The following is a 461,373-nucleotide window of genomic DNA, read 5'->3' on the forward strand; positions in this document are numbered from 1 at the left end:
GGGTGGCCCTCCGGATCAGCATGACGATCGGCGTCTTTCGACTACCAAACGGCGCACCGCAACTCCATCTGCGCCGGGTGCGGCAGCTGTTTTCGAGGTGGGTGGGGCCGACGGCGGTGGGGCCGGGCGCGCCGCCACCGATACGTGCGTCGGCAACGCCGCGTAGGTCGCGGCGACCGTCGCCATGGACACGTCGATCAGTTCGCCGCCACCGCGGCCCAGCGATTCGGCCACGGCGCGGCTGGCCTCGAGCCCTGCGAGTGGGTCGGCAATGGCGTCGCCACAAAACACCGGCCCGTCAGCATCCCCACCAACCAGACCCCCGGCTACCGCGGCATCGTCGCCGAATGCCGGGCGCCCAGAATCCGCACCGTGCCCGCTGATGCGCAGCCAAATTCGACCCGCTCGCGGAGCAACGTGCCCCGGACCGAGCCGTCGCCGAGCTAGCGCCGCCGGTCGCGACCCTTCAAGCACGATGTCGGCGACCGCGAGCAACTCGGCTAGCTCGTCCACGTTGCGATCGAAATCCAGGCTGTAGAACAATTTCTCGCCATTGATCCAGTCGAAAAACGCAGGATTGCCGGCCCGGGTGCCATCGGGGCGGCGTGGACTTTCGACCTTGACCACAGTTGCTCCTGCCCGGGCCAGTAGGTGACCGCACAGCGGGCCCGCCCACATCGATGACAAGTCAGCTACCAGCAAACCGCGCACATCACGCCTGAACGCGCGCGCCCCCAAGCGACGTACGCGCGGTGCTGCGGCCGCGGCTTCGCCCAGCGCGGCCGCCGGAATGTCGAGCAGCTCGGCCCGCTCCGTGATCGCAAGCACCGGCCGCGTCGCGGCCCAACGCTCCAGCATCGGCCACGGGTCTTCAGACACTTCGTCCGCTTGCACCAACGCCGGAACTGCGGCGACGTCGTCGGGTCGCGACAGGGTGATAGCACACCAACCATTCCGAGCCGCGAGCAGTCGGGTGGCGCGGCCGGCAGAAACACGACCACCGCGCGACAACCCAAGCAGCCCGGCCCTGCCAGTCAGCAGCGTCGCCGCATCGGTGGCGATCCGCTGGGCATTGCCCAACACATTCGCGCGGGAGAAGTCGGGCGGCCCGTCAGGCAGGCCGGTCAGGTAGGCCAGACCGCTGCTCCCCCAGTTGTCAACACGCCGGGCTGGTGCGCCGCTCACGACCACCATTGTGCTCGTAAGGAGGTTCGCTACTAGAACTGCAGTGCATCAAAGCGCCAATCCAGGACTTGCCGGTCGGGTTCGCCCGCGACATCGCTGACCGCGTAAACCAAAGATCGCAGCCCCAGTATGCCCCCATCCGCGGTCGCCTCGGCGGACTCCACCCGTAGTTCGCTGTAGAGAGTGTCACCCTCGCGCACCGGCCCGGTGTGATCGCAGAACTCCCAGCCAAGGACCGTGACCAGATTGGGTAACAACCGACTCGCCTGTGCCAGCGCGAGGCCGATGGTGTGTCCGCCGTAAACCAAACGCTGCCCACCTACCCGCGAATCGTGATGGGTGGCAGCAATATTTAGCGTGAGCCGGGCCAGCTCGGGCGCACTGCTGACAAGGTCGCCGCTGCTGTGCAGCACCGCACCGACAATGCCGGCTTCGATACCGGCCTGGAAATGCGGGCCCGGGACTCGATTCCGAAAGACCGAGCCATCCCATCGTGCCGTCGGATCGACCGCCGGTCCCGCCGCATCGGCACCAATCGCAGATAAGTCATCGTCGGCTCGGCTAGATCCGTCGTGGTCCGGCCGCCAGTTCGGGCTGGTGGGCAGCATGGCGCACCGGTAGAAGTCGAGCACTAGCCGATCAGCCTGGTCGATCGTGGTCATCCGCAACGCCGCCATGCCGGTTGGCGCCCGGCCCGGCTTGACCGAGTTGGCGCGCAGCCCCACCACCTCGGTGCGGGTGTATATCGTGTCGCCGATCACCGGGAATCGATGAAAGGCAAGCCCGCGGTAGAACAAGTTGGCTTTGACCCGCTGAGTCACCAGCGTCGACTGCCCGATCGCGACATCGCACACCAAGCCCGGATGCGCCAGCGCCGCCGGTGCGCCCGTCACGGCGGCGCACAGTTCAGCATCGAGAGCCAGTCGCAGCCGGTCACCCACAATCGCCTGATGAGCAGCTGCCAATCCGGAAGATAACGTCGCCGCGGGCGCCCAATCGAACACCTGCCCCACCGAAAGCTCGTCAAAGTAAGGCCCGCCCTCGCGGATACCCGCATACCCGATGGTCACAATGCCACATGCTGGCAGGCTATGGAACCACGGGTCAACACGGAGGGCGGTCGCCGGTGCACAGTGAGCTGAACGAAGACGAACAGATGCTGGTTGCGACTGTACGAGCATTCATCGACCGCGACGTCAAACCCACCGTACGCGAGGTCGAGCACGCCAACACCTACCCCGAGGCCTGGATCGAACAAATGAAGCGCATCGGCATCTACGGACTGGCAATCGGCGAGGAATACGGCGGTTCGCCGGTGTCGACACCCTGCTATGTACAGGTCACCGAGGAGTTGGCACGTGGCTGGATGAGCCTGGCCGGCGCGATGGGCGGGCACACCGTCGTCGCCAAGCTGCTGACGTTGTTCGGCACCGAGGCGCAAAAACAGTAATACCTGCCCCCGATGGCCACCGGTGAGCTGCGAGCCACCATGGCTCTCACCGAACCTGGCGGCGGCTCCGACCTGCAAAACATGGCGACCACCGCCCTACCAGCCAACTTTGATGACGCAGCCGGACTGCAAATCAACGGATCCAAGACATGGATCAGCAATGCTCGACGTTCCGGCTTGATCGCGTTGCTGGCCAAGACCGATCCAGACGCCGTACCGCGGCACGGCGGAATGTCGATCCTACTTGTCGAGCACGGTCCGGGACTGACAGTATCGCGCGACCTCCCCAAGCTGGGCTACAAAGGCATCGAATCCTGTGAGCTGTCGTTCGACGACTTCTGGGCGCCTGTGACGGCAATCTTAGGTGGTCAGCCTGGCAAAGGTTTTTCGCAGATGATGAAAGGCCTTGAGACAGGACGCATCCAGGTGGCTGCGCGTGCCCTGGGTGTCGCGTCGGCGGCACTGCAAGACGCACTCACATACGCCCAACAACGCGAGAGTTTCGGTAAACCGATTTGGAAACATCAGGCTGTCGGCAACTATCTGGCCGACATGGCAACCAAACTGACCGCCGCCCGCCAGCTCACTCGCTACGCCGCCGAGCGCTACGACAGCGGGGAGCGCTGTGATTTGGAAGCCGGGATGGCGAAGCTGTTTTCTTCCGAGGTCGCCATGGAGATCGCACTCAATGCCGTGCGGATCCACGGCGGCTACGGCTACTCCACCGAATACGATGTCGAACGCTACTTTCGCGATGCACCGCTGATGATCGTGGGCGAGGGCACCAATGAGGTCCAGCGCAATGTGATAGCAGGACAGTTGGTAGCCCGGGGCCGAATCTAGCGGCGCGAAGCAAAATCCCTCAGCACAAAGTTCGGCTGCTGTATATTTTGCCTGACTTCGACACCGAGCAAACGGCGCAGAAGTATCAGCGTTTGGCCCGAAGGGACGTCAGCTGCCATGAGCAATCCGCCAGGATCGTACGAAAGCTCACCAGAATGGCAGGGCCAGCAACCGAGTTGGCAGGGTCCCCAACCCAGCTGGCCGGGACAACAACCGGGCTGGGGGCAGCAGCCGAGCTATCCGCGTGAGCCGGACAACTACCTGGTGTGGGCGATTCTGTGCACGGTTCTCTGCTGTCTTCCGTTTGGGATTGTGTCAATCGTCTACTCGACCAAAGTCTCCGGGCTATGGGCTCAGGGCCGATATGCTGAAGCACTGACCGCGTCTGCGAACGCCAAAAAGTGGGCCATTATCGGCGCGATCACGGGTGCGGTCGTTGCCGTCATCTTTATGGTGGTCTATGTCGCTCTTATTGCGGTGGCCTTCCACAACACTCCCTCCACTATCACCACCACGTACTCAGACTTCTGAGCGGTCTCCCGTTTTGTGACCGAAAGCTCCTAAGTCTGATCTGATTTGGCGGGCACGGAAGACACCGCGTCGACCAGACCCCAGTCCAGCGCCGTTTCGGCATCAATAGTCCGACCGGACAACACCAGATATGCCGCACGCCAGCGGCCGATGCGGCGCGTAACACTTACCGTGCCGCCGGCACCCGGAATCAGCCCCAAACTCAATTCAGGCAAACCGAATACCGAATCACCGCGTGCGTCAACCCATCCGCAAAAGGCTGCCATCTCCAATCCGCTACCCAACACCTGACCGTGCACTTCGGCGCGGCACCGGCTGCCCAACTTGGCAGTGAGCGCGTCGAGCGCCAGCGCCGGGCTGTAGCGGGTGCGAGCCAGATGAGCACTTGCCGGGTCAGCGAATGTGCCGAACTCCGCAAGGTCTCCACCACTGCAAAATGAAGGGCCCCTACCACTCAAGATCACTTCAGTGACGGACCGGCTGCGTCCAGATGCCGGTGTAAAAGGCAGGGCCAGTTTCGCTCCGCTGTTAGCATACGGGCGTCTGGTTCGGCGGCAGGTCGATTCGCGGGTTGGGGGTTGTACGGGCCGGTCGTGGTTCGTGCGCCGGCGATGTTTGGGCTATGAGGGCGCTGGTGGTTGTTTCTGCGTGGTCGAGGTGGCGACCGCAGGCGATTCGGGACGCTGACCAGTGGCGCGACGCGATGCCGCGGTGATGAGGGTGCGCTGCCAGTCGGGTGGGACCGCAGCGAAGATTCCGCGGTCGATAGTGGCCAGCGCCTGTGCAGCGACCTCGGCGGGGTCGATGCCGTCGGTGGACATGCCTGTCGAGACCAGGGCGGGGCAGATCATGCTCACGCCGATCGGCGTGTCGGCCAGTGCCAGCGCGGTGTGTTCGGCCACGGCCACGACGGCGTGCTTGGAGGGTCCGTAAGCGCCGCCGCTGGGAAAGGTCAGCACCCCAGCCAATGAGCCGGTGATCAGGATGTGCGCGGGCTGGTTCGCGGCCAGCAGTCTGGGTACGAACGCACGCAAGCCGTTGACAACGCCACCGACGTTGACCGCGAACACCCTGTTCCAGTCAGGAGCGGCCACTTCCCACGGAGCACCAAAGCTCCTACCGGTGATTCCGGCGTTCAGGCACACGACCCGGGCGTCGCCGGCGGCTTCAGCGAGCGATTCGACCGCATCCGGCATGGCAACGTCAGTGGGAACCGCTTGTGCCCCCAGTGACTGCGAAACTTCGCTCAATGTGACGGTGTCGATGTCGGCGAGCACGAGGTTGGCTCCACGGTCGGCCAGTGCATGCGCCAACGCGCGCCCGATGCCACTAGCTGCGCCGGTCACCACCGCTGTCATCCCATTCAGATCCACATTGTGCAGGCTATCGACCACGGCCACGCCGCCGTGGCAAACGGTTTCCCTCACCTCCCCTTACTGGGACCGGGTGGGCGTCGTCACGCGTGCGTGCGCCTCGCTACGCCGTGGCGGAGACGGGATCTGCCTGGCCGGTAGGTGCTTGACTTTGAGGCGGTCGCAGTTGGCGGGGTGAGTCGAGCAGGGATCGGCGTAGGTCTTGCAGCAGTCGGGTGCCGACCGGTGTCATGGTGAGGCCGCGCCAACCGGCCGAGGCGCGGTCGAGCACGGCCCACACCAGGCTGATGGCGCTGGTCTCGCCGGGGAATCGGCCAATGACCTTGGTCCGTCGCTTAGTTTCTCCAAAGGAGCGCTCAATGAAATTTGAGTGCCGAACGCGGCCATGGTGTTCAACCGGAAACCGCAGATAGGCGGTCAGCCCTGCTTTGTCGGTGAGCAGGATCCGCATAGCCGCCGGGTAGAGGTCGGAGTATTTAGCGGCGAACGCCTCGATCCGCTTGTCGACGATCTCAACCAGCTGCGGTCCCGGCTCGATACCCAGGCCGGTGGTATCAAAAATCGCCCAGTATCCGTCACGGACCTCGACTTGCATCCCGGTGGGGATCTTCGCAAGCACGTTGCGAAGGCGATGAATAAGACATCTCTGGCGCAACGCTTTTGGGTAGATTTGTTCGATGGCTGCGATCAGTCCCTTGGCGCCGTCAGAGACGATCAGCAGCGGAGTGGCAAGACCGCGTTCGCGCAGGTCGGTCAGGAAGTCGGACCACGCGTCGGTGGACTCTCCGGTCCCGGGTGACAATCCGACGAACACGGGTTTGCCCTCGGTGGTGACGCCCCAGGCGGCGAGCACAGGCTCGGCCGGCGACCCGGGATGCATCCGAAAGAAACTGGCGTCCAAAAACAGGTAGTCCAGAGCGATCTCACCGAGTGGGCGACGAGCCCACGCCTGGTATTCGGCCCGGATCGCCTTACAGACTTCCGAAACCGCGGACTTGGAGATCGCCGCCTGATCGCCGAGCGCTTCAGCGAGGGTGGCCTTGACATCCCGGACGGACAGGCCGCGGATGAACGAGGCGATCACCAGCGTTTCCAGGGCGTTGGTTTTCGTCACATGCTTACCGAACAGCCGAGAGGCGAACGCTTGCATGGTGCCACGCAGTTTCGGCCGCTCCAAGGTGACCGCACCTGTGGTGGTCTTGATGGTCACCGGCCGATATCCGTTGCGCGAACCGCCGTTAGCGTCGGCACAGGCGGCGGTACGTTGGTAGCGTTCACGACCGAGGAACTCGGTGACCTCAGCCTCCAGGGCCGCCTGCATCAGTAGCTGGGCGCCGAGGCGGGCGATTTCTTCAAGGATTTCAGGCAGTTCCCGATCCTCGGCGAACAGGGCGTCGATTTTGGTGCGGATACGGTCGGTCGCTGATACGCGGACAGGCACGGGCGTGACTCCTTCTTCGCAGACTTGCAGGTCGTGAAGCGGAACCTACGCGCGTGCTCCCTATTTACACCGGATCCCGGACACGACCGACGGACCCATCCACAAGCGCAACGGTCAACGCCTCCAGCAGCGCGGCGCGCGCTTGGGTGGAAAAAGCATTGTGGCGGTGCGGCCGGTTGAAGCTGATGCGCAGAGTGGCACCGTTGCGTTCCGACTGCACCGGATCAGCGCTATCCACCACGCTGACTGGGCCGCGCTCGGCAAGCCAGCGCCCGAACTCCGGTCCGGACTGCAACGTCGAGTAACCCAGCGACTCAGTCACCACCGCGGCCAGCGTCGCGGCATCCGGATCCACAGCACCCAACACATCGGCGCACACAGTGCTGGCATGCGGCCAACGCTGACACCTTTCCTGCAACCCAGCCAGGGTCTCTGGTACCGAGTCGACTGTGATCACTCTGCGGTCAGCGCAAGGGGCTTCGGTCAGAGTAAAAGTCGGGGTGTTCAATCTGCATTCGTCTCGCGGAACTCCGACCGCGACAACCACATTCGCCGGCGCCGCGACCCGAATTTCGGGTCCGATGCCCGGCGCGCTCGACGACAGGTCGACTACCCGGAGCATCAGTCAACCGAATACTTCTCGATCAGCTCATTCTTGTAGAGCTTGCCAGTGTCGGTGCGGGGCAACTGCGCCTCAAAAACGATAGCCCGCGGGCACTTGAAATGCGACAGTCGCTCTCGCACCCAGACGAGCAACTCGTCAGCAAACTCGTCACTGGAGTCGGCCGGGTCGACGGTCTGCACAGCCGCCATGACACGTTGCCCCATCTCCTCATCGGCGACCCCGAACACCGCCGCGTCGAGCACTTTCGGGTGGACGACGAGAAGGTTTTCGGCTTCTTGCGGGTAGATGTTCACCCCACCGGAGATGATCATGTGATGGCGCCGGTCGGTCAGGAAGAGGTAGCCCTCATCGTCTAGATAACCGACGTCACCGACGGTGACCCAACCATGCTGATCGCGCGACGCAGCAGTCTTCACTGGGTCGTTGAGGTACTCGAAGGAACGCTCTCCCGCGAAGTAGATCTCACCTGCCTGTCCTGGCGGGAGTTCGCTGCCGTCCTCGCCCAGGATGTGAACCCCACCCTCCATCGGTTTGCCGACGGAACCTGGATGGGCAAGCCAATCCTCGGCGGTGATCAACGTCGCGCCGATCGCCTCTGACGACGCGTAGTACTCATCAATGATCGGCCCCCACCAGTCCATCATCTGCCTTTTGATCTCTACCGGACAAGGAGCGGCCGCGTGCATCACCCGCTTGAGGCTGGACACATCGTAAGAACTGCGGACGGCGTCGGGCAGTTTGAGCATCCTGGTGAACATGGCCGGCACAAACTGGCCGTGAGTTACCCGATGCCGCGCGATGGCTTCGAGCGCTCCTTCTGGATCGAACTTCTGCATGACAACGGTGGTAATACCAGCAGCCTGGGCGCTCATCGACCACACCGACGGAGCCGTGTGATAGAGCGGGGCGGGACTCAAATAGATCGAATCGGTGTCCATCCAGTACCCGATCAGCACCGACATCATCCCCGGCGCGGCCTCGGGGGTGACATGCGGCAGTTCGCGTTTGATCCCTTTGGGCCGGCCGGTCGTTCCCGAAGAGTACTGCAACAGGTCACCCGCGCGTTCGTCGTCAATCGGACAGTCCGGTTGACTAGCAACACATTCCGGGTAGGTCTCCCACCCGGGCAGCTCGCCGGCGGGATCAGGTCCGGCGATCATGAGCAGCTCCGGCAGGCCGCCCGGCAGGTGTTGCGCCAGACTCGCACACGTGTCGCGTAACGCCGCCGATCCGATAATCGCCCTGGCGCTGCTGTTGTCGATGATGTAGGCGACCTCAGCCGGGGTGGTGGCGTCTTAGGACTGGTGTAAAAACGCTGGGCGCATGTTCCTGGTGGTCATGTTACGCGGCGGTGGTGTCGGTCGTGGTTGTTGTGGTGGGGGGATGCAGTGGGCGGGGTGGCTCGAGCAGTTGGTGGCGTAGTTCTTGGAGGTGGCGGCTGGTCGCTGATGTTTGGGTGACTCCGCGCCAGCCGCGGCTGGCGCGGTCGAGGACGGCCCATACCAGCGACAGACAGCTGGTTTCGCCGGGTAGGCGGCCGATGACCTTGACCCGGCGACGGGATTCTCCGAAGGTGCGTTCGATGAGGTTGGAATGGCGGATGCGTGTCCAGTGTTGGCGGGGGAAGCGCAAATGCACGCTCAGCGAGGCGAAGTCGTTGGCCAGGCAAGCGACCGCGGCTGGGTAGAGCCCGCGGTATGTGGTGGTGAACTCCTCGGCGCGGCGGGTGGCTTCATCCACGGCCTGCTGGCCGGGTGGCTGGTCAATGTCATCGAAGATCGACCAGAACGCGGCTTTGATCTCGTCCTGGACCGCGACAGGTGTCTTGGCGATGACGTTACGGCAGCGATGGATCAGACACCGCTGACGCAGGCTTGCCGGAAACGTGGTCTCCCATGCGGCGATCAGGCCCGGCGCCCCGTCGGAGATGCCCAGTAGCGGCGGGCGTAGTCCCCGGTTCCTCAGGTCAGCCAAGAAGTCGGCCCACGCATCAGCCGACTCCGCTGCGGCTGGGGCCAGCCCAATAAACAGGGGCTTGCCGTCGGTGCAGATGCCCCAGGCGGCCAGCACCGGCTCGGCCGGGGCGTTGGGATGCATCCGAAAGTTCGAGGCATCCAAGAACAGGTAGTCCAACACCAGCTCATCAAGGCGTCGAGACGACCACGCAGCGAACTCGTCTTTGATGGCCGCACAAATCCGGCTCACCGTCGAGCGCGACAACGCCGCCTACGAGCCCAGCACCTCGGCCAACGCGGCCTCGATGTCGCGATCCGACAAACCGCGCACCCATCCCGAAATCACCAACGCCTCCAGAGCGTGGGTGCGCGTCACCCCGGCACCGAATAGCCGCGAACAGAACCGCTCGTCGGTGTCGCGTAGTTTCGGGCGGCATAATTCGACCGAGCCCATCGTGGTCTTCACCGTCGCCGGCGGTTGATACCCATTGCGGTACCCGCCCGGGCCGTCCTGAACCCGACGCTGGTGACGGGCTCGGCCCAACACTGCTTCTACCTCGGCCTCCACGGCGACCTGAAACACCAGACGCACCGATAACCGCCCGACCTCCTCCAAAATCTCGGTCAACGGCCGCTCGGTCGCGGCGAACAACTGATCCATCTCAACACGCACACGCTCAATCGGCGATACTCGCTTGGTCACGGGCGTAGCCCCTCCTTCATAGCTTTCGTCGGTTGCGACGGAACCTACGCCCGTGACCATTTACACCAGCGATGAGACGCGACCGCCGGGGTCAGGTGCGTGTTGATCGGCACATAGTAAAGACCGCTGCGACAGGCCGCCCACATGACCGCATGGATATGCTCGTTGTTCTCCATCAGGATCGCAACGGCGTCGCCCTCACAGAGACCAGCCTGGCGGAACCGATGTGCGAGCCGATTGGCGCGAGCTTCCAGATCGTCGAAACTGACTACTGTTCCGGAAGGGTGCAGGATGACGGCGGCTTTGCTGATGCCCTTCTGCATGGAGGTGTGCTGGCGGATCTGCATATGCCGATTCCTACCGCACCGAACAGACAGCCCCAGCTCTGGCTAACGTGTCAGTCGGCCTCGCGTAAGCGCTCCTTTAGCGCAGCGAACTCATCTTTGATCCCGGTAGGCAGCTTTTCGCCGACAAATTCCAGCCATTCCTCAATAAGCGGCAGTTCGTCACGCCACTCGTCGGTATTGACCGACAGCGCCTCGGCAACGTCGGCGCCTGCGACGTCCAATCCGGCCAAGTCGAGATCCTCAGCTGATGGAACGATGCCGATAGGTGTGGACCGACCGCCGGCTTTCTGTTCGATGCGGTCGACGATCCACTTCAGCACCCGACTGTTCTCACCGAAGCCGGGCCACAGGAAACGACCATCGTCGCCGCGCCGGAACCAGTTAACGAAGAACACCTTTGGCAGCTTGGACTCGTCAGCGTTCTTGCCCAGGTCGATCCAGTGTTGAAAATAGTCTCCGACGTTGTAGCCCAAGAACGGAAGCATGGCCATCGGGTCACGTCGCACCGTGCCGACCTTCCCCTCGGCCGCGGCGGTCTGCTCGCTGCCGAGGGTGGCGCCAATGAATACGCCATGGTGCCAATCGCGAGCCTGGGTGATCAATGGAACCGTGCTCTTGCGACGACCACCGAACAGAATCCCGGAAATCGGTACGCCACGGGGGTCATCCCACTCCGGAGCCAAAATGGGGCACTGCGACATCGGCGTGCAGTACCGCGCGTTGGGGTGGGCCGCCTTGGCATCCGTCTTGCCGGAATGCCAGTCATTGCCTTTCCAGTCGGTCAGGTGCTCGGGGTTGCCTTCGAGACCTTCCCACCACACATCACCGTCGTCGGTGAGAGCGACGTTAGTGAAGACGGTATTGCCGGCTGCGATGGTGCGCATGGCGTTGGGGTTGGAGTCCCAGTTGGTGCCGGGCGCAACTCCGAAAAATCCGAATTCTGGGTTGACGGCATACAGCCGGCCGTCCTCGCCGAACCGCATCCAGGCGATGTCGTCGCCGAGCGTCTCAGCACGCCAACCCGGAATGGTCGGCTGGATCATCGCCAAGTTCGTCTTACCGCACGCCGACGGGAATGCCGCAGCGAAGTAATACGCCTTGTTCTCCGGCGAAATCAGCTTAAGAATCAGCATGTGCTCGGCCAGCCAGCCTTCGTCATGGGCCATTGCCGACGCGATTCGAAGTGAGTAGCACTTCTTGCCCAGCAGCGCGTTTCCACCGTAGCCGGAGCCATAACTCCAGATCTCGCGGGTCTCAGGGAAGTGAGTGATGTATTTGGTCTCGTTACACGGCCAGGGCACGTCTTCTTGGCCGGGTTCCAGCGGAGCGCCCACCGAGTGCAGCGCCTTGACGAAGAAGCCACCGTCATCGATCTTCCGCAGAGCGGCAGTCCCCATCCGGGTCATCACCTTCATCGAGACGACGACGTATTCGGAGTCGGTGATCTCCACACCGAGCTTCGGCTGGTCAGCTCCGAGCGGACCCATGCAGAACGGGACCACATACATGGTGCGACCACGCATACAGCCGCGGTACAGGTCCTTCATGATGGGCCGCATTTCGCTCGGGTCCATCCAATTGTTGGTGGGGCCGGCGTCCAACTCCCGCTCGGAGCAGATGTAGGTCCGAGACTCCACCCGCGCCACATCGGACGGATCGGACATCGCAAGGTAGGAGTTCTCGTGCTTCTCAGGGTTGAGCCGAACGAAAGTGCCGGCATCGACCAACTGACTAGCCAGCCGCTGAAACTCTTCATCGGAGCCGTCTGCGAACACCACCCGGTCCGGCTGCGTAAGTTCAGCGACCTCCTCCACCCAGGACAGCAGCCCCTGGTGACTTGTCGGCGCGTTGTCCAGGCCGGGGATGGTCGCTGAGGTCATCAAACTCTCCTGTGTAGTTATCGGCATATCTGGTAGCGGTGAGGTCGCATACGGTCACACAATGCGTTCGCCAGCGCAGCTGTCAACTCGTCGGTGCTTTCCTACAGATTATCGCGCATCACTTGTCGGGGAAGGCTTGGGCGGGTATAAGCCATCTCACAACAACGATTCAGAAAGATCAGAAACGTCGGTCCCGATAACCTTCCGCAGCCGTCCGCAACCGGCGACTTTCACCGTCGATCCGGCCCTGGCCTGCGTGAACCACTAGGTCAACCGGCCCTGGGCACCGCCTAAGCAGCGGGCCGGGGCACAACAGGCTCGGCCAGTTCGGCGCGCACCGCGTCAAGCGCGGCAAGGACGCTTGGCGTCTCCCGGTCTCGCTGCGCCGCGGCCCGCGCCGCAGCCGTTGCGTGTTCGCGCAACTCACTGTCAAGGACGCGCACTCGGTTGGCTACCCGGGCGTTTTCGGCCTCATCAAACGCACTCAACGCCCTGTTCAGCGTCGACTCGGCGATCAGCACCCGGCTTGCAACCAGGTGCTCCGCGACCAACCGCAGCGACGCCGTAACCTCGCCTACCCACCGATCCAGCACAGCACGGTCGTGCAGCAGGCCGCGGCTGTTCACCACCCAACCGGTCACCGCCAGGCCGATCGCAACACACGCCACAACCCCCGGTATGGACAGGCCCGGGGCCAAGACCGCAACCAACCGGCTAAGCGTCAGCGATACACCGAGGCCGAATCCACCCCCCAGCAGCATCATCAGCCGGGTTTCCAGCCGACGTGATTTTAGCGGCGGCGCCCACACGGCTACCTCGGGCCGCCCCTCTGGGGCAGGCATCTCCACCGGCAAACCCAAAGCCCGCGCCGCGTCGGCAAGCTGGCTGGCCGCGCATTCGCTGACCTCAGCGACCACTTCATCGACCCGACCACGGGTAGCTGCCTCGAACCCGACCATGCGCTGTCGGGTCATACCGGTGATATCGGATTGCAGCTCACTACGTGCCGACGCGCAAAGATTGCGCACCGAATACGACAACTGGACCCGCGCCCGCTGGAGCTGACCACGCAGCGCAATGGCGCGATCGGCCCTCGACTGGCGTCGCTGCCGAAGCACAGCACTGCGCTGCTGGCGCAGCGCATCGGTCCGCGCTCGCCAACCAGCTTCATCGCACTCAAACCGTTGCGCGGTCGCCTCGAGCCACGATTCCCACGCCCGCAACCTGTTTCGACGCGCCATCGACGAATCGGCAAGTTGCCCCCGGACCACTGCCACCACCTCGTCCAAACGTGGCTGGCCCAGATCGGGCGCTGCCGCGGCGCGGTCGCGTCTCATCGCTGGTGTAAATGGTCACGGGCGTAGGTTCCGTCGCAACCGACGAAAGCTATGAAGGAGGGGCTACGCCCGTGACCAAGCGAGTATCGCCGATTGAGCGTGTGCGTGTTGAGATGGATCAGTTGTTCGCCGCGACCGAGCGGCCGTTGACCGAGATTTTGGAGGAGGTCGGGCGGTTATCGGTGCGTCTGGTGTTTCAGGTCGCCGTGGAGGCCGAGGTAGAAGCAGTGTTGGGCCGAGCCCGTCACCAGCGTCGGGTTCAGGACGGCCCGGGCGGGTACCGCAATGGGTATCAACCGCCGGCGACGGTGAAGACCACGATGGGCTCGGTCGAATTATGCCGCCCGAAACTACGCGACACCGACGAGCGGTTCTGTTCGCGGCTATTCGGTGCCGGGGTGACGCGCACCCACGCTCTGGAGGCGTTGGTGATTTCGGGATGGGTGCGCGGTTTGTCGGATCGCGACATCGAGGCCGCGTTGGCCGAGGTGCTGGGCTCGTAGGCGGCGTTGTCGCGCTCGACGGTGAGCCGGATTTGTGCGGCCATCAAAGACGAGTTCGCTGCGTGGTCGTCTCGACGCCTTGATGAGCTGGTGTTGGACTACCTGTTCTTGGATGCCTCGAACTTTCGGATGCATCCCAACGCCCCGGCCGAGCCGGTGCTGGCCGCCTGGGGCATCTGCACCGACGGCAAGCCCCTGTTTATTGGGCTGGCCCCAGCCGCAGCGGAGTCGGCTGATGCGTGGGCCGACTTCTTGGCTGACCTGAGGAACCGGGGACTACGCCCGCCGCTACTGGGCATCTCCGACGGGGCGCCGGGCCTGATCGCCGCATGGGAGACCACGTTTCCGGCAAGCCTGCGTCAGCGGTGTCTGATCCATCGCTGCCGTAACGTCATCGCCAAGACACCTGTCGCGGTCCAGGACGAGATCAAAGCCGCGTTCTGGTCGATCTTCGATGACATTGACCAGCCACCCGGCCAGCAGGCCGTGGATGAAGCCACCCGCCGCGCCGAGGAGTTCACCACCACATACCGCGGGCTCTACCCAGCCGCGGTCGCTTGCCTGGCCAACGACTTCGCCTCGCTGAGCGTGCATTTGCGCTTCCCCCGCCAACACTGGACACGCATCCGCCATTCCAACCTCATCGAACGCACCTTCGGAGAATCCCGTCGCCGGGTCAAGGTCATCGGCCGCCTACCCGGCGAAACCAGCTGTCTGTCGCTGGTATGGGCCGTCCTCGACCGCGCCAGCCGCGGCTGGCGCGGAGTCACCCAAACATCAGCGACCAGCCGCCACCTCCAAGAACTACGCCACCAACTGCTCGAGCCACCCCGCCCACTGCATCCCCCCACCACAACAACCACGACCGACACCACCGCCGCGTAACATGACCACCAGGAACATGCGCCCAGCGTTTTTACACCAGTCCTAAGACGCCACCCGCGGCGCCAACCCAGGGCACCCGGCTGTAGCGCGACGCATGACTTACCAATCTCGCCCGGTCGACAGCCGCCACCTCCCGCCAGCTCAGATGCACATCAATCTTGGATACAACCGCGACTACTAGGTCGGTGTGACCGGCAGCCGAGTCCAGCAGGTCGCAGTCGGATTCGGTGAGCAAGGCCGCAGCGGAAACGACAAAAACCACCGCCATAGGCGCATCACCGGATCCTGGCTGCAGCGACTCCACGAAGGTGTACTGCGGCAGCCGTTCGGCAAGTTTGACAACCATGCTGCTTACCCCAGCCAGCCATGGACCTGTCACCAACACCACCTGACGACGGTTGATGGGCGGTGAGCCCAGCCGTGGTTCGATCGCAGCCACTAACCCGTCGGCGTCGGTCACCGGCTCGCCCCGGACACCTCAGAATCAGCACAACCGCGAGTTCCGCGGGCCCGCCCCCAGAGCCGAAGAGAACCCCGCGCGATATCTTCGCAGCACGTGCGGCGAGCATCACTGACCCGGCAGCTACTGGTCAGACTGTTATCTCGGCCGCGGCGTTGCCATCGAACTGCCCGCGCCAAAAGTTCAGCCGAATCGTCGGGCAAGCTGGCTTCCAGCCCGACCGCCTCAGCCACGTCGAGGGCGGCAGCCATCCGGGCGATCACCGTGTCATCGCAGCGTAAGAACTCGCTGATCGGCGCGCTGACTTTTGCGTGCGATACCGCCAGAGCCTCCAAGTCGGCGGCCGCCGCAAGCACGCGGCGGTAGCGCGCCACGGCGCTGCCGGCAGCCACCTCGTCGATGACCGCATCGACCCCGCTGACCCTGCGAAATATGGTCCGCGCCTGCGCCATGGTGCAGCCGCGCCGAAGCGCCGCAACGCCAAGCGCAATGCCAAATAGGTCAAGACTGTTCAGAAGACGCAGCCGCTCGTCCGGCGTGACCGGAAGATCAGCTCCCAGGAACCCATCGAAAGAACCTTCGAGCACGGCAGCGCCGCCAAGGCCAGCAGCCAATGCCCGCAGTGCTGCCCATAGGCGGTCGTCGAAATTGTCGAACCCGGCGACTGCAAGCAGGGCGATCATGGGGACCATCGGCACCCCGACGAGCGCGGAATAGTGCGCGCAGCGCGCCTGCGCCGCCGCGACGGGTCCCTCGTTGGGCAGACGGCCGGTCCGGCCCGACAGCGGGCCCGCCAGATCCACCTTGTTTAGCACCGCCAGTACCGGTCGCCGCGCCGCTTTGAGAGCGGCCACAGCTTCCCGGTCTTCGGGTTTGACCACTTCGACGATGACATACACATTCAGGTCTACGTCCTCGTGGCCGGTGCAGCCGATACGCCCGGTCCGCGCGCTGGCCGGCGGCGGCGCCACCGCGATATCCGACCAAACCCCTGCGCGAGCCAGGGCACGCGCCACCGTGCGCCGGCCCGCCCCGCAACGCCCGTGCACCGCGACGCGCAGCGGTGCCGCAGCCCGCCGCGCGATCGCATGAACTTGCTGGTCAGCCGTCACTGCGGCAAATCGCACAAGTTCGTCGACGAATGCGTGGCCTCCCTGCATCTTTTCCCCCCATCGCGCGCCAGACCCAATTCGAGCTGACCGCCGGTCATTGAGCCGGATCGCTCCGCCACCGCATGGTGGCATCCGCGCTGTCGGCGCGCGAGTCACCACCATCCGGTACCAGCCGAAGGCAACTGTTGGGTATCAATCTGGACGACGAGCGGCTACATCGCCGATTCATAGGCCACCATGTACGAATGCATGCGCAACCCGGGCTGCGGGCAAGCCCCGAAACAGCGGTGGGATCGCCCCGCCAAGGGTTCGCCCGCGAAGCCGAGAAGCACTCCGGACCCTATTTCCCGACCACCAACTTTCGCTCGCGACGTTCCGCCCTGTCGAATGCCCAACGCCAAGCCGGGGAGCGGCTGTGGCCGGAACTGGGAGTCATGGCAGTGCCAGAGTCCCCGCACAGGAGACCGCTGGACACCCGCGCCTGGTTTGGCCGAGACGCGCCACTGGTGCTGGAGATCGGCTGCGGAAGCGGCACCTCGACTCTGGCGATGGCCCAGTCTGAGCCCGATATCGACGTCATCGCGGTGGAAGTGTATCGCCGGGGGCTGGCACAGCTGCTGTGCGCGATTGAGAGTGCGCGCGTGGACTCACAAACAAACAACATCCGGTTGATACGCGGGAATGCGACCGACATCCTGGAAAACCTGATCGCCCCGGCATCGCTATCCGGTGTTCGCGTCTTCTTCCCAGATCCGTGGCCGAAGGCCCGTCACCATAAACGACGACTGCTACAGCCGGCCACCCTCGCCCTGATCGCAGACCGACTGCACCCTGGCGGCGTACTGCACGCCGCAACCGACCATCCCGGCTACGGCGCCCAGATCGCTGCTGACGGTGACGCCGAACCTCGGCTGCGCCGCGTCGATCCCGGCACCCGACTACCGATCTCTGTCGTGCGCCCCACCACGAAGTACGAGACGAAAGCCCTGCATGCGGGCAGGGCTGTCACCGAGTTGCTCTGGACGAGACACGAAAGCACATGAGCCTTATAGAAGAAGTAGCCAGCCAAGTAGCCGCGCCCCTGCCCGAGGTGCTCTCCAGCGCATGTCTGCCTGATTTCGCAGCGCCCACTGGTCGTGTCCTGCTGGTGTGGGACGCCCCGAACCTCGACATGGGCCTCGGATCCATCCTGGGCCGCCGCCCGACGGCGCTGGAACGCCCCCGATTCGACGCACTGGGACGATGGCTACTGGCGCGTACCGCCGACATCGCCGCCAACCGCCCCGACCTCACGATCGAGCCGGAAGCCACCGTCTTCACAAATATCGCGACCGGCAGCGCAGAAGTGGTCCGGCCCTGGGTGGACGCGCTACGCAACGTCGGATTTGCGGTCTTCGCCAAGCCGAAGATCGACGAGGACAGCGACGTTGACAACGATATGCTTGAGCACATCGCTCAGCGGAACAATGAGGGGTTGGCGGCGCTCGTTGTGGCGTCCGCAGACGGTCAAGCATTCCGTCAACCGCTAGAGGATGTCGCACGCTCCGGAATCAGCGTTTACGTGCTTGGATTTCGTGAACACGCCAGTTGGGCGCTAGCGTCGGATACCTTGGAGTTCGTCGACCTGGAGGACATTGCTGGTGTTTTCCGGGAGCCGCTACCGCGAATCGGCCTGGATTCTCTGCCTGAACAGGGGGCTTGGCTGCAGCCGTTTCGGCCGCTGTCGTCGCTGCTGACCTCGCGTGTGTGAGTACCGAGGTGTGTGACAACCGAAAAGCAATGCGCGGGTCGGCAACGATCCAGTAAGGAGATCACGTGTTCGCCTGGTGGGGTCGAGCTGTGTACCGCTACCGGTACATAGTAATCGGGGTCATGGTGGCCCTGAGCCTCGGCGGCGGTGCGTTCGGGCTGAGCCTGGGTTCGCACGTCACGCAGAGCGGTTTCTACGACGACGGCAGTCAGTCCGTCGAGGCATCTGTACTGGGCGACGAAGTCTACGGCCGAGACCGAAGCGGACATATCGTCGCGATCTTCCACGCCCCGGACGGCAAGACCGTCAACGACCCGGCCTGGTCCAAGAAGGTCGTCGACGAGCTGAACCAATTCAAGAACGACCACCCCGACCAGGTCATGGGATGGGCCGGCTACCTACGCGCGCCTAACACGACCAGCGCCGTGGTGAAGGGAATGGCCACCGAAGACAAGAAGTACACCTTCGTGTCCATCCCGCTCAAGGGCGAAGATGATGACACCATTCTCAACAACTACAAGGCCATCGTGCCGGATCTGCAGAAGCTCGACGGTGGCACTGTCCAACTCGCCGGGCTCGAACCGGTGGCCGAAGGTTTGACAGGAACCATCGCCACCGACCAAAAGCGTATGGAGGTGCTGGCGCTCCCGTTGGTCGCGGTCGTGCTGTTCTTCGTGTTCGGTGGCGTGATCGCGGCCGGCCTACCGGTGATGGTCGGCGGCCTGTGTATTGCCGGCGCGCTAGGCATCATGCGGTTGATCGCTGTCTTCGGTCCGGTGCACTACTTCGCCCAGCCAGTTGTGTCGCTGATCGGTCTAGGTATCGCAATCGACTATGGGCTTTTCATCGTTAGCCGGTTCCGAGAAGAGATCGCCGAGGGCTACGACACCGAAACGGCTGTCCGGCGTACGGTGATTACCGCTGGACGCACGGTGACGTTCTCCGCGGTTTTGATCGTCGCGTCGGCGATCGGTCTGCTGCTGTTCCCGCAAGGCTTCCTGAAATCGCTGACCTACGCCACGATCGCGTCAGTGATGCTTTCTGCAATCCTGTCCATCACGGTTTTGCCTGCTTGCCTGGCGATTCTCGGCAGACACGTCGACGCGCTCGGCGTCCAGACCTTGTTCCGGGTGCCCTTCCTACGGAATTGGAAAGTCTCAGCCGCCGTGTTGACGTGGCTGGCCGACCGTCTGCAGCGAACCAAAACCCGCGAGGAGGTCGAGGCCGGTTTCTGGGGCGACCTGGTCAACCGGGTGATGAAGCGGCCAGTGTTGTTCGCCACGCCGATCATTATCGGCATGATCTTGCTGATCATTCCGGTGGGCAAACTCTCATTGGGCGGAATCAGCGAGAAGTACCTACCGCCGACCAACCCGGTGCGCCAGGCGCAGGAGCAATTCGACAAACTCTTCCCGGGTTACCGCACCAACCCGTTCACGCTGGTCATCCAGTCGACCAACGATGAGCCGGTCACCGACCAACAGATCGCAGACATCCGCAGCAAAGCGATGGCGATCAGCGGGTTCATTGTCCCCGACAACAATCGCGACAGCATGTGGCAGGAGCGCACGTACGCGGTAGGCGCTTCGAAGGATCCGTCCGTGCGAGTCCTGCAGAACGGGCTGATCAACCAAGCTGAAGCATCGAAGAAGCTCGCCGAGCTACGCGCAATCACGCCACCTATGGGAATTAAGGTGCTAGTCGGGGGCACTCCGGCGCTAGAACTCGACTCGATCCATGGCTTGTTCGCGAAGATGCCCTTGATGGTGCTCATCTTGCTCACCACCACCATCCTGTTGATGTTCCTCGCGTTCGGCTCTGTTGTGTTGCCCATCAAAGCCACCCTGATGAGTGCTCTGACCCTCGGGTCCACCATGGGCATCTTGACCTGGATATTCGTCGACGGCCATTTCGCAGGGTGGCTTAACTTCACTCCGACACCGCTGACCGCGCCGGTCATCGGGCTAATTATCGCGCTGGTCTTCGGCCTATCCACCGACTATGAGGTATTCCTGGTGTCGCGGATGGTCGAGGCACGCGAGCGCGGGATGTCGACCCAGGAGGCAATCCGGATCGGCACGGCGACGACTGGCCGCATCATCACTGCCGCAGCGTTGATTGTCGCAGTGGTCGCTGGCGCGTTCGTGTTCTCCGACCTGGTGATGATGAAGTATCTGGCCTTCGGGTTGATGGCCGCCCTGCTACTCGACGCGACCGTGGTGCGAATGTTCCTGGTGCCATCGGTGATGAAGATGCTCGGCGACGACTGCTGGTGGGCTCCGCGCTGGATGAGACGCGTCCAGACCCGGATGGGGCTGGGCGAGATTCACCTACCCGACGAGCGCAAGCGCCCCGTCAGCAACGGGAGTTCGCCGCAACCGCCGGGCACATCGCGCCCAGCTGCCCTGACGCCACGTTCACCGCGCGAAACCGCCCGTCCGGCCGCGTCCGAGTCACCTCGGCTGACGCGCTCAAGCCCGGCCAGCCTCCCCAAGGGCAGGTCCAACCCGGATACACCGGCTGCATCGTCTGGCGCAAACACCGCGAGGACTACGAATCGGCCTAGCCCGTCTGCGGAAACACCGACAACCCGCCTCGCCGCGCCGGGCACAGGGCAGTCGGGTAGTTCGGGCAACGCCAAGCGGGTAGGGTCGTCGCCTGCCCCAGCACGCCCGTCGGCACCGTCCAAGACCCCTCTGCCCGCCCCGTCCGACGGTCAAACCCGGGCCATTCCGATTCCAGCGAACCGTTCCAGCGACACTGCGAGCGATCCGGCCGATACGACCAAGGCGCTCCCGATTTCACGGCCGCACGCCTCGCCAGGTTCGGACTCCGACGCGGCCACCGAGCAGATCAATGCACACGGGAACGGCGAAAACGGCACCGATAAGACGCGTCCGCGCCGCCGAGTTGGCGGCGGGCTCAGCGCCCAGGACCTGTTGCGCCGCGAAGGCCGGCTTTAACGCTCCTCAACGTCGTGCGCAACGATATCGTCAGCGCCGCACTCGGGCGGTTCTGAATTCGCGGCCGCAGCGACCGCGAGTTCCTGCTGCTGGGCATCGACGCTTACCGGCTCCTCGGTCAGCAGCACCTGCATCGCGTTGTTGAGGAAGGCGACCGCCGGCACGGCCAGCAAAGCTCCAACGATCCCGGCGAGAACACCTCCGGTGGCGATCGCCAGCACTACCGCCAACGGGTGAAGCGCGACCGCGCGACCCATTACCAACGGTTGCAACAGGTGGGCTTCCAGCTGGTTCACCGCGATGAGCAGACCCAGGGTGATCAACGCGTAGACGATGCCTTTTGCCAGCAGCGCGACCACCACCGCAAGAAACCCCGCGATTACCGCACCCACCAGCGGGATAAATGCACCGAGGAAAACTACCGAGGCCAGCGGCAGCGCCAGCGGCACACCCATGATCGCCAAGCCGGCGCCGACTCCAGCCGCATCAGTCAGGGCTACCAGGAACGTTGCCCGCACATAACCGATCAGCGACTGGTACCCGGCGTGCCCCGCCTCAGCCACCTTGTGCCGTACGCGACTGGGGATGATCTTGGTGACGTATCGCCAGATGCCGCGGCCGCCGTAGAGGAAGAAGATCAAGGTAATAAGCGTCAGAAACGCTGCCGTGACCAGCTCAGTGATGGTAGCGGCGGTGGACAGAGCACCGCTGGTCAACTTCTCTTGATTGTCCCGCAACGCCTGTATTGCGGCGTTACCCGCATTGTCGATCTGTTCACCGCGCAGATGCGCCGGCCCCTCAATAAGCCATTTTCGGCTGGAGTCGATACTGCGGGTCATCTGTTCCACCAGATCGGGCATGCCCACGATGAACTGGCTGACAACGAACGTCAGAATGCCGCCCAGAATCGCAAACCCGCTAAGCAAGACGACAGCCACCGCCACGCTGCGGGGCACGCCCATCCGGTCGATCCAGTCAACTGCCGGCACCAGCAACGCGCTGATCATCAAGGCCAGCAACACTGGAACGACAATTATCTCAAGCTGTTTGAGAACCCACAGAAGCGCGACCACCGCACCTAGGATGACCAGCAGGCGCCACGCCCACGCAGCGGTTCTGCGGACCAAGGGTTCGACTGAAGCGTCATCGAGGCTTGCCGACACTGGGCAAGCGTAACTGGACGTGGCGCTGACTCAAGTCGAACTCAATCCGGTCCAGGATTACCCAGACACCACACCCGTGGCCATATCAGATTCATAGCGGCCAGCACGATCCGGTTACGACCTCAGAACGAGCCTGAAACGTTCGGCGCCGCCCGGCGATTACGGCGCCACCTGCACGGTTACCCTAATCCACGTGTCATATGACGCTACTGCCCGCAACCTCAGCTACCGAGGTGAGGATACTCCGCGCGGCAAATACTGGTGGGTGCGATGGGCGATCCTCGGCGTCGTCGCAATCGTACTCGCCGTCGAAGTGGCCCTCGGTTGGAACCAACTTGCCATGGCCTGGAAAAGCTTGTTCGAGGCGAAATTGTGGTGGCTGCTCGCCGCAGTGCTTGCTGCGGCCGCATCAATGCACAGCTTCGCCCAGATCCAGCGCACTCTGCTGAAATCCGCCGGGGTCCACGTCAAGCAACTCCGATCCGAGGCCGCTTTCTACGCCGCCAATTCGTTGAGCACCACATTGCCGGGTGGGCCGGTGCTGTCGGCGACATTCCTACTTCGCCAACAACGCATCTGGGGCGCTTCGACCGTGGTGGCGTCGTGGCAACTAGTGATGTCAGGTGTGCTGCAGGCGGTCGGGTTGGCGTTGCTCGGGCTGGGTGGCGCGTTTCTCCTCGGCGCTAAGAACAACCCCTTCTCGTTGCTGTTCACGCTGGGTGGTTTCGTCGCGCTGCTGCTGCTGGCCCAGGCGGTGGCGTCGCGACCGGAGCTGATCGACGGGATCGGCAGCCGGGTTCTGGCATGGGTGAACTCGATTCGCGGCAGGCCGGCCGACGCGGGGCTGGATAAGTGGCGCCAGACACTCATGCAACTTGAGTCGGTCAGCCTGAGCCGACGCACCCTGGGCGTGGCGTTCAGTTGGTCACTTTTCAACTGGATCGCCGATGTTGCTTGCCTAGGCTTTGCCGCATACGCAGCTGGCGACCACGCTTCGTTAGCGGGTTTGATGGTCGCCTACGCAGCGGCTCGAACGGTCGGCACGATACCGCTGATGCCGGGCGGACTGTTGGTCGTTGAGGCGGTGCTGGTGCCGGGGCTGGTATCCAGCGGCATGTCACTGTCCAGCGCCATCTCTGCGATGCTGATCTACCGCCTGATCAGCTGGTTGCTCATCGCCGCCATCGGTTGGGTGGTGTTTTTCTTCATGTTCCGCGCCGAAAACACATCCGATTCGGCCTCTTTGGAAGCTGAACCAGTAACTGATCCGGCGATAGACCCGATATCGGATCCGGCCACTGACCCGGCAATTGCCCCGGTGATCGACCTAAATGCCCAAGCGCATGGCAGACGCTACGTGGATATGGCCGCGACTGCCCTCCAGGCGCCGTTGCCACCGTCTGATCGGAATGCACAACGCCAGCACCGGCAAGCCCGGTAAACGCCACGCGCGTTGTTTCTGGCCGCTCCAGCGGCCGTCGCTATGCGATCGAGCCGAGCCTGGCGTCGGCCCGTTCAGGCAAACCAGATCGCGCGCCAGCCGCACACCGGCCACATGTCTGCGGTGAACAGATTCCCCAGACCGCGGGTGTCCGGGGCCACGGCCAGCGCGGCGGGCGCAAAACCGGTAACGCCTGCCCTAATCCGCGGCTGGCAAACGACTGCAATCGGTGGCCAACCAGTCACCGGGCTCCCCGACCCTCTGCGGTTGCCATTACATATCCCGCTACCTCCGACCTCGGCGCCGCGAACTCCAACGCTGCGATATCTCGATTCGACTTGACATTCACGGCCACCCCGGAATCGTCTTCGCAAAATCGGCATCAGCGCAGCTCAGCGACCGATAGGTGGTGTTGGCGCTGATGCGCTGCGGTAGGCTCACGGGCACGCCCGCGCGAGCAGAACGGGGAGTCGGAAATCCAGCAGTTCATGATGCGCCTAAGCCGCAACCTGCGCAGATTTCGCTGGTTGGTCTTCACGGGCTGGCTGCTGGCATTGGTACCGGCCACTTATCTGGCGATAACGCAGTCAGGAAACCTGACCGGCGGAGGTTTCGAAGTAGCCGGCTCGCAGTCGCTGCTGGTTCATGATCAACTCGCCGCCCACTATCCTAACCAGAGCGCGCCTTCTTTAGCCCTGGTAGCAGTCCCCCGCCCGGACGCTACCTACGAGGACATAAACGGCGCTGTCGCCATGCTTAGAGACATTGCCAGCCAGCTGCCGGGCGTAACGGTAGCGCCTAACCCCACCCAACGTCCCCCCCGACCTGACCGGCCCTATGTGGTGTCGCTGCGACTGGATTCCCGTAACTCGGGTACCAGCGACGTGGCCAAGAAACTACGCCAAAAGGTCGGCGTAAGAGGTGACCAGCCCGGAAAAACCTCAAACGACCGAGTACGTCTCCACGTCATCGGCCAGGGCGCCCTCTCCGCTGCCGCCGCATCAAGCACCAAGCACGACATCGCCGACGCCGAACACTGGAACCTGCCAATCATCCTGATCGTCTTGCTGGCGGTATTCGGCTCGCTGGCCGCCGCGACGATCCCCCTTGCCCTCGCTGTCACCACGGTGGCAGTCACCATGGGCCTGGTTTACCTGTTGTCGATGCACACCACCATGTCGGTGTTCGTCACATCGACGGTGTCGATGTTCGGCATCGCGCTCGCCGTCGACTACTCCCTATTCATCCTGATGCGCTTCCGCGAGGAACTGCGCATTGGCCGCCAGCCACGCGAAGCCGTTGATGCCGCGATGGGCACTTCCGGCCTCGCCGTGGTGTTGTCCGGACTGACTGTTATCGCATCGCTCACCGGCATCTACTTGATCAAGACCCCGGCCCTGGAATCGATGGCCACCGGCGCGATACTCGCAGTAGCTATCGCGATGCTGACCGCGACCACACTGACACCCGCCGTGCTGGCAACATTCGCTCGAGCGGCCGCCAAAAGGTCGCCGCTGCTGCACTGGTCGCGTCGGCCGGAAAGCACCCAATCCCGGTTCTGGCTGCGTTGGGTCGGGTGGGTGATGCGCCGACCATGGATATCGACGCTGGCAGCATCGACCGCCCTGATCGCGATAGCTGCACCGGCGGCATCGATGGTGCTGGGCAATAGTTTGCTGCACCAGTTCGATTCATCACACGAGATCCGTGCGGGAGTCGCGGCGGCCGCCCAGGCATTGGGACCCGGGGCCCTCGGTCCAGTGCAGGTGCTGGTCTCATTTCCGCGCGGCGCCGATACCCGAGCATCATCGCCCACCCATACCCGGGCAATTGCCGCGATCCGTCACGAAATGACGCAAGCACCCAATGTCGCGTCGGTGGCGCCTCCAGAAATTTCCGAAGATGGCAGCCGAGTTCTACTCAGCGCCGTGCTTTCGATCGATCCCGAAGACCTGGGCGCCCGCCAGACCGTCAACTGGATGCGGGCGCACCTGCCCCAGGTTCCCGATATAGATTCCGCGGACATCAACGTCGGCGGCTCGACCGCACTGATCAAAGACTTCGACGACCGGGTGTCCAAGACTGAACCACTGGTGTTGCTGTTCGTGGCATCGATCGCGTTTCTGATGCTGCTTCTCTCGGTTCGCTCCGTCGTGCTGGCGCTCAAGGGTGTTCTGATGACCCTGCTGTCCGTGGCCGCCGCCTACGGCAGCCTGGTGATGGTGTTCCAGTGGGGCTGGGCCGAGAACCTCGGCTTTGCGCCGCTGGGTTCGATCGATAGCACTGTGCCGCCGCTGGTGCTAGCGATGACGTTCGGGTTGTCCATGGATTACGAGATTTTCTTGCTCACCCGAATCCGGGAGCGCTTCTTGCGGACCGGCCGCACCCGCGATGCCGTCGCCTACGGAGTAAGCACGAGCGCACGCACGATCACGAGTGCTGCACTGATCATGATCGCGGTATTCTGCGGGTTCGCGTTCGCGGGCATGCCATTGGTCGCCGAGATCGGCGTGGCCTGCGCAGTAGCGATTACCGTTGACGCCACTATCGTGCGGCTGATCTTGGTGCCGGCGCTGATGGCGATGTTCGCCAAGTGGAACTGGTGGCTGCCTCGATGGATGGCCCGGGTGTTGCCGGCGGTTGACTTCGAGAAACCGCTGCCAGCTGTGGACCTCGACAACGTGATGGTCATCCCGGACCACCTGACCAAAGCAATGCCGTCAAGCGCCGACCTGCGGATGGTGATCAAGTCGGCCGCCAAACTCAAGCACCTCGCACCGGACGCGATTTGTGTTGCCGACCCACTTGTCTTCGCTGGATGCGGCGACAACGGCACCCAGTCCGTTCCGAACTCCCGGCAGCGGCATCACCGACAAGAAAAATGTGATACCTCGCCACCTACGCGCGCCTTCCAGGCTGAATCGAAGGCGGCCACCGATGCCCACTCCGCGGCCAGGAAAGTCGTCGACCTCACCTACCGCAATGGCGTAGCCCGCGCGATTCCGCGGGGCGAGCATCCGCTTCATCCGGTCACACTGTGGCGCAGCCGACTTGCGGTCGCCATCGAGGCGCTGGAAGCCAACGCATCGGGGAAAGGAAGCCTTGGATTCTCGGAAACCAGGCGCAGAGAACCCCATTACCGGCGGCGCAGCCCGGTAGAGACCACCACCGTCCAACTTCCCACCGGCGACCGGCTTCTCATCCCCACTGGTGCAGAGACATTGCGTCTCAAGAGCTATCTGCTCATGTGCCGTAACAGCAGCCGCGACTACATCGAATTTGCTGACATGGTGGAGACGATAGAAGCGGGCACCGTCGCCGTGGTGCTAGCCGCGATGGACAGGTATTACTGTGGTCAACCAGCCAGGCGGCAAGGAATGGCCACCCAGTTGGTGCGTCGGCTGGCAGATCCCCATCCGTGCGACCTAACGGACGACTGGGCCGAAGCCAACGCGGGGGCGAGCTGGGAAGAAGTCAGGCAGCGGTGCCTGGCCGTAGCCGTAGCAATGCTGGAGGAGGCGAGGTGACGTTGACGACCGACCGACGGCCCGGACCGCCTCAGCCGCCCGCTTTCGGACGAAGACCCGAATCGAGCGAACTGGGTGTCGATCCTGACCAGCCGGTCGAGTTTTGGCCTACCGCGGCCATCCGCTCAGCCCTGCAGAGCGGCAACATAGCCACCTGGAAACGCATTGCTGTAGCGATTAAGCGTGACCCATACGGTCGGACAGCCCGCCAGGTCGAAGAAGTCCTCGATGGCGCGCGGCCCTATGGCATCTCCAAAGCACTGTCGAAGGTGCTGGACCGCGCCCGCACTCACCTGGAGGCCGACGAGCGCACCGAGGTGGCCCGCCATGTGCAGTTACTTATGGATCGCTCCGGCCTCGGACAGCAAGAATTTGCCTCGCGTCTCGGGGTTGCCGAAGATGACCTGGCCAGCTACCTCAGCGGCAGTACCAGCCCATCTGCGTCACTGATGATCCGAATGCGTCGATTGTCGGACCGGTTCGTCAAGGTCAGATCTACCCGCCCGACGGACACCGACTAGCGGGAATTGAGTGGCGCGACGTCGAGCACCAACCAGTCGCCACCACGCTTGGTCATCGTCACCCGCAAGGCGGGTGCCGCTTGGCTGCTCGGCTGACCCGGAATGTTCTGGGTAACCCGTAAGATCACCGCCACACTGGCCGCCGACGGCCCGATGGCCTCGACGCCGGCCGCCAGCGTGGCGGCGTGCGCGGTGACCTCGCGCTGCGCTAAATCGGCGGTCGACTTGGCGTATTGCTTCTTGAACGCACCCGCGTGTTCCGGCACCATCATCGCCGCGGCACGGTCGACCGCCGCCGACGGGGCCCCCGGGGAGAACGAGGCCGCTGCCTCAGCCATCCCGGTAGCGACCTGCACAACCTCCTGGGAGTTCCTGGTGAAGTCGCGATCCGGCGTCGTCCAGTGGGCATACCCTGTCAGCACCGCCGCCCCTATGGCAGCCGTACATAGCAGAACGACAGCTAGGCGCAGCCCCGGCGCACCATCGTCGGTACCGACGGTCACCGAATCCCGGCGCAGCAGCCAAAAATTGACCACAACGCCTTCGACGACCAGTAACACCAGCACCGAGCACACTGACACCCACCACAACGGCCAGGCGAGTACGACACCGATTGCCAGTAGCGCCGCGATCGAAGCCAGCGGCGCCAGGATGTCGAACACGCCAAGCCGCCACACGTTTCTCATCGGATCGACTCCAATTTGGAGACCATCAGCCGACCGTCCACATCAGATACGTCAAGCCGCAAGTTCCAGTGCACCGTCTGTGGCTTGGCGCCGACATTCTCGCTGACCGAGGTCGCCACCACCATCACTGAGTCGGTGCGGGTTGCGAACGACGGCAATTTCGTTATTACCACCGGCCGGGGAGTGCCCGGGTGAGTGTCCAAGTCAAGGTGCACCGCGTCAATCGCCACTGACTCAATCCGGCCGACGCTTCGCGACTGCAGTTTCTGCACCACCTGCCGATACGGCTGCACAGCGGCGTCGAAGTCCGCATTGAGTTCACCAACCGTTCCGTCGTGCAACCGCTGCAGGCTCTCGTCGATGTTCGCGGGGTTCATATTGATCAAGACACCCGTCCAATCGACAGCGATCTGCATGACTCGCGTCAGGTAGACACGCTCATCAGAATCGCGCCGGTGCGCGTGCCAGATAAGCACGCCGAGAACCAGGGCAGCGACCGACAGCACACCAAGAAGGGCCGAGGCGATCCCGTAGCTGGAAAAAGTTCCATCACCAAAGGCCCCTGGCTCTGGCTGGTCGGGGTGCTCAGGTTCCGAAGGCTCCGACACGACGGTTCTGTCGCCTCTGTCCGGATCACCAGCGTCTTGGGCGACCGGCAGCTCGGTTTCACCGTCAGGCATGGCCTGATCGTTGCACCCTGCGAAGATGAAAAGATAGCGGGGTGACTTCTGCGGCCATTCGCTCGGGGATCGACCTGAGATACATAGACCACAACACTCGACCACAAGACGACCTATTTGGTCACGTCAACGGCCGTTGGCTGGCCGAACACGACATACCTGCTGATCGGGCAACCGACGGCGCGTTCCGCGCCCTGCATGATCAGGCTGAAGAGCAGGTACGCGAACTGATCGCCGAAGTCAGCCAAAGCAGCTCCAAGCAAGCCGCGGCGGGTACTGACGAGCAACGCGTGGGCGATCTCTACTCCTGCTTCCTCGACGAGGAGGCAGTCGAGCGAAAAGGCGTGCAGCCGCTGCTCGACGAGTTGGCGTTGATCGACAACAGCCCGGACTCCCGCGGCCTCGCCGCGGCAGTTGGCGCCCTACAACGCACCGGGATGGGCGGAGGCATCGGGTTCTACGTGGACACCGATTCAAAAAACTCGACCCGCTACCTGGTGCACTTCTCGCAGTCCGGCATTGGGCTGCCTGACGAGTCCTATTTTCGCGACGAGCAGCACGCACACGTGCTGGCTGCCTACCCAGGACATATCGCCCGAATGTTCAGCCTGGTGTTCGGCGGCAACAGCGACGACCACTCCGAGACAGCTTCCCGTATCGTTGCGCTGGAGACTAAACTCGCTGCCGCACACTGGGATGTGGTCAAGCGCCGTGATGCAGACCTAACCTACAACCTGCGCACCTTCGCCGAACTACAGTCGGAAGCACCGGGATTCGAGTGGATCAGCTGGGTGACCGCACTGGGCAGCACGCCAGATGCGATGGCAGAACTGGTTGTGCGCCAGCCTGATTACCTCACCGCCTTCGCCGCATTGTGGGACCGCGAGCCCTTCGACGTGTGGAAGGATTGGGCGCGTTGGAATTTGATCCGTGCCCGCGCCCCGTGGCTGAGCCGCGCGATTGTTGCCGAAAACTTCGAGTTTTATGGTCGCAGGCTGACCGGTACCGAACAGATCCGTGACCGCTGGAAACGAGCCGTGTCACTGGTGGAGAGCCTCATGGGCGATGCCGTCGGAAAACTTTACGTGCAAAGACATTTTCCGCCAGGGGCAAAAGCTCGCATGGATACCCTGGTCGAAAACCTGCAAGTAGCCTACCGGATCAGTATTGACAAGCTTGACTGGATGACGCCGCAGACACGAGAGCGCGCGTTGACGAAGCTGAACAAGTTCACTGCCAAAATCGGCTATCCAGTCAGGTGGCGAGACTATTCGAAACTGGCGATCGACCGCGACGATCTTTACGGCAACTATCAACGCGGCTATGCGGTCAACCACGATCGCGAGCTGGCCAAGCTCGGCGGCCCGGTCGACCGGGACGAGTGGTTTATGACGCCACAGACTGTCAACGCCTACTACAACCCGGGAATGAACGAAATCGTCTTTCCAGCAGCGATTTTGCAACCACCGTTCTTCGATGCCGAGGCTGATGACGCTGCCAATTACGGCGGAATCGGTGCGGTGATCGGACACGAGATCGGGCACGGCTTCGACGACCAAGGCGCAAAGTACGATGGTGACGGCAATCTCGTCGACTGGTGGACAGACGACGATCGCAACGAATTCGGCTCCCGCACCAAAGCTTTGATCGAGCAGTACGACGCTTACACGCCGCGGAGTCTGGACGGCGACCACCCGGTGAACGGTGCATTCACGGTCGGCGAGAATATCGGTGACCTAGGTGGGCTTTCAATCGCGCTGCTCGCCTACCAGTTGTCGCTGGGCGACAGACCCGCGCCCGTCATCGATGGCCTCACCGGAGTGCAGCGGGTGTTCTATGGCTGGGCACAGGTGTGGAGAACCAAATCGCGAGACGCCGAAGCAATCCGGCGGTTGGCCGTAGATCCGCACTCCCCGCCGGAATTCCGGTGTAACGGCGTGATACGCAACATGGACGCCTTCTACACCGCCTTCGATGTCACCAGCGACGACAGTTTGTTCATGGAGCCCAACAGCAGGGTCAGGATCTGGAACTAAGCTTGCTCGGCATCGACAAACGGACACGAACTCGGCCGTTTGACTCGTGCTGGGTGTGCGATTCTACTTTTGCTCAAGAAGTTTCGGCTCTGGGAGACAAACAGCTGTTCCAGCGCGCGCGGGCACAGAGGAGCACACCCTGACAGTAGTGCGCGCTTTCAGAGCGAAAGTTTTCCCCCGCTGGCGCTCAGCGGGGGAAAGGTTCGCCGCGGTGTCCATCTCAAAACAGAACCGTCGCCGGATGCCCTGAGGCAAGCACCGGGACAGACTCACGGATCTGACGGCAGCCTACTTTTGTGGCGACGAGATCATCGGTCACGACCATCGTGAGCCGGGCCCCTTAGGCAATCCAAGCGGCCGCCCAGACGGCCTACGCGTGATCATCGGCGAAACCGAAGCGTGGCCGAGCAGGTGAGCTAGATCTGCCAATCTTGAGCACCGTCGTTATTGTCGTAGGTCCCAACCGAATTCTTCACGACGATAGGGTCACCGCTACCGAAGTTGTCGTAGAACCACTGGGCGTTTGCCGGACTCAGGTTTATGCAGCCGTGACTCACATCGCGCTTGCCCTGGTCACGCACCGACCACGGAGCACTGTGCACGAAGTTTCCGCTGTTGTCGATCCGGACGGCGTTGGACACTTTCACCTTGTAGCCCTGCGCCGAGTCGACCGGAACACCATACGTCGACGAATCCATCACAACCGTGGGGAACTTCTCAAGAACGTAGTAGGTGCCGTTAGGCGTCTGGTGGTTGCCGGCCGCCATACCCATGGACATCGGGAAGGTCTTCTCCACGACCCCATTGCGGGTGATCGTCATCTGATGTGTGGCGTCATCTGCGGTCGCCACCAGTGAGTCGCCGGTCCGGAAGCTCGACTTGGTGCCGGCTGCATCGATGTTAACGGCGGTGTTGGCCGGCCAGAAGTCGATCGGGCGCCACCGCACCTGCGTCGGAGTCATCCAGTAGAACTTGCCCGGCACCGGCGGGATCGACGAAATGTGGATAGCCCGTTCCGCCATTCCCTGGTCGGCGATTGGCACCTCGAAGTTAATGATGATCGGCTTGGCCACACCAACCATCGAACCGTCGATCGGATTGAAGGTCGGGGGTCGGAATGGAGGTATGCCGATGAATGGTGTCGGATCTTGTCCGGCAACTGGACCCGCTGCAGCCGGCATTGCCAACGGCGGCGGCGGTGGCGGTGGCGGTGGCGCCCCAAACGGAACCGGCGGCGGTGGCGGCGGCGCCCCAAACGGAACCGGCGGCGGTGGCGGCGGCGCCCCAAACGGGGCTGGCGGCGGCAACGCTACTGCGGGCGGCGGCGGGCCAGCGGGTGCAGGAAGTATCCCTGGATCGCCGGGCGGCTGATCTGGGTCCGCCAGAGCAGGACCCGCGCTCAGCACCAACACAGCAACAACTCCGGCTGCGTTCAGAGCGGCGAAGAGACTTGCCCTCGACCGGCTCCTCGTCCAGCGCGACATCTCACATCCTTCCAGTCGCCTTCTGCATTCAGTGTGGCATAGCGCCGGCGCCAGCTACCTCTTCAGCGGACCCAGAAGACCTGGTCAACACTGCGTCCGACCACGTTGAACTGCAGTGTTAATTGTCGTGTGAGGTTGCCGCGGCAAACTCGAACATGCCCGGGTAGCCGCCATTCCCAGTGCCGCAACAGCCATCAGTCCCGCGGAAGCGCTGAGCATCATCGCAGCACTGCGCTCGTACAACAGTCCCCCCGCCAGCGATCCACCCATGATGCCGACTTGGAAAGCCATCACATACAGACCCGACGCCCCGTCGGGGTCGTCAGCCCCACTGCGCATCGCCGCGGATTGCAGCATCGGCGATACGGCGGTGGCCATCGCACCCCACACAACGATCGCCACTACCCCGACGAGAGCCATCACTGAGCCGGGTTGTCCACCAAACGCCAGCACGGTGAGCAGGCCGAACGCGGCCGTCAACCCAGCGAGGCAACAGACAACCGCCCCCTTTGGCCATCGGTCTAGCGGACGCGCAACCAGGGGCACAGCCACCAGGCCGGCGGCGCCATAAACGGCCAGCAACCAGGCCAAATTCGGTCCGCGCACACCAACGACATCGCGGATGACGACCACGATATAGGTGTAGGAGACGAAATGGCCGGTGACGGCCACCATCGTGAGCAGGCTTACCGACAGCAGTAGTGGGTTGCGGTGATGACGGGCCCGGGGACCGACATGTTTGAGCTGCTCTGCGGTCAGCACCATCTCCGGCAGCACCAGACGTGCAGCGACCGTGACAAGAGCAGCCGCGACAGTGATGCACGCTGCCGCCAACCGCCAGCCCCACGTCAAGCTCAAAACAGCAGTGAGCGGGCTGCCTACCACCAGCGCCAGGCTGGTTCCGATATAGATCGAAGTCGTGGCGCGCCCCGCGTGACTAGGTGGCACCAGCCGGGTTGCGATCGGGGCGATAACCGACCACAGCAGCCCGTGGGTGACCGCGCAGAGCACCCGCCCAGCCGCTAGCACCGCGAAGTTTGGCGCCAGCGCCGAGATCAGCTGGGAGATCGTCAATGAGACCAGACTGACCAGCAGGACTCGGCGACGCGGCCAATGCGCGGTCCAGCGCACTAGCGGAACGGTCGTCACCGCAGCCACGAACGCGTACCAGGACAACAGCGTCCCCACCATAGCCAGGCTGACGCGCAAATTACGCGCGATCGCCGACAGCGCTCCCACCGGCAGGATTTCCGCGGTGACGTAGATGAACGCCGCAGCAGCCAGCACGGCCAGTTGCGCCGCGATCCGTGGCGTCCACGTTCGTGCGGCGGTGCGGGTTGTCTTTGTTGCAGCAGTCATGGCGTCGGAAGCGGTACCGGCCAGAAATAGGGGTATTCCTGGCACGAGGGCGCAGCTACCCACCGTACCGACGGCATTTACGCCTAGGGGCGTTTCAACACGCCCGTGCGATCAGGAGCGAACAAGACGCGCGATAGCCGCTGAGGCTTCGGCAAGTTTGCCGTCGGCATCGGAGCCGCCCTCGGCGACGGCGCGGGTGACGCAGTGGCTCAGGTGTTCGTCAAGTAAGTTCAGCGCCACCGATCGCAAAGCGTTATTGACAGCGCTGATCTGGGTAAGGACGTCGATACAGTACTTGTCCTCGTCGATCATGCGGGCTATGCCGCGCACTTGTCCCTCGATGCGGCGAAGCCGCTTGGAGTAATTGTCCTTCTGTTGTGAATATCCGTGTGCGGTTGCCATCTCTCCCCAAACCAGCTCTACATTTGCATACAAGCGGACTCGTCCAAACGTATGAAAACTGCAAATCCGCGAACGCGTCCAGGCGGCTCGGCCCTTAACCTCCCAGCCTATACCCTATCGGGGTATGAACCCGGGATTTTGAGGACACCGGCGCCGCGAGGATACTGATGCGATGCCGAAAACCGCCGCCAAAGCCCCCACCGCTGACGTCAAACCCCGCAGTCGTGACGTCACTGACGGTCTAGAGAAGGCAGCCGCCCGGGGCATGCTCAGGGCGGTAGGCATGGACGACGAAGACTTCGCCAAACCGCAGATCGGGGTTGCATCGTCCTGGAACGAAATCACGCCCTGCAATCTTTCGCTGGACCGGCTGGCCAAGGCCGTCAAAGAAGGCGTCTTCTCGGCCGACGGCTATCCACTTGAGTTCGGCACCATCTCAGTTTCCGACGGGATTTCGATGGGCCATGAGGGTATGCACTTTTCGCTGGTCTCGCGGGAAGTGATCGCGGACAGCGTCGAAACCGTGATGCAGGCCGAGCGACTCGACGGTTCGGTTCTGCTGGCCGGATGCGACAAATCTCTGCCAGGGATGCTGATGGCGGCGGCACGGCTCGACTTGGCGGCGGTATTCCTCTACGCCGGGACCATCCTGCCCGGACGCGCGAAACTCTCCGACGGCACCGAGCGTGAGGTCACAGTTATCGACGCCTTTGAGGCGGTGGGCGCTTGCTCGCGCGGATTGATGCCGCGCGCAGACGTCGACGCCATCGAACGGGCCATCTGCCCCGGCGAAGGGGCGTGTGGTGGCATGTACACGGCCAACACCATGGCCAGCGCCGCCGAAGCACTCGGCATGTCGTTGCCGGGCAGCGCGGCGCCGCCGGCCACCGATCGCCGGCGCGACGGGTTCGCCCGCCGCAGCGGACAGGCTGTTGTCGACTTACTGCGGCGCGGTATCACCGCCCGCGACATCCTGACCAAGGAGGCGTTCGAGAACGCGATAGCCGTGGTGATGGCCTTCGGCGGATCGACGAACGCGGTGTTGCATCTGCTGGCGATCGCCCAAGAGGCCAACGTCGCCCTGTCACTCGACGATTTCACTCGAATCGGATCGCGGGTGCCGCATCTTGCCAATGTCAAGCCGTTCGGCCACCACGTGATGATCGACGTCGATCGCATCGGTGGCGTCCCGGTGATAATGAAAACCCTGCTCGACGCCGGCCTCCTGCATGGCGACTGCCTGACAGTGACCGGCCAGACAATGGCCGAGAATCTGGCGGCAATTGCCCCGCCCGACCCGGACGGCCGGGTGCTGCGCGCGTTGAACAACCCGATCCACCCCACGGGCGGAATCACGATCCTGCGCGGATCCCTGGCGCCCGAAGGCGCCGTAGTCAAATCAGCCGGTTTCGACTCCGACGTCTTCGAAGGAACCGCTCGGGTTTTCGACGGAGAGCGGGCCGCGCTGGACGCGCTGGAGGATGGCACCATCACGAAGGGCGACGCCGTAGTGATTCGCTACGAAGGACCCAAGGGTGGGCCAGGAATGCGCGAGATGCTCGCTATCACGGGAGCGATCAAGGGCGCAGGACTCGGTAAAGATGTACTCCTGCTCACCGACGGACGATTCTCCGGCGGAACGACCGGTCTGTGCGTGGGCCATATCGCGCCCGAGGCGGTCGACGGCGGTCCAATAGCATTCCTTCGAGACGGCGATCAGATTCGACTCGATGTCGCCGAACAGTCACTTGACGTACTGGCAGACCCGGACGAATTCGCAAGTCGGCAAAAGGGTTTCACGCCTCCGCCGCCGCGATACAGCACCGGCGTACTAGCCAAGTACGTCAAGCTGGTCAGCTCAGCCGCAACCGGCGCGGTCTGCGGCTGAGCGCATTCTCAAATGTGAATCTGCCTTCTGCGTAACAACCTTCGGACTCACCCACTGACCGCGTCGGCCCGGGTGCGCATGCCGAAGTAGCTGGCACTCACGCCCAGAGCCGTTAACACCGCACCGGCAACGAGATGCGACCACATCATGCCGGCAGTGACCGTGACCCCGGACACAACCCACGGCGAGAAAAAGACCCAGGCGCCGAGCACTGGCAGCGTCCAGGTCATACCGTGCGTGCGGTCCAGGGCGGACGCAAACCCGTACGCCAGGAACGCAACCGCGATCCCCACGATGAGGTCGGCCCACACCAGCTGTCTCGTCGCACTGAAGCCAACAATCCATGGCGCCGCAGCCACATAGAGGCCCAACAGCATGGCGAGCCCGAAGGTGAAGTGCGCCCTAGTCGACTCCGCCGCGCGTTCATAGCTCGCGCGCAGCGCCAGCAAATCGGGGTGGTGATCGATCGATGAATGGACTGTACTCATTATTGGCAACCTTTCTGTGACGCAGCAAGCACCAAGGCTCGCCGCAAACCATCCATCTTCTCTAAGATTACGCTCGCCTACCCAAAGCCAGCAACGAAAATCGTGGTCGGCGCATGGGCTCCGAAACCATGCCACCCGACCCCGTCGACCCACGACGTACGGCCACGAAGACACCGGGCCCGCGCACCCGAACAGGAAGTCGCAGGGCGCTAGCGGCGCTGCGTACGGCCGCGGAATATGGTGCTTGACAAAGACGCGCAGCCATAATGGCTGTGGACCGAATACTCGTTTTCCACTACGCCGCGCGGCAGTCCGCCCAGCGGTGAGCGCGCCGGCTTGACCACGGGCTTCCCGGACACGACCTATACACTTTGTTCGTCGATGGCAGCCTGCCGCCGACATCACCGGCAGCCCCTACCGTTGGCCGCGAGCGTTGCCTGGCTTACGCCACCCGAAAGTCCGACAGTGACACCTGATCGATAGGAACCGCGATTCATGTTTTGCCGACGCCTCTGGGCGCTTCCACTCGCCGCGGCGCTGTCGTTGTGTACGCAGACCTCAGCTACGCCAGCTGCCCCCGACCCGACCCCTGGTGGTCCGAACAATTACGGGTCCAGCGTCGGCGTCCATGTGCATCGGATTGCCGAATCGTCTTACGAGGGACGCGATTACATCACCGCTGAGATCACGATCGAACCTGCCGGAAGCACCGGATGGCATCGGCACGATGGAACTGCGATCGGCGTGGTCAAGCAGGGCACGCTTACCCGCTACTCGTCGGACTGCTCGATAAGCCACGTCGACCAAGCCGGTGATCAGATCACCGAGCCTGCAAACGACGTACATACTGGCCGCAACTTGGGCCCGACCCCAGTACTCCTTGAGCTCATCTACATCAAGCCCGCAGGTATGCCACTGTCCCAACACATGCCTAACCCCGGCTGCCCCTTCGACTGACCGGCACCACGCACGCTCTGTCCTCTCAAAGCCTCGGGCGCAGCGCCACATACGAGAAGGCCGCTACCGCACGCACCAAAACCGCTCGACACTCGACGACGCCTCGCATCCTTGTACCAGATACCCGTAGAGGGTATTATGAGAATGTTGCCCGCGAGCGGGCGCGAGCACAGCCAATCACGAGGACTACGGTCCCGGACACAGTAGAGGGTGAAACAAATGACAAGCGTCGAGGCTGGAACTTTGCTGACTTGCGGCCACGAGGGCTGCGGCTGTCGCGTCCGCATTGAGGTCCCCTGTCACTGCGCCGGCGCCGGCGCCGCGTACCGCTGCACTTGCGGTGACGAATTGGGGCCCGTCAAATAGATTTTGCTATCCGGTCGAGCGTTCGGGCCGCCTCGACCAATACTCGTCGGCGGCCGAACGCACAACCCGCCAACTCAGTCACAACGACCGGGCAGAGCGCTCTTCATCTGCCTTTTGCGTTCGCCACTCGATCGCCCACATCCGTTGCCAGAGGGCATCACCGGACGCCCTGTTGTGTATACACAACCCGCAGCACGTGACCAAGTTCTGGACCCATCACCAACTCGGCCAACATGCACATCGTGGCCACAAACTCCGGGCCATGCGGCGGGGACGCCTGGCAGAGGTGGTGGGCTACTTCATGAAGCACTACCAGTTCACGCATCGCCCAGTGGTCCGAGCTCGGCCCAGGAACAGCGATGACGGCCACGCCGTTCCGATTTTCGTAGTGCGCCGCGCCGGCAGCCCGACGCGCCCGTACTCGCAGCGGCGGCACCGCGGGCCAATGGCGCTGCACAGCGGGCAGCCGGAGCACGTCGTCTACATATCCTTGAACGGACGCAACCGATCCAAACCGGGCTTCGGGTGGAAGTGTCAACTGCGTGCCAAAAAATTCGACCGCGGACGACCCATGCTGGGCGGCGCGGTCAAACAGCGTCCGCACGAATTCCTCAGCCGCGTAAACCCTGGACCGCCGGGAATCGCGAGGCGAGTTGTTGACGGTCACCGGCCCAGGGCGGACCGCACCCCAGGCAATTCTGGGCTGTTCGCCAAGCGCGCTCGCCGTCCGGCCCGGTCACCGGCCCGACGGGCCGCCGATGAATAGCCCGCCGAGGCCCTGGCCGCGCGCCAGGTACCGCGCGCTTTTGATGCGCTGCGATAGTAGTCGCTCAGCTCGACCTCCTTGTCCCGCAAGGCGATAGCAGTACCTGGTGTACGTCTACTATCCTTTGCAGCATCACGTCGGGTCTGATCGCGGGCGTCGGCCAGCCGCTGACCGACTCGACTGCCGAATGCCAATTGAAAGTTGAGCCGTGCGGTTATTGTGGGCGTCGGCCGATGCGCCCCCGAGGCAAGATATGCATCCGATGCCCGCACCATCTGAACAACCAGGCTCGCGTACAAGGCGTGGGTCGCGTCAATATCTTCGGTGAACCCGTAGGCATAGAGGAACGTGGAGTTCGACGCTACGTCACAGCGCACATCGTTTGCCGATGCGATCAACACAAATAACTGTACGTAGGTCCGAAGGCCGCGAGTCCCCGCCACGCCGATCGTGATGGTGCGTTGGATCGGGGTCTGAGCACGCGAGCGCTCAGCCGCGTGGGTTCGAGCTACGGCCAAGTCAATGGACGCGGCCGTCGCCAGGCGTTGCGCGGCGCTCAGAAAAGCGTCGGCCTCATGCGTGTTGTCGGTGCCTTCAGCCTGGCGCAGCAGCGCACCGATGCGAGCCAGGACCTTATCGTCGGCCATGGCGCCAAACTACCGAAGCCACGCGGCATTTCGGATATCTAGCCGGCATGCCATCCCACGACGCCTCATCCCCACTAAAGCCGCTTCGTGATCCAGGAGACCACATCGGCAAGCACCTCGTTGCGCTCCGGCTCGTTGAATACCTCATGGTAGAGCCCCGGATAGACCTTCAGCTCCACATCTGTGGATCCCACGCACTCGATAAGACGCCGGCTTCCGTCGACCGGGATCAATCGGTCGACCGAGCCATGGACAACAAGCAGCGGCGCCGTCAAGGCGGGCGCACGTCGGGGCATTGTCTCACCAACTTGCAGTAGAACACGGCCGATACCGGTTGGCACCCGCCCGTGGTAAACAAGTGGATCCTTGTTGTAGGTCTCCACCACCGCCGGGTCGCGAGATATGGCGTCGGTGTCGAGTTGCTGCACCGGCAGGCCGGGAGCGACGACACCCAAGACTTTGGCGACGAAGGCAACCACCGGTGACACCAAATCCTGCGTTGTCACCGCCGGCGCCGACAAAACCATCAGATCGTAATTGTCTGGCCGTTCGACACCGTAGGCGAACACGATCCCGCCACCCATGCTGTGCCCCAGCACGATGCGCTTCAGGCCGGGGTGCTCTCGGGTGGCGATACCGACCAGAGTGTCAAAGTCTCCGGTGTACTCGGCGATATCTCGCACCCGGACCCGCTTGCCGCCCGAGCGGCCGTGTCCCCGATGGTCGAGTGCGTACATAACCAGCCCAGCCTCGCTCAACCGCTGCGCAACATGGTCATAGCGGCGGGCATGCTCTCCCAGACCGTGCGCCAAGATGACCACCGCCTGCGCGGGGACATCCGACGCCCAAGTGTCGTACACGATGCGCACGCCACCAATGCCGTCAAAATTCCGTTGAGTGCGGGTCGTAGTCATTAGGGTGCAGCGTAATGGCTTTTGGAGCAGGACCGTCAGCGACTCACAGCAGAGTCAAAGACGTTGGAAACCACGCGACCTCCACGTGCGCGCACTGATAGCGTGGGCACGTCTCCATCGACCCATGCGCTGACAGGAAGGCGCGATACCGGGAAGATCAGCAGCAGGAGGCGATGCGGATGGCCGGGATTGACCAGACCATAGGTCAAGGCGACGACGATCTCGAAGGCCGCCTACGCCAGACGATGCGCAGCCAACCGTCTGCCGATGCCGTCGTCGACCGGGTAGCTCTGCATCGCTATCGAAATATCGCGGTAATCACGCTGAGTCATCCGCAGGCACGCAACGCGCTGAATCTCGCGAGCTGGCGCCGGCTGAAACTGTTGTTCGACGAACTCGCATCCGAATCGGACCTGCGCGCAGTCGTGCTTCGCGGCGCCGGCGACGAGGCTTTCGCCGCGGGAGCCGATATCAAAGAATTTCCCGGCACTCGGATGACGGCAGCCGACGCCGCCACCTACAACGAGACTGTCGCCGCCTGTCTGAGGGCATTGACCGGCGTACCGGTTCCGGTGATCGCGGCGATTCACGGGCTCGCCGTCGGAGGAGGTTGCGAGCTCAGCATGGCCTGCGATGTACGCATCGCTACCGACGATGCGCGTTTCGGCATCCCGATCGGCAAGCTGGGAGTCATCCTCGGCTTCACTGAGGCCGAGGCCGCCGCGCGTCTCATCGGCCCGGCAGCCCTGAAGTACCTGTTGTTCAGCGGTGAGCTGATTGACGCGGCGACCGCCGCCCGTTGGGGATTAGTACAAAAGGTGGTCGCGGCAGACAAATTAGCGGATGCGGTAGCCGCACTGGTCGGCTCGATCTGCCGTCAGTCGGCAGTGACAATGCGCGCATCGAAATTGGTCGCTGACATGCATGGCCGAGCGCTAACTGCGGCCGACACCGATGCTTTGACGCGCCTAAGTGTCGAAGCCTATGAGGGTGCCGACTTGCGGGAAGGAGTGGCGGCCTTCAACCAGGGCCGATTACCCAACTTCGATTCCCAGAGATTGATGTGAGATGGCACCGCTTGACGGCGTTCGCGTCCTGGACCTGACGCGCTATTTGTCCGGCCCGACGTTGACCATGCTGTTGGCTGATCTCGGCGCCGACGTCGTCAAGGTGGAGCCGCTTCCGGCCGGAGACCCCGCGCGCCAGTCTGGACCGTTCCACAGAACTGAAAGCGTCGCTTACATCGCGGCGAACAGAAACAAGCGCAGCGTTGCCCTCGATTTGCGCAGCGCAGAAGGCTTGGCGGCGTGCCACGAACTGGTTCGTGGCGCCGATGTCCTTGTGCAGAACTTCAAACCGGGGGTAGCCGACGCGATGGGTTTGGCGCCCAATGCGTTGCGGAAGCAATATCCGCGGCTGGTTTACGTCTCCGTGAGTGGCTTCGGTCAGCGGCCACCGGGGTCGGCCTTGGCCGGCTTCGACCAGACCGCGCAGGCGATGTCAGGCCTCATGAGCATCACCGGAACCCCCGAGACCGGCCCCCTTCGGGTCGGGATCGCCGTCGCCGACTCCGTAACCGGCATGTTGGGCGCCGCTGGCGTCCTCGCCGCTCTCTACGAGCGCGAGCGAACTGGCATGGGCGCGGTGATCGAAGGATCGCTGATGCAGTCGATGCTCACACTGTTGTCCTACCAAGCCCAGAAGTATCTCAGCGTCGGAATCGTTCCCGGACAAGACGGCAACGACCATCCGATCATGTTTCCCCACGGCACTTTCAAGACCGGCGATGGCGCCATGACGCTGGCATGTGGGAACGAAAAGATGTGGCAGCGGTTGTGCGGCGCGCTGGGACTGCAAGGATTGCAGAAAGAAGAACGCTTCGTTGACAATGCCGCGCGCATGCAACATCGCGGTGAGCTGCGCAGGCTGATCGAAAACATGTTGGCGACAAAGACCACTCAAGAGTGGCTGGATATCGTCGGCGCATCCGGCGTGCCATGCGGCCCGGTGCTCAACGTTGACCAAGCCCTCGACCACCCGATTACCGAAGGCCTCAATATGGTCGTTGCCGCAGAGCACAGCTCGCTAGGAACGCTCAGGCTGCTCGGGCAATCGATCAATATCGATGGTGATGACGAAACCTGGCTGCGGTACCCGCCGCCGATGTTGGGCGAGCACACGTGTGAAATCCTTCGTGAAGCAGGTTATGACGAATCGGTCATCAATTCGCTGATCACCGACAACCATGCGATGCAATGGAGGCAGTGACGACCCGTCGGCCAGGAAATATCTTCCCGTTCGGTAAGCGTGAGCGACCCCGCACCCACGATTTCGGCTGCCGGGCGGTTACTCGCACGACAACCCCGGGTGTTGGTCGCTGCTCAGGACTATTTTTCCCATGACCAACGCTCGGCACCGAGAGCCGACTCCACCCCTCGGGGACGAACTCGCGAAATACGAGTTGACCGAACTGGCCGAACTGATTCACACACGGCAACTGACGTCAGAAGAAGTGACCGAAGCAACCCTTCGGCGAATCGAACGGCTCGATCCATACCTGAAAAGCTATGCGTTCGTCGCGGCTGAACCTGCACTGGCGGCTGCGCGAGCCGCCGACATCGACATCGCCAGCGGCCGATACCGGGGCGTTCTACACGGCGTGCCGATCGGTGTGAAAGACCTCTGCTACACAGTCGATGCTCCCACCGCGGCAGGAACCACTATTCTTCGCGGTTTCCGGCCGCAGTTTGACGCCACAGTTGTCGCGAAGCTACGCGCGGCCGGTGCGGTGATCACAGGCAAGTTGGCGATGACCGAAGGCGCGTATGTCGGCTATCACCCCAGCCTGCCCGTGCCGGTCAACCCCTGGGATCCAGGCACCTGGTCAGGCGTGTCCTCAAGCGGTTGCGGCGTAGCCACCGCGGCGGGTTTGTGTTTCGGCTCGATCGGGACGGATACCGGGGGGTCGATTCGATTTCCGACGAGCATGTGCGGCCTGACCGGTATCAAGCCAACCTGGGGGCGGGTGAGTCGGCATGGCATCGTCGAACTGGCAGCGAGTTTCGACCACGTTGGGCCCATCGCCCGCAGCGCTCAAGACGCCGCAGCGCTTCTCACCGTTATCGCGGGATCAGATGCCAATGATCCCACCTCTTCGCTGGAGCCCGTCCCGGACTTCACCGCTGACCTCGCTTTGACCCAGCTACCCCGCGTCGGCGTGGACTGGTCGCCGATCGCCTCGTTCGACGCGGACACAGAAGCGATGATGGTCGACGTCCTCAAGATACTCGATGACGCTGGATGGCCCATCCGCGAAGTGGCATTGCCCCCGCTCGATCCCATTGTGGAGGCATTCGGCAAGCTGCGCGCGGTTGAGACAGCCGTCGCACATGCCGAAACTTATCCGGCGAGGGCAGACCAGTACGGGCCGGTATTGCGCGAGCTCATTGAAACCGGGCGAAGATTCAGTGCTGTGGAGCATCAGTTCCTCGCCAAGCGCCGCCTCGAATTCACCGGCTCGATGCGCCGGGTGTTCGAAACCGTCGATATCGTGCTGATGCCCAGCTCCGGTCTCGCATCCCCCACCCTGGAAACCATGCGGACACTCGGAGTGGACGCAGCGCTGGGCGCGGCGCTGGCAGCGCCGACCGCGCCGTTTAACGTCAGCGGCAATCCCGCGGTATGCATGCCTGCCGGGGCAACGTCACGAGGCACTCCCCTCGGGGTCCAATTCATCGGACGCGAGTTCGCCGAGCAGCTACTCATCCGATCCGCACACGCATTTCAGCAGATCACTGCGTTCCATCGGCAGCGCCCACCACTGTGATCAAACAGTTGCTCCAATAACCTCAGCCGACCAAAGCCAGTTGCGCGTAGTACTTTCGACGCGTTTGCATCGCTGGTCGTACGACTTTCAGCGGCGGATACTCTGAAGCCATGCCTGCGACCATGCAGATTATGCGTGCGGCCGACCGGCCAACCACGACCACATCGTGGTTGAAGTCCAGGCATTCGTTCTCGTTCGGCGATCACTACGATCCGGCCAACACCCACCATGGATTGCTGTTGGTGAACAATGACGACATCGTGGAACCAGCCGCCGGTTTTGATACCCACCCACACCGCGACATGGAGATGGTGGCGTCTTAGGACTGGTGTAAAAACGCTGGGCGCATGTTCCTGGTGGTCATGTTACGCGGCGGTGGTGTCGGTCGTGGTTGTTGTGGTGGGGGATGCAGTGGGCGGGGTGGCTCGAGCAGTTGGTGGCGTAGTTCTTGGAGGTGGCGGCTGGTCGCTGATGTTTGGGTGACTCCGCGCCAGCCGCGGCTGGCGCGGTCGAGGACGGCCCATACCAGCGACAGACAGCTGGTTTCGCCGGGTAGGCGGCCGATGACCTTGACCCGGCGACGGGATTCTCCGAAGGTGCGTTCGATGAGGTTGGAATGGCGGATGCGTGTCCAGTGTTGGCGGGGGAAGCGCAAATGCACGCTCAGCGAGGCGAAGTCGTTGGCCAGGCAAGCGACCGCGGCTGGGTAGAGCCCGCGGTATGTGGTGGTGAACTCCTCGGCGCGGCGGGTGGCTTCATCCACGGCCTGCTGGCCGGGTGGCTGGTCAATGTCATCGAAGATCGACCAGAACGCGGCTTTGATCTCGTCCTGGACCGCGACAGGTGTCTTGGCGATGACGTTACGGCAGCGATGGATCAGACACCGCTGACGCAGGCTTGCCGGAAACGTGGTCTCCCATGCGGCGATCAGGCCCGGCGCCCCGTCGGAGATGCCCAGTAGCGGCGGGCGTAGTCCCCGGTTCCTCAGGTCAGCCAAGAAGTCGGCCCACGCATCAGCCGACTCCGCTGCGGCTGGGGCCAGCCCAATAAACAGGGGCTTGCCGTCGGTGCAGATGCCCCAGGCGGCCAGCACCGGCTCGGCCGGGGCGTTGGGATGCATCCGAAAGTTCGAGGCATCCAAGAACAGGTAGTCCAACACCAGCTCATCAAGGCGTCGAGACGACCACGCAGCGAACTCGTCTTTGATGGCCGCACAAATCCGGCTCACCGTCGAGCGCGACAACGCCGCCTGCGAGCCCAGCACCTCGGCCAACGCGGCCTCGATGTCGCGATCCGACAAACCGCGCACCCATCCCGAAATCACCAACGCCTCCAGAGCGTGGGTGCGCGTCACCCCGGCACCGAATAGCCGCGAACAGAACCGCTCGTCGGTGTCGCGTAGTTTCGGGCGGCATAATTCGACCGAGCCCATCGTGGTCTTCACCGTCGCCGGCGGTTGATACCCATTGCGGTACCCGCCCGGGCCGTCCTGAACCCGACGCTGGTGACGGGCTCGGCCCAACACTGCTTCTACCTCGGCCTCCACGGCGACCTGAAACACCAGACGCACCGATAACCGCCCGACCTCCTCCAAAATCTCGGTCAACGGCCGCTCGGTCGCGGCGAACAACTGATCCATCTCAACACGCACACGCTCAATCGGCGATACTCGCTTGGTCACGGGCGTAGCCCCTCCTTCATAGCTTTCGTCGGTTGCGACGGAACCTACGCCCGTGACCATTTACACCAGCGATGAGACGCGACCATGGAGATCGTGACGTGGGTGATACGGGGCACGTTGACGCACCGGGATTCGGCCGGCAACGCAGGACTGATATACCCCGGGCTGGCTCAACGGATGTCGGCAGGTAGCGGAATCCTGCACTCGGAGAAGAACGATTCTGCGACCGAGCCCGTGAATTTTGTGCAGATGTGGGTGCCCCCGGACGAAACAGCCCTGTCCCCGAGCTATCAGCAACACGAGATCACCAACGAACTGACACGCGGCGACCTGGTAACCATCGCGTCAGGAATACCTGGGCACGATGCTGCGATCACCCTGCACAATCGCGGTGCGGCCCTCCATGGCGCATGGCTGCGGCCGGGCGACACGGTTCGGCTGCCGTCGGCCCGATTTCTGCACGTATTCGTGCCGCGCGGCCGGTTGACTCTGGAAGGTATGACCGGCGCGGACGAACTCTCCGACGGAGACGCCGTCCGCTGCACTGATACCGACGGCCACAGGTTGACAGCCAAGGAGCCCGCCGAACTCCTGATCTGGCAGATGCACGCACAGCTGGGCGACTAGAAAACAAGAAGTGGCCACGACCGACAGGAGCCCTCATGGCGAAATCGCAACAGCGGTCCCCGGCACCCAAGCTCACACGGAGCAGCACAGCCATACGCACTGCGCGGTTCTGGGTTGCACCGATCGCCATCGCCTTGGCCTTGATGTCAACACTGGCCGCGCTATACCTCGGCGGAATCCTGAATCCGAAAACCAACCTGCGCCATTTCCCCATCGCCCTGGTAAACGAGGACGCCGGGCCCGCGGGCAAACAGATCGTTGATGGTTTGGTCACCGGATTGGACAAGAACAGGTTCGATGTGCGAGTGGTCTCCAGCGACGAGGCGCAGCGACTACTCGACACCGCCCAGGTATACGGCTCAGCGGTGATACCGCCAACCTTTTCGTCGGCGCTGCGCGACTTCGCGGTGAGCGCGGTCAAACCCACCAAGGCGGATCGGCCGACAGTCACTATTGCAACGAACCCACGAGCAGGCACCCTGGGGTCGAGCATCGCCGGCCAGACTCTGAGTCAGGCGTTTGCTGTCGCCAATGACAAGATTGGCGAGCGGCTTTCCGCCGAAGTCGCGGCGCAAACCGGTGGCGCACCGCTGGCCGGAGCGGCGGCAGCGGGGCTAGCCAGTCCGATCGAGGTCACGTCGACGGTGCACAGCCCGCTGCCCTCCGGCACCGGCAGCGGGCTGTCGGCGTTCTACTACTCGCTGCTGCTGCTGCTGGCAGGCTTCACCGGCAGCATCGTAGTCAGCATGCTGGTGGATTCGATGCTGGGCTATGTACCGGCCGAGTTCGGTCCGGTGTATCGCTTTGCCGAGCAGATAAACATTTCCCGGTTCCACACTCTGCTGGTCAAGTGGGGGTTGATGGTTGTCCTTGCATTGATCACATCAGCGGTCTACATGGCTATTGCCCATGGACTTGGCATGCCGATACCACGTGGCTGGGAACTATGGCTCTACGGCGTTTTCGCTATCGTCGCTGTCGGCGTCACCTCCAGCTCGCTCATTGCCGTCCTTGGCTCGATGGGCCTGCTGGTCAGCATGTTGATCTTTGTGATCCTGGGGCTGCCGTCAGCGGGCGCCACGGTCCCCCTCGAGGCGGTGCCACCATTGTTCCGCTGGCTGGCCGAATTCGAGCCAATGCATCAGGTATTCCTAGGCGTCCGCTCCCTGCTGTATCTCAACGGCAGCGCTGCTGGCGGCCTGTCTCAGGCATTGACAATGTCATCCATCGGCTTGATCATCGGACTGCTTCTGGGCGGGATTGTCACGCGCTTGTACGACCGCAAGGGCTTCAACCGGATTCCGGGGGCGGTCGCGATGGCGATCGCGGTAGCCCACCAAGAACAACACCAAGCGCGCGAAACGGCACGTGAAAGCTCAAGCGAGCAAACGTAATTCGAGCGCGGCCGAAGCGTCACGCATTTGTTACTAAAGTTGACACTGTGACTAATGTGTCTGATGCTGTGTTAGTTCATCCGGATACCCGCCGAAAGGGCAACTGTGCTGACACTGCTTGCCAGCCTGCGCCGCCTGACGGCTTGGTGCGCAACGATCGCCGTATGCGCAATACTGGCGTCGACCACTGGACAGCCCGTCGCACACGCCGCTGCCGGCCGCGAAATGCTCGCGCGCGCCATCGCGACCACCAAGGGTTCGTATCTCGTCTACAACTTCGGCTCGGGACACCCCGCGCCGGCACTCAACGGTGGCGGCAACTGGTACGAGATGAACCATGGCGGCCATCTGATGATCATCAAAAACGCGTCGCGCCGGCTGGCACCACACCTTCTGGTCGACACCCACCGCGGTGACCAAGCCCGCTGCGAACGAAACCCCGGAGCTCGTACCGCTGAGGGACTGCGGCAAGCATCAGAAATCTACACACCGCTACAAGCGTGGTATCGGATGGGGAAACCAACAATCGCGATCAACGCCAACTTCTTTGATGTGCGCGGGCAAAAGGGCGGCTCGTGGCGGTCGACAGGCTGCAGTTCACCATTGGGCGCCTTTGTCGACAACACCCACGGCCTTGGTCGGGCGAACCAGGCGGTAACCGGCACCGTCGCCTACGCGGGAAAACAAGGCCTTTCCGGAGGGAACGAGGCCTGGACCTCACTGACGACAATGATCCTGCCGGTCGGCGGTGCGCCATATGTGTTGCGACCCAAGAACAGCAAAGACTACGACGTCGCCACTCCGGTAATCCAGAACCTACTCAACAAGAACGCGAAGTTCGTCGCGGTTGCCGGGATCGGACTGCTGTCCCCCGGAAAAACCGGGCAGCTACATGACGGCGGCCCCAGCGCGGCACGTACCGCGCTTGCCTACGCGAAGCAGAAGGACGAGATGTATATCTTTGAGGGCGGCAGTTATACCCCGGATAACATCCAGGACCTGTTCCGCGGCTTGGGCAGTGATACGGCCATCCTGCTCGACGGCGGTGGCTCGTCAGCAATCGTGCTGCGCCGCGACACCGGGGGCATGTGGGCTGGCGCGGGTTCGCCCAAAGGGTCATGCGACACGCGTCAGGTCCTCTGCGACTCGCACGAGCGGGCGCTGCCCAGCTGGCTCGCATTCAACTAGCTGGTCAACTCTCCCGGCGTCTTCCTGTCGGCCGGAACGAAGCCGAAGATCAGCATGCTTGCCGCGACCATGCCCGCCGCCAGCGCAATAACCGGCGCGACCATGATCCGCGACATGGTCGCGCCGATTACCCGAAAATTCGTAGCGCGGGAAAGCCCCGCATCTTTAGTGCGGGGATGGAGCGCATCAATTTTGTTTCCGGGGTGGCCACTGCCTGGGGTCGCGGCGTGGCCGCCGCTTGTCGGTGCCCGGCACTATCGTGACTGGTATGAGTGCCGGGGCTGGTGAGGATGCGGGTAGCGGCAAAGCCCGCTACACCTACCGGCTGCGCATGTCGGGCGTCGCCGAAAAGGCTCTCCTGGTCGAGTGGGATCGCTGCCGCTGGGTGTGGAACCAGTGTGTCGCAGAATCGAAAAAAGCGCATCAGGCAGGCCAGACCTGCGGATACGCGGAACTCGACAAGCAACTAACTGGCTGGCGCCAACAGCAGGATTGGCTGGCCGCTGGATCGGCGGTACCGCATCAACAAACCGTGCGTGACTTCGCGAAATCGCGGGCAAAAGCGCTCAAGGACATCCGGAACCGGCTGCCGATGCGAGCCCGTGCTGGATTCCCCACATTCAAGAAGAAGCAACTCGCCGCGCCCACCCTCAACTACAACCGCAACGCCTTCCGGCTCGTAGACCGGGTGCTGTTTTTGGCGAAAGGTGTTGTGGTGCGGCCGGTGTGGTCGCGGGAGCTGCCTACTGCGCCGTCGAGTGTGCGCGTCTACCGCGACAGTCTGGGGCACTGGTATGCCTCGTTTGTGGTGAAAGCCCAAGCCGAGCCGCTACCAGTCACGGGCCGGGTAGTTGGTATCGACTGGGGTGTGAAGGCTATAGCTACCACCACCAGCGCTGAGCATGATTTGGCGCACCCGCAGCACGGTAAAACCGGATCCGACAAGCTGGCCCGCTATCAGCGGGCCATGGCGCGACGGCGCCCCGGAAAAGGGAAGCCAGGTAGTCGGCGCTACCGGGCGGCTAAAAGGTTGGCGGCCAAGGCGCACAAGAAGGTTGCGCGTCAACGCCAGCAGGACGCACGAATGTGGGCGAAAAACCTGGTCAATGATTTCGATGCGGTAGCAGTCGAGGACTTCAAGCCAAAGTTTTTGGCGAAGTCGACGATGGCGCGTAAGGCCGCCGATGCGGGTATCCGTATCGCGAAAACAGAACTTGTGAACATGGCGGGCAAGCATGGCCGTTGTGTTGTGATGGTGGACCCGAAGTACACCAGCACCGACTGCGGACAGTGCGGGGCAAGAGCCACGCACCGCCTGCCGCTGTCGCAACGCATCTACACCTGTGCCACGTGCGGCACAGTCGCGGACAGGGATCGAAACGCGGCGCAGGTGGTTTTAAACCGGGCAGGGCTGAACCCCGGCGGCGTAGACGGTGTAAGACCCGACGCGGCGTAGCTGCGCTAGGCAACCCGAGCTGCGGAATCCCCCGCATTTATGCGGGGGAGCAGTCAACGCGCCGACGCACATGGTTCCCACGATGCTGTAACGCAGCAACTCGCTTTGACCGCTACCACCGGCAAGCCTGCTCTCGACACCGATGGCCACGATCGTCGCAGTCAACACCGTGGTACTGAGTTCTTGAATGCCGAACTCACGCGCGGTGGCGTTCTGCAGCCCAAAAGTCACCGCGAGTCCACCGATCAGAAAGAGCTTGGTGTTGTCCTGGTAGTCCAGCAAACCGATTCCGGCGAGAATCGACAGCACCACTAGTAACGCAACTTCGATCCCGAGCGCAGTGGTGATCCACCGACGAGGTCGGTGGCCGAGTTTTCGCGTCAGCCGGCCACCGAGGATCGTGCCAGGTACAAATCCAACAAAGGCAATGACGGCGGCCGTCAGATATCGATGGTGGCGTCTTAGGACTGGTGTAAAAACGCTGGGCGCATGTTCCTGGTGGTCATGTTACGCGGCGGTGGTGTCGGTCGTGGTTGTTGTGGTGGGGGATGCAGTGGGCGGGGTGGCTCGAGCAGTTGGTGGCGTAGTTCTTGGAGGTGGCGGCTGGTCGCTGATGTTTGGGTGACTCCGCGCCAGCCGCGGCTGGCGCGGTCGAGGACGGCCCATACCAGCGACAGACAGCTGGTTTCGCCGGGTAGGCGGCCGATGACCTTGACCCGGCGACGGGATTCTCCGAAGGTGCGTTCGATGAGGTTGGAATGGCGGATGCGTGTCCAGTGTTGGCGGGGGAAGCGCAAATGCACGCTCAGCGAGGCGAAGTCGTTGGCCAGGCAAGCGACCGCGGCTGGGTAGAGCCCGCGGTATGTGGTGGTGAACTCCTCGGCGCGGCGGGTGGCTTCATCCACGGCCTGCTGGCCGGGTGGCTGGTCAATGTCATCGAAGATCGACCAGAACGCGGCTTTGATCTCGTCCTGGACCGCGACAGGTGTCTTGGCGATGACGTTACGGCAGCGATGGATCAGACACCGCTGACGCAGGCTTGCCGGAAACGTGGTCTCCCATGCGGCGATCAGGCCCGGCGCCCCGTCGGAGATGCCCAGTAGCGGCGGGCGTAGTCCCCGGTTCCTCAGGTCAGCCAAGAAGTCGGCCCACGCATCAGCCGACTCCGCTGCGGCTGGGGCCAGCCCAATAAACAGGGGCTTGCCGTCGGTGCAGATGCCCCAGGCGGCCAGCACCGGCTCGGCCGGGGCGTTGGGATTGTCGGCGGCAACTGAATACTGACCAGTGGGCGGCAATTGAAAATTGACCAGCTTCCTAGAGTGCCTTGGCTATGTGTCAAGGAGGAGGCAGGTGTTGAACGTGGAGGATTGGGCTGAGATTCGCCGGTTGCGCCGGTCGGAGCAGTTGCCGATTGCCGAGATTGCGCGGGTGATGGGTATTTCGCGGAATACGGTGAAGTCGGCGTTGGCTTCTGATGGGCCGCCGAAGTATCGGCGTGCGGTGAGGGGTTCTGTTGCTGATGAGGCCGAGCCGCGGATTCGGGAGTTGTTGGCGGCCTATCCGCGGATGCCGGCGACGGTGATTGCTGAGCGGATCGGTTGGTCGTATTCGATCCGCACACTGAGTGGGCGGGTGCGTGAGTTACGGCCACTGTATTTGGCGCCGGATCCGGTGTCACGGACGACGTATGTGGCCGGTGAGGTCGGGCAGTGTGACTTCTGGTTTCCCGATGTTGTGGTGCCGGTGGGGTATGGCCAGGTTCGTAGGGCGGCGACGTTACCGGTGTTGACCATGGTGTGTGGGTATTCACGGTGGGCTTCGGCGCTGTTGATTCCGACACGCGCTGCCGAAGACTTGTATGCCGGTTGGTGGCAGCATCTTTCGACGTTGGGTGCGGTTCCACGGGTGTTGGTGTGGGATGGTGAGGGCGCGGTCGGGCGGTGGCGGGCACGCCGACCAGAGTTGACCCCGGCATGTCAGGCTTTCCGCGGGACCTTGGCCACCACGGTAGGGATCTGTAAACCCGCTGATCCTGAGGCCAAGGGTCTGGTTGAACGGTTCCATGACTATTTGGAGCGGGCGTTTTTGCCGGGGCGGGTGTTTGGCTCCCCAGCCGATTTCAACATCCAGTTGCAGGCCTGGCTGGTGGGGGCCAACCACCGCCAGCATCGGGTGCTGGGATGCCGGCCAGCAGATCGCATCGCCGCCGATACCGCAGCGATGCTGGCATTGCCGCCGGTTGGGCCCAGCATCGGATGGCGACGCTCAACGCGGTTGCCTCGCGATCATTACGTGCGCCTCGACAGCAACGATTACTCGGTGCATCCGGCCGCGATCGGCCGCCGTATCGAGATCATCGCAGATCTAAACCGGGTGCGGGTCTGGTGTGACGGCACGCTGGTCGCCGACCACGACCGGATCTGGGCCAAACATCAAACGATCAGCGATCCCGAACATGTCCAGGCCGCGAAACTGCTGCGGCGCAAACGGCTCGAGGTTGTTGGTCCACCGCATCACGTGGAGGTCGAACAACGCCGTCTCGCTGATTACGACGCCTTGTTGGGCCTTGACGGGCCGGTGGCGTGATGGCTGCCAAGACCGCGACCAGCAGCCGTGATGTCACCGCCGAGCTGGCGTATCTGACCCGGGTGTTGAAAGCCCCGACGCTGCGTGAGGCCATCGAACGTCTCGCTGAGCGCGCCCGAACCGAAGCGTGGAGCTATGAAGAATTCCTCGCGGCGTGTCTGCAGCGTGAGGTGTCGGCTCGGGAATCTCACGGCGGCGAAGGGCGCATCCGCGCTGCCCGCTTCCCATCACGTAAATCGTTGGAAGAGTTCGACTTCGATCATGCCCGCGGTCTCAAACGCGACATCATCGCCCATCTGGGCACCCTGGACTTCGTCACCGCTAAAGACAACGTGGTGTTCCTCGGCCCACCAGGGACCGGCAAGACCCACCTGGCGATCGGGATTGCGATGCGCGCTTGTCAAGCAGGTCACCGCGTTGCGTTCGCGACCGCTTCGCAATGGGTTGATCGTCTTGCTCGCGCCCATCACAACAGCACCCTGCAAGCCGAATTGGCGCGGCTGGCCCGCTACCCCCTGCTGGTTGTCGATGAAGTCGGCTACATCCCGTTTGAACCCGAAGCCGCCAATCTGTTCTTCCAACTCGTGTCGTCGCGTTACGAACGGGCCAGTCTCATCGTCACCTCGAATAAGCCCTTCGGGCGGTGGGGCGAAGTGTTCGGCGACGACGTAGTCGCCGCCGCCATGATCGACCGACTCGTCCATCACGCCGAAGTCATCGCCCTCAAAGGAGACAGCTACCGCATCAAAGACCGAGACCTCGGCCACACCACCACAGCCGAGGACCAATGAAACCAAGCTGGTCAATTTTCGATTGCCGAAACCTGATCAGTTTTCACTTGCCGTTGACAGGGATGCATCCGAAAGTTCGAGGCATCCAAGAACAGGTAGTCCAACACCAGCTCATCAAGGCGTCGAGACGACCACGCAGCAAACTCGTCTTTGATGGCCGCACAAATCCGGCTCACCGTCGAGCGCGACAACGCCGCCTGCGAGCCCAGCACCTCGGCCAACGCGGCCTCGATGTCGCGATCCGACAAACCGCGCACCCATCCCGAAATCACCAACGCCTCCAGAGCGTGGGTGCGCGTCACCCCGGCACCGAATAGCCGCGAACAGAACCGCTCGTCGGTGTCGCGTAGTTTCGGGCGGCATAATTCGACCGAGCCCATCGTGGTCTTCACCGTCGCCGGCGGTTGATACCCATTGCGGTACCCGCCCGGGCCGTCCTGAACCCGACGCTGGTGACGGGCTCGGCCCAACACTGCTTCTACCTCGGCCTCCACGGCGACCTGAAACACCAGACGCACCGATAACCGCCCGACCTCCTCCAAAATCTCGGTCAACGGCCGCTCGGTCGCGGCGAACAACTGATCCATCTCAACACGCACACGCTCAATCGGCGATACTCGCTTGGTCACGGGCGTAGCCCCTCCTTCATAGCTTTCGTCGGTTGCGACGGAACCTACGCCCGTGACCATTTACACCAGCGATGAGACGCGACCAGATCGATATCGGTTCGTGGGACGAACCAGAATCCCAGGAAAATCACGTTGCCTGTCATGTTGGCGACGAACACATGCCCAAGTACCAGAACACTAATCGCGTCAGCCAAACCCGTGGCAAAAGTGAGGAGCAACAGGGCCACGATGGTCAACCGGTGGAAGATCGGCGAGCTAACGGCCATCGAGGAAAAGGATCTTTCCGTGCACTACATCTGCGGCGTCAAATCTAGCGACGTGACCGTTGTCATCCTGGTCACCAACCAGCGGGTACCGACCCGCTTCATGATCAGCCGGTACGACAAGTACTTCAGCGCCGGGATGTTCTTGGTCAATGGGCTGGTGGAAGTAGTGTTCGTGTACACGATGGCGACTGCATCGGGATCATTCAACGATTCGACTGCCGCACCAGTGACGACAGTGCTGTTGGTTACTTTGGCCTGCTTGTTTGGGGCCGCGATCGCGTCGACGAATTTGCGGTACTGAGCGCCGAAGTCGCCGGTCAGATACATCGCCGCACGATCGGCGAGGCTGTCCATGTTCTCTGGTGTATACGTCCACAAGGTTGTGATCGCGTTGGCCGCAGTCCGGGCCACTCTGAGCTTGGTTGCGACGGCCGCACGGTCGGCTAGATACGGTTGCACGGTTGCGCCGGCGAAAGCTGCAGCACCGACAAAGATCGCAGCCGCCACTGCGGCAACGATCGCAGTCGGCTTACCGGCCTGACGTCTGATCCGGACACCACCGTCCTCGACAGCCTCGTGTTCGGCCTTCCTTTCGGCCGCAACGCCATTGGCACTTTCGCCGACGTCTGCAGTGTCGACGCTCTTGGAATCGAGGAGCGAAACTTCCGGTTCGGATTGCTCGATGTCGACTTGCTCGACGTCGACTTCGCCACCCTCAGACGCACGGCCCGCGTCGGTCGCATCGGTGTTCAACGCCGGGTCGGTCAAATCACCTGCAGTAGGTTGCTGATCTTCCACTGATTCCCTTCCTGCGTTGCGGTTGCCATCCAACGATTGGTGTTCTCGAACACCTGCTTGCCGTCCGGCGACTTGGAGGTGACTTCGGTAGCTACCACGACGTTGGCACTGCCATCGTCATTCCACCGCTCCACACCGGCATCGAGGACCGTCCCGGTGGCTGGTTCGGATTGAGCGATTCGGATCAGGATCTGATTTTGCTTCTCGTGATACTTGTCTGCGAAGTTTCCAGTGGCTTGGGCCAACACCCGTTCTATGTATTCGTTGGCGTGATAAGGATCGACGGACGTGAAACCCGCCATGAACCATTTGACGTAGCCCACCACCTCTTGATCCTTCTTTTGGGCCCGTTCGCGGGATTCGTGTGAGATCAGAATCAGGGTGGACACTGTGACCGCGGCGACCATGAGCAGCGCGGCGAGAGTGCTAACCAGCGCCAGGCCCCACCCTGGCCGAGGCTGCACCGGTTGCGCGACGAGCAACGATTCTTCGCCAAGCCGAAACTTGCGACGGGGACTCATTTTCCGTTTCCCGACGACCGCGGTTTCGTCAGCACGGTGAGCTTGTCAACGCGCCAGTTTTTGTCCAGTTCCTTGGCAAAACTCACTCGAACGGTGGCGGTGATATACCGTTCATTGGGCGCTTCGCCCCGCCGACCCTGCATAAACAGCAGCATCGTGGCCCGGTCCGGCGTGGCCGTTTGTACCGAACTGTCCGTCACCCAATACTCGTTGATAGCCGGGTGGCCCTTTTTCACAGCCTCCTGCTGAGCTTTCAGCTGGGACCGATACGCGTCGGTAGTCAGCGATTGGGCGTGCGCGAAATCCTCGTCCAAAGTCTTCGGGTCGTACGTCAACATCTGCGCGACGATTTTCGGTCCGCGCGTGGCGATCTCGGCGCGGGTTTGATCGATTGCCCGATCACGTTGGTAAACCACTACATAACTCAGAACAGCACCAGCTACACACAGCCCCGCCATGGTCGAAACTGCCACCGCGGTCCACCGCCGCGGATTGCCATGCCGCTCTTCGGTTTCGACGAGACGCACCTCAGTCCGTAGCAGCATGTCGGCGAAGGTTCGCCGCCGCGAATCCCATAGAGGCCACAGCCAACCAACCGACACCGAGGCTGTGTCAACCAGGTGGGCAATGTCTCTGAACAGCAGCTGCCACGGCCCCGCAGCTGCGCCGCTACGCCCGACCACCGCGATGCCGAAGAGCGCACGGCCCAAGCTCCAACCAGTAAGAGCCGGTAGCAGCGTCCGGTTCACCAACAACAGCAGAGTGACAACACCAGCTACGGAAACGCACACCCACCACCACGGGCTATGCAGCGGTACGGTAAAAGACACCAACGCCATCGTGGCCACCACGGCGACACCCGGCAAGAAATCAATAGCGAACCCGCCAGCGCGAAGATGCCATGGCGCCAAGATATTTTGCGCTGACCCGTGCCCGTACGCGGTGGTATCGGCCTCCTCCGCCACCACCGTCACTTCGTCACCTGGTCGAGTTTGGAAATCTTGTACTGGCCATCCGCAGGTCGCATTGTCACTCGTAGGCGGTAACCCGCTTCCTGACCCTGCTTCTCGACGTTGGATACCTTGACACGGAACGCGACGAGCACGTCGACCGAACCGTCGCTATTGTTGCGCTCGACCGCAGCCCGCATGTCCGAGACCTGGGTATGGACGTTCGCAGCCTTGTAGGCCTGTACAAGCATATTGCTATAAAGCAGAGCCTGGGTGCGGAATTGATCGGTGCCACATTCGATGATCTTCTGTTCACTAGCGGCCATGGTGCTCGTGTCGGGAGCCTGGGTCGCCGCGACACATTCCATCGCCGCCTTCAGCGCCGCGGCGTCACGCCGGTCGGTAGTCTCGCTTTCCTGGTGGGCACGCAGCGCAAGATAGCCACCGGCCAAGACGACGCATGAAACCACGATAAGCACCGCGCTGATACCAACGAGCCAACCGCGGCCCAACCACGAGGGGCCGCGGTCAGCACCTGACTGCGAAGTGTCGGCTCCGGCCTCGGATTCTGACGAATCCTCGACGGCCATCTCGGTGGCGCCTTGCTCGGCTCCGGCCTCGGATTCTGACGAATCCTCGACCGTCACCTCGGTACGCAACGAATCGTCGGTGTCGGTGGGGTTCAGCTGGCTGGCGCCAGCATCTCCTTCCATCCGTCGTCTCCTGTATTGGTCGAGTTTTCGACGGAGTATTTAACTCCGTCAGGCCCTACCAGCTCACCGCTTTGCGGACTATAGACGGCCGTGGGAGGTCCGCTCGGAGTGTAGACACACGGATTGGGCTGCTGCCCGTTGCACTGCACGGTGCCCGATCCTGGCCTTTGCAGGGGATCGCTGGTTGGGGGCGGCGTCCCACCCGGCGGCAGCTTATCGGCGGAAGCCGGATTCATGCCATTGTTCACCGATGGCGCCGGGATCACCAGACCGGGTTTTACTGGCTGATCACAGCGCGCCCCCGGCGCCGGACAGGTGAGAAGCTGGTTCGGATCGCCGTACCAGGGATTGGTACCCAGTGGAACGTACGGTTTCGGGTCGCGGCACTCGCGTGGCGTAGCCGCGCGCTTGCCGGGGACATCAACGCAGGGGATATTGCGCGATCCACGCACACTGTTGGCCGGCGTGTCCTTCGGAATCTTGCAGTAGGTTCCCTTGGGCAGCGGCACCAGACTCGTGTCGGCTGGCGAGCGCCATTCCGACGCCGGAATGAAACCGGTCAAGCACGGCGGCGGCTGGTTGATCGCCAACGCAAGGTCAAGTGCAGCCTGACCGGGGAAAGGCGCCGCTACCGTCTGGGCGATCGAAGCGCCCTGGGGCAAAAACACCAGCACTTGTTCGACGCCCTTGTTGTAACGCTTCAACAGATCCAGCACGACCTCAAGATTCGCCAGCGTCTGGGGTAGTGAATCCTGGACGTCGCTAAATACCGCGGTGACTTGGTCGGCTGTCGGCGCCGCTTGGGAAAGAATGCTTTTTAGGTTCTGGTCAGTTTGAGCGGACTGCGCGGCCAGGGTATTCAAGTTACGCGCCCAACGCTCAATCTCGTCCGCTGAGTCCACCTGACTATCAAGAATGGGACCGGAATGCTCGATGATGTCGTTGATATCGGCGACGTGCGTCTTGAAGTCACCGGCGATCGCCTGCGTCGAGTCGACCAGCCGCTGCAGTGCGGGCCCCAACCCGCCAACCGATTGCGCGGTCTCGTCGAGCAGAAGGCCGATCTTTTCTTTGGGCAACGCGGCGAGCCCCCGGTTGGCGGTGTCTAGCGCCGGCCCGATCTCGCTAGGCACTGTCCCTTTCATGATGGTTTGCCCGGGTGAGAAATACTTACCGGGATTCTCCGTCGACACCAGGTCCAGATATTGCTCGCCGACCGCCGACACCGAATGCACGTTCGCCGAGGCGTCAATCGGGATCTTGTAGCCCGAATCGATGCTCATCGTCGCCAGGGCGCCGTGTTCAGTGGGCTCGACGTCGGTTACTTTGCCGATGGTGATGCCGCGATAGGTCACGTTGGCGGTCGGATATAGACCGCCCGAGGCCGGCAAGTCAGCTTTGAGCGTGTACCGACCGATACCCATCAGGCTTGGGATCTGCAGGTAGTAGACCCCAAGCACAAGCAGCGCGACCGCGGTCATGATTCCGAACAGAATCAGCTGACGTTTGACGAATCGCGTCAGCATTGCCTATCTCCCCTTTCGACCAGCGGTCCACCGGGCGCGTCGTTGGGGTTCGACGTGTAGCGGACATCGGGGATCATTTCCGCGGGATCACGCCCGAATGATTGCTCGAGTGCCCGCAGTGCCCCGGAGAACCCGGTTCCGGTGAGGAAAGCGTTGTCCATGGAGCTAAAGGTCGCGTCGATGTTTAGCGACACGTTCTGGTAGTCGCCGCGAATCATCTTCGGAATCGTATCGATGTCATAGGGCTGCGTAAGGATCAATTTCAGCGCGCCAATCAAATACGGCGAGGCGCGACCAACTTCCTTCAACGGGCATTGCAGCGCTTTGAGGTTGGTATAGAGGTCGCCTCGCGCTTCACCCAGATACTGTCCAGCTGCGTGGCTGAGCCGCCCTACCGAGTCGACCGCATTGATGAGAAGGTCCTGGGTGTCGGCGAAATGCTCGACCAGCGGCGGGATATCGGTTAGAACCCGATCTATCACGTCCGCCCGGCCACCGACATACGACAGCAGCCGGTTGGTGGAGTCGATCGCACGCGTGACGTCATCGCGCTGCTTGTTGAGCTCGTCGGTAAATGTGTCGAGCTTGCCCAAGAAAGCGCGGATCTGGTCGGCTCGCCCGTTCACGATTTGGTAGATCTCGTTCTGAAGTACTTCCAGATTCGGCACACCGCCGGTGCGCAAGATCAGCGAGAGGCTCGCCAGCGTTTGCTCCGTAGTCGGATAGACCGACGACCGCTTCAGTGGAATGGTGCACGGCACCTTCTTGCCGTTCGACACACAGCCGTCGTTGAGGTATTCCTTTGACGGGTTTGGAGGCGCGATCAACTCCACGTGCTGGGAGCCCAGCAGACTTGTCTGCCCAATCTTGGCGAAGGCATTTTTCGGTATCCGGGCAGTACCGTCCACACCCAACGTCAGGGTGGCCACCCAGTTTTTCAGGTCGATCGAGTGAATAGAGCCAACAGTGACGTCTGCGACCATGACCTTGCTGTTGCCGTTGATCGCCAACGTGTCCGGTACCTGCACATAGACGGTGTAGGACCCCGGCCCGCTACCTGGTCCGCCCGGAATCGCCACATTGGAAATTCCCCGCCATCCACACGAACTCAGCATGAGGGCGACCGCCAGTAGTGCCAGACCCTGCCAGAACCGCCAGCCGACCAACCGCGTCACACTCCCAACGCTCCTCACTGGCCGCCTCCTACTTCAGCGGGTAGCGGCGCTACCGGTGCTCCCGGCGCGCCGGCCGGCGCTGGCGTCGGCCCAACAGGTCCTGGGATGACGCCGGGTGCTGGAGGCGGCGGTTGCACCGGAACCGGAGCCTGCAGGCCGATCGGCGGCAGCACTGGGTTCTCGTCGTAGGCATTCGGCGGCCCGGGGGGAGTCTGCAGGTTTGATTGAACCGGCGCGATATCCGGGCCACCCATCAACTCAGCCAGTGAATCGGGAGTCATCAAGCCTGCCGTGATGGGCCCTACCTTGGTGCCTTGCATGCCCGGGGCAACAATCCAGCCGTGTTGAGTGTTGCGGTGCGATAGCGGCGTATCCGGCACCCAGATACCCGGGACAGTGGTGTCTTTGTACCCCGGTGGCGGCCGCAATCGGGGCTCGGAATACGCGATGTGTTTGGGAAGCGTTTCTGCGGTGTTGATCGCGTTGAGGCCGAACGGAAAGAAGTTGAACTTGATCGCATCAAGGACCGGCGCCAGATATTGCGCACAAAGCTCGGCGGAGTCTTGATACCCGAGCCGACTAGCGGCCTGGATTGAACTGCAGATAAACTGCATCGGATTCGCGAAGTTGGTAATCGTGGCAAGAGCCATGATCGAGCCGTGCGCCGGGTGGTAAATCTGGTTGACGTTCGCGGCAGCTGCCGGAAGGACGTGCAGGGCGGTCTCCAACCCATTCAGCGGCTCAGGTTGCAGGATCGTCGTGGTCACGTTTTCCAGGTTGTTGATGTCCTCGGCGAGCGCGTCACGATTTTCGGCAAAGAATGGGCGCGCTGTCGCGAGCAGATCGTCGAACTGTCGGACCGCATCGGCGAGCTGGCTGTCGGAGTGGGTCAATCGGTCGGTGAACTGCGCCAGATTCTGGTTGAGTGCAACAAACTGCTGGTCATCCTGATGTAGCGCGTTGACGAACAGCGCCAGGCTACGCACCACCGCAAAGAAGTCGCCGCGCCCCTCATTCAAGGCGGTCAACGCCCGTGACAGGCTGTCCAGGGTGGTGTTGAACTGCTTGCCTTTTCCGGCCAGTCCGTCCGCGAACGATTCAATGAACTCGCCGAACGGCCCCGATGGCTGTTCTTTTGTCGGGCCGAGCTCACTGATGATGTGGGTGGTGCTGTTGCGCAGTTCGTCCCACTCCACCGGCACCTGAGTACGTTCGATCGGAATCACCGCATTGTCGGCCAGCACCGGGCCACCTTTGTATGGCGGCTCCAGTTGGATCGAGCGCGATGCCACCAAAGTGGGGTTGAGGATCACCGCAGACGCATTGGCGGGAACCTTGTATTTGTTGCGGTAGTGGAACGTCACCTTCATTTTGTCGCCGGCCGGCTCGATCCCGTCGATCTGCCCCACCTGCAGGCCCATGATCTGGACCTTGTCTCCCTCGTAGATCGCGTTCGCGGCAGGAAAGTAGGCGACCACGGTGTTGTTGGTCAGCTTCTGGTAGAGCCGCCAGCCAACGAAGCCAGCGGCCAGAGCCAGCACAATCACCAGCGCACCGACAATCACCGCCGTACGGGTCAGCTTCGGGAGTCGCAATTTTTCGAGAGCAAAGACGGTACTCAATTCTGGCTACCTCCCGCCGCGCCGCTGCCACCGGTTCCTTCGGGGTTGATAAACGGTGCCGGCAGCTGCTCCCCCGGACCGGGTGGCGCCGGTGGACCCGGCGGTAAGCCCGGCGCAAATGTTGACGGTGGCGGTGTCGGACCCGCCGGCCCCAGCGGCTCGCTTCGCGCCCCCGGCGGTGCGTCGGGCGGCAACGGTACCGGTGTGCCGGGAACGTTCGGAACCGGCTCGCCCGGCCGCCCAGCAATCGGGATGCCCGGCGACGGCGGCAAACCGTTCGGATCCGGCGGCAACGGCTGAACATCGAGCGGCGCCGGGAATCCACCCGGTACCGGGCCGAACGGACCTTGGGTCGCGCTCGCGCACGGTAGCGGATTGCCCGGCCTGGGCAGCCCGTCGGCAGCTGGCGTGTAAGAGCAGGGCGATCCGGGGGGTACGGCCGGTCCCGGGTGCTCGGGCGTGCCTTCTAAGACCAACGGCGGCGGAGGAGGAGCACCGTTCGGGAAACGCGTGCCGTTGGGGTCGGGGAACCGGTAGGCGGGCAGCCCGGCGCCACGCCAGAAGTTTTCGGGGTCGAGGCCACGCTTCTTGAACGCGGCATCGACAAACGGCTGAATGATCTGGCCCGGGACCAAGTTGTGCAACACCACTTTGAAGTACGGTCCCGACGCGATGGCCTCGTTCAGCGACGGCAGAAAAGCCCCAACCTCTTCGAGCCCCGTAGCCAGGTCGTCTTTGACGTCGACCAGAATGCGGCTGAGCGTACGCAACTGTTCCAGCACGTGATTGATGTTCGGATTGTCGTTGATCAGTCCGTCAACCTGGGCCGAGAACGCAGAAATGTTCGCCAACAACGCGTCGATCGCACGTCCGCGTTCGTTGAACGCCGCCAGCAAGGTCTTTGTGTTGACCAGCAATCGGTCGACCTGATCGGCGCGGTCGCCAAGGATGGCGGCTACCTGGTTGGCCTGGCCAAGCAGGTGCTTGATCTCCTGGTCGCGTTTGCCGATCGTGTCGGAGAATTTGGCCGCACCATCGAGAGCAGCGCTGAGGTGCGGATACGTCTGGTCAATAGTCTGCGACAAAACATGCAGTGACTTTTTGACCGTGTCAATGTTCCAGCCGGTGGCTGCCTTGGTGGCGTCGAAAAACGCGTCGTAAATCTGATACGGAGTGGTGCTCTGGCCCAGCGGCAACATCCTCCCGGGGCGGAGCGCGTCAGAACCACGCGTCTCGATCTCAAGAACCTTTTTACCCAGGATGGTGTCGGTTTGGACGGCTAGTCGGCTCTCGGTGCCGATGGTGTTGGTACCAATCGAAAACTTGATCACGATATGGTCCCCGTCGATTTTGAGGTCCTCGACCTTGCCGACCTCCATCCCGGCGATGCGCACCTTGTCGCCCTTGATGATTCCCCCGGAGTCGGTGAACTGCCCGTAATAGCTTGGCTGGGCAAACAAAACGGGGACACTGGTGAAGCTCTGACCGACACCGAGGACGAGCAGCACCACGAGGATGCCCATGAGCCCGATGTGCAGCCGATTGGCAGGTTCCAGCGTTCTCATTGCGGAGTGCACCTACCCGTCGGTTGCGTGAAGAGACGGACCGTACGAACAGGACCACCAGGCTGCAGACCATTGATCTTGAGCGTGATATCGCACGCGTAGAAGTTCACGAAGTCCCCATAGGTGCCTATGGAGCGCCCGACCTGGTTCAACGCCGTCGGCAACTTCGTGACGTAATCCACCAGGCCATCACGCTGGTCGATAAGCGGCTGCTGGACCGCGTCCAGATAGTTGAGCGTCTTGTGCAGCAGAGCGCGGTCTTCGGCAAGCAAATCCGCAACGGTCCCGGCACCGTTGCTGATGTGCGCTACCCCGTCCGCCAGCGGGTCTGCATGGTCCTTCAGACCGGTGATCAGCACTTCGAGTTTGTCCACGGTCTGATCGAATTGCTTGCGATGCCGGACCGCGGTGTCCAGGACGACGTTCAAGTTCTTGACGACCTCGCCGATCGCCTGGTCACGCTCACCGATCGTCGCGGTCAGCTGCGCGGTGTGGTCGAGGATGTCGTTGATGGTGCCGCCCTGCCCCTGGAACACGGTGACGAGGGCCGACGTGATCGTGTTGACTTTCTCCGGGTCCAGCGCCCGAAACACCGGCTTGAAACCACCGATCAGCGCGTCGAGGTCCAACGCAGGTGAGGTCCGCGACCGCGGGATGACGCCGCCGGACGGCATGGGCGCGTTAGCGCCTTCACCCTGGCCGCGCTTGAGTTCAAGGTAGCGATTACCGATCAGGTCGAGGTAGCGGATCTGCGCCGTCGTCGATTGATAGAGCGTCACCGAGCGATTGACGTCGAAATCGACGCGCACCCGCTTACCACCATCGATCAGCTGCACGGATTTGACCTTGCCGATCTCGACACCCGACGCACGGACGAACTGACCTGCTCGCAGCCCGCTGACATTGTTGAATTCCGCGGAGTAAGTGTTGGTTCGGTCGAAACGCAGCTGACCGAACACCACGAAGATCATCGCGGTGAACAGCAGCAGCACCAGCGAGAAGATGCTGAGTCGGATAATGGTGCCGGTGATTCTCATGGGTTGATCGTGTTATCCCCTATCTGACGGCCCCAGACGTACTCGAGCGCGTAGGGCGAACCGACCTCTAGGTGGTTGTACGGCGCAACGCTGTTGCCAGCGTCCATCACGAGGTTCGGAGCAGGCCACAGATCGCGGGTGATCTCCTGCCAACAACCGGGCGCACCCCCTGGTCCGCCGCGAGCGTTCACCCGGGGCAGATTTTCTGGATAGATATAGGGATTGGGCGCCCCGTTTAGCGTTCCGACCAGCGATCCGACTTGGGTGAGCAGCAGCGGACCCAACGATGTCGGGTTCAGCAGGAAGCCCGTCCCAGACAGGGGCTCGGCATGGTCGATGAGCGAGTATCCGTTGCCGCCGCCAAGGAATTTCGCGGCCTTCGGTTCGATGTCGTGAAAGTTACGAATGGTGCAGAAAAGCTCCGGGCTATAGGTGTCTAGCAGCTTGGCGCTGGGCACCAGGTCGGCGACTCCTCGCGTCAGATACGGACCGCCCCGCTCGAAGATGTCCGCACCGACGTTGCCGAATCCGGTTGCTGCCAACAACGTTGCGTCCAAGTCCTTTTCTTGCTTGTTGAATGTGCGGGCCGAGATCACCGCGTTGTCGAGGAAATCGAACAAATCTGGCGCCGCGTCAGCGTACGTGTCGCCCAAACCCGCCAATTGCTGAATATCGTGGCGAATCTGCGGCATCCGAGGATTGACATCATCAAGGATCGCGTTGGCGTTGACAATCGACTCACCGAACTTGTCGCCTAATCCGCCTAGCGCCTGCCCAGCTGCGCTCAAAGTCAGGTTGAGCTTGACCGGATCCACCTTCTCCGCGATCGATGTGATGGTCTCGAACAAAGTGTTGATCTCTGTCGTCACCGATCTGGCGTCAATAACATCGTGCCGTGAAAGTTTTTCCTGAGATGGATGTTCCGGAGTCGTCAACGAGACATACTTACCGCCGAAGACGGTGGTCGCTTTGATATCGGCATTCACATTGGCCGGAATCAAGCCGAGATACCTCGGGTACACGTCCAAAATGAATTGAGCGGCCGGTTTGCCGTCACGCTCGATCTCCGAAATACGGTCGACCCGACCGATCTGCACTCCGTTGTATGTGACCTTGGCACCCGGATCCATGACCAAACCAGCCCGCTCAGAAACCATCTTCAACTGGATCTTGGGCGTGAAGTCCCCTCGGAACTCCCCGTATATCCAGGAAAAAACCAAAAAGGCGACAACGAGAAGGGCCAGACCCGCCCATTTGTACGGCGGGTCACCGACTTTGTTCATCTTGCTAGGCGCAATCATTCCGCTACACCGTAAGAGCGAAGTTGGGATTGACGCCGTAGAGCGCCAATGCGGCGGACAAGACAACGACCTGCACCGATACCAGCGAGAAACGCATCGACCGGCCCACTGCCTCGCCAACGCCGACCGGCCCACCGCCGGCGTTGTAGCCGTAGTAGCAGTGGCTGAGCATCACAATCCCGGCAATGATGATTGCCTCGAGAAACGACCAGAACACGTCATCGGGCCGCAGAAAAGTCCGGAAATAATGTTCGTAGGTGCCGTGAGATTGCCCGTACAACATCGTCGTAACGATCTGTGGAGAGAGGAACGACATGATCATGGCCAACGCGTAAAGCGGAATGATCACAACCAACCCGGCAACAATCCGGGTGGATGCCAGATACGAGATCGAGTTTATGCCCATGACCTCAAGAGCGTCGATCTCCTCGCTGATCCGCATAGCTCCCAGCTCGGCGGTAGCTCCTGCGCCGACCGTGGCCGCCATCGCGATGCCGGTCACGACCGGCCCGGCGATGCGAACGTTGATCAGCGCGGAGAAGAACCCGGTGAATGCCTCAACGCCAATATTGCCCAACGAGGCGAAGCCCTGAATAGCGACCAGCGAACTACCGGAGAGCGTCACGAAGCCAACGATCGCCGCGGTACCACCAACGACAGCCATCGCTCCGGTGCCCATCCCGATCTGAGCGATCAACCGCAGCGTCTCCTTGCGATAGTCACGCAGCGCGTGAACGATCTGCCACAGCGCAACCAGCGTGAACCAAGCAAGTCGACCGACTTCGTCTAGCGCCCGACCTGGCACACCCAGGTAGCGATTGACATCGGCAAATGCCCGCGGAAACCGCGAACGCAGTACGGTGACCGTCGACATATCAGTGCCCCGTCCCAAACCGAACACCGATCGTGGTCAGGACAACATTGACCGCATACAACGCGACCACGCACAGGACCACGGTCTCGTTGACCGCAGTGCCCAGTCCTTTGGAGCCGCCACGGACTGTCAGCCCGCGAAAACAGCCAACCAGACCGGCGATCAGCCCAAACGTCGCCGCTTTGACGGTCGCGATGACCACCTCGGGCATGCCGGTAATCGTTGTCAGCGTTGCAAGATAGGCGCCGCCCGACACGTTCTGCAGATAGACCCCGAAAAGGTAGCCGCCCACCAGGCCGACAGTGACCACCAAACCGTTGAGCAGCGTGGCGACGATCGTCGCCGCGATTACTCGCGGCACCACCAGCCGTTGGATGGGATCAATGCCAAGCACCTCCATCGCGTCGATTTCCTCGCGGATGGTGCGGGCGCCCAGGTCTGCGCAGATGGCCGTGGAGCCAGCTCCAGCGACCACCAGCACCGTGGTCAGCGGGCCGAGTTGGGTTACCGCACCGATCGCCGCGCCCGCGCCGGATAGATCGGCCGCGCCGAACTGGGCCAGCAAAACATTGAGAGTGAAGAGGAGCAACACAGTTAGCGGTATCGAAACCATAATGGTCGGCAAGAACGCGACCCTCATGATGAACCAGCACTGCAAGATCAATTCGGCCCACTGGAATGGCCGGCGGAACAGCGCCTTACCGGTGAGCACACACATGCGGAAAAATCCACCGATGAGCGTCAGCGGCGTCTCAAGCTGGTCGCGAAGATACCCGACCACGCTTGGACGCGCCGACGTGGTCACCGGCGCCCCGCTAAGACGGGACCGCACATATCGCAACGCCCTGGCGGATCGTGTCGCACCGCTCCTCCTCGCCCGGACCCTGGCTGTGTGACCATCGGCTTTCTGTCCGCAGTGGGTAACGCAGACCACAGGAATCTACCCGATGGCCATGCACGCATGCACCGCATCTGCACAATCAGCCCTTCGTCAACAGCACCAATACGACGTAGCTTCTGTCAGCTTCCCTCCCTTTCCCCTAAAACCCTTGGTATAGAATGGCTTTCAGAATCCTTAGCGGCTCCGTAGCAAACCCGCAATTCAGTCTTGAGCACCTTCCCGGCAGGATTGCGGGGCAACGCGTCCACGATCTCGAGCGCCTTGGGGTGCTTGTAGCGCGCGAGCCGTTCGGTCAGGTACTCACCTATGTCTTCGATCCGAAGGCAGCTATCCGTTACAGCCGCGACCGCAATTGGTACCTCGCCCCACTTGTCGTCCGCCCGCCCGACGACCGCGACTTCGATAATGTCGGGATGGTCGGCCAATACATTTTCCACCTCGGCACAGTAGATATTCTCTCCGCCGGAAATGATCATGTCCTTCTTGCGGTCCACTACCCAGACGTAGCCGTCGCCGTCAATACGAACGAGATCCCCGGAATGAAACCAACCGCCCGCAAACGCCTCTGCGGTCGCTTCCGGATTATTCCAATAACAGCTCATTAATGTTGGCGCACGGTAAACGATTTCACCGACCTCGCCGACAGGTACATCATTCATGTTCTCGTCAACCACACGCGCCGTGACCGTCGGAATCACTTTGCCGACCGAACCACGCTTGGAGATCGCGTCTTCACCCAGCAGCATGGCGGTGACCGGTGACATCTCAGTCTGGCCGAATGCTGCCAGGATCTGAGTACCTGGGAAGGTTGCCGACATCTGCCGCAGCAAGGCATCCGACGCCGGAGCGGCTCCCCACGACATCACCCGCAACCTCAGATCGCGTGGCCGTGCCTGCTGCTCTGCACATACCGCCTGCCACTGCGAGGGAACCAGAAAGATCCCGGTCACCTTCTCTGCCGCCAACACATCCAGCAACTCTCCAGCATCGAATGCTCGCAGCGGGTAGATCACCGTCGGGCGTCCGAGCAGCATCCCGGTCAGCATGTTGGCGATTCCAGCGATGTGAAAGAACGGAACACCGATAAAGCCAACATCACTGCTGATGTTGGCGCCGCTGGTGAAGAGAGCAGTCATAGTCTGGCCAGTCAGGTTGGCGTGGGTAAGCACAGCGCCCTTCGGACGACCAGTGGTACCCGACGTGTACATGATCAGCGCGGGCGAGTCATTCGGGATGTCGATCGACCCGGTCCCGTCGCGAGGTCCATCAACGACGTCCATCTCACCGATGAGATCCTGGTAGCCGAACACACTGCCGTCAGTGGAGCCGCCTGCTACCACAACTGTTTTCAGCAGCGGTTGGATGTCACGCGCACCGGCGACCACCGCTGCCAGCACTGATTCCGTGATCACCGCACGCGGTGTGCAGTCCTCGATCAGGAAGGCGATTTCGGTAGGAGTGAGCCGGAAGTTCAGCGGGACGGCGATCGCCCCGACCATATTGGCGGCGAGGACCGACTCAACGAACTCGGTGCGGTTAAGCATCAAGATCATGACCCGATCGCCCAAACCCACACCGCGCCGACTCAATGCCCCGGCAAGCGCGGCAACTCGTCGCCATAAATCAGCCCACGTCACGGTGTCGCCTAAGAACCTCAGCGCCGCCGCATCCGGCTGCATCCTGGCGTGCCGCTCGAGCTGGTTGACCCAGTTCTGCCGCCGAGCAAGGTCCGGCTGCTCGTGAGCCATAGACGCGGCCCGGGTCCGGTGGCTAGCTAGGTGGGCGGTCAACGATGCCTTCCTTTCACTTGCGCACCGCTTGCGCCAGGCTGATATTTGATAAAACATGTGTTGTCTGGGTCACATTAGTGTCCTGGGCCGTTCCCTGACAAGGCCCTGTCGAGGCCCGGCACGCTCCTGAAAGTCCTGGCAGGCCACGTGAACGCACCGTCACCCGCGCAGCCGCGAAGCGAGCGCCCCCCGCTCCCGCAGCGCCGGGCGCAGTTGTCAGACGACGTCGCGGGCCACCTTCGGGCAGCGATCATGTCGGGGACCTTGCGTCCGGGAACGTTCGTTCGCCTCGATGAGACCGCAGCCGAACTAGGTGTTAGCGTCACGCCGGTTCGCGAAGCCCTGCTGAAGCTGCGCGGCGAAGGCATGGTGGGGCTGGAGCCGCACCGCGGCCATGTTGTGTTGCCATTGACCCGCCAGGACATCAATGACATCTGCTGGCTGCAAGTCACCATCGCCCGAGAAATCGCTACCACCGCCACCAACGAGATCACCGACGTCGAGATCGAGGAACTCGACCGCATCAACGAGGCACTGGCGCGAGCTGTCGGGGCCAGCGATCCCGAAACAGTCGCAGCCATCGAACTCTCGTTTCATCGTGTCTTCAACCAGGCAAGCCGCCGGATCAAACTGTCCTGGTTCCTGCTCAACGCCGCGCGTTACATGCCGACGCAGATATACGCCGCCGACCCGCAGTGGGGTGCGGGCACCGTCGCCAATCACCGAGAACTGATTGCGGCGTTACGTCGCCGCGATGCCACCGCGGTGGTGGAACACACCGTCTGGCAATTCACCGACGCGGCACGCCGACTCATTGAGGCGCGCCATGGGACGGGAATCTGCAGCTGACCCGAGCCACGCTCGCTATGTGGCCGCCAATTGCTCGGCCCGCTGCTTAAGGTTTTCGGCGAGCAGATCCAGAGTCGTGTTAAGTACCATCTTCACCATCGGCGCGGGCACTGGCAGGGTTGTCTCGACGTCCACGTCCACCGTCAGCAGGCTCGTTGCGCCACTTTCCACCACGCTGAAGAGCTGCTCCTGCTTGGTAAACAGGTCGCCTTGCTGCATGACAGTTTGAATCTGATTCGCACCCGGGTAGTACACGGCCTGAATATATGTGCCCTCAAAGCCCTGAACAGCGGTGTCGACCCGCAATTGACTGGGACGGCCGTCGTTGTAGCGAGCCAACACCCAAGCGCCCTTGACTCCTTCGTTCCACTCAGGATAAGCCTCGAAATCGGCGACAATGGCCATGATCGATGCGGCGTCCGCACTGACCTCGACAGTCTTGCTCAACAATGGCATTGGCGAAGCATACCCGGGTGTCAGACCGGCGCGGTGATGGCAACAAAAACTGCCATTCAGGTGAAAGCTACAGCCCTGACTGCCATCTCAGCCATCGACGCGTGCGGTCGACAACAGCGACCGAACGACCTCGGGAATCGGACAGGGCTTCCGGCTCCCCCGGTCGACGTACACGTGCACCCAGTGCCCGAGCGCGGTGACCGGCTCTTCCAGGGCGAGTTCTGCATGTTCCCCGCCGGCCTTGAACACGCCAAGCCGGTAGGTGACGCTGCTGCGGCCCAGCCGCGTCACCGCCAGACCCACCACGAGGCTGTCCGGGAAACCGAGTTCGGAAAAGTAGCGACAGCCTGACTCTGCGACAATGCCCAGCGAAGGCATAGTGAACGGGTCGATACCGGTTCCCGTGTTGATCCAACCGTTGATTGCCGTATCGAACAGTTGGTAGTAAACGGCGTTGTTGAGATGGCCGAACATATCGTTGTCGGCCCAGCGGGTGAGCACCGGCCACAGCACAGGGAAGTGGCCAGCAGTGAGCGTAGCCGGCGCCGACGGCGGCGGCGGAACCGTGAGGACAGGTCGCTCCGACGCCATGGTTGTATTCCATCATGTTTCACATCCAGGGCGCGGTTCTGGACCGGATCGGTGCACCTCGGCCATATGCGCACTCCCGGCCGATCACTATCACGGAGCTCGATCTAGATCCGCCGGCCAGCGATGAGGTCCTGATCCGGATCGAGGCAGCAAGCGTGTGCCACTCCGACTTGTCCGTGGTAGACGGCAACAGAGTCCGGCCAGTGCCGATGTTGCTGGGACACGAAGCCGCGGGAATCGTCGAGCAGATCGGCACAAGTGTCGATGGCCTCGTCCTCGGTCAGCGCGTGGTGCTGGTGTTCTTACCCCGGTGCGGCCGCTGCACGGCCTGCGCGACCAATGGTGCGGCGCCCTGCGAACCGGGCAGCGCGGCCAACAACGCGGGAACATTGCTCGACGGTGGGATCCGGCTCCGGCGCGGGGGACACCCCGTGTACCACCACCTCGGCATATCCGGCTTCGCGACGCACGCTGTTGTTAATCAGGCGAGTGCCGTTCCCGTGCCACACGACGTGCCGCCCGACGTGGCTGCCCTGCTCGGCTGCGCAGTGCTGACTGGTGGGGGGTCAGTGCTGAACGTCGGCAATCCGAGCTCGGGTGAGTCGGTTGCCATCGTCGGCCTCGGCGGGGTGGGTACAGCGGCGCTGCTCACCGCCCTGACCTTCGACAACGTCCGTGTTATCGGCGTCGACCAAGTGCCCGAAAAGCTAGCGGCCGCTCAAGCCCTTGGCGCGCACGCGACTTACCCTCCACAACAAGCGCTCGACGCTCGAGTCAAGGCCGACGTTGTCATCGAGGCCGTCGGCCATCCCGCTGCCCTGCAGACCGCAATGAATCTCACCGCGCCCGGCGGTCGCACCATCACCGTTGGGCTACCGCCGCCCGAGGCACGGATCAGCCTGTCCCCGTTGAGTTTCGTTGCCGAAGGCCGATCCCTCGTCGGTAGCTATCTAGGCTCGGCCGTTCCTAGTCGCGACATTCCCCGGTTTGTGTCGTTGTGGCGCTCCGGCCGGCTGCCGGTGGAATCGCTGGTGTCGGCCACGATTCAGTTGGATGACATCAACGAGGCGATGGACGAGTTGGCCGACGGCACCGCTGTCCGCCAGCTCATTAGATTCGACGCGTGACGCATTCTGTAGGCATTCATGGAGCGAGTCACCGATCCGCTACCTCGATCGTCTTCAGCTATATCCGCCGGTTGGCTTCAGTGGCGCGTCGGAGCCAGTAACCGCGACACTATTTGTCAGGGTTCTTCAACGACTCCCGTCTGGCGCCGCACGGCAAGTTCGGAGAGTACCTCGTCGGTGTGCTGCCCGAGCTTCGGCGCCACAGCACGGGGCGACCAGGGCGTGCCGTGGAAATCTGCCGGTGTGGCGACCATCGGGACATGAGTCGCGCCGTCCGGCACATCGACGATCCCACCTGCCGCGTAAAACTGTTCGTCGGCCACGACGTCTTCGATCGTGTTGATTGGTGACCAGAAGAAATCTGGTTCGCTCGCGAAGATGTGCGCCCATTCGTCTAGGGATCTCGTCGCGAAAATCTCGTCCAAAGCAACGATGAGTGTCCGTGCATTGTCCGAGCGGACCCGGGTATCGCAGTACCGAGGATCTGTCAGCCACTCAGTCCGGCCTACGAGTCGACACAGCGCGGGCCAATGTCGATCGCTCTCCAGGCCCACGACCCAGAAACGCCGCCCATCGCCGGCGGTGTAGTTGTTCATGCACGGATTGCCCATCGACTCACGCTGGCCGATCGCGATCGGTTGGCCGGTCTGCAGATATGTGTTGAGGTCGAAGCTCACCGTGTAGGCACCCTGCCGATAGAGCGACGTCGTCACCAGTTGGCCGACTCCGGTGCGCTCGCGGGCAAGCAGCGCCGCGCACACCGCGGCGGCCAGCGTCATACCAGCCGAGTGATCACCCATCCCGCCCCGCTGAAACGGAGGCGAATCGCCGGGCCGGGTGAGCAGGTGGGCCACACCGGCGCGCGACCAGAATGCGGCGACGTCGTAGGCAGCGCGGTCGGCGTCTGGTCCGCGGTCACCGTATCCAGTGATCAAGCCGTAGACCAGACGGGCGTTGCGCGACGACACCGAGACAAAGTCAAGCCCCAGGCGCTGCAATGCCCCCAGCCGCACATTGGTCACGAAGACGTCCGCGTCGGAAAGCAGTTCAAGCGCGCTGTCGCGCCCCGAACCCGTGCTGAGGTCCAGGACGACACTCCGTTTGGAACGATTGTCCATTTCAAACGGCGGATTGAGCTCCAGATCGCATCCCAGCATCCGACCAAACATTCGTCCGGGATCGCCAGTTGGCGGCTCAATCTTGATGACGTCAGCGCCCCAGTCCGCCAAGATTCCAGCCGCGGCCGGGCCGGCAATCCAGACGCCGAGTTCCACCACTTTGATGCCGTCCACCGGTCCCGCCATAGCTAACTTCCTACTCCCGTCAGCCCCAGGCGTGCGACCTCCGAATGAATTTTTGCCGGTTTGAAGTCCGCAATGCCGCTAAGCAGTCGACTGTGACCACACCAATCGTTTCTGACGCAACTACAGAGATACGTCCAGGATCCGCTACAGACAGAACGGCCATGGCACCAGATCAGTCGAACAACACGGCGGCATTGAGATAGCCGGTCGGATCCAATGCCGCCTTGACCGCGCGCATTGTTGCCACATCTACCGCCTCGCGTGACAGACCCAGATACGGGCGCTTCACGCTGCCAACACCGTGTTCAGAGCTGACATTTCCGCCATGTTCCGCGATGAGGTCCATCATCGCCGCGTACAGCACCGGCTCTACATCCGATGGGCAGCGCAGCACATTGAAGTGCAGGTTCCCCTCTCCGACGTGGCCGAACAATACCGGCAGCGCCTCGTCGACGAACCGGCTTACCAAAGCCACCGCATCCCGCGCAAAGCCCCCGATCGCCGACAGGGGCAGCGAAACATCGAACTTCAGCGGCGGACCGTGCACGCCCAAAGCTTCGGCCAGAGATTCACGAGTGCGCCACAGACGCTGACGCGATGCGACGTCTAACCCGACCGCGGGTGCCCCACACAACTGCACGCTTTCAAGCAGGTTGGCGAGTCGATGCGCTTGGTCGTGGTCAGCGGCCAACTCCACCAACAGCAGCCAGTCGCCTTCCACCGGGGCACGCACGCCGAGATGCTCGCCGGCCAGCGCGGCGGCCCGACCGTCGATCAACTCCAGTGCAGCGATGCCGTCCGTGTCGCGGAACAGGCGAACGGCGTCGACCAACGCCTCTAGGTCGGTAAACCCACAGACCGCCGTCACCCGGTGCCGCGAAGCGGGATGCAGGCGCAGATCCAGCTCGGTGATGACCCCGAGGGTCCCTTCAGCACCGACGAACAACCGCGGCAAGTCATAACCGGTGTTGTCGCGGCGGACCCGACTGTGCCGGTGCAGCACCGAACCGTCGGGCAGCACCACGTCCAGACCCACGACCTGCTCGCTCATATTCCCGTAGCGGACCGTGCGAAGACCCCCGGCATTCGTCGACGCCATACCGCCTACGGTGGCCGTGTCGCGGGCCGATAGATCTACGCCGAACACCAGGCCCGCGGCGGCAGCCGCGTACTGCACCGCGCCCAGCGTTGCACCAGCACCAACCTCTACACGGCGCTCGACGGTGTCGACTTCTCCTAGGGCCCGGAGTCGTTCGGTCGAAAGCAACACATCGTTGTTCTCGGGAACGGCACCCGCCACCAATGATGTACAACCCCCCTGCACCGTGACGTGCGCACCCGCGTCCCGGCACAACCGCAATACCTCAGCGACCTGCTCAGTCGACGCTGGCCGCACCATAGCGGCAGCCCGACCCCGATAGCGCCCGGTGAAGTCAACGCTGCGGCCAGCCAATACATCTACGTCGGTGATGACGTGGCCTGCTCCCACGACGCTGGCCAAGCTCCGCACAATGTTGGCAGTCATGGCACCCATATATCGCACGTCGGACAAAGGCTCAACTTCATTGATATCGCTCCGGAATTGATGGCAATACCGATTCAGCGGCCCGATCACCATGATCCCCGTTGTCGACTTCGGACCGGCAGCACCCCGACCCTCCACGAGCAAACATATCCGCAGCGTGATAACGATCCGCTAAGACCACTCCCAGGCCATTGGACAGCCCGCGCGTCAATCGGCGGTTCGACGCGACGACCGACTAAATACCGGCCGGATGTCTTCCGGCCGCAACAACTCACCCCGGTACACCGCGGCAGTAATCGCCTCGCGCAGTGCGCGCCGGCGTCGCAATGCGGCCATCGCTCCCGACGGCCACCAGTTGATCCTGCCGACCAGCGCGGAGAGCGCCGGCACCGTAAACGTCCGCACCAGAAACGCATCGAGCAGTAGGCCGACGCCAACGACAAATCCGGTCTGAGCCACCGCGGTCATGCTGCTGAACACGAGGCTAAACATTGAGGCGGCAAAGATCACGCCCGCAGCGGTGATCGCCCCACCCACCGAAGTCGCTGAACGGATCACACCGGAGCGGATCGCGCGCGGCGAATAATCATGGACGCGCGACATCAGCAACAAGTTGTAATTGGCACCAACCGCGATCAGCACCAAAAAGGCAGTCCCTGGCACAGTCCATGAAAGTGGTTGATGCAACAACACCTGGAAGACGGCTACCCCGATCCCGAGCGCCGCCAGGTACCCGACGATCGCCGACCCGACCAGGTAAAGAGGCGCAACAACAGCGCGTAGCAGCAGCATCAAGACGGCCAGCGCCACGAGGATTATCACGATGCTCACATACCTGAAGGCGTTACCAGAATAATCGTGCACATCTCGGTTCACGACCGGAATGCCGGCTAGGGAGATGGTGGCGTCCGACAGGGTGGTGTTCGGCTGCGCGCTGCGGGCCGCATTCTGAATAGCATCCACCTGCTCCATCGCCGCAGTGCTGAATGGGCTCAGCTTCGATTGCACCAAATAGCGAACCATGTGGCCGTCTTCCGACACCGTCGTCGCGGCGACATTCTTGAAATCGGGAGAAGCCAAAGCTTGCTCGGGAATGAAGAAACCCGCCATCGACGGTTGTGAAGCGTCGTTTCTGATCACCGACAGGATCTCTCCTGCCTGGTTGAGGCCTACGCCCATTTTCCTGGTCCGCTCGACGAGAGCTTGAACTCCTTCGGCCAGGTCATGTGAGCCCTGGGCTAGACCCGTAGCAGCGGTTAGCCAGGTATCGATTTGCTTGCGCAACGCGGACGTCCCGTTGATGCCTAGCGATCTCACCGCATTGATAGCGGCGCGCACAAACACGTGCAGTTTGCTGATGACTTCATCGATGTTGCCGTTACCCTGGACCGCCTGCAATTTGCGACTGAAGTCGCTGAGCGTGTCGAACGTGCCGTCATCGCGCGCGTGAACCAAGCGGACTAGGTAGGCTCTCGTGGCCGAACAGGATGCGTTGACGTTGCAGACCGGACTGGCATTGAGACCTTCCACCACCGGTCCCACCACGTTGAAAAAGCCCCGCTGATCGGCCAGGCTCACTCCCATCATGTCGCCTATTAAGTTCAACCTCTTGACAAGCAACAACGCACCGTCGATGAGGTCTAGCGTCTGGGCGCTATCGAATTGTTGGGCTAGGTCGGCGGCCGCATCCACCAGACCCCCAACCATCCCTAGCGATTGGTCGGCCGTGGCACTGATACTTGCGAGCGTATCCGCGAGCATCTTCGAACCGTTGCGCAACGAATTCAGCTCGCCGGCTTCATCGGCGATATGTGATGCCGCACCGGACAGCTGTGAGCCGACCCGGCCAACCTGATAAGACACTTTCGCCCGCTCCAGCGGCTGCCCGCCCGGCCTCGTGAGACCACGAACCACGCTCACATCGGGCACCTGGCTCACCCGGCTAGCCATCAGCTCCAGGTCCGCCAGCGACCTCGACGTCCGCAGGTCATGGGGCGACCGCACCAGAAGATACAGCGGAATTGCGGAGTTATTTGGAAAATGCTTCTCAATTGCGGCGTAACCACGATTGCTCTCGGAGGCGGCCGACAGCATATTGCGGTCGTCATGGTCCACGCGCACAAAAAACGTGCAGGCCGCCAAGGCAATAAGGACGACAACGCTGAGCACCAAATGGGGCACTGGCCGCCGCACGACAGTAACCGCAGAACGGCGCCAAAACTGGGCCGTCAAGTCGGGGCTCGGCGCGATCCAGCCGCGTCTGCCCGCGACGCAGAGCAAAGCCGGCAACAGCGTGACCGCCGCGAGAAAACCGACCGCCACCGTGACCGCAAGCGCCGGGCCAACCGTCGAGAACACACCAAGCCGCGCAAACCTGACTGCCAGGAAGGCAGCGGCGAGGGTCGCTGCCCAGGCCGCGAATACGTTGCCGGTGCTGGCCAGCGACCGCCGCACCGCGTCATCCGACAACGAACCGGACCGCAAAAACTCGTGGTAGCGGCTGATGAGGAACACCGCATAGCCAGTACCCGCGCCCAGCATCGTGACTGTCATGAGCACGATCGTCCGGCTAGACACAGCCAAACCAAGATGAGCAAGGCCCGCCACACTTCGTTGCGCAACCACAGTCGCGATGCCGATCGTGGCCAGCGGCAACAGAACGGTCACCAGGTTGCGGTAGACGATCAGCAAGATAGCTAGAACGATGACCGCGGAAGCGATTCCAATGACGTGCACGTCACGCTCGCTGCGGGTCGCGATTTCGCCAGCCGTCGCCGCGGGACCGGCAAAACTAGCAGTCAGCGAAGTATCGCCGCCGTCAGCTAAGACGGCTTTTACCTCCGACACAACTTGTTTGAAAGTGTTGTCGGCCTGCGGTGTCCCCGGATCGCCCACCAGGCTGACCGGCAATATCCATGCCTTTTTATCAGCACTAGTCATCAAGTCACGGATGTCCGGTGTCGCCACGAAGTCCTGCAAGGCCAACACATGGCGTTTGTCCGCGCCCAGGGTGGCGACGAGGTGCCGATAAGTCGCCTCGTCACCGGGGCTCAGGCCCCGAATGTCGGTCAGCAAAACCAAAAGAAGGTTCTGCGATCCCGACTCTCCGTACGCCTTCACCATCGCCTGGGCGGCCACCCTCGATGGCGCATCGGGCGGCAGCGGCACACTCGGATTCGAGTTGCCGATCTCTTTAAGCGACGGAAGCGTAAGCATCAGCACCGCCGAAGCAACGATCCACAAGCCGATGATCGTCAACGGTCGGCGCACCGCGAGCGCCCCCAGCCAGTCGAAGCTCAGGACAGCGGGCCACCTGAAGCGATAAAAGCGTTGACCGGCCTCGCCGGCGGGGCTCGCTGCCGCCGACGTTGGCACAGCCGGGTCTTCCGCCGAGTCACCACTCTTTATGCGCCGAACTTCGCCGAAAATCCGACTACTGACTAATGTCACGATCGAGATCTCACAGTTTCAGAGTGGCGACGTTGCGGCTACCGCTTGCCAGCCGAATTCTGTGTCGGAAGATTCGGACCGGGGATCGCAATCCTGTGGAGACCTGAAATCGCGAGCATCAACGGTTCAGGAAGAGGAGCCACCGACGAATCTGAGCCGCCTTGGTCGTTTAGCGGTGGGTTTTGTGGTGGTGTCCCGTGCGGGATTCCCAGGATGTTCGGGTTCGGGGAAGCACCTTTGAACAGGTTTTGCAGGATAGCCACAACATCGGGTGCCACCTGCGGCTTACCCGCAGCCAAGATCGCCGGCGGCCCAGCCGAGCCAACACCAGACTGGTCATCAACCGACGGCGCCGGCCCCGACACCCCAGCTGACCCAGCCGGCGAAACATCCGACGAAAGACCATTAAGACTCGGAATAAACAACGGCTGCTCAGCAGCAGCCGCCACACCAGAGGAATCAGACGCACTCGCTGTCAACCGACGCTCACCAGACCCCGACGAGTCCACCGACGACGAACCAGCCACCGACTTATTACTAAAAGCCAACGTCGTCGACACCAGAAAACTCACCACCGCCCCGATCAACACCACCGACAACACATGCGCCGAAGTCACCGCCCGCCGACGCCGATCCGACCCCACCACCGAATCGGCCACCTCCACCGTCGACAACCCATCCAACATCGCCAACCGAGCCGTACGCGGAACAAACAACAACGGCAACGACGACCCATCACCACACACCGACTCAGCACCCAAGCCCCCAACACCGCCCTGCTGACTCAGCTCACCAACACAGCCCCCCGACACCGAACCCGCCGCAGCAATCACCGCACCACGCGCCAGCGCCAATCCCGCCTGCTCAACCGCACACACCGACACCCCAGAAACCTCACCAAGACACCCAACAACCTCGTCGAAATCACCAACCGCCCCCGCCACAAACACCACATCAGGCTGATCCGACAAATGCGCCAACATCGACACCACCAAACTCCGCAGCGCCTCACCCGACCCGAAGCAACCGCGATACACCTGGCTCTCGACATCTGACACCGACCCACCAGCACCAACAACAGTGGCCACCGCCGAATCCGACTCCACCACAAACACCGCCGTCGTAGCCACCCCACCAGACTCAGCAACCCGACACGCAACAGCCTCAGCCGCATCCAACATCGGCACCGCCACCACCGTGTCGATCCCCAAACAGCTCAACGACTCCACAACCAACGACGCCTCAGTACCCACATCCTCAGTCCAGGTAATCGCCACCCTGGCCAACACATGACCACGCGCCGCAGCCACCGCCTGAGTACCCAAAACAACAGAAACCACATGCTCAGAAATACTCGGCGCCGACACCCCCCCAGCCCGACTCACCTCAAACTCATCACACTCCACCAACCCACCACACCCATCCGACCCCTCCACCAGCAGAAACCGGACCCACGTCGACGACATCGCCAAACCCAATGCGAAACCCACAAAGAATCTCCCTTCAAGCTCCAACCCCTGGGCGTGTCTCACCCCCTGCCCCGAAGATACCTACTCTCTCACCTGAGAGACCGGTCCGCAGGGTTTCGGGCGGAGTGGCGCAAACTGTCTTCCGAATCACTCAAGCTGCCCTCCTAATCACCTGTCTTGCGAATGATGCCGGGCCAAGCGGTCGAATGCTGCTGCATTAAGTCGGTTGCAGCCGCGGGACCTGATCACGATTTCGGAGCCACAGCTACTGAACCGGCCATTCACCCAGCAAAATCCCCCGCAGATAGCTGCCGCGCGCCCGGGCGGGCCACAATCGGCACACAATCGGCACACAATCGGCACACAACGGTCCGAGGGTCCGCGACCGTTGGCGAAATCGCCAGACTTCCTGCTGCATACGCTCTACGCTCTGCGAGTAGCTGCGCTAGCCCCGGTCGACCAAGGAGGATTTTCGGCGATGACCTACGTGATCGCAGACGCCGAACGGTTGACAACGGCAGCCAGCGCTGTAGCCCGGGTCGGCTCGACGATGAGCGAGGCCACCGCAGCTGCGGCCGGACCCACCACCACGGCCCTGGCCGCGGCCGCCGACGAGGTGTCAACGGCTACCGCGGCATTATTCAATTCATACGGTCAGGAATGTCAGGCGCTCATCAAACAGGCGGCAGCGTTCCAGAGCGAGTTCACTGCGGCCCTTACCGCCGCCGGCAATGCCTACGCGCAAGCCGAGGCCGCCAACGCGGCCGCGATGTCCAACGTGCTCGACACGATTAACGCACCAATCCAGACGCTGCTGGGGGGTGCGCCAGTCGCCAGCACCGAATCCAGCTTCGTCAGCACGTTGGAATCAATCGTGCCGTCGGCGTCAACGTCGCCGATAACGGCGCTCATCATGGGCGGCACCGGAAACCCGGGACCTATTCCCGAATACGTCGCGGCTGTCAACAACAACTACATCCAGCCCATCTTCCCGGGCGCCACTGGGCAAGGGCTATTCACGCCGCAACAATTCTGGCCGAACAATCCCGAGCTGGGCATGATGACGTTCAACCAGTCGACCAGAGAAGGCGTGGCTCTGCTGCATACCGCGATCATGAACGAGCTGGACTTGGGAAATAGGGTCGATGTTTTCGGCTACTCGTCGAGCGCCACGATCATAAACAATGAAATCCTCGCGCTGATGGGGATGGGCGCCGACGCACCCAACCCTGCCGACCTATCCTTCACCATGGTAGGTAGTCCCAATAATCCCGTCGGCGGACTATTCTCACGCTTCCCTGGCTTTTATATCCCGCTTATGGATGTGCCCTTCAACGGTGCGACCCCAGCGGATAATCCGTATCCGACCTCTATCTACACAATGCAGTACGACGGCGCCGCTCACGCACCGCAATACCCACTCAATCCCTTCGCGACCCTCAACTCTTTACTTGGATTCCAGTACCTGCACGGCCAATATCCATGGCTCACACCCGAGCAGCTCGCCGGCGCCGAACTGCTACCCACGTCGCCCGGCTACACCGGGAACACCAGCTACTACATGCTCCCCACGCAGGACCTCCCGCTGGTCCAGCCGATCCGCGACATCCCCATCATCGGGCCCCCGTTGGCCGAACTGATCCAACCAACTCTGCGGGTACTCGTCGACTTGGGCTACGTCGACTACGGAGCAACCGGCAACTATGCCGATATACCGACGCCGGCCGCGCTCATCCAGATACCTAACCCGATCAGCATCACCTACAACCTGGCCCAGGCAGCGATTCAGGGGCCCACGGCTGCGCTGGTCGAGATCGGATTGCTGCCGGAGTCCTTCCGGCCGGACATATACCCGTACGTTCCGTCCCTGGCTCCCGGGCTCAATATCAGCCTGGGCCAGTCGAGCGTTACCGGGCTTTCTCTACTCGGCGGCGCCCTCGGTCCGATACTGGAATTGATTCCGCCGGCTACCTAGGCCAATACTGGCTCAGGTCAGCCGACCCCAGCTTGTCCAATTTCCGGACGTACCTCTACGAGAGTTCTACTCTCATAGATACCAAATCCTTGTGCCAGCAGTTCGGTCCAGTTCGACCGGAGGTGGCGTCTTAGGACTGGTGTAAAAACGCTGGGCGCATGTTCCTGGTGGTCATGTTACGCGGCGGTGGTGTCGGTCGTGGTTGTTGTGGTGGGGGGATGCAGTGGGCGGGGTGGCTCGAGCAGTTGGTGGCGTAGTTCTTGGAGGTGGCGGCTGGTCGCTGATGTTTGGGTGACTCCGCGCCAGCCGCGGCTGGCGCGGTCGAGGACGGCCCATACCAGCGACAGACAGCTGGTTTCGCCGGGTAGGCGGCCGATGACCTTGACCCGGCGACGGGATTCTCCGAAGGTGCGTTCGATGAGGTTGGAATGGCGGATGCGTGTCCAGTGTTGGCGGGGGAAGCGCAAATGCACGCTCAGCGAGGCGAAGTCGTTGGCCAGGCAAGCGACCGCGGCTGGGTAGAGCCCGCGGTATGTGGTGGTGAACTCCTCGGCGCGGCGGGTGGCTTCATCCACGGCCTGCTGGCCGGGTGGCTGGTCAATGTCATCGAAGATCGACCAGAACGCGGCTTTGATCTCGTCCTGGACCGCGACAGGTGTCTTGGCGATGACGTTACGGCAGCGATGGATCAGACACCGCTGACGCAGGCTTGCCGGAAACGTGGTCTCCCATGCGGCGATCAGGCCCGGCGCCCCGTCGGAGATGCCCAGTAGCGGCGGGCGTAGTCCCCGGTTCCTCAGGTCAGCCAAGAAGCCGGCCCACGCATCAGCCGACTCCGCTGCGGCTGGGGCCAGCCCAATAAACAGGGGCTTGCCGTCGGTGCAGATGCCCCAGGCGGCCAGCACCGGCTCGGCCGGGGCGTTGGGATGCATCCGAAAGTTCGAGGCATCCAAGAACAGGTAGTCCAACACCAGCTCATCAAGGCGTCGAGACGACCACGCAGCGAACTCGTCTTTGATGGCCGCACAAATCCGGCTCACCGTCGAGCGCGACAACGCCGCCTGCGAGCCCAGCACCTCGGCCAACGCGGCCTCGATGTCGCGATCCGACAAACCGCGCACCCATCCCGAAATCACCAACGCCTCCAGAGCGTGGGTGCGCGTCACCCCGGCACCGAATAGCCGCGAACAGAACCGCTCGTCGGTGTCGCGTAGTTTCGGGCGGCATAATTCGACCGAGCCCATCGTGGTCTTCACCGTCGCCGGCGGTTGATACCCATTGCGGTACCCGCCCGGGCCGTCCTGAACCCGACGCTGGTGACGGGCTCGGCCCAACACTGCTTCTACCTCGGCCTCCACGGCGACCTGAAACACCAGACGCACCGATAACCGCCCGACCTCCTCCAAAATCTCGGTCAACGGCCGCTCGGTCGCGGCGAACAACTGATCCATCTCAACACGCACACGCTCAATCGGCGATACTCGCTTGGTCACGGGCGTAGCCCCTCCTTCATAGCTTTCGTCGGTTGCGACGGAACCTACGCCCGTGACCATTTACACCAGCGATGAGACGCGACCCGACCGGAAGGCGCACCGGTTTGGGGAAGGACAGGCAATGTCTTACGTACTCACTACGCCTGAAATTCTGGTGACCGCCGCCACCGAGGTAGACGACATCGCCTCGGCGATTCGCACGGCCAACGCGGCCGCCACGGACCCGATATCCCACGTGCTGGCCGCGGCCGGCGATGAGGTCTCGGCGGCAGCCGCGACGCTGTTCAACACATACGCCCAGGAATATCGCGCGATCGTTGAACAGGCCGCAGGGTTCCACCGGCAGTTCACTGCGGCATTGGCGCACGCGGCCAACGCCTACGCCTACGCCGAGGCGATCAACAGCGCAGCAATCTCAACCGCGCTGAATGCCGTCAACACGCCCATCCAGTTGCTATTGGGGGGTACGCCAACCAGCACCGCCGAGGCCAGCGTGACCAACGCGCCCGTCATGGCTAGCTTGGGGCTGGCGGCGGAGCCGGTGGTCTCGTTGATAATGGGCCACACCGGCAATCCGTTTCCCGATGCTGAGTACTTAGCAAGGATCAACAGCAGCTACATCCAGCCCATCTTCCCGGGTGTGGTCGGGAAAGCCGTCTTCACCCCCGAGCAGTTCTGGCCGGTAACCCCCGAGCTCGGCAACCTGACATACAACCAATCCGTTACCCAGGGCGTACCTCTACTGGATAGCGCGATCAATGCCGAATTGGCCGCTGGAAACAAGGTGGTTGTTTTCGGGTTCTCGCAAAGCGCTGCAATTGCCCACAGTGAAATCACTGCCCTGATGGCGATGGATACCGGCGCACCCAACCCCGACGACTTGTCCTTCGTTCTGGTTGGCCACCCGAACAACCCTAACGGCGGGATCCTCTCCCGTTTCCCCGGCTTTTACCTCCCCTTTCTGGATGTGCCATTCAATGGCGCGACTCCGGCGGACAATCCCTATCCGACGAAGATTTACACGGTTCAGTACGACCCAATCGCCCATCTACCCCAGTACCCGCTACATATCCTTTCCGACATCAATGCCGTTATGGGCTATTTCTATGCCCATAACACTTACCCTGATCTCACCGCCGCCGAGATCGATAACGCTGTGCCGCTGCCGACGTCTCCGGGCTACACGGGCAACACCGAGTACTACATGGTCCTGACCCAGGACCTCCCCTTGGTCCAGCCGATCCGCGATATCCCCTACGCGGGTCCCCCGCTCGCCGCGCTGATTCAGCCGCAACTGCGCGTGCTCGTCGATTTGGGTTACGCCGACTACGGACCCGGCGGTAACTATGCCGACGTTCCCACACCGGCCGCACTGTTCTCGGTGCCCAACCCGTTCGCCGTCAGTTACTACCTGCTCAAGGGATCACTGCAGGCGCCATACGGCGCTGTAGTGGAAATCGGGGTGCAAGCCGGACTCCTTGGGCCAGAGTGGTACCCGGACAGCTACCCCTGGGTTCCATCGACGAATCCGGGACTTCATTTCTACTTCGACCAACGGCAAGTGACGGCGCTCTCGGTACTCAGTGGCGCGATCGGGGACGTGCTGCGACTGATTCCCCCGCCGGTATTTCCGTGATTAACGCTAGGGTCCGAGCGGGGACTTTTGCCGGATGGATTCGTCACGAATCAGCCCGCGCAACAGTGCCCGGCTGAATTCAGCCGCGATTTCCTTAGCCGTACGTCGTCCGCTCGGGCGCAACCAGCGGTAGCTGCCAAGCGTCATCCCGATATAGCCCAGTGCCAGTACGTGCGAGTCGCACTCATAAAACTCGCCGCTGGCAATCCCGCGGTCGATGAGGCCGTGCACATGCTCGTAGACCTGAGCTGCTTTTTCCCGGACCTCGGCAACCTGCTCGGCGGTAAACCACTCGGTGATGTAGGGCTGCTCCTGGAAATACACGGCGGCCCGCTCGGGATTGCCGGCGATCCCGGTGAGCAGGCGGACGGTGTACTGGTAGAGCGCTTCACGGGCCGTCCAGGATGGGTCATCATGCACCGCGGCCAGCGTTCCTTCAGCCGCCTGGCGGTAGATGTCGAACAGGATCAGCGACTTGCTGGCGTAGTAGTGGTACACCGTCGCCTTGTTGAGACCGATCACATCCGCTACGTCGTCCATCCGGGTGCCGTGATAACCGCGAGCCGCAAACAGCTTGGTGGCTACCGCCAGCAGCTCCTCACGGCGCGAAAGGCCACTTTCGGATGACATCTATGCTCGCCTATCGTCGCTGCGACGGCCCCTGATCACAACCCCGGGTCGCCGAATGAGGTGTAAAAATCAATCAACTGGTTGGACAGTTTAGGACGAGGACTGCCTGTCGTATCGACGTGGATGGGACTAGAATTTCTGTCGAACCACGCCGCGCGTCGAGAGGTGACCTGATGAACCCCACTCCGGACTACGACGGCAGTGATGAAATCGAGTGGTTCATCGGGTATCTGACCTGGGGAATCCGGGGTGTTGAGGACGGAAACGGATTCCCGCCACCGGCCTACCCGCCGGTCTAGAAATTCGTCGACCGTTCTGCGCCCGGCTCCTTTCCGGGCTATAACGCCTTGAGTTCCTCGGCGACCTGTGTGACCGATTTCTTCGCGTCACCGAACAACATCGTCGTGGCCTCCGCATAAAACAGCGGGTTATCGATCCCGGCGAACCCGGAATTCATCGACCGCTTAAGCACGATAACCGACCTCGACTTGTCTACATTCAGGATCGGCATCCCGTGAATTGGCGAGGTCGGGTCGTTCCTCGCCGCCGGATTGGTCACGTCGTTAGCGCCGATCACGATGGTGACGTCGGTGCGAGCGAATTCGTCGTTGATGTCGTCCATGTCTTTCATCGCGTCGTAGTCGACCTCGGCCTCGGCCAGCAGCACGTTCATATGCCCGGGCATCCGGCCAGCTACTGGGTGTATCGCGTACTTCACCTCTACGCCGCGGTCTTCCAACAGGTTCGCTAAATCTTTGACGGCGTGTTGGGCCTGCGCAACAGCCAAGCCGTAACCCGGCACCACGATCACCTGATTGGCGTACGCCAGCTGAATAGCGGCGTCCGCAGCCAAGGTGGACTTCACGTGCTTCTCGCCACCGCCGCCACCGCTCGGGGCGATCCCGCCGCCACCGAAGCCGCCGGCGACGATCGCCGGAATGGAGCGATTCATCGCCTTGGCCATGAGGTTGGTCAGGATCGAGCCGGACGCGCCGACGATCATGCCCGCCACGATCATCGCGGTATTGTTCAGCGCCAGACCCGCCGCAGCGGCCGACAACCCTGTCATGGCATTGAGCATCGAGATCACCACCGGCATGTCGGCACCGCCGATCGGCAGTACCACCATGAGACCGAGCACTCCAGCGGCAACCAGCAGCCCGATCATCCACCACAACGGCGCCCCACCGGTCCCGGGATGCGAGTTCAGGCCGATAACGACCGCGGCGGCGACCGCCGCAGCCAGCAGCAGCAGGTTCAAGGGTTGCTGCAGTTTCCCGAAGCCAATCGGCCGGCCCGAAATGATCTCCTGCAACTTGCCGAACGCGACAATCGACCCCCAGAACGAGATCGAACCGATGATCGCAGCGAACAACGATGCCACCACGATGTGCACGGTTGGCGACTCATCGTGCTGAAAAGCGGAAAAGCCAGTGGTCTCGATGAACTCCGCAAGCGCGATCAACGCTACGGTGCCGCCTCCAACGCCGTTGAAGAACGCCACCAGCTGCGGCATCGCGGTCATTTTGGTCAGTCGCGCCGGAGGCACGCCGAGCACAACACCCACGGCAAGGCCGGCAATAATCAACGGCCATTGGCTGGTGTGCCGGATCATGACCAGCGTCGCCGCCACGGCGATGGTCATACCCACCGCTGCGATCAAGTTACCGCGCACTGCGGTCTTGGGGCCGGTCAGGCCCATCAATCCGTAGATCAGCAGCGTAAACGAAATGACGTAGAGCACCGCAACGAAGTAGTTCATCGAGCGACCTCATCAGACGAAGGCTGACCCGACGATGCAGCGGGCTTTTTGGCCTTGAACATTCCCAGCATGCGGTCAGTGACGATAAAGCCACCAATCACGTTCAGCGTGCCGAACACCACCGCGATGAACAGAATGATCTGGATAGCCAGCGACGGATGCTCGACCTCACCAAGCACCACCAGCGCGCCCAGCACGACAACACCATGAATGGCGTTGGTCCCCGACATCAGCGGGGTGTGCAAGGTGTTGGGCACCTTGGAGATCACCGTGAACCCGACGAACCCGGACAGGACCAGGATCGCCAGATTTTCCAAAAGTTCGTCGTACATCCCAAGCATTTCGCTGTCCTCTCAGTCCTCTTCCGCGAGGGCGCTAGCGCCGCTTCTCCTCAGCGCTGCACTCTGCCTAGCCGCCGACGCGAGTCACACAAGACTCCGCGATGACTTCGTCGTCGAAATCCGGGTTCAGCTTGCCGTCCTTGATTAACAAGTCCAGCAGCGCCGTAATGTTCTTGCTGTAAAGCTCGCTGGCGTGCTCGGGCATCGTCGCGGTTAGGTTCAGCGGCGCGGCGATAGTGACGCCGTGCCTGACGACCGTTTGGCCCGGCTCGGTCAATTCGCAATTACCGCCAGTCTCACCAGCCAGATCCACCACCACACTGCCTGGCTTCATGCCCTCGACCGCAGCAGCGGTCACCAGCCGAGGCGCCGGGCGGCCGGGGACAAGGGCGGTAGTAATGACCACGTCGAACCCGGTGATCGCCTCCTCAAGCGCTTTCTGCTGTTGGGCACGTTCCTGTTCGGTGAGCTCGCGGGCGTATCCTCCCTCACCGACCGCCGAGACGCCAACATCGAGCCACTGGGCACCGACCGAACGCACCTGATCGGCTACCTCGGGGCGCACGTCATAGCCGGTAGTGCGGGCACCCAGCCGTTTGGCCGTCGCCAACGCCTGCAGACCGGCGACGCCGACGCCGAGCACCAACACCGTGGCGGGCTTCACCGTGCCCGCCGCGGTCGTCAGCATGGGGAAGAACCGCGTCGCCTCCGACGCCGCGAGCAGCACGGCTTTGTAGCCGGCAACGTTGGCCTGCGACGACAACGCATCCATCACCTGTGCTCGTGAAATTCGCGGTATCGCCTCCAGCGCGAACGCCTGCACGCCCGCATCAGTCAGGGCTCCGATCGTGTTGGTGGCGTTTCGCGGCGCGAGGAAGCCGATCAGGGTCTGCCCGCTTCGCAGTCGGTTGACCTCATCGGTGGTCGGCGGTGCAACCTTAACGACAACGTCTGCGGCCCATGCATCCCCGATGCTGGCACCAGCGTCTCGGTAGAGCTCGTCGGGAAGCAGCGCCCGCCGACCTGCACCGGCGTCAACCACAACCGAGACGCCGCTATTCACTAGGGACGCGACCGCCTTCGGCACCAGAGCAACGCGCCGCTCGTCAGGCCCCGACTCAGCAACCACCCCGACCGTCGTCTGCGGATCTGTCATGGCGCGTGCATCTACTTTCTTTGTCCGTCCCTGATGGATTACCTCGCCAGCTGGTTGCCGACGTGGTGTAAAACCCTACCGGGCTACCAGAGCGGTAGTTCCCAGCCGTGCTCCGATACCGAGCGAGGGCCGAAATATCGCCGATCGGATTCAACGATCGACACATCGTTGATGCTCGCTTCACGACGCGACATCAGCCCCGACGACGTGAACTCCCACAGTTCGTTGCCGTAGCTGCGGTACCACTGACCGGCATGGTCGCGGGATTCGTACTGGAACCGCACCGCAATTCGATTGTCGCAGAACGCCCACAGGCTCTTGCGCAGTGAATAATCCAGCTCGCTCTGCCACTTGCGGGTCAGAAACGCCACGATCTCGTCCCGGCCAACGATGTGCAGCTCGCGGTTCCGCCATTGCGAATCGGGTGTGTAGGCCAGGCTGACCAGTTCGGGGTCGCGGGTATTCCAGGCATCCTCAGCGGCCTGCACCTTCTGGATCGCCGTTTCGGCGGTGAAGGGCGGAAACGGGGGCCGACGCTGCGGGATTTCAGTCACGCTGCCCATCGTGCCCGAACACGAAACTTGAGCACGTGCGGGCCCGAGCGGCATGCCTCTTGTGCAAGCCGGGAATCGCGCGAACGGCGGCTGCTCACGGCCTGCACGTGCGCGCCCGCGTACGTGCCCTATCGTGGCGGAATGGACTTCGCGATGTCGCCTAAGGCCATCGACTACCACAAGCGGTTGTCCGACTTCATGACGGAATACGTCTTTGCAGCTGAGGCTGATTACGACAAATATCGGCGTGACGCTGGCCCACATGACCACACCCTGCCGCCGATCGTCGCGAAACTGAAAGTTAAGGCCAAAGAACAAGGACTGTGGAACCTATTCCTGCCCGCTGAGTCGGGATTGACCAACCTGGAATACGCGCCGCTGGCCGAGTTGACCGGTTGGAGCTTGGAAATCGCTCCGGAGGCGCTGAACTGCGCGGCCCCAGATACCGGCAACATGGAAATCCTGCACATGTTCGGCACCGACCCGCAACGTGCACAGTGGCTGCAGCCGTTGCTGAACGGTGAGATCCGCAGCGCCTTCTCGATGACCGAGCCGGCCGTAGCCAGCAGCGATGCACGCAACATCGAAACCACCATCTCGCGCGCCGGCGACGATTACATCATCAACGGGCGAAAATGGTGGACGTCCGGGGCTGCCGACCCACGCTGCAAGATCCTCATCGTGATGGGCCGCACCAACCCGGAAGCGGCCCCGCACAAGCAGCAGTCGATGATTCTGGTGCCCATAGACACCCCAGGACTAACTATTGTCCGCTCTAATCCAGTGTTCGGCTGGCAAGACCAGCACGGCCATTGCGAAATCGTCTACGACAACGTCACGGTGCCGGCCACCAATTTGCTCGGCGAAGAGGGCACCGGCTTCGCCATCGCCCAAGCGCGGTTGGGGCCCGGCCGAATACACCACTGTATGCGCGCGCTCGGCGGCGCCGAGCGCGCGCTGGCAATGATGGTGAACCGGGCAGCTAAACGAGTCGCCTTCGGTCGCCCGCTGGCCGAGCAAGGCGTCGTACAACAGGCGATCGCCACGTCTCGCAACGAAATCGACCAGGCCAGGCTGCTATGCGAGAAGGCCGCGTGGACGATCGACCAACACGGCAACAAGGAAGCCCGCCACCTGGTGGCAATGATAAAGGCGGTCGCCCCGCGCGTGGCCTGTGACGTCATCGACCGCGCAATCCAGGTGTATGGAGCTGCCGGCGTCAGCGACGACACGCCGCTAGCCCGCCTGTACGGCTGGCACCGCGCCATGCGCATCTTCGACGGCCCCGACGAGGTGCACATGCGATCAATCGCGCGCGCCGAGCTGTCGCGGGAGAAATCCGCGTTCGCGGCGGCGGTGACCTGACATGGCGGTCCAAGAATTAGCGGGCGCGTGGAACTTCCGTGACGTTGCGGACAGCACGGCAGCGCTACAACCGGGGCGCCTGTTTCGTTCCAGCGAGCTCAGCCGCCTCGACGACAATGGCCGTGCAACGCTGAGCCAGCTCGGAATCACCGATGTCGCCGATCTGCGTTCGTCGCGGGAGGTCGCTCGACGCGGCCCGGGACAGCTACCCCAAGGCATAGAAGTCCACCTGCTGCCGTTCCCCGATCTCGCCCAAGAGGACGCTGGAACCGACGACACAGCACCGCACGAAAAGGCTTTTCGGCGCCTTCTGACCGACGGACCAGATGCATCAGACGAGTCTGATGCATCACTCAACGCGGCCGCAGCCCGCTACATGGTCGACGAATACCGACAATTCCCGACGCGCAACGGCGCCCAGCGTGCGGTGCACCGGGTATTCACGCTTCTGGCCAGCGGACGCCAAGTACTCACTCACTGCTTCGCCGGCAAGGACCGCACCGGTTTCATTGTGGCGGCAGTGCTAGAAGCGATCGGCCTGGACCGCGACGTCATTCTCGCCGACTACCTGCGCAGCAATGCCGCGGTACCACAGCTGAGGAACCGAATCTCCGAGATGATCGAACAGCGCTCCGACATCGAACTGACGCCAGAAGTAGTGACGTTTACCAAGGCTAGATTGTCCGACGGAGTCCTTGGCGTCCGCGCGGAGTACCTTGCGGCGGCGTGGCAAACGATCGATGAGGCCTACGGATCGCTAGCGGGCTATCTACGCGAAGCCGGAATCAGTTCGGCCGACGTAGACCATCTGCGCGGGGCGTTACTCGGCTAAACCGGTCACTGCCTTCGGTTGCACAGAACGATCGCGCAGATGGGGAACGGGCCGGCCATCGCGAACTTGTTTGCCGCGGATGACTCCGAACACCACACACCAACTCCGGTCGCTGTTCTCGTTGCTTTCAGCAGACCTCGAAGGCTCTGGGCACCCGAGAAATCAAGGCGCCTCGAGTCCCGCACCCGAGAGCGGCTACGGCTCAAGGACAATTTTGCCAAGAACACCGCCATCTTCCAGGCTCTGTAGCGCCGCCTGGGCTTCCGACAACGGATAGCGCTGCGGCGGCGGCGGCCTCAACCCAAGGAAGACGAGCTGGTTTAGACCCCAGGAGAACAACGCAGCCGAACCGGGAACCTTATTGAGGTATTCACCCCAGGCGACACCGACGACACTGATATTGCGTAGCAACAGGCGGTTGACCTTCAACGTGGGGATGCTGCCGGCGGCGAACCCAATGACCAACAGTTTGCCGTCAATTCCCAGAACGCGAATCGCATCGTCAAAGGTCGGACCACCGACGGGATCGACGACGATGTCCACCCCTTGGCCGTAGGTATGCTCATGCACCCGGTCAGCCCAGTCGTCGGTCAGCGGCAACACGATGTCAGCGCCGAGGGCGGCGACATAGTCGACGGCAACTTCACGGTGCACAACGGCCATCACCTGGCGTGCGCCCATCGCTTTGGCGATCTGGACCGCCGCGGTACCCACCCCACCAGCAGCACCCAGAACCAGCACTCTGTCGCCCGGTCGCATACCGGCACGCCGAGCCAGGGCGAAGTACATCGTGTTGTAGTTCACCAACAGCGACACTGCCTCGGCGTCATCGAGTTCGGCTGGACTGCGAACCACGTTAGTCTGCGGAACCGCAACCCGTTCGGCGAAACAACCGAGCACCCCGAACGCCGAAACGCGTTCACCTACTTGAAAATCCGAATCCGGAGGCGCTGAATACACGATGCCCGCGGTTTCCATGCCAGGCACAAAGGGCGGCGGCAACTTCAGTTGATACTCGCCCTTGGTCAACAATAAGTCTGGAAAGCACACTCCGGCGGCGCGAACGTCGATGACGATGTTGCCACCATCGCCGGAAGCATCGTCGACATCGGTGTATACGATGCCCGCCGGGCCAGAAAGCTCTTGTACAACAGAGGCTTTCATCAATTCCTACAGCTTGAATCCAGCTTTTTCCGCATTGGACAAATCAGTAATCTCGGTCCACTGCGCCGCGACATCCTGAACTGACGGCGGCTCGTCGAAGTTGACGCCGGCATTCTGGAACAGCGCCACTCGTTGCACCTTGCCGCCACCGACGACGAACACCGATGCGTTGTCTGCACATTCCTCGGTGCATAGGTACGACACTACCGGCGCCACGAACTCTGGTGTGAGCTTCTCTAAGACCTCGGGGGGCATAATGTCCAAGGTCATCCTGGTGGCCGCGATCGGAGCGACCGCATTGGCGTGGATGTTGTACTTGGCCCCCTCAAGCGCCAACGTGTTGATCAGGCCGACCAGGCCGAGCTTCGCCGCCCCATAGTTTGTCTGGCCGAAGTTTCCGAAGAGCCCGCTGGTAGACGTAGCAACGACGACCCGGCCAAAACTCTGCTCCCGAAAATGCGGCCAGGCCGCGCGCAACACGTTGTATCCACCGTAAAGGTGCACTTTGAGCACGGCGTCGAAGTTCTCCGACGTCATCTTGTGGAAGGTGCCGTCGCGCAGGATCCCCGCGTTGCTCACTACACCGTGCACAGCGCCGAACTCGTCGAGCGCGGATTTGATGATGCCCGCCGCACCGTCCTCGGTAGCGACGCTGTCATAGTTGGCGACCGCGCGGCCGCCCGCGTCGCGAATCTCGGCGACAACCTCGTCGGCCATTGCCGATCCGGCACCGGTGCCGTCACGAGCTCCACCAAGGTCGTTGACGACGACACTGGCACCCTCCCGGGCCAGGGTGAGGGCGTATTGACGCCCGAGCCCGCCACCGGCTCCGGTGACAACGACGACGCGATCTTGCACTCCGGGCATCAGTTTCCTCTCTACAATGTGCAGTCCAGGCCATTACAGTCGGCGCCGAACGCCGGCGCCCGCCAGGCCAGGTTTAGAACAACTTACGAGTCAGCTTGGCGGCCCGCTCCGAGTACGGCGGATAGATGAAACTCGACAAATCGGGCCGAGTCGGTTTGGTCAATACCGACTTGCGGTGACTGAACTCCTCGAAACCCCAACGACCATGGTATGCGCCCATACCCGATGCACCGACCCCACCAAACGGCAGCTTGGCAGTGGACACCTGAAAAGCGAGATGGTTAACCATCATTCCGCCAGCTGTTACTTCCCTGATCACTCGTTCGCGGACAGCACGCGTCTTTGTGAAGAGGTATGCGGACAACGGCTTTGGACGCGAGTTAACGAAACATATTGCCTCGTCAAGGGATTGGACCGATAGCACCGGAAGGATCGGCCCGAAGATCTCGTTTCTCATCAGCGGCCCCTCCGGATCAGGGTCGACCACCACGGTCGGCTGGATGCGCAGGTTCGACGCATCGCAACTGCCGCCTACGACCACGTCGCCTTTCTCGGCGGCTTTCGCCTCGGAAATGTAGCCGCACAACCGATCGAATTGCCGCTGATTGACAATGCGCATTCCGTGCGGTTCCTTGGACCGGAACTTCGTGATGGCCGCGCTAATCTTGCCCACGAGCTCGTCGCGAATCGTCGCGTCAGCCAACACATAGTCAGGCGCAACACAGGTCTGCCCGGCGTTGAGCAGTTTGATCCAGGCGATCCGTTTGGCCGCGACATCAATGTCAGCGTCAGCGGCCACAATCACCGGGCTCTTGCCGCCGAGTTCCAGCGTGACCGGTGTCAGGTGCGGCGCTGCGCCCTCGTAAACCTTGCGGCCGATCTCGGTGCCTCCGGTAAACAGCACACGGTCCAAACCCTGCGCAATAAGTTCCTGGCTAACCGCCCCACCGCCCTCGACCACGGCGATCGCGTCATTGTCTAGATAGCGAGGCACCAACTCGGCCATCAGCCGCGAAGACACTGGTGAAATTTCTGAAGGCTTGAGCACGACCACATTGCCCGCGGCAATCGCGCCGACCGCCGGACCCAGCGTCAGATAAAACGGATAGTTCCAGGCCCCGATGATCAGCACAGTGCCGTAAGGCTCGCGTTCCACCCAGCCACGACCAGGCAACTGCGGCATCTCAAGAAGGAGGTGCTTGCGGCGAGTCCACCTGCGCACCCGCTTGGCTGCATACTTCGCCTCGGCCGCGGTAGTCGCTATGTCGGCGATATACGCCTCCAGCGGATTGCGGTCCAGGTCCTCGGCAAGCGCGGCCGCAATCGCGGCCTCGTTATCGTCCATCAACCTGCGCAAAGCGAGCAGCTGCTGCTTGCGCCAAACGATGCTGCGGGTGCGCCCAGTGGCGAAGGTCTGGCGGAGCCGGGCCACAGTCGCCGCGGCGTCCGTCGATTGGGCCGCACCAGACTCAGAACCGGTCTTGATGGGAGCCTGGGTCTGCGACTGCTGGGGCACGGGCGCAACCGATTCGGTGGTCATCAGTGTCCTCCCTTCCCGAAGGTGCACACGCCTGTCGCGACGACGCTGACAGGTGACAACCCGAATCCTAGTCACCTGGCTGGTACAGCAATAGCGAAAACTCGCACCATCAGATCGACCACGCCACACCGGTTGCAATCCAAGCACCAGAGCGCGACCATTCAGCGCAGATCAGCGGCACCAGGGCGTGGGCGCCGGCGCACCTCCTCAGCGCTTGACTGCTGTCACAAATCGCGGGAAGGCGTCCTTGTTATCCGCCATCGGCACGCCGTCAACCCAGCGACCCACCCGGCGCATCTCGTCCTCCGCGCCTACAACCGTGGCAAGCCATCCATGCTCGTTGAGCCAAGTGGCGACATCGGCGCGGTCCTCCTGCTGGTAGCTAAGGTCCTGCACGTCGACTGTCGGCTCGAAACCCAGCAGTTCTGCCACTCTCTTGAACCGCTCTCGCATTTCCTCTCGACGCTCATCGGCATGGTCAGTAACGATCTCAGCCGCGACCCGGCTTCCCGCCGCACTCAACTCACCGACGTTGTCGAACAGCCGGTCTTGGGCCGCCGCGGGCAGATACATCAATAGCCCTTCGGCCAGCCAAGCGGTCGGTGCCAGCGGATTGAAACCGGCAGCACACAGCGCGGACGGCCAGTCCTGGCGTAGATCGCTGGGCACCGCACACCGCGTGGCTACCGGCGACACACCACTGTCAGCCAGCGTCGTCGACTTGTACTCAAGCACCTTCGGTTGGTCGATCTCATACACAACGGTGCCAGCTGGCCAATCCAGTCGGTAGGCGCGAGAGTCCAGGCCTGATGCCAAAATCACGGCCTGCCTGATTCCTCCGGCGACGGCCTCGGCGAAATACGAATCGAAGAAATTCGTGCGCACCGCTTGGTAGTTGCGCATGAACTGAACTGTTGCCGCTGCCTCGACGTCAATAGCCCGCACCTTGGCCACTATCGACTCGTCGAGCATGGCTTCCCAGATAGCACCGGCGCCAGACTTAGTAACCAGGAGCCTGGCATACGGATCACGAATCAGCGGGTCAGGTCGCTCGGTTTCGACGGCCCGGGCACTGGCCACCATGACCGCTGTGGTGCCCACACTGGTCTTGATATCCCAAGTGTCGTCGTGGGAACGCAATGTACTCATCGGTTGGTCCTAATCGTTGCGACTACCCTGTCGTGGTCAGTGCGGCGACCGCACCAAACGCGCTCGCAGCAGCGTGCTGGTGACAGTCGCGTCGGGCAAGTCTTCCGGTATTGGGCGGCCCAGCCGAGCCATCTCCTCATGGTTGCCAATGCTAGACACTTGCCAGCCATGGGCTGATAGCCATTCTTCAGCATCTGAGCGGTCCGACTCGTGATAAGTCAGCAATTCCACATTGATATCAAGCCCCAGCCGGTCACGCAATCGATGCCAGCGCTGGGCGTTACCGTCCGGTTTCATGCTGAAAGCCTCGACCGCGAACTGACTTTCCGGGGCGCTGAGCTCGGTGATCATCTCGAAAAGCCGATCGGCCGCGTCACCGGGCAAGTAAGGCAGCAATCCCTCAGCCAGCCATGCGGTCGGCCGGGCACGGTCGAAGCCGGTAGCTATCAATGCGGCCTGCCAGTCGTCGCGCAGATCCACCGGAACCGTGCACCGGCGCGCGGCCGGAACGGCACCATTGGACTCCAGAATGGAGGCTTTGTACTCGAGAACCTTCGGCTGATCGATCTCGTAGACCACCGCGTCCGACGGCCAGCTCAGCCGGTAGGCCCGGGAGTCCAGCCCAGCCGCAAGGATCACCGCCTGCCGAATTCCAGACCCAACTGCGGCGCTGAAGTACTCGTCAAAGAAGTGCGTGCGCACCGCTTGGTAGTCGCAGCCCACTCGATGCTCTCGTTGGCCATGTTGGTCACCGTCGAGCCAGGCGAAACTGGCGTCAGCTAGCCGCTCCCAGGCCGGACCGGCCGAGGCCACAAACTGCGCGGCGAATTCGTCACGGATTAGCGGATCGGCCCCGGCCGTCTCCACGGCACGACAGGCGGCTACCGCCAACGCGGTGGCGCCGACGCTCTCGGTGATAGCCCAGGAATCGCCAGCTGTCCGCATCGATGGTTCGTCCAGATCGGTCATAGAGCCCGATGCTACCTAATAAGATAGGCAATCTATATGGTTTGTGCGCCACGTCACCCGCTCGGATCAACACAACCGGAATCGGTCCGGGGCTAGACAGACCCGGGCCCGTCCGTCAAAGCGTGCTCGCCAACAGCTGCCGCACAGCCTCAGTGACAGCCTCGATCTGTTGGTAGCTACCGATAAAGCCGGCGTAGAACCCCAGGCCGCACAGCACCACCAACAAGGTTTCAACCAGCGAACTCGCATCGACACTAGAAGTAAGTTCGCCGCATTCCATCGCTTCATTGACAGCCCAGGTCAAAAATTCTCGGCTAGCACCTACCGCACCATTGCCGGTGTGGTTCAACTCCGGATGGCGCTGCGACTCCAGCACCGCGGTGGCCAGAAACGCAGCCGTCGACGGATTGTTGGTATCGGCCTCCACGGCGACGGCGATGAACGCCGTGATGCGCCCAATCAGGGTCGTCTCGCCGCGAGCCCGCTCGATACCAGAAGAAACGACGAGCTCGTTGGTCCGCTCCACCACCTCGCGGTAAAGCGCCTGCTTACTGGAAAAGTAGTGATTGATCGCCGGCCGGGTCAGATCGGCGCGGACGGCAACCGCCTGGAATGTCGTGCCGTCGTAACCATGCTGGCTAAACACTTTACGAGCGGCGCGGACAATACGCTTCCGCGTCTCGTCTGCTTTTGCCGCAGGAGGGCGCCCCGGTCCCCGGCTCACAGGATGCGTCACCACTAAAGTGTGCCACCCGCATACCAGATCATCCCGTTGAGCGAGACGTCCCGAGCCTTGAGCTGCCTGAACAGCAGTCCTGGAGTGTGCCATGAACCCGAACACACGCCAGAGCCAACGCCATTCACGTCCGCAAGATCGTTCGCGTCCGCAAGGCCGGTAGGAGACTGCGCCCCGCTGGCGAACCCTGCATAAGATGACATGGATGACGGGGGCACGTGCTGGCTTAAGACGAGAGTCGCGGGCCAGGCCCACGCCGTGACTAGCCCAACGCCGGATGACGCCCAGCGGGCGGTAGCTTCACCAGCCGCCGCCGGCGGGCGTTTCGGCGCGTCGATCAGACAAGCCGGCTACCTACGAAAATGGTTGTTGCTTGGCATCACGATCGGTGCCATCGCAGGTCTCGGAGCAGTATTTTTCTACCTGACGCTGAAATACACCAGCGAACTTCTGCTCGGCAACCTGGCGGGCTATCACATCCCCACGCCCGTCGGCGAGGGCGGCAGCGACGGCTCCGCAGGGTTTGTACGGCCGTGGGCTATCCCGTTGGTTACCACGGGCGGCGCGCTGCTGTCGGCGCTGATCGTAGCCAAGCTGGCCCCGGAAGCCACCGGCCACGGCACCGACGAAGCAATCGAGGCGGTACACACCAACCCACGTGCTATCCGCGGCCGGGTAGTTCTCGTGAAAATGGTGGCCAGTGCGCTGACGATAGGCTCGGGCGGCTCCGGCGGCCGAGAAGGCCCGACCGCCCAAATCTCAGCCGGCTTCTGTTCCTTGCTCACTCGCCGGTTGGGCCTGTCCGACGAGGACGGCCGGATCGCGGTGGCGCTCGGCATTGGAGCGGGCATCGGCGCTATTTTCGCCGCGCCCCTAGGAGGCGCGGTGCTGGCGGCGTCGATCACCTATCGGGACGATTTCGACTACCAGAGCCTTTTGCCCGGGTTCATCACCTCTGGGACGGCATACGCCGTGCTGGGCTCATTCTTGGGCTTCGAACCGCTATTCGGCTATATCGATGCCGAGTATCGGTTTGAGGATGCGTGGCCACTGCTGTGGTTTGTGGTGATCGGTGTGGCCGCGGCGGCAATTGGGTATCTCTACGCCCGAATCTTCCACGCCTCGGCTGCGCTCACTCGGCGGCTTCCCGGCGGACCTGTGCTCAAGCCAGCGATAGGCGGACTGCTGGTTGGTTTGCTAGGCCTGGCAATTCCGCAGATCCTGAGCAGCGGCTATGGGTGGGCGCAGCTGGCCGCCAACCAGGAAGCGCTGTTGGGCATCCCATTGTGGATCGTCATCGTCCTACCAATCGCCAAGATCATCGCCACGTCGCTGTCGATTGGCACCGGCGGATCGGGCGGGTTGTTCGGCCCTGGAATCGTCATCGGCGCCTTCGTCGGGGCTGCGATCTGGCGGCTGGGTGAGCTATCCGGACTATCCGGGGTCCCTGATGCGCCGGGAATCTTCGTCGTGGTCGCGATGATGACCTGTTTCGGCAGTGTCTCGCGGGCACCGCTGGCTGTCATGATCATGGTTGCGGAGATGACGGGCTCGTTCTCGGTGGTACCCGGAGCAATCCTCGCAGTCGGGATCGCCTCGCTACTGATGTCTCTCACCAACGTCACCATCTATGAAGCACAGCGGCTGAATCGGGCGACCGCCGAGGCTGAACGCGCGCAGCTGTTTGCCAAACGGGGCGACTAACACGGTCCACGAGGGCTGATGCCGTGACATCGCAGCATCGAAGAGCGGACTAGAGCCAACGAATTTCCTGCACCGGCAACCGTGGTCCACGTCGAGGTTCGCGCGCCAGACCGCTAGTTTCGAGCAATCGGACCACCCGATGCCGATGCGGTCTCATCGGTTCCAACAGTTCCAGCATGACCGCGTCATCGACCGGACGGCCCAGCAACGTCCAGCCGATCATTTTCGGGATGTGATAGTCGCCCACCGACACCGCGTCGGCATCGCCGAACGCTCGTTGCGCCGTCTCCGCGGCAGTCCACGCCCCGACACCCGGCAACGACATCAGTGCTTGCTGCGCCTCAGCCGCCGGCAGCGACACCAGCCGTTCTAGAGCCAGCGCCCGCTGCGCGCAAACCACGACTGTCCGGGCCCGCCGTGGGTCGACATTGGCCCGGTGGAACTCCCAAGCCGAAACGGCACGCCACACCTGCGGCGACGGCGGCACCCGCATCCACGCGGGCGCAGGTCCCGGCGCCGGCGTCCCGTACCTTGACACCAGCAGCCGCCAAGACCGGAAGGCATCGGCGCCAGGTACGCGTTGCTCGATGACGGCTGGAAGCAGGGCCTCTAGCACCTGACCGGTGCGGCCGAGGCGCAACTGCGGACACCGTCGGTACGCGGCGGCCACCGTCGGCTCCCGCGGCACGAAATCCGAGACATCGTCGTCGGCACCAAGCATCGCAGGCAACATGTCGATGAACTGTTCTGCTCCGCTGCCCCATGCCGTGCATCGGGCCGCGTCTCGTGCCGCAGGGCTGATCAGCGCCGCAACAGGTCCGGCGGGCAGCAGGCTAGTCCGCCAAACAGTGCCGTTCCCGGGGGAATGAAAACATGGATCCCTAAGACCCCGGCGAAGAGGCGCCAGAGTATTGGCGAAGCCACCAGCCCCTGGAAACATCACAGTGCGTTCAATCTTCACCGCACAATCCTCCAACCAAATCCTCAAATCAAATGCCGATGGATCGATAACTCAGCATTTGACCGCAAACTGTCTGACAGGATGGCGAGTGTGACGACGCCTTTCGACGACCCGCAGGCTGAACTGGCATGGATGTTCCTCCAGAGCCTGTGCGAAGGCGGGGACCTCGACGAGGGATTCGCACTCCTCAGTGATGACTTCACCTACTGGAGCATCGTCACACGCACTCCAGTCGACAAGCAGGCGCTGCGTCGAGCCACCGAGCGGCGCAAAGAAGTGTTCGAGATCAACGTCGATCTGCACCGTTGCCTCAACGAAGGCGAAACGGTGGTGGTCGAAGGACAGGCCTACGGCACCACCACCAATGGCACCCAATACGACAGCCCGTTCGTCTGTATCTTTGACACCCACGACGGCACGATCATGTCGTTGCGCGAATACAGCGACACAAAATCGTTGTCGCAGGTGTTTCGCTAAATTCGCCCGAGCGCTGCAACCGCAGAGCTAGCTCGATACCACGCTGATTTCGGCCTTGCCGGGGTAGAAAGCGACATGTCCGGCAATAGCCGCGACGGCGGGATAGGGCTGCTCGTACGTCCAGACCACATCATCGACGGTCTCCCCGGCGGCGGTAGTCACGCTGTAGTAGCCGGCCTCGCCCTTGAAGGGGCAGTAGGTGGTGGTGTCGGTGCGGTTCAAGACGCGCTGAACAACGTCGCTCAGCGGAATATAATGCACCGCTGGATAGGTCGACTCGTTCAACTGCAGCGCCGCACGCGTATCCGCGACGATCTCACCGTTGACGCGGACCTGGACCCGCGCCTTCGACGGCTCAATCGTGATTGGGTGTTGGGCGTTGGGTTCTAGGACAATCCGGTCGCTCATCGTTGACTTCTCCTCACGGCAGGTGTCAAGTGCAACACCAATCGGCAATCAACATTCCCGGCAACGGCCCGAAGTTGAGATCGACAGCAGCCCCGCCGTACCGCGCTCGGGTCTATTCCGAGTGGCCCGCTCCGGAGACTTCGGTGGTGCTCTTCGCGCTCGTACGCATCGCGGCCCAAAATCGGGCAGCCTCTCGGATCGATTCCTCGACCGGACGGGGCTGCCAGCCCAACTCACGAATCGCTTTGCTGTGGTCAACAGCCGCTTCGGCCCGCATCATCTGCACCGACGCGAGGCTCAGCTCGCCGTCCTTGCCGGTCAGCCGCGCCTTGAGACTTCCCAACACACCCAGTCCGTAGAGGACTGGTACCGAAATCGACCGACGCGGCGGCGGCACACCGGCTTCCTCCGCTGCGATCTGCACGACCTCTTTCAACGGCATGAACCGCTCGGAGACTAGATACCGCTCCCCGATGCGCCCGCGCTCCGCGGCCAGGATCAGCGCACTGGCAGCATCTTCCACGCCCACGGCCTCCAGGTGGATGCCGTCCATCATGAACGGCAATTTGCCGAAGACCGTGCCGGCGATAAATGCGCCGTGCGGGGTACGGCCCCAGTCGCGGCCGCCGTAGGTCGTGGACACGCACATCGCGACAGCGGGCAGGCCGGTTTTAGAGACGTACTCCATTACCAAATCCTCGGCCGCAACTCTGGACTGAACGTATGGCGTCAGCCGCCGAGAACCGATTCGGTGTTCTTCTGTCGCGACCTGCCCACGCCGCCGGTCCACCGTCACGTAGGTACTGGTGAAGACAAACCTGCGCAGGCCAGCTAGCGCTGGGCCCGACGTGGCGACATCTAGGACGTTGCGCAAGCCCTCGACGTTAGTGCGAAATAGCGGCGCCGGGTCGCGCAACCAAGCGCGAGTGTCGACAACGCAGTAGTAAACGTCGTCGCAACCGTCCATCGCCTCGCGCACGGCAGCGGTGTCGAACACGTCGCCGTGGAATCGGGTGAGCTGCAAGTCATCGATTCCCTGGGTGTTGGCGGTCGGACGCACCATGGCGCGGACGTGTGCACCGTCTGCAACCAGCTGGCGGGTCACATGGGAACCGAGAAAGCCGTTAGCACCGATGACCAACTTCGGTTTCGCACTCACCGCTTCTGATCCCCCCTACTGTGCTGTTGCATCCAGCGCGCAGCATCGTCGTCAATTGTGCCCAGGGCTTGCGCCTTACGACACCACTTCATCGCAGCCCCGAAGAAACGCAGCGGGTTATAGATGTCTTCTTGGCGACACCAATGGCCATCGCCGGCGTAGGTGATGATAGAGATATTCGTCGCACTGATTACGGTGCCATCACCGGGGTCGATCATCGGATTGTCCAGCTCGCAAATGATACGGCCGGTCGACTCGTCAATAACCGACCACAACGACGGAAACGCCACCATGTGACTGCCGGGGAAAGTCGTCATCGTTTGTTGGATCCAGGCACGCACCTGAGCGCGACCGTGCATTGTTCCGGCCGCGTGCTCGATGTATTCCACGTTCGGCGTGTAATGCTCAACCCAGGCCTCCCAGTCACTGGTCTCGGCGGCTCGGGCGACTGTCTCCTCGAACTTCTCGAACGCCGCCGAAAGCTCACTTCGGGAGAACGCGGGGACGGCGGTCACGCGTAGGCCAGCAATCTGCTGGCCAGGCGAACGCCTTGGCCGGCATCGGGTCTCATCACGCCATTACACCTCCTCGCCGGAGTGTAGCCTGGGGACGTCACCGGTTCCCGAGCAGCGCCGAGCACCGCAATTGGTAGCGGCCGGTTAAGGAGGACAAAATGACCACTCAAAAAGCGATCCTCGCCGGTGGCTGCTTCTGGGGCGTGCAGGACTTGATCCGTAAGCAACCCGGTGTGCTATCTAGCCGAGTCGGCTACAGCGGTGGCGATGTCAAACACGCAACCTATCGCAATCACGGCACACACGCCGAGGCTGTTGAGATCGTCTATGACCCCGCGGTCACCGACTATCGGGCGCTACTGGAGTTCTTCTTCCAGATCCACGATCCGACGACAAAGAATCAGCAAGGCAACGACCGGGGAACCAGCTACCGGTCCGCGATTTTCTACCTCGACGAAGAGCAGAAACGGGTCGCGCTAGACACCATCGCCGATATCGAGGCCTCCGGTCTGTGGCCAGGCAAGGTGGTCACCGAGTTGAGCCCCGCGGGGGAATTCTGGGAGGCCGAGCCAGAACATCAGGATTACCTGCAGCGCTACCCCAATGGGTACACATGCCATTTCATCCGCCCGGGCTGGAAACTGCCGCGACGCGCGACTGCCGTTCCGCCCTTGACCTAAACGCCCAAATTTCTCGGTTTGCCCGTTGCCCGGGAACGCTTCTAACGCCTGTAGCCCGTGAGGTGCGGGTTCAGCGCCGGCGCACGATAATCTGGCCCCCATCCTTCGGAGTGACCGCGACACCACGATTGTGATAGCGCTCCCCCGGAGCCGCGGTCGTTTCGATCGTGAAGTGACGCAACACTGTTCGCAGGACCACGTCCATCTCCATGTTGGCGAATGCGGCCCCAACGCAACGGCGCGTCCCACCACCGAACGGAATCCATGCCAATGCGGACGGCTTAGCTCCGATGTACCGCCGTGGATCGAATCGGTCTGGGTCTTCGAACACGTCGGCATTCCGGTGTATCTGGAAGATGTTGACCAGAATCGAGTACCCATGCGGAATGATCCACTCGCCCAGCTGATAGGCCGGTGAGTTGACGTTGCGAGCCGCGAAGTCGATGACGGTTCTGGTCCGCTGAACTTCCAGGATCGCGGCTTGACGCAGTTCATCACCGTCGTTGTCGGCTTCCTCGACCAAACTGGCCAGCAGATCGGGCTGACGGGCCAGCCTCTCGAACGCCCAGCCCAACGTCGCTGCGGTGGTTTCATGTCCGGCTGCAAGCAAAGTGAGCAGCTCGTCGCCAATGTCCTTGCGCGACATCACCGAACCATCGTCGTATGTGCTGCGCAGCATCAGCGCGAGCACGTCGGTCCGCTCAGCGAACTTCGGGTCCGCCCGCTCTAGCTCGATCAGCCTGTCGATGACGATGTCATACTGGCGACGCCACTCGGCCAGTCGTCCCCAGGGACTGTAGCGACCATAGGTCCGTTTGACCGAGGGCACAGTTGCCATACGCGAGCCCAAAGTGACCCAGCGCGGAAGAAGCAGCCGCAGTTCGTCGAGTTCCACACCGTCGGCACCGAAGACTGCCCGCAAGATGGCATTGAGCGTGATTCGCATCATCGACGGCAATGTGGCAAACAGCTGCCCTTCCGGCCAACTGGCCATCTCGCACCGGGTTTCCTCCTCAATTATTGCCTCGTAATTCTTCATGCTCTTGCCATGGAACGGTGGTGCCAGCAGCCGCCGCCGACGGCGGTGATCGCCGCCATCGAGCCCGAACACCGAACCGGATCCGAACAGGCGGCTCAGGTTGGGTTGGATATTGCCCAGTTCGTCTGGGCTTGTGGTGAAGATTTGCCGCGCTAGCTGCGGGCTGCCAACCACCACGACGCGGCCGTAGATCGGGATGTTGATCGTGAAGACTTCGCCGTAGCGGCGCGCAAGCAACTGCAACATCCGCTGCCGTGACATCGCGAAACCGATACCGCCTACCAGCTTCGGAAGCCTAGCTACCGGGGGCAGCCTGACGGCGAGCGGCGCCGGCGAAATGGCAACTACATCATTCATGACGATGACGCTCCCAACGGTGGCGTCTTAGGACTGGTGTAAAAACGCTGGGCGCATGTTCCTGGTGGTCATGTTACGCGGCGGTGGTGTCGGTCGTGGTTGTTGTGGTGGGGGGATGCAGTGGGCGGGGTGGCTCGAGCAGTTGGTGGCGTAGTTCTTGGAGGTGGCGGCTGGTCGCTGATGTTTGGGTGACTCCGCGCCAGCCGCGGCTGGCGCGGTCGAGGACGGCCCATACCAGCGACAGACAGCTGGTTTCGCCGGGTAGGCGGCCGATGACCTTGACCCGGCGACGGGATTCTCCGAAGGTGCGTTCGATGAGGTTGGAATGGCGGATGCGTGTCCAGTGTTGGCGGGGGAAGCGCAAATGCACGCTCAGCGAGGCGAAGTCGTTGGCCAGGCAAGCGACCGCGGCTGGGTAGAGCCCGCGGTATGTGGTGGTGAACTCCTCGGCGCGGCGGGTGGCTTCATCCACGGCCTGCTGGCCGGGTGGCTGGTCAATGTCATCGAAGATCGACCAGAACGCGGCTTTGATCTCGTCCTGGACCGCGACAGGTGTCTTGGCGATGACGTTACGGCAGCGATGGATCAGACACCGCTGACGCAGGCTTGCCGGAAACGTGGTCTCCCATGCGGCGATCAGGCCCGGCGCCCCGTCGGAGATGCCCAGTAGCGGCGGGCGTAGTCCCCGGTTCCTCAGGTCAGCCAAGAAGTCGGCCCACGCATCAGCCGACTCCGCTGCGGCTGGGGCCAGCCCAATAAACAGGGGCTTGCCGTCGGTGCAGATGCCCCAGGCGGCCAGCACCGGCTCGGCCGGGGCGTTGGGATGCATCCGAAAGTTCGAGGCATCCAAGAACAGGTAGTCCAACACCAGCTCATCAAGGCGTCGAGACGACCACGCAGCGAACTCGTCTTTGATGGCCGCACAAATCCGGCTCACCGTCGAGCGCGACAACGCCGCCTACGAGCCCAGCACCTCGGCCAACGCGGCCTCGATGTCGCGATCCGACAAACCGCGCACCCATCCCGAAATCACCAACGCCTCCAGAGCGTGGGTGCGCGTCACCCCGGCACCGAATAGCCGCGAACAGAACCGCTCGTCGGTGTCGCGTAGTTTCGGGCGGCATAATTCGACCGAGCCCATCGTGGTCTTCACCGTCGCCGGCGGTTGATACCCATTGCGGTACCCGCCCGGGCCGTCCTGAACCCGACGCTGGTGACGGGCTCGGCCCAACACTGCTTCTACCTCGGCCTCCACGGCGACCTGAAACACCAGACGCACCGATAACCGCCCGACCTCCTCCAAAATCTCGGTCAACGGCCGCTCGGTCGCGGCGAACAACTGATCCATCTCAACACGCACACGCTCAATCGGCGATACTCGCTTGGTCACGGGCGTAGCCCCTCCTTCATAGCTTTCGTCGGTTGCGACGGAACCTACGCCCGTGACCATTTACACCAGCGATGAGACGCGACCCTCCCAACGTCTACCCCAGAACGGGGTGGTACCGCGGTGTACCAATGAACTATTAAGGTACGGTACTCTGTGGTACCAAGCCTGACAAGGTTTCATAACCACTCAAGGGGCCGCCGTCGATGACTTCAGTGACAGCAACACCCGCCACCCCCGATATCGACGACGCCGACCCTTTCCGGTTGCGGTTACTCGACGACCTATCCGATTCGATTGATGAGCGTGGCTACCGGGCCACTACTGTCGCCGACATCGTCCGCCACGCCCGCACTTCAAAGCGCACGTTCTACGACCAGTTCGCAAGCAAAGAGGAGTGCTTCATGGAGCTGCTCGTGGCCGACAACGAGAGGCTCGGCGAGACCATCCAAGCTGCGGTCGACCCCGAAGCCGACTGGCACGACCAGATTCGTCAAGCAGTGCAGTCATACGTGCGTCACATCGACTCTAGGCCCGCCCTCACGTTGAGCTGGATTCGTGAGCTCCCGTCCCTCGGCGCTATCGCCCGCCCCGTCCAACGCCGCGGGATGGAGCCGATGGCCAGCTTGCTCATCCAGCTCAGCACCAGCCCCGGGTTCCGAAGGGCCGGGCTGCCGCCGATGAGCGAGCCACTAGCCGTGATCTTGCTGGGAGGGCTGCGTGAACTAACCGCCCTGGCTGTCGAAGATGGAAGACCCGTGCGGGAAATCGTGGAACCAGCAGTGGATGCGTGCATCGCGCTGCTCGGCCCTCGACACTAGGCTCGGTTGCCGAACCGATTGCGACCGGCTACCACACGGAGGACCCAGGATGCGGCTATCTACACGGAACCAGCTCAAGGGAACCATCATCGAACTTGACCTCGGCACCGTGATGGCGATTGTGCGCGTTCGCCTCGACGGCGGCGATCAGGTGATCACATCCTCGGTTACCAAGGACGCCGCGGTTGACCTCGGCCTTGCGGTCGGTCAGCCCGCGACGGTGTTCATCAAGTCCACCGAAGTGACGATCGGCGTCGAGTGAGGCTCCGATGACCTCGACCATGCGGGCCGAGCGCTTCTATGCGGACTCGAAAAGGGTTGCGCTAGAAGATGTCCCGATCCCCGCGCCAGGACCGGGCGAGGTTCTGGTCAAGGTCGCCTTTTGCGGGATCTGTCACTCCGATCTGAGCCTGATCAACGGAACGTTCCCAGCTCAGACAGCAGTAGTGACCCAAGGACACGAAGCATCCGGCACCGTCGCGGCGCTGGGTCCCGAAGTGGCCAACTGGGCCGAGGGTGATCGGGTGGTGATCGCCGCCGGTCGACCCTGCCTGACCTGCCCAAATTGCCGGCGCGGCAACACGACGAACTGCCTACGAACACAGTTGATGGCCTTCGCCTACGACGGCGCGTGGGCCGAATACGCCATCGCCCAGGCCGCAGGACTGACCCGGGTGCCTGACAACGTCCCCCTAGAGCAGGCGGCGATCCTCGCTGATGCGGTGTCGACCCCGTTCGGCGCAGTAGTCCGAACCGGCAAGGTCGCAGTCGGAGAATCGGTCGGGGTATGGGGCGTTGGCGGTGTGGGCACCCACATCACCCAGCTTGCACGACTAGTTGGCGCGGTTCCGGTGATCGCCATCGACATCAACCCGGCAGTTCGCGATCGCGCGCTGGAGCTGGGCGCTGACTATGCGTTCGACTCCCGCGACGACAACTTGCGGGACAATATCGCTGAAATAACCGGCGGCCGGATGCTGGATGTGGCCTTCGACGCTGTCGGTCTGAAAACAACGTTCGAGCAGGCCCTCGACTCCCTTACCCCTGGCGGCCGACTCGTCGCCGTCGGGATGAGCGCGGAGTCGCCCACCGTCGGACCCACCGCCATGTTCGGGTTGACCCACAAGCAGGTGCTCGGCCACCTCGGCTACCAGAATGTCGACATTGAGACCTTGGCGAACCTTGTTTCGCGCGGTCGCCTCGATTTGTCACGGTCGATCAGCGAGATTGTCTCGCTCGAAGATCTGGCGCTGGGTATCGAGAAGCTGGAGCGCCAGGACGGTAACCCCATCCGCATCCTCGTCAAACCGTGACCGAACACCGACTTGCCCCGCGACACTTAAACCGATTCGACGACACGCTGATAAACGTCGCAACAGATTAACTGCGGGCGCCAAGAAAGGCCTGCACCCGGTCAAGCACCAGACCCGGTCGCTGCTCAACAATCCAGTGCCCCACGCCATGGACTAGCTCGATCTGAAAGTCGGTCACCCGGTCGGCATAGCCACCGAGCAAGTCGGGTGTGATCACCGGGTCATCCGTACCGTGCAGCCAGCGGACCGGGACGTCAACGCGAGCGCCCTCGAACTCCCCGCGCATCCAGCTCGCCGCTTCCTGGAGTTGGAAAGATCGGTACCAGCGCGAACCCGCCTCCGCGTGCCCAGGCTCACGCATCCGCTCGACGTACATGCGAAGGTCCTCTTCGGGCACCGTGAAGCCGGCGCCAACCCACGAGGCCAGCAGCCGAAAAAAGCGGGCCTTAGGATCTCCGATGAGCCAGGGACCCACAACCGGGAGCGCAATCGGGATTTGGTACCAGAACCGCCAGAAGTTGCGCACCATCTTGACCTCACGCGTCATCCAGGGCGCCACCGTATTTACTCCGAAGAAGCCGGTCACCTTCTCGGGATTACGCAGCATCATGATGAATGCCACCGGCCCACCCCAATCGTGGGCGACAAGCGCGGTCTTGGCCACACCCAATCGGCCTAGAACGGCGGCCAAATCATCGGCCATCTCTGTCTTGGTGTAGCGCGAGCGAGGCGCCGAACTCCAGCCGGCACCGCGCAGGTCAGGACATAGCACCCGGTAACCGTCTGCGGCCAGCGGGCCGATCAGCTCGTGCCACTCCCACCAGTTCTCCGGAAAGCCATGCACCAGCATTACTGCGGGCCCATCGACCGGACCGGCATCCGCCACGTGGATAGCGATACCATCGCCCACATCAACAAACCTGTGTTCGACGCCTGCTAGCTCGGGCATGGTGGCCATGTGCTCAGAAGATAGTCGATTCATGGGTGATCCTGGTCGACCTGGCCAGCCTCACGGACCAGCTCGATAGCCCGGCCCAGAGTGTCCAGTTTGGCCCCTAACGTGTCCCCCGCGGGATACAGCCGCACAGTGTTCACGCCGGCGTCTCGCCATACGGCAAGGCGCGCACGCACCATCGCCTCCGTCCCAATGAGGGTGGTGGCCAAAACCATCTCGTCGGTGATGAGTCCGGCCGCGCCCTCGCGGTCACCTTGCTGCCATCTCTGCCGAACCGCGGCAGCGACGTCGGCCCAACCTTGCCGGCCATATGCTTGGTTGTAGTAGTTCGTACTGGCCGAGCCCATTCCGCCAAGGCTGAATGCGAGTTCCATTTTGCGCGCCCCAACCATGCTGCTTAGCTCCTCTTCACCGGTTGCGAACGCGACTTCGGCGCCCTGGCAAATGTCGATATCGCCGCGGGTGCGATCGGCTGCGGCCAGGCCGTCGTCGAGGTGTGCGAAGTATGCGTCGGCGGCACCCTCGGGAACAAAGCTGGTGCCCAGCCACCCGTCTGCGATCTGTCCGGTCAACCGCAGCATCGCCGGTGAGAGCGCGGCAAGGTAGATCGGGATGTCGTGGAAAGGCTCGGTCGACAGCCGCATCGCCACCGCCTCCCCGCCAGGGCGAGGTATCTGGAACTCATTGCCCGAATAAGCGACTTTGCCGCCTGCGAATACCCGTCGCACGATATCGACGGTCTCTCGGACGCGGGCCAGCGGCCGGCGGAACGCAACACCGTGCAGACCCTCGATCACCTGTGGACCCGATGCCCCCAGGCCAAGCAGAAAACGGCCGGACGCGAGGTTGGACAAGGTGATCGCGGTTTGTGCGACAACCACCGGTGACCGGGTGCCAACCTGCAACACGCCCGAGCCGAGCTGAATCCGATGCGTTCGAGCCGCGAGGTAACCCAGAGCCGACGGTGCATCCGAACCCCAGGCCTCGGCCACCCAGCAGACATCGAGGCCCAGCTTTTCAGCCTCCACGACGAACTCGACGGTCTCTTGACTCGAGCGACTGCCGGCATCCGAGAGCTCGACAGTGGTTGCAGTACGCATTACCGCACACCGTGCTCGGCGAGCCGCTTTATCGCCGCGAGGGTCTTGTCGATTGCCGTCTCGAACTCCCGCAGTCGCACAAACACGATCTTTTGCTCCTTGTCGGGTATCGCCTCAATGGATGTCGACAATCCCGACCGGCCCGGCCCCATCTGAACGCCATAAGTCAGGGCAGTCCCGCCGTCTCGGGGTCGCAACCGGAACCGCCAGGTCGCCGAGGGAAACTCGGGATCACCTACTGCCCAAGCGAATTCCCGCGGTTCGTCGCAGACGACAATCTGCGACGTGGCACTCCAACGCCCGAAGACGTCGTGAACATTGTTTCCGACGAACCGGGCTCCGGTCCGGGGCCCGTGTGCGCCAGCAACCCACGCCACGGATTGCAACTCGTTGCTGAGGGTTGGCATCAACTCAATATCGGCGACCAGCTCCCAAACCCTCTCCCGAGCCGCATCGATCCACGTCGAGGCTTTCACTGTCGGCTTGTCCGAGTAGCGCGCACCGGTCCATTCCACGAGTCCATTCTCCCCCGCTTAGCCCAATGCGTCTCGCACAGGTTTGGCGCGGCGAGGGCTCAAATCGACAGTTGCGCCGCGGCTCGTCCTCACACCGCAGCCAGCGATGTTTCTCTCAAGCGGGTGGTTATGCCGCGGCTACGCATCGAATCACGGCACACCACAGCACAACTGGTAGTGCATGTCGAATGGCCCGCGACAGGGCCCCGAAGGGCCGTTCGCACGTCATCAGATGACGGCCGACGTTGAGGCAGCCAAGGTCGTTACCGTGGCTGCCGCCACATCGGCCACATCGTCGGGCCGCTGTCCGGAAGGACGATGTCGCGGGTAACTTTGAAGCCGAAACGTTCGTAGTAGGGCACATTTTCAGCTTTGGACGACACAAGATAGGCCGGACAGTATTCGGCGTCGCAGCGGTCCAGGCGTGACCGCAGCAGCGCCTGCCCAAAACCCCGGCCGCGAACCGCCGGGTCACTACCGATTGCGGAAAGATACCAATGCGGCTCTTCTGGGTGCGCCTGCTTCAGCCTCTTTTGCAGCGTCAACGCCGCCCCGGCGCGCAGACCGAACACGCCGAGGAAGGTCGGCATCGTCGCCAGCTCCGCTCGCCACGTTGGCTGCCATCTACTCGGTGGATTCCACAGCGCGGCCGCACCGATACCGGAGCCATCGCTAGCCACTGCCACGCCGCCGTCTGCCAGATGGAAATGATGAGTCAACGTGGTGAACAGCCGGTACAACTGAGCAGACCGCCTGCGGTCGTTAGGAAGCAACCAGGTCATGACGGGATCGTCGTAAAACGCCCTACTCATGATGCGTGACAGCTCAAAGACATCGGTCTTGCCGGCCAGCCGTACCTGCGGGGTCATTCAGGCCAGGCTAGCGGGATCTGCTCGTCGCCATTCGACGAGCTCTTGACTGGCCTACCCCACGGCCCATATCCCCTGGCCATCAACATGCACCGGCAGTCCTCGCTCTGCTCGCTTCTCACCCACCATGCCAGCTCAACGCATCTAAGATGGTAGAGCTCGATCAACGATGCCGGTGCCACGGTACTGGGGAACGGTTGGCAGCAATGTGGGAATTCGAAACAGATCCGGACTACCAGTCCAAACTGGACTGGGTCGAAAGATTCATGGTCGACGAACTGGAACCGTTGGACCTGCTCGCTCTTGATCCCTACGACAAGAAGAACGCCGAGATGATGGCGATCATGCGGCCGCTGCAGCAGCAGGTCAAAGAGCACGGGCTGTGGGCCGCGCATCTGCGACCCGACCTGGGGGGGGGCAGGGCTTCGGCCAAGTCAAGTTGGCCCTGCTCAATGAGATCCTGGGGCGCTCGCGGTGGGCACCATCAGTGTTCGGCTGCCAGGCTCCGGATTCAGGGAACGCTGAGATCCTTGCACTGTTTGGCACCGGGGAACAAAAAGGGCGTTACCTGCAGCCGCTGCTGGACGGCGAGATCACATCCTGCTACTCGATGACTGAACCTCAGGGTGGTTCTGACCCGGGCCAGTTCGTCACCTCCGCCAGCCGCGACGACTCGGGAACTGGGGACTGGATCATCAATGGGGAGAAGTGGTTCTCCTCCAACGCCAAACACGCATCGTTCTTCATCGTTATGGCTGTCACCAATCCCGAGGCCCACACCCATGAAAAGATGTCGCTGTTTATCGTGCCGGCGGAGACACCGGGCATCGAGATCGTGCGCAATGTCGGCGTGGGAACCGAGTCAGGCAAGCACGCCAGCCACGGCTACGTCCGCTATGACAATGTTCGGGTGCCCGCTGATCACGTCCTGGGCGGGGAAGGCCAAGCGTTCATGATCGCACAGACTCGGCTCGGCGGTGGTCGCATCCATCATGCGATGCGCACAATTGCGCTGGCTCGCAAAGCCTTTGACATGATGTGCGAGCGCGCAGTATCGCGACGGACCAGGCACGGGCAACTCGCCGACTTCCAGATGACCCAGGAGAAGATTGCCGACAGCTGGATCCAGATCGAGCAGTTCCGGCTACTGGTGCTGCGTACCGCTTGGCTAATCGACAAGCACGACGACTATCAGAAGGTGCGCCGAGACATCGCCGCGGTAAAGGTTGCCATGCCCCAAGTACTGCACGACGTCGTGCAACGCGCCATGCACCTGCATGGGGCGTTGGGGGTTTCTGATGAAATGCCGTTCGTCAAGATGATGGTAGCCGCCGAGTCGCTGGGAATCGCCGATGGCGCGACCGAGCTGCACAAGATGACGGTTGCTCGTCGGACACTACGTCAATACCAGCCAGTGACAACGCCTTTCCCCTCACAGCACATTCCGACCCGGCGCGCGGAAGCCCAAGCTCGGCTGGCCGAAAAGCTCGAGCACGCGATCGGTGAATTCTGACCAGCGAGGGGCCTCTCCGTCACGAAATGAAGCGAGTGACGCTCTCGGCCACGCACGCGGGCTTACTGGATCCATCGATCTCTACGATTGTCGACATCGTGACCTGCACAGCACCGCTGCCAAGGTCCTCGACACCGGCCAGTGACATCGACGCGCGCACCCTGGAGCCGACCAGGACCGGCGCTGGGAAGCGCACCCTATTCAGGCCGTAGTTGATGGCAAGTTTGATCCCGTCGACGGTGTAGATCTGGTGCTGCAATCGGGGCAGCAGCGCCAGGGTCATGAATCCGTGGGCAATCGTCGCGCCAAACGGTCCTGCGGCCGCACGTTCTGGGTCTACATGGATCCATTGGTGGTCACCCGTCGCATCGGCAAACAGGTTGACATCATCCTGGGTGATCGTCACCCATTCGCTCTGCCCGATGGTCTCGCCCGCAGCCGCAGCGAGGTCGGCGACCGACTCGAAAGTACGCACGCGCTCTCTCCTTCACTCGGGGTGACGGACCTTGCTGCCACCCTGATGCTACGCACGTCTCAAACTGCCTAGCCGGCAAAACCACACCGGATCAGGGGTGCTTACGTCGCGGAATAATGACTCATCCTCCAGAACTACCTGGAGCTACTTGGTAAAACGACCCAAACGGGCAGTTGGTAACAGGAGGTTTTTGTGGTCAACGATGTTCGCAACACCGAAGTCATCGTGGTCGGCGCAGGTCTATCTGGGCTTTGCGCGGCACGCGAGCTGATCCGGGGCGGCAAAGACACCCTGGTGCTGGAAGCCCGGGATCGGGTCGGTGGTCGAATGGTCCGCAGGTCGGTCTTTGGGGGAGGTTGGATCGATCTCGGCGGCCAATGGATCGGCCCCACCCATACCAACATGTGCTCACTCGCCGAGTCGCTGGACGTCCGGATTTTCGACTCCCACGACGCCGGGCGTACCGTCGTCCACTACAACGGTGCCTTGTCTACGATTGATGGGGACTTTCCCCCGATCGACCCGCTTGCGAATGTCTCGGCTGCTGAGGTCGCCGAAGCGCACCGGGTTTGGCAACAATTTCTGGCACTGGCCGCAACAGTGGATGTCGAGCGACCGTGGCTCACCCCGGACGCCGCCGCTCTGGACGCTCAGACGGTAGCCAGCTGGCTTAACAACGCCACCGCATCGCCACTCGCCCGCTTTTACGTTGGCTTATGGACACTCGCAGAAGAGGGCGCTGACCCCGGTGCAGCCTCAATGCTTTCCACGGTTGCGTCCTATGCAGCGGGTCCCGAAGAGGAAGAACCGGAAAAGTGGCTTTTCGAGGGCGGAGCCGGCCAAATTCCGGAGCGCCTGGCCGAGGAACTCGGTGACCGTGTGCACACCGAGGAGCCAGTTTTCCGAATCGAGCAGGACACCGGTGGCGTGACCGTCACAACTGACCAAGCGAAGTATCGGACGAAGTTCGTGATCGTCGCAATACCGCTGCATCTGGCCGGCGCGATTGACTACAACCCGCCGCTGCCGCCCCAACGTATCCAACTCACTCAACGCACCCCGATGGGCTCGGTAATCAAATACGCCGCGGTGTACCCAACGGCGTGGTGGCGCGCGAATGGCCTAAGCGGAACAGCAGTAAGTGATCGGACCGTGGTGGCAGTAGCCGACAGCTCGCCGCCCGGAGGCGTGCCGGGAGTTTTGACAGGATTCGTCAGCGGGCGCGCCGCAGTCGGTCTGCTTGGCGAATCCGACAACGCGCGGGAGCGTATCGTGCTCTCTGATCTGAGCGCCTACTTTGGTAGTCAGGTAATGAATCCTACCGAGTTCATTGAAATGAACTGGCCCGCTGAGAAGTGGACGGGCGGAGCGTACAACGCTGTGCTTGCCCCAAACACACTTACCTCATTCGGGGGCGCTATCACCGAACCCGTCGGACGAGTTCATTGGGCCGGCACCGAAGTGTCGCCCCGGTGGCCCGGATTTTTCGAAGGGGCGGCGCGGGCAGGGTATGCGGCAGCTCATGCTGTGCTGGCCAGCGTCTAGCTGGAAACTCAGGGGAAGCGCGGCGCCCCTTCGTTGACCATCTAGACCGTATCCCGGAACGCCTCGCCAGCCGGCCATCGACGAAACCGCTTTCTGCCGAAAACACACCGCGATCGAACTACAGTCCAGTTGTATCGGACCAGCGAAACACAGTCGCGACAGCACCGCAACGCAGCGGAACCAGGGAGGATAACGACATGGCTGGCAAGAAGAGGCCGGCGGCGGCACGCCAGAACGTCGCCCGAAACGACGCGCTTCGCAAATACCTGACCGAACTCATCGGCATGTTCGTATTCATGTTCGCCGTGCTCGGCATCGTCGCCTCCGGCGCCGACCCGGCCGCAACCGCCATCGGCGTCGGCTCAGTGCTGATGGTGATGGTCTACGCCGGCGGGCACATATCTGGCGGCCACTTCAACCCTGCGGTGTCCATCGCTGCCAGTCTGCGGGGTGCGCTTCCCCCGCGCGACCTCGTCCCCTACATCGTCGCCCAGCTTGTCGGAGCTGTTCTGGCCTATCTCGTGGGCATCGGAGTGTGGCATGACAAATACTCATCGGGAGGCGGCGACCTCAGCGGCCATGTCTGGGCCGCTTTCCTCAGCGAACTCGTCTTCACTTTCGCGCTGTGTTATGTGGTCCTGCACACCGCCACCAGCAAGGATCATGCGGGCAACAGCTTCTACGGCCTCGCCATCGGCTTCACCGTGGCAACCGGTGTGGTCTCGGTTGGCGCCATCTCCGGTGCGTCTTTCAACCCAGCCATCACATTGGGCCTGATGCTCTCGGGCTTCTTCTCGTGGACGTTTATCTGGGTCTACCTGGCGGCGCAGGTCGCCGGGGCGACCGTCGCGGCCTACGCGTACAAGGCGGTGAACCCCGATACGAAGGGCGCCAACAAACGCTAGTCCACCCACCGCTCGCTAACGCACTGTCGTTCGACAGGCGAATCCGCGACCATTTTTCTCCTATCCCCAGCATTGGAAATAACCCAAGGCTCCCCGCTTCTCAATAAACTCAGCAGTGCCAACGATTCATCAATAATTGGTGTTCCACTTTTTGGTGTCGCAGATTTTTTAGCCGGAGCTGAAAAGTTCTGTCGAAAAACGCTATTCAACAAATTCGTGCTCCGCACATCGCGCGGACTGCACTCAATCTGGCAGCTCGAAGACCACGGCCACGACCGGCCTCAGTCGCTAGTCTGGCACCGACTCCGCTCCGATTCTCAATCGTTAGGCAACCGCGACATGTCGCGCCGGCCGCGACAGATGAATGCGTCTTTCTGCTGTGTTTCACTCGCCCAGAACGGATTCGACCGCACCAAGCGGCAGATGAAAGTTGGGATGGGTAAAAGCTATGAAGTTCGTTGAAAAGTTGCGTGGCGCAGCGGCACAGATGCCGCTACGGCTAGCCGTCGCGGGTATGGGGGCGGCCCTCTTGTCCGGACTAGTCGGGGCCGTCGGCGGCTCAGCGACCGCGGGAGCGTTCTCCAGGCCGGGCCTTCCAGTCGAATATCTGCAAGTGCCGTCGGCCTCGATGGGCCGCGATATCAAGGTTCAGTTCCAAGGCGGCGGCCCACACGCGGTGTACCTGCTAGACGGTCTGCGGGCGCAAGACGACTACAACGGTTGGGACATCAATACCCCGGCCTTCGAGGAGTACTACCAGTCCGACCTCTCAGTGGTCATGCCCGTGGGCGGCCAGTCCAGCTTCTACAGCAATTGGTACCAACCGTCACAGGGCAACGGCCAGAACTACACCTACAAATGGGAGACTTTCCTGACCCAGGAGATGCCTACCTGGCTACAGGCCAACAAAGGCGTATCGACGACAGGCAATGCGGCGGTTGGTCTTTCAATGTCCGGTGGCGCCGCCCTCATCCTCGCCGCCTACTACCCGCAGCAGTTCCCGTATGCCGCATCGCTATCCGGCTTCCTCAACCCGTCCGAGGGCTGGTGGCCGACACTCATCGGCCTAGCGATGAACGATTCGGGTGGTTACAACGCCAACAGCATGTGGGGGCCCTCTAGCGACCCCGCTTGGAGGCGAAACGACCCAATGGTCCAGATACCCCGTCTGGTCGCAAACAACACCCGGCTCTGGGTCTACTGCGGCAATGGCACACCGAGTGATCTGGGTGGCGACAACGTGCCGGCGAAGTTCCTGGAAGGCCTCACGTTGCGTACCAACCGGACCTTCCAAGACACCTACACAGCCGCGGGCGGACGCAACGGGGTGTTCGACTTCCCGAGCAATGGGACGCACTCGTGGCCCTATTGGAACCAGCAGCTGGTTGCTATGAAGCCCGACCTGCAGAAGGTGCTGAACGGCAGCAACGACGCCGCCTGAGATACCGAAAAACATCGGCAGCAGCGCTACGGTAGCGCTGCTGCCGATGTTTTTGTTCTGGGTTACTGCTTCAGCAGGGCTCGGCGGTCAGAGTGGAAGTATGTGTAGCCGGTTGTCATCGCGCACACGATCGTGGCGGCGACAAGCATCTGAGCACCATCGAGCACCAGGCTCATACCGCCGCCGACGGCGGCCCCCAGGGAGACGCTGGCATACAACAAAAAGTAGTTGAGCCAGTCCGACGCCTCTCCACCGGCAATGTGACGTTCGATGCCCTGCCCCAGTTTGACCAGCGTGCCGGTCACGTAGCTAAGCGCTACCGACACCTCGCCATCTTTGACAAACGATGTATTCAAAGCGCCGATACCGAAGTCGACAAACAGAATCGGCAAGAGGTCCAGCTGCACGCGTGACGCGCCAGCCATAAGAATGTCAAGCACAGTAGCGGTCAACAGGCTAAGAGTGGTCAGCACGGTCGGGCCGTGCGGATGTGCCACCCAGAAATGCCGCCTGCACACGGACGCAACCACAACGCCGCCGACAAAGCACAAGATCAGCAAAGCCGCGGTGATGGAGAGCCAGGCGTCGTCGCGGAAGACCCCCAGCACCGCCCGCTGGGCGTTGCCGGTCATGAAAGTCACAAAATATCCGGCGGAGTGGGTGAATGCGGTGGCGCCTAACAGCCCGGCCAACCCGGCAAGCACCCACGACAATCGTGCCTCGCTGTCGTAGATCTCTTTTCTCACACAAACATGGTGTCAGACGCTCACGTACTACGCAGCCGGCGACGAATGCGCCGCTCCTAAGCCACGATCAGCCGAGCGATCGCCCGTAGCGGAATCTGCAGCCAGCCGGGCCGATGCCTCGCCTCATAGCCGGTTTCATAGACAGCCTTGTCGAGCTCATAGGCGGCCAGCAGCATCACCGACGCCCGCGGATCCATTCCCGACGTGGCCGCATAGCCGTCGCAGAACGCGGTGCGGTTGCGTTCAACCCATTCGCGAGCGCGCGCAGCAAGTTGTTTGTCGGCGGCTTGATCCACCAGTGGCCCATAGGCAGCGTACTCAAATGAACGCAGCAAACCCGCTACGTCTCGCAGCGGCGAATCCGGCGCCCGGCGCTCCTTCGCGGGCTGGCCGGGCTCACCCTCAAAGTCGATCAGCAGCCAGCTCTCCGGGGTCCGCAACACCTGTCCCAGGTGCAGATCGCCGTGTATCCGCTGAACGGTGATTGCCTCGCCGGCCAGCTTCTCGAACTGCTGCTCGATGGTTGCCGCGTACTGCCCCAGTTCGGGTACCAGCCGTACGACTGAAGACAACCGCGCTCGCAAGCTATCCACCGGGAACGTCGCTTGTGCCGTTCCGAGGTTGTCGGCCAAATCGGCGTGCACAGAGGCAACGGCTTCCCCGAGCCGGTAGGATTCGCCGGCGAAGTCGCCGCCCACCTCGTGGGCATATAGGTCAGCCTCGGCAAACAAGTCACGCACGCTGGCGGTGGCCATCGCCCAACCTTCAGCGGCATTGGACTCGTAGTCGGTTGCCATGCCTAACGGCCACACCGTGTCGCGAGCCGACGGGACACCAGAATCTGATGTGGCCAGCCCGTAGGTGCCGAGCAGCCGAGCGACATGCGGGTTGCCGGCACGAGCCAGCACTCGATTCAGCTCGATATCCGGATTGATTCCGCTGCCGACTCGGCGGTACACCTTGAGGATGACAAGCCGGTCGAAGATCACGCTGGTGTTTGTCTGCTCGGTATCGGATATTCGCGGTGACACATCGACCGGCAGCTCCACATCGGGCTCCTTGGCGAACGCCAATTCTGCGGTGGAGACACCACGGACGGCTGAGGAGCCGATCAACGACAGCAGATATTGCGGAGCGGCGACGTCGTATAGCGCGTCAAAACCAGTGTGCTCATTGGCGGTGCCGATGGTTGCCTTCGCGCTGTACTCGGCGACCATCTCAGAATCCCACCCGACCACTACTTGGTATCGCTCCGTCGCCCCGTCGGCGTAAGAGACGTCGAGCAGCACCAGGTCGAGGCCGTCTCGGAGGGGCACCACTATCCCTGGCTCGGCGGCGGACAGCTCCCGATTACGTCCGGCATACCAACGTTGCTGCGGAAGCCATTCCAACCATGGCAGCTTGGCCGCTAGCGTGGCTGACGGGGTCATCTGCGCCGCTCCTCCCGATCGCTTCGCTGTGCATCGTCGATGCCGCGGTTCATAGCTCCTCCTGCGCTGGGGACAATCGGAACCAATAGAAGCCGTGTCCTGGAAGTGTGAGGAGATAAGGCAGGTGGCCAATACGGGGGAACTCCACCTGGCCAGTCAGCTCAATCGGCGCGTAGTTGCTCCAATGCTGCAGGTTGAGTTCTATGGGCTGCGGGAACCGCGACAGGTTGTTGACGCAGAGCACGGTGTCGTCTTGATCGGCTGTGTCGCGCAGGAAGGCTAGCACCGACGGGTTGGAGCCGCCGAGCTCCTGAAACTCCCCGACCGCGAACGCGGCATGACGGCGACGCACCGCCAGCATGGTGCGGGTGAAGTTCAGCAACGACCTTGAGGTATCGCGTTGAGCTTCGACATTGACCGCCTGATATCCGTAGACAGGATCCTGGCTGGGCGGCAGATAGAGCCGCCCCGGGTTTGCGGTCGAGAAACCGGCGTTGCGATCCGGTGTCCACTGCATGGGGGTCCGCACTCCGTCGCGATCACCCAACCAGATGACGTCGCCCATACCTATCTCGTCGCCGTAATAGAGGACGGGCGATCCGGGGAGCGACAGCAGCAACGCGGTGAACAACTCGATCTGGTTGCGGTCATTGTCCAACAACGGCGCGAGCCGACGACGGATTCCGACGTTAGCCTTCATCCGCGGGTCCTTGGCGTACTCGGCGTACATGTAGTCACGCTCTTCATCGCTGACCATTTCCAGCGTCAGCTCGTCGTGATTTCGCAGAAAGATCCCCCATTGAGCCATGTCGGGGATGGGCGGCGTCTGCGCCATGATCTCCGAAATCGGGAAGCGCGACTCGCGCCGGACTGCCATGAAGATGCGCGGCATCAGAGGGAAGTGAAAAGCCATGTGGCATTCGTCGCCACCGGTGTCGGCATTACCGAAATACTCCACGACATCGCCCGGCCATTGATTGGCCTCGGCCAGCAGTACCCTGCCAGGGAATTCGTCATCCACCACTTTGCGGACGCGTTTGAGGAATGCGTGCGTCTCTGGAAGGTTCTCGCAGTTTGTCCCCTCACGCTCGAAGAGATAGGGCACCGCGTCCAACCGGAATCCGTCGATACCCAGGCCGAGCCAAAAGCGAAGCACATCCAGCATCGCCTCTTGCACCGCCGGATTGTCGTAATTCAAATCCGGTTGGTGGGAGAAGAACCGGTGCCAGTAGAACTGCCGACGAACCGGATCGAACGTCCAGTTCGACTCTTCACTGTCAACGAAGATGATCCGAGCTTCGGTGTATTTCTCGCTGGTGTCGCTCCATACGTAGTAGTCGCCGTACGGCCCGGCCGGGTCGCGGCGGGATTCCTGGAACCAGGGGTGTGACTCTGAGGTGTGATTCATCACCAGGTCGGTGATCACCCGGATGCCGCGCCGGTGGGCCGCGTCCACCAGCGCAACGAAGTCGGCGACAGTGCCGAACTCGGGCAGCACCTTGTAGAAGTCCCGAATGTCGTAGCCGCCGTCGCGCAGCGGTGAATCGTAGAACGGCGGCAGCCAGATGCAGTCGATACCGAGCCACTGCAGGTAGTCCAGGCGGTCGATCAGGCCACGCAGATCACCGGAGCCATCCGCATTCCCGTCCACGAAAGCCCGCACCAACACCTCGTAAAACACGGCGTGTTTGAACCAGGTGGGGTCGGCGGGCAGGGCAGCGGCGCTACCGAAGTCCTCGGCGTTCGGGTGCTCGACTACCCCGCCGTGGACGTGACTGCCCTCTACAGGGTGGTGTTCGACGCCGTCGCGTACGTCGCTCATCAAGTCCACGATCCCATCGGTACCCGAAACGGCACTCGGGTCGTCACCCGGGGTATCACATCCGACACCCCATTGACTTCGGGCCGGGGCCTACCCGGATGGATATCAGGCCGGGGGGCCCTCTGCCAGAGTCACATTCGCGGTGCGACCGCCACCCGCACCGGACCTCCAGCTCACCGAGATAGTGTCGCCGGGATGACGCGGATTCAACGCATCTGACATCGCAGTCGCGGAATTGATCGGGACGCCGTCGACCTGAGTAATCACGTCGCCCTCAACGATCCCGGCAAGCGCGGCCGGGGCACTGCCCACCACGCGCTGGACTTTGGCGCCGTCACCGTTGTTGTCGACAACACCCAAGCCCAGGAAAGCTGTGGGACCGATATGCACGGTCGGTGAACCGACACCGGACCGGATCTGCCCCGCGATCGCCATCGCAGTGCCGATCGGGATGGCGTAACCTTGCCCGCCCTCAGACATCGTGTAATTGTCGGAGGCGGCCGTGTTCATACCGATCACCTGACCCATGCTGTTCACAATGGGCCCGCCCGAGTCACCCGGCCGGATTGGGGCATCGAATTGGATAAGACCGTTCAGCGTCTCTTCGGCGCCGGTGAAGGAGTCCGACGCTTGGACAGTCTGGTTGATCGCTATCACATTGCCCGGAACCGCACTGGGTGTTCCGCCCTGGCCACCGGCATTGCCCATCGCGACAATGGGTTCGCCGACTACAACGGGACCACCGATCGCGGCCGCGGGAAGCCCCCCAGCGCCACGAAGCTGAAGTACTGCAACGTCCTGAGTACGGTCGTAACCGACCACGTCGACGCCATAGGTTCGGCCATTGCCAATGCTGAACGCACTGATGTCAGTCGCACCCGAGATCACGTGGTTGTTGGTCAGCACGACCCCGTTGGGATCGATAACAATCCCGGTCCCAGCTCCCACCGCGTGGTTGTAACCCAGTTTGGTGTTGATGTTGACCACCTGTGGACCTACCCGCGCGACCATGCCTGCCGGGTCGAGCGGCAGCGCCGGATCAAGCGGCAGGACCGGGCTAGACGGCACCGCGTCCGCCGGCACCGGCACTGTGACCAGGCCCAGTCCGAGCACTGCCAACACACTGGCTAACCACATCCATCTTCGTGGGTGGTCTGATTTGCCCATCCCGTAACCTCCTGCGTCGGGGTAAGAATCGAAATTGTCGCAGCCTCAAGATTCGGGCGACACGCTATTTGGTGACATCAGCCTAGTCCACATTCGCCATCTGAGAGGGGTGTTGCGTCACCAAGGACTCAAGGAACCCATCGTCGATTCCGCGCTTGCAGCGACACCCCGAATCCGCGGAACGCGCGGCCTAAGCTTGGCATGGTGGGAGAATTTGACCCGAAAACCGAGTTTACCCGGTCCCCGGTGGCGCGGCTGGCAACAATCACGCCCGACGGCATGCCACACCTGGTGCCGGTGGTATTCGCAGTCGGCAGACAGGACCTCATCTACTCCGCGGTCGATGCAAAACCGAAAACGACTCAACGGTTGCGGCGCCTGGTGAATATCGAAAAGAATCCACAGGCCAGCCTGCTTGTCGATCACTACGACGACGACTGGAGACAGGTGTGGTGGGTCCGAGCAGACGGTGTTGCCACGGTTCACCGCGACGGTACGGCAGTGAGCACCGCCTACCGACTGTTGCGCGCGAAATACCCACAGTATCAATATCAATCGATTCCCTTGACCGGCCCGGTCATCGAGATGCACGTACGCCGCTGGTCCAGCTGGCACGCATAGCGATGGTTTAACAGGACCCGGCGAACACGCCGGTCCGACCGGAATGCGGTACCGGGGGCTGGCGCCACGAAGCTCCATAGCCTTCATTGCAGCTGTGCGACGCCTTCGCATCGCGCGTAGTCACCGGTGCCCCTTTCCCGCACTTCAACAGCAAGCGCTGGTAAATCGACCGGCTCCACCCGACGGCCTTGTGCTGGGCGGCGGTTGCGGGAAAAGTTGCGTACTGCGCGGTGTGGGCTGGGACACACCAGGCGAATTGATCCGCGGAACTGGAGGAAATTCATGGCCGACAGAGGGAACACGCCTTCAGGGGCGAGAACGGCCCCTACTGCGGGCGGTCCGGATACCGTCCGCAACCTGGTTCTGGTTGGGCCGTCGGGGGCCGGCAAGACCACCTTGGTCGAGGCTTTGCTGGTCGCAGCCGGTGTGCTTTCCAGGCCAGGCTCTGTCGTGGACGGCACCACAGTCTGCGATTTCGACGACGCGGAGATCCGGCAACAGCGCTCGGTGGGCGTTGCAGTCGCATCCCTGTCTTACCGCGGCATCAAGATCAACCTCGTTGACACCCCGGGATACGCAGACTTCGTAGGTGAGCTGCGAGCCGGGTTACGAGCCGCGGATTGCGCCCTGTTCGTGATCGCCGCGAACGAAGGTGTGGACGAGCCAACTAAGTCGCTGTGGCAGGAATGCAGCCAGGTCGACATGCCCCGGGCGGTGGTGATCACCAAGCTCGATCATGCTAGGGCGAATTATCCAGAGTCGCTCAAGGCCGCGCAAAATGCATTCGGCGACAAAGTTTTACCGCTCTATTTGACTACCGAAGACGGCTTGATCGGCTTGCTGTCACAGATCCAATACGCGTACTCCGGCGGCAACCGGACCACACGCTCCCCGCAGCCTTCGGACGTCAGTCGAATCGGGGACGCACGCGGCAGCCTGATCGAAGGAATCATTGAAGAGTCCGAGGACGAGACCTTGATGGAGCGCTACCTTGGCGGCGAGACAATAGACGAATCGGTGTTGGTACAGGATCTGGAGAAAGCCGTCGCGCGGGGCTCGTTCTTCCCGGTGCTCCCGGTCTGCAGCAGCACTGGTGTCGGCACACTGGAACTGCTGGAAGTCGTCACCAGAGGCTTTCCCTCTCCGCTGGAACACCCGCTACCGGAGGTCTTCACCCCGCAAGGTGCCGCACACCCGGCATTGACCTGCGACGTGGACGCCTCCCTGCTTGCCGAGGTGGTGAAAACGACGTCAGACCCGTATGTCGGCAGGGTGAGCTTGGTCCGGGTGTTCTCTGGGACCATCAGGCCGGACGCGACCGTGCACGTGTCGGGCCATTTCGCATCTTTTTTCGGCGGAAGTGACGGGCGTGCCGGCGGTGCCGTGGGCGCCCATCCCGACCACGACGAAGACGAACGCATCGGTGCCCTGTCCTTCCCGCTCGGCAAGCAGCAACGCCCTGCGCCGGCGGTGGTAGCGGGAGACATCTGTGCGATCGGCCGGCTCAGCCATGCCGAAACCGGCGACACACTCTCGGACAAGTCCGAACCCCTGGTCCTAAGGCCCTGGACAATGCCGGAGCCGCTGCTGCCGGTCGCTATTGCGGCGCATGCCAAGACCGACGAGGACAAGTTGTCGGTTGGTTTGGGCCGGTTGGCCGCCGAAGATCCAACACTGCGGATTGAGCAGAATCCGGAGACCCACCAAGTTGTGCTGTGGTGTATGGGTGAAGCTCATGCCGGCGTCGTGCTCGACGCCCTAGCCAACCGGTACGGCGTCACAGTGGACACCGTAGAACTGCGCGTACCGCTGCGGGAAACCTTCAACGGGAAAGCTAAAGGCCACGGTCGGCATGTCAAGCAGTCCGGCGGGCATGGACAATTCGGCGTGTGTGACATCGAAGTAGAGCCGCTGCCGGAGGGCTCCGGGTTCGAGTTTGTCGATAAAGTGGTCGGCGGTGCCGTACCGCGCAACTTCATCCCGAGTGTCGAGAAGGGTGTCCGTGGCCAGATGCAAAAGGGGGTACACGCCGGATATCCGCTCGTTGACATCCGGGTCACGTTGCTAGACGGCAAGGCCCACAGCGTCGACTCGTCGGACTTTGCCTTCCAAATGGCCGGTGCGCTTGCCCTGCGAGAAGCTGCGACGGCAACGAAGGTCACCTTGCTCGAACCGATCGACGAGATCACGGTGCTGGTGCCCGATAACTACGTCGGTGCCGTCATGGGCGACCTGTCCGGTCGTCGCGGCCGAGTGCTCGGCACCGATACCGTGGGTCACGAACGTACTGTGGTGAAAGCCGAGGTGCCTCAGGTCGAGCTGACCCGGTATGCAATCGACTTACGATCCCTTGCACACGGAGCTGCGTCATTCACCCGTGCGTTCGCCCGCTACGAAGCCATGCCCGAATCGGCCGCGTCCCGCGTAAACACCACCGCGTAAGCCTGCGCAGAACCCATGTCCACTATTGACGGAGTGCCCGCGCACGTACTGCTTAACCATTTCGCCGTCGTGCTCGGTCCCCTGTCCGCGATCCTGGCGATCAGCTGCGCATTGTGGCCGGCGGCGCGACAGCGCCTGATCTGGCCCGCGCTGACGCTGAACGTGGTCGCCCTCATCGTGACATCGCTGACCGCCAGCGCGGGTGCTTGGCTGGGAGCCCGAGTTGGCAAGTCACGGGCAGTCCTGGTTCACGAAGAACTCGGCACCACCCTCACCTACTTCGTAGCCACCCTGTTGTGCTCAGTGACCTTGCTAGCCGTCGTCCACGTTCGTAAGTCTCGGGGACTGCCCGTGAAATCCACTGCGAACGCGGTGGTCGCGATTCTGGTCGTCGTGGCCGCCGCGGCCACGACGATTCAGACCTATCGAGTCGGCGAATCAGGCGCGCGAGCCGCGTGGGGGAGTTTGACGGCGCCCCCACGGTCAGGCTAGCTCGCCGAGGTATCGGCCCCTGCGGCAAACTGTTCAGCCACGGCGCGGCGGTCGAGCGAGCCCTTCGCAGTATGCGGCAACTCGGCCGCGATCTGGAAACTGGCGGGAATCTCGAAGGCCGCCAACCGCTCCCCGCAGAACTGCCCGATCTCCTCTGCTTTCGGGACGGATTCGCCAGGCACGATCACCGCTGCGACTGCCTCTCCGTAGATCTGGTGCGGGACGCCGAACACTGCTGCCTCAATCACGTTGGGGTGGCTGACCAGGACTCCTTCAACGCGCTCCGGTGAGATCTTCTCGCCGCCGCGGTTGATAAGTTCCTTGATCCGGCCGCGGATGCTCAGGTCGCCAGTGGTCGACAGCGACCCGAGATCGCCGGTGCGCAGCCAGCCGTCGCTGAAATTCGCCGCGGTGATCTTCGGATCGCCGAGATAACCACGCACCACAGTCGAACCGCGCAACCAGACCTCGCCAACAGAGCCCGCCGGTAGGGGCCTCCCGCCAGAATCGACGATACGTATCTCCGCGCCAGACGACCTCCCGACCAGACCCACTGATTCACAGGGGTTTTCGCCGCGTCCGAGACCGTCAACGCCTGTCGTCGTCACCTGGTGAGTGGCCTCGGTCATGCCGAACGCACACAACACCGGCGCAGAAAAGGCGGCTTGCAGCGCTTGGGCCGCTTCCGGAGCCAGTGGCGCGCTGCAGCTACGAATGAAACGCAGTTTCGCGCCGCTGCTCGCGAACGAGGTCATCCCCGCATCGGTTATCATCCGCTCCAGCAAGATCTGATGGATCGTCGGAACCGCTGTGTACCAGGTAGCTCGCACGGTATCGACGTCGTCCCAGAACGTGTGCGCCGAGAATCGCTCGCCGGCCGGCAACAGCACGGTACCGCCGGAGACCAACGTTGCCAGCAACGTCGCGATCAGACCATGACCGTGGTAAAGCGGCATTACGGCGACGGTCGCGTCTGTCGGGCTCAGCCGATAGCTGGCAATGACAGCCTGGACCGAGTTGTACATGTTGGCGCGCGTCCACGGAACCATCTTCGGCGGCCCTGTGGTCCCGCCAGTAAACATGATCATGGCGTCGTCTTGCCGGAGCCCAGCGGGGCTCGACGTCACCGAGTTCGGCTTGCTCGCAGCGTTGAGGCGCACCGACAGCGCGCTTTCAGCAGAGCCATTTCCGCGCGCGACAATCACCTCGATCGGCCACCACCCGCTCATCTGCTCCACGCCGTCACCATGGCTGTTGCCGCCAAGCAGCACCGCTCGCGTAGCCGCCGCGTCCGCCCGGGAACGCTGCTCGCCGATGGGCAGGGCCGGATCTAACGGCACAGCGATCAGATCCGCTCGCGATGCCGCGAGCAAAGCCACCACGAATTCTGCGCTGCTGCCCGCCCGCAGGGCCACTCGGTCGCCAGGCAGCAGGCCGGCCAGGGTCAGCTGCCCAGCGAAACCATCGACCAGATCGATCAGTTCACGATAGGTGATCCGGACGCGATCGGAGGCAATGATCAGCGCCGGCGCTTCTGGCTGCGCAGCAGCGGCAGCCTTGATCAGGTCGGCAACTCGCGGGCTAGGCGCCACGGCGTCGGCGCCGCCGGTATTTGGGGCGGGTACCATCCACTGCTCTCCTTGCAAGTATTCGCGGTGCCGAACACCACCTAGTCAGCACGATGCCGGGATCACGGCTCGCTGTCCACTAAGATTCGCCAACCCTGATCACCCGATTACTGTCTGTTCGGCATCGTGGATTTTTTCGCAGGTGACTCAACACCTGCCGGTGGGCGGACCAAGCCCCATCCGTAGGGGCTGCCCCTTGGACAGGTCCGCGGCGAACTACAAAAGTGGTGGACGAACAACATCGGCAGACGGACAGACCTTCTGGTCCCGCCTTAGACACACAAACGAGGGGTCGCCAGCCATGACCGCAGAATCAGCATCTTCGGACACGCCGCCGGCCGGGTTGACCGCAACCCGGCTGACCGACGGATTCCACCTGGTGGTGGACGCCCTCAGGTCCAATGACATCCGCACCATCTATGGCGTGGTCGGCATCCCCATCACCGACCTCGCCCGAGTCGCGCAAGCGTCGGGAATTCGTTACATCGGTTTCCGCCAAGAAACCTCGGCCGGCCACGCCGCAGCGGCCGCCGGATTCCTCAGCCGGCGACCCGGCGTGTGCCTAACGGTGTCGGCGCCCGGTTTCCTCAACGGCCTTCCCGCCCTGGCCAACGCCACGACAAATTGCTTTCCGATGATCCAGATATCTGGCTCGTCCGATCGCGCGAAGGTGGATTTGCAGCGCGGAGATTACGGGGAGATCGACCAGCTCAACGCTGCCCGCACCTTCGCGAAGGCGGCGTACCGGATCGGCCGCGTCGAAGACATCGGCCTTGGCGTCGCCCGCGCCATTCGCAGCGCCGTATCCGGGCGACCAGGGGGTGTCTACCTAGATATCCCCGGCGATGTGTTGGGACAGGCGATTGACGCCTCTGCCGCGGCCAGCACGGTCTGGCGAATTGTCGACCCCGCACCACGCCAACTGCCGACGCCGGCAGCGGTGGACCGCGCCTTGGACGTGCTCGCCCAGGCTCAGAGACCGCTGATCGTGCTGGGTAAAGGCGCGGCATATGCGCAGGCCGACGGTGTGATTCGGGAGTTTGTAGAGACCACCGGAATACCGTTCTTGCCGATGTCGATGGCCAAGGGACTGTTACCGGATTCGCACCCGCAGTCCACTGCCGCCGCTCGCTCATTAGCACTCGCCCGAGCTGACGTAGTCTTGCTGGTGGGCGCCCGCCTGAATTGGCTACTCGCCCATGGCGAGGCCCCGCGCTGGTCGGCCAACACTAAATTCATCCAGATCGATGTGGCGGCTTCAGAATTCGATAGCAACCGGCCAATCGTCGCACCTCTGACCGGAGACATCGAGTCAGTGATCTCGGCACTTCTCCATGGCTTGTCCACGCATCCGGTCACCAGGCCCACAGCATGGTCGCGCGAGCTCGCCGAGCGGAAAGCACGCAACGACACACGTCTTCGGTTGCGCCTGGCCGAGGATCCGCACCCTATGCAGTTTTACAGCGCGCTTCGCGCCATTCACGCTGTACTGCAACGTAATCCAGAAGCCTACGTGATCAACGAGGGCGCCAACGCGTTGGACCTGGCTCGCAATGTCATCGACATGGAGCTGCCACGACACAGGCTCGACGCTGGTACCTGGGGGGCGATGGGCATCGGCATGGGTTATTCGATTGCCGCGGCTGTCGAGACCAGTCAACCGGTCGTGGCAATAGTCGGCGACAGCGCATTCGGCTTCAGCGGTATGGAAGTCGAAACTATTTGTCGATACCGGCTACCCATCACCGTCGTCATCCTCAACAATGGGGGCGTTTATCGTGGAGATGAGGTACCCACCGGCGCAGCGTCCAGCGGAACCGACCCGGCGCCCACCGTGCTGAACGCGCGAGCTCGCCACGAAATGATTGCAGAGGCATTCGGAGGAAGCGGCTATCACGTGACCACCCCGTCCGAGCTGGAGTCGGCCCTCACCGAGGCGCTCGCCCTGAACGGACCCTCGGTCATCGACTGTGAGATAGACCCCAGCGCGGGCGCGGAAAGCGGACATCTGACTGGCTTGAATCCCGCGAGTGCAGCCGCGCAGACTGCTCCGGTCCGCCCCGCCCGGTAGCCGCTTCGAACGGCAACAGCAAACAGCTTTCCGGCTCGTTTGCCTTAAAGACAGCTGCACCCGGAATTAAGCCGAAATGTTATGTGAAAACCGGCAATGGGCGAATCGTAACTAGAATATCGTTGTGTTGATTGCACCATCCCGAAGGGCGGACGCCATGCATCGCGCGGTTCGTTATCTATTTGTTATGGCAGCGATCACAGTTATCGTCATGACGGGGCCTGGCAACCGCGCTAAAGCCGCCGTCTCGTTGCCGACGCCACCTCCCGAGGTTGCTTCGGTCCTGCCTGCCAACGGCAGCGTGGTGGGAGTTGCGCAGCCGGTGACAGTGACATTCACAGCGCCGGTGACCGATCGCCGCGCCGCCGAAAGGTCGATCCGGATAACCTCGCCCAGGAACGTGGCCGGCGGGTTCACGTGGGTCGATACCAACGTTGTGCAGTGGAGTCCGGACCGGTTCTGGCCTAGCCATACCCACGTTTCGGTGGGAGTTCAGGAACTGACTACCGGCTTCGACACCGGCGACCGAGTGCTCGGGGTTGCCGATATCTCCGAACACACCTTCACCGTCAGCATCAACGGAGCAGTGGTTCGCACGATGCCGGCGTCGATGGGTAAACCCAGCCGCCCCACTCCGGTGGGCGTCTTCACCGCTTTATCCAAGGAACGCACGGTTGTGATGGATTCGAGGACAATCGGCATCCCGCTGAACTCGCCAGACGGATACAAAATCACCGCGCACTACGCGGTTCGCGTGACCTGGAGCGGCGTGTACGTACACTCGGCCCCTTGGTCGGTAGATTCGCAGGGCTACGCCAACGTCAGCCATGGATGCATCAACCTGAGCCCAGATAACGCCGCGTGGTACTTCGATACCGTCAAGCTTGGCGATCCGATCCAGGTAGTAGCCTGACTCTCGCCGAGACCGAACCCGCTCGTCTGTGTATGCAGGCTTGCACGCCCGCTCTGCCCGGCGGCACCAGGTATTCACCGAACGGATCATCGCTGGCGAGCGCTGCGTAGCGCCGGATGCCCGCCCAGCGACGCGGTGATCACCGCGATTGGCATCCGAGACACATACTGGTCTACTCGCTCCTGCCGTGTCTGACTGCGCCGCGCAGACAACCTCTCCGTCATTCTCCGACCCGCACGTAGAATCGACTCGCCGCGCTCCCCTTTTCCGCGGGCAGCGCGATGTACAACAACAAAAGCCATGATGTTCTCCTGCTATAAGCCCAATCGGCATGCGTCATTCGGCGCGCATCTGAGTGCACCCAAGCATGGTCTCCGGCAAGTCAACAGAGCACGGAACTTGCGAGCCAGCGAATTGTCGAGAAACTCAGGCAGCGGCAAAAATGCCGGAACCGGATCGGGAAAAGATGGATTTGGAATACGGACCATCGCCTGGACTCATCTTCCCCTCACCTCCTCACGGCCTGGACACACGCGGGTGCCACCACTGTCACCTGAACGAGAGGACGCAAACGACCGGCCAGCATTCGCCGGACGCACCCCTCTCGTCGGAGCTTTGGCACTGCACGGCGTATCCGGACATCGCCCGGAAGCCACTTGGGCTCAACCCTTAGTCCGGGAAGAGCTGTCCTGACCCGGGGCGTCTCTCGACGTTCGGGGTCAGTGGCCTGTATCCATGCAGACGCCTCACTTACCGAGGTGCTTGCAGTTCCCATGCTGGCATCAGACTCGGCTCCCGTCAAACCCGGACGAAGATTTCGAGGCCCGTGTCGTCAGTGCACAGGCACGTCATCACGCTATTCAAACGCCCGCCGCGAGGCAGGTTGCGCTGACCGGTGATTCAGCGGGCCAATTGTTGACTACCTGATGGACTCCTCGATCCACGGCGTTAGCCACTTCACCCCTTCCGGGGTGAGATGGACACCGTCGCTGCGCACCTTGATGCCGTCAACCTTCGCGGTGTAGACGCCATCCGGACAAAGCTTTTTGTTCAGATCGAGAATACCGACGTTCGGATGCTGGCTAATTGTCTTGCGTAGCATCGTGTTCCACTGGTCGACACGGTCTGGCTGGTCTTCTGGATACAGGCTGCCATCGCGTTTTTCGCCACCGCGGCTATAAGGCACAGTCGCGACAGCCACTCGAATACCAGTAGAGCCAACGATCTTCAGCGCCCTTTGCAGTTCTGCGTTGAGATACGAGTCGAAGGTCGGGTCGCCGATGTGGGTCCACTGCCCCTCATTGACCCGGTCTACTGTCTCCCAGCGACCGATGATCAGCAGAGCAACGTCCGGCTGGTCCTGGTAGATCTGCGCTGACCATCGGATCGGCCAAGTGTCGCACTCTGCTCGCTGTTCCAGAGTTTTGCCCACGTACCGGTATGGTGTGCCGCGCACCAGGCTGCAGCCGATGACAGTGTGATCGACGAACCTGACTCCGGGGGTCGGCGGAAGGTAATGCATCAACGTCCAGCCGATCGAATCACCAAATACAGAAACGGTAAACGGCCGGTTGGGATCTCGGCGCGTTTGGCCCGGCCCGCGCCGACTCTGTTCCGGCGGGGACGGGGACACCGCGGCAACCGCCGATACTCCGGGCGGCAGACCGATCTCACGCAACCCAGGTCCAGTTCCAACCGGTACAACCAGCAGCGTCGCCGCGGCAGCGGTCGCCACTGTGGCCGCAGCCAGAGGCAACAGTCGCACCCGTTCCGGCTGCCAGCGCCGGATGGGCCGCTCGACCAACAACCACGATGCGATCGCCACTGCCAATGTCACAGCACACCGGACACCGAACAAGCCCAGTCCCGACCACCCGGTGCGTTCGCCGTTGAGCGCGAGAAAAATTGGCCAGTGCCAAAGATAAACTCCGTACGATATTGCGCCCAGCCAAACCAGCGGGGGCCATGCAAGGATGCGCGCCACCAAAGAACGCTGCTCGAGCGCCACCGGTGCGACCACGAGCACGGCCGCAACCGCCACAGCGAGCAACAGACCATGACGAAACTCGTCGGCGCCGCCTGTTGCGTAGTGCGTGATCGCGGCTAGTCCGGCCAGTCCAACCAGCGGTACCAGACGAGCGACTCGCCGCCCGAATCGAGTTCGGATCAGACACCAGCCTCGATTGAGCGACTGCCAATCATGCACCAGAAGAGCCGCTGCCGCAGCGCCGATCAATAGCGCCTGGGCTCGGGTGTCGGTACCGAAATATACCCGGTCCCGGGTAGTTTCCGTGGTGAAGACGACGGCGGCGCCCGCGGACCCCGCAGCGCCGACGGTCGCGATGACGAATGCCGCGAGCCGGACCCCGCCAACCGTGGCCCGCCTGAAATAGCGCTTAGCACGCGCCGCCAAGAGCAAGGTCACCGCGATGAGCAGCAGCGGCCAGACAAAGTAATACTGTTCTTCGACCCCCAGCGACCAGGTGTGCTGGAGCGGCGAAGGTGGGGCGCCTTGTGCGAAGTAGTCAGTATCCTCTGCCACAAATCGCCAGTTGGCTACCCACAGAAATGCCGCGATCGCATCGCTCCGCAATCCGGTAAGAGCCTGGTAGGGCAGAAGTTCGCGGGCCGCCCCTACGGTGAGCACCATTAACACCAGGGCCGGCAACAACCGCCGGGCACGGCGAATCCAGAATCCGGTGAGGTCTATCCGGCCACCGCGACCCAGCTCGTCGAGAAGCAGCGCCGTAATCAGAAATCCGCTGAGAACAAAAAAGACGTCGACGCCAATAAATCCGCCGCCCATGCCGGGGATGCCCCCATGGGCGGCAAGAACCAAAGCAACCGCGATCGCCCGGAGGCCGTCTAGCGCGGGAATGCCACTGCGCCGCTCTGGGCGATCCCAAACGGCGAGCCGGCCTACGCGCCGCACCGGGGCCACCCACCGGGTGCGGCGAGCAGAACGCGCCGGCGCGGGGTGATTCCCGCCCGACTCAGTGCTCGCTTTTAGCGCGCCCCGACCGCCCTGTCGCCCGGCGCCGTAGTTGCTGCCAATACGTCGCTGCCCCCTCCTGCTGATCTCGGCAAGCTTAGATACGCTAGCGCCGGATCCCCCGGAGACACGCGAAGACACGCGGTCCGCTTTCGACTATTTCCCTTGACGGCCTTCGGATATGGGGAATTCCTGAAGTTGGCGCCGGCGTCGATTCGCACAATAAGGCTGTTTGACGTCGCCGCGTGCCAGCCGACATGGCGACCTCAGCCACCGCGTCACGATCAGCTCGCATGCGCAGTCACGCTTGATACCTGACACTAATAGCGGATAGAACTACCGGAATTCGATCCGCCGCCCGGTAACTCGGCCAACGTCCGGCGGAACGATCCAACAGCGGTAGCCGAACAACCTAGCTTCATCCCAGATTGAGGTACCCACCGGACATCGTGAGCAAGTCAGCGGTACGCCACCAAATCAGCACGACGAAAACGACCACAACAGCGACCGTTGCCGCACCTTGACTCAGGTTCCGGCGTTGCCGAGGGTACACGTATGCGGCGGCGACCAACGAGCCAGTGACCAGCCCACCAATATGTCCCTGCCAGCTGATCACGTGCGAACTTACCGCCGGCGCGACAAAGGTGAAAGCCAAGTTGATGACAATGAGCGCGACAACCCAACGAACATCGAGATCGAGCCGCTTGGCCACCACGAAGGTGGCGCCAAAAAGACCGAATACCGCCCCGGAAGCCCCCGCGGTTGCCGTATTAAGGGGCGAAACCAGATACACCAGCACCGAGCCGCCCAGCGCACTAAGCGCATACAGCATGCCGAACCGCAGCCGTCCCAACCACATCTCGAGCGGCGGACCCACGACATACAGCGCCCACATATTCAACAGCAGGTGCGTCGTACCGTAGTGCAAGAACGCCGAGGTCACTAACCGGTACAGCTGCCCGTCGGCGACGGCGGGCGGCCACAAGGCGAGTTGCGTCTCCAACCCCCGAGACGTGACCTGCAGCATGAAAGCGAGCACATTCGCCGCGATCAGCGCATAGGTGACTACCGGAGTTGCCGACCGCTGCTGGCCGCCGAATCGCGAGCGTTGCGGACGTATGGAGCTGGCGTTCGCCCGCACGCATTCAACACATTGGTGGCCAACAGGCCCCGAGCGCATACAGTCCCCGCAGATGTAACGCTCACACCGAGTGCAGCGGACGTACGTGGAGCGCCCGCGATGTCGGTAGCAGACCGGCGACGCAGGTGTACTGAGGTCACTCATCGCACCATTGTTGCCTGCGCCGTAGCTCTTGCTCGACTGGGATGCCCTGGCAGTCCCGCGCAGAAGAGGACTGGCGCGGACATCTGCGCTGCGCGAAGTTGTCGTCACCGTGCGGCTTGCCTCAGCAGGTTTCCCGCCTAGGCTCCCGGTGCCACGATTGACCGGTGCCACCAACTCGCCCACAAACCCACAGATCTTTGGTCGTCGTGCAGAATTTCCGTGGCCAAATTCTGACAGCGCCGCTGCGGCACACTCACCACAAATTGTGCGTACATGCCGATGCCGACAGCGTGAATAGCGCGATCTTGCGACAAGCTGCGACAAGCTGGAGGCCATGGCCGGTGGCGCGAAGCGCCGACGACGCGCCCCTACTGGAGGTGTTCCCTGCGCAGCCGAGTTGACTTAATGTGTGTGCGTGGAGTCACACCGAATCCCCGAATTGGTGCCGGTTGAAACATTGCACTCCGGTGACCCAATCACCGATATCAACGGTAGCGGTCAACGGTATATAGTTCTCGAGTCAAAGACTGTCAGCGACAGCTGCGTCGTGCTTGAGTTGGAATCCAGAGTGAATCACCAACTGCAAGTCATCGAGAAATCATTTCCTACCGGCTATCACATGGGCAGAGCCAGTCACCGAATTCTGTAAGCCTAGCCAGCCAGATTCGTCAGACGCGCATCGCCAACGCGCGATGTTTTCCTGGCCAAATAAGATTTCGACAGTGCAGGGGTCTTGGTCGGTACCGTTCAAACTCCCATCATCAACCACTTCTTCGGTTGCACGCCGTTAGGTCCGGTCGCCTGGGGCGGTGTCATCGGCGCAACGGCGACGGCCACTGCCGTCTCGGCGCTGACACCCAATCGGCTGGCCAAGACCATCGACGCCGCAACGGCCGAAACCGATGGAGGGTGCTCAGTCCACGCCTAGGGCGCCAGCTGCCTGCGCAAAACCTTGCCAGCTGAATTGCGGGGAATGCTGGTGACGATGTGGATGTCTCTGGGCTGCTCGAAGCGGGAGACCCGGCCCCGGAGATATTCACGTATCGCCAACTCGCTGATATCGCCGTGCTGCCGAGGGACGATGAACGCCGCCAGCCGGTGCCCGAATTGTTGGTCGGGGACGCCAACTACCGCATTCTCGGCAACGCCGGGATGCTGAGCGAGAGAGTTCTCCAGAGCACGCGGATAGACGTTCTCTCCGCCGGAGACGATCATGTCGTCTTCGCGGCCAACAATGTACAGTCGCCCCGACTCGTCGAGATAGCCCATGTCGCCGGTGCCCGCCATATGGCCTATAGCAGCTTTGCCGCCGCCGCCCGGGTAGCCCTCGGACGTCGGCTCACTTCCGATGAATATGCGACCGGTCACCCGGGGTCCGAGCAGCCTACCGCTCTTGTCGAAGATACGCACGGGGCACCCCGCGACGGGCTTTCCCACCGTCTCCGGGGCGCGTAGCAGCTCGCCCGGCGTCGCCAACGCGCCAACGCCCACCTCGGTCGATCCGTACAAGTTGTAGAGGATGTATCCGTAGCTGGCCATGAAGCGTCGCACCAAGCTGGGATCGAGCCGGTCGCCCCCGCAGATCACCGCCCGAAGACAGGGCACCGGGTTTCGCGCGCGCACCCGCTGGTGCAGATCCAGCATGCGTGCCAGCATGATCGGGACCGCGCTGAGCGCGTCAGCGCGATGCAGTGACACCTGCGCAAGTGTGGCTTCAGCGTCGAATCGCCGCCGGGTCAGCACCGTGCCGCCGAGGCCCAGAGTGAGCATGAGGATGCCGAAACCCAGTCCGTGGAACATCGGCACCGCCAGGACGACTCGCGCTCCGACACGCAGTCCGGTGCGTTCCAGGATCGTCATCGCGGCCCCGACGCCCGAACCAATGTTCGGGGTGCGCGGTACGCCCTTGGGCACACCGGTAGTGCCCGACGTGAGCAGGACAACGCGGCCCGCCGCCGCTGCTTCGGGCCGTAAATCGCTCGCATGCGGCGGGCCTGTCTCCGGATCGACAATACGTAGGGTGTCTCGGGCTTCGCGAATTCGGCCAGCAAACTCGTCATCACAGACCATCGTCTGAATCTGGTGGGCGCTCAGCACGGCCGCCAGCGCATCGCTGTGAAATTCCGTGTTCACCAGCACAACGTCGGCACCGACCAAGCTCGCAGCGAACAGGCCTATCACGAAGCCGCGTCCGTTGCGGCACATTAGTCCCACCGCTTGCCCTGCCGCAACGCCGTTGCGGGAAAGCTTGTGGGCCAGTGAATCGGTCTTGATTCGCAGGTCTCGGTAGCGCAGCGCGCCGTCTTCGTCGATCATCGCGGTGCGATCCGGCCATCGTGCTGCCGCCACGGCCAACGTGGTGTAGGCATTCGCGCCTGTCCGGTGGATCTCCCGAATCAGCCGGAACACCGCGACCGGGCTGGTTGGACGGAACAACCCCGAATACACGACTGCGCGGGCTGCGGTGCTCACCACGCTGGCTGTCGCCATGTCTAGTTTTTCCCCGGACGATGAGACTCGGCAAAGAACCGACGGTGCCACAGCCGTGCCGCGCGGTCGGCGGGTCCCGCGAACAGGACCGAGGCCATTTCGGCCGGCCACATCCAAGGCGGCTCGTTCGTCCGGGGCCGCTCGATGATTGCTTTGGCGATGGCGTCGGCGGCCTGGTCAGGGTACAAGCTTGGAAGTCTGCTCAGGATGGGATTGGACGTGATCATCCGAGTGCGGACCAGCGCGAAATAGACCGATGTGACGTCCACCCCGTCAACATGCAGCTCCGGCGCCACGCTGCGCAGCCATCGATCGAAAGCCCCCTTGGAGGCTTGGTAGGCACCCCATTGCGGACCGGGAACGACGCGCGCCCCGACACTCGAAACGTTCACAATGTGACCTCGGCCGGTCTCGCGCATCGCCGGTAGCAGACCAAGCAGCAGCCAGATCGGTCCCAGATAGTTGATGTCTATGGTGCGCTGAAAATCGTGCGGCCGGTCGTATTGCTTGTGCAGTGATCGACGTAGCGACTTGCCTGCATTACTAACCACGACGTCGAGCGGGCCGTGGTCCTCGGTGATCTGCTTGGTCAGCGCGCTAACGGCAGTCTCGTCGGTGAGGTCGGTCGGATAGGAGACCGCCCGGCCACCGCCGGCGTTGATCGAAGCTGCGAGGTCGTCGAGCATTTCGGCCGATCGCGCCACGATCAACACCGTTGCTCCTGCCGCCGCCAGTTTGCGCGCAGTTGCCGCGCCGATGCCGTAGGACGCGCCAGTGACCAGCACGGCCCTACCGGAAACGGCGCTGCGTAGCCGGTCAGGATCAGATATCCGCGCCGGATTGGCCAGTGCGTCGGTGACCGTGTTCAATGCCTGCGCTGCCAGATTCATTGCACTGCTTACTCCGATTGCATTCGACCCTTCTTGGCCTATCTTGGCCCAACCAGAGGTCGTTCCCAAGCACTCGAGTCAACAACCGTGCGCCCAATTCACCAGCCGATCGTCCCAGCTGGGTGTTCGACGCCGACGAGCTGCCCACCGCAGCGCTTGTACGCTGACGGGTGCGAGGTACGCCGACCCTGAGGAGGACTGTGACGACTCCGCTTGTGGAGGCCGCCGCCTCTGATTCCGCGCAACGCGTCAGGTTGAATGTTTCGGGAATGTCCTGCGCAGCATGCGCGAGTCGAATCGAAGCAAAGCTCAACAAGCTAGCTGGCGTCCGTGCATCGGTGAACTTCGCTACCCGGATTGCGACCATTGAGACCGCTGGCGTGGCCGTCGACGAACTGTGCCAAGCAGTTGAAAAAGCCGGCTACAGCGCCGCACCGCACACGGACGCAGCCGCACACGGTAAGTCCGCAAAGGACCCCGACGCCGACCACGCACGCAATCTCCAGTGGCGGTTCGTCGTCGCGGCAGTTCTATTCGTGCCGCTGGCCGATTTGTCGACAATGTTCGCGATCGTGCCAAGTGCCAGATTCCCTGGCTGGGGATACGTGTTGACCGCGCTTGCGGCGCCGATCGTGACGTGGGCGGCATGGCCTTTCCACCGCGTCGCGCTCCGAAACGCGCGGCACCGCACCACATCGATGGAAACGCTGATTTCCGTGGGCATCATTGCGGCGACCGGCTGGTCGCTGTCTACTGTGTTTGTCGACAACCAGCCCCCGGTGACCCAGGGCATTTGGCATGCGATCCTCAACAGCGATTCGATCTACCTGGAGGTCGCCGCGGGCGTCACGGTCTTCGTGTTGGCGGGTCGGTTCTTCGAAGCCCGCGCCAAATCTAAAGCCGGCAGCGCACTGCGCGCACTGGCGGAGCTCGGAGCCAAGGAAGTCGCAGTACTGCTGCCCGACGGAGCGGAACTGGTAATACCAGCAGAGGAGCTTCGGAAGCAACAGCGCTTTGTGACGCGCCCCGGCGAGACCATTGCCGCAGATGGTCTCGTTGTCGCCGGCAGCGCGGCAATCGACATGAGCGCCATGACCGGCGAAGCCAGACCGGTTCGCGCCAATGTCGACACCTCTGTCGTGGGTGGAACCACCGTGCTGGACGGCCGGCTGGTAATTGAGGCCACTGCGGTGGGAGCCGAGACTCACTTCGCCGCGATGGTCCGACTGGTGGAAGAGGCTCAAACCCAGAAAGCCCGCGCGCAGCGCCTCGCCGACCGCATCTCCTCGGTTTTCGTACCAGCGGTTTTCTCCATCGCTGGGCTCGCGGGCACCGCCTGGTTCGTCGCCGGCGCCGGTGCTGATCGCGCATTCTCAGTCGCGCTGGGGATCTTGGTCATCGCGTGCCCCTGCGCGCTCGGCTTGGCTACCCCGACAGCGATGATGGTGGCTTCCGGCCGAGGCGCACAGTTGGGGATCTTCATCAAGGGGTACCGAGCGCTGGAAGCCATCCACAGCATCGACACCGTGGTGTTCGACAAGACAGGTACGTTGACGGTCGGCCAGCTGACCGTGAGCGCGGTGACGACGATCGACGGGCGGGCATCCGAGGAGATTCTTGCACTTGCCGCCGCTGTCGAAGCGGCTTCTGAACACGCGGTGGCAACGGCTATCGTCGCCGCTTCTCCGAAACCGGCTCCAGTAACCGACTTCGTCGCGGTGGCTGGATGCGGTGTCTCCGGCTTGGTGGATACGCACCGCGTTGAGGTCGGAAAGCCATCCTGGATCACCCGCAGCATGCAGTCTGCCGCGATTCTTGAAACCGCACGGCTTCAAGGTGAATCTCGAGGCGAGACAGTAGTTTTCGTCTCAGTCGATGGTATCGCCCGCGCGGCGGTGTCCATCGCTGACACAATCAAGGATTCCGCTGCTGAAGCTGCCAGCGCCTTGCGCAGTCGCGGGCTGCGGACCATTCTGGTAACCGGTGACAACCAGGCCGCAGCCGAAGCGGTGGCAGCACAAGTTGGAATCGAGACCACGATCGCCAACGTACTGCCCGAAGGAAAAGTCGACGTCATCCAAGAGTTGCGCGGTAAAGGGCACACGGTCGCCATGATCGGCGACGGCATCAACGACGGTCCGGCGTTGGCTTGCGCCGATTTGGGGTTGGCGATCGGGCGGGGTACCGACGTAGCGATTGGGGCTGCCGATATTATCCTCGTCCGCGACAACCTCGATAGCGTTCCACAGGCCCTTGATCTAGCGGGGGCGACCATACGAACGATTCGGGCAAACATGGTCTGGGCTTTCGGCTACAACGTCGCGGCGATACCGATCGCGGCGGCCGGCCTCCTCAACCCGTTGATCGCGGGTGCGGCGATGGCGTTCTCATCTTTCTTCGTGGTCTCCAATAGCTTGCGGCTGCGCAATTTTGGCTCGCGGCAAACGCGTCCGAATTGAGGCTAGCGGTTGCCTTCGCACGACTGAGTCCTGTTGAGTACCGTTGTCAGCCATGCCAATCCACGTTCGGAGCCGCCGGGTAAAGGCAGCAACGATCGAGAAGGGGTTGGACTCACCTGTCATCCTGGACGTGACCTCCAACGGCGAGGAACCCTGGCTGCGGTTCAGCCCGTTTTACCCTCATGGCGGGATTCCGGTTCCGTTCTCGCCCGGCGTGACCGCCATGTCTGTCGAGGGTATCTGGCAGGCGCTCAAAGTCTTCGAAACCGCTGGTATAGATGAATCGAAATTCGGCATAACGACGATGAAAGGACTGAAACGTACGGTTAGAAGATTCGGGCGCGTGCTTGGTCATCAGCGCGGCGTCGCGAGCAACGAACTTATAGATTACGTCGCCGCGCGCAAGTCCATTTACCTGCCGACGTATCGCTGGGTCCTCGACAATCGACTGACTGAACAGGTCAATCAGCTTTTGGAGCTGGCCAATTCGAAGACGATCGTGCTGCTTGACTACGAAACCAACGCAGACATCGCCGACACACGCAAGCCCCTGTCACACGCGAGCGTGGTGAAGAGATACCTGGAAAACGATTGGCCCAGCGACTGAGGTAAGCCACGGCTACTGAATTCGATGCCGCGGATCAGGCCAATGCCCATTGTGCCGATTTACCGTCTCATCCGTGACAACTCACGAAGCATTGCGTTGTACGCATCCAGTTCGTCGTCGGCGTAACCGCTGTCTGCATGTCTGTCTTCGCGGCTGGCGATTCGGCGGTCCTGACGCACCCACTGAGCTACGAGCGCCACGATGACGATAATGACCGGTAGTTCTGTTGCACCCCAGGCGATTCCACCACCAAGGTGTTGGTCGGATTCGATACTGGCCAGCCAGGGCAGGTTGACCGACTGATAGAACATTTCGCCGATTGGCGATGCCATCGTCATCAGCGCGATACCAAAGAACGCGTGAAAAGGCATTACAGCGAACAGCAATCCGATACGACCAGGATACGGGAGTCTCCGGGGTCCAGGGTCAATGCCGATAATTGCCCAGTAGAACAAGTATCCGACCAACAGGAAGTGCACGGCCATGAACTCGTGGCCCCAGTGATAGCGAACCAACGTATCGAACAGCGGTGTGAAGTAGACGACATAGGGCGACGCCACAAAAAGAACGAAAGCGGTAATTGGGTGCGACAGGAACGCTGTTATCGGGGAGTGCAGCAGCCACGTCAACCATTCGCGGGGGCCAGCCGGCTGCCCGGCACCGGCAGCAGGGAGCACTCGCAGCGCCAACGTGATCGGCCCACCGAGAACCAGCAGCACCGGGATGAACATGTTCAAGGTCATGTGTTCAGCCATGTGCACACTGAACATCGCCGAACCGTAAGCGCGTACACCAGAGCTAGTGGTGAACACCAAGGCAACAGAGCCGGTCAGCCAAGCCACCAGCCTGCCGATGGGCCAGGAATCGCCCCTTTTTCGCAACCGGACGAATCCCGCAACATATGCGATCGCTAGAACTACGCCGGCCGCTCCCAATAGAAAGTCGAAACGCCATATCGTGAGTAGTCTGATGACATTTGGCGATCGTGGCAGCTCATAACCGAGGAAGACATCCCAGGCGGTAAACCTGTGCGCGACGAATCTCGGCGCGGTCCGGACAGCCATCGCGGCGACCGCACCCATGGCGGCCATCATGGCCAGCGCGGCAAGGACATTTTTGCCACGAAGACGTAGCCGACCACCGAACAGGTCCCAACAGTCGCGCAGCCACACCAACGCTACAAGAATCCCCGCGAACACACCCAGTCGAGTGAAATCTGAACCAATCGCCCAGTCCGGAGTCAAGAGATAGAGCAAAACCACGCCATAGACCACAGTAAGGGCACCACAAACCACCTGTGTCAGCAGCACAGCACGGCTTGGCATCGCTGCGGTGACCGCTGCGGCCGCTTTTAACCCAGTCAGCGTCGCCAACGCGACCGCAAAGACGATCGCGACGCTGGTCGCGTAATCGTGGTCGGGGCCCTGGCCAGCACTACCGGTGACCGCGGGCGCGACGATGCCAATAGCAGTAGGAATGAGCAGCACAACGTGCCCTAGCCAACGTGTATTCAGGCGCAACGTCACCGCGACCAGCAGCGCACAGATCGCCGCAAGGCCCCACCCCCGCGAAGTCTCCGAAGCGGAGATCGCGTCGAGTAGCGCTCCGCTGCCGAGCAGTTTCGCCACCGCCACGCCGGAGTCGTGGCCAGCCTGAACAGCGACCATCGCTGCCGCGAGCATCAGCCAAGCAATTGAACCGCGTTCTGCCACGAGGTGGACCCGGAATGCCTCGGCATCGAGCAACCCGTCGGGCTCCGGTCGCGATGTCATCATGATCCAGACCAGCGCGCCAAGGCACACTGCTGCCGACAGCGACGCACCGAAGTAACCGACTGGCTCGGCAACGCTAGTAAAAACACCGGGATAGGGATTCCCCGCCGCGTCGTATGGACCGGTTCCCGAGACGAGCCCCAGCGCGGCCAACGCGGCGAAGATGCACAGCAGGCCAAATGCCAGCTGGACTGTTCTTAGCGAGATCGGTCGGGGCGCTCGCGCAACTGATAGCTCCCCGCTGGTTTCCCTCTCGATCTGCACCCTTGCGAGCTTACGACGTGCGTCCGCGTGGATGCAGTGGCCAGAGACCCCTACCCGCCGATCCACCGACGCATAGTAGACCGCATATTCTGCGGAGACCGTCGATGCCTAACCCGAAAGTGACTCCATGACATCCCACCAGCTAGGCAGCCGAGCTTCGCGATGATCGACGACCTTATGCTTCGGTGGGTTGTCACCGCACTGATGGCGCTCAGCAGCGCTGAATGCCTGTTCGCGGTGCTTACCCAACGTCGGCCGTGGACCTCGGTGGTAAACCATGGGTTGTATATCGCGATGGCGACTGCGATGGTTGTGATGGCCTGGCCTTGGGGCGCGCGGTTGCCGACAGCATGGCCCAAGGTGTTCTTCATTGTCGCGGCCATATGGTTCGTGGCGATGGCCGTTATCTCGGCTCGAACAGTCGCCGAGCGGAGGGTGTTCGGCTATCACGCTTTGATGATGGTCTCCATGGTTTGGATGTATAACCTCGCGAATCATCGAGTTCCATCGGGTGGCGACTACCCAGCGCCACTGAGTACGTCGATGCCAGTCATGGACGTTTGTGTGACGATGGCACCGGCGAGCAGCGCAATGCCGAGATCGACGGTTGCAATCAACTGGCTATGGTTCGTCGGTTTCGCGATCGCGGCAGTCGTCTGGATATTCCGGGCGATCAGAAGGCGCCTAGACGACGGGCCGCGAAGTTGGAATAGTTCGCTGGCCGGCATCAGCGAGGCGCTGATGGCCGCCGGAATGGCTATCATGTTCGGCGCCATGGTATTTGGCGCCTAGATTGGCGAATCGAGAAGAGATCTGACGTGCCACCCTGTTCGGCGCTTTCGCCATCTTTTCACCAGCAGGTTTGAGTCACGACAAGTCTTCGGACGCTAACAGCGCTCGGAGTGACTGCGGTTCTGCTACGAGTTCTGCGACCGACTCTACTTCTAGCGCAATAGTCGGGAAATCCGCCAGGTATTCGGCGTAGGTGCGTGCACCCAGTCGCATGCCCAAGGTGACCCAGGCATCTACTACTGACCACCTGCGCGGATTTCGCTTTGCCCAATCACTCTGATCCAGAAGCTGCTTCCACTCCAAAATATCGATTTCGTCGCGTGCGAAGTCGCTGAGCAGCTCCGCGTATGCCACCGCCTCGCCGCGCAGCACCGTAATCCCGCACCCGAGCTCGGCCGAGCCCGCCAACTCTGGCACCATGCCCATGATGGCCTTGGCCGCAGCTTGGCTGGTAGTGACCTCTTCTGTCAGCGTCCCGGCAGGGTAGGCGCGCAATGCCGTGCACGCAGCGACGACCGATGCCAGCACGTCGGCGGAGTTGCGCATCTGATCAGCAGTTCCTAACACCCGGGGTAGACGTACCAGGGTGAAGTCAAGTCCACGGGACGAATCGGAGACCGCAAGCTCGGCCAGCGCCTTAGACGCTGCGTACGGGTACGGCGCAGCACGGGGATCCGTGACGTGAGCAATCGCGACATCCGCATTAACAACGTACGTGGACAAATGCACCAACCGCGCACCATGAGTTGCACATGCCTGCGCCATCGTCGAGACAAACTCCACGTTGGCCAGCCGCAGCTGCCGATAGGGCACGAGCACGTTGGTGTTGCCGATGCAGTTGATGACCGTCCGAGCGCCGGTGCCGCGGATCAGGTCCGCCAGCAGGTCTGGGCCAAAATCGGCAGAGACATACTCGATCCGCACCGCATCGCAGCTTTGGAGGGCAAGCCACGGGTAGGTTTCGGGGAGTTGCGATCTCACGACAAAGACCACCTCGGGGCAACACACTCCGGACTGTCTGAGATCGAGGACCGCCCGAGCGAAACCTGTGCCAACAATCCCCGACGCACCCAGGACGACGATCGGCTGATGTGCGCTCATGTTCGCGGTGCTATTGCGGTTCCGGGCCGCAGCGCAAGGTTGCCGCCACAGCGAGCCAAGATCGTGTTCGACCTCGGTAGCAGTCTCGACATCCATCCACGCGTCGGACTGCAGCGCGTCCGTGCTTAGCGAGGAAGCGAGGTTGGCGGCGGTGTCAGCACTGATCAGATCCAACACCGAGATATGCCGGCCGAGATAACGCCTGCTGTCGGGAAGAATTCTGATGAGATCCAACGAACCGATGCCCTCGCCGAGCAGCGATGAATCCGCCCTGATGGCCCGCCCGAGGTGTCTGCTCCAGACCTCAGCAAGTCCGGCCGCACGCGCATCCGACCCGGTATCTTTGTGCACAGCATCCACAAACTGCGGCATTGAGCGCAAGTTGTCGCTGTCAACCTTTCCGCTCGGCTTCCTTGGGATACGTGGCACGCCGACAACGGAGAACGAAGGCACTCCCAAACTCGTCAGAACGCGTCGGATGCGCACCGCTACTGCGGCATCTTCGGCGCTTTCGCGGGTTCGTTCACTCTCGAACCACACTCCCAGGCCCGTCGCCGGACCGACCTCGTGAAGCTCGACGGCCACATCGGATACAGCCGCGATCTCAGAGAGCCGTCTTGCTACTTCAGCAATATCGACGCGCTTGCCGGAAACCTTGACGATCGCGTCTTTGCGCCCGGCGAAAACCGGAAATCCTTCTTCGTCGTACGTCACACGGTCAGCTGTGGCGAACGCTCGGCGTCGCGAACCGCCGGCCGCAGTCACGGAGCCAAAGTTGCAGGAATCGATACCGAGATAGCTAGAGACCAAATCTCCTACGATGACTATTTCGCCGAAGGCGATGAAGACCGTGTTGGTTACTATCGGCCGGCCCAGTCTTAATCGGTCTGGGCCGGCGATGGTCGTCCCGTCACAGACCAGCGGTAGGTAGGTGGCGACGACCGTTGCCTCTGTCGGACCGTAGCTTGAAACAAGCGAAATTCCTTGTGTTGCTGGATGTTCAATCCATTTGTCGACGACTCCGGGTCGGATTGGTTCACCGCCTACCACGATTTGGCGCAGGGATGAGCTGCCAATTGTTCCCATTGCGTGGTGGTCGTCGCACAACAGATGCCACACCGCGGTTGGCAGGTCGACCACTGTTGCGTTCTTTGCGACGAGATCTCCGGCGAGCGAATGTAGGTCACCGGATCGCATAGCGGTGGATCGAACCAGTTTCGATCCACAAAACGCACCACCAAAGATCTCTTCGACGCTGATGTCCGAAGTCAATGGCGCGCATTGGAGCACGGTGTCCTCCAACCCCCATCCGTAGGCATGTCGCACCGCCAGACAAAAGAGCGCGAGCGACCCGTGCGTGACGCGGACCAGCTTTGGTTGCCCAGTCGACCCCGAAGTGGGCATGATGTAGGCCGTCTTCGCGGCCAGCAGATTATCGTGCGTCACCTCGTAGATGCGATCGTCAACAAGCGCCTGTAACTCGTCGCCCAGCATCGGCGCGAGGCGTGCAGCGTCAACATCGACGATGCGTGCCGAAACCCCATCGTCGTGATCGGCGATCGCGTGCGCTCGCGCGGGAACGTCGTCGGCGCTGTCACACACGCTGTATCCGCAACCCGACAGATGGCAGGCGATCAGCAGGTCGACGGTCTTGTCGGTGTTGTCGTCGGTGAACACGATCACATCACCCGGCACCGCCCCGTCGCACACCAACCAGGCGACCCATTGGTAGACGTAGCGACGCTCTTCCATATTCCGGCGCGTATCTGATATCGGGTCCAAAAACCAGGCGGGAGCATGCGGTGACTCTGCCGGAAGCGCCCAGTCGCCGCGGCGGACGGCCCCGTCCTGGGCTATTCCGAACCACTCGTCGACGATCATGGCGATCGGCTGGTGCCATGCGGCCACCATCGATTCGAGGGCAGACACAATCCGTTCTGCGACTCCTGGGCGCGTCTTGGACGCGGGCAAATCTGCTCTGTCCCAGATGGCGAGGTTCAGTGTGTGCCGGTGTTCGTCGAGAACACACGCCACGGTCATGCCTTCTACCGGACCGATATCCGTGGCGACCGGTGGTTCTGACAAGAATGACCGAAGGCCGGACGCGCATGGCTCCCGTATGAAGTTGAGAGTCAACGCTTCAACGTGAGATGTCCGGTTGATCGCCAAGTACATTCGACGGTAGTGCTCCTCGCGGAACCACCGGCGTCTTGTCGCCTTGACGTAGTCCCGATCTAGAGTCCGAACAACGTCTTGCACTGATGCAAAAGGGATAAGTCGCACCGCATGCGCAACTGAATTGACCAGGCAGGTAGCAACATTGAGATCAGGATCTCCGAAACGATTGTCCACCGGGTGAACCAGTAAGCTCTCACTACTCTGCCGAAGGCTAGCGTCTACCGCTACTGCAGCCGCAGTCACCAAGGCGTTCAACGGAACGCCCTCTTCCTCCGCGAGACCGGCGACCGCATCGTATGCTGCGCCGGAAATGCTCGCTGATTCGTAGAGGATTCCTTTGGCAGCCGTCCCGCGAGCGTCATGCGATCGTTGGCCACGTCCCCCGTCGAGCGTGGCATCGGTGAGCTCGCGGTGAACAGCATCGCGGAAACGTCGTAGCGACTTTTCAACCTGCTCTTGCTCACAACGGTGCGCCGCCGTCAGCTCGATAAGCCCCTGAGTGAGATTTTGGATCTCAACTGCGTCCTCGGCCGCGAGGCGGCGCGCCAGATCGGCTTCGATGATTCCCGTCGCGCCGCCATCAAGCAGGATGTGGTGAGTATGAGCATCCAACCCGGACACCTGGCCGCTCTCGTCGGTCCACACCGTATATCGCGCGAGTGGCTTCGCGAGGATACCGCTAGCCCAAATGCGCGTGAGCGCGTCGGCTCCGCTGCCGTTCTGCCGCTGGCTAGCTGGCCGCACCCAAACGATATCGCTGGCCTGCAGCCGAGGCACAAGATCCGGATACATCTCCTCCGACAAAGGTGCTTGGAGTACACAAAGGTGGACCGGGTTATTGCCGATTGTTGATTCCAAGGCAACCAGGAATGTCGAGAGCTCTAACTGGCGGAACCTATAGCTCTTGCCGATCAGATACAACGCGGGGTTGCTGTCCTGTAGCACTCCGTTGTAGATGTTCTGTTGAGACCTGCTTAGCGGAACTCGATCGACGCAAACTTCTTGGGGATCTGTCACCCCGATTGTCCAGGTTTCTCTAGCTCCCGAACCCAGCCTTCAACCGTCAGGTTCTCGGCTAATCGGGACGGCAGTTCGGATTCTCGGTCCACGCCGAGCTGCTTCATCAACAGCACGAACCGAACAGAGTCAAGCCCGAGGTCGCGGAGATCAGTCGCATCGCCATCGATGAAATCCGATTCCGCGATATACAGCACCGCGCAGATAGCGGAAACCACGCTGTCCCTTAGCGTCTCAGTCACCAACGCCCACTTTAGCTGTCGCTCTATTCATCGCCGCTGCCAGCGACGCACGCATGACCTTGCCGGACTGCGTCCGAGGAATGTCGGTGACGAAACCGATTATCGCCGGCCGCGCGATCGACTCGGCTTGCTGTCGGTAGCAAGCCGCAATTCTTTGCTGGAGTTCGAGGGCCGCTGACTCGTCAAGATCCGCTGACGGAACCACGACCAGACCAACGAGCGCCCCGAATTCCGCGTCGGGAATTTCGTAGCATGCAGCGTCGCGAACACCCGCAACGCTCAACGCAATCCGATCGACCTCGTCAGGCGCGATGTTCACGCCACCAGAGATGATCATCTCCGAGGATCTTCCCTTGATATAGAAGAAGCCGTCGTCGTGGAGCTCCAGCAGGTCGCCGGTGTTCACCCATCCATCAACCAGAGTCTCCCGGGTGCGTTCTGGGTTGTTCCAATACCCCAGCATGTTTGCCGGAGACTTGATCCACAGCGTGCCGGACGAGGCGGAAGCAGCAGCGCCGGGGGAGTTAGGGCCTCCGCCGGCTGCGTCATCAGTATCTGCCAGATAGACCTCCACACCCGGATACGGACGGCCCACAGCACCTGCTTCGATTTTCGCGAGCGAACCATCGTCAGTTGGCAAACACAAAGCTGTGCAACCAGTCTCACTCAAGCCATAGACCTGTGCGGTACGCACACCCATGGCCTCAACAAATCGCACATCTGCCGCGATTGCGCGAGAACCCCCGTATCCAACGAGTCGCAGCGACGGGAGGGTTTCGGTGGTGGACTTCAGTTCGGAAACCAGTTTCGAAAGCAGAGTTGGCACTAAGCATGTCGTCGCAACCGAATTCGTGCTGAGAATCTGCAAAAGCGACGCGGTGTTCTCTCCTCCGGTAACACACAGCCCTCCGCGCATCAAGCAGGTGAGGATCCACCACAGTCCACCGATATGCGTCGCCGGCAACGGCGAGTATGTAGTTTCACCGTCGACCCAGGTGACCCAGTTCAGGCCCTCGTCCCGCAGAATATCCGGGATGGCAAGAAAGGTACGATTGGCCAGCAGAACAGCTTTCGGCTCGCCTGTAGTACCGCTTGTAAAGATCATCGCTAGCGGATCTTCAGCGCTGCGCTTCGGTCCGGTGGCAAGATCGTCAGCTGTGTAGAAGAGAGCCGAATCTTGTTCACCAGAACCGATCTCGACCCACACGGCCGGTATCGACTGGATGTCTTCCGATAGCTGGCGAGATCCCGTTTTGCTTCCGGGGGCGATGAGAATCGCTGAAGGATCTGCAATCTGACAGAAACGATCGATAGTTGCCGGAGGCAGGCTGCCGTCCGCCATTACGGCAATGGCGCCCACCATGGCGCAAGCCAACACCGCCAGGTATGTCTCGGGCCCATTGTCAGAAATGACCAACACCCGCGATCCTCGGGAAACTTGCTGAGCACCAAGAACCGCGGCAAGTCGTTCCGTTTCAACAAGCAGCTCGCCATATCGCAACACGCTTGTGCCGTCGCAACGGCGCAAAGCAGTCGACTCGGGCCGCTTCCGCGCTTGCTCAAAAACCCGTTCCAACACGGTCGGCGGTAACTGAGACATGCTTCATGCGCCTTTCTTCCAGTGGATTACGGGATGTTGAGGGCTGCTAGTTCAACCTCACCAGAGGCAGCTCCACCGTTGTCGTCCCAGAACTCGATCACGCACGGAACCCTGAGATACCGCCATGTGCGTTCGATGACCTGCAGATCTTGACACAGTAGGCGAGCCGAGAACTTTTGCGGGTCCACTGGTCTTCTGAACCGCGATGACGAACTCCGAATGAACATGCTGGAGAGCTGGTGTCGGAAATAGTCTTCGATCGACCAGCCCACGAGCGCAGAAATCTGCTTGTTGAGAATGGCCGGCGCGAATGCACTATAGGCGAGTTGGTTGAAGCATAAGATTAGCTCGACTGCGTTGAAGTGCCCCGTGCTTCGGATGTAGGCAGACTCGCCGATCGTGAAACTGCCGTAAGCAAGGACGGAGTCTTCGATGGCACTGTACTGCGCGTCAACAAGATAGCGACATCCTTTGTAGGAGTAGGGCTCAAGCACTCTGCTGAGCAGATCTTCGGCGATCGGAACCGGGTTCGCAGACGCCACCATGGCCTGAAATGGGGTCGCTTCGGTGTGCGTCATGCCGCATATCCCGGTGTCTTGAGACCGTCGAGCATGGTCAGACGGTGCGTCGTCAGGGTGCCCGTCGCTGTGCCGTGCTTCGCTCGGTGCATCAGAACCCGGTTGTCCCACAAGATGATATCGCCCACTTCGTAGTGCTGGGTATGTATGAACGGCGATGTGAACTCGGGATCGAGCTGCCCGGTCGCGGCCATAAGTTCCTGCAGCAGTTTCGGATCGACCAGATTCCCATCCTTGTCCTCGATCTTGGTGGTGCCCGTCGCGCAGATGTAGAGGATTTCTTGGCCAGTCTTCGGGTGTCTGACGATCGTCGGCCACTTTATTGGAGGCGTGGTGCGGTTGATCTCGTCCCAAACTTCTCCGATTGGCTTGTAGACATCCTTGGGTCGTATTTTGATGTGGCGGCGAGGATCGTGAGTGCTGACCGTTCCGCGGGCCGGTTCCTGCTTAGCAGCAGGAAGTGACTCCCAAATCTTGGTCAGATCGATAAAGTATGTCCCTCGGTCGCATCCGGGCACAGCTAGAGGTAACACCATGGAAAACGCAAACGGTTCCGGCATGAACATATAATCGATGTGCCAGAACGCACCAGTTTTTGGCACCCCCTGCCCCTCTTCGGTGGAGGAAACAAATATCTCCGGATGATCTTCATGGTGATACATTGGCTCATAGTAAGGAACTATCTGTCCGACTATATTTCCAAGTTTTATGAATTGCTCGGGAGTCGGATAGACATCCTTTATGACAACAAGTTTGTTCCGGTAAACTATGTCGCGTATTTCGTCACGGTCGATGCTGTCTAAACTATTGGGATCGATTCCGGTAATCTGCGCACCGAGCCCCTCCCCTTTCACATTAAGCGTCATCGCATCTCCTCTCCTCGTTGAAATTCGTTTGCTGCTTCGATCGGTTTGGCGTGCTCGTCCTGCACCGCGCCTGAGATAGGGCACCTACAGACGTCCGCGGACGTCTCAAGCCGCGTCGTTTCACCGACATCTCCCGACCGGCCTCACGACATCTGGTTCATGCGAGCCGGTCCAGTTATCGGTGCAGACGCATACCGTGGCATTCGTTCCCCTACTCGCGTCCCGGTTTTTCGTCAGCGTTGGGAGCCCAAGTTGCCGGAATCAGCGGGATGGTGTCGCGCTTGCCCGCTGGCGAGATGTGGACTAGCCCAGCTGCCGCGTCGGCGGTTGTCGGTACGGTGCCGGTAAACCCGCGCAGGCTGGCGCCGTGTTCGCTTGCCACCCCGAAGGCCTGCTCGTTGCTCGCGGGGGCACCGATCGACGCATCCGCGGTGGCCGTTGCGTCCAGGAACTCGTCGCGGTAGCCACGTGCCCCACTCCTGATCTTGCGACGCTGTTTCTGGCGAGTTTGAGCAGCGGGTGAGCCGCTTCTCACCACAGCGGCCGCACCCACCGCGTCGCGCGCGGCGGCGGACGATTTTGTGCCAGCTCTCGGGCCAAAATTCACCCCAGGTGGCGTCAATCCAGCGACCACGTAGCCGATACCGGGTGCCGGCTGAGCGACATTGGCCGCCGCCGCGGCGGATGAACTTGGTGCGGAGCCGCTAGCTTGCGCGCCCACGCCCTGGACGGCCGAAGCAACGGGCGCAACCGCTGCATTCGCACCTGATGGGTGCCGCTGGCCAAAACTGGGCGACGTCGCAGCAGGAGACTGCCCTGCCTGATTGTCAAAAACTCGCGCCAGCGCACTCAAGGCGCTCAGCGCGCTGAGCGCAGGTGCAAAAAAAGGAAGCAACAATAAACCGTAGGAGGCATAGTAGGGATAGAAGAGAAAGTCATACAGCTGCAAGAGAACAATCGCAAGGAAACCGGCAACAGGCGGGCTGAAACCAAGCCGTAGTAAAAACTGCAGAAAATGAGCGTAGGGGTCTTCAATGAAATTCAAGATGTCCCTAATCAGTTGCTCAATCCAGTGCGTTGGGTCCGATAGCGCGCTTTGGACTTCGCCACCGGGCGCAACGATGGGTGGCGCTGGTTGGGTGGACGGCACGGCCAGCATCGCCGCCTCCGAGATTGCCTGGTAGGTCGCCATGATGTCGGCGGCTTGCACCCACATACGGACATAGTCGGCTTCATTCAGAGCAATGGGGATGGTGTTGATGCCGAAGAAGTTGGTAGCAAGCAGGAAACCGTGGGTCGCATGATTGGCCGCCAGTTCCACCACCGGGGGCATCGCGGCCACGGCGCCGCTGTAGGCAGCGGCGGCCATTGCGTACTGTTCGGCGGTGATTGCGCTATCGATCGATGCCTGATCGAGCCAGACCAAGTAGGGGCCGTGTGCAGCCACATACTGGGAGGCGCTGGCACCTCGCCAACTGCTGGCCCGCACCTCGGCTAGCAGCTGAGACAATTCAGCAGCAGTACGGGCATAGAGATCGCTGAGCTCTTGCCACTGCGCAGCAGCGGCAAGCAATGCCCCCGGCCCCGGACCCGAACTCAGCAGAGTCGAGTGCACCTCCGGAGGCAGAGCCATCCATATGGGCGCGCTCACAGCGATACCTCCCTGCATAAGGTATTGGGCGCGCGACCGTATGGACTCACAGGACCGTATGGACTCACAGGGCAACGCCCCACTGCAGGAGTAGTCGGGAGAGCCGGCGGAAAGTTCCCTCCGCGCCCGAAATGAATACCACGTGATCCTCGTCTCGGTCGTCCGCGTGCCCGTCGAGGTCCGCCGGTGCACACGATGACCAACGGTGCGACACGTCTCTATTGCATGGCGTCGGCGCAGCTCGGTGGCAGTCCGTCAACGCTGCACCATTAAAGTCGGATCTATGCCAACGGTAGACGCCCGTCATCTCGACGGGATATCCGAAACCGCTCTCCTCACACTGCACCAGCGGGCAAGCGAGGCTGCGCGGTCCGATGGCATCATCGACGACCCCGAAGCGGTCGCCCTGCACGACCGGCTCGACTACGACTACCACCATTTCGGACGAACGCACCAAGCCACCGCGTTGCGCGCCTTGGTGTTCGATAACGCCGCGCGGGAATTCCTCGGCGCGCATCCACGTGCCAGCGTAGTCGCACTGGCCGAGGGACTGCAGACCAGCTTCTGGCGTCTCGATAACGGCACGCTGACCTGGCTAACCGTAGACCTGGCACCAATCACCCAGTTGCGCGAGAAGCTGCTGCCGGCATCAAACCGGCTGACCTGCTGCACTCGGTCTGCCGTCGACTACTCCTGGATGGACCAGGTTGACGACACCAACGGTGTGCTGATCACCGCCGAGGGCCTTTTCCAATACTTGGAGCACAATCTGGTGTTCGACCTGATCGCGGCTTGCGCTCACCGATTTCCCGGTGGCCAGCTAATCTTCGATAGCATCCCGCGGTTGGTCAGCGCCTATTCGCGGCGATGCGGCTTCAAGCTCAGCAAGCATTACACGGCACCTGCGATGCCATTCTGGTTCACCGCCAACCAATACGACGAACTACGCGCTATGCCTGGGATCCGCGCCGTACGCGAGCTGCGGTATCCGCCGGGACGAGGTAGGTTCCTGCGGTGGGCTACTCCGCTGTCCTACCGACTCCCCGGCTTCGATCGGCTGCGAGCCCCTGTCACGCTCATCGAATTCGGTTGATTCGCCGGCACCGGCAACCGAGCGACTCCGCTTTCCCCGCGCGGTGTGCATTAGACTTCGATGCCCGTGGCACATGCAGCTGCCGTCGGCGAGATGGACGTGCACCGCTCGTGCCCAGCGGCGTTTCGTCGCATGCCCGCCAACCGGCGCATACCGTCCGCCGGTAGAAGCGCTTACCGGCGAAAGGGATTGGACATTTTCACGTCGCTGGAGTGGGCCCGGATTCCGATGGCCCACGCCGCGGTTGTCAGCGCAGGATTCGCCGCATCGGCGGTCACCGAGGATGCCACTTCGAACACGCCCCCATTGGCCGCCGAAAACAACCCCGATCGCTCCGAATCGACCGGACCCAAACAAGACAGTTTCATGGTGCTCGTCTCGACCCGAACTGTAGAGGTGGCAAGCTATTTCGACACCGGCATTCGCGTGCAATGTAGCGACGAGGGCACCTACCCTGGTCGCCGCCCTTCGTCAGTGCCGTGGTGTCTGTGATGGGAAGTGCTGTAGCGCAATACGCCAACAATGTCCGCCAGCGCCAGCGACCATGGGCACACGAGATTGAATGGGCCCGATTCCCCGGCCAGCTCAACTTACGACGTTGCCTGCGAGCTCAGTCCACATGAGCGCTCCCCCCGCCGGCGACACGCGCACCGACCGGCCGCCTATCGCACGGATGATCCATGCCTTCGCGGTGCCTATCATCCTGTTCTGGCTGGCAGTCGTGGTCATCCTCAGCGTGTTCGTACCGTCGCTGGAGATCGTCGGACAAGAGCGGTCGGTGTCGCTGAGCCCTAAGGACGCACCGTCGCTCGTGGCGTTGAAACGCATCGGCCACGTCTTTGACGAAGGACAAACCGACAGCGTCGCGATGATCGTGTTGGAGGGCAGCCACCCCCTCGGCGAGGACGCTCACCGGTTCTACGACGTGATGATTCGCAAGCTACGCGGAGACAAGAAGCACGTACTGGGGATCCAAGACTTCTGGGGTGATCCGCTCACAGCGCCCGGCGCGCAGAGCAGCGACGGCAAAGCCGCGACTGTCCAAGTCAATCTCGCCGGCAACCAAGGTGAGCAGTTGGCCAACGAATCTGTCGACGCGGTCCGCAAGATCGTGGACAACACACCAGCGCCGCCCGGGGTCAACGCCTACGTCACGGGATCGTCTGCGCTAGCTGCGGACCTGCAGCACAGTGGGGACAAATCCATGGCCAAAATCACCCTGACCACGGTCGGGGTGATCCTGCTTATGCTGCTCTTTGTCTATCGGTCGCCGATAACGGTATTTCTGCTACTCGTGACGGTTGGTGTCGAGTTGTCGGCGGCGCGCGGGGCCGTTGCGCTGACCGGGCAGCTTGGGCTCATCGGGCTTTCAACGTTCGCGGTCAGCCTAATTACGTCGCTGGCGATCGCGGCAGGCACGGACTACGGAATATTCATTGTCGGTCGCTACCAGGAAGCCCGCCAGGCCGGTGAAGATAGTGAAACGGCCTTCTACACCATGTACCGGGGAACCTCCCACGTCATTCTGGGCTCTGGCTTGACGATCGCCGGTGCGACATTCTGTCTGAGCCTTGCTCGGATGCCCTACTTTCAAACCCTCGGCGTGCCGTGTGCGATAGGGATGCTGGTCGCCGTGGTCGTCGCGCTGACGCTGGGCCCGGCCGTCCTTGCCGTCGGAAGCCGGTTCGGCCTGTTCGATTCGAAACGGCTGCTCAAGGTGCGTGGCTGGCGACGCATCGGTACCGCGGTGGTGCGCTGGCCGCTACCCATATTTGCCGCCACATGTGCCATCGCCTTTGTCGGACTGATCGCCCTTCCCGGATACGAGCCCAGCTATAACGACCGGGCGTACCTACCCAGTTTCATCCCGGCCAATCGGGGCTTTGCAGCTGCCGACCGCCACTTCTCGCAAGCTCGGATGAAGCCGGAGGTACTGATGATCGAATCCGATCACGACCTGCGGAATCCGGCCGACTTCCTGGTCCTGGACAGGCTGGCCAAGGGCATCTTCCACGTTCCGGGGATCTCCCGAGTTCAAGCTATAACCAGACCAGACGGAACAGCGCTCGACCACGCGTCGATCCCATACCAGCTCAGTATGCAAAACGCAGCTCAACTGCAGACCATGGAATTTCAGCGCGATCGGATGGGCGACATGCTCACGCAGGCCGACGACATCACCAAGACAATCTCTGCGATGCAGCGGATGTATGACCTAACGACACAACTCGTCGACACCACGCACCACGTTGTCGGTGATACCGAACAAGTGCAACAGATCGCGGTTGAGTTGCGCGACCATATCGCAGACTTCGACGATTTCTGGCGACCAATCCGGTCGTACTTCTACTGGGAAAAACACTGCTACGACATTCCGGCCTGTTGGTCGTTCCGGTCGGTATTCGACGCGCTGGACGGCTTGGACCAGATCGACGAAAAGCTCGACTCCCTGGTCACCGGAGTCACCGAGCTTGATCAACTCATGCCGCAGATGCTCGCGCTGTTCCCGGCCACGATCGAAACCATGGTGACGCTGCGAACCACTGTGTTAACCATGCACAGCACAATGACCGGGATCTTCGACCAGGCGGAAGAGCTAGGCGGTGACGCGACGGCTATGGGCCGTGCGTTTGACACAGCCAAAAACGATGATTCGTTCTACCTGCCGCCTGAGATTTTCGAAAACGTGGAATTCAAGCGCGCGATGAAGAGCTTTATTTCACCCGACGGACACGCCGCACGCTTCATCATTCTGCATCGGGGTGACCCTGCCTCCGCTGAGGGAATCGCGAGTATCGATCCGATACGCACCGCAGCGGAGGAGTCCCTCAAGGGCACACCGTTGGAGGACGCCAAAATCTACCTGTCCGGCATGGGGGCAGTCTTCAAGGACATCTCTGAGGGCGCCAAATGGGATCTCGTCATCGCAGGAGTTTCCTCGTTCTGCCTCATCTTCATCATCATGCTGATCATTACCCGCGCCTTGGTTGCTGCCGTGGTGATCGTGGGGACGGTTGCGATCTCACTTGGCGCCTCCTTCGGGCTATCCGTGCTGGTCTGGCAACATATTCTCGGTACCCCGTTGCACTGGCTGGTGCTTGCGATGTCGGTCATCGTGCTACTGGCAGTGGGATCGGACTACAACCTGCTGCTGGTCTCTCGGTTCAAGCAGGAAAAACACGCCGGCCTCAATACCGGCATTATTCGATCCATGGGTGGCACGGGCAAAGTTGTGACGAACGCGGGCCTCGTTTTCGCAGTTACCATGGCGTCCATGGTGGTCAGCGACGTTCGGATGATCGGTCAGGTCGGCACGACGATCGGTCTGGGTCTGCTATTCGACACCCTGATTGTGCGCGCGTTCATGACGCCCACCATCGCCGCGCTGCTCGGCCGTTGGTTCTGGTGGCCGATCAGGGTGAATTCGCGACCGACACGTGTCATCGGTGCGCCGACCGCGCAGGCTCGAATGTCTCCCGAGCCAGCGTAGACCCTTTTCGCGGCGGACGAACGGGCAGTTCGGCGAGTCTGTGTGCTGTGAACTGCGCACCACGTCTAGTCGAGGATCGGAAGCAATTGCAGGACGATGCGCGCTGAGCTGCCCGCCACCTCATGCGCAAAACGGTTGAAGTCCAGCCCGGAGTCGGTGCCAGCCAGGTCAGAGAGCGCACGGATAACCAACCAGGGGATGGCAAAGGATTCGCAAATCTGAGCCAGCGCACCGCCCTCCATTTCGACGGCGAGTCCACCGAAGTCGGTGTGTAAACGATTACGTGTCCGTTCGCAGTGCAGATACTGGTCTCCGGTCAGGATGGTGCCATAGTTGATTCGTGGCGGTCGGTCACCACCGCCAGCCGCCGTTGGCAGCGCGGGGAGACTGAACTCCTCGAGGCGGTGTTTGACCCGATCCAGCAACGCGAGATCGACCGGATATCCGAACCTTTCGGTCGGTTTGATGAAAGGAACATGTCCGGGCTGATAGGGCTGCAGCTGCTCGTCGCGCAGCACTCCGAAATCGTGCTGCACAACCCGCTCGGCAATGACGATGTCGCCAATGCATAGTTTGGGATCTAGTCCGCCCGCGACGCCGGTGAAAATGATCGTCCGGCACCGGAATCTGTCGGCAAGCAGCGTTGCGACCAGCCCGGTGTTGACTTTGCCCATACCGGCCTCTGCCAATGCGACTCGGTGCCCATCAAGTTCGCCGGTATCGAAGACAATCTGGGCGACCGTTTCACGTTTGGCCTCGTGCAGGACTCCACGTAGGTATGCCAACTCCTGCGGGATTGCGCAGATGACGCCGATCGTCACCGCGCTACGTCCGGCCGCGACTCAAGCTCACCTCGTCGGCGGTCGTTCGGTCGGCGGCCCGCCATCTCGATCGAACTGATCACCAAGGGGTCGGCTCCTTTGGGCACGTCGAACTCGATCTATATATAAACCTCTTACCACTCACGCAATCCAGGCCGTGTCTCAGCTGTGGCCTTGACCACCGTTGCCACCTCCGGGAAGTCAGCATTGCTCGGGTGTCCAGGCACCATACACCTTCCGTCGGCGTACCCGATTGACAATCCGAAGCGGATCGCTGGCGATTCCGGTTCACCATGGGCTGAATCGATGTCGTTGCACCACAACACTGTCGGGCCAGCGACCAGATGGTTGATATTGAGGCAACCTGTCGACGACAATATATAATCAAACGCTTGATAGTAAATCTGCCCGGCCCTCGTCGGACCCCGTTCCGACGAGGGCCGGGCAGTGGCCACGACCGAGAGGCACCGAATCGATGCGAAGCCGCGCCGCCATCCTCTATGAATACGGCCGTCCGTGGACTGTCGGCGAATTCGAATTGGATCCGCCCCGGCTCGGTGAAGTTCTGATACGTCTGGCAGCCACCGGGCTGTGCCACTCCGACGAACACATTCGGCTGGGTAAGCTGGCCCCGCCACCGGAGACACTGCGATCCCTCGGATTGCCGGCTATGTCGCCGACGATCGGCGGACACGAAGGTTCCGGCGTGGTCGTCGAGGTCGGTGAAGGGGTGACTCGATTTGCCCCCGGCGATCATGTGGTGACGTCCTTCGTTGCGGTCTGCGGGCAGTGCCGATGGTGCGCTTCCGGGATGGAATACCTGTGCGACACCGGTTCTGGGACCCTGGCACCCGGCATGACGACCGACGGCACGTTCCGTCATCACACGGTCGACGGACGCGACCTCGGGCACATATCTAAGATCGGCGCGTTCGCCGAACACACCGTTGTCTCTGCTGACTCTCTGGTCAAAATCGATCAAGACGTCCCGCTGGTGCCCGCGGCACTGCTCGCGTGTGCGGTTCCAACTGGATACGGCTCAGCAGCGCGCCGCGCCAACGTGCGCGGCGGCGACACCGCGGTGGTGATCGGTGCCGGCGGGATCGGCACAGCAGCCATTCAGGGCGCGCGAATCAGCGGCGCCGCCCAAATTGTGGCGGTCGACCCGGTGGAGTTCAAACGAGAGTCCGCGCTGGCTTTCGGAGCCACTCACACTGCGGCGACAGCGCTCGAGGCCACTGAAATGGTGCGTGAACTAACTCGCGGAGTGATGGCTGACGCGGTCATCGTTGCGCCAGCAACGATCTGCGAGGCCGACGTAGGCAGCGCACTGGCGCTTACCCGAAAGGGCGGAACCTGCGTACTCACCGGATTGGCTTCGCCGCAAACGAATTCGATCTCGGCCAAGCTTCAAGAGTTCATTCTAATGAACAAAACCTTGTGCGGAACCGTGTTTGGCTCCTGCAACCCGAAGAGCGACATTGCACTGCTGGCCAGGCTGTACAAGTCCGGCCAGCTACTCCTCGACGAGATGATCACGAAGCGCTACGGGCTCGACGACATCAACGACGCCTACGCCGATCTCGTCGCTGGCGAACTGATCCGGGGCGTCATCGATTTTGGTCTCAGCTAGGCGTCGACTTCTGGCCGAAGCTGCCGCAGTGTTGTGCAGCCAATCTCTGGGTCTCAAGCGCCACGTGCGACGAGCGTAATCGAGTTCTCTGTACGGCCATTGCGTGACAATGCGCCCGGTAGGCGACCGAAAGTAGCTGTCGCATCGAGTCCATATGGAGCGCTCAAGGTCGGCGGAAAGTTGTTCGTTGTAGCGCTTTTCGGCTTCAGGACGCACCGATATCCAACCGCCTCGGCGCGCCACCCGGCGCACCGCACTCGCCACGAGCCGAGCTCCGGCTTCCAGGACATAGACGATCGAACTGCCGCCCTGGTTGGTATTGGGGCCATAGAGCATGAAAAAATTGGGAAACCCGCTGACAGCGACTCCCAAATAGGCGCTGGGGTCATCCCCCCAGCGCTCGTGTAGGTTGCTACCTCCCTCGCCGATGACCTCGATACCCGACAGGTAGCTCGACGTCTCGAACCCAGTGGCCAGCACAATCGCGTCGACATCCACAGGCCTGCCGGTCGTGGTGACAACCGCCGTCTCGGTGATCCGGTCAATCGGTTCGGTGATGAGGTCAACGTGGTCTTGCTGCAGAGCCCGGTAGTAGTCGTCGCCCAAAAGCACCCGCTTACAGCGGAACGGATAGTCGGGCGTCAGGGCGTGTCGAAGCCCCTCATCATCCACTGTGCGTTCGAGGAACGCCGTCGAGATCTGTGAACGAGCGGCCACGACCGGGTCGTCGGCCATGGTCCCGGTGTTGTCATGGAGCAATTTCCAGTTCTGCCAACGCGTGCGGCGAACGGCCAGCGGGTTACGCCTGAACTGAGCCAATTCGGTCGCGCTGTAAAAGCGATCGTCCTTGGGGAACATCCACGGCGGGTTCCGTTGAAACACCGTCAGCCGTTCGGTGATCTTCGCCAGCTCGGGCACAACTTGGACCGCGCTGGCCCCGGTACCGATCACGGCCACTCGCTTGTTGGCCAAATCGACGCAGTGATCCCATTGCGCAGTATGCATGGTCGCGCCGCTGAAGCCGGCCAAACCGGCAATATCTGGACGCTTCAACGCCCCAAACAAACCTACCGCGCTGACTACGACATCGACGCACATCGTTTCAGTATCGCCGGAGCCCTCCACTCGGCAGTCCCATTGACCGGTGTCAGAATTCCAGCGAACCGAGCTGACCCTGGTGTCGAGCACAAGGTGTCGGCGTAGATCGAAATCGTCGACCACCGACTCTAGATAGGCAAGAATTTCAGGTTGCCGAGCGTAGGTGCGACTCCAGGATTTGTTGGGCGCGAACGAAAATGAATACAAGTGACTCACAACATCACAGGCCGCACCGGGATAGGTGTTGCGCCGCCAAGTGCCGCCGACGCCGTCGTCAGCTTCGAAAATGACCAGGTCGTTGATTCCGGCGCGCCGCAGCGCCACTGCCGCGGCTATACCGCCGAATCCCGCACCAATGATCGCGACCTTCGGTGTGCGCCGACGCCGAGTCACTGCCCTCAACCGGCCTCGGAAATAATTCACTGGCCGACCTTCCCACTACGAAGCTCGAAGCCCGCCATGTCGCCTGCCTTCCGCCATTCCTCCAGTATGTCGGCGTACTCGGTAGGCGCACCGAAGAAGAAGCTGCCCTGCCGCGTCTTGGCGTCGGCCATTCCCTCCCGGTTGTAGTAGCCGGGGGTGCACGTGCTGGCCCGCTCAGCTGTGGCCACCGAGCGCTGCACCACCGTGTCCACCCAGGCGGCTTCGGCAGCAGCAGCGGCTTCGATTTCGGTGATGCCGCGGCCGAGGGAAGAGGCGATGATCCATGCTGCGTGGGTGGCTTGGACATCCAGCAAGTACGGGAAGTTCACCGTTAGCCCTGCTTGCGCGATGCTTTCAATAAAACAGTTGGGAAAACCATTCGCGCACAGACCCTGGAAGGTCCGAACACCGTCCCCCCACTTCTCAGTCAACGTCACACCATCACGGCCGATCAGCTCGAAGCCGGTGCGGCGACAGTAGTCAGTGCCCACTTCGAAGCCCGTCGCGAAGATCAGGCAGTCCAGCTCGTAGTTCACCCCGTCGACGACAACCCCTGACTCGGTGATGCGTTCCACCCCGCGACCGCGAGTGTCGACCAACGTGACATTGCGGCGATTGAACGACTGCAGGTAATCGTCGTGAAAGCAGGGCCGCTTGCAGAAGTAGCCGTACCAGGGTTTGAGCGCCTCCGCGGTGGCACGATCAGTCACGAGTTCATCGACTCGCGCCCGGATTTCCTCCATCTTGGCAAAATCTGCGAGTTCGATGTCCCGAGATCGTTGTTCGGGGCTCTGCCCACCAGAAGCGTCATAACGCATCACCGGAAGCTTCTTGGTAATACTCGTCCAGGCATCAGCAACCAAATCTTCCTCAGCCTGACCGCCGGCGGTGAGCAGCTGAAAGTTCTGTATGCGCCGGTTCTGCCAGCCGGCCTGCAACGCCCTGGCCCATTGCGGATCCGTAGGCAAGTTTCCGCGCACATCCACCGTAGAGGGTGTGCGCTGGAACACAAAGAGCTGTTGCGCCGCCGCCGCCAGGTGCGGCACACATTGGACCGCGGTTGCCCCGGTACCGATGATGCCGACCCGCTTGTCGGTCAGGTTTTCCAGATTCTCGCCGGTGTAGCCATAATCCCATCGGCTGGTGTGAAATGTATGACCGCGATACGTACCGATACCGGGGATGCCGGGCAGCTTCGGCTTCGCTTGGTATCCGTTGGCCATGGAAACGAACCTCGCTCGCATTTCATCACCATGGTTGGTGCGGATCACCCAGCGAGAATCTTTCGAGTCCCAGCGGATTTCATGGACGTCAGTGCGCAGGCACGCGTCACGGTACAGGTCGTAGTGTTCGGCTATGCGCCGGCAATGCGCAAAGATCTCCGCTCCCTTGGAATATTTTTCCGTCGGGATGTACCCGAGTTCCTCCAACAACGGGAAGTAGACATAGGACTCCACGTCACAAGCGATCCCGGGATAACGGTTCCAGTACCAAGTACCACCCACGTCGGCCGCTCGATCGATCAACCGCACACTGTCGACACCACGTTCGCGTAGCCGAGCACCGGTCAGTAGCCCGCCGAAGCCCGCTCCGACGATCGCCACATCAACCTCGTCGGCGACTGGCTCGCGTGCGTAGTCGCCATCCACCCAAGGATCGTCGGCGAACCGGGCGAATTCACCCGCGATCTCCACGTACTGAGCTATCCCCTCGGGGCGTAATCGCCGTGCTCTCTCTTCGGCGTATTTCCGACGCAACGCGTCGACGTCGAAAGACAACGCAACAGTCTCGGTCACAGTCTCGACTCCACTCTCGGGTGAGGCGACTCCAATTGGCGGCCGACGCGGCTATATAATCAATCGTTTGATCATATCAAGGGTGTGCCGACCCAGAACCAGCCAATCGCAGCTGGCCACCATCACTCGGCGAACAAGGTGCCCCGGATCAACTGCTTAGAAGCGCCCAGCGCCGCGTGATAGTCGGCGGGCGGCAGTGTTGCCGCCAGCTCGATCAGACCGTAGCTGAGCGCGTAAACGGCAGCTACCGCCCCGCTTGCATCCGATCGGTTGGCCAGTTCGCCTCGCCGCAACGCGCTTTCCACGACATCCTTGATGATTTCGCGGAACGCTTCGAACCCCGCGACACCGGCCAACCGGGAATCAGCAGCCACGGCACTCTCAGCGCGGATCGCCCATTCGAAAGCGGCCAGCGCTGGGTATTCACGCATCAACCGGCCGGATTCATCGAGTACCGCTTCGATCTTGTCAATCACGTCGCCCGGGCGTTCGGCAGCATCGCGCAACCGGGGCAAAGCGGTTTCAGCTCGCGTCGCTATCGTCGCGTTGATCAATTCCGACTTGTCGGGAAAGTAGTTGTAAAGGCTGGCGCTGGTCACATTTGCCATGCGAGCGATCTCGCGGATAGTCGCTCGGGAATAGCCCACCTCGGCAACGCAGCGCATCGTCGCGACAATGATCCGCTGGCGGGTTTCCTCTCCACTGGCACCGACTGGACGGCCCAGCTGTGTCGGCGTCACGGTTCGAATATAATCGACTGATCAATTTTTTGGGCGGTGCACGGAGGTGGGCGGTGGGTGCTCGACCAAACGACGGCAGGCGCCGCTTGCCATGACCGTTACCCCGTCTCAATTGGGCCGGCCCGCAAAAGTCAGCGGGGAGCAGACCCGGCGCCGGATCATTGTCGCGACGATGCGCTGCGTTGCCGAGGTGGGCTACTCGCAGGCGACCATCCGCGAGATTGCCAGTGCCGCCGGCATGACCAGCGGCAGCCTTTATCACTACTTTGCTAATAAGGCCGAGCTACTTGAGGCAACCGTGGGAGAGATCGAGGACATCGCCTTACCTCGGCTGCGAATGGCCGCCGCCGAAGCCCGCGGCCCCGTCGACCGCATTGACGCGTTGTTCGACGAGTCGGACCGGCTCTTACGCGAGTATCCTCATCTCGCCGCGTTCGAACGAGCAATCCGCGCCGAGAGCGGCACCCACCTGCGCAGCGGCGGGCCGAAATACCCTGGCCTCAAAGTGTTGCATGACATCATCGGCGATATCGTCGCGGAGGCGCGAGCAAAGGGCGCACTGTCACGTGACACCGAACCCGCAGCTGCGGTCGACGCAATCTACGCGCTGACACGGGGCCTTATGGAGCAGGCCGCCAGTCTGCCACCTAAGACCTACCGCGCCACGCTGCGCTCGGCCAAGCAATTGATCCGAGGAACACTCTTCGCGCAACCGAAAGGCACGACCGGCGAACAATGAGTTTGATCACCGCATTGCGGCTGAATATGACGAACATCGCCGATCCCGCGGCGCACCACGCAGACCGCTATAAGGCGGCGCTCGACATGGCGGAGTTCGCTGATCAGCATGGATTCACCGCCGTGAGCGGCGAAGAACATCACCTCGCGGCCACCGGCTGGCTTCCGTCGCCGTTGATCCTTGCCGCCGCGATAGCCGGGCGCACTCGCAACGTCCGAATCAGCATCAACGCCCTCATCGTTCCGCTCTATGATCCAATTCGCCTGGCCGAGGATGTCGCCGTACTGGACAATCTTGCCGGCGGCCGCTTCAGCTTTGTCGCCGGGATGGGCTACCGGCCTGAGGAATACCACGCCATGGGCAAAAGCTGGTCACAGCGCGGCGCTCTCATGGACCAGTGCCTGTCGGTCTTGCTCAAAGCATGGAGCGAGCAGTCGTTCGATTACGACGGCAAACTCATCAACGTCACCCCGAAGCCGTATACGCGGCCGCATCCGGTCGTCTTCATCGGCGGCATGACCGTCGCGGCCGCCCGGCGCGCCGCGCGGTTCGGACTGCCGTTCTCGCCGCCGATGGCCATGCCGGATATAGAGGCACTGTACGAACAGGAATTGCGCCGCCAAGGTAAGTCAGGCTTCATCTACCGCCCTGAAAACGGCAGTACTGTCACCTTGTTACACGCCGATCCCGACGAAGCCTGGACCCGCTACGGCGGTTTCATAATGACCGAAGCCACCGAATACAGCGCCTGGAAACGCACGGGTGTACCGCGGCCCAACGAAGTAGCTGCCGCCTCGATCGAGGACTTGCGCCAACTCAACAACGTTGAGATCCTGACCCCCCAACAACTGATTGACCAGATCCGTCATGGCCGAAGGGAAGTCGTGATGAATCCACTCATTGGTGGACTTCCGGTTGCTGACGGCTGGGCCAGCTTGCACCTGCTGGCCGATGCGGTACTCCCCCACGTTACGGATGCGGCCGCGCCGGCTAAGCGACGATGAACGCGCAAATCTTCGCGCAGACGCCATCCACTTCCCCTGGCGCCAGGAGTCATGGTCTATATCAACAACACGACTGACTCGTTCTTACCTGCGGCGCGATAGCAGACTGCCGCCGACCACGGCATATTTCTCCGCTCGACCCTTGAACACAGCCAACACAACTGGCGCACACCCAGATACCTCTATTCAGCACTCTGGGTAGTGGACAATTGGGCCAACCGATCGTCAAGAGTTGCATGGAAGTGGCCCGCCGCGCTTTCATGCCGGCCGAACTCTACGAATTTATTTGCACGGGAATGCAATCCGCGTTGCACACCCGCAGACATCTCATTGTCCTCTGCTACACCGCGCGCGATCAGCCCGTCCGCATCCGCCCCGTCACCGATTCCCCCGATGTCAACCAGCGCTCGGTCGACAGCGTCCGGCCGGGCCATCCAATACATCGTGACCGTGCTGTGGCCGATGTCCAACGGGTCGACGGCGACCATAACGATCAAATTCGGGAATGTCGCCAACATGACGTTGGGGAACAGCTGGTACAGATAGGTTACCCGCGCGTCAGTCGCCCAGGTGCTTTCCGGCCGGTCACGAAGCCGTTCAATGTTGCGGTACGGGAAGGTGATACGAACATTCGGGCCAAACATTTCAACAACATTGAGATCATCGTATTGGAGCGGAAAGAACGTGCCCTTGTGCGTGCAGCGGATATGGTAACCCTCCAAAAACTGCTCGACGAGCACCTTCCAGTTCATGGCTTGCACAACGGAGTCCACCCGCAGCAAACGCTCAGCCGGGAGAAGCTTGTCGCGCCACGGGACCCCATCAGTCAGCCATGCCATCGCATCGTCGCCACCGAACTGCTTCGCGTCGCCCGCCGAGTCAACCCGGCCGACCACGACAAGCCCGTCCACCTCGTGACTGGTGACTTCGACCAGACCGCGCGTCGACATATCTAAATCCGGGAAGGCCTCGGCGTGGGGTACATGCGACAGTAAACCGTCTAAACGATACGTCCAGCCGTGGTAGCGGCACACCAGAGCGCGCGCGCACCCAGCGCCCCCGACAAGGGCGAAGCCGCGGTGCCGGCAGGCGTTACGGAACACCCGCACCCGCTGATCGCGGCCACGCACAGCGAACAACGGCACACCGAAAACGGTTCGTTCGACGTAGTCACCCGGATCCGGAATCGTCGCCGACGGAACGAAGACACTTGGTGTTGCGCGCAGCAACTGGAATTCCGCGGCAAATCGAACCGGATTCAGATAGTTGTCAACCGGCTCCCGCCACGCCGGACCCTCGTCGGTCGTGCCCGCGTCGACATGAGCAAGAATCCGTCTGACGATCTCCACATCATCAGCAACCAACGACTTCGCCGGAAAAGGCATACGGCCAGTATCACATTGCATAGGTCATGCGTCAAAGATTTAGTGATACAGCCCGCGATCGGTGATGATAGACGCGTGCCAACAGCTTCCCAGTCCCGCGTCAGCGAACTGATCGGCAACCGACCGCTCAGCGCACGCTCGGTTCTTGCATCGGCCCTTTTAGGAGCCGACCAGGCCCGGCTGCCGGTGGCGGACCTGGTCGCGGTGGCATCGCTGTTCGGAGTTAGCGACGGCGCTGCTCGCACCTGCCTGTGGCGAATGGTCTCCAACGGAGAACTGTCCGGCGACGGTGGCAGCTACGCCCTAGCCGGGCCGCTGCTGGAACGTCGCCAACGTGTCGACGCGGCTTCCCGAATCGACAGCGCGGCCGCCACCAGCTGGGACGGCACCTGGGAGCTGGCAGTTGTCTCGCTGGAGCGTCGCTCAGCCGCCCATCGCCTGGAACTCAGAAGGGCAGCCGCCGCACTCCACTTGGCCGAGCTCCGGGAGGGCGTATGGATACGGCCGGACAACCTTGACCCACAACGAGTGCCGACGTCGCGAGCGGTCCTGGATGAGCAATGCATCCACTTCCGTGGCGCCGCTACCGACATCACCACCAGCAAGATGAGGTCGCTGTTTGCCCTCGACGACTGGGCCACCGATGCCAGGGCACTGACCGAGGCGATGAACGCGGCGCTCGAGAAAGGCAAGAACGACCATTCGACCGAAAACGCGGCCTACGAGTTCGCGTTGTCAATCGCCGTAGTCCGACACCTCCAGCTCGACCCGCTGCTGCCTCTGGAACTGATCGGCGACAGCTGGCCGGGGCACACCTTGCGTACCACGTGCCGACAGTTCTACGACGTATTCAACCAACGATTGAGCAGAGTTACCCGCTAATCTGCACGACCAGTTTTCGCTGGACGCGCGCGCATCACGGTTATCGGATCGTTACTCCCAAGATCGTCAATCTGCTTGACAATATTGCGCGGCCGCCCGTAACGTCCGGAAAAAGTTGATTCGTCTCCCGTCGGAGAAGTATCCATCACGCATCACGCCATTGCGAAGGAGCGACTGATGACACCCATGAAGACCGCCGCCCCGTCTGTGCGCCGCACCCTCGTCGCCTGTGGAATCGGCGGAGTTACCGCGGCCGCACTGGTGATCCCCTCGGCCGGCGCCGCGCCGAATCCATGCACGGCGCAAGCCCTCTTCGCCACGAGCAGCTCGGTATTCGCAGCCACGGGACAGTACCTTGACTCACATCCAACGCTTAACCAAACTCTGACCGACGTGAATTCGCAGTCCGACGATCAGGCCGAGTCCACGGTTCGGAATTACTTCACCGCGAATCCACAGGAATACCTCGAAATGCGCGATATCGTGCGGCCGCTCGGCGATTTACAGAATCAATGCAACTCCTCGGTCGGGCCCAGTAGAGTAGGCAAACTGATCCAGGGCCTATTGGCCTAGCCCGCTATGCGTCGGATTCCGCAGAATCTGCGTCGAGCAGGATCTGCAAGGTCTTACGCATTTCGTCGAGCCGCTGCTCGCCCAGGATCTGTCGCCATCGATCTTCCACGTCGAGCATGTTGGAGCGCATCACACGCAGTGCCTTGCGGCCGCGCGGCGTCAACTCGATGATACGGGAGCGGGCGTCGGCCGGGTTGGGCACGCGAGTGACATAGCGGTTTCTTTCCAAAGCCGCTATGCCTTGCGCCACCGCCTGACGGCTCACCCCAAGGCGGTCGGCCACTTCCGACGCGTGCAGTCGGCCGGTGGCCAGCGGCACCAACGCCACCGCTTGCGCCGGTCGAATCCCATCGAGCCCGGCCTCGGCGAACGCTGCCCTCAAACTCGGTCCCCTGGCTGCAGCAACAAATTGCACCAGGGCCGGCACCGTGGGCTCCCACCCGACATGAAGACCAAGTCGCATGATCCGAGTCTGCCACTCCAACACGAATGACAAGTTGTTTGGCAAATATGTCACCGGCATGGCGAACGGAGCCATCCCGGCACCGCCACCAACAAGGTGCCCAGCGACAACGGGCCTTAAGCAGGTTCGGCACTGAGCATCCCACCGCCGAGTCTGCGTCCGACCGAGTGCTAGTCGTTCAACATTCCGTCAACGAGCCGCTGCGGCATCTGCGCAATATCACGTTTTACGCGCCTCGAGTCCTCGGCCGTCGCAATGGCCATGGTGGCTGCGTCACGCGCACCGGCCGGGACGTGCGCCAACGGCTACTCGCGAAATTGGAGCCGACGGCGTGGACGCCGTTGCGCCGCAGCCGCCTGGCGATCGCAGCCGGACAAACCCCTGTCAGCGATAGCCATTGGGCCATGCCGCTAGGGTCAGCGGCGATGTTGGTGACCGCTGATCTTGACGACGATCCCATCCGCATCTATTCGACGCTGGAGACGCTCAATTCAGTCTCACCTGTGCAGGACCCCGTTCAAGTCCCGCTCCGATCAGCGGCGCTGAGCCAAGATCGGTTCGGTGGTGAGAGCCGTTGCAGACGGGCCCGGCCCACCTCTCCCGTGGTTTGTCCGAGCACTCACATAGCCAGTGCCAAAACACACCTCATGCATCACGCGCTTCGTCGATCACGAAATGACCCCCGAGCAGGCCCCCGTCCAGTGTGGCGACTACACGCTCGCGAGGAGATTGGATCGACGACATCATTGAGCCCAACAGCGCGCTGACACCAACCAAATTGGGACTGCAGTAGTTCGAGGAGGAAAGTCCGTGAGTGACCAATACGTGTGGCCCGAAGATCCCGAAAGCCGAGGTGGACACCCCACTGCGGCGGAGCCGTCCGGGCCTGCGGCGCCTGAGCCGAACGCGCCGCCGCCAACCCCAGAGGCAGCTGCTGGGCCGTCATCGCATCACACACCCCCACACGGATTCCGCGCACAGCGAGCGACCCCGGATACTCCCGCTCGGAAGTCCCCAATGGGCGCACCACCGCAGCCGACGGTCACCCCCACCGCGGCCGCGCCGCCGCCGGCGACCGCCCCCCCCGCTGTCGATACCGCCGCCGATAGCGGGCAACAACCGGCCGCAGGTCTTCCACGGCCGCCCGCAGGCACGCTCGCAACCAGGAGCAGCCAGCTTCAAAACACAACCCGCGCCGCCTCAAACCCGAAGCGATAGAGCCTCAGTTTCTATGACGGGCATCAACGTTCGCGCTGCAGCCAAGCTGCCGCCGACAAGAGGGTGGCGACGATGGCTCATGACCTTGACTGGGATCAACACAGGTCTGTCCCAAGATGAGATCGACGAGCGGGAGCTGCACGCCAAGATCCGCAAAGTCGTCGACAACCACAACGAACCTGATACCTCCGTGAGCTACCAGGCCGCTGTTATCAGCGTCAAAGGCGGCGTCGGGAAGACCGCTATCACAGTCCTGTTGGGGTCGGTGCTCGCCAAAATCCGCAACGGGATGATATTGGCCATCGACGCTGACCCCGACGCCGGCAATCTGGTCAAGCGCGCCGGTAAACAATGCGAACACACGGTAGCCGAACTCGTGGCCGGCGCCGGCCACCTGACAACCTACAACGCGGTAAGAGCGCATACCTCAATGAACGACGCCAACCTCGAAATCCTGGCCGCTCAGGATTATGTCGATGCCCGGCGGCCGTTCTCCGCCGAAGACTGGACCATGGCGACCAAGGTGACCTCGCCGTTCTATCCGATCATCCTTGCCGACTGCGGCACCGGCCTTTTCCACGATTCAACCCAAGCCATCCTGAACACGGCGTGGGGAGTGGTCATTGTCGCCGGCACCAGCCTCGACGAAGCCCAACAAGCAGCGGTGACCCTCGACTGGATGCGTACGCACGGATACGCCGACCTTCTCGGCCGCACCGTGGTGGTGGTCAACCACACCGACCGTGGGCGAGGCTCGGTCGACACCGAGGCCGTCAAAGCACGGTTCGCACAACACATCGGTGGAGGCAATGTCTTCGAACTTCCTTTTGAACCACACATCAAGGAGGGCAAGGAAATACACCTCGCGTTAGTCAGTCGAAAAGTACGACGACGTATCACCGAAATCGGTGCCGCTCTTTCGGAAAACTTCGATAGGCCGCGCAAAATCACCGCCCACAGATAACCAGCGACGTCGTGATAGCGACCACTCAGCCGCAGAACATCACGCCGACGACCAGGTGCGGGTTCGAGCGGCTAGTAGGCGCTAGGGCGATGGGCTTGAACCAGGCCGGCGCCGCCGTGCCGAACACCCAGCTGGATCCTCCGCGACGAGAAGCTGTATTCGATCAGTTACCAACAGGTTTTGGGCTTGCCGGCTCCAGCCGGCAGACGGCTATCAAAACAAAGCTCAAACGCCAACTATGTCGACGAGGCGTTCTAGGCCGCGGAAATCGTCGACGTTACGTGTGTACAGCGGGAGGTTGGCCGCTAGCGCAGTAGCGGCGATCAGCAGGTCTACCGTACGTGGGCCGTGCGGTTTCCGTCCCGTCGCTGTGATCGCCGCATAGATGCGACCATAGGCGCGTGCCGCGTCGGCGTCGAATGTCAATGCGTCAAAAGTGGTCTCGGCACGTTGCAGACGGTCCTGGCGGCGCGCCCGCTCTGCGCTGTCGGTCGTCGCGTGCGGACCAGCCGATAGTTCTGCCATCGTGAGTGCGCTGATCGCCGCTTCATTTGGTAGCTGCGCGGCGTCGATGTGGTCTAGACCGAGTACGACTGAGGTGTCAATGAGCCCCTGCGGGGACGCTTGTCGCTTAGCCACGAGGGACGACGTCTTGGTTGGTGCCATAGCCCAGGTCGCCACGCAATCGGTCGAGGTCAATCGGTGGCGCGCCGTGGAACGCCGAAACCGCCGCCTGAGCGCTGACAAAGCGGTGGCGGCGCAACGGCGATAGCTCTCCGACCGGGACACCGCTTCGGGTGACGATAAAACACTGACCCTGGTCAAGGCGGCGCATTATTTCGCCACTGTTGTTGCGCAGCTCGCGCTGGGTGATTTCGGTAACCACTGGACTACTGTAGCACGCGTGCTACAGTAGTCCAGTGAATGTAGGCAACGCACAACGCGTCACTGGCCCCCTGCCCGACCCGGGCCACAACGGGTACTCCTGAAAGCGACCGCCGGTGTTACCGTCCGAACCTATGAGCGTTCAAGACAGTCTGCCCCCTGACCTGGCCTGGCGCATGCCTCCGTTACCGCCCGCACGCGAATTTGTGACCTCTGCGGGATTCGCCGGTGCCGGCGCACTAATTGCCGCCGTTATCGTGGCCCTAGCCGTGATGTTCGCGGTGTGGCGTACATCCAAACGTCACGACATACAGCATGAGCAACGAGAACGTCACCACCGGGAGCTTCGCTACGACGAGCGGCATGCCGCGGCGATCGCCCGGTGCTGGCAGCGGTTGGTGTGGGTCGTGGAAACCGCGGGGATCGAGCCAGCAGCCAATGAGGGCGCGACCCTCGGACTGGGGCCAGAATTGGCCTTGGAGATACTGCGCGGGTTGCTCAACGACGCCGAGGAGCTTGAAGAGGATGCCCTCGCCAAAGCGGCCACAGTGCATCTCGAACAGCTCGCGCTGGTACTGCGGCAACAAGCAGGCCCGCTGACCGAGGTAGCCACAACCCCAGCTGCCACGAAGGATGAAAAGCCTTCTGCAACAACGGCAAAGCATTCGTCAACGACCCCGGCGAAACCCGACGAGCAGCCAACAAAAGAGGTTCCTAAGGCCCCGGCATCCCCTGCGACGGACAAGCGCCCCGCCACCGGCCGCAAGGTCTCCATGGGGGGACGGCGGCGACAGCAGTGACCACCACACAGCGCCACATCGAAAACCTCGACGAACACACATGGGCGGCCCTAACAAAACGTGCTGCCCTCGCCGCGGTTAGTGCCGCCCAAGAGCGCGGCACTAAGCCGCCGCCGGCAGCACTGGTCGCAACCGCAGCAATGACCGAAGAAGAACTTGTTGAACACCGCGGTCGCTATGGCCCGGTGCGGCAACGACCATCACCGCTCATGGCACTCGTCGAGGCAGACCATTTGCGGGCACTCGCTGAGGAAAAAGCCCGCCAGGCCCAGCAGGCGACGCAAGACGCCCAGGCGGCGGTTTCCATGGCGCGCGCAGAAACCGAGCAGCTAGCGCGCGATGCTGACCAAGCACAGGAGCGTGCCCGCGCGGTGCAAGCAGAGTCGGCGCGCAAAGACAATGAGCGGGCTACCGAACGAGCCGCCCAGCAACAACTGCTCGAAGAAGCCCTTGGTGATCGCGAACAGACTCGCGCCAATGCCGAGGCCGAAGCCGCCGAAGCGGCCGAAAAGCTCAACGCCGCACAAGCCCGAATCGCAGAACTAACCGCCACCCGAACAGCCGAACGAACCGAAGCACAAAAGACACTCGAAGAAGAACGCGGCAACCGCGAACGAGATTCCGCTACCGCCCAGGCCGAAGCCGCCGAAGCGGCCGAAAAACTCAACGCCGCACAAGCCCGAATCGCAGAACTAACCGCCACCCGAACAGCCGAACGAACCGAAGCACAAAAGACACTCGAAGAAGAACGCGGCAACCGCGAACGAGATTCCGCTACCGCCCAGGCCGAAGCCGCCGAAGCGGCCGAAAAACTCAACGCCGCACAAGCCCGAATCGCAGAACTAACCGCCACCCGAACAGCCGAACGAACCGAAGCACAAAAGACACTCGAAGAAATACGCGGCGAGATCGAACGAACCCGCGCAAATGCCGCAGCCGAGGCAGCCGCGGCGGCCGAAAAGCTCAGCGCCGCGCAAGCCCGAATCGCAGAACTAACCGCCACCCGAACAGCCGAACGAACCGAAGCGCAAAAGACACTCGAAGAAATGCGGGGCGAGATCGAACGAGCCCGGGCCGCCGCCGAGGCCGAGGTCGCCGCGGCGCGCGGCCAGACCGAGGGGCAGATCGCCGCCGCGCGCCAAGCCGCCGACGCCGACATCGCCCGGCTGCGTGGGGAAGCCGACGCCGCCGTAGGCCAAGCCCACGCTGAGCTCAAGCAGGTGCGCGCCGCGGTCTCGGCCCAGGTCGCCGCGATGCGCGAACAAACCGATAGCGAAGTCGCGGCCGCGCGCCAAGCCGCCGACGTCGAAGTCGCCCGGGCGCGCGCAGAAGCCGACGGGGCCCGCCTGAACGACGCCGCGCAGGTCAGCTCAGCGCAGTTGTTGAGCATTCCGATCCCGCCGCCTGGGTTGCGGGCTCACACCAGGGCAATTGAAGATTCGTTGGGTGCGGTACGCACAATTAGCTTCGTGCTCGAAGCCATGGCGGCGGGAGACGCCGGGGCATGGAATCGCGCGGACGTCGACTTGCTGGGCAGATTAATCGCGATGGTGCGAAGCCAAGCCGGGAATCTTTCTCAGGAACTGCGTGACCTGCCCTCGCGATATACCGATCAGGATAAGACGGAAGCTGCGGCCGACTACTCCAAGGCAGCCGCCAAGGCCTATGGCGGTGTTCTGCAGCGGATTACGGCCGTTACCGAAAGGCTCGGCCAGAGCGAGAAACGCGATGGCGCCGCGGTAGTCAGCTTGGTCTCGGCGATGTTGGACGAGCACCCGTGGCGAAGGCGTTGAGAGCCGCCAGGGCTCTCGCCGCACTGCAATCTGGCTGTTCTACCAACAGACGTTCATTTGCTTGATCCCAGCCACAAGGTTTGATCTCAACAGCACAGGCTCACCAACAACGGCGATATCCGGCATTCGTCTCAGGATCTGTTCGAGGATGCAGTGCAGTTGCATCTTGGCCAGACCAGCACCGAGACAGAAATGCTCACCAATGCCGAAGGTGAGGTGTTTTGTTGAATCGCGTGTGATGTCGAAGCGGTGCGCATCGGTCCACACTCGCTCGTCGCGGTTGGCTGACGGATACCACATCACCACCTTGTCGCCCTCAAACAGATTGACCCCACCCAAAGTGGCCGGCTGGGTAAGTGTGCGCCGAAAGTTCATAATCGGTGGGCAATAGCGAAGTACCTCGTCGATGGCACCGGGCAAGTATCGACTGACGTCGCTGAGCAGCAACGCCTTTTGGTCGGGATTCGCGCTCAGCAGCCGGACCGCATGGCTAGTGGCATTGCGCGTTGTCTCGTTTCCGGCGATCGCCAGCAACACGAAAAAGTTGTTGAGCTGCATCTCGGTAGTGACTTGTCCGTCTACCTCGCCGTTGGCGAACTGACTGATGAGCGTCTCGTCGGGCTCCCGCCGCTTCTGTTCGGCGAGTTCATGGGCATACATCCACATCTGCATCGCGATTTGCACTTGCGATGCCTCAGGATCGCTGTACCCGGGGTCGTCGAAACCGACGAGTTGATTCGACCAGTCAAAGATTTTCTCCTGGTCCGCCGCCGGCACTCCCATTAGTTCGCAGATCAAAAGCATCGGCAGGTGCATCGCAATCTCGGTAACGAACTCAGCCGCTCCACGGTCGACGACATTGTCGATGATCGCCGCAGCGGCGTTTTGGATGCGGGGATGCAGAACCTGCACCTGTCGCGGAGTAAAGCCCCTGTTGACCAAACGCCGGTAGTCGACGTGGTCGGGCGGATCCATGGACAACAGCATGGCTCGGACGTGTTGGAGTGCTTCTTCGTCGCGGTCAAGGATCTGGACACCGCCTTTGGCCGACGAGTACACCTCGGGGTTGCGCGACACCTCGACGACGTCGGCGTGCCGGGTCACCGAGTAGAAGCCACGCTGCTCGACAACTTGGTCCGCGCTGACGAACCGCGACTCATTCCACGACACCGAGTCCTGCTGGCGGAGCATGTCGAAATAATCGTGCGGGAATCCATGAGCAAAGAAGCCCGGATCACTGAGGTCGATGTCGCCAGGTTTCACGTGATCGCTTCCTTGATGAGCTTGATCGGATCGCGACCGTCTACGTGACCGAAGAACGTCGGTTCGGCCACGCTGTAGCCGAGCAGCCGCTGAACCGTCTCGGAATATTGCGCCGCACGATCCGGCGGAACGGCAAGAACCATGTTTTCCACCTGCCGCAGCCACGGCTGGAAATAGATGATCGAAACGCCCGTGCGAGCTTGTGCGGAGGTGTTGGCTCCGCCACCGTGATAGACCCCGCCGAGCCAAACCAGGGCCGATCCAGGATCAAACGACAAGCTCACGATCTCATGCTCCTGAGGCTCGCGCCCGTCCGGCCACAAGTGACTACCGGGCACCAGCAACGTCGACCCGTTCTCCGGTGTGTACGGGGACAATGCCCACATCACAGACAGGCTCCAGGGCGGCCGCGGACGCGCAACCCCGGCGAGATCGTCGTCGGCATGCAGCGCTTGGGCAGTCTCACCAGGATGGATTCGCGTCGCCTGGCACGCAGCAAGAATCGCCGACGGGGCCAAGTGGCGTTTCAACAGCTCCAAGATCGCCGGGTGCTCGACGAGCTTTGCCACGATCGGAAACTTGGCCAGCAGGGCATAGAGACGCTCTGTGCGCCTGCCCTCAAATTCGTTGCGGCCCCATTGATCTTGAGCGAAATTCCGCTCCAATACGGCCGTAACTTCGGCCAGCACGTCCGGCGCAAGAAGGTCTTTGAGCAAACAGTAGCCCTGGTTCTGCAGCTGGTCTAGGTCATGCGCGTGCATCGCATAGGTCATGCTTGACATTATTGCTATTTGTCAACTGTACGGCAACCCGCTAACGTCATGCAGGTGGACACCGCGCCACCCGCTAAGTCGATGCACGACGAACAACACCCGCAACCCAGACCATGGCGCGCCCAGCCGGACGCCGCGAACTACGACCGGGCGCGAAACGACATACTGCGTGCGGCGGAGCGTGTGGTGAACCAAGTAGGCATAGCCGACCTACGAATCGGACAAGTTGCCCAGGAAGCAGATTGCACTCGCCAAAATGTGCACCGCTACTTCGCAACCAGACGTGATCTGGTCGAAGCCGTATTAGTGAATCGGAGCACCCGCCTCGCCGAGGCGATCGCAACTCGGCTTGCCGGCCAGGGCCACCCGCTCGATCGGCTCGTCGACGGGATCATTGCCGCTGCCGACATCGCCGCCGGCGACCGTCATCTTCGGTCCTACTACTCGGGAGCGTCCGCCGACCGGATGCTCCATTTCATCACGTCATCACCGAGCCTGCGCGGCCATGTAGCGGCAAACATCGAGCACATGGCCGACGAGATCGGCCTTCGCGACGGAAACACGATCTCGCTAGCAGAACTCACCGACTGGTTTTTCCGGCTCTTCGTCATCGAGTTCGTGTGGGCGTTGACCACCCAGCAAAGCACCGAAGAAAGGCGCAGGAACCTGCGAGTGCTCATGGCCAGCCCGCTCTCCTCCGCCAGCCAATCGACAATCCTCGGCCGCTAGCCCGACGATCGCCAGCCCGCCGACGTCTAGGTCGACGACCGACACTTCGACACCACGGCGAATGGAGTGTGCACCCTCGCCAGACCGAGTATGAACGAATGACATGAGTGACAACGCACGCGAGATCGAGAACTTGATCTACACATACGCAGAACGCCTCGACGCAGGCGACCTGGACGGGGTGGCCCAACTATTCACTCATGGCCGAATCAGCAGCATGGAGGACGGCCCCCCAGAGACCGTCTTCGTTGGCAGCGCCGGTGTCAGACAACTGTATGAGCAAGTGATACGTCGCTACGACGACGGCACGCCCAAGACCAAGCACATCACCACCAATGTGTGCATCAACGTCGACGAACCCAGCGGCACCGCGCAGAGCCGGTCCTACTACTGCGTGACACAGGCGACTTCGAAGCTACCTTTGCAAGTCATCGTGACCGGCCGCTACCGCGACACCTTCCAAAGGATCGACGGCGTGTGGTGGTTCAACACCCGAATCATGTTCGTTGATCAGATCGGCGACATAAGTCAACACCTGAAGTCATAACCAACACGGCTCGCCAAAGCCATGAAAGAAACTGCAGAACCGACGCTCCCACCAACCAAAACAGACCGTGTGCAAACTGACCACACAGCATCGACGTCATCGCGGTCAGGCCTACTCCGAGCAGGACTCCCGTCCATTAAGCTGCTGTGGTGACCTATCCGTGGATGACCCAGCTCACAACCGCCGAATCGCCCCGAGCCTGGTGAGCCGACGATGTCTGCCGAAGGTGATCCCGTGATCGTGTTGTCAGCAAGCGAAAGTTGGCAACTGCTGTCGAGCGTGTCGCTGGGCCGATTGGTCACTAGCGTTGACGGCCGACCGAAGATCTTTCCGGTCAACTTTGCCGTTCAGAATCGCACCGTGTTGTTCCGCACTGCCGAAGGAACCAAGTTAGTCAGCGCAGCTATCAACAATCAGGTTCTTTTCGAGGCGGACGACTACGATGACGCCGGAGGCTGGAGCGTCATTGTGGAGGGCACGACTCGCACGCCCCACTCCGACGAGGAGTTGGAAGAGGCCGAGCGCGCACGCTTGCTGCCATGGGTCGCCACCGAAAAGCCACACTACGTCCGCGTCAAGCCAACCGCCATAAGCGGGCGGCGCTTTCGGTTCGGCAACTAGACCGACCCGAAATCTGAGTTCGCCCCGATTCGGCCAGTCAGCCGGTCGCTGCACCGCGGGTCCGAGACAGTTGGTTGCCTTCAATGGCACCTTGAGTCCCATGTTGGGACGGATTCGTTGACTCGATCGCCCGGGACGAATACCGTGAAATATACGCTACCGCCAGTAGCGTAATAGGGTTTTCTGGGCGCCTGGCCGCCCTGAAACCACGAAGTCGCCCTCGCGTTGCGGCACAGCCCGGCAACCAGCTGAAAGGCCCGGAGGAACCCGTGTTCGACCTGAAGATCATTGGCGGCACTGTCGTCGACGGCACCGGGACAGACCGGTATTACGCAGACATCGGCATCAAGGATGGCCTGATCGTCGACATTGTCCGCCGCGGCGCCGACGCCTCCGATACATCCGGCCTGAAGGCAGCCGAATCCGCCGAAACGCTCGATGCGACAGGGCACGTAGTAGCCCCGGGCTTCGTTGACATCCACACCCATTACGACGGTCAAGTGACGTGGGACAGCTCGCTGGAGCCGTCCAGCGGTCATGGAGTCACCACCGTGGTCACCGGCAACTGTGGAGTCGGATTCGCACCAGTCCGACCGGGCCGGGAGGAATGGCTGATCGAGTTGATGGAGGGCGTTGAAGACATCCCCGGCACCGCCCTCACCGAAGGCATCACATGGGGTTGGGAAAGCTACCCGGAGTACCTCGACGCGATCGGCAACCAGAAGTTCGCGATCGACGTGGGCAGTCAAGTCGCCCACGGCGCTATCCGGGCCTATGCGATGGGAGAACGGGGTGCCCGCAATGAACCGGCCACCCCCGACGACATTGCCGCGATGAGCCGACTAGTCACCGAAGCAATCGAAGCCGGCGCTCTCGGGTTCTCGACTTCGCGCACCTTGGCCCACCGCGCAATGGATGGCGAACCCGTGCCCGGCACGTTCGCCGCCGAAGATGAGTTGTTCGGCCTTGGTCGCGCTATGGCAGCCGGTGGGCAGGCGGTATTTGAGCTGGCGCCACAAGGTGCCGCGGGCGAGGATATTGTCGGCCCGAAACGGGAGCTGGAGTGGATGCGGCGGCTGGGCGGCGAAATCGACTGCCCGGTGTCGTTCGCACTCATTCAGGTTGACGCCGACCCGAATCTGTGGCGCGAGCAGCTGGACTTGTCCGCGGAGGCGCATGCGGCCGGCAGTCGATTGCACCCGCAGATTGCGGCCCGCCCCTTCGGCATGATGATCGGGTTCCCAGGACACCATGGCTTCACCCATCGGCCTACCTACCGAAAGCTGAAGTCCGAGTGCAACCGCGCCGAACTCGCGCAGCGCCTCGCGGACACCACGGTGAAGACCGCGATCCTCGCCGACGAGGACCTGCCCATCGACCCGACAGTTTTGTTCGACGGCATGTTCGCCTTCGTACAGCATTCGCTGGAACGTCTCTACACGCTCGGCGATCCGCCTGACTACGAGCCCACACCCGACCGCACCGTCGCCGCCATCGCCAAAGAGCGAGGCAAGGACCCACTGGCCACTCTCTACGACCTGATGCTCCAATCCAACTCCAGTGCAATGCTTATGCTGCCGCTGTTCAACTACGCAGACGGCAACTGCGATGCGATCCGTGAGATGATGCTGCACCCGGCCGGCGTGCTGGGGCTCTCCGATGGCGGCGCGCACTGCGGAATGATCTGCGACGCTTCCTATCCCACCTTCCTACTGACGCACTGGGCGCGAGACCGCAAGCGAGGCGCGAAGTTGCCGCTGGAATACGTGATCCGCAAACAGTCTCGTGACACGGCCGAACTTTTCGGTCTCACCGATCGCGGCACCATCGAGATCGGCAAGAAGGCCGACATCAATGTGATCGACATGAACGCACTGACCCTGCACCCCGCGACCATGGCCTACGACCTGCCCGCCGGCGGCCGCCGACTGCTACAGCGGGCAAGCGGCTACCCAGCGACCATCGTCAGTGGCACAGTGACCCGTCGCAACGATGTCGACACCGGGGCGCGGCCCGGCCGCCTAGTTCGCGGAGCGCGTTGACTCCCCCTGTCACGAACAGTCGGCCACGCGAGGCCTTGCGCCAGGTCGCCGTTCGGTGGTCGTCCATCTCGGCGATAGTCGTACCTGTCAGCGCCTTGAGCAGCAATTACAGCGCCTGGCTCGCGACTACAGCCTGATCCACGATTTGATCGATGCGCGCGAAGGCAATGCCGCGAGGACTGATAACTCGCCGGCCAACACCTACGCCGTGCTGCTCGAAGCAGCCAATCACGGCAGTGGCCGATAACGCACCAACCGTGCCGTTCGGCACTAAGCGCGCAGGTGATAGCGTCGCGTTAGAACAGCTTTCGCCAGGAATACGTTACACCGAGCCACGCGCTTCAATTTCCTGCCATTTCGCTAGTTGTTTAAAGTTTCGCTCTGCGCGGAGCGCGAATGCGGAACTACTGCGGTCGTTCCTGAAATCGCATGATTGGGGTCAAAGCATGACGACTAACAGCTCAGCTCCGGTTGCCGAATCCGCCGATGTCGTGGTGGTCGGCTTTGGTGCGGCAGGTGTCTGCGCGGCCATCGCCGCCCGCGAACAAGGCGCCGAAGTGGTGGCAATAGATCGGGCCAATGGCGGCGGGGCGACTACGGTGTCAGGCGGGATCATCTATGCCGGCGGCGGCACGACCGTTCAAAAGCAGGCCGGGGTTGACGACAGTTTCGAACAGATGCTGGCTTATCTCCGTCTCGAAGTCGGCGATGTCGTCAGTCAAGAGACCCTGGAATCGTTCGTGCACAGCAGCCCTGAAATGATCAGCTGGCTGAGCAACTACGGAGTGCCGTTCGACTCCACGCTGTGTCCCTACAAGACGTCGTTTCCGAACAATCACTACTACCTGTACCACTCGGGCAGTGAAAACTCTGGGGCTTTCCGCAGTCATACGCCACCCGTCCAGCGCGGGCATCGCGCAAAGGGAAAAGGCCCATCCGGCAAGATGTTGTTTCAGCCGTTATCGAAATCTTCACTCGCCCTGGGTGTTCGGTTTCTTCCCCAGACAAAGGCCACGAAGCTGGTCCAGGATTCCACTGGGCGAGTGGCCGAAGTCGAGGCTGTGACGATGAACGCCGCGCCGCGCCGCGTCCGCCGGACGTACGCGGCGTTGGCAAAAGTGTCCGCGAAACCGGGCATCTACTATCCACCGTTGCGCCGCCTGATGGAACGGCGGCTCCGAAAGCTCGAACGACGCTACGCGCGGCCGATCCGGATTTCGGCAAGACGCGCGGTGGTCATCTGCGCCGGCGGCTTCATCGCGAACACCGAATGGATCAAACAGTTAGCACCGCAATACTCGACCGGACTTCAACTGGGCACAAGTGGAGACGATGGAAGCGGCATCGCGCTCGCGCAGAGTGTCGACGCGGCCACCGACCGGATGGACAACGTCTCTGCGTGGCGCTTCATCATGCCGCCGAGCGTGTTCATCAACGCCATCATCGTCAACGAGAACGGCCAGCGCGTCATCGACGAGAGCCGTTATGGCGCGGCAGTCGGGCAAACCCTGGTACGAGACCACAACGGTACAGGGTGGCTTCTCGCGGACGCCGCGCTGATGAAAGAAGCTCGGCGCCAAACGATCAGGCAGCCGTTATGGTTTCAGCGCGCCCAAATTGTGGCGCTGATGCTCTTCGACAGGGTGAAAGCTTCATCACTACGCGAAGTCGCCCAGGCCGCCGGGATCGACCCCGACGGTCTGGTGGCCACGGTTGAAGCACACAACGCGGCAATCGACAACGGGACGACCGACCCGGTCGGAAAGCCGCCGGAGTTTGTGCGCCGTATTTCTCAAGCCCCTTATACCCTGCTAAACATTTCTATCCGGCCAAGCTTGATGAACCCCACCCCGATGCTCACCCTGGGCGGCGTCCGCGTCGATGAAGGCACCGGCGCGGTGGTCACCGAGTCCGGCGCACCGATTCCAGGCCTGTTCAGCGCAGGACGCACCGCAATCGGAATCTGCTCCAACTCCTACGTCAGCGGGCTGTCGCTGGCTGATTGCGTGTTCTCTGGTCGCCGCGCGGGCAAACACGCAGCCAAACAGCATGTCAGCCATACCTCGCATTGAACATCAGTACCGGTTCCTGTCACCTGATACCGAACCGTAGAGCCAATTAGCCAGACCCCGTCGCGCATGACGGCGTATCTGCCGCGATACTGATGGTAGCCGTTTCACCGCGGAGCCCCCCAAGATCTGACCGACAACGACGCCGGGAGTCCAACCATGAGCGCCGAAAAACCAACCATCATCTACACGCTCACTGACGAAGCGCCGATGTTGGCAACCTACGCCTTTCTACCGATAGTTCGGGTGTTCTGCGAGGCAGCGGGCATCCATGTCAAGACCAGCGACATCTCTCTGGCGACACGCATCCTCGCGGAGTTTCCTGACTATTTGACCGAAGCCCAGCGCGAGCCCGACAACTTGGCAGAGCTGGGTAGGCTGACACAGCTGCCCGAAACCAACATCATCAAGCTGCCCAACGTCAGCGCCTCCGTGCCTCAGCTCTTGGCCGCTGTCAAGGAGCTGCAGGCGAAGGGCTACAACCTGCCGGACTATCCGGAAGATCCGAAGACCGACGTCGAAAACGACATCCGGCAGCGCTACGCCAAGTGTTTGGGCAGTGCTGTCAATCCAGTTCTACGCGAAGGCAACTCGGATCGCCGGGCACCAAAGGCAGTCAAAGAGTACGCGCGCAAGAACCCGCACAGCATGGCCAAGTGGTCGATGGCTTCGCGCACCCACGTGGCGACCATGCGACACGGCGACTTCTATCACGGCGAGAAGTCGATGACCCTGGACCGCGCGCGTGAAGTCAAGATGGAACTGGTGACCAAGAGCGGCGAGACCGTCGTGCTCAAACCCAAGGTGTCACTGCGCGACGGCGACATCATCGACAGCATGTTCATGAGTCAAAAAGCCTTGTGCGAGTTCTACGAAGAGCAGATGCAGGACGCTTACGAAACTGGCGTGATGTTCTCACTCCATGTGAAAGCAACCATGATGAAGGTTTCGCACCCAATCGTCTTCGGTCACGCGGTGAAGATCTTCTACAAGGATGCGTTCGCCAAACACCAGCAGCTCTTCGACGAACTGGGCGTAAACGTGAACAATGGGCTAGCCGATCTCTACAGCAAGATCGAGTCGTTGCCCGCATCACAACGCGATGAGATCATCCATGACCTGCACCGCTGCCACGAGAATCGCCCGGAGCTGGCAATGGTGGACTCGGCTCGGGGAATCTCCAATTTCCATTCGCCAAGCGACGTAATTGTGGACGCTTCGATGCCCGCTATGATTCGCGCGGGCGGCAAGATGTACGGCGCCGACGGACGGACCAAGGACACTAAGGCCGTCAATCCCGAATCTACTTTTTCACGGATCTACCAGGAAATAATCAACTTCTGCAAGACCAATGGCGCCTTCGATCCGGCGACCATGGGCACGGTTCCCAACGTTGGCCTCATGGCGCAAAAGGCGGAGGAGTACGGCTCGCATGACAAGACCTTCGAGATCTCAGCTGACGGTGTCGCCAACATCGTCGACCTAACCACTGGCGAAGTACTGCTGACGCAGAATGTGGAGACCGGCGATATCTGGCGCATGCCCATCGTCAGGGACGAACCGATCCGCGACTGGGTCAAGCTGGCGATCACTCGCGGGCGCAGCTCCGGCATGCCCGTGGTTTTTTGGTTGGACCCGTACCGTCCACACGAGAGCGAATTGATCACAAAAGTCAAGAGGTACCTAAAGGATCACGACACTAGTGGCCTGGATATCCAGATCATGTCGCAGGTGCGGGCAATGCGGTACACGTTGGAGCGCCTGATCCGCGGCCTGGACACCATCGCCGCCACCGGCAACATCCTGCGCGACTATCTCACTGACCTATTCCCGATACTCGAGCTAGGCACCAGCGCCAAGATGCTATCCATCGTGCCGTTGATGGCCGGCGGCGGTATGTATGAAACCGGAGCCGGCGGTTCGGCGCCCAAGCACGTTAAGCAGCTCGTCGAAGAGGATCACCTGCGATGGGACTCTCTCGGCGAGTTCCTCGCATTGGCCGTCAGCCTGGAGGACCTGGGCGTCAAAACGGGCAATCAGCGAGCAAGTATTTTGGCCAAAACGCTGGATGCCGCGACCGGAAAGTTGCTGGACAACAAGAAAAGCCCTTCACGCAAGACCGGTGAGCTGGACAACCGGGGGAGCCAGTTCTACCTGGCCCTGTACTGGGCCCAGGAACTAGCCACGCAGACCGATAGCCAGGAATTGCGCGACCGCTTCTCCCCACTTGCCGATGCCTTGACCCGCGACGAAAACATCATTGTTGCTGAACTAACCGAGGCGCAGGGCAACCCGGTGGACATCGGAGGCTACTACGCGCCGGACAGCGAAATGACCACGGCAGTGATGCGTCCGAGCCGCACATTCAATGCGGCACTGATCGCTGGCCGGTGTTGAAACCGGTTCGCATGCTCGCAGTCAACCAAATCCTGGGCCGCAAAAGCTAATCTTCGCTAATCCCGTCTGCCTGTGCAGTTTGCATACAGGGTGGGGTCGTGCGAGCTCACAATGAGCAGGTCGGGTTCCCGGCAACGGTAGAGTTCGGCGAGCCGTTCGCGGTTGGCCCGCAGCTGCTTACGATTGAATGCGAACAACGCGTCCTGAGCCCGCAGCACAGCTGGCACCCGAGAGCGGCCGTCAATCGTGCCGAAATAGTAGAAGGCGTCACCGCAGTGCAGGATCCAGCGGTTGCCCGCGTCTATCGCAACCGCAGTGTGGCCGCGGGTATGGCCCGGCATGGGCACCAGCACGACACCGGAGTCGATGGCATCAAGAGGTTGGGTGGCGGCGAATCCTCGCCAGGGTTGCCCGTTGGGCCCGTGTTCGACAAGTTTTGGACCGTGCGCCCATTGTCCGCTCCGATATCGCAACTTTTCACGCACCGACCAGGCGTGTACCGCGCCAAATGCTTCAGCGGCGCCGACGTGAATGCGCGCGTGCGGGAAGTCGGCAATTCCGCCAATGTGGTCTAGGTCGAAGTGGGTGACGACGATGTGCCGGACGTCGTCGCGACCAAACCCGAGCGTTTCGATCTGGCGTATCGCGGTCTCGTTGTGCCGTAACGCGGCTCTACGCAACCAACCTGGGTTGGCGGGTTCTGATCGGTGTTGGTTGTTGATTGTGGTGGATGCGGCCGTGGTTGAGAAGTAGGCGGAGCCGGTAGTTGCTGAAGTTGCGGAATCCGCGTGCGGTGCGTTTGGTGTTTTTGATCTTGAGGTTCAGCGCTTCGGTGGGTCCGTTGGTGATGGCGGGGTTGGTGAAGGCGGCTAAGAACTCTGCTCGCCAGGTGTGCAGGGTGCGGCCGAGTTTGGCCACCTCGCTAACCGGACAGTTGCGGGCTTCCTCAATAAGTTCGGCGGCGGCTTCGGCGTTGTTGCTGTGGTAGCACCACATCAGGCGTTGAGCGATGATCCAGGCCACCGTGACCGCCCAGTCTGGGTCCCCCGCCTCCAAACCGCAGTCCAAACGCTTTCTGGCGTGGTCAGGCAACCGGTCGACGCGTGTACGCAGGGTGCGCCGAATCCGGTAGAGCGGGTCGCCGCGTCGTCCACGATGGCCCAACACCTGGTTTTGCACGCGTCGTCGAACCTCATCGAGTGCTGCCAGTGCGAGTTTGACGACGTGAAACGGGTCCAACACGCGTACCGCATCGGGCAGATGAGCAGCCAACGCAGTCGCGTAGCCGCGAAACGCATCCAGTGCCGCATGGGTGATGTGCTGTTTCCAGTTCTGGTCAGCGTTGGCTAGCCACGCCCCCAGGACCGCACCTGATCGCCCTAGCGTCACATCGAGTAGCCGTGCTGGCTGGCCAGCGGTGATATCGGCGATGCCGGTGGCATAGATCGTTGGATGCGTCGCGGTCGCACGCAGAAACGAGGTCTCATCAACCCCAACTGTGCTCACAACATCTACCCGTTGCGGGTCATCGACAAGACGCCGACCTGTGACAACAACGATATTGTTGATCGTGGCCCAGCTGACACCGAGGTCGGTGGCCACAGCAGACACCGCGCGATCATGTGTACCGACCTGCTTGAACGCCCACATACGGGCACGTTCGGTCAGACACACCCGCGCCGGGATCGCCGTGTGCTGCTCAGTCCAGGTGTTTTGCCCACACCGCCGATACGGGCAACACCAGATGCGTTTGTGCCAGCACAACACCACCGGGCGTCCAGCGATCGGCAAGTCACGCACCCAGACTGGGCGGCGATCCTTGGCCCGGGCCACCACACCGCACTGCGGACACGCAACGACTGTGGCCGTCGTCTGGACCATCAGCTCCAACTCACCATCAACCTCGACGGCCCCGATCAGCTCAAACCCGTCCAGCCCGAACAACACACCAACAACCGAACTACTAGCATCGACAACCAACCTGGGACTCCTGTCTGATCAGTGAGTAATTTGCTGAAACACACCGATCATTGAAGTCCCAGGCCCACAACCAACCCGACACAAGGCCCCAGTCCCACCACCCGCACCCAGCTTCGTCACGAAGAGCCCGTAACGCTGGTCGCAACACGTAGCGGGAGGGGCCGATCCGACGAGGGTTTTCACAGTCGAGAAGCCCAAAGCCGGTATCGATGAGCGCAAGGCCGCGGTCGGTTTCCAGTAGCAGCACATGGCACACCATCGGAGCCCCGGGGGTTTTGATGGTGCCGCAGTTTAGGTGATGAACTTTCACTGCCGGCCCCTTGCATCTCGCGACCGCCGCGCGGCTACACCAGTTGTCGCAGAGTCTCGACGAGCTGGATCCGCTCACCCGGCGTCGCTGCGATGGGAGCCACGTTCAACGTAGTCACCCCAGATTCGCGGAACGCGGCCACTCGCTCCTTGACGAACTCGCGGGTCCCAATCAAGGAAATGTCGCGCACGAGCTCGTCGGGCACCGCCTTGGCGGCGGCATCCTTTTCGCCAGCCAAGTAAAGCTCCTGAACGCGGTCGGCCTGCGGACCAAAGCCGTAGCTGGTTGCCAAGGCATGGTAGAAGTTCTTGCCTTTGGCTCCCATACCACCGATGTACAGTGCCAGTTGCGGTTTGACGAATTCGCGCAGCGGCTCAACGTTGTCGCCAATCGCCAGGGCCGGGCCGGCATACACGTCCAGCTCGCCGAGCGCACCGTCTCGCTTCGCTTTTCCGCTGGCCAATGATTCACCCCACACGTCGTGCGCTTTTTCTGGCAGATAGAAGATTGGTTGCCAACCCTCGGCGATCTCGGCAGCCAGCTCAACATTCTTCGGTCCCAGCGCGGCTAACAGGATGGGGATACGTTGCCGAACGGGTCGATTGATGAGCTTCAACGATTTGCCAAGTCCAGTGCCTTGACCAGCGGGAAGCGGGACCGTGTAGTGCTTGCCCTGATACTGCACGTATTCACGGCGCCACACCTGACGGCAGATCTCGACCACCTCGCGAGTTCGACCAATCGGCGCGTTGTACCGAACACCGTGAAATCCTTCGATGACCTGCGGGCCGGACGCACCCAGGCCCAAGGTGAACCGGCCATCCGACACATAGTCGAGCCCGGCCGCGGTCATCGCGGTCAACGTGGGCGTTCGGGTGTAGAGCTGCAGGATTCCCGAAGCCAACTGCACGTGTTCGGTGTTGGCGGCCAGATAGCCCAGCGCGCTCACCGCGTCGAAGGAATACGCCTCGGGGACAAAGACAATGTCCAACCCGGCGCGTTCTAGGTCGGCGACTTCGGCGGCCACTTCTTTGAAGCCGCCGGCATAATTGATAGCTAATCCGATCCGCATGATAAGCACCCTTTCGGACTCAGTAGGTCACATAGGCTCAACGGGCCGGTGTTGAAGTTGCGGCCGAACGTGTTAGACATTGGCGAGTTCGAGGGCTTCCTGCTGGATCCGCTCGAACTGGGCGCCCATCGCCTCAGACAATGCCTTTGCGCCAGATAGCGGCCGTACCATCACCGTGAAATCGTCGATCAGACCATCGTCATCGAAGCGCAGGAAATCGCATCCCGTAATCGTTATGCCCTCCACCCCAGCGATTCTCGTCTCGAACACGAACGCGTGGTCGCGACCATTGCTGTCAGCGAGTTCGCGGACGTAGTGAAAGTCCTCGAATATCCGCAACACGCCACGCAGGATCGCCATGGTGATCGGCTTGCCGACATACGGCTTGAACGCCACCGGACTAGTGAACACGACGGTATCGGACAGCATTGCCAGGATCGCCGCCTCGTCGCGCGCTTCGACCGCCCTGCGGAAGGGATGCATCCGGCACCTCACATTGTCGTTGTGTCACGTGGGCGTGATCAACCGTAGAAGGTGGACGCGTGCATGTCCATAGACGATTAATCAGTTTGTTGACTATTCGCCATATTGTATAATGGCGCGATGTCGCTCCGCGACGCGGTGTTGGCCGCACTCCTCGAGGGCGAGTCCTCCGGATACGACCTGGCGAAAGCCTTCGACGCCTCAGTGGCGAACTTCTGGATGTCCACCCCACAACAGCTGTACCGCGAACTTGAACGCCTGGCCGGCCAGGGGCTCATTAAGGCGCGCACCGTCCAGCAAGAACGCCGACCCACCAAGCGGATGTACTCACTGACTGCGGCCGGCCGCGACGCCATCCAAGATTTCACCGCCATGGCGCCCAGACCATCGGTGATCCGAGATGAGCTGCTGGTCAAAGTGCAGGCTTTCGACGCCGGTAACGCCGACGCCGTCCGCGACTCCATCGTTGAACGAATGCAGTGGGCTGCCGCCAAATTGCAACGCTACGAACGGATACGGAGCCGCCTGCTCAACGGCGGCACCGAAGAAAACTACGTCACCCACGCCGAGCGGGTAGGTCCGTACTTGACACTGCTACGCGGAATATCGTTTGAACAGGAAAACATTCGATGGGCCGAACACGCACTGGCGATTGTCGAGAATCGTTTGTCCGCGATGTCGTCACGGTCTCGAACGTAGCGGAGCGCGTTCAGAATCGATGAGACCTGTCGCGCGGCACAAGATGGGCGTGTCTTGGAAGGTCGAGCGCGCAAGGCCCTGGAAAAGCATCGTCGGCGCTCTGGCCGAGGCTGGTGGCCCCGCATCCGTCACGCGGCATACTGGTGGCATGCCAACACCATTGGTACCTGCGCGGTTGTTGGGCGGGTAGGGGAAACGACGTGCCAAAGCGGCGTGCAAAAGCGGCGTCACAGTCAGTGGTTATCGTCACCGGTGCCGCCCGCGGCATCGGTGCGGCGACAGCTCGACTGTTCGCCGAACACGGGGCCACGGTGTGGATCGGCGATGTCGACCAGTCCGAGAATGAAGCGACCGCCGCTGAGATCCGGGGCGCCCGCGCTGCTCGACTCGACGTCACCAACCCAGTATCATGGCGCAACTTCGTCACAACCGTGCTTGGTGAGTCAGGCCGAGTCGACATCCTGGTCAACAACGCCGGAGTCATGCCATTGGGTTCGTTCCTCGAAGAGACTCAGGAAGTTACCGAGCTGATCCTGGACGTCAACATCCGCGGTGTGCTCAACGGCATGCGCGCGGTGGCCCCGGAAATGGTCGCGCGCGGGAGCGGCCGGATCATCAATGTGGCCTCCATGGCAGCAATGATCCCGATACCGGGAATGGTCACCTACAACGCCAGCAAGTTCGCGGTTCTCGGTGCCTCGCTGGCTGCACGCCGAGAGTTGGCGCCGGCGCGAGTCACCGTATCGGCGATCCTGCCGGCCGCGGTGCGCACCGAACTAACCTCAGGAGCACCGCTGGGTAATGGCCTGCCAACGGTGAACCCGGGCGATGTTGCCGCGGCCATCCTGAAGACGGCTCGCACCGGCGCCGCACGCGTCTCGGTGCCGAAATGGGTTGCGCCGGGCTGGTCAATGGTCGACGCGTTGATACCGGAACGCGTCGAATTGTTGTTCCGCCGATGGCTCAGCGACGACCGGGCGCTGACCTCCATCGACACGGTAAGCCGACGTGCCTATACCGACCGTATCGCGCGTCAGGCAACCACACATGCCGGAGATCCCCAATGACCCCAACGCGCCCGGCGGCCAGAAGCATAGTCTTCCGGGCACCAGCATTTAGCGCGATCGAGGCACTGCGTCAGGAGCTATTCAGCGGCAAAATTGGCACATGAGCAAGCGTGCGGGGGCGCAACCACACATCGTCATCATCGGCGCGGGGCTCGCCGGAATCACCGCTTTACACATCTTCACCCGCCGAGGCTTCTCCAACGTCACCGTGCTCGAGAAAGGCGCCGACGTCGGCGGAGTGTGGCATTGGAATCGATATCCGGGACTTACCTGCGATGTCCCGTCTCAGCTCTACCAGTTCGGATTCGCACCCAAAGCCGACTGGTCGCACATCTGGGCCGACGGCACCGATATCCAGAGGTACCACCGTGACGTGGTGGATTCGCTCGGGCTTGGTGATCACATCCGACTGAACACCGAAGTCGTTGCCGCACGGTGGTGCGAAGACCAGGCCAACTGGACGGTGATCACCGCCAGCGGCACCGAAGTCCGAGCCGACGTCATCGTATGCGCCACCGGCGTGCTGCATCACCCGGCCATTCCCGACATAACGGGAATCGACGACTTCACGGGCCAGATTATCCATACCGCCTGCTGGAACGACGCCATCACAACCGACGGCAAACATGTCGCGGTCATCGGGACCGGATCCACCGGTGTTCAGGTCCTGTCAGCTCTTCAGCCCTGCGCTGCATCAATCGTTCATTACGTGCGCTCGGCACAGTGGGTCTTGTGGGCTCCGATGTCGCTGCGCCAGAGCGCCCTCCTCGGAACAGCACTCAAGCGCTTCCCAGCCGTCCATGAGGTGCTGTACCGAACGTTGCTGTGGGGATCGGGAATTCTCGCCGACATCGTTACCCGTCCATCGTGGCGACGGCAGGCGGTCCAGGCCTACGCCCGCCTGTGTCTGCGCCTGCAAGTGCGCAACCGAACCCTACGTAACCAATTGACCCCGGATTACGAGCCACTCTGCAAACGCCAGGTGATTTCTGGAACCTACTACCGCGCGATCCAATCTGGCAACGCGGAACTAGTGACCGACCAGATCGCCGAAGTGACATCTACTGGGATTCGAACAGCCGACGGTAGGCATCGACAAGCAGACGTCATCGTGTTGGCTACGGGATTCCAAACGCACAACTACATGCGACCAATGGCGATCACCGGCCGCGGTGGCCTCACCATCGACAAGGCATGGGAAAGTGGCCCCCGGGCCTACCGGATGACCGCCATTCCCGGATTTCCCAACCTCTTCACCGTCCTCGGCCCAAACTCCCCGACCGGATCCATCTCATTGCAGTACTCGGCTGAACAGACGGCCAACTACATCTGCCGGTTCCTTGAGATGCTCCGCGACGGTACCGCGACTTCGATCGAGGTGACCGAAGAAGCGACCGAGCAGTTCAACACCGAGGTAGCCGAAGCGATGGCACCGACCGTCTGGAACACCGGCTGCAACTCGTGGTATTTGACCGACAACAAGACCATCGATCTATGGCCATACAACCGCGCCCGACTGACGTCGATGCTGGCGGAACCGGAATACGGACACTTCCGCATTCGGTGAACGTCGGTCTTTCACACCAAATAACGAGATCCGTGCCGCAACAGACTGGCCGCTTCACGCACCACGGTGTGCAAAATATCGGCTGCCGGTTCGATGCTGTCGATCAGATCAAGAGCTTCGCCGGCGACTAAGACTCGGGTAGAAAAATCGTCTGGGTCCGAAGCTTCATAGCGGGCGCGTTGGGCGACCCGATCGCGATGCAATCCATCCGGATCGTCGAGCCATTCCTCAGCGAAGTCGTTGGCGACGACACGGCCGGTGAAATCGAGAGGCCAGTCGATGCCACGGGTGATGTCGAAAACCCGGGACCGGACCGTCTGATCACCTCCGGTAGCGACCAGTCCGGCCTTGGCTACCACGGACCCCTGCGCCTCGTTGCTCGCCCAAAACCGTGTGCCCAGCATGACGCCATCGGCGCCGAGCATGAGCGCAGCCGCCAGACCGCGGCCGTCAGCGATGCCGCCCGCGGCGAGGATGATCTGCTCCGGACCGGACATATCGCGTACCGCAGGAAGCAGGGAGATTAGACCCCGGTCCATTCCGTGACCACCGGCCTCCTGGCCCTGAACCACGACAACATCGACGGCGGCCGCGTGCGCTTGGCGGGCCTGTGACAGGCGTTGAACTTGCCAGATGGTTGGAACACCAGCATCTTTTGCCGCCGCCACGAGCGGTTCCGCATCGCCAAAAGACACCATCAACGCCGCCGGCGTACGCGCGAGAGCCAGATCGACCAGACCCCGCTGATGCAGCACGCTCCAGGTAATAAAGCCCACGCCCACCGGAGTATCGCCAGCGTCGTGCAAGGCCTGTTCAAGCCAAGTGGCGTCACCGTAACCGCCACCGATCACGCCGAGACCGCCGGCGTTCGTCACCGCTGCGGCCAGGCGCCCACCGGAGATCTTGTCCATCGGCGCGAGCAGCACAGGATGTCGGATCATGAATCGTTCCGTGAAGCGGGTCGCAATCATCTGTTCCATGGCCACGCCCCCATTGGGTGTTGTGTATCTGACTGCGTCAACTGTCCCCGAGGCAGACCGGCAGTCCGATTGATGACCACCGGCGCTCAACCCACCAAGGCGACCTGACCTGCGACCTCAGCGTAGCCCTGGTAGCAAATGGCCTGCGGGGAAATACGACCGCGATCCCGGTATGTCGGCGGCAACTGAATACTGACCAGTGGGCGGCAATTGAAAATTGACCAGCTTCCTAGAGTGCCTTGGCTATGTGTCAAGGAGGAGGCAGGTGTTGAACGTGGAGGATTGGGCTGAGATTCGCCGGTTGCGCCGGTCGGAGCAGTTGCCGATTGCCGAGATTGCGCGGGTGATGGGTATTTCGCGGAATACGGTGAAGTCGGCGTTGGCTTCTGATGGGCCGCCGAAGTATCGGCGTGCGGTGAGGGGTTCTGTTGCTGATGAGGCCGAGCCGCGGATTCGGGAGTTGTTGGCGGCCTATCCGCGGATGCCGGCGACGGTGATTGCTGAGCGGATCGGTTGGTCGTATTCGATCCGCACACTGAGTGGGCGGGTGCGTGAGTTACGGCCACTGTATTTGGCGCCGGATCCGGTGTCACGGACGACGTATGTGGCCGGTGAGGTCGGGCAGTGTGACTTCTGGTTTCCCGATGTTGTGGTGCCGGTGGGGTATGGCCAGGTTCGTAGGGCGGCGACGTTACCGGTGTTGACCATGGTGTGTGGGTATTCACGGTGGGCTTCGGCGCTGTTGATTCCGACACGCGCTGCCGAAGACTTGTATGCCGGTTGGTGGCAGCATCTTTCGACGTTGGGTGCGGTTCCACGGGTGTTGGTGTGGGATGGTGAGGGCGCGGTCGGGCGGTGGCGGGCACGCCGACCAGAGTTGACCCCGGCATGTCAGGCTTTCCGCGGGACCTTGGCCACCACGGTAGGGATCTGTAAACCCGCTGATCCTGAGGCCAAGGGTCTGGTTGAACGGTTCCATGACTATTTGGAGCGGGCGTTTTTGCCGGGGCGGGTGTTTGGCTCCCCAGCCGATTTCAACATCCAGTTGCAGGCCTGGCTGGTGGGGGCCAACCACCGCCAGCATCGGGTGCTGGGATGCCGGCCAGCAGATCGCATCGCCGCCGATACCGCAGCGATGCTGGCATTGCCGCCGGTTGGGCCCAGCATCGGATGGCGACGCTCAACGCGGTTGCCTCGCGATCATTACGTGCGCCTCGACAGCAACGATTACTCGGTGCATCCGGCCGCGATCGGCCGCCGTATCGAGATCATCGCAGATCTAAACCGGGTGCGGGTCTGGTGTGACGGCACGCTGGTCGCCGACCACGACCGGATCTGGGCCAAACATCAAACGATCAGCGATCCCGAACATGTCCAGGCCGCGAAACTGCTGCGGCGCAAACGGCTCGAGGTTGTTGGTCCACCGCATCACGTGGAGGTCGAACAACGCCGTCTCGCTGATTACGACGCCTTGTTGGGCCTTGACGGGCCGGTGGCGTGATGGCTGCCAAGACCGCGACCAGCAGCCGTGATGTCACCGCCGAGCTGGCGTATCTGACCCGGGTGTTGAAAGCCCCGACGCTGCGTGAGGCCATCGAACGTCTCGCTGAGCGCGCCCGAACCGAAGCGTGGAGCTATGAAGAATTCCTCGCGGCGTGTCTGCAGCGTGAGGTGTCGGCTCGGGAATCTCACGGCGGCGAAGGGCGCATCCGCGCTGCCCGCTTCCCATCACGTAAATCGTTGGAAGAGTTCGACTTCGATCATGCCCGCGGTCTCAAACGCGACATCATCGCCCATCTGGGCACCCTGGACTTCGTCACCGCTAAAGACAACGTGGTGTTCCTCGGCCCACCAGGGACCGGCAAGACCCACCTGGCGATCGGGATTGCGATGCGCGCTTGTCAAGCAGGTCACCGCGTTGCGTTCGCGACCGCTTCGCAATGGGTTGATCGTCTTGCTCGCGCCCATCACAACAGCACCCTGCAAGCCGAATTGGCGCGGCTGGCCCGCTACCCCCTGCTGGTTGTCGATGAAGTCGGCTACATCCCGTTTGAACCCGAAGCCGCCAATCTGTTCTTCCAACTCGTGTCGTCGCGTTACGAACGGGCCAGTCTCATCGTCACCTCGAATAAGCCCTTCGGGCGGTGGGGCGAAGTGTTCGGCGACGACGTAGTCGCCGCCGCCATGATCGACCGACTCGTCCATCACGCCGAAGTCATCGCCCTCAAAGGAGACAGCTACCGCATCAAAGACCGAGACCTCGGCCACACCACCACAGCCGAGGACCAATGAAACCAAGCTGGTCAATTTTCGATTGCCGAAACCTGATCAGTTTTCACTTGCCGTTGACACCGGTAGGCGGTGGCGTGGCCTAAGGCGCGACGACCGCATAGCGGTGGGCGGCACGGCCAACTTCGGCGAACAGCAGCCCGGCGAAGCCTAGGCGCGCAGCGCGGTCGAATCGGCCGGTTGCATCCCGACCTCGGTCGCCGGGATTTCGGCCTATCTCCCCGACGCGCTGAGTTAGCCTGACATCGTGGCCCAGGCTCCACGGACGCATTACACGCAGTGCGGCGGCATGGACATCGGCTACCAGGTATTCGGCGATGGCCCGATTGATCTGCTGGTGCTGCCGGGCCCATCGATCCCGATCGACTCGGTAGACGCCGAGCCGTCGATGTATCACTTCCACCGACGGCTGGCGTCTTTCAGCCGGGTCATCCGGTTGGACCACCGCGGAATCGGATTGTCGTCACGCGTGCCTTCAACGGACATGCTGGGGCCTACGTTCTGGGCCGAGGACGCGATCGCGGTAATGGACGCGGTCGAATGCGAACGCGCCACCGTCTTCGCGCCGGTTTTTACCGCGATGACCGGCCTGGTCTTGGCCGCCGACTACCCGGATCGGGTGCACAGCCTGGTGATCGTCAACGGTATGGCTCGGATGCTGTGGGCTCCCGACTATCCAGTCGGCGCCCAAATCGGCTCAACCAATCCATTCACTACCGATGCGCTCGAACCGGATGCGTTGGAGCGGGGGTTCGACACGCTCAAGGTGATCGCGCCGAGTGTGGCCTCCGATGACGCGTTTCGCGCCTGGTGGGATCTCGCTGGCAACCGGGCCATGTCGCCGAGCATGGCCCGAGAGGTCAACAAGACCGTGGGGCAGGCCGACGTGCGTGACCGGCTCCCCAGCGTCATCGCACCAACGCTGATCCTGCATCGCGACAACGCGAGGTTCCTGCCGGCGGGACATGGTCGATACCTCTCCGAGCACATCGCTGGGGCTCGTTACCGCGAGCTGCCGGGTTCTGACACGCTGTACTGGGCCGGGGACACCGCTACGCTCCTCGACGAGATCGAGGAATTCATCACCGGGGTACGGGGCGGATTCGACGCCGAGCGCGTGCTGACCACGATCGTGTTCACAGATATCGTCGGTTCCACCGAACGCGCCGCGGAGCTGGGCGATCAGCGGTGGCGTGATCTGCTCGACAACCACGACAGTATCGTCCGACGCGAGTTAGAGCGGTTCCGCGGTCGCGAAGTCAACACCGCCGGTGACGGATTCGTCGCGACATTCGCCAGCCCCAGCGTGGCAATCGATTGTGCGGATGCGATCGTCGACGCGGTTCGCGCGCTTGACATCGAAGTTCGGATAGGTGTTCACGCGGGCGAGGTCGAGCTGCGCGGTTCCGATGTCGCCGGCATGGCGGTACACATCTGCGCGCGCGTCGCGGCTCTGGCAAAGTCGAGTGAAGTGTTGGTGTCTTCGACCGTCCGCGAGATCGTCAGTGGGTCGCGGCGAACATTCGCCGAGACCGGAGAGCACCAACTCAGAGGCGTGCCCGGCCGTTGGCGACTCTACAGGGTCGTGCGGACACCGGCGCCCAGCAAAACATAGCGAGCGCACCCTGACGAGGGGTTACGCCGATGCGGCAGCGACGTCAACACGGTGGATTCAACGGCCTGACGCGCGTTGGGCACGACGCCGTCTAGTCGCCGGTCCAACGTTTGGCTTGGACGGGCGACACGTGCAGACTTATCCACGATGACCAAGAATCCGGCGAAAGATTTTGGCGAGATAGCCAGCGATTACATATTCTTCGAGCAGCACGCAACCGAAGCGCGAGAAGACGCGCGTGCCTACCAGGAACAGATCGCGGCGCTCAAGCCGGCTGGCCAGGTCATAGACATGCTTGACTTCGGCTGTGGTTCAGGAACATTCACCGCACGATTCGTCGAGCAGGCCGGCTGGCCACCCGAACGGTTGCGGCTGGCGCTCGTGGAACCGGCCGAATCCGTGCGGCGGCAAGCCGTCGACCGGCTAGCCCGCTTTGCGGCTTCATCTCCGGCCCAGTGGTCTTCGTTGCCAGTCCACCTAGACAGACGCTTCGATGTCGTGCTGGCGAACCATGTTTTCTACTATGTACCCGACCTCGAAGGCACCATTGGCCGCCTGATTGCCACGTTGGCGCCAAACGGCCGCCTGCTTGCTGCCCTGACCGGGCAGACGAACGCCCTCGTCGAGTTCTGCATAGCCGGCTTTCAGCTGGTGGGCCGCGAGGTGCCCTACAACACGTCGGAAGACCTCGAGATAGCGCTGCAGGCTTTAGACGCCGACTACCAAAAGCACACGGTTCCCTACGAGTTGCTATTTCCCGATTCAGCCGAGAACCGGATGCGGATTATCCGCTTTCTCTTCGCGGATCACCTTGCACAGATGCCTCAAAACCCGCTACTCGAGTGGTTCGATCAATTTTCCCATGACGGCCGAATCGAGATCCGTGCTCACAGTGACCACTTCACGCTGCGCGCGTAGCCATGGTCAGGCAGCGGGCTCCGGGGAATTCCAGCCCATCGAGCCGGCAACCAGTTGTTCTGCGGCTCAGTGCCTCTTGCTAGGGCACCCGGGCAGCGAATCCGGCAATCCCGCTCGCGGCGGTTCTCGCCACCAACTTCTCGACGGATTTCAACGACGTGAGTCGCGACGGTCGGACTCAGCGCGCTCTTTCATGGCCGCGACAACCCGCGCCATGTTGAGCCGGATTTCTGAGACGCGTCGGTGCAGGATTCGCTGCTGCTTGTCAGGCATCGACGTAAGCGCCTGAGTCAGGCCAGAGGGCCCGGGCCCGATTGTCACCGCATGGCGAAGCCGTGTGCCACCAACGATGGGCTCAAGCTCGAAGCGCCATCGTGCCCCTGGCGCGTCGGGGTCGCTAGTGCGCCAGCCGAAAACCCGGTTCACCTCGAAGACGTCAACGAAACAGTCGACCGCCCATTCACCGAGAGCCTCGTGCCAGTTCCGGCCGACGAATCGAGCCCCCAACCGAGGACCCTCTGCCACCGCCCACTCAGCCCCGCGGAACTCGTCAGAGGCGCCCGCGCCGAAGTTGATGTCAGTCACGAGGGGCCACAGCTGTTCCGGCGTTGCCTCGACGTCGATTTCGACCTCGCCACCAGCACCGTCGTCGAATGTGGCCGGTTGGTTCGGACCGTGTTCGAACGTGTGACCATAGGTGTTGTAGTAAGTGATTGCCCGTGCCGGTCGCCGTGGTGCGCGCTTGAAGTCCGTGCCGATTGTGTGGGCAACGGGCAGCATGACGATCTCGGTCACGTTGTCCGGGATGCCAAGCATCTCTTTCAGCTCCCGCTCACGGGCAAAAACCGCGGTAACCCATGCCGATCCCAAACCCCGAGCGCGCAGCGCCAGGCAGAAGCTCCAGGCTGCCTGAATAACTGAGTCGAACAATCCGGCGCGACCGCTGTTGTCATGGCGCCCGATGATGGTGGGAAGCACGATCGCCGGGACCTCCGCCAGGTGCTCGACGAGATAGGCAGCTGACTCCATCACTTTGGCCTGCGGGTGACCAGTGCCGGCGAGCTGGTCACGCGCCCCCAGGATGAAATCGCCGGCCGCCTCCCGATACAGGTCAGCCAGTTGGCGCTTGCGGCGTGGGTCGTCCACGACGATCCAGCGCCGGCTCGCTTGATTGCCGCCACTGGGCGCCTGTTCGGCAACGTCGATGCAGTCGAGAATGACCTGTGGATCGACCGATCGGTTCAGGTCGAGCCGCTTGCGCACCGATCGCGTGGTAGTGAGCACATAATCCACCGCCGCCGGGTCCATAGCACTACCGGAAATCCCCATGGTCGTCTCCTCAATGCCGCTGACCACGTCGTCAGCCCTCCCAACGGCGGCGCCGTGGTCAACCGTACGATGTCGCCAGCATCGTGGTGACGCCGGGCGGTAGGCGTTCGGTCTCTTGTCGATAGCGGGCTGTCTCGTATCTCGGGCAGCACGCGAAGCTAATGTGATTGGATGAAGCTCATGCAGGAAGGCGGATCGAAAATCGTTGGACTGCAAAGCGTTACGCTGAATAGTCCGGACGTCACCGCCACCGAGTGTGCCTATGATCGGTTGTTCGGTGATTGCGCCGGCACCGAATACACCACCGGGGCCGTCAATATCGTCGAAGCCGCGGGAGCTGGGGCGACCGGGATCACGTTCTGTGTAGACGCCTTCTCCTCAGTGGTTGAGCTGCTGCAACGCCGCGGAATCGAACTGACGGTGCAAGGCCACCGAGCCGCGGCCACCATGCATGGCGTCGAGATTGGCATTGTGGCTGCCAATGCCTTTCCTGCTCCCTCGGGCGATATAGCTGGCATTCACCACGTCGTATACATGTCGGCCAACCCCGACCGCGCGGTCGCCACCCTCGGTGCACGTTTGGGCCTAGACCTGCGCCTAGACCGCACTCGAATCAAGGGGCTGCGACAGCTGTTCTTCCGATGCGGGCAGGGATTTGTTGAGCTGGTGATTGCCGGCGACGATCCCACCGCGGACGATCAACTGTGGGGTATCGCGTGGCACAGTACAGATATCGACAGAACCCACGCACGCCTGACCGATGCCGGGACCGAAGTGTCCGAGGTCAGGGCCGGCCGCAAACCGGGCACTCGGGTCTTCACCGTCAAGGACACTAACTTGGTCGTGCCAACGATCATTATCGAATCGTCGCCCAAGCCCTAACCCCTCGCGTAGGTGCAAAACGCCTGGCCCGACAGTGCGCGCCCGGCGCAGGATCTTGTTGTGTCAACGTTTGGTCTACCGCAAAGAACGACAGTGGTCGGTCCGAAGCTCACTGCCGACCACGCGGCTAGTAATTCAGCCCGGAGAACATGACCCGGCCGGGGTCATATTTGCGCCGTACCGCACTCAGCCGGGAGAGATTTTGGCCGAAGTAGCGCGCCGGCGGCTGGCCTACTTCGAGGTAGTTGACATAACCACCGACCGACGAAGCCCGCACCGCTTGGTGGGCGGTGTTAAGCCAACCAACCGCTGTCGACGGAGAACCCGCTGTTTCGACATACCATTGCACCAGCGCGGACTGTCGGCGCCACGGAAAAGCCGAGGCTCCCGGTGCCACGCTGGCCAGAGCTCCGTCCAGCGCATGCATGATGACCAACGCGCGGCCCGCCGCGCGCGGAAATGCCTCGACTGCCGACGCAATCCCCGCAGCAGTGGCCTCGTCGATGGTCGGTAGAACATCGGATCCACCCACATATCCGAGCGGCGCCGGGGTGAGGTTCCCGGCGGCCAGGTAACGCACCAGGTCCAAAGGGTTGAACGTGTGGTTGTCGGTCCCGGTCGGTCGCACTCCAACGGCAGAAGCGATAGCGTCGCCCACGCTGCCGCCCGAACCGACCGGGCAGGTCGCAAGAATGCGGCAGCGCGTACCCAGCGCATCTGCCGAGCTGTCCGCCAGCGCCCAGCTGTTTCGGTCGGCGGTGCGAAGCCAGCTTTGCCAGCCGAGCAGGACCTGCGCAAACGACTCCGGCGGGAAATTGAGGTTCACCACGTCGAGGTCCACGGTAGGGAACGTGGCAAAGGTCAGGGAGGTGGCCACCCCGAAGTTGCCGCCACCGCCGCCTCGCAACGCCCAGAGCAGATCGGGGTGGTTGGCCGCAGAAGCGGTAACCGTCTGGCCGCCGGGCAACACTACCGATGCCGACGTCAACCTGTCGCTAAGCAACCCTGCGTGTCGAGAGTCAGCGCCTAGCCCACCCCCTAAGGCGTGCCCGGCAGTACCAACTGTCGGACACGTTCCTGTCGGTACACCCCGCCCCGCGCCGGCCAGCGCCTCGTGCAGCGCGTACAAACCCGTCGCGGGTGTCACCGTGACGTGCCCAGTGGCTTCGTCGTAACTGATTCCACCAGGTAGCTGACGCAGATCGAGAACCATGGTTCCGTTGGCCGTGGACGCCCCCACGTAGGAATGCCCACCACTTCGCGGAGCAACTTTGAGGTTGTGAGCAGCAGCGAACGCCATCGCTTTTTGGACGTCTGACGGCGATGTCGCGGCAACGACTACCGCCGGCGTCGAACCGTTGTAGTTGGTGTTGAAAACCTGTTTTGCCGTTGCAAATTGCCCACCATCGTCGGGACGCAGCACCCGCCCGCCGATGGCACCGGCCAGAGCATCCCAGCCGACGGCACTCGGATCGGCGGCAGCGCGGACCGCACCGAAGACGGTCCCCGCAGCTAACGCTGCCGCGGTGCCCCGCAGAAATGTCTGGCGCGAAAGCTCACGAACCACCGTCGGGCTCCCGCCCGCTGACGGCCGCCTGAACGGCTCGGCCAGGCGCTGCGGGCCGGCATCATCCCGCGGTTGTGTCATGCCCCGCATTGTTAACCACGCAGCGACAAAAACCGTGGCGCCGCGCTACGTGTCGTGCGACAACCGAATCGCGCGTGAACCTGCTCCGCAACTAGTCGAATGTCTCGCCGGGCAATTTATTCGTCGCAAGGCGGCCGCACCGATGAGCTACCTCTGCGGCCACTGCAGGCTGTTTTCGACGAATTTTCCCCATTGATGCCCAGCAAACAAGAGGCGAATCGCATGGTAGAGCTATGTGCCCGGGCCGACATATCCGTCTGCTCGGTCGGGCGCCTCCTCGGTCTGCATCGCTGAATTGTGCGGTCGGTGTTTGCCTGACGCTTGTCCTCCTGATTAGTGCGGTCGGGTGTTCGAACCGCGGCGACAACCAATCACTTGGTGGTGCCGACGACCCTACCGTCCCGCGTTGTGCGCTAGGTCAATGGCGAACTGGTTCACAAACCGCCCCGCTCCGGGGTCTCCACGATCGCAGCTTCCGTCGGATTCACCGGGACGCTTGATCCACAGGTAGGCGTCGGCGTGGCCACCGGCTGTCGCTGTGGTCGGCGGGGCGCCCAGCGCCCGACCTCTCGGGTTGCACCAGCTAAGCGGCGCGTCCGGCGCTGGTCCGGCGCCGTTGCGCGACGTGTCGACCACATAGTGCGAACCGTTGGTGAGCCCGGAGATCGCCTCGCCGTAGCCGATCTCCTCATCGGTGGTGTAGAAGTTCGCCGTATTGATGCTAAAACCCCGCGCGTGGCCAATACCGGCCTCATTGAGGCGGGCGGCGGCTTCCCCGGCGCTCAACCAGCGCGAGTGACCACCGTCGATGTACACCGCCGCGGCTGGATCGCGGGTCAACGTGTCGACGGCGTAGCGCACCAAGCCGAAGCGTTCTTGGCGCTGGGCCGCCGACAGACAGTCGGCCATGGCGAGCGCGTCGGGCTCGACGATGACCGCCGCTGGCGCGGAACCTAAACCGGAAGCGACGCTGTCAATCCAACTTCTGTAGTCCGCCGCCGTCGCGAACCCGCCCGATGCGAAGCTGCCGCAGTCACGATGAGGGATTCCGTAAAGCGTCAGAATCGGCATGGCACCAGCAGCCTGCGCCGCACTGGTGTATTTCGATACCGTCCCGCCGACCGTAGCGGCAGGAAAAGCCTGATCGATCCAGTACGCCTGCGGCGTGTTGGCGACAACGTTCAGTTCCGGACTTGGCGGATCGGCACTATTCGCCGCGGCCATTGCCAAGGAAATCGGGTCAACATAGAAAGGCTGTCCTGCTAGCGGGTTTGCCGCGTCGGCTAGCCGCACTGTCGGTGCCGCATCAGCCGGCTCGAAATTGGCCGAACAACCGATGGCTGCGACGGCCGCAACCGTCAGGAATGGGGAGATCCAGCGCGCGACCGCGCCAGCAGCTGAGGACATCACCGCAGCAGCATATAGTTCAGCGCGCAACGATCGGATACGGGCCGACGAACAGTTCTACGCAGCCGACGAGCCTACGCGCACCCTCGGCGATCCGGTTCAGCATCGCCATACACTACTGAAATTATGGATGGGCAATTGTGTAGGGTGCGACGATGCGGACCCATCCAATCCGGGCCGCGTTCGACCGACATCTGAACATTTTCCGCTGACGCCTTTAGCTGCAGGAGCGTAATGCCAAACCAGGACAACGGTTTCAACCTTTCCACGGTGTTCGCCACGATCGCGCAGACCATCCCCGAACATCGCGCGGTGATCTGGCGTGACAAAGAGTTGACCTTCAGACAGCTTGACGCCCGCGTCGATGGTGTTGCGCACTACCTGACGTCACTGGGATTGGGCTGCCACACCGAACGCGCTGGCCTACGTAGCCACGAGTCCGGCCAAGATCACGTGGGGCTCTACCTACGTAACGGCAACGAGTACCTAGAGGCGATGATCGGCGGCTACCGCGCGCGGGTGGCGCCGTTCAACGTCAACTACCGCTACGTCGAGGCTGAACTGGTGTACCTCCTGGCCGACGCGGATGCCCGCGCGCTCGTCTACCACGCCGAGTTCGCACCGCAGGTGGCCGCCATCCGCGAGCAACTCCCCCACCTTGAGGTTCTCATTCAGGTCGCTGACCATTCCGACCACGAGCTACTGCCGGGCGCCGTTGATTACGAGTCGGTCGTAGCAACCAAGCCACCGGCCGCGGGAATGCCGACCCCGAGTCCCGACGATGTTTTCCTGCTCTATACCGGCGGTACCACCGGTATGCCCAAGGGAGTGCTCTGGCGCCAGCACGACGTCTTCATATCGTCGATGGGTGGACGACCCTTTGGCTCGGATGAACCGTTCACCTCTTATGACGCACTGGCCAAGCGCGCCGCTGAAGGCGCTGGTGCCATGTCGATTGTGTTGATCCCCCCATTAATCCACGGCGCGGCACAATGGGCGGCCTTCACCATTTTGACCATGGGGGGATGGGTCGCGATTCCCGACGACGTGCGACGAATGCAAGCTGACCAGGTGCTGCGCCTGGTCGAGCGTGAGCGCGTCGTGAGCATGCCCGTCGTCGGCGACGCCATCGCACGACCGCTAATCGACGAGCTTGAATCCGGCGACTACGACCTATCCGGATTGATGTCGCTCAGCAACGGAGGCGCCGCACTGACTCCTACTGTGCGCCAACGCTTGCTGCAAGCTCTACCCCATGTCTTCGTCATCGACTCGGCCGGCGCTTCAGAGTCGGGCATACAGATGACGGCAATGACGTCCAACGTCACCCCAACTGCGGCAGCGACCTTCATGCCGGGCTCCGAGACCTCGGTCATCGCGGCCGACCTGACCCGGGTTTTGTCGCCAGGCGAGCAAGACGGCTGGTTAGCTCGGCGCAAATTCATCCCGCTGGGTTATCTTGGCGACGAAGCCAAAACCGCACGCACCTTTCCCGTCATCGACGGTGTGCGCTGGTCGATACCAGGCGACCGTGCCCGGCTGCTCGACGACGGTCGCATCGAGCTGCTCGGACGAGACGCGGTAACCATCAACTCGGGAGGCGAAAAGGTTTTCGTCGAAGAGGTGGAACGCGCGATAGCCGCCCATCCGCAAGTCTGCGACGTCGTGGTCGTCGGTCGCCCGTCGAAACGATGGGGCAGTGAAGTCACAGCGATCGTCCAACTCCGCGACGGCGCCGACGCCTCTGACAAGGAATTGATGGATGTCTGCGCCAGCCACGTCGCCCGCTACAAGTTGCCGAAGGCAATCATCCGTACCCCCAAGATCGAGCGTTCGCCGGCGGGCAAGGCCGACTACCGGTGGGCCAGCGACGTCGCGATCAATGCCGGTTCCGATCCCAGGTCAGACGCGGGGACGTGGTAACCCACTGCTATTCGGGGCCGGGAGGGGTTGCGCTTTGCCGACCTCGTCGGGAGCGGTTGGATGCGCTCGGCTGCGAACCCGGGTAAAGGAGCCGGTCCGGTAGCCGGGTTGTTGCTGTTAGCTGGCGTAGGCGCGTAGTCGGTTGGCTGGTTGGCTGGTGCGTAGCTTGGCGATGGCGCGTCGTTCGATTTGGCCGATGCGGCCTTTGGAGAGGTCGAGCAGGGTGGCGATTTGTCCGAGGGTGTGTGGTTGTCCGTCGTCGAGGCCGAAGCGTAGTCGGATGACGTGGTGTTCTCGTTCGGTGAGGGTGGCCAGGACGGTGCGGATGTCGGTGTGGAGTAGTTCGGTGATGACGGTGTTTTCGGCGGACATGGTGTGGGTGTCTTCGATGAAGTCGCCCAGTGGGGTGGTGTCGGTGGAGCCGATGGGCATGTCGAGGCTGACGGGTTCGCGGCTGTGGTCGAGCAGGTCGTTGATTTTGTTGATGGGGATGCCGCAGTGGGCGGCGAGTTCGGCGTCGGTGGCTTCGCGGCCGAGGTTTTGGTGGATTTCGCGTTTGGTTCGTGCGATTTTGTTGACTTGTTCGACGAGGCCGACCGGTAGTCGGATGGTGCGGCTTTGGTCGGCCATGCCGCGGGTGATGGCTTGGCGGATCCACCACTGTGCGTAGGTGGAGAATTTGAATCCTTTGGTGTAGTCGAATTTCTCTACCGCGCGGATCAGGCCGAGGTTGCCTTCTTGGATGAGGTCGAGCAGCGGCATTCCTCGGCCGGTGTAGCGTTTGGCCAGCGATACCACCAGGCGCAGGTTTGCTTCCAGGAGGTGGCGGCGCGCGGCGTGTCCGTCGCGGGCTATGGCGGTGAGGTCGCGGGTGTGGTTGCGGGTCAGGTGTGTGCTGGTGTCGAGTAGATGCTGGGCATAGAGTCCGGCTTCGATGCGTTTGGCGAGGTCGACTTCGTCGGCGGCGCTCAGCAGCGCGGTCTTGCCGATGCCGTTGAGGTAGATGCGCACTAGATCGACGACTGGTCTCAGCGCCCGTGCGGTGCCCTCTGCCACAGCGACCTCCTAATCGAATTGCCGTTATTTAACGTTTACGTCATTGCCTACGTAATTGCTGGGTATGGGGTTCACCTCGATCCGCGCCGCAGGTGGCTGGTTGCTGGTTGGTCGTGCCCGGTTGCCCCCGCCGGGGAGCTGGGGCTGGCCCTGCCGACGGTGGTGGTGTCATGGCCGTCGCGGTGTGAGGCGGGGGGCTTGGATTGGCCAGCACGGGTGCTGTGAGCTGGTACAGCGTGGCCTCCTGGAAAGTCCGTGGCCCGGTCGAACCGAGCCCGCCGCGCGGGTGCGGAACCACGCCACATAGTCACATACCCACGGCATCTGAATTCGTTCAGTATTTGTATACCAGCGATATAGATATACCAACAGTATGTGGGGATGCAACCGGTGCGGCCCCTCGTGGGCCATACCGGCGCCGTACCGCCGGCGACACCCCGGATCAGCCACCACCACCGCCACCGAGCCCAGCACCACATCACACCGGGCCCAACACCCGACGAAACGGCCGTTTTCCGGCACAAACACCAATACGAGGGCGCTATGACCAGCCCCGGGACACACCCACACCCCCACCCCACGACCACCCCGGGGCCGGCCCCGACCAGCCCCACCTCAGCCAACCGGCCACCCCACACCAACCCCGCCCGACCACCCCACCCAACCCACCAAGTCCACCAGTATTCGCATACCCGTAGTATGCGAATACTGGTCGGGGTCGTATCATCGATACATGGCCAGGCTGACACGAGTCGAACAACGCGCCGCCACACGCGCGGCCATCTTGACCGCCGCACGCGTTCGGTTCCTCCGCGACGGCTACGCGGCCACCAGCCTCGACCAGATCGCCGATGACGCCGGCTTTTCCAAAGGCGCTGTCTACTCCAACTTCCGCGACAAACCCAACCTATGCCGCGAAGTCCTCCTCGGCATCCACGCCGAAAAACGCGCCCAGGTCTCATCGATCACCACCGCACCCGGCGAAGTAACCGACCTAATCAACACCATCGAGGAATGGCTCGAAAAAACCTTCGGCGACCCCGGCTGGACAATGCTCGAAATGGAATTCGCCGTCGCCGCCCGCGGCAACCCAGAACAAAACCACATGATCACCGCAATACACGAAGGCATCCATACCACCATCACCGACGCCATACGCGCCCTAGCCACCCGAACCGGCACCAACCACTTCGACACAACCACCCTCAACGAAATGACAGACCTCATCGTCGCAACAGCCCTCGGAGTCGGAGTACGACGCGCCGTCAACCCAGCAATAACAATGACACCCGCAATACACGCAATCCGCGAGTCACTCGGGGCACTGGCACATTAAGCGCACCAAACAATCCCGGTCAGTGCCCGCCACCGCATTCGCAGCTGCTTTCGGCGCACAAGCCGGCCAAATCCGGCTTCACCACGGTGCGACACGATATCCTTGCCCGATTCTGCTCACGCAGCGTCAACATCTTGTGACTGCCCGCCAGCGCCGGTTGCCAATCGGCGAAAGTGCACGGGATCATTTTCACTAATTTGGCGCAGCCAGGTCGTTCTCCCCACTGCCAGCAACTGTCGCTTGTCCGCATCTCAGACTGCGATGGCGACAACATTGGGGCAGGCTGGTAACCTCGCGCCCATGGCAGCGCCCAAAGACGGACCCGAACGGTTGATCCACTTTGTCAACCAGCGCTTGGCCGATCTGGGTCTGACCCAAGAGGAACTGGCCGCCCGCGGCGGTCCTGACCGATCTACCCTCGGCAAGTTACGCAGCCGACCCGGGCAAAAAACTCTCACCGTGGCAAAACTTCTCAGCTACGACGACACCCTGGGTTGGGAGCGCGGCTCGGCGGCGGCTGCGCTGCTTGGCGCCACTCCTCAAGAAGCCGCCGGCGGCGCCACCGATTCCATTCTGACCCGCGACGACAAAATCCTGCGTTTGATCCGCCAGGCCGACCGGCGAGCCGAGAACCTCCTCGTGCATCTGCAAGCCGCAGCACGCGAAGGCGAACATCTACATCGTCAGCTCCAAGCACTGCGTGATGCCACCTAAGCAGCAGGCTCGCGCCTAGCCTGACTGGCGAGAAACGGAAAACAACCGTGCGAAGCCCAGCCCCGGCACCCGGTCACTGCTAGCCGCAGCATCGCCCGACCCATACTCGGGCCGTCGCAAGCGTGATGACGCGGCGGGTCAGGCCGAACCAGCTCTGCTCCATCGCGGCGAGGTGCGCCGGGCCTTGATCAGGCGCAAAGCAAGACGATCCGTGGCGGCGGCGCATCACCAGACTCGTCACGTTGTCGCGGCTACCGAGATGGCGTCTGATGTTGGCGCTGCTAGACCAAGGTAGGGACGTTCATCAGGGAAGCTGACCGGGGTGACTACCCATTCCAGCGACGCCGCCCTGATCAGCACCTGGTTGGAGGCGGTCTGACTGAATTCAATGTCTGGGCGAACTCCACTGGGGTAAGAGGAATCGGTGGGCAGTGACACGATGGTGGTCGCACTGGATTGCGGTTGCCCGTCGGCACGGTCCTTGACCACGATGGTGGCCGGCGTCGCTGGTATCGCGGCCGCGGATTCATGGATCTCGATCAGAGGAGCCTCGATGCCAGCCCAGTGCTCAGGTCGGTCGGTGTAGACGCTGATCGAGTGCCCCACCGCGGCCGCGCGCAGCAACACCTGCCGCAGGAACGCGCTGTCTCCGCTAGTGAAACGGATACGGGTGTTGTGGACCGGGTCAGTAAGCGGTAGCAGCACGGGACGTTGTTGATCACAGTCTGTGACCGTTCCGACAAGCACGCCAGCTGGCCCGACCGGAATCTGCAGATCCGCCGTGTTGGTGCACTCCACAGTCGGTAGCCCAGCGAGCCGCGGTGCTCCAGGCACGCAGCTAGCCGCGGCGCGGATCTGTTGGGCCGGAATTGGGTTCAGATAGGCCGCCGGCGACGACGTTGGCGCGGCACCGGTTTCGGCGCGCACCATGGCACCCACCCGAACGGCGCCGCTCGGTGCCGGTGAAATGGTCACCGTGCTTACGGCGCCTTGGATGCGCCATGACCACACCTCGTTGAGGTTGGCGGTGGTGATGTCTTCCGGCGAGTAGTAGTAGCTGGCCCAGTACGACCTGCCAGCGTTATCGAGGAATCCGCGGTAAGCGGTGGTGTCGCCGTGTATTAGTGGGCCCGCCAAATGATTGGCCAAATTGTTGATCGCGGCAGCCGAAAGCGGGTTGGCCCGACAGTTCCGTTGCCGCAGCGCACAAACGATGCGTTCAGCTACCGCGGCCACAGCGTCTTCAGCACTGTCACGCAGCGCCAGCCCATGCATCGACGCGGCCATATCGAGCCGAATAATCGCATAGCTACGTCGTTGCCCGGCGGCTGGCTGCTCGGCAAGGACCGCCGAGTACACCGGGGCATAACCCCGCGCGCCAGACACGCGCGACCCAGCCGAGACAATATCGATCCCAGCCAGGACCAGCGGCCCCGGCTGAGCAAGCTGGTCAGCTAGCACAGATAGCGGCACAGTGTTGTGCGTAACCGACTGACGGCGATCGGTCAAAACCGTGGGTGTGTACGCTGTCCCGCCGAGTTCGATGACGGCTGTGGTGGTAACACGGTCACGTTGGACGCCGATCAACATGTCGCCGCGCCGGATGTCAACTGGTTCTGCAACATGCGCCTTAAGGTCGTAACCACGCCGCTGGGCTACCCACAGCAAAAACCTCGCCGGGATGGTGTGACCGTAGATGCGGATACTCACCAGCGCCGCGGCCGCCACAACGACGACGCCCACCGTGGGCAGACCCGGCGCCAGGCCCACTGTGGTCAACAGCACCAGCGCCGCGAGCACCGCCAGTTCCCCAGCGACCACCGCTCGCGCCGGCACCGCGAACCGCACCACCGGCGCCCTCAACGCTTGCGCCTTCGCCGCAGATTAGCCGCAGTCGTCGTGGCCGCCCCGGCTAAAACCACCAGGCCGGAACAGATCAGTGCCACATTGCGGGGCGTGTGATCAATCGCCCGAGCCGGCGCGGGACGACCGAGACGCTGGCGCCGGTGCGGCACCGGCAGCCTGGGGCCAGCTGCAATGTCTGCTGTCAACGCCAAGACCGGGTCCACGATGCCGAATCCGACCTGGTTGTCGACACCGCCGGCGGGGTTGTGGGCTGTCTCTATGATGCGGCGCATCACTTGGTGCGCGGTCAAACTCGGGAATCGGGCACGCACCAGGGCCGCTACCCCGCTGACGAACGACGCGGCATAGCTTGTACCCCGCAGCGGAATTGTTTCGCTGGGTTTCGGCGGATCTGGTTGGGCATTGACCGCCGCGGCACTGGGTTGATTTGCCAGACCGACGATCGGCGAGCCAGGCGCCGCCACCTGCACCCATGGGCCGGCAATACTGTCCGGCAAAACGCGGCCTTGGGAGTCTGGGCCGGCGTCTACGGCCCCGACAGTGAGCACCAGGTCATCACCGCCATACCAGGCTGGTGTGACGGCGGTTGACACTTGATGCCAATCGCGCGGGTCGTCGGCTCGCAGCGGATCGAAAAGCGGGTTTTGGCCGCAGCCTTCATCATTGACACTGCCGGCACCGGCGACAACTACGGCGTCTTTTTCTACGACCGCATAGTTCAATGCTGCGCCGACCGCCGCATCGTCGATCGTGTCGCTGACATTCATGCAGATCTGCGCGGACACGTTGATGACCCCCGCTCCCAGGTCGGCCATCCGGCGGATTGCACGCGCGAGTGTGCTCAGATCGCTCGCCTTCCGGATCCGGCCATCTGGGTCGCCCATCCCGTCTTGCTGGGCAAATGCTTGCGAGCTTTGCCGCATCGCGATGATCGCCACGTCCGGGGCCACACCCACAAACGCATCACCACTGGGCCGCGCAGGTGGTGGCGGTGGTGCGCCACGCTGAGAAGCCGCTGCCGGAGCAGGCGGTGGCGGTGCCGGTGACGCAGGTGGCGCAGGCGGCGGTGGTGGCGGTGGTGCGCCACGCTGAGAAGCCGCTGCCGGAGCAGGCGGTGGCGGTGCCGGTGACGCAGGTGGCGCAGGCGGCGGTGGTGGCGGTGGTGCGCCACGCTGAGAAGCCGCTGCCGGAGCAGGCGGTGGCGGTGCCGGTGACGCAGGTGGCGATGATGGCGGTGGTGCGCCACGCTGAGAAACCGCTGCCGGCGCGGGCTTCTCGACGCTCCCAGTGACCGGCTTGGGCAATGGAGTTGTCGCATGGCCTTGACCCGGCGGCGGGGGCGGCGGCGGCAACGGTGCTGCGTTGCGCGGGAGCGATGGTGGTTTGCGGGCCGGATCAAACGGCTGACCGCCGATGATGCTGGCCACGATCGTGCCGTGGCCGTCGCAGTCGTCCAGGCCGCCGGTGCCCGCCTGCCCGGTGAGGTAGTCGCCGCCGGCATACAGCCGCGGAAGGCGAGAGTTAGGGGTTACACCAGTATCGATGACACCAACGGTCACTCCGGCCCCGGTCGAGAACCGCCACGCTTGCTCGACGTCGAGCATCTCAAATCCAGGGGCGGACAACTTGACATCCGGCCGGCCTACAGTGATCGGGCTGATGCACTTCGACGTTTGTTTCATTACCTGCTCCGGGCCCGGCGCGCCCGCCGGCGGCAACGCCGCCGGGTCAATCCCCGGCGATTCCACTTCAGCAGTGGCAGAGGTTGTCGCCCCGAGCGTCACGGCAGTGGTCATCGTGGCCGTAACAGTCATTACAGCTGCGAAACGCCGCCTCACCAGTGCAGCCCCTGTGTCCGTAGGAAACCGAAAATGTTCAGCACCCATGCCGCTAGCAACGGTATGAGCACAATCAGCAGATAGCCCAGCCATTCGACGGCCTTACGGGTATTCGGGGAGAACAGATATCGCCAAAGTGCAGTGCCGGTAACAAATGCCAAGACCCCTGGCAACGCCGCCCAACCGCAGTACATCAGAACGCCCGACGCATCCGGGGCCGCAGCCCAGGCATACCTTGCACCAATCAAGACCAGCGCCGCGATAGACGACGCGACCAGTAACACCGCTTGCACGCGGTCGTTGAACCGGCGGGCACGCAGGATCAGTTCAAGCGCTACCGCACCAACGAGCAATACGCCCAATACTGGGCGATGGGTATGTGGTGTGATCGTCAGCCACGCTCCGACAATCTGGATTCCTGCTACGGCGGCGCAGATTCCCACTAGGGCTGAGCGGGCGCGTTGCGCTGCGGCGGCAACTTGGTCGGCAGATAGCACCGATGGGTCGGCGGTGTCGTCGAGCTCCGGCGATAACGTGTCACGAGGTTGACCCGAAGCGTGATCGAACATGTCACGGTTGCGGAGCGAGCGGAACGGCTGGCGCGGAATCCGCGCACACCACAAACCAAGGGCCGGTGCCACGGTAATCAATGCCAGCGCGCTCACCAGCGCGCCGACGCCGATCTGAAGTCCTGACAACGGAGCGAATAGGCTCACCCCGGCGGCAATAGCGACGAGTCCGCCGGTGCAGATCACCGCAGCCGCCAATCCCCAATAGCGTTGACGCAAAACCACCAACACCGTGGCACCCACGCTGAGTGTCACAGCGGCGACAAACAGGTTCGGAGTACCAATCTTGGGCGGCAACGCCGACAAACACGCGGCCGAAAGCACCACACCCGTCGTCGCGGAAGCGTCCTGGGCGAATCTCAATTCCGGCCAGCGTTTGTGCGTCAGATACGTGGCTAGCCAAGCCAACGCGGCCAGCACAGCCAAAGCGGACGCACAAACCAACTCGGACGACCCAGGCATGAACCGGGTCCGCCAAATCAGCAGTGCACAACACACTGCGACGCCAACAGCAGTCGCGACCCCAACGACGTGAGCCGTCGCTGGAGTCACCGGGCGAACAGAGGTCCGCAGATACGCGGCCAGCGCACTCGCCACGTTCTCGTTGCGAGGAACGTAGCGCACGGCGCTGCCGGCAGCCACTAACTGCAGCAGGTCCCCGTCACGCACACCTGCTATCTCCAGGGTGGAATCGGGTTTGTCGGACAAAACCGCGCCGTCAATCCAACCAAACTCATAGACCCCGGTGCTACTCAAAGCGCCAACGCTGAGTCGGTTCTGCACCGCTTTGACAGTCGCCGCGGCAACTTTGGCCAACGGCGCTTGGGCTGGCAGCACCATCGGGATCAGTGTCTGGTTTTCTACAAGCAGATACACCCGCACCGACGCAGGCACAAGCGCAGCCGCCGTTTCCGTCGATTCCGATCTCGGTGCGGTGTCGTGTTGTTCCAGCGTCGCAGTCATCGGAGCTCCGGTTCTAGTGTTGTCGTGGCGAATCCAGCCGCGACGCAGGCGCCCAGCCCTATCGCGGCACGGCGCGTGCGCGACGACACCCCAGATTTCGCGTTCTTCGTGTCGATAACTCCCCCCGCGCTCAGGTGTTCGTCGAAAGGAAACACCACCGTTGCCCCGTCAGTGTGTGCGCTGAATTCGCGTTCGAGGGCAATGCGTTTGGATTTTGAACTGCGACCGCGCGGATCATTGAGAACCACAGCCGTTTTGCCTAGCAGCCGGTGATACCCAGACTCGTTCAACCACGCCAGTGTCTCGCCGGCGGCCTGGCTTGCTGCCGGCTCCATGGCACCAACGATCACTGCCGCATCGAGCGTCGGCAGTACGGCACTCATGACCGGGTGGTCAAGAACCTGGCCGCAGTCGATCACCGCGATCCGCATGTAACGGTCAACAACTTTCAGGGCCCCTGCGATGGTCGGACCGTCGATGATACGGCGGCCATGAGTTCGGTGCTCGCCACGCAACAGCCACAGACCGGTGTTGTTGTTGGCACCCAAATGTGCTTCTACATCAGTCCAACGCGTCAGTCGGCCGGCAGACTCATCGCCGAGTAACTCCCAAAACGTTTGCGTAGTCTCCGGCGCGATACGGTTCGCGAGCTTGCCGAACGACGGATCGGCGTCAACCGCGATCACACGGTCCTTACTGCGAAACTCGGCCAGTATTGAGCCGAGCAAGGTAGCCACAGTCGACTTTCCGGTCCCCCCTTTTGCGACGAAAACGCCGATTTTATAACAGTTTCCGCGCAGCAGGCCCCTGATCGAGGCGATGTCCTCGCGTAGCCTCTCTTCATACTCGGACAAGCCCGGATTGACCACTCCGCCAGTGGCTTTCACTACAACGCGCTGCCATCCGCAGGTTGGTAGCGGTGCTGGCGGCGGGGTTTGCTTCTGTGGGCTGAGTCGGTCGAGGAGATCGGCGGCATCGCGTCGACTTGCCGCCGACGCGCCGTTCGCCCGGGATGGGTACAACGCGGGTGCCGGCGGTGCGGTGAAGGGGGCGTAGCTGTAGGTACGCGTTGGCGTGGGGCTGACACCGGTTTGTGGATCTAGCTCTCCGGTAAGCACACCGTGCAACGGCACGGACTCCGGGTCGGACGCTTGGGCCTTCTCAACGCTGCGGCCTCCATCACCGACAGCACCTCGTCCGCCACATTGGGGCGACCGCGCAGGTAACGAAAAGCCGTACCGGCGTGCGAAATCCGCGTGTTCGATCCCATCGTCGTCGTCACTCACAGTGGCACCCTAACGAACCTTCCTCGCTAATGTCTACATACATCGCCAGCATGTAGACGGGTTTACTGACCGGTGGAAAGTGGAGCAACCACCGACGGCACCCCCACCGTGTCGGCGGTGACTAAGGCTGCCGCCCGACTAAGCTCGGCGCCCCGCGCGTACACGCGCACCAGCGGCCACGGCGCCTGAACCGCCTGCACAGCAGGATCTAGCCCCAAGCCACGCAGTGTTTCGTCGTCGCGGCTAATCCCGTAACGCACCCCCTGCGGCGAAATCCACCACAACGATTCGCGACTGGTCGCTCCGGGTGCCGCACTCGTGACTGCGGCCAGATTCGCCGCATCCGAGGCGATCCACACCCGATCGGCCTCCACGCTGGTTGGGCGGCGATCATTACGAACCAATGCGGAGACCTTTGATTCAGCCGACGGTGACAGCGGCAATCCGCTACCAGATAGAACAGTCGTCACAGATTCACGGTCGCCGCGGGCCTTTGACCACGCGACGCAAAGCACCCGAGACTCTCGGTTATCGACAATATTCAGTCGACGCTGAGGGTAGTAGTCCACTGGTAACGAACTCACGAGCGGTATCGATGCCACCACCTTGGGTGCCACCGGCAACGGTGCGATCTGCCCATCCGCAGACGACGACATGATCAACGCCGCGACAAACGGCGCGACTCGCTGAACACCATCAGGCAACAGCACATACAACTGATCGGGCGCGCCCCCGCGCCCGGCCACGTTTAGCACCGTACCCACCATGACGTCGGCACCGACATCCCATCTAGACGCCGACCCGGCTCGTGGGATTTGGGGTATCTCAAGCGCCTCGGTGGCGGGGATCGCCTCGAACAGCGCGCGCGACAGCCGCACCGGCGCCGACGCAGTCGAATCGATGCCCAATGCCAGTGTCAGTGAACGATTCGACAAGTCGATCCGTGACCGGTGGGCACCCCACACCACATACGTCGCTCCCGCATGCTCGGCCAGCACAGCATTGTTCGGGCCAAGGGGCCGCGCACGATCGCCCAGCGTTAATCGCCCAGCCAACGCGGTGACCGTGGGTTCCCGATCCGACCTGGCCGCCGGCGCGGTGTCGCACAACGCCCACCGCGATGTTGAGCCGCTGTGAACCAGCATCGCCTGGGGAGCGTCGACAATTCCGACCCGAGGTCCACTGGGATATTTCGCCAAGACTGAAGGTCTAACCGTGGCCGGGCGCAACGGCTGGCCGACAATCAGCTGTGCTGATACCAAATTCCATGCCGGACGCAGGGCCCCGTCGACCAGTACATAGACCGCATGGTTGTCGCCGTCGGCGACGATCTTGGACTGATCAACGCGCCCGATCGGGCGGATCTGCGCCAACACCACTGCGGCAACACAGACCACCGTCACTAGGACCGCGGCCAATACCAGAAATCCCGTCTCACGACGCCCGGTCTCAGAGACCATGCCCACGTCGTTTTCGGTGATTGCCGCCGCATTCCTGCGGCGCAAAAAATTGTGTGCCGAAACCTGCGCAGCCGTCACCGGCGCCAGCGGCGAACGCATTTCGGCACGCTGGGCGCCGCGGCGGTCGTCGCCAGACTCCTCAGCCATTTTCTCGTCCTTTCATCCGCACGACCTCGTAGGCGCCGCAATCACCTCGGTCGCCAAAGCCCGTGCCTTGCAGGCACAGCGTGTCGGCCCAATCGACCGGCAGCTCATCAGAATCACTGTCGAAGTTGATTGCGTCAGCCGCCGGGATACGAGTCGACCCCGAGGAGACGCGGGGCAACGGCCGCAACGCCTGCGGCATCCACGCCAGCTTGAGCACGCCATTCGGGGCCCACGCCGCGGCGGGAAACGTCGTCAACGCATCGACTGCCACTGACCGCCTTCCGTGAAATTTGATGCTCGGTGGGTCCGGCCTACCCGCCGAGCGTCAATTCCTGTTGGCTCGACCCGAACACCGAAACCGACTGGGCCACATATATATCCGGCCCCATTGACTATTGGACGCACGGGTTCTCGACAAGCAACTCACAGCGCAGGTATGGCCAAAGACACGCAGCGTGGGCTCATTCCAAGCCACACCGAAGCCGATATCGACTCGACCCCGCCTCATCCGGCCGACCCGGACGACTTAGACGACCAGCAGCCCTGAGCAGTGCCGGCTGGCCGCTCACTCCAACAGCGATCGCCTCGAGCGAACCCCGCGTAAACACACTTTTCGGTCGCCTCGGCCGACCGCAACTGCTGGTCACGCAGAGTCGATAGAGACGGGGGCGCAGCGAAAACCATCGACGCCATGGGTAACAGGATGCCTTATCCAACAATCGATTCCGAGACGGAGTAGCAATTAAGACAAATCTTCTCATCTGATATCCGATTGGATATCTCACAGAAGTTCATCTAAGCAGAGCCCTTCGGACCGCAAGGGTGTCCGATATATCTCAGAAGGAGAAAACCGAGCGGATCCGGCGAGCTCTCCAGGACGACCGAGACGTGCGGTTGCGATTGTTTTAGTCGACCCCGGTTTCGGACGATTCAGGGGTAGGTTCGGCAGAGGCGATGTTGATGGGTCGTTCCGCTCTTCGATTCCGCAACCGGCGGCCTGCTCGGCTTGAGGCATCACATCAATCAACGGACTGCATGCAGGTATCCGGGCCGACACTCTTTGCTCGCGAAACATTCTCTAGCAGTCCTTCCGACTGGTGGTCTTCAACCGTGCCGCAATGCGCACACCAAGTCAGGGTTGCAGCCGGTTCAGGATCCCCGAACACGAGACCTGCCGGCGAATTTCGGTCTGCCTGCGAACAACGGATCCCCGCAAGCAAGCGCGTGGCCATACCCGGGTTCGCTTCCCGAGCCCGGTCAGGATTCGAGAAGCGCCCACCACATTCTTTTGGGGCTATGTATCAGGGTCTATGCGAGTAAGCCCAGAGCCTGGTCGCGCTGGCTTCCAGCGCACCCTCTCGATCCAATCCATACCGTCGGAAATTAGTGGCGCTGACGGCTGGCGGTTTGCGGGCACGTCTGTCCAGCCGACCAAAACAGTGTCCACGTCACCATCGCCCATAACGACCCATAATCCTTTGCCTGGTGGCTGGTGACGCGCCGACACGTTACCAGCCACCGGCCCCAGGTCGCGGTCCCCGCTGAGGATCAACGTCGGAGTGGACATGCCGCTCACATTGCGCCACAGCGGGTTCTCAGCCGAGGCCGTCCGGTAAGCCTTGTTCAGCTGCGCGGTGTAGACAATGTGTAAGCCAAGCTCGGCCCCCTGCAGGGCAAACTCGTACAACGGTTCCGCCCCGGGCAGTACAAGCCCAAACGGGAAACTTGGTGACGTATGGCTGAGCATTTCCGCGTTGTCGACGACCACGAACAATTGCGGACCTACCCAGGAACGCTGCGTCGACGCCTCTATCGAGCTAGTTCCCGACGGATGCTTGCGGCTTTGCAGCTCACCGACCAGATTCCGCATTGCCTCCACCGCGGCCGCAATCGTCACTGAATGTGAGGCCGTGTGCGCCACACTAATCGCCCCCACCAATTGTCGACGCAAATCCACCACATGCAGCTGAGCTTCCTCCGGCGTGAAAGCATCCGTAATCGCACGACACACCGTACGCAGGAACGTTGTGCGCCCCGACCCCCTCGCACCAACGACTACACAATGTGGATTCTGTTGGAAATCCCACGCTTTCGCTTCGAGGTCTTTTTCCCGCAATGCAACAGCCAAGGTGCCCGGTGGCACGTGGTCCTGTAAATCCTCCAAAGCCACCCATTCCGGCAACTGTGCCATCACCGTGGAGCGTTTCGTACCCGTCAGCGCGTCAATCGCGGCGGCCAAGCCAAGTCCGTCCGACACCTGTTCACCGGCTCCATCGGTCAGGCATGGCAGCCCGATCCTGACCAAATTGCCTGCATTGCTCAGACCCCACCCCGACTGATTCTTCGGCAATAGTTCTTGTTCGCGCCGACTCACCCTCGAGCCGTTGGGGTCGGCCAGCCGTAACTCGAATTTGGCCGAAATCTGTTCTTGGATCTCCATACTGAACGCTGTGCCCCATGTGTCACTCGACACCACCAGATGAACCCCGGCGGACAGGCCGTCGGTCGCGATTTTCAGCATCGCCGGAACAAACCACTCCGCCCGCGGATCAGAGAACGCCTCACGCAGACCGACAAAGCTGTCCACGACCACGACCACATGCCCGCCTTCGATCTCCGAATACGCATCCGGGTCGGCCGCACGGGCTGCAAAAAACTTCGCCGCATCAATATCCAACTCGCTGAACTTTGTCGACCGATACGCGATGACGTCAACAACGGCGTCCAGCACACGTGCAACACCATCGGCGTCCGCCTTGTCCGCAATGGCGGCTACATGCGGCAGATGACGTAGACCCAACAACTCCAGGCCACCGCCAGCCACGCAATAAAATTGCACCCGTCGCGGGTCATACATCAATGCGGCGCCCAGCATGCCGGTCATCAAAGCGGTCGCCAACTCCGGCTCCGCACCGCCCACCAGCGCTAAGTGCTGAGCCGCCACATCGATCGCAAGCACCGGCTGGCGACATTCTCTCGGACGATCCTCTTGTCCCAGCGGGAACAACAAACCATCGTTGGCGCCGTAGTCAACATGCCACGGTTTACCCCGCAGCAATCCCACCAGTTCATCCGCTGCCAATCCAGCCGTTAGCGGCGGCAACCAGAAGTCCACCGAAGGCCGCGTCGGCACCTGGGCCAGCGCCTCAAATACCGCGGCACATTCGCTTACCTCGAAATCACCAGCATCGACCGCCTCAGTCGACGGCGACTGTCGCTGCGCCGGCAACACCGTCGCCGGCGCCAACCGGCCATCGACATCATCGGCTACCGCGACAGTGAACTCGCGCGGCTCAAACCAATCCGCGGACTCCATCACATGCCGATCATCGACCGGTGCCGGCACCACATACGGTGCCCCTGCGTTAAAAAACCGCAGCTTCACCAGCGGACCGGCGCCCACCCGCAGATACCCGATTCCTTCATCGCCGCGAGCCCGCAACTGAAACGCGCGGGGATCGTCGATAACCTTCTGCGACTCCTCCCCCGTGCCCGTGCGCAGCGCGATCCTCCACCCGAGCGCCTCATCGATATCACCGGCCAGCGCCGATTCGTATCGTTGCCCCGCTAGCAACAAGGCAATATGGTAGGCGCGCCCCTCGCGGACCAGCCTGTCGAGAAATTCGAAGATCTCTGGATACGCATCCCGCAGCTCGTCGAATTCCTCAACAATCACCAACAACGCCGGCAGCCGCGGCAAATTCTCGCCGCGCGAAATTTTTGCGTTGTAGTCGTTCATATCCGTGCAGCCCGCCGCGATGCATGCCTCTTTACGGCGTTCGAAAAAACCATCCAACGCCAGATGCATGCGCCGCAACAAGTGCTCTTCCTCGCCCAGATTGCGTACCGCCGCAAGCATGTTCGGCGACTTTTCCAGGAACCGCGTGGACGACTGGACTTTCAAGTCAAACAACGCGCACACCACGGCTTCCGGCGAATGCGTCAACACTAACGATTCGACGATCGTCGCGATCGCGACTGATTTTCCGGAGCCTGCATGGCCGATGATTACACCACTACCATTCCAGCCACAATCAGCCGGCTGAGCCAGATTCATATTGACGATATCGCCTTTATCGTCAATACCTACCGGGAAATTCCAAAACTTCTCGCCTGGCGCCCACCGCTCCGCCCATAGCCGCTCCGTATCCAACAACCGCGCATCGCGGACACCAACGGCATCCAGCAGCGTCCGCTTCAACCAGATCGCAGTACCGCCAGCAGTATCGTTCTGCGCGGGGCGATAACGCGCCAAGGCTTGAGCAAAGCGTTCAGCCTCAGCCAGCGTCATCGAATCCGCCGCCGCATAAAACGGCAACTCGTCGGGCTCAACGCTCACTGCCGACCCCCGAACACGTCACATCAGCACGCCACACCACTCCATCGCCCACTCGGTACATCACCTCATCGGTAAAACCCAGACCCGGCGCCGACCGGCGACTCGCTGCCTCATCAAACACATGCACATAGCCGGGTTCCTCGGCCAGCCGCACGAAACACACTCCCGCCACACCCGCTGGCGGAGCCACCACCGCCCACTCACTCGCCGGCCCGCACGCATCGTCGATCACAATCAACAACGGATGCTGCAGCGAACCCGTCGCCGCCACCTCCGGCACCCACTTGCCGCGCGCCAGCCACTCATCGCTATAGAACGCCTCAAACTCCGCAGCCGAACCAAAAACCAGCCGACGCTCACCACAACCATCGCGCGCTGCCGCAGCTTGAGCATGCGGCAGCCACTTCACCCAGTCCCACAACTCCGGAGATCTCGTCACCACAATGACTTTCACATCATCAGGCGAATGCCACAGACACAGTTGGCAAATCAACGCGTAGGCAAGGCCACGAATCCCACTCAAATCCCCCACTAGCGACATCGCCTTCATCGCCGCCAACGACACCACGCGCGGCATTCCGCGCACATAGCTTTGCTCCTGCAAGAGCTTCCGCAACCCATGCCCGCTAGCCGGCTCGATCCACGTCACGTCATCAGGCAGCGGCCCGCACTCCACTCTCGTCGCCTGCCGTACCGTACCCACCCCTAAACGGATCTGCGCAAAATCCTGAGACCCGTCATTAGCCTGCCGAGCGCTTGCAGAACCCACCCTGGGTCGCGTTCGTTCCCACATCCGCGGCGAACCAACCCAACCGACCAAATCCTGTGGCCGCGGATGGGACCACCAGGATCGCTGAAACTGCCGCTCAGCTGCCTTGGCCAGTTCCGCACGCGCCGCGTCAGCCTTGTTCGACCACTCCCGGAGCGCCGCCTCCCCCTTCGCCCACAACTGCTTCTGAGACGACCCGTCGCGCCGGAAAAACATGACCCCGTAGGTGACAAGCATGATCAGCGGGAAGAATATGTACCGCGCCAACCCAGCCGAATAGAGCACTACAGACACACCAGCCATGGCCGCCACCATCACCAGCGGACCAATCAGCTGAAAAGAATTGTGTGGCAACGTATCCGGAAGAGCAATCGGCGTGGGTACCGACACCGCCCCCGTCGATCCCCCCACCTCCGCTCGGTCCCGGCGACCCGGGGGTACAAACTCCACACTCACAGCATCACCGTAGCCGCGCCTTCGAGGTTACGTCTACATTTGACCATGAAATGTAGACACATTCTGCACCGGTTGTATTCACAACGTCGCCGCCGACGCCGATTGCCCACCATGCAACCACACCGCATTGTTCGTCTCAGTCTGTGACGACGCCGACAATCCCCAATCGCCGCTCACCACCCAAGTCATCGTTTCCAGGGGCTTCTCCTGGGGCGTGTCCCGAGTCCTATCCTGGGCCGGCTGACCGTACGAAGCAATCGGCGCCACAACATCAACCGACGCCAGCGACCCGCGACCTGGCCGCAGGGCGCCCTGGTCAGCCCGAGCTGTCTTCATCTCCACCCACAACTGATCCCACCACCGCTCGGGAACGCCCTCGCGGTACCACAACCGACGGAACAAGCCCTCAGCCACATTAAGGATCGCCAAACCGACTCCCCCAACCACGCCGACACGTTCCGCACAGCGGCCGATGTCAGTTCCGCGCGACAGGCCGCAAGCACAGCGCTGTCGAATCGCGGTCATCAGGCCACGAAAGCAGTTCCTGATCAACAAACCCTAAACGATGCATACACCAACGATCCAATACCTGAGGACGAACCGCCGAATCGCTTGCAGGAGGAGACTGCATCTGGACCACCCCGGCAACCTCGGCTGGCACCAACACCGGCTGACGGCATCGCAGAACTAGCCGCCATCGCATCCGACAGCAACGCACCATCCACGCAACTCCGCGGCGGCCACGATGATCGGTCCGGCGTGATCCCACCCAAGCCGGCGGCGCCGAACCCATCAGTGCGGCGATCGGAACAGCCAACAACCGTGCCTGCCACGACAAAGGTTCCCCGGCCGCGACACACCCAGCATCCTCGTTGCTGGTCACTACCAACTCGAACCTCCCCTAATCGAAACGAACCCGCCACCAATCGATCCACGCAAACGCCGCGAAGCAGGTATCGATTCGCGCTCCGAGCAAACCGAGTCAGCAAACCCTGGATCGGCATCGGCTCGCTTACCCGGGCATCAGGCCACCACTGACCGAAACATCTTCGGGCCGCCTTCCAGTGCCTCGACCCCAGCCTCGTCGGTCAGTCTCCGGCCACGACGACCTTCCCATTCCGCTTGGAGTCGTGGACTCGCGGCACAATGGCAGCTGGCGACGAAAAGGGAGGCAGCGGCGTGGATCGGAGACGCTTTCTTGGCGCGACCGCTGGCGGCATGGCGTTATTTACGGTGCCGAGCTGTACGCGGGCGACTGAAACATCGATGATATGCCCACCGAAGGTTGATGTGGCTCCTGGACGAACAATTCGCACCCTCGCTGGACTTCGACCGTTCCGATCGGGGGGTTTTGTCGTCCGCGCCGAGCCACTCGGCGGCCAACGCCTGGTCCATAACTACGGCCACGGGGGCGCTGGCATTACGTTGTCGTGGGGTAGTTCCAGGCTGGCTATCGACCTTGGCTTGCCCGGACATAGTGGATCGGTCGCTGTGATCGGCGCTGGTGTGATCGGTTTAAGCACCGCACGGCTGGTTCAAGAGGCTGGCTTCGAAGTCAGCGTGTACGCAAAGGATCTGCCACCACGTACAACATCGGATGTTGCTGGTGGCCAATGGTATCCCTACCATCTGTACGACGAGAAGCGCGTGACTGCAGCTTGGCGAAAACAGTATGAAAGTGCGGCTACCGACAGTTGGCGGCGTTTCCAGAACTTGGTCGGAGATGATTATGGGGTCCGCTGGCTGCCAACCTATACCGATAGCATTGCCGAACAACCACCGTTTGCCGGCTTCCCACCCAACATGCGGACCCTCTCCGGTGATGAGCACCCGTTCGCAATCGATACCGTGGCCGCCTACGACACCATGTACGTCGAAACCGGCCGATATTTGCAACGGCTAATCCGCGACGTACAAGCTGCTGGCGGACGAATCTATGTCCGAGAGTTCAGAACCGTGGGTGACATTTCCGGGCTAGAAGAACAACTTGTTTTCAATTGCACTGGCCTCGGCGCACGTCAGTTGTTTGGCGATGACGACTTGATCCCTGTTCGCGGTCAACTGGCGGTTTTATTGCCTCAGCCCGAAGTGCGCTACGCCTACTCGTTTAAGGACACCTATATGTTCCCTCGCCCGGATGGCATCGTGCTGGGCGGTACAGCCGAGGAGGGCATCTGGGATGTGAACGTTCAGCCAAAGACCATCGCCAAAATCCTCACCGCGCACCAACGCCTATTTGACGATTACCGTTGCACGCCAGGAAATTCGGATCAGAACGCATAACCTTTGGGGGCAGATTCGTCCTCGGCAGGAACCAAGCTGCCACCAGTAGCTGCCGTTCATGAGTCATGGCTGTTCCGCCTTACAAGGCATCGCGGCTCGTTGTACATGAGTGTGCACCGGCTGGCTACGATAGATGGGTGTAGCGTTGTTCGGCTGCGCCGTTCTGTCGACCACCTAGTCCAGTAGAAGAACTAGCGCGGCCACGAGCGCGCTTTGTTCCTGTAGTTCGCGTTAGGCACGCTGCAGAAGTCGGAGGCGGTGCCGGCCAGCAAGACGAAATAGCTTTGCTCACCGCGGCGAGTATTGGCAAACGGAGGGTAGCTCCAGCCGTTGTTGCACATCGAATTCGGCGCTCCCGCCGTGGCCCGACGCCAACCAGACGTTATGCAGGCAGTGAGAGCATCGACGTCGGGGACAGCGCTCTCCGCGATGACCAGCATCGCGCCGCCCCAGCGTCCGTCGGTCCGACGGTAGGCGCGTGCCCCGAACCCGGCCCCAGCCTTCTGTTGGCATCCCAACGCCCGCTGTAACAACAGAAAGACAGAAGCAAGTTCACGATCTGCGACATCAGCTGCGGCAGCAATGAATTGAGCCGCATCCGACCCGTCGACCTCCTCGACTTCGGGGGTGTCGAAGCTAACCAGCTGCTCCGAGATCCGGCGCTCTAGGGCGCTGTCTCCCCCACCGATGATGGGTCCCGCATCAGTAGACGTCATCGGCGGCAATGTGACCGCGGGTTCGGCATGCCCAGTCGCCGAGACAGCATGGGCAACCACGAAGAGACTCGACGCGGCAATCGTCACAGCGATTCGACGTAAGAAGATTCGCACTGGCTGTCTCCTCGGTGGCATAGCCGCGGCGTCGCTCCGCGCTACCTCGGCGCCGATCTTGCGAAATCATATGCCAGTCCGACAGCCGTAGTTGTCCTCGGCGGTGTCAAGGTGTCGAAGCAGCAACGTTGGTGACGCGAATAGGAATTTTCTTAGTCGACATACTGTGCCCCCTACTGCGGGTATTGGGCGGCTATTTGTTGGTCGAGGGCGGCCATATCGTGGTTGACCGCGCCGAGGTCACGCAGTGTCGCTTTGACGGCCACGACCAGGCGCCGGTTGACCCTCTCGATCATCAATAGCTTGGCCTGGGTCGCGTCTGCGGCCTGCCCTGCCCCGGCGTCTTGGAGCCGCAACCGCGCCTGGCGAGCGGCATCCAGATTGGCCTGAGCCCGAGCAGCGACCTGCTGCATCTCACGCACCCCAGCATCAATAGCGCGGTGATCATAAACCAGACGCCCCCCATCAGCGTCGACCCCGCCGATCGGCGGTGGCGGCGGGACAGCGAAATGCCCACCCAGGAGCCGATAGGCATGCTCACGACGCAGCTCCTCATCTCGCCCCAGCCGTGCCTGACGCCCAGCAGACCACAAATCATGGGCATGCGTGGTGGCCTCACCGGCCATCCCACCCAACCGGGGCGGCTGATCACTACCCAGCTGCAGCGCTTGATCACCACCCAACCGCTGAGCCCGCTTACGAAAATGCTGGGCGTCTCGCCGATGATCCTCCGGCGACTGCTCCCGCAACTCCCGCGCACGCTGCCCAGCCACCCGAGCCCTCTGCTCAGCGTTCTGCGCCGTCTTCCGGGCGTCCCGAGCCGTATCCCGGGCATCCTGCGCCCACTGCTGGTAGTTCTGCTCCTGCTCCCGGGCATTGCGCGCTTCCTGCTGGGCCTCCCGCACCTGCTGCTGAGCCTCGCGCACCTGCTTTTGGTAGTAATCCACCTGCCGCCTGGACTCCCGCACGAGCCGCTGTTGTTCTAGCGCGTCCTCCTGTTCCTCCTCCTCGGCCCACTGCGCCTGCTGCTGCCAATCCTCCTCGTGATCCTCAGCCTCACGGACCTGTCGCTGCAGGACCTCCACGCGCCGTTCAGCCGCCTCGGCCAGCTGCCGCTGTTGCCGCTCATTCTGCTGGTAGTCCTGCGCCCATTGTTCGGCTTCTCGATCCGCCTGGTAGGCATCGCGCGCCTGTTTCTGGTACACCTCGGTGCGCTGTTCGGCCTCCTCGGCGTACTGCTGCCAGTTTTCGTGCAGATCCGCCAGCTGAGCGGCCTGCTCGGCTTGTCGTCGATAATCGAGAGCTTGATCACCAACAATCCGAGCGCGCCTGTCAACATCAGCACTTTCTTGCGCGTACTCACCAGCACGTTGAGCATGCACACCCGCGTACTCGTCAAAACCGGCACGATACTGCCCAACCAGATCATCAGCAGCAGACAGATCATCCAGACGCACCGGAGCAGGAAACACCGGCATGTCCAGATCCGGCGGCGGCGGGACATGACGCGGCAGATCCCCACCAAACGCCTCATCAGCCACTGGCCCGTGGTCAGGAAATCCGTTAGGCAGCGTCAAAATCGAATCTCAGACTGTGCTGTGCCCCGGCTGGGTAGCCGCCAGATTGGGACAACGTCATCTTGTCAACCTACAACGGCCGGTTATATCACCGAATCGAGTTTGCTCGTGACCTGATGTGCCACCACCGCACCCCTACCTTCGGCGAATCGACCGCGATTACCGGGAAAAGGACCTATGGCTTCGGCCGCGGGTTTGCGGCCGCCGATCGTGATGCCACCCACCCCCTGGGGTCGATTCGGTTGCGCACGGTCGGCAGCTCCGCCATAGGCATATCGCGCTGCATGGTCGATTGTGGGCCAGGCGAAATCGCATGCCGAGCAGCTGTCATTTTGGCGACACAAGATGTCGGGGTACGCACTTTCGGACAGAGCGATCCCGTCCTATCGTGCGATTAGGAATCCAATTCAGCTTTGATGGCGAGAGGAGCCACATTCCCGGTCGGCCGTTTTGCTGAACGCCTTTGACGCTGACAATGCCGCCCCAGCTTAGGCCCGTCAGGCGCTTACCACCGCAGCCTGCACCACATAAATTCCACCAGAATTACAACCTAAGGAGCGACCGAGATGGATACATCTGCGCGTGGCCGCGTTATAGTTTTGGGCGCCGGAAACGCCGCTCTCTGCGCAGCAATATCTGCCGCCGAGCACGGCGCCGACGTCACCATTCTCGAAAAAGCCCCTGAAGCCGAAATGGGGGGCAACACTCGACTCACGACTGCCGCCCTTCGCGTAGCCTTCGATGAACCTCAACAAATACGAGAAATTCTTCACGAACAATACGCCGACGACCAATGGTCAGATATTGAAATTGAGCCGTACCCTCTCGACAAGTACATCTACGAGGTTGTTCACAAAACTGGGCGCGGACGGCCCAACGAGGATTTAGTGACTTCTTTTACCGCACACTCCCTGGAAGTGCTTCACTGGCTCAAAGGCCTCGGAGTCAAGTTCGAGCTTGCCGAGTATCTCTCGCAGTATGACGTGACCAAACAGAAAACGAACAAGCGAACCTACCGCGGCGGTGTCGTCGTTCAATCGGTCGACGGTGGGCCTGGTCTGGTTGCACGTGAACTGTCGTACGCGAGATCGCGAGGAGCCCGAATCTACTATGATCTGCCGGCCGTCGACCTGATCACTGATGGAGTGGGCCGAGTCCAAGGCGTCACGGCTCGCCAAGGCGATGGCACTCTCCAGAACTTTTATGGCGCAGTCGTGATCGGATCCGGCGGGTTTGAGGCCTCATCAGCTCATAGAGCCCAGTTCCTCGGGCCACAGTGGTGTGATGTTCGGCAACGTTGCGTCAAATTCAACACTGGCGACATGATCCTTGCCGCTATTGAGAATGGCGCAAAGACAGCCGGCCATTTCTCCGGCGCTCACATCACACCTATCGATCCTGACGCACCATTTATTGGCGGCTTGACGACCGGCGAAAAGACCAATCGACTAGCATTCCCGTGGGGGATTAGCATTAATAGATACGGGCGCCGTTTCATCGACGAGGGCGCGCACTGGAACAACCAGATCTACGTCGATGTAGGCCGAGCGTTGCTTGAGCAGTCGGATCAAATTGGCTACCAGATCTTCGACTCGCGTGGAGCCGAATTTCGCGAGCCGCTGTACGACGACCAAAAGCAGTACTACCAGGGCGACGATCTTGAAGAGCTAGCCAAAGAAGCCGGCATTGCGTCGAGCGCCTGTCTGCAAACTGTTCACCAGTTCAACGACGCAACACGGCACAACCACAGAAACTACGATCCGACAGTACTCGATGGTCAATGCACCCGAGGTCTGGACCTGCCGAAGAGCAACTGGGCTTTGCCCATATGCGAACCGCCATTCTCGATCTATCCAGTCGTGCCGGGCATCACATTCACTTTTGGCGGTCTTGCCTCCGACATCCAGTGCCGCATCCTCGCAAACAATGATCGGCCTTTGCCGGGGCTTTATGGCTGCGGCGAAGCCACCGGCGACTACTTCTACCACGCCTACCCGACCGGATCAGGCCTCATCAAAGGAGCTGTTACCGGCCGCGAGGCGGGTAAGAACGCCGCGCGATATGCGCAATCACTTTCCTGACGCGCAGCTGCCCGTGTCTGCGGAAGGACCGTCAACACGCTCCGCACAATCGGGCACCTCGGCACGAACGCCTGAAACTATTGCCCCGCGGGACACTTACCTGTGTAGTCAACCTGCCAGTGTTTGATCCCGTTGAGCCAGCCCGAGCGCAGCCGTTCCGGCTTGCCCAGGGGCCTGAGGTCGGGCATGTGGTCGGCTAGAGCATTGAAGATCAGATTCACGGTCATCCTGGCCAGATTGGCCCCGATGCAGTAGTGCGCCCCCGTGCCGCCAAAACCAACATGCGGGTTGGGGTCGCGCATGATGTCGAACGCATACGGTTCGTCGAATACATCTTCGTCGAAGTTCGCCGAGCGATAGAACATCGCCAGCCGTTGCCCCTTCTTGATCTGCACCCCGGACAACGTGACGTCCTCTAGCGCCGTTCGCTGGAATGCAGTGACCGGCGTTGCCCAGCGCACGATTTCGTCGGCGGCCGTCTCCGGGCGTTCCTTCTTGTAGAGCGCCCACTGGCCAGGGAAGTCCATGAACGCCATCATTCCCTGGGTAATCGAGTTGCGCGTGGTCTCGTTGCCGGCGAAGGCCAGCATGAGGACGAAAAAACCGAACTCGTCGTCGGAGAGCTTCTCGCCGTCCACGTCTGCCGAGATCAACGTGGTAACGATGTCGGGGCCTGGGTTTTTTGATTTGATCTCAGCCATCTTCATCGCATAACCGATCAGCTCACCGACCGGCGCCATCGGATCGATGTGCTGGTACTCCGGGTCTTCATCGCCGGCCATCTCGTTGGACCACCGGAACAGTTCCATGCGGTCCTCCTGGGGGACACCGAGCAACCCGGCGATCGCCTGCAGTGGTAGCTCGCACGACACCTGCTCAACAAAATCACCCGATCCCTCGGCGACAGCCTTCTTCGCGATATTGTGTGCGCGTTCGTCAAGTTCGCTACGCAATCGCTCGATGGCACGCGGGGTAAACCCACGGGAGATGATTTTGCGCAACCGCGTATGTTGCGGGGCATCCTTGTTGATCATCACGTGACGCTGCACGTCGATGTTTTCACGCGGAATATCGTCTGGGAATCGGGGAATGGTCCCGTTTTGCCAGCTGGAGAAGACCGTGTTGCACCGCGATATCTCCTTGACGTCTTTGTGTTTGGTCACCACCCAGAAACCACCGTCATTGAATCCGCCTTTTCCGATCGGCTGTTCACACCACCAGATCGGCGCGTTGCGGCGCAGCTCCGCTAGTTCGCCAACCGGCAGGCGTTCCTCCCAGATATCGGGGTCAGTGGGATCGAAGCCTTCAGGCAGGTTCGGGCAGGGCATGGCGGAATTCCTTTGCTGCGAGGTTCTTTGTCAGGTTCAGCCGGATCTCGGTACGCAGGTCACAAGCAGCACAACACTATCGCCCGCGCGCCGTCCGCGCTGCGATTGTCAATAACAGTGTGGAACCTATCGAGCACTTGCCAGCACCTCTGCTACCCACGGCTTCGGTGGCTTGGGGGCCAGCAGCACCTAGGTCAGGCTGTGAAACTCGCCGCCAACATCGCCACGACAAGTAGCCCCCACCAAATCAGCCGCCCCCAAGACGCAGTAGGAGTTGCCGGCTCAGCGACCCGATCCCGCAGGAACGACGACGGTCAACTCATTTCCAGTGCGCTCCACGCGCATACCGATTCTGCGAGCAACAACAGCAACCGCGCCCGCATTGTCGGGCTCGGCTCGCGTGGTAGCCAGAGCGCGAGCGAGACGGCCCTTATGCGCCTTATTGAAATGCGTGACCACGTTCCGTCGACCGTCGGGATACTCGGCCAGTACAGCCACGCGGATCGCGCTGGCAGTCTTTCCCAGCGCTACATAGGAACCCGAGCGGAGATCGACGATCAAATGTTGGGTAGCCAACTCGGCGAGCAATGGCTCCAGCAAGGGCCGCCACCGGACGGCCAGGGTGGGCTTAGCGGGCAATTTCGATGTAGCCGAGAGCCGATAAGCCGGCACGTGGTCGTCAGAGCGAAGCAATCCGAACAACGCTGAACCAATGACCAGCCGAGCACGTGCGCGCATTGCCTCAGCGTTGCTAAGCGAATCAATGTCCAAAGCGTCATAAAGAACGCCGGTATAGCGGCGGATCGCCGGCAGCGTCGGCGCACTAAGCAGCGCGGCGTTGCGCTCGATCTCCGCGTGCTGCGAAACAGAGACACCCAACGCTGATCTGCACGCCACCGGATCGGACGCAAGATCGACGAGTTCGCCAACCAGCGCAGACCGCAGCGACCCTAGTTCCGGATTGCCGAGCTGCTCCAGTCGCAGCGGCGGCCCGTCGCCGCCGTCCCGCTTGGTCTCCGAAGGAGGTAGCAACACAATCACGGGTGCAGACGTTAGTACGAATTCGTCTCGGCCGATTACCCGAGCCACGGCCGTCTAGACGCCGTCTGCGGCCGCCGCTTCCACATATCTGCCAACGCTTGGGCGCACTGCCACGCGCGGTATGTGTCCGCGCGGCTGAATACCTCCATTACAGTGACTCGTCGACCGCGCACCATCGATCCGGTAAAGCACGCGGATTAGGCGGCAGCGGAAACTATAGCGATCGTTTGGCAGTACTGGTCGCCGCCTGACACAGGGGAGGTGTCAAGCAAAGAACCGAGCGCAAACTCATCGACGGGTAGCACGAGAAATTCTGGAAGCTGTTTGGCAGGAAGCTTTTTGGAGGTTGTGGCGACTATTGGCTCGCCGTTGAGGACATGCATAGCTGCCTCTTCTGACGGCACCGCGCGGGTTTGCGCCAGCGGTTCCAAATCAATGAATGCGTTGGGTGGGCTCAGTTGCGTGTCGCAGCAGGGATTCTCCTGCTCTTACCACCATTATCGAGGTTCATGATCACGTACAACGCGAACCACGAAGCAGGAAGCGAAACTCGGCCGCGTCAGCAAATGCATGATCCAGCGCCGCACCGGAGAACTCACGGCCGCCGAAGCGTGGAACTACGCAAACCCGACGAAAGCGGCCAGTGGCCAATTTCGGTTGAGACGCTGCGCGGAATCGGGTTCGAGGCGGGCCACGACTGGTGCCCCCTCACCGAGCGTGAGTCCCACGCCGAACAGGCCAAGGTCGCGCTGGAGACCACAGTGGTGCACAACTGGCACCGAGTCACCGAGCGTGAGTCCCACGCCAAGCAGGCCAAGGTCGCGCTGGAGACCAACGCCCAGGTGCACGACTGGCACCGCCTCACCGGGCGCGAGTCCCACGCCAAGCAGGCCAAGGTTGATCTAGAGAGCACCAGACAAGGCAAAGATTGGCGCCGCCAAGCGGAGATCGCCGAGGCCCGGGCCGAGCGGGCCAAGGCTGCGCTGGAGACCAACGCCCAGGTGCACGACTGGCGCCGCCGCGCTGAGATCGCCGAAGCCCGCGCCGCCGAACGAGAGCGGATCATCGAGGCTCAGTCGAAGGCGATCCTCGCTCTCGAGGCGCCGCGCCAGACTACTCCGGCAAAGATGTTCAAAGCCGGCGCCCGCTGGCCCTTTCTCACTGGCCTCCGCCGTACCCAGCGCCCCGCCCAATAAGCCGCATACAAAACGAGTATCGGCTACCCGCAGGCATAGCGAGACACTCCCTTGCCCAGATCGCTGCGGGTATCAGCGGTATTTCACAGCGGTAGGTACGCATCGCCCGTTGCGGAACTGCGCGGAACTCGCCAAATCCGCGCATCGGCAATGAACTGAAGATCACTGCCGGTCGTGTTAGAGGAATGCGCAGGCGACTCAGGGGTGTCGGACGCCAACACGTCACCCGCCCGTGGTTGTCGACTGATGCCGAGTTCAGGAAAGGTGCGTGCGAGGAGGCCACAAAGGAAAACCCTTCGCCCCGACACGCTGGCGGTCTATCGTTCGTCGCCTTTATAGACTGCTTCACAGAGCGCCGGGATCTTTGAGGCTGCGTCCAGATGCCGGTGTAAAAGGCAGGGCCAGTTTCGCTCCGCTGTTAGCATACGGGCGTCTGGTTCGGCGGCAGGTCGATTCGCGGGTTGGGGGTTGTACGGGCCGGTCGTGGTTCGTGCGCCGGCGATGTTTGGGCTATGAGGGCGCTGGTGGTTGTTTCTGCGTGGTCGAGGTGGCGACCGCAGGCGATTCGGGACGCTGACCAGTGGCGCGACGCGATGCCGCGGTGATGAGGGTGCGCTGCCAGTCGGGTGGGACCGCAGCGAAGATTCCGCGGTCGATAGTGGCCAGCGCCTGTGCAGCGACCTCGGCGGGGTCGATGCCGTCGGTGGACATGCCTGTCGAGACCAGGGCGGGGCAGATCATGCTCACGCCGATCGGCGTGTCGGCCAGTGCCAGCGCGGTGTGTTCGGCCACGGCCACGACGGCGTGCTTGGAGGGTCCGTAAGCGCCGCCGCTGGGAAAGGTCAGCACCCCAGCCAATGAGCCGGTGATCAGGATGTGCGCGGGCTGGTTCGCGGCCAGCAGTCTGGGTACGAACGCACGCAAGCCGTTGACAACGCCACCGACGTTGACCGCGAACACCCTGTTCCAGTCAGGAGCGGCCACTTCCCACGGAGCACCAAAGCTCCTACCGGTGATTCCGGCGTTCAGGCACACGACCCGGGCGTCGCCGGCGGCTTCAGCGAGCGATTCGACCGCATCCGGCATGGCAACGTCAGTGGGAACCGCTTGTGCCCCCAGTGACTGCGAAACTTCGCTCAATGTGACGGTGTCGATGTCGGCGAGCACGAGGTTGGCTCCACGGTCGGCCAGTGCATGCGCCAACGCGCGCCCGATGCCACTAGCTGCGCCGGTCACCACCGCTGTCATCCCATTCAGATCCACATTGTGCAGGCTATCGACCACGGCCACGCCGCCGTGGCAAACGGTTTCCCTCACCTCCCCTTACTGGGACCGGGTGGGCGTCGTCACGCGTGCGTGCGCCTCGCTACGCCGTGGCGGAGACGGGATCTGCCTGGCCGGTAGGTGCTTGACTTTGAGGCGGTCGCAGTTGGCGGGGTGAGTCGAGCAGGGATCGGCGTAGGTCTTGCAGCAGTCGGGTGCCGACCGGTGTCATGGTGAGGCCGCGCCAACCGGCCGAGGCGCGGTCGAGCACGGCCCACACCAGGCTGATGGCGCTGGTCTCGCCGGGGAATCGGCCAATGACCTTGGTCCGTCGCTTAGTTTCTCCAAAGGAGCGCTCAATGAAATTTGAGTGCCGAACGCGGCCATGGTGTTCAACCGGAAACCGCAGATAGGCGGTCAGCCCTGCTTTGTCGGTGAGCAGGATCCGCATAGCCGCCGGGTAGAGGTCGGAGTATTTAGCGGCGAACGCCTCGATCCGCTTGTCGACGATCTCAACCAGCTGCGGTCCCGGCTCGATACCCAGGCCGGTGGTATCAAAAATCGCCCAGTATCCGTCACGGACCTCGACTTGCATCCCGGTGGGGATCTTCGCAAGCACGTTGCGAAGGCGATGAATAAGACATCTCTGGCGCAACGCTTTTGGGTAGATTTGTTCGATGGCTGCGATCAGTCCCTTGGCGCCGTCAGAGACGATCAGCAGCGGAGTGGCAAGACCGCGTTCGCGCAGGTCGGTCAGGAAGTCGGACCACGCGTCGGTGGACTCTCCGGTCCCGGGTGACAATCCGACGAACACGGGTTTGCCCTCGGTGGTGACGCCCCAGGCGGCGAGCACAGGCTCGGCCGGCGACCCGGGATGCATCCGAAAGAAACTGGCGTCCAAAAACAGGTAGTCCAGAGCGATCTCACCGAGTGGGCGACGAGCCCACGCCTGGTATTCGGCCCGGATCGCCTTACAGACTTCCGAAACCGCGGACTTGGAGATCGCCGCCTGATCGCCGAGCGCTTCAGCGAGGGTGGCCTTGACATCCCGGACGGACAGGCCGCGGATGAACGAGGCGATCACCAGCGTTTCCAGGGCGTTGGTTTTCGTCACATGCTTACCGAACAGCCGAGAGGCGAACGCTTGCATGGTGCCACGCAGTTTCGGCCGCTCCAAGGTGACCGCACCTGTGGTGGTCTTGATGGTCACCGGCCGATATCCGTTGCGCGAACCGCCGTTAGCGTCGGCACAGGCGGCGGTACGTTGGTAGCGTTCACGACCGAGGAACTCGGTGACCTCAGCCTCCAGGGCCGCCTGCATCAGTAGCTGGGCGCCGAGGCGGGCGATTTCTTCAAGGATTTCAGGCAGTTCCCGATCCTCGGCGAACAGGGCGTCGATTTTGGTGCGGATACGGTCGGTCGCTGATACGCGGACAGGCACGGGCGTGACTCCTTCTTCGCAGACTTGCAGGTCGTGAAGCGGAACCTACGCGCGTGCTCCCTATTTACACCGGATCCCGGACACGACCATCTTTGAACGGTTCCTCTGCTGCATGACTGAGCAATTCCGCGCCACTCGACACCACCATTGCGCATCGGCGATACCGCAGGATCCAGATTCGCCGTTGCGGGACCGATACTTTGCCCCATCCCCGCCGTGGGTTTCGGCCCGCACTGGGAACTACGTAAACAGTCACACTGACATGAGGAGAGACTGATGAGGATTGCCAACATGCCGTCGGTCTGGCCAGGCCTGCTGATCGGGGCGGCAGCGGGCGCCGCGGGCACCACCACGCTCAACGTGATCACCTATCTAGACATGGCAATCCGCGGCCGGCCCGCCAGCTCAACTCCGGAACGAACCGTCGATGCCATGGCGAAGTTGTTCCATCTGACGGTCCCGGGCACCGGTGACGTGCTGGCAAGCCGACTCACCGGCCTCGGCGCGCTTACCGGATACACAGCCGGCATCGGGATGGGCGTGATCCTGGGGCTAGCCTATGCGCTGGGCTGGCGGCCCAGCGTGCTTGTCTGCACACTGTCCGCTTCGCTACTTGCCTTAATCGGCACAAACGGACCGATGATTCTGCTCGGCGTGACAGATCCGCGAACCTGGAGCTTCGTCGGCTGGATCAGCGATGTCATCCCACACCTCGGGTACGGCGTCGTGACCGCCGTCGTCTTGCACTACTTTTTCCTAGCCACCCTGGCACAGTCTCGCAGCAGGGAGCCAGAGCTGCTGTGAATCCGGTGGCGGGCTCATCGGTTCAGTGGACTTCTTTGCGGCGTCCTCCCAGATGTGTCGCACATCTTCTAATGGACGGCCTTTGGTTTCCGGGGCGAGCCGGTAGACGAAACCGAAGGCAGCCACCGCGAGAGCACCGAACACCGCGAACGTTCCCGCGCCACCGAGTGATTTGAGCATCGTCAAGAAGACACTGGCAACGATCGCACTGGCAACCAGGTCCGAGGTAAGCGTCGCGGCAGAACCCATTGACCGCAACCGCGCCGGAAAGCTTTCTCCGGCATACACACTCACCAGGCCGCCGAATCCGAAGCTGAACCCTGCCGTCAGCAACAGCACACCACCGAACCCGAATCCGGTGAAGGCGTCATCGAATGCTGAACCAAGAGCAAAAACACCGATCAACATGGCATTGCCGGCGACCATCATGGCGATGCCGGACAACAACACGGGTCGACGACCTAGCCGGTCCACCAGAAGAAGCGAAAAAACTGCGGCCGCCAAACCCGCTACTTGAACCAGCGCCGGCAACACAAGCCGCGCAAAATTGCCCTGGTAACCCATCGATTCAAACAAGCGTGGGCTGTAATAACCAATCGCGCTAATCCCGGTGATGTGAGCGAAGAAACCCAATCCGATCACAAAGACAGTCGCCCGCAAATACGGTGGGCGCAGCATCTCGGCCACCGTGGTTCCACGCTTCTCGGAGGACTCGCGGGCAATCTCGATGAGTTCTTGATCGGCGTCTGTTTCCGGCTCAAGCTCCAGCAGAGCCTGCCGCGCCTCGCTGATCCGGCCCTTGAGCAGGTACCAACGCGGCGTGTCGGTCGTTGGAAGCAACAGCAGCATAATCAACAAGGCAGGCACCGCGGCCAGACCCAACATCCATCGCCAGCCAAGCGAACCGGCAAGTAGGTAGGCCGTCAGATAACCAACGATGATGCCGACGACCGTTGTCAGCTGGTAGGCGACCAGCAATGATCCGCGCATGTGGGCGGGTGCGCACTCGGCAATGAATACCGGGCTCACCACAACTGAGACACCGATGGCCAAGCCCAGCAGCAGCCGAGCAACCAGCAGCATCGGCACCGACACCGCCAACGCTGCGAGCACCGCGAATCCTGCGTAGCTCGCTGAAGCCAGAATCATTGCTTTCTTCCGACCGATCGCGTTGGCCAACACTCCACCGCTAATCGCCCCGGCAATTTCCCCAATCACCACAACGGCAGTAACCAGCTGCTGCTGGCTCGTCGACAAACCGAACACATCCGTGACAAACAGCAGCGCACCGCCAATGGTGGAAACGTCGTAGCCGCAGAGAAGGCCCATACTCGCTGCGGTCATGCCCGCAAGCAGCCCTAGCCGCGACGTTCGCAACTCATCGACCTGACTCACGCTGTTCGTGCCTCTCGTCCGGGGGTTTGTCGAATTAACGGTGTCAGCGGCATCCTCGGTTCAGCCGAACTCGTGAATTCATGCTCAAGACGCCGTCACGTCGCGCCCCGATGCTCAATGCGTCCCGCGATTCGGGGGTCTAATGCCGGCCATTCGCGATACCGAAGCCACCCCATCGCAGCGGCTGTGTAGGAGAGCAGGCTGCGACGGCTCGTATACGTCCTAAAGCCTTGCTGTTGAGGCGTTTTCAACCTCGCTCATCTTGGCTGCAAGATGTTGGCCTCGAACCTTCACAGGCACTGAATCAGTAGCGTGATCTTGGACACTCGGTGAACTGGACACCTGCTCGACTGCGTGTCAATAGTCAGGAGGTGATGGACACGAGAGCATTGCGCAGGGTTGTGACGCTATGCGCTGCAGTCGACGCGCGGCGCCATGCGGACGTTGACGGCGTCACTCAACGATTGACCCGGGCGTGGTTGTACGGCCCGCAGCGCCCACCGAGCACGTCGCCGGAGACCTTGAGATTGCCAACAGAACTGAGAAGTGACGCTTGCCCTGTGCCGTGCGGGCATTGCGCCTCGCACCGCAGGGATTGGGAGTACACCGTGACAGCGCAGCGGCTCAGACGGGAGACCTTTCGCGTGGGTATTGGTGTCGAACTCTTCAGCGTGACAGGAGATGGGTGAGATGGCGACGCCGCTAAGTGGACTCGGTCCACCCGGCGACAATGGCGCCGGCGACTGGCCGATGGGTGACGATCACCCCTGTGCGATGTGGGATGGCGCCTACGTGCTGGGGTCGTTGTCCGCTGGTGACCGTCGTGAGTTCGAGTCGCACATGGCTGGCTGCCCGGCGTGCCGGGAGGCCGTTGTCCAGCTCTGCGGCCTGCCTGCCCTGCTGTCGCACCTCAGCCGAGAAGACGTTGCCGCGATCGATGAGCCCGGCCCCCAGACGGGGCTGGCGTTGTCTCCGGAGCTGTTGCCGTCGTTGCTGGCAACGGTGCGCTGGCGTCGTCGCCGTACTGGCCTGACCACCTGGGCGGTCTCGGCTGCGGCCGTGATGCTGGGGATCGCTGTGCTGATTGGTGTTTCGGGTCATTCCGCGCCTGGGCAGCAGACCACCGTGTCGGCGCAGCCGATGTCGCAGGTTGGGACGAGCTTGTTGACGTCGACGGTGTCGCTGAGTAGCTACAACTGGGGGACGTTCATCAACCTGAAGTGTGTCTGCCTGGCTCCGCCCGGTGGATTCCATGACACGTTGGCGATGGTTGTGGTGGGTCGCGACGGCAGCCAAACGCGGCTTGCGACCTGGGTGGCCGAACCCGGGCACACCGCGACGCCCGCCGGCAGCATTTCCATACCGGTGAGCCAGATCGCTGCCGTGCGGGTTGTTTCCGCTGACGACCGCGAGATCCTGCTGGAGCGATTACTCTAAATCCGTACCGACTGGGAAGAACTTTGGCTAGTCGCCCACCCGTTCCAGCGACTCGAAGGTTTCGTGATTTAGTTCTCGGCGGAGCCCAGCTCGGGACAAAGGACCATGTAGCCCAGGCTAGGCGGGATCCAGTCAGACCAGTTTTGGTTGCTGATGTTGGAGATCAGTTTCGAGCAGAGTGTCCTGGCGGTCGCATCGGCGGGGGTGGGCCACAGACGCACGGTGTGGTCCGCACTGCCGGAGGCCAGTGTGTGCCCGTCTGGGCTAAACGCCACGCTGGCCACATCGGCGGTATGCCCCCGCAACGGCTGGCCCAACGGAAGCGGATGCACCCGATCGGTCAGATCCCACAACCGTAGCGTGTAGTCCTCGCTGCCGGAGGCCAGGGTGTGCCCGTCTGGGCTAAACGCCACGCTGGTCACATCGGCGGTATGCCCCTGCAACGGCTGACCCAGCGGGCGCGGATGTTCTCGATCGGTTAGATCCCACAACCGCACCGTGCCATCTGCGGTGCCAGAGGCCAGGGTGTGCCCGTCTGGGCTAAACGCCACACCGAGCACTCCCCGGTCGTAGCTGTGCAGCGGTTGGCCCAGCGGGCGCGGATGCACCGGATCGGTCACATCCCACAACCGCACCGTGTGATCGGCACTACCCGAAGCCAACGTATGCCCGTCCGGACTAAACACCACACTGACCACATCAGCGGTATGCCCCAACAACGGCTGACCCAACGGCCGCGAATGCACCGGATCCGTTACATCCCACAACCGCACCGTGTGATCGGCACTACCCGAAGCCAACGTATGCCCGGTCGCGTCTCATCGCTGGTGTAAATGGTCACGGGCGTAGGTTCCGTCGCAACCGACGAAAGCTATGAAGGAGGGGCTACGCCCGTGACCAAGCGAGTATCGCCGATTGAGCGTGTGCGTGTTGAGATGGATCAGTTGTTCGCCGCGACCGAGCGGCCGTTGACCGAGATTTTGGAGGAGGTCGGGCGGTTATCGGTGCGTCTGGTGTTTCAGGTCGCCGTGGAGGCCGAGGTAGAAGCAGTGTTGGGCCGAGCCCGTCACCAGCGTCGGGTTCAGGACGGCCCGGGCGGGTACCGCAATGGGTATCAACCGCCGGCGACGGTGAAGACCACGATGGGCTCGGTCGAATTATGCCGCCCGAAACTACGCGACACCGACGAGCGGTTCTGTTCGCGGCTATTCGGTGCCGGGGTGACGCGCACCCACGCTCTGGAGGCGTTGGTGATTTCGGGATGGGTGCGCGGTTTGTCGGATCGCGACATCGAGGCCGCGTTGGCCGAGGTGCTGGGCTCGTAGGCGGCGTTGTCGCGCTCGACGGTGAGCCGGATTTGTGCGGCCATCAAAGACGAGTTTGCTGCGTGGTCGTCTCGACGCCTTGATGAGCTGGTGTTGGACTACCTGTTCTTGGATGCCTCGAACTTTCGGATGCATCCCAACGCCCCGGCCGAGCCGGTGCTGGCCGCCTGGGGCATCTGCACCGACGGCAAGCCCCTGTTTATTGGGCTGGCCCCAGCCGCAGCGGAGTCGGCTGATGCGTGGGCCGACTTCTTGGCTGACCTGAGGAACCGGGGACTACGCCCGCCGCTACTGGGCATCTCCGACGGGGCGCCGGGCCTGATCGCCGCATGGGAGACCACGTTTCCGGCAAGCCTGCGTCAGCGGTGTCTGATCCATCGCTGCCGTAACGTCATCGCCAAGACACCTGTCGCGGTCCAGGACGAGATCAAAGCCGCGTTCTGGTCGATCTTCGATGACATTGACCAGCCACCCGGCCAGCAGGCCGTGGATGAAGCCACCCGCCGCGCCGAGGAGTTCACCACCACATACCGCGGGCTCTACCCAGCCGCGGTCGCTTGCCTGGCCAACGACTTCGCCTCGCTGAGCGTGCATTTGCGCTTCCCCCGCCAACACTGGACACGCATCCGCCATTCCAACCTCATCGAACGCACCTTCGGAGAATCCCGTCGCCGGGTCAAGGTCATCGGCCGCCTACCCGGCGAAACCAGCTGTCTGTCGCTGGTATGGGCCGTCCTCGACCGCGCCAGCCGCGGCTGGCGCGGAGTCACCCAAACATCAGCGACCAGCCGCCACCTCCAAGAACTACGCCACCAACTGCTCGAGCCACCCCGCCCACTGCATCCCCCCACCACAACAACCACGACCGACACCACCGCCGCGTAACATGACCACCAGGAACATGCGCCCAGCGTTTTTACACCAGTCCTAAGACGCCACCGTATGCCCGCCCGGACTAAACACCACACTGACCACATCAGCGGAATGCCCCAACAACGGCTGACCCAACGGCCGCGAATGCACCGGATCCGTTACATCCCACAACCGCACCGTGTGATCGGCACTACCCGAAGCCAACGTATGCCCGCCCGGACTAAACACCACACTGACCACATCAGCGGAATGCCCCAACAACGGCTGACCCAACGGCCGCGAATGCACCGGATCGGTCACATCCCACAACCGCACCGTGTGATCGGCACTACCCGAAGCCAACGTATGCCCGTCCGGACTAAACACCACACTGACCACATCAGCGGTATGGCCTTGCAGGGGCATTGCAGTGTCCAGATTCCACAACCGCACCGTAGCGTCGTTGCTGCCGGAAGCCAGGGTGCGCCCGTCCGGGCTAAACGCCACACTGGCCACATCGGCGGTATGCCCCAACAACGGCTGACCCAACGGCCGCGGATGTTCTCGATCGGCTAGATCCCACAACCGCACCGAGCCATCTGCAGTGCCCGAGGCCAGGGTGTGCCCGTCTGGACCAAACGCCACACCGAGCACTCCCCGGTCGTAGCTGTCCAACGGTTGACCCAACGGCCGCGGATGTTCTCGATCGGCTAGATCCCACAACCGCACCGTGTGATCGGCACTACCCGAAGCCAACGTATGCCCGTCCGGACTAAACACCACACTGGCCACATCGGTGGCGTCTTAGGACTGGTGTAAAAACGCTGGGCGCATGTTCCTGGTGGTCATGTTACGCGGCGGTGGTGTCGGTCGTGGTTGTTGTGGTGGGGGGATGCAGTGGGCGGGGTGGCTCGAGCAGTTGGTGGCGTAGTTCTTGGAGGTGGCGGCTGGTCGCTGATGTTTGGGTGACTCCGCGCCAGCCGCGGCTGGCGCGGTCGAGGACGGCCCATACCAGCGACAGACAGCTGGTTTCGCCGGGTAGGCGGCCGATGACCTTGACCCGGCGACGGGATTCTCCGAAGGTGCGTTCGATGAGGTTGGAATGGCGGATGCGTGTCCAGTGTTGGCGGGGGAAGCGCAAATGCACGCTCAGCGAGGCGAAGTCGTTGGCCAGGCAAGCGACCGCGGCTGGGTAGAGCCCGCGGTATGTGGTGGTGAACTCCTCGGCGCGGCGGGTGGCTTCATCCACGGCCTGCTGGCCGGGTGGCTGGTCAATGTCATCGAAGATCGACCAGAACGCGGCTTTGATCTCGTCCTGGACCGCGACAGGTGTCTTGGCGATGACGTTACGGCAGCGATGGATCAGACACCGCTGACGCAGGCTTGCCGGAAACGTGGTCTCCCATGCGGCGATCAGGCCCGGCGCCCCGTCGGAGATGCCCAGTAGCGGCGGGCGTAGTCCCCGGTTCCTCAGGTCAGCCAAGAAGCCGGCCCACGCATCAGCCGACTCCGCTGCGGCTGGGGCCAGCCCAATAAACAGGGGCTTGCCGTCGGTGCAGATGCCCCAGGCGGCCAGCACCGGCTCGGCCGGGGCGTTGGAATGCATCCGAAAGTTCGAGGCATCCAAGAACAGGTAGTCCAACACCAGCTCATCAAGGCGTCGAGACGACCACGCAGCAAACTCGTCTTTGATGGCCGCACAAATCCGGCTCACCGTCGAGCGCGACAACGCCGCCTACGAGCCCAGCACCTCGGCCAACGCGGCCTCGATGTCGCGATCCGACAAACCGCGCACCCATCCCGAAATCACCAACGCCTCCAGAGCGTGGGTGCGCGTCACCCCGGCACCGAATAGCCGCGAACAGAACCGCTCGTCGGTGTCGCGTAGTTTCGGGCGGCATAATTCGACCGAGCCCATCGTGGTCTTCACCGTCGCCGGCGGTTGATACCCATTGCGGTACCCGCCCGGGCCGTCCTGAACCCGACGCTGGTGACGGGCTCGGCCCAACACTGCTTCTACCTCGGCCTCCACGGCGACCTGAAACACCAGACGCACCGATAACCGCCCGACCTCCTCCAAAATCTCGGTCAACGGCCGCTCGGTCGCGGCGAACAACTGATCCATCTCAACACGCACACGCTCAATCGGCGATACTCGCTTGGTCACGGGCGTAGCCCCTCCTTCATAGCTTTCGTCGGTTGCGACGGAACCTACGCCCGTGACCATTTACACCAGCGATGAGACGCGACCGCCACATCAGCGGTATGCCCCAACAACGGCTGACCCAACGGCCGCGGATGTTCTCGATCGGCTAGATCCCACAACCGCACCGAGCCATCTGCAGTGCCCGAGGCCAGGGTGTGCCCGTCTGGACCAAACGCCACACCGAGCACTCCCCGGTCGTAGCTGTCCAACGGTTGACCCAACGGCCGCGAATGCGCCGGATCGGTCACATCCCACAACCGCACCGTGTGATCGGCACTACCCGAAGCCAACGTATGCCCATCCGGACTAAACACCACACTGCTGACCGGGGCATGGGCAGGGACGATGAGGCGAGTGGTGTTCAGCGCTGCGGTTGCGGTGTAGAGGGCGCCGCGGCTAGCGGCGGGGTCAGAACGCACGCGTTGCGCGGCCAGCGTAGCCGCGACCGCGCGAATATCACTATCAGCAACGATGTTGGCAAACATTGCCGCAGCCTCGGCGTCGAGTTCAGCCGCCAACGCGTCACGTGCTGCGCGATTGGCGCGCTCGAACATGACGACGGCTGTGGCGGCGCCGGCGACCGCAATGATCGCGACGACCACCGTGCCGACGAGCACGGTACGCAGTATCCGAGAGCGTTTTCGCAGCATCGCGGCACTCTCTTGTGACTGCTGACGAGCTTGAGTTTCGGCGGCGGCGAGTTTCCTCGCAACTTCGAGCTCGGCCTGCTGCCGTTGCCTTTCGAGGTCGGCGCGCTCGTTTTCACGCTGCCGGGACGCAAGCAGATAGTCGCGGGTTGGGTCGAGGCGGTCACGAAATCCAGGTTTTGCAGCAAGGTTTTCGGCATCGGCCAGGCGAGAGCCGTGCAGCAACCAGGCCTCGTCGCAACCCTTCTTGCCCCACTCCGCGGCGCCACGTTCAAGTGCATCTGCGGCTTTGAGGTCTTCGCGCTCCTCGGCCAACCAGGCCGCCAGATCATCCCATTGCCGCAGCAAGCTTTCCAGAGCAACTTCAGCGACCACCACCCCGTCGCGCCGGTCCTTGATAAGCAGCCGGCGGGTGACCAATCGCTCTAGCAGCGGGCGGGCGTCTTCGGGTACGTCTTCCCAATTTGTCAGGCGCCGCATCGGCTGGTCATTGTCGGGATTGATGGTAGCTAGCCAGGGGATGAACGCCGTCCGCAGCAGTTTCAATTGTTTGTCGCGCTCGTCGGGGTGCGAGGATAGCAGTGTGTCGATCTCAGCTTGCACAACGCTGGCGATGCCACCGCGCTCGGTGTAAGGCGTCAACGTGAGCCGGCCCGTTGACCCGTAGTCTCGGTACAGCCAGGCAAGGGTCAGTGACAAGAGCGGAAGTGTGTCTGCGCCGCCGGAGGCATCAGCCAGTAGGCGGCTGACAAGCTGCTCCTCGATATACAGCGGGCGACCTCCATCGGTCGAACGCTGCGCCGGTCCTACGATCACGCTGTTGAATTGAGTTAGGTCCATAGGCCGAAGGTCAAACTGCTCCGTTTGCAGCTCGGCAAGCTGTGGCTCAATCTGCATCAGCTCGTAGCGGTCGGTCCGGATCGTAGCCACCACAATCAGCGGTAGCCGCTGCTGGCCGTCGGCGCCGAGCGCTAGAGCATGTACGAGCGACAAAAAACCCGCGGCCTCCGCGCCCCCGACGGGAAATAGCTCCTCGGCCTGATCCAGCGGCAAAACGATGGTCGGCGATTCATCGTGAGTGTCGCTACCAAACAGCTGTCCAGTCGCGGCGGCGCGACATTCGATTAGCCACGTCCGCAACCTATCGACGTCACCCCGAGTGCACGCGTCCTTGATGTCACCAAGCGGCGGGTGCGAAAAACCAAACCGTTGCCGCGTGGCGCAAATCGCTTGTGCCAGACCGGAAGGACCAGTGAGCGCTTTGAGTTCAGGGCGCACGATATCCAGCACAAGGTAGTTGTGTTCGTCCCTCTGCAGCCGGGGCACGATGCCCGCACGTAGAAAACACGACTTGCCTGCTCCCGAGGCGCCCAGCAGGACGAACAACGTCTTGTCGCTGTGGCGCATCTCGCGCAGCGCATCCATTGCCCGTACCAATTCGGCATCTCGGCCGAAGAAGACCCCTGCATCGATCGGTTGGAATGGCGCCCATCCGCGGTACGGTGGCCGATCTGGCTGCGACGGAGGCGGCCACGGGAACGACGCCGTGCCGATGCGGCGCGGCCGGATGCTTTCTGTGCCGTTGGACGCGGAAACGTTTGTGGACCACTTCGGTTCCATTTGCGGAGTCGGCACGGGCGAGGGTGATTCGATGATCTGCCCGGGCGGCGCGGCCATCTGTTCGCGGTGTTCACTGCCGACGGTGCGCGCGCGCAGCGGTGTTGTCAGGGCGGCTCGTGCGGCAACAGCCAAATCGGTCGCGCTCTGATACCGCTGCTCCAACTTCTTCGCCATGCCGCGGGCAAGGACATCGTCGAATCCGGTCGGCACAGCAGGCTGTCGTAAACTGGGCTGGGGCGGGTCCAGCGTGAGGTGCGCCGTCATTTGTTGTGCCACAAGGTCACCTGGATACGGCCGTTCACCCGTGAGGCATTCGTACAACACACACGCCAACGCATAGACATCTGCTCGAGCGTCGGCAACGCCGGGCGTCATCAAGCATTCGGGGGCCATATAGGCATACGTGCCGAGGATCTGGCCGGCGGTCGTCAACTCGGTCGCCGTCCTGTCGTGTACGAGGCCGAAATCGATCAGATAGACAAAGTCGTCGTCGGTCATGAGTGCGTTCGAGGGTTTGACGTCCCGGTGCACAAGCCCGGCGGCATGGGCCGCATGCAGCGCAGCGGCAATCTGTTCAATCACCCGAACGGCACGCGCTGGAGCCATTGGGCCGTCGCGTTTGAGAGCCGCACTGATGTTGATGCCGTTGATGATCGGCATCACCAGATACAACTGGCCCTCGACCTCGCCGGTGTCGTGAATTGGAATGATGTGCGGCTCGGTCAACCGTGCCGCGGAGAGAGCTTCGCGGTTAAACCGATCCCGCAACCCTCGTTCGTTGGTCAGGTCAGCGGACAAGAACTTGATCGCGACATCGCGCCCCATCACGGTGTCGTGAGCCCTATACACTTTGCTCATTGCGCCTTGGCCGATTAGTTCAAACAGGAGGTATCGGCCAAACTTCATGTTGTCCAATTGAATACGCCCCCGGGTTACCTAACGACGCTGCCTGAATTAGCGCATCACCATCGCCAGCGCCGCCGACCAGTATTCATTACACAGATCGGAAAATGGCGTCCGGGGTGTTCTTTTAAGATTTCCTCGATTTGCCGAAAACTGCCTGATGGGATCGACAACCTCAGATTCGACGGTAGCTAGGTGGAGAGGTTTCAGCCAACTCGCGGCATACCGACGACAGCATCATCGGCGCGTCCCACGAAGACCTGGACAGTGCCCGGCGCCTGGTTCATTCCCATGTCCAAGTCGGACGCCCGCACGACAACTCACGCAACCGGGACGCCCAACCACGGGGCTGGCCTGCACATCAGTAATTCGTCTCACCCTGCTGACGTCGCGGCTGGTCGCGCTGAGCATGACACTTACCGTCGAACAACCGGAGTCATAGTGTTCGACGAAACGGGCTACTCCCCGACCGGGATGATCTGAAGTTCACCAGGAGGCGACAATGGCTAACATGCATGACAGTGGCTTCGATGCGCTGACGGACAGCCAGCTCCGGCATCGCAATACGATCAAGTGGAACCTATTCGGGCCCGACGTGGTGCCGTTATGGGTCGCGGAGATGGACTATCCGACCGCGCCGGCAGTTGTCGACGCGGTGCGCAGATGCGTCGACAATGAGGAGTTCGGCTACCCACCATTCGGCGAAAGCGCTCTGCCTAAGGCGACCGCGGACTGGTGCGAACAACGCTACGGTTGGCGGGTCCGCCCCGAATGGGTCCGTGTCGTTCCTGACGTCCTCAAGGGCATGGAAGTCGCCATCAAGTTCCTCACCCGTCCGGAGAGCCCAGTGGCGTTGCCGGTTCCCGCCTACATGCCGTTCTTCGACATCCTGGCGGTCACCGGCCGCGAACGAGTGGAAATCCCGACGGTGCAGGACGATTCCGGTCGCTACTTGCTTGACCTGGACGCCCTTGAGGCTGCGTTCGTCGGCGGGGCTGGATCGCTGATTCTCTGCAATCCAAACAACCCGCTCGGTACCGCTTTCACCGCAGACGAACTGCGTGCAATCGTGGATATCGCAGCCCGCCACGGAGCCCGAATTATCGCTGACGAGATTTGGGGGCCGATGATCTATGAGCGGCGCCATATTGCCGCCGCCTCGGTGTCGGACGCAGCAGCCGAAACCGTGATCACTTTTGTATCGGCGTCTAAGGGTTGGAACTTGCCCGGCCTGATGTGCGCTCAGGTCATTCTGTCCAACCCCCATGATGGCGAGGACTGGGATCGGATCAACATGCTGCACCGAATGGGCACATCCACGGTTGGTATTCGGGCCAACATTGCCGCGTACGAATCCGGCGCCGCGTGGCTCGACGAGCTGCTGCCCTATCTTCGGGCAAACCGCGACCACCTGTCGCGGGTGCTGCCGGAGTCGGTTCCGGGGCTCAAGGTGAACTCCCCAGAGGGGACCTATCTCGCGTGGGTGGATTTTCGTGAGCTCAATCTTCCGGCTGAGCCAGCGGAATACCTGTTGTCGAAGGCGAAAGTAGCGCTCAGCCCGGGCATCCCGTTCGGCGCCCAGGTGGGGGCTGGGTTCGCGCGGCTGAACTTCGCTACCAGCCGCTCGATCCTCGATCGGGCGATTGAGGCGATCGTCACGGCCTTACAGAATGCGGTCTCGGGCTGATTCGACGCTGAGCACACACGTCAGCAGCGGGGTTACAGCGGCACCTGGACTCCATTGCGCCAAACACTTTTGACGTCGCAGAGTTTGGCTACGTCTTGGTCCAAACCCGCGCCGACGGCCAGTAGATCGGCGTCATAGCCCGGCACGATACGGCCCTTACGGTGCCCCAGTCCGCAACTGGCCGCCGCTGCGGCAGTTGCGCAGGCAAGCACTTCTGTCGCAGTGAACCCTTGTTGGGACAAATACGCCAGATCGAGGGGCAGCACATTGTGCGGCTTTGCAGGATCAACACCGGCATCGGTAGATAGCACAACTTGTGCACCGGAATCGATGAGCTGACGGGTATTTCGCCACACGTCCCGAATCAACGCGGCAATTTCTGCTGGCACCTCAGAGTTGAGCCGGGCAGTCGTGATCCCACACCACACGCCTTGGGCAACGATCGTTTCAATGACCTCCGGGCTAGCGGTCACGCCGCTCTCCGTAATGAATGTGCAGTGTTCGATTCCATCAACTCCGGCGGCGAGGGCTGCGACGATCCCTGCGACGCCATGCGCATGCGCCGTTACTGGTAAACCCAGGCGATGGGCCGCCTCAACCACCACGATCAATTGATCGCTGCTGTATTGGGCTTGTAGCGGGTTGGTTCCGGCGGTGACGAACCCGCCGGTGGCCATCACCTTGACCCAATCGACTCCGCGCATCGCCCGCTGTTTTACCGCGTCGATGAGCTCCTCGGTGGTGTCGGCCTCGCCACCGAGGTACCAACAGTGCCCGCCGCTGCGGGTCAACGGCGGGCCGGAAACAACCAGTTCGGGACCCAGCTCGGTGCCTTGCCGATATTCGTCCCGCAGCGACACCGTGGCGAATTCGCGGTCACCAAGATCGCGAATCGTGGTGATGCCCGAATGCAGCGCCGCCCGAGCATGCAGGCGGGCCCGCTGCACAAGCGCCTCATGCGGAGTGTCGGCCAGATCCTCTGGATTACCGCTCGGGTCCCAACACAAGTGCGCGTGCGCATCTACTAGCCCCGGCAATAAGGTCGACTCACCCAGGTCAATCAGGGCGGTCTTGTGAGGGGAATCGGCGGCGGTGAAGTCGACCGCGCTGATGCGACCGTTTTCGACGACGACGATCACCGGCCCGTCCCGAAACTCATGCCCGTCAAAAATGCGGCCAGCACGAATCCCGATCCGCGCTGTTTGCGTCGCTGTCACAGCGCAGCCCCCGCGAGACTCAGAGCGCGGCGACCAAGCCCAAGGAGATACAAGCTCTTTACGGATCGATGCTGGATCACGCCGCTGTTGGTGAACATAGGTAGCTATTGTGGCTAGTGGTCGCGTCCACTGCCAGTAAAGGCGCTAGCAACTTCCCGTTACCGAGCACACCTGAGTTCTTTGTCGGGTTTCTTTGTTGCTGCAGCGCCGCGGCGGGCGTGTTGTGTATGAAATTACCTGTGGTTCGCCGGCCCCGCAGGGGCTAGGGCGTGAATGCCGATCGAGACGGCACTGCCTGCAAGGCGGGTCAGGGCGTGACGATATTAAAGGTGTAGTCGGGTTCTTCAAGAAACCCGAACAGCTGCACAAGTGCCTCGTGGTCCCCATCGAGCGCGAGCACACCGGAGGCCAACGCATCGGCAATGTCCACGGCGCCAGAGAGGATGTCGACAAGGCTGCGGTGTGTGAGACGTAGGGTCGCGGCGGCATCGGGATCAGCGCCGGGATGGTGATGCAATGCACCGTGCTCGAGCCCCAGAACCCATTGCTCACCGATGTCGGTGAAGTTCCAGTTGATCGTCAATGTTGTGCCATCGGCGCGCGGCCCGTCCAAGCGGACCGCGAGAGAGTCGAAGATCATGTCGATCGGCATGGCCTGCAGCATCCCGAGTGGTGCGCCCTCGGCACCGGTGTTCCGCCCGCTGTTTTCGTCTCGCAGCTCGTAGGCGCCGGTGAGGTAGAAGTTGCGCCACGGACCTGATTCGGCCTGGTAACCCAGCTGTTCGAGAGCGTCGGCCTGCAGCTCCCGAGCCTGCCGATGCTCCGGGTCTGCGAAGATGACATGGTTCACCAGCTGCGCCACCCAACGGTAGTCGCCGGTTTCATATGCTTTGCGGCCGAGGGCGACCACTCGGTCGGCGCCACCCATGGCTTCGACGTAGCGCCGGCTGGCGTACTCGGGCGGGTGAGGTTCCAGATTGGCCGGGTTGCCGTCGAACCAGCCAAGGTACTTTTGGTAAGTCGCCTTGACGTTGTGGCTGACTGTTCCGTAGTAGCCGCGATTATTGAAGTTGTCGGCCAAGCTGGGCGGGAGTTTGAGCCGCTCGGCGATCTCTGTGCTTGTCAGTCCTTGGTTGGCCAAGCGCATCGTCTGATCGTGCAGGAAGCGATAGGTGTCCCGCTGGGCACGAAGGTACGCCGCGATCTGTTCGCGCCCCCAGACCGGCCAGTTGTGCGATGCGAAGCACAGGTCGACCTCGCCGGCCATGGTCAGCAGCGACTCGTGAATGTACTTGCTCCAGGCCAACCCGTCGCGGATGTGGGCTCCCCTCAGCGTGTAGAGGTTGTGCATGACGCAGGTGCAGTTCTCGGCCATGCACAGAGCCCGCAAGTCGGGAAAGAGGAAGTTCATTTCCGCCGGCGCCTCGGTGCCGGGAGTCATCTGGAATACGATGCGCACCCCGTCAATCACCCGTTCCTCGCCCGTGACGGAGATGTCGTCAGTCGGTGCGATGAGCGCCGATTCGCCGTTCCTCGGGAGAGTGCGGCCAAGGCCGCTGCCGACCACACCGCGGGGATCTGCCGGCAGCAGCCCGCCATACATATAGGCGGCTCGGCGCAACATCGCGGGCCCCGCGATCACGTTCTCCTTAACTGCCTCCTCCACAAACCCCTTAGGCGCGATCACCGGCACGCCCGACGCGACGTCATCGTCGTCGATCACGCCATAAGCACCGGCGAAGTGGTCACCATGACTGTGTGTGTAGATGACAGCCATCACAGGGAGTGTCCCGAGGGTACGGTTCACCAGGTCCAGCGAAGCACGAGCGGTTTCGGTGGTGGTGAGCGGATCGATAACAATCCAGCCCGACCCACCCTGGATAAAGGTGATATTTGAGATGTCGTAACCCCGAACCTGATAGACCCGATCGGCGAGCCGGAAGAGTCCGTGGATGTTGTTGAGCTTCTCCTGCCGCCACAGGCTCGGGTTGACGGTGTCAGGTGCATCGCCGTCGATGAAGCGGAACTGGTCCATATCCCAGACGACGCGGCCGGTCTGCTTGTTGGTGAGGACGAGGCTGTCCTCTTGCACGAGATGGCCGCGGGTGTTGCGTTCCTGGTCGGACGGCTCGTCGAGCGGCAGCTGGGCAGCCACCGCGGTATTGGCGTCGCGTGTGTGGCCGGAAGCGGGCTTGCGCATGGTGTTTTCTCCGAAGTTCATGGCGACTCAGACGGTGACGACTCGAGTCGCGATCGGCGCGAGTTCGGCTTCGGGCAGCAAGTACCGTGCCAACAGAATGCTCTCCGAGCGGCCTTTGGTATCCAGCCAGTTGCCGCCCCCCGGATCATCGGGCCCGACCAGCATGGTGATGGTGCCATCCGGGTTGCGCTGCGCCTGAACGTCGTTGATGCAAACAGACTGGCCGTCTCTGAATTCTGGCGACTCCAACCACCAGTTATTGAGGTGCACGCTCCAATAGCGACATGGGGGCGGGTCGAGCCGGAGTTCGAGCGCCTCGCCGGGGGCAAGCTGGACATAGCAGAGCTGGTAGTAGTTGTGCGGCGTACCTGCCATCTCCGACACCAACTCGGCGGCCGCCGCGTCCATCCGGTTGGGGCGCCCGCGCAGCTGCTCGGCCAGCCGAACGGTTGCGGCGTTTCCCCAGAGCAGGCCCGTCGTGATCTGGCTCAGGGATTTAGCCAGGTTGTCGGCGCTCGGTTCCGGCCGGTGCGCCGGTGCCGGCGTAAGCCGCTCCACGTTCCATGACGCATGCTCTCCGCCGGCGCGGTCGTGCCGGTATTCCCGGATGATGACAAAGGCGCCATCGTCACCGAGGTCGAGCCAGTTCGAGTTCCGCGCCGGCCCGCCGACGATGAGTTCCAGCGTGCCATCGGCAGCGATCTCGATCTCGCCGTCGTGAAGATCGGACACGACGCGTTCGGTGACAGCGGCACGGTAGGCGGTGAACGAGATGTAGGCGGCATCGCCTCGGGTTCCGGTCAGCCGGTAGGTGTGGCGGGGTGAACGTTGAACTGGCGGTAGATGGTGTCGGGGCAGTCGGCGAAAACCTTCCGAGTGGGCGACTCTGGATAGAACAGCTCCGGTTGCGCCGCAGCCGGGAACTCGATCTCTTGCTCTTCGCGGTAGGAGAGCTGACGCAGGACGAAGCGCAGCCCGTCGACTTTGTCGGCATCCGTCGGTGCCGACATGATCGCCTGGGCTCCGATACCGCGGAGCTCGTCGATGAACTCGGCCCATGCAGTCGTGAGTTTCTCGCTGGTAGGCGTCGCCGGTTGGATTGCCATGGTCTCTCCTACGGCTGTGTTCCCTCGTCGCGGTAGCCGAACGTATGCCACGGTATCGGCCAACCAGTCTGGCCATTTGGATTTCTGAGGACTTCATCGTTGGCTTATCGGGAGCCGACCGCGATAGCTGTTGAGGCCGGGTGCGCCCAGACCGCCTCGATGACACCGCCCAACACCAGGCGCGGCGTCCGGTCGCCGTGACCAGACCGTGGTTCGTGGATCTCACGCCGCCTGCACGAATGCCGTCTTGTGCAGCCGAAAAAGGTGTAGTCAACGACATCCGTTCCTGCCGCTGGACCCGCAGCGGGTGCACAGCGCAACGACGATCGGGATGTAGATAATAAACATCATTCGTCTATTCATAGCGCGGCCGAAACGTTGCCCGAACAAGCCGGCCCCTGGCCGCGTCCGCGACAGCGAGCGCCACAGCACCACGACGGCGTCCCTGCGTCGCGAACGGCAGAAATGCGTTTTATTAGGCTAAATCGACCCTGGAACGAACCGTGGATTCCACGCTTACCACCCAGAACGCGGACAGCAGCCCAGCATGTGCGAATTGCCTCACCCATCCCAGTCGTGTAGACATACATAATCTATTGTCTACCAGGTACGGCCTGGTGCCGCGACGAAGGGACGCATCATGAGATGGGTGGGCGACAGACCGCTGCGTGTCATCCAGTGGACGACCGGGAACATTGGCCGCAGGTCACTGCACGCAATTATCGAGCGCGACGACATGGAACTTGTCGGCGTGTTCGCGCATAGCGCCGACAAGCTGGATACGGATGCGTCCGAGTTGTGCGGACGTTCCGAACCAACCGGCGTACTGGCCACCAATGACATTTCGGAATTGCTGGCGCTGCGGCCGGACGCCTGCTGCTACAACCCGCTGTGGCCAAATGTGGATGAGTTGGTCCAGCTGCTTGAGGCTGGGGTCAATGTTGTTTCGACGGCTGCGTGGATAACTGGCACCAAACTGCCCCGGGCCGAGCTAGCTCGTATAGAGGAGGCTTGCCGGGCGGGCGGCTCCACCATGTTTGGAAGCGGAGCGCACCCGGGCGTAACCAACGCCGTGGCCCTGGTTCTGAGTTCTGCCTGTGAGACAGTCGACGAGATACGAATCACCGAATCAGTCGATTGTTCGACCTATCGTTCGGCCGGCACCCAAACAGCCATGGGCTTTTCGCAGGATCCCTCCACCCCGGGTCTGGCAGAGTCCGTACGTCGTGAGAGCGAGGTATTCGCCGAGTCAGCGGCGATGATGGCCGATGCGCTCGGTGTCACCATCGACAAGTTCACCTTCGACGTTGACTTCACAGCGGCCACCGACGACACCGACTTGGGCTTCATGACTATCCCGAAGGGCACCGTAGCCAGCGTATTCGGCTATCACCGCGGTTGGGCAGGCGACCGCAATATCGTCAATGTCGGATTCAACTGGACCATGGGCGATCACGTGACCCCACCGAAGCCGCTGGCGAACGGCCACGTCATCCAGGTGTTCGGCATGCCGAATATGCGCACCGTCATCCATTGCTTGCCGCCCAAGAACCACGGCAACCCGGAAACGTGGATGGAGATGGGAATGATCTACACGGCGCTTCCTGTCACCAACGCGGTGCCGATGATTGTCGATGCACCGCCCGGGATTGTGACGCTGGCGCAGTTGCCGCCCGCGACCGGATACGTCAAGCCCTAGCGTGGGAAGCTGTCGCTAACTAGGGCGCTGTGGATCTGGCTGACGTTGACCCAACCCGGGCAGCAGAAACTCGGAAACATACGACCGCAGCTGCTCCCGGTCATCCACGTCGACGACCTCACTGGGCATCGTGCACAGCGAAAGCACCAGGCGAGCGAGCCATTCGGCGGCCCAATCGAGCGGGAGATCTAGCCGCACCTCGCCACGCTCCTGGGCAGCCTCCGCGTAGCGCCGCCAAGTCGCCGACAGCCATGGAATGTAATGCTGCATGCCTATCTCGGTGACAGCGGCGAACGCGTCAGGTTCGGTTTCGCGGAGCTTGTCAATCAGTGGACGATGCTGCATTTTGCGGGCGAGCAGAACTGCTTCGACGACAGTATCGACCAGGGTCAGCGCCGCCCGGACGCGCGCACCTTCAGACTCCCAATAGGTTCGATCCATCCTCACCATGACGACCCCGAACAGTTGAGTCTTGTCCTGGTAGAGGCGATACAGCCACGCTCGCGAAACACCGGCGGCAGCGGCGACCGCGGCCATCGTCGTCCCCCGGATTCCTTTGTCACGAAGACACACTTCGGCGGCGTCGAGGATCCGGGCGCGGTCGCCATGTGACGGCACGAGCGGTTGCGCCGCGCTTGTCGTCATGGGCCACATTGTGCCGGAACAGATGCGCCCCGCGACAATACGAGCCGCCTCTGACTAATGATCTTCCGCATCAATTTCGGCAGTTCGTAGCACGATGCCAGGGCAAACGCGGCGCAGGAACAACAAACAGACGAATTTTGCGGAACCGCAAAATATCAGGTCGGGCCTGGCTACCTTGGGCTCAATGGCCAACGAGGACCGGGGCGGAGAACAACAATGTCTTATGTAATAGCGGTTCCGGAGTTGCTGGCCTCGGCCGCAACGGAGTTGCAGGGAATTAACTCGGCGCTGAGTTCGGCGAATCTCACCGCGGCGATTCCGACGACTGCTGTGCTGGCCGCCGGTGCCGACGAGGTGTCAGCGGCGATTACGGCACTTTTTGTCGAGCACGGGCAGGCCTACCAGGCATTAAGTGCGCAAACGGCGGAGTTTCACGCCCAGTTCGTCCGCACCTTGACTGGCGCCATGGGTGCCTACGCCACTGCCGAAGCGGCTAACGCTCTGCCGTTGCAGGCGGTGCAGCAGCAGGTTCTGGGGGCGATCAATGCGCCTACCCAAGCCTTGTTGGGACGTCCACTGATCGGCAACGGCGCTGACGGGGCGCCGGGGTCTGGGGCAAACGGCGGCGCTGGCGGAATTTTGTTCGGCAACGGCGGCAATGGCGGGTCTGGTGGTGCGAATCAGGTCGGCGGCAACGGCGGAAGTGCCGGGCTGATCGGCTTCGGCGGCGCCGGTGGTGCCGGTGGGACCGGCGCCGACGGCATCCGGGTCGCGCCGGCGGGTGGCCGCGGCGGCAATGGCGGACTGCTGTTCGGGGCTGGCGGCGCCGGCGGGCAAGGCGGGGCCGCATTCGCGACCGGTTTCGCCGGCGGCGCGGGCGGTGCCGGCGGATCGGCCGGGTTGTTCGGTGCCGGTGGTGTCGGTGGCCTCGGCGGCGTCGCGGGTACCGGCGAAAACGGCAACAACCCCGGCGGTGCGGGGGGTAGCGGTGGTGCTGGCGGGGTGCTGTCCGGTGTCGGCGGCGCCGGCGGTGTCGGCGGCGCCGGCGCGGTTGGCGCGGCCACCTCATTCGCCGGCGTCGGTGGTGCTGGCGGGGCGGCGGGGCTGTTCGGTGACGGTGGCGCTGGCGGCATCGGGGGCACCGGCGATCCGGCCGCCGGTGCCATCCTTAGCGGTGACGGTGGTGCCGGCGGTACCGGTGGGTTCTGGTTCGGTGATGGCGGCGCTGGCGGTGCCGGCACCGGGGGGACCGGCGCGACCTTCGGCGGTGACGGGGGTGACGGCGGCGCCGCTCTGGGAATCGGTGCCGGCGGTGCCGGTGGGGCCGGCGGCGACGGCCCCGTCGTTGGCGGTGACGGCGGCAACGGCGGCAACGGCGGACAGTGGTTTGGGATCGGCGGGATCGGCGGTGCCGGCGGTGACAGCAATCCGGCCGGTGGCGACGGCGGGGCCGGCGGCGACGGCGGCTGGATAGGTGCCGGCGGAAACGGCGGAAACGGCGGGGCCGCCGATCTGGTCAGTGGCACAGGCGGTACCGGTGGCATTGGCGGGGATGCCGTGCTGATTGGCGACGGCGGCACCGGTGGAAACGGTGGCGCCGGTTTCACCCCCGCCCCTGGTGCCTCCGGTGGCGCCGGCGGACAATTGTTCGGCGACCCAGGTTCGTCTGGCGCATCCGGCTGACCCGAAAACCGAACTGGATCGCACCGATAGTCGGTGTGACCACCGGGCGCAGCACCCGGAGTACGGCACTTCGAGTCCGAGCGCACGGTGCAGAGTCGCAGACGATGCCGCGGGCCGAAAACCGGTACTCGGGCCGGTGTCATGCCTGCGTGACTTCGCTGGCAAGTCCTGTATATAGCGCATCAGAGCTGCGAAACGTTGCTGATCAGAACGGATTTCAGCTTTGCTACTCTCTTTTCATGCCCCGAAAGTTTAGCGACGAACAAATTGAGGAATACCTCGATAGCCGGCCGAGCTGGGCGATGCTCAGCACCATCGACAACGATGGGTTTCCGCACACCGTTCCCCTGGGATATTTTCGCCTGGGCCGCGACATCATCATGGGTGTACGCGATGGGACCCGCAAAGTTGCCAACGTCGACAACAACCCGAACGTCAGTGTCATGCTCGAAGACGGCTCCACCATGGCGGATATCCGCGGCGTACTGTTTCAAGGCCACGCCCGCATCGTTCGGGAACCAAGCGAAGCACTTCAGCTCTCCAGAGAAGGTGCCCGGGCGCGGGGCGTTCCCGAGGCCGAGTTGCCCACCGCACCCAAGCCAGGCGTTGCCTACATCCGCATGACACCGTTAAAAACTTTGTCCTGGGATTACGCAAGTTAGTCACCGGCCTAGGCCGAGCTGGAAGCTCAGAATCCAGTCTGGGCGCCGTAGCGCAGCTTGAGCAGGCCGCTGGCCATGCAGCCACCATCGCCATAGCCACCAAAGCGCAGTTCTGCCGACGTCGGCTACAGCGCTCTATGCGGGAGCAATGGGGCTGCGGCTGGCTGTTTTCTTTGCGGCGGCAGCACCTGCCGGCAATCCGATGTCTGGAATTTTGGGCGCTACCCATCGCCGAAGGTAGGCACGCAGGTCTTCGCCGAGGCGGGGTGGGCGGCCGGGATCGACGATGAAGGATTGCAGAATCCGCAACATGTGCTCCACCAATTCGTTCATCTCGGCGTCGCCCAAACCCACACTGGGCCAATCGATATCGAACTGTTCGACGATCAGCCGGCCGACGGAGAGAGCCACATCGGAGGTAACCGCGGCAGGCGCCGCACCTGACGGGCCGGGCGAAATCAACAAGCTCAGGTATCGATCATGTGGGAGGCGCTCGAGCGCGTACGCAATTCCTTCGACGACCGCCTCGCCTGGATCGTGGACGCCGGTCAGCTGGATCCGTAGGTCTTCGAGAAAGGGGCCTGTTGCGCCAATCGCCGTGGCGGTCAGCAAGGCCTCGGTGCCCGGAAAGTAGCGGTAGACGGTCTTGCGGGTCACCCCGAGTTCACGGGCTACGTCGGCAATGCTGAAGTCACGTCCGCGGCGGTCAATGGTGCGCTTGGCCGCTGCAACGATCCGTTCGACCGCCTCCTCATCGGACGCCGGCGTCGCGCCTGACCAGCCATGGGTACGCATCAGTCTCCCTAGCATTGCTCGATGTGACGGCACTGCCATCACGTTAGCTTGCCCCCACAACCCATTGACTATCCACTTGGCTTCATGTGTATCCTCAAGTGCGGCAGGTTCGTGGCAAGCGCACATCTCCGCTACCGCACGCCTCGTCGCCAACCGAGATCGAGGAGGCTAGATCCCATGCTCGACAAAGTGATTACCGCCGCGATAGCCACCTACATCGTTCTGGGTGTGGGGTTCGCGGTCCTGCAGGGCGGTACTGCCATGCCGCTTGTGGCGGTGATTGTCGTGGTCGCCGCGATTGTGGTGGGCCTGTTAGGCCATATGGTCAAACACCTGGGCCCGAGATTGGCCGTCGTGTTCTTCGTCACGGCCACGGTGGTGGAGTGGGCGTTCGAAGAATCCAATATCCAATTCGGCGGGTTCATCTGGGGAGACCTGCGCTACGGCGAGATACTTGGGCCGCATCTGGGCAGCGTCCCGGTCGCGGTCCCGTTGGTGATGGCAGCGATCCTGTGGCCTGCCTACGCCTGTGTCAACCTCGTTCTCGATGGTCGCGTGGTCGTCGATCCGCGATCGATGCCGTGGTGGCAAACACTATGGCGCTTCGCTTTGTATGCCATGGTTCACGCCTCATACGCGTTCGCCTTCGACGGGTTATGTCGGCAGTGGGGCATCTATCAGTGGGTTGGCAATACCTTGAGTACGTATTCGTCGGCTGACTTGTTCTTCGGTGACCCCAGGCTGCCGTGGGGTTGGGCGATCTGGGTCGTGATGGTCATGGTGATCTTCTTCGCTCTCACGAAGTTGCGGACGCTGGGACAACACATCGCCGACACCGGCACGCGGCGACTTACTTGGGCAGATGCGGCACCGATCGTGTTCCTAGCCATGGCCTGCGTGCAGGTCTATCTGCAGGCAGTCAACGATGCGGTCGGCAACGTCACGCTGTGGACGCTCGGGTTTTTCGCCGCGCTCGTCGGCTACAAATTCGTGGCCATCCTGCGTAGCCAAATGCCCGCCGACAACACCGCAACGGCCGACCGGCAACTTACGATGACCTGAACACGCATAGTGAATAGCCGCCTGCGGCGAACGATCAGCGACACTCTGGGCGCAGGAAAAACACGTTCGCCTGGTGAGCCGCTGGAACACCTCGCTAACCAGAGAACTCAGTGACCCCCACCCGCGGCAATGAAGCGCCAGAGTCCACGTGCGAACCTACAAAAGTGTAGATTCTCACCTTCAGCTGCATTTGGCCGTGGCCGCGACTTCGGGGTATTCGATTGGTCTCACGCTGGCTTCACCAGCATTCGTCTCAAGAATCGCTTCATTTCCTACAACCACATACAGGATCGGAGGCACGCAGCACGCGCTGTGAGAGAGGAGATGACACGCCGCGACCTGGCAGCCGATCCGATTTCCGGGAATCGCCGATGACGCTAAGAGCCAAGATTCACAGGGGTAGCCCGGCTCAGCTAAGCGGACGTGGTGATCGTCGGCGGTAACCGGTCAAACCAGTCGAGCACCGCGCGTTCGTAGGTCAGCCCGAAGTTCAGGGTTGCCAGTAGATAGGGGTCGAGGTCATCGGCTGTCGCTTGTTCAGCGTTTGCAATTTGTTGTTCGTAGCCGGCTAGGCGCTGTGCGTGCACCTTGCGGTGTGTGGTCAGGAATGCGGTGAGCTTCTCTTTGGGCAGATGCCGGCCGAAGGCAACGGTGAGCAGCAACGGGAACCGGATCGTTTCTGGTCCGGGTTCTCGGTCTAACCATGCTGCGAATGCGATCCGGCCAGCGGGTGTAATTGTGTAGGGCTTGCGATCGCGTCGCCCGGGTTCACCAGCCTCTACCAGGCCGGCTTCGGCCATTGCGGATAATTCTCGATAGACCTGGCTTTGGGTCAGTGACCAAAAGTCCCCGATCACAAGCTGCGCAGCGACAACGAGATCCCAGCCAGTCAACGGTCCGTCGTGTAGGAAGCCGAGCAACGACGCGGAAGTGGCGTTGAGTGGACGGTCGCCGTTCATTACGTCTCCCAATCGTTGTTGAACCGTTGGCGTCTTTTCCGCCGGGATCAGACATTGACATTCCATTGTGTCAGGTTCACGCTAAGAACGAGACAACCTAGCAATGTGTCATGTTACGACCAGCGGCTCCTCCCCTTCGCTAGTTTGCGCCTACACCATCCCATCAGCATGGAAGGGAACCGTATGCCTGAATTGCCTTGGAGTACTGGCCAATACCGTGCCGATACTGAACTGCACGTGCTGACGTCACGTTTGCCGCTGACCAACTACCGCGATATCCCCCGGTTCCTGCGCTGGACTTTCAAGATCCGTAAGCAACTGCGCAACGACCCCGGATGCGCCGGAAATAGCCTAGACGCCAGGCTTCTCACCAAGACGTTCTGGACGCTGTCCGCCTGGGCCGATCGGGAAGCGATGATGCGCTTTGTTCACAGCGGCCAACACGCAGCCATGCTCGCCGACATGGCTGGAAGGGTCGGGAATCCAAGCTTTGTCGACTCGACCGCCCGGCAGGCCGACCTACCGCTTGATTGGAACTCCGCCCGGACTCGCATCGCCGAATACACCTAACGTACGAGGCAGCGCAGCGTTGTCAGCCCTGCACAATCACAGGAGGAGGGGCGCTGGGTATGAATCTGCAAGTTGCAAGTAGTACCTGCTGGAACTGCTCATGCAGGAAGTCGAGAAGTACAACGAGAAAAACCAGATGGTCAAACTCCAACTTCAGAACAGCTGCACGCCTGTGGACGATCTACCACCGTGACCCGATGTATGCCTGCGGCGAACAGCCGCCTACCCCGCGTGCGGAGTCGCACGCGTCCTGGGCGTCAGCCTTGTGATCAAAGCACCGATCAACACCCGGCCCTTCGGCAAACCACTCACCGGTATCGAGCTGCCCGACGACGTACTCGCCAGACCTGTACAGGCCCGGCCGTTCCCGCGCCCATTTCATCGGTCGCCCAACTTCATGTATCAACGATGTGAGCCTGCGAACCGCGTCGCCATTGTCCTCGGCTAAGACCGCAACAGGTGCGGCCACCCCACCATCTTCAGGAACCGCGTAGACGGTGATCAGCCAACCGAGGGCTGCCGGTATTCCGTATGTGTCGCAATCTGTTTCAACCACAATCAATCGGGTGCCAACGCGAACCGCATCCGGCCACTGGTCGCAACCACAGCACCACGGCTCGCCGAGGTTACCGCTGGCCCGGATGGCACAGCGCACGATCTCAGCCGCGCGGGTCATCCGAAAAACTTAGCGGGGAAACCCGCCATCCTTAGCGGCGGGAGGAAACACGTCAAGTTTGTTGCGAAGCCGGCAGCGCGGTCGGCGCGTCTCACGTTCGCTTGACAAGTGCGGTTCAGGTGCAGTCAATCGTGAGAAAGTGCGGTGAAACTTGAGTACCTGCAAATGTAGGTTCTCAAGTTCCGTGCCATATTGCGATGCGCTGAACTGCGGTTATGGAAGTTTTCTCGCGTGATGTCATCGGTCTTTTGTCTCAAACTCGTGTCATTTCTTCACTATCGGGTGTCTTCAGTTCCTCACACCACACGGCCGCACGCTGCAACTTGAGACCATCCGCGGCTAATCTGAAGTGCCGGTGTGGCTCTGGTTTAGATGAAGGTGGTTTCGAGGTGGAGGTGTTCTTTGGCGAATTCGATGTAGTTTCGGTCGTCGAAGACCATGTGGCCGGCCCCCATGTGGATGTCGCGGAAGCAGCGCTGGATTCTGCTCGGGTTTCTCATCCCGTCGCTTCCTGATGCGCCCCATGCGAAGTCGACCGCTTCCACTGCGACTTTGGTGGTGTAATTGGCCGCTACCTTCGTGGCGCGCAGGCAGGAGTTGATTTGTTCGGTGTCGTGGTTGGCTTCGATCGCGGCGGTGGCGAGTTCGTAGGTGTGCAGGGCGTGGGTTCGTGCGGCATCGACCGCGGTGGCATGTTGGCCGTAGTCGCGTTGGAAGGGCTGTTGTTCGATGAGGGGTGTTTGGCCGAGGCGGGCGCGTCCGTTCTTGGCGATGTCGCGGACTTCGGTGAGGGCGCGGCGAGCGACGCCGACGGCCCAAGCGACGGATCCGATGGTGGCCAACGGAATTGGGCCGATCCCGTAGAGGGGTCCGCCTGATTGCCGGCTGGCCGCTCCGGGCTGGAACATGGTCCAGGTGGTGTCGGCCGGGACGTGTTGCTCTGGGATCTCGAAGTCGTAGCTGCCGGTGCCGCGCAGACCCATGACGTCCCAGTTGCCTTTTAGTTTGAAGCCGTCGGGTGGGACGAGGAAGCCGATGATAGGCGGTGTGCCGTCGGCCGCCATCGGAGCCATCTCGCCGTCGCGCATCACGAGTGCGGCGCCACCCATGAATTGGGCGTGTCCTGAACCGCTGCCGAATTTGTAGTTGCCGGAGATCATGTACCCACCGTCGGTTTGGTGGGCGATGCCCAGGGGGGCGAACATGCCGGCGCCCGCGCGAAGGTCCGCGAATCGTTTGGCGGCAACGGGGCTGACGAACGCAAGGTATGAGCCGACGGCCGTGTTCTGTGCGAAGGCCCAGCCGACGGACCCGTCTGCATAGGAAAGTTCTTCGCAGACATCGAAGATCTCGGACGGGGTGGCTTCGTGGCCACCGAGCGATTTCGGTGTCATGAAGTTGAAGAGCCCGGCGCCCTCGAGCGCGTCGACGATACGCGCCGACATGGTGCCGGCGGTTTCGATCGCGTCAGCTTCGGCCTCGATGAGCTCGCGCAGGCCACGGGCGGTCTCGTGCAGGGTCATATTGCGCTCCTAGTTTGCAGTGGGGAACGCAGGTTCCCCGATGGCGGTTTTTCCGAGGTACTCGAAACCTTCGATGGGTGAGAACGGCTGCATGTATTGGCCCGCGCGGACATCGCGGTACAACCGCGAGATGGGGTGCTTGTTCAGGTATCCGGCACCACCGACGACGGTCATGGCGTCATTGACAATGTCGATTGCCGTGGCAGTCACGTAAAGCTTTGCCTTCTGCAGCTCGGCCAGTACTGCGGGAGGCGGCTGTTCGCCGATGAATGCGTGGTGCTCGATCAGGTATTCGTCGACGGCGAGACAGGCTTCTCGCAAGGTGGCGTCTTAGGACTGGTGTAAAAACGCTGGGCGCATGTTCCTGGTGGTCATGTTACGCGGCGGTGGTGTCGGTCGTGGTTGTTGTGGTGGGGGGATGCAGTGGGCGGGGTGGCTCGAGCAGTTGGTGGCGTAGTTCTTGGAGGTGGCGGCTGGTCGCTGATGTTTGGGTGACTCCGCGCCAGCCGCGGCTGGCGCGGTCGAGGACGGCCCATACCAGCGACAGACAGCTGGTTTCGCCGGGTAGGCGGCCGATGACCTTGACCCGGCGACGGGATTCTCCGAAGGTGCGTTCGATGAGGTTGGAATGGCGGATGCGTGTCCAGTGTTGGCGGGGGAAGCGCAAATGCACGCTCAGCGAGGCGAAGTCGTTGGCCAGGCAAGCGACCGCGGCTGGGTAGAGCCCGCGGTATGTGGTGGTGAACTCCTCGGCGCGGCGGGTGGCTTCATCCACGGCCTGCTGGCCGGGTGGCTGGTCAATGTCATCGAAGATCGACCAGAACGCGGCTTTGATCTCGTCCTGGACCGCGACAGGTGTCTTGGCGATGACGTTACGGCAGCGATGGATCAGACACCGCTGACGCAGGCTTGCCGGAAACGTGGTCTCCCATGCGGCGATCAGGCCCGGCGCCCCGTCGGAGATGCCCAGTAGCGGCGGGCGTAGTCCCCGGTTCCTCAGGTCAGCCAAGAAGTCGGCCCACGCATCAGCCGACTCCGCTGCGGCTGGGGCCAGCCCAATAAACAGGGGCTTGCCGTCGGTGCAGATGCCCCAGGCGGCCAGCACCGGCTCGGCCGGGGCGTTGGGATGCATCCGAAAGTTCGAGGCATCCAAGAACAGGTAGTCCAACACCAGCTCATCAAGGCGTCGAGACGACCACGCAGCGAACTCGTCTTTGATGGCCGCACAAATCCGGCTCACCGTCGAGCGCGACAACGCCGCCTGCGAGCCCAGCACCTCGGCCAACGCGGCCTCGATGTCGCGATCCGACAAACCGCGCACCCATCCCGAAATCACCAACGCCTCCAGAGCGTGGGTGCGCGTCACCCCGGCACCGAATAGCCGCGAACAGAACCGCTCGTCGGTGTCGCGTAGTTTCGGGCGGCATAATTCGACCGAGCCCATCGTGGTCTTCACCGTCGCCGGCGGTTGATACCCATTGCGGTACCCGCCCGGGCCGTCCTGAACCCGACGCTGGTGACGGGCTCGGCCCAACACTGCTTCTACCTCGGCCTCCACGGCGACCTGAAACACCAGACGCACCGATAACCGCCCGACCTCCTCCAAAATCTCGGTCAACGGCCGCTCGGTCGCGGCGAACAACTGATCCATCTCAACACGCACACGCTCAATCGGCGATACTCGCTTGGTCACGGGCGTAGCCCCTCCTTCATAGCTTTCGTCGGTTGCGACGGAACCTACGCCCGTGACCATTTACACCAGCGATGAGACGCGACCTCTCGCAAAATGGCTCGACACGCAGCGGTGCGCATGTCGATGTCACCAATGAGCGCGGGGACCGCGGCGCGCTGTGAGCCCAGTGACTGGGTGGGCCCGGTGCGCTTGGACGTCGCGGATTCCACGGCGAGGTCGCGGGCGGCTTCGGCGATCCCCAAAAACGTGCTGGCGAGAAGGGCGGCACCTACGAATACGGTCGTGGCGTACGCGCTGGACCAATGACCCCACGGGCCGTAGCGCTTGACAAGCGCGAGCGGCACCCGGCAGTCCGTGAGGACTGTGTTCCCGCTGCCCGAGGCCCTCATGCCCAGCGCGTCCCACGCATCGAGATTCAGAACGAGGCCGGGCGTTCCTTGCGGGATCGATGCCCAGGCGAACTGGTCGTCGCCGTCATCTGTCACCAGGCGCACTCCGACCGCGATCACGTCGGCCGCCGGTGACATGGTCGAAAAGATCTTCATGCCGTTGATGACAACGTCGTCGCCATCCACAACGGCGCGGGTCAGGGGCGCGCAGATATTCGTACCGGGTTCCGATGAGAGGCCACACGTGACGAATCGGGTGTCTGCGGCAGCTTGCACCATGCCGCGAAGCATCTCCGCGTCGGGGTGGCGCGCGTGGACTGCTTCGGACATCTCCTGGCAGATTGCCCAATATCCGACCATGTGCATCGTGATTGCGATCGTGGTCGACGGACACGCTCGCCCCATCCGGTTCAGGGCAGCAGCCAGATCGACCGCCGAGGACACCCCCAGCCCACCGAATTCAGTTGGGGCAGAGGCCAATGTGAAGCCAGACTCTTTGAGAGAAGCGAAATTGCCATGGGGAACGGACCCTTCGCGGTCGTGCAGATCCGCGGTCTTGGCGAAAGCCTCGGCGTGAGCCTCTGCGATGCGCACCAGCTCTGCTCCGGCTTCGGTCGCGGGCCGTAACGAGGGTGTGGCGTTCATAGTGTGCGTCTCCGGCGACAGATCAACATTCCGACTAATGGCATTTGAGTGCTAGTATGCATAGTAGTGCCATTTTATGCAATCGTGGAGGCGGCTGGATGACGACTACACAAGATCTCCGCTTCCGGGCGGCGGCCCTACGATCGGTGACCGAGCGGGAAGCCGACGCAATCGACCGCGCCTGCACGCTCACGCCGCCGATGATCGACGCGATCACCGATGCCGGGCTCTGGCACATTGCCGTGCCCCATGAGCTCGGCGGCCACGAGGCGGACACGGGCGTCGTCCTCGATGTCTGCGAAGAGTTGTCGTTCCAAGACGGATCTGTGGGTTGGTCATTTATGGCCAACGTCGCGGCCACCGCGTACACGGCATACCTCAATCCCCGCGTAGCCGAGGAAATGGTGGCGGGACGGCCCGCATCGGTTCTGGCTGGCCAACTGGCCCCCAAGACCATCATTCGCCGAAAAGACGACGGATTTATTGTCGGCGGCGACTTCTCGTTTGGGAGCGGCTCAGCCCACGCTTCCTATCTCAGTGGCGGCGGGATGGTCGAAGACCACGACGGCAAACATGTACTCCTGGAGTCGGGGTCGCCCGCATTCCTGGGCTACTTCGTTCCTGCAGCCACCGCCGAGCTCAAAGGCGGATGGGACGTGATGGGTCTACGCGGCACCGGTAGTTTCGACTACACCATCCCGGAACGATTCATCGATGCCGACGCCACGTTCTGGGTCCTCGACCCTGTCGTGCACGCAAGCGCCCCGTTGTATCGCATCGGACCCATCTGCCTGGCAGGTATCGGCCACGCCGGCTGGGGGCTCGGTGTCGCCCGCAGGGCACTCCACGAAATCGAACAGATCGCCGCAGGCGGCCGATACCGCCTGAACGGCCGAGCACTATCTGAGCACCAGTACTTCCAACGCGAGATCGCTAAACAATCGCTAGCCCTCGACTCGGCCCGCCTCCTGGTCCACGATGTGTTCGGAAAAACTGTCGACACCATGTCCCAAGGCCAGCCCATGACACCCGACCGAGTCCAGACAATCATGGCCAGCGTCACCTACATGACAGAGGTATGCGGCCAGATCGTCCAGTTCGCCTACGCCGAATCCGGCAGCCAAGGACTCCGCAACCCCAGCATCCTGCAACGCTGTTTCCGCGATTTCCACACAGGTGCCCAACACATCTTCGTCGACCATAAAAGCTACGAAGCCCTCGGCACACACCGCCTCGACGCCGCCCGTGCCCACATCAGCCAAAGTTCCCCATGAACCGCGATCGAGTCGAACGACGCACCGCAGAGCTCCGCTCTCGCGTACTCGCCGTCGCCGGCACCCTCTTCGATGAACAGGGCATCGAGACCACCACCCTCGACCAAATCGCAGAGGAAGCCGACGTCGCCCGCCGCACCCTCTTCAACCACTTCCCCTCCAAAGCACACATCATCCGCGAGCTCACCCGCATCGGCATAACCGCCATGATCACCAACATCGAACAAGCCAGCGCCGCAGCCAACACCACCGAAGGCAGAATCCGCGCACTCTTCGGATTCATGCGCCACTACGCCGCCGACCACGGCCCTATGCATCGAGAGCTCATCGGTCAGTTCATCCAAGTCGCCCACGACACTCCCGACGACGCCACCACCGAAACACGCATCACCGATGCCATGCTTGCTCTCCTTCAAGCCGACAACACAACCCTCCCTACAGGCGCCCGCCCCGAAACAACCGCCGAAATACTCCTCGGGACGATCTACTTCATCACCTTCGAATGGATCAACCGCCCCGACTATGACATCGATGCCCACCTCGCCCAGGCCGCCGAACAACTCATCCGACTGGTCGCCGTCGCTGACCCCGACACTGACGCTGCGCCACTAGGGCACGAGCGCTAATGGGGCTTACCGGTGCGGTGGCGTGACCCGATAGCTGATCGGGGCTAAGCCGTGGGCGCGACAACCGGGTTGAAGCCGTACGTCGCGAACCGCTGAAGCGACTCGATACGCGCAGCGCTTGTTTAGGGCGGGCGAACGATCCTCGACAGGATCTTCGTGCAAGCAACACTTCGTGCGGTGGCCTTCCAGTGATGCCGCATAAAGTGGAGATCAAAAGGCGTGTGATGGAACAGCACTACGACGCGCTCGGATTCAAGCAACGCCCGCAGCCGGGACAATCGATTTGAGGCTATGTGATTTCCGTCATCAGATGCGCCACCCGCTATGCTTCCGGGGGCCTCCGCGACGTAAAGGCATTTGCGCCACTTCGTAGATTACGTTGATTGCCAATAGTTTCGGACATGGGCCTCTTGACATGACACGTTCCTGAGACAAATGACAACCGCATGACGAACTCGCTGAGAATATGACACGCGGGCTGAGACCCTACAGACCTGGTCCTTATCTCGCCATGTTCGCGAATCGTGACAAGTGCAGTTGATGCGCGACGGTGACGGTTTTGGTTGGACCGTTGCGGTGCTTGGCCAAAATGAAGTCGGCCTCTCCCCCACGTGGATCATCGCGCTCGAAGGCGTCCGGCCGGTGCAGCAGAATCACCACGTCGGCATCTTGTTCCAAGCTTCCACTTTCGCGGAGGTCCGACAGCATCGGCTTCTTGTCGGTGCGCTGCTCGGGACCACGGTTGAGCTGACAGATCGCGACCACCGGAACTTCAAGTTCTTTGGCCAGCAACTTCAAGTGACGAGAGAAGTCGGAAACTTCCACCTGCCGCGACTCGAACTTTTTGCCTGAAGTCATCAGCTGCAGGTAATCGACGACAACCAGATCCAGGTTGGCCTTTTGCCGCAACCGACGCGCCTTGGCGCGAATTTCCATCATCGTGAGGTTGGGCGAGTCATCGATGTACAGCGGAGCCTCGCTGATTTCGCTCATCCGCCGTGCCAGTCGAGTCCAGTCCTCGTCGTTCATCCGGCCTGAGCGCATGTCGGCAAGCTTGATCTTCGCCTCCGCCGAAAGCAGCCGCATCACGATCTCTGACTTACTCATTTCCAGCGAAAAGATGACGCTGGCCTTGCGATTCTTGATCGAACATGACCGCATGAAATCCAGCCCGAGGGTGGAATTGTGCGTCGGCACCATGCCCTCACCGGCCAGATACAGGTGAGCGGCGTTGTCCACCTCGACGCAACGCACTGCCACGCTGGGCACCCGGTGTACCGAAACGACCCTCAGCACAGGGGCCATCAACGCGGTCGTCCCGCGATCGGCGCGGCACCCCGTCGTTCCGGCAGGGGCGACTGTGTCGCGGCCTGGGCGCAACTGAGCCGACGTCCGGATACCGTCACTAGTAGGCCACTGGTGCGCGGCGTCGGCGACGATGGTTGTGCCGTCAGAGAACTCAATCTCAAAACATGGGCGCCCCAACATGACACCGGTCGCGGCCACCACTCGCGTCGGCAACCCGTCGGCGTCCAACAGTTCCTCGCCGACGGCAACGTCACCCATCGTCGTCCAGCCGCCCGGAGTGGGCAGCGGTGTGTTCAACGCAAGCGCCTTGCCCACACCGGGACGCGCGGCGACGATGATCATCTGCCCCGGGTGCAGACCGTTGGTCACCTCGTCGAGTTCGGTGAAGCCGGTCGGTACACCGCGTGAGATTCCGCCATTAGAGGCGATAGCGTCGATCTCGTCCATGGTCGGCTGCAGCAGTTCCTCGAGCGGCACGAAATCCTCGGACAGCCGACGATCCGCAACATCGTAGATTTCAGCCTGGGCGCGGTCGACGACCTCCGCCACATCGGCACCCTCGGCGCCCGCGTATCCGTACTGCACCACCCGAGTGCCAGCCTCCACCAACCGGCGCAGCAGCGCTTTCTCCGCGACGATGCCCGCGTAGTAGCCAGCGTTCGCGGCCGTAGGCACGGTGGAGATCAGCGTATGCAGGTAGGGCGCACCGCCGATCCGGCGAAGCAGCCCGCGACGGTCCAGTTCAGCGGCTACGGTCACGGCATCAGCCGGCTCTCCCCGCCCGTACAGATCCAGAATCGCTTCGTAAACATTTTGGTGCACCGGACGGTAGAAATCAGCGGGCCGGAGCCGCTCCAGCACATCGGCGACAGCGTCCTTGCTCAACAACATTCCGCCCAGCACCGACTGCTCGGCGGCGAGATCCTGCGGTGGTTGACGGCCGAAGTCTTCGCTGGGCGGCGAGGCATCCATACCAGGCGCCAGGTCATCGACGACCGCCATAGGCCCTCATCTCCCCCAAACAAGTATCCGAACGTACATTCGACCGGAGATATTCACAGCGTAGGCCAAGACTCTGACACTCGCCGCTCCGACGCACCCGCATCACCTGGCGTCGGGATGACGGTAAACGTTGCTGGTGGGTCTTCCCAAGAAGCGCTGTTCATAAGGTTGTGTATCGCGTGTGCATAGATGTCCGCACCCGTGTTGAGGGGGGTGTGGAGAACCTGTGGATTACTTCTGGCTATCGCGACATACCCGCAGATAACCGCACCACAGTCCGACACATTTAGTGTGGAAAAAAATCCGTTCGGCGTGTCGTGCCGGGTTACCGTGTCGGGCGTGTTGTCTTTCAGGCAGATATTCGCTGAGTGAAGCCTCGGTTACACGATCCGTCGAAAGAGACCGCCAAAATAGTTCGCCAGCGCGACTCACCGGCAAACTATGCCCCAGCTACGCTCCGGCAATCCCATAGCATGCGAAGACCCGGTGACAGCCTGCCGCGGACGCCACCGGGTCATCGATCTGCTGTGTTCTAGCTAGCTCTCCGCGATCACATCGAGCGAAACCGCAACCTCGATTTCCGGATGCAGATGAACCGACACCGGATAGCTGCCTACGGCCTTGATGTGTGTTTTGGGCAGCCGGACGATTCGCTTGTCGAGGTTTGGCCCGCCAGCCTTCTTGATGGCTGCCACCACATCAGCGGCGGTTACCGAGCCGAAGAGCTTGCCGGAATCGGACCCGGTCTTCGCCGGAAGCGATACCGGGCCGATAGCCTCGATCGCCGCCTTGATCTCGTTGGCGTGCTCGCGGTCACGCACTGTCTTGCTCTCACGAGCCCGGCGGATCTCGTCGGCCTGCTTCTGGGCTCCGCGTGTGGCGACGATCGCCAGCCCGCGCGGAAGCAGGAAATTGCGGCCATAACCATTCTTGACCTCGACAGTGTCACCGACAGAACCGAGGTGGTCGACATCAGCCGTCAGAATCAGCTTCATCGTTTTGGTACTTCCCGTTGATCGTTCGGCGGTTACCGCGCCGATGAGGTAAAGGGCAGCAGCGCGACCTCGCGGGCATTCTTGACTGCGATCGCGATGTCTCGCTGGTGCTGGACACAGTTGCCGGTCACGCGGCGTGCGCGGATCTTGCCGCGCTCGCTGATGTAGGTACGCAGCAGCGTCGTGTCCTTATAGTCGATCGCCTGGTCTTTCTTTGCGCAGAAGACGCATTTGCGCACCTTGACCGGTTTTTCGGGAGCCGGGCGTCGCTTGTTGGACTTGGCCATGTGTGTGTTTCTTTCCGTTTCTTACTCGTCTTGCTGGTCTGCTGTATGTGCGGTCAGAAAGGCGGTTCTTCGCTGCCGCCGCCGAATGAGCCCGACGCGGGTGCGCTGCCCCACGGGTCGTCGCTGGGCCCGCCGCTCGCAGGTGCCTGCGCCGACATCTGGTCCGGGCGGGATCCGCCGCCGAAACCTCCACCGCCGCCGCGGCTAGCCTTGTTGACCTTTGCGGTGGCATACCGAAGCGAAGGACCGATCTCGTCGACGTCGACCTCAACGACAGTGCGCTTTTCGCCTTCGCGAGTCTCGAACGAACGCTGTTTAAGCCGCCCCGTGACGATCACCCGCGCACCTCGAGTGAGGCTTTCGGCCACGTTCTCGGCGGCCTCACGCCAGATGGCGCAGCGTAGGAACAACGCTTCACCGTCTTTCCATTCCCCGCTCTGGCGGTCATAGGTCCGCGGTGTCGATGCCACGGTGAAATTGGCCACCGCAGCACCTGACGGCGTGAACCGCAGTTCGGGGTCAGCGGTCAGGTTCCCGACGACGGTGATGGTGGTTTCACCAGCCACAATTTTCCTCCTGGATCCGCGAACGGTCTCGGTGGGTAGTCATGAGCATCTTTTCGCTGAGCCTACGCAACCGCACTGACGCTGGCAGATGCGCTGATCTGGTTTCGGCAACCGGCTTGCACCAGCACAGGGAGATCCCCGTCTCGCCGAGCTGACATCATCGGGCTAGTGCTTCTCGGTGCGCATCACCTTGGTGCGCAACACCGACTCGTTGAGGCTGAGCTGGCGGTCGAGTTCGGACACCGTTGCCGGGGCAGCCTTCAAGTCGATGACGACGTAGATACCTTCGGCGTGCTTGGCAATCTCGTACGCCAACCGCCGCCGACCCCAGATATCGACTTTGTCCACCGTTCCGCCGTCTTTTCGGACAACGTTCAAGAACGCCTCCAAGGACGGGGCGACGGTCCGTTCATCAAGGGTGGGGTCCAGGATGACCATGATCTCGTATGGACGCATGGAAACCTCATTACCTCCTCTGGTCTGAGCGGCCACGGTCGATCCGTGGCAGGAGTGTTACCCGCATAGGCAACCGCCCCAGGTTACCCGACACCGGGCGGCCCTAAAAATCTGACCGCTCCGGTTAGCGGGTCGCCCCGATCGGGCACACCAGATCTCGATCACACCGAGTCCGGCCAGCGGGAAACTTCGATCGGCATCCAATCGATGTCCGGTTGTTGCCGTCCCTCCACGAGTCGGCGCCACGGTAACGTATGCGCAATATCCGATGGATGAAGTCCGCGGTCGTTGTTGGCGCATTCGAGGTTGCGTTGACGGCGGTCGCGCCGGTGGCCAACGCTGCGCCTCTCGGGCCTCCGCCTCCCCCGCCCTTTCCGCCTTCGCCGACGGCTCCATGCAACGCGATCAGTCCGTTTGCGGTCCCGTGCATCGCCCTCAACAAGGGCGCTAACGCGGTCAGTTTCGAGTGCCGTCGTGTCGGCGTGCCCGACAGGAAGTGTGTGATCCCGCTCGGCTTTCGGGTGACCCAGGCCGCCCGTGATGCCTATCTGCAGTCGTGGGTTCACCAAACAGCGCAATTCCAGTATGCGCTCGCCGACCCCTTGCCGCTGGTCGACGCTCAGTGGCTGGGCACCCACAATTCATTCAACAGCCTCAATGAGGGCTTTACGGTCTCGCATTTCGACTCAAACCAGCAGCTGTCACTGACCCAACTGCTCGACGTCGACATGCGCAGCCTGGAGCTGGATCTGCACTACATCCGACAACTACGGCTGTTTGGCAAACACGCTGTCACGGTGTGTCACGGGCAGGGACCGGAAGTGGGCAACCTGGGCTGCACCACCGAACCGCTCTTCTCCGAGGTGTTGCCCAAGATAGCGACGTGGCTGAACGCACCCGGGCACACCGACGAGGTCGTGATGCTCTACCTGGAAGACAATTTGGATGACACCGCGGCTTACGCGTCGACGATCGCCACTCTGGATCGTGTGTTGCAGCGCCCAGACGGGAGCAGCCTCATCTTTCACCCCGATCCGGTTGGACGCAGCGCCGACGGCTGCGTCCCGCTTCCGCTGCAGCTGTCACGTGACGACGTCCGCGCGTCCGGCGCGCGGGTCGTGCTCGTCGGATCCTGTGCGCGGGGTTGGTCAACCGACGTCTTCGAATGGAGCAGTGTGCACGTAGAAGGAGGCTCAACCTCTGCCTACCAGCCGTACCCGGCCTGCGATGCCACCTACAGCCCCACCGTGTACGCCTCGAAGCTGGTGCGCTACTTCGAGGACAGCACGTTGGTCTCGGTCCTGGCCGAAAACCCAACTCGGCCTCCCGTCGATCCTGAGGCACTTACACCACCGAAAGTTCAGGCAATGACCAACTGTGGCGTGAATCTATTCGGTTTCGATCAGCTTCTCCCCGACGATGGACGTATCCAGGCGTCGCTGTGGAGCTGGGCGCCGGACGAACCCCGCCCCGGTGCGGGCACCTGCACCCTGCAAAGAGCAGACAGCCGTTGGGTCGCTGCGCCTTGCGGAGACTCGTATCATGCGGCATGCCTGAGTTCGGCGGACACGTGGACCGTGACACCGATTCCCACGACCTTCGCCGCGGCTCCCCTGGCATGTTCGGTCATCGGCGCGGAGTTCGCCCTGCCCCGAACGGGCCTGCAGAACGCCCATTTACACGCCGCAGCCGGGCCCGCCGGTGGCGCATGGGTGCGATATGCGGTAGGTGATCCACTAGATAGCGCATATCCTTCGGATCCCCAACCACAATGAATCAGATTCGGTGGGCCGCTGAAGGGCTCGCGCGAACTCCACGATCGACAACCAGGCGACTAGCAGCCCGACAGCGTCCCGTGCGGTGAACCGCGCCAATGGCGAGGCGCGTCAAGGCTCTCCGACGACACTTTCTGGCCGACCGCCGCTGCCGGACGAATGCGCCGGCGGCTCGGACCGCCGTCGCGGCATCGAGCGCAGCCAGTCGGGCAGCCAGCCCGCTGCCGCATCCGGTGCGTGGTCATAGACCCCACCCACCGGATCGTCGACTCGCCCGCGCCACCGCACCAGATCCTCGTCAGGTCGATAGATTTGCCGGACCACCAGAGCGCACAACGCCACAACCGCGATGTCGCGCACGAGCACCGTCGTGGTGAACCACTGCTCCGGTAGTGATCGATTCGGGTTTGCGTACAAGAAGTACATCCGCGGCACCCACACCAGGGCGTCGATCGTCATCCAGGCCAGCAGGATCCGACGGTGCGGCAAGGCCAAGACCGCAAGCGGCACCAGCCACAGCGAGAACTGCGGGCTCCACACCTTGCTGGTCAACAAGAAGGCAGCGACGACCAAGAAGGTCAGCTGGGCTACTCGCGGTCGTTGCGGCGCGGTGAACGCCATATAGGCGATCGCCGCGCAACACACGACGAACAATGTCACCACGACCGCGTTCAGGATCACCGGCGGCTCCCAAAAGCCTAGTGCGGGATCGAAACCCCGCCAGCCGGTGAACGACTTCACCACGTTGTACAGCGAATCCATATCCTCGCCGCGCCGGGTGTTAAGCCGGAAGAATTCCGACCAGCCTCGCGGAAACAGCAACAGTACCGGGAGATTGACCAGCAGCCAGTTGGCCGCAGTGGTAGCCACCGTACGTGCCACAGCACCCAAACGACCGGTACGAATTCCCAATACCAGCAAAGGGCCCAAGAAAAGCAGCGGATACAGCTTGGCTGCGGCGCCCAACCCGATTAGCACACCGGCAACGACCGGTCGCCGACGCGCCCATGCCAGCAGTCCACCCATTGCGAAAGCAGTTGCCAGCGCGTCGAAGTTGGTGAAGATCTGGAAGATTACCAACGGAGACGCCGCGACCAACGCTGCATCCCAGATCCGACGACCGGCCAGACCTGCCGTCGCCCATACTGTTGCTAGCCAGGCCAGCGCCAGGCCGAAGGCCGCGACGTCGAAGAACACCACTACCTCAGCGATCACCGGAGCCGGAACGATCTTGGTCAACGCGGTGTAGGTCTTGGCTACTGCCATCGACGCGTACTGGTAGACCCCGGTCAGTACCGGGTACTCCATGTAGCGCACCGCGGGCTTGCCGTCGTAGCGGATCTGGGGGGCGCCGTCGGCGTCGTTTTCTATCCAACTGGACTTGTATGGAAACTGCCCTTGATTCAACAACTCCGCGCCGTAGAGCGGCACTGTGTCGGAGTAGCACAACTCGTAGTAGGCGCGTTGGTTGTCCCAGTTGGCCACCCGCTCATCAGCCGGACCGGTGCCGTGGGTCTGCAGGCAAGCCGCCTTGGTCGACCATCCCAGCGCCAAAAACACCAACGCAATAACAAACATCACTCGCAGCGGAGTCATCAGCCGGGTGCGACCAACCAGCGCGTGCCGGCCCACCGGCCCACCGACAACATTCGAAAGAGCCGCACCTAAAACATCTGTGCGGCTAGGGAAATCGCGATTGTCGGCGCTGCGTAGGTCGGCGGCCAGCGGCTCCGGCGAGATAGCTGGACGCTGCATCTGTGCCCCGGTCACGGTGGTGGTAGGGGGCCATCGGGCGGCGGCGGCGGTGGCGGCGGCGCCAGGGTAATGGTGGTGGGCGGACCGACCGGGATAGTAATCCCGGGTGCTATTTCGATCGTGGGCTGGATGACCGTCACTGAGGGCGGTGGCGGCGGTGGCGGCGGCGCAACCGGCACGCCGGCGTAGCCGCCCACTTCGGTGGGTTTAGGGAAGGTCTCCTTGGAGGTGCCCTTCAGCGCACCATCCATTGTCGACTTCCAGATGCTCGATGGCAGGCCGGAGCCATATATCGGCCCGCCCGAGGCGGTGACCAGCGGCTCGTCTTCTTTGGCTGTGCCTACCCAGACGGCCGTCGACAGCGACGGCGTGTACCCCACCATCCAGGCGTCCTTGTTCGCGGTGGTATCGCCCAATTGCGTGGTGCCGGTCTTGGCCGCCGAGCGCCGTCCACCAGCCAGGTTATGACCGCGGGAATAGCCTGCGATCGGTTCCATAGCTGCGGTGACGTTGTCAGCTACCGCCGCGGAGATACGCTGGTCACCGCTGGTATCGGTGGTGCTGGCGTCAAAGAGAACCTTGCCGTCCCCGCGCACAACTTTCTGCACAAACCGCGGCGGATGGTAGATGCCGGAAGCGGCCAATGTGGCGTAGGCCGAAGCCATGTCGATCACCCGGGTTTGGTACTGCCCCAGAACAATCCCATTATTCGGCGGCCCGCCCTTACCGTCTTCGGACAACGTGTGCGCGACGCCTGGGAAGCTCATCGCTATGCCCATTTGATGGGCGGCATCCGCAACGGCCTGCGGCCCCCCCTTCAGTTTGAGCATCAGCCGGTAGTAAGAGGTGTTCAGCGACATTTTGAGTGCTTGGGCGATATTGCATTTTCCGCAGGCCTCGTCGGCGACATTCGTGATTTCAATGCCATCCACGGTCAGTGGCGAGCTGTCCACCTCGTAGCCCAGACCGATCCCCTGCTCGAGTGCGGCAGCAAGGGCGAACACCTTGAATGACGATCCGGTCTGCAATCCTGCTTGCGCAAAGTCAAAGCCGCTGGCATTCGCACCCCCGTAATAGGCGCGTACCTCACCGCTGCGCGGATCGATCGCGACCACTGCGGCCCGCAAGTCTGGGTCTTGCCCGTCGAGGTATTTCGTTACCGCCTTCTCCGCGGCCCGCTGAGCCTGGGGATCAATCGTCGTGGTGACCTGTAAACCCTGAGTGTTGAGGGTTTGCTCGTCGATGTTGAACAGCTCAAGCAACTCTTTGGTCACCTGGCGCTCAATCAGCCCGTCGGGTCCTCTGGTCTGATTCTCGGCACGGGCTTGATCGGGCGGGACTGTTCTTGGGAAAACCTGTTTCGCTCGGCCGCTCGGAGACAGCGCCCCGGTTTCCACCATGCCGTCCAGCACCCAGCTCCACCGGTCGCGGGCACCGACCGGGTCGACGGCGGGGTCCAGCGCAGATGGGCGTCGAACCAGCGCGGCCAGCAGGGCCCCCTCAGAAACCGTCAGCCGGTCGACTGGCTTGTCGAAGTAGGCTTTCGCCGCTGCCGAAATCCCGTAGGCACCCCGGCCAAAGTAGATGATGTTCAGATAGGCCTGCAGCACATCGTCTTTAGACCATTCCTCGGACATCTTGGTCGCGATGACCAATTCCTTCGCCTTACGCAGCAAGCCACTCCACCCATGCTGCGCGGAACCGACCAGCGCGTTCTTGACGTACTGCTGGGTGATCGTCGACCCGCCCTGCAGGTCACCGCCGACGAGGTTGTTCTTCACCGCCCGCGCGAATCCACTCAGCGAGAAGCCTGGGTTTGAGTAGAAGTTGCGATCTTCGGCAGCGATTACCGCCTGGCGGACGTGTACCGGCACTTCACTAAGGCTGACATCTACCCGATTGCCTTCGGGTGGAACGATTCTGGCGATCTCCGATCCATCGCTGGCCAAAATCGTCGACACTTGGTTGGTTCGAATGTCACCCGGGTCGGGGACGTCGACGATGAAATAGGCCATCGAGAATGTGACGATTGGCAACAACACCATCACCGCCATCGCGGCATAGGCAAACCGCCTCAGCAGTTTCCAGTTGATCCGCCGAGCCCAGTCCCCAACAACGTTCGGTGCGGGGTGCCCGCCATGAAACAGTCCAAACAAGCTATCTGGACCAGCGGAGCCAGGCGGACCAGGAGGTTCTGGCGGAGGGTGCCGTCGGGCCTCTCCCCTATCGCGCGGCGGGTGTTTCGACGGTGGGCTCAGCGCGGCCTTTACCTGCTCCAGGGGGTCGCGATCCAACCGCGTCGTTGGAGGACCGTCCAAGGCGGCTTTGACCGCTTCGATGGGATCGGACGCGCTCTGCGGTCCGTCGTCGACCGCCGGGATGATCGTTGTCATCCGATCATCGGGTGGAGTCGGATGGTGCTGGCCCAACTTCGGAGGCACACCGGACTCGTCACCGCTGAGATGTTTGGCGGTGAACTCAGTCGCCGGCCGATGCGGGCCGCCGAGCGACCGGTGATGACGCCCGTTGCTATTCACTGGCCATGCGGGCGTTGCGCGCCGTCCGCCTGCCGGAGCCTTTGGGCGGACGCGCCGCCCCGAGGACATATGACTTGACCAGGTGATTCCAGCTGCAGGTTCGGCAAACTTCCACGACATGGACAGCGAATTCGGAGTACCGAGTCGCCAGCAAGACCAGCTCTTCGGCAGTGCGCGCCGAGCCCGACACCGCACCAAGGTGCTCACCGAAAACCCACGACACCAACGTGAGCTGTTCTTTACGACAGATCGGACAGGTCACCTGGCTTGGTTTCCCGTGAAACCGTGCCGCACGCAGCAAGTAGGGATTTGCATCACATACTTCGGACACGCCAGTGCGGCCCGAGTACACCTCAGCCAGCAGGGAGCGCCGCCGAAGCGCATAGTCCACCACCTGTCGCTGCAGTCGCACGCTCACCAGAGTACGTCCCCAACCACACCACCGGTACGCAACCAACCCTGTTGTCGCGCGAGTCACCCCCAACCGCGCTAGCCAACCGCGCTCCGGTCCAAAGGCAGCGAACAACAAACCGCTCGCCGCCATCACAGCGACGCGTCGAACATCAACACCACGTTTTGGCCACCGCGCCATATGCAGCGCCCACCCACCGAGCACAGCCGACGACGAGACGCCGGCCAAACAGGAAAATCGACCTGCTCAGAGCTAGCGACCGCGATGTTTGACACAGCGCAGCGCGGCTGGCTCGCCCGGGACGAATAGTGCACCAACACCCGGTGGTGTTGTGGCGAATATATCGAAACGATACGATGGCGCGACGCGTCGAACCGTCGTAACTAGCCAGACAAAGGGAGGTGATTCGATGCTCGAACTCGCCATCCTCGGGCTCCTGATCGAGTCACCCATGCACGGCTACGAGTTGCGTAAACGGCTGACCGGACTACTTGGCGCGTTCCGGGCATTTTCCTACGGTTCGCTGTATCCGGCGCTGCGGCGCATGCAGACTGACGGACTGATCGCCGAGAATGCCGCCCCAGCGGGTACTCCAGTGCGCCGAGCCCGGCGGGTCTACCAGCTGACCGACCAAGGCCGTCGTCGCTTCGGCGAACTAGTGGCCGACACCGGTCCGCACAACTACACCGATGACGGCTTCGGTGTACACCTGGCGTTCTTCAATCGCACCCCGGCAGAAGCGCGGATGCGCATCCTGGAAGGTCGGCGCCGCCAGGTCGAGGAACGGCGAGAGGGTCTGCGTGACGCGGTCGCCCGAGCCAGCAGTTCGTTTGACCGCTACACCCGCCAATTACACCAGCTTGGGCTCGAATCCAGCGAGCGCGAAGTGAAGTGGCTCAACGAGCTCATCGCAGCGGAACGGGCAGCACCCAACCGCGCCGAACAGACGTAACACCCTGCACCAACCCTGCAGCACCACACGAACACCCAGGAAAACCCAGCGGTTATGAGGTTAGGAGAACGCCCCGATGAGTGAGCACAAGCCGTTACAGGCGGAAGCGCCGGCTGAGGTCCGAGTCGCCATTGTCGGCGTCGGCAACTGCGCAGCCTCGCTGGTCCAGGGCGTCGAGTACTACCAAAACGCCGACGAAGGGTCCACAGTTCCGGGTCTCATGCACGTACGTTTTGGCCCATACCACGTTCGCGGCGTCAAGTTCGTGGCAGCGTTCGATGTGGACGCCAAGAAGGTCGGATTCGACCTGTCGGATGCGATCTTCGCCTCTGAGAACAACACGATCAAGATCGCCGACGTCGCACCCACCAATGTGGTGGTGCAGCGCGGACCCACCCTCGACGGCATCGGCAAGTACTACGCCGACACCATCGCGCTGTCCGACGTCGAACCCGTCGATGTCGTCCAGACACTCCGCGACGCCAAGGTCGACGTGCTGGTCTCCTACCTGCCGGTGGGCTCGGAAGAAGCAGACAAGTTCTACGCGCAGTGCGCCATCGACGCGGGAGTTGCTTTTGTGAACGCGCTGCCGGTGTTCATCGCCTCCGACCCGGTGTGGGCGAAGAAGTTCACTGATGCAGGGGTTCCGATTGTCGGTGACGACATCAAGAGCCAGGTCGGCGCCACGATAACCCACCGGGTGATGGCCAAGCTCTTCGAAGACCGCGGTGTTCAGCTAGACCGCACTATGCAGCTCAACGTGGGCGGCAACATGGACTTCCTCAACATGCTTGAGCGTGAGCGGTTGGAGTCCAAGAAGATCTCCAAGACTCAGGCCGTCACGTCCAACGTGCACCGCGAGTTCAACGCCAAGGATGTCCACATCGGACCGTCTGACCACGTCGGCTGGCTCGATGACCGCAAGTGGGCCTACGTTCGGCTGGAGGGACGCGCCTTTGGCGACGTGCCGTTGAATCTGGAGTACAAACTTGAGGTGTGGGACTCCCCCAACTCTGCGGGCGTCATCATTGACGCGGTGCGGGCGGCCAAGATCGCCAAAGATCGCGGTATCGGCGGTCCGGTCGTGGCGGCTTCGGCATACCTGATGAAGAGCCCACCAGAGCAACTGGCCGACGATGCCGCGCGCACTCAACTCGAAGAATTCATCATCGACGCCAACTAACACGGCAGCTGTCTGTTGCCCGGAGGATACGGCCAGGTCGGGGGTGTCAGCGACCGTGGCTGAGATCCCCGACGATGAACTGGCCGCACTCTCGGAGTTCGCGCTACTCGCCGAGAATGCCTCGCAAGCTGGCGTTTCGGGGCCACTGCCCAGCGTCGAACGAGTCGAAACGGGCACGGGCGACACAAAGATCAGCGCGCTGAGCTGGGGTGGCTCGCCGCCCAGAGTCGTTTTTCTTCATGGCGGCGGGCAGAACGCGCACACCTGGGACACCGTGATCGTCGGTCTTGGTGAGCCGGCCCTAGCGGTGGACTTGCCCGGGCATGGTCATTCCGCCTGGCGTGATGACGGCGACTATTCGCCACAGCGCAATGCCGACGCCGTGGCACGAACGCTGCACGAGCTTGCGCCGACTGCCGAGTTCGTTGTGGGCATGTCGCTGGGCGGGCTAACGTCGATACGGCTCGCCGCGATAGCACCAGAACTGGTGGGTGAGCTGGTTCTCGTCGACGTCACCCCGTCGGCTTTACAGCGCCATGCCGAGCTGACCGCCGAACAGCGCGGCGCGGTGGCGCTAATGCGCGGCGAGCGGGAGTTCCCCAGCTTCCAGGCCATGCTGAACCTGACGATCGCGGCGGCGCCGCATCGCGAGGTGACATCGCTGCGTCGTGGCGTATTCCACAACTCTCGCCGCCTCGATAACGGCAACTGGACCTGGCGCTACGACGCCATCCGAACAGTCGGAGACTTCGCCGGACTATGGCACGATATCGATGCGCTGAGCGCACCCATCACCGTGGTGCGCGGTGGCAATTCTGGGTTCGTCACCGATCAGGACATTGCCGAACTGCAAGAGCGAGCAAGGCACTTCCGGGCGGCGCACGTCGTCGAGGATTCCGGCCACTCGGTGCAAAGTGATCAACCACGCGCCTTAATCGAGATCGTGCGCGGGGTGGTCGACGCCCGCTAGGCGACGCTCGCCGAAGCTTGCCGCGAGGTTAGCGAAGCATACGGTGAACATATGAACTCACCCGTGCTCCCCCATCTTCCCGTTCGCATCGGCGTGCAACTACAGCCTCAGCATGCGCCGCAATACCACACCATGCGCGACGCGGTTCGCCGCTGCGAAGATATCGGCGTCGATGTCGCTTTCACCTGGGATCACTTCTTCCCGCTCTACGGGGACCCTGATGGAGCGCACTTCGAATGCTGGACCGTACTCGGGGCCTGGGCTGAGCAAACGTCACAGATTCAGATTGGCGCGCTCGTCAGCTGCAACTCCTACCGCAACCCAGAGCTGTTGGCCGACATGGCACGAACCGTCGATCACATATCAGCTGGTCGGCTCATCCTTGGAATCGGATCGGGCTGGAAAGAGAAAGACTACCAGGAGTACGGCTACGAGTTCGGCACGGCCGGCAGCCGACTTGACGACCTAGCGGCCGCACTCCCACGAATCAAAGCGCGAATGGCTAAATTGAACCCGCCACCAACCCGTGACATCCCGGTGCTAATAGGTGGCTCAGGCCCACGTAAGACGCTGCGACTGGTAGCCGAATACGGCGACATATGGCATAGCTTCTGCACCGGCGATGACTTCGTCGCCAAATCAGCCATCCTCGACACACACTGCGCCGCGGTCGGCAGAAACCCGGCCACTATTGAACGCTCGGCGGCGGTCGAGAGCGGCCGGGATCTAATATCCGGCGCCGAAGCTCTCGCAAGCCTTGGTGTCACGCTATTGACCGTTGGCAGCAATGGTCCCGATTATGACCTCACCGCGGCCGAAGCTCTGTGTAGGTGGCGCGACAGCCTCTGATCACCGGTTGGTCATCCGGGGGTGCTGCGGCGATCAGGGCCGCTGCCATCACTGCGGTCATTTTGCGGTAATCGCGGAGACTTTAAGCGATTCGTACTTTCCGGCATATCGTCCGAGGCGAACTGTCCAGACCATCAAACCGACTGACGCCAAATAGAAACCGTTTCTCTATCAAACATCCGAACACGTACTGTCCAGACCATCAAACCGACCGACACCAAATCGACACCGTTTCATCTGCCAAACATCCGAACGCAAGCGCACTAGTCGTGAGAAACTGCCAGCGCGGACTACTGAAGCGGGTTTGAAAGAGGCTCGGAGAAACTGGTGCCGAAGAAGTACGGAGTTAAAGAAAAGGACCAGGTTGTTTCGCACATCGTCAACCTGGTTTTGACTGGCAAACTGCGTAGTGGCGATCGCGTCGATCGCAATGAGATCGCGCATGGCCTTGGAGTAAGCCGTGTCCCTATACAGGAGGCGCTGGTTCAACTCGAACACGACGGCATTGTGTCGACCCGCTACCACCGCGGCGCATTCGTCGAGCGGTTTGACGAAGCCACCGTACTGGAGCATCACGAACTCGACGGCCTACTCAACGGCATAGCCTCCGCGCGCGCCGCCACCAACCCCACACCACGGGTCCTGGGGCACCTCGACGAACTCATGCGGTCGCTACGCACCTCGAGGGAATCACGGACCTTCTCTGAAATCACTCGGGAATATCGACAGACCGTCAACGACGAGTACGCGGGGCCACGGCTACACGCCACGATCCGCGCCTCACAAGCCCTCATCCCACGAACCTTCTGGATGACCTACCAGAACGGCCGCGACGATATTCTGCCGTTCTACGAAAATGAGAACTCCGCAATCCACCGAAGTGACCCGGACGCGGCGCGCGCCGCCTGTGTCGGCCGCGCCTCCCTGATGGCCCAGACCATGCTGGCCGAGCTGTTTCGGCGCAGGGTGTTCATCCCACCGCAGAGCGCATACCTTGATGCAGTTCCCCTGCACGCCCCAGCAGATCCACAGCAGTCAGTCACGCTCTGAATGAGCCGAAATTCCCGTCGGCCGATACGGTGGCGGTGATGAGATTCTGGGTGGGCCCGCGCCGCAAGCGCGGTAGCAAACTACTCGGTGTCGCCGCCACCGTAGTGATCGTCTTCAGCCTGGCAGCTGCGGCACCCGCGGCAGCCGACCGGTATCAGTGCGCTCCCGCTGGCGTGGACAGCGGAATCACCTTGCCCAAAGACCTGACTACTCCGGCGGCCGGCGACGCTGAAGACAAGTACACGACGGAAACTACCGAGCCGATAGGCGCGGTGAACACCGCCGCACTGCGACTGATCACACCCGGCATCTTGACGGTCGGCACGCTGTCTGACGGCCCACCCAACACCTGCATCAATTCCACCGGCCGATTCAGTGGTTACGATAACCAGCTGCTGCGTGCTATCGCGGACAAACTCGGCCTCCAGGTTCGCTTCGTCGGCACCGACTTCTCCGGGTTACTTGCGCAGGTCGCAGCGCATCGATTCGACGTGGGCTCGTCATCGATTAAAGCCACCGCCGCGCGGCGACGCACCGTCGACTTCACCAACGGCTACGACTTTGGCTATCACACGCTCGTGGTACCGCCCGGTTCGCCGATCAAGAGCTTCGCCGATCTTGCCCGCGGCCAACGCATCGGCGTCGTGCTGGGTACGGTGGCGGAGTCGTTTGTCGTCGACACTCTGCATCTGCAGCCGGTGAAATTTCCCGACTTCAACACCGTTTATGCAAACTTGAAGACTCACCAGATTGACGCATGGGTGGCCCCGGGCAATCAGGCACTCGCGGTCATGCGTCCTGGCGACCCAGCCGTAGCCGTCGCGCACACGTTCAGCGTCGGCGACTTTATTGCGTATGCCGTCGCCAAAGACAACCGGCCGCTACTCGACGCACTCAACTCTGGATTGGACGCCGTCATCGCCGACGGCACTTGGTCGCAGTTGTACACCGACTGGGTTCCGCGGACCCTCCCGCTCGGCTGGAAGCCCGGATCAAAGTCCGCGCCAACCCCGCATCTGCCGGACTTTGGCGTCATTGCAGCCAAGCATCACCGCACGGCGGAGGGCCCGACCGAGCCCGTCTCAACCCTGGAACACCTGCGCAAATCCTTCTTCAACTGGGACATGTACCGCCAGTCCATCCCGACACTGCTCAGCACCGGGCTACCCAACACGCTGGAGCTGACAATCAGCGCCAGCGTGATTGGGCTGAGCCTCGGCATGGTGCTGGCAATGGCCGGCATGTCTCGGAAACGTTGGCTGCGCTGGCCAGCCCGCGTCTACACCGATATCTTCCGCGGTCTGCCAGAGGTAGTGATCATCCTGATCATCGGGCTAGGTGTTGGGCCGGTGGTAGGTGGGCTGACCGGCAACAACCCGTACCCGCTGGGCATCGCAGCGTTGGGGTTGATGGCCGCCGCCTATGTCGGCGAGATCCTCCGCTCCGGAATCCAGAGCGTCGATCCGGGCCAACTCGAAGCATCGCGTGCGCTTGGCTTCAGCTACCCGGCCGCGATGCGACTGGTAGTGGTGCCCCAGGGCATTCGCCGGGTGCTGCCCGCATTGGTCAATCAGTTCATCGCGCTCCTGAAAGCCTCCGCGCTGGTGTATTTCCTCGGGCTGGTCGCCAGACAGCGGGAGCTGTTTCAGGTGGGTCGTGATCTGAATGCACAAACCGGCAACCTGTCACCGCTGGTAGCCGCAGGGATCTTCTACCTCATATTGACGGTTCCCTTAACACACCTGGTGAACTACATCGACGCCCGACTTCGGCGTGGCCGCGCCACCGCGCCAGAGGAATCCTCGGAGGTGCTCTCCGCAACACTAGGCCAGGAGATGACGTGACGGTCCCCAGCGACAGGCGTGCGCCGGTTTCGTTGGCCGCCCGAGGTGTTCACCAGATCCTAGAGAAGAACGCCGTGCTTCGTGGGGTCGACCTCGACGTGCCCGCCGGCAGCACAGCGGCGATAATCGGTCCATCCGGCTCGGGCAAGTCAACACTACTTCGGACCCTGAACCGGTTGCACGAACCGGACAGCGGCGACATCCTGCTGGACGGCACATCGGTGCTGAACGACGACCCTAACGAACTCCGCCAGCGAATTGGCATGGTATTCCAGCATTTCAACCTGTTCCCGCACCGTAGCGTACTGGCCAACGTCGCGCTGGCGCCGCGCAAGTTGCGTCGGCTCTCCGCCGACGCGGCACGGGAGCTGGCGCTGGTCCAATTGGACCGAGTTGGCCTCAAACATAAGGCCAGCGCCCGCCCTGGCGCGCTGTCTGGCGGCCAACAGCAGCGGGTTGCTATTGCGCGCGCGCTGGCGATGACACCGCAGGTGATGTTCTTCGACGAGGCAACGTCGGCTTTGGATCCGGAGATGGTCAAAGGCATCCTGGAACTGATCTCCGAACTCGGCGCCGACGGAATGACAATGATTGTGGTCACCCATGAAATGGGCTTTGCGCGTTCGGCATCGGATGCCGTCATATTTATGGACCACGGCAAAGTCGTGGAATCCGGTCCTCCCGAGCAGATCTTCGAAGACGCTCAGACCGAACGGCTGCAACGGTTCCTGTCCCAAGTGCTGTGAAGTCCCAACGACGGCATCCGCCATCCGTTCGTGAGCTGCTGGCATGTCACGTTAGACTGCCGACTTATGGCGGACAGCGAATCCACGGCCCCGGAGGTGACGGAGGGTGGCGTCTTAGGACTGGTGTAAAAACGCTGGGCGCATGTTCCTGGTGGTCATGTTACGCGGCGGTGGTGTCGGTCGTGGTTGTTGTGGTGGGGGGATGCAGTGGGCGGGGTGGCTCGAGCAGTTGGTGGCGTAGTTCTTGGAGGTGGCGGCTGGTCGCTGATGTTTGGGTGACTCCGCGCCAGCCGCGGCTGGCGCGGTCGAGGACGGCCCATACCAGCGACAGACAGCTGGTTTCGCCGGGTAGGCGGCCGATGACCTTGACCCGGCGACGGGATTCTCCGAAGGTGCGTTCGATGAGGTTGGAATGGCGGATGCGTGTCCAGTGTTGGCGGGGGAAGCGCAAATGCACGCTCAGCGAGGCGAAGTCGTTGGCCAGGCAAGCGACCGCGGCTGGGTAGAGCCCGCGGTATGTGGTGGTGAACTCCTCGGCGCGGCGGGTGGCTTCATCCACGGCCTGCTGGCCGGGTGGCTGGTCAATGTCATCGAAGATCGACCAGAACGCGGCTTTGATCTCGTCCTGGACCGCGACAGGTGTCTTGGCGATGACGTTACGGCAGCGATGGATCAGACACCGCTGACGCAGGCTTGCCGGAAACGTGGTCTCCCATGCGGCGATCAGGCCCGGCGCCCCGTCGGAGATGCCCAGTAGCGGCGGGCGTAGTCCCCGGTTCCTCAGGTCAGCCAAGAAGTCGGCCCACGCATCAGCCGACTCCGCTGCGGCTGGGGCCAGCCCAATAAACAGGGGCTTGCCGTCGGTGCAGATGCCCCAGGCGGCCAGCACCGGCTCGGCCGGGGCGTTGGGATGCATCCGAAAGTTCGAGGCATCCAAGAACAGGTAGTCCAACACCAGCTCATCAAGGCGTCGAGACGACCACGCAGCGAACTCGTCTTTGATGGCCGCACAAATCCGGCTCACCGTCGAGCGCGACAACGCCGCCTGCGAGCCCAGCACCTCGGCCAACGCGGCCTCGATGTCGCGATCCGACAAACCGCGCACCCATCCCGAAATCACCAACGCCTCCAGAGCGTGGGTGCGCGTCACCCCGGCACCGAATAGCCGCGAACAGAACCGCTCGTCGGTGTCGCGTAGTTTCGGGCGGCATAATTCGACCGAGCCCATCGTGGTCTTCACCGTCGCCGGCGGTTGATACCCATTGCGGTACCCGCCCGGGCCGTCCTGAACCCGACGCTGGTGACGGGCTCGGCCCAACACTGCTTCTACCTCGGCCTCCACGGCGACCTGAAACACCAGACGCACCGATAACCGCCCGACCTCCTCCAAAATCTCGGTCAACGGCCGCTCGGTCGCGGCGAACAACTGATCCATCTCAACACGCACACGCTCAATCGGCGATACTCGCTTGGTCACGGGCGTAGCCCCTCCTTCATAGCTTTCGTCGGTTGCGACGGAACCTACGCCCGTGACCATTTACACCAGCGATGAGACGCGACCTGACGGAGCTGGCGGAGGGGCTGCATCGCGCGTTGTCCAAACTGTTTGCGATCCTGCGCCGCGGCGATCCCAACGGAGTTGTGGCAGGCGAGTTGACCCTGGCACAGCTTTCGATTCTGGTCACCCTGCTCGATCGCGGCCCCATCCGGATGACCGACCTGGCCGCACAGGAGCGGGTGCGGACCCCCACCACTACCGTAGCGATCCGCCGGTTGGAGAAAATCGGGCTGGTAAAGCGCTCACGCGACCCATCTGACCTGCGAGCCGTCCTGGTCGACATCACGCCGCGCGGGCGGGCAGTTCACAGCGAATCACTAGCCAACCGGCACGCCGCCCTGGCCGCACTGCTCGGCCAACTCCCCCGGTCCGACCTGGACACCCTGATGGGGGCTCTGGCCCCGCTGGAACGGTTGGCGTGCGGTGAACCGGCGATTCGCGATGTCGGGGATTCCGCGGCACGCAGGCAGACATGCCCTCAAGGATGAATTAGGCGCTGAGGTTGCCAGACCATCACATCGCCTAAGTTCACACACGAAACCGCGTAGGCCTAGACAACGAGATTAACCAGCCGACCCGAAACCACAATCACCTTGCGCGGAGCAGCACCGGCCAAGAACGCCCGTACCTTGTCATCCGCCAACGCAGCGGCTTCCACCGTGGCAGCGTCCGCGTCGGCGGCCACCACAACCCTCCCCCTCACCTTCCCGTTTACCTGCACTGGATATTCGACGGTGTCGTCGACAAGGTACTCAGGATTCGCCTCCGGGAACGGCCCGTGCGCCAACGAGATGGTGTTGCCAAGTCGCAGCCACAGCTCCTCCGCCAGGTGCGGGGCCAACGGAGCCAGCATCAGCACAAGTGGCTCGACCGCGGCTCGCGGTACCGACTCGCGGTGCTGCTTGGTGAGGTGGTTGGTGTATTCGATCAGTTTGGCCGTCGCGGTGTTATTTCGCAGTGCCGCATAGTCTTCCGATACCCCCGCAATGGTGCGATGCAGTGCCCGCAGCGTGTCTGTGGCCAACTGCTTCTGCCCATCCTCGTGCACCCGTGTCTCGCCTGTCCGCTCATCGACCACCAGCCGCCACACCCGCTGCAGAAAGCGGTAGGCCCCCACGACATCTTTGGTCGCCCACGGGCGGGAGGCCTCCAATGGCCCCATGGACATCTCGTATACCCGCAGCGTATCGGCTCCGTATTCGTCGCAGATCTGGTCCGGTGATACCGAGTTCTTCAGACTCTTGCCGATCTTGCCGAATTCCTGAAAAACCTCGATCTCCCCGTCCGGGCCCGGATAGAAAAAGGAACCGCCCCGCTCAACCACCTGCTCCGCAGGTACATAGGAACCGCGCGCGTCGGTGTAGGCAAACGCCTGAATATAGCCCTGGTTGACCAACCTGCGGTAAGGCTCGCGGGAACTGACGTGACCCAGGTCGTACAGCACCTTGTGCCAAAATCTCGCATATAGAAGGTGCAGCACCGCATGCTCGGCTCCACCGACATAGAGATCTACCCCACCGGGGTCGTCCGGCCCGTGCTCAGCCGGCCGCGGACCCATCCAGTACATTTCGTTTTCCCTGGCGCAGAACCGCTCCGAGTTGTTGGGGTCGGTGTAGCGCAGCTCATACCACGAGCTGCCCGCCCACTGCGGCATCACGTTCGTGTCGCGGCTGTAACGCTTCAGGCCATCGCCGAGATCCAGCTCGACATGCACCCACTCGGTCGCCTTACCTAGTGGTGGTGAGGGCTCACTGTCTGCGTCGTCGGAATCGAACAACACCGGCGAATAGTCCGGCACATCCGGCAACTCGACCGGCAGTGCCGCTTCGTCAAGAGCATGCGGGCGTCCGGCGTCGTCGTAAACTATCGGGAACGGCTCCCCCCAGTACCGCTGCCGCGCAAAAAGCCAGTCACGCAACTTGAATTCGACGCGAGCCCGACCAAGCCCATCTGACTCCAGCCGGGCGGTAATCTTCTGCTTCGCCGCCCCGACACTCATACCGTCTAGATAGCCGGAGTTAACCAATACTCCGTCTCCGACGTATGCGGACTCCGAAATATTGCCGCCAGCAATCACTTCCACAACTGGAAGACCGAGCTCCCGGGCGAATTCCCAGTCACGTTGGTCGTGGCCCGGCACCGCCATAATCGCTCCGGTGCCGTACCCGGCTAGCACATAATCGGCGATGAAGATCGGCACGGTGTCACCATTTGCCGGATTGGTGGCATAGACGCCCAAGAAGGCGCCGGTCTTCTCCCGACTCTCCTGGCGCTCAAGGTCCGACTTGGCCGCGATCGCACGGCGGTAGGCAACGACGGCCTCCCCGGGCGTGGCAGCACCGTAGGTCCACGCCGGGTCTACGTCGGCCGGCCATGCCGTCGCGACCAGCTCATCGACCAAGACGTGTTCGGGGGCCAACACCAAATAGGTAGCACCGAACAAAGTGTCCGGCCGGGTGGTGAACACCTCGATGTTGACTTGTGAGGCAGCTCCGTCGCCATCCCGAACGGGCGCCGAAAACAGCGCCACAGCCCCCGCCGAGCGTCCGATCCAGTTCCGCTGCATGGTCTTGACCTGTTCGGGCCAGTCCAGCACTTCGAGATCGGCTAGCAGCCGTTCGGAGTAGGCGGTGATGCGCATCATCCATTGCCGCAGCCGCTTGCGGAATACGGGGAAATTGCCCCGGTCGCTCCGTCCGTCGGCGGTGACCTCTTCGTTGGCCAATACCGTGCCCAGCCCCGGACACCAATTGACCATAGAGTCCGCTCGATAAACCAGTCGGCGAGCGTCGATCACATCGGCCCGCTCCCCCGCCGACAGCGTGGCCCAGTTCCGGCCGTCCCCGAGACTCTGCGCACCGGAGTCGTATTCAGCGATTAGCTCGGATATCGGACGCGCCTTGTTGGCTGCGGTATCGAACCACGAATTGTAGATCTGCAGGAAGATCCACTGAGTCCACTTGTAAAATTCCACATCGGTAGTCGAGAAACTTCGCCGACTGTCGTGTCCGAGACCAAGCCGGGCCAACTGCCGCCGGAAGTTCACCACGTTAGCCTCAGTCCTGGCACGCGGGTGGGTACCGGTTTGCATCGCATACTGCTCAGCAGGCAGCCCAAAAGAATCGAATCCTAAGGCGTGCAGAACATTACGGCCCGTCATTCGAAAATAGCGGGAGTAGACGTCGGTCGCTATATAGCCCAGCGGGTGGCCGACGTGGAGGCCCTCGCCAGATGGATACGGGAACATGTCTTGCACGAAGAGCTTGTCCCCTGGAATCTCCGAACCGTCCATCGGAGCCAATGAGCCGACCGGGTTGGGCACATTGAACGTGCCGAGTCGAGCCCAGTTATCCTGCCACGTTCTCTCCAGCTCTGCCGCAAGCTCCGCGGTGTATCGGTACCGCAGAGCGTCAACGTCCGCGTCGTCGACACTGGACGGGCGGCCGGTTGCAGCGGCAGGCGGTTCGGTCACGCACAACAGGGTATAAGGGCGGCCCAGGAACCGTCGGGGCCTGTCTGCCGGGCCACAGGTTGGTCTCGGATGCGTTGCACACCGATCAGAGGTTTGTCCCAGCTGTGTTTCACACCTGGTTCCTTAGTTGAGTACTAGATACATTCAGCCTCTATAGCGGGCATTGGCGCCCAGGTTACTCGGAGGGACCGACGAAAATGACTCAAAACCTGCGCACCTGGCGGGTCTTCGCGGGGGGCCTAGCCACTGGCTTCCTCGGCGTCATGGTTGTCGCCGGCGGAAAGGCGTCGGCCGATCCCGTGCTTCCACCTCAGCCGATCCCCACCCCGGGTACCGCGCAAGGAGCGGCCCCGCCCGTACGTCAGGTGACGGTGCTTCCCGGCGGCGTCAACAACAGGTTTACCCCGGCCCCGGCTCCAGCCCCGATCGCGTCTCCGTTTGCACCCACCACGGTGTCCGGTCCCGCGGCCGCGGCGTCAAGGCCGCGAGCTGCGACGCCCGCACTCACCGGAACGATCCGTGATTACCTTCAAGAACACGAGGTCAAACTGGAGGCGCAGCGACCACAAGGTTTCAAGGCCCTTGAGATCGCGTTGCCGATGCCTCCCCGCTGGACCCGGGTACCCGATCCCAACGTGCCCGACGCGTTCGCTGTGATCGCTGATCGGCTCGGTAACAGCATCTACACATCGAATGCTCAGGTGGTGGTGTACAAGCTGGTCGGCGACTTCGATCCCGCCGAAGCCATCACACATGGCTATGTCGACAGCCAGCAACGACTCGCCTGGCAGACCACCAACGCCTCACTGACCGGTTTCCACGGCTTCCCGTCGTCAATCATCGAAGGCACCTACCGCGAAAACGACATGACGCTCAACACTTCTCGGCGTCACGTCATCGCCACCTCGGGAGCCGACAAGTACCTGGTGTCGTTGTCCGTGACCACAGCTTTGTCACAAGCGGTCACCGACGCACCTGCCACCGACGCGATCGTCAACGGATTCCAGGTGGCGACGCCCCGGACTAACGCTCGAACACCTGGTTCCCCGGCCCCCCATTGGGCATCCGCGCCGCTGCGCGGACAGCAGCCCAACCGGATTCCCTCGCCGCAAACCGCACCCAGACCAGCTACTGTGCGGTCACCAGTGATCAATGTGTCGCCTCGCCAACCACAGCTGAGCATCGTGACGCCCGCGCCCTCGCAGTAAGCCATTCCGCTCTAGTTAGCTAGGTCGAGCCCGGGGGAGCCGGGCGCGCGGATTCAGTGTCGGACTCGTATTGTGAGCGCATGTTCATCACGGGCGTGCTGTGTGTGCTCGCGGCGGTGGCGTCCGCGATATTCGGGGTTCGATCACTCAACCAAGCCGATACCGCCAACCCCGCGCAACTGGCGCGGCGCGCGATCGCGCCCACGCAATTGGCGGCGTCGGTGATGCTTATTGTCGGGGGAGGGGTAGCGCTGGTGGCGTCTCAGCCGGGGACGCTCATGGTCGTGCTCGTCTGCATCGCAGGAGCATTCGGAACACTGGCAGCTGGTTCGTTGCAGACCGCGCGGTACGCGGTCCGCCACAACTCCACTAACCTCACATCGGCCGACTGCGCTGGCAACTGCACGGCGTGCACCTTGTCCTGCCGCTGAACGGTGCCAGCCGACTCATGACGACGTCACATAGACCTAGTTGCGGCTGACGTCGATCGGGTGTGTGGCCAACAGCGAAAGCGGCAGTGGCTGCCGCCGCAGAACCTGCCCCCACAAATCAGCTCGGGGCCCCACCAGAACGTCAGATGGTAATGCCGACAACACAATCCAATCGTCACGTTCTATCTCGCCTTCGAGCTGACCGATGGTCCAGCCGGAGTACCCCGCGAAGATCCGCAACCCTTCAAGATGCGGCGCAATCCGCTCAGGTTCAGCGTCCAAATCCACCATCGCCATCCGCCCCGCGACGTGTCTGAGTCCAGGCACGCTGTCCGGTTCGGCGCCGATCCGCAGCACTGCCAGGCAAAGGGCAGCATCGCGTTTCACAGGCCCGCCGATGAACATCGTCTTCGGTTTGGCCGCGAGTTTGGCCCAATGCGGCAACACGTTATAGACCGCAGTCTCGCTGGGCCGGTTGAGTACAACACCCAAAGTGCCGCCGTCGTTGTGTTCAACGATGTAGATCACGCTGCGGCGAAATGTCGGTTCCAGCAAATCGGTGTTAGCCAACAGCAAGGTACCCGCCCGCACCCGTTGCGCGGCAGGTGCTAAATGGTCCTCAGGATCGTCGTGCGGCGCCACTGCACCATCATCGCATCCGCAGCAGCACCACCCCAGACGAACAGGCATGGTCGGCGCATATTTGTAATGTGGTGGGGAGGCGCAGCGTGGACCAAGCCTTGCCTGCGCCGCTCGTGGAAGTGGAAACTGTGATTCACACCCGGAAGCGGGCGCGCGCTCCCGTCGACCTTTGGCGATCTGTGCGTGCTCTGCCCGACTTTTGGCGGCTGGTGCAAGTCCGCATAGCGAGCCAGTTCGGCGATGGTCTATTCCAGGCGGGACTAGCTGGTGCGCTGCTTTTCAATCCCGATCGGGCCGCCGACCCGATGGCAATCGCACGCGCCTTCGCGGTGCTTTTCCTGCCCTACTCTCTACTGGGTCCCTTCGCCGGGGCGCTGGTAGACCGCTGGGATCGACGACTCGTGCTTGTCGGCGCCAACATCGGCCGCATTGCCCTGATCGCCGTGGTCGGCACGATCTTGGCGGCAGGAACTGGTGACCTGCCGTTGCTGTTCGCAGCGCTACTCGCGAACGGCTGGGCCCGGTTCGTCTCCTCTGGTCTATCGGCGGCCCTGCCCCACGTGGTTCCGCGTAAACAAGTGGTAACCATGAACTCGGTTGCTATAGCTTCGGGTGCAGTCGCAGCCTTCCTCGGTGCCAACTTCATGTTGTTGCCCCGCTGGCTCGCCGGCGCCGACGACGAGGGCGCCTCGGCAATCATCTTCATCGCGGTGATTCCGGTTTCGCTGGCGTTGCTGCTGGCGTTGCGGTTTAGGCCCGGCGTGCTGGGCCCAGACGACACCAAACGAGCGATCCACGGCTCAGCCATCTACGCCGTGGTCACCGGTTGGCTGCACGGCGCCCGCACAGTAGTGCAACGTCCGACGGTCGCCGCCGCGCTGTCCGGCCTGGCCGCACACCGGATGGTGATTGGCATCAACTCGTTGTTGATCTTGTTGTTGGTCCACCATGTGACAGCCCCCGGCGTCGGCGGATTGGGAACGGCATTGCTGTTCTTCACAGCGACGGGTCTCGGCGCCTTCTTGTCAAACGTCCTGACGCCGGCGGTCATACGCCGCTGGGGGCGCTACGCCACCGCAAACGGTGCATTGGCGGCCGCAGCGATCATCCAGATCGCCGGTGCCGGTCTGCTGTTGCCGGTGATGGTGGCATGCGGCTTCTTTCTCGGCGTAGCTGGCCAAATGGTCAAGCTGTGCGCCGACGCAGCAATGCAGATAGACGTCGACGACGCGTTACGGGGCCATGTTTTCGCGGTGCAGGATTCGCTGTTCTGGGTTTCGTACATTGCATCGATCACTGTGGCCGCGTCACTGATTCCCCTCGACGGGCATGCGCCGGCTTTTGCGTTGTTCGGGTCGGTGATCTACGGAGCGGGGCTCGTCGCTCACGGCGTCCTCGGCCGGCGCGGTCAAGCCACAGCCGGTGGCTAGGGTAGATCTGTAGTTTCCCTCAACAGCAAGCCCTTCGGGAGGCGATGATGGCGGCTCCAGGGCCGATCGTTGCAGACCTGCGTGCCGAGAGCGACCGCCTAGACGCGCTGGTGGCACCGCTGCCCGTCGAGCGGTGGACAGACCCAACACCCGCGCCGGGCTGGACCATAGCCCACCAGCTCGGACACCTGCTGTGGACCGACCGCGTCTCACTGACCGCAATCACCGATGAGGCCGGCTTCGCTGAGGTACTGGCTGCTGCGGCGACGAATCCGAGCGGTGCCGTCGACGCCGGCGCCGAGGAAATGGCGGCCACGCCCGCAGCCGAATTGCTAACCCGCTGGAGGGTCACCCGCAGAGAGTTGCACGAGCAGTTGCTGGCGGTTCCCGAAGGCCGCAAATTGCCATGGTTCGGGCCGCCCATGAGTGCCGCGTCCATGGCTACTGCGCGACTCATGGAGACGTGGGCGCACGCGCTGGATGTCGCCGATGCCCTCGGCGTCACACTCGCCGCGACCGAGCGACTACGGTCGATCGCCCACCTCGGCGTTCGCGCCCGCGACTACGCCTACGCCGTCAACAACTTGAACCCGCCGACCGTGCCGTTCCTGGTCGAGCTGCGCGGACCCGGCGGCGAGGTCTGGTCCTGGGGACCTGCGGATGCGGCGCAGCGCGTCACCGGATCGGCCGAGGATTTCTGCTTTCTGGTCACCCAGCGGCGCGCACTCAGCGGGCTCGACATCACAGCAGTTGGGGAGGATGCGCAGCGATGGCTGTCAATCGCGCAGGCCTTCGCCGGGCCGCCCGGGCCCGGCCGATGAGCTCTACAACGGCGCTGGCTAAGCACTCGCTGATTGTGCATCGAGCTTTTGGAACCAAGCGAAGTGGTAGTTCGCAGAAATTGGGTCGCCGGTGACGATGCACTCGGTAGCGGCCAACAACAAGCAGTTGAGCAGCAGCGCGGGATCAGCTTCGGGATACTGGACCAGGACTTGACACAGCGCAGTATCAAGATGGACCCGCAGTAGGTCGATTTCATCGTCGGCAACGTCTGTTCCGCCGGCTGCGGCCCTGGCCAAGGCCTGCGCCGTCCGCGGCAGGCCGTTGCGCAAGTTCATCGCTGCGGCGAGGTGCCGTCCCAGGTCATCGACCATCGGCAACTCGCGGGGCTGGCTAGAGGATTTCGTAGCAACAAAATCAGCCGACCAGGTCAGGGAATCGCCGGGAGCGTACTTCGCAGAGCGCGTCGAATTGATTGTCAGCGCAGTGATTCCGCTGCCACGTCGCTCGGGTTCTAGTAACCGCACGCCTTCTGGAAGCGTGATACCCGGTGGTATCCACCCGTAGGCGAGGTCCGTCACCAATAGTGTCGTCCCGTCGACCTGGTCACCGACCGCCCAACTCAGCCGCGGCTCCTGGCGAGTCACGAATGCAAGCAGGCGTCTCAACCGTTCGCCGTCCGATTCTGGTTCGGCCGCGACTTCGGGGGTCCAGGTGAACTGCGCTTCGGTGGTGGCAGGGGAGGGGGCGACGTTCGGAGCTGGTAGACCAACCGTCCACGCTCCGGTCTCCACCGGCGCCTCATCTCGACCGACATCTGGCCCAGGCGCAGCCAGTGACCAGGCATCCAACGCTGGGGTCGCAGGGGAGGGGGCGACAATCGGAGCTGGTAGACCAACCGTCCACGCTCCGGTCTCCACCGGCGCCTCATCTCGACCGACATCTGGCCCAGGCGCAGCCAGTGACCAGGCATCCAACGCTGGGGTCGCAGGGGAGGGGGCGACAATCGGAGCTGGTAGACCAACCGTCCACGCTCCGGTCTCCACCGGCGCCTCATCTCGACCGACATCTGGCCCAGGCGCAGCCGGTGCCCACGCATCTCGCGCATTCCCGCGCACATCACCCATTGTCGACTCGACTCGCCGCTGAGCCAACGCACGAGTCACGTCGATCACCCTGGCCTCTTGTGCCTGTTGAGCCGAAGAAATCATCCCGGATCGCCTGATCGTCATCAGCTCGTTGTTGGCAGAATCAGCGATCCGCTGCAAGTCATCCCTAAGACGCTTGGCTAGTGCGGAGGTTTCACCCGTGGTCGTCGACAACTCAGCGGGCCAAAATTCTCCAATAACCCAATGCGTGCAATCGACCGGAGCGCTGAATGCCGGAATCGTGAGGGATTCCTGGGTCGCTCTCCGGAGCCGGTTACGCGCCGTCATCCGACCGAAGATCGCCACCGGCCCAGCGTACCGGTGGGACAAAATCCCCGCAGGTGGTGAATTGTGCGGCTTCCGGGACGTGGGTAGCGTGAGCCCATGGCCGATTCTGCGCTGCAGCAGCAACTCGAAGAGCTCCGTGCTCTGTTGTTACGCGCGCGAGGGTTGTTCGGCGCCAATCCGATCGAGCCGCCTACCGATATCGCGCCCGACCCGGAATCCGCCAAGACCTGGCTGATCTAGGCGTTCCGGGGGGCCCGGCGACGCAGTTTATGTGCCAGCAGCTTGTGAATGGCCGCATCAAGATCATCCGGCGTAGGAACTTCCGCAGACGGAGTGTGCCCGGTTCCGACGATCTCATCGCGCACTTCGAGCAAAGCCTTGAGGCAGGACACATCGGCAGTCCGCAGAATACCCTCTGCCAAGGTCTCGGCGTCGGTTTCCATCGCGGCCTCACTCAGGGTCACACTGTGCACATACCCGCCCCGGCAAGACCGGACAAGAATGTGCCCGCTGGGGTGAACAGTGTCGAACGCGGGATTGGCGTCTGTCATCGACCGTCGTCAACGATGCTGCCGAACTCGCCTGCCGCGTCTTCCTCGTGCTGCTCCCACATCGTCGCCGACGTCTCTAGGTTATCTGCCATATCGGCGTGATCATCGGCTTGTTGCTGGTAGCACTGTCGTCTTAGTTCGAGCAGTTCACGCCCCGAGGCGCGAAGCTCGCTAAAGATCGGCCCGAGCGAGTCCAAACTCTGTTGGATCGCAGCATGCGAAGCCGGCACGGTACGCAAGTAGTCGGAGGTCTCCTGGTGATGCGTAGCGGCTTTACGCAAGTGCGCCGGCACCACATGGATTCGATCTACCATCCGCGGTCTCCTCTGTGTGCGCCGGCGATGCGGCCGGCGGGACTCAACTGCTGCGACCTAGTTCGTCGGCGTGGCCGCCGGCCGGGTCGGTGTCGGTGGTTCGGTTGTCGCCGGCGTGGTCGCGGTCGCCGGCATCGACGGATGCTGCCAGCCTAGAAACCTTGGTCCGCTCACGGTGGATATGTGTTGAATCTGGCCATCAAGGAGAGCCTTGCTGTTACCCAAGCCGAGCGCGTGCCGGTCGGTGAAGATGCCGATGTCTCCCGGTACGACGCGCGCCGGGTCAATCGGGTGCGCGACCTCCGTCCCCGGCGGGGGCAGGGTGATGCCCTGCTGATGGAACGCCTCCGCGATTGGCGTTCCGCCGGCAGCAGCCTCGATCACCGCAGCGAGTTCGGGGGTGGCAGCGATGACGGTTTCACCCGTGGGCAAGACCACGGACGTGGGTCCCGCTGGCGACGAGTCGAGCTGATCAGACCCCGCATGGCCGTCGTCTTCGCTTTGCTTGTCTTCGCCGCCTGACAATGTGCGGTCGTTCTGATTGCGGTCGTCGGACGGCAGCTGTGTTTCGTCGAGGCCCCGCAAGGCCCGATCGCCTCCCAGGGCGTCAAGCAGAGCGGGAATTCCGAGTCCTCCGGGCACACCCCAACCCGCCATCTCACCTGGTAATCCTCCCGTGCTTGGCATCTCACCGCCACCGATGCTGGGGATACCCGGTATCGCGGGCGCCGTCGGCATCGCCGGCAGGGCAGGACCGGGAACGGGTGCGTCCCCAGTCAGCAAGCCAGGATCACCAAATAACAGCGAGTCGGGGTACGGGGGCCAACCAGCGTCCAGCACGTCCGCAGGGTGTGTGCCAGTATCTCCCGTCAGCTGTGCTGCAGCCGGTGCACGCGGATGGTCTCCGGAGAAAGTCGATGGGTTCTTGGAAGCGTCGTACAGCGCCGTCCACACGGCCATCAGGGCCGCTTTGGACGTATCGTCAAGGCTTACGTTTGCGACCACCGCGCGAATATCCCTGAGCTTGCTGATGAGGAATCGCTGGAAATCACGTGCTCCTGCTGGGGTATCGAGGTCTGATCGCGTCCGTACTGCAGCTTCGGTTTCTTGCTGCAGCTTGCTGAGCGCATCCGCACCTTTGACGGTCTGCAAATGGGCATTAAGAATTGCCGAGACTACATGTAGGTCGAGCTGAGAACTCGCTGAATTCTGGTGTGCCAAGGCAGCCTCTGCGTCGCCGATAGCTTCGGCAGCCTGGCCGCGTTCTGGATCAGACGGTGCCGGCGATTCACTCGAACGCGGGTAGCCCGCCCGCCGGCGATGCCGCGACCCCTCCATGCCGGGCGACAGTACTCAGGGGTGAGACCGCCCACAATTCACTTCAGCTCACTTCAGCGCAACGACTCTGTGTACCGTATCCGCAGGTTGTTCATCGCAGTGCTTTTGGCGCGATCGAGCTCACGCGCGTCGGCCACGATAGCTGCGATCTCTCGCTGCTTAGCAACCAGAAAACGCTGCAGCTCGCGCGCTTGCAAAGGGGTGTCGGCTGCGAGGTCAGCCTGGTTCGGTATTGCTTGGTCGATTTCGGCGGCGATGGCGTCGAGCCGGCGGATACTTTCGCGCATCGCGGTATGTGCGCTGGCCAGTGCCTCGGCCAGCGCACGGTCGGCTGCAGCCGCGGTGCTGTGTTGTCTCGCCAGCACTGCCTGCCGTGCCTGAATGGCAGCTACCGAAGGTCCGGTGTGCTCCGACATGGCTTTAACCTTCTCATCTCACCCAACCGCCCGGGTGATTATCGATTCTCAAACTGGGCGGCGGATCTGCACGTTGTTGCCCAGCGCACTGATCCGCACGGGAGCACCCGCGTGGGGCGCCTCGACGACCAGGTTGTTACCAATGGCGATCTGAACATGTCCTGGGCGCGGAAAAACAAGATCCCCGGGCCGAATCTGGTCGCGCTGCACCGGCACACCGTCATTGATCTGCTGGTAAGTGGTGCGGTGCAGATGCAGGCCTGCTTGCGCATATGACCATTGAACTAGCCCCGAACAGTCGAATCGGTCCGGCCCGGTTGCACCCCAGGCGTATGGGCGACCGAGCCGCGACAACGCGGCGCGCACTGCGATTCCATGCCGGCTGTTCGGCGCAGAGAGCCGCGGTCCACCCGACCCGAAACGGTGTTGGCACGCTGCGAGATAGCGCAGGGCACGCAACGTCGCCAGATGCCGTCGCGCACGCGCACGCGCCCACAGGACATGTGCGCGCTGAGCACGCAGCCGCGCCGCACGCCGGCGCATCGCCTCACGCTGGGCCATGGGCGTAGCCGGAATGACAGCGGCGTCAGCATGGGCCTCGGCGAGGACACCTCCGGTCAGTGCGCGTGCCTGCCCCTGATCGCGGTGGGCGTTGGCGAGAACGCCCGCGGCGGCCGCATCGGTCCGCGCGGCCGCCAGCAGAGTTTCTCTGCTGCGATGGACCGCTCGCTGACACCGATCATTGTGCCCAACGCCGGTCAGTCCAGCGGCAAGCTGCACCAGGCGCCGATTGTGCACATCGCCGAGTTCCGACGCCGGGAACCTGCTGTCGCCGGCGAACATCAGGTGGGCGCTGCGCAGCGCGTCGATCTCGGCCTTGCTCACTCGTCGGCCTCGCTCACGTTCGGCTCCAACCCGCTGCAATCCACCGACTCGCCGGTAGTGGCCATGCCTGCGAAGGCGCGGACACGCGGGAGCGCCCCGGCCGGGATAACACCCCGATTGCGGATATCCCACAGTTCTTCACTGCCCACACCAATCAGCGCGGAAATCACCGTCTCGGGCAACGGCGACTGCGTGCAGGCTTGGTCAAACCGCGCGCTCAAGCTTGTGGGCATCCGCTTCAGCAGGGCACCACGCGTGGCCTCGAGCTCAAGCAGGTAACCCATGAGCCGGTTGGTCGAGTCCGCACCGGCGTTGACAGCCACCCGCCAAGATCCGGCAGCCAACATCTCAGCTTTCGCACACTGACCGATCACAGAGAGAATATACGTCTCATATTCGTTTGATGTGTTCGCCGGTAGTCGATCTATGACCGACTTGATAGCGTCGAGCTGCGCTTCGGCATAGCCCTCAAGCACGTCGGTGTCACTGTGGCGGCCGACCGTGACCGTGCCCGCAGTCCGCGCCGAAACCGGCTCCGGCGGCCGCGCGGCCAGCAATCGGGTGAGCTCGGCGTCGGGATCAGCAGCGACCAGGAGGCGAGAGTAGGTACCCGGCGGCAAGCCGAGTCCATTTTCGACTTTCTGAACAGTGCTTTTGTGCGGCTTACGGGCACCACGCTCAAGATAGCTCAATCCCATGATGCTGACGCCGGTGGCCGCAGCAAGGTCTGCCAACGACCAGTCATGCGATTCGCGTAGTGCACGGATCGCCGCACCGGCCGACTCACGGCTCATCGGACGCTCCGCCCACAGGCCGGATACTACACAGGCACGAACCCAATTTCGATATATCCGTTTTTATCGCGCTTCTCTTGTCATACCGGTCAACTCGTGTATACGCTTTTGCCTACGTTTTGATCGGACGAGGAGGTAGACATGGCACACCCCTGCACAGCCAACCCAGAACTCTGGTTCGGATACCCCGACGACGACGCCGGTGACGGAGCCGCCAAAGCGCGCGCATACGAGCGATCCGCTACCGAAGCGCGGATCCAGTGCTTGCGGCGGTGCCCACTGGCGCAACAGCGGCGGTGTGCCCAACATGCCGTCGAGCATCGCGAGGAGTACGGGGTATGGGCCGGCGTCAAGCTGCCGGGCGGTCAATACCGGAAACGGGAACAACTTGCCCGCTGCCACGCTGTGCTGCGGCAGATCGCCAACGGCGAAATCAACTCCCGCCAGCTACCCGAAAACAGCGCCTTGCTGGCACGAAGCGAAGGAGATGTGCTGCCACTGGCCGCTGTGGTGTTGCACCTGCCAGGCGCCGCACAGCCGGACCCACGCTCAGCAGCCTGATGCATTGCCGCCGAGCTCTGCCGACCCTGCCGTCGATAACCAGATCGCCGGCTTACTCGCGCCGGTGGCACGGCCCTAGGGCTGGGACTATCGAGCGCGGCCACACCACAAACCGGGGTAGTGTCGCAGTATCAGCGCTGGATCACGAGCAGCCTGAACCGGCGCCGAGCCGAAGTCGCCTGCTGGGCCGCACCGATTGCGGATACCTCGCCCCTGGCCGGCGTGCTCCTGTTTCGGTGAGGTGTAGCTAGGTGGACCGGGAGTGGTTGCGACAGCTCGTTTCATGGCGACAGGAAACTTTCAACGGCTTGCCCACGTTCACTCACCCGGCCGGCGATGCCACCTTGCACCAACGCGGCCCCGCAACATATCGCAACTGTGGACGAGATGAGGAACCAATGACTGCAGACAAGACCGGCGCGCAGACCACCGTCAGCGCGCAGAACCACAAGTTCACTATTGCCGTGGAAGGCACCGTTGTCGGCTTTGCCGAGTTCGCGGACCGCGGCGATCAACGCGTTTTCTACCACACCGAGATCGATTCCGACTTCGGCGGACGAGGTTTGGCGACGATCCTTGTCGGTGAGGCGCTCAGTGCCGCCCGAGATGACGGCAAGCGAATCGTGCCAGTGTGCTCGATGGTCGCCAAGGTGATCGACAAGAATCCCGAATTCGCCGTCATCACCGACCCGGTCACCGACGAGATTCAGCACTGGCTAGATAGCCAGCCAGGCAGCTAGGAGCGTGCCGGCCGGGCGGGAAATCGCAATGAAGCCCGATTGTCTTCGTTGCGGCGGTATCACCAGCCGCCGGATTGAGCACGGCCGCAGCGATGCCGGTAGCCGAGAACGGTGGCACCGGCTAATACCCGGGGCGATCCAGCGCATCCGGTTCGACTCAACCACACAGTGGGCGAAGGGGGACTTGAACCCCCACGTCCCGAAGGACACTGGCACCTGAAGCCAGCGCGTCTGCCATTCCGCCACTCGCCCGAAACAACCGGAGGACCATATCACTGTAGTGGTTGTCTGCCCCAAACTGCTCGCCGACGCCGAGCGGTCATCCTGGTGTGGGATTCCGGTACGCATTCAGCACGCAAAGGTCTCCGAACCGTATCGATGTGATTCTCCGGCTCCTGACAGCACCCCAGCATCCCAGAGTCCCGTTACCATGCTGGTTGATACAACCTGCGGGCGAACTATCTGCCTTGCGCACCCATATACCAGGACTTAGTGAGGCGAACGCCGGAAAATGAGTAGCCAGAAAGGGCTAGTTCAGCGGATCGAGCGCAAACTCGAGGCAACCGTCGGTGATGTCTTCGCCCGCATGTTCGGTGGATCAATCGTCCCCCAAGAGCTCGAAGCGCTGTTGTACCGCGAGGCGGCCGACGGTCTGCAACATCTCCAGGGAAATCGCCTTTTGGCGCCCAACGAATACGTCATTACCCTCAGTGTTTACGACTTCGAGAAGTTGGGTGCCGACCCGGATCTTCCGTTGGAACCATTGGCTCAGTACTTGACGGACTACATCCACGAAAAGGGGTGGCAAACGTATGGTGATGTGGTCGTGCGGTTCGAGCAATCGTCGAACCTACACACCGGCCAGTTCCGCGCCCGTGGTGCTGTCAACCCCGACATCGAGCCCCGCCCGCCGGGCACCGATTCAGCCCGGCCACAATCAAATCACGCGTTTGGCGCAGAATCAGGAGTACCACCGATGAGTGACAATTCAAGCTACCGCGGCGGTCAGGGGCAAGGGCGGCCGGGTGACGAGTACTATGACGACCGCTACGGGCATCCTCAAGAGGATCCGCGCGGAGGCCTGGACCCGCAGGGCGGACCGGACCCTCGGGGCGGATATCCGTCGGAATCGGGCGGCTACCCACCGCAGTACTTACCACCCCGCCAATCCGAACCCGCGGGCTATCCCGAACAAACCGGTTATCCCGACCACGGCCAAGGCGGCTACCCCGACCAACGCGGCTACCCCGACCACGGCCAAGGCGGCTACCCCGACCAACGCGGCTACCCCGACCACGGCCAAGGCGGCTACCCCGACCAACGCGGCTACCCCGACCACGGCCAAGGCGGCTACCCCGACCAACGCGGCTACCCCGACCACGGCCAAGGCGGCTACCCCGACCAACGCGGCTACCCCGACCAAGCGCAGGGCGGCTACCCGCCGTCCTATGAGCAACGTCCTCCAGCTCCGGCGGGCTACGGTGGCCCCGGCTATCAGCAGGGCGCCGGGGGCTACGGGCCACCCCCCGGTGGTCAGCCCGGATACGGTGGTTACGGCGATTATCCTCCCGGAGGCCGGGAGCCGACTCGTCACGACGAGGGCGGATACGCGCCCCCGGGCCCTAGCGGTATTCCCGAACAGCGCCAGGCATACCCCGATCAGGGGGCCGGGTACGAACCGGGCTACCAGCAGGGTGGCGCGGGATACGGCCAGCAAGAATATGCGCAAGCCGACTTCACCCGCTACGCCGACAATCCCCCGGGTGGGGCATACGCACCTCCCGGCGGAGGCTACGCCGAAGTTCCCAATCGCGACTATGACTACGGTCAACCTGCTGCTGACCACGGTCAGCTTCCCAGCGACTACGCCCAGCAGCTCGCCGAGTATGGCCAACCTCCTAGCAGCGGCTATGGCGGCTATGAGCAAGGCGGTTATCCATCCGCGGGAACCGCGGTCACGCTGCAGCTCGACGACGGCAGTGGCCGCACGTACCAGCTCCGGGACGGTTCCAACGTTGTGGGTCGTGGTCAGGATGCTCAGTTCCGGCTGCCCGACACAGGCGTGTCGCGCCGCCATCTAGACATCCGCTGGGATGGGCAGGTGGCACTGCTGTCGGACCTCAACTCCACCAATGGAACCACGGTTAACAACGCCCCGATTCAAGAGTGGCAGTTGGCAGACGGTGACGTGATCCGCTTGGGCCACTCCGAGATCATCGTCCGTATTCACTGAGCCTCTGGGTCCAAAACTTCTGGGCCTAGGCCGCGCCACGCCCATCGTCGAAGTATCGTGACTTTGCCGATGTGCTCGGTACCACGGGGGCGGGGCCCGCGGCGCGAGGATGGAAAGGACGCCAGATGCAGGGGTTGGTACTGCAACTGACGCGTGCCGGATTCCTCATGTTGTTGTGGGTATTTATTTGGTCGGTGCTGCGGATCCTGCGCACTGACATCTACGCGCCGACGGGCGCTGTCATGGTGCGCCGCGGCCTGACGCTACGTGGCGGGCTGTTGCCGGCGCTTCAGCGCCGCGCCGCGGCGCGCTACCTGCTGGTGACCGATGGCGCGCTGAAAGGGGCCCGCATTACACTCAGTGGACAACCGGTGCTGATTGGACGCGCCGATGATTCGACTCTGGTACTAACCGATGATTACGCCTCTACGCGGCATGCCCGGCTGTCTCAGCGCGGCTCAGAGTGGTATGTCGAGGATTCCGGCTCAACCAACGGTACTTACCTCGATCGAACCAAGGTGACGACGGCAGTACGCGTTCCGGTGGGAACGCCGATTCGAATCGGCAAGACGACAATAGAGTTACGCCCGTGACCCTGGTCCTGCGATATGCGGCCCGCAGCGATCGGGGCCTGGTACGCGCTAACAACGAAGATTCGGTATACGCCGGCGCCCGACTGCTGGCGCTCGCCGACGGTATGGGGGGACACGCAGCCGGTGAGGTGGCGTCCCAGCTGGTAATCGCCGCTTTGGCCCATCTGGACGACGACGAACCCGGTGGCGATCTGTTAGCCAAACTCGACGCCGCGGTCCGCGCCGGAAACTCGGCCATCGCCGCGCAGGTCGAGATGGAACCCGACCTCGAGGGCATGGGCACCACACTCACCGCGATTTTGTTCGCCGGCAATCGGCTCGGGTTGGTGCACATCGGTGACTCGCGCGGCTACCTGATGCGCGACGGCGAGCTCGCTCAGATCACCAAGGACGACACCTTCGTTCAAACCCTGGTCGATGAAGGTCGAATTACCGCGGAGGAGGCACACAGCCATCCCCAGCGCTCCCTGATCATGCGGGCGTTGACTGGTCACGAGGTAGAGCCAACGCTGACAATGCGCGAAGCACGCGCCGGCGATCGCTACCTACTTTGCTCGGACGGGTTGTCCGATCCGGTAAGCGACGAGACCATTCTCGAGGCTCTGCAGATTCCCGACGTTACAGATAGCGCCAACCGCCTGATCGAACTGGCATTGCGTGGTGGCGGCCCCGATAACGTAACCGTCGTGGTCGCCGACGTTGTCGACTACGACTACGGCCAGACCCAGCCAATTCTGGCTGGGGCGGTGTCCGGTGATGATGATCAACTGGACCCGCCCAACACCGCCGCCGGTCGCGCCTCTGCGATACGCCCACGCGAAGAGGTGGTAAGTCGCGTCCAGCCGCAGGTAGAGACGTATGGTCGGCAGCGTTGGTCACGTCGGCGAATAGCACTGGTCGTGACCGTGGTGATGCTCGTTACACTTGCCAGCTTGGCTGTCGGGCGGACAGTGATCCGCAACAACTACTACGTTGCCGCACACCACAACATGGTCTCCATCGTGCGAGGTATCCAAGGATCTCTGCTGGGCATGTCCCTCCATGAGCCCTACCTCATAGGCTGCCTTAGCCCCCGCAACGAGTTGTCACTGATCAGTTTCAGCCAATCCGAGGGACGACTCGACTGCCATCTGCTCAAGCTGAACGATCTGCGTCCTCCCGAACGAGCACAAGTCAAGGCCGGCCTTCCGGCCGGCACCCTTGATGACGCCATCGGACAACTGCGCGAACTGGCGGCTAATTCCCTGCTGCCGCCGTGCCCGCCGCCTCGCGCCACATCCCCGCCCGCGCCAACGGCTCCATCCACGACCGACCAGACACCCGCACCAAGCGACACATCTTCGCCGGCATCCGCCCCGCCAGCTGCAACTGACGAACCCGAAACCGATACCGCCCCTGCGAATACCACGCCGGAGCCCCCTGCTTCGACTGCAACCTCGCTACCCGCCCCTAGTTCGCCGACTCTCACCACACTGCCACCATCCCCACCGCAGCCGGGCGTCGACTGCCGGGCGGCCGCATGACCACACAACTGCAGCCGCCGGTGGCCGTGACGCCCCCGCTGCCAACTCGGCGCAACGCCGAACTGCTGCTGTTGTGCTTCGCTGCCGCAATCACCGTCGCAGCTCTGTTCATTGTGGAAGCCAACCGGAAACGAGGCTTGCACTGGGATCTCGCCACCGCGGGTTTGGCCTTTCTGGCACTATTCGGATCCGCACATCTGGCCATCAGGCGCTTCGCCCCCTATACCGACCCGCTCCTGCTTCCGATTGTGGCTCTCCTCAACGGACTCGGCCTGGTGATGATCTACCGGCTCGATCTCGTCGGCGAAGACGTCGGCCCACCGAATCAACCCAGCGCGACCCAGCAGATGCTGTGGACCCTGGTGGGAGTGGCCGCATTCGCACTGTTAGTGGCGTTGCTCAAGGACTACCGACAACTGGCACGGTACGGCTACACGTGCGGGCTCGCAGGCCTGGTCCTGCTGGCGATTCCCGCGCTATTGCCAGCATCGCTATCCGAACAAAACGGCGCGAAAATCTGGGTTCGGCTGCCCGGCTTCTCGATTCAGCCAGCCGAGTTCTCCAAGATTTTGCTACTGATCTTCTTCTCTTCGGTGCTGGTGGCGAAACGCAACTTGTTCGCTAGCGTTGGTAGGCACTTCATGGGCATGACCCTCCCACGCCCGCGAGACCTAGCGCCGCTGTTGGCCGCTTGGGTGATATCGGTTGGCGTGATGGTCTTCGAAAAAGACCTCGGCACTTCGCTACTGCTGTATTCGTCGTTTCTGGTGGTTGTTTACCTCGCCACGCAACGCTTCAGTTGGGTCGCCATCGGCTTGATTCTGTTTACCGCCGGAAGCGTTGTAGCTTATTTTATTTTTGACCACGTCCAGGTCCGCGTACGAACCTGGCTTGATCCGTTCGCTGATCCTGACGGCAGCGGCTATCAGCTGGTCCAATCTCTCTTTAGCTTTGCTACCGGCGGGGTCTTCGGCACCGGGCTTGGGAATGGCCAGCCGGACACAGTACCCGCCGCATCGACCGATTTCATCGTCGCAGCGTTTGGCGAAGAACTCGGACTAGTTGGGTTGTCAAGCATCCTGATGCTGTACACGATCGTTATTGTGCGGGGGCTGCGCACGGCGATCGCCACCCGTGACAGCTTTGGCAAACTGCTGGCCGCGGGCCTAGCGTCGGCGCTCGCCATTCAGCTATTCATCGTTGTCGGCGGTGTTACCCGACTCATTCCGCTGACCGGTCTGACCACACCGTGGATGTCCTACGGAGGGTCATCGTTGCTGGCCAATTATGTGCTGCTGGCAATTCTGGCACGTATTTCACACAGCGCGCGCCAGCCATTACGTAACCGCCCACGCAACACCTCTTCGATCGCGGCGGCCGGCACTGAGGTAATCGAGCGCGTATGAACGCCTCGCTGCGCCGGATATCAGTAACCGTGATGGCCCTAATCGTGTTGCTCTTGCTCAACGCCACCATGACGCAGGTATTTACTGCCGACGGGCTGCGAGCCGACCCCCGCAACCAACGTATCTTGCTCAACGAATACTCACGCCAGCGCGGCCAGATCACTGCGGGGGGACAACTGCTGGCCTACTCGGTGGCCACCGAAAACCGCTTCCGTTTCTTGCGGGTGTACCCCGAACCCGCAGTGTATGCACCGGTTACAGGTTTCTACTCGCTGCGCTATTCCAGTGCTGGCCTAGAACGGGCCGAGGATCCGCTGTTGAACGGATCCGACCAGCGCCTCTTCGGTCGCCGCATAGTGGACTTCTTCACCGGCCGCGATCCGCATGGCGGCAATGTCGACACGACGATCAACCCACGCATCCAACAAGCAGCCTGGAATGGGCTGCGGCAGGGCTGCGACGGGCCATGTAAAGGAGCCGTCGTAGCTCTGGAGCCGTCTACCGGCCAAATTTTGGCCATGGTGTCGGCGCCGTCGTATGACCCCAATCTTCTCGCGTCGCACGATCCCGAAGTGCAGGCCGATGCCTGGCATCAGCTCGGCGACGATCCCGCCTCTCCACTGACAAACCGTGCCATCTCCGAGCGTTACCCGCCGGGTTCGACATTCAAGGTGATTACCACCGCAGCCGCGTTAGCTGCCGGAGCGACCGAGACCGAGCAATTAACCGCGGCGGCCAAAATCCCTCTGCCCGGTAGCACAGCCACTTTGGAGAATTACGGTGGTGCGTCGTGCGGCACTAAATCGACCGTGTCGCTGAGTGAAGCATTCGCTAAATCGTGCAATACCGCCTTTGTACAGCTTGGTATTCTCACCGGAGCCGACGCCTTGCGCAGCATGGCGCAGTCGTTCGGTTTCGACACACCTCCAAGCCTTATTCCGCTGCAAGTCGCCAGATCCACGGTGGGGTCTATCTCCGATACCGCCGCCCTCGGGATGTCCAGCATCGGGCAAAAAGATGTCGCGGTGACGCCGCTGGAGAATGCTCTGGTGGCCGCAACGGTCGCGAATGACGGAATCACGATGCGGCCGTACCTCGTCAGCAGCCTCAACGGCCCGGACCTTGCCACCATCAGCACGACAACCCCAACCAAACAGCGCCGCGCGGTGTCGCCGCAGATCGCCGCTAAGCTGACAGAGCTGATGGTCGGCGCCGAGAAAGTCGCACAGCAGAAAGGGGCTATCCCCGGCGTGCAGATCGCATCCAAGACGGGTACCGCAGAACACGGCGCCGACCCTCGCCACACTCCACCGCACGCGTGGTACATCGCCTTCGCTCCCGCTCAGGCACCGAAGGTTGCGGTTGCAGTGTTGGTCGAAAATGGCGCCAATCGCTTGTCCGCGACAGGAGGGGCGCTCGCCGCTCCGATTGGACGGGCTGTGATCAAGGCTGCTCTCAAGGCGGGACCATGAGAGCGCGCAGGCTGGCGTCGGTGGTGACCGCACGGGTGGCGAGGCCACACACAGCGGGTCACCACCCAACGCACCCAGCGGCGATGGGAGCGCGGAACGCGGGAAGGCGGGAGCAAGCGGGAGGCATCGCATGAGCCCGCGCGTTGGTGTGACTTTATCCGGTCGGTACCGCTTGCAGCGCCTCATCGCCACTGGCGGCATGGGTCAAGTCTGGGAAGCCGTGGATAGCCGGCTGGGCCGGCGCGTCGCGGTCAAGGTGCTCAAGAGCGAGTTTTCGTCCGACCCAGAATTCATTGAACGGTTTCGGGCCGAAGCACGCACCACCGCGATGTTGAACCACCCGGGGATCGCCAGCGTGCACGACTACGGCGAGAGCCAGATGGACGCGGAGGGCCGCACTGCCTACCTGGTTATGGAGCTGGTTAACGGTGAGCCGCTGAACTCGGTGCTCAAACGCACCGGCCGGTTGTCGTTGCGACACGCGCTGGACATGCTCGAACAGACTGGCCGTGCGCTTCAGATTGCCCACGCGGCCGGCCTGGTTCACCGTGACGTGAAACCGGGAAACATCTTGATCACGCCAACCGGGCAGGTCAAGATCACCGACTTCGGAATCGCTAAAGCAGTGGATGCGACGCCGGTTACCCAGACTGGCATGGTGATGGGGACCGCCCAATACATTGCTCCCGAACAAGCCCTGGGCCACGACGCAAGCCCATCTAGTGACGTCTACTCACTCGGTGTCGTCGGGTACGAAGTGGTTTCGGGTAAGCGGCCGTTCGTTGGCGACGGTGCTCTCACTGTAGCGATGAAACACATCAAAGAGCCCCCGCCGCCGCTGCCCCCTGAGCTGCCACCGAATGTGCGGGAACTCATCGAGATTACGCTGGTCAAGAACCCCAGTATGCGGTATCGAAGCGGGGGACCGTTCGCTGACGCTGTGGCCGCGGTGCGGGCCGGCCGTCGGCCCCCCAGACCCAGCCAGACACCTCCACCCGGCCGGGCGACTCCAGCCGCTATTCCGTCAGGCACCCAGGCGCGGATCGCGGCCAACCCAACCAGCCGGACGCCTGCGCGACGATCCCGCCCAACGACCGGCGGTCACCGGACACCGCCGGTTCGGCGCACGTTCTCTTCTGGGCAGCGTGCCTTACTATGGGCCGCAGGTGCACTTGGAGCACTCGCGATCATCATCGCAGTACTCATTGTCATCAATGCCCGTGCCGAGAGCGGCCAGCAGCAATCGCCGTCGCCGACCGTCACCGACACGGGAACCCCACCAGCTAAACAGACCCCTGCCGGCTTGGGGATGAGTCAGCGGACATACTTCTACTGGACGGATCGCGGGGAAATAGGTAATTCTGAATTGCGCACCAAGCAGTCGGGGCTTCGGCCGGTCGGCGATGCGGACCGGAGCGGGCGGGGGAGCCGGACGATCGAACATAGCCGGCTTTTCCCACTAATACCGCATCGCAGTGTTTCGCCTGCCCGATACGAGATACAGCAATGACTACCCCTCAGCATCTTTCCGCCCGATATGAGTTGGGGGACATCCTCGGCTTCGGAGGCATGTCCGAAGTTCATCTTGCCCGCGACCTACGCTTGCACCGTGACGTCGCCGTTAAGGTACTGCGGGCGGATCTCGCCCGTGATCCCAGCTTCTACCTGCGGTTCCGGCGGGAGGCGCAAAACGCGGCGGCGCTGAATCACCCGGCGATCGTCGCGGTTTATGACACCGGCGAAGCTGAGACGGACGCCGGACCATTGCCCTACATCGTCATGGAGTACGTCGACGGAGTGACCCTCCGCGATATCGTGCACTCGGATGGGCCGCTACCGCCCAAACGCGCCATTGAGGTTATCGCTGATGCCTGCCAAGCGTTGAACTTCAGCCATCAGAACGGCATCATCCACCGCGACGTCAAGCCGGCGAACATCATGATTAGCACAACCAATGCGGTGAAGGTGATGGACTTCGGCATCGCCCGTGCGCTCGCTGACAGCGGCCACACTGTCACCCAGACCGCCGCGGTGATTGGAACCGCACAATATCTGTCGCCTGAGCAAGCTCGTGGGGAATCCGTCGACGCGCGTTCAGACGTGTATTCGCTGGGCTGTGTTCTCTATGAAATCCTCACCGGTGAGCCCCCATTCACAGGTGATACACCCGTGTCGGTCGCCTACCAACATGTCCGCGAAGATCCAATTCCGCCATCGGAACGACACGAGGGCATCTCCGCTGACCTCGACGCCGTGATCCTCAAAGCGCTCGCCAAGAATCCAGACAACCGTTATCAGACTGCGGCGGAGATGCGTGCCGATTTAGTCCGCGTGCACAACGGTGAACCGCCCGAGGCGCCCAAAGTTCTCACTGATGCCGAGCGCGGCTCGCTGTTATCGTCCACTCCGCCAGGGCAGGTAAGCCCGCGCACCGATCCGCTGCCTCGACACATGTTCGACGCGACGATCCCGCCCAACGACCGGCGGTCACCGGACACCGCCGGTTCGGCGCACGTTCTCTTCTGGGCAGCGTGCCTTACTATGGGCCGCAGGTGCACTTGGAGCACTCGCGATCATCATCGCAGTACTCATTGTCATCAATGCCCGTGCCGAGAGCGGCCAGCAGCAATCGCCGTCGCCGACCGTCACCGACACGGGAACCCCACCAGCTAAACAGACCCCTGCCGGCTTGGGGATGAGTCAGCGGACATACTTCTACTGGACGGATCGCGGGGAAATAGGTAATTCTGAATTGCGCACCAAGCAGTCGGGGCTTCGGCCGGTCGGCGATGCGGACCGGAGCGGGCGGGGGAGCCGGACGATCGAACATAGCCGGCTTTTCCCACTAATACCGCATCGCAGTGTTTCGCCTGCCCGATACGAGATACAGCAATGACTACCCCTCAGCATCTTTCCGCCCGATATGAGTTGGGGGACATCCTCGGCTTCGGAGGCATGTCCGAAGTTCATCTTGCCCGCGACCTACGCTTGCACCGTGACGTCGCCGTTAAGGTACTGCGGGCGGATCTCGCCCGTGATCCCAGCTTCTACCTGCGGTTCCGGCGGGAGGCGCAAAACGCGGCGGCGCTGAATCACCCGGCGATCGTCGCGGTTTATGACACCGGCGAAGCTGAGACGGACGCCGGACCATTGCCCTACATCGTCATGGAGTACGTCGACGGAGTGACCCTCCGCGATATCGTGCACTCGGATGGGCCGCTACCGCCCAAACGCGCCATTGAGGTTATCGCTGATGCCTGCCAAGCGTTGAACTTCAGCCATCAGAACGGCATCATCCACCGCGACGTCAAGCCGGCGAACATCATGATTAGCACAACCAATGCGGTGAAGGTGATGGACTTCGGCATCGCCCGTGCGCTCGCTGACAGCGGCCACACTGTCACCCAGACCGCCGCGGTGATTGGAACCGCACAATATCTGTCGCCTGAGCAAGCTCGTGGGGAATCCGTCGACGCGCGTTCAGACGTGTATTCGCTGGGCTGTGTTCTCTATGAAATCCTCACCGGTGAGCCCCCATTCACAGGTGATACACCCGTGTCGGTCGCCTACCAACATGTCCGCGAAGATCCAATTCCGCCATCGGAACGACACGAGGGCATCTCCGCTGACCTCGACGCCGTGATCCTCAAAGCGCTCGCCAAGAATCCAGACAACCGTTATCAGACTGCGGCGGAGATGCGTGCCGATTTAGTCCGCGTGCACAACGGTGAACCGCCCGAGGCGCCCAAAGTTCTCACTGATGCCGAGCGCGGCTCGCTGTTATCGTCCACTCCGCCAGGGCAGGTAAGCCCGCGCACCGATCCGCTGCCTCGACACATGTTCGACGACCTAGACGTTGACCGCAATGTGAGTTCGGTGAGTCGTTGGGTTGCCGTGGTCGCAGCCTTGGCGGTGCTGACGATTGTCGTCACGATTGCTATCAACACGCTCGGCGGCTTTCGCCGCAATCTTCAAGTTCCCGACGTGCGCGGTCAGACCTCCGCGGACGCGATTGCGACACTGCAAAACCGTGGTTTCAAGACCCGGACGCTGCAGGAACCCGACTCGACAATCCCGCCCGACCATGTCATCGGGACCAATCCGAGCGCCAACGCTTCAGTTAGCGCCGGCGATCAGATCACCGTCAACGTGTCCACCGGACCCGAGCAGCGCGAAGTTCCCGACGTGGCCTCATTAAGTTACGGCGCCGCGGTCAAGAAGCTGACCGCCGCCGGATTCGAGCGCTTCAAGAAGGCGAGATCGCCGTCGACCCCGCAGCTGATGGGCAAAGTCATCGGGACCAACCCGCCCGCCAACCAAACATCGGCGATCACGAACGTAATCACGATTATTGTTGGCTCGGGTCCAGAGACCAAACAGATTCCCGACGTCGCGGGCCAGAAGGTCGACAAAGCGCGGGATACCCTCAAGGTCTACGGCTTCACCAAGTTCAGTGAAGCATTGGTGGACAACCCCCGACCAGCCGGCGACGTCGTCGGTACCGAGCCGCCAGCGGGCTCAACAGTTCAGCAGGACACCATTATCGAAATACAGATATCGAAGGGAAACCAATTCGTCATGCCCGATCTGTCCGGCATGTTCTGGACAGATGCGGAGCCGCGCTTGCGAGCCCTCGGCTGGACCGGCAAATTGGACAAAGGAGCCGATGTCGATGCCGGTGGCTCCCAGCACAACCGGGTCGTCTACCAGAACCCGCCGGCCGGTCTCGGAGTCAACCAGAACGGGATAATCACGCTGAAGTTCGGTCAATAGCTCCGTTGTCCGTAGGGATGTGCGGCCGGACCGCATCGAGGACCTCGTTTTCGAGCCGTCGAACCAAAGTGTCGTCGCGCGCTCGCCCGCAAACCTCAAGCCAATTGGCCAGCATCCGGTGCCCTCCCTCGGTGAGGATCGACTCTGGATGGAACTGAACGCCATGGATCGGCAATTCGGTGTGTCGTACGCCCATGATCACACCATTACCGGTTCTGGCGGTGACTTCGAGCACTGCCGGCAAGGACTCGGGCAAAATCGTCAGCGAATGATATCGCGTCGCTGTGAATGGGTCCGGGAGCCCTTCTAGCACGCCGACATTGGAGTGGAAAACACTGCTGGTCTTGCCGTGCAGTAGCTCGGGCGCGCGGTCGACGATGGCGCCGAACGCCACACCTATCGCCTGGTGCCCCAGGCAAACGCCGAGTAGCGGTGTATGCGCCGCAGCGCACCCGCGGACCAAGCTGACCGACGCGCCCGCACGTTCCGGAGTGCCTGGACCTGGACTGAGCAGGACACCATCGAACTGGGCAGCCACGACCGCCTCGTCAGACAGTCTGGCGTCGTCGTTGCGCCACACTTCTGCCTCGACCCCTAGCTGACCGAGGTATTGCACGAGGTTGAACACGAAGCTGTCGTAATTGTCGACAACCAGGATCCGCATCGTGACAGGCTACCGTCCGGCCAGATCGGGTTGAGTAGGCGTCAGTATCCCAGGGGGCCGGCCGGTTGCGCGAAATGCAGCCGAACAGGCTCCGAATGACCCATGATCTGTAGATCGTCCTTGACTTCTTCGCTATACCCGAGGCCGAAGCGCACGACGTATTGCTTGTACAGGGTCACCAGCGGCGCGGCAGCCAGGGCCTGCTGCATAGCCTCGGCGTTTCCGATCGCAGAAATCGTGTATGGCGGGCTATAGGTACGCCCGTTCAGCAGCAACGTATTCCCAACGCAACGTGCTATCGAAGTCGCGATGATGCGTTGGTCTTGCATTTGGATTGCTTCAGCGCCCGCACTCCACAGCGCGTTGAGAACAGCCTCGATATCTTGCTGATGCACGACCAAGTCATCTGGGGAAGCGTCGCGCGGGAAGCGGCCGTTGGCGTCGCGTTGTGCGTCGCGGAGGCTCACCACCAGTCCCGGCCCATGCACCGGATCCATGTCTGCTTCACCAGCCAACTCGGTGGAGCGTCTCAGCATCGCTGCCAGTGCTTTGTCAGCGGATCGGCCGTGAGCCGCATCGACCCGGCCGCTCAGCGCTTCTCGTTTTGAGTCGAGCCGGTTCACCGACGATTGCGTTTGTCGGACCAGGTCGACCAGGCGAGGCGCATCGCTGCGGCGAATCTCAGCACCGCCAGATACCCCGTGGGTGGCAGCCAGCAGTAGCCCGGCCAGGAGGCACACGACCGGGACGCCGAAGCTCCATGACGAGCGGCGCCGATCAATCACGGTGTCTCCGTTCCAGGTGCCGACCCAGAGTGGGCTAGTCTCGTAGCCAAGGCCCCTGATGGGCTAGGCCGCAGCGGCAACTTTATCGTTGCATCTCGTCCCGCTTGCCGTGTTATTGAGGTCATCCCGAGATATCCCGAGGAACGCAATGCCCAAGTCCAAGGTCCGAAAGAAGAACAATTTTACCGTCAGCACGGTCAGCCGTACTCCGGTGAAAGTCAAGGTCGGACCGTCGAGTGTGTGGTTCATCGCGTTGTTCATCGGTCTGATGTTGATCGGCCTGGTCTGGTTGATGGTGTTTCAGTTGGCCGCGGTGGGTAGTCAGGCTCCGACGGTGCTCAACTGGATGGCCGAGCTTGGCCCTTGGAACTACGCGATCGCGTTCGCTTTCATGATCAGTGGCTTGTTGCTCACGATGCGCTGGCACTGACTCGTATCGCGAACCGAGATGAATTCATGTATGAGACGTCTCGGTGCTGAGCTAGCAACTTTTTTGCGATTCAATCACACGGGTGTGATTCATCCCCACTGTTGATAGCGTCTGTGGATAACTTTATCCACCGTGGTAGGAGGGGTGAACCGGTTGATACAGCAAACAGAGTGGGAACCCCGCACTGTAGGAATCGCTGGTTGCGGGGCCGCTGGTGTGGCAATGGCTATCATGTCTGTGACATTGGTCACAGATCCGCCGGCGCGCGTCATGGCCGGCATTGCCGCACTGGGTCTGATCTTGTTTGCGGGCGTATCTTGGCGCGCACGTCCAAAACTGGCAATCACACCCACCGGCCTGGTCGTCCGGGGTTGGTTCCGAACGCAGTTATTGCGGCGGCCCGACATCAAGATCATCCGGATCACCGAATTCCGTCGGATCGGACGCAAAGTGCGGTTGCTCGAGATCGAAACCAACAACGGGGGACTGCTGATCTTGTCCCGCTGGGACCTCGGAACCGAACCTTTAGACGTACTCGACGCACTCACTGCCGCAGGATATGCCGGCAAAAACAAGAGCGGACAGTAGGTGGCAGCGCCGGTCTAAGAGATCGTGATCGACTCGATGACCACCTGCTCTGTCGGCCGGTCGCTGCCATCGGTGGCTGTCGTCGCGATCGCATCAACAACCTTTTGCGACTCCGGCTCGGTAACTTCGCCGAATATTGTATGGCGTCGATTCAGGTGCGGAGTCTTACCGACGGTAATGAAGAACTGCGAACCGTTAGTTCCTGGGCCGGAATTGGCCATAGCAAGTAGGTAGGGCTTGTCGAACTGGAGCTCGGGATGAAACTCGTCGGCAAACTTGTAGCCGGGACCTCCACGGCCGGTGCCCGTCGGATCACCACCTTGAATCATGAAGCCGTCGATCACCCGGTGGAAAATAGTGCCATCGTAGAAGGGGCCGGACGGGCCGCCAGACGCGTTTTGTGTCGAGTATTCCTTGGTGCCCTGTGCCAAACCAACGAAGTTGGCGACGGTCTTAGGTGCGTGGTTTCCGAACAAGGCAACCTTGATGTCGCCGCGGTTGGTGTGCAACGTGGCGGTGGCGGTCTGTATGGAGCTGTTGGTCACGGGGACACAGTCTGCCATCAAGCGCCGCTCCGGTTGCACCGGGTGCCACCGAGTCGAATGCGATCAGATGCGCACAATCAACACGCATGTGTTTCATAAGGTGGCAAGCTGTGAAGATGCCAAATCGGCTGGGCGTCCAGAACACAGAGAGGTGGCCGATGAGCGAAACGGCAGACAACCCGCTGACGCATCGACAGCGACTGACCCGTGGCCTGGCGTACTCGGCGATTGGGCCGGTGTATGTGGCTCGGGGCATCGTCGGCCTTGGAGTCCGTTCAGCGCAATTGACTGGATCAGAATGCCGCCGCCGCTACCAAGAGGCCCAGCTCGCGCGGAAAATTGCTGCCGCACAACACGCCATGACCGGCGACCTGGCCGTCGCACAAGACTCGGTCATCGGCCTGCCCCAGGTCATAAAGGATGCGAGCCGGTCGGCGGGTTGCAGCAGACGACCCTGGGTGATTGTGGGGATCACCGCGGCTGTGCTGGCCGGTGGCGCGGTCGCATTCCACTTCATCCGCGGTAAGTCGCGCCCGGAGCTGACGACCGAGTCGATGAGTGTGGAGGTTCAACAGAGGCCTTAAGCACGGTTAGGCGCGTTCACCTTGACCGTGGGTTCGTGGAGCCTAGGGGAATCGAACCCCTGACACCTGCCTTGCAAAGGCAGTGCTCTACCAACTGAGCTAAGGCCCCGTGTCGTTGCCGACTGTCGAATCTGAAGATGAATCGGCCGCTACATGCCAAACTTCCACTCGGCGCCGGGATCGTACTATCACCACCACAACCCCAAGCAGCGCCAGGGGCACCGTAAACCTCATACATCTTGACCTACACATAGTCGTGGGCCTAGGAGGACTCGAACCTCCGACCTCTTCGTTATCAGCGAAGCGCTCTAACCGCCTGAGCTATAGGCCCGTACTCTGCGCTGTGTACGGCCGAGCGCCGAGATTACCGTAATCGCTGCCTTACCCACAAAAACGCGTGCGGCGCGAGCAGCGGCAGACTAATCGCGGTCGGCCAGTGTGACTTCTATACCACCGATCAGGTCGGTCGTCAGGTTGTAAACGAAGGCTCCAAGAGTGGCCATCGCAGTCACCAAAACGATATTGACCAGGCCAATCAAGATCGCACCACCGAAAATGGTGGTACTTGAGACCAGTTCGCCGGTGCTACCGCTCGCATTGTTCAACAAGTCCCCGACGTTGCTGTTGAGCTTGGCCCACACTCCCATGCCGCCAAGGACCAAGTAGAGGAAGGCAACCGCGATCATCCATACGAAGAACATCGCGACCGACAACAGCAGCGATACCTTCAGTGTGCTCCACGGATCAATTCGCCGAATCTGCATGCTGGCCCGAACAGGCCCGCGGGTACGTCGAGACACCTGGACGGGGGATTCGCGCGACTCTCGAAATTCAGTGATCGATGAACGGCGTGTGCCCAAGGCAGCCGCCGACCCGCCAGCGACCTCAGGCGCCGCATCGGATGTCGGCTTACGCTGCGCAGACCTTGACGCCGAGCCGGATAGATCTGGCAACTCGCTTGCATACGCCTCAACCGCTAATTCCTCAGCACGTCCGGCCAACGGTTGTGGCTCCGGCGACGCAGGCTTCGACGCTGCAGGCGGTGCGGCAGTCCCGGATATGAAGCGATTCAACCGCGCGTCAGGCCGAGATACTGGGCCCCCCGGTCGCATATCTATCGGGGCTTCCGGTGGTGATTGATGTGCCGTTTGAGACGCTCGGGCAGCACCGCGCTGCCACGGCGGCGAATCTGCAGAATCTGACGTACGGCTTGCTCCGGTATCGGCTCGGTGTCCGCGGCGGTCCATCGATTTGTCGCCCTGCGGTCCCTCGCCCCTATTGACGCCGCCCGGCTCGTTCGGTGAAGTCACACCGACTCCTAACATCTCTACCCAGACCGCCCGGTGGTGGCAATCGCATTATGTCCGGTGAGGCTGAGTCTAATTTGCCTGGGTCCATGTCGGGTGGAAGTAAGACCGCATCGCATGGTCTCGGGCTCGGCACCGGTGCGACATTCTCCTACGCCTCGCCGGTTTCGTTGCCGATTTCTTCGGCATTGCGCGCGATCGCGAGCAGTGTATCCCCGGTACCCAAGTTCATCAGTCGAACACCTTTGGTCTGCCGACCCGCCTTCCGAACCTGACGCGCCGCCGTTCGGATGACCCCGCCGCCGGAAGTGATCGCGTAGACCTCACTGTCGTCGTCGACGATCAACGCCCCGACCAACCTGCCGCGCCGGCGGTCATACATGATCGTCAGAACTCCTTTACCGCCGCGGCCTTGCACCGGATATTCCTGGATTGCGGTGCGTTTCGCATAGCCGCCAGACGTAGCTACCAACAGATAGGTGTTATCGCGAACCACGTTGAGCGACAACAGCAAATCGTCAGCGTTGAAACGCATTCCCTGCACCCCAGAGGTAGCGCGACCCATCGGCCGCAGCGCCTCGTCGGTCGCTGAGAACCTGATGGATTGACCACTCGCGGAGACGAGTAGCAGATCGTCGTCGGCCGAGCACAAGACAGCACCCACCAGCTCGTCATCGCCGCGTAGATTGATCGCTACGATCCCACCGGAGCGGTTCGAGTCGAACTCAGTGAGTTTGGATTTCTTGACTAGACCGGTGCGAGTTGCCAACACAAGGTATGGCGCGTCTTCATAGCTTTGGATTTGGATAACCTGGGCGATCCGCTCTTCGGGCTGGAAAGCCAACAAATTAGCGACATGTTGGCCGCGCGCGGTCCGGTTTGCCTCCGGTAGTTCGTAAGCCTTGGCTCGATACACCCGGCCCTGTGTAGTGAAGAACAGGATCCAATCATGGGTTGAGCAGACGAAGAAGTGCCGCACGATGTCGTCTTGCTTCAACCCGGCCCCCTGCACACCTTTACCCCCGCGCTTCTGGCTGCGGTACAGGTCTGTCTTGGTGCGTTTGGCATAGCCGGTTTCAGTAATCGTGACGACCACGTCTTCGCGAGCGATCAGATCCTCGTCGTTAACTTCACCGTCGGCAGCGATGATTCTGGTACGGCGATCGTCGCCATGTTTTTCTACGATCTCGCCAAGTTCATTACGGACGATGCCCCGCTGACGCTCAGGCTTAGCCAGGATATCTTCAAGATCTGCGATCTCCGCCTCGATCTTGGCCAGATCGTCGATGATGCGCTGGCGCTCTAGGGCTGCCAGACGCCGCAGCTGCATATCAAGGATGGCTTGCGCCTGGATTTCATCGATGTCGAGCAACTCGATCAGCCCAGCCCGGGCGATATCGACCGTGTGCGATGCCCGGATCAGCGCAATGACTTCGTCCAGCGCATCGAGTGCTTTGACCAAGCCACGCAAAATATGGGCTCGTTCGTTCGCCTTTCGCAGCCGATACGTGGTACGCCGCACGATGACGTCGAGTTGGTGGTTGACGTAGTCGCGGATCATCTGGTCGAGACGCAGTGTGCGAGGTACGCCGTCGACAATCGACAGCATGTTCGCTCCAAAGCTGGTCTGCAGCTGAGTGTGCTTGTACAAGTTGTTCAGCACGACTTTCGCTACAGCGTCGCGTTTGAGTTCGACCACGATGCGGATACCGACGCGATCACTACCTTGGTCTTCGACGTTGGCGATGCCCGTCATCCGTCCGTCGCGAACCTGCTCAGCAATAGAGGTAATGAAATTGTCGTGGTTTACCTGGTAGGGCAGTTCGGTGATCACGATCGAGGTGCGGCCACGGGAATCCTCCTCGATGTCAACCACACCACGCATTCTGATGGAGCCGCGTCCGGTGGTATATGCATCGTGAATCCCCTGCGACCCTACGATCAAACCCGCGGTGGGGAAGTCCGGCCCTTTGACTCGTTCCCGAACCGCAGCCAACGTTGCTTCTTCGTCTGCATCGTGGTTGTCGAGACACCAGAAGACGGCTTCGGCGAGCTCACGCAAGTTGTGCGGCGGGATATTGGTGGCCATCCCAACCGCAATGCCGCCCGAACCGTTAGCAAGCAGGTTGGGAAAACGGCTCGGCAGCACCGTCGGCTCCTGCACCCTGCCGTCGTAATTCGGTATGAAATCGACTGTTTCCTCGTCGATTTCACGCAACATCTCCATTGCTAATGGAGTCAGCCGCGCTTCTGTGTACCTCATCGCCGCAGGTGGGTCGTTGCCCGGAGAGCCGAAATTACCCTGCCCGTCCACCAGCGGGTAGCGCAGCGACCATGGTTGTGCCATCCGCACCAAAGTGTCGTAGATCGATGCGTCTCCATGTGGATGGTAGTTCCCCATGGTCTCGGCAACAGATCGTGCGGACTTGGCATGGCTGCGATCGGGACGAAAACCCGAGTCATACATCGCATAAAGCACGCGCCGGTGTACGGGTTTAAGTCCATCGCGCACTTCAGGCAATGCTCGCCCTACGATGACGCTCATCGCGTAATCGATATAGCTACGCTGCATTTCTTGCTGAATGTCAACGGGCTCGATTCGGTCGAGCGAGTCGCCACCCGGAGGCAAAGTTGTATCTGTCATCTATTCCTCGTTTGCAATTGAACGCGGACCGCGGTTGGACGTCGTCAGACATCCAAGAAGCGAACATCCTTGGCGTTTCGGGTGATAAAGCTTCGGCGCGCATCAACGTCTTCACCCATGAGAATCGAGAACAGCTCATCGGCAGATGCAGCGTCGTCGAGAGTGACTTGCCGCAGCACTCTCACCGACGGATCCATCGTGGTCTCCCACAACTCCTTGGCGTCCATTTCACCTAGACCTTTGTAGCGCTGGACGCCGTCTTCTTTATTGATTTTCTTGCCGGCCTTCATCCCAGCTTCTAAGAGACCATCGCGCTCGCGGTCAGAGTAGGCGAACTCGGGATCCGTACGTTGCCATTTGAGTTTGTATAGTGGCGGCTGCGCCAAAAACACGTGCCCGTTCTCGATCAGTGGTCGCATGAACCGGAACAACAATGTCAGCAACAGCGTTGAGATATGTTGGCCGTCAACATCAGCGTCAGCCATAAGTACGATCTTGTGGTAACGCAGTTTACTGATATCAAACTCGTCATGAATGCCAGTACCTAGCGCAGTGATAATTGCCTGCACTTCGGTGTTCTTCAGTACCCTGTCGATTCTGGCTTTTTCGACGTTGATGATTTTTCCGCGCAGCGGAAGGATCGCCTGGAACATCGAATCGCGGCCACTTTTCGCTGAGCCGCCTGCCGAATCACCCTCTACTACATACAGTTCTGATTTGCGTGGATTCGTTGAGCGACAATCCGCAAGCTTACCGGGCAAGCCACCGATGTCGGTGGCGCTCTTACGCCGCACTAGCTCTCGGGCTTTACGTGCAGCGATCCGCGCTTGCGCCGATGAGACTGCCTTATTTACAATAACTTTCGCATCGGCGGGGTTCGCTTCAAACCAATGTGTTAGCTGTTCGTTGCAGACCTTCTGTACAAACGATTTGACCTCTGTGTTTCCCAGCTTTGTTTTGGTCTGACCCTCAAACTGCGGTTCGCTAACCTTCGCCGAGATAACAGCGGCGAGCCCTTCGCGGATATCGTCGCCAGTGAGGTTGGGATCTTTGTCTTTGAGGAGTTTGCGGTCTTTCGCATATTTGTTCACGACAGATGTCAGGGCGCTGCGAAAACCCTCTTCGTGAGTGCCGCCCTCGTGGGTGTTGATTGTATTAGCGAACGTGTGTACTGACTCCGAGTAGCCAGCATTCCACTGCATAGCAATTTCGACTTCATGACCGGTGCCCTTGCCAGAGAAATCGACGACACTGTTGTGGATAGAACTCTTGGTGCGATTGATGTGCTTCACGTAATCCACCAACCCGCCGGGGTAGTGGAACGTACGTTGCTTGACCTTCTGCGGTGCAGTGGATTCAGCTGCTTGCTGACTGGCCGACTTCGGTGCGTCAGCAACATCGCTAACCAGCTCATCGACGACGTCGGCCTGAGTAACCCGCTCGTCGACCAACTTGATGGTCAGCCCTTTGTTTAAGAAAGCCATCTCTTGTAGCCGGCGAGCGACGGTTTCGAAGTCATACTCAGTGGTCTCGAAAACCGTCGGATCTGCCCAGAACCGGACCGTTGAACCGGTTTTTTTGGTCGCCGCGCCTTGTTTGAGAGTGCCTGGCACCGACTGGTCGTAGAACTGCGACCATTCATGCCCGTCTCGCTTGATTTCGACTTCGAGACGAGTAGATAGCGCGTTGACCACCGAAACACCGACACCATGCAGGCCACCTGATATCGCATAAGCGTCGGAGTCGAACTTCCCGCCGGCGTGGAGTTGGGTCATCACCACATCCACAGTCGGCACACCGGAGGCGTGCATAGCAACCGGGATCCCGCGACCGTCGTCGGTAACCTCGACGCCGCCGTCCTGGAGCAGGACAACGTCCACCATGGACGCATGCCCGGCCATCGCCTCGTCTACGGCGTTGTCGACCACCTCCCAAATGAGATGGTGCAGACCCCGCTCGCCGGTGGAGCCGATGTACATACCGGGGCGTTTGCGGACGGCCTCAAGCCCTTCGAGAATGGTGATAGATGAAGCGCCGTATTCGTCTTGTGCCTTCTTCTTCTGGGCAGCCACGATCCGAGTGCTCTCCTTGGGGTTTCATGTGGGCGGTCGACCGCCGCAGTCATCGCGCCGCCCAGTCTACCGTGGTCCGGTGTCGGCACCGATATTCTCGCCGCGTTTCTGCCTATCTAACTGCGCCGTGTGCTCAGTTTTTCTATTCGGTGCTGGTCCCGACGCTTGCGATAAGAGTCCGTTTCGTTCTGGCGGCTCTGAGAGCGCTACCGCTGGTTAGTCTGTGAACCAAGACGTCGTCGTCACCCACGGCCGCGGGAAACCCTAACCATAAGTGTCCCGAGGACCTCTGCCGGCAATATGTCGTGACCCTTTCCGCCACGACGGGGTGGCTGGACCCGTGATCTTCAGCGTAGTCACCACACCGTCGCCCACCGCGGTGGCGATCCTAGCCAGCAGTTGGGCCTGCATGATCCGCAACTGCGTGGCCCACGCTGTCGATTCTGCAGCCACACTTAACACGCCGTCATTCAATGCAGTTGGGTTTGCGTGATCTGCGATCTGGTTGCCAACCACAGAAGCCCATTGGCCAAGCACCATGCTCTCGGCTACCTGTCGAGACCAACCACGCTTCTTTGCCAGATCACGTGCCGCCATACCCAAAGGCTGTGGATCACGATTGTCGGGTCCCGGTCCCGACCACCGACGCCGTTGTCCGGCTACTCGCCGGGGCACCGTCGGGCCCACTCGACCTCGGCCCGCATCTTTTCCCTGCGCCCGAGCGGCAGCTCGAGCGTCTTCAAGAGTTCGCCTAACCAGGTCAACATTTGGCGGATCGCTCGACAACTCGGTCGGGTTCTGTTCCGGCTGGCCCGCAGAATCAGTCATGCCTGCACGACCGATATTGGTCCATCAGCACTGTCAACCAGATTCACATTTACTCGACGCGCATCCCAGCCAGCGGGAATATCTTCAGATACCGCCGCAGTCACTAATACTTGCTGCGCCGAGTCGGCAACGTCTGCGAGCGCCTGTCGGCGGCTAGCATCAAGTTCAGCAAAGACGTCGTCGAGTAGCAACACCGGTTCGCCGCCATCGGTACGCAACAATTCGTATGCCGCCAACCGCAATGCGACCGCGAATGACCATGATTCCCCGTGACTGGCAAAACCTTTAGCTAACTGACTACCCAAACGCAATTCCAGATCATCGCGATGCGGACCGACTAAACACACCCCGCGGTCGAGTTCCGCATCACGCCGCCCTGCCAACGCAGCCAGTAGACCTGCCTCCAGAGATTCTCGATCTTCACCAGGCAGTTCACTGGAGTCCCAACCGTCTATGCTGGATCGGTAGGCAATTGTCGCCGGGCGTGAGTCCGGCGCTAGCAATTGGTAGGCCTTCTCTAATTCGGGCGCCAACCGATCAACCAAATCAATGCGAGCGGTCATCAAATCGGCACCGTGCCCAGCCAAGCGACTGTCCCACACATCAAGAGAATCCAAAGCAGCTCGATCGTCGCGGTAGCGTGCCCCGGCCAAAGACTTCAATAGTGCCGTTCGTTGCCGCAGAACCTTATCGTAATCAGAGCGTACCGCAGCTATCGTCGGCCGACGCAGCGTTGCCAAATCGTCCAAGTATCGCCGCCGCTCTGCCGGATCCCCACGAACCAGTGCCAAATCCTCCGGAGCAAACAACACCGCCTGCAGAACGCCAACCACTTCCCGGGCACTGCCGACCGGTGATCGATTTAGCCGCGCCTTGTTGGCACGCCCGGACGCAATATCGACGTCAACGGCACATTCTCGGCCGTTGTTGACAACAATCGTGGAAACCACTGCGCGGTCACACCCCGTTCGAACCAAGGGCCTGTCAGTGCCGACTCTGTGCGAGTTCAGCACAGTTGAATACCACAATGCCTCGATTAGATTTGTCTTTCCAAAACCATTTGGTCCGACAAATACCGTCCGTCCCGGACTCAAGTCAAGGTCTACGTCAGCCCAAGAACGGAAATCACGTAGAGCCAAATGCCGGACGTACACCTACCGCCACGCCATGGTGATCAACCCGGCAGCCGAACCGGCATCAGCAGATACACATAATCCGTTGCTACGGCGGGGAACGGGCCCGGACCCTGCACTGGCTCATCGCCGGCGGCAACCGGCCGCAACAACGCCGGCTTACCCGGAGTGGTAAAACCGAAGGACACCCGCTCGGAGTGCAACGAAGCAAGTCCGTCGGTCAGATAAGTCGGGTTGAAGGCTATGGTCAACGGTTCGCCCGCGAAATCAACGACAAGATCTTCTTCAGCTCGTCCAACATCATCGGCACCGGCGGAAAGTCGCAACATTCCATCGGAGAATTCCATCCGCACTTGCGCGCCGCGATCCGCCACCAAGGCAACCAACTTAATCGCTTCGATCAATTTGGCCACCTCAATGGTGGCCACCGCGCTGTGTTCAGCCGGCAATAGCTGACGGAACTTCGGGAACTCTGCATCAAGAAGTCGGGTCGTGCTGCGCTTGCCGTTTCCACTGATTCCGAGCAGGCCGTCTTTCCCCACTCCCGTCCCAGAGCCCAAGGACAAACGAACATCAGAATCATCGGACCCAGCTTTCACCGCCTCAGCTAGCGTCTTGGCCGGCACCAGCACCGAAGTCTGAACGTCGGCCGCCAAGGCCGACCAGGTCAGTTCGCGCACTGCCAGACGAAACCTGTCGGTAGCGGCCAAAACCACAGTCTCACCAGAGATCTCGACTCGGATACCAGTCAGCATGGGTAACGTGTCGTCGCGGCCGGCCGCAATCGCAACCTGGCTGATCGCTTCGGCGAATAATCCCGCCGGCAACGATCCAGTGTCTTCCGGCAGCTCCGGCAGCGTCGGATAATCCTCAACCGCAAGCGTCGGCAACGAGAATCTAGCGTTTCCGCAGGTCAAGGCAACACGATTACCATCGACATAGAAGTCGACAGGCTTGTTCGGCAGCGCCTTAGTGATGTCTGATAACAATCTTCCAGAAACGAGAACGCTTCCAGGAGAAGCTATTTCAGCCGCGACCTGGGCTTCGGCTGAAACTTCGTAATCGAACCCCGAGATGGTCAGACCGTCGTCAGAGCCGGTCAACAACACGCCGGACAGCACTGGAACCGCGGGTCTAGTGGGCAGGTTTCGAGCGACCCACGAAACTGCATCGGCGAAGGACTCCCGTACCAGACGAAACTTCAAGTCAGTGAGGCCAGCTCTTGTCGTAGCCGCGTCCATTGCGTCCCTTCACCTCACAGTGGGTTCGAACCTTGTAGCCAACCGCGATCGCAGTAGGCAGTCGAACAACAACCGTAGAGCTTCTGGCGCCAAGTTGAAAGCTAGTCGCTAGACCGGACGGAGCAGGCGAAGCCGACGTCGGCAAGGTCACGTGTCACCGGTTTCCCCAACGCTGTGTTTCAAAGAAGAGAAGAAGAAGACAGAACAATAACAATATTAAGGGATGTGGATGCTGTGGACAGCTTGGTGTTGGCCCAGTTCGGCGATGTACGGGTCTGTGAATGACAGCGATGGTGGTTGTGTAGTTCATGTTGGGTGACTGGGGATGATTCACGAGTGTTCATCAAAGCTCAGGGTATGCACGGCGGCGTGAGTGGTTTATACACAGGACCGCGCACACCGCGCAGGTGTGACTGGTGTGGTCTAGGAGAGAGAAGTTTTTTGTAGAAAACGGCGAGAAATCAGCTGTTGTCAGCGCTTGGAGCGTTGACGGATACGGGTGGTGAGTTCTTTGACGTGATCAAAGACTTCGCGGCGTTCGGCCATCTCCGACAAGATCTTGCGTTGGGCGTACATGACCGTGGTGTGATCACGGCCGAAAGCCTGGCCGATTTTGGGAAGTGAGAGATCGGTGAGCTCACGGCACAGATACATCGCGATCTGTCGGGACTGAGCCAACGCTCGGGTTTTACCCGGGCCGCGGAGTTCTTCGACCGTGGTGTCAAAGTACTCGGCGGTGGCAGCCATGATGGCTGCCGCGCTGATTTGCATAGTGCTGGCATCGGCGATCAGGTCACGAAGAACGATCTCGGCCAGTGCCTTGTCTATCGGGGTCTTGTTCAATGAGGCGAACGCAGTAACCCGGATGAGCGCGCCCTCGAGTTCACGGATGTTGCGTTCGATACTGCTGGCGATCAGCTCTAGGACATCGTCGGGTACCGCCAGACGTTCCATCTGTGCTTTTTTTCGCAGGATGGCGATACGGGTCTCCAGCTCGGGGGGCTGCACGTCGGTGATCAGCCCCCATTCGAATCGGGTTCTGAGCCGATCTTCGAGGGTGGCGAGCTGTTTTGGTGGGCGGTCTGATGATATGACGATCTGCTTGTTGGCGTTGTGCAGTGTGTTGAAGGTATGGAAGAACTCTTCTTGGATGCCTTCTTTGCCTTCAATGAACTGGATGTCATCGACGAGCAGCACGTCGACATCGCGGTAGCTGCGCTTGAAGGCAACCTTGCGATCGTCGCGTAACGAGTTGATGAAGTCGTTGGTGAATTCTTCGGTGGACACGTACTTGACCCGCATACCCGGGAACAGCCGTTGCGTGTAGTTGCCCGCGGCATGGAGCAGGTGTGTTTTGCCCAGTCCGGACTCGCCCCAGATGAACAGGGGATTGTAAGCGCGCGCGGGCGCTTCGGCTATCGCCAAGGTTGCGGCGTGCGCGAACCGATTGGAAGCTCCAATGACGAAGGTGTCGAACGTGTAGCGGCGATTGAGACTGGTTTCAACAGAACCGCTGGAATCGGTGTTAGAGGAACGTTCCGTAAAGTGCGCCGGCCAACTCTGCCCAGCACTATCAGTGGCTGGAAGTTGGTCATCGACGTCGGCGGCGTCGTCGGGTACGTGCGGGCCAGAGTCTTCAGACGATGTGGAGGCATCATCGCCATCGTCGGTCGACGATGGGGCGATGCGCACCCCGAGCTGTATCTGTTGTCCGAGCCGGCGGCTGAGGGCATCGGTGATCGGGGTACGCAGGTGACGTTCAATCTCGTTTTGAACAAAGCTGCTTGGCACGGCCAACAGCGCGAAACCCTCAACGATGGTGAGTGGTTGGACAAGATTTAACCAGGCTCTTTGCTGCGGGGTGAGTGGTGAACCGAGGGCGGCGCCGTTTGTGGATAGGCCATCGGTATTCGACTCGCCGTTGAGCTCGGAGACGACAGCATTCCACACGCTGGTGAAACCCGAGGTGGGGTCATCGGTCAACGACGTATCTCCCTGGTTGCCGCGAATTTTGGGTGAGGTGCAACCTTCGCTGGCGACAAGCAATCCACATAATTATCCACAGGTGTGGACAGGGCGTTCAAGGGCAAGCCGCAACCTACCGGCAACGGCTCGCGATCTCCGCGCTGCAGGCAACAGACTAGTTGTCTCGGCAGCTAGTTGATCCGCCATCCTCGCTTCGTATCTACCGCGTTTTCATGTCTGAAACGGCACTGCCCGAAGCTAACAGTTTTCCGTGCGGCTGCCAAGCCGTTCCTTCGTATTCTGGCGTGGTTGTTTGTGACTGTGCCGGATTTGGTTCGGTTCGTACGTGATGTAGCTACGCGGTAGCGCGATCGAGGCTATCGTTGGTGTGTCGGCTTGCGTGGAACGCGTCGAGGTTTGACCCGTGCAAATCTCGTCAGTACCCTCAAACAGTCGCCCGAAAGTCGGCGATGCGGCTGCGACCTGAAATGTGTTTCGCGGGGACCGCGCCGGCCAGAAGCGAGACCAACCCCGACTGACCCTGCGGACCAACTCCGGTTGCATGCATATCGGCGGGATGACGGTGTCAGAACAAGGAGAACGTGGTGGCCAAGGGGAAACGGACTTTTCAGCCGAACAATCGGCGCCGAGCCCGTGTTCATGGTTTTCGATTGCGGATGCGCACCCGAGCGGGGCGGTCAATTGTGGCTAACCGGCGCCGCAAGGGCCGTCATAACCTGACTGCCTGAACGTAACCCTGGGCATTAGCGGTGCTGTGCGCGCGCAACCGCATGAGGCGGTCAGCGGAGTTCGACGCGACGGTCAGGTATGGGGCACGTACCGTGCAGCCCGACGTTATTGTTCATGTCCGGCGGGGCTGTGCTGGTGGTGTGAGTGATGGGCCCCGGGTCGGGTTGATTATTGCCAAACCGGTGGGTTCGGCGGTGCAGCGGCATCGGATTGCACGCCGGTTGCGTCATGTCGCCCGTCCAATGTTGGCGGATCTTCATCCATTGGATCAAGTCGTGATTCGCGCGCTGCCGGGCAGCCGGGATGTTTCGTCTGCGAGGTTGGGCGAGCAGCTTCGAAATGGTTTGCGGCATGCTTTCGTCCAAGCGGGTGAGTGGTGATTTTCTCGGCCGGATGGTGGACTGCAGGGATACGGTCCGGGGGTAAAGCGGCGGCGCGCGGCTTGATTTTCGTTATCGAGCTTTATCGTCACGTGATTTCGCCGTTACGTCCGGCGTCGTGCCGGTTCGTACCGACGTGCAGCCAGTATGCCGTCGATGCTCTTTCTGAATACGGTTTGGTCCGGGGAATCTGGCTGACTATGACCAGACTTGCCAGATGTGGTCCGTGGCATCAAGGAGGATGGGACCCGATACCGGAGCGTCATAGGTCTGAGACAGATTCAGATGCCAGTAATACAGGGAGTGAATCCGTTGTTTGATTTTTTCAGCCTCGACTTCGTTTATTACCCGGTGTCGTGGATCATGTGGGTTTGGTACAAGTTGTTCGCGTTCGTACTCGGGCCGTCGAACTTTTTCGCCTGGGCATTGTCAGTGATGTTCTTGGTCTTCACTTTGCGCGCGTTGTTGTATAAGCCCTTTGTGCGTCAGATCCGTACCACCAGGCAGATGCAGGAACTGCAGCCGCAGATTAAAGCGCTGCAAAAAAAATATGGCAAAGACCGGCAGCGGATGGCGATGGAGATGCAGAAGCTGCAACGCGAGCACGGCTTCAACCCAATCTTGGGATGCCTACCGATGCTTGCGCAACTGCCGGTCTTCCTCGGGCTGTATCACGTGTTGCGTTCTTTTAATCGGACACAGGGAGGTTTCGGGCAGCCACACATGTCGGTTGCTGCGAATCGGGCTACGGGAAACTATTTTTTTAGTCCGACCGACGTAGGACATTTTCTTGACGCCAACCTGTTTGGAGCGCCGCTTGGCGCCACGATGATTCAGCGAAACGGGTTGGAGGCGTTCAGTGACTTCGGGCAGTTCTATCGGCCCGCGGTGATCGCGGTGGGCGTCCCGTTGATGATCATGGCCGGAATCGCGACCTACTTTAATAGCCGTGCATCGGTTGCTCGTCAAAGTCCGGAGGCCGCGGCAAATCCGCAAACCGCCATGATGAACAAACTCGCGCTCTATGTGTTTCCACTCGGCGTGGTTGTTGGTGGACCGTTCTTACCGTTGGCGATCATTTTGTATTGGTTCTCGAACAACATCTGGACGTTTGGGCAGCAGCACTACGTATTCGGCATGATTGAAAAAGAAGACGAGGCCAAGAAGCAGGAAGCTGTTCAACGGCGAGCCGCTAATGCTCCGGCGCCAGGGGTTAAGCCGAAGCGCTCAGGTAAGGCGGAACCGATAGGTGATGACGGATCAGAAGCGGATGTGCAAGAGGCCGAGGATGGTCCCGACGCCGGTTCAAGCAAGACGAGCTCGAACGGCGGGCATGCTGGAACGAAAAAGGGCAAGCCGCAAGGGAATAGGCCGAATCCTGCTGGACGGAACAAGAGTCCAAGTAACCGCACGCCGCGCTCGGGTGCGCGGCCTAAGAAACGCAAACGTTAGCGATCACGCCGCAGCTTCAGGAGCTTGACGGGGCGATTCGCTCCAGATGATCGGTACTGACAGACGACGGAGAGGGATAGTGATGACTGACGCCGACACCACTGAGTACGAGACAGAAACCGAATCAGCGAGCGCGACAGTCGAGGAGGGGGCTGGGGCTGCAGATGCCGGTGTTGAGGGGTCAGCAGAGTTGGAAGAGAGGTTAGTCGCCGAGGGTGAGATCGCGGGCGACTATCTCGAAGAGTTGTTGGATCTGCTGGATTTCGACGGCGATATCGATTTGGACGTCGAGGGTATTCGCGCAGTGGTAAGCATCGACGGCAGTGACGACTTGAACAAGTTGGTCGGTCGTGGGGGTGAGACGCTCGATGCTTTGCAGGAGTTGACGCGTTTGGCTGTTCATCAGAAGACAGGTGTACGCAGCCGGTTGATGCTCGATATTGCGAGTTGGAGACGCCGGCGTCGTGAGGAGTTGGCGGCACTCGGCGATAAGGTGGCGCGACGTGTGGCTGAGTCTGGCGAGCGTGAGGAGCTTGCGCCGATGACACCGTTTGAGCGCAAGATCGTCCACGACGCAGTGGCGGTGGTTCCTGGTGTACGTAGCGAGAGTCAGGGCGTCGAGCCGTCTCGCCGAGTTGCGGTATTACGTGACTAACTCGAGATCGAGTTGAGACCTAGTGACACCGCGGTAGTTTATTAGACTTAGGCGGTCGAAGTAGGGGAGAGTGTTTCACGTGAAACATGTCGACCCTTGCGGGCGAATGGGACATTCTCGGGCTTCGGTCGAGCCTGTCGTGGCGGAGGCCGTGGCGGCTGTGTTTGGTTCGCGGGTCGGCGTTGTTGAGCGGTATGCCGAAGTGTTGGCGACGACCGGGGTCCAGCGAGGTCTACTCGGGCCTCGGGAAGCCGATCGAGTTTGGGAGCGGCATCTCCTGAACTGTGCGGTGATTGGCGAGCTTCTGAATGATGGAGATCGAGTGATTGATATCGGAAGCGGAGCCGGCTTACCTGGTGTGCCGCTGGCGATAGCAAGGCCTGATCTTGAGATCGTTCTTCTTGAGCCACTCTTGCGACGAAGTGAATTCCTGCGAGAAGTCGTGCTCGAACTAGAGTTGCCGATCGAAGTGGTGCGCGGTCGTGCCGAAGAGCCACAGATACGTGACCAACTGGGCGGCAGTGACGCCGTGGTGTCGCGAGCTGTGGCGCCGCTGAATAAATTGACGAAATGGAGTATGTCGTTGCTACGGCCGGAGGGACAGATGATTGCGATCAAAGGGGGGCGCGCTCCCGATGAAGTCCGTGAACATCGGCGTGTGATGGGCGCATCGGGCGCTGTAGATGTCAGGGTGGTTACATGTGGCGTGAACTATTTGCGGCCGCCCGCAACCGTAGTTCGGGCACGGCGCGCCGAGCAGACGCGGCACAAGCTGCCACGGACGGAGATCCGATGAGTGGGCACGGTGGTCCACGCCATAGTGCGGCGGGGGCGGCGGCGGACCCAAGAGCGGTTTGGGGAGATACGCCGAGTACCGGTCCGCGTTCGCAATTCGGACCGATTTCGACGGCCGGTCTGACGCAGAACCCGGCGTTGAACGTTTCACGTGAAACATCCACAGATTTCGACACCCCGATCGGTGCCGCGGCCGAACGTGCGATGCGGGTACTACACACCACCGAAGAGCCACTACGGAAGCCTCGTCAACGCCGACTCTTCACCGTCGCAAATCAGAAGGGTGGGGTGGGGAAGACCACCACTACAGTCAACCTTGCCGCCGCATTCGCTGTACAAGGTCTCAAGACGCTGGTTATCGATCTCGATCCGCAGGGGAATGCGAGTACAGCGCTGGGTATCACCGACCGTCAGTTGGTTACGCCATCTTCATACGAGGTACTCATTGGTGAAGCCGCGTTGCAGGCGGCCATCCTACCCAGTCCGCATAGTCCGCTGTTGTCATGCGTACCGGCGACGATCGACCTAGCTGGCGCCGAGATTGAATTGGTGAGCATGGTCGCGCGCGAGAACCGGTTGCGAACGGCCTTGATCGAGTTGGACAACCTCGACTTCGACTACATCTTTGTCGACTGTCCGCCGTCGCTGGGACTGCTCACCATCAACGCATTAGTCGCCGCTCCCGAAGTAATGATCCCCATACAGTGTGAGTACTACGCGCTGGAAGGTGTGTCACAGCTGATGCGTAACATCGAGATGGTCAAAGCGCATCTCAATCCCGGCCTTGACGTCAGCACAGTCATCCTGACGATGTATGACGGTCGGACAAAACTTGCCGATCAAGTATCAGACGAAGTCCGCCGCTACTTCGGAAGTAAAGTGCTGCGAACCGTCATTCCCCGCAGCGTCAAGGTTTCCGAAGCGCCTGGCTACAGCATGACAATCATGGATTACGACCCAGGTTCGCGGGGTGCGATGAGTTATCTCGATGCGAGCCGCGAAATTGTGAACCGCGATCCAGGACTACGTACGAAGGGACAATCATGACGCAGCCGTCACGAAAGAAGGGCGGCCTAGGTCGAGGATTGGCATCACTGATCCCGACCGGACCAGTGGAAAGCGACCCAGGGACGTCGACGCTTAGTCCTCAGATGGGGGCCGTAGCCGCTGACCTCGTTATCGGCGGAGCGCATCCCTCTTCTCTAGAGGTCGGTGCCGTCTATCGAGAAATTGCGCCCGATACTATCGAGGCCAATCCTCGCCAGCCACGGCAGGTATTCGACGACGAATCACTGGCCGAGTTGGTGCACTCCATTCGAGAGTTCGGGCTGCTGCAGCCGATTGTGGTGCGTGCAGTAGAACGGACCGAACGGGGTGCGAACTATCAGATCGTGATGGGGGAGAGGCGTTGGCGGGCTGCCCAGGAGGTTGGTCTAGCCACTATTCCAGCGATCGTTCGCGAAACCGGCGATGACAACCTGCTAAGAGACGCGTTGCTGGAGAATATTCACCGCGTTCAGCTCAATCCTCTAGAAGAAGCCGCGGCGTATCAGCAGTTACTCGACGAGTTCGGTGTCACCCACGATGAGCTAGCCGCACGTATTGGCCGCTCACGGCCGCTGATCACCAATATGATCCGGCTACTCAAACTGCCGATCCCTGTCCAGCGTCGGGTTGCTGCCGGTGTTTTGTCCGCGGGGCATGCCCGCGCGCTGCTTTCTCTAGAAGCAGGACCGGAATCACAGGAAGAATTGGCGAGTCGTATCGTCGCCGAGGGGCTGTCGGTGAGAGCCACCGAAGAAGCAGTCACCCTCGCGAATAGTGACGGTGACCGTGCTGACACCAACACCCCGTCACCTTCACGACGCAAGCCGATTCAGATGCCTGGTCTCCAAGATATTGCAGAACGCTTGTCGAATACTTTCGATACTCGAGTGACAGTTAGTCTTGGCAAACGCAAGGGAAAGATCGTTGTGGAGTTCGGCTCGGTCGATGATTTGCAGCGAATTGTGGGTTTGATGCCGGCTGACAAAGTGTGAACATCGATACCCTATAGTTACGTCACTGTGACATTGCACCGTTTTCGAGGTATGCGCAACCAGGTCTTGGGGGTAGCAGTGCCGTGCAGGTTCGGTGCGCGGGAAACTGTTTTGGGGTTCTGATACAGCAAAGGACGCACGGTGGAAGCTGTTCTGTGTAGCGGCTGAACTCGTGCTGTGAATTGTGGCCCGATCACGACATACTCTCCTATTCTGGAAGAGTTGCTGGTGCGCGCTGGCTCGGCATCGTTGAGCCGGCGGCATCGCTCCGTGACGATGCGGGCCGCACCGGGTCCCGCGGAGGAGCGGGGCTGTTGGCTGCAGTACCGCACGGAGGCCAGGAGACTAGTGTCGGCTCGTATCACAGCGCTACGGCTCGAAGCCTTCGAGCATCTCCCCAAGCACGCCCGCCGTTGCGTATTTTGGGAGGTTGATCCCGCGACTCTTGGCAAAGAAGATCATCTCGCCGATCCTGAATTTGAAAAAGAAGCATGGTTGTCGATGGTGATGTTGGAGTGGGGTTCATGCGGTCAAGTAGCGACCGCGGTTCCGGACGACCGCAGCAACGCGGAACCACCTTGTTTGGGATATGTGCTTTACGCGCCACCTAGTGTGGTGCCCCGAGCGCATCGGTTTCCTACGGCACCGGTCTCCGCGGATGCCGTTCTGTTGACATCGATGAGTATCGAACGAGGCCAAGCATCTGACGATCTGCCGCATAGTCTGATCGCCGGGGTGACCGATGAGTTGGTCCGGCGCGGTGTGCGGGCGCTCGAAGCTTTCGGGCGTACAGCCGCTGCTGCGGAGTTACACGGTCACTCCACGGTCGATCCTGACGTTCGACCGGTGCTGGAAGCCCTGGGAGACTGTACGGTCGAACACTGCATTCTGGACGCAGAGTTTTTGATGGATGTGGGTTTCGTTGTAGTGGCGCCGCATCGCTACTTCCCACGATTGCGCCTCGAGCTGGATAAGGGTCTGGGATGGAAGGCCGAAGTTGAGGCGGCTTTGGAACGGCTGCTTGAGAACGCTCAGCTGCAAGAGCCGGTGGCAGTAGGATCTTCGGCCAGAACTGTTTGATGACAATGGAGTTCGCACTCCAGAACAGGATCTAGGAGCCGCTCACCCTGCTAGCACGCTCGACTGATAGCTCGTGGGCAAGCAACTCGGCGAAGGTAAATGTTCCGGTGGGCCGATCGTTCTTTCCCAGCAGATAGAGCCGCTTAACAGCGGCAAGGATACCTTCGGCGATAGCATCGCGCGTCTGCGTCGCCACTAACCTTCCGCGATCATGAGGGTTTGTGACATAGCCGACGTCTACCTGAACGGTCGGCATGCGGGTCAGGCGAAGTAGATCCCATGTCCGGCCATGCGTGCGACAATCCCGTAAACCGGTGCGCGCCACCACTTCACGCTGAATGAAATCAGCCAGATTGCGGCCGATAGTCGAGACCGAACCGTGCGAATTTCCGAAGTGGAACGAAGCGACGCCGTTTGCTGCAGGATTGGCTTGGGTTTCGCAGCGCAGGCTGATCATCAGGTCTGCGCCTACCGCGTTGGCAGTAACGGCACGCTCGGCGTCTGAGAGACTTCGGTTGGTCGGTCGGGACAGAAACGTTTCCATACCGATCGCGGTCATTCGTCCTTCGAGCCGACTAGCCAAGTCCCACAACATGTCAGCTTCGCTGATAGGTCCGGACGGGCCTTGTGTGATCAGCCCGTGGTCGGTTCCGCCGCGCCCTGGGTCGATGATAATCCGCTTGCCAGACAACTTCGGCCCAGATCTGCGGACGACTTCTTCTTCGCGAATTGCGTGCGGTGAGCCACCACTAACTCGCGAACTTAGAAAGTACAAGGAGCGCAACGTCTCTGGACCACATATGCCGTCGGCGGCGAGACCGTACTCACGTTGGTACGACATCAGAGCATTGTGGGTCTGCAGGCCAAAATAGCCATCTACCAAGCCGGTGTAGAAGCCGAGATCCTGTAGTCGGGCTTGCAGTGTAGCGACGTCGTCACCGTAAAACGGGGCGCCGAATTGGTGATATAGGGTTCGCGCGCCGAGCCGATAGGATGCTTCCTTCAAGGCACGGTAGGTGGCTTCGCCGACAGCGCCGTCGACGAGTAGACCACGATGCTGCTGGAACGCGCGTACTGCCTGGTCGAGTTGGGCGTCGAACAACTCAGGTGTGACGAGCTTGCCTGTGGTTAGGTCTTCGTCAGGACTGTCCAGCAGACCCAGCGCGGCCAGTGCAGCGCGGATCTCGGGGACAGCAGCACTGCGGTCGCCACAGCGCAGCACATCGCCGTTTGTGCGGCGCGGACTCGACATACCCAGGGCCTTCCGAAACTAACTGACATCACCGACAAACGAACGGCAGCCACGGGTATTGTCGCAGATCCTTGTGGATTTCGGGAAAACCCCAGGCCAATCGCGGGCCTGATTCGGCGCGCTAATCGAGGGCAGGAATCGCGTCGGAAAGCTCCCTTAGCAACGCTGCCTTACCTTTGGCGCCGACAATCCGCTTCACTGGCTGACCATCTTTGAACAGGATCAGCGTGGGGATCGAGACAACTTGAAAGTCGCGGGCGGTGGCTGGATTAGTGTCCACGTCCAACTTCGCGACGGTGAGTTGGGCCGCGCGCTCGTTCGCGATCTCTTCGAGAACAGGGGCCACCATCTTGCACGGTCCACACCAGGTTGCCCAAAAGTCAACCAGTACAGGCTTGGTGCTGGACAACACATCCGTGCCGAAGGAGGCGTCGGAAACTTCGATCGTGGACCCGGTCGTCTCGGGATTGCTCATTGCTGTGCTCCAATCAACGTGTCGATGCTGTTAGGGAATTCGATGAGCGCCGCTGCGTGCGTTTCTACTCGGTCTGCTCGGCAAGCCAACGCTCGGCATCAATTGCCGCTGCACAGCCACTGCCCGCGGCGGTGACTGCCTGCCGATAGCTTCGATCCACGAGATCACCGGCCGCAAATACACCGTCGATAGACGTGCTCGTGGTGCGTTGCCGCACGAGCACGTACCCATCGGGATCGAGGTCTACAACATCACGAACCAAACCAGACCGCGGTTCATGCCCGATCGCGATGAAAACACCGGTGACCGGCAACTTGGTTTCCGTACCGGAGTCACTCTCGCGCAATCGCAATCCGGTTACCGTCGTTTCCCCTTCCACCCCGACGACAGTGTGATTGGTGAGGAAGGTGATTTTGTCGTTGTTACGGGCGCGTTCAAGCATGATCTTCGACGCCCGGAACTCGTCGCGGCGATGCACCAGTGTCACGCTGCGTGCGAACCGGGTCAGGAAGGTTGCCTCCTCCATCGCCGAATCACCGCCACCGACAACGGCGATGTCCTGATCTTTGAAGAAGAACCCATCACAGGTGGCGCACGAACTCACCCCGCGGCCCAGTAATTCTTGCTCGCCAGGCACCTGCAGATAACGGGCGGCCGCGCCCATCGCCAGGATTACTGCGCGGGCCAGAAATGTCTCCCCGTCGGCGGTGACAACCGACTTGACTGGTCCTTCCAGCGATACCGACTCGACATCTTCCATCCGAAGATCTGAGCCGAATCGCAAGGCTTGTTCCCGCATCTCGTCCATTAACTCTGGGCCGGTGATGCCGTCGCGAAATCCCGGATAGTTCTCCACTTCGGTCGTGGTCATCAGCGCACCACCAAACGATGTGCCTTCGAAGACTAACGGTGCTAACTGGGCGCGGGCGGTGTAGAGAGCGGCGGTGTAGCCAGCGGGTCCGGATCCGATAACGATGACATCACGGACAGGTTCTTGAGCAGAGCGTGCGTCGGTCATTCGAGCCTTTCGGTACAGATGCTGGTCTCCATCGTCTACGAACGCCAGCGTAGGCATTGCTGTTCCCGCAAGCGATGCACAACACTCAAACCGTTCATCCGCGAGGCATTAGATTGCTGACCATTAGCCCGGTATCGGCGGCGTTGCACGTGGGTGCAACAGCAAAAACTGCCAGCTCGTCGGCGTTGTCTCCGGGCAAGATCAGCAGTATCCCGGCGCGGGCGTTGATGGTCACAGGCCGCGCGCCTAGGACTTCGGTCGAAGCTGGGTAGCCAAGGCCGCTCACACATGAGGCCCGTCTCGACGGGTCGGCCAGCGGGCTTCGTGGTGAGCCATAGTCGGGGGCCTGACCGAGCAAAGCGACGATCTGCGTATGCGATAGCGGCAGCGTTGGTGCGGGGGTCGACACGGTGATGTGCCTGGCGGTGACCGATGCGTTCGCTGCAGGTACGGGAGGGGTGGTCCTAACCAACGCGCTGGTACCCAGGCCGATCGCTGCAGCCAATGCGCACAAACCCGCGACGACCGCGGCGACTCGAGCCGGACGTGCGCGAGGCCGGGCTAAGTGACCGGGACCGATTTTCCGGTCAGAACTCGCCGACTGTAGCGCCGTTAAGATTCTGGCGGTGACACCCGGGGGAACGTCTTGTCCCGGAGTGAGGCCGTCTCCCGCCACTGCGACATCCCTACGCACCTGGTTCAGCGCCCGCAGCATCCCCGCTGCCTGCGGGTCAGCGCGGACCTGGCTGCGGACGCGAGACGCAGTCTCATCGTCGAGCAGACCTGCCTGCAGGTCAGCGAGGAGCTCAACGGTCAGCGGCGGGTCCGCGCCCGATTCACTCGGCTCGACCGGTTCATCCTCGGTTGCACTCACCTGACCCAGTGTCCGCTATACGCAGTCGGGCGGCCACGCGCGATCCAGCGCTAAATTTCAGACCGATTGACTCGCCCCGGACGGGAACTGGGCTAAGACTGACCGGTTCCCGATTGAATTGCGGCGCCGGCGCGAGTGTCGAGATAGCCGAGCAGCTGGGTCAGCCGGGCGCGGGCGCGGGCGCATCTGCTCTTGACCGTACCCTCGGCGACGCTCAGTAGTCTGGCCGTGTCGGTAATCGAATAGCCCTGCATGTCTACGGCGACCACCGCGGCCCGCTGCTCGACAGGAAGCCGCATCAATGCGCGTTGGACCATGATTGCCGTCTCCACCTGGTTCGTCTGATCGTCGACTGGATGCACGTCGTGAAGTGGGCTGGTAGGTCGCGAGTGGGCCTGGCGGAGGCGATCCAAGCAGGCGTTGACCACGATTCGATGAAGCCAACTACTGACAGCGGCGTCATATCGAAACGAACCAGCGCTGCGGTGTGCCGACAACATGGCCTCTTGCAGCGCGTCGTCAGCATCCTCCGGGGTCTGGCTGGTCAGCCGCGCCAGCCGGTGCAGGTGTCGGTGATGACGAAGAAACAACTGACCGAACGCGTGCCGATCGCCTGCGACATGGGCTGCCAGCAACTGGGCGTCGCTGCGTTGTTGACGATTGTTTCCCCCGAAACTCATCGGTCGGACAGTAGCCAATCAAGTGTCGCGGAGCACTTCACCCACGGCCGCGGTTGTCAGCGGCGATCTTTCTCATTCCGCTGGTCCCAGAAGCCACGGACCTGTCGTCGTCACCAGCCGTCAAACCCGCACGGTTTCGACGATCAGGATGCGGCTTGAATGGTGATCTCGGAGATATCCGCGCGGCTCTCGCCGTCGATAGTTCCCAGCGTGGATATCCACACCAGAAGATTCGATGTCGGTGCGGTCGCGTTGACCCGAATCGTGTTGGAACCTGGCTTGAGCCTGGTTGCGGGAGTCAGGACTTTGGTGTTCTTCAGCTTCGCTGGCGTCGGCGTGGACGAGGAGCGAATCTCTACCTTCGTCCCGGTGCTGGAAACATGGACAGTGACTTCGCCAACCACGGTGGGTCGGGGTAACCGCAACATCAGCCCGACACCGTTCTTGAAGCCCGGGAATGGGACTGGGTCGCTGTAGGTGTCGGTTTCCCAGGCGGTTGACAAATCACCATCGATCGCCAAACCGGCTTTGTCCGGAGCGTCGGCGCCACCGTCGGGGGAGAAGACCCTGGCCTTTATTGGTTTGACCATGCTGCCGGAGGGCGCCGAATCGGCTTCTGACTCAGCAGAAGTCGGTGAATTAAGTCCGAGTTCGTCCTTGTCAAGACCGCTGACATCGCCGAAGATCCGGGTCAATACCGAGGCCATGACCAACAAGGCCACCAGGAGGATCGCGGCGCCTGCACCGATCCCGATCAAGAGGTTGCGGCGGCGGCGAGTATGGGTCTCGCTGGTCTGCGTGGGTAGGTGCTGAGGAGTTGCTGGCGTGGGGGTCTCGTCGATCAGCCCGAGGACCTCGGTGTGGTCGGCGACCGCGGTCGCTTGGTGCAACAGATTTTGAAGAGTAGATGCGCTGCGTATTCCGCCGTCCTCTTGCACAGACCGGACTGCGACCGCGGATATTTGGAAAGGGATGTCAGGGTCGATGAGGTTAGGTTCAACAGGCTGACCGGAGGAATCTCGCTCGGCCGGTGCCAACCCGCTAGGTGACCCGGATTGGGGCAGCGGCCACCGGTTGACGAGTAGGGCGTACAACACGGCACCGATTCCCCGGATATCGTCTTGCGGGTTCGCGTCGGCCAGTGTTGCGGGGTAGGCCAAGACGACATCGCCTTCGATGCTCACACGCACCCGGCTAGGGTCGTCGATCGACAGAGCGACACCTGAGCGATGGGCGGCGTCTGCGGCTGCGGCGAGCGATTGCATTGCCCGGACAGCGCCGACCGGCGACGGCGCAGTCTCGGCGACTTCTTGCAGTGACCCCCCGCGGATCCACTCTGCGACCACCAGCCCGCCGGTCCTGGTGCGAACGACGTCGAGCACCCGAGCGATGCCGGGTTTGTCGATCCGGGTGAGTCGCAACGTGCGGGAAAGGATTTCCTGCACGACTTCTTCGGGCAGCGAACCATCTGGGTCGACGAAGGTGAGTGACACCTGCCGGTCCAATGCGGTGTCCAGTGCCTGCCAAAACTGCAGGGGTGGGGCACCGCCGTGGGAGAGCAGCAACCGGTAGCGGCCGTCCGCAATACGGGCGCCAGGCACAAGGTGGGCATCTTCAGGGTGCACCGACGGATTTGTTGCCCGAGCACGGTGAGCGTCAAAATGCGCCGGCCCGCCGATCCGATCGGCGGCTGAATCGCCATTCATCTGGCCGGGTGGAAGCGGTCCTGCACCGGGGCCCGAGTCATGTCCGGCCGGAACGTCGGGCAGGAAATCATCGGCAACTGACGGCGGGGGATCGCTGTCAGGCGCCGCGGAATGGGATAAGGCGCCTTCCAGGGGGCGGTCGGTCACCTCCGGTCCTTTCGCTATCCCGGCTCTGGCTGCCGGGGGTGTGCGCTGAATTGGCTCCACGGTCGCGCTGTCCACCGGCGGGGACAAATTTCTGTGAATAGAGTACGGGACGTCGCTATGTTGCGAGGCTTGATCGGGCCCAGAGAAGCTGTGTCGTTTGATTCGGTTCCGGAGAGAATTCAGCGCCGCGCGTGCCTCAGGAACATTCGCACGCAGCAATACCGCTGTCAGCACAGGCAACATGACTGCCGCAAGCAGGAGCAATCTGAGCAGCGAACCGATACCACCGCCGTGGGATGTCAATGTCTCGAGCGACAACAGTCGATCGGCCATGTATGCACACAGCCCGGCTAGCAACGACGCGACAATAGTTACCAGGATGGTTCGGATTTCCCTGGCGCCCACCAGGTGACCGTCGGCGGGCTGAAGGGCGCGCCGCAGCAGGTGGTAGCCGAGGATCGCGCCGGCAAGAAAGCCCAGGCCGTTGGCGAATCCGAGGTAGCCAGCCACCAAGTCTGGGTTGTCGGTCAAATGCGGCGCCAGCAGCGAGCCGATGATCTTGACGGTCGTGATGACGATGATGATCACGATCGGCGTCCACGGCTGTTCGCGCGCATAGAACACCCGTAGCTGCAGCAGCACCATCGCATAGGGGATCAAGGTGAATGCCGACAACGAGATTGCCGCGCCAAGGTATCCGGCGTCGACATGGCCGAAATTGCCGTATGCGAACAGCGCGCTACCGATCGCCGACCCGCCCACGGTCATGAATGCCACGGTCGGAATTAGCGTGACCATGGTAAGGCGGGTGGCCAGCGACAGGTCAGCGAGCACGGCCGGCGAGTCTTCAGCCGCGGCATTGCGGCTCAGCCGTGGCATTACCACCGTCAGCACGGTGACGCCGATCATGCCGAACGGCAGCTGCAGCACCAGCCAGGTGTAGCTGTAAATTGCGGGGCCAGACGCTGCTGCGGTGCTGGCGATCTGGTTGCCTACCACCAGGCCGAGCTGACTGATCAGAACGTAGAAGACCATCGCGACGGCCATGGTGCCGAAGCGTTTCAGCCGCTCATCGATTCCCCAGAGTGGGCGTAGGCTGATGTGCTGGCGCTGGATCGCTACCAGCAGCACCGTGGCCTGGGCGAACACCCCCAAGGTGGTGCCGATCCCCAGCACCAGAAGTTTGGCGTTTCCCATCTCCACCGGGTCGACCGATAGTTGGCCGGGGACGGCCAAGTACACCCCCAGCGTGGCGATCGCTACCGCGTTATTCACAACGGGCGCCCATGCTGGGGGCCCGAACACGTTGCGGGTGTTCAGGATCGCCATAAACACCGACGACAGACCATATACCAGCACCTGCGGTAGCAGCAGATAGGCGAACGCCCTGGTCAACGACTCATTGACTTGAGGGTTCGGACCCAGCATCAATCGCACCAGGACGGGGGCGGCCAGCACCGACAGAGCAGTCGCTCCCAGCAGCAGCGTGGTGGTCAGGGTGACTAGGCGGCGGACGAACGCCGCGCCGCCGTCAGCGTCGTCTTGTTCGGCGCGCGCCAGGACTGGCACGAAGATGGCGGTGAACGTCGCTTCCAGGACCAGCGCGGCGATCAGGTTCGGCAGCTGATTGGCCACCGAGAACGAACTGGCCAGCGCAGCCCCCAGGATCGCGGCCAACAGGACAATCCGGGTAAAGCCGGTGAGCCGGCTGATCAACGTCGCGAACGCCATGGCCCAGGAGTGCGATACCAGCGCGGCGTCGGACAGTTCGCGTCGTTCGGCGCGGCCCTGCAATAGATCAGCGCCGGCAGCGCCCTGGCAGGGCAGGTGGCCCGGTGGTCGCGATTGCGCCGGTGTTCGTGCCTGCGCCCGGTGTCGAGGCGGCGGGCTTGCCTGTCGAGGGGTCCGACGGAGAGTGGGTTTCATACGGATTGCTCTTCGTCGCTCGGCTGGTCCGATGCACGATGCCGCCCGGCATGTTCGGCCTGGGGTGGGGCCGGCCGGTCCAGGTCGGCGCGATCAGGCTGGCCACGGAACCGATGCCAAAGCCGTCTTCCAGCCAGGATCACCAGCACTGCCGCCGCGGCCAGTGTGATCGTGAAAAGGACCTTCCCGTAGGCGTTGGAGTGAACCGACAACCGGACGGGTTCGCCGAGCGCTACGCCGTCTGGCGTGTGCAGGGCCACGTCGATCGCGACCCGCTGGGTGAAGTTGACTTCGATCGGTACTCGCAGCGGCAGGTATCCCGGCGGCAGTTCGATTTCGCCAACGTCGGTGACCGTCATCCCGGGCGGCGTGTTGACTTGCAGCCGGACCCGGATCGGAACGGCCAGGCCATTGTGTAGGGCGAGGGGGAGGGGACTGTGTTCGGTGGCCAGGGTGTAGGAACCACCTGGGTTGACGATCGTCACCGCACCGAATAGATCGTTGATCGTGTTGCCGACAATGTCCAAGCGCTGCTGAGCCAACCCATTGCGAGTATCTGGCGGGACCGATTGGCTCAGAGCGCGGAGCATGTCCTCGCGCAGCGGCGCGGTGTACTGCGGACCGGTGAGCCCGGTTCGGTGATCGCTCGTCAATGCCGAGGTCAAGTTCCACACCCGGTGAACCTGGCCAGCGATTTCGGCGGTGATGTGGTTGTCGAACCGGCCGCGCGTGGACGCATAGACGCCCGGCGGTTCCGGTGGTTCGGCGCGATTCACTGCATCAGAGATCAGCGTGGGGAGCGGTCGTGGCACTGTGACGCCCGACTGCATGGTGGTGGCCATCGCGGTGAAGATCAGTTGGGCGTCCTGCTTGGAGAGGTTCCACGACGCGGGCGGCATCAGGATCTGGGTGCGTGGCGCGGCGTCCGACTCCAAACTGCGCCACAGCATCGCCCCCAAAGCGTCTTGGCGACGTGCCGCCGACGAGTCGTGCGCGATCCGTACCGACAACGCAGCGCCCAAATACGTCGGAACGATCGGATCGTTGCCGGCTGCGGCCAGCGCCGCACCGACGGCCGGGTCGAACGGCGCGGCTACCACCTGCGGAGACAGCCGCCGGGTTGCGGTACTGAATGTTGTCGACGTGCCGCCTACCGGAGGCCGCTGTTTGTTCGAGCCAGAAAGCTCGGCTGCGCCGATCGCCACGGTGCTGTCGTTGGCGCTCAGTAATTGAACCGCCCGGTTAGTCACCGGCCCGTCGGCCAGCAATGTGGCGCCACGGGTGGAAGTGATATCCAAGATGCGGTCGATGATGTCTCCGGCGCTGATGGTTGCGGCCGAGTTGAGTCCGGGATCGTTGACGCGCTGGAGGGCGTCGAGGTCGACTTGGGCAAACGGTAGCGGCGCCACGCATATTCGGTGAGCCAGCTCGCGTAGCCGGTTAAGCCACGTTGTCGCCGCCACCTGGCCAGTGCCCGGGTGCGTCGGGGTGCCCGGTAGCTGACCGGCACCGCCGGGAGAGTCCGACACCACGTAGCCGCTGGTCATGGCGTTGACGGTGACGAGAAGGTCGGGGTCGATGGCGAGGCAGAGCGCTTGGCCAACGGTGCCGTCCGGGTCGGCGTCGGGCCGTGTGTTGAGTTCGGCCGCCGACAGCAGTATGTCCAGCCGGCCCCCATTGGCCAGTGAGTTCGCTAGGTCGTCGTCGACGAGCCGAACCGGAATCGTGCCACCGGGGGCGCCGGGAGCTAGCCGCGGCCGGTCGGCGAGTGGCCACATGAGTGTGGTCCGCACCGGCTTGGCCGTATCGGCGGTTACCGCGGAGTCGAAGTCAGCCTCGGCGTCGGGCGGCACCCCAACCACGGGCAGCAGAAACCGGGCATCGTCGAGTCGGGCGGGCGCTCCGTAATCGGGCGTTCCGTTGACGTTGACCAGCAGCGGGAACACCCCGGGCCTGGCGATGGCCAGCGATGGTTCGGTCAGCGAGCGCAGTGGCGCCGACAGAGTGAAGCTGGCCTGATGTTTGCGCTGTAGCTCATCGGTTACCGGTACGAATTCTTCGGCCGGCTGATACTGATCGGTGCTTCCGGCCAAAGACGTACGTAAGCCAACCGAAGACGCCAATGCCGTCGCATGCTCAAGGCGGACCATCACGTCACGTACCGGGCGGTCTCCGACGTTGATCACCGTGCCGGTGACGGTGACGAGGGGCTCGCTACTGCTGGTGACCACCTCCGGGGTCACATGGTCGATGCGAACCTGGACAAATGGTGTTGCGCTGGGCTCGCCCGCAGCCGCGCGCGGCGCGGCCATGGCTACCGTAAGCAACGGCCCGGCACCGACCACGATGCCGACCACTGCGGCGAGGCGCAATAACCCAGCCGACCGGAGTCGCAGGGTGGTCACGGCCCCGGCCCGCGACCGTTCTTTCGGCCCGTGCTGGGTCCGTCCGCGTGACGGGTACGTGAGTGGGTCTGTGCCTTTCGCCGAGGCGAGCTGGGCGGCAGCGGTGGCAGTGCTGATGGGCCGTCGCTTTGCAACTTGTCGATCAACTCGTCGGCCACTTCGGCCAGTCGGCGTTCGTCGGCGTAGGCGAGCCGGGCCGGTAGGTCCTGGATGGGCACCCAGGCCACCTCGGCGACCTCGAGATCGTCATCGGAGAGCTCCCCGCCGGAAAACCTCATCAAGTAGTGGTGAACGGTCTTGTGCACCCGCCTGCCGTCGGTGACGAACCAGTAATCGATACGCCCGAGCGCCGCCAGCACGCTGCCCTGAATTCCGGTCTCCTCGGCGACTTGGCGAATCGCGGTCTGCTCCGCGGTCTCGCCAAGCTCGATATGCCCCTTGGGCAGTGACCACAGCATCCGTCCGCGCCGGTCGATACGCCCGATCAAAGCCGCAACCTGCGCGTCCCGCGGACCATCGATACCGTCGATGACCAGGCCTCCAGCAGACGTCTCATGGACGGTGCGCAGCCCGTCTCGCCCGCGCCGCGGTGTGCGGGCGCGGCGCGGTTTGGCTGGTGTCGGCGTGGTGGCGGTGTCGCCGGAGGGCTGGCCGGGTGCACCATGGTCGGCCGAGCCCGTGGGTCCACGACCCCGGCGCCGATTGCGGCGCCGGCGTGGTTTGGCTCGTTCGCCGTTGGACACCCAAGCGATATTAGCTGGAACTGGCTGGTCTACCGGACGTACTCGCCGGTTGTCCGGTATCTGAGACGCCGCGGCGGGCTCAATTCTTGGGTCTGTTTGGGCGCAATCGAACGATCGGTGTTTGCCCTTACCGGGCTGAAGCGCTCAGGTCTAGATGTGAGCAAGGCCTCAGCCGCGCACCCGCTAGGCTCATCGAACGTGCCTGAATCCGCCCAGGATCCTGATCTGTTGACCGCGGCTGCGGTCGCATTGAATCGGCATGCCAGCGTGCTTGGCGACCTCGGGTCGGCGTTCGCCGCCGCAGGACACGAGTTGTACCTGGTAGGCGGTTCGGTGCGGGATGCCGTCTTGGCCCGGTTGAGCCCGGACCTTGATTTCGCCACCGACGCGCGCCCCGAGCAGGTGCAGAAAATTGTCCGGCCTTGGGCTGATGCCGTATGGGACACCGGAATTGAATTCGGCACCATCGGGGTTGGCAAGGGTGACTACCGCCTGGAGATCACCACGTTCCGCGCCGATAGCTACGACCAGGTGTCGCGCAATCCGGAGGTTCGTTTCGGCGACCGGATCGATGATGATTTGGTGCGCCGCGATTTCACGGTCAACGCCATGGCTGTGCGGATCACTGCGGGCGGGCTCGGCGAGTTTCTCGATCCGCTCGGCGGTTTGGTGGCACTGCGGGCCGGCATTTTGGATACTCCGGCAGCTCCGTCGGTGTCGTTCGGCGACGATCCGCTGCGAATGCTGCGTGCGGCGCGGTTCGTCTCGCAGCTTGGTTTCACCGTCGCCCCGCGGGTGCGGGCGGCGATCGAAGACATGGCTCCGCAGCTCACGCGCATCAGTGCCGAACGGGTGGCGGCCGAGCTGGATAAGCTGATGCTCGGCCGCGACCCGGTAGGCGGTATCGACCTACTGGTCCAGACCGGCATGGGCGCGGTGGTGCTCCCCGAGATTGGTGGTATGCAGATGGCCATCGACGAACATCACCAGCACAAGGATGTCTACCAGCATTCATTGACGGTGCTGCGGCAGGCGATCAGCCTTGAGGACCCGGAGAGCGGCGCAGATCTGGTGCTGCGCTGGGCGGCGTTGCTGCACGACATTGGTAAGCCGGCAACTCGACGCCATGAACCCAACGGCGGTGTGAGCTTTCACCACCACGAGGTGGTGGGCGCGAAGATGGTGCGAAAGCGGATGCGGGCGCTGAAGTACTCCAAACAGATGGTCGACGATGTCTCCCAGCTGGTGTTTCTGCATCTGCGGTTCCACGGCTACGGCGACGGGAAGTGGACAGATTCTGCGGTGCGCCGTTATGTCACCGACGCTGGACCGTTGCTGCCGCGGCTGCACAAGCTGGTTCGCGCCGACTGCACCACCCGCAACCAGCGTCGGGCGGCGCGGCTGCGAGCCAACTACGATCAGCTGGAGGAGCGGATCGCGGAGCTGGCCGCGCAAGAGGATCTGGCGCGGGTACGTCCAGATCTGGACGGCAACCAGATCATGGCTTTGCTGGATATACCGGCGGGTCCGGAAGTTGGCGAAGCGTGGCGCTATTTGAAGGAGCTGCGTCTGGATCGCGGGCCGATGAGTAACGAGGAAGCTACCGTCGAGTTGTTGGCGTGGTGGCGATCGCGGGGGAACCGTTAGCGGCGGTGCGTCGTCCAAGCAGCTATGGACTACTGCCTGAGCGGGGAACTGAACGGTGGAGAATACGCAGCTTCGATTTTGCATCGTCCCCCCGATCTAGATCTCAATGGTGACGGCCAGCTCGATGCAATCGGCATGGATATCGACGGAGACGGTTTTCGTGACGACGCGCTGACCGACGTCGACGGGGACGGGATAGCTGACCACGCTGTTCTCGATCTTGATGACGACGGCAGTCCGGAAAAGTACTTCACCGATGATGGGTCCGGGACATGGGCGGTCGCTGTCGACCGCGGCGGCCAGTTGCGCTGGTTCGGGCTCGATGGGGTCGAACACACTGGCGGGCCGACGGTGGATTTCGATGGCAACGGCCACCTCGACGACAGGGTTTTCGACTCCGACAACGACGGAATAGCCGACCGAGTGTTGTGTATTAACGAGAACGGTATGACCGGATACATCGACACCGACGGCGATGGCCGCTGGAATGTTCGGCTGACTGATATCAACGGTGACGGTCGCGCCGATGGCGCCACGACACTGAATTGACCGGCAATCAAGCCATCGTTAGCGTGGCCGGCAGTTCGGGCGGGGCTGGATACCACCCCTAACCGTGCGAGCGGGGTCGGTGCCCCCGCAGTTGTGTTAGCGCCGCGGCGGCTCCGAGGAGGTTGCAATGTTCGTAGATGCTGAACTGCTGCACTCAGGGGCAGATGAGTCGCACCGGGCCGGCGAGTATGCCCAGGATGGGGCTGACCGTTTGTCGCGCGGTCCGTTGGTGACGGGAATGTTTGGTGACTTCGCGGCGGCCCAGGTGTTTCACGACGCGGTCATCGAAACACACGCTGCGCATGTGCGAGGTTTGCGTGACCATCGACAAGAGTTGACCGCTCTTGCGGGAAAGGTACATTTCGCGGCGGTGGAGTTTACCGAGATGGATCGGGGCAATGCCGTGGAATTAGGGGTGGTGCGATGCGGTTGCGATACATAAGTGTGTCGCATCTGATCGGTGAGGCTGGCGGTGATCCGTGGGCGATTGACAGCAGTGTTCAGGTTGGTCGGCCGGCGCGGATTTCGGAGTTGGCGCAGGCTTTTCATGATGCGGGCCGGTGTACGTCGGAGTCGGGTGCGGCTTTCGCGCAGGCGCGGCGGCGGTTTGAGGTGGCGTGGAATCGAGAAGATGGTGAGCATCGGCTCAATGATTCGGTTGAAGTGCAGCGTGCCACGGCGTCGCTGGGTGTGCGGGCCGCGCAGCTGCCCAAGATCGCGGTTGATTTGGAAAACATCGCAGCCGATCTGGCTGAGGCCCAACGTAAGTCGGCTGAGTCGATTTCGTCTTTGGAAGCCCAGCTTCAGCAGATCGACACCGAGCTCGGCGAGGCCTTGGAGATTGAGAAAACCATTCGCCTCACCTCGACGGATCAAGCAGCACTCGATGCGCTGATCGATGCCCTGGAACAGCAAGCTACCGTTGACACCAAAACCGTGCTAGGTCACACGCAGTCGATACGCAACGACTACTCCGACAAGCTACAAAAGACATTATCCACACTGCGAACTGACGAGTACGCACCGGCGGGAACCCAGGTGTTAGATGAGCCAGGGGTACCAGCTAAACCCGAAGACGCGATTCAGATTCCGCCATCGGAAACCACCGCTGAGGATGTCGAGAAGTGGTGGGATTCACTGAGCCGGAAACAGCGGCAGCAACTGGTCGCTGAACATCCACCGGAGTTGGGAAATCTCAACGGTATTGCCGCTGTAACTCGGGACTTGGTCAACCAGGCCGTGATGGACGACGACATCAATCGAGTCGAAAGCACCGCAGATTTGCGGGGGGTCCCTACTGCAGAGGTGCTCGATAACCCTGTGGCGTATGGGCTTCCGGCGACAGATGCCGCACGTTACCGAAACGCTGTTCGGACGCGTGACGGTCTTGAGTACGACCGGTGGCGTGGCACCGGCAACGAAAGACCCGTCATGCTATGGGCCTACGACCCGGTTGCGTTCAATGGTCAAGGCAAGGCTGCGATTGCGATCGGCAATCCTGATTTTGCGCGAAACACTGCAGTGATCGTGCCAGGAACGGGCAGCAGTGTGGAACAGGGATGGATGGCTGAGCATGGTGACGCGATCAACCTTTACGATCAATCCTTGGCGGCTGAGCCCGCCCATCACTACACCGCGGTGATCGCCTGGATGGGGTACGACGCACCCGATGGTTTAGCCGACGTTCGCGTCAGCCGGCCCGAGCTGGCGCGTGACGGTGGCGAACTGCTGGCCGCTGATGTCAACGGCTTGTGGGTCACCCACGATCGATTAACTCCCCAGCACGTCACCGTCATTGGACATTCCTACGGTTCGACCACGGTCGCCGACGCATTCGCCAACAGTGGTATGCGCGCCAACGATGCGGTGCTGATCGGCAGTCCAGGAACAGATCTCGCGCGAAACGCTGCCGGCTTTCACCTCGATGGCGGAAACGTTTACGTCGGTGCAGCGTCCACTGACCCGATCAGTTGGATCGGCCAGGCGGACGGGGTCCCAGGCGAGTTACTCAAAGGCACATTGCGGAACTACGGGATCCCGCTTCCCCTGGATTCGGGATTGGGCCGCGACCCGGCTGGCGAGGGTTTCGGATCAACTCGGTTCGAGGCCGAGGTACCTGGCTCCGGATCGCTCGACCGGGACGACCACTCGCACTACTACACCATGGGTAGTGAATCTTTGCGCAGCATCACCAACATCGCCATCGGTCAGCCTGATCGTCTACTCGCAGAGAGTCGCCTGGCAGAGGGGAGGCGTCAACCGCATATTGGTGCGTTCCGAATACCCGGCGTACCTGGTTACATCGATCCTGAAGGTGATCGCTCACGAGAAACGATCCAAGATGACCATCAATATCCCAGTTACGCACCGTCTAGCTGACCGACGGCCCAGGGCGTGGTCCGCAGCACGGGTTGGTGCGGTGACGGTCGTGGTGCTCACGTTAGGGGGATGTTGGTCGGTGGTATCGCGCGGACGCGACATTGCCCATCCGGTGAAGCCAATGTCGGATCGGCAGGCTATGGAGCAGGTTGTCGAACCGGCAAAGCAGATCGTGCGGTTCGCTCACTTACGAGATCCCAGCGGGCATTTCGATTACTCGACTTGCAATGACCAAGGTGACCCGCCCTATCGGGGAGTCGTCTCGATTAGTTTCGAGTGGCCTATGGATGCATCAGGAAGCTAACTCAGAGAGGCCGACCCCGATACAGTCTTCGAGCAGATCGCTGCATCGATGGTCGCGCACGGATGGAACGACGGCCGCCCGCCCGATTGGCACTCCTTCGGCCGCGTCCTCAATAAGGATGGTGTGATCGCGGTTATGACGCAGAGCCCGGCCACCGAGAACGGCGGCCTTCAGATTTACGGCGAATGCCGCAACATGACCGATCATCGTCTCGAGGGCACTTCGACCGGTCCCCGGATCGACGACCAGCTGCGCGGGCAATGAATACTATTCTGGTACCTGCTATCTGGTGATTTTTGCAGATGGACGCGCCTGTCTTTGGCTCGATGCACCGAGGAATGGTCGCCAAGACATCCCGTTAGATTGCGGGTGCTGGCCGGCATTACCTATTGTCTGACACTCGGTTATCGGCTGGTTGCGTGCGCTGAGTGAGTTGTGGCCGGGTGGGGTGCTATTCATGTTTTGGCTGTTTCCGCTGGCCACGATCTACAGGTTGACCTGCTGGCGATGGCGGCCATGTCGCAGACGCTGAGCGGTGCGGCCGAGCATCTTGCGGGCCAGTTCGCTGAGTTCGATGCTCAGATGGGCGCCATGTTGGGTGGTTGGCGCGGCGCTTTTGGCACGGCGTGGGCATTGTGCATCGCGGGGCCGCCGAGTCGGTAGGGGTTTGAGGACGGTGAGCTTGCGCGCTCGGGGTATCGGCCGTGACAGCTGATGACGATCCATTACCCGCGGCGCTGGGCCGCGTCTGTGGCGCTGCGGAGGTCCACCTCAAGGCGGCTCGACGATTGAAGTGACCCGCAATAGGGCGGCGAATAGCCTTGTGATGTGACGACACCATACCCGCATACGTATTCCAGGCTGCCAGCTTTGACTCGGAGACTGGTGCTAGCCCTAGTTGCGGTAGGTTTGATCGCGCTGGCCTCGCTTGTTGTTGGCGTAATCGCTCTTATTGGATCAAGGTCATCGGCGACGCAAGGTCGAACTGCCCCAACGACAGCGACCGCTCCTAGCTTCACGGCTGAGCAAGTTGCCGCAGCAAAGAAAAATCTCTGCGACATCTATCAGGCTGCGTCGCGGTCCGTAGAGGTAGATACAAACGGCCGTGAGGTCGCTCTTGCGCGGATATCGTTAACCAATGGCGCCGGAATGTTGGAGGTAGCAGCGGACAATGCTGCGTTGGGCGGCCGCGAACGAGAAGCTGCTCGCACCCTTGCATCTGCGTACCGCACTGTCGTTGCTGTAGGGAGTGTTTTTGACAAAGAGACGCCTGTTGGTCGGACGTCGTTGGACGACGCAAATCGGGCGGACGCGGCAATGGCGGCGATGTGCCCGTAGAGGGAGCGCGCACCGGTGGCGAGGCAGCTTCCGCAGCAGGTGATGCAGCCGGTGAGGACGCCATCCAGCCGCCAATGAGTGCTATGCAGGGTGCCGGTGGCAGCGGTGCCGAGTCCGGTCTGGATGACGGGCTAGGTGGGTTCGGTGACGCAGAGCCGGTGTACTCCGCCGCAGACGCCCGCTGGGGCACCGTCTACGGGTGCCGCCTGGCGTGATGGGTTCCGGCGGCAAAGACGGCAGTAAGGACAAGCCAGTCGACAAGAGGGTGACGGTCCCCGGGGTGCCTAACGGTCAGCCGGTGAAGGGCCGCTTGACGGCGCCGCCGAACGTTCCGGTCACGAAATCAACGGACGGCAAACCTGTAGCCGCAACCAAGCCCACACGGCGGATTGTGGTGCTGCCTAAAGAAGACGAGACGCAAGAATAGCTTTAGCTGATCATGTGAGGTGCATGTAATGGCATTCGAATGGATGCATGCTGGTGCGCACACAGGTCAGCGTTGCTCCTCGTGATTCACCGTTGGTGAGTGGTCGGGTCGTCTTGGCGGCAGTAATGTCTTCACCGCGCGGCCGTTCGGTCGTGTGGCTGGGTTGATTCAATGGCGCAAGCTCGGCCGCCGATTTCTTCGCGCTGGAAAAAGTCGACGACGACCGCGATGTACGTTGCTGGCTGGAAGGTGTGGGCATAGTGGCTGAGCTCGACACGGGCGCGGTGCACTCGACATCTGCGGATAAGGCGTTGGTCGATCAGGTCCTGGCCGATTTGAAGACGAATTTTGAGAAGTGGGAGGCGGTACTCGACGCGCAACAGTCGGTGACGTTCGCCGCTGACGTGGGCGACATATACGCAGTGTGCAATTCGGACGGTCGACTTACGGAACTAGCGTTGGCTCCGGATGTGATGTCGTCCTACACCCATAGCGAGTTGATGGATCGGTTGAATAGCGTTTTTGATGCTTTGCGCAGTGAGGCGGAGGCGGAGTACCGCCGAAATTACGGTGAGGGAATCGTTGACTGATGCTCTAATGGCCCACGCACTGGTGGCTTTGGCCCGCAGCCACAATCTATTCGCCGGTGACCATCTGGTCGGCGGGGTCTGTGGTGCGCCGGTTCAGTTGCGTGATCGTGCAGACCACGTCTCTCGCATGATGGATGCTGCGGGATTGTCCACCGGGGCGGCACGGCGCTCGGCAAACAGGTTGCATCGGTTAGCCGATGCGGATGAGGCGCTGGCTCAGATCGTCGCGGCAGCGCGAACCGAGCGCGCGCGGGCCCGGAGCGCGACGCGGGCCGTCCTACACGCGGCCCAGGCTGATTTGATGGCTGCTGCCGACACTCCGGTCGGGCGTCGCGAAGCGATAGCCAGAATGGTGGCGAGGTTGCGAATTCAGCATCAGTACGTCCTGCGTACGTTGTTGCGGGCGCGGCTGCTGGCGCTGCGGTTGCGGCAGCTGCGGTATCTGCGGTGCCGGGTAGCTATGGAATCAATTCACCGCGATCGTGCGTTGCCTTTTGGTAGCGGCACGGGTCGCGCGGCCGTCTTGGCTGCGATCCGTAAAGCCCTGGATATTAAGGGCATTCACGATCCTGCGGCACGTTCTCGGTGGGAGCGCGGTATGGACGCGGTGGCTCGTCGCGAGTCAAACTACAATGCCAGCGCGCAAAACAATTGGGACTCGAATGCGGCCAAAGGCACGCCGAGTAAAGGCGCGTGGCAATTCATTGCACCGACTTTCGCGGCTTACCACCAGCCCGGAACCTCGTCGGACGTTCACAACCTCGTGGCGCAGGCCTGCGCGTTCATCAACTACGCGCAGGGACGCTATGGGGTTGCAGCAGATGGGTCGAATTTGGCTGATCGAATTCAGCAGGCCGACCCGCGTCGCGCACCCAGGGGGTACTGAGCAATGCCGTTGAGCCTGTCAAACCGCGATCAGAATTCGGGGCATCTGTTCTACAACAGAAGACTGCGGGCCGCGACGACCCGCTTCTCGTCACGGATGAAGCACGACGACCGCAAGCAAACCGCGGCACTAGCGTTGTCGATGGTACTGGTGGCCATTGGTGTGGGTTGGATGCTCCTCGTGGGACCACCGGGGACAGGAAAGACCACCACGGCTGAGGCGCTGGGAAAGATCTATGCCGGTATGGGGATCGTGCGTCACCCCGAAATTCGCGAGGTGAGGCGCTCGGACTTCTGCGGGCACTACATCGGTGAGTCGGGTCCCAAGACCGAGCAACTGATCGAAAATGCGCTTGGCCGAATAATTTTCATGGATGAGTTCTACTCATTGATTGAACGTCACCAAGACGGTACCCCCGACATGATCGGCATGGAAGCCGTGAATCAACTGCTGGTCAAACTTGAGGCGCACCGGTTCGACTTCTGTTTCATCGGGGCCGGATACGAGGATCTGGTTGACGAATTCCTCACCGTGAACCCAGGTTTGGCCGGCCGATTCAACCGCAAGCTGCGCTTTGAGTCTTACTCGCCGGCCGAGATCGTCGAGATCGGACATCGCTACGCCACGCCGCGCGCGAGCCTGCTGGACGAGTCGGCGCGCGGCGCGTTCTTGGACGCCGCTACAACGATTCGCAACTACACCACTCCGGGCGGTCGCCACGGGATCGACGCCATGCAGAACGGGCGGTTCGCCCGCAATGTCATCGAACGGGCCGAAGGCTTTCGGGATTCACGAGTGGTGGCGCGAAAACGCGCAGGTGAGTTGGTGACCGTTGAAGATCTGCAAGTTGTTGCTGCCGCGGATATCGAGGCGGCGGTTCGTAGCGTGTGCTCGGATAATCGCGACCTGGCCGCTATCGTGTGGTAGCGAACTGCCGATGCGGAGCCTGCGCATCGACGCTTTGTAGCTGGTCTGCTGCGGCTGGGCGCTCAACGCAATTGGGGTGCTGCGTTGGCTTGCGCACCATCGGGGCGTGACGCGAAGTACTGCGTAATTGTCGCCGCGATCCGCAAGAACTTGAGCCGAGTAGCCGGCGCCATCTCGTGGCTCACGTCGATGACACCGCCGGGCCGCAAGTGCGGATCAAAGGGAACCTCGATTACAGGCTGTCCGTGGTCGATGAACTCCTTTGCCAGCAACGACCGGGTGCGTTTGTCTGCGTGCCCGTCTGAGTCGTTGAGCGCGACGATGGTGCGCCGCAGCAACTCCGTCATGTCATGATCTGACAGCCATTCCAGTGTCTTAGCGGCAGCCGAGGCGCCGTCGGCCCACGGCGACGACACGATGATCAGGGCGTCCAGATCTCGCAAGACTTCTTGAGTAACCGCTGCGTCCATCGTCGCGCCGCAGTCGATGACCGACATCGTGAAGTGACGATCCAGACGCAAGGCGGCTTCTCGGTAGATCGCCGGATCGAGGACTTGGCGCCGACCTGATGCCGGCTCGCCCGCCAGGACGTACAGGCCCGCCGAGTTGCTGCCCAGGCGCGAGGTCAGGTCGGTGAATGAATGCAGGTTCTTGTCGGAGGTCAGTTCCCAGAATGAACTCTTTGCGGCGGGATCTATTCTGCTACTTAGCCGGCCAAAAGCGGTGTCGGCGTCTATGGCCACGACGCGGTCCTGCTGGCGTAGTTCTGCGAGGATCGAACCCACACTGGCGGCAACCGAAGTTTTTCCGACGCCGCCCTTGCCTAGCACGCCGACTTTGTGGTTGCCCTGCAGAACGGTTCGGATAACGGCTTCGAACTGGGCGGCCTCGCGTTGCCCACTGGCTGGGCTCAGGTCGGCAAGGCGCCGAGTGACTAGCCGGATAATGCGGCGCCAACCCTGGTCGTCAGAACGTGGCGAGTAACTGTCGCGCGCTTTCGCGTCTCTGCCGATCCATGGTTGGAGGGGACGTGCGGTCTCGGATTGCAGCGCGGGAGCCAGAGCTGCCGGCGGTGGCGGTGATTCCCACGGGGGCTGCGGCGGGACCGCTGGCTGCGGCTGCGCAGCGATGGGCTGGCCTGGCGAAGGTGGCGTCGGCAATGGCGTGCCCATCGGAGCCGCAGCCGGGCTGGGTGGCGCTGGCCGGGCTGCGTGGCGATGGGGAGCCGCCGGGCTGGGCGGTGCTGCGATCTGGTGGGGTCCGGTCCGTGGATCGCGGGGGAGCGCACCGGAGCGACCGGGCTCGGCGGGCCGCACCCGGTCTCGCAGAAACTTGTCAGGCTCGTTCATGGGCTCCTCAGGTGCGAATAGTCGGGCGCCGGCGGCCGATCGCGACAGGCTCCTGGTTGATGAGCCCGCCAGTCCGCCCGTCCAGCGCTGGACACAGACAGTATCGAGCATCGTCTGCTCGACGATTACCGTCGGACGGGTCCAGCCCTGTACACGCGGTTTTAGACTCTTATTAGTATTGTGCAAACAACCGCTCGGTTCCACCGGAGTGACGCCGTGCGACTTCGCCGGCTTGTTCGTGTGCTTACCCGCAGCTTTGACAGCATAACTGCCTTGCTTTATTGACGGTGTTGCCAACGAGGTGATGATTTTACGCTCCAGTTGCGACGCTATTCGCCGACATTTGATCGCAACGCCAGCAAACGTTCCTAAATAATTGGTGTGGCCGCCGCAGCGGCGCGAACCGCAATGGCTTATGCGGCTGCCGGTGGAAAAACAGCATGTGGCGATGCTGTCCTCGGTCGGCAACGCCATTGGTACGGTGCCTGCCCGTCGCGGGTTATTATTGGGAAGTTGGCATGTCAGGCGGTTTTTGTCATATCGTTTTACGACTTGTCGAAACCGGTTACCGGGCCACCGTTCAGCGCTGCACGGACGAATCCCTGACTGGGTCAGCTTCGCTGGCGGAGAGCCCCTCGGCAAGACCGAAGGACGTCGCCCGCAACCTCCGGGGTGCGGCGCCGTCGGAGCCGTTGATGAGGCCGCGTAGACAGTCTGTTGAAGGGTTAGGTGGGTATGACGCCCAAGCGCGTCGGGCTGTACAACCCCGCATTTGAACACGATTCGTGCGGGGTAGCAATGGTCGTCGACATGCACGGCCGGCGTAGCCGCGACATCGTGGACAACGCGATCACCGCGCTACTCAATCTTGAGCATCGCGGTGCGCAAGGCGCCGAACCGCGTAGCGGTGACGGTGCCGGCATCCTGATCCAGGTCCCAGACGAGTTTCTTCGGGAGGTCGTCGACTTCGAGTTGCCTTCCGCGGGCAGCTACGCCACCGGGATCGCGTTCCTGCCCCAGTCGTCCAAAGACGCCGCGGCCGCGTGCGCGGCAGTGGAGAAGATCGCCGAAGCCGAGGGCTTGCAGGTGTTGGGCTGGCGTAACGTGCCCACCGATGATTCGTCGCTGGGTGCGCTGGCGCGCGACGCGATGCCGACCTTTCGACAGGTCTTCATGGCCGGGGCATCCGGGATGGAGCTGGAGCGGCGGACCTACGTCGTTCGCAAACGTGCCGAGCACGAACTTGGTACGAAAGGTCCGGGCCAGGACGGACCAGGCCGGGAAACGGTGTACTTCCCGAGTTTGTCCGGCCAGACCTTCGTATACAAGGGCATGCTGACTACCCCGCAGTTGAAGGCGTTTTACCTTGATCTGCAAGACGACCGGCTGACTAGCGCGCTGGGCATTGTGCACTCGCGGTTTTCCACGAATACGTTCCCGTCCTGGCCGCTGGCGCATCCCTTCCGGCGGATTGCCCACAACGGGGAGATCAACACCGTCACCGGTAACGAGAATTGGATGCGCGCCCGCGAGGCGCTGATCAAGACCGACATCTTCGGGTCGACAGGCGACGTGGAGAAGTTGTTCCCGATCTGCACTCCCGGCGCCTCTGATACCGCGCGCTTCGACGAGGCGCTCGAACTCCTGCACCTGGGGGGCCGCTCGCTGGCCCACTCGGTGCTGATGATGATCCCCGAGGCCTGGGAACGCCACGAGTCGATGGACCCAGCGCGGCGGGCGTTTTATCGGTATCACGCTTGTTTGATGGAGCCGTGGGATGGCCCGGCGTCGATGACGTTCACCGATGGCGTCGTCGTGGGAGCGGTGCTCGACCGCAACGGCCTGCGCCCGTCCCGGATCTGGGTGACCGACGATGGTTTGGTGGTCATGGCGTCCGAGGCTGGGGTGCTGGATCTGGACCCGTCAAAAGTGGTCCGCCGGATGCGGCTGCAGCCGGGCCGAATGTTTCTGGTGGATACCGAACAGGGCCGCATTGTCTCCGATGAGGAAATCAAGGAAGAGCTGGCGGCCGAGCGGCCCTATCAGCAATGGCTCGACCAAGGCTTGATCCCGCTCGAGGATCTACCGCAGGGAAACTACGTTCGGATGCCCCATCATCGGGTTGTTCTGCGGCAGTTGGCTTTCGGCTACACCTACGAAGAACTCAACCTTTTGGTGGCACCGATGGTCCGCTCCGGGGCCGAGCCACTCGGGTCGATGGGCACCGACACTCCCATCGCGGTGCTCTCACAGCGTCCCCGGATGCTGTACGACTATTTCCAGCAGTTGTTCGCGCAGGTGACCAATCCGCCGCTCGACGCCATTCGTGAAGAGGTGGTGACCAGCCTGCAGGGCACGACCGGGGGAGAGCGTGACCTGCTCAACCCGGACGAGGCATCGTGCCAGCAAATCCTGCTGCCGCAGCCGATTCTGCGTAACTTTGAGCTGGCCAAGCTGATCAATCTAGATCCCGACGTGGAGGTCAACGGACGCCGGCATGGCATGCGCTCCAAGGTGATTCGCTGCCTATACCCGGTCGCGGAGTCTGGATCGGGGCTGGCTGCTGCGCTCGACGACGTGCGTCAGCAGGCTTCGGCGGCGATCGCCGACGGCGCGCGAATCATCATCTTGTCCGACCGCGAATCCGACGAGTTGATGGCACCGATACCGTCGCTGCTCGCTGTTGCGGCCGTGCACCACCACCTGGTTCGGGAACGCACCCGCACCCACGTCGGTCTGGTGGTCGAGTCCGGTGACGCTCGCGAAGTGCACCACATGGCGATGCTGCTCGGTTGTGGAGCGGCGGGCATCAACCCGTACATGGTGTTTGAGTCCATAGCGGACAAGCTCGACCGCGGGGTCATCGACGGCATCGACCGTGAGACGGCGCTGACGAACTACGTCAAAGCGGCCGGTAAGGGTGTCTTGAAGGTCATGTCCAAGATGGGTATCTCGACGTTGGCCTCCTATACCGGTGCCCAGCTGTTTCAGGCAGTGGGCATCTCGCAGGAGGTGCTCGACGAATACTTCACCGGCCTGACCTGCCCGACCGGCGGGATCACGCTGGACGACATCGCTGCCGACGTCGCGACGCGTCACTCACTGGCCTACCTGGATCGACCGGGCGAGCGCGCGCACCGTGAGCTCGAAGTAGGCGGGGAATATCAATGGCGTCGAGAGGGCGAATACCACCTCTTCAACCCCGAAACTGTCTTCAAGTTGCAGCACTCCACTCGGACCGGTCAGTACGAGATCTTCAAGGAGTACACGCGTCTCGTCGATGACCAGAGCGAGCGGATCGCGTCGCTACGTGGTCTGCTCAAGTTCCGTCCGGGTCTGCGTCCTCCCGTTCCGCTGGACGAGGTTGAGCCCGCCAGCGAAATCGTAAAACGATTCGCGACCGGCGCAATGAGCTACGGTTCGATCTCCGCCGAAGCCCACGAAACGCTGGCGATTGCTATGAACCGGCTGGGCGGCCGGTCGAACAGCGGTGAAGGCGGAGAACACGAGAACCGGTTCGAACCCGATGCCAACGGTGACTGGCGGCGTAGCGCGATCAAGCAGGTTGCGTCAGCGCGGTTCGGAGTTACTTCGCACTACCTGACCAATTGCACCGACATTCAGATCAAGATGGCCCAAGGGGCAAAACCCGGCGAAGGGGGCCAGCTGCCTGGGCACAAGGTCTACCCGTGGGTTGCCGAGGTTCGACACTCGACCCCCGGCGTCGGGTTGATCTCGCCGCCGCCGCACCACGACATCTACTCGATCGAAGATCTGGCCCAACTGATTCACGACCTGAAGAATGCCAACCCGTCGGCGCGGGTACACGTCAAGTTGGTCTCCGAAAACGGGGTAGGCACGGTCGCGGCCGGTGTCTCCAAGGCGCACGCTGACGTGGTGCTGATCTCGGGGCATGACGGCGGCACCGGGGCTACCCCGCTGACCTCGATGAAGCACGCTGGGGCGCCCTGGGAGTTGGGCTTGGCCGAGACGCAGCAGACGTTGTTGCTCAACGGGCTGCGCGATCGGATCGTGGTCCAAGTCGACGGCCAGCTCAAGACGGGCCGCGACGTCATGATCGCCGCGTTGCTCGGCGGTGAGGAGTTCGGCTTCGCTACCGCCCCGCTGGTAGTTTCTGGCTGCATCATGATGCGGGTTTGCCACTTGGACACCTGCCCGGTTGGCGTAGCCACCCAGAACCCGGTGCTGCGAGAGCGGTTCACCGGGAAGCCTGAGTTCGTGGAGAACTACTTCATGTTCATCGCCGAAGAAGTTCGCGAATATATGGCGCAGTTGGGGTTCCGCACGCTCAATGAAGCTGTCGGCCAGGCGGGTGCGCTGGATACGACGCTGGCGCGCGCGCATTGGAAAGCCCACCGGCTGGACCTGACTCCGGTGCTGCATGAGCCCGAGTCAGCGTTCATGAACCAGGATCTGTACTGCAGCTCAAGCCAGGATCACGGTCTGGAGAAGGCGCTCGATCAACAATTGATCGTGATGTGCAGAGAGGCACTGGATTCCGGTAAGCCAGTCCGTTTTTCGACGGCTATTGGCAACGTCAACCGAACGGTCGGAACGATGCTCGGCCATGAGTTGACGAAAGCCTATGGTGGCCAAGGTCTACCAGACGGAACGATCGACATCACGTTCGAAGGATCTGCCGGCAACAGCTTCGGCGCCTTTGTGCCCAAAGGGATTACATTGCGGATCTACGGTGACGCCAATGACTACGTTGGTAAAGGGCTGTCCGGCGGGCGGATTGTGGTGCGCCCATCGGACAATACGCCACAGGACTACGTAGCCGAGGACAACATCATCGGGGGCAACGTGATTCTGTTCGGCGCTACCAGTGGAGAAGCTTTCTTGCGTGGTGTGGTGGGCGAAAGATTCGCGGTGCGCAATTCCGGGGCCCACGCAGTAGTCGAAGGTGTGGGTGATCACGGTTGTGAGTACATGACCGGCGGCAGGGTGGTGATCTTGGGTTCCACCGGCCGAAACTTCGCCGCCGGCATGTCGGGCGGCTTAGCTTACGTATACGACCCCGCCGGAGAGTTGCCGGCCAATCTCAACGCCGAGATGGTCGACTCCGAGAGTCTTGATGAGGATGATGTGGACTACCTGTACGGCACAATCCAGGCCCACGTCGACGCCACCGATTCCGCTGTTGGTCAGCGGATCCTGGCTAGTTGGCCGGATCAGCAACGGCACTTTGTGAAGGTAATGCCGCGCGACTACAAGCGAGTATTGCAGGCTATTGCCGAAGCCGAGCGTGACGGCACGGACGTCGACGAGGCAGTTATGGCGGCCAGCCGTGGCTGACCCGACGGGCTTCTTGAAGTACACCCACCGCGAGCTGCCACAGCGACGACCAGTGCCGCTGCGGCTGCGCGACTGGAAAGAGGTCTACGAGGAATTCAACGACGAGACCTTACGTCGTCAGGCGACTCGTTGTATGGATTGCGGTATTCCGTTCTGTCACAACGGATGTCCGCTAGGCAATCTGATTCCGGAATGGAACGACTTGGTACGCAATGATCGCTGGCACGATGCGATCGAGCGGCTGCACGCGACCAACAACTTTCCCGATTTTACCGGCCGGCTGTGTCCGGCGCCCTGCGAGCCCGCGTGTGTGCTTGGGATAAACCAGGATCCGGTAACGATCAAACAGATCGAGCTGGAGATCATCGACAAGGCGTTCGATGAGGGCTGGGTAAGGCCGCTGCCTCCTCAGCAGCTGACCGGAAAGACGGTTGCGGTGGTGGGTTCGGGCCCAGCGGGTTTAGCTGCCGCGCAGCAGCTCACCCGAGCCGGTCACAGCGTGACGGTCTTCGAGCGAGACGACCGCATCGGTGGGCTGCTGCGCTACGGGATTCCTGAGTTCAAGATGGAAAAGCGTGTTCTCGACCGGCGGCTGGACCAGATGCGGGCCGAAGGCACCGAATTCCGACCCGGCGTCAACGTCGGAGTCGATATCACGGCCCAACAGTTGCGCGCTGACTTTGATGCGGTTGTCCTGGCGGGCGGCGCCACAGATTGGCGCGAGTTGCCCATTCCCGGGCGCGAGCTGAATGGCATCTACCAGGCGATGGAATACCTGCCGTGGGGTAATCGGGTGGCATCGGGCGAGTTTGGCGATACTGCGTTGAGCGCCAACGAAGAGCCGCCTATCACCGCCAAAGGCAAGAAGGTCGTCATCATCGGTGGCGGCGACACGGGGGCCGACTGTTTAGGCACCGTGCACCGCCAGGGCGCCGTCCGGGTGCACCAGTTCGAGATCATGCCGCGTCCCCCGGACACCCGAGCCGAATCGACCCCGTGGCCGACTTACCCACTGATGTACCGGGTCTCCTCGGCGCATGAGGAAGGCGGGGAGCGGGTGTTCTCGGTCAATACCGAGGAGTTCGTCGGTCAGAACGGTCATGTCAGTGCACTCAAGGTGCACGAAGTGCAGATGCAGGACGGCAAATTCGTCAAGGTCGAGGGTTCCGACTTCGAACTCGAAGCCGATCTGGTTTTGCTGGCGATGGGATTCGTTGGTCCGCAGAAGGCTGGCCTGCTCGCCGATCTCGGGGTGACGTTAACCGACCGCGGAAACGTGGCTCGCGGCGATGACTTTGACTCCTCGGTTCCTGGGGTGTTCGTTGCTGGTGATATGGGTCGTGGCCAGTCACTGATCGTTTGGGCGATTGCTGAAGGACGGGCTGCGGCGGCGAGTGTCGACCGGTATCTGATGGGCTCAAGCGCACTACCGGCCCCTGTGAAGCCCACTGCCGCACCGCTCCGCTAGTCACAATTGTCACTGTGGTCGCACCGCAGTAACATCCTTATGGTTGCTCGGCGCGTCGTCACCCGTTTGCCAGGACCGGGGTGTCTAATAGCTGACTGTGGGATTCATCACATCTGAAGTTTGAGTTGCACAGATCGACTGCAGGAGTGTTCACTGTGTTTATGAACCCAGTACCCCGGTCGCGAGTGGGGCGAATCGCCTGGTCATGGTTCCGTCACCCAGTGAAAAGTCGCGAGTTTCCCGCCCGGCGCGAGCGCCTGGTGACCGCTGAAGAATTGCTACGATTCGGGGTATGGTGCGTCCTGAAAGTTGGATTGGGCTAGCGGGTGGGAGTCCCGTCTCGGTAGGTACCGGAGCGCCGGGTAGCAGGCCCCGGTTCGTTGTGGAGACACGGCGGGCTGAGCGGGGTGTCGAAAGCCTCTTCGGAGGGAGCAAGTGCGCGGGCCGTAGCGTCAAGCGAACTCTGCAGCCTCGTCAGATTCACAACGGGAGAGCCGAGCCGCTCATATCACGGCGAAGGCCATGTCTGGTGAGCCCTGGTCCGGGGTTAGCTCACCGGGTCTTTCCGGGGTATGGGAGGCGGCACGTGCACATAGTCTGGTTCGGAACAGGAGAGACCCGTCTGCTCAGCCTGCGTCGGGCAAAGACCGCGGGTATAAGCCGATGGTGAAATCTCGTGGAGGGCAGCGGGAGTCCGATGGGGTCGTAGTACCGCTGATCGGCGTGCAACATAACGCGCCGGGAGGAAAGGACCCCAACTTTGATCACGCGCGTGACGGAGGTAAGCGTGAGGGCATGACCGAGGTGTCTCGGTCCAACCACCCCGGCAGGCTATGGCCTGTCGTAGCCGACGACGAGCCGTTGCAGGCGTCGCCGGTGAAAGTGCGACAACTGCAACGCGCGCTATGGACTGCGGCCAAGCAGTCTGAGGGTCGGCGTTTCCACGCCCTGTATGACCGTATCTACAGGGGTGACGTCTTGTGGGAGGCGTGGGAGCGGGTGTTGAGGAACAAGGGTGCGGCTGGGGTGGATCGTGTCACCGTGGCTGCGGTGCAGGACTATGGCGTGGACCGCATGTTGCGTGAGTTACGTCAGGACCTGCGCCGGGGTGTGTACCGTCCGGCGTTGACACGCCGGGTGGAGATCGCTAAACCCCGTGGCGGTAAGCGGCCGTTGGGGATTCCCACGGTTCGAGACCGGGTGGCCCAGGCGGCTGCCAAGATCGTGTTGGAGCCTGTTTTCGAGGCGGACTTCTTGTCGTGCTCGTATGGGTTTCGTCCGAGGCGTTCGGCTACTCAGGCGATGGAGCGGTTGCGTACCGGCTTCATCGCGGGTCAGGTGTTTGTGGTCGAGTTTGATATCGCTGATTTCTTCGGCGAGATCGACCATGACCGCCTGCTGGAACAGGTGGCCAGGCGGGTGTCGGATCGTCGGGTGCTCAAACTGCTGCGTCTGTGGCTGCAGGCAGGAGTGTTGGTTGATGGGGTGGCCCAGCGGACGGTCGCTGGCACCCCGCAGGGCGGGGTTATTTCCCCGCTTTTGGCCAACATCTTCTTGCATGTGCTCGATACCGAACTGACCCGCCGCGCGGTGGGTGAGTTGGTGCGCTACGCCGATGATGGTGTGGTGTTGTGCCGCAGTGCGGCACAAGCCGAGCACGCCTTGGTCTTGGTTGGAGAAATCCTGGCTGGGCTGGGATTGCGGCTACATCCGAATAAAACGAAGGTAATCGATCTGCGGGACGGCCGTGAGGGCTTGGATTTCCTGGGCTGTCACTTCCGGGCGCGCATGTCGGGGCGGTTGTGGGAGCAGCGCCGGATCGTGCGTTACTACCTGCACCGTTGGCCGAGCCGCGCAGCGATGAAACGACTACGTGAGAAGGTTCGTGGCCTGACTGGGCGCTCGCGCGCAGGTCTGGACATTCGGACGATAATCGTGTCGTTGAATCCGATCCTGCGGGGCTGGGGTAACTACTTTCGTACTGGCAACGCCGCGGTCAAGTTCGGGCAGATCGACGGGTATGTGTGGTGGCGGTTGTTTCGCCTAATGGTGGCAAAGCGTGGCCGTAACCTGCGTGCTGGTCAAGCCGATCAATGGACCGAACAGTGGTTTAACGAACACGGCCTGCACCGGCTTCGCGGCACCATCCAATACCCGAAGGCCGCGTAACCATGTCCAGAAGATCATCGGTAAGCCGTGTGCGGGAAAACCGCACGCACGGATTGAAAGGGGAATGGGGAAACAGGCCCGCAACGCGGGAACTGCGCCCCTGACTACCAATGACGATCGGACGCTCTGTGCGCTCTGTGGTGTGTAGCGAATTTGCTCAGCTATATCGATTTGTTATCTAAAAGGGCATAGTCCGAGACCGCGAACATGAACTCAGCGTCTCGGCTTGATCTCGGTTCGCTACAAGCTGGCGCCAGCTGGTGTGGCGCCATGCGGCTCTCCAGATGAATCGTGCGGGCAGTACGGTAGGCGCGCGGCTGTTTCCGTAACTACACTTGAGCCAACTATGGGCTGCCTTCTCGGAAGCGATACGAAACTCACTCTGCTAGCGGCTGGCCTGATATTCATGCTGGCACTGATGCTAGGGGTGCTGAAGTACTGGCAGATTGTGGTCAGTGACGAGTCTCGGGCGCACCCGTACATCGATATCGCGCACCGTGCAGCGCTGCTGTACTCGTTTGCGACATTGCTGATCGCGATCTTTGTCGAACTCAGCGCATGGTCGGTGGGGGTGAACCTTGTCGCGGCGATGGTGGTGGTGTTCTTCTTCGTCAGTGCCATCGCCAGCTATATCTTCCACGGCATCCGGCGCGATACTGCCAACCAGTTTGAACATCCAACGCGCGCACTAGAATTGGCGATGGTATTGCTTATCGTTGGTGAAATTGGCGGATTCGCAGTAATTTTCCTTGGATTCGTGGTTGGTCAGCTGTTGTGATCTTTCCGGGGACGCCCAAACCGTGGATCCGATAGCTGCACTGCGTCGTATCGCCTACTACAAGGATCGAAGCCGCCAGGATCCTCGGCGGGTCATGGCCTATCGGCGTGCGGCCGACATTGTTGAGAGTCTTGACGCGGCTACGCGGGAACGCCATGGCCGCGACAACAGTTGGCAGTCGCTGCCGGGCATCGGCCCAAAGACTGCCCGAGTGATCGAGCAAGCCTGGTCCGGGCGCGAGCCGGACATGCTGACTGAATTGCGTTCTGCAGCGGCCGATCTTGGCGGCGGCGAGGTGCGGACCGCCCTCCGCGGCGATCTGCACCTGCATACGAATTGGTCGGATGGGTCGGCGCCAATCGAAGAAATGATGGCAACGGCGGCAGCGCTGGGCCATCAGTACTGCGCACTGACCGATCATTCACCACGGCTGACGATCGCCAACGGCCTTTCTGCAGGCCGGCTGCGCAAACAGCTCGACGTGATAGACGAGTTGCGAGATGCGTTCGCGCCGATGCGAATCCTCACCGGGATCGAGGTCGACATCCTCGGCGACGGGAGTCTTGACCAGGAACCCGCACTGCTCGACCGCCTCGACATCGTGGTGGCTAGCGTGCACTCGAGGCGGTGGCGTCTTAGGACTGGTGTAAAAACGCTGGGCGCATGTTCCTGGTGGTCATGTTACGCGGCGGTGGTGTCGGTCGTGGTTGTTGTGGTGGGGGGATGCAGTGGGCGGGGTGGCTCGAGCAGTTGGTGGCGTAGTTCTTGGAGGTGGCGGCTGGTCGCTGATGTTTGGGTGACTCCGCGCCAGCCGCGGCTGGCGCGGTCGAGGACGGCCCATACCAGCGACAGACAGCTGGTTTCGCCGGGTAGGCGGCCGATGACCTTGACCCGGCGACGGGATTCTCCGAAGGTGCGTTCGATGAGGTTGGAATGGCGGATGCGTGTCCAGTGTTGGCGGGGGAAGCGCAAATGCACGCTCAGCGAGGCGAAGTCGTTGGCCAGGCAAGCGACCGCGGCTGGGTAGAGCCCGCGGTATGTGGTGGTGAACTCCTCGGCGCGGCGGGTGGCTTCATCCACGGCCTGCTGGCCGGGTGGCTGGTCAATGTCATCGAAGATCGACCAGAACGCGGCTTTGATCTCGTCCTGGACCGCGACAGGTGTCTTGGCGATGACGTTACGGCAGCGATGGATCAGACACCGCTGACGCAGGCTTGCCGGAAACGTGGTCTCCCATGCGGCGATCAGGCCCGGCGCCCCGTCGGAGATGCCCAGTAGCGGCGGGCGTAGTCCCCGGTTCCTCAGGTCAGCCAAGAAGCCGGCCCACGCATCAGCCGACTCCGCTGCGGCTGGGGCCAGCCCAATAAACAGGGGCTTGCCGTCGGTGCAGATGCCCCAGGCGGCCAGCACCGGCTCGGCCGGGGCGTTGGGATGCATCCGAAAGTTCGAGGCATCCAAGAACAGGTAGTCCAACACCAGCTCATCAAGGCGTCGAGACGACCACGCAGCGAACTCGTCTTTGATGGCCGCACAAATCCGGCTCACCGTCGAGCGCGACAACGCCGCCTACGAGCCCAGCACCTCGGCCAACGCGGCCTCGATGTCGCGATCCGACAAACCGCGCACCCATCCCGAAATCACCAACGCCTCCAGAGCGTGGGTGCGCGTCACCCCGGCACCGAATAGCCGCGAACAGAACCGCTCGTCGGTGTCGCGTAGTTTCGGGCGGCATAATTCGACCGAGCCCATCGTGGTCTTCACCGTCGCCGGCGGTTGATACCCATTGCGGTACCCGCCCGGGCCGTCCTGAACCCGACGCTGGTGACGGGCTCGGCCCAACACTGCTTCTACCTCGGCCTCCACGGCGACCTGAAACACCAGACGCACCGATAACCGCCCGACCTCCTCCAAAATCTCGGTCAACGGCCGCTCGGTCGCGGCGAACAACTGATCCATCTCAACACGCACACGCTCAATCGGCGATACTCGCTTGGTCACGGGCGTAGCCCCTCCTTCATAGCTTTCGTCGGTTGCGACGGAACCTACGCCCGTGACCATTTACACCAGCGATGAGACGCGACCCTCGAGGCTGTCGATGGATTCTGCGACGATGACCCGCCGAATGCTGCGCGCCGTTACCAGCGGCCGGGCTAACGTACTGGGCCATTGCACGGGCCGGCTGGTGGCCGGCGATCGCGGCATCCGGCCCGAATCCAGATTCGATGCCGAGGCGGTGTTCACCGCCTGTCGCGACCACGACACCGCGGTGGAAATCAACTGTCGTCCGGAAAGACGTGACCCGCCGACCCGATTGCTGAATCTCGCTTTGGATATCGGCTGCGTCTTCAGCATCGACACCGACGCGCATGCGCCCGGGCAGCTGGATTTCCTGGGATATGGCGCACAGCGCGCACTGGACGCGGGAGTGCCCGTGGCCCGGATCGTCAACACTTGGTCTGTCGATGAGCTGCGGTCGTGGGCGGCGTCTACTTAGGCGAGTCCGGCTAGTCCGGCAGGCGGGGCATGTCCGGGCTGGCGGCGCGGCCGATCAAGACCGCACGCGTCAGCGCGGATTTGCCATAGCGACGACGAATCCGGTCGGCTACCGCGTCGATAGCATCAGGGTAGGGCGGTTGCCTGTGCGCCTCGCTGAATGGCAGCACCAGTTGTTCGTGCCCGCTGCGGTCGATGTCGGAGACGGCGAAGCCGATCAGGGTCAATCCGCACCGCTCGATGGCCGGCGCAGCTGATGCCAGCAAGCCACGGGCGGCCGTGAGGATGGTCTGTGTCGAGGATGTCGCGGCAGCAAGAGTGCATGCCCGGGTAGCCCGACTGAAGTCGTCGAACCGCAGCCGTAGCAAAACGGTTCGCCCAGTGCACCCCGTGGCGCGCATTCGGGTGGTGATCTGGTCGATCAACGCGATGATCAACGCATCGATGTCGGCTGGCGACAGTGTGTTGCCGGCCCGGCCTAGTGCTCGTTGCGCACCTATCGAACGGCGACGCACGCCGGTGGTCACGCGGCGACTGTCGCTGTTGCGGGCCAGCCCGTGTACCCGGCGGCCCATGGCCGAGCCCAACATTGATGCCAGCGCCGATTCGCTGAGCTCGGCGACGTCGGCGACGGTCCGGATGCCGTGTCCACGTAGCTTGGTGGCGGTCTTCGCGCCCACGCCCCATAGTCGATGCGTCGGCAACGGCTTCAGGAAATCCAGTTCTTGATCAGGCGGCACCAAAAGCAAACCGTCGGGCTTGGCTTCCTGGCTGGCCACTTTGGCGAGGAATTTGGTCCGGGCGACCCCGACAGTGATCGGAAGTCCGACGTGGTCGCGCACTTCGGTGCGTAGCCGCGCTCCGATTTCCAGCGGAACTCCCGAAACCCGGCGCAGCCCGCCGACATCGAGAAATGCCTCATCCACTGAGACCGGTTCCACCATTGGTGTACAGGCACGAAAAACCTCGAACACAGCCTCGCTGGCTTGTGCGTAGGCAGCCATACGCGGCGGCACCACCACGGCATGCGGGCACAGCCGGCGTGCCTGCGCCCCGGACATCGAGGTGTGCACGCCGCAGGCCTTGGCTTCGTAGCTGGCCGCCAGCACGACCCCGGCGCCGACGATCACCGGGCGCCCACGCAACGCCGGTTCGTCGCGCTGCTCAACGGACGCATAGAAGGCATCCAGGTCGGCGTGCAAGATGGGCGTCGTAGGCCGCACGAACACATGCTCGCATCGGCTACCGACACGCTACTGCGATAAACCCTCTGCGTAGATGCTGCTGACCCAAATGTGGGCCAACGTGTCCAACACGTGGGCTTCCGGGACGCACGGCTGCTCAGCGGTGAACGACGCAAAAAGCGTTCGCTCGTTCATCAGATTGAGCGCGGTGGCCAACTCGTGAGCCGGAAGGGTATGCGGTGCGGCGCCTCTATCGCGTTCAGCATCGATAACTTCGGCGGTGTAGGTGATCCACTTCGCCATGAATGTCGACCACAGTTCCCGGACTTCGACACTCGTAGCCCTGGCGGCCTGACCGGCCCGAGTTACCGCTTTGTGCGACCCAAAGGTTTCGAAGAAAACGTTGATTCCGTTGCGCCACATCGATCTTCCGTCGCTATCGGCTTCGGAGTCGGGGGCTTCGATCAGGGTTTCCAGCGCGGAGTCGGCTTCGTTGACCACGCGGTCCATCAGAGTGAGCAGCACGGCTTCTTTGGAAGGGAAATAGAAATAGAACGTTGGCCGCGAAATGCCGGCGCCTTTTGCGAGATCGTCGACCGAGATGTCGGATAACGCACGGTCTTCCAGCAGGTGCTCTGCCGTGGCGAGGATCGCGAGTTCGCGATCGTCGCCGGATGGTCGTGCGCTGCGCCGACCTCGGTGCAACGAGGTCGAGCCGGCGGCAGAGGGGGTCACGCCGGGAAGCTTACTCCATGTCGAGAGTCCCAACATACCGTTGACTTAATCAACACTGCGTTGATACCTTTGCGGACATGCCTGAACACCTCGATGTCGTGATCGTTGGCGCCGGCATTTCTGGCGTCAGCGCGGCTTGGCACTTGCAAGACCGTTGCCCCACCAAGAGCTACGCGATCCTGGAAAAGCGACAGGCCATGGGCGGCACCTGGGATCTGTTCCGCTACCCGGGCATTCGCTCCGACTCCGATATGCACACGCTGGGTTTCCGCTTCCGGCCATGGACTGAGCGCAAAGCGATTGCCGATGGCGGGCCGATCCTGAAGTACGTCAGGGAAACCGCGGCTATGTACGGCATTGACAAGCGCATTCGATTCAACCAGAAGGTCATCAGCGCTGACTGGTCCAACGCGGAGAATCGATGGACCGTGGTGGTCGAACACGGCGGCGCTCAGAGCACCATTTCTTGTTCGTTCCTCTTTTTGTGTAGCGGTTACTACAACTACGACCAGGGCTATGCGCCGACGTTTCGCAGCTCGGATGACTTCACCGGTCCTATCATCCATCCGCAGCACTGGCCAGAGGACGTCGACTACGCCGGCAAGAACATTGTTGTCATCGGCAGTGGCGCCACCGCGGTCACCCTTGTTCCGGCCTTGGCGAACTCGGGTGCCAAACACGTGACGATGCTGCAACGCTCACCTACCTACATCGTGTCTCAACCAGACCGAGACGCCATCGCCGAGAAGCTCAACCGGTGGTTGCCTGACAAGATCGCATACTCCTTGGTGCGGTGGAAAAATGTCCTGCTGGATATCGCGGTGTACCGAGCCTGCCAAAAGTGGCCGCAGCGGATGCGGAAATTGTTCATGGGTTCCGCCCAGCGCCAACTACCTGATGGCTACGACGTTCAGACGCATTTCGGGCCGCACTACAACCCCTGGGAACAGCGACTATGCCTTGTTCCCAACGGCGACTTGTTCCGCGCGATCCGGCGTGGACGCGTCGAGATGGTCACCGACACGATCGATAGATTCACCGCTAACGGAATCCGGCTGGACTCGGACCGCGAACTACCGGCTGACATCATCATCACCGCAACCGGATTAAACCTGCAGCTCTTTGGCGGCGCGATCGCTAGCGTGGATGGCCAGCCAGTGGATCTGACCAAGACCATGGCCTATAAGGGAATGATGCTTTCCGGGATTCCCAATATGGCCTACACCGTTGGCTATACCAACGCATCGTGGACGCTAAAGGCCGACCTGGTGTCGGAGTTCGTCTGCCGTCTGCTCAATCATATGGATGCCCACGGCTTCGACAGCGTGGTTGTGGAGCATCCGGGTTCAGCCGTCGCCGACCGGCCATTTATGGAGTTCACTCCAGGCTATGTGCTGCGCTCGATCGACAAGTTGCCAAAACAGGGCTCGCGCACGCCGTGGCGCCTCAACCAGAACTACCTGCGCGATATCCGGCTGATCCGGCGCGGCAAGATCGATGACGAGGGCCTCCGGTTCGCCAAAGTGCCCGCTCTGGCCCGGATCTAACGGCAGGAGCGGCCAGCCAGCTTCAGACACTTCCTCAGACGACAACAATCCCGTCGTCGTCGCTGTAGACCGTCTCGCCGGGAGCAAAACTCACCCCGCCTAAAGCAACGACGACGTCGCGTTCCCCGCTTCCGGTTTTGGTGCTCTTGCGCGGATTGGTACCTAGCGCTTTGATGCCGATATTGATGCGACGCAGCGCGGCGGCATCGCGCACTGCGCCATGTACGACAAGCCCGGCCCAGCCGTTAGACCGGGCCAATTCGGCGATAACGTCACCGACCAAGGCGGTGTGCAAGGAGCCGGCGCCATCGATGACCAGCACACCGCCGGCACCCGGCTCGGCAAGAACCGACTTCAGCAGGGCATTGTCTTCAAAGCACCGCACGGTGCTGATGGGCCCGGCGAAATCCGTCCTGCCGCCGAATTGACGGAACTGAAGGTCACAACTACGCACATCGGGCCCGACGGCATCAACGATATCGGCCGTCGGTCTAAACGAGGCGGTCACCAGGGTTCAGCGTCGCCGCAATTGCCTAATCAATAGCATCGCCAACAAACTGAGTGCGACAGCGACCAGCACCGGAACCCGGGAGTGGCTCTCGGATACGACCGGTATGTCTTGTGGCAGCGGATTATTGGCTTCGTCCACCGTCGACTTCGCTTGCGCGGCGGCATCCTTGGCCGCGGCGAGCTGGCCGTTGGATTCGATTCGCTTGCGCACCTCGACAGCGGGGTCAGCCGACGTGGAGGACGTTTCCGCAGTGCTCTTGCTGGGAGCCTTCTTCGCAGCCGCCTTCTTAGCCGGTGCCTTTTTGGCTGCTGCCTTCTTCGCTGGTGCCTTTTTGGCGGGCGCCTTTTTGGCGGGCGCCTTTTTGGCCGCCGTTTTCTTGGCGGGTGCTTTGGCGGCCTGCTGAGCGGGCTGCTGTTCGGCCGGCGGCTGCGATGCAGTGCCGGGTTCGCCGTCGGGTCGATCCTGCGGTTCTGTCATGCGACCGCTCCTTTGCAGCTCTATCGTCGAGTATTAGGTCGCGAAACACTTCGGTCCCATCATGCCAGGGCCGGCTGCTAGACCATCCGGGGTGATCGGGACTACCAGCTAGGGCCGGCGCCGCATCGCCCATAAAGCTCCCGCGCCGACCGCCGCGATCGTCCCGAGCGCGAAAGGCCACGCGGGCATATCATCTTCGGTGTCGTTGGCCGCGACCACCGATCCTGGCTTTCCGATGCCGGGCACCGCAGGCAGCAATGAGCGAGAGCCGGACATTGCGCCGTCATCCGCTGACGTGAAATGCTCGCGTGCCGCGTCGTCTCCGGTTGACGACCCCAGCGGTGGCGCGCCCGTGCTGGCGAGTGCGTGGGATGGCTCAGCCGCAAACCGAATGCTGTTCTTGGCTTCCACGATTGCCGTCACCGCAACCGGCGCTTGCGGCTGTGGTTTGACGGCCGCGTTGATCTGGCCAGGGCAGATTGTCAAGGTAGTGCTGTCAGTGGCCGTCGCGGTCAAGCGCGTGGCTTGGGCGGATGCCGCTTCCGCGCTCCCCGTCGCGGTTAGCGCCAGCGCCGCCAATAGCAGCGTCACCCAGGCCAAAGGTTTGCGGTGCGGCGCTAGCCCCAGGCCGAGCCACCTGCGGTACGACGACATGTCAGGCTCTATTCCACGTCGCATACATCGGGCTTGTCCTTTCATGGTGGCTAGCCCAGTCCGAGCCGTGCCATCAGGTCGGCCTCGATACCGTCGAGCTGCGACGAGATTGCCGAATGAGCGGTCCGGCGCCGCTGGGCAGGCATGTGTTCGGCAGCTGTGATCGCAGCCGACAGGTCGGCGAGACGGTCGGTGAGGGCCGACACGAATTGCTTGGTCTCGGCGTCTTTCGGGTTGTTCTCTCGCACTATCGCAAGCGATTGCTCCGATCCGGCAACTCGGGCCGATAGCCGTGCGCCGTGCGCCGAAAACTGACCGATCTGAGTCAGTGGAATCCCAAGCCGGTCAGCCCGACGCTGGTCGATCAAGCCGCGAACGGCCATAGCTACCCGGTATATGACTGGCACAAGTATTGGTGCGAGCAGCCGAGAAACGGTCAAGGTGCGGCGAATCCGCGTCGGTGATAGCAACGTGCCTTCGCGGGCTGCCTTCAGGCCGGTCTCGGCAACCTTCTGCGCCGTCCGGTTGCTGTCTCGCTGGGCCTTTAGCTGAGCTTTGAGCGCCTTCTCGTCGGAGCGCCGTGCCGCTTTGATGCGGCGAGCTTCGTTCTTGGCCGAAAGCCTGGCCTCTAGTTTGGCGCGAGCCTTGATCGCCCGAGCCTCAGCGCGACGCGTCGCACGGCTTTTTCGTTTGCGGAACAGGCCCATTCCCGGCCGCCTCCCGGTATCTCGTGGACTATCGCGGTGCGTGCACGAACGTTGCGCCAACTTTAATCGGAATGGGCCGTCCGCAGCTCGCCAGGTCAAGCCGAACCGGTTCGATGGCAGGGCGGCCTAGGCGTCGAGCCGCTCCGCGCGGCGCAATTCGTCGATCTGATCCACGATCGCCTGCTGCGCCTGGGTCGACAATCCGTACGCCCGGACCGCGATGCGACGTACTCCGTCCTCACGCATCGTGGCCAGCCAGAGCAACTCCTTGTCGAGCTTCTCGTAGTAGTCGTCGTCGGTGAAGTAAGCCGACTTGATGCGGAAAAAGTTGGCCAGAGCGGTCATGGTCGAAGTCGATGGGTTAGTGCGGTTGCCGGAGCGTAGCTGTGAGAGGTAGGGAGCAGACATCGTCACACCCTCCGCCTTGAGTGCCGCAATCACCTCCGCGGAGGTATGCGGCCCGCGTGCTGGCGGGTATACCGTGTCAAACAAACGGTTTAGACGGGCAGCGAACGTCGTGCTCATCGATATGACCTCCACCGGGTGCTATGAGCGAACGATTATCTGTTGTATTTGCTGATCATGGTAGCGACTGTTGGTGTTCACACCAAGTGCAAACCTGAGCGGATTAAGTACCGTCCTGCGCGGCGGCCCGCCGAGACGCCCTGGATGAGCTTCCAACCGTTTCGCTGAGGTGTCCACAATATGAATGGATTTCACAGGTTATCCGCAGAATGCGACGTAGCGCCGCGTGTGGCAGCCGGTTGCCAGGATAGTTGGCGAAGGACTTAGGCGGGCGGTGTCGGGCGAGGACACACGGCTTTGGGCAACTAACACACAACGAATTCTTGGCCGGAAATTCCTTTGCTGTCGGGCTCTACGCAGTCGGCGGTGAGCGATCGGCAACACGGTCCGCGCGCCGGTGAAGCTGATCGGGACCGCCGGGCGGGCATTGCGGCCACGAGGTGGCCGCAGGAGGGTGCCGCGGCGGCGACGTACGGGGTTTTTCCGGTGCTTGCGTCCCCATGGCGGCACCGTCGAAGAGTTTGCGCCATTGCCACCAAATGGCACCGGCCGCCGCGGCCAGCACCATCGCCGCGGTGACTGCGATGGCAACCGAGCGCCAGCCCAGTGCGCCGTCGAACAGCATCCATACACCGAACAGCAGGAACAGCAGGCAGGCTAGGACGTGCAGCAGCCGCTCGGGAAGTCGTTGATTGAGTAGTAGCCCGACAGCAATCGCAAGGCCGTCGGCCAAAACCATGCCGAGTGTGGTGCCGATCCATACGCCGGCCCAGTTGTGATCGCTCGCTAGTGAAACCGTCGCCAACGTCGTCTTATCGCCCAGTTCGGCCAGGACGAACGACGACACCACCGCGAGCAGCGCGAATCGAGGTTCACGTACAGCCACAACGTCGCTGTCATCGTGGGCGGCACCCTCCCGCCAGGCCCACGCGGCAAAAACCAAGAAGGCGATCGCCGATGCGAAAGCCATCGGGCGTGCTGGCAGCGTCGCGCCGAGAAAGTGACCAACTGCCACCGAAATGCCGTGCACGGTGAACGCGGCTATCGCTACCCCGGCCAGCACTACCCACCAGCGGTAGCGCAGCGCATAGGTCATCGCGATGAGTTGGGACCTGTCGCCAAGTTCGGCGAGGAAAACGACTCCGAGACTCAATAGCGTGGCGGCGAGCATGGTGAACGACCTTTCGACGCACGCGCAGTGATCGGCTGGATCGATTCGGTCACTACACATCGGTCGAAGGTCTCGCCCACCGTCGGTCTCGCACGGTTCGCCGGCCGGGCTGTTCGCCAGTATGTCGACTCGACGATTTGGGGCTACTCCCCTTCGCTAACGTCCCCAGGCTAGCGGGCACATCGTTGTGTCCGCTAGAGCAACGACGAAGTTCGGATAGCCGAAATTAGTGATTCGAGGTCTCAACTAACCATTTTCGTATTGCGTTATGCCGCAAGCAGCATCGCCAATACGGCAGTATCGGGATCGCTAATCGGATCGACGCCTACCCGGCTCACCATAGATGTGACGGTGCCGTCGGCTTCGGCCTCAACCCAGGCCGCCCGATGCTCCAATCCCAGATACGGCAACCCCGGCAACAGCACGCACCCCGACGCTGCCCCGTTGCATTCCGGCAGTGAGGGCGTGGTTTCGGAGGGCGGATGCAACATCAGCAGTGCAGGTGGCTGATGTTCAGCGAAATACCCTGGCTGGATGGCGGATTCGCCGCATACCGTGCCTTCGGCAAGCACTAAGCCAACGGTGCCCGGCTCAGGTTCGTCAGGCAACTCTTCGCGCGCGCCGAACACTGTTGTGGTGGAGAGCAATCCGGGTAGCGATGCGACGCGAACCGCAATCATCAGCAACTGGGCCCACTCTTTGGTGGAGTCGGGCCATCGCCCGGAGATCACAAATCCTTTCAGGGCGCCACGTGCATGGAAAGGGGCTACCCCTATCGGCCCCAGAGGCCGATCCGACCCGGCGTCCATTTCTACCTCCGCAGCGCCTCCGTGGAAAACAACGACACTGGTAGTTCGAACTTATGGTAGCGCGAATAACTAAGCAAGAGCGCGGTTTACGCGCAGTGCAAGCCGAAATGCCCCCCGGCGGCAGCGTTCACAAAGAGGCAACATAACGGCTCGGCAATGACGAGGGCGCCGCGCGGAATCGCGCGGCGCCCTCGGCCGGTACGGGATCTACTCAGCCGAATATCAGCCCTTTGGTCTGCGAGGTCGCGGCCGCATAGCGTGACTGCACATCGGCCCAGTTCACGACGTTCCAGAACGCCTTCGCGAAGTCGACTTTGACGTTCTTGTACTGCAGGTAGAAAGCGTGTTCCCACATGTCGAGAAGCAACAGCGGGACGATGCCGAGCGGGAAATTGGTCTGGTGGTCGTATACCTGAAAAATCAGCAGTTTGTTGCCGAGCGTGTCCCATCCGAGTGCCGCCCACCCGGAGCCTTGTACCGTGGTCGCGGCCGCGTGGAACTGCGCACGGAACTTGTCGAATGATCCGAATGCGTCATCGATGGCTGCGGCGAGTTCGCCGGTCGGCTTATCGCCACCGTTCGGCGACAAGTTCTTCCACCAAATGGTGTGGTTGACGTGACCACTCAGGTTGAACGCCAGGTTCTTCTCGTTCAGCAAGATTGCCGAGTGGTCATCCTTAGCGCGCGCCTCCTCAAGTTTGCCAATGGCGTCGTTGGCGCCTTTGACGTAGGTCGCGTGGTGTTTACTGTGGTGAAGTTCGTTGATCTGACCCGAGATGTGGGGTTCTAGCGCTGCGTAGTCCCAGTCCAAGTCGGGCAGGATGTATTCAGCCACGGTATTCCTTCCTTCGGTGATTGTCTGTGCGTCGTTGGCGCGGCTCCTGCCGCGCGGTGGGCTGGCGGGATCAACTCTATGACTGCGCACGCCGCAAGCACGACCCGAGGGGTTGCAGGCCGTGGGTTGTCCGCCTGGGCGGCGGGAATTCAGAGCAAAACGATGGCGGCGAGAACCGCCAGCAACGTCAGCGCGATCAGGCCGGCGCGCAACGCGGCGAAGCCGTAGGAGTGATTCCAGACCGGTGAGCCCGAGCATGAGTTCGGCGGTGTCGTCGACCCGGGGCCGTATGAATGCGTGGCCATCGAACGCCTTTCGCCTGGCGGTCCACCCCGCGCCAGTAAGCTATGTCACAACGATGTTATGTGTTGGTAATCATAACTCTTCGTGGAGCGCTTCGGCAATTGACGGCGGTGTAGGACCCGGGGTGGCTTCGGACGGCCGGCACGGGACTGCGCATGTGTCCTGTCGTCGGCAAACGCTGCAGCAGGAGACGGCCGGTTGCGCGCGTCCGACAGGACCCCGCCGGTACCCGATGTGCAATGCGGTTGCCAATTCGCTCGAGCACCCACGTAGCTGTTTATCGAGGGTGTGTTGATAGGGCGCATTATCCACAGCTACCACCTCGGCGTACGGCTAGAAGCAGTGCCGACCGTTTCAGAGCCGGGCAGTTACTTGTGGATAAAGATGTGCAAACTGTGGATAGCTAAGGGTAGTTGGTGGTAGCTGCGTGCATCGAGTGCAGGTGGATTCAACAATGATTTGGGATGGACGGGCTCGTATCGCCGCCGGCGCTAGGCTGGTCAAGTGATTCAGGTGTGCTCCCAGTGCGGCACTCGATGGAATGTCCGCGAACGGCAACGCGCGCGGTGCCCGCGGTGTCGTGGGGCGCTGATGGCGCCGTTGGTCGACCCGCCCGTGCCGGACGGGCGTTGGCGTACACCCGCCGGTCCGCCGGTACCGCCGACCCGCGGCCTGCGGCCCGCGCCGCCGCAGCTGCCGCCGGGCTTTCGATGGATCGCGGTGCGCCCCGGTGCGGCCCCGCGATTGCGATCCGTGAGACGGTCGCGCGGGCCTACTCCTCGGTACACGGTGATGCCGCGCTGGGGTTTGGCCGATCGTGTCGAGCAACCCGTCGCTCCGCCGGTGGCGAAACCAGCGAAGGCAGGGCCATCGGCAGCCGCGGTGCGAACCTCGCTACTGGTGAGCCTGCTGGTTCTTTGCGTCGCGGCGCTGGTGTTCGTGGGTCGCTATCTGCTGCTGATCATCAACCGCAACACTTTGCTCAACTCGGTGGTCGCTGGTGTCTCTGTCGGGTTGGGCGTGGTGGCCAGCCTGGTGGCGATCGTGGCGGTGAGCACTACTTTTGTGCTATTGATTCGGTGGTTGGCCGCGCGCCGAGCCGCGGCGTTTACCCAGCAGGGCCTGCCGGAGCAACGTTCCGTTCGGGCCCTATGGATCGGCTGCCTACTCCCGTTGGTCAATCTGCTTTGGGCGCCTGTGTACGTGATCGAGTTGGCTCTCGTCGAGGACCAATATGTTCGGATGCGTCGACCGATCTTGGTGTGGTGGAGTGTGTGGGTGGCCAGCAGCATGGTTTCCGTGTTCGCACTTGCGACCAGCTGGGCCTCCGACGCCCAGGGAATTGCCAATAACACCGTGGCGATGGTGCTTGCGTATCTGTGTGCGGCGGCAGCGGTGGCGGCGCTTGCGCGAGTCTACGAAGGGTTTGAGGGCAAACCGGTTGAGCGGCCCGCGCATCGCTGGGTGGTGGTAAGCGCAGATCGGTCGGATGATCCGGCCAGGCGCGAATCTGGCGACGTAGTTGAGTTGGCCGGTCAGGAACCGGCAGCATAGTAGACATGATGTGGGCGGATGAGGTGCTCGCTGGGCACCCCTTTGTCGTTGCCCACCGCGGCGCGTCAGCCGCCCTGCCCGAACATACGCTGGCCGCCTACGAATTGGCGCTCAAAGAGGGTGCTGACGGCGTGGAATGCGACGTACGGCTGACCCGAGACGGCTACTTGGTATGTGTGCATGACCGCCGCCTGGACCGGACCTCGACCGGAGCGGGTCTGGTCAGCACGATGACGCTGGCTGAGCTTAGCGAGCTTGAGTACGGTGCGTGGCACGACAGCTGGCGACCTGACGGCACTCACGGTGACACCAGTCTGTTGACCCTGGACGCGCTTGTTTCGCTGGTCCTTGATTGGCATCGGCCAGTGAAGATCTTTGTCGAGACCAAGCATCCCGTCCGGTACGGCTCGCTGGTGGAAAGCAAATTGCTGGCTCTGTTGCACCGCTTCGGCATTGCCGCGCCGGCCTCCGCCGATCGATCGCGCGCGGTGGTGATGTCGTTCTCGGCCGCGGCTGTTTGGCGCATTCGGCGGGCCGCGCCACTGCTACCGACGGTGCTGCTCGGCAAGACCGCGCGATACTTGACGAGCAGCGCTGCCACGGCGGTCGGGGCTACCGCGGTGGGCCCGTCGCTGTCGGCCTTGAAAGAGTACCCGCAACTCGTTGATCGATCCGCAGCCCAGGGCCGGGCGGTGTACTGCTGGAACGCCGACGAGTACGAAGACGTTGACTTCTGCCGGGAAGTGGGGGTGGCCTGGATAGCCACCCACCACCCTGGGCGAACCAAGACATGGCTGCAAAACGGGCGTCCCCACGCTGGCAGCAGCTAGGGCCGCGGCAGTGGCCTAGAGCCGGCCACCAGCAGCGTTCGGTGCGCCTGATCCGGCCGGTGCGCGGTCGACCTCGCGGGCTACGAAGTTCTCTAGTTCGAACAAGTTGGTGCCCGCCCGATCGGCGACCTTCACCAGCGTGGTCATCAACGCCATCTCTTCGACCTGTTCCTGAAGGAACCACTGCATAAATTGTTCGCCGAGGAAGTCGCCCTCATCACGGGCCACCGCCGCTAGCCGGCTGACTTGTTCGGTTACTGCGCGCTCCAGGTCGAGTGCGAGCGCCAGAGCATCGCGCGGTTTGCCGAACTGATTGCGTACCGAGTCGGCTCCGGGGATCTCGACGTGAACATCACGGTCGAGCAGATATTGCACGAGCATCATCGCGTGATTTCGTTCCTCAACCGCTTGGCCGTAAAAATGCTTCGCTAATTGCGGGAGATCTTCTGCGTCAAAATATACCGCTATAGCGATGTACTGCTGAGCGCTGGTGAATTCGTTGTGAATTTGTTCTTGCAGCAATGCGTTGAATTTTGTTTTTAGTCCGTCGTAATCACTCATGATGTGAAGGTTACCGCTGGTAGATGGGCCGTGCAACGAAGGTTCGACTTACTCAGGAAAGGTTTTCCTAAGTACATTTTCCGCGTCGCTAAAATAGGTCCAAGGCAGGTCAGGTTTGCCTAAGTAATCCAAGGCTATGTTGAAATGAAAAATGGAATTTGTTTGGTTGAATCGCTCGAGGCCGGTCTAAGGCTGGTCGACGAGCGCGGCGGTGGGTAGCAGTGCGTCGAAGGCCAGCGCGCCGAACAATTCGCGGGCCGCGTCGTGGTCCCAGATCACCACCGAGCCGGCGGCGCTGGTAGTGAATTCACCGATCGGGACGGTCGTGGTGATGGTGCGATCGTGTAATGCCCAGCCGAGCCGAGCCAGGTCCCACACATGAGCACCCCGGTCCACGGTCAGGGCGCCGGCCGCGGCGCGTGGCACCGTGTACCACCGGAACGGATTGAGCCATACCGCCGGGTTCTGGGCGCGATGCAGCAGGGCCGACATGAATTGGCGCTGGTTGACCATCCTGTCCAGATCGGCTCTCGGCGTGGCCCGCGTTCTGACGTAGCCCAGGGCGTTGCGCCCGTTCAGCTGTTGGCACCCGGCCGGCAGATCGATACCGGCCAACGGATCGTTGATCGGATGATCAGGGCACGCGGTGACGCCCCCTAGGGCGTCAACCAGGATCGCGAAACCGCCGAATCCAATCTCGGCGTAGTGATCGAGGCGCAGGCCGGTAGCCTGCTCGACGGTCTTCGTCAGCAGCGGCGGTCCGCCCCACGCGAACGCGGCATTGATCTTGTCCCGGCCTTGACCAGGTATCGGCACGTAGGAGTCGCGCGGAATCGACACCAACGTCGTCGGTGCGCTCGCGCCGAACCGCGGCACGTGGACCAGCAGAATCGTGTCGGTGCGCCCGTCGCCGGTATCACCACCGGTAGCCAGTTCGTGTTGTTGATTGACCGTGAGGTATTGGCGGCTGTCCGACCCGACCAGTAGCCAGTTTGTGCCCCTGCTGGACCCCGGCCGATCGGGATAGTCGGCTAGGACCGGTGCCCGGTGCAGCGACCTGTCGAGCCAGACGGCGGCACTCAGAATGCCGCCAATGCTGATCAGGAACCCGACCAGCACGCTGAACGCTACAACACGGATCCAGCTGCGTTTGCGACGTTTGCGCCGCGTCTTCGGCGCAACAGGACGTGGTGGGGGCGTGGTTCGCCGCCCATCCCGAGCGGGTGTCCGGGGCTGACGCCGGGGCGCAACCGGACTGCGCCGAGGCGGTGCAGCGGGGGCGGGGATTGCCGGTATCGATTGTTGCGGCAGTGGCACGGCGGATTGGGCGGCTGGTTTCGTTGGGCGGGTTACCCGGCGAATCACTTGCGACGGCTCGGATCGTTCCGCAGGTGGTGACGGCGGTGTTCGTGGACGTCTGGGGTCCGCGGGTCGATCGCCGTTCACCTGGACAACGTACGTGAACAGCGCCCTCGGCTGATCGAAATCGCGGGTCGGCGCGGCGGCCCAGGCAGCTATCGAACGCTTTGCCGACGGGCCTGCAAGCCGTTGACGAACGGGCAACCCATCAGCGCCCGGATGGCCTGGTTCAGCCCGTTCATGTCGTCCACTGGCTTGTGAAACGGCAACCGGATGTCGTGGTCGCCGACGTTGGCTTCAACGCGAAATCGCATACCGTATCTGTCGAGGCCGAGTGTGCGGACTGGTCCACGTCGCAGCGGCGCCGGCAGTCTCGACACCAGCCGTGCGACTACGTCGTTGTGCGCGGTGGCTAGATGCCACAGCAATGTGGATTCGATCTCGCAGAACGGGTCTGGCCGGGCCGCGAGCAGTTCCTTCACGCTGACGGCCTCGGCGCCAGCGGCGTCAGTAACCACCACGGACGCGATTTCAAGACGGAAAAGGGTGTACCGCACCTCGGCGCCGCCGACGTGGCCGGACTCCGGGGTCTCGATTTGCAACAGGGCTGGGTTCGGGTCGCTTGTGGCGATCAAGTCGAGCATCGCGGGCAGGGCCGACGGCGGGACGTGACGGAGGTGGCCGCGGACCCAGACCAGCGAACGGACGGGTTCGCGAACGGGTAGGGGCGCGTAATCGGTCAACTCCAGCAAGGCTTGTGATCCGCATGCCGCTTCGCCGTTGGCGTGCGCGTCGGCAGGCACGGCCACTGCGAATGAGCCGTCGCACAACAGATGGTGCAGTGGTGTGGCGACCGGATCGGCGCTTTCCACTGCGAGCAGTGCGCCGCTGGCCCGTGTGCAGGCACTGCGAATACGCTCTGCGGTGGTCGGCGCACTGTCGATGAGGGACGGCATTATTTCCTCCTGCATTAGGTAAGCCTAAGTTAACTTAGGCTGGGGGGGTGTTGCAAGGCTTGGCACCCGGTGGTGCGCCGTTAGGGTTGTCAGCGTGGCCCGCATCGCGTACCTCGGTCCGGAAGGAACCTTTACCGAGTCGGCATTGCTCCAGTTGGTGTCGGCCGGCCTGGTTCCTGAAAACGGACCCGATGACCTGTCGCGGCTGCCGATCGAGAGCACACCCGCTGCGCTGGATGCTGTGCGAGACGGCGTCGCGGACTATGCCTGCGTGCCGATCGAGAACTCTATCGATGGCTCGGTGATGCGGACTTTGGACAGTCTGGCACTCGGTTCGCCCCTGCAGGTTTTCGCCGAGACGACGCTGGACGTGGCATTCAGCATCGCTGTCAAACCCGGCCGCAGCGTCGCTGACGTACGAACCATCGCTGCCTTCCCGGTGGCGGCCGCGCAGGTCCAGCTGTGGCTCGCGTCCCACCTGCCCAGCGCCGAGATCGAGCCGGCGTATTCCAATGCTGACGCCGCGCGGCAAGTCGCCGACGGCAAGGTCGACGCCGCGGTAACCTCGCCGCTTGCCGTCACCCGCTGGGGTTTGACCGCGGCGGCTGACGGTGTTGTGGATGAGCCAAACGCCCGCACCCGGTTCGTCTTGGTAGGCCTTCCGGGGCCAACGCCGGCCCGAACTGGTGTTGACCGCACCTCGGCGGTGCTTCGCATCCACAACGAGCCCAGCGCATTGGTGACTGCGTTGAACGAGTTTGGCATGCGCGGCATCGACCTCACCCGGATCGAATCCCGACCCACTCGCACCGAACTGGGCACCTACCTGTTCTTCGTGGACTGCGTTGGCCATATCGACGACGGCGCCGTCGCCGAGGCACTCAAGGCGCTCCATCGTCGTTGTCTTGAGGTGCGGTATCTGGGTTCTTGGCCAACCGGACAGGCGAGCAGGGAAGAGCCGCCGCCGCCTGACGAGGCAGCGAGCTGGTTGGAGCGGCTGCGGGCCGGCCAACCGGAGAAAGGGCGGCAGCCTTCCGGGCCCGGGGAGGCTGCGCGGTGAGTGGGCGGCTGGTGCTGCTGCGGCATGGGCAGTCCTATGGCAACGTCGAACGTAGATTGGACACCTTGCCTCCCGGAGCCGCGCTGACGTCGTTAGGTCGCGAACAAGCCCGAGCATTCGCCCGTGCCGGTGGCAGGCGGCCAGCCATGCTCGCGCACTCCGTGGCCAAACGAGCCCACCAGACAGCCGAAGTTATTGCCGGCGAACTCGATATCTCGCCGCATGAGGTTGCCGGCATTCACGAGGTCCAGGTTGGGGAGCTGGAAAACCGCAGCGACGACGAGGCCGTCGCCGAATTCAATGCCATCTACAACCGCTGGCATGGCGGTGAGCTGGATGTGCCGTTACCTGGTGGCGAGACCGCCAACGACGTATTAGATCGGTACCTACCGGTGCTCAACGACCTACGTATGCGCTACCTAGACGACGATCATTGGGATTCCGACATTGTGGTCGTCAGCCATGGTGCGGCGATACGTCTGGCCTCCGCGGTGCTGGCCCGAGTGGACGGACAGTTCGTGCTGGACAACCATTTAGGCAATGCCGAGTCGGTGGTGTTGGTCCCGATTACCGACGGCCGGTGGAGTTGCGTGCGCTGGGGAACTCAGATGCCGCCGTTCTGCCCCGAGGCCGACGCCACGGCCGCCGAGGCCTCGCCGTCGCAAACCGGCCCCATGGGCTGATCTGATCAGACCGCTCGAGCGACCGACCCCGCGCATCGGCAGCCGAGGACATCACAGTCCGCGGCGAAGGCGTGCGGCAGTAGCTCGGGGCTAGGGCAGTCTGCCTCGGTGCATTCTGCAGAGCCTTCCAAACGGCCTCCCGCGTGGTGAACGATGGTGCCGTGACAGTGGTCCAAGTCTGCTCGGCAGTCGCGGCAGCCCGTGCTCATACGGCGTTAATAGCATTGGAAGCCGACATCTGGTGAACGACGCGCCCAGCGTGCCGACCAATATGTTCAGTCCCAGCCCAGTTCGCTCAGCCTGTTGTCGTCGATGCCGAAGTGGTGTGCGATTTCATGGATCACCGTGATCGCCACCTGGATGGTGACCTCTTGGGCCGAGTCGCAGGCGTCCAGCAATGAGTCCCGGTAGATCGTGATGGTGTCGGGCAGCGTTCCCGCGTAGTCGGAGTCGCGTTCAGTTAACGAGACCCCTTCATACAGGCCGAGCAGGCCATCGTCTTGGGGGTGACGGTCCGAGACCAGCACGACGACATTGTCCATGACCGCGGCCAACTCGGGTGGGATCAGGTCGAGTGCGTCGGAGACCAGGTCGTCGAACCGCCGCGGGTCCATCCGCGTTGCCACCGCAAGCCGCTAGCCGGCCGGGGCTCCAGGAGCCGTCGCTGGCGGGTGTTGATGGGGAAGATGCTGATTACTCGGCCGTCCGGTTGCCGCTGGGGTGTTGGGCTGGTACGCCGGCACCTGAAGTGGAATAGGCGGTGGATGGAGCCGCTCTTCGGGAATGTCCGGCGGAGGCACCGGCGGTTGACCGTTGATCAGCAGCTTCCCCTTGGCGCCGTTGACCAGTGTGGCCCACCCTCCATTGCCTAGCGTTGCACCGACGCTACACGCGACCGCACGGCTACCGGCTGCCCAGCTGGGCATCGACAGCGTGGGGTAGATCAGGGTCAAGGTGGTTATTCGTAACTTGACCGGTGCGAGGTAGGTATCGGTCATACGGGTGCAGGCGTCCTTGATATAGGCGTCCTGTTCGGGTTCGGCGGGCAGGGATTCAGGGAACTTCTCGGCCAGGTTGACCGTGCCGGTTACTTCCATTGCGTGTGGAGCCGCGCAATCCACCGGGATGTCTATTGGCTGATTGGTAGTCGAGTCGATACCCAGACAGGTGCCTGCCGGCCAGATTTTCGACTGGTCGACGTCGGCCACTTTTCCCTTGACGGTGACCTGGTGGTTGTTCGGGCCGGGCAACTGCAGACCACACAGCATCCTGCGTTCGCCGGCTTGCCGCCATGCCCGGTCGCCGGACCACAGCATGCTTACCGTGAACCGGCTGTTGGGGTCGAATTTCGCGCCGAGGTAACGGCGGACGGCGGTCTGGCACTGTTCTTGACTGATCTGCTGGATGCGAGCGGGCGACGGGGGGCTGGCGTCGCGCCCGTACTCAGTCCCGGGGAACGTTCGCATGTCGATGGACTCAGCGACTTCGAACCGGTGATCATCGGTGCACTCGACGATGGTCGCGGCCTCCGGCCTGCCGTCCGGCCACATGAGGCAGTCGCCACCGTCGGCGTTGTTGAAGGCGGTGTTTCGCTTGGTTCCGGTACTGGGCACCGGGTTGTCGGCGATATAGCTGGCCAGCCGCTGCGGCCCGGTGCTCACCGCGGGAATGGCAGTGACGAGCCCGGCGAACAGCAGGCCCCCTAAAGCAGTGAGCAGCAGTCCCCGCCGGGTGGCCGAGGCCTGCAGAGTGACCGGCCATCGAGAACCTGCCGTCGACTGTTCCGCCTCGCCGGCAGGTTCAGATTCCTTCTCAACCGCGTCCAACATCCGCTCCATTCTGACAGGGACGGCGTGGCAGCGGACCAATGTTGCACATGTCGTCTCCCGGGATTGTCGCCACGGGGTGCCGCGATGCCCTGACTGCCTCGTCAAAAGTAGTCTTGCGCCCGTGATCGACCTGAAGCTGCTCCGGGAAGACCCCGACTTGGTACGCCGTTCCCAACTCAGCCGAGGCGAGGACCCGGCGCTGGTAGATACCCTGCTAGCGGCCGACGCCGCTCGCCGAGCCTCGATTTCAGCGGCCGACTCGCTGCGAGCGGAGCAAAAAGCCGCCAGCAAGAGTGTGGGTGCCGCGACAGCGGAGGAGCGCCCGGCGCTGCTGCGGCGTGCCAAGGAGCTAGCCGAACAGGTCAAACGCGCCGAAGCGAGTCAGTATGAGGCTGAGGTCGCGTTCACCGCGGCACACATGGCGCTGTCGAACGTCATCTTGGACGGTGTGCCTGCCGGAGGCGCGGATGACTTCGCAGTACTGGATGTTGTTGGTGAGCCTGCGGCGATCGAAGATCCCCAGAACCATCTAGAACTCGGCGAAGCGCTGGGCCTGATCGACATGCAGCGCGGCGCCAAGGTCTCCGGGTCGCGCTTCTACTTCCTCACCGGTCGGGGCGCTCTGTTGCAGCTGGGGCTATTGCAGCTGGCATTGCGCATGGCTGTCGAGAACGGTTTCACGCCCATGATTCCGCCGGTTCTGGTGCGGCCGGAGGTGATGGCCAGCACCGGATTCCTGGGGGCCCACGCCGATGAGGTATATCGGTTGGAGGCCGATGACCTCTACCTGGTCGGCACCTCTGAAGTGCCCTTGGCCGGCTACCACGCCGACGAGATCTTGGACCTCTCCGGTGGGCCGTTGCGGTATGCGGGCTGGTCGTCGTGTTTTCGCCGCGAGGCTGGCAGCTACGGCAAGGACACACACGGCATCATCCGGGTACATCAGTTCGACAAAGTCGAGGGTTTTGTCTACTGCGCGCCCGCTGATGCTGAGGCTGAGCATGAACGGCTGCTGAGCTGGCAGCGTGAGATGCTGGCGCGCATTGAGGTGCCGTATCGGGTGGTCGACGTGGCCGCTGGTGACCTCGGCACATCGGCCGCGCGCAAATTCGACTGCGAGGCGTGGGTTCCGTCGCAGGGCACCTACCGCGAGCTGACCTCGACGTCGAACTGCACGACGTTTCAGGCGCGCCGGCTAGCTACTCGCTATCGGGACGCGAACGGCAAGCCGCAGATCGCGGCCACGCTCAATGGCACATTGGGCACCACCCGGTGGTTGGTGTCAATCCTGGAGAACCATCAGCGGCCCGACGGCACTGTGCGTGTGCCTGACGCGCTGGTCCCCTTTGTCGGTACTGAGTTGCTTGAGCCCGTTGGGTAGTGGCGGCCACACGCCGATCCTCGGCGCGAGTCCGGGGTAGACGGCTGGGTTCGGCGCGACCATCAAACGGGAATGCTTTAGCCGCGTTGGCTGAGCAGTTCGTCCAGCAATGCCGTGAAATCGTCTGGGCGGACCGGCGTGAAGGCGGGTTTGAACCGCACCCTGGGTACGTCCAGGGTGATTAACGTCGACCTGAGCGGCCGGTGCACATCCAGCGGCAGCCAGCGTTGGAGGTCGGAGCTGCCCCAAATGCGAAACCGGTGCATGAGCAGACCCAGCGGCTGTGCTTCGTAGCCCCAGATCTGGTCCAGGGCAATGATTTTCGCCGTTCCTGACGGAAAGTGGTAGCGGCGCAGTGTGACCGCGGCGCGATCCAGCTGGACCAGCCCGTCATCGTAAAACTGCTTCATGACCGTGCACTCCGAAGCGGATGGCCCCGTGCGGTGATGCAGCGGCCGTCATCCAGGCGCCATTGCCATCCGTGCAAGTTGCAGGTCAGAGTATTGCCCTCTACGACGCCGAACTTCGAGAGATCAGCTTTGAGATGGGGGCAACGGCGCTGAATCTCCCAGCCGTCGAGGGTGATCGACGCAGAATCGTCATGAGTCTCGGCGAACCAGCCATCGGCGTAGGCGATCCGCTCGTCGGTCAGGCACTTGAAGAATGTGTACAGGTACTCGTTGTAGCCGCCAACACGCCATGCGCGAAAGCGGGTGGACAAAAAGATGGTATTGACCCAGTCGGGTTCGCGATCACGCAGCACCGTGCGTACCAGTTCCGGCGCGATGGCAAATCCGTACCGAACCTTTTCATCGGGAATCCGTTCCCGCACAGCGCGTTTAGGAAAATCCAAAATGATGGTTTCGGGACCGATGACCAGCTCGACGGGGTAGCCGATCCCATCGCAGATCTCGTCGCTTTGCACCATGATCGGCTCGAACAATGCGCGCAGGGGTTCTAGCAGCGGGTCGCCGGTTGCGGGGGCCCAGCTGGCGCGCTCTGCGGCTAGCGCGGCGGCCTTACGCTCTGCGTAGTCGGCGATGTACGCCGCCTTACCGGTCGTGAAAATTGCCTCGACCTGGTCGGTAGGTAGCGGGTGTTGCAAGTAGTTAAGAGTTTGTCCGGTGAAATCCGCGGTTGAGCCAGGAATCATCAGTAATCCACCGGGGTTGCCGTGTTGGCGCATTTGGTCTAAGAAGACCATCTGGTCAGGGAAGATATTGGCCGGATCGTTGCTGTCGTCGTTGAGGTGGCGCAGATCCGGGTCCAAGAAACAGGGTGGTCCGGCGGACGGCACCACCCAGGTCGCGCCGACCTGGGCGATGTACTGGCGAGCCCGGTCCATGCCGCGCTGTCGTTTTTGGGTGCCGAATGCCTCTTTGGCTCGCGCGGGCATGTCATACACCATCGGATACCAGATGGCTCCGGAGTACTGCAGCAAGTGGACGTCGATATGGCCGAATTCCGATGTCAGCGCCGCAAGATCGATCGGCCGCGAATCGTTCATGTTGAGAGTCGTTGTCACGCCGTCCGACACCACCAGTGCCGAGTCTCCAAGCGGGCCGTCGGCCGGCGCCCGCAGCGCGACGATCATGATGTCGAGGTCGCCCCGGGGTCCGGTGAGCCGATGCTTAACCGAGTCGCTGGTTTCGAAGAACTGGTGAAATCCCAGCTTTTCTAGCTCGTGTCGTAGGTCGGGCACCGGGTAGTCGGGCAGCAGCACCACTGCGTCCTTGTTGACGTGTGCGGCCAGGTGCCGAGCATCGAAGTGGTCTTTGTGCAGGTGCGAGATGTAGAGGTAGTCGCAATCGCCCAAGGCGTCCCAGTCCAGCGCGCTGTTGTCGGGGAACGGGAACCAGGACGCGAAGTAGGCCGGATTGACCCACGGATCGCACAGAATGCTGCCTGCTTCGGTCTGGATCAGAAAGCCCGCGTGACCTACGCTCGTAAGCTGCACAAATTCCTTTCGGGGCCCTTGACGCGTGGTGACTTTTCAACGCAAAGCGCCGCTACGATCCTAGCGCGATCCATCATCCTCAGGGTGGCGTCTTAGGACTGGTGTAAAAACGCTGGGCGCATGTTCCTGGTGGTCATGTTACGCGGCGGTGGTGTCGGTCGTGGTTGTTGTGGTGGGGGGATGCAGTGGGCGGGGTGGCTCGAGCAGTTGGTGGCGTAGTTCTTGGAGGTGGCGGCTGGTCGCTGATGTTTGGGTGACTCCGCGCCAGCCGCGGCTGGCGCGGTCGAGGACGGCCCATACCAGCGACAGACAGCTGGTTTCGCCGGGTAGGCGGCCGATGACCTTGACCCGGCGACGGGATTCTCCGAAGGTGCGTTCGATGAGGTTGGAATGGCGGATGCGTGTCCAGTGTTGGCGGGGGAAGCGCAAATGCACGCTCAGCGAGGCGAAGTCGTTGGCCAGGCAAGCGACCGCGGCTGGGTAGAGCCCGCGGTATGTGGTGGTGAACTCCTCGGCGCGGCGGGTGGCTTCATCCACGGCCTGCTGGCCGGGTGGCTGGTCAATGTCATCGAAGATCGACCAGAACGCGGCTTTGATCTCGTCCTGGACCGCGACAGGTGTCTTGGCGATGACGTTACGGCAGCGATGGATCAGACACCGCTGACGCAGGCTTGCCGGAAACGTGGTCTCCCATGCGGCGATCAGGCCCGGCGCCCCGTCGGAGATGCCCAGTAGCGGCGGGCGTAGTCCCCGGTTCCTCAGGTCAGCCAAGAAGTCGGCCCACGCATCAGCCGACTCCGCTGCGGCTGGGGCCAGCCCAATAAACAGGGGCTTGCCGTCGGTGCAGATGCCCCAGGCGGCCAGCACCGGCTCGGCCGGGGCGTTGGGATGCATCCGAAAGTTCGAGGCATCCAAGAACAGGTAGTCCAACACCAGCTCATCAAGGCGTCGAGACGACCACGCAGCGAACTCGTCTTTGATGGCCGCACAAATCCGGCTCACCGTCGAGCGCGACAACGCCGCCTGCGAGCCCAGCACCTCGGCCAACGCGGCCTCGATGTCGCGATCCGACAAACCGCGCACCCATCCCGAAATCACCAACGCCTCCAGAGCGTGGGTGCGCGTCACCCCGGCACCGAATAGCCGCGAACAGAACCGCTCGTCGGTGTCGCGTAGTTTCGGGCGGCATAATTCGACCGAGCCCATCGTGGTCTTCACCGTCGCCGGCGGTTGATACCCATTGCGGTACCCGCCCGGGCCGTCCTGAACCCGACGCTGGTGACGGGCTCGGCCCAACACTGCTTCTACCTCGGCCTCCACGGCGACCTGAAACACCAGACGCACCGATAACCGCCCGACCTCCTCCAAAATCTCGGTCAACGGCCGCTCGGTCGCGGCGAACAACTGATCCATCTCAACACGCACACGCTCAATCGGCGATACTCGCTTGGTCACGGGCGTAGCCCCTCCTTCATAGCTTTCGTCGGTTGCGACGGAACCTACGCCCGTGACCATTTACACCAGCGATGAGACGCGACCCCCGCCACAGCCGCCGGTAATAGTCGATGCGCGGCGGGTCCGGATCGACACCGTAGGCGGCGAGCAGGTTCGCCTCGGAATCGTGGCCGGGATAGTTCCACTGCAACGCGAGAGTTGCCACGGCAAGGTCTGCCCACCGGTCGGCGACTCCGAGGTCCCCGATGTCGACATGTCCGCAACAGTGTCCAGCACTGTCTATCAGCGTGTTGGGCGAACAGGCGTCGCCGTGACACACCACCAACTGATCGATCGCCGGGGGTTGGCCCAACTCTGCTCTTTTCGCCGGTGACAGCGGCGCGATCCGGGTGGTTGCCGACCAGTCGAACGGACACGATCGCACCGGCAGTCTGTCATGGAGCATGCGCAGCCCTGACCCGATGGCCCGGATCGCCGCCTCCGGTTCTGCTAGCCAGCGCGGGTGCACCGCGGAAAGGCCGGGCAGTGCTCTCGTGTGCAGCCAGGCCGTATTCCCCTCGACTCCATGTCCCAGAACCCGCGGCACCGCCACATAGCGGGCTGCCCAACGCAGGCGCCGCACTTCGCCGCCGAAGTTCACGGCGCTGGCCTCGGCAACTTTGATGAACTCAGTCCGTGTGCCCACCCGGAAAGTGACACCGCTGTTGGCGTTGACCCAGATGGCAAGGATGGGTCTACCGCTGGCAAGACGTTTGACCACTGCTGGCACTGGGGGCGGTGATTTCGGGAACGACAACGATCAGCTCTCTTCCCCACCTCGGGCGGCGCGCGGCCGGGAGCACTAGGCTGAAGTGCTGTGGAACCGGTATATGCGACTGTCATTCAGCTTGCCCGGTTGACGTGGCGTATCCAAGGGCTCCGGATCGCGGTAAGCGGGGTAGATCATCTCCCCGACAGCGGTGGGGCCGTCATCGCGATCAACCACACGGGCTACCTCGACTTTACCTTCGCGGGTTTGCCGGCCTACAGGCAGAAGCTTGGGCGCAAGGTGCGGTTCATGGCTAAGCAGGAGGTGTTCGAGCACAAGATCACCGGGCCGATCATGCGCAGCCTGCGGCATATCGCGGTCGACCGCAAAGACGGCGCTGCGTCTTACGACGCAGCGGTGGCAATGCTTAAAGCCGGCGAACTAGTCGGGGTCTACCCCGAAGCGACGATCAGTCGTAGTTTCGAGATCAAGGAATTTAAGGCCGGGGCAGCTCGGATGTCGATCGAAGCCGATGTACCGATCATCCCGACGATCGTGTGGGGCGCACAGCGGATCTGGACCAAGGACCACCCCAAAAAGCTGTTTCGCCCGAAGGTTCCGATAACGGTGTTGGTTGGCGAACCGATCCAACCAACGCTGGCTGCCACCGAGTTGAAGGGCCTGCTGCACTCCCGGATGCAGCATTTGCTTGAACGGGCGCAAGAACACTACGGACCGCATCCAGCAGGCGCGTTCTGGGTGCCACACCGATTGGGCGGCGGCGCTCCGTCCTTGGCTGAGGTGGCTCGCCTGGACGCGCAAGAGGCGGCAGCGAGGGAGGCCCGGCGCGTCGAACGGGCACATCGCGCGGCGCCGGAGCAGTGACCGATGGCCGAGCCCACCTACCGCGCTTGCGAGGTTCTGGCCCGATTGTCGGTGTTGGCCACTGGCACTCGGATCAGCTATATCGGTGTGGAGAACATTCCGGTTACCGGCGGTGCCGTAGTTGCCATCAATCACACTGGCTATGTCGATTGGATCCCGGCCGCGTTGGCCGTGCGGCGTCGGCGTCGGCGGCTGAGATTCATGGTGAAGGCCGAGATGCAAAGGGTGCGGTTGGTCCGCTTTCTGATCAAACACAATCGGGCTATTCCTGTGGACCGGAGCGCCGGGGCTGGCGCATACGCTTTGGCGGTGCAGCGCCTGCGCGAGGGAGAGGTGGTCGCGGTCTACCCGGAGGCCACTATTAGTCGTAGTTTCGAACTGAAAGATTTCAAGACGGGCGCAGCCAGAATGGCAGTCGAGGCGAAGGTGCCCATCATCCCTCTGATCGTCTGGGGTTCCCAGCGGATCTGGACGAAAGGCCACCCAAAACACTTGGGCCGGAACAAGGTTCCGATTACGGTGCAGATAGGTGCTCCGCTGGATGCCGCTCACGATATTGTGGCGACCAACGACGTTCTGCGCGAGTCGATGACGGCCTTGCTGTATCAGGCTCAGCAGGGGTATGCCCACCTGGAAGGCGCGGATTGGGTGCCGCGTCGGTTGGGCGGCGGCGCCCCGACTGTGGCCGAGGCTGCCGCTATGGACGCTGAAGAGGCCCATAATCGTATGCCGCGGCAGTGACCGCAGAGCTGGGGGAGAGGGACATGGCGGAGCCGTTCTTCCGGCTATTGGAAGCCCTCGTTCCGGCGGTCGCCGCGGCAAACGGAAACAAGATCACCTTCCATGGTCTCGAAAACATCCCGAGCATGGCGGCGCTGTGCTCGCGCTCAACCACACCAGCTATGTGGACTTCAGCGTTGCTTCACGAAGTGCAGGAGCAGTACCCGCATCCCAAAAGGGCATAGTGGGTGCCGCGGCGGCTCGGTGGCGGTGCGCCGGGCCTGATTGAATCGAGGACAATCCGAATGTCTGAACTGGCCCAGCGAGCTGACGCAAAGGTACAGCGGCGCCACCACCCGAGTGCCTGGCGAAAGCGGATGGCACTGACGACTTTGTTTCGATGACTTCCATGACGTTGCCCGCGCTGATTGCATGCGACGTCGACGGCACGTTGTTCGATGATCAGGAACGACTGACTGCCTGGACGCGCGACGCGGTTCGCGCCGCTGTCGCCGACGGCGCGCAATTCGTTCTGGCCACCGGCCGCCCGCCGCGCTGGGTGCGGCCGGTCGTTGACGCGCTCGGTTTTGCGCCGATGGCCGTATGCGCCAACGGTGCGGTGATTTATGACCCAGCGGCAGATCGGGTCGTGTCGGCACGCATGCTATCGGTCGACGCGCTGGCCGAGTTGGCGCAGATCGCGGCTCATGTCATCCCGGGCGCCGGGCTTGCGGTCGAGCGGATCGGAGACCGCGCGCACGATACCGCGACTCCCCAATTCGTCAGCTCGCCGGGCTACGAGCACGCGTGGCTCAACCCGGACAACACGGAGGTTTCGATCGAAGATCTGCTCAGCGCACCCGCGATCAAATTGCTGATCCGCAAAACCGGTGCCACGAGCGCAGACATGGTCGCCGAGCTGGCCAAGCATGGGGGGATCGAGGGTGATCTCACCTACTCCACAGGCAATGGGCTGGTCGAGATCATGCCGTCGGGAATCAGCAAGGCCACCGGCGTCGAAGAGATCGCGCGACCGCTCGGGATCGCGGATGCGGGAGTCGTGGCATTCGGTGATATGCCCAATGACGTGCCGATGCTGCTCCGGGCTGGGCATGGCGTAGCGATGCAGAACGCCCATCCTGACGTGCTGGCCGCTGCCGACGAAGTCACCGCGGCCAATACCGACGACGGCGTCGCGCGGGTGTTGGAACGCTGGTGGCCGACTCGGTGATGGCACCGAGCGTGCGGCGGTAAAGGCCGATCTGAGCTGGTCGGTCTAGGCGGGGTGTCTGGGCAGCGAGAAGTGTTCAGGAGGCACTGTCGGGCCTCGCGGTGTATGTGTGGGCAGCGGCACGGTGATTCCGTTGACAACCCTGGTGATGTTGGCCGTGAGCCGTTCGAAGTTCAGCGTCCCATGCTGAAAGTTCTGCGTGATCCGCAGCGGCTCTTGGATCTCGGCGCTGGTCGGTAGACCCAGCGGACCGTGCTCGTAGCTTTGCGAGGCCCAGGCTTCGTAGATCGCACCCGTGACAGGATTGGCCCCGGTCTCGGGTGACCAGTACATCGCGCCCTTTGCGAAAGTCGCGTACCGGGCTGCGCCCTGCGCCTCTTGCTCTGGTGATGTTGGTGCGCCGAGAATGCTGTTCATGCCGCCCATTGCCTGCCATCGCTGGTAGATTGCACCGCCTTGGAGCGCCTTGATCAACTCCTCGGGCGGGTCGTTGAAATGCGATGCGATGTCCCGGATCTCGTCCATCAGGGCGTAGGCATTGTTGCCCGGGCAGTCGGTGTTCCCAACGTCGCGGTGGGTGAAGATGGTGGGCAGCTTCGCGATAGCACCATCGGGAAAGGTGGTGTAGGAGCTACCCGTTGACTCTAGTTCGACCGAGCCTTTCGGGTCGACGTCGTTCATGCCCAGCCGCCAGCCGAGCAGTCGCCCGACGGTACGGATCTGGATAGGGGTCGGCGCCACGTCGTCGAAGTTTCCGATCATTGCGACCCCCCAGGTGTCGCGGTTGAACCCGCCGGTGTGGAAGCCTTCGACCGGGTTAGTGGGACCACCGGCACTGCCTTCGAACACTTGGCCGTACTTGTCGACCAGTGCGTTGTACGCGATGTCGCACCAGCCCAGTGTTTTGCTGTGGTAGGTGTATATGGCTTTGACGATCCCGGCCGACTCCAGCGGTGAATAGTCATTGCTGCCAGCCGTGTGATGGATCACCGCCGCCCGAACCCCGTTGTCGTACTCCGGCATACCGCAGCGCAGCGACTCGTCGGCACCCCACTCCGCACGACTGATGATCTTGGGCGGTTGGCCTGGCATCATGACCCCGGTCGGCGGGGTCCAATGCGTTCCGGCTGGTGCCTGCGGCGGTGAAATGAGGATCGCGGATATGTTCTGGCCCAGCGGCTGTTCATGGGATGCCGGCCGGTATCCGAGGCTGCCCGGCTCGGACGCGTTGCTTGGTGAGTCGGCTGGCATTTGGGTTACCGGCGCGTCGATTGGGCGGGTGACCGCGATTTGCACGGTGGTGGTGGCGCCCACGAACACGGGATTGGTGCTGCGGGTGTCTTCGGCGCTCGCCGGATCGGGCGCTTCGGTTTCGTAGTCGGCTTGGTACCACGACCCCCACGAACCGTCCGAGTGTTTGGCGCGGATACGCGCGGACGTGCCGGTCAGATCGCCGGTGAGGACCACCAACGAGAATTCGGTTTCCTGGCTGATTTCGCGTACCGTCACACCGCCGCCCAGGCCGACCAGCGGCTTTTCGGCGAATTGGGTGTCGTGAGCCTGCGTTGGGTCAGCTGTGTCGCCCGACGGGTTGTCGGGCGGACGGTTCATCATCCACGCGACCAGGACGAGTGTTGCTGCGATTGCGGTGAGCAGCATGGTCGGCGCGCGGCTACGAGACGGCACCAGCCAATGTTACTTGTGTTTCTAGTGTTGCTGATGGGGCGACACGGTCTATTCGGGCGGAACCTGTCGACGACACCGCAGAGGATGGGTGGCTGGTTGGGCTTTGCCAAGGCCCGGGTATCCAGTGTGACTCTGCGGTGTCGTCAGGTGGCAGGCTTCTAGGTCAACGGTGCCGCCACTGGTGGCGCCGCGGCGGGAACAGCCGGTGCGGGAACCGCCGGCGCGGCGGCGCCAGCCGGCGCTGCGCCGCCGCCATTCTGGACGGCCTGCATGATCGATGGCATCAATACGCCCTTGATCAGGTCGATGGCCTGGCCGGCGCCTAGCTGGTTGGCCGCGTCCATCACGTCTTGGACGATGCCACCGCTGCCGCCGGTGCCCGACGCGGTCGCGCCGGTTCCGCCCAGGCTCGGGTCACCCAGGATCGGATAGGTGCCGTCGAGCCCGGGGTCCATTCCGACCGGCGTGGTGATTGGCACTTCGTTGGCGCCCATGCCGGGTGACGTGAGTGTGGGATCCAAGCCAGCCGGGCTGGTCAGGCCCGGTGTCACACCGGCCGGACTGGTTAGCGCGGGGTCGGTGAGGCCGGTACCTGCAGTCGGCGCTGCTCCGGGTGTGGCAGGGGTTAGGCCGGGATCTGTGAGGCCGGGATCTGTGAGGCCGGGATCCGTGAGGCCGGGGCTGGTTAGGCCGGGAGTCGCGAGGTCGGGGCTGGTTAGGCCGGGAGTCGCGAGGTCGGGGCTGGTCAGGCCCGGACTCGTCAACCCAGGGCTCATCAGGTCCGGATTGGTCAGGCCGGTGTCGGCGCCACCGGTCCCAGTCAGGCTCGGAACGGGTGGCAGGTTGATCCCGAACTGTGAAAGCCCTTGCGACAGTGCTGACATCAGCTCGCCGGGCAGGTCGCCGAGCAGTGCTGCTTGAACGAATTCGTGGTGCTCTGGCTGCGGTTCGGTGCCTGCGGTCGACTCGTAGACAAGGAAGTACGCACATGGACTCGCGACTGCCAGGGCGGCGACCGCGCTCATGGCTGTCGAGAGCTTGCGTCGGCGTCGGTTCGGCACTGAAGTCTCCTCAATCTGGACTACTTACTGGACTGCGCATCGTGTCGGTCTTGCGTGCCCCCGGGAATCTCGGGTGCACCCCAGAAGCCCCACACGGTTGATGGTACGAGTGAGGTTGTTGTGACTAGAGTGGTTATATCGAATCGTGAGGCAATCGCGACCTTGTGTGTGCCTTGAGATGCGATCTCCCCAGGTCGCTGATAAGTCATCGTTACCGGCCCGATGTCTACCCAGCGAGTCATCAAATCGGGCTTTGGCAGCCGGGTCAGATACCCTAGGCAACCGATGACCGCTCGTTTTGACCTCTTCGTCGTCGGTTCCGGTTTCTTCGGCCTGACGATTGCCGAGCGCGTGGCTACCCAGCTCAACAAACGGGTGCTCGTCCTCGAGCGCCGCCCGCATATCGGTGGCAACGCGTACTCCGAACCCGAGCCGCGCACCGGCATCGAAGTCCACAAGTACGGCGCGCACCTGTTCCATACCTCCAACAAGAAGGTCTGGGACTACGTTCGGCAATTCACCGACTTCACCGACTATCGTCACCGCGTATTCGCGATGCACAACGGGCAGGCGTACCAGTTTCCGATGGGGTTGGGCCTGGTTTCGCAGTTCTTCGGCAAGTACTTCACTCCCGGGGAAGCTCGCAAGCTGATTGCTGAACAGGCGGCCGAGATCGACACCGCCGACGCGCAGAATCTCGAGGAAAAGGCCATCTCGCTGATTGGCCGTCCGCTCTACGAAGCGTTCGTCAAGGGTTATACCGCCAAGCAGTGGCAAACCGACCCCAAGGAACTGCCGGCCAGCAATATCACTCGGTTGCCAGTGCGTTACACCTTCGACAACCGATACTTCAGCGACACCTATGAGGGCCTGCCCGTCGACGGCTACACGGCATGGCTGACGAACATGGCCGCCGACGACCGCATTGAGGTAAGGCTGAGCACCGACTGGTTTGACGTGCGGGATGTATTGCGGGCCAGCAGCCCGCAGGCTCCGGTTGTCTACACCGGCCCGCTCGATCGGTATTTCGACTATGCCGATGGCCGGCTCGGTTGGCGTACTTTAGATTTCGAGCTTGAGGTTTTGCCGATCGGGGATTTTCAGGGCACCGCAGTGATGAACTACAACGACCTCGACGTGCCCTACACCCGCATCCACGAGTTCCGCCACTTCCACCTAGAGCGCGATTACCCGGCTGACCAGACGGTGATCATGCGCGAGTACTCCCGGTTCGCCGACCACGGCGATGAGCCCTACTATCCGATCAACACCGAGGCCGACCGCGCCCTGTTGGCCGCCTACCGGACCAGGGCGAAGTCCGAGACCGCGTCATCGCAAGTACTGTTCGGCGGGCGCTTGGGCACCTACCAGTATCTGGATATGCATATGGCCATTGCCAGCGCTTTGAACATGTATGACAACGTCTTGATGCCGCACCTCAGTGACGGCGCGCCGCTTCTCGAAGAAGGTGCGCGTGCGTCGGCGCCGGCGACGAAGCAGACCGAAGCGATGAAGAGGAGCGGCGCCTAATGACTGCCGTAAGCCTGCTGTCCCGGATAATCTTGCCGCGCCCGGGTGAACCCCTTGACGTGCGCAAGTTGTATCTGGAGGAATCGCCCACAAATGCGCGGCGCGCGCACGCCGAAACCCGCACCTCGCTGCAGATCGGTGCGGAGTCCGGGGTCTCATTCGCCACGTATTTCAACGCATTTCCAGCCAGCTACTGGCGGCGCTGGACGACCTGCAAGTCGGTGGTATTGCACGTCGAGCTGACCGGATCCGGGCGCGTGGACGTCTACCGAACGAAGGCCACCGGTGCACGTATCTTCGTTGAGGGCCGCGCATTCGCCAGCGAAGCGGACCAGTCTGCGGTCGTCGAAGTCGAGGTGGGGCTGCAGCCCTTCGAGGACGGTGGTTGGATTTGGTTCGACATCACCACCGACACTGCAGTCACGCTGCACAGTGGCGGCTGGTATGCGGCCGATCCTGCTCCAGGAACGGCCAACATCGCCGTTGGCATCCCAACTTTCAACCGCCCCGCGGACTGCGTCAACGCTCTGGCCGAACTCACCGCGGACCCGCTGGTGGACCACGTTGTCGGGGCAGTGATCGTTACTGATCAGGGCGTGCGCAAGATGCGGGAGCACCCAGACTTTCCGGCTGCGGCCGCACGGTTGGGCGATCGGCTGTCCATCCACGATCAGCCCAACCTGGGCGGTTCCGGCGGCTACAGCCGAGTGATGTACGAGGCGCTGAAAAACACCGACTGCCAGCAGATTCTGTTCATGGACGACGACATCCGCATCGAGCCGGACTCAATTCTGCGGGTGCTGGCAATGCACCGCTTCGCCAAGGTGCCGATGCTCGTGGGCGGCCAGATGCTCAACCTGCAGGAACCGTCGCACCTGCACATCATGGGCGAGGTGGTCGATCGGTCGACGTTCATGTGGACGGCCGCGCCGCACGCCGAGTACGACCATGACTTTGCCGAATACCCGTTAAACGACGACAAGTCTCGCGGCAAGAACTCCGACAGCACTAAATCACGCAGCAAGCTGCTGCACCGGCGTATCGACGTCGACTACAACGGTTGGTGGACATGCATGATCCCGCGGCAGGTTGCCGAAGAGCTGGGACAGCCACTACCGCTATTCATCAAGTGGGACGACGCCGACTACGGGCTGCGGGCTGCCGGGCACGGTTATCCAACCGTCACGCTGCCCGGCGCCGCGATCTGGCACATGGCCTGGAGCGACAAAGACGACGCCATCGACTGGCAGGCCTATTTCCATTTGCGTAACCGCTTGGTGGTGGCCGCGATGCACTGGGACGGCGACGTCACCGGCCTGGTCCGCAGCCACCTCAAGGCAACTCTGAAACACCTTGCCTGTTTAGAGTATTCAACTGTCGCCATCCAGAACAAAGCCATCGACGACTTCCTCGCCGGTCCCGAGCACATTTTCTCCATCCTGGAATCGGCGCTGCCGGAAGTACACCGCATGCGCAAGGACTACCCGGACGCGGTGGTGCTGCCGGCCGCAAGCGAGCTGCCGCCGCCGTTGCACAAAAACAAGGTGATGAAGCCGCCGGTGAACCCACTGATCATCGGCTATCGGCTGGTTCGCGGGATCCTGCACAATCTCACCCGAGCCGACCCGAGCCACCACCGCCGCCCGGAGTTCAACGTGCCGACGCAGGACGCGCGCTGGTTCCTTTTGTCTACTGTCGACGGCGCGACCGTCACGACGGCCGACGGGTGCGGTGTGGTTTACCGTCAGCGCGATCGGGCCAAGATGATGTCGCTACTGTGGCAGTCGATACGTCGACAGCGCCAGCTTGCGAAACGGTTCGATGAGATGCGCAGGACATACCGTGACGCGTTACCAGTGTTGTCCAGCAAACAGAAGTGGGAGACGGCGCTGCTGCCAGCCGCAGTGTCGGTGACAAACCAAGAGTCTGAGCATGCCTGAACTGGAGTCACCGCGTGGCGAGGTTGCTGCCATGGCGGCCGTTCAGTTTGCGCTTGCTGATCGCCCGGGTGCGCTGACCACGGCGCGCGGACTTTCTCATTTCGGTGAGCACAGCCTGGGTTGGCTGGCGGTGTCGCTACTCGGTGCATTGCTTGTGCCGGGCCGGCGCCGTGATTGGGTGGCGGTGGGTGCCGGTGCGTTTGCAGCCCATGCGGCCGCGGTCTTGATCAAGCGGGTGGTGCGACGCCGGCGACCGCACCACCCGGCCATCGCGGTAAACGTGGGGACACCCAGCCAGCTGAGTTTCCCGTCTGCGCATGCCACCTCGACGACTGCGGCGGCGATCCTGATGGGCAGGGCAACTGGCCTACCCGCAGCAATGTGCGCCGCGGTGTTGGTCTCGCCGATGGCGTTGTCGCGAGTCCTGCTGGGTGTGCACTACCCCAGCGACGTTGCTGCCGGTGTTGCTATTGGTGCGGCCATCGCGGCGGGTTTGCGTTCAGCGATCTTTTCCGGCAGCCGGATCGTCGGCCGCGCTGCGGGCGTTGCCGTGAGTGCGCGCGCCACGCCCGTCCCGAACACCGGAGGTGCCGCCGGATGAGCGAAGACCTGGTCCCTGTCACCGGAGCTCCGGCTAATCTCGTCGCCGGGGTAATCAAGGCAATCCGCCCGCGCCAGTGGGTGAAAAACGTGTTGGTGTTGGCTGCGCCGCTGGCCGCGGCGGGCCGCGGAATCCAGTACAACTACGTTGACTTGCTCGGCAACGTGGGCGTGGCGTTCGTGGTGTTCAGCCTGGCGGCCTCGTCGGTCTATTTGATCAACGACATCCGTGACGTCGACGCCGACCGCGAGCACCCGACCAAACGGTACCGGCCGATTGCGGCCGGTGTGGTGCCCGAGTGGTTGGCGTACTGCCTGGCAGCTGTGCTGGGTGCGAGCTCGCTGGCGGTCTCCTGGCTGCTCACTCCGAACCTGGCCGTGGTGATGGCCGTCTACTTGGCCATTCAGCTGGGGTATTGCTATGGGCTCAAGCATCAACCGGTGATGGATATCTGCATAGTGTCGTCGGCCTATCTGCTGCGAGCCATCGCTGGTGGCGCGGCGACCGACACGCCGCTGTCGCAATGGTTCTTGTTGTCGGCGGCGTTCGCGTCGCTGTTCATGGTGGCCGGCAAGCGGTATGCCGAGTTGCAACTCGCCGAGCGCACCGGAGCCAAGATCCGCAAGTCGCTGGAGAGCTATACGAGCACCTATCTGCGTTTCGTCTGGACGTTGTCGGCCACTGCGGTGGTGGTCTGTTACGGGCTCTGGGCGTTTGAGCGTGATCAGCACTCGGGGTCCTGGTTTGCCGTGTCGATGGTGCCGTTCACCATCGCCATCTTGCGCTATGCCGTTGACGTCGACGGTGGGCTGGCGGGGGAGCCAGAGGACATCGCGCTGCGGGACCGGGTACTGCAGCTGCTGGCGCTGGCGTGGATCGGAACGGTTGGTGCCGCCGTTGCTTTCGGCTAGTCCCGGCCTCAAGGTCCGCGACGGCGACGTGCTGCCCCGCCGACCAATGGTCCGGGCGCGGAGTTGGCCGGCCTTTCCTTACCCCCCCATGGTCCGAATAAGCCTGTGGATCAGCGTGTCAGTGATCGCGGTGCTTTACGGCTGGGGGAGTTGGCGACGTCGCTGGATCGCCGACGATGGGCTGATTGTGCTGCGCACGGTGCGCAATCTGCTTGCCGGCAACGGGCCGGTGTTCAATCACGGCGAGCGAGTGGAGGCCAACACCTCGACCGCGTGGACCTACCTGTTAGATGCGGGCGGCTGGGTGGGCGGCCCGCTGCGACTGGAGTACGTGGCGCTGACCCTGGCGTTGGCATTTTCGGTGCTGGGTGTGGTGCTGCTCATGTTGGGGACCGGCCGGTTGTACGCGCCTAGCCTGCGGGGCCGTCGCGCGGTCATGCTGCCGGCGGGGGCGTTGGTCTACATTGCGGTGCCGCCGGCGCGCGACTTCGCTACGTCCGGCCTGGAATGCGGGCTGGTACTGGCTTATCTGGGACTGTTGTGGTGGATGATGGTCTGCTGGTCGCAGCCGCTGCGGGTGCGTCCGGAGGGCCGGGTGTTCACCGGCGCGCTGGCCTTTCTCGCCGGATGCAGCGTGCTGGTCCGACCCGAGCTGGCGCTGATCGGCGGAGCGGCGCTGATCATGATGTTGATCGTGGCCCGGACCTGGCAGAACCGGTTGCTGATTGTCGTGGCGGGCGGTTTGCTGCCGGTCGCTTACCAGATCTTCCGGATGGGCTACTACGGATTGCTGGTACCGGGAACTGCTTTAGCTAAAGATGCCGCCGGCGACAAGTGGTCGCAGGGCACGATCTATCTTGCGAATTTCAACCAGCCTTACCTGCTCTGGGTGCCGGCAATGCTGTTAGTGCCGCTGGGATTTCTGTTGATGGCCACCCGGCGGCAGCGGTCCTTCCTACGTCCGGTGGTGGCGCCCAACTACGGTCGGGTGGCCCGTGCGGTGCAAAGCCCGCCGGCAGTGGTGGCCTTTATGGTTGGCAGCGGCTTGCTGCAGGCGCTGTACTGGATTCGTCAAGGCGGCGACTTCATGCACGGCCGGGTGCTACTCGCGCCCATGTTTTGTCTACTTGCTCCGGTAGCGGTGATCCCGGTGGCGCTGCCGGACGGAAAGGAGTTTGCTCGTGAGACTGGCTACTGGGTGGCCGGTGTTGCTAGCTTGCTCTGGTTGGGGGTTGCGGGCTGGTCGCTCTGGGCGGCGAATTCGCCTGGAATGGGTGATGACGCCACCCGGGTCACCTACTCGGGAATCGTTGACGAGCGGCGCTTTTACGCGCAGGCTACCGGGCGAGCGCATCCGCTGACTGCTGCCGACTACCTGGGTTATCCGAGGATGGCAGCGGTTCTGGCGGCACTCAATGAAACACCGGACGGGGCGTTGTTGTTGCCATCGGGCAACTACACCCAGTGGGACGTCGTACCGATGGATCATCCTGTAGCGGCGGCGAGCGCGTCGAGGGGCCGTCGGGCGGTCGAAAAGCCGGAGCACACCGTGTTCTTCACCAACCTCGGAATGCTCGGTATGAACGTCGGTCTGAATGTGCGGGTGATCGATCAAATCGGGTTGGCGAATCCGCTGGCTGCGCACACCGAACGGTTGAAGCACGGGCGCATCGGCCATGACAAGAACCTTTTCCCGGACTGGGTGGTTGCTGACGGACCGTGGGTGAAGAGCTATCCCGGCGTTCCGGGCTACCTCGACCAAGAATGGGTCGCGCAGGCGGAGGCGGCACTGCAGTGCCCTGCCACACAGGCGGTGCTCAACTCGGTGCGTACCCCCATGAGTGTGCATCGGTTCATCTCCAACCTGCGACATGCATACGCATTCACGCAGTACCGGATTAACCGTGTTCCGCGCTATGAGCTGGTCAGATGTGGGCTCGATGTGCCCGATGGTGACGGGCCCGCACCAGCCCCGTGAGGGCGCGCCGGCCACCGCCGACCGACCTCGACTCTCCGACTGGCTCCGGGCGGCTGTGGCCGGCTTTGGATCGATGAATCCGACCGTCGGTGATCGCGGCGGCCGATATTGACAGCCAAATCACACTCGACCCATTCGCGGTTGGCCGCCCAACGCCGCGCACATGCGGAAATGCGATTTCCGGCCACTGTTATGAAACCGAGATCGGGGTGAGCGGCCTCCGGATCTTGAGCGCAGGAACCTGCACGAAGCAGGCGGATGCTCTAAGTTGTGGTTGACTACATAGGCACTGCTGCGTGTTACGCATGCAGTCTGACCTAGTTCAGGATTCGCCCACTCAAACGACGCGCCTACACGATGAGGAAATAATCTATGAATCTTGTTGACAGGCTTCGTGGCACCGTGACCGGTATGCCGCGCCGACTCGCAATCGGAGCTGTGGGGGCGGCCCTGCTTCCGGGTCTGATCGGCGCCGTTGGGGGATCGGCGACCGCCGGGGCGTTTTCCCGGCCAGGTTTGCCGGTGGAGTACCTTCAGGTGCCCTCGGCCGCGATGGGCCGCGATATCAAGATCCAGTTCCAAAGCGGCGGGGACGGCTCACCCGCGGTTTACCTGCTTGATGGCCTGCGCGCTCAGGACGACTTCAACGGCTGGGACATCAATACCCCGGCCTTCGAGTGGTACTACCAGTCGGGTCTGTCGGTCATCATGCCTGTCGGTGGGCAGTCCAGCTTCTACACCGACTGGTATCGGCCCGCGTGTGGGAACGCTGGTTGCCAAACCTACAAATGGGAGACCTTCCTAACCAGCGAGCTTCCGCAGTGGCTGTCGAGCAACAAGAGCGTCAAGCCCGCCGGAAGCGCTGCGGTGGGTCTGTCTATGGCGGGGTCGTCGGCGCTGTCCTTGGCGCTCAACCATCCAGACCAGTTCACCTATGCCGGTGCAATGTCCGGTCTGCTTGACCCGTCTCAGGCGATGGGTCCTCCGCTGATCGGCCTGGCGATGGGTGACGCCGGCGGCTACAAGGCTGCGGACATGTGGGGCCCGCGGGACGACCCGGCGTGGAAGCGCAACGACCCGTTGCTGAACGTCGGGAAACTGATCGCCAACAACACCCGCGTCTGGGTCTACTGTGGTAACGGCAAGCCGTCGGACTTGGGCGGTAACAACCTGCCCGCCAAGTTCCTTGAAGGTTTCGTGCGGACCAGCAACATCAAGTTCCAGGACGCCTACATCGCCGGCGGCGGACACAACGCCGTGTTCAATTTCCCGGAATATGGCACCCACAGCTGGGAGTACTGGGGCGCTGAGCTCAACGCGATGAAGCCCGACCTGCAGCGCACACTGGGAGCGACCCCGAACACGGACACCAGCACCGACATCGAGGGCACCTAAAGCGCGAACGACGCCCCTTGGCGTCATCTACAACCACGTCTAACGGCGGCGACCCGAAGGGGTCGCCGCCGTTAGACATTTTCCTTTATCCGATCGGACGGTCTGTGGTTAGCTACGTGCGGGCCGGGGTTTGCCGCATGGGCGCAACGCGCGCTCGACGCTGGATCTGGAGGCGACGGATGGACAGTGGAGGTTGGACATGAGGCGCTTACCGGATTTGTCGGTCCTACTGCGAGTGCTCTGCGTTGCGGTACTGGCGCTCGGGCTGGGGGGTGTGACGGCATCGGCAGGATTCGTTGGCAAGGCCAAAGCGGCTGGCTACGAGACTTTGATGGTGCCTTCGGCGGCGATGGGTCGGGATATTCCGGTGGCATTCATGGCGGGCGGGCCGCACGCGGTATACCTTCTGGATCCCTTCAACGCCGCTCCGGATGTCGCCAACTGGGTGACTGCGGGCAACGCGATGAACACGCTGGCTGGCAAGGGGATCTCAGTGGTGGCGCCAGCTGGTGGCGCGTACAGCATGTACACCAACTGGGAGCAGGATGGGAGCAAGCAGTGGGAGACCTTCCTATCGGCCGAACTGCCTGATTGGTTGGCCGCGAACAAGGGCCTGGCCCCGGGTGGTCATGGCGCGGTGGGTGCATCTCAAGGCGGCTATGGCGCGATGGCGCTGGCGGCATTTCACCCCGACCGCTTCGGCTTTGCCGGTTCCTTGTCGGGGTTTCTGTACCCATCGAACACCACGACAAACGGCGCGATTCTCGCGGGCTTGCAGCGGTTCGGCGGGGTGGACGGCAACGGAATGTGGGGAGCGCCACAGCTAGGCCGGTGGAAGTGGCATGACCCGTACGTGCACATCAATCTGTTGGCGCAGAACAACACCCGTGTATGGGTCTACAGCCCGACCAACGTGGGGGCCAGTGACCCTGCGGCCATGATCGACGCAGCTGGCCAGGCGATGGCCAACAGCAGGATGTTTTACCAGACCTACCGCTCGTCGGGCGGGCACAACGGCCACTTCGACTTCCCGAGCGGTGGGGACAACGGCTGGGGCGCATGGTCGCAGCAGCTGGGTGCAATGTCGGGTGACATTGTTGGCGCCATCGGCTAGCTAACCACGCTTCGAGCCCTTTCGCTCGCGTGCGCAGAACCTGGCGACGCCACGACAGCCAGCCGCACCGGGTTGCGAGCCGGTACCGTGATAGGGGTGCAGTAGGGGGCGGAGCAGTCGCACCGCGCGGTGCGGGTGATTTCGGGCTGCGAGGGCAGTGTGCGACATCGCGGCCGTCCGCATCTGCACCGGAGCCTATCGATGGACCCAACGACTGTGCTGGCAGGAGAACATGGCCAAGAACGCCCGGCGAAAGCGCCACCGGATCCTGGGCTGGATAGCAGCCGGAGCTATGGCGACGGTCGTCGCTCTGGTGATCGTGGCCGTGGTGATCATGCTGCGCCGCCCGGAATCCTCACCCACGGCCGTGCCGCCGGGCGTATTGCCGCCGGGCGCCACCGCAACTCATCCGAAAAAGCCTCGGCCTGCGTTCCAAGACGCCTCCTGTCCTGATGTGCAGCTGATAGCTGTGCCAGGAACCTGGGAATCCTCGCCTCAGGAAAACCCACTTGCCCCGGTGCAGTTCCCGAGGGCCTTGCTGCTCAAAGTGACGGGTCCGCTCAGCGAGGAGTTTCCCCCCTCTCGGGTGCAAAGCTACACAGTCCCTTACACCGCGCAGTTCCACAATCCGCTCAGTGCTGACAATCAGATGTCATATAACGACAGCCGGGCCGAAGGCACCCGCGTGATGATCCGGGCAATGACAGAGATGAACAACAAGTGCCCGTTGACCAGCTACGTGTTGATCGGTTTCTCGCAGGGCGCGGTAATAGCCGGCGACGTCGCCAGCGATATCGGCAATGGCCGCGGGCCTGTTGACGAGGATCTGGTTCTTGGCGTGACGCTCATCGCCGATGGCCGCCGCCAGCAGGGTGTTGGCAACGAAATCCCGCCCGACCCGCCAGGTGAGGGCGCCGAGATCACCTTGCATGAGGTGCCGGTGCTGTCGGGCCTGGGCTTAACGATGACCGGCGCGCGGCCGGGTGGTTTCGGCGCGCTGGACCGCCGAACCAATGAGATCTGCGCTCCAGGGGACTTGATCTGTGCTGCTCCGCAGGATGCCTTCAGTCCCGCGAACTTGCCAACCACGCTGAATACACTCGCTGGTGGCGCCGCCCAGCCGGTCCACGCGATGTATGCGACCCCGGAATTCTGGAACTCCAACGGCGAGACAGCGACCGAATGGACGTTGCGCTGGGCGCGGAATCTGATCGAGAACGCGCCGCATCCCAAACATGGGTGAGGTCGCTCGGGCGACTTGGGGGTTGTGAACCGGCCTGACGTCTTCAGCGAGGACGCCCTAGCTTGCGAGGGAGAACTGGGGTAGAAAGACACGGCCCTGAGCACAGTATTGTGTCCGCGAACAGCGGTACGTTGTGATTTGGTCTGCGGCGTGCAGCCCCTTAACATTAAGAGAAAAGTAAGAGCATATGTATGGCCCGATCGGGTCGAAACTGGCAACTGCCAGCGTCCGTGCAGGCGGACGCTGTTCGAATGCTGGTTCGCGCGCAGATTTGACCGTCGGCGGAGCCGACCAAGATGTTTGGTGACAGGAGAGGGCGGTATGGCCTACCACAACCCGTTCATCGTGAACGGAAAGATCAGGTTCCCGGATAACACCAACCTGGTTCGGCACGTCGAGCGGTGGGCGAAGGTTCGTGGTGACAAGCTGGCCTACCGGTTCCTGGATTTTTCCACCGAACGTGACGGTGTTGCACGCGACATCTTGTGGTCCGACTTCAGTGCCCGCAACCGCGCCGTGGGAGCCCGTTTACAGCAGGTAACCGAGTTGGGTGACCGCATCGCCATCCTGTGCCCGCAGAACCTGGACTACCTCATCTCTTTCTTCGGCGCGCTGTACTCCGGCCGGATCGCGGTGCCGTTGTTCGATCCGGCCGAGCCGGGGCACGTCGGGCGTTTGCACGCGGTTCTCGACGACTGTGCCCCGTCGACGATCCTGACTACCAGCGGCTCTGCTGAAGGTGTCCGCAAGTTCATCCGCGGGCGTTCGGCCAAGGAACGGCCACGTGTCATCGCGGTCGACGCGGTGCCCACCGAAGTGGCTTCCACCTGGCAGCCGCCCGGGGCCAGCGAGGAAACAACCGCCTACCTGCAGTACACCTCGGGTTCGACGCGCATTCCGACTGGCGTGCAGATCACCCACCTGAACCTGCCCACCAATGTGGTCCAGGTGCTGCATTCCCTGGAGGGCAGTGAAGGTGACCGAGGGGTCAGCTGGCTGCCGTTATTCCACGATATGGGCCTGATCACCGCGCTGTTGGCCCCTGTGTTGGGCCAAAGCTTCACCTTTATGACACCCGCCGCGTTTGTGCGCCGGCCCGGGCGCTGGATCCGCGAGCTCGCACGCAAGCCCGGCGAGGTCGGCGGTACCTTCTCGGCCGCGCCGAACTTCGCATTCGAACACGCCGCGGTGCGTGGTCTACCGCGCGACGACGAACCGCCGCTGGACCTCAGCAACGTCAAGGGGATCTTGAACGGCAGCGAACCGGTGTCGCCAGCGTCGATGCGCAAGTTCTACGAAGCGTTCAAGCCTTACGGCTTGCGGGAGACGGCCATCAAACCGTCCTACGGGCTTGCCGAAGCAACGCTGTTTGTTTCGACGACGCCGAAGGACGAGCCGCCGACGGTCATCCACGTCGACCGCGACGAACTGAACAACCAACGCTTCGTCGAGGTCGCTGCGGACGCGCCGAATGCCGTTGCCCAGGTTTCCGCGGGCAAGGTCGGTGTCGACGAATGGGCAGTCATTGTGGATCCCGAATCGGCCAGCGAGCTGCCCGACGGGCAGATCGGTGAGATCTGGTTGCACGGCAACAACCTGGGGATCGGCTACTGGAACAAGGAAGAAGAGACCACAAAGACGTTCAAGAACATCCTCAAGTCGCGTATCAGCGAGTCACGTGCCGAGCGTGCCCCTGACGATGGGCTGTGGGTTCGGACCGGCGACTACGGCACGTATTTCAACGACCACCTCTATATTGCCGGCCGGATAAAGGACCTTGTCATCATCGACGGTCGAAATCACTACCCGCAGGATCTCGAATACTCAGCGCAGGAATCCAGCAAGGCACTGCGGATCGGCTACGTGGCTGCTTTCTCCGTGCCGGCCAACCAGCTGCCGAAGGCGGTGTTCGACGACCCGCACGCCGGTCTGAAATTCGACCCGGAGGACACTTCCGAGCAGTTGGTGATCGTAGGAGAGCGTGCACCTGGCGCGCACAAACTCGATTACCAGCCCATCGCCGACGACATCCGGGGAGCCATTGCGGTAAGACACGGCGCGACCGTCCGGGACGTGCTGCTTGTGCAGGCCGGAACGATTCCTCGAACCTCTAGCGGCAAGATCGGGCGGCGGGCGTGCCGCACGGCGTACCTCGACGGCAGCCTCCGCAGCGGCGTCGGTTCTCCGACGATCTTCGCTGAAGAGTCGGACTGAGCCGGCGATCATGGCTGACACCGACCAGGAAAACGGCGCTTCCCAGGACTGGCAATCAAGTCGGGACTACCCGAGTGTTGACGAGGCGCACGCCGGAGAACCGCTCCCGAAGACCGACATGACGGTCCCCGAAATGCGGGAGTGGATGCGCAACTGGGTGGCCAGGGCCGTCGGCAAATCGCCGGACTTGATCGACGAGTCGGTGCCTATGGTGGAGCTAGGTTTGGCGTCGCGGGATGCCGTGGCGATGGCCGCAGACATCGAAGACTTGACCGGTGTCACTTTATCGGTGGCTGTGGCGTTCCAGCATCCGACCATTGAATCTCTGGCAACACGGATTGTTGAGGGCGAACCGGAGTCCAACGCCGAATTCGACGACAGCGCCGACTGGACCCGCAATGGCCCGGCGCAGCGCGTCGATATTGCGATCGTGGGACTGTCTACCCGCTTTCCTGGCGATATGAACAGCCCTGAGGAGACTTGGCAGGCGCTGCTGGAAGGTCGTGACGCGATTACCGATCTGCCTGAGGGGCGCTGGTCGGAATTCCTTGAAGAGCCTCGGATCGCCGAGCGGGTTGCGCAGGCCCATACACGCGGCGGCTACTTGAAAGACATCAAGGGCTTCGATTCGGAGTTCTTCGCGGTGGCCAAGACCGAAGCCGACAACATCGACCCGCAGCAGCGGATGGCGCTGGAGCTGACCTGGGAGGCGCTAGAGCACGCCCGCATTCCCGCGTCGAGTCTGCGCGGCGAGTCGGTTGGTGTATATGTCGGTAGTTCAACCAACGATTACAGCTTCCTGGCCGTATCCGATCCGACCGTCGCCCACCCCTACGCGATCACCGGTACCGCCAGTTCGATCATCGCCAACCGGGTTTCGTACTTCTACGACTTCCGGGGCCCTTCGGTCACCATCGACACCGCGTGTTCGAGCTCGCTGGTCGCGGTGCATCAGGGTGTGCAGGCGCTGCGAAATGGGGAAGCCGATGTGGCGGTGGCCGGTGGTGTCAATGCCCTGATCACACCTATGGTGACGATCGGTTTTGACGAGGTTGGGGCGGTGCTGGCACCAGACGGCCGGATCAAGTCATTCTCATCCGACGCCGACGGCTACACCCGTTCCGAGGGCGGCGGCATGTTGGTGCTCAAACGGGTCGATGACGCTCGTCGAGACGGTGACCAAATTCTGGCGGTTATCGCTGGCAGCGCGGTCAACCATGACGGACGTTCGAACGGTCTGATCGCGCCCAGCCAGGACGCGCAAGTTGACGTGCTGCGTCGGGCCTACAAGGACGCCGGCATCGATCCGCGCACCGTGGACTATATCGAGGCGCACGGTACCGGCACCGTTCTCGGTGACCCGATCGAGGCCGAGGCTCTAGGCCGCGTTGTCGGCAGGGGGCGTGCCGCCGATCGGCCGGTGCTACTGGGTGCGGTAAAAACCAACGTCGGCCATCTAGAGTCGGCGGCCGGTGCGGCCAGCATGGCCAAAGTGGTGCTGGCCCTGCAGCACGACAGGCTGCCCGCGTCGATCAATTTCGCCGGGCCTAGCCCGTACATCGATTTTGACGCCATGCGTCTGAAGGTGATCGATACAGCGTCCGACTGGCCCCGCTACGGCGGGTACGCGCTGGCTGGAGTTTCGAGTTTCGGCTTCGGCGGTGCCAACGCGCACTTGGTGGTGCGCGAGGTGTTGCCGCGCGACGTGGTCGAACGTGAACCCGAACCCGAACCCGAACCTGCCGAGTCCGCCGCAGCCGAAGACGGCGAGCGGCGGATCGACGAGTACGGCGCATTCGGAGGTGAGGTCACCGGCTTGTCGGACGACGAGCCAGAGCCCGAGTTGCCAGGCCTGACGGACGAGGCGCTGCGGCTCAAGGAAGTCGCTCTTGGTGAGCTCGCGGCCCAAGAAGCGGCGGAGGATCTTGCCAAACCAGTGGTCCCTTTGGCGGTTTCGGCGTTTTTGACGTCCCGTAAGAAGGCGGCCGCAGCCGAGCTGGCCGACTGGATAGACGGCCCTGACGGGCGGGCCGCGTCGCTAGAGGCGATTGGGCGGTCACTATCGCGACGCAACCATGGCCGTTCTCGGGCTGTGGTGCTGGCTCACGACCACGACGAAGCCGTCAAGGGCCTCCGTGCCGTCGCCGAGGGCAAGCAGCGACCGAATGTGTTCAGCGCCGACGGTCCAGTGACGGCCGGACCGGTATGGGTCCTGGCTGGGTTCGGCGCTCAACACCGCAAGATGGGTAAGAGCCTGTACCTGCGCGATGACGTCTTCAGCGAGTGGATCGAGAAGGTCGACGCGCTGGTGCAGGATGAGCTGGGCTACTCGGTGCTTGAGCTGATCCTGGATGATTCTCAGGACTACGGCATCGAGACCACCCAGGTGACGATCTTTGCGATCCAGATAGCGCTGGGTGAGCTGCTCAAGCACCACGGCGCCAAACCCGCCGCGGTGGTCGGGCAGTCGCTCGGTGAAGCGGCTTCGGCCTACTTCGCCGGTGGCTTGTCGCTGCGCGATGCCACCCGCGCGATCTGCTCGCGCTCGCATTTGATGGGTGAAGGCGAGGCGATGCTATTCGGCGAGTACATCCGGCTGATGGCGCTGGTGGAATACTCCGCTGACGAAATCAAGACCGTGTTCTCCGATTTCCCTGACCTCGAGGTGTGTGTCTACGCCGCTCCCACCCAAACCGTCATCGGTGGTCCGCCCGAGCAGGTGGACGCGATCATCGCTCGCGCGGAGTCCGAAGGCAAGTTCGCCCGCAAGTTCCAGACGAAGGGAGCCAGCCACACCTCGCAGATGGATCCTCTGCTGGGCGAGTTGACTGCGGAATTGCAGGGTATCGTGCCGATGAGCCCGACGGCCGGAATCTTCTCAACGGTGCATGAGGGCAGCTACGTCAAGCCCGGCAGTGCGCCCATCCATGATGTCGACTACTGGAAGAAGGGCTTGCGCCACAGCGTCTACTTCACCCACGGGATCCGCAACGCCGTGGACAGCGGACACACCACCTTCCTGGAGTTGGCACCTAACCCAGTGGCGCTGATGCAGGTGGGGCTAACGACGGCCTCGGCGGGGCTGCATGACGCGCAACTGGTTGCGACCCTGGCCCGTAAGGAAGACGAAGTCGAGTCGATGGTGAAGGCCATGGCACAGCTTTATGTGCATGGACATGACCTGGACATCCGCACGCTTTTCCCACGGCGCCCCGCCGGGCCGCCGGTGCCCGAGGACTACGCAAACATTCCCCCGACCCGTTTCAAGCGCAAAGATCATTGGCTTGATGCGCAATTCTCGGGTGACGGTTCGGTGATGATGCCGGGAACACATGTGGCGCTGCCGGATGGCCGCCACGTTTGGGAATACGCGCCTCGGGAGAACGCCGATCTGGGCGCATTGGTCAAAGCGGCAGCGGTGCAAGTGCTCCCAGATGCACAGCTGACAGCTGCCGAGCAACGTGCGGTGCCTGGAGAAGGGGCCCGGCTGGTGACGACCATGACTCGGCATCCCGGCGGCGCCGCGGTTCAGGTGCATGCACGAATCGACGAGTCTTTCACCCTGGTGTACGACGCTCTGGTCACTCGCGCCGGGCAGGATTCCGTCTTGCCGACCGCGGTTGGTGCCGGCACAGCAGTCGCGGCCGTTGCGGCGCCGACCGGTGTGAGCGTGGAGGTCGCGCCGCAAGCTCCTGCCGAGGAGCCAGTGGCCGATACGTTGTCGGACAGCCTGACCAATCGCTACCTTCCGAGTCATGTCGGTCGATGGTCGCCGGATTCCGGCGAGGCCATCAGCGAGCGGCTGGGCATGATCGTGGCATCGGCTATGGGCTACGAACCCGAGGACCTGCCATGGGAGGTCCCGCTGATCGAGCTTGGCCTGGACTCGCTCATGGCTGTCCGAATCAAGAATCGCGTCGAATATGACTTCGACCTACCGCCCATCCAGCTGCAGGCCGTGCGCGACGCCAACCTCTACAATGTCGAGAAGCTGATTGAGTACGCGATTGAACACCGCGACGAGGTAGAGCAGCTGCACGAATACCAGCAGACCCAGTCTGCTGAGGAGATTGCTAAGGCGCAGGCCGAGGTGCTCGCTGGTGGGCCGGCTACCACCCCTGAAACGTCTGATGGCTCGGCAGCGCCGCAGGCGTCGTCCGCGGTCTCTGATGTTCCGGTTCCGCCGCCGCCAACGGACCCGGCCGGTCCTGGTTCGCACGCGGGCGGTGTGCCCAGCGCTGACGGAGAGCAGCCGAGCCCGGGGGGTCCTCCCCACGCGCTAAGTCAGCAGGCGGTCGCCGAGGCGCTCAATTCTGACGTCCCGCCGCGGGATGCCGCCGAACGCGTCACTTTCGCTACCTGGGCGATCGTTACGGGCAAGTCGCCGGGCGGCATCTTCAACACACTGCCCGGTCTGGATCGCGACTCAGCTGCCAAACTGGCGCAGCGGCTTTCAGAGCGCGCCGAAGGGCCGATCAGTGCTGAAGATGTGCTGACCTCGCCCAACATCGAGGCCCTGGCCGAAAAGGTGCGCGGCTACTTGGAAGCTGGCCAGATCGACGGCTTCGTCCGCACCCTGCGGGCGCGACCCGATGGTCCCGCAGGTGAGGCAAAAGCCCCTGTGTTCGTGTTCCATCCGGCGGGCGGCTCGACGGTCGTCTACGAGCCGCTGCTTAACCGGCTGCCCGCGGATACTCCGATGTACGGTTTCGAGCGGGTCGAGGGTTCGATCGAAGAGCGGGCGGCGGCTTACGTGCCCAAGCTGGTAGAGATGCAGGGCGACGGGCCCTACATCCTGGTGGGCTGGTCGCTGGGCGGTGTGCTGGCTTATGCGTGTGCGATCGGCCTGAAGCAGCTTGGCAAGGACGTTCGCTTCGTGGGCTTGATCGATGCGGTGCGCGCGGGCGAGGAGATCCCCCAGACCAAGGAGGAAATCCGCAAGCGCTGGGACCGCTATGCCAAGTTCGCTGAGAAGACGTTCAACGTCACCGTTCCAGAGATCCCGTACGAACAGCTCGAAGAGCTCGACGACGAGGGCCAGGTTCGTTTTGTGCTAGACGCCGTCAGCGCCAGTGGCGTGCAAATACCCGCCGGGATCATCGAACACCAGCGAACGTCGTATCTGGACAATCGGGCGATCGACACCGCCGAGATTCGACCATATGACGGCCACGTCACCCTCTACATGGCCGATCGCTACCATGACGACGCGATCATGTTCGAGCCGCGATACGCCGTTCGCCAGCCGGATGGTGGCTGGGGCGAGTACGTTTCCGACCTTGAGGTCGTGCCGATCGGTGGCGAGCACATTCAGGCCATCGACGAGCCGATTATCGCCAAGGTTGGCGAACACATGAGCCGCGCGTTGGGCAAGATCTAGAAAGAACGTATCCAGACAAGTGAGGTAGGCAAGTAGTGACCGTCGCCGAGCCAGCTTCCACCCACACCACCGCCGAAAAGCTTGCCGAGCTGCGCGCTCGTCTTGAGCTGGCCAACGAGCCCGGCGGTGAGAAGGCCGTCGCAAAACGGGCGAAGCTGGATATCCCGAGCGCGCGAGCGCGCATCCACGCGCTGGTGGATCCGGGCACCTTCCTGGAGATCGGCGCGCTGTGCAAGACCCCGGGTGACCCGAATGCGCTGTACGGCGACGGGGTGGTAACCGGACATGCCCGGATCAACGGCCGTCCGGTCGCGGTGTTCTCCCACGACCAGACCGTGTTCCAGGGCTCAGTGGGCGAGATGTTCGGCCGCAAGGTGGCCAAGCTGATGGAGTGGTGCGCGATGACCGGCTGCCCGATTGTCGGCATCAATGACTCGGCGGGCGCTCGTATCCAGGACGCGGTCACCTCGTTGGCTTGGTATGCCGAGCTGGCCAGGCGTCACGAGATGTTGCGCGGCGTGGTTCCTGAGATCTCCATCATTCTGGGCAAATGCGCTGGGGGAGCTGTATATTCGCCGATTCAGACCGATATGGTGGTGGCGGTGCGCGACCAGGGCTACATGTTCATCACCGGCCCCGACGTCATCAAGGACGTCACCGGCGAGGACGTCAGCCTCGACGAGTTGGGCGGCGCGGACAACCAGGCTCGGTACGGCAATATCCACCAGGTGGTGGAGTCGGAGGCCGCCGCGTACCAATATGTCCGCGACTACTTGTCGTTCTTGCCGTCCAACTGCTTTGATTCTCCGCCGATCGTGAACCCCGGGCTGGAGCCGGAGATCACCTCGGCCGATCTGGAACTCGACTCGATAGTGCCCGACGCCGATAACGCCGCCTACGACATGCACGAGATTCTGTTGCGCATCTTCGACGACGGCGATGTCTTCGACGTGGCAGCGCAGCGTGGTCTGGCGATGATCACGGCTTTCGCCCGGGTAGACGGACGACCGGTTGGGGTGATCGCCAACCAGCCGATGCACTTGTCGGGGGCGGTCGACACGGAGGCCTCCGACAAAGCGGCTGGGTTCATCCGCTTCTGCGACTCCTACAACCTGCCCTTGGTTTTCGTTGTCGACACCCCAGGTGCTATGCCCGGGGTGCAGGAAGAGAAGAGCGGGATCATCAAGCGCGGCGGGCGTTTCTTCAATGCCCTTGTCGAGGCGGACGTACCGAAGGTGACGATCATCATCCGCAAGGCTTACGGCGGCGGCTATGCGGTGATGGGCTGCAAGCAGCTCGCCGCGGACTTGAACTTCGCGTGGCCTACCGCGCGTATCGCGGTGATCGGCGCCGACGGTGCTGCGCAGCTGCTGATGAAGCGCTTTCCGGATCCGACCACGCCGGAGGCGCAGCAGGTCAAGCGCGACTTCGTCGAGGGCTACAACCTCAACTTGGCGATCCCGTGGACCGCCGCGGAGCGCGGCTACATCGACGGGGTGATTCAGCCGCACGACACCCGGCTGCTGCTGCGCAAGTCGATGCAGCTGTTGCGGGACAAGCAGCAGTGGTGGCGGGTTGGCCGCAAGCACGGCCTGACCCCGATCTAGACCGCGGCTCGGCCGCCGTGCGCCGCGGATGCCTTAGCCGGCATCGCTATTCCGCGATCTCGATTGCGCGGTTGGGGTCGGGGCCCCAGCCGCTTGGCAGCATCGGTTCGGTCGGCCCGCCGTTGAGCGCGTCACCGGCTAACGTGGCCAGTCCTTGTCGGCGGACGAGGCCGGACTTCGGTGCCGCACCGGTAAATCCCGGCGATCCAGGGGAGCAGCCCGCCGCAACCGTTGCTGGCGATGGCGGACTGTCCGGCGTCGCGTTAGGGCCGACGCTGTCGCCAGCGATGAATTCGTAGCGGTAGCCACGGCCCTTCGACCGGGATCGGTGGTGGCTGCGAGCCCGTTTCTTTCCGCGGCTCGGCACTGTGACGGTGGTTAGCGCGGCAACGGAGTCGGAAGCGGATTCTGCGGCGGAGGCGTGCGTCGTACGACGCGACCGCATGCCGGGCCCGAACTCTTCACGTGGATCACCACCGCTGACCGCATAGAAATCGGAATCGCCGGCCAGCTGTGGAGGTGGAGGAGAACCAGGCGCAGCCGAAGAGCTGGGTGTCGGGTGTGTCGGGGCAGGAGTTGTTGTCGCTGCAGCGGGGTTGGTGGCCAATGCGGTGGTGCTGACGGCTGTCGGCCAGGCGTGCGCTGCCGGCCCAATTGACGGGGCGGTCTCAACCGGCGGTTCCGAATCCGCGTTTACCGCTGCGGAAGGAAGGCCCGCTAGCCCGGTCAACCCTACGGCGGCGGTGGGCAGCAGGATGGGACTGAGTAGCGGGGTGAAAGGTCCGAAGTAGATGGCCGGGTCCAAGATCAGGTAGGCCATGAACTGGAATACCGGTCCGGAAATGAAGCTGATGAGCCAGTTCATGGCCCAGACAAGGACGGTTCCTAGCGGACCGCTCAGCATCTGGGCAATGGTGTTCCGCAATGTGGTGAGCAGCCTTTCGAGTTCCTGAATCAGCCAGGCCACGGGATCGGGGAAAGTGCTCGCGGTAGTCGAGGCGCCGGTCTGGGCGGGCTGGGTTAGGGCGTTTCGGATCTTTGGAGCGGGTGGCGTGGTCGGAGTCGAGTAGAGCAGTGTGTCTGTGGCTGCTTGATAGGTGTGCATGGTGACAGCTGCTTGGACCCACATTCGCGTGTAGTTGGCCTCATTGAGTGCAATGGGGATGGCGTTGACGCCGAAGAAATTGGTGGCCATCAACACCGCGTGGGTGGCGTGGTTGGTGGCCAACTCGGCCAAGGTCGGCATGGTTGCTAAACCGGTGCTGTATGCCACAGCCGCAGTTTCGTGCTGCGCGGCCATTTTGGCGCTATCGACGCTGGCTTGTATCAACCACGCAAGGTAGGGAATGTGTCCGGCGATGTACCGCTCGGCGCTTGGGCCCTGCCACACCCCTGCCTGAACCGTTGTCAGCATTGCGTTGAGTTCGTCGGCGGCTGAGGCGTATTCGGTGCTTAGTGTCGACCACGCCGCCGCGGCTGCGACTAAACCGGTTGGACCGGGGCCGCTGGACAACAAGGCCGAATGCACCTCCGGCGGAATCGCAATCCAGATCGGGTAGGCCTTCATCGGCCGGTCCGCCGAGGGCAGGTCGGGATTGTGCTTGTGGGCAGGGGGTGGTCTGCTGGTGGGTTTTCGGCGCGGGTCCGAGCAGCGACGTTCACCACGGCGCGAGCTCCTTGCTAACGTAAATCCAGGTTAGCCTAACCTAATTTAAACCAGGTTAACCTAACCTATTGGCATCGCCAAGGCGCGCTTCCTGCCGGCGCTAGATTCCCGGCTGGCGGCTTCGCGCCTTGCCGCGGCGGCAGTCCGGCGCCGCTCCGCGCATGAAAGACCGGACAGATATAGGCCATCGCCGAGCGGCGTGCTCGAACCGCTAGGCGTTGTTGGTGTCGATCGTTAGGCGTTCCACACCTGTCGTGCGACACGATAAAAGTTGCCGCCGAGTATGGCCGCGATGTGTGTGCCGCTCCATCCCCGCTGGCGGAGGTGTTGGTCGATCGTCAGGAATGTTTCAGGCGGCATCCATTGGATGGGCCCCCACCGGGTATAGCTTTCATCGAACAGGTGCGGGTTGCGCACGAGCTCGGCGGTGAAGTCGGTTTGGTCAAACGAGAAGTCGGTGCTGATGCCGACGTGTTCGATGCCGACCAGTTCAACAGCGTATTCAAGGTGTTGGGTTAGAGCATCGAGGGTGGGTGTATTCGGGCCAAGGAAGATACCAACGCCTGTGATTCCAATTACGCCGCCGGTATCCTTGCATGCTCGGGCCTGATCGTCGGTGATATTTCGGGGATGGTCCCAGACTGCCCGCATACAGGAGTGGCTGTAGATGACTGGCCCGCTTGATGTTTCGCACATGTCTAGCCCGGTGCGACGGCTGCAATGGGATCCGTCGGGAACGATGCCGGCCGCGTTCATCTCTGACACCAGTGAACGGCCCCATCCGGTCAGGCCGGAGTCTTCGCTGTCCAGGCAGCCGCATCCGGCGCGATTTGCGTGATTGTAGGTAGGCAGCAGGGTGCGGACGCCAAGATCGGCCAGTGGATACAGGTTTTCGAGATTGTCATCGAGCGGGCCCGAATCTTCCAGATCGAACACCACCGCGATGCCATCGGCGTCGACGATCGCTGCAACGTCGTCGATCCCGGCCGCCAGCTGCAGCCTCGGATGTGCCGCGACGGCCGAACGGTAGTGCGCCAGCAGCGCCGTCGTGTCATCGAAGGTGTGCGGAGAATATCCCGCGTTGACTGATACGAACGCGCCGCCAGGACGCTGGTAGCGGGTTAGTTGGCCGACATCGGCGTCGAGTTGCAACGGCAGGCAAGTGTGCTGATCCCACAGGAGTGATGCCATGGTTACCGATCCTGGACCATTCCGTCCTGAGTGGATGCTGTTAGGCCTCGATCGTTGGTTGACGCGAAGTGGTTTCGAGGCGCCGGCGACGGATGGACGCGACACTCCCAGCCCAACCGCCCGACACGCCGTTGTGTGGCTGGCATTTGCGAAAAACGCGGCGCGCTGACGTGACTGATGTGATTAATGTGTTCACAGTGATGCCCTATGGAAGTACTCGGACCAACTCCTGAACCCGACACCGCCTGGCAGGATCTCGCGTTGTGCGCGCAGACCGACCCGCACGCGTTTTTTCCCGACAAAGGCGGTTCAGCTCGTGAGGCCAAACGTGTGTGCCGGGAATGCGAAGTCAAGGCGCCGTGCCTGGAGTACGCGTTGAGCAACGACGAGGGTTTTGGCATCTGGGGAGGGCTGTCCGAACGGGAGCGGCGGAACTTGAAGCGAGGCAGCGCATGAACACCGATGCGCCGAATTCTGAACCATGTGAGAATCTCGCATACCCGCGGCACGCCGCGACCTGTGTACGGGTACGGGCTAATGCCTATTCCCGGCGATCAGGGTGCCAGTCGGGGAGGGAGTCTACGCACGGCTTGCGCGGCAAGCTGGGGCACCGAGTTCGCTAGATCTGGCCGGTTCCTGGTCTCGGCGCGGAGCGTGCGATAGAACGACCAGAGATGACGCGGTGTGGGAACTTTTGGTAACCACGCTAGTTCCCAATGGATTCCGTTGATCGGGTCATCGAAGAACACGGCATAGTAGCCCGGCCAGTATTGCGCGTATTCTTGCGGCTCGTCCGTGACGTGGACTTCTCGCACAGTCAGAAACTCGCGACGAAACTGGTCGACCTCTTTCCTGCATCGGGCCCACAAGGCGATGTGGTTGACGCCAACAGCCTGCTCGGTGTGTTGCAGTCGATGCCCGGAGTGGGCCGGCTGAATGCCGATGTAGCTATGTGGCCTCGCCAGGCGAGTCATGTAGTAGGTCGATCGATAGCCGATGTCCAACGTCGAGAAACTCGTGTATCCGAGCCACCCGAACATGTCGTCATAGAACGCAATTGAGTCGTCGTAGTCCAACACCGCGAATTCGACGTGATGAACACCGCGCCACCGCATCATGCCCCCCTCAGGGCTTACTGGTAGGCACTAGAGGTGCCTACCAGGGATGGATGAGGCAATCTTACGCCGCGTGCTGAGGTGTGCGCGCACTTCGGCGCCGAACCCAGCGCGTGCGGGTGGCCTGATGGCTAAATGAAGGTAGTTTCGAGGTGGAGGTGTTCTTTCGCGTATTCGATGTAGTTGCGGTCGTCGAAGACCATGTGGCCGGCTCCCATATGGATATCGCGGAAGCAGCGCTGGATCCTGCTCGGGTTTCGCATCCCGTCGCTTCCGGATGCGCTCCACGCGAAGTCGACCGCTTCCACTGCAACTTTGGTGGTGTAATTGGCCGCTACCTTCGTTGCGCGTAGACGTGAATTAATGTATTCGGCATCGCGGTTGGCTTCGATGGCGGCAATCGCGCGCTCGTAGGAATGCAGGGAATGGGTCCTGGCGGCATCGACTGCTACGGTGTGTTGGCCGTAGTCGCGTTGGAAGACCTGTTGCTCGATGAGGGGTGTTTGGCCGAGCCTGGCGCGTCCGTTCGCCGCGATGTCGCGGATTTCGGCGAGGGCTCGGCGGGCGACGCCCACGGCCCAGGCGACGGATCCGATCGTGGCGAGCGGAATTGGTCCCATCCCGTAGAACGGCCCGCCTGATTCGTGGCTGGCTGCTCCGGGTTGGAACATGGTCCAGGTTGTATCGGCCGGGACATGTTGCTCTGGGATCTCGAAGTCATAGCTGCCGGTGCCGCGTAGACCCATGACATCCCAGTTTCCTTTGAGCGTGAAGCCGTCCTGTGGGACGAGGAAGCCGATCAGCGGCGGGGCGCCGTCGTCTCCGACGGGGGCGACCTCGCCGTCGCGCATGACAAGCGCAGCGCCGCCCATGAACTGGGCGTGTCCTGAGCCGCTGCCGAATTTGTAATTGCCGGAAACTGTATATCCATCGCCGCTCTCGTGGGCGATGCCAAGCGGTGCGAACATGCCGGCACCGGCCCGCAGGCCGGCGAATCGTTGAGCGGCAGCAGGGCTGACGAAGGCCAAGTAAGCGCCCACGGATGCGTTCTGTGTGAACGCCCAACCGACCGATCCATCGGCGTACGACAGCTCTTCGCAGACATCGAAGATCTCGGATGGTGTTGCTTCCTGTCCGCCGAGTGAACGTGGGGTCATGAACGTGAAGAGCCCCGCGCCTTCCAGCGCATTTACGACACGGTCCGACATCGTGCCGGCGGCTTCGGTCGCGTCTCATCGCTGGTGTAAATGGTCACGGGCGTAGGTTCCGTCGCAACCGACGAAAGCTATGAAGGAGGGGCTACGCCCGTGACCAAGCGAGTATCGCCGATTGAGCGTGTGCGTGTTGAGATGGATCAGTTGTTCGCCGCGACCGAGCGGCCGTTGACCGAGATTTTGGAGGAGGTCGGGCGGTTATCGGTGCGTCTGGTGTTTCAGGTCGCCGTGGAGGCCGAGGTAGAAGCAGTGTTGGGCCGAGCCCGTCACCAGCGTCGGGTTCAGGACGGCCCGGGCGGGTACCGCAATGGGTATCAACCGCCGGCGACGGTGAAGACCACGATGGGCTCGGTCGAATTATGCCGCCCGAAACTACGCGACACCGACGAGCGGTTCTGTTCGCGGCTATTCGGTGCCGGGGTGACGCGCACCCACGCTCTGGAGGCGTTGGTGATTTCGGGATGGGTGCGCGGTTTGTCGGATCGCGACATCGAGGCCGCGTTGGCCGAGGTGCTGGGCTCGTAGGCGGCGTTGTCGCGCTCGACGGTGAGCCGGATTTGTGCGGCCATCAAAGACGAGTTTGCTGCGTGGTCGTCTCGACGCCTTGATGAGCTGGTGTTGGACTACCTGTTCTTGGATGCCTCGAACTTTCGGATGCATTCCAACGCCCCGGCCGAGCCGGTGCTGGCCGCCTGGGGCATCTGCACCGACGGCAAGCCCCTGTTTATTGGGCTGGCCCCAGCCGCAGCGGAGTCGGCTGATGCGTGGGCCGGCTTCTTGGCTGACCTGAGGAACCGGGGACTACGCCCGCCGCTACTGGGCATCTCCGACGGGGCGCCGGGCCTGATCGCCGCATGGGAGACCACGTTTCCGGCAAGCCTGCGTCAGCGGTGTCTGATCCATCGCTGCCGTAACGTCATCGCCAAGACACCTGTCGCGGTCCAGGACGAGATCAAAGCCGCGTTCTGGTCGATCTTCGATGACATTGACCAGCCACCCGGCCAGCAGGCCGTGGATGAAGCCACCCGCCGCGCCGAGGAGTTCACCACCACATACCGCGGGCTCTACCCAGCCGCGGTCGCTTGCCTGGCCAACGACTTCGCCTCGCTGAGCGTGCATTTGCGCTTCCCCCGCCAACACTGGACACGCATCCGCCATTCCAACCTCATCGAACGCACCTTCGGAGAATCCCGTCGCCGGGTCAAGGTCATCGGCCGCCTACCCGGCGAAACCAGCTGTCTGTCGCTGGTATGGGCCGTCCTCGACCGCGCCAGCCGCGGCTGGCGCGGAGTCACCCAAACATCAGCGACCAGCCGCCACCTCCAAGAACTACGCCACCAACTGCTCGAGCCACCCCGCCCACTGCATCCCCCCACCACAACAACCACGACCGACACCACCGCCGCGTAACATGACCACCAGGAACATGCGCCCAGCGTTTTTACACCAGTCCTAAGACGCCACCCCGGTTTTGCGGGCAGCGTTTCGGAGCGGCATTGGCGACTTAAGCAACATCATGCCGGTCGCCGGCAATTTCTGCCCGGACAGATTTCTGACTGTTTCGCGCCGAGTCACCTCGAGGACGAGGCGTTGGACCCACGGTTGCTGTTGTTGAGTCCGAGCCAGATGCCAAGCACAGATCGACCTACTGCCCAAAACAACTTATTCCCAAACGAATCCCGCAACGTCTGGATTGGTTTTTCTTGATTGCTGCCTGAACGACTCGACCGCAGCGGCAACTCGTCAGGGGTTCGGCTGGCGAAGAAAGGATAACGATGCTCGACTACGGCACACTGCCGCCGGAAATCAATTCCGAGAGGATGCATTCTGGACCCGGTTCGGGTCCGATGCTGGCCGCCGCCATGGCGTGGGAAGTCTTGGCCACCGGTTTGGATTCCATTTCGCGAAACTTCGCCACGGTGATAGCGACTCTGCAAGGCGAGAATTGGTCTGGCGGTGCATCAGACGCGATGGTGAGCGCGGCTGCACCCTATATGGCGTGGGTGGCGACGGCCGGCGCACAGGCTGAGGAGACCGCCATCCAGGCTCGGGCGGCGGCAAGCGCTTACGAGGCAGCATTCGCGGCGACGGTGCCGCCGGCAGCGGTAGCTGCCAACCGCACCCAACTGGCTGCGCTGATAGCAACCAACACATTTGGGCAGAACACCGTGATGATCGCGGCTGCCGAAGCCCAGTACGAGCAGATGTGGGCCCAAGATGCCGCAGCAATGTACGGATACGCCGCCGCTTCGTCGGCGGCCGCCGGCTTGCGGCAGTTCACCGAGCCGCCGCAAACCACCAAGTCCGACGGCCGGTCCGCTCAGGCTGCCGCGGTGGCCCAAGCTGCGGGTGCTTCAACGGCCGACGACGCTCGAACGAGCCTGTCCCAGCTGATGTCGAGTGCCACGCAGCAGTTGCAGTTGCTTGCGTCAACGAAACCTCCAAGCGGAGGGGGATCTTCGCCAATCCAACTGATAATGAAGATGTTCAGCAGCTTCAATACCCTGAGCGGTCCGGTAGGTCTGGCGTCGAACCTAAGTCGTAGCACCACATCGGCGATGAGCGGCTACACCGGCGTTTATCGGTCCGCTATCCAGGCCGGCCAAGCGGCTGCCAAAGCGGCCGCAGGTGCCGCCAAGGCGGCCAGCGTCGCCGGAGTTCCAGCGGACCTGCCTCACCCCGTGCTTGCCAGTGCGGGTAGCGCGCCAACGATCGGGAAGATGTCCGTGCCGCAGACCTGGGCGGCGAGCAGTCCAGTAGCGGCACCTGTTGAGGAAACGATGTGGTTGTCGGAGGCGGAGCTTGGCGACGGCCCATCCTGGTCCCCGGCATTGCTCTCTGGTGGGCAAGGGGCAGGCATGAGATCAACGAGTGGCCTCCGTCCCACGGTCAGTAATGCATTGCGCTTGGGGCCGCCAAAGTTCAAGATGCCACGTCCATCGTTGGGCGGATAGGCCCCTGATTCGTCTGCCTCGGTCAAACCGGCATGGCCGTTGATCTTCCTATCCAACGCTTCTCGTCAGCCGCTGAGATCTCTTTCGAGAGGAATGCACATGATCGACTTCGGGGCGCTTCCGCCTGAGGTCAACTCGGCAAGAATGTACTGCGGTCCCGGCTCTGGACCGATGATGGCGGCCGCGGCCGCTTGGCGAGCGGTTGCCGCGCAACTCGAGTTCTACGCGTCCGGCTATTCTTCGGTACTGGCACAGTTGCAGGGCCAAAGTTGGTCTGGCGCTGCGTCGATCGCTATGGTCAGCGCGGCCACTCCCTATATCGCTTGGGCGACAACGTCGGCCGAGCGGGCTGACCACGTCGCCAGCCAGGCGCAGGCGGCTGCGGCAGCCTATGAGATAGCTTTTGCCGCAACGGTTCCGCCGGAGGTTGTCGCATCCAACCGCATCCGGTTGGCGATACTGATCGCAACGAATTTCTTCGGGCAGAACGGGCCGGCGATCGGTGCCACCGAGACCGAATATACCGAGATGTGGGCCCAAAATGCCGCCGCTATGTACACCTATGCCGCAGCCTCGTCGGCTGCCACCAAGATGTCGTTGTTTGACAGACCGCCGCAGACCACAAATATGGCAGGTCAATCAACGCACGAGGCCGCGGCAGTCCAATCGGTGAGCAATTCCGTGCAGCACAACCAAGCGCTTGCGTCACAGCTGATGTCGGCCCTGACGCAACAACTTCAAACTCTGGCCAACGCGGGCTTGGCAGGTGGTTCCGCGCCGTCAGGATCCAATTCACCGTGGACGTCAATGCTTCTCGCAATGGTCGCGGGCTTCAACACTCTGACCGGTCCGTTGAACTTTCTCGGGCAGATTAGCCGCACGATGTCGTCGGCGACCAGCGGCGGGTTGGGGGTCTACCGGACTTCGCTCCAAGCCCCCCCGGTGGGGGTACGGCCGGTGGCAACCAAGCCGAACTCGCCAGGCTGGGGAGCCGTTCGCGGTCGAGTTGTCGCCAGTGTTGGCAAGGCGGTACCGGTGGGCAAGCTATTCGTCCCGCAGAGCTGGACTGCGGACTATTCGACAATTGACCAGGCCGACGGGCCACGCCCCATGGCGGGAGCCGACATTCGACTGCTGTCGGCCACCAGGGCCAATCCCTCAGCGCATACGGTGGATGGCTTGCCGGCGACGAGTTCAGGAGGGCAATCGGAGGGCCCGCTCGTGTTGCGCAACGGACGTCGCCGCTTCACGATGCCCCGACCCTGTAGCGGAGGGTGACCGCACCCTACTCGGCCACACGGTCTTGACAACCGGCTGCTCAGAGACGGCCCCAAAAACACCGCCAACCTGGAGTCGCGATGTCGTCAGAGCCACCGCATATTTCGCCACCGCTGCACTGTCCGGACAGCGAGGCGCGGCTTGGGCATCGACTGCGGCCGGCCACCATCGCCTTGATTATGGCTCTGGCTCTGCTGATCGCCGTGGTCCTGACTGTGACGATCGTTTTGACCTCCTAGTTCCCGTGCATGTTTCTGAGTTGCGAGGTTTGCCCGGCCAGCGACCATCGCTGTGCGCACGCAACCGAATGCGCGGCACAGCCGCTATCGGGTTTTCTGCGGTTCTCCGGCTTGGTTCGGGCCCGTGGCGTCGCGATCTCTTTGCCGACCGACCCGCTTGTAGGTTGGACCCAATGGTGAACAAACCCCCGATCTATCCGGTGCGATGGCAACCACCTCCGGTGCAGCCGTTACCGCCACCTGATCTGCAGGCAGCTGTGACAGTTGTGAGGTTGCCCGGCTCCGCGCCGGAAGATGTTGTCGCCGATGCAGACGGCAATATTTGGACCGGCGTCGACGACGGCCGCGTCATCCGCCTAGCTGCGGACGGCACTGGTGCGCAAGTGATGGCCGATACCGGCGGACGCCCACTAGGTCTGGCCGTGTGTGGCGACGGCCGACTTTTGATCTGCGACAGCCATCGCGGGTTACTGCGATGTGATCCCGCAACGGGATCCGTGGAGACATTGGCCGCCGAAGTGGCCGGCCGGAAGTTGATGCTGTGCTCAAACGCCATCCAATCATTAGATGGAACAATCTATTTCACTGAATCTACGGACCGCTTCGGCTACGAAAACTATAAGGGCGCTGTGCTCGAAGCTCGGGGTACCGGCTCGCTATTTCGCCGCGACACAGACGGCACGATCGATGTTCTGGCCTCCGGGTTGAAGTTTCCAAACGGTGTAATGCTCACCGCCGACGAATCAGCGTTGGTGTTCGCGGAGTCGGCCGGTTGTCGCTTGTCGAAGTACTGGCTCACCGGCAGCCGGACCGGCTCAATCACCGAACTTGCCACCGAGCTACCCGGCTACCCCGACAACATCGCGATAGGCAAAGACGGCAGGGTGTGGGTTGCCTTGGTGTCGGAGCGAAACAGGGCCAGCGAGTGGCTTAGTCCGCGCGCCCCGATCCTACGGAGGCTGCTATGGCGGTTGCCGTACCGCTGGATCCCAGACCCGAAATCGACGGTGTGGGCGGTCGCCTTCCACCCCGATGACGGTCGCGTCATTACCCAGCTACACACCACCCACCCAGAATTCGGCCTCGTGACCGGTGTCGCCGAGGCCGCGGGCAGGCTTTGGTTGGGTTGTATCGGCGCGTCTGCGCTTGGCTACGTCGATATTTAGGCCAACAACAGCGGCTCTTCTTCGCATAGCGGCGACGCATATCGATGCGAGCCACCTCAGTTCGGTCGTCCGACCCGGCGATGCTGCTAGCGCGGTGCGGCGAGCGTTCCGATTCTTGGCCGAGATGCCGACCGCGGAGCACCGGGTGGACACCTTCATCGCCCCGTCTGTCGGGAGGCCGATCTCGAGTCCCGCGCGCTGTCGATGCGGGTCCATCAGACCGACGTCCTACACTACTATTCCGATTAGAAATAACGCTCATCGGAATAGTGGCCACATCGGGGACGGACATGGACTTCGAGCTCGACGCCGAGCAGAGTGCGTGGCTGGCGGAGGTGCGCGAGTTCTTGCGCGCGAACGTCACCCCGGCGCTGCGCGCCGAGCTCGCCGCCCACGACCTTGAGTTCGTCGGAGGTGAGGTGGCCCGGTTCCGTCGAGCGATCGGGGAGAAGGGCTGGTTCGGCCTGAACTGGCCCCGCGAATATGGTGGCCTTGGGCTGGGCGCGGTGCACCAGCACCTTTTAATCAGCGAGTTCGAGTATTGGGGTGTGCCCGGACCCGATCTCACCGTCACGTCGGTAGCGCCGATGATCATGCGGCACGGGACCGAGCAGAACAAGGCCGAATTCCTCCCGGCCATTGCACGCGGCGAGCTGATCTGCGCTGTGGGCTACTCGGAGTCCAATGCGGGCACGGACCTGGCGGCACTGCGAACCAGAGCGGACCGCGACGGTGAAGAATGGGTGATTAACGGCGCCAAGATCTGGAACAGCGGGGCGCACCGGGCAACCCACGAATGGCTCTGCGTACGAACCGATCCCGCGGCTGCCCGCCACCGTGGCATCTCGGTGATCATTGTGCCTATCGACTCGCCGGGGATCGAGATCCGCCCGCTGTACGCATGGTCGGGGTACCGCACCAACGAGGTCTTCTTTCAGGATGTGCGAGTCCCGGTGGGCAACCTGATTGGCGAGGTCAACCGGGGTTGGACCTACATCACCGGAGCCCTTGACCTCGAACGCGGAGCGCTCACGAACGCCGGTGACCTCCGCCGAGCCGTTGATGACCTTATCGCCTTGGCCCGGTGCCCGTTGCGCGACGGCACGGTCGCGATCGACGACCCGGTGGTGCGCAGGCGGCTCGCGCTGTTGACGGCCGACATCGACGCCGCGACGTTGATGGGGTACGAGGCGGCATCACTGCTCGACAGTGGCGTAATCCCAACTGTCGAGGTCAGTGTGGAAAAGATTTTCACCAGCGAGCTGCGTCAGCGCATCGCCGATGTTGCTCTCAACCTCCTCGGGCCCGATGGGCTGCTTGCGCATCTCAGCCCTGAGGCGCCGCTTCAAGGCCGGTTCGAACGGCTCTATCGCGAGGCGCCCTTGATGCGCTTCGGCGGTGGAACCAACGAAGTGCTGCGCGATGTCATCGCACAGCGTGGCCGACGCATGCCCTCCTACGGGCGCTGAGATGCCGACCAGCAAGCGCGATACTGAACGGGGGGTGGATCAATGAGGTTGCTTGCGCCGAGCGAACACCGTGAGCTGTCAGCGATGCTGCGGGCGCTATTGGCAGTCGAATGCTCCACCTCGATGGTGCGGACCTACAACGCAGGCGCGATCCTGCCGGTCGGTTTATGGAAGGCCCTGGCGGGTGCTGGCGTCCTGGGTTTGGCTGTCGCCGAAGAGGACGGCGGATCCGGTGGAACGCTCTCCGACGTCGGAGTGTTCGCGCTCGAAGCCGGGCGCGCGCTGTGTCCGTTGGCGGTGCATGGCACGGTGCTCGCAGGCCTGGCGATCACGACCCTCGGCGGAGCGGATATGCGGGCCGCGTGGCTGCCTGCCCTGTGCGCCGGTGAACTGCGGGCAGCTACGGCGCTGTGGAATCCGCGCGACGCCGCCGACACGGCACCCGTTCTCACCGCTTGCGCCGACACGGGTGGCTGGCGGCTTGTCGGCACCGTCGACTTTGTCAGCGAATCCGCTGCCGCGGAGGTGATCGTTGTCTCGGCGCGCGCTGACGACCGGACGCTGATGGCTGTTGTGGATCTCGCCGCACCCGGAGTGCACCGGGATCGGCTCTCCCTGATGGGCGGTCACCGAGCATGCCGCGTTCGCTTCGACGATGTAGCCGTCGCCGATGCCGAATCCGTGATTGATGTCTCTGACGGTCGTGGCACCGAAAACTTGCGCCGTGTCGCCAATACCTCGGTGGCGTTGCAGTCCATGGACCTAGTCGGTATCGGAGAGGCAGTGATCGAGCGAACCGTCGAATACACCCGTAGTCGCGAGCAGTTCGGCCGACCCATCGCGGCATTCCAGGCGGCCCAGCATCTGGTCGCTGACATGGACATCGCAGTGTCCGCGGCGCGTCTGGCCGCCCACGCCGCGGTATTTTGGCTAAACAGGGGCCAGACCGCGACACGTCAGACGGCGGTTGCGCGCATCCACGCCGCGACCGCAGCCACAAAAATCACCCTGGATGCGCACCAATTGCACGGTGGTATGGGTTATGTCACCGAGACGGACCTACACCTATGGTCGGAGCGGGCGCGGGTGCTCTCCACACTCGGAGGTGGCCCAGACACGGCAGCGCGTTGGTTGGAAGGCGAACTCGACCTCGCCGCGGGCGCCCCGGGGACGTTGACCGAAGGGAATGCGCGGTGACAGAAGACAGCCTCATCGACGCTGAGTCGGCTGCCCGGGTCGGCACCGTGGCCGCCGCTGCTCGAGGCGAGGTTTTGAGGCGCGACTGGCAGCGCTGGGCCGCAGCCGTTGGAGACGACAACCCGCTGTGGTTCGATCCCGACTATGCTCGCGCGAACGGCTACACCGATGTCATCTGCCCTCCGCTGTTCCTCCAGTACGCCGTCTTAGGCGTAACGCGGTTGGACGAGTTACGCGCCGACGGGTCGTCTGGCGCGGCGTCGGGTGGCCTTGCGTTTCCTCTCGCGCCCAAGCGTATGGCGGGTGCGGAAAGCACCACCTTCCACGCCCCGGCCTATCACCGCGACGACGTCGACATGGTGCGCACCGTGGAATCCATCACCGAGAAGCAGGGCCGCTCAGGAAGGTTTGTCGTCGTGACTTGGCGCTCGGTGTATCGCAATCAGCGCGGCGAGCTGCTCGCCGAAGCGTCTATGTCGATGATCGCTCGACCGTGAGGAATGCCGTGGCAACCGAACAGTTACATTACGAGGACGTCAACGAAGGCGATACGATTCCCGAGCTCGTCGTCACTGTCGACGAAACCCAGATGTTCTTCTTCAGTGCGGCCACCTACAACGGGCATCGCATCCACTATGACAAGGCATGGGCCCGTGACGTGGAGGGTTACGACGATGTGCTGGTCCACGGCCCATTGCAGGCGGCATTGCTGGCCCGCGCGCTCACCGACTGGATTGGCGGACGCGGACGCCTGCTGGACTACTCGGTGCAGAACAGGGCGGTCGCTCTGCCGGGGCAAGAGCTGAGGTTCGGCGGCCACGTCACCGCCAAACGTCTTGAGCCCGAGTTGCATCCGAGCATGGGCTTGCTCGACCTCGAGATCGCAGGCAAGCGCGACACCACCGTTTTGATGCCGGGTTCGGCTATGGTTGCGCTGCCACTGCGGGCGGCGTTGTGACCGGGCTGCGTGGCGAGGCTGCCATCGTCGGCATCGCCGAGCTGCCCGCACAGCGCAAACCCTCGGCGCCGCCGTTGTTCACTCTCGATCAGTACGCCCGACTGGCCAAACTGGTGATCGAGGACGCCGCGGTAGAACCCGACTGCGTCAATGGCCTTCTCACCCACGGCGTGGCCGAATCAAGCATGTTCGCACCTGCGACACTGTCGGAATATTTAGGCGTGCCATTGGATTTCGGTGAGCGCGTCGATCTGGGTGGGGCCAGTGCGGCGGGCATGGTTTGGCGGGCAGCGGTCGCCGTCGAACTGGGACTGTGCGACGCCGTGCTGGCAGTGGTCCCTGGATCGGCCAATCAACCGCGCTCGATGCGACGACCACCGGCGCAGCAAAGCTGGCTTGGCGCGTCCAGCAACAATTACGGATCGCCGCAAGCAGAGTTTGAGATCCCTTATGGAAACGTCGGCCAGAACGCCCCATACGCGCAAATCGCCAACCGGTACGCCGGCGAATACGGCTACGACGCAACGGCTCTCGCCAAGATTGCGGTCGATCAGCGGACCAACGCCTGCGCACACCCCGGCGCGGTTTTCCACGGCGCGCCGATTACGGTCGATGACGTTCTGGGCAGCCCGATGATCGCCGATCCCATCCACATGCTCGAGACGGTCATGTGGGTGTATGGGGGAGCCGGGGTACTGGTCGCCAACGCCGACGTGGCTCGCCGCGGACGTCATCGGCCCGTCTGGATTACCGGCTTCGGCGAGCGCATCGCGTTCAAGACGCCCACGTACGCCGCGGACCTACTCCAGACGCCGATCGCTAAGGCCGCTGACCGGGCATTTGCGATGTCCGGCCTCGCGCGTTCCGACATTGACGTGGCGTCGATCTACGACTGCTACACCATCACGGTCTTGATGAGTCTGGAAGACTCGGGCTTCTGCGCCAAGGGGCAGGGGATGGCCTGGGTCACCGAGCGTGACCTCACCTATTCCGGAGATTTTCCGCTCAACACTGCCGGAGGGCAACTGTCGTTTGGTCAGGCTGGGATGGCCGGCGGCATGCATCATGTGGTTGACGGTGCGCGCCAGGTCATGGGACGAGCCGGCGACACGCAGGTGCGTGACTGCAACACCGCCTTCGTCACCGGCACCGGCGGCATCATGAGCGAGCAGGTGGCGCTGACGCTGGTCGGCGGCGACAATGGCTGAACCAAATGTCGGCCAGCTGCCGCTTCCGGAAGCCACGCCGGTATCCAAGCCGTTCTGGGATGCGCTTACCCAGCATCGCATCCTGGTGCAGTATTCGCCGTCGTTGCAGCAGTATGTCTTCTACCCGCGGACGCTGGCCCCCGGATCATTCGCCGACGATCTGCAGTGACGCGAAATCGATGGCGCGGCAACGGTGTACACCTATACGGTGGCGCGAAGACCTACTGGGCCGCCGTGGTCGGATAGGGTCCCGCAATTGCTCGCTGTCGTCGAGTGGGACGTGGGGCCGCGATTCAGCACCGAATTGATCGACGTCAAGCCGGAAGACCTGCGCATTGGTATGCGAGTCAGCCCGGTTTTCTGCGACGTTGAAGACGGAATCACCTTGCTGCGTTATCGGCCTGCTTGAGGCTGGCGAGCCGGCAATTCGCCCGAGCGCTGCTCGGCTAGCCGGTCAAGGTCAGCTAGCATTGTGTCGGCGCGGGCGCACTCATCGGCGTAGTACTGCGCCGACCAGTTGAGCACTATCTCGGGGTAGACCCAGTTGGGGTTGGTCTTGGCGCCTTCAACGTGGGCCAAAGCCCGCACCCTCATCTGCTCGGATTGCTCGCGATGTGCTAACAGCGCCTCGCGTAGCTTCTCGGGTTCGGCCATGTGCCCCAACCACATTCGCAGCATGATGCCGTGCTTGAGTACTGCAGGATCGGGGGGAGCGTCGTTGGCCCAGGTGGCGACGGCGTCTTTGCCCGCGGCGGTGATGAGGTATAACCGTTTGCCCCGGACGTCGTTCTTGTCAACGATTCGGGACGAGACCAGGCCGAGTGCTTCCAATTTGTGTAGTTCGCCGTATATCTGGCTGAACGACGGGGCCCAGTAGAAAAAACGCAGGCTCCAGTCGGCCCACTTCTTCAAGTCGTAGCCGGAGAGTTCTTCCCCGAACGACAGCAGGCCCAGCACCGCCCAACTCGTTGCCCGCAGCGGCGCCGAGCCGTCATCCGCCATGACGACACCCTACCGGTAGCAAGGTATTGTTCGGCATATTCCTAATAGGTATAGTCGCGCCGAGGCGTGCCGCAGGTGGGGAGGTGAGTCGGTGACCGATGGTGTAGCCGAAACCTTGAGAGCGCTCGATGCTGGCTTCCCCGCCGTCGAAACCATGACACCCGCCCAGGTTCGCGCCACCATCGCCGACCGCCACGCCGCCCTGCCCGTGGTCGCCCAAGATGTCGGTGACGTGCAGGAGCGCTCGATCGCCGGGCCGAATGGTCTGTTGCGGCTTCGGATTTACTACCCGCCGGCGCTGGGAACCAGGGCCGCAGTCGTGTTCTGCCATGGCGGCGGATTCGTGTTCTGCAGCCTGGACACTCACGACGCGTTCTGTCGAGCCATGTGCGCAAACTCGGCGGTCGTCGTCATCTCGGTCGATTATGCGTTGGCACCCGAAAACCGTGCCCCAGCCGCCGTGCTCGACGCATTCGCCGCGTTCTGCTGGGCGGTCGACTACTCTGCTGAACTCGGTGTGGCCCCTAGCCGGATCCTCGTCGCCGGTGACAGCGCAGGTGCGAATCTGGCCGCAGCGGTGGCAATCCATTGTCGTGAACAGGGTCTGATGCAGCCCGCAGGGCAGCTGCTGTTATACCCAGCACTCGACCCGTCGTGCGACACTGCGAGCTACCGGGCCTACGCAACCGGCTACTACAACACCAGAGCGGCGATGCGATGGTATTGGCATCACTACCTGGGGGCGCAGCCGCTCCCCAAACCCGCCTACCTGGTTGCTCCCGCTCGAGCCGAATCTCACTCTGGTTTGGCTCCGGCGGTCGTGGTCACCGCAGGCCTGGATCCGCTACACAGCGAGGGTGTCGACTACGCTCGGGCGCTCCGGGCGGCCGGTGTCTTGGTGCTGCAGCGTGACTATCCCGGTTTGTTTCACGGTTTCATGACGATGATGTCGCTTCCTGCCGCCGCGGCGGCGCGCGAACTGTTGTGGATGGACCTGCGGCGGTTGGTGGCAACGGCCGAAACTCTCGGGCCACAGCCGTGAGCGCGCCCAAGGTCTACGACGTCATCGTGCTTGGCGCCGGGTTTGCGGGACTCTATGCAGTACACCGCGCCGCGACATCGGGCCTCTCGGTGCTCGGCATCGAGGCAGCACCCGGAGTAGGCGGCACCTGGTACTGGAACCGGTACCCGGGCGCGCGGTGTGACGTCGAAAGTGTGGACTACTCCTACTCTTTCGATGAGGAATTGCAACACAGTTGGACGTGGACTGAGCGCTATGCTTCCCAGCCGGAAATTCTGGCGTATCTTGAACACGTTGCGGTTCGGTTCGACCTGACCCGCCGCTACGACTTCGACACACAGGTCGTCGGGGCAACTTTCACAAGCGAATCCGGCTATTGGTGCGTTGAGACTTCGACCGGGTTGACCCACTATGCCCGATTCCTGTTGTGCGCCACCGGATGTTTATCAGCACCCAACCGGCCGGATCTCCCCGGCCTCGACGGTTTCGGCGGCAGCGTGTACTACACCGCCGCGTGGCCTCATCAGCATCCCGACCTACGCAACAAGCGGGTCGGGATCGTCGGGACGGGATCATCGGGGATCCAGGCCATCCCGATCATCGCCGCGCAGGCATCGTCGCTGGTTGTGTTCCAGCGATCTGCGAACTACAGCGTGCCGATGCCGAATCATCCGTGGTCGAACCGGGATTTGCAACGCATTCGTGCCGAGTACCCAAGCCGCAGAAGCGCTTCAGCTTACGCTCCCGCGGGTACGCCACACGGCACGTACGACAAGAAAGCCGTCGACACCGATCCGGCGGAAAGGCTTGATGCCCTATGGCGGCGGTGGCGCGAGGGTGGTGTGCTGTTCGGCAAGACATTTCCTGACCAGAACACCGACCTGCAGGCGAACGACATCGTCCGCCGTTTTGCAGAGGACAGGATTCGGGAAATCGTTCGTGATCCCGTAGTTGCGGCGCACCTTACCCCCGATGACCATCCGATCGGCACGAAACGGATCTGCACCGACATCGGCTATTACGAGACCTTTAACCGAGATAACGTCCGCCTGGTCAACCTACGTTCGGAACCCATTGTCGCGGTCACCGCCGGGGGCATCCGAACCGCCCAGGGCTCCTATCCTTGCGATGTGCTCATCTTTGCCACCGGGTTCGACGCAATGACCGGGGCGCTAACCCGCATCAACCCGACCGGGCCCGACGGCGATCGGCTAGCCGACCTGTGGGCGGATGGCCCGCTGACCTTCCTCGGAATGATGGTGCCACGGCTGCCGAATCTGTTCACGTTCAGCGGCCCCGGCAGTCCGTCGGTGCTAGCCAATATGGTGCTGCACGCCGAGGTGCAGGTGAACTGGGCGATCGACCTGATTCTTGCGACCCGGCGCAGGGGCGTCACCGAGGTGGAGCCTCTTGACTGCTCCCCCGCATAAATGCGGGGGATTCCGCAGCTCGGGTTGCCTAGCGCAGCTACGCCGCGTCGGGTCTTACACCGTCTACGCCGCCGGGGTTCAGCCCTGCCCGGTTTAAAACCACCTGCGCCGCGTTTCGATCCCTGTCCGCGACTGTGCCGCACGTGGCACAGGTGTAGATGCGTTGCGACAGCGGCAGGCGGTGCGTGGCTCTTGCCCCGCACTGTCCGCAGTCGGTGCTGGTGTACTTCGGGTCCACCATCACAACACAACGGCCATGCTTGCCCGCCATGTTCACAAGTTCTGTTTTCGCGATACGGATACCCGCATCGGCGGCCTTACGCGCCATCGTCGACTTCGCCAAAAACTTTGGCTTGAAGTCCTCGACTGCTACCGCATCGAAATCATTGACCAGGTTTTTCGCCCACATTCGTGCGTCCTGCTGGCGTTGACGCGCAACCTTCTTGTGCGCCTTGGCCGCCAACCTTTTAGCCGCCCGGTAGCGCCGACTACCTGGCTTCCCTTTTCCGGGGCGCCGTCGCGCCATGGCCCGCTGATAGCGGGCCAGCTTGTCGGATCCGGTTTTACCGTGCTGCGGGTGCGCCAAATCATGCTCAGCGCTGGTGGTGGTAGCTATAGCCTTCACACCCCAGTCGATACCAACTACCCGGCCCGTGACTGGTAGCGGCTCGGCTTGGGCTTTCACCACAAACGAGGCATACCAGTGCCCCAGACTGTCGCGGTAGACGCGCACACTCGACGGCGCAGTAGGCAGCTCCCGCGACCACACCGGCCGCACCACAACACCTTTCGCCAAAAACAGCACCCGGTCTACGAGCCGGAAGGCGTTGCGGTTGTAGTTGAGGGTGGGCGCGGCGAGTTGCTTCTTCTTGAATGTGGGGAATCCAGCACGGGCTCGCATCGGCAGCCGGTTCCGGATGTCCTTGAGCGCTTTTGCCCGCGATTTCGCGAAGTCACGCACGGTTTGTTGATGCGGTACCGCCGATCCAGCGGCCAGCCAATCCTGCTGTTGGCGCCAGCCAGTTAGTTGCTTGTCGAGTTCCGCGTATCCGCAGGTCTGGCCTGCCTGATGCGCTTTTTTCGATTCTGCGACACACTGGTTCCACACCCAGCGGCAGCGATCCCACTCGACCAGGAGAGCCTTTTCGGCGACGCCCGACATGCGCAGCCGGTAGGTGTAGCGGGCTTTGCCGCTACCCGCATCCTCACCAGCCCCGGCACTCATACCAGTCACGATAGTGCCGGGCACCGACAAGCGGCGGCCACGCCGCGACCCCAGGCAGTGGCCACCCCGGAAACAAAATTGATGCGCTCCATCCCCGCACTAAAGATGCGGGGCTTTCCCGCGCTACGAATTTTCGGGTAAAGACGCCGCCGCTGGCTGGACCCGCCATGTCACCGATATCGCCGATGGCACTTTGTTCCCCACCGCGCGTTCGTCCTGGTACCTCGGCACCAACATCGAAGGCAAGAAGCGCGTGTTCATGCCCTACGTCGGTGGTCTCGGCACCTACCGCCGCCACTGCGAAGACGTAGCCGATAGCCATTACGCGGGCTTGGTGCTCACGACGCGTTGAGCACTTTAGATCTGAAAAAGCTGACAGCAGAGCCGAGCTGGTTGGTTGATCGCCGGCGGGATACGACGGCCGGTCGAGCTACACATGCCCGGACCAACGGTGGGCGCTCAGGTGTTCGCCGGCTGGAGCCGGGGTTCGCTAAGAGAGCGTCAGCGCGCCATCGGCGAGTTCGTCGAAGCGCTCGATTGCCTCATCGGATTCAGCGTCAATGCCGCGCAGCGGCCCGCGATCGGCCAGATAGCGCTGCGCGTACAAACGCGCGATCAGCGCTTTGCGGTCGGCTCCGCGCGTTTCCCGCTCCCACGCGGCCTGCTCGGTGAGCAACGCGGCAGCGTAGACGTCACCCATCAATTGAGCGAGCGGGAACAGGCGCGCCTCGGCCGTGGTGCGGTCGAGTGTGGCCCAGGCGGCTACTGCCGCATCGAGATCTTCGATGCGGTTGGCGACTAGCCGCGTCGTGTCATCGTCGCCAGAGACCGATACCGCGTCACGCAGCCGGGCTAGCAGTATTTCGTGGGCTCGGGTCTGCTCGATACCGCGGCGTACGTCGAGGCAGAGAATATTGTCCGAACCTTCCCAGATGGTGTTGACCTGCGCGTCGCGCAGCAACCGGGCCACCGGCCACGTTTCGACATAGCCATTGCCGCCGTGGATCTCAGTCGCGTCCGAAGCCGCGGTGATCCCCAACCGGCAGACTTTTAGTTTGGTGACTGGTACCGCGATGCGTTGCCGGATGCTCCTGGGCTGGCGGTGGTTGGCCGCTCCGGTGCCGTCGAACACCATTGCTTGAGCCGCTTCGACGTCAACGATCATCTCGGCGAGCTTGCGGCGCATCAGTGGTTTATCGATGAGCGCACCGCCGAATGCCCGGCGCGAGCGGGCGTAGCACAACGATTCGACCAAGGCACGGCGCGCGTTGCCGAGGGCGAACGATGCTGTGCCTAGCCGCAATCTGTTGGTCAGCTCCATCATGCGACCAAGGCCTTTGCCGTCGGATTCGGCCGCATCAGCGGTCGGTTCGCCGGACAGGAGAAATGCTTCGGCGTCGACGAACTCGATCTCGCCGGAAGCCACCGCTCGGGTGCCCAGCTTGTCCTTGAGCCGGCGGATCCGGACGCCGTTGCGGGAACCGTCGCGGCGCGTCCTGAGCACCAGGAAGGTGGCCACACCTCGGGTGGAGTCGGGTGCCCCCTCCGGCTTGGCCAGTACGACGAACGCCTCGCCGGCGCAATTGGAGGCAAACCATTTGAACCCGTTCAGCAGCCAGGTGTCGTCGCCGCGTGTCGCGGTTGTCTCGAGGGCGCCGAGGTCGGAGCCGCCGGTGCGCTCCGTCATCAGCTGTGCTGCCTCGCCGTCCCACTCGCCGGAGTTGAGTTTGGCGAGAACGGAGTCGCGAACATCGGGTGGTGCGAACTCGGTTACCAGCGATCGGACCATGTTGCCGCCGGTGCCGAGCGCGCAGCCCAGCCCGATATCTGCCTGATTGAGCAGATAGTTAGACGCGAAAAGCGGAAGGGACGGGTTCACGCCTGCGCGTCGCGCCTCGGCGCGCAAGGCCTGCTGGGCGCTGACGACGGCGCGCTTGGACTGGGTAAACGACTCGGGCATCACCACTCGGCTGACGTCATGGCCCCATCGGTCATAGCGTTCGAGGTGCGGTGGGTGACGGTCGGTCTCCTCGGCCCAGCGTGCCACCGGCCCGCCCATTAGCTCACCGATGCGGGCCAAGTGAGGTTCGGCGAACGCCAATTCGTCGGGTTGCAAGTAGTACGCCATAGTGAATTGCAGAGTCGGATCCGTGAGGTACCAGTTGAGCCCTATGGCTCCGCGGTAATTGTCGGTTTGGTAACGCTGCGTCTTTTCCGGCGTTGAGAAGGGCAAGCGGTCCACGGTTTCGAACTCGTAGTCGCGCATGCCGCGATCCTATTGCATAGGATATATATATCTATACCGAAGTGACAGTTCAGTGGTGACGTGGTTTGGGCATCGACCGAACCACGATGCTGCTAACACAGAGCTGGGTTGCTCGGCTGGCAGCAACGAGAGCGCGATTGGGAAGCCGGGGTGTGGCTACGGCTTGATCCGGATTCTTCCCGGCGACGACAATCCGCCGCGGGTCGCGGTACCGAGGTCGAGCTGGGCGGGAGGGGCGTCGACCAGGGTGTCGAACTTGCGTAGCGACCCCCAGTCGCGGGCCCAGTCGCGAGACAGATAGGTAGCCATCACATGGGCGCGCAGCAGCAGGTCGGTGATCCCGAGCAGCCCGCCGTTGGTTCCGTCTTCCCACGTGTCGGTGTCCAGTTTTTTGGCCAGGTAGTCCGGTGTGATCCGGAACTTCGGGATCTCGGTGACGCCATTGACGTGCAGCATCGGCTGCTGGCAGGGGAAGGCTAGCCCAACCGCCCAGTCCAGGAGCACTGGCTGGGTCGAGCCCACATACTCTTGCAGGGACCGCAACTCCGGTACTCGTGGCGGGGTCACCGCGATCCAGTCTTCCGGCGTCAGGGACAGGTCTTCGGCCACCACTCGGACCGCGACCGCGTCCGCGGGCATCTTGGAGCGGGCAAAGCGGAGGTTGCGCCACACCTTCGGCTGCTCCCCGAACAGATCATCAGGCACCATCCGGCCCGCGGAAACCAGTTCGCCGTCCGGGGCGCGCCGGGCGTATTCCAGCGCCACGGTCTGCCCGGGAGTGTAGCCATGCAGCACACTGATTCCGGCGATCTTGCCTGCCGCGGTTACCACCACGAGCGGATGTCCATCGTCTGGCTGGGGCAATTGGTACCACGCCGAAGCGAGCTTGCTCTGCTGTTGTGCACCTTGGGTATAGGTGCCGGCCAGCGGAACCCGGGCGGGATCAAGCTCGTACGGTAGTGGCACCGTTGAACCGTTGATGCCGGGCTTCTTCAGCTTTGTCGGCGCATCCCAGTCGTAGTCGGTGCCGGGCTGGTTGGGCGTCATCCGAATCGCTTCGGCGACAGTGTGTTTTGGTACCCCGTTGGGCGCAAAGCCGACCGGGTCGGACCCGCCTAGTGGCCCCAGCGGGCCGTAGTTGCCCGGCAGTGGCCGCATGAATCCTGCATTGGCATCAGGCTCGACGAGAACGTCGTCGGCCAGGCCGCAGCCTCCGGTGAAAGCGCGCAGGTTGGCCCAGCCGTTGGAGTAAGTCGGGTATTGCCGGACGATGCCGATCGCCATCGACGCGACAAAAACCAGTGCCATGAACCCCGCCACGAACGCTATTGGAGCTGTGGTCAGTGCTCGCGGCAGCCGACCTTCGCCGCTGCCGCGGGGGGCGAAGTGCAGCCACGCCGCGTACAGCGCTGATATCGCAAACAGCATGAAAAAGATTGTGCTGACTGTGATTCCGGCGATCTTCGGCATTGTGCTGTTGAACGGTACGCCGTAGCTGGACACATACCACCAGCCGTTGGTGGTGGCGAAGCACAATGCCAGCATGAAGAACAGCGCCGCCAGGAACGCCATCCGGTTTCTTGACCAGCGCAGCACCATCGGCGAAACCAACACCGTGGTAAGTGCGGCTATTGCCGACCCAACCGCGGCGAACAGACCGAAGTGGTGCACCCACTTAGTGGGGGTGAACATCAGGAAGAACATGGTGCCGAAAAGGACACCCATGAGTCGCCAGGCCGGACCAGCGGCCACGCCGGAAACCCGCTTGCGCCGCAACATGATAAACAGCGCCGTGAAAAGGCAGAGTGCGGTGATGAGAAAGCCGAACCGGCGCGACAATGAACCGTCCACGGTGGGCAGGATGAGGTAGTAGTAGCGCAGATTCTCGGTGTACCACGCCTGGCTGGGCCCGATCGCGGTGCGAATCCTCGTTGCTTCCAATACGGTTGACAGTGTCTGGTCGGCGAATACCACGGTGAGTATGACTGTGCCGGCCGCCAGCATTGGGGCTACCAACGGCCACGTGCCGACCATGCGACGGCGCCTGGCCAGAATTCTGAGGATCGGGCGCCCGCCAGCGACCAGCGCGGCTACCGCGATCAGGCCGGTGGGCTGCACACCCAAGGTGAACGCCGCCGTGACGATCGCCAGCGCGGCCGGTGTCAGCCGACCGTATCGGAGGGACCGCTCGATCAGCACGTAGGTGACCAGTGAACCGAGCGCAATGATGGGTTCCGGGCGAAGACCGTTGTTGAACGGCATCCAGGCGGTAAGCAGGACCATGCCGGCAGCCCACGTGGCAGCCTTACTGGAGCCCACAGCCGGGCCCAGCCGAGGCAATACCTCCCGAGAAAGCAGCAGCCAGCACACCAGCCCGGCAACCAGGTCTGGTAGCCGCATCCACAGGCTTGCGTCGCTGACGTGGGTCATCAGCGCGAGCAAGTTGTAGTACCAGCCGAACGGGTCCTCCGGGCTGCCGAACCACCGGAAGTAATTGGACATGTAGCCCGCGTGGTCGGCGACTCGCGCCATGCCCAGGATGTAGCCGTCGTCGGAGGAGTTCGCGCCGATCACATGCCAGAGCAGGAATCCGAATATCACCGTGGCATCGGCGAGAGTGAAACTCCGCCACCTGGCCGGAATCAGCCGGCGCATCCGGCGGCCGTCCAACTGGTCGAGGCGCCACAGCGCGATCACAGCGATCACGGTGGCCAGGATCGCCCCCACGATGGCGAACAGCTTTGCCGTTGTCGGCGTGGTGGAGAACCGGGTGTCGATGGTCGCCGACAGCTGTAATCCGGGCGGCGCGGGACCGGTCAGGTCGGTGAACACACCGACAATCTGGGGGCGCAGGTTCGGATCGGGATAGCCATCGCGTAGTGGTCTGCCCGATGGGTCGGTCAAGCCGACGAAGGTCGCGAAAGTTCCGGCGTGGGTCGAGGTGACCTCGATGCGTTGGCATCGCGGTGACAACACCTCGTCGCGCGGCACGCTGAGGATCACCACATTGCGGTCGGTGACGTTTACTCGCTGCTTGCTTACAACGACGAACAACGCGTTGAGGTTGGCGTCCTTGCCCTGCTTGGGTGCTGTTCCCAACACGACCCCGCCCGAGGGCGGCAGCTTGCGCACCAGATCGCACGGCACAGACGCCGCCATGTTGACCGGCGTCAGGGTAATCAGCGGCGCTGTAACGCTATTGAGTTGCCCGCCCTGAGGCCAGTTCAGCATCGCGGTGGTCTGCACGACCGGCAGCAGCGGCGTCGCGACGGACAACACGAAGCCGATCAGGCCTGCGATTGTGGCCACCCAGCGTGTCATCTTCACGTCGCGGCGCAACCGGGTATCGGCGCTGGCGGTTGCGGGCCGTTCCCCGCGGCTCAACACTTTCATGGCAGAGCCCTAATCGGTCCCTGCCGGCTCCAGCCCGGCACCGTGACCACGCCTTGTTCTACGACAGCCGCTGGGGCGCGGTCGGCGGGCACCAGGCGGTGGTATTGCTCCACAGATCCCCAGTCCCGGTACCAGTCACTACGCAGGTACGTCGGAATTGTCGAGGTGCGCAGCAGCGCCTGAGTGAACAGGAACGGCCCGCCGGTCGAGGTGGATTGCCACAGGTTGGACGAGGATGCGGTCTGTTTGTGATTGGGCAGGATGCGGTATTGCGGAAGTTCGGCGATACCGAGGTGTTCGGAAAACGGCCGCTGGCAGGGGAAGTTCGCTGCGGTCGCAATATCCATCAACACCGGGGTTTGTGATCCGATCATTTGCTGCAGCGGTTCCAGCGCCGGGACCCGCGGTGGCGTGAATGCGAACCATTGGTCGGAGCTGAGGTTCGGGTCATAGGCGACAATGCGTGCCACGTCGGCCTCCGGGGGTGCCCATGTCAACGGGAAGCGCAGGTTGCGCCACGCGGGCTGCGGGCCGATGTCGATCGGCTGCACCTGGGCAAGTGGCTCGGTACTGCCATCTGGTCGGGTGACGCCCCACTGCAGTTTCAGCGATTGTCCATAAATGAAGTTGCCGTCTTCTTTGTACGACCAGATGGCGCCTGCGGCGGTGACGACTACTAATGGCTGGGCCGGCAGATGTTCCTTCCACTGTGCCGGTAGTTGATACCAGGCTGAGGTGGCCGTGGCAGCCAGGGTGTTTTCGCCGTAGCTGCCCATCACTGGTGTGCGCGCAGGATCCAGCCCGAACGGCAGCGCGGCATGCGACCCGTTCACCCCTATCGGCCCCTTGCCGCCGGCAGTGCCGGCGGAATCACTGATGGCAGCGTTCGGCTTATTGGGCGACGCATCGGAATTAACGAGGCCGGGCTTGGTCACCACCGGGTCAGATTTCAGATCATCGCCGACGCCGTTGGGTTTGAAGCCGACCGGGTTGACGCCGCCGAGCGGGCCACCGGGGCCGAAGGCCTGTCCCGGAACGGGCTGCAGCAGACCTGCGTTGGGGTCGGGCTCGGCCAGCACATCATCGGCCATCGCGCACGCGGGGTTGCCCGGGCCGGCGGCAACGGAAAGTGCGGCGGCCACGTTGGCTTTTGTGGTGGTGTAGAGGGGGTAGCGGAACACGGCGCCCTTGGCCATCGAGCCGACCTCGCCCAACACCATGATCACCGCGACCAACAGCAGTGGAGTAGAGGCAAGGACGCGGTTGCGGCGGTTGTCCTTGACCTCGGTATGCCCGGCGTAGTCCAGGCGAAAGTGCTGCCAGGCCGCCAGCAAGCCAGTGAGGATCGACAAGGTCAGGAACATCGATGTCACTGGGCGCCCGGCGATGACGGGTTTGATATCGAACCACGGCACACCGTAGTTGTTGACGTAGAACCAGCCGTTGATCCCCGAAGTGGCCCACGCCAGCAGGAACAGCAACGCGGTGATGTACAGGGACAGGTTGCGGCGGCTGTGCAGGCCAACCCTGGCGAAGATGAACGCAGTGACCGCGCCCAGCGTGCCTGCCAGGCCGGCGAAAGCGCCGAACTGTACGGCCCACTTTGTCGGGGTAAATGTGAGCAACAGCAGGCCCACCGCAGTGGTGCCGATGAGCCGCCAGGCTGGTCCGCTGGCCAGGCCAGCCACCCGGCCACGGCGCAGCAGCACCACCAGCACGCCAAACAGGCAGAAGAGCAGAACCAGCGCGGCGAACCGTCGCGCCATCGACCCATCCACGGTCTCTACGGTGAGGAAGTAGTAGCGGAGGAATTCTTGATACCAGGCCAGCGTCGGGCCGACTTTGTACTTGATGCGCGCCGACTCGGCCACCGTTGCCAATGTCTGGTCACGGAACACCACCACCGTGATCAGCGACGCGGCTGCTGCGAGTGCGGCCAGTGGTCCCAGCAGGCCGTCGGTGGCTCGCCGCCGCTGGATCGCCTGGGCGACGGCGCGGGCACCGGTCAGCAGCGCGGCCAGCGCGATCAAACCTTGCGGCGCAAGAGTCGCGGTGAGCGTTGCCACCGCAATGGCGACCGCCGCCGGAGCCAGTCGGTGTTGCGCAATCGCGCGTTCCACCAGGATCCAGGTGATCATCACACCCAGAGCAATCAGCGGTTCGGGCCTAAGGCCGTTGTTGAACGGCAGCCAGGCGGCCACATACACCGCGGCGGCGGTATATCTGGCCACTCGGTTGGACGCCAGACCGTACTTTCCCGGCCCCAGCCGCTGCAGCACGCAGCGGCTGATAATCAACCAGCACGCGATTCCGGCCAGCGTCGCCGGCAGCCGCATCCACACGCCGGTGGTGCTTACCGAGGCGAGGTGAGCCAGTACGGCGGGATACCAGTCGAACGGCGCCTCAGTGGTGCCGAAGTACCGGTAGTAGTTGGCCACGTACCCGGCCTTCGGTGCGATCCGGGCGATGGTCAGGTTGTAGCCGTCGTCCGACGAGGTGGCGCCGATGAAATGCCAGAGCAGCAGCGTTGCGATCACCCCAGCGTCGGCGAACCATGTGGCTCCGCTGCTGAACCACGTGGCCCAGCTTTTGCGTGGGCGGTACCGGGCGAGCCAGGCGATCGGCGACCTCCAGTTGCGCAGCGACTCTCTGCCCCGGCTGAGGCGATCCAAGGCCGCCAGCGCGCCGATTGCGACCAGGACCGCGAGCGCACCCAGCGATATCACGATCTGCTTCAGGGCAGTCGGCCTTGCAATGAACCTGGTATCGACGTCTACGCGGGCCGCCAACCCGGGCTGGGGAGAAACTTTCAGATCGGTGAAAATCCCACCGACCTGTGGTTTCTTCTCAGGCGGCAAGGTGCCGGCGGCTCCTGGGAGGCCGACGAAATCGGCTCCTGCACCGCCGACATCTGCCCAGATGCGCAGCACGCTGCAGTCGCCGTTGGCGATCGCCTTCCGGGACGCCGCAGCAGCCACGGAATCCCGGAACGCGACGACAATCGTGCGCTTGTTGGCGCGCACGAACAGGCCGCTCTTGCCGGTGTCCACCCCATCTGTTGGGAGCGTGGAGAGCACCAGCCCGCCCTTGGCCGGCAGGGTCGCCATCGCCGAGCACGGGATCGAGATATCCAGCGCGCGCGGTGCCCCGGAAACCAGGGGAGCGGTGACCTGGGCGATGCTGCCGTCGGCCGTGACGTTCTGCGGCCACAGGATTGTCGCGGTGGTCTCCCGCACTGGAAGCAATGGAACCAGGGCGCATAAAAGCACACCGGTGATTCCCGATACGACGGCTACTAGCCGGGCGATTCGGTGCGATCGCACATTACCGTCGTGGGGCACGAGGGTCGATCGTAGGCGACGCGGATTTGTCCGGTGAGAATGCGGGCCGCGCGGCGCATTGCTGCTGCATGTAACGGGGTGCTACCGCCCTGGTGGTGCATAGATTTTTTGGCCGTCCCAGCCATCCAGCTCGACCGCGGCTACGAAGTCCCTATATGAACACTATTGATCTCAACCAACTGCTGCTGACCACGCCGTTGTCTGCTGTTCCAGCGATCGTGCTGATTGTGTTGACCGCGCTCACCATGGGCTCGGTAATTCGACGCGAACGGGCGATGATCCCGGCGAGCCGACGCCCGTCCGCAGTCCAGGCGGCCTACATGAGTCGGTGGCGGAATCGAGATTGATCCAGACCGGCCGCGCCTGGCGGCGTGGGCGCTTGACTCTTGAACAACACAAAAATTCCCAGAGTGCTCAGTTATTGGTGCTGACAATCGCGTGGCGTGCCGTCCCGTCGCACGATTCCCAACCCGTCACCGCAGAATCTTGGTCATGAAAACGCTGTTGGGATCGAGCCGGTAGTCGCCGAACGGGCCGCAGTAGGTGAATCCGTGCTTGGTGTATAGGGCCCGCGCCGGTCTGAAAAATTCATACGAGCCGGTCTCCAGGCTGAGCCGCGAATAGCCGCGCTGGGTCGCCTGGTCAATCAGGTGGCGCAGCAGAAATGATCCGACGCCGTTTCCCTGCTGGGTAGGCGCGGTGCGCATCGACTTGATCTCACCGTGGCCGGCATCGATTTTTTTGATGCCCCCGCATCCGATCAGTTGCGCGCCGGTGTAGACCGACCACAACGTCACGTCCGGTTTGCGCAGCTCGTCCAGATTGAGTGCGTGTGTGCTTTCCGGTGGGGACACCGAACGCATCTCTTCGATGTGGCTTTGTAGAAAGTCGATGATCACATCGTCGGTCAGGTCGTCGACGACAATGCGTAATTGGCTGGTGTCCATTGCTGCGGCTCCTTTCGTGTGCCGATCAAAGGTCACGGCCCCGTGCTGGACTGAGGCGTCGCTGTTCGCTAGCGGACGCCGCGCATCACGCTCTGCGATGGAGGCGACATCTATGCGGTTTGAGCAGGTCAGCGTTAGGTTTCGGGCCATCGACGAATCGGTGCGGGAAGCCGCCGCAGTCAATCTAGTGTCGAAGCGGTGCCGGGTTCCATAGGCCACTGCGAGTCGCTGTGCCCAACTGCAGATGCGCCGGGGTGGCGGTGGGGTAGTACGGGGTTAACCGCTGCAACGAGCCCCAGTCCCGGAACCAGTCGTCCTTGAGGTAGCTGGCCATGGTCGTGGCGCGTACCAGCAGTTCGGTGATACCGAGCGGGCCGCCGCCGTTGTGGTCCATCACCGGGGAGTTGGCCTCCGCGCCGAATCGGTCCGGCAAGATACGCCATTTCGGCGTTTCATCGACACCGTTTTGATGGCCGAACGGGCGCTGGCACGGGAATGCCAGGCCGACCAGCCAGTCCAAGAACACCGGATCTTCCGAGCCCACCACTTCCTGCAGGGTGCGCAGCCGCGGAAGGCGGGGCGGTGTAACCGCGATCCAGTGTTGCGGTGCCAAGTCGTTGTCGGTAACGAATAGGCGGACCTGCGTGGCGGTGGTCGGGATCCGTGCCAGCGGCGCCCGCAGGTTACGCCAGGCCGGCATCGAACCGACATCAGCGAATTCTAGTGATCCACCGGGTTTTCCAGCGGCCGCCTGCTGGTCGGTGGCCCACTGCAATTTGATCTCGCGGGGGTCGAACCGGCCGGCCGCCGACACGACCATCAGAGGAGTGTCTTTCCGCTGTTCCTTAGGGGGCAAGCGATACCAGTCCGACCGTAGTATCGCGGGCACCTGAACGCCCCGTCGCCAACTGCCAAGCACCGGTGTCCGCGCCGGATCGAGGTTGAAGGGTAGCTGGGCACGGGAGCCGTTGATTCCCGGCGCGGCCGTGGTCCCGCCCTCGGTTCCAGGTTCGCCGGTTGTCGAGTCGTCGTCGGCGACGAAATTGCGGTCTTGCGGACGGTCCATCACCGGGTCAGCAGAGACATTGGCAGGGATGCCGTTGGACGTAAACCCTTCTGACGGTCCAGCGCCCAGCGCGTCGGCTACCGGAGCGGTTGCCGGGGGCAGCATGTCAGAGCTGGGATCCTGTTCCACGAGCACGTCCTGGGCGAGTCCGCAGGTCTTGCCGGTCGTTGGACTGGCAAGGGCTTGCAGGTTAGACCGGCCCACCGACCACGCTGGGTACTGGCCGAGCATCGCCTGAGTCAGCGATATCACCTCGAAAAGAACGAGGGCCCACGCTGCGATGGCCAACGGCGACTGAATGATTTCGGCTAGTCGTGTTCCAAGCCGGGTTCGCGGGGGCCCGTCGTCAGTAGCGACGAAGTGGAACCACGCTGCCAGCCCCAGCGTCAACACGGTGAGTCCGAGCAATATCGTGGCGAAGCCGAATCGCCAGGTGGGGAATGAATTCGACCAGGGCACACCGAAATTAGACACATACCACCAGCCGTTCACGCTGGCGAATGACAGTGCCATCAAGAACAGCACCACAGCGGCGAACACCGTGCGATTGCGCCGCGAACGCATCGCCGCGCCGGTGACAGCCACAGCGGCCAAGGCTCCCAGCGAACCGGCGAGGCCCGCGAACACACCGAAGTGATGCGTCCACTTGGTGGGCGTGAACATCATTGCGAGAAAAGAGATGATGGTGATGCCTATGATGCGCCGGCTGGGGCCGGCGGCAGTGCCGGGGATTCGGCCTTTGCGCAACGACATTGCCACCGACACCGCTAGCGCGAGGATCAACGCCAGCAACGCGAAGCGGCGGGCGATCGATCCGTCCGGGGTGGCCATGAACAACCGCTCGTACCGGGTGTGCTCGTCGAACCACTTCAGACTGGGCCCGACGGCTTGCTTAAGAAAACTGGCCTGGGTCTCGCCGGCCAGGGTCTGGTCGCGGAAAATCAGGATCGCGGTGACGGTTACCGCCGCCAGCAGCGGTAGTGCGCCGAACTGTTTGTAGCGCCGGTGCAGGATGGTTCGCAGCGGTCCGATTGCGACCAGCAATGCGCCGATGGACGCGATGCCGGTGGGCCCGGAGAACAATGTCAGCGCTCCGATAATGCAGGCGATCGCCACTGGCAGCAGCCGGCTGGTGGCTACCGCGCGTTCCACCGAACACCACGTCAGCAAGATGCCCAGGGCAATGATCGGCTCGGGACGCAGGCCGTTGTTGAGTGGCAGCCAGACGGCCAGGAACATTCCGGCGGCCGTCCAAGCCGCGGCGCGGCTAGTTTTTACCGCATGGCCCAGCCGCGGTATGACCTCGCGGCTGATCAGCCACCAACAGATCAGCGCCATCGCCAGGGTCGGCAGTCGCATCCAAATACTGGCGGTGCTGACGTGTGCCCACAGCGCTAGCAAATCGTAGTACCAGCCGAACGGGGCTTCAGGGGTACCGAACCAGCGGTAATAGTTGGCCATATATCCGGCGTGCTCGGATACTCGCGCCATGGTGAGTATGTAGCCGTCATCGGATGTGTTGGCGCCGACGAAATGCCACCACACCAGAACGGTGATGACCAGGGCATCTAGACCGCCGATCGACCACCAACGCGCAGGTAGGAATCGTCGGTGCCGGGTGCCGTCGGCGGTGTCAAGGAGGTGCAACGCGATCAGGGCGGCGCCGGTGAGCAGCAGGCCCAGGACCATCGCGACCATCTTCAGCATGGTGGGAGTGCTGCTGTACCGGGTGTCGACGGTCGCCGAAAAACTCAGGCCCGGTGGGGTCGGCCCGGCCAGATCAGTGAACACGCCGACAATCTGTGGCCGGAAATCGTAACCGCCGCGTCTGCCGCGCAGCGGTTCGCCGGGATGCTCGGCCTTAGGTCCTTGGGTAAGCCCGACGAACTCGGCGGTGACCTCGTCGGCGTGCGCGGTAAAGGTCAAGCGTTTGCACGATGGGCTGAGTACCTGGCTCAACGGGGCGGTGACCACCGGAACATTGCGTACCACGAGTACCAGGTCGCCGTTGGCGCGCAGGATGAGTAGGCCGCGATCGACAGCCTTCGGGGCCTGCTTGGGGACCGTCGACAACAGGACGGTTTTCGCTTTGTTCTCTGGTCCGGCAAGGCCGGCGGCGGCCTGGCAGGGGACGGTGATATTCAGCTCGGTGGCCACGTAGCCGATCAGTGGTGCCTCGACGCTGCTGAATGTGCCATTTTGCGGCCAGTTCAGTTGGGCGGTGGTCTGCTTGACCGGTAGCAGGGGGGTCGCGATCGCCATCAGCGCTCCCAGCAGACCCGCGACGATGGCGACGCGCCGAGCGATCCGGTAATTTGCGGGCGCGTCGCTCACGGACGTAGATGGTAGTTGCTGGTTGCGATGCGATGCGGTCTTGGTAGCCATCAGGGTTTATCTGCCGGTTTGCGGATGGCCAGTATGAACGGACCGATCCGGTCGACGGTGAAGTGCGAGCCGGCGAACAGTGTCTTGCGTAGGTCTACGGTGTAGCGGCGGACATTGGGTTGGTTGGGGTACACGTCTTTTGCCAGCCGCAGTGTATAGGTGGTGGCCAGCCCAGAGCCAGGGCCGCGGCGCATGAGGAAGACTGTCGGCGGCGGCCAGGGGAGCCGGTCGAGCGCGCGGACGAACTCGTCAGACGTTGTGAGCTTCGACCAGCCTTCGATCCGTTCGGCGCGTTTATCGAACTGGGCCAGCGGGTTCGCGTAGTGAGAAGTCAAAACCTGAAAGCCCCAGTAAGGGTAGTAGGACAGAAAGCTGTAGTCGGCGGTCAGCACTACGGTCTGGTCGCGTGGTTTGCCGGTGATGCGCCGGATAGCGGCGTCGATTGCAGAGTAGTACTTTTCCGAGCCAGGTGGTCGCTGGTCACCGCGCTGGCCGTGCCCGTCGGTGTCGGTGTAGGCAATAGTGAGGTCGGGCCGCAACACGTCTGGAATGTCTTGGCTGAAAGCGATCGCTCCGGCTAGTCCGATTGCGGCGGCCACTGGGACGACACCTTGGCCCCAGCCTCGGCTGCGCAGCGCGAGTGCGGCCTCAACGAAGCCGAACACCCCTGCGGTAACGAGCAACACGGTCAGCGTGGGTTGTAGCCGGAACGACAGCAGTGTCGTGCGGGCCAGTGTGGTCAGCATCGACAGCAGGGACCACAGATAGACGGCTAGCACGCCGATGGCCAGGGCACCGGCCCGGACCGACGAGCGAGCTCGCAGCACTAGCCATAGGGTGCCCAGCATGCAAAGCGATCCGAGCAGGGAGAACTGCAGCATTGGGAAAGTCAGTTCTGCGCCGTCGGCGGGCAGATAGTGCTGAGCACTGCCGCTATCGCTGGTCGGGCTGTGGGTTGCGCGTAATAAGTAGGGCAGCCAGGTGGTCGCCGCGATAGCTCCGGCGATCACGGCGATAACGGCCACCCGGAACAGCGGATCGGCGACCGCCTTCATTCCGTAACGATCACGTTTCAGCCAGCGTGACGCGGCCAGCACCAGAGCCATAAGCACCACGGTGAACGCGGTGTAGGCAAGCAACAGCGTGTACCAGGTGGCCGCAAAGCCGAGGAAGACCCCGGCACCGATCACCGCGGCCCAACCGGATCTCGACGGAGCGTCGTGGGTGACGTGCTGTGCAGCGCCGGCGTGGTCCACGCAGGAAGATAGGTTCTCCCACCCGCGGCTACGCAACCCAGACCACGTCAGGATCAGCATCGGTGGCAGCAGCACGGTGAGCATCGCCGCGTAAGGCTCGGGCGAGCTGTAGGCCAGCGTTACCGCCGTGGTCGCGATAGTAAGCAGCAGCGAGTACTCGAAGCGGACCAGCCGCCACCACAGCACCAGCGCTATCGCGGCCGCGACAGCGATCGAGGTAATGGCCCACGGTTTGAAGATTTCCCAGCCAGGTGTGCCGGTCAGTGCGGCAATCCGCCCGCCGATCCAAAACCAGCCTGGCGGGTAGAACGGCGGCAACCCGACGTAGGTCATGTCTTGCAGGGCGGCGCTGTCGGCAAGGCGGGTCAGGTACTCGGTACGGAATTGCTGGTCGACGGAGATGCCGAAGAGGTACAGCTTGGTTGCGCCCAACGGCATGCCCAGCGTCACCACGGTGAACGCGGAAACGGACACCAACCCGCCGAGCCGGGCCAACCGCCGGTAGCCAGAGCGTGAATTTGCTTCCCCGCGCCGCCATATCCAACCAGCGGCCGCCAGTCCGGCCAGGCAGCCGACCTGGCCGACAGTGGTCAGAGCGTGCAGCTGGTTGGAGGAAGGGAAGGCGGGCCAATCGACAGTAGCGATGGCGATCAGCGTTGGCACCGCGACCAGGATGGCAACGCAGGCGGCCAGAGCCATTTGGCCGAAGCTGGCCAGGACGCTACGCATCGTCAGATTGGCAGCTTGCGGAAGATGCTCCGCGGGATGTGGCGCAACACCATCATCACATAGCGGAATGCTGCTGGCGCCCAAACTAGTTCCTTACCCTTTGCGGACGCGGTGACCGCGAGGTTGGCAACGTACTCTTTGTCGACGGTCAGCGGAGCTTCCTTGAGATGCGAGCTCATTCGGGTGCGCACCTGGCCGGGGCGAATCACCAGAACGCGAACTCCGAACTCGCGCAATGCCTCTGATAATCCCAAGTAGAACCCGTCCAAACCAGCTTTGGTGGAGCCGTAGACGAAATTCGTCCGGCGTACCCGCTCACCGGCGGCCGAGCTCATGGCGATGATCTGGCCGAAGCCCTGAGCGCGCATCTTCTCCCCAAGTAGCACTCCGATTGACACCGCTGCGGTGTAGTTGATTTTGGCGATATGAACCGCTTTGCGCTGGTTCTGCCACAGTTCTTCGGGATCACCGAGTAAACCGAACGCGACAATGGCGACGTCGACATCGCCGTTGGAGAAAGCCTGTTCAATCACTTCGGGGTGGCTGTCGGTATCGACCGCGTCGAAATCGATCAGTTCCACCGACGGCGCGCCCGCGGTCTTGAGCTGCGCCACGGCGGCGTCGCGGCCCGGGTCGTTGGGCATGGCGGCCAGAACGATACGTGCGGGGGCATTACTCAGGTAGCGCTCGCAGATTGCCAGCCCTATCTCTGAGGTGCCGCCGAGCAGCAGCACGGTCTGAGGGTTGCCTACAGCGTCGAGCACCATTTACAGCAGCTCCAAGCGTCGGGCCATGTCCGAGGCGAACACCTGCAAGGGATCGGCCTTGCGGCGCACCGCGATCCACTCGTCGATGCGTGGATACATGGCGTGAAAGGTTTCAGCGGTGGTCCGAGAGTCTTTTGCGGTGTAGAGCCGGCCGCCAAATTTGACGACCCGACGATCAAGTTCGCCGACAAATTCGTTGAGCCCGGCTTTGATGGGGAAGTCGACGCAGATGTTCCAGCCGGGGATGGGGAAACTCAGTGGCGCCTGGTTACCGGGGCCGAACAACTTGAAAACGTTGAGAAACGAGTAGTGGCCGCTCGCTTGGATATCGCTGATAATCCGCTTGAACTCGTCGACGGCCTCGGTGGGAACTACGAATTGGTACTGCAGGAAGCCTGCCGGGCCGTAGGCGCGATTCCATTCGCCGAACATGTCCAACGGGTGGTAGAACTGGGTCAGGTTCTGGATCTTGCCTCGGTAGCGCCCGGATTTGCGGTACCAGAGTTCGCCAATTGGTCCGAAGGTGTACTTGTTGGCCAGCCCGTTGGGAAAAATGTCGGGCAGTGTCAGCAGCTGTGGCGCATCGAACTTCAGCGGATCAGAGCGCAGTTTTGCAGGCAACTGTTCGACGGTTGCCAGGCTGCCGCGCGATACCGCTGCACGGCCCAGTTTCGGTGCTGCGCTGATCGCGTCGAACCAGGCGCTGGAGTAGGCGTAGCTGGCTTCGCTACCGTCGCTGTGCAGTGCGATGGTTTCCTCAAGGCTGGCGGTGACGTCGCCGTCGGCGATGAAGTACGCCGTCTCGGTAGGTGTCATCGCGATGGTGGCGCGCAGAATGATGCCGGTTAGGCCGTTGCCGCCGATCGTCGCCCAAAACAATTCGGAGTCTTCACCGGTTGGGGTGAGTTGACGTATCTCGCCGCTGGCGGTCAGTAGGTCCATGCTGCGCACGTGGTTGCCGAAGCTGCCCGCGCTGTGATGGTTCTTGCCGTGGATATCGCAGGCGATGGCGCCACCGATGGTGACTTGTCGTGTCCCTGGCAGCACTGGAACCCACAGCCCGAACGGCAGTGCCGCCTTCATCAATTGATCGAGGTTGACCCCAGCGTCGACGTCAGCGAGTTTGGTGTCGGCGCTGATGGAGTGGATGGTGTTCACCGGGGCCATGTCGATCACCAGCCCACCACCGTTTTGTGCGTTGTCCCCATAGGAGCGTCCGAGCCCGCGGGCGATGATTCCGCGCCCGTTTGGCACGCCGCCGGAATCGGCGACTCGAACGACCGCCTTGACGATCAGCTCGGGGTCTGGGGTGCTGAGCACCTCTGCTACCGACGGCGCGGTGCGGCCCCACCCGGTCAGCCGGGTGCGGGTAGTGGGTAGGTCAGTGCTCGACATCGACAAAGAGGGTACCGCTTGGCTGCAGAATCCAATGTGAGCCGGCCCGGCTCAGCGGATCCGAAAGATCACCGTTCGCTGCACGATGAAGTTGATTACCGTGGCGGTGCCCTGCGCGACGACGAACGCGACCGGGATCGCCCACCCTCGGTAGTCCAGCAGCGCAAGGCATAGATGATTGAGGCCGACCTGCACTGCGAAGGTCACCGCGTATAGAACCATGACCGCAATGAACCGGGTGGTGCTCGGTGACGCCTGAAATGTCCATCGGCGGTTGATCACGTAGGCGGTGATGGTGCCGACGATGAAGCTGATGGCTTTCGAGAGGTCGACTTGTATGCCCACCACTGTGTAAAGCGCGAGGTAGAGGCTGAAGTCGACTATTCCCGCCAGCCCGCCGGTCAGGACAAAACGTGTAACCTGCGTGGTCAGCTGGAGGTGCGGGCGTGGCGGAGCGGCCTCGGATTTTGGGTGGGCCATCGGGCAAAGTCTAGCGGGGCCGGTTGATGTCCCTAACGTCCCGACGCTGGGTGTGGATTCGGCTACATGGGTAGCTTCACCGCGATGAGCTCGACCTGACTTTGTCCCTGCGGTGTGGAGTAGGTGACGGTGTCACCCGGTTCGCGGCCGGCCAGAGCCTGCCCGAGTGGGCTTCGAGCGGTCAAGGTCTCGGCTTCGTGACCGGCTGGAGTTTCCTCCACGATGGAGATTACGTGCATGGTGACCACTTCACCGTCGGGAAACCGCAGCGTCACCTCGGTACCGCCGGGCAGCGTCTCTGGTCCGTTTAGTTGCCCAGAATGTGTGGGCTCGCCTTGCAGCCGTCGGTTGAGTTCATTGATGCGGTCGCCAAGGACGGCAAGTTCGTCGGCACGTTGGATTGCCTCGGCTGCGTCGCCATGATCGCCGACCATGCCGCGGTCGTTTTTGACCTCGGCCTCTAGCCGCTCGCGGCGCTGGTTCAGCCGTGCCAGCTCAGCGGCGAGATTATCGCGCGCCGCTGCTGCCAGCCCATTTGATGAGAGTTCCTCGGTCACGTCCGCCGACCCTTCCGCGGCGCGTCTGCGACTGCGGTGTCGCCGACGCCCCATGTGCTTTGTTGCCGTTATGGGTTGTCGTTTGCCAATCGCCCCATTGGATTGGTAGCGATTCAGTGTTACACCACGAACAGGCAGCCGTCATCGATATTCGAAAAGCGTTTGCGGCCAGTTATCGAAGCGCCTACCCGATCGGTCGGCGAAGCCGCGGTACGTGCGGCCGTTACGGGTCGCGCAATTGGTCAAGACCATCGAGAATCAGTTTCAGGCCGAACGTGAATTCGTCGGCCAGCGGGACTGGCAGTGTGTCGGCGACCGCCGCGGTAGCGGGAAAGGCCGAAGGGTCTACGTCGCGAAAGACGGCGTAGAGCTGCGCGTCGTCAAGTGGGACTTCGGCAGTGTGACTGCGGAGTTGCATCGCAAAGCCCAATACGTAGTGGGCTAGCGTCGCGTAGGCGCGTGCGGCTAGCGCA

Annotated in this window: 369 protein-coding genes, 3 tRNA genes, 36 pseudogenes and 1 riboswitch (2 of these 409 cut by a window edge); of the genes and pseudogenes, 186 read left to right on the top strand and 222 right to left on the bottom strand. The window is 62.4% G+C overall.

From position 1 onward, the window contains the following. The 3 genes in view from ACO07W_RS09955 to ACO07W_RS09965 are tightly spaced (at most 23 nt apart) and all read right to left on the bottom strand, a layout consistent with a single transcriptional unit that may run on beyond the window. A protein-coding gene (locus tag ACO07W_RS09955; RefSeq protein WP_421842814.1) for an amidohydrolase family protein crosses the window boundary here: on the bottom strand, positions 1–22 show its 5' end (the start). 1,289 nt of this gene lie to the left of the window's left edge; the window shows 22 of its 1,311 coding nt (coding positions 1–22); its start codon is at positions 20–22; its stop codon lies beyond the left edge, outside the window. Beyond that, positions 16–1,194, bottom strand: coding sequence for a CoA transferase (locus tag ACO07W_RS09960; protein WP_421842816.1), 1,179 nt, complete (start codon positions 1,192–1,194; stop codon positions 16–18). Before ACO07W_RS09960 ends, ACO07W_RS09955 begins: the two co-directional genes overlap by 7 nt. Before the next feature lie 23 nt (positions 1,195–1,217). Further along, the gene (locus ACO07W_RS09965; protein ID WP_421842818.1) at positions 1,218–2,255 is read right to left on the bottom strand and encodes a MaoC family dehydratase; all 1,038 of its coding nucleotides are present in this window, start codon (positions 2,253–2,255) and stop codon (positions 1,218–1,220) included. A gap of 8 nt (positions 2,256–2,263) precedes the next feature. Between ACO07W_RS09965 and ACO07W_RS09970 the strand changes: the two are divergent. Both ACO07W_RS09970 and ACO07W_RS09975 read left to right on the top strand, forming a co-directional pair. Continuing rightward, positions 2,264–3,478: pseudogene (locus ACO07W_RS09970) on the top strand (acyl-CoA dehydrogenase family protein). A 117-nt stretch (positions 3,479–3,595) separates the two neighbouring features. Then, positions 3,596–4,009, top strand: coding sequence for a CD225/dispanin family protein (locus ACO07W_RS09975; protein WP_421842820.1), 414 nt, complete (start codon positions 3,596–3,598; stop codon positions 4,007–4,009). 29 nt (positions 4,010–4,038) lie between these two features. Here ACO07W_RS09975 and ACO07W_RS09980 read toward each other — a convergent pair. From ACO07W_RS09980 to ACO07W_RS10020, 9 genes and pseudogenes are all read right to left on the bottom strand, one after another. Beyond that, positions 4,039–4,485, bottom strand: a pseudogene (locus ACO07W_RS09980) (enoyl-CoA hydratase/isomerase family protein); the annotation flags it as partial. 144 nt (positions 4,486–4,629) lie between these two features. Beyond that, positions 4,630–5,436 (bottom strand): SDR family NAD(P)-dependent oxidoreductase, encoded by an 807-nt coding sequence (locus ACO07W_RS09985; RefSeq protein WP_421839996.1) that lies wholly within the window; start codon positions 5,434–5,436, stop codon positions 4,630–4,632. A 49-nt stretch (positions 5,437–5,485) separates the two neighbouring features. Continuing rightward, positions 5,486–6,823, bottom strand: coding sequence for an IS256 family transposase (locus ACO07W_RS09990; RefSeq protein WP_421840121.1), 1,338 nt, complete (start codon positions 6,821–6,823; stop codon positions 5,486–5,488). Between the two features lie 88 nt (positions 6,824–6,911). Beyond that, a pseudogene (locus ACO07W_RS09995) lies at positions 6,912–7,445 on the bottom strand (enoyl-CoA hydratase/isomerase family protein); the annotation flags it as partial. Then, a pseudogene (locus ACO07W_RS10000) lies at positions 7,445–8,734 on the bottom strand (AMP-binding protein); the annotation flags it as partial. The pseudogenes ACO07W_RS10000 and ACO07W_RS09995, both read right to left, overlap by 1 nt. Before the next feature lie 55 nt (positions 8,735–8,789). Then, positions 8,790–10,064, bottom strand: a pseudogene (locus ACO07W_RS10005) (IS256 family transposase). 113 nt (positions 10,065–10,177) lie between these two features. Beyond that, a pseudogene (locus ACO07W_RS10010) lies at positions 10,178–10,453 on the bottom strand (AMP-binding protein); the annotation flags it as partial. A gap of 50 nt (positions 10,454–10,503) precedes the next feature. Further along, positions 10,504–12,333 (bottom strand): phosphoenolpyruvate carboxykinase (GTP), encoded by a 1,830-nt coding sequence (locus ACO07W_RS10015; protein WP_421842822.1) that lies wholly within the window; start codon positions 12,331–12,333, stop codon positions 10,504–10,506. Between the two features lie 290 nt (positions 12,334–12,623). Next, positions 12,624–13,655 (bottom strand): annotated as a pseudogene (locus tag ACO07W_RS10020) (hypothetical protein); the annotation flags it as partial. Between the two features lie 128 nt (positions 13,656–13,783). Here ACO07W_RS10020 and ACO07W_RS10025 point away from each other — a divergent pair. Then, positions 13,784–15,058, top strand: a pseudogene (locus ACO07W_RS10025) (IS256 family transposase). Positions 15,059–15,113: 55 nt separating this feature from the next. On the opposite strand, the pseudogene ACO07W_RS10030 reads toward ACO07W_RS10025, so the two are convergent. Continuing rightward, positions 15,114–15,518: pseudogene (locus tag ACO07W_RS10030) on the bottom strand (hypothetical protein); the annotation flags it as partial. Next, on the bottom strand, positions 15,515–16,678 hold the full coding sequence (locus tag ACO07W_RS10035) for a hypothetical protein (protein WP_421842824.1): 1,164 nt from the start codon (positions 16,676–16,678) through the stop codon (positions 15,515–15,517). The gene ACO07W_RS10035 and the pseudogene ACO07W_RS10030, both read right to left, overlap by 4 nt. Before the next feature lie 179 nt (positions 16,679–16,857). On the opposite strand from ACO07W_RS10035, the gene trmB reads away from it, so the two are divergent. The 3 genes from trmB (at position 16,858) to ACO07W_RS10050 (ending at position 21,343) form a co-directional block, all read left to right on the top strand. Beyond that, positions 16,858–17,673 carry a tRNA (guanosine(46)-N7)-methyltransferase TrmB gene (gene trmB / locus ACO07W_RS10040; protein WP_421845912.1) on the top strand — a complete coding sequence of 272 codons (816 nt, stop codon included), beginning with the start codon at positions 16,858–16,860 and terminating at the stop codon, positions 17,671–17,673. Continuing rightward, entirely contained in the window at positions 17,670–18,380 is a 711-nt protein-coding gene (locus tag ACO07W_RS10045) for an NYN domain-containing protein (RefSeq protein ID WP_421842826.1), read from the top strand. Before trmB ends, ACO07W_RS10045 begins: the two co-directional genes overlap by 4 nt. A gap of 65 nt (positions 18,381–18,445) precedes the next feature. Next, complete coding sequence (locus tag ACO07W_RS10050) at positions 18,446–21,343, top strand: MMPL family transporter (RefSeq protein ID WP_421842828.1); 2,898 nt, start codon at positions 18,446–18,448, stop codon at positions 21,341–21,343. On the opposite strand, the gene ACO07W_RS10055 is transcribed toward ACO07W_RS10050, so the two are convergent. Then, positions 21,340–22,506, bottom strand: coding sequence for an AI-2E family transporter (locus ACO07W_RS10055; RefSeq protein WP_421842830.1), 1,167 nt, complete (start codon positions 22,504–22,506; stop codon positions 21,340–21,342). The two genes, ACO07W_RS10050 and ACO07W_RS10055, sit on opposite strands and share 4 nt — an antisense overlap. A 193-nt stretch (positions 22,507–22,699) precedes the next feature. Between ACO07W_RS10055 and ACO07W_RS10060 the strand changes: the two genes are divergently transcribed. The 3 genes from ACO07W_RS10060 to ACO07W_RS10070 all read left to right on the top strand — a co-directional run bounded on the left by ACO07W_RS10060 (position 22,700) and on the right by ACO07W_RS10070 (position 27,995). Further along, complete coding sequence (locus tag ACO07W_RS10060; RefSeq protein WP_421842832.1) at positions 22,700–23,947, top strand: lysylphosphatidylglycerol synthase transmembrane domain-containing protein; 1,248 nt, start codon at positions 22,700–22,702, stop codon at positions 23,945–23,947. Between the two features lie 488 nt (positions 23,948–24,435). Beyond that, complete coding sequence (locus tag ACO07W_RS10065; protein ID WP_421842834.1) at positions 24,436–27,474, top strand: MMPL family transporter; 3,039 nt, start codon at positions 24,436–24,438, stop codon at positions 27,472–27,474. Then, complete coding sequence (locus tag ACO07W_RS10070) at positions 27,471–27,995, top strand: helix-turn-helix domain-containing protein (protein ID WP_421842836.1); 525 nt, start codon at positions 27,471–27,473, stop codon at positions 27,993–27,995. The genes ACO07W_RS10065 and ACO07W_RS10070 overlap by 4 nt, the downstream gene beginning before the upstream one ends. Here ACO07W_RS10070 and ACO07W_RS10075 read toward each other — a convergent pair. Together ACO07W_RS10075 and ACO07W_RS10080 are read right to left on the bottom strand one after the other, a co-directional pair. Then, positions 27,992–28,681, bottom strand: coding sequence for a hypothetical protein (locus tag ACO07W_RS10075; protein WP_421842838.1), 690 nt, complete (start codon positions 28,679–28,681; stop codon positions 27,992–27,994). The two genes, ACO07W_RS10070 and ACO07W_RS10075, sit on opposite strands and share 4 nt — an antisense overlap. Continuing rightward, positions 28,678–29,361 carry a hypothetical protein gene (locus ACO07W_RS10080; protein WP_421842840.1) on the bottom strand — a complete coding sequence of 228 codons (684 nt, stop codon included), beginning with the start codon at positions 29,359–29,361 and terminating at the stop codon, positions 28,678–28,680. The genes ACO07W_RS10075 and ACO07W_RS10080 overlap by 4 nt, the downstream gene beginning before the upstream one ends. A gap of 41 nt (positions 29,362–29,402) precedes the next feature. On the opposite strand from ACO07W_RS10080, the gene ACO07W_RS10085 reads away from it, so the two are divergent. Next, positions 29,403–31,397 (top strand): M13 family metallopeptidase, encoded by a 1,995-nt coding sequence (locus ACO07W_RS10085; RefSeq protein WP_421842842.1) that lies wholly within the window; start codon positions 29,403–29,405, stop codon positions 31,395–31,397. 416 nt (positions 31,398–31,813) lie between these two features. On the opposite strand, the gene ACO07W_RS10090 is transcribed toward ACO07W_RS10085, so the two are convergent. From ACO07W_RS10090 to ACO07W_RS10100, 3 genes are all read right to left on the bottom strand, one after another. Further along, complete coding sequence (locus tag ACO07W_RS10090) at positions 31,814–32,881, bottom strand: L,D-transpeptidase (protein WP_421842844.1); 1,068 nt, start codon at positions 32,879–32,881, stop codon at positions 31,814–31,816. Positions 32,882–32,965: 84 nt separating this feature from the next. Then, positions 32,966–34,240, bottom strand: coding sequence for an MFS transporter (locus tag ACO07W_RS10095; protein WP_421842846.1), 1,275 nt, complete (start codon positions 34,238–34,240; stop codon positions 32,966–32,968). 111 nt (positions 34,241–34,351) lie between these two features. Then, a complete protein-coding gene (locus tag ACO07W_RS10100; protein WP_421842848.1) occupies positions 34,352–34,642 on the bottom strand; it encodes a metal-sensitive transcriptional regulator in 291 nt (96 codons plus the stop codon). A gap of 172 nt (positions 34,643–34,814) precedes the next feature. Here ACO07W_RS10100 and ilvD point away from each other — a divergent pair, with 172 nt between their 5' ends. Further along, on the top strand, positions 34,815–36,530 hold the full coding sequence (ilvD, locus tag ACO07W_RS10105; protein ID WP_421842850.1) for a dihydroxy-acid dehydratase: 1,716 nt from the start codon (positions 34,815–34,817) through the stop codon (positions 36,528–36,530). A gap of 47 nt (positions 36,531–36,577) precedes the next feature. Here the strand turns inward: ilvD and ACO07W_RS10110 are convergent, their stop codons facing one another. Beyond that, the gene (locus tag ACO07W_RS10110; RefSeq protein WP_421842852.1) at positions 36,578–37,018 is read right to left on the bottom strand and encodes an SPW repeat protein; all 441 of its coding nucleotides are present in this window, start codon (positions 37,016–37,018) and stop codon (positions 36,578–36,580) included. Between the two features lie 495 nt (positions 37,019–37,513). Between ACO07W_RS10110 and ACO07W_RS10115 the strand changes: the two genes are divergently transcribed. After that, positions 37,514–37,975 carry a cupin domain-containing protein gene (locus tag ACO07W_RS10115; protein WP_421842854.1) on the top strand — a complete coding sequence of 154 codons (462 nt, stop codon included), beginning with the start codon at positions 37,514–37,516 and terminating at the stop codon, positions 37,973–37,975. Between the two features lie 219 nt (positions 37,976–38,194). Then, complete coding sequence (mymT, locus tag ACO07W_RS10120) at positions 38,195–38,341, top strand: metallothionein MymT (RefSeq protein WP_421842856.1); 147 nt, start codon at positions 38,195–38,197, stop codon at positions 38,339–38,341. A gap of 157 nt (positions 38,342–38,498) precedes the next feature. Here mymT and ACO07W_RS10125 read toward each other — a convergent pair whose 3' ends face one another. The 3 genes from ACO07W_RS10125 to ACO07W_RS10135 all read right to left on the bottom strand — a co-directional run bounded on the left by ACO07W_RS10125 (position 38,499) and on the right by ACO07W_RS10135 (position 40,668). Beyond that, positions 38,499–39,008, bottom strand: a complete 510-nt coding sequence (locus tag ACO07W_RS10125; RefSeq protein ID WP_421842858.1) for a TIGR04338 family metallohydrolase — start codon at positions 39,006–39,008, stop codon at positions 38,499–38,501. Next, positions 39,005–39,754 carry a DUF2786 domain-containing protein gene (locus ACO07W_RS10130; protein WP_421842860.1) on the bottom strand — a complete coding sequence of 250 codons (750 nt, stop codon included), beginning with the start codon at positions 39,752–39,754 and terminating at the stop codon, positions 39,005–39,007. The genes ACO07W_RS10125 and ACO07W_RS10130 overlap by 4 nt, the downstream gene beginning before the upstream one ends. 74 nt (positions 39,755–39,828) lie before the next feature. Next, entirely contained in the window at positions 39,829–40,668 is an 840-nt protein-coding gene (locus ACO07W_RS10135; protein WP_421842862.1) for an alpha/beta hydrolase, read from the bottom strand. A gap of 179 nt (positions 40,669–40,847) precedes the next feature. Between ACO07W_RS10135 and ACO07W_RS10140 the strand changes: the two genes are divergently transcribed. The 4 genes and pseudogenes from ACO07W_RS10140 to ACO07W_RS10155 all read left to right on the top strand — a co-directional run. Then, positions 40,848–41,735: an enoyl-CoA hydratase/isomerase family protein gene (locus ACO07W_RS10140; protein ID WP_421842864.1), complete on the top strand. Its 888-nt coding sequence runs from the start codon at positions 40,848–40,850 to the stop codon at positions 41,733–41,735. 1 nt (position 41,736) lies between these two features. After that, on the top strand, positions 41,737–42,936 hold the full coding sequence (locus ACO07W_RS10145) for a CaiB/BaiF CoA transferase family protein (RefSeq protein ID WP_421842866.1): 1,200 nt from the start codon (positions 41,737–41,739) through the stop codon (positions 42,934–42,936). 130 nt (positions 42,937–43,066) lie between these two features. Next, complete coding sequence (locus ACO07W_RS10150; RefSeq protein ID WP_421842868.1) at positions 43,067–44,494, top strand: amidase; 1,428 nt, start codon at positions 43,067–43,069, stop codon at positions 44,492–44,494. A 110-nt stretch (positions 44,495–44,604) separates the two neighbouring features. Further along, positions 44,605–44,808, top strand: a pseudogene (locus ACO07W_RS10155) (pirin family protein); the annotation flags it as partial. Between the two features lie 5 nt (positions 44,809–44,813). On the opposite strand, the gene ACO07W_RS10160 reads toward ACO07W_RS10155, so the two are convergent. Further along, positions 44,814–46,133 carry an IS256 family transposase gene (locus ACO07W_RS10160; RefSeq protein ID WP_421845913.1) on the bottom strand — a complete coding sequence of 440 codons (1,320 nt, stop codon included), beginning with the start codon at positions 46,131–46,133 and terminating at the stop codon, positions 44,814–44,816. Between the two features lie 126 nt (positions 46,134–46,259). Here ACO07W_RS10160 and ACO07W_RS10165 point away from each other — a divergent pair. The 4 genes and pseudogenes from ACO07W_RS10165 to ACO07W_RS10180 all read left to right on the top strand — a co-directional run. Further along, positions 46,260–46,802, top strand: a pseudogene (locus tag ACO07W_RS10165) (pirin family protein); the annotation flags it as partial. A gap of 35 nt (positions 46,803–46,837) precedes the next feature. Next, positions 46,838–48,196, top strand: a complete 1,359-nt coding sequence (locus ACO07W_RS10170) for a DUF3533 domain-containing protein (RefSeq protein WP_421842870.1) — start codon at positions 46,838–46,840, stop codon at positions 48,194–48,196. 78 nt (positions 48,197–48,274) lie between these two features. Next, positions 48,275–49,384 carry a phosphodiester glycosidase family protein gene (locus ACO07W_RS10175; protein ID WP_421845914.1) on the top strand — a complete coding sequence of 370 codons (1,110 nt, stop codon included), beginning with the start codon at positions 48,275–48,277 and terminating at the stop codon, positions 49,382–49,384. Between the two features lie 268 nt (positions 49,385–49,652). Further along, positions 49,653–50,840: an RNA-guided endonuclease InsQ/TnpB family protein gene (locus ACO07W_RS10180; RefSeq protein WP_421841682.1), complete on the top strand. Its 1,188-nt coding sequence runs from the start codon at positions 49,653–49,655 to the stop codon at positions 50,838–50,840. A gap of 54 nt (positions 50,841–50,894) precedes the next feature. Here the strand turns inward: ACO07W_RS10180 and ACO07W_RS10185 are convergent. Then, positions 50,895–51,284 (bottom strand): annotated as a pseudogene (locus ACO07W_RS10185) (YoaK family protein); the annotation flags it as partial. 17 nt (positions 51,285–51,301) lie between these two features. Continuing rightward, positions 51,302–52,135: an IS256 family transposase gene (locus tag ACO07W_RS10190; protein WP_421842872.1), complete on the bottom strand. Its 834-nt coding sequence runs from the start codon at positions 52,133–52,135 to the stop codon at positions 51,302–51,304. Positions 52,136–52,190: 55 nt separating this feature from the next. On the opposite strand from ACO07W_RS10190, the gene istA (ACO07W_RS10195) reads away from it, so the two are divergent. After that, a complete protein-coding gene (gene istA / locus ACO07W_RS10195; protein ID WP_421839994.1) occupies positions 52,191–53,426 on the top strand; it encodes an IS21 family transposase in 1,236 nt (411 codons plus the stop codon). Then, positions 53,426–54,217 carry an IS21-like element helper ATPase IstB gene (istB, locus tag ACO07W_RS10200; RefSeq protein WP_421839995.1) on the top strand — a complete coding sequence of 264 codons (792 nt, stop codon included), beginning with the start codon at positions 53,426–53,428 and terminating at the stop codon, positions 54,215–54,217. The genes istA (ACO07W_RS10195) and istB (ACO07W_RS10200) overlap by 1 nt, the downstream gene beginning before the upstream one ends. A gap of 59 nt (positions 54,218–54,276) precedes the next feature. Here the strand turns inward: istB (ACO07W_RS10200) and ACO07W_RS10205 are convergent. From ACO07W_RS10205 to fadD5, 15 genes and pseudogenes are all read right to left on the bottom strand, one after another. Continuing rightward, positions 54,277–54,804, bottom strand: a pseudogene (locus tag ACO07W_RS10205) (transposase); the annotation flags it as partial. Between the two features lie 116 nt (positions 54,805–54,920). Continuing rightward, positions 54,921–55,112 (bottom strand): annotated as a pseudogene (locus tag ACO07W_RS10210) (DUF1275 family protein); the annotation flags it as partial. A gap of 24 nt (positions 55,113–55,136) precedes the next feature. Next, positions 55,137–55,910 (bottom strand): mammalian cell entry protein, encoded by a 774-nt coding sequence (locus tag ACO07W_RS10215; RefSeq protein WP_421842874.1) that lies wholly within the window; start codon positions 55,908–55,910, stop codon positions 55,137–55,139. Beyond that, positions 55,877–56,431, bottom strand: a complete 555-nt coding sequence (locus ACO07W_RS10220; protein ID WP_421842876.1) for a mammalian cell entry protein — start codon at positions 56,429–56,431, stop codon at positions 55,877–55,879. The genes ACO07W_RS10215 and ACO07W_RS10220 overlap by 34 nt, the downstream gene beginning before the upstream one ends. Beyond that, positions 56,428–57,405: an RDD family protein gene (locus ACO07W_RS10225; protein WP_421842878.1), complete on the bottom strand. Its 978-nt coding sequence runs from the start codon at positions 57,403–57,405 to the stop codon at positions 56,428–56,430. Before ACO07W_RS10225 ends, ACO07W_RS10220 begins: the two co-directional genes overlap by 4 nt. After that, entirely contained in the window at positions 57,402–58,094 is a 693-nt protein-coding gene (locus ACO07W_RS10230; RefSeq protein ID WP_421842880.1) for an Mce protein, read from the bottom strand. Before ACO07W_RS10230 ends, ACO07W_RS10225 begins: the two co-directional genes overlap by 4 nt. Next, positions 58,064–59,620, bottom strand: a complete 1,557-nt coding sequence (locus tag ACO07W_RS10235) for a virulence factor Mce family protein (RefSeq protein WP_421842882.1) — start codon at positions 59,618–59,620, stop codon at positions 58,064–58,066. Before ACO07W_RS10235 ends, ACO07W_RS10230 begins: the two co-directional genes overlap by 31 nt. Then, positions 59,614–60,813, bottom strand: a complete 1,200-nt coding sequence (locus ACO07W_RS10240) for a virulence factor Mce family protein (protein WP_421842884.1) — start codon at positions 60,811–60,813, stop codon at positions 59,614–59,616. The genes ACO07W_RS10235 and ACO07W_RS10240 overlap by 7 nt, the downstream gene beginning before the upstream one ends. Continuing rightward, positions 60,810–62,417, bottom strand: coding sequence for a virulence factor Mce family protein (locus ACO07W_RS10245; RefSeq protein ID WP_421842886.1), 1,608 nt, complete (start codon positions 62,415–62,417; stop codon positions 60,810–60,812). Before ACO07W_RS10245 ends, ACO07W_RS10240 begins: the two co-directional genes overlap by 4 nt. Next, positions 62,414–63,982, bottom strand: coding sequence for an MCE family protein (locus ACO07W_RS10250; RefSeq protein ID WP_421842888.1), 1,569 nt, complete (start codon positions 63,980–63,982; stop codon positions 62,414–62,416). Before ACO07W_RS10250 ends, ACO07W_RS10245 begins: the two co-directional genes overlap by 4 nt. Next, positions 63,979–65,019, bottom strand: a complete 1,041-nt coding sequence (locus ACO07W_RS10255) for a virulence factor Mce family protein (RefSeq protein ID WP_421842890.1) — start codon at positions 65,017–65,019, stop codon at positions 63,979–63,981. The genes ACO07W_RS10250 and ACO07W_RS10255 overlap by 4 nt, the downstream gene beginning before the upstream one ends. Then, positions 65,016–66,320: an MCE family protein gene (locus ACO07W_RS10260; RefSeq protein WP_421842892.1), complete on the bottom strand. Its 1,305-nt coding sequence runs from the start codon at positions 66,318–66,320 to the stop codon at positions 65,016–65,018. The genes ACO07W_RS10255 and ACO07W_RS10260 overlap by 4 nt, the downstream gene beginning before the upstream one ends. A gap of 4 nt (positions 66,321–66,324) precedes the next feature. Then, complete coding sequence (locus tag ACO07W_RS10265) at positions 66,325–67,194, bottom strand: MlaE family ABC transporter permease (RefSeq protein WP_421842894.1); 870 nt, start codon at positions 67,192–67,194, stop codon at positions 66,325–66,327. A 1-nt stretch (position 67,195) separates the two neighbouring features. Continuing rightward, positions 67,196–67,912 carry an MlaE family ABC transporter permease gene (locus tag ACO07W_RS10270; RefSeq protein ID WP_421845915.1) on the bottom strand — a complete coding sequence of 239 codons (717 nt, stop codon included), beginning with the start codon at positions 67,910–67,912 and terminating at the stop codon, positions 67,196–67,198. Between the two features lie 302 nt (positions 67,913–68,214). Further along, entirely contained in the window at positions 68,215–69,885 is a 1,671-nt protein-coding gene (gene fadD5 / locus ACO07W_RS10275; protein WP_421842896.1) for a fatty-acid--CoA ligase FadD5, read from the bottom strand. Between the two features lie 147 nt (positions 69,886–70,032). Here fadD5 and ACO07W_RS10280 point away from each other — a divergent pair, with 147 nt between their 5' ends. After that, the gene (locus ACO07W_RS10280; RefSeq protein ID WP_421842898.1) at positions 70,033–70,734 is read left to right on the top strand and encodes a GntR family transcriptional regulator; all 702 of its coding nucleotides are present in this window, start codon (positions 70,033–70,035) and stop codon (positions 70,732–70,734) included. Positions 70,735–70,749: 15 nt separating this feature from the next. Here ACO07W_RS10280 and ACO07W_RS10285 read toward each other — a convergent pair whose 3' ends face one another. Next, positions 70,750–71,190: an SRPBCC family protein gene (locus ACO07W_RS10285; RefSeq protein ID WP_421842900.1), complete on the bottom strand. Its 441-nt coding sequence runs from the start codon at positions 71,188–71,190 to the stop codon at positions 70,750–70,752. Positions 71,191–71,277: 87 nt separating this feature from the next. Next, positions 71,278–71,781, bottom strand: a complete 504-nt coding sequence (locus tag ACO07W_RS10290; RefSeq protein ID WP_421842902.1) for an acyl-CoA thioesterase — start codon at positions 71,779–71,781, stop codon at positions 71,278–71,280. Between the two features lie 14 nt (positions 71,782–71,795). Between ACO07W_RS10290 and ACO07W_RS10295 the strand changes: the two genes are divergently transcribed. Then, the gene (locus ACO07W_RS10295) at positions 71,796–72,908 is read left to right on the top strand and encodes an alcohol dehydrogenase catalytic domain-containing protein (RefSeq protein WP_421842904.1); all 1,113 of its coding nucleotides are present in this window, start codon (positions 71,796–71,798) and stop codon (positions 72,906–72,908) included. A 116-nt stretch (positions 72,909–73,024) separates the two neighbouring features. Here ACO07W_RS10295 and ACO07W_RS10300 read toward each other — a convergent pair whose 3' ends face one another. From ACO07W_RS10300 to ACO07W_RS10315, 4 genes are all read right to left on the bottom strand, one after another. Next, positions 73,025–74,212: a CoA transferase gene (locus ACO07W_RS10300; protein WP_421842906.1), complete on the bottom strand. Its 1,188-nt coding sequence runs from the start codon at positions 74,210–74,212 to the stop codon at positions 73,025–73,027. A gap of 172 nt (positions 74,213–74,384) precedes the next feature. Next, on the bottom strand, positions 74,385–75,725 hold the full coding sequence (locus tag ACO07W_RS10305) for an FAD-binding oxidoreductase (protein WP_421845916.1): 1,341 nt from the start codon (positions 75,723–75,725) through the stop codon (positions 74,385–74,387). A 219-nt stretch (positions 75,726–75,944) separates the two neighbouring features. Beyond that, positions 75,945–79,187 carry an RND family transporter gene (locus ACO07W_RS10310; RefSeq protein WP_421842908.1) on the bottom strand — a complete coding sequence of 1,081 codons (3,243 nt, stop codon included), beginning with the start codon at positions 79,185–79,187 and terminating at the stop codon, positions 75,945–75,947. A gap of 38 nt (positions 79,188–79,225) precedes the next feature. Further along, complete coding sequence (locus ACO07W_RS10315) at positions 79,226–80,677, bottom strand: DUF7159 family protein (protein WP_421842910.1); 1,452 nt, start codon at positions 80,675–80,677, stop codon at positions 79,226–79,228. A 457-nt stretch (positions 80,678–81,134) separates the two neighbouring features. Here ACO07W_RS10315 and ACO07W_RS10320 point away from each other — a divergent pair, with 457 nt between their 5' ends. Further along, positions 81,135–82,631, top strand: coding sequence for a PE family protein (locus ACO07W_RS10320; protein WP_421845917.1), 1,497 nt, complete (start codon positions 81,135–81,137; stop codon positions 82,629–82,631). Between the two features lie 176 nt (positions 82,632–82,807). On the opposite strand, the gene ACO07W_RS10325 is transcribed toward ACO07W_RS10320, so the two are convergent. Beyond that, positions 82,808–84,082 carry an IS256 family transposase gene (locus tag ACO07W_RS10325; protein WP_421845918.1) on the bottom strand — a complete coding sequence of 425 codons (1,275 nt, stop codon included), beginning with the start codon at positions 84,080–84,082 and terminating at the stop codon, positions 82,808–82,810. A gap of 163 nt (positions 84,083–84,245) precedes the next feature. Here ACO07W_RS10325 and ACO07W_RS10330 point away from each other — a divergent pair, with 163 nt between their 5' ends. Then, complete coding sequence (locus ACO07W_RS10330) at positions 84,246–85,760, top strand: PE family protein (protein ID WP_421845919.1); 1,515 nt, start codon at positions 84,246–84,248, stop codon at positions 85,758–85,760. 6 nt (positions 85,761–85,766) lie between these two features. On the opposite strand, the gene ACO07W_RS10335 is transcribed toward ACO07W_RS10330, so the two are convergent. After that, positions 85,767–86,390 (bottom strand): TetR/AcrR family transcriptional regulator, encoded by a 624-nt coding sequence (locus tag ACO07W_RS10335; RefSeq protein WP_421842912.1) that lies wholly within the window; start codon positions 86,388–86,390, stop codon positions 85,767–85,769. Positions 86,391–86,560: 170 nt separating this feature from the next. On the opposite strand from ACO07W_RS10335, the gene ACO07W_RS10340 reads away from it, so the two are divergent. Next, entirely contained in the window at positions 86,561–86,689 is a 129-nt protein-coding gene (locus ACO07W_RS10340; protein ID WP_421845920.1) for a hypothetical protein, read from the top strand. A gap of 38 nt (positions 86,690–86,727) precedes the next feature. Here ACO07W_RS10340 and ACO07W_RS10345 read toward each other — a convergent pair whose 3' ends face one another. From ACO07W_RS10345 to ACO07W_RS10360, 4 genes are all read right to left on the bottom strand, one after another. Beyond that, positions 86,728–88,152 (bottom strand): NAD(P)(+) transhydrogenase (Re/Si-specific) subunit beta, encoded by a 1,425-nt coding sequence (locus ACO07W_RS10345; protein WP_421842914.1) that lies wholly within the window; start codon positions 88,150–88,152, stop codon positions 86,728–86,730. Further along, the gene (locus tag ACO07W_RS10350) at positions 88,149–88,484 is read right to left on the bottom strand and encodes an NAD(P) transhydrogenase subunit alpha (RefSeq protein WP_421845921.1); all 336 of its coding nucleotides are present in this window, start codon (positions 88,482–88,484) and stop codon (positions 88,149–88,151) included. Before ACO07W_RS10350 ends, ACO07W_RS10345 begins: the two co-directional genes overlap by 4 nt. A 76-nt stretch (positions 88,485–88,560) precedes the next feature. Next, positions 88,561–89,649 carry a Re/Si-specific NAD(P)(+) transhydrogenase subunit alpha gene (locus tag ACO07W_RS10355; RefSeq protein WP_421842916.1) on the bottom strand — a complete coding sequence of 363 codons (1,089 nt, stop codon included), beginning with the start codon at positions 89,647–89,649 and terminating at the stop codon, positions 88,561–88,563. An 83-nt stretch (positions 89,650–89,732) separates the two neighbouring features. Beyond that, positions 89,733–90,194, bottom strand: coding sequence for a nuclear transport factor 2 family protein (locus ACO07W_RS10360; RefSeq protein ID WP_421845922.1), 462 nt, complete (start codon positions 90,192–90,194; stop codon positions 89,733–89,735). A 162-nt stretch (positions 90,195–90,356) separates the two neighbouring features. Between ACO07W_RS10360 and ACO07W_RS10365 the strand changes: the two genes are divergently transcribed. Beyond that, on the top strand, positions 90,357–91,568 hold the full coding sequence (locus ACO07W_RS10365) for an acyl-CoA dehydrogenase family protein (protein ID WP_421845923.1): 1,212 nt from the start codon (positions 90,357–90,359) through the stop codon (positions 91,566–91,568). A 1-nt stretch (position 91,569) separates the two neighbouring features. Next, positions 91,570–92,400: a tyrosine-protein phosphatase gene (locus ACO07W_RS10370; RefSeq protein ID WP_421842918.1), complete on the top strand. Its 831-nt coding sequence runs from the start codon at positions 91,570–91,572 to the stop codon at positions 92,398–92,400. Positions 92,401–92,595: 195 nt separating this feature from the next. On the opposite strand, the gene ACO07W_RS10375 is transcribed toward ACO07W_RS10370, so the two are convergent. The 6 genes from ACO07W_RS10375 to ACO07W_RS10400 form a co-directional block, all read right to left on the bottom strand. Continuing rightward, entirely contained in the window at positions 92,596–93,564 is a 969-nt protein-coding gene (locus tag ACO07W_RS10375) for an NADPH:quinone oxidoreductase family protein (protein WP_421842920.1), read from the bottom strand. A gap of 6 nt (positions 93,565–93,570) precedes the next feature. Continuing rightward, entirely contained in the window at positions 93,571–94,431 is an 861-nt protein-coding gene (locus tag ACO07W_RS10380; RefSeq protein ID WP_421842922.1) for an SDR family NAD(P)-dependent oxidoreductase, read from the bottom strand. 73 nt (positions 94,432–94,504) lie between these two features. After that, on the bottom strand, positions 94,505–95,974 hold the full coding sequence (locus tag ACO07W_RS10385) for an aldehyde dehydrogenase family protein (RefSeq protein ID WP_421845924.1): 1,470 nt from the start codon (positions 95,972–95,974) through the stop codon (positions 94,505–94,507). Between the two features lie 204 nt (positions 95,975–96,178). After that, positions 96,179–97,120, bottom strand: a complete 942-nt coding sequence (locus ACO07W_RS10390) for a class I SAM-dependent methyltransferase (RefSeq protein WP_421842924.1) — start codon at positions 97,118–97,120, stop codon at positions 96,179–96,181. A gap of 36 nt (positions 97,121–97,156) precedes the next feature. Next, positions 97,157–98,089 carry a class I SAM-dependent methyltransferase gene (locus tag ACO07W_RS10395; protein ID WP_421842926.1) on the bottom strand — a complete coding sequence of 311 codons (933 nt, stop codon included), beginning with the start codon at positions 98,087–98,089 and terminating at the stop codon, positions 97,157–97,159. A gap of 115 nt (positions 98,090–98,204) precedes the next feature. Then, positions 98,205–98,825, bottom strand: coding sequence for a TetR/AcrR family transcriptional regulator (locus ACO07W_RS10400; RefSeq protein WP_421842928.1), 621 nt, complete (start codon positions 98,823–98,825; stop codon positions 98,205–98,207). Between the two features lie 258 nt (positions 98,826–99,083). On the opposite strand from ACO07W_RS10400, the gene ACO07W_RS10405 reads away from it, so the two are divergent. Beyond that, positions 99,084–100,529, top strand: a complete 1,446-nt coding sequence (locus ACO07W_RS10405) for a chloride channel protein (protein WP_421842930.1) — start codon at positions 99,084–99,086, stop codon at positions 100,527–100,529. 49 nt (positions 100,530–100,578) lie between these two features. On the opposite strand, the gene ACO07W_RS10410 is transcribed toward ACO07W_RS10405, so the two are convergent. Further along, positions 100,579–101,469, bottom strand: coding sequence for a DNA-3-methyladenine glycosylase family protein (locus ACO07W_RS10410; protein WP_421845925.1), 891 nt, complete (start codon positions 101,467–101,469; stop codon positions 100,579–100,581). Between the two features lie 102 nt (positions 101,470–101,571). On the opposite strand from ACO07W_RS10410, the gene ACO07W_RS10415 reads away from it, so the two are divergent. Beyond that, on the top strand, positions 101,572–101,967 hold the full coding sequence (locus ACO07W_RS10415; RefSeq protein WP_421842932.1) for a nuclear transport factor 2 family protein: 396 nt from the start codon (positions 101,572–101,574) through the stop codon (positions 101,965–101,967). A 27-nt stretch (positions 101,968–101,994) separates the two neighbouring features. Here ACO07W_RS10415 and ACO07W_RS10420 read toward each other — a convergent pair whose 3' ends face one another. From ACO07W_RS10420 to ACO07W_RS10430, 3 genes are all read right to left on the bottom strand, one after another. Beyond that, complete coding sequence (locus ACO07W_RS10420) at positions 101,995–102,375, bottom strand: DUF427 domain-containing protein (protein ID WP_421842934.1); 381 nt, start codon at positions 102,373–102,375, stop codon at positions 101,995–101,997. A gap of 112 nt (positions 102,376–102,487) precedes the next feature. Further along, complete coding sequence (locus ACO07W_RS10425; protein ID WP_421842935.1) at positions 102,488–103,534, bottom strand: NAD-dependent epimerase/dehydratase family protein; 1,047 nt, start codon at positions 103,532–103,534, stop codon at positions 102,488–102,490. After that, entirely contained in the window at positions 103,531–104,049 is a 519-nt protein-coding gene (locus ACO07W_RS10430; RefSeq protein ID WP_421842937.1) for a nuclear transport factor 2 family protein, read from the bottom strand. The genes ACO07W_RS10425 and ACO07W_RS10430 overlap by 4 nt, the downstream gene beginning before the upstream one ends. A 158-nt stretch (positions 104,050–104,207) precedes the next feature. On the opposite strand from ACO07W_RS10430, the gene msrA reads away from it, so the two are divergent. Further along, a complete protein-coding gene (gene msrA / locus ACO07W_RS10435; protein WP_421842939.1) occupies positions 104,208–104,729 on the top strand; it encodes a peptide-methionine (S)-S-oxide reductase MsrA in 522 nt (173 codons plus the stop codon). Positions 104,730–104,799: 70 nt separating this feature from the next. Here the strand turns inward: msrA and ACO07W_RS10440 are convergent, their stop codons facing one another. Next, a complete protein-coding gene (locus ACO07W_RS10440; protein WP_421842941.1) occupies positions 104,800–106,125 on the bottom strand; it encodes a cytochrome P450 in 1,326 nt (441 codons plus the stop codon). 73 nt (positions 106,126–106,198) lie between these two features. Then, positions 106,199–107,473: pseudogene (locus ACO07W_RS10445) on the bottom strand (IS256 family transposase). A gap of 245 nt (positions 107,474–107,718) precedes the next feature. Here ACO07W_RS10445 and ACO07W_RS10450 point away from each other — a divergent pair. The 3 genes from ACO07W_RS10450 to ACO07W_RS10460 are packed head-to-tail and all read left to right on the top strand — an operon-like array spanning position 107,719 to position 109,646. Continuing rightward, positions 107,719–108,333 carry a TetR/AcrR family transcriptional regulator gene (locus ACO07W_RS10450; protein ID WP_421842943.1) on the top strand — a complete coding sequence of 205 codons (615 nt, stop codon included), beginning with the start codon at positions 107,719–107,721 and terminating at the stop codon, positions 108,331–108,333. A gap of 49 nt (positions 108,334–108,382) precedes the next feature. Next, positions 108,383–108,595 (top strand): TOBE domain-containing protein, encoded by a 213-nt coding sequence (locus ACO07W_RS10455; RefSeq protein ID WP_421842945.1) that lies wholly within the window; start codon positions 108,383–108,385, stop codon positions 108,593–108,595. Between the two features lie 7 nt (positions 108,596–108,602). Further along, positions 108,603–109,646, top strand: a complete 1,044-nt coding sequence (locus ACO07W_RS10460; RefSeq protein WP_421842947.1) for a zinc-binding dehydrogenase — start codon at positions 108,603–108,605, stop codon at positions 109,644–109,646. Positions 109,647–109,713: 67 nt separating this feature from the next. On the opposite strand, the gene ACO07W_RS10465 is transcribed toward ACO07W_RS10460, so the two are convergent. From ACO07W_RS10465 to ACO07W_RS10480, 4 genes are all read right to left on the bottom strand, one after another. Continuing rightward, positions 109,714–110,604 carry an alpha/beta fold hydrolase gene (locus ACO07W_RS10465; protein ID WP_421845926.1) on the bottom strand — a complete coding sequence of 297 codons (891 nt, stop codon included), beginning with the start codon at positions 110,602–110,604 and terminating at the stop codon, positions 109,714–109,716. 20 nt (positions 110,605–110,624) lie between these two features. Beyond that, a complete protein-coding gene (locus ACO07W_RS10470; RefSeq protein ID WP_421842949.1) occupies positions 110,625–111,701 on the bottom strand; it encodes an LLM class flavin-dependent oxidoreductase in 1,077 nt (358 codons plus the stop codon). Next, complete coding sequence (locus ACO07W_RS10475; protein WP_421842951.1) at positions 111,701–112,216, bottom strand: SRPBCC family protein; 516 nt, start codon at positions 112,214–112,216, stop codon at positions 111,701–111,703. Before ACO07W_RS10475 ends, ACO07W_RS10470 begins: the two co-directional genes overlap by 1 nt. 263 nt (positions 112,217–112,479) lie before the next feature. Then, positions 112,480–113,085 (bottom strand): GNAT family N-acetyltransferase, encoded by a 606-nt coding sequence (locus ACO07W_RS10480; protein WP_421842953.1) that lies wholly within the window; start codon positions 113,083–113,085, stop codon positions 112,480–112,482. Between the two features lie 206 nt (positions 113,086–113,291). Here ACO07W_RS10480 and ACO07W_RS10485 point away from each other — a divergent pair. After that, positions 113,292–114,598 (top strand): annotated as a pseudogene (locus ACO07W_RS10485) (acyl-CoA dehydrogenase family protein). Positions 114,599–114,617: 19 nt separating this feature from the next. On the opposite strand, the gene ACO07W_RS10490 reads toward ACO07W_RS10485, so the two are convergent. Continuing rightward, positions 114,618–115,073: a MaoC family dehydratase gene (locus ACO07W_RS10490; protein WP_421842955.1), complete on the bottom strand. Its 456-nt coding sequence runs from the start codon at positions 115,071–115,073 to the stop codon at positions 114,618–114,620. Between the two features lie 192 nt (positions 115,074–115,265). On the opposite strand from ACO07W_RS10490, the gene ACO07W_RS10495 reads away from it, so the two are divergent. The 3 genes from ACO07W_RS10495 (at position 115,266) to ag85C (ending at position 118,964) form a co-directional block, all read left to right on the top strand. Then, the gene (locus ACO07W_RS10495; RefSeq protein ID WP_421842957.1) at positions 115,266–116,618 is read left to right on the top strand and encodes a flavin monoamine oxidase family protein; all 1,353 of its coding nucleotides are present in this window, start codon (positions 115,266–115,268) and stop codon (positions 116,616–116,618) included. Between the two features lie 197 nt (positions 116,619–116,815). Beyond that, complete coding sequence (locus tag ACO07W_RS10500) at positions 116,816–117,523, top strand: MIP/aquaporin family protein (RefSeq protein WP_421842959.1); 708 nt, start codon at positions 116,816–116,818, stop codon at positions 117,521–117,523. 448 nt (positions 117,524–117,971) lie between these two features. Next, on the top strand, positions 117,972–118,964 hold the full coding sequence (ag85C, locus tag ACO07W_RS10505; RefSeq protein WP_421842961.1) for a diacylglycerol acyltransferase/mycolyltransferase Ag85C: 993 nt from the start codon (positions 117,972–117,974) through the stop codon (positions 118,962–118,964). Between the two features lie 62 nt (positions 118,965–119,026). Here the strand turns inward: ag85C and ACO07W_RS10510 are convergent, their stop codons facing one another. The 4 genes from ACO07W_RS10510 to ACO07W_RS10525 all read right to left on the bottom strand — a co-directional run bounded on the left by ACO07W_RS10510 (position 119,027) and on the right by ACO07W_RS10525 (position 124,129). Further along, entirely contained in the window at positions 119,027–119,710 is a 684-nt protein-coding gene (locus ACO07W_RS10510; protein WP_421842963.1) for a YoaK family protein, read from the bottom strand. A 56-nt stretch (positions 119,711–119,766) separates the two neighbouring features. After that, positions 119,767–121,140, bottom strand: coding sequence for a maltokinase N-terminal cap-like domain-containing protein (locus ACO07W_RS10515; protein WP_421842965.1), 1,374 nt, complete (start codon positions 121,138–121,140; stop codon positions 119,767–119,769). A 49-nt stretch (positions 121,141–121,189) separates the two neighbouring features. Continuing rightward, entirely contained in the window at positions 121,190–122,962 is a 1,773-nt protein-coding gene (gene treS / locus ACO07W_RS10520) for a maltose alpha-D-glucosyltransferase (protein ID WP_421842967.1), read from the bottom strand. Positions 122,963–123,067: 105 nt separating this feature from the next. Further along, entirely contained in the window at positions 123,068–124,129 is a 1,062-nt protein-coding gene (locus tag ACO07W_RS10525) for a S1C family serine protease (protein WP_421842969.1), read from the bottom strand. A gap of 204 nt (positions 124,130–124,333) precedes the next feature. Here ACO07W_RS10525 and ACO07W_RS10530 point away from each other — a divergent pair, with 204 nt between their 5' ends. The 3 genes from ACO07W_RS10530 to ACO07W_RS10540 all read left to right on the top strand — a co-directional run bounded on the left by ACO07W_RS10530 (position 124,334) and on the right by ACO07W_RS10540 (position 127,684). Further along, positions 124,334–124,750: a TIGR03668 family PPOX class F420-dependent oxidoreductase gene (locus ACO07W_RS10530; protein WP_421842971.1), complete on the top strand. Its 417-nt coding sequence runs from the start codon at positions 124,334–124,336 to the stop codon at positions 124,748–124,750. A gap of 282 nt (positions 124,751–125,032) precedes the next feature. Next, a complete protein-coding gene (locus tag ACO07W_RS10535) occupies positions 125,033–127,192 on the top strand; it encodes an elongation factor G-like protein EF-G2 (protein ID WP_421842973.1) in 2,160 nt (719 codons plus the stop codon). Between the two features lie 33 nt (positions 127,193–127,225). Next, a complete protein-coding gene (locus ACO07W_RS10540) occupies positions 127,226–127,684 on the top strand; it encodes a DUF2231 domain-containing protein (protein WP_421842975.1) in 459 nt (152 codons plus the stop codon). Here ACO07W_RS10540 and ACO07W_RS10545 read toward each other — a convergent pair. Continuing rightward, complete coding sequence (locus ACO07W_RS10545) at positions 127,681–129,312, bottom strand: FadD7 family fatty acid--CoA ligase (RefSeq protein ID WP_421842977.1); 1,632 nt, start codon at positions 129,310–129,312, stop codon at positions 127,681–127,683. The two genes, ACO07W_RS10540 and ACO07W_RS10545, sit on opposite strands and share 4 nt — an antisense overlap. Before the next feature lie 301 nt (positions 129,313–129,613). On the opposite strand from ACO07W_RS10545, the gene oxc reads away from it, so the two are divergent. Further along, a complete protein-coding gene (oxc, locus tag ACO07W_RS10550) occupies positions 129,614–131,383 on the top strand; it encodes an oxalyl-CoA decarboxylase (protein ID WP_421842979.1) in 1,770 nt (589 codons plus the stop codon). A gap of 157 nt (positions 131,384–131,540) precedes the next feature. Next, on the top strand, positions 131,541–132,296 hold the full coding sequence (locus ACO07W_RS10555; RefSeq protein ID WP_421845927.1) for a L,D-transpeptidase: 756 nt from the start codon (positions 131,541–131,543) through the stop codon (positions 132,294–132,296). Between the two features lie 592 nt (positions 132,297–132,888). Next, positions 132,889–133,061: riboswitch (M-box (ykoK) riboswitch) on the bottom strand. 154 nt (positions 133,062–133,215) lie between these two features. On the opposite strand, the gene ACO07W_RS10560 is transcribed toward ACO07W_RS10555, so the two are convergent. Beyond that, positions 133,216–135,228 (bottom strand): acyltransferase family protein, encoded by a 2,013-nt coding sequence (locus ACO07W_RS10560; RefSeq protein WP_421842981.1) that lies wholly within the window; start codon positions 135,226–135,228, stop codon positions 133,216–133,218. A 478-nt stretch (positions 135,229–135,706) separates the two neighbouring features. Continuing rightward, the gene (locus ACO07W_RS10565) at positions 135,707–136,573 is read right to left on the bottom strand and encodes a rhomboid family intramembrane serine protease (RefSeq protein WP_421842983.1); all 867 of its coding nucleotides are present in this window, start codon (positions 136,571–136,573) and stop codon (positions 135,707–135,709) included. A gap of 415 nt (positions 136,574–136,988) precedes the next feature. Between ACO07W_RS10565 and ACO07W_RS10570 the strand changes: the two genes are divergently transcribed. Both ACO07W_RS10570 and ACO07W_RS10575 read left to right on the top strand, forming a co-directional pair. Continuing rightward, on the top strand, positions 136,989–137,222 hold the full coding sequence (locus tag ACO07W_RS10570; RefSeq protein ID WP_421842985.1) for a hypothetical protein: 234 nt from the start codon (positions 136,989–136,991) through the stop codon (positions 137,220–137,222). 72 nt (positions 137,223–137,294) lie between these two features. Continuing rightward, a pseudogene (locus tag ACO07W_RS10575) lies at positions 137,295–137,501 on the top strand (hypothetical protein); the annotation flags it as partial. Here ACO07W_RS10575 and ACO07W_RS10580 read toward each other — a convergent pair. Both ACO07W_RS10580 and ACO07W_RS10585 read right to left on the bottom strand, forming a co-directional pair. Continuing rightward, the gene (locus tag ACO07W_RS10580) at positions 137,498–139,063 is read right to left on the bottom strand and encodes an AMP-binding protein (protein WP_421842987.1); all 1,566 of its coding nucleotides are present in this window, start codon (positions 139,061–139,063) and stop codon (positions 137,498–137,500) included. The pseudogene ACO07W_RS10575 and the gene ACO07W_RS10580 overlap by 4 nt on opposite strands. 2 nt (positions 139,064–139,065) lie before the next feature. Next, on the bottom strand, positions 139,066–139,953 hold the full coding sequence (locus tag ACO07W_RS10585; protein ID WP_421842989.1) for an SDR family NAD(P)-dependent oxidoreductase: 888 nt from the start codon (positions 139,951–139,953) through the stop codon (positions 139,066–139,068). A 200-nt stretch (positions 139,954–140,153) separates the two neighbouring features. On the opposite strand from ACO07W_RS10585, the gene ACO07W_RS10590 reads away from it, so the two are divergent. Beyond that, positions 140,154–142,412: a heavy metal translocating P-type ATPase gene (locus tag ACO07W_RS10590; RefSeq protein ID WP_421842991.1), complete on the top strand. Its 2,259-nt coding sequence runs from the start codon at positions 140,154–140,156 to the stop codon at positions 142,410–142,412. A gap of 52 nt (positions 142,413–142,464) precedes the next feature. Continuing rightward, positions 142,465–143,019 carry a DUF6939 family protein gene (locus ACO07W_RS10595; protein WP_421842993.1) on the top strand — a complete coding sequence of 185 codons (555 nt, stop codon included), beginning with the start codon at positions 142,465–142,467 and terminating at the stop codon, positions 143,017–143,019. A 59-nt stretch (positions 143,020–143,078) separates the two neighbouring features. Here ACO07W_RS10595 and ACO07W_RS10600 read toward each other — a convergent pair whose 3' ends face one another. Beyond that, a complete protein-coding gene (locus ACO07W_RS10600) occupies positions 143,079–145,055 on the bottom strand; it encodes a cytochrome c oxidase assembly protein (protein WP_421842995.1) in 1,977 nt (658 codons plus the stop codon). A gap of 162 nt (positions 145,056–145,217) precedes the next feature. Here ACO07W_RS10600 and ACO07W_RS10605 point away from each other — a divergent pair, with 162 nt between their 5' ends. After that, positions 145,218–145,847: a DUF5134 domain-containing protein gene (locus ACO07W_RS10605; protein ID WP_421842997.1), complete on the top strand. Its 630-nt coding sequence runs from the start codon at positions 145,218–145,220 to the stop codon at positions 145,845–145,847. 75 nt (positions 145,848–145,922) lie between these two features. Here the strand turns inward: ACO07W_RS10605 and ACO07W_RS10610 are convergent, their stop codons facing one another. From ACO07W_RS10610 to ACO07W_RS10635, 6 genes are all read right to left on the bottom strand, one after another. Then, on the bottom strand, positions 145,923–150,143 hold the full coding sequence (locus tag ACO07W_RS10610) for an AMP-binding protein (protein WP_421842999.1): 4,221 nt from the start codon (positions 150,141–150,143) through the stop codon (positions 145,923–145,925). Continuing rightward, complete coding sequence (locus tag ACO07W_RS10615) at positions 150,140–150,361, bottom strand: phosphopantetheine-binding protein (RefSeq protein WP_421845928.1); 222 nt, start codon at positions 150,359–150,361, stop codon at positions 150,140–150,142. Before ACO07W_RS10615 ends, ACO07W_RS10610 begins: the two co-directional genes overlap by 4 nt. 16 nt (positions 150,362–150,377) lie before the next feature. Further along, entirely contained in the window at positions 150,378–151,985 is a 1,608-nt protein-coding gene (gene fadD10 / locus ACO07W_RS10620; RefSeq protein ID WP_421843001.1) for a fatty acid--CoA ligase FadD10, read from the bottom strand. Between the two features lie 26 nt (positions 151,986–152,011). Then, a complete protein-coding gene (locus ACO07W_RS10625) occupies positions 152,012–152,563 on the bottom strand; it encodes an FcoT family thioesterase (protein WP_421843003.1) in 552 nt (183 codons plus the stop codon). Further along, positions 152,560–153,429, bottom strand: coding sequence for a (3R)-3-[(carboxymethyl)amino]fatty acid oxygenase/decarboxylase (gene scoE / locus ACO07W_RS10630; protein WP_421843005.1), 870 nt, complete (start codon positions 153,427–153,429; stop codon positions 152,560–152,562). Before scoE ends, ACO07W_RS10625 begins: the two co-directional genes overlap by 4 nt. 211 nt (positions 153,430–153,640) lie before the next feature. Further along, complete coding sequence (locus tag ACO07W_RS10635; protein ID WP_421845929.1) at positions 153,641–155,062, bottom strand: PPE family protein; 1,422 nt, start codon at positions 155,060–155,062, stop codon at positions 153,641–153,643. A gap of 301 nt (positions 155,063–155,363) precedes the next feature. Here ACO07W_RS10635 and ACO07W_RS10640 point away from each other — a divergent pair, with 301 nt between their 5' ends. The 3 genes from ACO07W_RS10640 to ACO07W_RS10650 all read left to right on the top strand — a co-directional run bounded on the left by ACO07W_RS10640 (position 155,364) and on the right by ACO07W_RS10650 (position 159,663). Next, positions 155,364–156,173 carry a class I SAM-dependent methyltransferase gene (locus tag ACO07W_RS10640; protein WP_421843007.1) on the top strand — a complete coding sequence of 270 codons (810 nt, stop codon included), beginning with the start codon at positions 155,364–155,366 and terminating at the stop codon, positions 156,171–156,173. A 189-nt stretch (positions 156,174–156,362) separates the two neighbouring features. Continuing rightward, positions 156,363–156,665 carry a hypothetical protein gene (locus ACO07W_RS10645; protein ID WP_421843009.1) on the top strand — a complete coding sequence of 101 codons (303 nt, stop codon included), beginning with the start codon at positions 156,363–156,365 and terminating at the stop codon, positions 156,663–156,665. 127 nt (positions 156,666–156,792) lie between these two features. Beyond that, entirely contained in the window at positions 156,793–159,663 is a 2,871-nt protein-coding gene (locus tag ACO07W_RS10650) for an RND family transporter (RefSeq protein WP_421843011.1), read from the top strand. 65 nt (positions 159,664–159,728) lie between these two features. On the opposite strand, the gene ACO07W_RS10655 is transcribed toward ACO07W_RS10650, so the two are convergent. Continuing rightward, positions 159,729–160,484 carry a 5'-methylthioadenosine/adenosylhomocysteine nucleosidase gene (locus ACO07W_RS10655; protein WP_421843013.1) on the bottom strand — a complete coding sequence of 252 codons (756 nt, stop codon included), beginning with the start codon at positions 160,482–160,484 and terminating at the stop codon, positions 159,729–159,731. A 475-nt stretch (positions 160,485–160,959) separates the two neighbouring features. Between ACO07W_RS10655 and ACO07W_RS10660 the strand changes: the two genes are divergently transcribed. Next, positions 160,960–162,117, top strand: coding sequence for a Zn-dependent alcohol dehydrogenase (locus tag ACO07W_RS10660; RefSeq protein WP_421843015.1), 1,158 nt, complete (start codon positions 160,960–160,962; stop codon positions 162,115–162,117). On the opposite strand, the gene ACO07W_RS10665 is transcribed toward ACO07W_RS10660, so the two are convergent. From ACO07W_RS10665 to ACO07W_RS10675, 3 genes are all read right to left on the bottom strand, one after another. Continuing rightward, entirely contained in the window at positions 162,001–163,638 is a 1,638-nt protein-coding gene (locus ACO07W_RS10665) for a flavin-containing monooxygenase (protein ID WP_421843017.1), read from the bottom strand. The two genes, ACO07W_RS10660 and ACO07W_RS10665, sit on opposite strands and share 117 nt — an antisense overlap. Further along, positions 163,635–165,434 carry a flavin-containing monooxygenase gene (locus ACO07W_RS10670; protein ID WP_421843019.1) on the bottom strand — a complete coding sequence of 600 codons (1,800 nt, stop codon included), beginning with the start codon at positions 165,432–165,434 and terminating at the stop codon, positions 163,635–163,637. The genes ACO07W_RS10665 and ACO07W_RS10670 overlap by 4 nt, the downstream gene beginning before the upstream one ends. A 122-nt stretch (positions 165,435–165,556) precedes the next feature. Further along, positions 165,557–166,174 (bottom strand): TetR/AcrR family transcriptional regulator, encoded by a 618-nt coding sequence (locus ACO07W_RS10675; RefSeq protein WP_421843021.1) that lies wholly within the window; start codon positions 166,172–166,174, stop codon positions 165,557–165,559. 91 nt (positions 166,175–166,265) lie between these two features. Between ACO07W_RS10675 and ACO07W_RS10680 the strand changes: the two genes are divergently transcribed. After that, positions 166,266–166,913: a TetR/AcrR family transcriptional regulator gene (locus tag ACO07W_RS10680; RefSeq protein ID WP_421843023.1), complete on the top strand. Its 648-nt coding sequence runs from the start codon at positions 166,266–166,268 to the stop codon at positions 166,911–166,913. Continuing rightward, positions 166,910–167,917 (top strand): LLM class flavin-dependent oxidoreductase, encoded by a 1,008-nt coding sequence (locus ACO07W_RS10685; RefSeq protein WP_421843025.1) that lies wholly within the window; start codon positions 166,910–166,912, stop codon positions 167,915–167,917. Before ACO07W_RS10680 ends, ACO07W_RS10685 begins: the two co-directional genes overlap by 4 nt. A 182-nt stretch (positions 167,918–168,099) precedes the next feature. Here the strand turns inward: ACO07W_RS10685 and ACO07W_RS10690 are convergent, their stop codons facing one another. Then, entirely contained in the window at positions 168,100–169,302 is a 1,203-nt protein-coding gene (locus ACO07W_RS10690; protein ID WP_421843027.1) for an aromatic ring-hydroxylating oxygenase subunit alpha, read from the bottom strand. Positions 169,303–169,377: 75 nt separating this feature from the next. Between ACO07W_RS10690 and ACO07W_RS10695 the strand changes: the two genes are divergently transcribed. Continuing rightward, a complete protein-coding gene (locus ACO07W_RS10695; RefSeq protein ID WP_421843029.1) occupies positions 169,378–170,184 on the top strand; it encodes a PaaX family transcriptional regulator C-terminal domain-containing protein in 807 nt (268 codons plus the stop codon). Positions 170,185–170,361: 177 nt separating this feature from the next. After that, complete coding sequence (locus ACO07W_RS10700) at positions 170,362–170,757, top strand: heme-binding protein (RefSeq protein ID WP_421843031.1); 396 nt, start codon at positions 170,362–170,364, stop codon at positions 170,755–170,757. Positions 170,758–170,761: 4 nt separating this feature from the next. Here ACO07W_RS10700 and ACO07W_RS10705 read toward each other — a convergent pair whose 3' ends face one another. After that, positions 170,762–171,220 (bottom strand): MarR family winged helix-turn-helix transcriptional regulator, encoded by a 459-nt coding sequence (locus tag ACO07W_RS10705; protein WP_421845930.1) that lies wholly within the window; start codon positions 171,218–171,220, stop codon positions 170,762–170,764. Between the two features lie 1,297 nt (positions 171,221–172,517). Between ACO07W_RS10705 and ACO07W_RS10710 the strand changes: the two genes are divergently transcribed. Beyond that, positions 172,518–173,402 carry a MinD/ParA family ATP-binding protein gene (locus tag ACO07W_RS10710; protein WP_421843033.1) on the top strand — a complete coding sequence of 295 codons (885 nt, stop codon included), beginning with the start codon at positions 172,518–172,520 and terminating at the stop codon, positions 173,400–173,402. A gap of 225 nt (positions 173,403–173,627) precedes the next feature. Here the strand turns inward: ACO07W_RS10710 and ACO07W_RS10715 are convergent, their stop codons facing one another. Then, the gene (locus ACO07W_RS10715; RefSeq protein ID WP_421843035.1) at positions 173,628–174,041 is read right to left on the bottom strand and encodes a type II toxin-antitoxin system VapC family toxin; all 414 of its coding nucleotides are present in this window, start codon (positions 174,039–174,041) and stop codon (positions 173,628–173,630) included. Next, complete coding sequence (locus ACO07W_RS10720; RefSeq protein ID WP_421843037.1) at positions 174,034–174,288, bottom strand: type II toxin-antitoxin system Phd/YefM family antitoxin; 255 nt, start codon at positions 174,286–174,288, stop codon at positions 174,034–174,036. The genes ACO07W_RS10715 and ACO07W_RS10720 overlap by 8 nt, the downstream gene beginning before the upstream one ends. Before the next feature lie 133 nt (positions 174,289–174,421). On the opposite strand from ACO07W_RS10720, the gene ACO07W_RS10725 reads away from it, so the two are divergent. Together ACO07W_RS10725 and ACO07W_RS10730 are read left to right on the top strand one after the other, a co-directional pair. Continuing rightward, positions 174,422–175,087, top strand: a complete 666-nt coding sequence (locus ACO07W_RS10725) for a hypothetical protein (RefSeq protein ID WP_421843039.1) — start codon at positions 174,422–174,424, stop codon at positions 175,085–175,087. After that, positions 175,084–176,880 (top strand): hypothetical protein, encoded by a 1,797-nt coding sequence (locus ACO07W_RS10730; RefSeq protein ID WP_421843041.1) that lies wholly within the window; start codon positions 175,084–175,086, stop codon positions 176,878–176,880. Before ACO07W_RS10725 ends, ACO07W_RS10730 begins: the two co-directional genes overlap by 4 nt. 39 nt (positions 176,881–176,919) lie before the next feature. Here ACO07W_RS10730 and ACO07W_RS10735 read toward each other — a convergent pair whose 3' ends face one another. Beyond that, complete coding sequence (locus ACO07W_RS10735) at positions 176,920–178,143, bottom strand: cytochrome P450 (protein ID WP_421843043.1); 1,224 nt, start codon at positions 178,141–178,143, stop codon at positions 176,920–176,922. Beyond that, positions 178,140–178,916, bottom strand: a complete 777-nt coding sequence (locus ACO07W_RS10740; protein WP_421843045.1) for a phytanoyl-CoA dioxygenase family protein — start codon at positions 178,914–178,916, stop codon at positions 178,140–178,142. The genes ACO07W_RS10735 and ACO07W_RS10740 overlap by 4 nt, the downstream gene beginning before the upstream one ends. Positions 178,917–178,934: 18 nt before the next feature. Here ACO07W_RS10740 and ACO07W_RS10745 point away from each other — a divergent pair, with 18 nt between their 5' ends. The 7 genes from ACO07W_RS10745 (at position 178,935) to ACO07W_RS10775 (ending at position 187,321) form a co-directional block, all read left to right on the top strand. Then, positions 178,935–179,645, top strand: a complete 711-nt coding sequence (locus ACO07W_RS10745) for a TetR/AcrR family transcriptional regulator (protein ID WP_421843047.1) — start codon at positions 178,935–178,937, stop codon at positions 179,643–179,645. A 103-nt stretch (positions 179,646–179,748) separates the two neighbouring features. Beyond that, entirely contained in the window at positions 179,749–180,192 is a 444-nt protein-coding gene (locus tag ACO07W_RS10750; protein WP_421843049.1) for a nuclear transport factor 2 family protein, read from the top strand. A gap of 213 nt (positions 180,193–180,405) precedes the next feature. Further along, positions 180,406–180,813 carry a pyridoxamine 5'-phosphate oxidase family protein gene (locus ACO07W_RS10755; protein WP_421843051.1) on the top strand — a complete coding sequence of 136 codons (408 nt, stop codon included), beginning with the start codon at positions 180,406–180,408 and terminating at the stop codon, positions 180,811–180,813. Between the two features lie 269 nt (positions 180,814–181,082). Continuing rightward, positions 181,083–182,855 carry an N-acyl-D-amino-acid deacylase family protein gene (locus ACO07W_RS10760; RefSeq protein ID WP_421843053.1) on the top strand — a complete coding sequence of 591 codons (1,773 nt, stop codon included), beginning with the start codon at positions 181,083–181,085 and terminating at the stop codon, positions 182,853–182,855. A 55-nt stretch (positions 182,856–182,910) separates the two neighbouring features. Next, positions 182,911–183,102, top strand: a complete 192-nt coding sequence (locus ACO07W_RS10765) for a hypothetical protein (protein ID WP_421843055.1) — start codon at positions 182,911–182,913, stop codon at positions 183,100–183,102. Between the two features lie 199 nt (positions 183,103–183,301). Continuing rightward, entirely contained in the window at positions 183,302–184,927 is a 1,626-nt protein-coding gene (locus ACO07W_RS10770) for an FAD-binding protein (RefSeq protein ID WP_421845931.1), read from the top strand. A gap of 156 nt (positions 184,928–185,083) precedes the next feature. After that, positions 185,084–187,321, top strand: a complete 2,238-nt coding sequence (locus tag ACO07W_RS10775) for an NADP-dependent isocitrate dehydrogenase (protein WP_421843057.1) — start codon at positions 185,084–185,086, stop codon at positions 187,319–187,321. Positions 187,322–187,377: 56 nt separating this feature from the next. Here the strand turns inward: ACO07W_RS10775 and ACO07W_RS10780 are convergent, their stop codons facing one another. The 5 genes and pseudogenes from ACO07W_RS10780 to ACO07W_RS10800 form a co-directional block, all read right to left on the bottom strand. Continuing rightward, positions 187,378–188,001 (bottom strand): MBL fold metallo-hydrolase, encoded by a 624-nt coding sequence (locus tag ACO07W_RS10780; protein ID WP_421843059.1) that lies wholly within the window; start codon positions 187,999–188,001, stop codon positions 187,378–187,380. Then, on the bottom strand, positions 187,994–189,301 hold the full coding sequence (locus ACO07W_RS10785; protein ID WP_421843061.1) for an ISL3 family transposase: 1,308 nt from the start codon (positions 189,299–189,301) through the stop codon (positions 187,994–187,996). The genes ACO07W_RS10780 and ACO07W_RS10785 overlap by 8 nt, the downstream gene beginning before the upstream one ends. A gap of 130 nt (positions 189,302–189,431) precedes the next feature. Then, a pseudogene (locus ACO07W_RS10790) lies at positions 189,432–189,611 on the bottom strand (MBL fold metallo-hydrolase); the annotation flags it as partial. A gap of 34 nt (positions 189,612–189,645) precedes the next feature. Further along, positions 189,646–190,683, bottom strand: a complete 1,038-nt coding sequence (locus tag ACO07W_RS10795) for an LLM class F420-dependent oxidoreductase (protein ID WP_421843063.1) — start codon at positions 190,681–190,683, stop codon at positions 189,646–189,648. A 72-nt stretch (positions 190,684–190,755) separates the two neighbouring features. After that, positions 190,756–191,166 carry a nuclear transport factor 2 family protein gene (locus ACO07W_RS10800; protein WP_421843065.1) on the bottom strand — a complete coding sequence of 137 codons (411 nt, stop codon included), beginning with the start codon at positions 191,164–191,166 and terminating at the stop codon, positions 190,756–190,758. A 120-nt stretch (positions 191,167–191,286) separates the two neighbouring features. Here ACO07W_RS10800 and ACO07W_RS10805 point away from each other — a divergent pair, with 120 nt between their 5' ends. From ACO07W_RS10805 to ACO07W_RS10815, 3 genes are all read left to right on the top strand, one after another. Beyond that, a complete protein-coding gene (locus ACO07W_RS10805) occupies positions 191,287–191,865 on the top strand; it encodes a PadR family transcriptional regulator (protein WP_421843067.1) in 579 nt (192 codons plus the stop codon). 200 nt (positions 191,866–192,065) lie between these two features. Then, positions 192,066–192,932, top strand: coding sequence for an SDR family oxidoreductase (locus ACO07W_RS10810; RefSeq protein WP_421843069.1), 867 nt, complete (start codon positions 192,066–192,068; stop codon positions 192,930–192,932). Positions 192,933–193,032: 100 nt separating this feature from the next. Beyond that, entirely contained in the window at positions 193,033–194,499 is a 1,467-nt protein-coding gene (locus tag ACO07W_RS10815; protein ID WP_421843071.1) for a flavin-containing monooxygenase, read from the top strand. Positions 194,500–194,510: 11 nt separating this feature from the next. On the opposite strand, the gene ACO07W_RS10820 is transcribed toward ACO07W_RS10815, so the two are convergent. Then, a complete protein-coding gene (locus tag ACO07W_RS10820; RefSeq protein ID WP_421843073.1) occupies positions 194,511–195,479 on the bottom strand; it encodes an NAD(P)H-dependent flavin oxidoreductase in 969 nt (322 codons plus the stop codon). A gap of 265 nt (positions 195,480–195,744) precedes the next feature. Here ACO07W_RS10820 and istA (ACO07W_RS10825) point away from each other — a divergent pair, with 265 nt between their 5' ends. The 4 genes from istA (ACO07W_RS10825) to ACO07W_RS10840 all read left to right on the top strand — a co-directional run bounded on the left by istA (ACO07W_RS10825) (position 195,745) and on the right by ACO07W_RS10840 (position 200,301). Beyond that, positions 195,745–196,980: an IS21 family transposase gene (istA, locus tag ACO07W_RS10825; RefSeq protein WP_421839994.1), complete on the top strand. Its 1,236-nt coding sequence runs from the start codon at positions 195,745–195,747 to the stop codon at positions 196,978–196,980. Beyond that, entirely contained in the window at positions 196,980–197,771 is a 792-nt protein-coding gene (gene istB, locus ACO07W_RS10830; RefSeq protein WP_421839995.1) for an IS21-like element helper ATPase IstB, read from the top strand. Before istA (ACO07W_RS10825) ends, istB (ACO07W_RS10830) begins: the two co-directional genes overlap by 1 nt. 244 nt (positions 197,772–198,015) lie before the next feature. After that, positions 198,016–199,383 carry an adenylate/guanylate cyclase domain-containing protein gene (locus ACO07W_RS10835; RefSeq protein ID WP_421843075.1) on the top strand — a complete coding sequence of 456 codons (1,368 nt, stop codon included), beginning with the start codon at positions 198,016–198,018 and terminating at the stop codon, positions 199,381–199,383. 147 nt (positions 199,384–199,530) lie between these two features. Further along, positions 199,531–200,301 carry a class I SAM-dependent methyltransferase gene (locus ACO07W_RS10840; RefSeq protein WP_421843077.1) on the top strand — a complete coding sequence of 257 codons (771 nt, stop codon included), beginning with the start codon at positions 199,531–199,533 and terminating at the stop codon, positions 200,299–200,301. A gap of 150 nt (positions 200,302–200,451) precedes the next feature. Here ACO07W_RS10840 and ACO07W_RS10845 read toward each other — a convergent pair whose 3' ends face one another. Then, positions 200,452–201,657, bottom strand: coding sequence for a nitroreductase family protein (locus tag ACO07W_RS10845; protein WP_421843079.1), 1,206 nt, complete (start codon positions 201,655–201,657; stop codon positions 200,452–200,454). 144 nt (positions 201,658–201,801) lie between these two features. Between ACO07W_RS10845 and ACO07W_RS10850 the strand changes: the two genes are divergently transcribed. Beyond that, positions 201,802–202,512 carry a VOC family protein gene (locus ACO07W_RS10850; protein ID WP_421843081.1) on the top strand — a complete coding sequence of 237 codons (711 nt, stop codon included), beginning with the start codon at positions 201,802–201,804 and terminating at the stop codon, positions 202,510–202,512. A 127-nt stretch (positions 202,513–202,639) separates the two neighbouring features. Here ACO07W_RS10850 and ACO07W_RS10855 read toward each other — a convergent pair whose 3' ends face one another. Together ACO07W_RS10855 and ACO07W_RS10860 are read right to left on the bottom strand one after the other, a co-directional pair. Beyond that, positions 202,640–204,079 (bottom strand): FAD-binding protein, encoded by a 1,440-nt coding sequence (locus ACO07W_RS10855; RefSeq protein ID WP_421845932.1) that lies wholly within the window; start codon positions 204,077–204,079, stop codon positions 202,640–202,642. Between the two features lie 474 nt (positions 204,080–204,553). Beyond that, entirely contained in the window at positions 204,554–205,567 is a 1,014-nt protein-coding gene (locus ACO07W_RS10860) for a glycoside hydrolase family 6 protein (protein ID WP_421843083.1), read from the bottom strand. A gap of 234 nt (positions 205,568–205,801) precedes the next feature. Between ACO07W_RS10860 and ACO07W_RS10865 the strand changes: the two genes are divergently transcribed. Next, positions 205,802–207,490, top strand: a complete 1,689-nt coding sequence (locus tag ACO07W_RS10865) for an acyl-CoA synthetase (protein ID WP_421843085.1) — start codon at positions 205,802–205,804, stop codon at positions 207,488–207,490. 117 nt (positions 207,491–207,607) lie between these two features. On the opposite strand, the gene sigB is transcribed toward ACO07W_RS10865, so the two are convergent. Further along, the gene (gene sigB, locus ACO07W_RS10870; protein ID WP_421841016.1) at positions 207,608–208,546 is read right to left on the bottom strand and encodes an RNA polymerase sigma factor SigB; all 939 of its coding nucleotides are present in this window, start codon (positions 208,544–208,546) and stop codon (positions 207,608–207,610) included. Positions 208,547–208,564: 18 nt separating this feature from the next. Here sigB and ACO07W_RS10875 point away from each other — a divergent pair, with 18 nt between their 5' ends. The 3 genes from ACO07W_RS10875 (at position 208,565) to ACO07W_RS10885 (ending at position 210,596) form a co-directional block, all read left to right on the top strand. Continuing rightward, positions 208,565–208,771, top strand: a complete 207-nt coding sequence (locus ACO07W_RS10875; protein WP_421841018.1) for a hypothetical protein — start codon at positions 208,565–208,567, stop codon at positions 208,769–208,771. 508 nt (positions 208,772–209,279) lie between these two features. Beyond that, positions 209,280–209,882, top strand: coding sequence for a TetR/AcrR family transcriptional regulator (locus ACO07W_RS10880; RefSeq protein WP_421843087.1), 603 nt, complete (start codon positions 209,280–209,282; stop codon positions 209,880–209,882). A 300-nt stretch (positions 209,883–210,182) separates the two neighbouring features. Beyond that, positions 210,183–210,596, top strand: a complete 414-nt coding sequence (locus ACO07W_RS10885) for a hypothetical protein (protein ID WP_421843089.1) — start codon at positions 210,183–210,185, stop codon at positions 210,594–210,596. Between the two features lie 237 nt (positions 210,597–210,833). On the opposite strand, the gene eccE is transcribed toward ACO07W_RS10885, so the two are convergent. Continuing rightward, positions 210,834–212,459 carry a type VII secretion protein EccE gene (gene eccE, locus ACO07W_RS10890; RefSeq protein ID WP_421843091.1) on the bottom strand — a complete coding sequence of 542 codons (1,626 nt, stop codon included), beginning with the start codon at positions 212,457–212,459 and terminating at the stop codon, positions 210,834–210,836. After that, positions 212,456–213,418 carry a S8 family serine peptidase gene (locus tag ACO07W_RS10895; RefSeq protein ID WP_421843093.1) on the bottom strand — a complete coding sequence of 321 codons (963 nt, stop codon included), beginning with the start codon at positions 213,416–213,418 and terminating at the stop codon, positions 212,456–212,458. The genes eccE and ACO07W_RS10895 overlap by 4 nt, the downstream gene beginning before the upstream one ends. 35 nt (positions 213,419–213,453) lie before the next feature. Here ACO07W_RS10895 and ACO07W_RS10900 point away from each other — a divergent pair, with 35 nt between their 5' ends. Further along, positions 213,454–213,753: a hypothetical protein gene (locus ACO07W_RS10900; protein WP_421843095.1), complete on the top strand. Its 300-nt coding sequence runs from the start codon at positions 213,454–213,456 to the stop codon at positions 213,751–213,753. Positions 213,754–214,296: 543 nt separating this feature from the next. Here ACO07W_RS10900 and eccD read toward each other — a convergent pair. The 7 genes from eccD to ACO07W_RS10935 all read right to left on the bottom strand — a co-directional run bounded on the left by eccD (position 214,297) and on the right by ACO07W_RS10935 (position 224,718). Next, positions 214,297–215,832 carry a type VII secretion integral membrane protein EccD gene (gene eccD, locus ACO07W_RS10905; protein ID WP_421843097.1) on the bottom strand — a complete coding sequence of 512 codons (1,536 nt, stop codon included), beginning with the start codon at positions 215,830–215,832 and terminating at the stop codon, positions 214,297–214,299. After that, positions 215,829–217,118, bottom strand: a complete 1,290-nt coding sequence (locus ACO07W_RS10910) for a MinD/ParA family ATP-binding protein (RefSeq protein ID WP_421843099.1) — start codon at positions 217,116–217,118, stop codon at positions 215,829–215,831. Before ACO07W_RS10910 ends, eccD begins: the two co-directional genes overlap by 4 nt. 62 nt (positions 217,119–217,180) lie before the next feature. Then, complete coding sequence (gene eccB, locus ACO07W_RS10915; RefSeq protein ID WP_421843101.1) at positions 217,181–218,725, bottom strand: type VII secretion protein EccB; 1,545 nt, start codon at positions 218,723–218,725, stop codon at positions 217,181–217,183. After that, positions 218,718–218,996 (bottom strand): hypothetical protein, encoded by a 279-nt coding sequence (locus tag ACO07W_RS10920; protein ID WP_421843103.1) that lies wholly within the window; start codon positions 218,994–218,996, stop codon positions 218,718–218,720. The genes eccB and ACO07W_RS10920 overlap by 8 nt, the downstream gene beginning before the upstream one ends. Before the next feature lie 1,023 nt (positions 218,997–220,019). Beyond that, entirely contained in the window at positions 220,020–223,064 is a 3,045-nt protein-coding gene (gene eccCb, locus ACO07W_RS10925; protein WP_421843105.1) for a type VII secretion protein EccCb, read from the bottom strand. Then, positions 223,054–224,283 (bottom strand): hypothetical protein, encoded by a 1,230-nt coding sequence (locus ACO07W_RS10930; RefSeq protein ID WP_421843107.1) that lies wholly within the window; start codon positions 224,281–224,283, stop codon positions 223,054–223,056. The genes eccCb and ACO07W_RS10930 overlap by 11 nt, the downstream gene beginning before the upstream one ends. 84 nt (positions 224,284–224,367) lie before the next feature. Then, positions 224,368–224,718 (bottom strand): hypothetical protein, encoded by a 351-nt coding sequence (locus ACO07W_RS10935; protein ID WP_421843109.1) that lies wholly within the window; start codon positions 224,716–224,718, stop codon positions 224,368–224,370. Between the two features lie 837 nt (positions 224,719–225,555). Between ACO07W_RS10935 and ACO07W_RS10940 the strand changes: the two are divergent. Together ACO07W_RS10940 and ACO07W_RS10945 are read left to right on the top strand one after the other, a co-directional pair. Beyond that, positions 225,556–225,738, top strand: a pseudogene (locus tag ACO07W_RS10940) (FAD-dependent oxidoreductase); the annotation flags it as partial. A gap of 42 nt (positions 225,739–225,780) precedes the next feature. Further along, the gene (locus tag ACO07W_RS10945) at positions 225,781–226,572 is read left to right on the top strand and encodes an FAD-dependent oxidoreductase (RefSeq protein ID WP_421845933.1); all 792 of its coding nucleotides are present in this window, start codon (positions 225,781–225,783) and stop codon (positions 226,570–226,572) included. Between the two features lie 191 nt (positions 226,573–226,763). On the opposite strand, the gene ACO07W_RS10950 is transcribed toward ACO07W_RS10945, so the two are convergent. Together ACO07W_RS10950 and ACO07W_RS10955 are read right to left on the bottom strand one after the other, a co-directional pair. Then, the gene (locus ACO07W_RS10950) at positions 226,764–227,396 is read right to left on the bottom strand and encodes a hypothetical protein (protein WP_421845934.1); all 633 of its coding nucleotides are present in this window, start codon (positions 227,394–227,396) and stop codon (positions 226,764–226,766) included. Between the two features lie 179 nt (positions 227,397–227,575). Continuing rightward, positions 227,576–228,979 carry a hypothetical protein gene (locus ACO07W_RS10955; protein ID WP_421843111.1) on the bottom strand — a complete coding sequence of 468 codons (1,404 nt, stop codon included), beginning with the start codon at positions 228,977–228,979 and terminating at the stop codon, positions 227,576–227,578. 566 nt (positions 228,980–229,545) lie between these two features. Here ACO07W_RS10955 and tcuA point away from each other — a divergent pair. Then, the gene (gene tcuA / locus ACO07W_RS10960; RefSeq protein WP_421843113.1) at positions 229,546–231,060 is read left to right on the top strand and encodes an FAD-dependent tricarballylate dehydrogenase TcuA; all 1,515 of its coding nucleotides are present in this window, start codon (positions 229,546–229,548) and stop codon (positions 231,058–231,060) included. A 77-nt stretch (positions 231,061–231,137) separates the two neighbouring features. On the opposite strand, the gene ACO07W_RS10965 is transcribed toward tcuA, so the two are convergent. Then, a complete protein-coding gene (locus ACO07W_RS10965) occupies positions 231,138–232,388 on the bottom strand; it encodes a cytochrome P450 (RefSeq protein WP_421843115.1) in 1,251 nt (416 codons plus the stop codon). Between the two features lie 282 nt (positions 232,389–232,670). Beyond that, entirely contained in the window at positions 232,671–233,429 is a 759-nt protein-coding gene (gene yaaA / locus ACO07W_RS10970; protein ID WP_421843117.1) for a peroxide stress protein YaaA, read from the bottom strand. 509 nt (positions 233,430–233,938) lie between these two features. On the opposite strand from yaaA, the gene ACO07W_RS10975 reads away from it, so the two are divergent. Continuing rightward, positions 233,939–234,625, top strand: coding sequence for a hypothetical protein (locus tag ACO07W_RS10975; protein ID WP_421843119.1), 687 nt, complete (start codon positions 233,939–233,941; stop codon positions 234,623–234,625). 510 nt (positions 234,626–235,135) lie between these two features. On the opposite strand, the gene ACO07W_RS10980 is transcribed toward ACO07W_RS10975, so the two are convergent. After that, positions 235,136–235,942, bottom strand: coding sequence for an SDR family NAD(P)-dependent oxidoreductase (locus ACO07W_RS10980; protein ID WP_421839996.1), 807 nt, complete (start codon positions 235,940–235,942; stop codon positions 235,136–235,138). A gap of 49 nt (positions 235,943–235,991) precedes the next feature. After that, positions 235,992–237,329, bottom strand: coding sequence for an IS256 family transposase (locus ACO07W_RS10985; protein ID WP_421840121.1), 1,338 nt, complete (start codon positions 237,327–237,329; stop codon positions 235,992–235,994). 276 nt (positions 237,330–237,605) lie between these two features. On the opposite strand from ACO07W_RS10985, the gene ACO07W_RS10990 reads away from it, so the two are divergent. After that, complete coding sequence (locus tag ACO07W_RS10990; RefSeq protein WP_421843121.1) at positions 237,606–238,133, top strand: hypothetical protein; 528 nt, start codon at positions 237,606–237,608, stop codon at positions 238,131–238,133. On the opposite strand, the gene ACO07W_RS10995 is transcribed toward ACO07W_RS10990, so the two are convergent. After that, positions 238,086–239,477: a sugar porter family MFS transporter gene (locus ACO07W_RS10995; RefSeq protein ID WP_421845936.1), complete on the bottom strand. Its 1,392-nt coding sequence runs from the start codon at positions 239,475–239,477 to the stop codon at positions 238,086–238,088. The genes ACO07W_RS10990 and ACO07W_RS10995 overlap by 48 nt on opposite strands. Positions 239,478–240,209: 732 nt before the next feature. Between ACO07W_RS10995 and ACO07W_RS11000 the strand changes: the two genes are divergently transcribed. Further along, complete coding sequence (locus ACO07W_RS11000) at positions 240,210–240,965, top strand: anti-sigma factor family protein (protein ID WP_421843123.1); 756 nt, start codon at positions 240,210–240,212, stop codon at positions 240,963–240,965. Between the two features lie 68 nt (positions 240,966–241,033). On the opposite strand, the gene ACO07W_RS11005 is transcribed toward ACO07W_RS11000, so the two are convergent. Together ACO07W_RS11005 and ACO07W_RS11010 are read right to left on the bottom strand one after the other, a co-directional pair. Continuing rightward, the gene (locus ACO07W_RS11005) at positions 241,034–241,738 is read right to left on the bottom strand and encodes a WD40 repeat domain-containing protein (RefSeq protein WP_421845937.1); all 705 of its coding nucleotides are present in this window, start codon (positions 241,736–241,738) and stop codon (positions 241,034–241,036) included. Continuing rightward, positions 241,724–241,777, bottom strand: a pseudogene (locus tag ACO07W_RS11010) (hypothetical protein); the annotation flags it as partial. The pseudogene ACO07W_RS11010 and the gene ACO07W_RS11005, both read right to left, overlap by 15 nt. A 123-nt stretch (positions 241,778–241,900) precedes the next feature. Here ACO07W_RS11010 and ACO07W_RS11015 point away from each other — a divergent pair. Beyond that, positions 241,901–243,175, top strand: a pseudogene (locus tag ACO07W_RS11015) (IS256 family transposase). A 42-nt stretch (positions 243,176–243,217) separates the two neighbouring features. On the opposite strand, the gene ACO07W_RS11020 reads toward ACO07W_RS11015, so the two are convergent. The 3 genes and pseudogenes from ACO07W_RS11020 to ACO07W_RS11030 all read right to left on the bottom strand — a co-directional run bounded on the left by ACO07W_RS11020 (position 243,218) and on the right by ACO07W_RS11030 (position 248,521). Next, on the bottom strand, positions 243,218–243,925 hold the full coding sequence (locus ACO07W_RS11020; RefSeq protein ID WP_421843125.1) for a WD40 repeat domain-containing protein: 708 nt from the start codon (positions 243,923–243,925) through the stop codon (positions 243,218–243,220). A gap of 67 nt (positions 243,926–243,992) precedes the next feature. Next, positions 243,993–245,267, bottom strand: a pseudogene (locus tag ACO07W_RS11025) (IS256 family transposase). 86 nt (positions 245,268–245,353) lie between these two features. After that, a complete protein-coding gene (locus tag ACO07W_RS11030; protein ID WP_421843127.1) occupies positions 245,354–248,521 on the bottom strand; it encodes a protein kinase domain-containing protein in 3,168 nt (1,055 codons plus the stop codon). A 508-nt stretch (positions 248,522–249,029) separates the two neighbouring features. Here ACO07W_RS11030 and ACO07W_RS11035 point away from each other — a divergent pair. Then, on the top strand, positions 249,030–250,205 hold the full coding sequence (locus ACO07W_RS11035; protein ID WP_421845938.1) for a MalY/PatB family protein: 1,176 nt from the start codon (positions 249,030–249,032) through the stop codon (positions 250,203–250,205). A gap of 32 nt (positions 250,206–250,237) precedes the next feature. Here ACO07W_RS11035 and ACO07W_RS11040 read toward each other — a convergent pair whose 3' ends face one another. From ACO07W_RS11040 to ACO07W_RS11055, 4 genes are all read right to left on the bottom strand, one after another. Beyond that, a complete protein-coding gene (locus ACO07W_RS11040; protein WP_421843129.1) occupies positions 250,238–251,422 on the bottom strand; it encodes an amidohydrolase family protein in 1,185 nt (394 codons plus the stop codon). Positions 251,423–251,729: 307 nt separating this feature from the next. After that, a complete protein-coding gene (locus ACO07W_RS11045) occupies positions 251,730–253,643 on the bottom strand; it encodes an alkyl/aryl-sulfatase (RefSeq protein ID WP_421843131.1) in 1,914 nt (637 codons plus the stop codon). 6 nt (positions 253,644–253,649) lie between these two features. Then, positions 253,650–254,354, bottom strand: a complete 705-nt coding sequence (locus tag ACO07W_RS11050) for a DUF1214 domain-containing protein (RefSeq protein ID WP_421843133.1) — start codon at positions 254,352–254,354, stop codon at positions 253,650–253,652. A 68-nt stretch (positions 254,355–254,422) separates the two neighbouring features. After that, positions 254,423–254,728, bottom strand: a complete 306-nt coding sequence (locus tag ACO07W_RS11055) for a hypothetical protein (RefSeq protein ID WP_421843135.1) — start codon at positions 254,726–254,728, stop codon at positions 254,423–254,425. 649 nt (positions 254,729–255,377) lie between these two features. Here ACO07W_RS11055 and ACO07W_RS11060 point away from each other — a divergent pair. Further along, the gene (locus ACO07W_RS11060; protein WP_421843137.1) at positions 255,378–256,427 is read left to right on the top strand and encodes a dihydrodipicolinate reductase; all 1,050 of its coding nucleotides are present in this window, start codon (positions 255,378–255,380) and stop codon (positions 256,425–256,427) included. 15 nt (positions 256,428–256,442) lie between these two features. Here the strand turns inward: ACO07W_RS11060 and ACO07W_RS11065 are convergent, their stop codons facing one another. Next, entirely contained in the window at positions 256,443–257,072 is a 630-nt protein-coding gene (locus ACO07W_RS11065; RefSeq protein ID WP_421843139.1) for a TetR/AcrR family transcriptional regulator, read from the bottom strand. A gap of 216 nt (positions 257,073–257,288) precedes the next feature. Here ACO07W_RS11065 and ACO07W_RS11070 point away from each other — a divergent pair, with 216 nt between their 5' ends. Together ACO07W_RS11070 and ACO07W_RS11075 are read left to right on the top strand one after the other, a co-directional pair. Then, positions 257,289–258,755, top strand: a complete 1,467-nt coding sequence (locus ACO07W_RS11070) for a PE family protein (protein WP_421843141.1) — start codon at positions 257,289–257,291, stop codon at positions 258,753–258,755. Positions 258,756–258,904: 149 nt separating this feature from the next. After that, on the top strand, positions 258,905–259,417 hold the full coding sequence (locus ACO07W_RS11075; protein ID WP_421843143.1) for a pyridoxamine 5'-phosphate oxidase family protein: 513 nt from the start codon (positions 258,905–258,907) through the stop codon (positions 259,415–259,417). A gap of 135 nt (positions 259,418–259,552) precedes the next feature. On the opposite strand, the gene ACO07W_RS11080 is transcribed toward ACO07W_RS11075, so the two are convergent. Continuing rightward, the gene (locus tag ACO07W_RS11080) at positions 259,553–260,212 is read right to left on the bottom strand and encodes a TetR/AcrR family transcriptional regulator (protein WP_421843145.1); all 660 of its coding nucleotides are present in this window, start codon (positions 260,210–260,212) and stop codon (positions 259,553–259,555) included. Positions 260,213–260,389: 177 nt separating this feature from the next. Between ACO07W_RS11080 and ACO07W_RS11085 the strand changes: the two genes are divergently transcribed. After that, complete coding sequence (locus ACO07W_RS11085) at positions 260,390–261,274, top strand: hypothetical protein (protein WP_421843147.1); 885 nt, start codon at positions 260,390–260,392, stop codon at positions 261,272–261,274. 413 nt (positions 261,275–261,687) lie between these two features. On the opposite strand, the gene ACO07W_RS11090 is transcribed toward ACO07W_RS11085, so the two are convergent. Continuing rightward, on the bottom strand, positions 261,688–262,233 hold the full coding sequence (locus tag ACO07W_RS11090) for a PadR family transcriptional regulator (RefSeq protein WP_421843149.1): 546 nt from the start codon (positions 262,231–262,233) through the stop codon (positions 261,688–261,690). 183 nt (positions 262,234–262,416) lie between these two features. Here ACO07W_RS11090 and ACO07W_RS11095 point away from each other — a divergent pair, with 183 nt between their 5' ends. Continuing rightward, complete coding sequence (locus tag ACO07W_RS11095) at positions 262,417–262,803, top strand: hypothetical protein (protein ID WP_421843151.1); 387 nt, start codon at positions 262,417–262,419, stop codon at positions 262,801–262,803. A 181-nt stretch (positions 262,804–262,984) separates the two neighbouring features. On the opposite strand, the gene ACO07W_RS11100 is transcribed toward ACO07W_RS11095, so the two are convergent. The 5 genes from ACO07W_RS11100 to ACO07W_RS11120 form a co-directional block, all read right to left on the bottom strand. Beyond that, positions 262,985–263,359 (bottom strand): hypothetical protein, encoded by a 375-nt coding sequence (locus ACO07W_RS11100; RefSeq protein WP_421843153.1) that lies wholly within the window; start codon positions 263,357–263,359, stop codon positions 262,985–262,987. Positions 263,360–263,847: 488 nt separating this feature from the next. Continuing rightward, a complete protein-coding gene (locus tag ACO07W_RS11105) occupies positions 263,848–265,002 on the bottom strand; it encodes an acyl-CoA dehydrogenase family protein (RefSeq protein ID WP_421843155.1) in 1,155 nt (384 codons plus the stop codon). A gap of 9 nt (positions 265,003–265,011) precedes the next feature. After that, positions 265,012–265,323, bottom strand: coding sequence for an acyl-CoA dehydrogenase family protein (locus tag ACO07W_RS11110; protein WP_421843157.1), 312 nt, complete (start codon positions 265,321–265,323; stop codon positions 265,012–265,014). A gap of 55 nt (positions 265,324–265,378) precedes the next feature. Beyond that, positions 265,379–266,653, bottom strand: coding sequence for an IS256 family transposase (locus ACO07W_RS11115; RefSeq protein ID WP_421840071.1), 1,275 nt, complete (start codon positions 266,651–266,653; stop codon positions 265,379–265,381). An 86-nt stretch (positions 266,654–266,739) separates the two neighbouring features. Further along, complete coding sequence (locus ACO07W_RS11120; RefSeq protein WP_421843159.1) at positions 266,740–267,729, bottom strand: acyl-CoA dehydrogenase family protein; 990 nt, start codon at positions 267,727–267,729, stop codon at positions 266,740–266,742. A gap of 98 nt (positions 267,730–267,827) precedes the next feature. On the opposite strand from ACO07W_RS11120, the gene ACO07W_RS11125 reads away from it, so the two are divergent. Both ACO07W_RS11125 and ACO07W_RS11130 read left to right on the top strand, forming a co-directional pair. Continuing rightward, positions 267,828–269,003 carry an acyl-CoA dehydrogenase family protein gene (locus ACO07W_RS11125; RefSeq protein ID WP_421843161.1) on the top strand — a complete coding sequence of 392 codons (1,176 nt, stop codon included), beginning with the start codon at positions 267,828–267,830 and terminating at the stop codon, positions 269,001–269,003. Next, positions 269,000–269,629, top strand: coding sequence for a TetR/AcrR family transcriptional regulator (locus ACO07W_RS11130; protein ID WP_421843163.1), 630 nt, complete (start codon positions 269,000–269,002; stop codon positions 269,627–269,629). Before ACO07W_RS11125 ends, ACO07W_RS11130 begins: the two co-directional genes overlap by 4 nt. Before the next feature lie 501 nt (positions 269,630–270,130). Here the strand turns inward: ACO07W_RS11130 and dnaB are convergent. The 5 genes from dnaB to rpsF all read right to left on the bottom strand — a co-directional run bounded on the left by dnaB (position 270,131) and on the right by rpsF (position 274,243). Further along, on the bottom strand, positions 270,131–271,939 hold the full coding sequence (gene dnaB, locus ACO07W_RS11135; RefSeq protein WP_421843165.1) for a replicative DNA helicase: 1,809 nt from the start codon (positions 271,937–271,939) through the stop codon (positions 270,131–270,133). Positions 271,940–272,475: 536 nt separating this feature from the next. Next, entirely contained in the window at positions 272,476–272,934 is a 459-nt protein-coding gene (gene rplI / locus ACO07W_RS11140; RefSeq protein ID WP_421843167.1) for a 50S ribosomal protein L9, read from the bottom strand. Positions 272,935–272,966: 32 nt separating this feature from the next. Next, complete coding sequence (rpsR, locus tag ACO07W_RS11145; RefSeq protein WP_421843169.1) at positions 272,967–273,221, bottom strand: 30S ribosomal protein S18; 255 nt, start codon at positions 273,219–273,221, stop codon at positions 272,967–272,969. A 53-nt stretch (positions 273,222–273,274) separates the two neighbouring features. Next, on the bottom strand, positions 273,275–273,787 hold the full coding sequence (locus ACO07W_RS11150) for a single-stranded DNA-binding protein (protein WP_421843171.1): 513 nt from the start codon (positions 273,785–273,787) through the stop codon (positions 273,275–273,277). A gap of 165 nt (positions 273,788–273,952) precedes the next feature. Next, a complete protein-coding gene (gene rpsF / locus ACO07W_RS11155) occupies positions 273,953–274,243 on the bottom strand; it encodes a 30S ribosomal protein S6 (protein ID WP_421843173.1) in 291 nt (96 codons plus the stop codon). Between the two features lie 254 nt (positions 274,244–274,497). On the opposite strand from rpsF, the gene ACO07W_RS11160 reads away from it, so the two are divergent. Next, complete coding sequence (locus ACO07W_RS11160; protein WP_421843175.1) at positions 274,498–276,018, top strand: hypothetical protein; 1,521 nt, start codon at positions 274,498–274,500, stop codon at positions 276,016–276,018. A 111-nt stretch (positions 276,019–276,129) separates the two neighbouring features. On the opposite strand, the gene ACO07W_RS11165 is transcribed toward ACO07W_RS11160, so the two are convergent. From ACO07W_RS11165 to ACO07W_RS11175, 3 genes are all read right to left on the bottom strand, one after another. Then, positions 276,130–277,773 carry a glycosyltransferase family 87 protein gene (locus ACO07W_RS11165; protein WP_421843177.1) on the bottom strand — a complete coding sequence of 548 codons (1,644 nt, stop codon included), beginning with the start codon at positions 277,771–277,773 and terminating at the stop codon, positions 276,130–276,132. Between the two features lie 11 nt (positions 277,774–277,784). After that, positions 277,785–280,166, bottom strand: a complete 2,382-nt coding sequence (locus ACO07W_RS11170; RefSeq protein WP_421845939.1) for a transglycosylase domain-containing protein — start codon at positions 280,164–280,166, stop codon at positions 277,785–277,787. A 136-nt stretch (positions 280,167–280,302) separates the two neighbouring features. Further along, positions 280,303–280,722, bottom strand: coding sequence for a DUF5318 family protein (locus tag ACO07W_RS11175; RefSeq protein WP_421843179.1), 420 nt, complete (start codon positions 280,720–280,722; stop codon positions 280,303–280,305). Between the two features lie 409 nt (positions 280,723–281,131). Here ACO07W_RS11175 and ACO07W_RS11180 point away from each other — a divergent pair, with 409 nt between their 5' ends. The 7 genes from ACO07W_RS11180 (at position 281,132) to ACO07W_RS11210 (ending at position 288,316) form a co-directional block, all read left to right on the top strand. Next, positions 281,132–281,674, top strand: coding sequence for a PadR family transcriptional regulator (locus tag ACO07W_RS11180; protein ID WP_421843181.1), 543 nt, complete (start codon positions 281,132–281,134; stop codon positions 281,672–281,674). Positions 281,675–281,750: 76 nt separating this feature from the next. Then, positions 281,751–282,857 carry an inositol-3-phosphate synthase gene (locus tag ACO07W_RS11185; RefSeq protein ID WP_421843183.1) on the top strand — a complete coding sequence of 369 codons (1,107 nt, stop codon included), beginning with the start codon at positions 281,751–281,753 and terminating at the stop codon, positions 282,855–282,857. A 64-nt stretch (positions 282,858–282,921) separates the two neighbouring features. After that, complete coding sequence (locus ACO07W_RS11190) at positions 282,922–283,827, top strand: alpha/beta fold hydrolase (protein WP_421845940.1); 906 nt, start codon at positions 282,922–282,924, stop codon at positions 283,825–283,827. 51 nt (positions 283,828–283,878) lie between these two features. Beyond that, positions 283,879–284,676 carry an LLM class F420-dependent oxidoreductase gene (locus ACO07W_RS11195; RefSeq protein WP_421843185.1) on the top strand — a complete coding sequence of 266 codons (798 nt, stop codon included), beginning with the start codon at positions 283,879–283,881 and terminating at the stop codon, positions 284,674–284,676. Between the two features lie 327 nt (positions 284,677–285,003). Next, positions 285,004–285,726, top strand: a complete 723-nt coding sequence (locus ACO07W_RS11200) for a GntR family transcriptional regulator (RefSeq protein ID WP_421843187.1) — start codon at positions 285,004–285,006, stop codon at positions 285,724–285,726. A 38-nt stretch (positions 285,727–285,764) separates the two neighbouring features. Then, the gene (locus ACO07W_RS11205) at positions 285,765–287,570 is read left to right on the top strand and encodes an ABC transporter substrate-binding protein/permease (protein WP_421843189.1); all 1,806 of its coding nucleotides are present in this window, start codon (positions 285,765–285,767) and stop codon (positions 287,568–287,570) included. Beyond that, positions 287,567–288,316 (top strand): amino acid ABC transporter ATP-binding protein, encoded by a 750-nt coding sequence (locus ACO07W_RS11210; protein WP_421843191.1) that lies wholly within the window; start codon positions 287,567–287,569, stop codon positions 288,314–288,316. Before ACO07W_RS11205 ends, ACO07W_RS11210 begins: the two co-directional genes overlap by 4 nt. Before the next feature lie 160 nt (positions 288,317–288,476). Here the strand turns inward: ACO07W_RS11210 and ACO07W_RS11215 are convergent, their stop codons facing one another. Beyond that, entirely contained in the window at positions 288,477–289,751 is a 1,275-nt protein-coding gene (locus ACO07W_RS11215; RefSeq protein WP_421840071.1) for an IS256 family transposase, read from the bottom strand. A 113-nt stretch (positions 289,752–289,864) separates the two neighbouring features. Between ACO07W_RS11215 and ACO07W_RS11220 the strand changes: the two genes are divergently transcribed. After that, a complete protein-coding gene (locus tag ACO07W_RS11220) occupies positions 289,865–290,362 on the top strand; it encodes a MarR family winged helix-turn-helix transcriptional regulator (RefSeq protein ID WP_421843193.1) in 498 nt (165 codons plus the stop codon). 62 nt (positions 290,363–290,424) lie between these two features. On the opposite strand, the gene leuS is transcribed toward ACO07W_RS11220, so the two are convergent. Beyond that, the gene (gene leuS, locus ACO07W_RS11225; protein WP_421843195.1) at positions 290,425–293,346 is read right to left on the bottom strand and encodes a leucine--tRNA ligase; all 2,922 of its coding nucleotides are present in this window, start codon (positions 293,344–293,346) and stop codon (positions 290,425–290,427) included. 197 nt (positions 293,347–293,543) lie between these two features. On the opposite strand from leuS, the gene ACO07W_RS11230 reads away from it, so the two are divergent. Both ACO07W_RS11230 and ACO07W_RS11235 read left to right on the top strand, forming a co-directional pair. Continuing rightward, a complete protein-coding gene (locus tag ACO07W_RS11230; RefSeq protein WP_421843197.1) occupies positions 293,544–294,554 on the top strand; it encodes an LpqN/LpqT family lipoprotein in 1,011 nt (336 codons plus the stop codon). A gap of 80 nt (positions 294,555–294,634) precedes the next feature. Beyond that, entirely contained in the window at positions 294,635–294,985 is a 351-nt protein-coding gene (locus ACO07W_RS11235) for a hypothetical protein (RefSeq protein ID WP_421843199.1), read from the top strand. A gap of 36 nt (positions 294,986–295,021) precedes the next feature. On the opposite strand, the gene ACO07W_RS11240 is transcribed toward ACO07W_RS11235, so the two are convergent. After that, positions 295,022–295,675: a YqgE/AlgH family protein gene (locus ACO07W_RS11240; protein ID WP_421843201.1), complete on the bottom strand. Its 654-nt coding sequence runs from the start codon at positions 295,673–295,675 to the stop codon at positions 295,022–295,024. 50 nt (positions 295,676–295,725) lie between these two features. Here ACO07W_RS11240 and ACO07W_RS11245 point away from each other — a divergent pair, with 50 nt between their 5' ends. Beyond that, positions 295,726–297,057 carry an MFS transporter gene (locus ACO07W_RS11245; RefSeq protein ID WP_421845941.1) on the top strand — a complete coding sequence of 444 codons (1,332 nt, stop codon included), beginning with the start codon at positions 295,726–295,728 and terminating at the stop codon, positions 297,055–297,057. 47 nt (positions 297,058–297,104) lie between these two features. After that, on the top strand, positions 297,105–297,878 hold the full coding sequence (locus tag ACO07W_RS11250; protein WP_421843203.1) for a TIGR03084 family metal-binding protein: 774 nt from the start codon (positions 297,105–297,107) through the stop codon (positions 297,876–297,878). Positions 297,879–297,896: 18 nt separating this feature from the next. Here ACO07W_RS11250 and ACO07W_RS11255 read toward each other — a convergent pair whose 3' ends face one another. Beyond that, positions 297,897–299,291 (bottom strand): DUF5631 domain-containing protein, encoded by a 1,395-nt coding sequence (locus ACO07W_RS11255; protein ID WP_421843205.1) that lies wholly within the window; start codon positions 299,289–299,291, stop codon positions 297,897–297,899. A gap of 78 nt (positions 299,292–299,369) precedes the next feature. Here ACO07W_RS11255 and ACO07W_RS11260 point away from each other — a divergent pair, with 78 nt between their 5' ends. Then, on the top strand, positions 299,370–299,513 hold the full coding sequence (locus ACO07W_RS11260) for a hypothetical protein (RefSeq protein ID WP_421843207.1): 144 nt from the start codon (positions 299,370–299,372) through the stop codon (positions 299,511–299,513). Here ACO07W_RS11260 and ACO07W_RS11265 read toward each other — a convergent pair. The 6 genes from ACO07W_RS11265 to ACO07W_RS11290 are packed head-to-tail and all read right to left on the bottom strand — an operon-like array spanning position 299,510 to position 303,571. Beyond that, the gene (locus ACO07W_RS11265) at positions 299,510–299,824 is read right to left on the bottom strand and encodes a DUF2694 family protein (protein ID WP_421843209.1); all 315 of its coding nucleotides are present in this window, start codon (positions 299,822–299,824) and stop codon (positions 299,510–299,512) included. The genes ACO07W_RS11260 and ACO07W_RS11265 overlap by 4 nt on opposite strands. Continuing rightward, positions 299,821–300,138 carry an ESX-1 secretion-associated protein gene (locus tag ACO07W_RS11270; protein WP_421843211.1) on the bottom strand — a complete coding sequence of 106 codons (318 nt, stop codon included), beginning with the start codon at positions 300,136–300,138 and terminating at the stop codon, positions 299,821–299,823. The genes ACO07W_RS11265 and ACO07W_RS11270 overlap by 4 nt, the downstream gene beginning before the upstream one ends. Positions 300,139–300,195: 57 nt before the next feature. Further along, positions 300,196–301,476, bottom strand: a complete 1,281-nt coding sequence (locus ACO07W_RS11275; RefSeq protein WP_421843213.1) for a DUF4226 domain-containing protein — start codon at positions 301,474–301,476, stop codon at positions 300,196–300,198. Positions 301,477–301,529: 53 nt separating this feature from the next. Further along, positions 301,530–301,892 (bottom strand): DUF4226 domain-containing protein, encoded by a 363-nt coding sequence (locus ACO07W_RS11280; RefSeq protein ID WP_421843215.1) that lies wholly within the window; start codon positions 301,890–301,892, stop codon positions 301,530–301,532. Positions 301,893–301,940: 48 nt separating this feature from the next. Then, positions 301,941–302,777 (bottom strand): C40 family peptidase, encoded by an 837-nt coding sequence (locus ACO07W_RS11285; protein WP_421843217.1) that lies wholly within the window; start codon positions 302,775–302,777, stop codon positions 301,941–301,943. Then, a complete protein-coding gene (locus tag ACO07W_RS11290) occupies positions 302,774–303,571 on the bottom strand; it encodes a helix-turn-helix domain-containing protein (protein WP_421843219.1) in 798 nt (265 codons plus the stop codon). Before ACO07W_RS11290 ends, ACO07W_RS11285 begins: the two co-directional genes overlap by 4 nt. A gap of 141 nt (positions 303,572–303,712) precedes the next feature. On the opposite strand from ACO07W_RS11290, the gene ACO07W_RS11295 reads away from it, so the two are divergent. Further along, complete coding sequence (locus ACO07W_RS11295; protein WP_421843221.1) at positions 303,713–304,132, top strand: WhiB family transcriptional regulator; 420 nt, start codon at positions 303,713–303,715, stop codon at positions 304,130–304,132. Between the two features lie 398 nt (positions 304,133–304,530). Next, complete coding sequence (locus ACO07W_RS11300) at positions 304,531–304,872, top strand: GNAT family N-acetyltransferase (protein WP_421843223.1); 342 nt, start codon at positions 304,531–304,533, stop codon at positions 304,870–304,872. 169 nt (positions 304,873–305,041) lie between these two features. Here ACO07W_RS11300 and ACO07W_RS11305 read toward each other — a convergent pair. Next, positions 305,042–305,124: transfer RNA gene (locus tag ACO07W_RS11305), tRNA-Leu, on the bottom strand. A 259-nt stretch (positions 305,125–305,383) separates the two neighbouring features. On the opposite strand from ACO07W_RS11305, the gene ACO07W_RS11310 reads away from it, so the two are divergent. The 8 genes and pseudogenes from ACO07W_RS11310 to pknB (ACO07W_RS11345) all read left to right on the top strand — a co-directional run bounded on the left by ACO07W_RS11310 (position 305,384) and on the right by pknB (ACO07W_RS11345) (position 316,872). Further along, positions 305,384–307,105 carry an FhaA domain-containing protein gene (locus tag ACO07W_RS11310; RefSeq protein ID WP_421843225.1) on the top strand — a complete coding sequence of 574 codons (1,722 nt, stop codon included), beginning with the start codon at positions 305,384–305,386 and terminating at the stop codon, positions 307,103–307,105. A gap of 125 nt (positions 307,106–307,230) precedes the next feature. Then, positions 307,231–307,698: an FHA domain-containing protein FhaB/FipA gene (locus ACO07W_RS11315; RefSeq protein WP_421843227.1), complete on the top strand. Its 468-nt coding sequence runs from the start codon at positions 307,231–307,233 to the stop codon at positions 307,696–307,698. Then, positions 307,695–309,221 carry a protein phosphatase 2C domain-containing protein gene (locus ACO07W_RS11320; RefSeq protein ID WP_421843229.1) on the top strand — a complete coding sequence of 509 codons (1,527 nt, stop codon included), beginning with the start codon at positions 307,695–307,697 and terminating at the stop codon, positions 309,219–309,221. Before ACO07W_RS11315 ends, ACO07W_RS11320 begins: the two co-directional genes overlap by 4 nt. Next, on the top strand, positions 309,218–310,627 hold the full coding sequence (locus tag ACO07W_RS11325; protein WP_421843231.1) for an FtsW/RodA/SpoVE family cell cycle protein: 1,410 nt from the start codon (positions 309,218–309,220) through the stop codon (positions 310,625–310,627). The genes ACO07W_RS11320 and ACO07W_RS11325 overlap by 4 nt, the downstream gene beginning before the upstream one ends. Further along, entirely contained in the window at positions 310,624–312,099 is a 1,476-nt protein-coding gene (gene pbpA, locus ACO07W_RS11330) for a D,D-transpeptidase PbpA (RefSeq protein WP_421843233.1), read from the top strand. The genes ACO07W_RS11325 and pbpA overlap by 4 nt, the downstream gene beginning before the upstream one ends. A gap of 130 nt (positions 312,100–312,229) precedes the next feature. Further along, a complete protein-coding gene (locus ACO07W_RS11335) occupies positions 312,230–313,609 on the top strand; it encodes a serine/threonine-protein kinase (RefSeq protein ID WP_421843235.1) in 1,380 nt (459 codons plus the stop codon). Further along, positions 313,606–314,565 (top strand): annotated as a pseudogene (gene pknB / locus ACO07W_RS11340) (Stk1 family PASTA domain-containing Ser/Thr kinase); the annotation flags it as partial. The gene ACO07W_RS11335 and the pseudogene pknB (ACO07W_RS11340), both read left to right, overlap by 4 nt. A 426-nt stretch (positions 314,566–314,991) precedes the next feature. Next, positions 314,992–316,872 (top strand): serine/threonine protein kinase PknB, encoded by a 1,881-nt coding sequence (gene pknB / locus ACO07W_RS11345; protein ID WP_421843237.1) that lies wholly within the window; start codon positions 314,992–314,994, stop codon positions 316,870–316,872. Here pknB (ACO07W_RS11345) and ACO07W_RS11350 read toward each other — a convergent pair. Further along, positions 316,850–317,536: an aminodeoxychorismate/anthranilate synthase component II gene (locus ACO07W_RS11350; protein WP_421843239.1), complete on the bottom strand. Its 687-nt coding sequence runs from the start codon at positions 317,534–317,536 to the stop codon at positions 316,850–316,852. The genes pknB (ACO07W_RS11345) and ACO07W_RS11350 overlap by 23 nt on opposite strands. Positions 317,537–317,577: 41 nt before the next feature. Continuing rightward, positions 317,578–318,321: a DUF881 domain-containing protein gene (locus tag ACO07W_RS11355; RefSeq protein ID WP_421843241.1), complete on the bottom strand. Its 744-nt coding sequence runs from the start codon at positions 318,319–318,321 to the stop codon at positions 317,578–317,580. Between the two features lie 148 nt (positions 318,322–318,469). Here ACO07W_RS11355 and crgA point away from each other — a divergent pair, with 148 nt between their 5' ends. Next, positions 318,470–318,751 (top strand): cell division protein CrgA, encoded by a 282-nt coding sequence (gene crgA, locus ACO07W_RS11360; protein ID WP_421843243.1) that lies wholly within the window; start codon positions 318,470–318,472, stop codon positions 318,749–318,751. 156 nt (positions 318,752–318,907) lie between these two features. Then, complete coding sequence (locus ACO07W_RS11365) at positions 318,908–319,339, top strand: PH domain-containing protein (protein WP_421845942.1); 432 nt, start codon at positions 318,908–318,910, stop codon at positions 319,337–319,339. A gap of 14 nt (positions 319,340–319,353) precedes the next feature. Here the strand turns inward: ACO07W_RS11365 and ACO07W_RS11370 are convergent, their stop codons facing one another. Then, complete coding sequence (locus ACO07W_RS11370; protein WP_421843245.1) at positions 319,354–319,902, bottom strand: peptidylprolyl isomerase; 549 nt, start codon at positions 319,900–319,902, stop codon at positions 319,354–319,356. A 140-nt stretch (positions 319,903–320,042) separates the two neighbouring features. Between ACO07W_RS11370 and cwsA the strand changes: the two genes are divergently transcribed. Continuing rightward, positions 320,043–320,468 carry a cell wall synthesis protein CwsA gene (gene cwsA / locus ACO07W_RS11375; protein WP_421843247.1) on the top strand — a complete coding sequence of 142 codons (426 nt, stop codon included), beginning with the start codon at positions 320,043–320,045 and terminating at the stop codon, positions 320,466–320,468. 36 nt (positions 320,469–320,504) lie between these two features. Here cwsA and ACO07W_RS11380 read toward each other — a convergent pair. The 9 genes from ACO07W_RS11380 to dnaA all read right to left on the bottom strand — a co-directional run bounded on the left by ACO07W_RS11380 (position 320,505) and on the right by dnaA (position 331,676). Continuing rightward, positions 320,505–320,577 (bottom strand) — tRNA-Ala (locus ACO07W_RS11380). 148 nt (positions 320,578–320,725) lie between these two features. After that, positions 320,726–320,799, bottom strand: a tRNA-Ile gene (locus ACO07W_RS11385). Between the two features lie 88 nt (positions 320,800–320,887). Then, positions 320,888–321,778, bottom strand: a complete 891-nt coding sequence (locus ACO07W_RS11390) for a DUF3566 domain-containing protein (protein WP_421843249.1) — start codon at positions 321,776–321,778, stop codon at positions 320,888–320,890. 148 nt (positions 321,779–321,926) lie between these two features. Continuing rightward, positions 321,927–324,419 (bottom strand): DNA gyrase subunit A, encoded by a 2,493-nt coding sequence (gene gyrA, locus ACO07W_RS11395; RefSeq protein WP_421843251.1) that lies wholly within the window; start codon positions 324,417–324,419, stop codon positions 321,927–321,929. 44 nt (positions 324,420–324,463) lie between these two features. Further along, positions 324,464–326,491, bottom strand: coding sequence for a DNA topoisomerase (ATP-hydrolyzing) subunit B (gyrB, locus tag ACO07W_RS11400; RefSeq protein ID WP_421843253.1), 2,028 nt, complete (start codon positions 326,489–326,491; stop codon positions 324,464–324,466). Between the two features lie 264 nt (positions 326,492–326,755). Then, complete coding sequence (locus tag ACO07W_RS11405) at positions 326,756–327,319, bottom strand: DUF721 family protein (RefSeq protein ID WP_421843255.1); 564 nt, start codon at positions 327,317–327,319, stop codon at positions 326,756–326,758. Continuing rightward, complete coding sequence (gene recF / locus ACO07W_RS11410; protein WP_421843257.1) at positions 327,316–328,473, bottom strand: DNA replication/repair protein RecF; 1,158 nt, start codon at positions 328,471–328,473, stop codon at positions 327,316–327,318. Before recF ends, ACO07W_RS11405 begins: the two co-directional genes overlap by 4 nt. Positions 328,474–328,493: 20 nt before the next feature. Next, a complete protein-coding gene (gene dnaN / locus ACO07W_RS11415; protein WP_421843259.1) occupies positions 328,494–329,693 on the bottom strand; it encodes a DNA polymerase III subunit beta in 1,200 nt (399 codons plus the stop codon). Between the two features lie 471 nt (positions 329,694–330,164). Beyond that, positions 330,165–331,676: a chromosomal replication initiator protein DnaA gene (gene dnaA, locus ACO07W_RS11420; protein WP_421843261.1), complete on the bottom strand. Its 1,512-nt coding sequence runs from the start codon at positions 331,674–331,676 to the stop codon at positions 330,165–330,167. 587 nt (positions 331,677–332,263) lie between these two features. Between dnaA and rpmH the strand changes: the two genes are divergently transcribed. The 9 genes from rpmH to ACO07W_RS11465 all read left to right on the top strand — a co-directional run bounded on the left by rpmH (position 332,264) and on the right by ACO07W_RS11465 (position 338,809). Then, entirely contained in the window at positions 332,264–332,407 is a 144-nt protein-coding gene (gene rpmH / locus ACO07W_RS11425) for a 50S ribosomal protein L34 (protein ID WP_421843264.1), read from the top strand. A 21-nt stretch (positions 332,408–332,428) separates the two neighbouring features. Further along, on the top strand, positions 332,429–332,788 hold the full coding sequence (gene rnpA / locus ACO07W_RS11430) for a ribonuclease P protein component (RefSeq protein WP_421843266.1): 360 nt from the start codon (positions 332,429–332,431) through the stop codon (positions 332,786–332,788). Next, positions 332,788–333,108 carry a membrane protein insertion efficiency factor YidD gene (gene yidD / locus ACO07W_RS11435; protein WP_421845943.1) on the top strand — a complete coding sequence of 107 codons (321 nt, stop codon included), beginning with the start codon at positions 332,788–332,790 and terminating at the stop codon, positions 333,106–333,108. The genes rnpA and yidD overlap by 1 nt, the downstream gene beginning before the upstream one ends. Then, positions 333,092–334,240, top strand: coding sequence for a membrane protein insertase YidC (gene yidC / locus ACO07W_RS11440; protein WP_421843268.1), 1,149 nt, complete (start codon positions 333,092–333,094; stop codon positions 334,238–334,240). The genes yidD and yidC overlap by 17 nt, the downstream gene beginning before the upstream one ends. 82 nt (positions 334,241–334,322) lie before the next feature. Continuing rightward, a complete protein-coding gene (locus ACO07W_RS11445) occupies positions 334,323–334,895 on the top strand; it encodes a protein jag (protein ID WP_421843270.1) in 573 nt (190 codons plus the stop codon). Positions 334,896–335,001: 106 nt separating this feature from the next. Then, positions 335,002–335,691: a 16S rRNA (guanine(527)-N(7))-methyltransferase RsmG gene (gene rsmG, locus ACO07W_RS11450; RefSeq protein ID WP_421843272.1), complete on the top strand. Its 690-nt coding sequence runs from the start codon at positions 335,002–335,004 to the stop codon at positions 335,689–335,691. Further along, entirely contained in the window at positions 335,688–336,737 is a 1,050-nt protein-coding gene (locus tag ACO07W_RS11455; RefSeq protein ID WP_421843274.1) for a ParA family protein, read from the top strand. Before rsmG ends, ACO07W_RS11455 begins: the two co-directional genes overlap by 4 nt. Beyond that, positions 336,734–337,729, top strand: a complete 996-nt coding sequence (locus ACO07W_RS11460) for a ParB/RepB/Spo0J family partition protein (RefSeq protein ID WP_421843276.1) — start codon at positions 336,734–336,736, stop codon at positions 337,727–337,729. Before ACO07W_RS11455 ends, ACO07W_RS11460 begins: the two co-directional genes overlap by 4 nt. Before the next feature lie 348 nt (positions 337,730–338,077). Continuing rightward, on the top strand, positions 338,078–338,809 hold the full coding sequence (locus tag ACO07W_RS11465) for an acetyltransferase (protein WP_421843278.1): 732 nt from the start codon (positions 338,078–338,080) through the stop codon (positions 338,807–338,809). Positions 338,810–338,840: 31 nt separating this feature from the next. On the opposite strand, the gene ACO07W_RS11470 is transcribed toward ACO07W_RS11465, so the two are convergent. From ACO07W_RS11470 to ACO07W_RS11505, 8 genes are all read right to left on the bottom strand, one after another. After that, entirely contained in the window at positions 338,841–340,061 is a 1,221-nt protein-coding gene (locus ACO07W_RS11470) for an N-acetylmuramoyl-L-alanine amidase (RefSeq protein WP_421843280.1), read from the bottom strand. A gap of 121 nt (positions 340,062–340,182) precedes the next feature. Beyond that, the gene (trxA, locus tag ACO07W_RS11475; RefSeq protein WP_421843282.1) at positions 340,183–340,536 is read right to left on the bottom strand and encodes a thioredoxin; all 354 of its coding nucleotides are present in this window, start codon (positions 340,534–340,536) and stop codon (positions 340,183–340,185) included. Positions 340,537–340,600: 64 nt separating this feature from the next. Continuing rightward, on the bottom strand, positions 340,601–341,554 hold the full coding sequence (gene trxB, locus ACO07W_RS11480; protein ID WP_421845944.1) for a thioredoxin-disulfide reductase: 954 nt from the start codon (positions 341,552–341,554) through the stop codon (positions 340,601–340,603). Positions 341,555–341,648: 94 nt separating this feature from the next. Next, on the bottom strand, positions 341,649–342,428 hold the full coding sequence (locus ACO07W_RS11485; RefSeq protein WP_421843284.1) for a hypothetical protein: 780 nt from the start codon (positions 342,426–342,428) through the stop codon (positions 341,649–341,651). 92 nt (positions 342,429–342,520) lie between these two features. After that, a complete protein-coding gene (gene sigM, locus ACO07W_RS11490) occupies positions 342,521–343,108 on the bottom strand; it encodes an RNA polymerase sigma factor SigM (RefSeq protein ID WP_421843286.1) in 588 nt (195 codons plus the stop codon). Between the two features lie 143 nt (positions 343,109–343,251). After that, positions 343,252–346,887, bottom strand: a complete 3,636-nt coding sequence (gene murJ, locus ACO07W_RS11495) for a murein biosynthesis integral membrane protein MurJ (protein ID WP_421843288.1) — start codon at positions 346,885–346,887, stop codon at positions 343,252–343,254. Then, positions 346,884–349,292: a DUF6049 family protein gene (locus tag ACO07W_RS11500; protein ID WP_421843290.1), complete on the bottom strand. Its 2,409-nt coding sequence runs from the start codon at positions 349,290–349,292 to the stop codon at positions 346,884–346,886. The genes murJ and ACO07W_RS11500 overlap by 4 nt, the downstream gene beginning before the upstream one ends. Further along, positions 349,289–350,035, bottom strand: coding sequence for an NUDIX hydrolase (locus ACO07W_RS11505; protein WP_421843292.1), 747 nt, complete (start codon positions 350,033–350,035; stop codon positions 349,289–349,291). The genes ACO07W_RS11500 and ACO07W_RS11505 overlap by 4 nt, the downstream gene beginning before the upstream one ends. 198 nt (positions 350,036–350,233) lie before the next feature. Between ACO07W_RS11505 and ACO07W_RS11510 the strand changes: the two genes are divergently transcribed. From ACO07W_RS11510 to ACO07W_RS11555, 10 genes and pseudogenes are all read left to right on the top strand, one after another. Continuing rightward, positions 350,234–351,682: a CCA tRNA nucleotidyltransferase gene (locus ACO07W_RS11510; RefSeq protein WP_421843294.1), complete on the top strand. Its 1,449-nt coding sequence runs from the start codon at positions 350,234–350,236 to the stop codon at positions 351,680–351,682. A gap of 24 nt (positions 351,683–351,706) precedes the next feature. Continuing rightward, positions 351,707–352,231, top strand: coding sequence for a pullulanase (locus ACO07W_RS11515; RefSeq protein WP_421843296.1), 525 nt, complete (start codon positions 351,707–351,709; stop codon positions 352,229–352,231). 127 nt (positions 352,232–352,358) lie between these two features. Continuing rightward, positions 352,359–352,673, top strand: coding sequence for a DUF2563 family protein (locus ACO07W_RS11520; RefSeq protein WP_421843298.1), 315 nt, complete (start codon positions 352,359–352,361; stop codon positions 352,671–352,673). Beyond that, on the top strand, positions 352,655–354,610 hold the full coding sequence (locus ACO07W_RS11525; protein ID WP_421843300.1) for an alpha/beta hydrolase: 1,956 nt from the start codon (positions 352,655–352,657) through the stop codon (positions 354,608–354,610). The genes ACO07W_RS11520 and ACO07W_RS11525 overlap by 19 nt, the downstream gene beginning before the upstream one ends. Positions 354,611–354,962: 352 nt before the next feature. Continuing rightward, positions 354,963–355,178 (top strand): hypothetical protein, encoded by a 216-nt coding sequence (locus tag ACO07W_RS11530; RefSeq protein WP_421843302.1) that lies wholly within the window; start codon positions 354,963–354,965, stop codon positions 355,176–355,178. Positions 355,179–355,376: 198 nt separating this feature from the next. Then, entirely contained in the window at positions 355,377–355,577 is a 201-nt protein-coding gene (locus ACO07W_RS11535; RefSeq protein ID WP_421843304.1) for a hypothetical protein, read from the top strand. Between the two features lie 699 nt (positions 355,578–356,276). Continuing rightward, a pseudogene (locus ACO07W_RS11540) lies at positions 356,277–356,679 on the top strand (hypothetical protein); the annotation flags it as partial. Positions 356,680–356,939: 260 nt separating this feature from the next. Next, entirely contained in the window at positions 356,940–357,269 is a 330-nt protein-coding gene (locus tag ACO07W_RS11545) for a DUF2710 family protein (protein ID WP_421843306.1), read from the top strand. A 7-nt stretch (positions 357,270–357,276) separates the two neighbouring features. Then, a complete protein-coding gene (locus tag ACO07W_RS11550) occupies positions 357,277–358,155 on the top strand; it encodes a transglycosylase (RefSeq protein ID WP_421845946.1) in 879 nt (292 codons plus the stop codon). Between the two features lie 3 nt (positions 358,156–358,158). Then, positions 358,159–359,082: an AAA family ATPase gene (locus ACO07W_RS11555; RefSeq protein WP_421843308.1), complete on the top strand. Its 924-nt coding sequence runs from the start codon at positions 358,159–358,161 to the stop codon at positions 359,080–359,082. 62 nt (positions 359,083–359,144) lie between these two features. On the opposite strand, the gene ACO07W_RS11560 is transcribed toward ACO07W_RS11555, so the two are convergent. Beyond that, positions 359,145–360,431 carry a MinD/ParA family ATP-binding protein gene (locus ACO07W_RS11560; protein ID WP_421843310.1) on the bottom strand — a complete coding sequence of 429 codons (1,287 nt, stop codon included), beginning with the start codon at positions 360,429–360,431 and terminating at the stop codon, positions 359,145–359,147. Positions 360,432–361,166: 735 nt separating this feature from the next. Between ACO07W_RS11560 and gltB the strand changes: the two genes are divergently transcribed. From gltB to ACO07W_RS11585, 5 genes and pseudogenes are all read left to right on the top strand, one after another. Further along, positions 361,167–365,750 carry a glutamate synthase large subunit gene (gene gltB / locus ACO07W_RS11565; RefSeq protein WP_421843312.1) on the top strand — a complete coding sequence of 1,528 codons (4,584 nt, stop codon included), beginning with the start codon at positions 361,167–361,169 and terminating at the stop codon, positions 365,748–365,750. Next, on the top strand, positions 365,743–367,218 hold the full coding sequence (locus ACO07W_RS11570; protein ID WP_421843314.1) for a glutamate synthase subunit beta: 1,476 nt from the start codon (positions 365,743–365,745) through the stop codon (positions 367,216–367,218). The genes gltB and ACO07W_RS11570 overlap by 8 nt, the downstream gene beginning before the upstream one ends. Positions 367,219–367,884: 666 nt before the next feature. Further along, complete coding sequence (gene ltrA, locus ACO07W_RS11575; protein ID WP_421840437.1) at positions 367,885–369,387, top strand: group II intron reverse transcriptase/maturase; 1,503 nt, start codon at positions 367,885–367,887, stop codon at positions 369,385–369,387. A gap of 346 nt (positions 369,388–369,733) precedes the next feature. Continuing rightward, entirely contained in the window at positions 369,734–370,165 is a 432-nt protein-coding gene (locus ACO07W_RS11580; protein ID WP_421843316.1) for a hypothetical protein, read from the top strand. A 22-nt stretch (positions 370,166–370,187) separates the two neighbouring features. Then, positions 370,188–370,901: pseudogene (locus tag ACO07W_RS11585) on the top strand (PHP domain-containing protein); the annotation flags it as partial. Here ACO07W_RS11585 and ACO07W_RS11590 read toward each other — a convergent pair. Continuing rightward, positions 370,847–372,121 (bottom strand): annotated as a pseudogene (locus ACO07W_RS11590) (IS256 family transposase). The pseudogenes ACO07W_RS11585 and ACO07W_RS11590 sit on opposite strands and share 55 nt — an antisense overlap. Positions 372,122–372,248: 127 nt before the next feature. Between ACO07W_RS11590 and ACO07W_RS11595 the strand changes: the two are divergent. Next, positions 372,249–372,659 (top strand): annotated as a pseudogene (locus ACO07W_RS11595) (PHP domain-containing protein); the annotation flags it as partial. Positions 372,660–372,669: 10 nt separating this feature from the next. Here the strand turns inward: ACO07W_RS11595 and dinB are convergent. Next, complete coding sequence (gene dinB, locus ACO07W_RS11600; protein WP_421843318.1) at positions 372,670–373,887, bottom strand: DNA polymerase IV; 1,218 nt, start codon at positions 373,885–373,887, stop codon at positions 372,670–372,672. A 24-nt stretch (positions 373,888–373,911) separates the two neighbouring features. Continuing rightward, positions 373,912–374,577, bottom strand: coding sequence for a TetR/AcrR family transcriptional regulator (locus ACO07W_RS11605; RefSeq protein WP_421843320.1), 666 nt, complete (start codon positions 374,575–374,577; stop codon positions 373,912–373,914). Between the two features lie 77 nt (positions 374,578–374,654). Here ACO07W_RS11605 and ACO07W_RS11610 point away from each other — a divergent pair, with 77 nt between their 5' ends. After that, entirely contained in the window at positions 374,655–376,124 is a 1,470-nt protein-coding gene (locus ACO07W_RS11610) for a flavin-containing monooxygenase (RefSeq protein WP_421843322.1), read from the top strand. A 34-nt stretch (positions 376,125–376,158) separates the two neighbouring features. Here the strand turns inward: ACO07W_RS11610 and rraA are convergent, their stop codons facing one another. The 9 genes and pseudogenes from rraA to ACO07W_RS11655 form a co-directional block, all read right to left on the bottom strand. Next, positions 376,159–376,632 carry a ribonuclease E activity regulator RraA gene (rraA, locus tag ACO07W_RS11615; RefSeq protein ID WP_421843324.1) on the bottom strand — a complete coding sequence of 158 codons (474 nt, stop codon included), beginning with the start codon at positions 376,630–376,632 and terminating at the stop codon, positions 376,159–376,161. Positions 376,633–376,638: 6 nt separating this feature from the next. Then, positions 376,639–377,112 (bottom strand): nucleoid-structuring protein H-NS, encoded by a 474-nt coding sequence (locus ACO07W_RS11620; RefSeq protein ID WP_421843326.1) that lies wholly within the window; start codon positions 377,110–377,112, stop codon positions 376,639–376,641. 108 nt (positions 377,113–377,220) lie between these two features. Further along, a complete protein-coding gene (locus ACO07W_RS11625; RefSeq protein ID WP_421843328.1) occupies positions 377,221–377,790 on the bottom strand; it encodes a hypothetical protein in 570 nt (189 codons plus the stop codon). 26 nt (positions 377,791–377,816) lie between these two features. After that, positions 377,817–378,473: a DUF6474 family protein gene (locus ACO07W_RS11630; protein WP_421843330.1), complete on the bottom strand. Its 657-nt coding sequence runs from the start codon at positions 378,471–378,473 to the stop codon at positions 377,817–377,819. 126 nt (positions 378,474–378,599) lie between these two features. Further along, the gene (locus tag ACO07W_RS11635) at positions 378,600–378,998 is read right to left on the bottom strand and encodes a transcriptional regulator (RefSeq protein WP_421843332.1); all 399 of its coding nucleotides are present in this window, start codon (positions 378,996–378,998) and stop codon (positions 378,600–378,602) included. A 499-nt stretch (positions 378,999–379,497) separates the two neighbouring features. Then, positions 379,498–380,169 (bottom strand): annotated as a pseudogene (locus ACO07W_RS11640) (TMEM165/GDT1 family protein); the annotation flags it as partial. A 266-nt stretch (positions 380,170–380,435) separates the two neighbouring features. Next, the gene (locus tag ACO07W_RS11645; RefSeq protein WP_421843334.1) at positions 380,436–380,978 is read right to left on the bottom strand and encodes a peptidase; all 543 of its coding nucleotides are present in this window, start codon (positions 380,976–380,978) and stop codon (positions 380,436–380,438) included. Between the two features lie 211 nt (positions 380,979–381,189). Beyond that, the gene (locus ACO07W_RS11650; RefSeq protein ID WP_421843336.1) at positions 381,190–381,813 is read right to left on the bottom strand and encodes a superoxide dismutase; all 624 of its coding nucleotides are present in this window, start codon (positions 381,811–381,813) and stop codon (positions 381,190–381,192) included. Between the two features lie 149 nt (positions 381,814–381,962). Beyond that, a complete protein-coding gene (locus tag ACO07W_RS11655) occupies positions 381,963–382,118 on the bottom strand; it encodes a hypothetical protein (RefSeq protein ID WP_421843338.1) in 156 nt (51 codons plus the stop codon). Between the two features lie 502 nt (positions 382,119–382,620). Here ACO07W_RS11655 and ACO07W_RS11660 point away from each other — a divergent pair. After that, positions 382,621–383,670, top strand: coding sequence for a DUF4328 domain-containing protein (locus ACO07W_RS11660; protein ID WP_421843340.1), 1,050 nt, complete (start codon positions 382,621–382,623; stop codon positions 383,668–383,670). 5 nt (positions 383,671–383,675) lie between these two features. Beyond that, positions 383,676–384,500 (top strand): glycerophosphodiester phosphodiesterase, encoded by an 825-nt coding sequence (locus ACO07W_RS11665; protein ID WP_421843342.1) that lies wholly within the window; start codon positions 383,676–383,678, stop codon positions 384,498–384,500. Between the two features lie 15 nt (positions 384,501–384,515). On the opposite strand, the gene ACO07W_RS11670 is transcribed toward ACO07W_RS11665, so the two are convergent. Next, positions 384,516–385,061 (bottom strand): ferritin, encoded by a 546-nt coding sequence (locus ACO07W_RS11670; RefSeq protein ID WP_421843344.1) that lies wholly within the window; start codon positions 385,059–385,061, stop codon positions 384,516–384,518. 186 nt (positions 385,062–385,247) lie between these two features. Continuing rightward, the gene (locus ACO07W_RS11675) at positions 385,248–386,348 is read right to left on the bottom strand and encodes an LCP family protein (protein WP_421845947.1); all 1,101 of its coding nucleotides are present in this window, start codon (positions 386,346–386,348) and stop codon (positions 385,248–385,250) included. On the opposite strand from ACO07W_RS11675, the gene ACO07W_RS11680 reads away from it, so the two are divergent. Continuing rightward, on the top strand, positions 386,252–386,524 hold the full coding sequence (locus ACO07W_RS11680) for a hypothetical protein (protein WP_421846178.1): 273 nt from the start codon (positions 386,252–386,254) through the stop codon (positions 386,522–386,524). The genes ACO07W_RS11675 and ACO07W_RS11680 overlap by 97 nt on opposite strands. 51 nt (positions 386,525–386,575) lie before the next feature. Here ACO07W_RS11680 and ACO07W_RS11685 read toward each other — a convergent pair whose 3' ends face one another. Further along, complete coding sequence (locus ACO07W_RS11685; RefSeq protein ID WP_421845948.1) at positions 386,576–387,376, bottom strand: DUF2470 domain-containing protein; 801 nt, start codon at positions 387,374–387,376, stop codon at positions 386,576–386,578. A 94-nt stretch (positions 387,377–387,470) separates the two neighbouring features. On the opposite strand from ACO07W_RS11685, the gene pheA reads away from it, so the two are divergent. Continuing rightward, positions 387,471–388,436 carry a prephenate dehydratase gene (gene pheA / locus ACO07W_RS11690; RefSeq protein WP_421843346.1) on the top strand — a complete coding sequence of 322 codons (966 nt, stop codon included), beginning with the start codon at positions 387,471–387,473 and terminating at the stop codon, positions 388,434–388,436. Then, positions 388,433–389,119, top strand: a complete 687-nt coding sequence (locus ACO07W_RS11695; RefSeq protein ID WP_421843348.1) for a histidine phosphatase family protein — start codon at positions 388,433–388,435, stop codon at positions 389,117–389,119. The genes pheA and ACO07W_RS11695 overlap by 4 nt, the downstream gene beginning before the upstream one ends. A 5-nt stretch (positions 389,120–389,124) precedes the next feature. Here the strand turns inward: ACO07W_RS11695 and ACO07W_RS11700 are convergent, their stop codons facing one another. The 3 genes and pseudogenes from ACO07W_RS11700 to ACO07W_RS11710 all read right to left on the bottom strand — a co-directional run. After that, positions 389,125–389,328, bottom strand: coding sequence for a hypothetical protein (locus tag ACO07W_RS11700; protein WP_421843350.1), 204 nt, complete (start codon positions 389,326–389,328; stop codon positions 389,125–389,127). Positions 389,329–389,394: 66 nt separating this feature from the next. After that, complete coding sequence (locus ACO07W_RS11705) at positions 389,395–389,745, bottom strand: metallopeptidase family protein (RefSeq protein ID WP_421843352.1); 351 nt, start codon at positions 389,743–389,745, stop codon at positions 389,395–389,397. Positions 389,746–389,763: 18 nt separating this feature from the next. Beyond that, positions 389,764–390,948, bottom strand: a pseudogene (locus ACO07W_RS11710) (septum formation family protein); the annotation flags it as partial. A 121-nt stretch (positions 390,949–391,069) separates the two neighbouring features. On the opposite strand from ACO07W_RS11710, the gene serS reads away from it, so the two are divergent. Beyond that, positions 391,070–392,329, top strand: a complete 1,260-nt coding sequence (gene serS, locus ACO07W_RS11715) for a serine--tRNA ligase (RefSeq protein WP_421843354.1) — start codon at positions 391,070–391,072, stop codon at positions 392,327–392,329. Between the two features lie 77 nt (positions 392,330–392,406). Here serS and ACO07W_RS11720 read toward each other — a convergent pair whose 3' ends face one another. From ACO07W_RS11720 to ACO07W_RS11735, 4 genes are all read right to left on the bottom strand, one after another. Then, complete coding sequence (locus tag ACO07W_RS11720) at positions 392,407–392,739, bottom strand: hypothetical protein (RefSeq protein WP_421843356.1); 333 nt, start codon at positions 392,737–392,739, stop codon at positions 392,407–392,409. Continuing rightward, a complete protein-coding gene (locus ACO07W_RS11725) occupies positions 392,736–394,286 on the bottom strand; it encodes a Rieske 2Fe-2S domain-containing protein (protein ID WP_421843358.1) in 1,551 nt (516 codons plus the stop codon). The genes ACO07W_RS11720 and ACO07W_RS11725 overlap by 4 nt, the downstream gene beginning before the upstream one ends. Positions 394,287–394,424: 138 nt before the next feature. Further along, a complete protein-coding gene (locus ACO07W_RS11730) occupies positions 394,425–395,699 on the bottom strand; it encodes an IS256 family transposase (protein WP_421840071.1) in 1,275 nt (424 codons plus the stop codon). 58 nt (positions 395,700–395,757) lie between these two features. Beyond that, on the bottom strand, positions 395,758–396,537 hold the full coding sequence (locus ACO07W_RS11735) for a phosphotransferase (RefSeq protein ID WP_421843360.1): 780 nt from the start codon (positions 396,535–396,537) through the stop codon (positions 395,758–395,760). Positions 396,538–396,597: 60 nt separating this feature from the next. On the opposite strand from ACO07W_RS11735, the gene ACO07W_RS11740 reads away from it, so the two are divergent. From ACO07W_RS11740 to ACO07W_RS11755, 4 genes and pseudogenes are all read left to right on the top strand, one after another. Beyond that, complete coding sequence (locus ACO07W_RS11740; protein WP_421843362.1) at positions 396,598–397,374, top strand: lysophospholipid acyltransferase family protein; 777 nt, start codon at positions 396,598–396,600, stop codon at positions 397,372–397,374. 3 nt (positions 397,375–397,377) lie between these two features. Beyond that, entirely contained in the window at positions 397,378–398,115 is a 738-nt protein-coding gene (locus ACO07W_RS11745; RefSeq protein WP_421843364.1) for a lysophospholipid acyltransferase family protein, read from the top strand. 23 nt (positions 398,116–398,138) lie between these two features. Next, a pseudogene (locus ACO07W_RS11750) lies at positions 398,139–398,308 on the top strand (1-acyl-sn-glycerol-3-phosphate acyltransferase); the annotation flags it as partial. A 195-nt stretch (positions 398,309–398,503) separates the two neighbouring features. Beyond that, positions 398,504–399,325 carry an HAD family hydrolase gene (locus ACO07W_RS11755; RefSeq protein ID WP_421843366.1) on the top strand — a complete coding sequence of 274 codons (822 nt, stop codon included), beginning with the start codon at positions 398,504–398,506 and terminating at the stop codon, positions 399,323–399,325. A gap of 45 nt (positions 399,326–399,370) precedes the next feature. Here ACO07W_RS11755 and ACO07W_RS11760 read toward each other — a convergent pair whose 3' ends face one another. Together ACO07W_RS11760 and ACO07W_RS11765 are read right to left on the bottom strand one after the other, a co-directional pair. After that, positions 399,371–401,011 carry an N-acetylmuramoyl-L-alanine amidase gene (locus ACO07W_RS11760; RefSeq protein ID WP_421843368.1) on the bottom strand — a complete coding sequence of 547 codons (1,641 nt, stop codon included), beginning with the start codon at positions 401,009–401,011 and terminating at the stop codon, positions 399,371–399,373. Positions 401,012–401,169: 158 nt separating this feature from the next. Continuing rightward, positions 401,170–402,072: a hypothetical protein gene (locus ACO07W_RS11765; RefSeq protein ID WP_421843370.1), complete on the bottom strand. Its 903-nt coding sequence runs from the start codon at positions 402,070–402,072 to the stop codon at positions 401,170–401,172. A gap of 285 nt (positions 402,073–402,357) precedes the next feature. Here ACO07W_RS11765 and glf point away from each other — a divergent pair, with 285 nt between their 5' ends. The 11 genes from glf to ACO07W_RS11820 all read left to right on the top strand — a co-directional run bounded on the left by glf (position 402,358) and on the right by ACO07W_RS11820 (position 421,985). After that, entirely contained in the window at positions 402,358–403,602 is a 1,245-nt protein-coding gene (gene glf / locus ACO07W_RS11770) for a UDP-galactopyranose mutase (RefSeq protein WP_421843372.1), read from the top strand. Then, on the top strand, positions 403,602–405,542 hold the full coding sequence (locus ACO07W_RS11775) for a glycosyltransferase (RefSeq protein WP_421843374.1): 1,941 nt from the start codon (positions 403,602–403,604) through the stop codon (positions 405,540–405,542). Before glf ends, ACO07W_RS11775 begins: the two co-directional genes overlap by 1 nt. After that, on the top strand, positions 405,535–406,143 hold the full coding sequence (locus ACO07W_RS11780; RefSeq protein ID WP_421843376.1) for a phosphatase PAP2 family protein: 609 nt from the start codon (positions 405,535–405,537) through the stop codon (positions 406,141–406,143). The genes ACO07W_RS11775 and ACO07W_RS11780 overlap by 8 nt, the downstream gene beginning before the upstream one ends. Beyond that, complete coding sequence (locus ACO07W_RS11785) at positions 406,140–407,054, top strand: decaprenyl-phosphate phosphoribosyltransferase (RefSeq protein ID WP_421843378.1); 915 nt, start codon at positions 406,140–406,142, stop codon at positions 407,052–407,054. Before ACO07W_RS11780 ends, ACO07W_RS11785 begins: the two co-directional genes overlap by 4 nt. Then, positions 407,029–409,032, top strand: a complete 2,004-nt coding sequence (aftB, locus tag ACO07W_RS11790; protein WP_421843379.1) for a terminal beta-(1->2)-arabinofuranosyltransferase — start codon at positions 407,029–407,031, stop codon at positions 409,030–409,032. The genes ACO07W_RS11785 and aftB overlap by 26 nt, the downstream gene beginning before the upstream one ends. Before the next feature lie 372 nt (positions 409,033–409,404). Next, positions 409,405–410,427 carry a diacylglycerol acyltransferase/mycolyltransferase Ag85A gene (gene ag85A / locus ACO07W_RS11795; RefSeq protein WP_421843380.1) on the top strand — a complete coding sequence of 341 codons (1,023 nt, stop codon included), beginning with the start codon at positions 409,405–409,407 and terminating at the stop codon, positions 410,425–410,427. Positions 410,428–410,626: 199 nt separating this feature from the next. Further along, on the top strand, positions 410,627–411,541 hold the full coding sequence (locus tag ACO07W_RS11800) for an esterase family protein (RefSeq protein ID WP_421843381.1): 915 nt from the start codon (positions 410,627–410,629) through the stop codon (positions 411,539–411,541). Between the two features lie 232 nt (positions 411,542–411,773). Further along, positions 411,774–412,784, top strand: coding sequence for a cutinase family protein (locus ACO07W_RS11805; RefSeq protein ID WP_421843382.1), 1,011 nt, complete (start codon positions 411,774–411,776; stop codon positions 412,782–412,784). A 321-nt stretch (positions 412,785–413,105) separates the two neighbouring features. After that, positions 413,106–414,998 carry a long-chain-fatty-acid--AMP ligase FadD32 gene (gene fadD32 / locus ACO07W_RS11810; RefSeq protein ID WP_421843384.1) on the top strand — a complete coding sequence of 631 codons (1,893 nt, stop codon included), beginning with the start codon at positions 413,106–413,108 and terminating at the stop codon, positions 414,996–414,998. Between the two features lie 118 nt (positions 414,999–415,116). Further along, entirely contained in the window at positions 415,117–420,378 is a 5,262-nt protein-coding gene (gene pks13 / locus ACO07W_RS11815; protein ID WP_421845949.1) for a polyketide synthase Pks13, read from the top strand. Between the two features lie 35 nt (positions 420,379–420,413). Further along, a complete protein-coding gene (locus ACO07W_RS11820; RefSeq protein WP_421843386.1) occupies positions 420,414–421,985 on the top strand; it encodes an acyl-CoA carboxylase subunit beta in 1,572 nt (523 codons plus the stop codon). A 46-nt stretch (positions 421,986–422,031) separates the two neighbouring features. Here the strand turns inward: ACO07W_RS11820 and ACO07W_RS11825 are convergent, their stop codons facing one another. After that, entirely contained in the window at positions 422,032–423,552 is a 1,521-nt protein-coding gene (locus ACO07W_RS11825) for a PPE family protein (protein WP_421843388.1), read from the bottom strand. 333 nt (positions 423,553–423,885) lie between these two features. Continuing rightward, positions 423,886–424,842: a dipeptidase gene (locus ACO07W_RS11830; RefSeq protein ID WP_421843390.1), complete on the bottom strand. Its 957-nt coding sequence runs from the start codon at positions 424,840–424,842 to the stop codon at positions 423,886–423,888. A 246-nt stretch (positions 424,843–425,088) separates the two neighbouring features. Between ACO07W_RS11830 and ACO07W_RS11835 the strand changes: the two are divergent. Then, positions 425,089–425,298 (top strand): annotated as a pseudogene (locus ACO07W_RS11835) (WhiB family transcriptional regulator); the annotation flags it as partial. A gap of 98 nt (positions 425,299–425,396) precedes the next feature. Here the strand turns inward: ACO07W_RS11835 and ACO07W_RS11840 are convergent. The 3 genes and pseudogenes from ACO07W_RS11840 to ACO07W_RS11850 form a co-directional block, all read right to left on the bottom strand. Continuing rightward, the gene (locus tag ACO07W_RS11840) at positions 425,397–425,957 is read right to left on the bottom strand and encodes a VOC family protein (protein WP_421845950.1); all 561 of its coding nucleotides are present in this window, start codon (positions 425,955–425,957) and stop codon (positions 425,397–425,399) included. A 131-nt stretch (positions 425,958–426,088) separates the two neighbouring features. Further along, the gene (locus tag ACO07W_RS11845; RefSeq protein ID WP_421845951.1) at positions 426,089–426,925 is read right to left on the bottom strand and encodes an acyl-CoA dehydrogenase family protein; all 837 of its coding nucleotides are present in this window, start codon (positions 426,923–426,925) and stop codon (positions 426,089–426,091) included. 39 nt (positions 426,926–426,964) lie between these two features. Beyond that, a pseudogene (locus tag ACO07W_RS11850) lies at positions 426,965–427,168 on the bottom strand (acyl-CoA dehydrogenase family protein); the annotation flags it as partial. Between the two features lie 138 nt (positions 427,169–427,306). Here ACO07W_RS11850 and ACO07W_RS11855 point away from each other — a divergent pair. The 11 genes and pseudogenes from ACO07W_RS11855 (at position 427,307) to ACO07W_RS11905 (ending at position 438,049) form a co-directional block, all read left to right on the top strand. Then, positions 427,307–428,581 (top strand): annotated as a pseudogene (locus tag ACO07W_RS11855) (IS256 family transposase). 365 nt (positions 428,582–428,946) lie between these two features. Next, a complete protein-coding gene (locus ACO07W_RS11860) occupies positions 428,947–430,125 on the top strand; it encodes a PPE family protein (protein WP_421843392.1) in 1,179 nt (392 codons plus the stop codon). Positions 430,126–430,224: 99 nt separating this feature from the next. Continuing rightward, positions 430,225–431,403, top strand: a complete 1,179-nt coding sequence (locus tag ACO07W_RS11865; RefSeq protein WP_421843394.1) for a PPE family protein — start codon at positions 430,225–430,227, stop codon at positions 431,401–431,403. Positions 431,404–431,483: 80 nt separating this feature from the next. After that, entirely contained in the window at positions 431,484–431,642 is a 159-nt protein-coding gene (locus ACO07W_RS11870; RefSeq protein WP_421843396.1) for a hypothetical protein, read from the top strand. Positions 431,643–431,815: 173 nt separating this feature from the next. Continuing rightward, positions 431,816–432,808, top strand: a complete 993-nt coding sequence (locus tag ACO07W_RS11875; protein WP_421843398.1) for an SMP-30/gluconolactonase/LRE family protein — start codon at positions 431,816–431,818, stop codon at positions 432,806–432,808. 290 nt (positions 432,809–433,098) lie between these two features. Next, on the top strand, positions 433,099–434,277 hold the full coding sequence (locus ACO07W_RS11880; RefSeq protein WP_421843400.1) for an acyl-CoA dehydrogenase family protein: 1,179 nt from the start codon (positions 433,099–433,101) through the stop codon (positions 434,275–434,277). 42 nt (positions 434,278–434,319) lie between these two features. Beyond that, complete coding sequence (locus ACO07W_RS11885) at positions 434,320–435,474, top strand: acyl-CoA dehydrogenase family protein (RefSeq protein ID WP_421843402.1); 1,155 nt, start codon at positions 434,320–434,322, stop codon at positions 435,472–435,474. Then, the gene (locus ACO07W_RS11890) at positions 435,471–435,971 is read left to right on the top strand and encodes a MaoC family dehydratase (protein ID WP_421843404.1); all 501 of its coding nucleotides are present in this window, start codon (positions 435,471–435,473) and stop codon (positions 435,969–435,971) included. Before ACO07W_RS11885 ends, ACO07W_RS11890 begins: the two co-directional genes overlap by 4 nt. 8 nt (positions 435,972–435,979) lie before the next feature. Further along, complete coding sequence (locus ACO07W_RS11895; RefSeq protein WP_421843406.1) at positions 435,980–436,432, top strand: MaoC/PaaZ C-terminal domain-containing protein; 453 nt, start codon at positions 435,980–435,982, stop codon at positions 436,430–436,432. Beyond that, positions 436,429–437,640 carry a thiolase family protein gene (locus ACO07W_RS11900; RefSeq protein WP_421843408.1) on the top strand — a complete coding sequence of 404 codons (1,212 nt, stop codon included), beginning with the start codon at positions 436,429–436,431 and terminating at the stop codon, positions 437,638–437,640. Before ACO07W_RS11895 ends, ACO07W_RS11900 begins: the two co-directional genes overlap by 4 nt. Next, a pseudogene (locus ACO07W_RS11905) lies at positions 437,633–438,049 on the top strand (Zn-ribbon domain-containing OB-fold protein). The gene ACO07W_RS11900 and the pseudogene ACO07W_RS11905 overlap by 8 nt, the downstream one beginning before the upstream one ends. Here the strand turns inward: ACO07W_RS11905 and ACO07W_RS11910 are convergent. Continuing rightward, positions 438,034–438,642 carry a PadR family transcriptional regulator gene (locus ACO07W_RS11910; RefSeq protein ID WP_421843410.1) on the bottom strand — a complete coding sequence of 203 codons (609 nt, stop codon included), beginning with the start codon at positions 438,640–438,642 and terminating at the stop codon, positions 438,034–438,036. The pseudogene ACO07W_RS11905 and the gene ACO07W_RS11910 sit on opposite strands and share 16 nt — an antisense overlap. Positions 438,643–438,733: 91 nt before the next feature. Between ACO07W_RS11910 and ACO07W_RS11915 the strand changes: the two genes are divergently transcribed. Further along, positions 438,734–439,684, top strand: coding sequence for an alpha/beta hydrolase (locus tag ACO07W_RS11915; protein WP_421843412.1), 951 nt, complete (start codon positions 438,734–438,736; stop codon positions 439,682–439,684). Then, positions 439,681–441,072 (top strand): annotated as a pseudogene (locus tag ACO07W_RS11920) (flavin-containing monooxygenase); the annotation flags it as partial. The gene ACO07W_RS11915 and the pseudogene ACO07W_RS11920, both read left to right, overlap by 4 nt. Positions 441,073–441,130: 58 nt before the next feature. Here the strand turns inward: ACO07W_RS11920 and ACO07W_RS11925 are convergent. Further along, the gene (locus ACO07W_RS11925; RefSeq protein ID WP_421841682.1) at positions 441,131–442,318 is read right to left on the bottom strand and encodes an RNA-guided endonuclease InsQ/TnpB family protein; all 1,188 of its coding nucleotides are present in this window, start codon (positions 442,316–442,318) and stop codon (positions 441,131–441,133) included. Between the two features lie 139 nt (positions 442,319–442,457). Between ACO07W_RS11925 and ACO07W_RS11930 the strand changes: the two are divergent. After that, positions 442,458–442,670 (top strand): annotated as a pseudogene (locus ACO07W_RS11930) (cyclohexanone monooxygenase); the annotation flags it as partial. A 138-nt stretch (positions 442,671–442,808) separates the two neighbouring features. On the opposite strand, the gene ACO07W_RS11935 reads toward ACO07W_RS11930, so the two are convergent. The 3 genes from ACO07W_RS11935 to ACO07W_RS11945 all read right to left on the bottom strand — a co-directional run bounded on the left by ACO07W_RS11935 (position 442,809) and on the right by ACO07W_RS11945 (position 451,318). Then, positions 442,809–444,584 (bottom strand): acyl-CoA dehydrogenase family protein, encoded by a 1,776-nt coding sequence (locus tag ACO07W_RS11935; RefSeq protein ID WP_421843414.1) that lies wholly within the window; start codon positions 444,582–444,584, stop codon positions 442,809–442,811. A 156-nt stretch (positions 444,585–444,740) separates the two neighbouring features. Further along, a complete protein-coding gene (gene embB / locus ACO07W_RS11940; RefSeq protein WP_421845952.1) occupies positions 444,741–447,905 on the bottom strand; it encodes an arabinosyltransferase EmbB in 3,165 nt (1,054 codons plus the stop codon). A 68-nt stretch (positions 447,906–447,973) separates the two neighbouring features. Continuing rightward, entirely contained in the window at positions 447,974–451,318 is a 3,345-nt protein-coding gene (locus ACO07W_RS11945) for an arabinosyltransferase domain-containing protein (protein ID WP_421843416.1), read from the bottom strand. A 155-nt stretch (positions 451,319–451,473) separates the two neighbouring features. On the opposite strand from ACO07W_RS11945, the gene ACO07W_RS11950 reads away from it, so the two are divergent. Continuing rightward, complete coding sequence (locus tag ACO07W_RS11950; RefSeq protein ID WP_421843418.1) at positions 451,474–451,665, top strand: hypothetical protein; 192 nt, start codon at positions 451,474–451,476, stop codon at positions 451,663–451,665. Positions 451,666–451,791: 126 nt separating this feature from the next. On the opposite strand, the gene ACO07W_RS11955 is transcribed toward ACO07W_RS11950, so the two are convergent. From ACO07W_RS11955 to ACO07W_RS11990, 8 genes are all read right to left on the bottom strand, one after another. After that, entirely contained in the window at positions 451,792–452,265 is a 474-nt protein-coding gene (locus ACO07W_RS11955) for a GNAT family N-acetyltransferase (RefSeq protein WP_421843420.1), read from the bottom strand. A gap of 184 nt (positions 452,266–452,449) precedes the next feature. Then, entirely contained in the window at positions 452,450–455,716 is a 3,267-nt protein-coding gene (locus ACO07W_RS11960; protein ID WP_421843422.1) for an arabinosyltransferase domain-containing protein, read from the bottom strand. Beyond that, on the bottom strand, positions 455,716–457,701 hold the full coding sequence (locus ACO07W_RS11965; RefSeq protein ID WP_421843424.1) for a galactan 5-O-arabinofuranosyltransferase: 1,986 nt from the start codon (positions 457,699–457,701) through the stop codon (positions 455,716–455,718). The genes ACO07W_RS11960 and ACO07W_RS11965 overlap by 1 nt, the downstream gene beginning before the upstream one ends. Positions 457,702–457,703: 2 nt before the next feature. After that, positions 457,704–458,468, bottom strand: a complete 765-nt coding sequence (locus ACO07W_RS11970; protein ID WP_421843426.1) for a decaprenylphospho-beta-D-erythro-pentofuranosid-2-ulose 2-reductase — start codon at positions 458,466–458,468, stop codon at positions 457,704–457,706. Next, on the bottom strand, positions 458,469–459,863 hold the full coding sequence (locus tag ACO07W_RS11975) for an FAD-binding protein (protein WP_421843428.1): 1,395 nt from the start codon (positions 459,861–459,863) through the stop codon (positions 458,469–458,471). 51 nt (positions 459,864–459,914) lie between these two features. Further along, positions 459,915–460,343: a GtrA family protein gene (locus ACO07W_RS11980; RefSeq protein ID WP_421843430.1), complete on the bottom strand. Its 429-nt coding sequence runs from the start codon at positions 460,341–460,343 to the stop codon at positions 459,915–459,917. 62 nt (positions 460,344–460,405) lie between these two features. Next, entirely contained in the window at positions 460,406–460,900 is a 495-nt protein-coding gene (locus ACO07W_RS11985; protein ID WP_421843432.1) for a GreA/GreB family elongation factor, read from the bottom strand. A gap of 223 nt (positions 460,901–461,123) precedes the next feature. Further along, positions 461,124–461,373, bottom strand: partial view of a TetR/AcrR family transcriptional regulator gene (locus ACO07W_RS11990; protein ID WP_421843434.1) — the 3' end only. It continues 440 nt past the right edge of the window; 250 of the gene's 690 nt are visible here — the last part of the coding sequence; the start codon falls outside the window, past its right edge; it ends in the stop codon at positions 461,124–461,126.

The sequence above is a fragment of the Mycobacterium sp. genome (assembly GCF_965230835.1).
In the GTDB taxonomy this organism is placed as follows: Bacteria; Actinomycetota; Actinomycetes; order Mycobacteriales; family Mycobacteriaceae; genus Mycobacterium.

Excerpts from the sequence above, each read along its gene's own strand:
- ACO07W_RS09960 (WP_421842816.1), bottom strand. The coding sequence starts at position 1,194 with ATGGTGGTCGTGAGCGGCGCACCAGCCCGGCGTGTTGACAACTGGGGG.
- ACO07W_RS09975 (WP_421842820.1), top strand. The coding sequence starts at position 3,596 with ATGAGCAATCCGCCAGGATCGTACGAAAGCTCACCAGAATGGCAGGGC.
- ACO07W_RS10015 (WP_421842822.1), bottom strand. The coding sequence starts at position 12,333 with ATGACCTCAGCGACCATCCCCGGCCTGGACAACGCGCCGACAAGTCAC.
- ACO07W_RS10035 (WP_421842824.1), bottom strand. The coding sequence starts at position 16,678 with ATGCAGGGAGGCCACGCATTCGTCGACGAACTTGTGCGATTTGCCGCA.
- ACO07W_RS10045 (WP_421842826.1), top strand. The coding sequence starts at position 17,670 with ATGAGCCTTATAGAAGAAGTAGCCAGCCAAGTAGCCGCGCCCCTGCCC.
- ACO07W_RS10065 (WP_421842834.1), top strand. The coding sequence starts at position 24,436 with ATGATGCGCCTAAGCCGCAACCTGCGCAGATTTCGCTGGTTGGTCTTC.
- ACO07W_RS10075 (WP_421842838.1), bottom strand. The coding sequence starts at position 28,681 with ATGAGAAACGTGTGGCGGCTTGGCGTGTTCGACATCCTGGCGCCGCTG.
- ACO07W_RS10080 (WP_421842840.1), bottom strand. The coding sequence starts at position 29,361 with ATGCCTGACGGTGAAACCGAGCTGCCGGTCGCCCAAGACGCTGGTGAT.
- ACO07W_RS10090 (WP_421842844.1), bottom strand. The coding sequence starts at position 32,881 with ATGTCGCGCTGGACGAGGAGCCGGTCGAGGGCAAGTCTCTTCGCCGCT.
- ACO07W_RS10095 (WP_421842846.1), bottom strand. The coding sequence starts at position 34,240 with ATGACTGCTGCAACAAAGACAACCCGCACCGCCGCACGAACGTGGACG.
- ACO07W_RS10100 (WP_421842848.1), bottom strand. The coding sequence starts at position 34,642 with ATGGCAACCGCACACGGATATTCACAACAGAAGGACAATTACTCCAAG.
- ilvD (WP_421842850.1), top strand. The coding sequence starts at position 34,815 with ATGCCGAAAACCGCCGCCAAAGCCCCCACCGCTGACGTCAAACCCCGC.
- ACO07W_RS10110 (WP_421842852.1), bottom strand. The coding sequence starts at position 37,018 with ATGAGTACAGTCCATTCATCGATCGATCACCACCCCGATTTGCTGGCG.
- ACO07W_RS10115 (WP_421842854.1), top strand. The coding sequence starts at position 37,514 with ATGTTTTGCCGACGCCTCTGGGCGCTTCCACTCGCCGCGGCGCTGTCG.
- mymT (WP_421842856.1), top strand. The coding sequence starts at position 38,195 with ATGACAAGCGTCGAGGCTGGAACTTTGCTGACTTGCGGCCACGAGGGC.
- ACO07W_RS10130 (WP_421842860.1), bottom strand. The coding sequence starts at position 39,754 with ATGGCCGACGATAAGGTCCTGGCTCGCATCGGTGCGCTGCTGCGCCAG.
- ACO07W_RS10135 (WP_421842862.1), bottom strand. The coding sequence starts at position 40,668 with ATGACTACGACCCGCACTCAACGGAATTTTGACGGCATTGGTGGCGTG.
- ACO07W_RS10140 (WP_421842864.1), top strand. The coding sequence starts at position 40,848 with ATGGCCGGGATTGACCAGACCATAGGTCAAGGCGACGACGATCTCGAA.
- ACO07W_RS10145 (WP_421842866.1), top strand. The coding sequence starts at position 41,737 with ATGGCACCGCTTGACGGCGTTCGCGTCCTGGACCTGACGCGCTATTTG.
- ACO07W_RS10150 (WP_421842868.1), top strand. The coding sequence starts at position 43,067 with ATGACCAACGCTCGGCACCGAGAGCCGACTCCACCCCTCGGGGACGAA.
- ACO07W_RS10160 (WP_421845913.1), bottom strand. The coding sequence starts at position 46,133 with ATGGATCAGTTGTTCGCCGCGACCGAGCGGCCGTTGACCGAGATTTTG.
- ACO07W_RS10170 (WP_421842870.1), top strand. The coding sequence starts at position 46,838 with ATGGCGAAATCGCAACAGCGGTCCCCGGCACCCAAGCTCACACGGAGC.
- ACO07W_RS10180 (WP_421841682.1), top strand. The coding sequence starts at position 49,653 with ATGAGTGCCGGGGCTGGTGAGGATGCGGGTAGCGGCAAAGCCCGCTAC.
- istB (WP_421839995.1), top strand. The coding sequence starts at position 53,426 with ATGGCTGCCAAGACCGCGACCAGCAGCCGTGATGTCACCGCCGAGCTG.
- ACO07W_RS10220 (WP_421842876.1), bottom strand. The coding sequence starts at position 56,431 with ATGAGTCCCCGTCGCAAGTTTCGGCTTGGCGAAGAATCGTTGCTCGTC.
- ACO07W_RS10230 (WP_421842880.1), bottom strand. The coding sequence starts at position 58,094 with ATGGAAGGAGATGCTGGCGCCAGCCAGCTGAACCCCACCGACACCGAC.
- ACO07W_RS10235 (WP_421842882.1), bottom strand. The coding sequence starts at position 59,620 with ATGCTGACGCGATTCGTCAAACGTCAGCTGATTCTGTTCGGAATCATG.
- ACO07W_RS10250 (WP_421842888.1), bottom strand. The coding sequence starts at position 63,982 with ATGAGAACGCTGGAACCTGCCAATCGGCTGCACATCGGGCTCATGGGC.
- ACO07W_RS10255 (WP_421842890.1), bottom strand. The coding sequence starts at position 65,019 with ATGAGAATCACCGGCACCATTATCCGACTCAGCATCTTCTCGCTGGTG.
- ACO07W_RS10260 (WP_421842892.1), bottom strand. The coding sequence starts at position 66,320 with ATGATTGCGCCTAGCAAGATGAACAAAGTCGGTGACCCGCCGTACAAA.
- ACO07W_RS10265 (WP_421842894.1), bottom strand. The coding sequence starts at position 67,194 with ATGTCGACGGTCACCGTACTGCGTTCGCGGTTTCCGCGGGCATTTGCC.
- ACO07W_RS10270 (WP_421845915.1), bottom strand. The coding sequence starts at position 67,912 with ATGTGTGTGCTCACCGGTAAGGCGCTGTTCCGCCGGCCATTCCAGTGG.
- ACO07W_RS10285 (WP_421842900.1), bottom strand. The coding sequence starts at position 71,190 with ATGCCATTGTTGAGCAAGACTGTCGAGGTCAGTGCGGACGCCGCATCG.
- ACO07W_RS10290 (WP_421842902.1), bottom strand. The coding sequence starts at position 71,781 with ATGGCGTCGGAGCGACCTGTCCTCACGGTTCCGCCGCCGCCGTCGGCG.
- ACO07W_RS10295 (WP_421842904.1), top strand. The coding sequence starts at position 71,796 with ATGTTTCACATCCAGGGCGCGGTTCTGGACCGGATCGGTGCACCTCGG.
- ACO07W_RS10300 (WP_421842906.1), bottom strand. The coding sequence starts at position 74,212 with ATGGCGGGACCGGTGGACGGCATCAAAGTGGTGGAACTCGGCGTCTGG.
- ACO07W_RS10320 (WP_421845917.1), top strand. The coding sequence starts at position 81,135 with ATGACCTACGTGATCGCAGACGCCGAACGGTTGACAACGGCAGCCAGC.
- ACO07W_RS10325 (WP_421845918.1), bottom strand. The coding sequence starts at position 84,082 with ATGGATCAGTTGTTCGCCGCGACCGAGCGGCCGTTGACCGAGATTTTG.
- ACO07W_RS10330 (WP_421845919.1), top strand. The coding sequence starts at position 84,246 with ATGTCTTACGTACTCACTACGCCTGAAATTCTGGTGACCGCCGCCACC.
- ACO07W_RS10335 (WP_421842912.1), bottom strand. The coding sequence starts at position 86,390 with ATGTCATCCGAAAGTGGCCTTTCGCGCCGTGAGGAGCTGCTGGCGGTA.
- ACO07W_RS10345 (WP_421842914.1), bottom strand. The coding sequence starts at position 88,152 with ATGAACTACTTCGTTGCGGTGCTCTACGTCATTTCGTTTACGCTGCTG.
- ACO07W_RS10350 (WP_421845921.1), bottom strand. The coding sequence starts at position 88,484 with ATGTACGACGAACTTTTGGAAAATCTGGCGATCCTGGTCCTGTCCGGG.
- ACO07W_RS10355 (WP_421842916.1), bottom strand. The coding sequence starts at position 89,649 with ATGACAGATCCGCAGACGACGGTCGGGGTGGTTGCTGAGTCGGGGCCT.
- ACO07W_RS10365 (WP_421845923.1), top strand. The coding sequence starts at position 90,357 with ATGTCGCCTAAGGCCATCGACTACCACAAGCGGTTGTCCGACTTCATG.
- ACO07W_RS10370 (WP_421842918.1), top strand. The coding sequence starts at position 91,570 with ATGGCGGTCCAAGAATTAGCGGGCGCGTGGAACTTCCGTGACGTTGCG.
- ACO07W_RS10375 (WP_421842920.1), bottom strand. The coding sequence starts at position 93,564 with ATGAAAGCCTCTGTTGTACAAGAGCTTTCTGGCCCGGCGGGCATCGTA.
- ACO07W_RS10380 (WP_421842922.1), bottom strand. The coding sequence starts at position 94,431 with ATGCCCGGAGTGCAAGATCGCGTCGTCGTTGTCACCGGAGCCGGTGGC.
- ACO07W_RS10390 (WP_421842924.1), bottom strand. The coding sequence starts at position 97,120 with ATGAGTACATTGCGTTCCCACGACGACACTTGGGATATCAAGACCAGT.
- ACO07W_RS10395 (WP_421842926.1), bottom strand. The coding sequence starts at position 98,089 with ATGACCGATCTGGACGAACCATCGATGCGGACAGCTGGCGATTCCTGG.
- ACO07W_RS10410 (WP_421845925.1), bottom strand. The coding sequence starts at position 101,469 with ATGTTTCCAGGGGCTGGTGGCTTCGCCAATACTCTGGCGCCTCTTCGC.
- ACO07W_RS10415 (WP_421842932.1), top strand. The coding sequence starts at position 101,572 with ATGGCGAGTGTGACGACGCCTTTCGACGACCCGCAGGCTGAACTGGCA.
- ACO07W_RS10420 (WP_421842934.1), bottom strand. The coding sequence starts at position 102,375 with ATGAGCGACCGGATTGTCCTAGAACCCAACGCCCAACACCCAATCACG.
- msrA (WP_421842939.1), top strand. The coding sequence starts at position 104,208 with ATGACCACTCAAAAAGCGATCCTCGCCGGTGGCTGCTTCTGGGGCGTG.
- ACO07W_RS10440 (WP_421842941.1), bottom strand. The coding sequence starts at position 106,125 with ATGAATGATGTAGTTGCCATTTCGCCGGCGCCGCTCGCCGTCAGGCTG.
- ACO07W_RS10450 (WP_421842943.1), top strand. The coding sequence starts at position 107,719 with ATGACTTCAGTGACAGCAACACCCGCCACCCCCGATATCGACGACGCC.
- ACO07W_RS10455 (WP_421842945.1), top strand. The coding sequence starts at position 108,383 with ATGCGGCTATCTACACGGAACCAGCTCAAGGGAACCATCATCGAACTT.
- ACO07W_RS10460 (WP_421842947.1), top strand. The coding sequence starts at position 108,603 with ATGACCTCGACCATGCGGGCCGAGCGCTTCTATGCGGACTCGAAAAGG.
- ACO07W_RS10465 (WP_421845926.1), bottom strand. The coding sequence starts at position 110,604 with ATGGCCACCATGCCCGAGCTAGCAGGCGTCGAACACAGGTTTGTTGAT.
- ACO07W_RS10470 (WP_421842949.1), bottom strand. The coding sequence starts at position 111,701 with ATGCGTACTGCAACCACTGTCGAGCTCTCGGATGCCGGCAGTCGCTCG.
- ACO07W_RS10480 (WP_421842953.1), bottom strand. The coding sequence starts at position 113,085 with ATGACCCCGCAGGTACGGCTGGCCGGCAAGACCGATGTCTTTGAGCTG.
- ACO07W_RS10500 (WP_421842959.1), top strand. The coding sequence starts at position 116,816 with ATGGCTGGCAAGAAGAGGCCGGCGGCGGCACGCCAGAACGTCGCCCGA.
- ag85C (WP_421842961.1), top strand. The coding sequence starts at position 117,972 with ATGAAGTTCGTTGAAAAGTTGCGTGGCGCAGCGGCACAGATGCCGCTA.
- ACO07W_RS10515 (WP_421842965.1), bottom strand. The coding sequence starts at position 121,140 with ATGACCCCGTCAGCCACGCTAGCGGCCAAGCTGCCATGGTTGGAATGG.
- treS (WP_421842967.1), bottom strand. The coding sequence starts at position 122,962 with ATGAGCGACGTACGCGACGGCGTCGAACACCACCCTGTAGAGGGCAGT.
- ACO07W_RS10525 (WP_421842969.1), bottom strand. The coding sequence starts at position 124,129 with ATGGGCAAATCAGACCACCCACGAAGATGGATGTGGTTAGCCAGTGTG.
- ACO07W_RS10535 (WP_421842973.1), top strand. The coding sequence starts at position 125,033 with ATGGCCGACAGAGGGAACACGCCTTCAGGGGCGAGAACGGCCCCTACT.
- ACO07W_RS10545 (WP_421842977.1), bottom strand. The coding sequence starts at position 129,312 with ATGGTACCCGCCCCAAATACCGGCGGCGCCGACGCCGTGGCGCCTAGC.
- oxc (WP_421842979.1), top strand. The coding sequence starts at position 129,614 with ATGACCGCAGAATCAGCATCTTCGGACACGCCGCCGGCCGGGTTGACC.
- ACO07W_RS10555 (WP_421845927.1), top strand. The coding sequence starts at position 131,541 with ATGCATCGCGCGGTTCGTTATCTATTTGTTATGGCAGCGATCACAGTT.
- ACO07W_RS10565 (WP_421842983.1), bottom strand. The coding sequence starts at position 136,573 with ATGAGTGACCTCAGTACACCTGCGTCGCCGGTCTGCTACCGACATCGC.
- ACO07W_RS10580 (WP_421842987.1), bottom strand. The coding sequence starts at position 139,063 with ATGGCGACAGCCAGCGTGGTGAGCACCGCAGCCCGCGCAGTCGTGTAT.
- ACO07W_RS10585 (WP_421842989.1), bottom strand. The coding sequence starts at position 139,953 with ATGAATCTGGCAGCGCAGGCATTGAACACGGTCACCGACGCACTGGCC.
- ACO07W_RS10595 (WP_421842993.1), top strand. The coding sequence starts at position 142,465 with ATGCCAATCCACGTTCGGAGCCGCCGGGTAAAGGCAGCAACGATCGAG.
- ACO07W_RS10605 (WP_421842997.1), top strand. The coding sequence starts at position 145,218 with ATGATCGACGACCTTATGCTTCGGTGGGTTGTCACCGCACTGATGGCG.
- fadD10 (WP_421843001.1), bottom strand. The coding sequence starts at position 151,985 with ATGTCTCAGTTACCGCCGACCGTGTTGGAACGGGTTTTTGAGCAAGCG.
- ACO07W_RS10625 (WP_421843003.1), bottom strand. The coding sequence starts at position 152,563 with ATGACGCACACCGAAGCGACCCCATTTCAGGCCATGGTGGCGTCTGCG.
- scoE (WP_421843005.1), bottom strand. The coding sequence starts at position 153,429 with ATGACGCTTAATGTGAAAGGGGAGGGGCTCGGTGCGCAGATTACCGGA.
- ACO07W_RS10635 (WP_421845929.1), bottom strand. The coding sequence starts at position 155,062 with ATGGCTCTGCCTCCGGAGGTGCACTCGACTCTGCTGAGTTCGGGTCCG.
- ACO07W_RS10640 (WP_421843007.1), top strand. The coding sequence starts at position 155,364 with ATGCCAACGGTAGACGCCCGTCATCTCGACGGGATATCCGAAACCGCT.
- ACO07W_RS10650 (WP_421843011.1), top strand. The coding sequence starts at position 156,793 with ATGAGCGCTCCCCCCGCCGGCGACACGCGCACCGACCGGCCGCCTATC.
- ACO07W_RS10660 (WP_421843015.1), top strand. The coding sequence starts at position 160,960 with ATGCGAAGCCGCGCCGCCATCCTCTATGAATACGGCCGTCCGTGGACT.
- ACO07W_RS10680 (WP_421843023.1), top strand. The coding sequence starts at position 166,266 with ATGACCGTTACCCCGTCTCAATTGGGCCGGCCCGCAAAAGTCAGCGGG.
- ACO07W_RS10685 (WP_421843025.1), top strand. The coding sequence starts at position 166,910 with ATGAGTTTGATCACCGCATTGCGGCTGAATATGACGAACATCGCCGAT.
- ACO07W_RS10690 (WP_421843027.1), bottom strand. The coding sequence starts at position 169,302 with ATGCCTTTTCCGGCGAAGTCGTTGGTTGCTGATGATGTGGAGATCGTC.
- ACO07W_RS10700 (WP_421843031.1), top strand. The coding sequence starts at position 170,362 with ATGACACCCATGAAGACCGCCGCCCCGTCTGTGCGCCGCACCCTCGTC.
- ACO07W_RS10705 (WP_421845930.1), bottom strand. The coding sequence starts at position 171,220 with ATGCGACTTGGTCTTCATGTCGGGTGGGAGCCCACGGTGCCGGCCCTG.
- ACO07W_RS10710 (WP_421843033.1), top strand. The coding sequence starts at position 172,518 with ATGACCTTGACTGGGATCAACACAGGTCTGTCCCAAGATGAGATCGAC.
- ACO07W_RS10725 (WP_421843039.1), top strand. The coding sequence starts at position 174,422 with ATGAGCGTTCAAGACAGTCTGCCCCCTGACCTGGCCTGGCGCATGCCT.
- ACO07W_RS10740 (WP_421843045.1), bottom strand. The coding sequence starts at position 178,916 with ATGACCTATGCGATGCACGCGCATGACCTAGACCAGCTGCAGAACCAG.
- ACO07W_RS10750 (WP_421843049.1), top strand. The coding sequence starts at position 179,749 with ATGAGTGACAACGCACGCGAGATCGAGAACTTGATCTACACATACGCA.
- ACO07W_RS10755 (WP_421843051.1), top strand. The coding sequence starts at position 180,406 with ATGTCTGCCGAAGGTGATCCCGTGATCGTGTTGTCAGCAAGCGAAAGT.
- ACO07W_RS10770 (WP_421845931.1), top strand. The coding sequence starts at position 183,302 with ATGACGACTAACAGCTCAGCTCCGGTTGCCGAATCCGCCGATGTCGTG.
- ACO07W_RS10775 (WP_421843057.1), top strand. The coding sequence starts at position 185,084 with ATGAGCGCCGAAAAACCAACCATCATCTACACGCTCACTGACGAAGCG.
- ACO07W_RS10795 (WP_421843063.1), bottom strand. The coding sequence starts at position 190,683 with ATGCGGATCGGATTAGCTATCAATTATGCCGGCGGCTTCAAAGAAGTG.
- ACO07W_RS10800 (WP_421843065.1), bottom strand. The coding sequence starts at position 191,166 with ATGCATCCCTTCCGCAGGGCGGTCGAAGCGCGCGACGAGGCGGCGATC.
- ACO07W_RS10805 (WP_421843067.1), top strand. The coding sequence starts at position 191,287 with ATGTCGCTCCGCGACGCGGTGTTGGCCGCACTCCTCGAGGGCGAGTCC.
- ACO07W_RS10815 (WP_421843071.1), top strand. The coding sequence starts at position 193,033 with ATGAGCAAGCGTGCGGGGGCGCAACCACACATCGTCATCATCGGCGCG.
- ACO07W_RS10820 (WP_421843073.1), bottom strand. The coding sequence starts at position 195,479 with ATGGAACAGATGATTGCGACCCGCTTCACGGAACGATTCATGATCCGA.
- istB (WP_421839995.1), top strand. The coding sequence starts at position 196,980 with ATGGCTGCCAAGACCGCGACCAGCAGCCGTGATGTCACCGCCGAGCTG.
- ACO07W_RS10840 (WP_421843077.1), top strand. The coding sequence starts at position 199,531 with ATGACCAAGAATCCGGCGAAAGATTTTGGCGAGATAGCCAGCGATTAC.
- ACO07W_RS10850 (WP_421843081.1), top strand. The coding sequence starts at position 201,802 with ATGAAGCTCATGCAGGAAGGCGGATCGAAAATCGTTGGACTGCAAAGC.
- ACO07W_RS10860 (WP_421843083.1), bottom strand. The coding sequence starts at position 205,567 with ATGTCCTCAGCTGCTGGCGCGGTCGCGCGCTGGATCTCCCCATTCCTG.
- ACO07W_RS10865 (WP_421843085.1), top strand. The coding sequence starts at position 205,802 with ATGCCAAACCAGGACAACGGTTTCAACCTTTCCACGGTGTTCGCCACG.
- ACO07W_RS10880 (WP_421843087.1), top strand. The coding sequence starts at position 209,280 with ATGGCCAGGCTGACACGAGTCGAACAACGCGCCGCCACACGCGCGGCC.
- ACO07W_RS10885 (WP_421843089.1), top strand. The coding sequence starts at position 210,183 with ATGGCAGCGCCCAAAGACGGACCCGAACGGTTGATCCACTTTGTCAAC.
- eccD (WP_421843097.1), bottom strand. The coding sequence starts at position 215,832 with ATGACTGCGACGCTGGAACAACACGACACCGCACCGAGATCGGAATCG.
- eccB (WP_421843101.1), bottom strand. The coding sequence starts at position 218,725 with ATGGCTGAGGAGTCTGGCGACGACCGCCGCGGCGCCCAGCGTGCCGAA.
- tcuA (WP_421843113.1), top strand. The coding sequence starts at position 229,546 with ATGGATACATCTGCGCGTGGCCGCGTTATAGTTTTGGGCGCCGGAAAC.
- ACO07W_RS10965 (WP_421843115.1), bottom strand. The coding sequence starts at position 232,388 with ATGCCCTGCCCGAACCTGCCTGAAGGCTTCGATCCCACTGACCCCGAT.
- ACO07W_RS10975 (WP_421843119.1), top strand. The coding sequence starts at position 233,939 with ATGATCACGTACAACGCGAACCACGAAGCAGGAAGCGAAACTCGGCCG.
- ACO07W_RS10990 (WP_421843121.1), top strand. The coding sequence starts at position 237,606 with ATGAGGATTGCCAACATGCCGTCGGTCTGGCCAGGCCTGCTGATCGGG.
- ACO07W_RS10995 (WP_421845936.1), bottom strand. The coding sequence starts at position 239,477 with ATGACCGCAGCGAGTATGGGCCTTCTCTGCGGCTACGACGTTTCCACC.
- ACO07W_RS11000 (WP_421843123.1), top strand. The coding sequence starts at position 240,210 with ATGGGTGAGATGGCGACGCCGCTAAGTGGACTCGGTCCACCCGGCGAC.
- ACO07W_RS11030 (WP_421843127.1), bottom strand. The coding sequence starts at position 248,521 with ATGAAGTTTGGCCGATACCTCCTGTTTGAACTAATCGGCCAAGGCGCA.
- ACO07W_RS11035 (WP_421845938.1), top strand. The coding sequence starts at position 249,030 with ATGCATGACAGTGGCTTCGATGCGCTGACGGACAGCCAGCTCCGGCAT.
- ACO07W_RS11045 (WP_421843131.1), bottom strand. The coding sequence starts at position 253,643 with ATGAACTTCGGAGAAAACACCATGCGCAAGCCCGCTTCCGGCCACACA.
- ACO07W_RS11055 (WP_421843135.1), bottom strand. The coding sequence starts at position 254,728 with ATGGCAATCCAACCGGCGACGCCTACCAGCGAGAAACTCACGACTGCA.
- ACO07W_RS11065 (WP_421843139.1), bottom strand. The coding sequence starts at position 257,072 with ATGACGACAAGCGCGGCGCAACCGCTCGTGCCGTCACATGGCGACCGC.
- ACO07W_RS11070 (WP_421843141.1), top strand. The coding sequence starts at position 257,289 with ATGTCTTATGTAATAGCGGTTCCGGAGTTGCTGGCCTCGGCCGCAACG.
- ACO07W_RS11080 (WP_421843145.1), bottom strand. The coding sequence starts at position 260,212 with ATGCGTACCCATGGCTGGTCAGGCGCGACGCCGGCGTCCGATGAGGAG.
- ACO07W_RS11085 (WP_421843147.1), top strand. The coding sequence starts at position 260,390 with ATGCTCGACAAAGTGATTACCGCCGCGATAGCCACCTACATCGTTCTG.
- ACO07W_RS11090 (WP_421843149.1), bottom strand. The coding sequence starts at position 262,233 with ATGAACGGCGACCGTCCACTCAACGCCACTTCCGCGTCGTTGCTCGGC.
- ACO07W_RS11095 (WP_421843151.1), top strand. The coding sequence starts at position 262,417 with ATGCCTGAATTGCCTTGGAGTACTGGCCAATACCGTGCCGATACTGAA.
- ACO07W_RS11105 (WP_421843155.1), bottom strand. The coding sequence starts at position 265,002 with ATGACCCTGCACGAGACCGCCCGTGGCCTGCGCGAGCTCATCGAGGCC.
- ACO07W_RS11115 (WP_421840071.1), bottom strand. The coding sequence starts at position 266,653 with ATGGATCAGTTGTTCGCCGCGACCGAGCGGCCGTTGACCGAGATTTTG.
- ACO07W_RS11120 (WP_421843159.1), bottom strand. The coding sequence starts at position 267,729 with ATGAACGCCACACCCTCGTTACGGCCCGCGACCGAAGCCGGAGCAGAG.
- ACO07W_RS11125 (WP_421843161.1), top strand. The coding sequence starts at position 267,828 with ATGACGACTACACAAGATCTCCGCTTCCGGGCGGCGGCCCTACGATCG.
- ACO07W_RS11130 (WP_421843163.1), top strand. The coding sequence starts at position 269,000 with ATGAACCGCGATCGAGTCGAACGACGCACCGCAGAGCTCCGCTCTCGC.
- dnaB (WP_421843165.1), bottom strand. The coding sequence starts at position 271,939 with ATGGCGGTCGTCGATGACCTGGCGCCTGGTATGGATGCCTCGCCGCCC.
- rplI (WP_421843167.1), bottom strand. The coding sequence starts at position 272,934 with ATGAAGCTGATTCTGACGGCTGATGTCGACCACCTCGGTTCTGTCGGT.
- rpsR (WP_421843169.1), bottom strand. The coding sequence starts at position 273,221 with ATGGCCAAGTCCAACAAGCGACGCCCGGCTCCCGAAAAACCGGTCAAG.
- rpsF (WP_421843173.1), bottom strand. The coding sequence starts at position 274,243 with ATGCGTCCATACGAGATCATGGTCATCCTGGACCCCACCCTTGATGAA.
- ACO07W_RS11160 (WP_421843175.1), top strand. The coding sequence starts at position 274,498 with ATGCGCAATATCCGATGGATGAAGTCCGCGGTCGTTGTTGGCGCATTC.
- ACO07W_RS11165 (WP_421843177.1), bottom strand. The coding sequence starts at position 277,773 with ATGCAGCGTCCAGCTATCTCGCCGGAGCCGCTGGCCGCCGACCTACGC.
- ACO07W_RS11170 (WP_421845939.1), bottom strand. The coding sequence starts at position 280,166 with ATGACAACGATCATCCCGGCGGTCGACGACGGACCGCAGAGCGCGTCC.
- ACO07W_RS11180 (WP_421843181.1), top strand. The coding sequence starts at position 281,132 with ATGCTCGAACTCGCCATCCTCGGGCTCCTGATCGAGTCACCCATGCAC.
- ACO07W_RS11185 (WP_421843183.1), top strand. The coding sequence starts at position 281,751 with ATGAGTGAGCACAAGCCGTTACAGGCGGAAGCGCCGGCTGAGGTCCGA.
- ACO07W_RS11195 (WP_421843185.1), top strand. The coding sequence starts at position 283,879 with ATGAACTCACCCGTGCTCCCCCATCTTCCCGTTCGCATCGGCGTGCAA.
- ACO07W_RS11205 (WP_421843189.1), top strand. The coding sequence starts at position 285,765 with ATGAGATTCTGGGTGGGCCCGCGCCGCAAGCGCGGTAGCAAACTACTC.
- ACO07W_RS11215 (WP_421840071.1), bottom strand. The coding sequence starts at position 289,751 with ATGGATCAGTTGTTCGCCGCGACCGAGCGGCCGTTGACCGAGATTTTG.
- ACO07W_RS11220 (WP_421843193.1), top strand. The coding sequence starts at position 289,865 with ATGAGACGCGACCTGACGGAGCTGGCGGAGGGGCTGCATCGCGCGTTG.
- ACO07W_RS11230 (WP_421843197.1), top strand. The coding sequence starts at position 293,544 with ATGACTCAAAACCTGCGCACCTGGCGGGTCTTCGCGGGGGGCCTAGCC.
- ACO07W_RS11235 (WP_421843199.1), top strand. The coding sequence starts at position 294,635 with ATGTTCATCACGGGCGTGCTGTGTGTGCTCGCGGCGGTGGCGTCCGCG.
- ACO07W_RS11240 (WP_421843201.1), bottom strand. The coding sequence starts at position 295,675 with ATGCCTGTTCGTCTGGGGTGGTGCTGCTGCGGATGCGATGATGGTGCA.
- ACO07W_RS11250 (WP_421843203.1), top strand. The coding sequence starts at position 297,105 with ATGGCGGCTCCAGGGCCGATCGTTGCAGACCTGCGTGCCGAGAGCGAC.
- ACO07W_RS11260 (WP_421843207.1), top strand. The coding sequence starts at position 299,370 with ATGGCCGATTCTGCGCTGCAGCAGCAACTCGAAGAGCTCCGTGCTCTG.
- ACO07W_RS11265 (WP_421843209.1), bottom strand. The coding sequence starts at position 299,824 with ATGACAGACGCCAATCCCGCGTTCGACACTGTTCACCCCAGCGGGCAC.
- ACO07W_RS11270 (WP_421843211.1), bottom strand. The coding sequence starts at position 300,138 with ATGGTAGATCGAATCCATGTGGTGCCGGCGCACTTGCGTAAAGCCGCT.
- ACO07W_RS11275 (WP_421843213.1), bottom strand. The coding sequence starts at position 301,476 with ATGGAGGGGTCGCGGCATCGCCGGCGGGCGGGCTACCCGCGTTCGAGT.
- ACO07W_RS11280 (WP_421843215.1), bottom strand. The coding sequence starts at position 301,892 with ATGTCGGAGCACACCGGACCTTCGGTAGCTGCCATTCAGGCACGGCAG.
- ACO07W_RS11290 (WP_421843219.1), bottom strand. The coding sequence starts at position 303,571 with ATGAGCCGTGAGTCGGCCGGTGCGGCGATCCGTGCACTACGCGAATCG.
- ACO07W_RS11295 (WP_421843221.1), top strand. The coding sequence starts at position 303,713 with ATGGCACACCCCTGCACAGCCAACCCAGAACTCTGGTTCGGATACCCC.
- ACO07W_RS11300 (WP_421843223.1), top strand. The coding sequence starts at position 304,531 with ATGACTGCAGACAAGACCGGCGCGCAGACCACCGTCAGCGCGCAGAAC.
- ACO07W_RS11310 (WP_421843225.1), top strand. The coding sequence starts at position 305,384 with ATGAGTAGCCAGAAAGGGCTAGTTCAGCGGATCGAGCGCAAACTCGAG.
- ACO07W_RS11315 (WP_421843227.1), top strand. The coding sequence starts at position 307,231 with ATGCAGGGGTTGGTACTGCAACTGACGCGTGCCGGATTCCTCATGTTG.
- ACO07W_RS11325 (WP_421843231.1), top strand. The coding sequence starts at position 309,218 with ATGACCACACAACTGCAGCCGCCGGTGGCCGTGACGCCCCCGCTGCCA.
- pbpA (WP_421843233.1), top strand. The coding sequence starts at position 310,624 with ATGAACGCCTCGCTGCGCCGGATATCAGTAACCGTGATGGCCCTAATC.
- ACO07W_RS11335 (WP_421843235.1), top strand. The coding sequence starts at position 312,230 with ATGAGCCCGCGCGTTGGTGTGACTTTATCCGGTCGGTACCGCTTGCAG.
- pknB (WP_421843237.1), top strand. The coding sequence starts at position 314,992 with ATGACTACCCCTCAGCATCTTTCCGCCCGATATGAGTTGGGGGACATC.
- ACO07W_RS11350 (WP_421843239.1), bottom strand. The coding sequence starts at position 317,536 with ATGCGGATCCTGGTTGTCGACAATTACGACAGCTTCGTGTTCAACCTC.
- crgA (WP_421843243.1), top strand. The coding sequence starts at position 318,470 with ATGCCCAAGTCCAAGGTCCGAAAGAAGAACAATTTTACCGTCAGCACG.
- ACO07W_RS11370 (WP_421843245.1), bottom strand. The coding sequence starts at position 319,902 with ATGGCAGACTGTGTCCCCGTGACCAACAGCTCCATACAGACCGCCACC.
- cwsA (WP_421843247.1), top strand. The coding sequence starts at position 320,043 with ATGAGCGAAACGGCAGACAACCCGCTGACGCATCGACAGCGACTGACC.
- gyrA (WP_421843251.1), bottom strand. The coding sequence starts at position 324,419 with ATGACAGATACAACTTTGCCTCCGGGTGGCGACTCGCTCGACCGAATC.
- ACO07W_RS11405 (WP_421843255.1), bottom strand. The coding sequence starts at position 327,319 with ATGACTGATTCTGCGGGCCAGCCGGAACAGAACCCGACCGAGTTGTCG.
- dnaN (WP_421843259.1), bottom strand. The coding sequence starts at position 329,693 with ATGGACGCGGCTACGACAAGAGCTGGCCTCACTGACTTGAAGTTTCGT.
- ACO07W_RS11445 (WP_421843270.1), top strand. The coding sequence starts at position 334,323 with ATGACTGACGCCGACACCACTGAGTACGAGACAGAAACCGAATCAGCG.
- rsmG (WP_421843272.1), top strand. The coding sequence starts at position 335,002 with ATGGGACATTCTCGGGCTTCGGTCGAGCCTGTCGTGGCGGAGGCCGTG.
- ACO07W_RS11455 (WP_421843274.1), top strand. The coding sequence starts at position 335,688 with ATGAGTGGGCACGGTGGTCCACGCCATAGTGCGGCGGGGGCGGCGGCG.
- ACO07W_RS11460 (WP_421843276.1), top strand. The coding sequence starts at position 336,734 with ATGACGCAGCCGTCACGAAAGAAGGGCGGCCTAGGTCGAGGATTGGCA.
- ACO07W_RS11470 (WP_421843280.1), bottom strand. The coding sequence starts at position 340,061 with ATGTCGAGTCCGCGCCGCACAAACGGCGATGTGCTGCGCTGTGGCGAC.
- trxA (WP_421843282.1), bottom strand. The coding sequence starts at position 340,536 with ATGAGCAATCCCGAGACGACCGGGTCCACGATCGAAGTTTCCGACGCC.
- trxB (WP_421845944.1), bottom strand. The coding sequence starts at position 341,554 with ATGACCGACGCACGCTCTGCTCAAGAACCTGTCCGTGATGTCATCGTT.
- sigM (WP_421843286.1), bottom strand. The coding sequence starts at position 343,108 with ATGAGTTTCGGGGGAAACAATCGTCAACAACGCAGCGACGCCCAGTTG.
- murJ (WP_421843288.1), bottom strand. The coding sequence starts at position 346,887 with ATGAAACCCACTCTCCGTCGGACCCCTCGACAGGCAAGCCCGCCGCCT.
- ACO07W_RS11515 (WP_421843296.1), top strand. The coding sequence starts at position 351,707 with ATGGACTACTGCCTGAGCGGGGAACTGAACGGTGGAGAATACGCAGCT.
- ACO07W_RS11520 (WP_421843298.1), top strand. The coding sequence starts at position 352,359 with ATGTTCGTAGATGCTGAACTGCTGCACTCAGGGGCAGATGAGTCGCAC.
- ACO07W_RS11525 (WP_421843300.1), top strand. The coding sequence starts at position 352,655 with ATGCGGTTGCGATACATAAGTGTGTCGCATCTGATCGGTGAGGCTGGC.
- ACO07W_RS11530 (WP_421843302.1), top strand. The coding sequence starts at position 354,963 with ATGGTCGCGCACGGATGGAACGACGGCCGCCCGCCCGATTGGCACTCC.
- ACO07W_RS11550 (WP_421845946.1), top strand. The coding sequence starts at position 357,277 with ATGGCCCACGCACTGGTGGCTTTGGCCCGCAGCCACAATCTATTCGCC.
- ACO07W_RS11555 (WP_421843308.1), top strand. The coding sequence starts at position 358,159 with ATGCCGTTGAGCCTGTCAAACCGCGATCAGAATTCGGGGCATCTGTTC.
- ACO07W_RS11560 (WP_421843310.1), bottom strand. The coding sequence starts at position 360,431 with ATGAACGAGCCTGACAAGTTTCTGCGAGACCGGGTGCGGCCCGCCGAG.
- gltB (WP_421843312.1), top strand. The coding sequence starts at position 361,167 with ATGACGCCCAAGCGCGTCGGGCTGTACAACCCCGCATTTGAACACGAT.
- ACO07W_RS11580 (WP_421843316.1), top strand. The coding sequence starts at position 369,734 with ATGGGCTGCCTTCTCGGAAGCGATACGAAACTCACTCTGCTAGCGGCT.
- ACO07W_RS11610 (WP_421843322.1), top strand. The coding sequence starts at position 374,655 with ATGCCTGAACACCTCGATGTCGTGATCGTTGGCGCCGGCATTTCTGGC.
- ACO07W_RS11620 (WP_421843326.1), bottom strand. The coding sequence starts at position 377,112 with ATGACAGAACCGCAGGATCGACCCGACGGCGAACCCGGCACTGCATCG.
- ACO07W_RS11625 (WP_421843328.1), bottom strand. The coding sequence starts at position 377,790 with ATGCGACGTGGAATAGAGCCTGACATGTCGTCGTACCGCAGGTGGCTC.
- ACO07W_RS11630 (WP_421843330.1), bottom strand. The coding sequence starts at position 378,473 with ATGGGCCTGTTCCGCAAACGAAAAAGCCGTGCGACGCGTCGCGCTGAG.
- ACO07W_RS11635 (WP_421843332.1), bottom strand. The coding sequence starts at position 378,998 with ATGAGCACGACGTTCGCTGCCCGTCTAAACCGTTTGTTTGACACGGTA.
- ACO07W_RS11645 (WP_421843334.1), bottom strand. The coding sequence starts at position 380,978 with ATGGACGCCGGGTCGGATCGGCCTCTGGGGCCGATAGGGGTAGCCCCT.
- ACO07W_RS11655 (WP_421843338.1), bottom strand. The coding sequence starts at position 382,118 with ATGGCCACGCATTCATACGGCCCCGGGTCGACGACACCGCCGAACTCA.
- ACO07W_RS11665 (WP_421843342.1), top strand. The coding sequence starts at position 383,676 with ATGATGTGGGCGGATGAGGTGCTCGCTGGGCACCCCTTTGTCGTTGCC.
- ACO07W_RS11670 (WP_421843344.1), bottom strand. The coding sequence starts at position 385,061 with ATGAGTGATTACGACGGACTAAAAACAAAATTCAACGCATTGCTGCAA.
- ACO07W_RS11685 (WP_421845948.1), bottom strand. The coding sequence starts at position 387,376 with ATGCCGTCCCTCATCGACAGTGCGCCGACCACCGCAGAGCGTATTCGC.
- ACO07W_RS11700 (WP_421843350.1), bottom strand. The coding sequence starts at position 389,328 with ATGAGCACGGGCTGCCGCGACTGCCGAGCAGACTTGGACCACTGTCAC.
- ACO07W_RS11720 (WP_421843356.1), bottom strand. The coding sequence starts at position 392,739 with ATGAAGCAGTTTTACGATGACGGGCTGGTCCAGCTGGATCGCGCCGCG.
- ACO07W_RS11730 (WP_421840071.1), bottom strand. The coding sequence starts at position 395,699 with ATGGATCAGTTGTTCGCCGCGACCGAGCGGCCGTTGACCGAGATTTTG.
- ACO07W_RS11745 (WP_421843364.1), top strand. The coding sequence starts at position 397,378 with ATGGCCGAGCCCACCTACCGCGCTTGCGAGGTTCTGGCCCGATTGTCG.
- ACO07W_RS11755 (WP_421843366.1), top strand. The coding sequence starts at position 398,504 with ATGACGTTGCCCGCGCTGATTGCATGCGACGTCGACGGCACGTTGTTC.
- glf (WP_421843372.1), top strand. The coding sequence starts at position 402,358 with ATGACCGCTCGTTTTGACCTCTTCGTCGTCGGTTCCGGTTTCTTCGGC.
- ACO07W_RS11775 (WP_421843374.1), top strand. The coding sequence starts at position 403,602 with ATGACTGCCGTAAGCCTGCTGTCCCGGATAATCTTGCCGCGCCCGGGT.
- ACO07W_RS11780 (WP_421843376.1), top strand. The coding sequence starts at position 405,535 with ATGCCTGAACTGGAGTCACCGCGTGGCGAGGTTGCTGCCATGGCGGCC.
- ACO07W_RS11785 (WP_421843378.1), top strand. The coding sequence starts at position 406,140 with ATGAGCGAAGACCTGGTCCCTGTCACCGGAGCTCCGGCTAATCTCGTC.
- ag85A (WP_421843380.1), top strand. The coding sequence starts at position 409,405 with ATGAATCTTGTTGACAGGCTTCGTGGCACCGTGACCGGTATGCCGCGC.
- ACO07W_RS11800 (WP_421843381.1), top strand. The coding sequence starts at position 410,627 with ATGAGGCGCTTACCGGATTTGTCGGTCCTACTGCGAGTGCTCTGCGTT.
- ACO07W_RS11805 (WP_421843382.1), top strand. The coding sequence starts at position 411,774 with ATGGCCAAGAACGCCCGGCGAAAGCGCCACCGGATCCTGGGCTGGATA.
- fadD32 (WP_421843384.1), top strand. The coding sequence starts at position 413,106 with ATGGCCTACCACAACCCGTTCATCGTGAACGGAAAGATCAGGTTCCCG.
- pks13 (WP_421845949.1), top strand. The coding sequence starts at position 415,117 with ATGACGGTCCCCGAAATGCGGGAGTGGATGCGCAACTGGGTGGCCAGG.
- ACO07W_RS11825 (WP_421843388.1), bottom strand. The coding sequence starts at position 423,552 with ATGAAGGCCTACCCGATCTGGATTGCGATTCCGCCGGAGGTGCATTCG.
- ACO07W_RS11830 (WP_421843390.1), bottom strand. The coding sequence starts at position 424,842 with ATGGCATCACTCCTGTGGGATCAGCACACTTGCCTGCCGTTGCAACTC.
- ACO07W_RS11840 (WP_421845950.1), bottom strand. The coding sequence starts at position 425,957 with ATGCGGTGGCGCGGTGTTCATCACGTCGAATTCGCGGTGTTGGACTAC.
- ACO07W_RS11845 (WP_421845951.1), bottom strand. The coding sequence starts at position 426,925 with ATGTTCGCACCGCTTGGCATCGCCCACGAGAGCGGCGATGGATATACA.
- ACO07W_RS11860 (WP_421843392.1), top strand. The coding sequence starts at position 428,947 with ATGCTCGACTACGGCACACTGCCGCCGGAAATCAATTCCGAGAGGATG.
- ACO07W_RS11865 (WP_421843394.1), top strand. The coding sequence starts at position 430,225 with ATGATCGACTTCGGGGCGCTTCCGCCTGAGGTCAACTCGGCAAGAATG.
- ACO07W_RS11870 (WP_421843396.1), top strand. The coding sequence starts at position 431,484 with ATGTCGTCAGAGCCACCGCATATTTCGCCACCGCTGCACTGTCCGGAC.
- ACO07W_RS11875 (WP_421843398.1), top strand. The coding sequence starts at position 431,816 with ATGGTGAACAAACCCCCGATCTATCCGGTGCGATGGCAACCACCTCCG.
- ACO07W_RS11880 (WP_421843400.1), top strand. The coding sequence starts at position 433,099 with ATGGACTTCGAGCTCGACGCCGAGCAGAGTGCGTGGCTGGCGGAGGTG.
- ACO07W_RS11885 (WP_421843402.1), top strand. The coding sequence starts at position 434,320 with ATGAGGTTGCTTGCGCCGAGCGAACACCGTGAGCTGTCAGCGATGCTG.
- ACO07W_RS11910 (WP_421843410.1), bottom strand. The coding sequence starts at position 438,642 with ATGGCGGATGACGGCTCGGCGCCGCTGCGGGCAACGAGTTGGGCGGTG.
- ACO07W_RS11925 (WP_421841682.1), bottom strand. The coding sequence starts at position 442,318 with ATGAGTGCCGGGGCTGGTGAGGATGCGGGTAGCGGCAAAGCCCGCTAC.
- ACO07W_RS11935 (WP_421843414.1), bottom strand. The coding sequence starts at position 444,584 with ATGCGCGACTACGAGTTCGAAACCGTGGACCGCTTGCCCTTCTCAACG.
- embB (WP_421845952.1), bottom strand. The coding sequence starts at position 447,905 with ATGACACGCTGGGTGGCCACAATCGCAGGCCTGATCGGCTTCGTGTTG.
- ACO07W_RS11950 (WP_421843418.1), top strand. The coding sequence starts at position 451,474 with ATGAACACTATTGATCTCAACCAACTGCTGCTGACCACGCCGTTGTCT.
- ACO07W_RS11955 (WP_421843420.1), bottom strand. The coding sequence starts at position 452,265 with ATGGACACCAGCCAATTACGCATTGTCGTCGACGACCTGACCGACGAT.
- ACO07W_RS11960 (WP_421843422.1), bottom strand. The coding sequence starts at position 455,716 with ATGGCTACCAAGACCGCATCGCATCGCAACCAGCAACTACCATCTACG.
- ACO07W_RS11965 (WP_421843424.1), bottom strand. The coding sequence starts at position 457,701 with ATGCGTAGCGTCCTGGCCAGCTTCGGCCAAATGGCTCTGGCCGCCTGC.
- ACO07W_RS11970 (WP_421843426.1), bottom strand. The coding sequence starts at position 458,468 with ATGGTGCTCGACGCTGTAGGCAACCCTCAGACCGTGCTGCTGCTCGGC.
- ACO07W_RS11975 (WP_421843428.1), bottom strand. The coding sequence starts at position 459,863 with ATGTCGAGCACTGACCTACCCACTACCCGCACCCGGCTGACCGGGTGG.
- ACO07W_RS11980 (WP_421843430.1), bottom strand. The coding sequence starts at position 460,343 with ATGGCCCACCCAAAATCCGAGGCCGCTCCGCCACGCCCGCACCTCCAG.